This window comes from Streptomyces violaceus (assembly GCF_036014075.1).
In the GTDB taxonomy this organism is placed as follows: Bacteria; Actinomycetota; Actinomycetes; order Streptomycetales; family Streptomycetaceae; genus Streptomyces; species Streptomyces violaceus.
The window spans coordinates 4,955,683-5,410,667 of sequence record NZ_CP107911.1; the positions used below are offsets into that span (position 1 = coordinate 4,955,683).

The following is a 454,985-nucleotide window of genomic DNA, read 5'->3' on the forward strand; positions in this document are numbered from 1 at the left end:
TGAGGACGAGCTTCTGTGCCGTGCCGGCCTTCAGGCGCGTGGAGCCGGTGAGCAGTTCGGGACCCACGACGATCTCGATGCCGTGGTCGGCGGCGGCCCCGAGCGGGCTGCCGGGGTTGCAGGCGAGCCCGACGGTGAGGGAGCCGCGGGTGCGGGCGTACTCGACCGCGCCGATCGCGTACGGCGTGCGGCCGGACGCGGAGATGCCGACCACCGTGTCGTCGGGGGTGAGGCCGGCGGGCTCCAGGTCGGCCCGGGCCAGCTCCCGGGAGTCCTCCGCGCCCTCGACCGAGGTGACCACGGCCTCGGGGCCGCCCGCGATCAGGCCGACGACCCGGGAGGGGTCGGTGTTGAACGTGGGCGGGCACTCGGAGGCGTCCAGGATGCCCAGCCGGCCCGCCGTGCCCGCGCCCGCGTAGACGAGGCGGCCGCCCCGGGCCATCCGCTCCGCCACGGCGTCGATCGCGGCGGCGATCTGGGGCAGCCGGGCCGCGACCGCCGCGGCCACGGTGGCGTCCTCGCCGTTCATGAGCCGCGCGATGTCGAGCGTGGGCAGCCGGTCGATGTCCGCGAGCTCCGGCCGGAAGGCCTCGGTGGTCAGGGACTCCAACTCGGTTCTGAGGTCCCGGGGGTCGGAGGTGGAGGTCATGACGGCTCTTTCCGTGGCTTTCCGTGTCTTCCCGGTGCTGGCTGGGGCGGCTGCCTCAGGAACGATGCCGGTGGGCCAACGCCTCGTACGACGCCGAGAGCGCCGGCGCCGCCGTCTCGTACGTCCGCTGCGCCACCCCTACGAACAGGCAGTCCACCACAAGGAGCTGACCGGTCCGCGACGACATCGCCGCCGGACGCAGTTCGCTCTCCCGCGCGGTGGACGTGGTGAGGACATGATCGGCGTACTGCGTCACCGGGCCGTCGGGACGGCCCGTGATCGCCACCGTCGTCGCGCCGCGCTCGAAGGCGACCCGCAGTGGCTCGATGACGTCCCCGGTCGACCCGGAGTGCGTGATGGCGATCGCCACGTCACCGGCCCGCAGTTGCACCGCGTTCGTCACGGCCAGATGCGGGTCGCTGTGGGCGTGGGCCATCAGCCCTATGCGCAGCAGCTTCTGCGTGAGGTCCTGGGCGACCAGACCGGACGCCCCGACGCCGTACACATCGGTGCGGCGGGCCGCGACCAGCGCGGTGACGGCGGCGCCCAACTGGACGGTGTCGAGCCCGGCGGCGGTGTCGGCGAGGGTCTGCTGTTCGTCGTAAGCGAGCTTCGCGACCACGTCGGCGATCGGGTCGTCGGCCGCGATGTCCGTGGTGATGGCCGGGGCCCGGCCGGACTGCTGCTGGGCGGCGAGGCCGGCGAGGGCCAGGCGCAGGTCCCGGTAGCCCGGATAGCCCAGCAGCCGGGCGGTGCGTACGACGGTCGCCTCGCTGGTGCCGGTGAGTTCGGCGAGGCCGGTGACCGTGAGGGCCGCGCAGCCGGCCGGGTCGCCCGCGACGGCCTCGGCGACGCGCTGCATGGAACGCGTCATCGACGGGGCCAGGGTGCGGACCTTGGCCGCGAGGGCGGCGGGGGCGGGCGGGGTGCCGAGCGTGCCGACCATGGCACTCGGGCCGGGCGCGCTGTCGCGTTCGCCGACGAAAGTTTCCTTCACTCTACGGGTCACCACTGAAAGATATTTTCGGCTCGGCGTCGGGGTCAAGAGTGCGCACAATGGGGGCATGGAGCCCATCACCCCCCTGGAGCAGACGCTGCACGCCGCGCGGGCCCTCGTGCTGGCCGACCTCGTCGCGGGACGCGTCGCCGAGGCTGACGTCGTCTCCCTGGTCGAGGAGTCCGTCACCCAGCGGCGGTGGTGGGTCGAGCAGTGGCCGGAGGGCGCGCCGTACGTGGCCGGTCTGGTCGCGCAGGACGTACAGGACGCCCTGCTGGAGCGGTACGGCCGTTGGCCGCTGTGCCCGGTGTGCGGCACCGGCGACCCGCACGCGCTGGACGTGGAACCGGTGTTGGGGCCCGACCCGCACTGGGTGTGCGGCGAGGCGGGCGTCAAGGTCGCGGCGGTCGGGTCGCTGGGCGAGGCCATCGGTGGGGCGGCGTCCTCGTGAGGCCCTGGTGACGATCTATATCGACCCGCCGGCCTGGCCCGGGCACGGCCGTATGTGGTCCCACCTGATCAGCGACGTCTCCTACGACGAACTGCACAGCTTCGCCGAACGCCTCGGTGTGCCCCGGCGGGCCTTCGAGCGCGACCACTACGACATCCCCGCCCAGCGGTACGCCGACGCGGTGGGCGCCGGGGCCGTGGAGGTCAGCAGCCGCGAGGTGGTGCGGCTGCTGCACGGGGCGGGGCTGCGGCGGCCCAAGGGCTCTTACCGCTCGCCGGGTTCCCCCAGCTCGTAGGTCACCTGCTCGGTGTTCTCCGCGACGGCCGTGAAGCCGGCGCGGGTGAGGACGCCCCGCGAGGGCGCGTTGTCCTGCTCGACATTCGCGACCACGGTCCGCACCTCGTCCCGGGCCAGGGCCCATTCCGACAGAGCGCGCAGCGCCTCGGTCGCGTACCCCTGCCCGCGTGCCGCCTCGACCAGGTCGTAACCGATCTCCACCCGCCCCGCCTCGTCGGGAACGGCGTGGAACCCCATGGCGCCGAGCGCCTGGTCGTCCTCGCGGCGGACCAGTACGTACATGCCCCACTCCGGCAGGTGGACCCCCTCCTCGTACTGCTTGAACACCAGCCCGGCGCCCACCCGGGTACCCTCGGCCGGGCTTCCTCCGAGCCACTCGAAGCAGCCGCCGTCACCGACCGTGGCAAGGTCGTCGGCCACCCCCGGGGTGACGCCCTCCAGGGTGAGCCGTTCGGTGCCGATCACCAGGTTGTTGTTCCACCGCCACTCGGTGACGGGCGCCCGCCCCGGCAACTCACCCCGTCCGGTGGCCCACAGCAGGGTCTGCCAGGGAGTCGGTCCGGGCTGGACATGCGGAAAGATCCGCCTGAGGACGAAGTCGCACAACTCGGAGTCCGCCTCGTACGCCACGCCCAGCCCCTCGGCGATGTCGTGCGTGTGCAGCAGCACCTCGGCCACGCCCATCGCCGCGAACCCCTCACGGTTCGCGTCGCGGAACGGATACGGATGGAAGGCCCGCACCTGCCGCGGCGTCGTCCGGATCGCCGCAGCGAACAGGGCCCCCATCGTCCTGATCACCCGCACTGCATCCGCGTTGCCGGCCCCCTCCTCCAGCGAGATCTCGAAGGGCGTGTACCCCTCGGGCTCCCGCGCCGCCAACTGCCCCGCATACGCGATGAGATCCTCGGCGATGTGCACGGCCGTCTCCCGGCAGCTCCATGTCACCCGCCCGGCCGGTGTCCCCTCCCAGTCCCGGTCGGTGACTTCCCCCAGCAGTCCCACGCACTCGTCGACGGCCTGCTCCACCTGTTCGGCGCCCGTTGTCCACATGGTGGGGAGGCTACGAGGGGGTGGGGGGTGAGAGCGACAGCATTTCCAGCTCGGCGGTGAGGTTGTAGCGGGCCGTCGCCTCCCACTTCGCCGCTCCGTATGGGGTCCTGAACAGCCTCGGCAGGGCGAGGAGTTGGCGCAGGATCGTGGCGCGGCCCGTGCGGAAGGCGTCGTTCGGGACGAAGTGGTACTCCTCGCGGACGGCGGTGGTGTAGGCCGCGTACGCCGACGGGGGCGAGGCGAGGATCGCCAGGTCGGCGTCGCACAGGACCTGGCCGTCGGGGTCGTCGTCGGCGGGGTCGTGGGTGATGGTGAGGCGGACCAGGCGGGCCACCTCGGCGGTCTTGGCGGCGGGGACACCGGCCTCCGCGAGGGCGCGTTCGGCGAGGCGGGCGGAGCGTTCCTCGTTCTCGGAGCGGTCGGGGAGGTAGACCGCGTCATGGAACCAGGCGGCCAGCCGCACCACGTCCGGGTCGTGCGCGTGCCGCTCCAGTACGTCGATGTGCTCGAGGACCGCCGTGAGGTGCTCGACCGTGTGGTAGCGGCGCTGGGGCTCCTGCCAGCGGGTGAGGAGGTTGTCCGCGTACGGCGCCGGGTCGGGGCCGCCGGCCGGGCCTCGGGCTCCTTCCAGGGCGCGGGCGAAGCGGGTGCGCAGGGTGTCGGGATCGGCCATGGCGTCATTCTCCCGCTGACCCGGGGGTGGGACCTAGCGTGGGTTCCATGACGACTCCTGCTGATGTGCACGACGTACGGGACCCCGAACAGCCCGGGCGGCTGCTCACGATCGAGCGTGACGCGCTGATCCCGCTGCTGCGGGGCAGGGCCGAGGGGGACTTCGCACGGCCCGTGGCCGCGTGTCCGGGCTGGACGGTGCGGGACGTGCTGGCGCACTGTTCCGCCGCGCTGACGCGGGTGGCGGAGGGCCGGTTCGAGGCGGGCGTGTTCTCGCCCGAGTCGAACGACCAGGACATCGCCGAACGGGAGGGCTGGAGCGACGGCCGGGTCGTCGACGAGCTGGAGCGCGGGTTGAGCGAGGCCGGGGCCGTGATCGCCGGGGCGGAGGGGAAGCTGGACGGCCTCGCGCTCGGGGAGTGGGTGCACGCCGGGGACGTGCGTGAGGCCCTCGGGGAGCCGGGGGCGTACGGCGGGGCCGGCCTGCCCGACGCGCTCGCGCTGCTCGCCCGGCTCACCCGTGAGCGGGGCCACGCGCCGCTGCACGCCGACCTCGACGACCTGGACGAGCCGCTGCGCCTGGGCGAGAGCGGCGGGGAGCGGCCCCCGGGGCGTTTCATCGGGGACGGGCCGACCCTCGTACGGCTGTACACGGGGCGGCCGGTCGGCGGGGCTCCCGCGTTCGAGCTGGCCGGGGTGGAGGCGAAGGAGCTGAACATCTTCGGGTGAAGACCCCGAGGGGAGGGATGAAGGGCCTGGCCCGCGGGAAGTAGTCTGGATTGGACTAGACCTGTGGGTGGGTTGCGGCCGCCCTCGACGCGGATGAATGGGGCCCCATGAGCAAGCGTGCAGTCCTGGAGGTGATCGCCCTCGGCGTCGAGGACGCGGTCGCCGCCCAGGCGGGAGGCGCGGACCGCCTCGAGCTGGTCACCGACATGGCGGCCGACGGGCTCACCCCGTCGGCCGCCACGGTCGCCGGGATCCGCCGGGCCGTCGGCCTCTCGCTGCGGGTGATGCTCCGGCTCGCGGACGGCTTCGCGGCGGGGGACGCCGACCGGCTGGTCCGGGTGGCGGGCGAGCTGCGGGAGGCCGGGGCCGAGGAGTTCGTGCTGGGCTTCCTCGACGCGGGGGGTGGCGTGGATCTCGCGGCTGTGGAGCGGGTGGTGGGAGTGCTGGACGGCTGCCCGTGGACCTTCCACCGGGCGATCGACCGGGCCGCCGACCGGGACGCCCTGCGCAAGCAGCTGGACGGGATGCCCGGGCTCGACACGTATCTCACCGCCGGATCGGCCGACGGGGTCGACGACGGGTTTTCCGTACTGCTCGCGGAGGCGGCCCGCCGAGGAGAGCCGGGGTACGAGCAGCACCTGCTGGTGGGGGGCGGGCTGCGGCTCGACCACGTGCCGACGCTGCTGGCGGCCGGGGTCGACGGCTTCCACATCGGCGGGGCGGCCCGGCCGCAGGGCTGGGAGGCGCCGGTGTCGGCGGAGGCCGTGGCGCGGTGGCGGACCGCCCTGGACGCCGCCCCCGCAAAGCCGCCGATGCGGCGATCGGGGCCACCAAGCAGGCCCTGATCGAGATGGGCCGCAAACACGGGCGCGATGTGCGCCTCGTACATCCCGCGCACACCACCATGGACTGCGCACAGTGCGGAGCGAGAACCAAGCACGCACTTCCTCTGTCGGAACGCACCTACACCTGCACCGCCTGCGGAACCGTCTCGACACGAGACAGTCGCGACCTGAGCGGTCAGGGAGACGCGGGCGCACGGGCCCTCCCGACGCTTCAGCGAAGGGTGGTTGACGCCAGTTGCGGCGGCAGCCCGGCCGCGTGCGTCACGGTCAGGCCCGACACGGCTCGGGTCAGCGCCACGTACAGGCGGCGCAGGCCGGTGCGCTCGTCCGGCTCGCCGTCGACCACCGCCCGCGGCTCGTCCAGGACGACGTAGTCGTACTCCAGACCCTTCGCGAGGGACGCCGGGACCAGGGTCAGGCGGGTTTCCCGAGTCGTCTCCTCGCCCGGGCCGAGGTACGGGATCCCGGCCTCCGCCAGGGCCCGTGCCAGCTCCGGGACCCGGGCGTCCGCCGCGATCAGGCCGGTCGAGCCCTCGTGGCGCAGCGACTCGCGGCAGGCTCCGACCACGTCGGCGGCCCCGGAGACCGCCCGGACCTCGAAGTGGCCCGGGTTCTCGCGGATCGACACGACCGGGGTGAGGCCCGGGGCGATGTGCGGCAGCAGCCGGGAGGCGTAGGTGATGACGTCCGTCGGCACGCGGAAACCGGCCGTCAGCTCCTCCACCAACGCGTCCTGTTTGCCCAGGTGGGTGAGCGCCTCCTGCCAGCCGCGGGTCGCCCAGGGCGTGGTGCCCTGCGCCAGGTCGCCGAGGACGGTCGCGCTGCCGGTGGTGCAGCGGCGGCCGACCGCCCGGTACTGCATGGGGGAGAGGTCCTGCGCCTCGTCGAGGACGACATGCCCGAGGGAGTGCGTGCGCTGGATCAGGTCGGTGGCCTCGTCGATGAGGACGGCGTCGGCCGTCGCCCACTTGGCGGACTTGACGCTGCGCGCCGGCTTGGCCCAGAGGATCGCCTTCTGTTCGTCCTCGTCGAGGATCTCCTCGGCGTGTTCGGCGAGGAAGTCCGCGTCCGACAGCAGGCGCAGCACCAGTTTCGCCGGGTCGACGGCCGGCCAGATCGCCTTGACCGCCGCCTTGACCGCGCTGTTGCGGGCCACCGCGTCCTGCACCCGGTCGTCCGGCGCCTCGCCCGAGCGCTCCATCTGCACCAGCACGGCGTGCGCGATGCGCTGCGGCAGGGCCTCGCGGGCGGCGCCGTAGCGGATGTCGCGGTCGAGCAACTCGCGGACGATGTCCTCCAGTTCGTACGCCGCGACCCGCCACCGGCGGGAGCCGCGCACGACCACGACCGGCTCGGTGGGCAGGGTGACGTGCGCGTAGAGGGCCCTGCGCAGCACCTGCGCCATGCGGGCATCGCCCTTGACGACCGCGGCCGTCGCGTCGTCCGTGCCCTTGATCTCGACGTGGGCCACCAGGTCCTCGACGGTGGCCTGCTGGACGGTCAACTCGCCCAGCGCGGGCAGAACTTGCTCGATGTAGTGCAGGAAGGACCGGTTGGGTCCGATGACCAGGGTGCCGGTGCGGGCCAGGCGCTCGCGGTGGGCGTAGAGGAGGTAGGCGACCCGGTGCAGGCCGACGGCGGTCTTCCCGGTGCCCGGGCCGCCCTGTACGCACACCGTGCCGGAGAGTCCGGACCGCACGATCTCGTCCTGCTCGGGCTGGATCGTCGCGACGATGTCCCGCATCGGGCCGACACGCGGACGCTCGATCTCCTGCTGGAGGAGTGTGCTCGTGCGCGCCGCCTCGGCCGGGTCCGAGAGGTGCTCGTCCTCGTACGCCGTGAGGTCGCCGCCCGTGTAGCCGAAGCGGCGGCGCAGCGCGATGTCCAGCGGGTTTTTCTTGGAGGCCCGGTAGAACGGCTGCGAGACCGGTGCGCGCCAGTCGATCACCATGGGGTCGCCGTCGGCGTCGTGCACATGCCGCCGCCCGATGTAGAAGCGCTCGCACTCCGCGCCCTCCGCCCGCTCGGCGCCCGGAGTGTGCAGATAGTCGAGTCGCCCGAAGAACAGCGGGGTGTCGCTGAGGTCGGCCAGGGCCTTGACGCGTTCCTCGATCTGGTGGGCCAGCACCTCCGCGTTGACCCAGTTCGCGGTGACGTCTCTGATGTCGAGGGCCTCGACGTCCTCGCGCATGGCACGCAGGGCGGAACGGGACGCGGCGAGGTGGGAGCGCTCACGGGAGAGCGGGTCGTCGACGGGCGTGGACAAGGGGGTGCCTCCGGAGGACCTGCTGAAGAGATGGCGGTGAGATACCGGCCGGTTTCCGTCCGGTCGGCGGCGCTCCGTGGGGGAGGCGGGCAAGAGCGGAGATCTTAGAGGAGCGGGCGTGACGGCCGCCAACGGTTTTTCCCGCCCCCCTGTTTCCCGCCCCCCTGTTTCCCGCCCCCCTGTTTCCCGCCTCCTGTTTCCCGCCCCCCGTTTCCCATCCCCTAGGGGACGAGGCCCTCCTTCCTGAGGGGCAGGAGTCGGTCCGCAGGCGTACGGACGGAGTACGCAGGTTCGGTCCCCAGACCGACGCGGGCTTTACGGGCGAAACCGCACCATGGAGACATGAGCGCAGCAACCCTCTCCCCCGCCCCCGCACCGGGCCGGCCGCCGGGTGCCACCGCCGTGACCGGCAGCCACCGCCACCGCCTCGGCGACGCCCTGCGCGCCGTCAAGGTCTTCGCGGGCGCCGCCTTCGACGTGATCGTCCTCGGCCAGTACGGCGAGGAGGTCGGCGTGGTCCGCCGCAAGTGAGCCGACGGACCGCCCCACCGGACGGACCGACCGGTCTCAGCTGTCGGCCAGCAGTTCGTCCGCGTCCACGATGCGGTAGGCGTAGCCCTGTTCCGCCAGGAAGCGCTGCCGGTGGGCCGCGAAGTCCTGGTCGATGGTGTCCCGGGCGACCACGGAGTAGAAGTGGGCCTGGTGGCCGTCCGACTTGGGGCGGAGCACGCGGCCGAGACGCTGGGCCTCCTCCTGGCGGGAGCCGAAGGTGCCCGACACCTGGATCGCGACCGTCGCCTCCGGCAGGTCGATCGAGAAGTTCGCGACCTTGGAGACCACCAGCACGCTGATCTCGCCCTCGCGGAAGGCGTCGAAGAGCTTCTCGCGCTGCGCGTTCGACGTCTCGCCCTTGATCACGGGCGCGCCCAGGTGCTCACCCAGCTCGTCGAGCTGGTCGATGTACTGGCCGATCACGAGGATCTGCTGCCCGGCGAAGCGCCGGACGATCGCCTCGGTGACCTTCCGCTTGGTCGCGGTCGTGGCGCAGAAGCGGTACTTCTCCTCCGTCTCGGCCGTGGCGTAGGCGAGCCGCTCGGTGTCCGTCAGATTGACCCGGACCTCGACGCAGTCGGCGGGCGCGATATAGCCCTGCGCCTCGATCTCCTTCCACGGCGCGTCGAACCGCTTGGGCCCGATCAGGGAGAACACGTCCGACTCGCGGCCGTCCTCGCGCACCAGGGTGGCCGTCAGGCCGAGCCGGCGACGGGCCTGCAGATCCGCGGTGAACTTGAAGACCGGCGCCGGCAGCAGGTGGACCTCGTCGTAGACGACCAGGCCCCAGTCCCGCGAGTCGAACAGCTCCAGGTGCGGATAGACGCCCTTCCGCTTGGTCGTCAGCACCTGGTACGTGGCGATCGTGACGGGCCGGATCTCCTTCCGCGTCCCGCTGTACTCGCCGATCTCCTCCTCGGTCAGCGAGGTCCGCCGCACCAGCTCGTGCTTCCACTGCCGGGCGGAGACGGTGTTCGTGACGAGGATCAGCGTCGTGGACTTCGCCTGCGCCATCGACCCGGCCCCGACCAGCGTCTTCCCGGCGCCGCAGGGCAGCACGACGACGCCGGAGCCGCCGTGCCAGAAGTTCTCGACCGCCTGCTTCTGGTACGGCCGCAGCGCCCAGCCGTCCTCGGCCAGCTCGATCGGGTGCGCCTCGCCGTCGACGTACCCGGCGAGGTCCTCGGCCGGCCAGCCCAGCTTCAGCAGGGTCTGCTTGATCTGCCCGCGCTCGGAGGGGTGCACGGCGACGGTGTCCGGGTCGATCCGGGCGCCGACCAGCGGCGTGACCCGCTTCGACCGCAGGATCTCCTCCAGCACCGGCCGGTCGGTGGTCGTCAGGACCAGGCCGTGCGCCGGGTGCTTGGACAGGGTGAGCCGGCCGTAGCGGTCCATCGTCTCGGCGATGTCGACGAGCAGCGCGTGCGGCACCGGATAGCGGCTGTACTCCACCAGCGCGTCCACGACCTGCTCGGCGTCGTGTCCCGCCGCGCGCGCGTTCCACAGGCCCAGCGGGGTCACCCGGTAGGTGTGGATGTGCTCGGGCGCCCGCTCCAGCTCCGCGAAGGGGGCGATGACGCGACGGCAGTCGTCGGCCCGCTCGTGGTCGACTTCCAGGAGCAAGGTCTTGTCGGACTGGACGATCAGCGGACCATTCACGCGCGGCACCCTTTCTGCGGCCAAACGTCCAGTGTGCCTGATCGATACGCCCGGGGGTGTGATCTGCGCTGCTGGAACGACACCGGTCCTACAGAATGCCTTTTCATCCCAACGTGTGGTGTGAATTCAGTTTTTCCACGGTAGCCCCGAAGAATGGCGAACCGTGCAGAATACGCCGACTACCACGCTCGGATACGCCCTGTTCGCCACCCGCTGGCTCCAGGCCCCGCTGTACTTCGGGCTGGTGGCCGCCCAGGGCGTCTACGTCTACAAGTTCTTCAAGGAACTCTGGACCTTAATCCTCATGTGCGTGAGCGGGCACGCCACCGAGACGTACGTGATGCTCGCCGTGCTCAAGCTCGTCGACGTCGTCATGATCGCCAACCTGCTGATCATGGTGATCGTCGGCGGCTACGAGACCTTCGTCTCGCGCATCGGCCTCCAGGGCCACCGTGACCAGCCGGAATGGCTCTCGCACGTCAACTCCAATGTACTGAAGGTCAAGCTCGCCACCGCGATCGTGGGCATCTCCTCGGTGCATCTGCTCCAGATGTTCGTGGACGTCCACCACACCTCCCACCACGCGCTGATGTGGGGGACGGTGATCCACATGGCGTTCATCGCCTCGGCGGCGATCCTCGCGTACATGTCGGGCCCGATGGCCGCGCAGAGCGACCGCGGTCATGCCGACCGCGGTCATGCCGACCACGGACATGCCGACCGCGGTCATGCCGACCGCGGTCATGCCGACCACGGACACGCCGACCGTGCGCCGGCCGGGCACCCGCAGGTCGTGCGCCCGCAGCCGGGCCAGGAGACCCCGGCGGCCACGCTGCCCCATCCCCGGCAGCCGGAGCCGGAGCCGGAGCCGGTGCCCGTGCCGGAACCGGACGCGGACGCCGAGGCGCGGATCCGCGCGGCCGGCTTCCCCGCCCGCAAGCTGCTGGAGGACTTCGACCAGCAGCACCCCCGGGGCTTCGACCGGGAGACCGTGGCCCGACTCGGCAAGGCGGACTTCGTCACGGCCCGGCACAACGTGGTGTTCGTCGGCCCGACCGGCACCGGCAAGACGCACCTGGCCGTCGCCCTGGGCGTGCGGGCCTGCCAGGCCGGACACCGGGTGCTGTTCGCGACCGCCGCCGAGTGGGCCGCCCGGCTGTCCGACGCCCGGGCCGCCGGCCGGCTCGAGGCGGAGCTGGCCGCCCTCGACGAACATCCCCTCCTGGTCGTCGACGAGATCGGCTACACGCCCTTCGACGCGGCCACCGCGGGCCTGTTCTTCCAGCTGGTCGCGCACCGCTACGAGCGTGGCTCGCTGATCGTGACCAGCGACCGCCCGCTCGGCCGCTGGGACGAGGTCTTCGGTACCTCCGCACCCGCGATGGTGGACCGCCTCGCCCATCACGCCGAGGTGGTCCGGCTGGAGGGAGACAGTTACCGGACGCGCCGCGCTACCGCAGCGTGGACAGACTGATGGTGTTGACCAGCGGGCCCTCGACGGCGACGCCTTCGCCCACCAGGGGTTCGGAGTGGGCCGCCGGGATCGGCAGCGGCAGCGCGGGCGGGGCCGCCGCGGCCGAGGACGCGAGCACGCCCACGAGGGCGGCGGCGGAGAGTACGACGGCGGGAAGCTTTTCACGCATGGCGGCAGGGCCTTTCACGGGCTGAGCGGTGAGGGACACCGCACCGCGGGCCGGCCCGGAACGCGGGGCCGGCCCCGACGGGTGCGCGGAGGCGGATCAGATCTGCGGCGTCTCGATGACAAGGCCGGCGACATCGATGCCGACCGCCGCGGCCGGGGTGGCGAGACCACCGAACATCATCAGGGCGGCGGTGGCCAGGACGGCGGTGACTCGACGGACAGCGCGCATGCTGGGACTTCCTTTCGACAGTGCTCACAGGAACACCCGGTGGCTGCCCCCGGCCACAGCGCGTGATGCGGCACGCCCGGCAAGGTCGCCCAAGGGTGGGACATCCCCGGCGTGGCGTGCATGAACGGCGGTGTGCACCCGAACGGGTGAGAAGCGACCCTGCCCGGGAGGGGTCAGCCGGAGTCGTCCGCCAGCTCCGCGACCCCGGTGATCCGGTGCAGCGGATACGTACGGACCTCGTCCGCCGTGTGGTCGTACGCCGTGACGAAGCCGCCCTCGACGCGGATGGGCGCGATGACCCGCTGGCTGGCCGTGCCCTCGGCGTTGACGTAGCCGATCCACAGGGCCTCGCCGGTCAGGACGGCGGCCTGCATGGTGGCGAGGGTCTCGGCGGAACCGGTGCGGGGCAGCTCGCCGTTGACCGCCGGAGCGGTGCCGGGCTTGCGCGGGGTGGTGGAGGCGAGGTCGCCGGCCCGGATGGCGCGCAGCGCCGCCGCGAGGAGGACGTCGTCGGGGACCGGCGGGCCGTCCGGCACCGGCTCGGGTGCCGTACGGGGCGGGGTGCGATGGGCGAGGGCGCGGGTGATCAGCACATCGCCCTCGGCGGACTCGGCGGCCGGCGCGAACCCCATCGACCGCAGGCCTTCGAGGAGCCCCGCGGGGTCGGCCTGTGCGGCCAGCACGGTCGGGGCGAGCCGGCGCAGGCCCAGGCCCGCGGCCCGCTTGTCGGCGAGGATCTCGTTGAGCACCGCGTCGTCGTCGCAGCGCACATACGCCGAGGCCGCGCCGACGCGCAGATGGCCGTGCCTGCGGGCCACGTCGTCGATCAGGTAGGCGAGCGGCTGCGGCACCGGCGTACGGGAGTGCGCGGCGAGGAAGGCGTGCAGGTCGGAGGCGGCCTGCCCGGCGTCGAGCGCGCGCCGTACAGAGCCGGGCGTGAACCGGTAGACGGTGGCCCCGCCCTTGGACTCGACGTCCGCCAGCACCCCGAGCATGTCGGCGAGCGGGCGCCGCAGGGGCCCGGGCGCCACCGCGGTCAGGTCGGCCTGGAGCAGCACGTGGTCCAGCGGCTCGGGCAGCTGGGGTGTGAGGAGCCGGGCCGCGGCGGCGGAGGCGACGGCCTGCTCGGCGGGGGAGAGCGGGACGACCGGGACGGTGCGGTGGTGGTGGACGGGGAGTTTGTCTCCCGGACCGCTGTCTCCCGGGCCGGAGCCCTCCGCTTCAGGGTGCCGTACGGCCGCCGCCGCGCCCAGCAGGGCCCGGCCATGGGCCGACAACGCGCCCCGGCCGGTGACGCCCAGCAGCTCCGCCTCGGACAGGGCCCACTGGGCGAGGCGGGCGCGCGGGTCGTCCTCGGGCCGCGCGCCGCGCGGGGGGCGCTCCCAGCGCAGCCGGGCGAGCACCGACCCGGCGTCCGGAGCGGCCCCCTCCGGCAGCCCGGCCAGCAGCGCCAGCACCCGGTGCCGTACCTCGGGCGCCGCCGAACGGTCCAGGCCCGGCCCGAGCGCCGACAACGTACGGTCCTTAGCGTCCCGCCCGCCCACCAGCCCCGCCGTCCGGGTCGCCGCGAGCCACGCCGAGGCCAGCCGCGACCAGCGCTCGGCGGCGGGCGCCTCCAGCCACTCGTCGTAGGCCGGGGTCGCCGCGTACCGCTCGTCGGCCTCCCCGTCCGCGGCGATCAGGCCCGCCGCGTACGCCAGTTCCACCCAGAACGCGGCGACCGGCTCGGGCACGTCGAGGGCTACGGCGGTCCGCTTCAGGTCCCGCACGCTCAGCCCACCGGCCCGCAGCACCGCGGGCCCGCCCTCGTCCCAGTCCTTCAGCAGCTCCTCGACGGTCGCCAGCGCGGTGTACGCCTGGCCGGCCGCCGTACTGTCCACAACCTGTGGACGATGCACGGCGGTGACCTCGACCACCGGCGGCACGGGCTCGGGCGTCCGGTGCGCCAGCCCCCGCCGCAGGTGCAGGGCGACCTCGCGCGGCAGGACGACCGTCCCCGGCGCGGTCGGCAGCAGCAGTCCCCGGTCCAGCAGCCAGCGCAGCCGCGCTGCCGGGTCCGGGGTGACCTGCCCGTACGGCGGTCCCCACACCAGGCGTTCGAGTACCTCCAGAGAGTCGGCCGGGGCGTCGGCGAGCAGCGCGGCCATCCGGGTCCGGTCCGTGAACAGGCCGGTGAGGGCGGTCACCGCGGAGACCGAGTCATGGGTCGAGGACAGCCCGGCGGCCGTGACGATCTCCTGGATCCGCCCCGGGGACATCCCGGCGGTGGCCTCCTGGACCGTGGGGCCGAGACCGGTCGGCGAGGGGTGCTGCGGCGCGGGCGCCAGCAGTTCACGTGCCGTACGGACCAGCCGCAGCCGGTCGTCGCCGCCCCAGACCAGGGCCTGCTCGCGCAGGATGTCCAGGGCGTGCGGCAGGGCGGCGACGACGGCCGGGTCGGCGTCGTCCCCGGCGGTGAGCCCGAGCAGTTCGTCGTACGTCGCCGGGTCCGCCGCCACGGCCAGCGCCTCCGCCGTCTGCAGCGTGAACCGGTCCAGCCGCTCCAGGGCCCGTACGACCGAGGCGCGGGTGCCGGCCCGGGTCGCGAGCTGCGTGAGGTCGGTCGGCACGGGCGTGATGAGGTCCGGGCGGCTGCGCAGCAGCGCGCCCAGCGGGACATCGCCCCGCGCGCGGAGCGCTTCCGCGAGGGAGCGGGGGGCCGGGGGCCTGTCCTCGGTGCTCATCCGGTCCACGGTAGCGGGTCGCCTCCGGCGGCCGGGCCGACCTCGTGCCGGCTCGGCCCCGATCGCCGGACGGTCTTTTTGGCCGACCCGCTGGTCCTCGCGATACCGTCGTCCGACGGCGTCAGCCAACGCACCCGCCCCGGAGGGGACTTCGTGGGGATTGAGAGCGACCAGGTCGTTTACGAGTATCTGAGCCGCGTCGGCGACGTGGCCCAGCAGCGGCAGTTGTCCTCGGCCACCCGGATGCGCCTGGTCGCTGACCTGCGCAACGAGATCGACCGGCGCCGCGCGAAAGCCACCGTCGACTCGCCCGCCGCCGTCCGGCGCATCCTGACCCGCATGGGCAGCCCCGACGAGGTCGTGGCGGCAGCGGCGGAAGGCACCGGCGGTGCGCCGCGGAGCGCCGCCCCCGCCTCCGTCCCCGTGCAGCGCGAGGCCGAGCCGGAGGAGCGGGCGAAGGGGGTGCTGCGGCGTGTCGTCCCGCGGCCCCGCCCGGCGCGGCCCGCCGGGGAGTCGCACCCGGCGCCCGCCGAGGGCCCGGCCCCACCGCACCTGGCCGCCGGGCACGAGCTCGGCGACAGCGTCGTCCAGCCCGACTGGTGGCGGGTGGACAGCAGCCCGTTCGGCGTGGGCGAGGAGGTGCCGGGCTTCGTGGGCGGCGTGGAACTGCCGGACCTGCTGAAGCCGCCGCAGCCGAGGAAGCCGGAGAAGGAGAAAGCGGCGGTCGAGGAGGCCGAGCCGGCCGTCGCGGCCGTCGAGGAAGCAGCCGAGACCGGTACCCGTCGCCGCCGCCTCCCTCGTCTGGCCTCCGGCAGCTGGAGCAATCCGCTGCTCCTCGCCGCGGCGGGGCTGCTCGTCGCGGGCGCCGTGCTCGGCAACTGGTTCGTGCTCCTCCTCGGCTGGCTCATCGCCTACGCCTCGCGCCGCCTGACCCAGGCGGAGACGAAGTGGGCGGTCATGGTCCTGCCCGGGCTCGCCGTCACGTCCGGCCTGGTCTGGCTCTGGGGCAGGATGAACGGCCGCTGGGGCACTCCGATCGCCGAGGGCCACATGAACGACGCGGTCTCCGAGACCTGGCCCTGGGTGGTCCGGGGCGCGGCGGTGGCGTCGGCGCTGTTCCTGGTGTGGCGCTCGCAGCGGCAGAGGTAGCCGGCGCCCCGGGCACCCAGGAGGCCTGCCCGCCAGACGCCCTGGGCACAATGGCCCATATGGCACTCACCGTCGGTTTCGACCTGGACATGACCCTCATCGACTCCCGCCCCGGCATCCGCGCCTGCTACCAGGCGCTGTCCGAGCGGACGGGGACGTACATCGACGCCGACCTGACGGTCACGCGGCTCGGGCCGCCGCTGGCCGAGGAGCTGATCAACTGGTTCCCGGCCGAGGAGGTCGGGGACATGGCCGACCTGTACCGCGAGATGTACCCGTCGATCGCCATCGCCGCGACCCCGGCGATGACCGGCGCCGGTGATGCCATCGCGGCCGTACGGGAGGCCGGCGGGCGCGCGATAGTCGTCACCGCCAAGTACGAGCCCAACGCCAAGCTGCACCTCGCCCACCTCGGCATCGAGCCCGACGCGGTGATCGGCGATCTGTGGGCCGAGCAGAAGGCGGAGGCGCTGCGCGAGCACGACGCGGCCGTCTATGTCGGCGACCACGTCGGAGACGTGCGCGGCGCCCGGGCGGCCGACGCGCTGTCCGTCGCGGTGGCCACCGGCCCCTGCCCCCCGGAGGAACTGCGCGCGGCGGGCGCGGACGTCGTCCTCACCGATCTGACCGAATTCCCCGGGTGGCTTTCGGACTACCGCCCCGCACGCGCCTGACGCCGGCCGGCCGACACGGAACGCAGTACTCCCGCGCCGGCCATCAGGAAACCGACCGCCATGAGCATGCTCAATCCGAACATGTACGTCGGAAAGGGCGTCGTCCCGAGGAACAGCGGGGCGACCGTGACCAGTGTGGCCACGGCGCCGATGAAGAAGACGATGGCACCGGCACGGACCAGACGGTCACCGGGCGCGGCGGAATTCGTTTGGGTTTTGTCAGGCACCGGACCAGGGTAGTTCCCAGCCCGAAGGAACAACCCGGTGACGTCTTGTCACCGGCCTGAAGAGCATTAGCCTTGGTACCGGCGGGTCCGTGCGGCCCGCCCGAGTGCTATCAAGAGCCGTTTCCCGAAGCAGTTTTCCGACGAGTACGAGGACGAGGACAGACGTGCCTACCGGCAAGGTCAAGTGGTTCAACAGCGAGAAGGGCTTCGGCTTTCTCTCCCGCGACGACGGCGGTGACGTCTTCGTCCATTCCTCGGTCCTCCCCGCCGGAGTCGAGACGCTCAAGCCCGGACAGCGAGTGGAGTTCGGGGTGGTCGCCGGGCAGCGCGGCGACCAGGCACTGTCCCTGACGATTCTGGACCCGACCCCCTCGGTCGCCGCCGCGACGCGCAAGAAGCCGGACGAACTCGCCTCCATCGTCCAGGACCTCACGACGCTGCTGGAGAACATCACCCCGATGCTGGAGCGGGGCCGTTATCCCGAGCGGACCTCCGGCAAGAAGATCGCCGGTCTGCTGCGGGCGGTCGCCGACCAGCTGGACGTCTGAATCCCCTAGGGGAATCGCAGCGCGTTAGGGCCGAGGGGCGGCACCAGCCCCTCGGCCGCCGCGCGTGTCAGCAGTCCGCGTACGGCCGCGTAGCCGTCCTCGCCGAGGCCGGCCGTGAACTCGTTGACGTACAGCCCGATGTGCTGGTCGGCGACGGCCGGGTCCATCTCCTGGGCGTGCTCCATGACGTACGGGCGGGACACCTCGGGGTCGTCCCAGGCGGCCCGCACGGACGTCCGGATGGAGTCGGCGAGCAGTCGCAGCTTCTGCTCGCCCAGCGACCGCTTGGCGATGATCGCGCCCAGCGGGATCGGCAGCCCGGTGGTGTGCTCCCAGTGCTCGCCCATGTCGGCGAGCTTGTGCAGGCCGTAGCCGCCGTACGTGAAGCGTGCCTCGTGGATCACGAGCCCCGCGTCGACCTTCCCGTCCCGCACGGCCGGCATGATCTCGTGGAACGGCATGACGACGATCTCGCCGACCCCGTCGCCCAGGGTGTCGGCGGCCCACAGCCGGAACAGCAGATAGGCGGTGGACTTCTCGCTGGGCACGGCGACCCTGCGCCCGGCGAGATCGACGTCCGCCTCCCGCGTCAGCACCAGCGGCCCGCAGCCCCGCCCCAGGGCACCCCCGCAGGGCAGCAGCGCGTACTCGTCGAGGACGTACGGCAGCACGGCGTACGACACCTTCAGTACGTCGAACTCGCCGCGCTCGGCCATGCCGTTGGTGACGTCGATGTCGGCGAAGGTCACGTCGAGGGCGGGGGCGCCGGGGACGCGGCCGTGGGCCAGGGCGTCGAAGACGAAGGTGTCGTTCGGGCAGGGGGAGTACGCGATCTGCAACTGGTCACTGGTCATGCCGGTTCCAACTCTCCAGTACGGGCACGAGCTTCCCGAAACCCTCGGTCAAAGCGGCCAGGGCGTCCCCGATGCGCCAGGCGGCGCGGTCCCGCGGCCCGACGGGATTGGAGATCGCCCGGATCTCCAGCACGGGCACCCCGTGCGCGCCGGCGGCCTCGGCGACACCGAAGCCCTCCATGGCCTCCGCGAGAGCGGTGGGGTGCCGCTCGCGTAGCGCGGTGGCTCGGGCGGCCGTCCCGGTCACGGTGGACACGGTGAGCACGGCCCCGGTCCGGGCCCCGGCGGCGTCGGCGACCCGCCGTACGAGGTCCTCGGGCGGGTGGTGACGTACGGTCCCGAACCCGAGTTCCGTGACCGACAGGAACCCGTCGGGCGTCTCGGCACCCAGATCGGCCGCGACGATCTCATCGGCGACGACGAGCGCCCCCACGGGTGCCTCCGGCTGGAATCCGCCACCGATCCCGGCGGAGACGACGAGGTCGTAGGGGGTGCCCTGGAGGGACGCGGCGGTGAGGGCGGAGGCGGTCGAGGCGGCGGCCAGGGCAGGCCCCACACCGGCGTCGATCACGTCAATACGGTCGCGCGCCGTCGCGCCGCTACCGCCGTGGGCAGCCGCGCCGCTACCGCCGTGGGCAGTCGTTCCGCTGGGGCGGAACGGGTGGGCACGGCCCACAACGCCGAGCGCCTCGTCGTCGGACCCCGGCGAAAACCCACCGAAGGCCTCTGCCACCGCGTCCCTCTCCACAGAAACAGCGGTGGCGACAAGCACCCTGCCCAGCCCAGCGCCAGCGATTACGCGTCCTTCTCCAGCTTGAAGTTCCACAGGCCGGACGTGTCCTTCTCGCCCTCCTTGATGGACACCAGCGTCGAGTTGCCCTGCGCGCCGTACTGGGCGTTGAAGAACACGCTGCCCGGGACGGTGCGGTACGTCTTCGTGCTGGTGTCGGTCAGCGGCTGACCGTTCATCAGGATCGTCCAGCCCTTGTCGGCGATCTCCGGGTCGACACCAAAGCGCACGGTCTCGTCCGGGTCGACCGAGATGGACTTGATGCCCTTGTCCTTCAGGCACTGCGTGAGGTCGGCGGGCTTCAGGGCGTCGCCCTCGCCGCCACAGGTGGCCTCGGAGTTCACCGAGTCGCTGCCCACGGTGACCGTGGCCATCGGCGTCGGCTTGTCACAGGCCGACAGGACGAGCAGTCCGGCGGATACGACACCGGCGACAGCGACGGCGCGGCGGCGTCGCACTACGGATTGCAACGTGTTCATGGGCGAAGGTTATCCGGCACGCGGGTCGGACCGCCCACGCGGGGTACGGCTCCCGCGGAGATCCGTCAGGAGATCCATCAGAAGGGCCCTACGCCACGCGCGGCCGCGTCGCACCGCCGCGCCGGGCCGAGTCGATCAGCCCCCGTACGGTCGTCAGCCACCCGGTGCCGATGATCGCGGCGCCCACCGCCAGCCCGACCGTGCCGTTGAGCGGCAGCGCGATGCCGACCGCCCCGCCCAGCACCCAGGCCATCTGCAGCAGTGTCTCGGAGCGGGCGAAGGCCGAGGTCCGGACCAGCTCGGGCACGTCCCGCTGGATCAGCGCGTCCAGGGACAGCTTGGCCAGGGCCTGTGCGAAGCCGGCCATCGCGGCCAGGCAGGCCACCATGGCCGCGCTGAAGAACACCGAGGCCATGATCGCCACGCCCAGCACACATGCCACGACCGTCACGATGATGATCTCCGGTGCCCGGGAGCGCAGCCACGCCCCGACCGCCGTGCCGAGCGCGTTGCCCGCGCCCGCCGAGACGCCCACGATCCCCAGGGACACGGCGGCGGTCTGGCCGGAGACCGGGTGCTCGCGGAGCAGGAAGGCGAGGAAGAAGATCAGGAAGCCGGTGAGGCAGCGGATGGAGGCGTTGGCGGCCAGGGCGTGGGTGACGGCAGGGCCGACCGTGCGCAGCCCGGGGCGTTTGACGGGGCGGCGGTGCGGGCCGTGCAGATGCTGTTCGTCCGCGGCCAGCAGCGCGGTGTCCTCGCCCTTGGCGGAGTCGACCTTGGGCGGCAGCGTGAACGACAGGACCGTCCCCGCGACGAAGAGCACGAAGGCGCCGTAGAGCGGCCAGCGCGGCCCGATCTGCTGGAGTCCGATGCCGATCGGGGCGGCGATGCCGGTGGCGAGGAGCCCGCCGAGGGTGACGCGCGAATTGGCCTTCACGAGGGAGAAGCCGGGCGGCAGCAGCCGGGGCACGACGGCGCTTCTGACCACCCCGTACGCCTTCGACGAGACGAGGACGCCGAGCGCCGCCGGGTACAGCTCGATACCGCCCGTGACGACGGCTCCGGACAGGACGATCGCGAGCAGCGCCCGGGCCAGCATCGCGCCGGCCATGGCCGCCCGGCGGCCGTGCGGGATGCGGTCGAGGAGGGGGCCGATCACCGGCGCGAGGAGAGTGAAGGGCGCCATGGTGATGGCGAGGTACAGCGCGACGCGGCCGCGGGCCTCGTCGGTCGGGACGGAGAAGAAGACGGTAGAGGCGAGGGCGACGGTGACCATGACGTCGCCGGCGCCGTTCACGCCGTGCAGCTCGATCAGCTTGCCGAGGCCGGACTCGCCGGCGCCGTGCGCGTGGGTGGCCTTGCGGATGCCGCGGGCGGTTCCGGTGACCGGGAAGTGCAGGGCACGGCCGACCGCGCGGAGGGAGCCGCGCATACGGCCCGGTCCGCTCAGTCGGCTGCTTCCCTTGACGGGCGTCTTCGCGGCTGCCACGACGTCATAGTGCCCCGAGAAGGCTGTGGGTAGTGCCATTACCGCTTGTATAGGGCCTGTGGGGTGACTGTCGGGCGACCGTCCGGTCGCCGGTCCTGGGACCGTCGGTGTACGCGAAGTGGGGCGGAAGGGTAGCGTGCGTATCTCAGCCATCCCGCAAAATGGATGAAGGACGTCGACGCGGTCCCCCGGTCCGCTCCGTCCGCCCCCGCGCTGGGAGTGGCGCACTCGTCAGACGGCGTATGGAGAGAAGCGATACCTGTGAGCGCAGCGACAACGCGAAGCCGCACCCCTGACCGTCTGTGCGCCGAGGCCGTCGACCTCGCGCGCGCCGCAGCCGAGGAGGCCGCGGCGCCAGGGATCGTCGGCGAGCACGTGGGGACGGTCTCCGAGGGGGACCGCGTTGTCACACACTTCTTCGAGTGCCGGGAGCTCGGGTACCGGGGCTGGCGCTGGGCCGTGACCGTGGCCCGGGCGTCCCGGGCCAAGATCGTCACGGTGGACGAGGCGGCGCTGCTGCCCGGCCCGGACGCGGTGCTCGCGCCCGAGTGGGTGCCGTGGAGCGAGCGGCTGCGCCCCGGCGACATGGGGCCGGGCGACCTGCTGCCGACGGACGCGGAGGATCTGCGTCTGGAGCCCGGCTGGAGCGGCGAGGACGAGCCCCCGCCGAACTCCGTCGTCTCCGACGAGATGGCAGCCCTGGCGGAAGCCGAGGACGCGGACGTCACCGCGGGGCCCCTGGCCGTCCCGGCCCGCGGCTCGATCGCGGCAGTGGCCGAGGAACTCGGCGTGCACCGCGCCCGGGTGCTCTCCCGCTTCGGCCTGCACATCGCCGCCGACCGCTGGGAGGAGGCGTTCGGCGCCAAGACCCCGATGGCGCAGGCGGCCCCCGCGGCCTGCGTGAGCTGTGGCTTCCTGGCCCGGATCGGCGGCTCCCTCGGCCAGGCCTTCGGCGTCTGCGCCAACGAGTTCTCCCCGGCCGACGGGCGGGTCGTCTCCCTGGCCTACGGTTGCGGCGGCCACTCGGAGGCCGCGGTCATGCCCCGCCCCCCGCAGCCGCCCTCCCCGGTCATCGACGAGACCCGGGTCGACCCGTTCCCGCTGCGCCCGGCGCCGGACTCGGGGTCGGTAGCGGCGACGGCGGACGAGGACACGGAGGAACTGGGGCACTCGTAGGCGGGTCCTCGCCCGGCCGCTGAGCGGCTGTTCGTCCTGCTCGTCCGAGAAGATCTGCTCGGACATCCAGAACCTCCAGGACGTCTTCGGCACCCCGCCGAGCCCCGCCCTCGGCCCGGCCCTCTTCACGGGCTTCGTCGCGGATTTCTTCCGAGATGTGCGACTTGTAGAAGGAGAGGTCCACGGCCACCAGGTTCCTCTGAGAGTCCCGGCGTCAGGGAAGCGGTGGAGGGGGCGCCACCAACCCCGTCCGGGCCCGTTTCGTGGCGCACGCGGACCGGGGCTGAGAGGGGCGGGCGGCGCGCGCACCCCCGTCCCCCAAGCGGTACCGTCTCCTCACGTCGACGAGGAGAAGGAACGGCAACGTGAGCAGCAAGTTCGTGCGGCCCGCCGCCGAGGGGGCCGATCCGTTCGGTACCGCGCGTCTGCGGCGCGGTGTCCTCGACGCCTGGGCCACCAGCCCCGCCCGGTTCCGTGAGGACGCCAACGCCGAGGAGGACCTGGTCCTCGGCGGCTACCGGGACCGGCTCGTCGTCGAGCTCGCCCAGAACGCCGCCGACGCGGCGGCCCGGGCGGGGGTGCCGGGACGACTGCGGCTCACCCTCCGCGACGGGGTCCTCGTCGCCGCCAACACCGGCGCTCCGCTGGACGCGGCCGGGGTGGAGTCGCTGTCCACGCTGCGGGCCTCCGCGAAGCGGGAGAGCCACGAGCGGGCCGTCGGGCGCTTCGGCGTCGGGTTCGCCGCCGTCCTCGCGGTCACCGACGAGCCGGCCGTCGTCGGCCGGCACGGCGGAGTGCGCTGGTCCCTCGCCGAGGCGCGGGAGCTGGCCGCCGATGTCGCCCGGCACAGCCCCGGGCTCGGGGACGAGATCCGGCGGCGTGACGGTCATGTACCGCTGCTGCGGCTGCCGTTCGCCGCCGAGGGCACCGCCCCCGGCCCGTACGACACCGCCGTCATCCTGCCTCTGCGCGACGCGGCCGCCGCCGACCTCGCCGAGCGGCTCCTGCACGCCGTCGACGACGCGCTGCTGCTCGCCCTCCCGGGCCTCGAAGAGGTCGTCGTGGAGGTCAACGGGGAGAGCCCCAGGACCATCACCCGCCGCACCGACGGCCCTTTCATCGTCATCGACGACTCCGGCGACGGCGTCACCCACTGGCGTACCACCGAGGCCCACGGTCCCCTCACCCCCGACCTGCTCGCCGACCGGCCCGTCGAGGAGCGGCTGCGGCCGCGGTGGTCCGTCACCTGGGCCGTGCCCGTCGACAGCGACGGCAGCCCGGCCCGGCCCCGCACCAGCCCGGTCGTGCACGCCCCCACGCCGAGCGACGAGCCGCTCGGTGTCCCGGCCCTGCTCATCGCCACGTTCCCGCTGGACTCCACCCGCCGGCACGCCGCCCCGGGACCGCTGACCGACTTCCTCGTCCAGCGCGCGGCCGACGCGTACGCCGAACTCCTCGGCGACTGGCGGCCGGTGACCGCCGGGATCATCGGCCTCGTGCCCGGACCGCTCGGCAAGGGCGAGCTGGACGGCGCCCTGCGCCAGGCGATCCTGGAGCGGCTGCCGCGCACTGAGTTTCTCCCGCCCGCCCACCCGTCGTCCCTACCGCCCGCCGCCGAGCCCCGCGAACACGACGGCGACGACGACCTGCCCGAGTCCCTGCGGCCCCGTGACGCCGAGATCGTCGAGGGCGCGGGCGCGGACACCGTGCGGGTCCTCGCCGAGGTGCTGCCCACCCTGCTGCCCGGGGGGCTGGAGCGGCGCGCGGAGCTGCGGACCCTGGGCGTCGCCCGGGTCCCGCTGACCGACGCGATCGACCGGCTGGCCGGACTCGAGAAGGACCCCGGCTGGTGGCGGCGGCTCTACGACAGCCTCGCCGGGGTGGACCCCGACCGGCTGTCGGGCCTCCCCGTGCCGCTCGCGGACGGGCGTACGACGATCGGCCCCCGGCAGGTGCTCCTGCCCAGCGCGGAGGCCGCCCGCATCGACCCCGAGGTGCTGGCCCGGCTCGGTCTGAAGGTCGCCCACCCGGACGCCGCCCACCCGCTCCTGGAGAAGCTCGGCGCCCTGCCGGCCACTCCGCGTGCCGTGCTCACCACCCCGCAGGTACGGGCCGCCGTCGCCGCGTCCCTGGACGACGACGGCGGTGTGAACTGGGAAGAGGACACCCTCGACGCCGACGAACTGGCCGACACCGTGCTCGCGCTGGTGCGGGACGCCGGCCTGGAGCCCGGCGACGAGCCCTGGCTCGGCGCCCTGGCCCTGCCCGACGAGGACGGCGAACCCGCCCCCGCGTGCGAACTCGTCCTCCCCGGCAGCCCCTTCGCCCAGGTGATGCGCGAGGGCGAACTCGCCGCCGTGGACGCCGAGCTGGCCGGCAGGTGGGGCGAGCAGCCGCTCGCCGCCTGCGGGGTCCTGGCGAACTTCGCGCTCGTCCGCGCCACCGACGTCGTCCTCGACCCGGACGAACTGGAGCCCCGCGAGGGCGACTTCGCCGAGCCCGACGACGTGGGCCTGCTGGACGCCGTCGACGTGTGGTGCGAGGACATCCTCGACCGTTTCCCGGACAGCCCGGTCCCGCCGGTCGCGACGGAGATCATCGCCGTACGGGACCTGGACCTGGTCGACGAGGACAAGTGGGCCCAGGCCCTGGCCATGCTGTCGCAGCCGCCCTTCCGCGACGCGATCGTCCAGCCCGTGCGGATCCTGCTGCACGACGGGACGCACGAGGTCGTACGGCCGTACGCCGCGTGGTGGCTGCGCGGGAACCCGGTGCTCGACGGCCGCCGCCCGGCCGGTCTGCGCGCAGCCGGCGGTGACCCGCTGCTGCGCGGGCTGTACGACGAGGCCGACGCCACCGGATTCGAAGACGAACAGGTGCTGCGCGCGCTGGGGGTTCGGACGTCCGTCGCCGCGCTGCTGGACGAGCCCGGCGGTGCCGCCGAGCTGCTCGACCGGCTCGCCGAGCCCGAGCGCGAGGTGGCGGACGCCCAACTGCACGCCCTCTACGGCGCGCTGGCCGAGCTGGACCCGGAGCAGGTGACCCTGCCGGACGAGCTGCGCGCGGTCGTCGACGGCCAGGTGGAGGTCGTGGACGCGGCCGACGCCGTGGTCGTCGACTCGCCTGACCTGCTGCCCTTCACCTCGGGCGTCCCGCTGCTGCCGGTCCGCCCCTCCCGGGCCGCCGATCTGGCCGAGCTGTTCCAGGTGCGGCGGCTGAGCGAGTCCGTCACCGGGGAGGTCGGCTCCGAGGGCGTCGAGCACGACGTACCGGAGCCGGTGCGGCTGCTGCTCGGCCGGCTGACCCCGTCCTCCTACGTCGAACACGAGGAACTCGTCGTCGACGGTGTGGAGATCGACTGGCGGCTGACCGACGACGGTGTCCTGCACGCCGCCACCCTGGAGGGCGTCGCCGCGGGGCTGGCCTGGGCGGCCGGGCAGTGGCCGCGGCGGTTCGAGGTGGCCGCGCTGCTGGAGGATCCGTCCCGGACGGAGGAACTGGAGCGGGACCGGTGGTTCGACTGAGCCTCAGGGGACGCCCCGGCGGCTCGTGAAAACTTCCGCACAAATTTTTCACCAGTCGTACAACCAAGCGCACCACTCGGGGATCTGATCACGTGAGTCAACAGACTCCACGATCACTTGGGCCCCAGGAGCCGACGACGAGCGCCGGGGCCCCTCTCCACCTGGAGAACGCATGCGTATCCGAGCCACCGTGGCCGCCGTCACCGGCGCCCTGGCCCTCTCCGCCTTCGCCGTGCCGGCCGCGCAGGCCGCCGAGCCGAAGGTTCCCGCGGACATCGCCGCCGCCAGTGCGGTCGTCCACGCCGACTCCGGCCGGTCGGCCCTCGCCGCCGCCGCGGAGGGCACGCCGTACGCCCTGAACGCGACCTTCTCCTCGGTCAAGGTCAACAACGGCAAGAACATCTCCGCCGGCACCACCAACGTGGTGAACGTTCCCGTCTCCTTCAAGCTGACGCACGGCGCGGACGTCGACATCCACGCGGCCGACTTCTTCGCGGGCATCGAGCTGTACCGCGGCGCCTCGTTCGAGGAGTCGGCCTTCTTCTTCGACAGCAACGACGCGAGCTGCACGGACTCCTCCGCGACCGTCGCCAACTGCAAGGCCACCGTCTCGATCGACCCGTTCGCGCTGCTGAACGAGGACGCCGGCTCCTGGAAGGCCGCGGGCTTCGCGGTCGCGTTCAACGGCGAGGACCCGGAGAACCCGAACCTGGACAAGGTCGGTGTCGCGGTGACGGACCCGACCAACTCCTTCAAGCTCCAGCGCTACTCCAAGCTGACGGTCAACGCCTCGCCGGAGCCGGTGAAGAAGGGCAAGACCATCACCGTCACCGGCAAGCTGTCCCGCGCGAACTGGGACGACAACAAGTACCACGGCTACACCAACCAGTCGGTGAAACTGCAGTTCCGCAAGAAGAACTCCAACACCTACACCACGGTGAAGACCATCAAGTCGAACTCCACGGGTGAGCTGAAGACCACGGTCAAGGCCTCTGTGGACGGCTACTTCCGCTACTCCTTCGCGGGCACGACGACCACCCCGGCGGTCAACGCCACGGGCGACTTCGTCGACGTGAAGTAGCCGCGCCCCTAAAGGGGCGCGGGGAACCGCGCGACCAGCCACGACGGTCCCGCGGACGACATCCGGCGGCAGTCTCAACGGCCGAAGCCGAGCGCTAAGCGGGAACGCGGCGGTCCACCCACCTCCACGAGAGTTCCAGGGTGGCCGCCGCCACCACCGCGACGCCGACCGCGATCCACGGCATCGTCATGCCGACCAGCTTCAGCGCGAAGAAGCGCTGGAGCCACGGCACCACAAGGACCAGCAGGAACGCCCCGGCCATCGACGCCACCAGGGCGATGCGCCACCAGGTGTAGGGGCGGGCGATGATCGCCAGGACCCACATCGAGATCAAAAACAGCGTGAGCGTCGCCGCGCTGGTCTCCGCGTCCAGCGCACCCGCGCCCGTGTAGTGCTCCCGGGCGATCAGATACGTCGCGAAGGTCGCCAGCGCGGCCACCACCCCGCCCGGGATCGCGTACCGCATGACCCGCCGTACGAAGTTGGGCTGCGCACGCTCCTTGTTGGGCGCGAGCGCGAGGAAGAAGGCCGGGATGCCGATCGTCAGCGTCGAGAGAAGGGTCAGGTGGCGCGGCAGGAACGGGTACTCCACCTGAGAGCAGACCACCATGACGGCCAGCAGCACCGAGTAGACCGTCTTGACGAGGAACAGGGTCGCCACCCGCGTGATGTTGCCGATCACACGGCGGCCCTCGGCCACCACCGACGGCAGTGTGGCGAAGCTGTTGTTCAGCAGCACGATCTGCGCCACCGCCCGGGTCGCCTCCGAGCCGGAGCCCATCGCCACGCCGATGTCGGCGTCCTTCAGGGCGAGGACGTCGTTCACCCCGTCGCCCGTCATCGCGACCGTGTGCCCACGGGCCTGCAGAGCCCCCACCATGGTCCGCTTCTGCTGCGGGGTGACCCGCCCGAACACCGTGTTGTCGTCGAGCGCCCGGGCCATGCCGTCCTCGTCGGCGGGCAGCCGGCGGGCGTCGACGGTGGTCCCGGACAGCCCCAGCTTGGAGGCGACCGCGCCGACCGACACCGCGTTGTCGCCGGAGATGACCTTGGCGCTGACGTCCTGGTCGGCGAAGTAGCTCAGGGTGTCGGCCGCGTCCGGCCGCAGCCGCTGCTCCAGGACGACCAGGGCGGTGGGCTTCGCCCCCTCGGTCACCTCGGCGTCGTCGAGGTCGCGTTCCACCCGGGCGAGCAGCAGCACCCGCAGGCCCTGCTCGTTCAGCCGCCCGGTCTCGGCGAGGGCCGGGTCGTCGTCGGGCAGCAGGACGTCCGGCGCGCCGAGCAGCCAGGTGCTCGTCTCCCCGTCGGCCTCGGCGAACGCGGCGCCGCTGTACTTGCGTGCCGAGGAGAAGGGCAGCGCCTGAATGCAGCGCCATTGCTCGCCGTCCGGGTAGGCGTCGATGATCGCCTTCAGGGAGGCGTTCGGCCGCGGGTCCGACTCGCCGAGGGCGCCGAGGACCTGTCGTACGTACGTCTCGTCGGCGTCCTGGAGCGGCCGCAGCTCGGTGACGTCCATGCCGCCCTCGGTGAGGGTGCCGGTCTTGTCGAGGCAGACCGTGTCGACCCGGGCCAGGCCCTCGATCGCGGGCAGCTCCTGGACCAGGCACTGCTTGCGGCCCAGCCGGATGACGCCGATGGCGAAGGCGACGGAGGTGAGCAGGACCAGTCCCTCGGGGACCATGGGGACGATGCCGCCGACCGTGCGGGCGACGGAGTCGTCGAAGGCGTTCTCCTTCACGAACAGCTGGCTGATGATCAGGCCGATCGCGGTCGGGACCATCATCCACGTGACGTACTTGAGGATCGTGGAGATGCCGGAGCGCAGCTCGGACTGGACGAGGGTGAAGCGGGAGGCCTCCTCGGCCAGCTGGGCGGCGTACGCCTCACGCCCGACCTTCGTCGCCTGGAACGCCCCGCCGCCCGCGACCACGAAACTGCCCGACATCACCTGGTCGCCGGGGCTCTTGACGACCGGGTCGGCCTCGCCGGTGAGCAGCGACTCGTCGATCTCCAGGCCGTCGGCCTCCACGCAGACGCCGTCGACCACGACTTTGTCGCCGGGGCCGATCTCTATCAGGTCGTCGAGGACGATCTCGGACGTGCTGACCTGACCGGTGGCCCCGTCCCGGCGCACGGTCGGCCGCACCTCGCCGATCAGGGCGAGGGAGTCCAGTGTCTTCTTGGCCCGCCACTCCTGGACGATCCCGATGCCGGTGTTGGCGAGGATCACGAAGCCGAAGAGGCTGTCCTGGATCGGCGCGACGACCAGCATGATCAGCCACAGCACGCCGATGATCGCGTTGAAGCGGGTGAAGACGTTCGCGCGGACGATGTCGACGGTGGAGCGGCTGCTGCGCACCGGCACGTCGTTGACCTGCCCGCGCTCCACGCGTTCGGCTACCTGAGCACCGGTCAGGCCGGTCACGGGTGAGGTGACCGTCGCCGGCCGCGCGGAGTCGAGCCGGGCACCCGCCTCGAGATGCGTCATGCATTCGACGGTACGTGCGGATTTGCCGCTTCACCTGCCGAATGCGGGGAAGATCCGACCTGGGGAGGACGGGCGTCGTGCCCTGGTCGTACGGCAGTTGTACGCCTTCGGACCCTGGTGCCGTGCCTCTCTGTCAGCCTGCTCGGCGGGCGGTGAGCAGGAGGTACTCCCACTCCAGGGCCGTCCCATCCTGATCCGTTCCCAGGCCGCCGTCGCGGCCGAGATCCACCAGGTCGCGGTCCAGGGCGGCGACGCGGTCGGGGTCGTCGGCGATGTTCTTGTAGACGGTGATCGTCGGGCCGTAGCGCGCCTTGAAGTAGTCCCGGAACGCCTCGGGCGTCGCGAAGCGGTCGACCCTGGCGGTCCGGCGCTCGGCGCGCACGTCCGTGACCCGGTCGCCGAGGAGTGCGCGCACATGGCCCTCGTCTCCCCACAGCGGGGGCGGCTGGGCGCCCGGCGGGGGCGGGGGCGCGTACGGCTTCATCGTGGCGAACATCCGGCCGATGAAACCCTGGGGCGTCCAGCTCAGCAGGCCGATGGTGCCGCCCGGCCGGCAGACCCGGACCAGTTCGTCGGCGGCCTGCTGGTGGTGCGGGGCGAACATGACGCCGACGCAGGACAGCACGGTGTCGAACCCCGCGTCGCCGAAGGGCAGGGCCTCGGCGTCGGCCTCCTGCCAGGTGAGATGCGCGCCCTGCTGCTCGGCCGCGAGCCGGCCGGCCCCGAACAGTTCCGGGGTCAGGTCGGAGGCGATGACGTCCGCACCGGCCAGGGCCGCCGGGATCGCGGCGTTGCCGCTGCCGGCGCCCACGTCCAGCACGCGCTGTCCGGGGCGCACTCCGCAGGCCTCGACCAGGACCGCTCCCAGGCCGGGGATGACCTCGGCGGCCAGGGACGGGTAGTCGCCCTGGGCCCACATCGCCCGGTGCTTGGCCTTCAGGGCCCGGTCCGCCTCGACCGCGCTGTTGTGCATCGTCATGGCTGCGCTCCTCACCGGTTCCGGGCGTTTGCCGCCTCCTCTTGAGCGTAGGGAGGGGGTGGGGCTGTGTCTCGCCGGAGCGTGCGGGTGCGCGTCTGCGCCTGGTGCCGGGTGGGGGTCGGGGCCGTGTCGGGGGGGTCCGTCCTCGGAACGGCGCGATGGGGTTGCGTACCGACTGACTGTTCGTTGACGCGCCAACCGCTGCGGGCGGACACCCCCCGACACGGCCCCTTCCCTGAGCCGGCGGGTGCGGGTGCGTCGTGGTCCCTCTTACTGGGCCGAAGGGGTCGAGCTCGTCGGGTCCTGTGCCGCGGCTCGCTTGATCGCGGCGTCGCGCTTACGGACGTACCAGACGCCGAACAGGCCGAGTCCGCCTCCGGCCAGGCAGGTCCACAGCCACCATGTGTGGCCGTGGTCGTCGAACCAGCCATAGAAGGGGAGCTGGATCAGGAAGAGGAGGAACCACAGAATCGTGCCGCCGATGATGGTGGCGACCACGGGGCCCTCCAGGGGCTCCGGCGCCTCGTGCCTGGGGGTCCACTTCGCCATGGGGACAGCTTACGAGGCGATCAGGTCTACGCGCGGAGATGGTCGATCGGGGCGTTATATGTTCATACTGAAACGGTTTGTGTCTGACCACTTCTCTTCGTAGGAACCAACAAACACATGTCGTCCTCGGCTCCCGCCCAGGTCCCCGCCCCTGAACAGCCGGGAGCCGGGCCCACGTACGGCGCACTCGACCGCTTCTTCCGGATCTCCGAGCGGGGCAGCACCCTGTCCCGCGAGGTCCGGGGCGGTCTCGCCACCTTCTTCGCGATGGCCTACATCATCGTGCTGAACCCGATCATCCTCGGCAGCGCGAAGGACATGTACGGCCACCAGCTCGACAACGGTCAGCTGGTCACCGCGACCGCCCTCACCGCCGCGCTCACCACGCTCCTCATGGGTGTCATCGGCAATGTGCCGATCGCGCTGGCCGCCGGGCTGGGCGTGAACTCCGTCGTCGCGCTTCAGCTCGCCCCGCGCATGTCCTGGCCGGACGCGATGGGCATGGTGGTCCTCGCCGGGTTCGTCGTCATGCTGCTGGTCGCCACGGGGCTGCGCGAGCGGGTCATGAACGCCGTGCCCTTCGGGCTGCGCAAGGCCATCTCCATCGGTATCGGCCTGTTCATCATGCTGATCGGGCTGGTCGACGCCGGTTTCGTTTCGCGTATTCCGGATGTCGCGCAGACGACTGTGCCGCTTCAGCTCGGTGGTGACGGCCATCTCGACGGCTGGCCGGTCCTGGTCTTCGTGCTGGGTGTGCTGCTGACGTTCGCCCTGATCGTGCGCAAGGTGTCCGGCGCGATCCTGATCTCGATCGTCGCCATGACCGTGGTGGCCGTGGTCATCGAGGCCGTGGCCGACGTGCCCAGCTGGGGGCTCACCACTCCGAAGTGGCCCGGCAATCCCGTTGCCAGCCCCGACTTCGGGCTGGTCGGGCAGGTCAGCCTGTTCGGCGGTTTCGAGAAGGTCGGCATGCTGACCGGCGTGCTCTTCGTCTTCACCGTGCTGCTGTCGTGCTTCTTCGACGCGATGGGCACGATCATGGGCGTCTCCGACGAGGCGAAGCTGACGGACGCGCGGGGGCAGATGCCCGGCATCAACAAGGTGCTGCTGGTTGACGGCTTCGCCGTCGCCGCCGGTGGTGCCAGTTCCTCCTCTGCCACGACTGCCTTCGTCGAGTCCACCGCCGGTGTCGGCGAGGGGGCCCGCACCGGCCTCGCGAACGTCGTCACCGGCGGCCTCTTCGCCGTCGCCCTCTTCCTGACGCCGGTCGCCACGATGGTGCCGTCCCAGGCGGCCACCCCGGCCCTGGTCGCGGTCGGCTTCCTGATCCTTTCCGGCTCGGTCAAGGAGATCGACTGGGCGGACTACACGATCGCCGTCCCGGCCTTCGTGACGATGCTGATGATGCCGTTCACGTACTCGATCACCAACGGCATCGGCATGGGCTTCATTGCTTTCGTGGTGCTGCGCCTGGCTGCCGGCCGGGGCCGGGAGGTTCCGACGGCGATGTACGCGGTGGCGGCGGTGTTCGCGTTCTACTACCTGATGCCGGCGCTGGGGCTGACGTGATCGGACGGGGTCCTCAGGTGACTCCGTAGAACCGCTCCGTCTCCTCGACGGCGGACTGGAACCGTTCGTCGAAGTCATCTCGAATGAGCGTCCGGACGACATAGTCCTGGACGCTCATTCCCCTTTTCGCGGCATGGTGCCGGAGCCGGTCGAGCAGTTCGTGGTCTATTCGCAGGCTGAGCACGCTGGTCCCCATGGGCATGAGGGTCGCGGCATCGTTCGGTGCAGCGGGTCGCGTTCCGTCGTCGGATCACCCATATGAGTGATGTCACGGGTAAGTGGCCAGGGTCACGGGCGTTCTCGCGTGTCCCCGGTGTTCCTTAGCGAGAGTAATGAGTTACGCTAAAGAACATGCCGGACCTCAGCCATGGCGACGATGTAGCCGCCGTGAACTCCCTCCGATCCGCCGTGATGCGGCTGTCCCGTCGGCTCAAGCACCAGCGAGTCGACGAGTCGCTCAGCCCCACCGAGATGTCGGTGCTCGGCACCCTGTCCCTCTGCGGCAGGGCCACGCCGGGCGAGCTCGCCCGCAAGGAACATGTCCAGCCGCCGTCGATGACCCGCATCGTGGCGCTGCTGGAGGCGAAGGGGCTGGTCCGTCTGGAGCCGCACCCCGAGGACCGGCGCCAGAAGGTCGTGACGCGCACCGAGCAGGCCGAAGCGATGCTCGAGGAGAGCCGCCGCAAGCGGAACGCGTTCCTGGCCACCCTGGTCGAGGACCTCGACGAGGACGAGTGGGCGAAACTCCGCGCCGCCGCCCCCGTGCTGGAGAAGCTCGCGCATCTGTAAGCAGCAGTCGTCGCAAGGAGGCGAATTCTTTGAGTTCGGGACCCGGAGCAGCTTCCGCCCCCGCACCTGATCCCCACGACTCCCCGCCCACCCTCGACGCCCCCACCCCCGACTCCCGGCCCGCCCGCAAGTCCTCGATGTTCTCCTCCCTGAAGGTCAGGAACTACCGCCTGTTCTTCCTGGGGCAGGTCGTCTCCAACATCGGCACCTGGATGCAGCGCATCGCCCAGGACTGGCTGGTCCTCAGCCTCACCGGCTCCTCCGCCGCCGTCGGCATAACGACCGCGCTGCAGTTCCTGCCGATGCTGCTCTTCGGCCTCTACGGCGGTGTCCTCGTCGACCGGCTGCGCAAGCGGCCCACCCTGCTGGTCACACAGTCGGCGATGGCCCTCACCGCCCTCGCCCTCGCCGTCGCAGTCCTCACCGGCCACGTCCAGGTGTGGCACGTGTACGTCGCCGCCTTCGCGGTCGGTCTCGCCACGGTGGTCGACAACCCGGCCCGGCAGTCCTTCGTCTCCGAACTGGTCGGCCCGCGGCAATTGCAGAACGCGGTCAGCCTGAACTCCGCCAACTTCCAGTCCGCCCGCCTGGTCGGCCCCGCCGTCGCGGGCCTGCTGATCACCGGCGTCGGCACCGGCTACGCCTTCCTCTTCAACGGCCTGTCCTTCGTCGCGCCGCTCACCGGTCTGCTGCTGATGCGCGCCCGCGAGCTGCACGTCGTCGAGCGCGCCCCGCGCGGCAAGGGGCAGCTGCGGGAGGGTGTGCGCTATGTCACCGGTCGGCCCGAGCTGATCTGGCCGATCGTCCTGGTCGGTTTCGTCGGCACCTTCGCCTTCAACTTCCCCGTCTACCTCTCGGCCTTCGCGGACGACGTGTTCCACGCGGGCGCGGGCGCCTACAGCATGTTCAACACGCTGATGGCGGTCGGCTCCGTCGCGGGCGCGCTGCTCGCCGCACGGCGCGGCACGGCCCGGCTGCGGCTGCTGATCGCCGCCGCCATGGTCTTCGGCGCGCTGGAGATCGTGGCGGCGGCGACCCCGACGCTGTGGATGTTCTCCCTGCTCATGGTCCCGCTGGGCCTGTTCGGCATGACGGTCAACGTCACGACGAACACCAGCATCCAGATGTCCACGGACCCGGCCATGCGCGGCCGTGTGATGGCCCTCTACATGATGGTCTTCCTCGGCGGCTCCCCGGTCGGCGCCCCGATAGTCGGCTGGATCACCGATACGTACGGCGCTCGGGTGGGCCTCGCGGCGGGCGGTGCGGTGGCGGCGGTGGCGGCGGCCGTGATCGGCCTGATCCTGGCCCGCGTCGGCAATCTGCGCCTGTCGGTGGGCTGGCACGGCGGCCATCCCCGGGTGCGGTTCGTGCCCCGGGAGCGGCAGGAGGCTCTGGCTCCGGCGGCGTAGCGGGAGTCAGTCGCGGGGAAACTCGCCGGTCTTGAGGACCAGGCCGACCACGGTGCCGGTCAGGTCCGCCTCGTCCCCGAAGTCGAGACTCAGCTCGCCCCGGTACTCGCCGTCCTTGGGCTTGGTGTGCAGATGCCAGCGGCCGGTGTACGGGTCCACGATCAGGTACACCGGCACGGCGGCGGCGGCGTAGGCGTCCTTCTTGGGCCCGTAGTCGTTCGCCGCGGTCTTCCTGGAGATCACTTCTGCGACGAACTCGACGTCCTCGTAGCGCCACAGACCCTTGGAGTTCTTCGCCGCTCCCTCCGCCATCACGGTCACGTCGGAGGCGAAGCCGTTGAGGTGGCCCGGGTAGTCGACGCGGACGTCGGACTTCACGCGCTTGCGCGGATACTTGGCCCGCAGCTGCTCGACGATGTCCAGAATGATGTCCCAGTGGGTGTCCCGCTGAGGCGCCATGAAGATGTTCCCCCCGACGATCTCGACCTTGTAACCCTCGGGGACGGGCATCGTCTCCACCCACTCGAACATCATGTCGAGGGTGAGTTCGCCGCTGCTGTCGGCCATCTCGATCCTGTCTGCAAGGACGGTCATCGTGGCGCTCCTCCCCGGCCGCACCCGCGGATGGAGCCGGCCGCGCGGTACAACGATACGCACGGTGACCGGGACACGCCCGGGTCAGTGGGGCCGGCCTACACCCTGCGGGCCAGCAACTGCCCCGGCCACTCGTTCTCGCCGACCGTGAAGGCCTCGGTCCGCGTGAAGCCGTTGGTCTCGTAGTAGCGGACGAGTTTGCCGTCGTCCCCTGCGTAGCAGTCGACCCGCAGGAGGGAGATCCCGGCGCGGCGGGTCTCCTCGGCGGCGTGGGCGAGCAGGGCGCTGCCCACGCCGTGTCCCTTGAAACGGCGGTCGGAGGCCAGCCAGTGGATGTAGCGCTCGGGTTCGCCGGGCTGCGGGAGGTGGGACAGGTAGGCGCCCGCCGCGTCGGTGAGGGTGAGGGTGCCGGCGGGGACGCCGTCGACGTCGGCCATGAACACGCTGCCCTCCGCCATGTACCGGCCGACCGACTCCACCGTCTTGGGGCTCTGCGACAGGGGCCGCGTCCCCCACTGCCCTGTCCGCCCCTGGGAGACCAGCCACTCCACACAGCTGTCGAGCATGCCGAGTATCGCGGGAATGTCGTCGGGCCCGCCGTCCCGGATGGTGATCCGCATGGCCTCATGGTGCCAGGCTTGTGCGCATGAGACTCTTCGCGGCCGTGCTGCCCCCTGACGAGGTGTGTCGTGAACTCGGTTCCGTGGTCGACGAGTTGCGCGCGCTGCCCGGAGCCGACGGCATGCGCTGGACCGGCCGCCCCGGCTGGCACTTCACCCTCGCCTTCTACGGTGAGGTCGACGACGGTCTCGTCCCCGCGCTGTCGGAGCGGCTGGAGCGGGTCGCGCGCCGGACCGAGCCGTTCCCGCTGGCCGTGCGGGGCGGGGGGCAGTTCGGGCACGGGCGGGCGCTGTGGGCCGGGGCTGAGGGCGACCTGGCGACCCTGCGGCTGCTGGCCGAGCGGGCCGAGGCGGCGGCGCGGAAGGCGGGGGTGCCGATGGGGGAGCACCGGCGCTACAAGGCCCATCTGACGATCGCGAGGAGCCGGGAGGCGGGAGACGTACGGGCGTATCTGGACGCGCTGGCCGGGTTCACGGGCCGGACCTGGACGGTGGGCGAGCTGGCGCTGGTGCGGAGCAATCTGCCGACGTCGGGGGTTCCTGGGGAGCAGCCCCGGTATGAGGCGGTCGGTCGGTGGGCGCTCGGGGGTGCCCGTTAGGCTCGGTGCCGTGGACCCGAAAACCCGTAACCGGATCATGGCCGGTGTGCTCGTGCTGATGTTTCTCGTTGTCGCCCTGGCTTCCGCGCTCGGGAGGTAGGGGGGCGGGGAACTGCGGTCGGCTGCGTCCGGCCGCGGGCCGGTGGGGGCTGGTCGCGCAGTTCCCCGCGCCCCAAAAAAGGGGCGCTAGCCCACCCCGCGACTACCAGGCGAAGGCCTCCGGGCTCGGACCCGGGCCCGGGAAGATCTCGTCGAGGCCGGTCAGGAGCTCCTCGGACAGCTCCAGGTCGGCCGCTCGCAGGGCGGAGCCGAGCTGCTCGGCGGTGCGCGGGCCGACGATCGGGCCGGTCACACCCGGGCGGGTGAGGAGCCAGGCCAGCGCGGCCTCGCCGGGCTCGATGCCGTGCTTGTCGAGCAGGTCCTCGTAGGACTGGATCCGCGCGCGCGTGGCGGGGTCGGCGAGGGCGTCGGCCGCCCGGCCGGAGGCACGGCGTCCGCCCTCGACCTCCTTCTTGATCACGCCGCCCAGCAGACCGCCGTGCAGCGGCGACCACGGGATGACGCCGAGTCCGTAGTCCTGCGCGGCCGGGATGACCTCCATCTCGGCACGCCGCTCGGCGAGGTTGTACAGGCACTGCTCGCTGACCAGCCCGATGGTCCCGCCGCGCCGGGCGGCGATCTCGTTGGCCTGGGCGATCTTGTAGCCGGGGAAGTTCGACGACCCGACGTAGAGGATCTTGCCCTGCTGGACCAGGACGTCGATCGCCTGCCAGATCTCGTCGAAGGGGGTGGCCCGGTCGATGTGGTGGAACTGGTAGACGTCGATGTAGTCGGTCTGGAGCCGCTTGAGGCTGGCGTCCACGGCCCGCCGGATGTTCACGGCCGACAGCTTGTCGTGGTTGGGCCAGGCCGGGCCGTCGGCGCCCATGTTGCCGTACACCTTCGTGGCGAGGACGACCTTGTCGCGACGTCCCTCGCCCTTGGCGAACCAGTTGCCGATGATGCTCTCGGTACGGCCCTTGTTCTCGGCCCAGCCGTACACGTTGGCGGTGTCGAAGAAGTTGATGCCCGCGTCCAGCGCCGCGTCCATGATGGCGTGGCTGTCGGCTTCGTCGGTCTGCGGGCCGAAGTTCATGGTGCCGAGGACGAGCCGGCTGACCTTGAGTCCCGTGCGTCCGAGCTGCGTGTACTTCATGGGTACCAAGCCAACGTCTTGAAGTGCGCTCGAGGCAAGCACGGACCTGCGTCAGCAGGCTTACACGTCCCGAACCCCGTGCTCGCCCCCGGCCATCGCGATCCTGTCTTCAAGGTCGGTCATCGTGGCGCTCCACCCGACCGCCCCATGGACGTGGGCAGCCGCGCAGTACAACGATACGCACGGTGACCACGACACCGGGGAGCGCGCATATGCCAGAACAGCCCGGCACCGACCATCTCGTCCAGCTCCTCCACCGCACCCTCCCCGACACCCTTCTCGGCATCTACCTGCACGGCTCCGCCACCCTCGGCGGTCTGCGCCCGCACAGCGACATCGACGTCCTGGCCGTCGTAACGGAGTCCATGACGTATGCCCAACGCCGGGAACTGGTCGCGGAGTTGCTCACGGTGTCCGGTGTGGACGGGCGGCGACACGTCGAGCTGATCGTCGTCGTGCGGGACGATGTGCGGCCCTGGCGTTACCCGCCCACCTGCGACTTCCTCTACGGCGACTGGCTGCGGGAGGAGTTTGAGCGCGGGGTGATCCCGAGCCCGGAGCCCAGCCCCGATCTGGCGCCGCTGCTCACCATGGTGCTGCGCGCCGACGCTCCGCTCCACGGCCCGCCGCCTGCGGAACTCCTCGATCCCGTCCCGCGCGAGGACCTCAGGCGGGCCGTCGTCGCCGGTGTGCCGGAGCTCATGGACGAGCTGGACTCCGACACCCGCAACGTGCTGCTCACCCTCGCCCGGATCTGGGCCACCCTCACCACCGGGGACATCCGCGCCAAGGACGCGGCGGCCACGTGGGCGCTCGGGCGCCTGCCCGCAGAGAACCGGCCCGTACTCGCCCATGCGCGGGCGGTCTATCTCGGGGAGGAGGATGAGCGCTGGGACGGCCTGGCGCCCCGGGCCTGCGCGGAGTTCCTGGTCCGGGGGATCACCGAGAGTTACGCCTCGTAGGGCTCACCCAGGTCCCACGCCTGGTACATCGCCTCCGCGAAGGCCGCCGCGATCTTGTGCTCGCCGCTCGTACCCGGGTGCGTGCCGTCGTAGGTGTCGGTGGGGATGTCGTACGACGGCGGGGTCGAGGCCAGGAGGATGGGGGAGCCGGGCTCGTCGAGGTCGGCCGCCGTCTTCGCCAGCAGTTCGTTGAAACGGGCGACCTCGCCGGCGAACGCCGCGTCCGTCTCGGCCCGCACGTTCGGGGTCACCGGCAGCCACACCATCCGCACCCGCCGGTTCGCCGCCCGTGCCTCCGCCGCGAAGGCCCGGACGTTCTCGGCGGTCTGCTCCGCGTTCGTGTAGAAGCCCAGGTCGATGAGGCCCAGGGAGACCAGGAGAACGTCAGCGCGGTGCTTCCGCACCGCCTCGCCGATCAGCGGGGCCATGTGCAGCCAGCCTTCGCCCCAGCCGGCCAGATGGGCGCGCGGGAAGTCCGGTTCGGCGTAGGCGTACGACGTCGGGGCCTCGTCGAGCTTGTCGTAGAGCGTCTCGCGCGGGCCGACGAGGGTGAAGGGGCCGCCGTAGGAACGGCACAGGTGCTGCCAGATCCGGTAGCGCCATGTGTGGTCGCCCGTGCTTCCGATCGTCATGGAGTCACCTACGGGCATGAACCTGAGCATCCGCTCATCATGGAGGATCAAGCCGGGATCGAGCCGCCGGACGGGGTGTGAGTCGGACCACGCGCGACGGCCGGCCGGCGGAGCGCGGGTGCCCCGGCCCTCCCAGTACCCCCGGCACCATGTGATCCTCCTGCCCGTGATCCGTTGTGCCCGATGAACCGCGGAGCGGGATGGCAGTCTTGGGGCATGCGCAGACCGTTCGCCTTCCTCGCCGCGGCTCTCCTCGTGGGCGCCTTCGCCGTGCCCGCCTCCGCCGCCGACGGGGACGAGGAGTTCACGATCAAGGATCCGCGCATCACCGAGTCCAGCGGCCTGACGGCCTCCCGCCTGCACCCCGGCATCTACTGGACGCACAACGACAGCGACGACGGGGCGTACCTCTACGCCGTCGACAGCGCGACGGGCGAGACGGTCGCCACGATCACCATGGCCGGCGTGGGCAGCCCGCGCGATGTCGAGGCCATCTCCATCGGGCCGGACAACCAGATCTACGTCGGCGACATCGGCGACAACCTCGGCGGCACCTGGCCGTACGTGTGGATCTACCGGCTGCCCGAGCCGAAGAACCTGCGCGACCAGACCGTCCGGGCCACGCAGTACGTCGTGAAGTACTCCGACGGCGCGCGGGACGCCGAGTCGCTCGTCGTGCACCCGAAGACCGGCCGCGTCTACATCGTCGACAAGAACGAGAAGGGCGGGCACCTCTACGAGGGGCCGGCCGAACTCTCCCCCTCCGGGGCGAACGTCTTCAAGCCCGTCGCGGCCGTCCCCGACCTGGAGGCCACCGACGCCACGCTCTCCCCGGACGCCGAACACCTCGTCGTACGAAGCTACTTCGGAGCGATCGCGTACGACTGGAACGGCGGGAAGATCAAGCGGAAGGAGCGGCTCGGCGTGCCGTTCCTCGGGCAGGGGGAGTCCGTCACCTACACCGCCGACGGGAAGAAGCTCATGTACGGCGCCGAGGGGGCCGACAGCCCCGTGGAGCCGCAGGACGCTCCCGGGTCCGGTGGGTCCGGCTCGCCCTCCGGCAGCGGCAGTTCGGCCGCCTCGGACGGTGCCGGCGGCGACGGGCTGACCGGCAACCTCAAGGCCGGCGCCATCGCCGTCGCCGTGGCGTGCGCCGTGCTGTTCGGGCTGCGGGGGCTGAGGCGACGGCGACGGTAGGGGAGTCCGGCAGGCCCTAGGTGGCCGACTGGCCGCGCCGCTCCACCAGGACCTCAAGCCCGTCCAGGATCCGTTGCAGCCCGAACTCGAAGTGGTCGAAGTCGGACCCGAAGCTGTCCTCGGAGAGCGAGGCCATCACCGGGTAGCGGCCGGAAGCCATGGCCTTCTCCAGGACCGGCACCTGCGCCTGCCAGAACTCGGCGTCCGTCAGGCCCGTCCGGCGCTCCGCCTCCCGCTCGTACAGCTGCGTGCGCGCGGCTCCGACGACGTACCCGTCGATCATGATGACCGCGGAGACCAGCTCGGGGTCGGTCAGCCCCATCGGGCGGATCCGGGTGAGGATCTTCTCCATGCCGTCGACGGCGCTCGGGCCGAGCACCGGGCGGGACTGGTTGACGTGGAGCAGCCAGGGGTGGCGGCGGTAGAGGGCGAGGGTCGTGCGGCCCAGTGCCTCCAGGGCGGCGCGCCAGCCACCGTCGCCGAGGTCGGACGGGTTGTCGGAGCGGCGCTGCACCCGGTCCAGCATGAGGTCGAGCAGCTCGCCCTTGCCGGGGACGTACCGGTACAGCGACATGGTGCCGGTGCCGAGTTCGGCGGCGACGCGGCGCATGGACAGCCCGCCCAGTCCCTCGGCGTCCGCCACCTGGACGGCGGCTTCCACGATCCGGTCCAGGGTCAGGGTCGGTTTGGGGCCCCGGCTGGGGCGCCGGCCGGTGTCCCACAGCAGCTCGAGGGTGCGGGCGATATCGCCGCTGCCGCTGGTCTCCGTACTGCCCGCACCACTCGTACCGCTCGTCATGGGCCCAGCTTAGGGGGCCGTACAAAAACTGGGTACGCTGTACGCGCAATAGGGTACGCTGTACCCAGTTGAGGCGGGGACGCACACGGGAGGGGCGGCATGGACGGATACGCGGTACGGGCCGAGGCGCTGGAGAAGCGGTACGGCGAGAAGCGCGCCCTCGACGGCTTCGACCTGGCCGTACGCGAGGGCACGGTGCACGGTCTGCTCGGGCCGAACGGGGCGGGAAAGACCACCGCCGTGCGCATCCTGTCCACGCTGATCCGGCTGGACGGGGGCGGGGCGACGGTCGCGGGTCTCGACGTGGCCCGGCAGCCGCGCGAGGTCCGGGCCCGGATCGGGCTCACCGGGCAGTACGCGGCGGTGGACGAGGTGCTCACCGGCCGGCAGAACCTGGAGATGTTCGGCCGTCTGTTCCATCTGGGCGGGCAGCGGGCCAAGCGCCGGGCCGGCGAACTGCTGGAGCAGTTCGACCTGGCCGACGCCGCCGACAAGGGCGTGGGCAAGTACAGCGGCGGCATGCGGCGCCGCCTCGACCTGGCCGCGTCGATGATCCTCGCGCCGGCCGTCCTCTTCCTCGACGAGCCGACGACGGGCCTGGACCCTCGCAGCCGGGGCGAGGTCTGGGAGTCCGTGCGGGCGCTGGTGGCGGGCGGCACGACGGTGCTGCTGACCACGCAGTACCTGGAGGAGGCCGACAAGCTGGCCTCGCACATCACCGTCATCGACCAGGGGCGGGCCATCGCCGACGACACCCCGGACGGGCTGAAGAACCTGGTCGGCGGCGACCGGATCGAGGTCGTGGTCGCCGAGCGGGCCGAGATCCCGCGGGTGGTGAAGGTGGTCGCCCGGGTCACGGACGGCGAACCCGAGGCGGACGAGACCGAGTTGCGGGTGCACGCCCCGGTCACCGACCGGGTCACGGCGCTCACCGAGGTGGCGCGAACCCTGCAGGACGAGGGCGTCCGCGTCGAGGACATCGGGCTGCGCAGGCCGAGCCTCGACGACGTGTTCCTGCGCCTGACCGGACACCGGACCGAGAAGGAGGCCGCGGCGTGAGTGCCATCGACCTGAGTACGCCGAGCACGCGGGGCGGTACGTACTGGCTGCTCGCCGACTGCTGGAACATCGTCCGCCGCGGCCTGACCCACTACCAGCGCCAGCCCGTCAACATCGCCTGGCAACTGGGCTTCCCGATCCTGTCCGTGCTGCTCTACGGCTATGTCTTCGGCAGCGCGATGAAGGTGCCGGGTGGCGGGAACTACCAGGACTTCCTGATGCCGGGCATGTTCGCGATGACCATGGCGTTCGGCTTCATCAACACGGCGACCGTCGTGGTCTACGACTCCACCAAGGGCGTCATCGACCGCTTCCGCTCCATGCCGATGGCGTCCTCCGCGGTGGTGGCCGGGCGCGGGGTCACCGATCTGATCGTCGCCTGCGCCGAGTTGGCGATCATGATGCTCACCGCGCTCGCCATGGGCTGGCGGCCGGACGGTGGCCTGGGCTTCCTCGGCGCGTTCGGGCTGCTGCTGTGGCTGCGCTTCTCGCTGATCTGGATCGGCGTGTGGCTCGGCCTGATCGTGCCCAACCCGGAGGCTGCGGGCGGCCTCTTCGCGGTCGCCTTCCCGCTGACGATGATCTCCAGCATCTTCGTCGCGCCGCAGCTGATGCCCGACTGGCTGGGCTGGGTGGCGGTCTGGAACCCGATCTCCTCCACGGCGGCGGCGACCCGCGAGCTGTTCGGCACGCCGGTCGGCGGTGACACCTGGGTCGAGCAGCACGCGCTGCTGATGGCCGGGGTGTGGCCGGTGATCCTGACGGTGATCTTCCTGCCGCTCGCGGTACGGCGGTTCAAGAAGCTGAGCCGGTAGCGGGGGCGACGCGCACCTCCCGGAGGCTTGACGTGCTCATGGTGCGTCAGTTTCCTGGGAGGTGCGCGGCGTTATGGGAGCGCTCCCATTCGATTCCGGGGCCGCGCCTCTCCCGAGAGGAAGCAGCCACATGTTCCGCACTCTGCGCAGAGCGCTGTGTGTTGCCGCGGCGCTCCTGTTACCGCTGGCCGGCACGCAGTCGGCACAGGCCGACGTGGGTACGAAGGCCGCGGGCGACGGCTACTGGCACACCAGCGGCCGTCAGATCCTGGACGCGGCGGGCCGGCCCGTCCGGATCGCCGGCGTCAACTGGTTCGGCTTCGAGACCGACATCCGCGTCGTCCACGGCCTGTGGGCCCGCGACTACAAGAGCATGATCGACCAGATGAAGTCGCTGGGCTACAACACCATCCGGATGCCCTTCAGCGACGACATCCTCAAGCCGGGCGCCATGCCCGAGAGCATCAATCACGACGGCAAGAACACCGACCTGCGCGGGCTGACGTCATTGCAGGTCCTGGACCGGATCGTGGCGTACGCCGGACAGGCCGGACTCAAGATCGTCCTCGACCGGCACCGCCCGGACGCGGCCGGCCAGTCGGCCCTCTGGTACACGGCGTCGGTTCCCGAGTCGACCTGGATCGCCAATCTCAAGGCCCTGGCCACGCGCTACAAGGGCAACTCCACCGTCGTCGGCATCGACCTGCACAACGAGCCCCACGACCCGGCCTGCTGGGGCTGCGGCGACACGAGCAGGGACTGGCGGCTGGCCGCCCAGCGCGCGGGGAACGCGGTGCTGTCGGTCAACCCCGAGCTGCTGATCATGGTCGAGGGCGTGCAGTCTCACAACGGCACGAACGGCTGGTGGGGCGGCAACCTCATGGGCGTGGCCCAGTACCCGGTCCAGCTGGACGTGCCGAACCGGCTGGTGTACTCGGCCCATGACTACGCCACGTCGGTGGCCCAGCAGTCGTGGTTCAGCGACCCGTCCTTCCCCGCCAACATGCCGGGCATCTGGGACAAGTACTGGGGCTACGTCTTCAAGCAGAACATCGCCCCGGTGTGGCTCGGCGAGTTCGGTACGACGCTCCAGCCGGCGGTGGACCAGAGGTGGCTGTCCGCGCTGGTGACGTACCTGCGGTCGACCTCGGCGAACGGCGCCGACAGTTTCCACTGGACGTTCTGGTCCTGGAACCCCAACTCCGGCGACACGGGAGGCATCCTGAAGGACGACTGGCAGACCGTGGACACCGCGAAGGACGGATACCTCAAGGCGATCAAGGCACCGGGCTTCGCGGGAGGCGGTTCCGGGCCGGACCCCGGCGGGCCGGGTGACCCCGGCGGCCCGGCCGCCTGCGCCGCCGTCTACACGGTGAGCAGCGACTGGGGCGGCGGCTTCAACGCCGAGGTGAAGGTGACGAACACCGGCACTACGCCGCTGACCTCGTGGAAGGTCGCCTGGACGTGGAGCGGCACGCAGAAGGTCACCAGCATGTGGAACGCCTCGTACACGCAGAGCGGGGCGAGCGTGACGGCTGTGAACGCCGCGCACAACGGGAGCGTGCCGGTGGGGTCTTCGGCGAGCCTCGGTCTCGGCGGCGCTCCCGGGGGCGGAGCGGTGCCGAGTGTGAGCTGTACGGCGACCTGACGTCCGGGGTCAGGGGGCGTCCGGTGCTCGCCGGGCGCCTCGGCCGACCGACGGCTCCACGGCGGCGTACGCTGGCATTTATGGCGCCTTACCGTGCCAATAGGGAGCAAACAGGGCAGGAACCGTCGAGCGATCCGCGCCTCCCGGTGTTCGTCGACTCCTCCGGCCGGCGTGCGCGTAATCTCCGGCGCGCCGGCTACGGACTGGCCGGCTGTGCGGCGGCCTACATGGCGGTGCTGGGGCTGAGCCTGATGGGAGCGACGCCCTTCGCGCCGGGGGCGCTGCTGCCCGGCGACGTGGCGGCGCCCGCCGCACCGAGGGCCCAGGCCCCGGGCGGGACGCCCCTGGCACCGCCTGACGACACCTCGGACGCGGCCGGCCCCAGCGCCCTGCTCGTCCCGGGGCTCACCGGGCCCGGCCCTTCCCTCGTCCCGCCCCTTGTGCCCGGGAGCCCACCGCCCGGCGCACCGGCACCTTCCGACACACCAGAACCGCAGGCACCACCGACACAGGAGCCGCCCTCACCGGAGCAGCCCGCCGACCCCGATGATCCCACCGCTCCCTCCCCTGAACCGGGCACGGGCACCACCACGCCCTCGCCTCCGGCCCCGCCCTCACCCGCTCCGCCCACCACTGCCCCACCCGCCCCACCGGCACCTGAGCCCACAGGGCCGGCGACCGGCCCCTCGGCACCGTCCGGTGTCGCCGAGACGCCCCCGCCCGCCGACCCCTCGGTGGCCGAGGCCCCCTGATGCGGCGGCGCCCCGACCGGTCACCCGACCGTCCATCGAGGCCGTCCGGTCCGCGGCGGACGCGAGCGCCCCTGGCGCCCCGGCATCGCTTCCGCATCGTCGTCCCCCTGGTCCTGCTGGCCTTCGTCGCCTCGGTCCTCCTCGTCGAGGGCTACACCACCAGGGGTTTCGCCGGCGACCAGGAAGGGCGCGGCGGACGACCGGCCACCGGCGTCCCCCGCTCGATCGCCGACGGCGGCCCGGTCGTCGACACCACCAACGATCGTCCGCGCACCTATCGCACGCCGGACAAGACCGTCGTCCTGACCTTCGACGACGGCCCCGACCCCACCTGGACGCCCCGCATCCAGGCCGTTCTCGACCGCTACGGCACGCCCGGCACCTTCTTCGTCACCGGGCAGCAGACCGCCCGGTACCCGGACGTGCTGCGCCGTGTGGTCCGCTCCGGCCACGAGATCGGCGTGCACACCTTCTCCCACCCGGACCTGACCACCCGGTCCGCGAGCGACGTCGACCGGGAGCTGTCGCTGACCCAACTCGCCCTCGCCGGGGCCGCGGGCATCCACAGCTCGCTGATGCGGATGCCCTACTCCTCGACTCCCTCCGCCCTGGACGCCTCGGAGTGGTCCCTGGCCCGGAGCCTGGGCGAGAAGGGCTACGTCCTGGCGTTCATCGACCAGGACACCAACGACTGGCGGCGGCCGGGCGCCCGGGAGATCACCGACGCGGCCACACCGACCGCGGGCAGGGGTGCGGTCGTCCTCCTGCACGACGCGGGAGGGGACAGGTCGCAGACGGTCGAGGCCCTCGAGACCCTGATCCCCCGGCTGCAGGCCCAGGGCTATCGCTTCACCACGATCGCCGGCCTCGTCGGCACCGACACCCTCACCAGCCCCGTCGACGCGGCGGACCTGTGGAGCGGCCGCGTCTTCGTGGCCGCCGTCACCGTGTCGGCGACAGCGGTCACGGCCGTCAGCGCGCTGCTGCTGGTGGTCGGTTCGCTCGTCCTCGCCCGGTGTGTGCTGCTGATCGTCCTGGCCCGTCACCACGCCCGCCGCCGACGCCCCGGCCCCGGCGGGCACCGGCCCGTCACCCGGCCCGTCAGCGTCGTCATCCCCGCCTGCAACGAGAGGCTGTGCATCCCCAAGACGCTCCGCTCCCTCGCCGCTAGCGACCACCCCGTCGAGATCATCGTGGTGGACGACGGTTCCCGCGACGGCACCGCCGACCTCGCGGAGTCACTCGCCCTCGAGAACGTCACCGTCGTCCGACAGCCCAACGGCGGCAAACCCGCCGCCCTCAACACCGGTGTCCTGCGGGCCTCCCACGACCTCGTCGTCATGCTGGACGCCGACACCGTCTTCGCCCCCTCGACCGTCGGCCGCCTCGTCCAGCCGTTCGCCGACCCTCGGGTCGGGGCCGTCGCGGGCAACGCCAAGGTCGGAAACCGACGGCGGCTGCTCGGCCGGTGGCAGCACATCGAGTACGTCATGGGCTTCAACCTCGACCGCCGCATGTACGACCTGCTGCGCTGCATGCCCACCATTCCCGGTGCCGTCGGGGCCTTTCGCGCCGAGGCCCTGCGGGACGCCGGAATGGTGAGCGCGGACACCCTCGCCGAGGACACCGACCTCACCATGGCCCTGCACCGGGCCGGGTGGGAGATCCGTTACGTGCCGGACGCACTGGCCTGGACCGAGGCACCCTCCTCGCTGCGGGAACTGTGGCGCCAGCGCTACCGGTGGAGCTACGGCACGATGCAGGCCGCGTGGAAACACCGTCACGCGCTGCTCGAGCGCGGTCCCGCGGGCCGCTTCGGCCGCCTCGGCCTGCCCCTGCTGGCCGTCTTCCAGATCTTCACCCCGCTGCTCGCCCCGCTGATCGACATCCTGGCCCTCTACGGCCTGGTGTTCGGGAACCCGCTCACCACCGTGCTCGCGTGGTGCGGCGTGCTGGCGGTGCAGGCCGTCTGCGCCGCGTACGCCTTCCACCTCGACGGCGAGCGGCTCCGGCCCCTGTGGGCGCTCCCTCTGCAACAGGTCGTCTACCGCCAGGTGATGTATCTGGTCCTCACCCAGGCCTGCCTGACCGCGATCAACGGCTATCGGCTGCCCTGGCAGCGGCTCAAGCGCAGTGGAGACGTGGTGCTGCCCCCGCAGCCCTCGACCCGCCGGACGTGAGCCGCCGGACGTGAGCGGCCGCCGCGGCGGCGTACGGTGCGGGCGGCCGTTCGGGTTCAGTTGCCCGGCCGAGGAGCCGTCAGCCTTCCTCCTGGGCGCTTTTCCGCTCAAGGTGTGATCATGAAAACTCCACGTTTGTACCGTATGCCTCGATCTCTGGCGCACTCGGCCGGTGCGGCCGTCATCATCCTCGCGGCGGCGCTGACCTCCGCCGCGCCCGTCGCGGCCCAGGCCGCTGCGCCGTCTGGCCGTGGCGACGGTCAGGGTTCCTCGTGCACCACGTCACGCGACCAGAGGCAGGGACTCGAAAGCATCGTCTGGTCTGTCCTGTTCGGCTCCCAGAACGCCATGACGGAGACCCGATGCGAGGGTGACGCGGCGAAGGGAGAGCAGGAGAAGGGGGAGCAGGAGGGCGTCACCGGTGTCCTTCAGCCCTTCGCAGGATCCTGACCTGTTGGGACTGGCGGTATGTTCGTAATAGCCCAAGTGCCCCTTCTTTGAAGGGGTTTGGGTGCATGGGGTGACTCGATTCGGTCAAGTCTTGGTCGAATATGTATGTGCATGGCGTGCTCTTCCGAAACGATGCGGCACGGCCCGTGTGACACGCGGGCCTGACCCCCCTCACCGTTCTGAGAGAACTCCATGAGAAGAAGCGCAGCCGTACTGTGCGGCGCGACCGTCGTACTGGCCGGGACACTCACCGCCGCTCCCGCCAGCGCCGACGCGTCGCACTCCGCGAACACCGCCCGGGCCGCGAAGGTCACGTGGAAGAAGTGCGCCACGGACGACTCCCCGACGCTCCAGTGCGCGTCGGTGAAGGTGCCGCTCGACTACGCGAAACCGCAGGGGAAGCAGATCACGCTGGCGCTGTCCCGCGTGCCGCACACCGCCTCGACGTACCAGGGCCCGCTGCTCGTCAACCCCGGCGGCCCCGGCGGCAGTGGCCTGTCGCTGGCGAGCTTCGTCGCGTCCTCCCTGCCCAAGGAGGTCGCGGCCCAGTACGACGTCATCGGCTTCGACCCGCGCGGCGTGGGCGCGAGCAAGCCCGCCCTGGACTGCAAGCCGGGCCACTTCGACCCGGTGCGCCCCGACTCCGTGCCCAGCGCGCCCGCGATCGAGAAGGCCAACCTCGCGCGCGCCAAGTCCTTCGCCCAGGCCTGCGGCAAGAAGTACGCCGATGTCCTGCCGTACATCAACACGGTCAGCGCCGTGAAGGACATGGACTCGATCCGCAAGGCCCTCGGCGCCAAGAAGATCAACTACTTCGGCTACTCGTACGGCACCTATCTCGGCGCGGTCTACGCCAAGTTGTTCCCCCAGCGGGTGCGGCGCCTGGTGCTGGACTCGATCGTCGACCCGACCGGGGTCTGGTACGACGCCAACATCAAGCAGGACTACGCCTTCGACAAGCGCCACAAGGCGCTCATGGCCTGGACAGCCAAGTACGACTCCACGTACAAGCTCGGCACCGATCCGAAGAAGATCGAGGCCAAGTGGTACGCCATGCGGGCGGCCCTCGCCAAGAAGCCGGCGGGCGGCAAGGTGGGCGCCTCCGAACTTGAGGACATCTTCATACCCGGCGGCTACAACAACGCCTACTGGCCCACCCTCGCCAAGACGTTCGCCGCCTACGTCAACGACCACGACACCGCCGCGCTGGTCAAGGCGTACGACGACATCGCCGCCATCGACGCCTCCGGCGACAACGGCTACAGCGTCTACACCTCCGTGCAGTGCCGTGACGCCTCCTGGCCGCGCGACTGGAACCAGTGGCGCAAGGACAACTGGGCCGTGTACGAGAAGGCCCCGTTCATGGCCTGGAACAACGCCTGGTACAACGCCCCGTGCGCGTTCTGGCCGACGAAAACGCTGAAGCCGGTGAACGTCGCCAACTCCAAGCTCCCGCCGGTCCTGCTGTTCCAGGCGACGGACGACGCGGCCACCCCGTACCAGGGCGGCGTCACCATGCACCGCCTGCTGAAGGGCTCCAGCCTGGTGGTGGAGCAGGGCGGCGGCAACCACGGCATCACGCTGGGCGGCAACGCCTGCCTCGACAAGCACCTGGCGGCGTACCTCACCAACGGCAAGGTGCCGCACGGCAGCGGCACGGCCGACGCCGTCTGCAAGAAGCTGGCCGACCCCAAGCCGCAGGCCACGGCACAGAAGACGCCGGGCGCGGCCGGGCCGACCGTCGCGGCGGTCGGCAAGACCCTGAGCGGGCTCCTGGGCCACGGCGGCTGAACCTGCCCGCCTGAGCATCGTCCGAGGTGACGAGAGGGGCGCCCCGCGGTGATCCGCCGGGCGCCCCTCAATCACGTACGAGACTCACGTACGAGAGAAGGTCAGAGCTTCTCGATCACGTAGTCGACGCACTTCGTGAGCGCCTCGACGTCCGCCGGGTCGATCGCCGGGAACATCGCGACACGCAGCTGGTTGCGGCCGAGCTTGCGGTACGGCTCGGTGTCGACGATGCCGTTGGCGCGCAGGACCTTGGCCACGGCGGCGGCGTCGACCTCGTCGGTGAAGTCGATCGTGCCGATGACCTGCGAGCGCTTGGCCGGGTCGGCGACGAACGGGTTCGCGAACTTGACGTCCTCGGCCCAGCCGTACAGCGTGCGCGCGGACGTGGCCGTGCGGCGGACCGACCAGTCGAGGCCGCCCTGGCCGTTGATCCACTCCAGCTGGTCGTTGAGGAGGAACAGCGTGGCGAGGCCCGGGGTGTTGTACGTCTGGTTCTTGCGGGAGTTGTCGATCGCCGTGGGCAGCGAGAAGAACTCCGGGACGTGACGGCCGGACGCGTGGATGCGCTCCGCGCGCTCGATCGCCGCCGGGGAGAAGACACCGATCCACAGTCCGCCGTCGGAGGCGAAGGACTTCTGCGGGGCGAAGTAGTAGACGTCCGTCTCGGCGATGTCGACGGGCAGGCCGCCGGCGCCCGACGTGGCGTCGACCAGGACCAGAGAGCCCTCGTCGGCGCCCGCCACGCGCTTGATCGGCATGGCGACACCGGTCGAGGTCTCGTTGTGCGTGAAGGCGTAGACGTCCACGCCCGCCTCGGCGACCGGCTCGGGGTGCGTGCCCGGGTCCGAGGAGATGACGTCCGGCTCGGCCAGCCACGGCGCGAGCTTGGCGGCCTTGGCGAACTTGGAGGAGAACTCACCGAAGGTGAGGTGCTGCGACTTGTTCTCGATCAGCCCGTGCGTCGCGACGTCCCAGAACGCGGTGGAGCCGCCGTTGCCGAGGACCACCTCGTAGCCGTCGGGGAGCTGGAACAGCTCACGGACGCCCTCGCGCACCTTGCCGACCAGGTTCTTGACCGGGGCCTGCCGGTGGGAGGTGCCCATGAGGGAGGTGCCGGTGGCGGCGAGGGCGTCCAGCGCCTCCGTCCGCACCTTGGAGGGACCCGCGCCGAAACGTCCGTCGGCGGGCTTGATGTCAGCGGGAATCTGGATCTCAGCCACGCAGGGGAGCGTAGCCGTTTCCGGAAACCTGGGCGAAACGTCGTCCGTCGGGTGAGACGGTGTTCCGGCGGCCGTCAGTGCGGCGGCGGGCCGGGCCAGACGGCCGAGGCGTCGTCGCGGTGCGGGGCCGGCAGCCGGACCGGGCGGACGGCGACAGGGCGGACGCGGCCCTCGGAGGCGGCCGTCCAGGGGGCGGGGCGGCCGGAGTAGCACAGGGTGGTGAGGACGAAGACGCCGTCGGCGTAGACCTCGACGTACTCACCGACGGTGAGGATGCGCAGTGCGGCGGCGGGTTCCGGCAGGAGGGTCTCGCCGAGCGGAGTGCCCTCGGGGCCGGTGACCCGGAGGTTCTTGCCGTCGCAGCCGACCGTGAGCGCGGGCCGGCCCTCGTCGGAGACATGCGTGCGCAGGGTGATCTCGGTGCGGCCGGAGAGGTCGATGTCACCGACGGCGTGCAGGGGGGCGTCGTACGTCTCCTCGCCGAGCCAGGGGTCCAGGCCCGGCCACCATTCCAGGCGGGGCACCGCCTCCTCCCTTACGACGAGGGACTTGGGCTGGGCGAGCATGCCGCGGCAGCGGTCGCCGGTGTCGGTGAGGCCGACGCGGCGGGGGGTGGTGTGCAGCACGACGCGGGAGCCGTCTGGGGCGGTGACGACGCGCGGGGCGTACGCGCCCGTCGGGCCGAGCGGACCGCGGCGGGTCCACGGACCGCGCAGGCGCGGGGCGGTCCACGCCTCGAAGTTCCGGGTGGCGCCGACGGAGCCGAGCAGCAGCCAGCCGCCGTCGTCGAGGCGCTCCAGGGCCGGGCACTCCAGTTCGTCGACGTCGCCGGGGGAGATCAGCGGCGGGTGGACGGTCCAGTGCTCCAGGTCGTCGGAGGTGGCCCAGGCGACGCAGCCGCTGACCTCGACCGGCAGGGAGGCGTCGGCGGCGCAGACCACCATGACCCAGCCGCCGGACTCGTCGTCGCGTACGACGAAGGGGTCGCGCCAGCCCATGCGTTCGCCCGTGCGGTACCAGCGCCCGTCCGCCTCGACGACCGGCCCCGTGCCGTGGCGCCGCCAGCCGGTGCCGTCGGCGCGGTCGGAGTGGGCCAGGCCGACCGACTGCAGGGGCCAGCCGTCGGGGGTGAGTCCGGAGACGGCGGTGTAGAGCATCGCCATTCCGTCGCCGTGCGGGAAGGCGTGCATGGTCCACACCGCCTGCTGGTCGAAGCGGCCCGGCAGGCCGTTGCCGAAGGCCGTGCCCTGCGGCTCCCAGTGGACCAGGTCGGTGGAGGTGGCCCGGCCGTAGGACGTCTCCATGCGCAGGTGGTCGAACTCGGCCGTCCACGGCCCCTGCAGGTGCAGCGCGGTGTAGGTGCCGTCCGCGTGGCGCAGGAGGTCGAAGTCGTTCACACAGAGGCCGGGCGGCGCGTATCGCATGGACGGGTCCTGTCTGCCGACAGCGGCACTCAAACGCGTGCGCTGTGCTCTGGCTGGCGAGAGTTCTTCTGAGAGTCAGCCGAAGTAAATCTGAACGCAAACGCTTGCGCAACAGAAGGGGCGGGTTTACGGTCTCGTCACTCCCCCTCACGCCGACGTGCTTCCGGGCCCCCTGACCCGCGGCGTGCACCCGATCAAGGAGCGTCCCGTGACGGTCAGCATCACCGATGTCGCAGAGGCCACCGGGGTCTCGGCGTCCACCGTGTCCCGCGCCCTGCGCGGCCGTCCCGGAGTGTCGGAGGAGATGCGGGCGAGGATCGTCGCGGCCGCCGCCGAGTTGGGCTACACCGCCTCGCGCTCGGCGTCCAGCCTGGCCAGCGGGCGCACTTACACCATCGGCGTCGTCGTCCCGTACGTGGGCCGCTGGTTCTTCGGCACCGTGCTGGACTCCGCCGAGAAGGTCTTCAGCGCCGCCGGTTACGACGTCCTGCTGTACAACCTCGGCTCACCGGAGGCCCGCAAGCGCTTCTTCACCAAGCTGCCGATCCGCAAGCGGGTCGACGCCGTGCTGTCCCTGCTGATCCCGGACCCGGAGGAGGCCGCAGCCCTGCGCTCCCTCGATGTGCCGCTGGCGACCACGGTCGGCGGCGCCCGGCCCGGGTTCACGGTGGTCGGCATCGACGACCGGGGCGGCGCGGAGAGCGCCGTACGGCATCTGGTGAACCTCGGCCACCGGCGGATCGGCATGATCTCCGGCGCCAGCGAGCCGCTGCACTGGACCACGCCCCTGGACCGCCGGCAGGGCTACCTGGACGTGCTGGCCGACGCCGGGATCGAGCCCGACCCCGCCCTGGAGGCGGACGGCGGATACACCGTCGAGGGCGGCGAGCGGGCCATGACCGAGCTGCTGGCGCTGCGCCACCCGCCGACCGCCGTGTTCGCCCAGTCCGACGAGATGGCGATGGGCGCGCTGCGCGCCCTGCGCCGGCACCGGCTGAGGGTTCCGGAGGACGTGTCCGTCGTCGGCTTCGACGATCACGAGCTGTCCGAGGTGGTCGGGCTGACCACCGTGGCCCAGCCGGTCGCGGCCCAGGGCCGGGAGGCGGCCCGGCTGCTGCTGGCGTGGCTGGACGGCCCGGACGCCGGGCCGCCGCCCCCCGTCGAGATGCCCATCCGTTTCGTTCTCCGCGAGACCACCGCTCCGCCGCACACCGGCCGGCAGCGATAGCGCCAGCCGTCCCCACACCGGCCGGCGGCGACAGCGCCACCCCTCCCCTTCCCCGCCCGCGACCGGGGGCGCCGTCCCGGCCCCCGGACCCTCCCCACCGTCCGCGCACCCACCCGCACACCCCGCACGGAGGCACCATCATGATCATCGGCAACAGAAAACACCGTCGTACGGGCCTGACGGCCCTCGCCCTGCTGCCCCTGGCCGCGCTGGCCGCCTGTGGCGGGGGCGGCGGCGGGGACACCTCCGCCGAGGAGGGCAGCGGCAAGGGCACCATCAGCGTCTGGGCCCACCAGGGCCAGGCGAGCGAGGCGACCGCGCTGCAGAACGCGGTGAAGTCCTTCAACTCCTCGCAGAACGACGTCAAGGCCGAGCTGAAGCTCATCCCCGAGAACGACTACACCAAGACCATCACCACCACCGACGCCTCCCAACTGCCGGACGTACTGGAGTTCGACGGCCCGACGATGGCGAACTTCGTCTACAACAGCAAGCTCGCCCCGGTCGACGGCCACGTCTCCGCCAAGACCCTCGGCAACGTCAGCGATGCGATCAAGGCGCAGGGCGAGATCGACGGCAAGCACTACGGCCTGGGCATGTTCGACGCCGGGCTCGGCATGTACGCCAACAAGAAGCTGCTCGACGCGGCCGGCGTGAAGTACCCGAAGAGCGTGGACGACGCCTGGACGGCCGAGGAGTTCGGCAAGGCGCTCACGGCGCTGAAGGGCAAGGACTCCGACGGCAAGGTCCTCGACATATCGGAGCAGTACGGCCTGGCCACCGAGTGGGGCACCTTCGGCTTCTCCCCGATCGTCTGGTCGGCCGGCGGCGGCCTGCTGAAGGACGGCAAGGCGGAGGGCGCCCTCGACAGCCCGGACGTCGTCTCCGCGATGAAGACCTTCCAGTCCTGGAAGACGTACGTCGACCCCAACACCGACGGCAACGCCTTCGCCAGGAGCAAGGTGGCGCTGAGCTGGGTCGGCCACTGGAACTACCCCGCGTACAGCGAGGCGCTCGGTGACGACCTCGTCGTCCTGCCGCTGCCGGACTTCGGCAAGGGCCCCAAGACCGGCCAGGGTTCGTGGGCCTGGGGCATCGGCGCCGCCGGCAAGAACGGCAAGGCCGCCGGCACCTTCCTGGACTACCTGCTGAACGACACCAACGTCGGCGCGATGACGAAGGCCAACGGCGCGGTGCCCGCCACCAAGTCCGCACTCGCCAAGAGCGAGCTGTACAAGAAGGGCGGCCCGCTCCAGCTCTTCGCCGACCAGCTCGCCCAGCCCTGCGGCGACAGTGACATCAGCGCCTCCTGCGTCGCCGTCACCCGCCCGGTGAGCGCCGGATACCCCACGGTCACCGCCAAGTTCAACACGGCCCTGAACTCGATCTACGGCGGTGCCGACCCCAAGGAAGCCCTGCAGAAGGCCGCCCGCGCCATCGACCGGGACTTCACCGACAACGCCGGCTACGAGATCCCGTAACCCGCAGGACGCATCGGCCCGGGCGGGCCGTCGGCGACGTGGCGACGCAACGGCGCAGCCACGTACCGGCCGAGCCCGCCCCGCCGGGAAGAGGACCCTCCCGTGAAAACCGTGGAACCCGCGCACCCCGCGGCCCCTGGCCGGGCGCAGGCCGCCTCGTCCACGCCCTCCGCGAAGCCCTCGCGTCCGTCGCGCGGCAACCGCGACCGGCTGCACGGGCTGCTGATGTCGGCCCCGGCCGTCGGCGGGCTGATCGCCTTCGTCGGCATCCCGTTCGGCTACGCCGTGGTGCTCTCCTTCTACAACGTCCGCCTCGGCTCGCCGCTGGAGCCCACCTTCTTCGGCGTGGAGCACTACCGGCGGCTGTTCACCGACCCCGACCTGTCCGGCCCGTTCCTGCGGGCGCTGCTGAACAACCTGACCTTCGCCGCGGTCGTCGTACCGCTCCAGACGGGTCTGGCGCTGGCGCTGGCGATCCTGCTCAACCGCAAGCTGAAGGCCATCGGCCTGTTCCGGTCCTTCTTCTTCATGCCGGTGGTCTTCCCGATGGCGCTGGTCGCCGTGATCTGGCGGCTGATCCTCGCCCGCAGTGAGCAGGGCATGCTCAACTCCCTGCTGGACACGGTGAGTTTCGGAAACTGGGGTGCCTTCGACTGGCTCGGCGACGGGTTCACCGCGATGGGCTCAATCATCGTGCTGTCGGTGTGGCAGGGCGTCGGCTTCCAGATGGTCATCCTGCTGGCCGGCCTCCAGCAGATCCCGGGCGAGCTCTACGAGGCCTCCGAGCTGGACCGGGCCTCGCGCTGGCAGCAGTTCCGGCACGTCACCCTGCCCGGCATCCGCGGCACCCTCGTCTTCGTCGCGATGCTGACCTCGGTGCTGTCCTTCCGGGTCTTCGACCAGGTGTACATCCTCATCCGCGGCGGCGGCCTGGACGAGGACGCCACCCGGACGGTGATGTACCAGGCCGTCACCACGGCCTTCGACCAGAACAACATCGGCCAGGCCTCGGCCGTCACGGTGGTGTTCTTCCTGATCGTCGTCGCCCTGACGATCGTCCAGCGCCGCGTCGTCCGGCCCGACAACGAGGACTGACTCCACCATGGCCATGACCCGTACGCCCGTACGCCGCGTCCTCGACTACACCGTCCTGAGTGTCCTGGCGTTCGTCTTCGCCCTCCCCGCGCTCTACCTCTTCCTCGGCAGCCTCAAGCCGTCCGACGAGGTCCTGAACGGTCTGTCCGGCTTCCTGCCCACCCATCTCTCCTTCGACAACTACACCGCCGTCCTCGACAGCCTCAGCTCCGACAGCACCGGCTACTTCTGGCAGTTCATGGGTGTGTCGGTGCTGCTGTCGTTCGTCGTGGTGACGGGCGGACTGATCGTCAACTCGATGGCCGCGTACGGGCTGACGCGGCTGAAGTGGCGGGGACAGAACGCGGTGTTCACCCTCGTCCTGCTGCTGATGCTGATCCCGTTCGAGTCGGTGGCGGTGCCGCTGTTCTACATGTTCAACGGCCAGCGCAACACCCTGTTCATCCAGGCGCTGCCGTTCGTCGCCAACGCCTTCGCGATCTACCAGTTCCACACGTTCTTCAAGAAGATCCCGCCGAGCATCGAGGAAGCGGCCCGGCTGGACGGGGCGGGGCCCTGGCGCACCTTCTTCGCGATCATCGTGCCGATGTCCAGGCCGGTGTTCGCCTCGGTCGCGATCCTCACCTTCCTCATCCAGTGGGGCTCCTTCCTGTGGCCGGTGCTGATGGTGTCCGACCCGGCGGTGCGTCCCCTCCCTCTGGAGATGAGCGTCTTCCAGGGACAGCAGCCCCCGGACTGGGGCCAGATCCTCGCCTTCGGCGTGCTGCTGGTCCTGCCCGTGCTGATCGTCTTCGCGTTCTTCCAGCGCTGGTTCGTCGAGGGCGTGGCCAGCTCCGCCGTCAAGGGCTGAGGCCTCAAGGGGGTGCCCCGATCCATCACTGTCAGTGATCGGGTGCATGCTGGACGCATGACGGATGCCGGGGATCTCCCTGCCCTTGAGGCCGAGCTGAGCCGGGTCGTCCGGGGTGACGTGGGTTTCGACGTCACCTCCCGGGCGCTGGTCACCATGGACGCCTCCAACTACCGGCGCGTGCCGCTGGGTGTGGTCGCTCCCCGTGACGCCGACGACGTGTCGGCCGTCCTGGAGGTGTGCCGGGAGCGCGAAGTCCCGGTCGTGGCGAGAGGCGGCGGGACGTCGATCGCGGGGCAGGCGACGGGGACGGGTGTCGTGCTGGACTTCACCCGGTACATGAACCGGCTCGTGTCGCTCGACCCGGAGACCCGCACCGCCGTCGTGCAGCCGGGGCTGGTGCTCGACCGGCTCCAAGAGGCCGCCGCTCCGCACGGGCTCCGCTTCGGCCCCGACCCCTCCACGCACAGCCGCTGCACGCTCGGCGGCATGATCGGCAACAACTCGTGCGGCTCCCACTCGGTGGCGTGGGGGACCACCGCCGACAGTGTCCGCGAGCTGGACGTGGTCACCGCGCGGGGACGGCGGCTGCGGCTCGGGCAGGACTGGGCCGGGGCGCCGGACGGGCTGCGGGTCCTGGTGGACGGCGAGCTCGCCCGGTTGCGCACCGGCTTCCCGGAACTGCCCCGCCGTATCTCCGGGTACGCGCTGGACGCCCTGCTGCCCGAGCGGGGCGCCGACGTGGCCCGCTCCTTCTGCGGTTCCGAGGGCACGCTGGGCGTGCTGACGGAGGCGGTCGTAGGACTGGTCGAGGCGCCACGCGCGCGTGCGCTGGCCGTGCTGGCGTACGCCGACGAGAGCGCGGCGGCTCAGGCCGCCGCCGGGCTGCTGCCGTTCGGGCCGCTGACGGTGGAGGGGATGTCGGCGGACCTGGTGCCGTCCGCGGCCGCGCTGCCGCGGGGCGCGGCCTGGCTCTTCGTGGAGACCGGCGGGGAGTCGGCGGCTCAGGCACGCGCCCGTGCGGAGGCGATCGTGCGGGCGGCCGACGTCGTGGACGCCCTGGTGGTCACCGACCCGGCGGGGCAGCGGGCGCTGTGGCGGATCCGGGAGGACGCGAGCGGTACGGCGACGCGGATGCCGGACGGGAGCGAGGCGTGGCCGGGTTGGGAGGACTGTGCGGTACCGCCCGCCCGGCTCGGAGCGTATCTGCGGGACTTCCGGGGGCTGCTCACCGAGCACGGGCTGCGTGGCACGCCGTACGGGCACTTCGGGGACGGCTGCATCCACGTCCGTATCGACTTCGACCTGCTGACGGAGGCGGGTGTCGCCCGTTTCCGCCGCTTCTCGGAGGAGCTCGCGGAGCTGGTGGTGGCGCACGGCGGGTCGCTGTCCGGCGAGCACGGGGACGGGCAGGCACGGGCGGAGCTGCTGCCCCGGATGTACGGGCAGGAGATGGTGGGCCTGTTCGAGCGGGCGAAGGGGGTGTGGGACCCGGACGACCTGCTCAACCCGGGGATGCTCGTACGCCCGGCCCCCCTCGACGCCGACCTGCGCTTCTCCGTCCTGCCCCGCGAACCGGTCGAGGTCGCCTTCGGCTACCCCTTGGACGGCGGTGACTTCTCGGCGGCCGTACGACGCTGCGTGGGCGTCGCCAAGTGCCGTACGACGTCGGTGTCCGGCTCCTCCGTCATGTGCCCGTCCTTCCGGGCGACCGGCGAGGAAGAACACTCCACACGCGGGCGGGCCCGGCTGCTGCACGAGATGCTCGCGGGCGAGGTCGTGACCGACGGCTGGCGCTCGACCGAGGTACGGGACGCGCTGGACCTGTGCCTGTCCTGCAAGGGCTGCCGCTCGGACTGCCCGGTCGGGGTCGACATGGCCACGTACAAGGCGGAGTTCCTCCACCACCACTACGCCGGGCGACGCCGTCCGGCCGCGCACTACGCGATGGGCCGGCTGCCGGAGTGGCTCCGGGCGGTGTCCCGCACGCGCACGGCACGGCTGGTCAACGCGCTCTCGGCGATGCGGCCCTTCGCGTGGGCGGCGAAACGACTGGGCGGCGTCGCACCCGAGCGGGAGATTCCGCGGGTGGCGAGGCGGACGTTCAGCCGGTGGTGGGAGCGGCGGCGGGGTGAGGCGACCGTCGGTTCCGGCGCCCTGGTCATCCTGTGGCCCGACACCTTCACCGAGCACCTCTCGCCCTCCGTCGGGCAGGCCGCCGTGCGGGTGCTGGAGGCGGCCGGGCTGCGGGTGGGGCTGCCGCCGACGCTGCGGCTGGTGAGACCGCCGGTGGGCGACGGGCGGACGGTCGCGATGGATCCGCTGTCGGTGCTGCGCGGCCGGGGCCGCGTCTGCTGCGGGCTGACGTATGTGTCGACGGGCCAGCTGGACCGCGCCCGGGCGGTCATGCGCCGCACGCTCGACCTGATGGAACCGGTGCTGGAGACCGACGCCCCGGTCGTGGTCCTGGAGCCGAGCTGTGCAGCGGCCCTGCGCTCCGACGTCCCCGAGCTGCTGCACGACGACCCGCGCGCGGCCCGCCTCGGCGCGAAGGTCCTCACCTTCGCGGAGACGCTGGAACGCCACGCCCCCGACTGGACGCCGCCCCGCGTGGATCGCCCGGTGGCCGGCCAGACCCACTGCCATCAGCACGCGGTGCTGGGCGACGCCGCCGACCGCCGGCTGCGCCAAGCCGCTCTGCTCTCCGGCGAACTGAGCGGCGGCTGCTGCGGTCTCGCGGGGAACTTCGGCTTCGAGAAGGGCCACTACGAGGTGTCCACGGCCTGCGCGGAGGAACACCTTCTGCCGTCGGTACGGGACGCCCCGGACGGCACGGTGGTCCTGGCGGACGGCTTCTCCTGCCGCACACAGCTCGAACAGCTGGCGGGGGTGCGGGGGAGCCATCTGGCAGAGGTCCTGGCGGCGGCGCTGGAGAGGGCCGGGGATGAGGCCGGAGGGGGAGGGACCGAGCCGGAGGACGAGCGGTGAAGCGGGCTGCTTGAGGCGTTCGGACCACGTGACGGGCGGACCCGAGTGTCTGAGCCGGAGGTGGGCCGGGCCGCTCCTACGCTCGCGGGACGAGCCACTCGAAGGAGCCCCGCGTATGAGCATCCGCGTCAAACCGATCACCCGTGACGAGCACCTCGCGTTCGTCGCGGCCCGCCCCTCCGCCAGCCACACACAGGTCCCGTCGTGGGGCGAGGTGAAGCCCGACTGGCGGGCGGAGAGTCTGGGTTGGTTCGACGCGGTCGGGCGGCTCGTCGGCGCGGGGCTCGTACTGCTGCGCCCGCTGCCCGGGCCGCGGCTGCCCGGGCTGCGGAGATACCTCGCGTACCTGCCCGAGGGCCCGCTCGTCGACTGGTACGAGCCCGGCCTCGAGCGGCTGCTGGAGCCGATGCTCGCGCACCTGAGACGGCGGGGTGCCTTCGCGGTGCGGATGGGCCCGCCGGTCGTGGTGCGCCGCTGGAGCGCCGAAGCGGTCAAGACGGGGATCGCGGACCCGGCCGCCGGGCGGCTGAACGACGTGCGGGCGACGTCGTACGACCCGCGCGCCGGCCGGATCGCGGGCGATCTGCGCCGCATGGGCTGGCGGCAGACCGAGGCCGGCGGCGAGGGCGGCTTCGCCGCGGGGCAGCCCCGGTACGTCTTCCAGGTGCCGTTCGCCGGCCGGTCACTGGACGACATCCACAGCGGCCTGAACCAGCAGTGGCGGCGCAACATCAAGAAGGCGGAGAAGGCCGGCGTGAAGGTCGTACGCGGCGACCTCGAGGATCTGCCGGCCTTCCACGAGCTGTACAGCGAGACCGCCGAGCGGGACCAGTTCATCCCGCGCCCGCTGTCCTACTTCCAGCGCATGTGGAGCGCGCTCACCGCCGAACACCCGGACCGTATGCGGCTCTACCTCGCGTACCACGACGGCGAGGTGCTCGCCGCCGCCACCATGCTGACCGTCGGCGACCACGTCTGGTACTCCTACGGCGCCTCCACCAGCCGCCGGCGCGAGGTCCAGCCGAGCAGCGCCGTGCAGTGGCGCATGATGACCGACGCCCATGAACTCGGCGCCGCCGTCTACGACCTGCGCGGCATCACCGACACCCTGGAAGAGTCCAGCCACCTGCTGGGCCTGCTCCGCTTCAAGGTGGGCACCGGCGGCGAGGCCGTCGAGTATCTCGGCGAATGGGAGTACCCCCTCAACCGGCTGCTGTACAAGGCGTTCGGCCTCTATCTCTCCCGGCGCTGAGGCGCATCCGGCCCACCCGGGCGTCTCACTGACCAAGACAGAGGCAAAATGGCTTCACGCACCTGACTGAGTCCATTAATCTGGACCGGGAAGTACATCGGGATGTACGTGGAGTGCAGGTCGGTGTACAGACAGCCCGCACCCCGAGCCGACCAGCACAGGACCGCCCGTGACCACCCCCGCCAGCGCCACCACGCCCCAGTCCGCGACGGCCACCACGCCCTCCCCGGCCGGCGGCCCCGGCCGACTCGGGTCCCTCGGGCCCGTGGGCCTGGTGCTCGCGGGCGGCATCTCCGTACAGTTCGGCGGCGCGCTGGCGGTGACCCTGATGCCGAGGGCGGGTGCCCTCGGGGTGGTGGCGCTGCGCCTGCTCGTGGCGGCGGTCGTCCTGCTGCTGGTCTGCCGTCCGCGACTGCGCGGCCACTCGCGCACCGACTGGGGCACGGTCGTCGTCTTCGGCATCACCATGGCCGCGATGAACGGCCTCTTCTACCAGGCCGTCGCCCGCATCCCGCTGGGCCCCGCGGTCACGCTGGAGGTCCTCGGCCCGCTCGCCCTCTCGGTCCTCGCCTCCCGCCGCGCGATCAACCTGGTGTGGGCGGCACTCGCCCTCGCCGGTGTCTTCCTCCTCGGCGGCCAAGGCTTCAGCGGCCTCGACCCCACGGGAGCGGCCTTCGCCCTGGGCGCCGGCGCCATGTGGGCGGCATACATCGTCTTCAGCGCCCGTACGGGCCGCCGCTTCCCGCAGGCGGACGGGCTGGCCCTGGCGATGGCGGTCGGTGCGGTGCTGTTCCTGCCCCTGGGCATCGCCGAGTCGGGGGCGAAGCTGGCCGACCCGGTCACACTGGGGCTGGGCGCGGCGGTGGCCCTGCTCTCCTCGGTCCTGCCCTACACGCTCGAACTCCTCGCCCTGCGCCGCCTGCCCGCCTCCACCTTCGCGGTCCTGATGAGCCTGGAGCCGGCCATCGCCGCGACGGCCGGCTTCCTCATCCTCCACCAGGCCCTCTCCGCCATGGAGGCCGCCGCGATCGCCCTCGTCGTCGCGGCGAGCATGGGGGCGGTGCGCACGCAGGTGGGCCGCGGGCGCAAGAAGACGGCGGCGCTGGAGAGCACGGCCCTGGAGGGCTAGGGCCAGGGCTAGGGCCAGGACCAGGACTCGCGCTCGAGTGCTGCTCGCATCTGGCCGAGCCACTCCGTACCCAGCCGGCGCCCGTTCGGGAACTGGTCGTCTCGATCCCAGCGCCACGTCGTGATCACCGCCAGCACGAGGATCCGGCACTGGCGCAGCACGTCCTGATCGACACCCGGATAGTGCTCGCCGACTTCCTCGGGCGCATGGGCGAGGTCGAATTCGACGGGCCCACGGCAGCACGTCTCGAGGTCGATGAACAGCAGCCCCTCCCCCGTGCTGAGCAGATTGCCCGGATGCGGCTCGCCGTGCAGCAGCTGCTCGGCGCCACCGCGCTCGCCGAGCACTCGTCTCAGGTTTCGCAACGTGCCGCCGAGCAGCTCCCGGTCCGCGTCGGCGAGCGCCGGAGTGCGGTCGCGGTTCGCCACGAGCCGTCGTGCCTGCTCGATCCGTTCCGTGAAGTGCGGCGTCGGGACGTCGAGTCCGCGCATACCGGCATGCAGCCGCTCGAGTGCGTGGGCGTAGTCGGCCGGTGAGACCTCGAGAGGCGTCACGGGTTCGTAGTAGGTCCACAGCGTGATGACGAAGCCGTCACGCTCGTGGACGCGTGGCTCCACTCGCGGCTCGAGAGCGGCCACCGGGCACCCGGCTTCGGCGAGCCGCTGAGCCAGCTCGACCTCGAACTGTGCGACCTGATCCGCTACCGGTGCCACCCGGGCCAGGACGTCACAGGGCAGCAGCCGCAGAGTGAGCTTGTTCGAGTCATGAAGGACGACCGCGTCGTCGGCTGTCAGGCCGAGTGCTGAGGCGGTCGACATGGCCGCGGCCACCGCACGCCGCACCTCTGACGCCTGCATCGTCGCCCGGTCCCTCTCCCTTGAGTGCTGCCCCAACTCTCCGACTGTGCAACGCAATCACTCCGGTCGTGGCACCACCTCAACCAGACGGCGTGACCGAGAACCGTACACCGAACCACTGCTCGGCGCCGTACTCGTCACGACACCCCTGAGCGCGCGACGCGGAACCCCACGTCATCGATCCGGAACGTCGGATGGCTGCGGCGCCGCACCGAGGCCCGGCAGCTCCAGTGCTCGTCGGACCAGCCGCCGCCCCGCAGCACCCGGTACGTGTCGTAGACCTCGGCGTCGTAGAGGTCCCAGCACCAGTCCCAGACGTTGCCCAGCATGTCGTACAGGCCCCATGCGTTGGCCTGCTTGCCGCCCACGGTGTGGACCCGCTCGTCCGAGTTCCCCCGGTACCAGGCGACCTCGTCGAGCCGGGCATAGCGCGGCCCGGCACTGCCGGCACGGCAGGCGTACTCCCACTCGGCCTCGGTCGGCAGCCGGTACCCGTCGGCGGAGGCGTCCCAGTCGACGGCCTCGTCCTCGCCGCCCAGCCGATACACGGGCGTCAGCCCCTCACCACGGGACAGGCCGTTGCAGAAGCGGACCGCGTCCCACCACGACACACCCTCGACCGGCAGCCGCTCGCCACGAGCGGCACTCGGCCACTCACCGGTGACCTGGGCGTACCACTCCTGAGTCACCGGGAACGCCGACATCCGAAAGGGCGCGACCTCGGTCGTCCAGCTGCGCTGAGTCCGCCGGTCGGACAGCGTCACCGCCCCGGCCGGGACGGCAACCAGCTCGTTCTCCACGTCCACCCCAACTCCCATGCGGGGTGAGCCTATTGGCGCCCGCCATGAAATATCCAAGCCGACACCGCAGTTGACCCGTCCATGACTCAACGCCCCGGCCCCCGCCCCCTGTCCGACGAAGCCCTCTCCGACCTCCTCGGCAAGCAGCAGTTCGGCACGCTCGCCAGTGTCAAGCGCGATGGTCGGCCCCACCTGACCACGATGGTCTACAGCTGGGACCCCGAGGCTCGTATCGTGCGGTTCTCGACGACGGCCGAGCGCGTCAAGGTCAAGCATCTGAGACGCGACCCGCGTGCGGCGTTGCATGTGCAGGGCGGTGACGTGTGGTCGTTCGCCGTCGCGGAGGGCGAGGCGGAGGTCTCCGAGGTCACGACGGTTCCCGGTGACGCGGTCGGGCGGGAGCTGCTCGGGATGATCCCGCAGGCCGCGAAGCCGGAGGACGAGGACGCGTTCCTGGAGGAGCTGGTCGCCGAACACCGGGTGGTGGTCCGGCTGAAGGTGGACCGGCTGTACGGGACGGCGCTCGACATCACCGGATAGACCGACCGGTGCACGCATCCAGACACTCCCCCCTGTTTTCATGCAAGCACGCTTGATTGTTTCTGCCCCCGCTGCCATGCTCCTCAGCACGCCGCACCACCCCGCACACCGCCGTGCCCCAGGGAGCGCCCGTGTCCGATCCGACGTCCGTGATCGACGACCTGCGCGAGGAGAGCGAGGAACTCGACCGCCTCGTGGCCGGGTTGAGCACGCCGCGCTGGGCGCTCGACACCCCCGCCCCCGGCTGGACCGTCGCCCACCAGATCGCCCACCTCGCCTGGACCGACCGCTCGGCCCTGCTCGCCGTCACGGACGCCGACGGCTTCCGGGCCCTGGTCGAGAAGGCCCTCGCGGCACCGGGCACCTTCGTCGACGAGGGAGCCGAGGAGGACGCCGGACTCCCGCCCGCCGAACTGCTCGCACGCTGGCGTGAGGGCCGTACGGCGCTGGAGAGGGCGCTGCGGGCCGCCCCGCCCAAGGCGCGCTTCCCCTGGTACGGCCCACCCATGTCGGCCGCCTCCATGGCGACGGCCCGGCTCATGGAGACCTGGGCCCATGGACAGGACGTGGCCGACGCCCTGGGTGTGGTGCGCCCACCCACCGACCGGCTGCGGCATGTGGCCTGGCTCGGGGCGCGGACCCGGGACTTCGCCTACGGCGCACACGGGCTGACCCCGCCGGCCGACCCCTTCCGCGTCGAACTCCGCGCACCGTCCGGCGATGTGTGGGCGTACGGCCCCGAGGACGCCCCGCAACGCGTCACCGGCCCCGCCCTCGACTTCTGCCTCCTGGTCACCCAGCGCGCCCACCGCACCGACCTCGCCCTGCGCGCCGAAGGACCCGACGCCGACCACTGGCTGGACCTCGCCCAGGCCTTCGCCGGACCGCCGGGCAGCGGCCGTACGCCGAAACCGAAGGGGGAAGCCGGGTGACCCTGCGCATCGGCAACGCCTCCGGCTTCTACGGCGACCGCTTCGACGCCCTGCGCGAGATGCTCACCGGTGGCGAACTGGACGTCCTCACCGGTGACTACCTCGCCGAGCTGACGATGCTGATCCTGGGGCGCGACCGGCTGAAGGACCCGGCCGCCGGATACGCCCGCACGTTCCTGCGGCAGTTGGAGGACTGCCTGGGGATCGCCCACGAGCGGGGCGTCCGGATCGTCACCAACGCCGGCGGGCTCAACCCGGCCGGACTCGCCGACGCCGTACGGCACTTGGCCGACCGGCTCGGCATCCCCGTACGCGTCGCCCACGTCGAGGGCGACGACCTCACCGCCCTCCACCCCGGCAGCCTCGCCGCCCACGCCTACCTGGGCGGATTCGGCATAGCGGCGTGTCTGCGGGAGGGCGCGGACATCGTCGTCACCGGGCGGGTGACGGACGCGGCCCTCGTCACCGGGCCCGCCGCCGCCCACTTCGGGTGGAGGGAAACGGACTACGACCGGCTCGCGGGGGCCGTCGTCGCCGGGCACGTCCTGGAGTGCGGGGCGCAGGCCACCGGCGGCAACTACGCCTTCTTCCGGGACGGCGACGTCCGCCGCCCCGGCTTCCCGCTCGCCGAGCTGCACGAGGACGGCAGCTGCGTCATCACCAAGCACCCCGGCACCGGCGGTTTCGTCGACGTCGGCACCGTCACCGCCCAGCTGCTGTACGAGACGGCAGGCGCCCGGTACGCCGGGCCCGATGTCACCACCCGGCTGGACACCGTACGGCTCGGCCAGGACGGACCCGACCGGGTGCGGATCGACGGCGTGCGCGGAGAGGCGCCCCCGCCCACCCTCAAGGTCGGGCTCAACAAGCTCGGCGGCTTCCGCAACGAGGTCGTCTTCGTGCTCACCGGCCTCGACATCGAGGCCAAGGCCGCGCTGGTGCGGGAGCAGTTGGAACCCGCCCTGGTCAAGGCCGCCGACGTGCGCTGGGAGCTGGCCCGCACCGACCGGCCCGACGCGAGCACCGAGGAGACGGCGAGTGCGCTGCTGCGGCTCGTCGTACGGGACCCGGACCAGGAGACCGTCGGGCGGGCGCTGAGCGGGGCGGCCGTGGAGCTGGCGCTCGCCAGTTACCCCGGCTTCCATGTGCTGGCACCACCGGGGAAGGGCTCGCCGTATGGGGTCTTCGAGGATGTGTACGTCCCCCACGGTGGAGTCGACCATGTGGCGGTCCTCCATGACGGGCGCCGGATTCCCGTGCCACCGGCCCACGACACCGCCGTACTCGACGACGTACCCGAGCCGCCCCTGCCGGAGCCGCCGGCCCCCGGGCCCACCCGGCACGCCCCCCTCGGCCTCGTCGCGGGCGCCCGCAGCGGTGACAAGGGCGGCAACGCCAACGTCGGTGTGTGGGCCCGCACGGACGACGCCTGGCGGTGGCTCGCACACGAGCTGACGACCGAACGATTCCGGCAGCTGATCCCCGAGAGCCACGGGCTGAACGTCACCCGGCACCTCCTGCCTCGGCTCCGCGCCCTCAACTTCGTCGTCGAGGGCATCCTCGGCGCGGGCGTCGCCGCTCAGCACCGCTTCGACCCGCAGGCCAAGGCCCTCGGCGAATGGCTGCGCTCCCGCCACCTGGACATACCGGAGGCCCTCCTGTGACCGTCCTGACCTCCGCGCTCGACCCCAAGAACCCCGACTACCGCGACAACCGCGAGGCGATGCTCGCCAAGCTGGACGAGCTGACCGCCGAGCACGCCAAGGCCCTCGCGGGCGGCGGCGAGAAGTACGTGGCGCGGCACCGCGAACGCGGCAAACTCCTCGCCCGCGAGCGCATCGAGCTGCTCCTCGACCCGGACACCCCGTTCCTGGAGCTGTCCCCGCTGGCCGCCTGGGGCAGCGACTACACCGTCGGCGCCTCCCTCGTCACCGGCATCGGTGTCGTCGAGGGAGTGGAGTGCCTGATCACCGCCAACGACCCGACCGTGCGCGGGGGAGCGAGCAACCCCTGGTCGCTGAAGAAGGCCCTGCGCGCGAACGACATCGCGCTCGCCAACCGGCTGCCCTGCATCAGCCTGGTGGAGTCCGGCGGAGCCGATCTGCCGTCCCAGAAGGAGATCTTCATCCCCGGGGGCGCCATCTTCCGGGACCTGACGCGGCTGTCCGCCGCCGGGATCCCGACCCTCGCGGTCGTCTTCGGCAACTCCACCGCCGGTGGCGCCTACATCCCCGGCATGTCCGACCACGTGATCATGGTCAAGGAGCGGGCGAAGGTGTTCCTCGGCGGCCCGCCGCTGGTGAAGATGGCCACGGGGGAGGAGAGCGACGACGAGTCCCTGGGCGGCGCCGAGATGCACGCGCGCGTGTCCGGCCTCGCCGACTACTTCGCCGTCGACGAGCCCGACGCCCTCCGGCAGGCGCGGCGCGTGGTCGCCCGCCTCAACCACCGCAAGGCGTACGACGATCCGGGCCCCGCCGAGCCGCCCAAGTACGCCGCCGACGAACTCCTCGGCATCGTCCCGAGCGACCTGAAGAGCCCCTTCGACCCGCGCGAGGTCATCGCCCGCATCGTCGACGCCTCCGACTTCGACGAGTTCAAGCCGCTCTACGGGACGAGCCTGACCACCGGCTGGGCCACCCTGCACGGCTATCCGGTCGGCATCCTGGCGAACGCCCAGGGCGTGCTGTTCAGCGAGGAGTCCCAGAAGGCCGCCCAGTTCATCCAGCTCGCCAACCAGCGCGACATCCCGCTGCTCTTCCTGCACAACACCACCGGCTACATGGTCGGCAAGGAGTACGAACAGGGCGGCATCATCAAGCACGGCGCGATGATGATCAACGCCGTCAGCAACTCGAAGGTCCCGCATCTGTCGGTGCTGCTGGGCGCCTCCTACGGCGCCGGCCACTACGGCATGTGCGGACGGGCCTACGACCCCCGCTTCCTCTTCGCCTGGCCCAGCGCCAAGTCGGCCGTCATGGGCCCGCAGCAGCTCGCGGGCGTGCTCTCCATCGTCGCCCGGCAGTCGGCGGCGGCGAAGGGACAGCCCTACGACGAGGAGGCGGACGCGGCGCTGCGCGCCATGGTGGAGCAGCAGATCGAGTCCGAGTCGCTGCCGATGTTCCTGTCCGGGCGGCTGTACGACGACGGCGTCATCGACCCGCGCGACACCCGCACCGTCCTCGGCCTGTGCCTGTCCGCCCTGCACACCGCCCCCTACGAGGGTGCGCGCGGCGGCTTCGGCGTCTTCCGGATGTGAGGGAACCAGTGACCGATGCCGTGAGGGACTTTTCCGTGATCACTTCTGTGCTGGTCGCCAACCGGGGCGAGATCGCCTGCCGTGTCTTCCGTACCTGCCGCGAGCTGGGCATCCGCACCATCGCCGTCCACTCGGACGCGGACGAGGGCGCCCTCCACGCGCGCGTGGCCGACGCGAGCGTACGACTTCCGGGGGAGGCACCCGCCGACACCTATCTGCGCGGCGACCTCATCGTGAAGGCCGCCGTCGCCGCCGGCGCGGACGCCGTGCACCCCGGATACGGCTTCCTCTCCGAGAACGCCGACTTCGCCCGGGCCGTCCAGGACGCGGGCCTGCTCTGGATCGGCCCGCCCCCCGAGGCCATCGAGGCGATGGCGTCCAAGACCCGCGCCAAGCAGCTCATGGGCATCCAGCCCCTCACCCACGTCACCGAAGCCGACCTGCCCGTGCTCGTGAAGGCGGCGGCGGGCGGCGGCGGACGCGGCATGCGCGTCGTACGACGACTCGCGGACCTGGACGCCGAACTGGCCTCCGCACGCGCCGAAGCCGCGAGTGCCTTCGGCGACGGCGAGGTCTTCGTCGAGCCGTACGTGGAGAACGGCCGCCACGTCGAGGTCCAGATCCTCGCCGACACCCACGGCACGATCCGCCCGCTCGGCACCCGCGACTGCTCCCTCCAGCGCCGCCACCAGAAGGTCGTCGAGGAGGCCCCGGCACCCGGACTGTCCGAGGAACTCCAACAGGAGCTGAGCACCCTCGCCGTACGGGCCGCCCGAGCCGTCGACTACGTGGGCGCCGGCACGGTCGAGTTCCTCGTGGCCGACGGCAGGGCGCACTTCCTGGAGATGAACACCCGCCTCCAAGTCGAACACCCCGTGACGGAGGCGGTGTTCGGCCTCGACCTGGTCGGGGAGCAGATCCGCGTCGCAGAAGGCCACCCCCTCGACAACGACCCGCCACGCGCGCGTGGCCACGCCGTCGAGGCCCGCCTGTACGCCGAGGACCCGTCCCGCGACTGGACCCCGCAGACCGGCCGCCTGCACCGACTGTCCGTACCGCAAGGCGTCCGCCTGGACACCGGCTACACCGACGGCGACGACATCGGCGTCCACTACGACCCCATGCTCGCCAAGGTCGTGGCGTACGCCCCCACCCGCGCGGAGGCGGTCCGCAAGCTTGCCTCCGCCCTGGAACGGGCCGTGATCCACGGCCCCGTCACCAACCGCGACCTCCTGGTCGGCTCCCTGCGCCACCGCGAGTTCACCGCGGCCCGCGCGGACACCGGCTTCTATGACCGCCACCTGCCGGAACTGACCGCCTCCGCCGCCGACCCGCACGCCCCCCTGGCCGCGGCCCTCGCCGACGCCCGCACCGGCCCCCGCTCCCGCTTCGGCGGCTGGCGCAACGTCCCTTCACAGCCGCAGACCAAGCGCTACGCGATGGCGGGGGAGGAACACGAGGTCCACTACCGGCACACCCGCACGGACCTGGAGGCGGACGGGGTGCGGGTGGTGCACGCCGAAGAGCACCTCGTACTTCTGGAAGTCGACGGCGTACAGCGCAAGTTCGAGGTGTCCCGCTACGGCGACCAGCTCCACGTCAACACCACCACCCTGACGGCCCTGCCCCGCTTCCCCGACCCGACCGCCCAGCACGCCCCGGGCTCCCTCCTGGCCCCCATGCCCGGCACGGTCGTCCGGGTAGCCGACGGCCTCACCGCGGGAACCCCCGTCAAGGCCGGAGACCCTCTCCTGTGGCTGGAGGCGATGAAGATGCAGCACAAGATCACAGCCCCGATCACAGGAACCCTGAGCGAGCTGCGTGCAGTACCAGGTCAACAGGTAGAGCCGGGCTCACTACTGGCAGTGGTGACAGAGACCCCTTAGGGGCGCGGGGAATTGCGCGACCAGCCACATGCGGCCCGCACCCGAAAGGATTCCCATGGACACCGAAGACCACAAAGCACTACGAGAAGCCGTATCAGCCCTGGGCAAACGCCACGGCCGGGGATCCGATCCCGCACAACTCTGGTCCGAGGCCGGCAAACTCGGCTACCTGGGCGTCAACCTCCCCGAGGCATACGGAGGAGGCGGCGGCGGCATAACCGAACTCTCCCTCGTCCTCGAGGAACTCGGCGCCGCAGGCTGCCCCCTCCTGATGCTGGTCGTCTCCCCAGCAATCTGCGGCACAGTGATCGCCCGCTTCGGCACAGACGCCCAAAAACAGCACTGGCTCCCCGCCTTGGCAGACGGCTCCCGCCTCATGGCCTTCGGCATCACCGAACCCGACGCCGGCTCCAACAGCCACCGCATCACCACCACCGCCCGCCGCGACCAGGACACCGGCGACTGGATCCTCACCGGCCGCAAGGTCTTCATCTCCGGCGTCGACATCGCGGACGCGACCCTCATCGTCGGCCGCACCGAAGACGCCCGCACCGGCCGCCTCAAGCCCTGCCTGTTCATCGTGCCGCGCGACACACCCGGGTTCGGCCGCCGCCTCATCGACATGGAACTCAACGCCGCCGAGAAGCAGTTCGAGCTGACCCTCGACGACGTACGGCTGCCCGCCGACGCCCTCGTCGGCGACGAGGACGCGGGCCTGCTGCAACTCTTCGCCGGCCTCAACCCCGAGCGCATCATGACGGCCGCGTTCGCGATCGGCATGGGCCGCTACGCGCTCGCGCGAGCCGTCGAGTACGCCCGCGACCGACAGGTCTGGAAGACCCCCATCGGCGCCCACCAGGCCATCGCCCACCCCCTCGCCCAGGCGCACATCGAGCTCGAACTCGCCCGCCTGATGATGCAGAAGGCCGCCCACCTGTACGACGCGGGCGACGACACGGGCGCCGGAGAGGCCGCCAACATGGCGAAGTACGCGGCCGGGGAGGCCTGCGTGAAGGCCGTGGACCAAGCCGTGCACACCCTCGGCGGCAACGGCCTCACCCGCGAGTACGGCTTGGCGCAGCTGATAACGGCCGCGCGCGTGGCTCGTATCGCACCGGTGAGCCGGGAGATGATTCTCAACTACGTCTCCCACCAGACTCTGGGCCTGCCCAAGTCGTACTGAAGTCGTACTGAGACGGCCCGCGCGCGAGGAGGAACCATGTTCCGCAGCGAGTACGCAGACGTCCCGCCCGTCGAGCTCCCCATCCACGACGCGGTCCTGGCCCGGGCCGCGGAGTTCGGCGGCATCCCGGCGCTGATCGACGGCACCGACGGCACCACTCTCTCCTACGAGCAGGTGGACCGCTTCCACCGGCGCGTCGCCGCCGGGCTCGCCGAGGCCGGGGTGCGCAAGGGCGACGTCCTCGCCCTGCACAGCCCCAACACCATCGCCTTCCCCACCGCCTTCTACGCCGCCACACGCGCGGGTGCCACCGTCACCACCGTGCACCCGCTCGCCACCGCCCAGGAGTTCGCCAAGCAGCTGACGGACTCGGCGGCCCGCTGGATCGTCACCGTCTCACCGCTGCTCGACATCGCCCGCCGGGCCGCCGAACTCGCGGGTGGCGTACGCGAGATCTTCGTGTGCGACAGCGCCACCGGCCACCGCTCCCTGATCGACATGTTGGCCTCCGCCGCCCCCGAGCCGGTGATCGACATCGACCCCGCCGAGGACGTGGCGGCCCTCCCGTACTCCTCAGGGACCACCGGCACACCCAAGGGCGTGCTGCTCACCCACCGGCAGATCGCCACCAACCTCGCCCAGCTCGACGGAGCGATACCCGCCGGCCCCGGCGACCGCATCCTCGCCGTCCTGCCGTTCTTCCACATCTACGGCCTCACGGCCCTGATGAACGCGCCCCTCAGGAAGGGCGCCACCGTCGTCGTCCTGCCCCGCTTCGACCTGGAACAGTTCCTCGCGGCCATCCAGAACCACCGCATCACCGGCCTCTACGTGGCCCCGCCGATCGTCCTGGCCCTCGCCAAGCACCCGGCCGTCGCGCACTACGACCTGTCGTCCCTGAAGTACATCCTCAGCGCCGCCGCACCCCTGGACGCCCGCCTCGCCGCCGCCTGCTCCGAGCGGCTCGGCCTGCCGCCCGTCGGCCAGGCCTACGGCATGACGGAACTGTCGCCCGGCACCCACGTCGTCCCCCTCGACGCGATGCGCGACGCCCCGCCCGGAACCGTCGGCAAGCTCATCGCCGGCACCGAGATGCGCATCGTCTCCCTCGACGACCCCGGCAAGGACCTCCCCGCCGGCGAGTCCGGCGAGATCCTCATCCGCGGCCCCCAGGTCATGAAGGGCTACCTCGGCCGCCCCGACGCCACCGCCGCGATGATCGACACCGACGGCTGGCTGCACACCGGAGACGTCGGCCACGTGGACGGTGGGGGCACCTCCCGCTCGAGCGAAGCCGAGAGTGGGGGAGGCTGGCTCTTCGTCGTCGACCGCGTCAAGGAACTCATCAAGTACAAGGGCTTCCAGGTGGCCCCGGCCGAACTGGAGGCCCTCCTCCTCACCCACCCCGGCATCGCCGACGCCGCCGTCATCGGCATGTACAACGACGACGGCAACGAGGTCCCGCACGCGTACGTGGTCCGCCAGCCGGCCGCCACCGACCTCTCGGAAGCGGAGATCATGATGTTCGTCGCCGAACGCGTCTCCCCCTACAAACGGATCCGGCACGTCACCTTCATCGTCGGCGTCCCCCGCGCGGCCTCCGGAAAGATCCTCCGCCGACAGCTCAGGGAGCGCGCATGAGCCTCGTGACGCGCACGCGCACGCGTGCGGTCGAAACCCTCACCCTCGACTCACCGCACAACCGCAACGCCCTGTCGGCGTCCCTGGTCGGCGAACTCGCCGAAGGGCTCACGGACGCCGGCAAGGACACCGGCGTCCGCGCCATCGCCCTCACCCACACCGGCAACACCTTCAGCGCCGGCGCCGACCTCAAGGACCCCCCACCCCCGGACGCACTCGTCGCCCTGCTGCGGCAGATCATCGAACTGCCCAAGCCGGTCGTCGCCCGCGTCACCGGCCACGTCCGCGCGGGCGGACTCGGCCTGCTGGCCGCGTGCGACATCGCCGCCGCCTCCACCGAGGCCACCTTCGCCTTCACGGAGGTCCGCATCGGCGTCGCCCCCGCGGTCATCTCCCTGCCACTGCTCCCGCGCACGGACCCGCGCGCCCTGGCCCGCTACTACCTCACGGGCGAGCGTTTCGACGCGTCGGAGGCAACCCGCACGGGCCTGCTCACCACGCACGGCGCAGACGTGGACACCACCCTGGCCCCCATCCTGGACGGCCTGCGCAAATCGGCCCCCGACGCGCTGGCCGAGACGAAACGGCTGCTCACGGCTAGGGTGCTGGAAACCTTCGACCGGGACGCGGCCGACCTGACCGCGCTCTCGGCCCGGCTGTTCTCCTCCCCGCAGGCCCGCGAGGGGATGACGGCCTTCCTCGAACGACGGGATGCGGCATGGGCGGTGTGAGCACGGTCGACCGTGCGGAGAGAGTCCCCAAGCAGGACCGCAGCCGGGCCACCCGGCAGCGGCTCCTGGAAGCCGCCGTGGCCTGCCTCGCCGAACACGGCTGGGCCGGCTCCACCGTCTCCGTCGTCGCCGAACGCGCCGGCGTCTCCCGCGGCGCCGCCCAGCACCACTTCCCGACCCGCGAGGACCTCTTCACGGCGGCCGTCGAGTACGTCGCCGAGGAACGCTCGACGGCCCTGCGCGCCCTGTTCCCCGAGGGCGCGTCAGGAGACCGCCACGCGGTCGTCGCCGCCCTGGTCGACCTCTACACGGGCCCCCTCTTCCGCGCCGCCCTCCACCTCTGGGTCGCCGCCTCCAACGAGGACCAGCTCCGCCCCCGCGTCACCGAACTCGAATCCCGCGTAGGCCGCGAGACCCACCGCATAGCGGTCGACCTCCTCGCCGCCGACGAATCCGCCCCCGGCGTCCGCGAAACCGTCCAGGGCCTCCTCGACATGGCCCGAGGCCTCGGCCTCGCCAACCTCCTCACCGACGACACGCCCCGCCGGGAACGGGTGGTGGCGCAGTGGGCGGGCCTGCTGGAGGAGACGCTGGGCTGAGGGGGCGTATCAGGGGGGCCTCCTTCAGTGACACCGCCGAGATTCCTCAAGGACTGAGCCGCTCCACCCGCCAGCTCCCGTCCGGCTGCTCCACGTAGCGCAACCGGTCGTGCAGCCGGTTCTCGCGGCCCTGCCAGAACTCCACCGTCTGCGGGGCCACGCGGAAGCCTCCCCAGTTCGGCGGTACGGGCACCTGCTCGCCCTCCGGATAGCGGGCGGCCAGTTCGGCGTACGCGTCGTCGATGTCGGCACGGGAGGAGATCACAGAGGACTGGGCGCTGGCCCACGCGCCCAGCTGTGAGCCGTGCGGCCGGGTCCGGAAGTACGCCGCCGTCTCGTCCCGGCCGGTGCGCCGCGCGACACCGGTGACGAGGACCTGCCGGGCCATCGGATGCCAGGGGAACAGCAGCGAGACGTACGGGTTCTCCGCGAGGTCGCGGGCCTTGCGGGAGTCGTAGTTCGTGTAGAAGACGAAGCCCTGCTCGTCGAAGTGCTTCAGCAGAACGGTACGGGCGCTGGTCCGCCCCTCGGCGTCGGCCGTGGAGACGATCATGGCGTTCGGTTCGAACAGCCCGCCGTCCGTCGCGGCCTGCTTGAACCAGCGCGCGAACTGCTCGACGGGGGTGGCGGCCAGCTCGGTCTCGGAGAGCCCCTCGGCCCGGTACTGCTTGCGCATCGAGGCCAGATCGAAGGGGACGGCGTCGCGGTCGGTCACCCGGTCATCTTGCCGTATGGACGGTGTCCTTCGTCACTGAGTGGCACTGAGTGCCGTGACCCCTCCCCAACGGTGGCACTCGGGGATATCGTTCTGATGCCGTTCGGGTTGGGTGACCGCCAGCCGCACGGGGCATCACAGGGGGAGACCGGCCAGGACCGCGAGTCGCCGCAACGACCGTGGATCCACCGGACGGTCGCCCGCTTCGCAAGGCTGACTGACACATGGTTCACACGTCTCACCCCACCAGACACCATCTGTCACTTACATCACGAGGAGCCGCCTGATGTCCGACTTCGTACCCGGGCTCGAGGGAGTAGTCGCGTTCGAGACGGAGATCGCCGAACCGGATAAGGAGGGCGGCGCACTCCGGTACCGGGGCGTCGACATCGAGGACCTCGTCGGGCATGTCTCCTTCGGCAACGTCTGGGGCCTGCTCGTCGACGGCGCCTTCAATCCCGGCCTGCCGCCCGCCGAGCCGTTCCCCATCCCCGTCCACTCCGGGGACATCCGCGTCGACGTCCAGTCGGCCCTGGCCATGCTGGCCCCGGTCTGGGGCCTCAAGCCGCTCCTCGACATCGACGAGGAGCAGGCCCGCGCCGACCTGGCCCGCGCCGCCGTCATGGCACTCTCCTACGTCGCCCAGTCGGCCCGGGGCCAGGGCCTGCCCATGGTCCCGCAGCGCGAGATCGACAAGGCCCAGTCCGTCGTCGAACGCTTCATGATCCGCTGGCGCGGCGAGCCGGACCCCAAGCACGTGGCGGCCGTGGACGCGTACTGGACGAGCGCGGCCGAGCACGGCATGAACGCGTCCACGTTCACGGCCCGCGTGATCGCGTCCACGGGCGCGGACGTGGCGGCGGCCCTCTCCGGCGCCGTGGGGGCCATGTCCGGCCCGCTGCACGGCGGTGCCCCCTCCCGCGTCCTCGGCATGATCGAGGAGATCGAACGCACGGGCGACGCCGAGGCCTATGTGAGGAACGCGCTCGACAAGGGCGAGCGACTCATGGGCTTCGGCCACCGCGTCTACCGCGCCGAGGACCCCCGCGCACGGGTCCTGCGCCGCACCGCCCGCGAACTGGGTGCCCCCCGCTTCGAGGTCGCCGAGGCCCTGGAGAAGGCGGCCCTCGCGGAACTCCACGCCCGCCGCCCCGACCGCGTCCTCGCGACGAACGTCGAGTTTTGGGCGGCCATCGTCCTGGACTTCGCCGAGGTCCCGGCGCACATGTTCACGTCGATGTTCACCTGCGCCCGCACGGCCGGCTGGTCCGCCCACATCCTCGAACAGAAGCGCACGGGCCGCCTGGTCCGCCCCTCGGCCCGCTACGTCGGCCCGGGCACCCGCGACCCCCGCGAGATCGAGGGCTACGGGGACATCGTCCACTGACGCGAACGCAGACGACCCGCGAGCCTGGTCCTCCGGAGGAGGGCCGGCCGGACGTACCGGCGGCTCGCGGGTCGGGTGACTGCTGGAGATTGGGCCGGCTGCGCGCTTCGCTCACGCGCTGGTCCGGCACCGCACTGTGTGTGGTGTCGGGCCGCTAGCCCGCAGCCACCTCACGCGTCCGGTTCTCATACATCTGCCGAACCACCTCCTCTCTCGTGTACCTGGAACCCTAAGAAACCGATCGGCCTCGGATCAACCGTTTTTTTGAGACCTTGACTCCATGACGCAGCGAAGGGCGATTCTCAGCGGTTCGGTGTTCGAGGAGCGGATCGGGTACGCGCGGGCCGTGGTCGACGGGGACTGGGTGCACGTGTCGGGGACGACCGGGTTCGACTACACGGACATGACGATCTCCGAGGACGTGGTGGAGCAGGCCGAACAGTGTCTGCGGAACATCGGGGCCGCGCTGGAGGAGGCGGGGTGTTCGTTCGCGGATGTGGTGCGGGTGCGGTATCTGCTGCCGGAGCGGGAGGACTTCGAGCCGTGCTGGCCTGTCCTGAGGAAGTGTTTTGGTGAGGTGCGGCCGGCCGCGACGATGTTGGTGTGCGGGCTGGCGGACCCTCGTATGAAGATCGAGATCGAGGTGTACGCGCGGCGGGGGAGCGGGTGATGTGGTGCCGGGCGACTGCCGGGCGTCGACGTGGGGAATGCCCTCGTACAACGATTCCTTCAATGTTGCGGGAACACGGTGTGCGCTGGGTCACGTTCCAGTTGAATGATTGCAAGTAGCGAACCGACGTGCCGTACGTGCGGACGCAGCCTGCAGGGGGTCCAGGTGAGTGCTTCCCGGCGTAGTGGGACCACCGACGAGCTGGGGCCCGATGAGCCCGAGCGGGACAGTTCGGATGGTTCGGATCTGCTTGCCGCGTTGCTGGACGGGATGGACGCGGCCTTGTGCGCCTTCGACGCCGACGGTGTCGTGACGCACTGGAACCGTGAGGCCGAGCGGATTCTGGGGTGGAGCGCGGACGAGGCCGTGGGGCGGCGGGGCCTGGCCGGATGGGCCGTGCGCAGCGCGGACGCCGAGGAGGTCGAGAGCCGGCTGCTGTCCGCGATGCACGCCCCGGGCCGGCAGGTGCACGAGTTCGCGTTGCTGACGAAGGACGGCGGGCGGGTGCTCGTACGGACCCAGTCGGCGGCCGTACGAGGTCCTGACGGGAAGCCGGCGGGTGTGTACTGCGCCTTCAGCGAGGTGCACACGCAGATCGATCTGGAGCGGTCGATCGCGTTGAGCGAAGCGCTGTTCGAGGACGCCAGCTGGGGCGTCGTGCTCGTGGATGTCGATCTGCGGCCGGCCGTGGTGAACGCGCACGCGGCCAAGGCGCTGGGCACGGGGCGTACGTCCGTGCTCGGCCGGCCGCTCGGGGATCTGCTGTCGCAGGGCGTGGAGGAGCTGGAGAGCGCGCTGCAGCATGTGCTGGCGGAGGGCGCGCCGCCCGCGCCCGCCGAGGTGTGGGTGGGCGTGCGCATGCCGGAGGGGGAGCGGCGGCGGTGCTGGCGCAGCGGCTTCGTACGGCTGGCCTCGCCGCTCGCGGAGGAGCCGGTTCCGCTGGGTGTGGGGTGGCTGTTCCAGGACGTGACGGAGGCCAGGCAGAGCGAGCAGGAGGCGTCGCTGCTGCGGTTCCGTGCGCAGCAGCTGCACCGGGCTTCGCGGGCCTCCGCCGAGTGCGAGGACCCGGCGGAGGCGGCGACGGTCCACTTGGACTTCGCCTTGGCCGGGTTCGCCGACCACGCGCTGATCGACCGGGTGGCGGGCGGCGCGCTCACCGACGCGCAGACCGAGGGGCCGGTACGGCTGGTGCGGGTCGCCGCGACTCCGTCCGGTGCCCCGGGGCCGAGCAAGCTCTCCGGCCATGCGGGGCTGCCCGCGCGGTATGCCGAGGGGCATCCGGCCCTGCAGTGTGTGGAGCGGGTCGGCGCGCTGCGGGCGAGTGCGGGGGCCGCGTCGCCCGAGGAGGCCCGGCTGTGGGCGCAGACCCGGCAGTGGCCGCCGGACGCGGTGCACGCGCTGTGCGCGGTGCTGCGCAGCCGGGGGCGGACGCTGGGTGTGGTGACGTTCCTGCGGGGGGCCGGGCGCAGCGCGTTCGAGCGGTCCGACGCGATGTACGCGGAGGACGTGGCGGTACGGATCGCGGCGGCCCTGGATCTCGCGGGGTTGTCCGACGAGCAGGGGTGAACCCGGCCCGTCGCCTGGTGCTGGGAGAAGATCCGGTCAGTGCCGGTAGAAGATCCGGTCAGTGCCGGTAGAAGATCCGGTCCCGGTACCGCTCCATCACGCGGCCGTTCCAGTCGTGCCCGCCGTCGACGTTCCCGGAGCGCAGGAGCGGGGGCTCGAGGCCGCGGTCGGCGAGGGTGGCGGCCGTGGTGGCCATGACGGCCTGGAGGAGGGCCGAGGTGACGACCGTGGAGGCGGGGGCGAAGGGGGCCGGGACGTTGTCGAGGGTGAGTTCGGCGTCGCCGACCGCGATCTTCGAGTCGAGGACGAGGTCGCAATGGTCCTTGAGATACGTCCCTGAGGCGTGCCGGGACTTGGTCTCCGAGGCGTAGGCGACCGAGGTCACGCCGATGACCCGTACGCCCAGGGCACGGGCGTGCGTGGCCATTTCCACGGGGAGGGCGTTGCGCCCGGACAGGGAGATGATCAGGAGGGCGTCGCCGGCGCGGAGCGGGGAGCTGTCCAGGACGGCGCTCGCGAGGCCGTCGACGCGTTCCAGGGCGGAGCCGAGCGGTGCGGGCATGACGTCGACGCCGACGACGCCCGGCACGGCGAGCAGGTTCATGAGGGCGAGACCGCCGGCGCGGTAGACGAGGTCCTGCGCGGCGAGGGAGGAGTGGCCGGCGCCGAAGGCGAAGAGGCGGCCGCCGCTCTCGACGGTGTCGGCGAGGAGCGTGCCGGCCGCCGTGACGCTGTCGGCCTCCTCGTCGCGGACCCGCCGCAGCAGGTCGATCGCGGCGTCGAGGAACTGGCCGGCCGGCGCGCGGTCGCTCATACGGGGTCCCTTCAGGATGGCCTCGGTGGGCGCATGTCGCGCATCACGGTGCGGTCTGGACCAGTGCGGTGTCAATACGGTCGTGAAGGCCGGGTCCGGCGTGTTCCGAGGGGCTCCTGGGTCCCCGAAGGGGAAGTGCGTACCCTTCCGCCGGGCCGCGTAATCCCCTGCTTTCCCTCCCGCGGCACGGTTGTCGGTGGTATCCGGCAGAATTGGGTGCAGGGCCAGCGCACGCGCCGGTGAGCAGTCCAGCCTCCGGCAGAACTCATTCGAGGGGCACGTATGTCCGGACTGATCGACACCACGGAGATGTATCTCCGCACCATCCTCGAGCTGGAGGAAGAGGGTGTGGTCCCCATGCGCGCCCGTATCGCCGAGCGGCTGGACCAGAGCGGGCCGACCGTCAGCCAGACCGTGGCACGGATGGAGCGCGACGGCCTGGTGTCCGTCGCCAGCGACCGGCACCTGGAGTTCACCGACGAGGGCCGCCGTCTCGCCACGCGCGTGATGCGCAAGCACCGGCTCGCCGAGTGTCTGCTCGTCGACGTGATCGGTCTGGAGTGGGAGCAGGTCCACGCCGAGGCGTGCCGCTGGGAGCACGTGATGAGCGAGGCCGTGGAGCGCCGCGTGCTGGAGCTGCTGCGGCACCCGACCGAGTCGCCGTACGGCAACCCGATCCCTGGTCTGGAGGAGCTCGGCGAGAAGGACGGCGCCGACCCGTTCCTGGACGAGGGGATGGTGTCGCTGGCCAGTCTGGGCCCGGGCGCCGAGGGCAAGACGGTCGTGGTGCGCCGGATCGGCGAGCCGATCCAGACGGACGCGCAGCTGATGTACACGCTGCGGCGGGCGGGCGTGCAGCCCGGCTCGGTGGTCAGCGTGACCGAGTCGCCGGGCGGTGTGCTGGTGGGCAGCGGCGGCGAGGCGGCCGAGCTGGAGTCGGAGGTCGCCTCCCACGTGTTCGTCGCCAAGCCCTGAAGCCCTGAGCCCGAACGGGCCGCCGCGCCTGTGGCGTTGGCGGGATCCCGTCGTATCCAGGATTCAGTCCGTCGAAGGGCAGCGCTCGTCCGCTTCCCCGTGCGACGCTGTCGCGTGAGGCATATGACCTGAGGGCTCTTGGCCGTGGTCCGGCAGCGATGTCGCCCGGCCGGGGAGGGGGCGGAAGGATGTGCCGTGGAGATGTGGAGGGCCCCGGCGCCTTGTGGCGCCGGGGCCTGTCCTCCCCTGTGCTGACCCGGAGCCCCGAGCTCTCAGGGTCATCCCCCTCGGACCGGTTTCCCCGAGCGGTCCGCCTCCCGCTGAAGATCTCCCCTCGGCAGCGGCGATCAATCCCTGAGGATGGTCACTCGAACGAGGGGTGTTGCCCGCGAGAACAGCATCCTCGAATGGGCATTCGATAGTCTGCGGGTGAAGCACGGCACGGATTCACCCGCGGTCACGGTCGGCACGGCACAGCGACTAGTGCGGCGACAAGCACAGCGGCAAGGCACAGCAAGAAGGCGCAGCAGGCAGAACACGGTTCACAGGACCGAACAGCCGGAGACGGCCACGGTCCGCGCGAAGCTTGGGGGGTGCCAGGGCATGGCGCGACGCATCGACGTGACCGGGACGGGCGGCGTACGCCTCGCGGCCTGGGAGTTCGGAGACCCGCCCAAGACGGATCCGGCGCACGACTCGCACGACCCGCACGACTGGCACGACCCGCAGCACCCGCACGACGCGCATGATTCACATGACCCGCAGCGCACGCCCGGCGCGCGGACCGCACCGAACGGCTCCCCGGGCGTGCTGTTACTGCACGGCTTGATGGGCCGCGCCTCGCACTGGGCGTCCACCGCCCGCTGGCTCTCGGGCCGGTACCGCGCCGTCGCTCTCGACCAGCGCGGCCACGGCCGCAGCGACAAGCCCCCGCAGGGAGCTTTCTCCCGTGACGCCTACGTCGACGACGTCGAGGCCGCTCTGGAACAGCTCGGGCTCGACCCGGTCGTCCTCATCGGCCACGCCATGGGCGCGCTGACCGCCTGGCAGCTCGCCGCCAAGCGCCCGGACCTGGTCCGTGGGCTGATCATCTGCGATATGCGGGCCTCCGCGCTCGGCGCGGCGTCGCAGCGTGAGTGGGACCAGTGGTTCCAGTCCTGGCCGCTGCCCTTCGCCACACTCGCCGACGTCCGCAAGTGGTTCGGCGAGGACGACCCCTGGGTGGAGCGGCCCAATCCGGCCCGCGGCGCGTTCTACGCCGAGGTGATGGCCGAGTCCCCGGACGGCTGGCGCCCCGTCTTCGAACCGGAACAGATGCTCCGCTCCCGCGAGACCTGGGTGTACGACGCGCACTGGGAGGAACTGACCCAGGTCAGGTGCCCCGCCCTGGTCGTGCGCGGCCTCGACGGCGAGCTGGGCCGCGCCGAGGCCCAGGAGATGGTCCGCGTCCTGCCCCGGGGCCAGTACGCGGAGGTCGCCGACGCCGGCCACCTGGTGCACTACGACCAGCCGGAGGCCTGGCGCGCGGCGATCGAGCCGTTCCTGGACGCCCTCAGCACGACCTGAGACGGACAGGTCACCCCTTGCTGACCGCCCCCAGGATCTCCGGCAGCCGCCGGGCCGTCTGCGGAGCGGCCAGCCGCAGCCCCACCGCCGTCATCGCGGCCCCGTAGAGCGTGCCCGCCGGCAGCAGCAGCCACGTCCAGTCGTCGCCCTCGGCGCTCACGTTCAGCCAGATCGTGAGCGCGATGACGGGCGCGCACAGCACGGCGGCGGCGATCATCCCGCCGAAGATGGAGATCCAGGCCAGCCCCGTCTGCCCGGGCGCGACGTTCTTGTAGCCCTCCTGCGGGATGGAGTAGGGGAAGCGGGCGGACGTCCACGCCCCGGTCGCGAGCATCGCGCCGAGCAGTGCGAAGGACAGCCCCAGCGCCTCGGGCAGCCGCCGCCAGTCGCCGAGCATCGCGGTCGTCACCACGGTGACGAGCGTGGCGTACGGCAGGGTGATCAGCAGCAGGGCCAGCGCGCGGGCGCGCAGCTCGACGTAGGCGTCACGGGTTGAGGAGATCGTCATCGCGACCATCCAGAACGCGGAGGTGTCCTGCCCGAACTGGTTGTACATCTGGATGCCGAGCATCCCGGCGGCGAAGCACGCGAAGTACACGGACCCGGTGCCCTGCCAGGCGTTGAACACCGGCACGATCAGCCCGATGGCCAGCGATGTCACCCAGGCGGCCTTGGTCTTGGGGTCGCGCCACACATATCGCAGGCTGCGCTCCATGACCGTGCCCGTGCGCCCGGAGGGCAGCAGCCGCGCGAGCCCGGTCGAGGACCGCTCGCGGCCGGCCGACTCGGCACTGGGCAGCGTGGACCCGTCGGGCGAGGTCATCAGCCGGGTCAGATGCCGCGTCCACACCCCGACCAGCGCCACCAGCGCGCCGGCGGTCAGTGCCAGTTGGGCGGCGGCGCGACCGTACGACCCCTCGCCCACCGCGTGCACGGCGCCGATCGCCGATGCCGGCGGCACCCACTGGAGCACGTCCGCGACCGGGTCCAGCTCGCCCAGCCCTGCCGAACCGAGTCGCTGCGCACCGAAGTTGACGATCTGCGCACCGACGGCGATGACGAGCCCGCTCAGCACCGCGAGGTCGCGGCCCTTGCGGCTGGTCAGCAGCCGTACGTTGGCGGCGGCGACGGCCCGCGCGAAGGCCACGCACACCAGCAGCGCCAGGGCGACCGCGACGACGCCCACCGCGAACGCCGCCCCGCCCCGGGCGACAGCGATCACGGAGCCCACCAGCAGGCACAGCGTGAACAGCGGCCCGATGCCGACCAGCGACGCGGTGAGCAGGGCGCGTACCAGCGGCCGGGGCCGCAGCGGCAGCATCACCAGCCGGGTCGGGTCAAGCGTCTCGTCACCACTGGGGAAGAACAGCGGCATCACCGCCCAGCCCAGCCCCAGTACCGCGACGGCCAGCACGGCCAGAGCCTCGACGTGCGCGTGCCCGCGCAACGCGATCAGACCGAGCAGTTGCAGCACGGCGAAGAGCAGGGCGAAGACGGCCGACGCGATGTAGGCGGCCTTGCGCCCGCCGGACTGCCGCAGCCCGTTGCGCAGCAGCGACAGCTTCAGCCGTACGACGACGGGGGTGAGGGCGGGGGCACTCACCGGGCCCCGCCGCCCAGCCAGTCGAGGTCGGACCCGGCGTCCCGGCTCTGCGCCCCGACGAGTTCGAGGAACGCCCGCTGCAGCGAGGGCGCGTCACCGCGCACCTCGGCGAGGGTCCCGGTGGCCCGGATCCGCCCGGCGGCCATCACGGCCACCCAGTCGCACAGCGACTCGACGAGCTCCATGACGTGGGAAGAGAACACGACCGTGGCGCCCGAGGCGGTGTACCGCTCCAGCACGCCCCGGATGGTCTGGGCGGAGACGGGATCGACGCCCTCGAACGGCTCGTCCAGGAACAGCACTTCGGGATTGTGGAGGAGGGCGGAGGCGAGCCCGATCTTCTTGCGCATGCCGGTCGAGTAGTCGACGACGAGCTTGTGCTGGCTGCCGGCCAGATCGAGTACGTCGAGGAGCTGCGTGGCCCGCTTGTCGACCTCGGCACCGGGCAGCCCTCGCAACCGCCCGCTGTACGCCAGGAGTTCCCGCCCCGACAGCCGCTCGAACAGCCGCAGCCCCTCCGGCAGCACCCCGATCCGGGCCTTCACCTCGACGGGGTCCCGCCACACGTCGTGCCCGACCACCTCGACGGTCCCATGATCGGGCCTGAGCAGCCCGGTCACCATCGACAAGGTGGTGGTCTTCCCGGCCCCGTTCGGCCCGACAAGCCCGATGAACTTGCCCGCGGGCAACTCAAGATCGACCCCGGCAACAGCGACCTGCTGCCCGAACCGCTTCCAGAGCCCTTGCACCCGTACAGCGCTGGATCCCACCGCGTCTCCCTCCGTCACCCAGAACCCTACGGTGGGGAAACGTCCTTCTTTTAGGGGCGCGGGGAACTGCGCGATCGACCACGGACAGCCCGCAGCCGCCACACAACGGCAACCGGGCAGACGAATGGGTGCCTATCGATCCCTACCGCACGCATAGGCCAACGGCGAGATCAACTCCTCCGCATCCGGCAACCACCGATTCGCAGGCGTAGGCCGGCAGGCCCACTGCACAGCCCCCCGCGACCCGAACCGCGTGGGCGGCGCCGCCACATACGCCCCTTCACCCAGCACGGCCAGATCCAGCGAGGACAACGACCACCCCAGCTTCCGCACCAGGTCCGGGATCTTCACCGCGGCCCCCGGCAGCACGAAGAACTCCATCCGCCGATCCGGCGTGAGCGTCACGGGACCCAGCGTCAGCTCCATCCGCTCCATCCGCGCGAGCGCCAGGAACCCGGCCGTCTCCGGTACGGAGATCGCGTCGAACGTCCGCCCCGTCGGCAGCAGGATCGACGCCGTCGGCTGCTTCTGCCACATCCGTCGCGCGACGGTCGCACTGCCCGTCGCCTGCGTCGCCCAGTCAGGGCGCGCCGGGTGCGATCCGGGTGCCGGGCACGCGGCGTCACCGCAGGAGCACTGCTGACGTCCGTCGACGGCTTCCAGCCAGGTGCCGGGGAACACGTCCCAGTGGCGCTCCTCGGCGTAGCGGACAGCGGTCTCCAGCAGCGATTCCCCGCGCTGCTTCGGGATCTGAGCGGCTTCGGTGCCGGCGATCGTCTCTTCCACGATGAACACAACTCTGGTCGTCACCAGGGGTTACGCCCGCCGCCGTGCGCGGGGAGGAGCACCGCCCCTGTCCTCGGGGCGCATGGGTGCATGTGCGGGGGCGCGCAGGAGGATCCGTGGCCGGAGCTGGGTAGCCACGAGTGGGGTCGGCAACTGCCGTTACCCCGGCATTCCTCACATGCCTCGCATTTTCGCCTGGTCGGCGGGGCATTGATCTTCACGGCCGGATCTTTTCGCCGGGACGTGAGGGGGTTCGGCCGCGGAAGACACGTCAACTCGGTGCGTGGGCAGGCACCGCAGCCTCAGGGGGTACGCCATGGCCGCAAGGCCGCTCGTCGCCCGGCAGCCGAACGAACGGCTGCAGGCGCTCATCCAGGAAGCCGGATGCTCCAACGCCGGCCTCGCCCGCCGGGTCAACATGTGCGGTGCCGAGCACGGCCTCGACCTGCGCTACGACAAGACGTCGGTGGCGCGCTGGCTGCGCGGGCAGCAGCCGCGGGGCCGGGCCCCGGCGATCATCGCCGAGGCGCTGGGCCGCAAACTCGGCCGTACGGTCACGATCGACGAGATCGGCATGGCCAACGGCAAGAACCTCGCCTCGGGCGTGGGTCTCCAGTTCTCGCCGACGGTACTGGGGGCCATCGAGCAGGTCTGCGAGCTGTGGCGCAGTGACGTGGGGCGGCGGGACTTCCTGTCCGGCTCCTCCGTCGCGGCGTCCGCGCTGGTCGAGCCCAGCCGTGACTGGCTGATCTCCGCGCCCGACGGCCAGGTGTCGCGCTCGGCCGGACCGCGCGTGGGGCAGTCCGATGTGCAGGCGGTCCTCGCCATGACGCAGGCCCTGGTGGATCTCGATCACCAGTACGGCAGCGGGCATGTGCGCCCGGTCGTCGTGCACTACCTCAACAGCGTGGTCTCGGGGCTGCTGGCGGGGTCGTACCGGGAGGCGGTGGGGCGGGACCTGTTCGCCGCGGTGGCCCGGCTGACGGAGCTCGCCGGGTACATGGCCGTGGACACCGGGCAGCCCGGTCTGGCGCAGCGCTACTACATCCAGGCGCTGCGGCTGGCCCAGGCGGCCGGCGACCGGGGCTACGGCGGGTATGTGCTCGCCGCCTCCATGAGCCATCTCGCCGCACAGCTCGGGAACCCGCGGGAGATCGCGCAGTTGGCGAGGGCGGCGCAGGAGGGGGCGCGGGGGCGCGTGTCGCCACGTGCGGAGTCGATGTTCCTCGCGGCAGAGGCGCGCGGGCACGCCCTGATGGGCGACGTGCGCGCCGCCCAGTCGGCGGCCGGGCGCGCGGTGAGCGCCCTGGAGGCGGCGGACCCGGCCGCCGGGGACGATCCGGTGTGGATCGCGCACTTCGACGAGGCCTACCTCGCCGACGAGTTGGCCCACTGTCACCGGGACCTGGGGCAGGCCGACGCGGCGGCGCGGTGCGCGCAGGAGTCGCTGGCCGGTCATCCCGAGACGCGGGCGCGCCGCCGGGCCATCGGTTATGTGCTGTTGGCCACGGCGCAGGTGCAGCAGCGCGAGGTCGAAGAGGCGTGCAGCACGGGCATGAAGGCCGTGGAACTGCTGGAGGGGCTGCGGTCCAACCGGGGCGCCGAGTATCTGGAGGACTTCCAGCAGCGGCTGGAGCCGTACCGGGAGGAGGCGGTGGTCAGGGAGTTCGGGGCGCGGCTGGACCTGCAGGCCGCGGCGTGAACACAGGGTCTGCGGATGCGTGAACGTGTGGGAAACGGCCGCTGGGTGCGCAGGAGGTGACATGAACAGCGTGCCGTGACCCGGTTGTGTTACCGCGCTCACAGGGCTTGGGGTCAGGCCCTGTGCTGCGTGGCACGGGGCTCTGGGGACCCGGTAGCGTGACCCGACGATTCACAAGGTCCCCCATAAGTAGGAGTCCCGGTGACGCAGAGTGGACAGGGCGAGGAGCCCTCGGCGCGCCCCGCGCGCGAAGGCATCGTGCTGCCCTCCGACGGTGGCGAACCCCTGCTACCGGGCATGACGGGCGGACCCGGTGACGCCCCGGCCGGCCGCCGGCCCGGCCCGCCCCCGACCGGCCAGGCCCCGGCCTCCGCTCCCGCCGGGGGCCAGACCTGGGGCCAGCCGTGGGGCCCCGACCAGCAGACCCCGCCCCCGCCGCAGGACAACAGCTGGCAGTCCCCGCAGTCCCAGCAGTGGACGACCCCGGAGCCTCCGGCGTGGGACGACCGGCACTCCGCGCCGGGCGCGCTCCCCCACGAGGGCACCCAGCCCCCGAACCCGTACGCCGGCTACGGCACTCCGCCCGACGCCTCCCAACTGCCCCCGGCCACCGGCCCGTACGGCACCCCGCTGCCGCCGGCCACGGACGGCTACGGCTCTCCTGCCGGGGGCGGTCTGCCGCCGGCCTCCGAGGGGTACGGGTCCGCTGCCGCGGGCGGTTCGCTGCCCCCGGCCGCCGACGCGTACGGCTCCCCGGCCGGAGGTAACCCGCTGCCGCAGACGGGTGCCGGTGGACACGGGGCCGGGCCCGCCGGCGCCCCGCTGCCGCCGGCCACGGACCGATACGGGTCTCCTGCCGAGGGCGGTCTGCCGCCGGCCGCCGATGCGTACGGGTCCGCTGCCGCGGGCGGCTCGCTGCCCCCGGCCGCCGGTGCGTACGGTCCTCCAGCCGGGGGTGCCCCGCTGCCGCCGGCCACGGACGGGTACGGCTCGCACGCGGGGGGCGGTCTGCCGCCGGCCGCCGACGCGCACGGCCCCGCTGCCGGAGGCGCCCCCCTGCCCGCGCCCGCCGACGAGGGGGCGACCCAGTACCTGCCGCCCGTCGCCGCGCCCGCCGACGAGGGGGCGACGCAGTACATACCCCCGGTGGGCCCGGGTGCGCTGCCGCCCGAGACGCCCACCGGTCACGACCCCGAAGCGACCACGTTCCTGGGGACCGCACCCCGAGCCGGAGCCGGACCCTTGCCGCCTGCCTCGAATCCGGACGCCGAGGCGACGCAGTACATCGCGCCGGTGCCCGGCGGGGACAAGCAGCCGCCCGCCGAGTTCGACAACCTCTTCCGCAGCGACCACGGCGCCGAGAGCCCGGCCGCGGCCACGCAGCAGATGCCCCGCTTCGAGCAGCCGCAGGCGCACTCCCCGCACGGCGCCCCCCAGCCCTCCTACGTCCCGCCCGGCCACTCCGGCGGCGGGCGGTCCGGCCGTGGCGGCCGTACCGGCTCGCGGGTCCCGGTCATCGCGGCCGTCGGCATCGGCATCGCCGTCCTCGGCGTGGGCGCCGGCGCGCTGCTCGCCGCCGGCGGAGGCGGTGACGACGACGGCAGCGACAACAACAAGACCGTGGCCGCCTCGGCACCCGCGACGGACGACTCCGCCTCACCCTCCGCCGACCCGGCCCGCGCGCAGGCGGTCGAGCTGGACAAGCTGCTCGCCGACAGCGGCGACAGCCGCAGCACCGTGATCAACGCCGTGGCCGACGTCAAGGGCTGCGACAACCTGCCCCAGGCGGCCAAGAACCTGCGCGACGCGGCCAAGCAGCGCACCGAGCTGGTCACCCGGCTCTCCGGCATCGCGGTCGACCAGCTGCCCCAGCACGCCGCGCTGACCACCGCCCTCACCAAGGCGTGGCAGGCCTCGGCGTCGGCCGACAACCACTACGCGGCCTGGGCCGACCAGACCGCCGGCAAGAAGGGCTGCAAGAAGGGCCAGGCCCGTACCACCGGCCAGACCCAGGCCGCCAACCGCGCCAGCGGCACCGCGAGCACCGAGAAGACCAAGGCGGCCGGGCTGTGGAACTCGATAGCGAAGACGTACGGCCTGACCGAGCGTCAGCCGACGCAGCTGTGACGTGAGCTGATCCGGACGTGAACCGCCGAGCGGGGGCTCAGTAGTTCACGTCGGCGTCCTGCAGCGTCCTCGTCGTGTCGACGAAGCCCTTCCGCGCCGACACCAGCCGCCCTTCCCGCACCACCTGAAGGGTCACGTTCGCATTCACCAGGCGCGGGAAGCCGACGGCGGCGAGCTTGTCCTGGAACTGCCACCGCAGCGTCGGCGTGAGCCCGCCCGTGCTGACCCTGAGGCCGTCGTCGAGGGCCCCCGTGACGGTGTCGGCGCTCACCTCGCCGCCGCCGAGCGACTCGACGATCTCCTTGAACACGGTGTAGGCGATCCAGGTGGTCTGCACTCCGGCGTCCGCGGCGTCGATGCGGTTGTCGCCGAAGGCCTCCTCCTTGATCACCTGCTTCATCCCGTCCCAGCGGGCATCGCTCGCCACGGGGTACCAGCCGGTGATGTACGAGCCCTCGTACGGTCCCGAGGCGCCGCCGGTCGCGTCGATCACCGTCTGGTCGACGCTGCCGAGCACGGTGGCCGTCCGTACGTCGGGATAGTCCTCGCGGGCCCGCCGGAAGGAGTCCATGAAGGTGCCGTTGCGGTCCCCGAGCGCGGGCACCACACACCCCTCGTCCCCGGAGGCGGAGGTCGTCGTCTCCAGCGCCCGCTCGGCCTGGCCGTCGTACTCGGTGGCGTCCTCCGCCGCCCGCTGGTCCCGCGCCGAGGTGTGCCCGCCCGCCTTCAGGCCGGAGTCGAGCAGCGGAGGCAGCTGGTCGCCCGCGATGGTGTCGGGCCGCACCAGGGCGACCGGCCCGCAGCCGGCGAGGGACCTGCCGAGACCGGCGAGCAGCGCGGGCTGGCCGCCGTTGACGGGGTAGGACAGGGGGCTGGTGAACTCGGCGTTGGTGATGCCGTAACCGCCTATGTACGGGATGCCCGCGCCCTCCAGGGAGGGGAAGAAGGAGTCGGCGTACTGGCTGTAGGATCCTACGACCGCGACGACGTTCTCCTTGGCGGCCCGCCGGGCGCATTTGGCGGCGGCCACGCTGTCGTTGTGGTCGTTGCAGGTCAGCACGTTGAGCTTGCGGCCGTTGATCCCGCCCTTGGCGTTGATCCAGCGGGCGTAGGCGTGGGCGAAGGCGGGCATGCCGGGCTTGTTGGTGGCCTTGGTGTCCTGCGGCGCCCAGGTCATGACGGTGATCGGATCGTCCCCGGCATCCCCCGTGGTGCCGGGGACGACCCCGCAGCCGGCGAGGAGCGACACGCACGCGGCCGCCGTGCCCGCGGAGAGGATGCCTTTTCTGGCGTGACTGGTGAGGAGGCCGGGGAGGGATGTGCTGCGGTTGCGTCGCCTGCCGGTCATGGTCCCGCACGATTCCGTTACATGGCCAACCCGAGAGTGATCTCGGGTCAACGGTTGGTGACGTGCAGGTGAATTACGGGGGTCTGTGTGATCGATGTGGAGGGGAACGTACGATCGATGACCGTGCAAGCTTCGGAGAACTCTTCCCGTCGTGGCCGTCGCTCATCCACCATGGGCGGCATGCCTGCCAACGACATGCCGTGGTGGCGCTGGCGCAGCAACGTGCGCTCGGCGCTGCACATGCTCTCCGATCCCGGGTTCCAGCGGGACGTCTGGCTGGCCGGCGTGGACGGCTACGGCGACGTGACCGACGCGGTGTACCGGCTGGTCGAGGACACCTGGCTGGATCACTGGTCCGCCGAGAAGTACGTGGGCACGGTCTTCCGTGACTCGCAGGAGGCCGCCCTCGTCGACAGCGCCGTGCTGCGGGTGCTGCGGATCATGCACCAGGTCGGTCCGGACGCGCCGGTAGCCGCGTACCTCGAACACCAGGCGTGGCCGGAGGCGATCCAGGCGGCCCGGGACGCGCATGTGCGGCTCGCCACCAGCGACGGCGAGGAGCCGGACACGCCGCCACGCAGCCTGGAGGTACTGCGGATCATGACCAGGTCCGCCTAGCGGGACGATTGCGGGCGGTGCGGTCGCCTGTGGGAACCTGTCCTGCATGAATGAGCAGTCCACCACCGCCGCGACCCCGCCCGACCAGTACGTCCTCACCCTTTCCTGCCCGGACAGGAAGGGCATCGTGCACGCCGTGTCGAGCTATCTGTTCATGACCGGCTGCAACATCGAGGACAGCCAGCAGTTCGGCGACCACGACACGGGACTGTTCTTCATGCGCGTCCACTTCTCGGCGGACGCCCCCGTGTCCGTGGAGAAGCTGCGGGCCAGCTTCGCGGCGATCGGTGACTCCTTCCAGATGGAGTGGCAGATCAACCGGGCCGACCGGAAGATGCGCATCCTGCTGATGGTCAGCAAGTTCGGGCACTGCCTGAACGACCTGCTGTTCCGGGCGCGGACCGGTGCGCTGCCGGTGGAGATCGCCGGGGTGGTGTCCAACCACAAGGACTTCGCCGAGCTGGTGGGCTCTTACAACATCCCCTTCCACCACATTCCGGTGACGAAGGACACGAAGTCCGAGGCGGAGGGGCGGCTGCTGGACATCGTGCGTGAGGAGGGTGTCGAGCTGGTCGTGCTCGCCCGGTACATGCAGGTGCTGTCGGACGATCTGTGCAAGGCGCTTTCCGGGCGGATCATCAACATCCACCACTCGTTCCTGCCGAGCTTCAAGGGGGCGAAGCCGTATCACCAGGCTCATGCCCGGGGTGTGAAGCTGATCGGCGCGACGGCTCATTACGTGACGGCCGATCTTGATGAGGGGCCGATCATCGAGCAGGAGGTCGAGCGGGTGGGGCATGACGTGACGCCGGAGGGGCTTGTTGCCATTGGGCGTGACGTGGAGTGTCAGGCGTTGGCCCGGGCGGTCAAGTGGCATGCCGAGCGGCGGATTCTGCCCAATGGGCGGCGGACTGTGATTTTCGCCTAGGAGCTCGGGTCGTCCCGTTTGTGGGCGAGTGCGGGTGGTTTGTGGTTGTTCGCGCCCACGCGGCGGAGCCGCATATCGACACAGCCCCGCGCCCCTGGGGGCGTGCCCTGCTGTGGGTTCTACATCCTGCTCAGTGAAGCGGCAGCGAACAGGACGTCTTTGATCGCCTCTCTATCTCCCACCTGGCCCGCTGCTGCCTCCTGTGGGGGTACGTGGCCTGCTGCCAGGCGGCAGAACTCGACGCCGTCCAGGGCCACGTGGGCCACCTCGTGTTCCGCGGAGCCCTTGGCGGCGGGGGAGTCGAGGGGGATCAGCCACTCGCCGCCGCCCGAGCCCTCGATCTCCAGGCGGAGGCTGCGGCCCGGTTCGCCCGCCGCCACGAGGTGGCGGTGGAGGGCGGGTGCCGCGAGACCGGCGCGGCGGCGGTGTGCCAGGGCCGTCGGCAGCATGCGGGCCGCAAGGTCGATCATGCGGTGCAGATGGCGCGGCGAGGGCGGGGCGTAGGGGTAGTCGACCGCGTCCGCGATGTCCTCCGCGTGCACCCAGCACTCGAAGGCCCGGTCGAGCATCGCGTCGTGCAGGGGCAGTGCGAAGGCGCCGTACGACACGGGCATCTTGCCCGCGCCGCCGCCCGTGAACGACACCGTGCGGACGAGGCTGTGGCTCTGTTCCCGCCAGGGCCCCCGCACGGCCCGGGTGGGCGGGAAGTGGGAGGCCCGCCAGTACGCCTCGGTGCGGGCCGCCGGAGTCGGGTGCCGGGACGTGACGTCGCCCAGCGGGTCGTCCAGGCCCAGCGCGAGCGCGACGAGCCCGTCGACGCTGAGCAGATGCGCGATGACCCCGGCGACGGTCGTACGCCGGCTCGTCGACGCGTCGGCCCGGAACCAGCGCAGCCGTACCGGCGCGTGCCACTCGGCCTCGCCGAAGTCCTGGAGCAGGGCGTCCAGGCGCGCCGTCTCGGCGTCGTACGCGGCGGCCCAGTCCGGCACCGGGATGCGCGGCGGGCGCCGCTCCAGGCAGGTCTCCAGGACGCGGGTGCGCAGAGACGGGTCCAGGTCGAGGCTCTCGGGCCGTTGCAGCAGCCCGACCGCCTCGCGCAGCCGCCGCGCCTCGTCGGCGCACTGCCCGCACTCGCCGAGGTGCTCCTCGACGGCCACGGCCTCCTCGGCCGAGCAGGCGGCCAGCGCCCAGGCGCCGAGCAGGGCTTTCAGCACGGGGTGCTCCAGCACGGGCCGTACGGGAGGCAGTGCCGCGTCACCGAGGTCCGCCGGCGCGGGCAGCGGCAGCCCGCTGTCCTCGACGGAGGCCCGGGGCATGGGGATCCGGGGCGGTTTCCCCGGCTCCGGTCCGTCGTCGTACTCGGGCCCGTCCGGCTCGCCCGGGCCCGAGGGGATGTCCGGCCCGCTCACACCGCACCCCCGTGTCCGTGCGGTGCGCCGGGCGGCTCGGTCTCGTGGGCGGTGGACAGGAGCTGGAGGCCCAGGCGCAGCCGGCGGCGGGCCTCGTCCTCGGTGATGCCGAGGTCGGTGGCGGTCTGGCGGTAGTCGCGGCGCTGGAAGTACGCCCGCTCCAGGGCCGAGCGCAGCGGGACCGGCATGGACTGGACGATGTAGTCGGCGCGGGCGGCGACCGAAGCGCGGCGCACCCGGTGCTCCAGCTCCTCCGCGCTGCCGGAGCCGTCGCGGGCGAGGGCGGCGGTCTCGGTGGCGCGCAGGCGTTGCACGGCCAGGCGGTGGGTCAGCGTGGCGACCCAGGTGCGCAGCGGGCCCTGCCGGGGGTCGTAGGCGTCCGGGTGTTCCCAGACGTGGACGAAGACCTCGCGGGTGATGCCGTCGGCGGCGCGCTCGTCGCCGAGGACCCGGTGGGCGAGGCCGTGCACGAGGGAGGCGAACCGGTCGTAGAGCTCACCGAGGGCGGCGGCCTCCCCGCGGGCGAGCCGCTGCTGCATCTTGCGGTCCCAGCGGGGCGGTACGTCCTTTTGCGCCATGCGGCCCCCTCACCCCCTGCTCGTGTCCCGCGCCCGTGCCCTGTCCAGCGTGTGCCTGATGTCTCCCCGAATGTAGTCGGCACGTCCGGTAGCGCACGCCCCTTTGTGGCAATGTGCGCCCCCTGACCGACCGCAGGTGGTAGAGGCCACCGGCGCCCGCACCGGATGTCGTCGGGGGCGCGGCTACCCGTCCGCCCTCCGATCAGACCTGACTGAAAGGGATCGAACAGGATCGAAGCCGACTAAAACAAGCCTCATTCAAGGGGGATCCGTTTTCCGGGTTGTGTTTCAGGGAACGGCCGCTGGGCAGCCGCGCTGCAAGGAAGCGTAGGGACTGCTTCCGTTTTGGCGATCGAAGGGCGTGGTGGTGACCTTCAAAGTGACCGGCGGCGAGCAGGGCGAATGGGCCGTGCTCCAGGTGTCCGGCGAACTGGATCTGGTGACCTCGCCGGTGCTGCGTCAGCGTGTGCACGACGTAGTGGCCGAGGGGCACCACTGTCTTGTCCTCGACCTGTCCGACGTGTTCTTCTGCGATTCCAGCGGCGTCGGCGTGCTCATCGCCGCCCGCCGTCTGATCCGCTCCTGCCAGGGCCGGCTGCGGCTGGTGCTGCCCGCCCGGGGCGCGGCCGACGGGTCCCATGTCAACCGGGTCCTCGGCGCGCTGGGCGTTCGCAGGCTGTTCGACGTGTACGGCGATGTGGGCGCGGCCCTGGGTGACGAGGGCGAACCCCTGTCCGCGTGAGGGGTCGATGACGCACGGTAGGGCGAGTGTTGCCGTTCTGACACGCTGTTGTCGCGGAATTCCCCCGGTCTTGGCGCAAGTGACGTTTTCCCGCGCCCGAACGGCCCCCTCCGTCGTACGCTCCGAGCGAGACGCACCCCACCTGACGTAAGGCGGCCTGAAAGAGACATGGTCAGCAGCGAGTACGAGCGCAGGATCGCCGCCCGGTTCGCCATCTTCGACCAGGACGGCAACGGCTACATCGACCGCGAGGACTTCTACGGGGCGGCCAAGGCGCTGCTCGCGGAGTTCGCCGTAGCGGCCCGGTCCGACAAGGGACAGGCGCTGTACGGCGGCGCGGAGGCGTTCTGGCAGGGCATGGCGGGCATCGCGGACCGCGACGGCGACCAGCGCATCACGCGCGAGGAGTTCGTCCACGGCGCGGTCAAGCGCCTGCGCGACAACCCGGACCGGTTCGCCGAGATCGCCCGCCCCTTCCTGCACGCGGCACTGGACATCGCCGACACCGATGGTGACGGCGCGGCGACCCTCGAGGAGGTGGCCCGCGTGCTCACCTGCCTCGGCGCCCCCGAGGACATCGCCCGCACGGCCGCCGGCGCGCTCGACGCGGACGAGGACGGCAAGGTCGGCGAGCCCGAGGTCGTACCGGCCTTCGCCCGCTACTTCACGGTGCCCGAGTAGAGCGACTGGTCCGGGTGGCGCCGCCTGCGCGGAGGCGCGCTCGGGCCGCGTCGCCAGCCCGGGCCGCGTCACCCGCCCGAGCCCCGTCACCCGCCCGAGTAGCGCTCGCGCAGCTTGTACTTCAGTACCTTGCGCAGGGTCTCGCCCCGCGGAAGCGCGTCGACCAGCTCCAGGCGCTCCGGCAGTTTGTGTACGGACAGGCCCTCGGTGCGCAGGAAGGCGGTGGCGGCCGGGAGGGTCAAGGGCTCGGCGTCCGGCGGCTGTTCGACCACCGCGCACACCAACTCTCCGCGTGCGGCGTCCGGCAGGCCGATCACCGCCACGTCCCCGACCGCCGGATGCCGGTGCAGCAGGTCCTCGATCTCCTGGGCCGAGATGTTCTCGCCCTTGCGGATGATCACGTCCTTGAGCCGGCCGGTGAGGACCAGGTGCCCGGTCTCCGTCACGTGCCCGAGGTCGCCGGTGCGCAGGAACCCCTCCTCGTCGAAGGCCTCCGCCGTCTGCCCCGGATCCAGGTACCCCTGGCACACGGCCTCCCCGCGCAACCGCACCTCCCCGGCCACGATCCGGATCTCCATCCCCTCCGGCGGCCGCCCCTCGGTGGTCGCCAGCAGCTCGGGGGTGTCGTCCGGCGCCCCCATGGTGATCATGGGCACCTCGGTCATGCCGTACCCGTGGGTGAGCCGCACGCCCATCTCGCGTACGACGGCGTGGTACAGCTCCGGTGGCTTCGGTGCCCCGCCTCCCGCCAGCAGCCGTAGCGTCGGCACCACAGGGGTCCCCGGCCGCTTCCGCTGCTCCGCCAGGAACATCGAGTAAAACGCCGTGGACCCGCCCGCCACGGTCACCCCGTGCCGGCGGTAGGACTCCAGCGCGTCCGGCATCGCGAACTGCTCGAACAGCACCGCCGGGAAGCCGTACAGCAGCAGCATCACCGTGTAGTCGGGCCCGCCGATATGGGCGTACGGGAAGGCGATCGACCCCACGTCGTCCCCCGAGGGGCGCAGGGCGTGCGCGAGGCAGGAGCCGCCCGCGATCAGGGAACGGTCCGTGTGCAGCACGCCCTTGGGGTCGGAGGTCGTGCCGGACGTCCAGTAGATCCAGCGGACCGTGGTGCCGTCGGTGGGAGGGGGAGGCAGGACGGACGGGTCGCCGTCGGGCAGGTCGCCGTACGCCTCGAAGACACCCTTCGCGCCCAGCCGCCGGGCCATCTCCGCGTGGTCGAAGCCGCGCCACTCGCCCGGCACCGCGAAGAACTCCGCCCTGGACTCGCGCAGCGCGAAGCCGGTCTCCCGCTCCCGGTAGAAGGGGATGACCGGGGTCTGCACGGCGCCGATGCGGGCCAGCGCGAAGGACAGCAGGGCCGTCTCGATCCGGGTGGGCAGCTGCCAGGCGACCACGGTGCCGGGGCGTACGCCCATGCCGTGGAGCCCGGCCGCGACCCGCTCGGCCCGGGCGCGCAGAGCGCCGAACGTCAGCGTGCGCCCCCCGGGCCTGTCGTCCTGGAGGAAGAGCGGGCGGTCCGGGGTGAGGGCGGCGCGGCGGATGACCAGCTCCCACAGTGTGCGGGACGAACTCAGGGCGTGCGGGGTCTCGTTCACGACTGCCCCCTTGCTTCTTGGCTGACGGGTCGTCAGGTGGGATGCTACCTGACGGTGTATCAGATAAGTACCGTCCGGCGGAGGGGACCCATGGCGACCGAACTGCCCCGCATCATCAGCGTCGACGACCACGTGATCGAGCCCGCCCACCTCTTCGACACATGGCTGCCTGCCAAGTACCGCGACCGCGGACCCAGGTCCCTGACCGCCGGGATCGGTGAACTCGCCTACGTCGGCGGCAAGTACCGGATCACGATGGACCCGGACGGCCCGCCCACCGACTGGTGGATCTACGAGGACCTGAAGTTCCCGTACAAGCGCAACATCGCCGCCGTCGGCTTCGACCGGGACGAGATGACCCTGGAGGGCATCACCAGGGAGGAGATGCGGCGCGGCTGCTGGGATCCGAAGGCCCGCCTGGAGGACATGGACCTCAACCATGTCGAGGCGTCCCTCTGCTTCCCGTCCTTCCCCCGCTTCTGCGGCCAGACCTTCGCCGAGGCGCACGACAAGGAGGTCGCCCTGGCCTGTGTGCGCGCCTACAACGACTGGATGGTCCAGGAGTGGTGCGGGGACAGCGGCGGGCGGCTCATCCCGCTCTGCCTGATCCCGCTGTGGGACGTCGAGCTGGCCGTCGCGGAGATCCGGCGCAACGCCGAGCGCGGGGTGAAGGCGGTGACCTTCTCCGAGATCCCCACCCACCTCGGGCTGCCGTCCATCCACTCCGGCTACTGGGACCCGTTCTTCGCGGTCTGCCAGGAGACCGGGACGGTCGTCAACATGCACATCGGGTCCTCGTCCCAGATGCCGGCCGCCTCCCCGGACGCACCGCCCGCCGTCCAGGCCTCGCTCAGCTTCAACAACGCGATGGCCTCGATGATGGACTTCCTCTTCAGCGGGGTGCTGGTGAGGTTCCCGCGCCTCAAACTCGCCTACTCCGAGGGCCAGATGGGCTGGGTCCCCTACGCCCTGGAGCGCGCCGACGACGTCTGGGAGGAGCACCGCGCCTGGGGCGGGGTCCGCGACACGATCCCCGAGCCGCCGTCCACGTACTACTACCGGCAGATCTTCTGCTGCTTCTTCCGCGACAAGCACGGCGTGGCCTCGCTCGACGTCGTCGGCCGGGACAACGCCACCTTCGAGACGGACTACCCGCACGTCGACTCGACCTTCCCGCACACCAAGGAAGTCGCCCTCGACCACGTCAAGGGCCTCGACGACGAGACGGTCTACAAGCTGATGCGCGGCAACGCGATCCGCATGCTCGACCTGGACCTCGACCGCTGATGGACCTGTCGTACACGCCCGAGGAGGAGGAGTTCCGGGCCCGGCTGCGGGAGTGGCTCGCGCGGACGCTCCCCGGCCTTCCGCCGGGGCCGTCGCCCGGCGACTGGCCGGGGCGGCGGGCCTACGACCTCGGCTGGCAGCGCAGGCTCCACGACGCCGGATACGCCGATGTCCACTGGGGCGCCTCCCCGACCATCCGGCTGATCTTCCTGGAGGAGACCGAGAGGGCAGGCGCGCCCTACGTGGGCGCCAACTTCGTGGGACTGCTGCACGCCGGGCCGACCATCGCCGCCGAAGGCACGGACGAGCAGCGGGCGCGCTGGCTGCCGCCGATCCTGCGCGGCGAGGAGGTCTGGTGCCAGGGCTTCAGCGAACCGGAGGCCGGCTCCGACCTCGCGGCCCTGCGCACGCGCGCGTGGCGCGACGGCGACCAGTACGTGGTGACCGGCTCCAAGATCTGGACCTCCCACGCGGAAGTCGCCGACTGGTGCGAGCTGTTGGTCCGCACGGACCCTTCGGAGCCCAGGCACCGGGGTATCACCTGGCTCGCCATGCCCATGGACGCGCCCGGCATCACCGTACGGCCGCTGCGCACGCTGGCCGGGTCGGCCGAGTTCGCCGAGATGTTCCTGGACGAGGTGCGGGTGCCGGTCGCGCACCGGGTCGGGGACGAGAACGACGGCTGGCGCGTGACGATGGTGACCCTGTCCTTCGAACGCGGCACCGCCTTCGCCGGCGAGGTCGTCGCCTGCCGCCGGGTCCTGGGCGAACTGGCCGTCGAGGCCCGCAGGAACGGCCGCTGGGACGACACCGCGCTGCGGCGCCGGCTGGGCAGGCTCAACGCCGAGTTCCTGGCGCTGTGGCGGCTCACGCAGTGGAACGTGAGCGCGGCGGAGGCCTCGGGCGGGGTGCCCGGGGTCGGAGGCTCGGTCTTCAAGCTGCGGTACTCGCACGCCCGCCAGGAGCTCTACGACGCCGCCGCCGACGTGCTGGGCCCCGACTGCCTCGACCTGGACCGGCCCTGGACCCTCGACCGCCTCTCCTCCCTCTCGTACACCATCGCGGCCGGTACCTCGCAGATCCAGCACAGCATCGTCGCCGAGCGGATCCTCGGCCTGCCGAAGGGACGGTGACCGTGCGTTTCCGGTTGACGGACGACCAGCGGGCGTTGCGCGACGGGGTGCGGCAGCTGCTGGCCCGGCGCTTCGACGCGGAGGCGCTGCGGGCCGCCGTGCGGGGCCAGGGGCGACTGGACCGGGTGCTGTGGCGGGCCCTGGGTGACGCCGGGTTCTTCGCGTTGCGGCTGCCGGAGGCGGACGGCGGGGTCGGACTGGGGCTGCCCGAGGCCGTGTTGGTGTTCGAGGAGGCGGGGCGGGCGCTGCTGCCCGGGCCGCTGGCCGCCACCCACCTCGCGGCCGGTGCCGTACCGGGCGCGGCCACGGGGGAGACCGTCGTGACGGCCGTCGACGGCGGCCTCGCGGAGTGGCTGGCGGAGGCCGACGTCGTACGGGGCGACACCGCCGGAGCCGTGCCGCTGCGCTCCCTCGACCCGCTGACGCCCCTGCACCGTGTGCCCGGCGGCGCGGCGGCGGCCCCGGACCCCGTCGCCGTCCTCCTCACCGCCGCCGAGCAGCTCGGCACGGCGGGCCGCGTCTGCGAACTCGCGGCGCAACACGCCCGGGCCCGCGAACAGTTCGGACGTCCCATAGGGGCCTTCCAGGCGGTGGCGCACCTGTGCGCGGGGATGCTGGTCCGGGCGGAGACGGCCCGCGCCGCGGTGTACGCGGCCGCCGTCACCGCCGACCCCGCCGACATCGCCGCCGCTCGCCTGCTCGCCGACGAGGCCGCCGTACGCGGCGCCCGCGACTGTCTCCAGGTGCACGGCGGCATGGGCTTCACCTGGGAGTCCGAGGTCCATCTGCATCTGAAACGCGCATGGGTTCGAACGCAACGTGCGGGTGGAATCACGGAGAGTGAGGAACTCCTCGCGGTCGATCTGGCGGCCGGAACGGCCTGACAGGCCCTCTGGCTGCGACATTGCCGACGATGCCCGTGAAGATGTCACGGATTGTGGCATGCCGGAATTACGGAGAGTCGATATCGGGTCGTATCCGATGCGTGACTCGTAACAGCCCGGAGTCGGCTGTCCGCTCCGGTACCTTGTGTGAGATGCGAGTGGTCCTGAACACGCGCCGCGCCGCAGTCGCCCCCGGGGCGGCTGCGGATCCGACGATGCGCGCCGCTGCTTGCCGGGCAGTGCGGCCTCGCGTCGCCGCCTGTTCGACTCCCCGCGGCGAGCGTCGCACAGTATCCCGCACGGGTACTCCTTCGCGCTGGAATATGCCCGAAGCGCTTGTTGGGGTGACTGTACGTCAACCATGCTGTCCCACAAGGGATTCACGTTCCGTGATCCTTGTCCCGGCCGTTGTTCTGGCCATGCAGAAAATGGCTACGATCGTGGCCCTCGTGAGGCGCGAGCCTAAGTGTCCGCCGGTTCGGATGGTGTGAGCGGTGCAGGTGCTTCAAGTGCAGCTGGAGATCCGGCCCGACCCCGCAGAGGTGGGGCGTGCCCGGCGGTGGGCCCGCTCCCGCCTGGCCGGGTCCGGCATACAGGCCGACGAACCGCTCGCCGAGACGCTGATCCTGCTCGTCTCCGAGCTCGTCACCAACGCCGTGGTGCACACCGGCTGTCCCGCGGTCCTGCTGCTGTCCCTGCCGCACGCGGTGACCGACGAGGCCACGGTCCGTCTCGAGGTCGCCGACCGCAGCGGCCGGGCCCCCGTGCCCCGGTGCGCTGACGACGACGCGACCGGCGGCCGGGGCCTCGCCCTCGTCGACGGCCTCGCCGACCGCTGGGGCTGGAGCGTCGAGAGCACCGGCAAGCGCATCTGGTGCGAGCTGGACCGGTGCGCGAAGTCCGGTGAGGTCACGGCGTCGTGCGGAGGGGGCGCGGCGGCGTACGGCGGTGCCGGGACGTCCTTCGAGGGGCTGGCGTACGAGGCGGTGTAGGGCCCGGTCCTTCGGTGTGCCCGTCCGTGCCCGCCGGGTACGTGGAACGCGAGGCGTGGTGGACGGGGGCACATGCCGTGGGGTCTTGCGGCGAAGCCGGGGCAAGGGTGCACGGCAGGCCGGCCGGTTCCGTCATGGCATGCGGCGATGCGCCGGGACGTGCTTCCGTGCGCGCCTGCGGCACATACCGCATAAGCGACAAATCACCGAATCGGGTGTTGACGCGTCGTGACCGTGTGTTCACGCTGGTGAGCAGCGATTCGCCGTGAGGGGACGGCGAGGGCTTCGGCGACGGCGGCCCTCGGCGAGTGTGAGTCGTGATCGGCGTCGGCTGCCTTCAGGGTCAAGGGAGCCGGGGTGGGAGCGCCGGAGATGGGTGGCGGCGCACGCTGCCGTGCTCGGGGCGAGCAGCGGGGCGCCGCCATCCAGCTTCAGCGGGACCCTGGGGGGCGACGCCCTAGAGGACGGCGACCGGCGCCACCGGAGACCCGGTCGCCCCGGCGAACGGCTCGGGCGTCGCCGCCAGCAGGAAGGCATAGCGCCCCGCTTCTCCACAGGCTGTGGACAACTTTTCGAGATTCCAGTTCTGGCCCTGCGGCATCCCCATCTCCACGAGGTCGAGGGCGTGCACCGGCAGCCACAGGTCGTCCACCTCGGGCGGGAACACCTCGAAGGTCAGGGTGTCGTTGGCGACGGCCGCGACATCGCGCGCGTGGAACCACTCCGGCGTCCGGATCGACAGCCCCGGTGACGGGTAGGCGTAGGCGTGCCGGTCCCCGGCCAGGCAGACCTGGACCTGCCCGGTCCGCACGAGCACGATGTCGCCGGCCCGTACTCGCGTACCGGCCAGTTCCTCGGCGGCGTCCAGATCCTCGGGGGTGACGGCGTACCCGCCGTCGAGCCGGTCCTTGCCCCGGGCCCGGGCGACGTCGAGCAGGACCCCGCGCGAGACGAGGTGCCGGACCTTGTCGATGCCGCTGAATCCGGCGCCGCCGTGCGCCGTGATCGAGTCGGCCGGGCGGCCGTTGTAGATCCGGCCCGAGTGCGAGACATGGGGCAGCGCGTCCCAGTGGGTGGCCGCCTGCAGCCCCATGGTCACGGCGTCGTCGCTGCACGCGACCGTGCCCGGCCCGAACAGCTCCTGGTTGATCTGCACCATGACGTGCAGCGGATCGACGCGGCCCGGGATCATCCCCGTCTGCACGCCGTTCTGTTGCAGGGGCAGCGCGAGAGGGACGCGGCGGCCGGTACGGACGGTTGCCGCGGCCTCCCGTACGACCTCGTCGGTGATCAGGTTCAGCGTGCCGAGCTCGTCGTCGGCCCCCCAGCGGCCCCAGTTGTTCACGCGCTTGGCGATGTCGTGGAACGCGTCCGGCAGCGACATGAGTCCTCCCCGGGGCTTGTCTTCCCGTATCTGACGGGTCGTAGAATTCGGGAACCTGAAATCTAACGGTCCGTCAGAAACCGTGGGACGGGAAGGGGCCGGGCGTGGGGAACTTCTTGGCAGGGAAGGTCGTCGCCGTCACCGGCGCCGGGCGGGGCATCGGCCGGGCGGTCGCGCTCGCGGCGGCGTCCGAGGGGGCGAAGGTCGTCGTCAACGACTACGGCGTCGCGGTCGACGGCGCCTCGCCGGCCAGCGAGATCGCCGAGGCCGTCGTCAAGGAGATCGAGGCGGCCGGCGGGCAGGCGGTGGCCGTCGCCGACGACATCTCCACCATGGCGGGCGGACAGCGGGTGGTCGACGTGGCGTTGTCGTCCTACGGGCGGCTCGACGGGGTGGTCTGCGTGGCCGGGATCCTGCGCGAGCGGATGCTGTTCAACATGACCGAGGAGGAGTGGGACCCGGTCGTCGCGACCCATCTGAAGGGCACGTTCACGGTGTTCCGGGCGGCCTCGGCGGTGATGCGGAAGCAGCGGGCCGGGACGTTGATCGGGTTCACGAGCGGGAATCACCAGGGGTCCGTGTCGCAGGCCAACTACAGCGCGGCGAAGGGCGGGATCATCTCGCTGGTGCGGAGCGCCGCGCTGGGGCTGCACAAGTACGGGGTGACCGCGAACGCGGTGGCGCCGGTCGCGCGGACGCGGATGTCGGCGGGTGTGCCGATGGAACTGGCCGAGATCGGGGAGCCGGAGGATGTCGCCGCGCTGGTGGTGTACCTGCTGTCCGATGCCGCCTCTCGGGAGGGGATCACCGGGCAGGTCTACACCGTCGCCGGAGCGAAGATCGCGGTGTGGGCGCAGCCGCGGGAGTTGCGGGCCGCGTATGCCTCCGGCGGTTGGACCGTGGAGGGGATCGCGGAGTTTTTGCCGGGGTCGGTGGGGGTGGATCCGATGCCGATGTTGGAGCGGGTGCGGGAGATGGAGAGGGCTGCGCGGGAGGGGGAGCGGCCCAACGCCCAGTAGCTCGGGGGTGCGTGTGGTGTGGCGGGTGCGGGTGCGTTGTGGTTGTTCGCGCAGTTCCCCGCGCCCCTGAGGAACCTTGAGTGAGGCGGGATCGTGGAATTCGGGTTCGCGCGTGATGACGAGGACTTTCGTGCCGAGGTTCGTGAATGGCTCGCGGCGCACGCCACAGCTGCGAGTGGGCGGCGTGCGTGGGAGCGTGTGCTCGGAGCGGCCGGGTGGATCGGGCTCGGTTGGGCTGTGGCCGGGTACGGGAATCGGAGGGCCGCCCTCACCCGACAGGTCGTCTGGGCCGAGGAGTACGCGCGGTCGGGGGCGCCTCCGCGCTCCGGGCACATCGGGGAGAACCTGCTCGCGCCCACGCTCATAGCCCACGGCACCGAGGAGCAGAAGGCCCGCTTCCTGCCCCCGATCGCCGCCGGTGACGAACTCTGGTGCCAGGGCTACAGCGAACCCGGTGCCGGTTCGGATCTGGCCGGGGTCCGTACCGTGGCCGTACGCGAGGAGGTTGGCCGTGGGTATCGCGTCACGGGGCAGAAGATCTGGACGTCCCTCGCGCACGAGGCCGACTGGTGCTTCGTGCTCGCCCGTACCGAGCCCGGGTCGAAGCGGCACCACGGACTGACCTTCCTCCTCGTCCCCATGGACCAGCCGGGCCGTGTCGAGGTCCGTCCCATCCGGCAGCTGACCGGCACCAGCGACTTCAACGAGGTCTTCTTCGACGGCGCACACGCGGAGCATGTCGTCGGGGGCGAGGGCAACGGCTGGCGCGTCGCCATGAGCCTGCTCGGTTTCGAGCGGGGTGTGTCCACGCTGGCGCAGCAGATCGGGTTCGCCCAGGAGCTCGAGGACGTCGTGCGGGCGGCCGAGGAGTCGGGGGCGGCGCGGGATCCCGTCGTACGGGAACGGCTCGTACGGCAGTGGGCCGAACTGCGCACCATGCGCTGGAACGCCCTGCGCACGCTGGGCGGTTCGGGCGACGCGGGGGCGCCGAGCGTGGCCAAGCTGCTGTGGGCCGGTTGGCATCAGCGGCTCGGGGAGCTGGCGGTGCTGGTGCGGGGCGCGGCGGCGGGCGTCGGTCCGGTGGACTGGTCGGCCTCGTCGCCCTACGAACTGGACGCGGCACAGCACCTGTTCCTGTTCTCCCGGGCCGACACCATCTACGGCGGCTCGGACCAAATCCAGCGCACGATCATCGCCGAGCGCGTGCTCGGCCTGCCCAGGGAGCCCAAGGGGGCCGTGTGATGCGAGGCGTGATCTTCGACGGGAAGCAGGTCCGGGTCGTGACGGATCTGGAGGTGCGGGAGCCGGGGCCGGGTGAGGTGCGGGTCGGGATCCGGGCGGCCGGGCTGTGCCACAGCGATCTGTCGGTGGTGGACGGGACCATTCCTTTCCCGGTTCCTGTGGTGCTGGGCCATGAGGGGGCCGGGGTCGTGGAGTCGGTGGGTGTGGGCGTCACCCATGTGGCGCCCGGTGACCATGTCGCGCTGTCCACGCTGGCCAACTGCGGAACGTGCGCGGAGTGCGACCGGGGGCGGCCGACGATGTGCCGGGGGGCGATCGGGCGCCCGGGCCGGCCGTTCAGCCACGAAGGCCTGCCGGTGTATCAGTTCGCGGCGAACTCGGCCTTCGCGGAGCGGACGATCGTGAGGGCGGTCCAGGCGGTGCGCATCCCCGAGGACATCCCCATGGCGTCGGCGGCGCTCATCGGGTGCGGGGTGCTGACGGGGGTCGGCGCCGTACTCAACCGGGCGCGGGTGGACCGGGGCGACAGTGTGCTGGTGATCGGGACGGGCGGTATCGGGCTGAACGTGTTGCAGGGGGCGCGGCTCGCGGGTGCCCTGCGGATCGTGGCCGTCGACGCCAACCCGGCGAAGGAGGAGGTGGCGCGGCGTTTCGGCGCGACGGACTTCCTCACCTCGACCGAGGGCGTGCGGAATGTCCTGCCCACCGGCGCGGACCACGCCTTCGAGTGCGTCGGCCGCGTGGAGCTGATCCGCCAGGCGATCGACGCGCTGGACCGGCACGGCCAGGCGATCCTCCTCGGTGTGCCCCCGGCCACGGCCGAGGCGTCCTTCCGCGTCTCGTCGATGTACCTCGACAAGTCCATCCTGGGCTGCCGCTACGGCTCCTCCCGCCCCCAGCGCGACATCGCCCTGTACGCCGACCTGTACCGCCAGGGCCGGCTGCTGCTCGACGAACTCGTCACCCGGACCTATCCGGTCGAGGAGTTCGAGAAGGCGGCGGCGGACGCGGAGGCGGGGCGGGTGGCGCGGGGGGTGCTCACGTTCTGACGGCCGTGGCGCTCATGTTCTGACGGCCTGCGTGCTCATGTACGGAGGTCTTCAGGCGTCCTGCCCTCCCCGGCCCGGAAAGTGCGCCGGTAGGCGGTGGGTGTGACCCCGAGTGCCGTCTGGAGGTGCTGGCGCATCGACTGGGCCGTGCCGAAGCCGGCGTCGTGGGCCACCTGGTCGACGGAGCGGTCGGTGGACTCCAGCAGATGCCGGGCCCGTTCCACGCGCTGCTGGGTGAGCCACTGGCCCGGGCTGACGCCGGTCTCCTCGCGGAAGCGGCGGGTGAAGGTGCGGACCGACATGGACTCCTGGGCGGCCATGTCGCGCAGCTGGATCGGCTCGTGCAGGCGGCCCAGGGCCCAGGCGCGGGCGGCGGTGGTGGACGCCTGCTGCGGATCGGGCACCGGCCGCTCGATGTACTGCGCCTGCCCGCCGTCGCGGTGGGGCGGTACGACCGTACGGCGGGCCACGTCGTTGGCCACGGCGGCGCCGTGGTCGCGGCGCACCATGTGCAGGCACAGGTCGAGGCCGGCCGCGACGCCCGCGGAGGTCAGCACGTCGCCGTCGTCGATGAACAGCACGTCCGGGTCGACCTTGACCTTCGGGAAGAGCCGCTGGAGGCGCTCGGAGTCGGCCCAGTGGGTGGTGGCGGGGCGCCCGTCGAGCAGGCCGGCGGCGGCGAGGACGTAGACGCCGGTGCAGATGGAGGCCAGCCGGGTGCCGGGGCGGAGGTGGGCGAGGGCGGCGGCGAGTTCGCCGGTCAGGACGCCCTCCTCGTAGACCGGGCCGAGTTCGTACGATGCCGGGACGATCACCGTGTCCGCGGTGGCCAGGGCCTCCGGGCCATGGGCTACGTGGATGGTGAAGTCGGCGTCCGTCGCGACCGGGCCGGGCGGGCGGACCGAGCAGGTCACGACCTCGTACAGGTGCCGCCTTCGGGCGTCCTTGGGGCGGCCGAAGATGCGGTGCGGGATGCCCAGTTCGAAGGGGAGGAGGCCGTCGAGGGCGAGGACCACGACGCGGTGGGGGCGGAACCCCGGGTGTGCTGCGCTCGCTGCCATGGCCCGATCCTAGCGAATGCTGTCCTTCGGGCCACTCGATGAGTACCGGGCGCGGATCGGAAGCTCTATGACGTGACCCAGACAAGCGAAGCCCCGGCAGTCGTGGAGCAGCCGTCGAAACCGAACCGCAGGCGTGTGCACCGTGCCTGGTTCGTCGCCGCTGTCACCTTCGTGACGATCATCGGAGCCGCAGCCTTCCGTTCCGTACCGGGTCTGCTCATCGACCCGCTGCACGACGAGTTCGACTGGTCGCGCGGCACGATCGGTGCCGCGGTCTCCGTCAATCTCGCGCTGTACGGTCTGACGGCCCCGTTCGCGGCGGCCCTGATGGACCGCTTCGGCATCCGCCGGGTGGTCGCGGTCGCCCTGACGGTCATCGCCCTCGGGTCCGGCCTGACGGTGTGGATGACGGCGGCCTGGCAGCTGATGCTGTGCTGGGGGCTGCTGGTCGGCCTCGGCTCCGGCTCCATGGCGCTGGCGTTCGCGGCGACCGTCACCAACCGCTGGTTCACCGAGCGGCGCGGCCTGGTCAGCGGCATCCTCACCGCCGCGTCGGCCTCCGGCCAGCTGATCTTCCTGCCGCTGCTGTCCTGGATCATCGACCGGTACGACTGGCGTCCGGCGGCCGTGACGGTCGCGCTCGCGGCGCTCGCGGTCGTCCCCTTCGTCTGGCTCCTGCTCCACGACCACCCCGCCGATGTGGGCCAGAAGCCGTACGGCGCGACCGAGTTCGTGCCGAAGCCGGCACCGGTCACCGGCGCCGCGCGCCGCGCCGTGTCCGTCCTGTTCTCGGCCGCCCGCACCGGCCCGTTCTGGCTGCTCGCCGGCACCTTCGCGATCTGCGGTGCCTCCACCAACGGCCTGATCCAGACCCACTTCGTGCCCGCCTCCCACGACCACGGCATGCCCATCACGGCGGCGGCGTCGCTGCTCGCGGTCATCGGGATCTTCGACGTCGTCGGCACGATCGCCTCCGGCTGGTTCACGGACCGCTTCGACGCGCGCCGCCTGCTCGCGGTCTACTACGCCCTGCGCGGCGTCTCGCTCCTGTTCCTCCCGCTGCTGCTGGCGCCCTCGGTCCACCCGCCGATGATCTTCTTCATCGTCTTCTACGGCCTCGACTGGGTCGCCACCGTCCCGCCCACCCTCGCCCTGTGCCGCGAGCAGTACGGCGAGGACAGCGCGATCGTCTTCGGCTGGGTCCTCGCCTCCCACCAGGTGGGCGCGGCCCTGGTCGCCTTCCTCGGCGGAGTCGCCCGCGACACGTTCGGCTCGTACGACGTGGTCTGGTACGCGTCGGGGGCGCTGTGCGCGGTGGCGGCGTTGATGGCCCTGGTGATCCGGCGACGGTCTGGGGGCCTGGCGGCGACGGTTTGAGACGAGCGGTGAAGCCTCATCCACGAGAGCCCGAAAAAGATCGGACGGCGATGTCGAGAACCCGCGTCCGGCTCCGTCCCCGGTGTGAACGCGACCACAATGGGTCGCACGAGCACCGAGGAGAACCATCATGGCCAAGTACCTGCTGCTGAAGCACTACCGTGGCGCCCCGGCTCCGGTCAACGACGCACCGATGGACCAGTGGAGTCCGGAGGAGATCTCGGCACATCTGCAGTACATGAACGACTTCGCGGCCCGGCTGGAGAAGACCGGCGAGTTCGTCAGCAGCCAGGCGCTCGCCCCCGAGGGAGCGTGGGTCCGCTACGACGGTGAAGGGCGCCCGCCGGTCACCGACGGACCGTTCGCCGAGACCAAGGACCTCATCGCCGGCTGGATGATCATCGACGTCGACAGCTACGAGCGCGCCGTCGAGCTGGCCGGGGAGCTCTCCGCCGCCCCCGGCGCGGGCGGCAAGCCGATCCACGAGTGGCTGGAGGTGCGCCCGTTCTACGGCGAGCAGCCCACCATCACGGAATGACGTCACCGATGGACGAGGTCCTGCTCAGGAGCCTCACGCCGAGCGTGCTCACCGTCCTCGTCCGTCGCGGAGCCGACTTCGCGGCGGCCGAGGACGCCGTGCAGGACGCTCTGGTCGAGGCGGTCCGCGTCTGGCCGGCCGACCCGCCGCGGGACGCGAAGGGCTGGCTGATCACCGCGGCCTGGCGGAAGTTCCTCGACGCGACTCGCGCCGACACCGCCCGTCGCCGGCGCGAGGACCTCGTCGACGAGGAGCCGGCGCCCGGGCCCGCGCCCGCGGCGGACGACACCCTCCAGCTCTACTTCCTGTGCGCCCACCCGTCACTGACCCCGGCATCGGCGGTCGCGCTCACGCTGCGCGCCGTCGGCGGCCTCACCACCCGGCAGATCGCCGAGGCCTACCTCGTACCCGAGGCGACCATGGCGCAGCGCATCAGCCGGGCCAAGCACACGGTCTCCGGTGTGCGGTTCGACCGGCCCGGGGACGTAGCCACCGTCCTCCGCGTCCTCTACCTGGTCTTCAACGAGGGCTACTCCGGCGACGTCGACCTCGCCGCCGAGGCCATCCGGCTCACCCGGCAGCTCGCGGCCGCGATCGACCACCCCGAGGTGGCCGGGCTGCTCGCCCTCATGCTGCTCCACCACGCCCGGCGTGCCGCCCGGACCGCGCCCGACGGCAGCCTCGTGCCGCTCGCCGAGCAGGACCGCGCCCGCTGGGACACCGCGTCGATCGCCGAGGGCGTCCGGATCCTCCAAGCGGCCCTCGCCCGCGACCGGCTGGGCGAGTTCCAGGCCCAGGCCGCCATCGCGGCACTCCACGCCGACGCGCCCACCGCCGAGGAGACCGACTGGGTCCAGATCGTCGAGTGGTACGACGAGCTCGCACGCCTGACCGACAGCCCGGTCGTCCGGCTCAACCGCGCGGTCGCCGTGGGGGAGGCCGACGGACCGCGCGCCGGCCTGGCCGCGCTCGCGGCCCTGGACACCTCACTGCCCCGCCACGCCGCGGTGGCCGCCTACCTCCACGAACGCGACGGCGACCTGCCGACGGCGGCCCGCCTCTACGCCGAGGCGGCCCTCAAGGCCCCCAACCTCGCCGAACGCGCCCACCTGACCCGCCAGGCCGCGCGGCTCAACGCCCGCCGGCGTCGCTGACGGGGCGCGCGTGGATGGTGTCGGCGTTGGGGGTGAGCTCGCCGGGGCGTTCGAGCAGACGCAGACGTGGCATCAGGTGCACGATTCCTGAGCCGGTCGATCAGGTCCGCAACCGCAGGCGCCGCGGACGTGGCGGTGGCCGTCCGCCTTTCTTCGACCGCGAGGACTACAAGTCCCGGCACGCGGTCGAATGCGGGATCAACCCTCTCAAGCAGCACCGGGCCGTGGCGACCCGGTTCGACAAACTTGCGGTTCGGTTCGAGGCGACAATTCAGGTCGCGGCGCGGTCGTTACAGAGGAAGGGCGCATTTCTCGGCATTGGGCGGAGCGGTGTGTATGGGGTTGCACCTTCCGTAGCGGCATGTGGTCCGGTGGACCTACGTCCCGAGCCTTGAGGAAAGGTCCCTGCTCATGCATTCGTCTTTCATGCCACCCCGCCAGGTCAAGATCGGTGACGCGGCGGCCTTCGCCGGCAGCACGCCACGGGCGATTCGCCACTACCACGAGATCGGGCTGCTCCCCGAGCCTGAGCGGGGCGGCGATGACCGCCGCCGCTACGGGTACGAGGACATGATCCGCCTGCTGTGGATTCGCAAGATGGCCGATGCCGGGATCGCCCTGGACGACATCCGTGACGCCTTTACCACCGGCACGGCTTCCGCCGGTGCGGACAGCGGAGAAGGTATCGCGGGCATCCTGGAGCGGTTGGAGGAAACCCTCGCCGAGCAGGAGGCGGAACTGCGGCGGCAACGGACCGCCGTGCAGCGGATGCGCACCGAAGGCAGCCGGATGGGCCTGCTCTCCGACTTCGTCACCGAACGCCTCAAGAGCCTGCCCGAGGGCTCCCTGCGTCAGGCGGACCTGGACAGTCTGCTGGTCACTGAGCGGATCTTCGGCCCGCTCGGCGCGGCCGTCCAGGCCACCCGCTTCGTCGTCCTGGCCACGCATCCCACTCTGCGGGAGGATTCCGACCGCATCGATGACGCCGAGGAGGCACTCGATGACAGTGTCGCCGTCGATGATCCACGGGTGGCTCAAGTGGCCGTCGAGCGGCACGCCTTCGAAAGCGCCCTGCAGGCCGTCATCGAGGAGTCCGGCCTGGGTGAGGACGACGATGACCTCTTCGACGCCTGGGACACTTTGCACCCTGCCACCGACGGCGAGGGCGAGGCCGACCTCGGCTCTGGCAGGCGGGAGGCTGACTCCATGAGCGTGTTCGAAGCCACCGGAAAGATGCCCTACGACTTCTCCCCAGCCCGCCTGCGCTGTATGGAACTGGCCGAAGAACTCTCCGCCCAAGACTCACCCGCTACCTAAAACACGCCCGTTGGTTCGCTGAGCGGCTATCGGTGGGTGGGTGGGTGGGGTTGGCTCGGGCTGAGCGGCGTAATTCGGTGTTCGAGGGTATGTGGGGCGTCCTACGGTGAAGCCCATATGACACTCCTACATGCTCATGACTATGGGGGCGATGGCCCGCAACTGGTTCTTCTGCACGGGTTCGGGCGGTCTCTGGCCGACTGGAGCGCCTCGGCGGCTCAGCTCACCGACGGGCATCGTGTCCTCGGCGTAGACCTTCCCGGGCACGGTCGTTCTCCCGATATCTCTCCCTGGGACCTCCCCACCGTGGTGCGGTGTATCGCTGAAACGCTCGACGCGCACGGTGTGCCGGAGGCCGTCGTGGTGGGGCATTCACTCGGCGGACTGGTCGCCGTCGAGTACGCCCGGGCGTACCCGGACCGTGTCCGTGCCGCCGTGAATCTCGATGGTTTCTGGTGGGGGCGTGAGTACCCCGGCGCCGAACAGGTGACCGAGGGGCTGCTGGCGTCGGTCGGGGCCGTCGCGTCGGCCGGGTACATCGAGCAGCAGATCACCAACTCCGCACGGTTCGGGGTGCCCGCCGACCGTGCGGAGGCCGCTGCCCGCGCGGCGGCGCGCCCGCTGCCCGACGGCACCTGGCAGACGCTGCCGGAACGGGCGGCGGCGCTGGAGATCGTCGACGAACTCCACCGGCTCGGCGCGTCCGGTGTCACCGCCTGGCTGGACGGCGTGGACCGCCCGCTGCTGCTGGTGCAGGCCGGGCGACGGCTGCCGCCCGCGCCCGGCATGGAGTGGTTCGACGCGTTCAGCGCCCGCTTCGCCCGAGAGGTCTCCGACGAGCTGGCCGTGGTCTCCCGCACCCGGCCGACGATCGGCGTCGAGCGCATCGACGCCACCCACCCCATGATCCTGGAGACTCCTGAGGCGGTGGCGAGGCTGGTCGCCGGGTTCGTTCGCGCCCTGCCCGACTGAAAAATCCGGCACACTGAGCCCAGCTGCTTCGCCGCTTCGAGAGGTCCGTTGATGACACTCGGCATGGTCCTCGGCGACGTGGACGTCGTGACTCAGCACGCTCGTTCACGCCCGATCTTCCGAGGAGTATGCCGTGTCCACGATCCACTGGACCGAGACTCATCCCCGTTCCGCCCGCTGGCATTCCGAGTCCGGGCTGCCCCTGCCCCGCCGGGTCGTCGTCGCCGACGACCGTATGCGGGCCGCCGTCGCCTACCGGCTGGCCTGTGAGGGCACCGCGTTGTTGTGGCGCGGGGATTTTCACAACGCGCGGCAGTTGCTGCGTGCCATGGACCGCCGCGTCGGGAGTACCGCGCCCGGTGCGGCGGACACGCCGGCTGAGACCTTTCGGCTGCAACGGCGGTTTCGTGCCCACCGTGCGCGTGTGCTCGGCAAGCTGCTGGTTCTGCTGGACGCGGATCACGGACTGGACCTCCGTCGGGCTCCCGATGTGCGTCGGGCGGTCGCCGAGGCGTACGGGGCGTTCGACGGGCCCGTGGCCGTCGCCCTCTCCGAGCTGCTGGGTGTGATCAGTGCCCGGCAGTGGCGGGAGAAGGGTGTGTACGTCCCGGCGCTGGAAGCGCTGGTTCACCCGCACTATGGCGTGTTCGCGCCCACCCGGAGCGAATACGTCGATCTCGTCGCCCAGGCCCCGCTGCCGCGCGGCGGTGAGGTACGCGTCGCGTTCGACCTGGGCACCGGAACCGGCGTGCTGGCCGCCGTGCTGGCCCGGCGTGGCGTCGGGCAGGTCGTGGCGACCGACGTCAGTGCGCGGGCCCGGGCGTGTGCGCGGGACAACGCGGGGCGGCTGGGGCTCACGGGGGTGGTCCGGGTGACCGGGCCCGAGCTGTATCCCGACGGCCGCGCCGACCTGGTCGTCTGCAACCCGCCCTGGATTCCCGGCCGTCCCGCCTCCGACCTCGACCTCGGCGTCTACGACGCGGGCGGCGGCATGCTCCAGAGCTTCCTGAGCGGGCTCGCCGGGCGGCTGGAACCCGGCGGTGAGGGCTGGCTCGTGCTGTCCGACCTGGCCGAGCGGCTCGGGCTGCGCAGCCGGGAACAGCTGATGACCGCCGTGGAGAGTGCGGGGCTGCGGGTGGCCGGCCGGATGGACACCAGTCCGCGCCATGCCCGTGTGCGGGAAACGGACGATCCGCTGCACGCCGTACGGGCCGCCGAGGTCACCTCGCTGTGGCGGCTGACCGTCGTCCAGCCCTCCGCCCAGTCCTCCGTCAACCGCTAGTCCTCCGTCAACCGCGCGAAGCGCCCTCGGTGGAACAGCAGCGGTCCGTCCGGGTCGTCGGCGTCCGTGCCGAGGGCGTTCACGCGGCCGACCACGATCAGGTGGTCGCCGCCGGTGTGGACGGCGTGGATCGCGCAGTCGATCCAGGCGACCGCGCCCGACAGGCGCGGTGAGCCGGACACCGGGGCCGCGTCGTACGCCACGCCCGTGAACTTGTCCGCGCCGCTCACCGCGAAGGAGCGGCACACCTCGCCCTGGCCGGCGCCCAGGACGTTGACGCAGAAGACGCCCGCGCGGGCGATGCGCGGCCAGGTCGCCGACGTGCGGCCGACCATGAAGGCCACGAGCGGCGGGTCGAGGGAGAGGGAGCTGAAGGACTGGCAGGCGAAGCCGGCGGGGGCGGCGTCGGGAGTGGCGGGGGGTGCCGTCACGACCGTCACGCCCGTCGCGAAGCGGCCCAGGACGCGGCGGAATTCCTGCCGGTCCACAGGAGCGCGCTCGTTCTCGCCCACGCAGCGCAGCTCCGGGCGCGGCAGCGTTTCCACGGGCCGCGGGGCCGGGGTGCGGGTCGACCTGAGGTAGCGGACGGCGGCTTCCGCCATCCCTGCTTGTCCCATCACGCTCACGATTGAAGCTGACTGTACGTCAGATTGGAAGCCTTCAGTGGCCCTTGTACGTCGCCTTCCGCCGCTCCACGAAGCTCCGTACCCCCTCCTGCGCGTCCGCCGTCGTCATGTTGATCTCCTGCGCCGCGGCCTCGGCGGCGAAGCCGGTCGCCCTGTCGGTGTCCAGGGACGCGTTGACGAGCTGCTTGGTCAGGGCCAGGGCCCGGGTCGGGCCGGCGGCGAGGCGTTCGGCCCACGCACGGGCCGTCTTCTCCAGCTCCCCGTCCGGCACGACCCGGTTGACCAGGCCGAGGCGTTCGGCGTCCGTCGCCGTGAGCGCGTCGCCGAAGAACATCAGCTCCTTCGCCCGCTGCGGGCCGACGAGGCGGGGGAGCAGGTACGCGCCGCCGCCGTCGGGGACCAGTCCTCGCCGTACGAACACCTCGATGAACCTGGCCGACTCCGCCGCCAGGACTAGATCGCAGGCGAGCGCCAGATGGGCCCCGAGACCGGCCGCCGTGCCGTTCACCGCCGCGATCACCGGCTTCTCGCAGTCCAGGACGGCGGCGATCAGGCGCTGGGCGCCGGTGCGGAGGGTGCGGGCGACATCGCCGACGCCGCGTTCGTCCGTGCCGGCGGCGCCTCGCAGGTCCGCGCCCGCGCAGAAGCCACGGCCCGTTCCCGTGATCACCACCGCTCGGACACCGGCCGTCCCGGACGCCTTCGACAGGAGCTGGACGACCTCGTCCCGCTGGTCCGGCGTGAGGGCGTTGAGCGTCTCGGGCCGGTTCAAGGTGATGGAGAGGACCTGGCCCGCTGTCGCGTGCAGCACAGCCGGCATCAGCGGCACACCGCCAGCGCGTCCAGCGCCACCGCGCCCTGCCCCTGCGGCAGCACCATCAGCGGGTTGATGTCCAGCTCCGCCACCTGGTCCCCGAGTTCCAGTGCCATGCGCTGCACACGCAGGACGACCTCGACCAGGGCGTCCAGATCGGCCGGCGGGCGGCCCCGGACTCCGTCGAGCAGGGCCCGTCCGCGCAGCCCGGCGAGCATGTCCCGCGCCTGCTCCTCCCCGAAGGGCGGTACTCCTACGGCGGTGTCGCGCAGGACCTCGACCAGCACCCCGCCGAGCCCGACGGTCACGGTCGGGCCGAACAGGTCGTCGTGGGTGACGCCCACGACCATCTCGACGCCCTGTTCGACCATCTGGCAGACCAGTACGCCGTCCAGGGAGACATCCTCGTAGCGGGCGATGTCGGTCAGCTCCCGGTAGGCGTCGCGGACCTGGCTCGCCGAGGTCAGGCCGATCTTCACCAGGCCCAGCTCCGTCTTGTGGGCGATGCGGGCGCCCGAGGCCTTCATCACCACCGGGTAGCCCACCAGGCCGGCGGCCCGGACGGCCGCCGCCGCGCTGGTCACCAACTGCTCGCGCGGTACGCGGATGCCGTACGCCCGCAGCAGCTGCTTCGCCGCGTGCTCGCTGAGTTGCTCACCGGGGCGCATCAGGGCCTGCGCCTTGCGGTAGGACGGCGAGGGGGTGCGCGGGGCCTCGTCGAAGGGGGAGCGGTAGGCGGTCGTGAAGCGGTGGTGGGCGAGGTAGGCGCGGACGGCGGTGAGGCAGTTGCCGACCGTGCGGAACGTGGCCACGCGGGAGGAGCCGAGCAGGACCTCGCGATAGGCCGGCTCCGTGCCGACCGGCGATCCCCATACGACGCACACCAGCTTGTCCGTCTGCTCGGCGGCGTCCACCAAGTCCCGTACCAATCGGTCGCTGAGTGGTGGGAAGGGGCCGGTGATCGGGCAGATCAGCACCCCGACCTCGGGATCGTCGAGGATCGCGTCGATGATCTTCCGGCCGCGCGAGTCCCCGACCGGATGCCCGCCGTTGTCGACGGGGTTGGCGACGCTCAGGTACCCAGGTATCCACTGGTGCAGCTCGGCCTGTCTGGCCTCGGACAGGACCGGCAGCCTCAGGCCCGCCTCGGTCGCCAGGTCCGCGACGTGGGCGCCCGTGCCGCCCGAGATCGAGTAGACGACGACGCCGTCCGCGCGCGGCGGCCTGGCCCGGGCCAACAGGGCCGCGGTGTCCTGGAGTTCGTCGAGGCCGTCGACGCGGATCACGCCGTACTGACGCAGTGCCGCGTCCACCACCGCGTCCGCGCCGGTCAGTTTGCCGGTGTGGGAGGCGGCCGTGCGGGCGCCGGTCTCGGTACGGCCCACCTTGACGGCGACGACCGGGACTCCGCGCCGGGCGGCCCGGTCGGCGGCGAGGAGGAAGGAGCGGCCGTCCTTCAGGCCTTCCAGGTAGCAGGCGATGGCGCCGATCTCGGGCTGTTCGGCGAAGTAGGAGAGGAAGTCCGCGGTCTCCAGGTCGGCCTCGTTGCCGGTGGGCGCCCAGTGGGAGAGGCGGATGCCGAGTTCCTGGAGGGCGAAGACGGGGCGGCCCTGGTGGCCGGACTGGGTGATCAGGGCGATCGCGGGGCCCTCGAGGTCGTCGCGGAAGTGCTCGAAGGCGTTGAGGTTGGTGTTGGGGCCCAGCAGGCGCACCCCGGAGCGTTCCACCGCGGCGGCGAGTCGCCGCTGGGCGGCCTCACCCTCGGGGCCGGTCTCCGCGAACCCGGAGGCGAAGACGACCGCGAACCGCGCCTTGGCCTCGGCCAGTTCCTCGATCGCGGGGAGCGGGTCGCCGACGAGTACCACCGCCAGGTCGACCTGCTCGGGCAGGTCGGCGACGGAAGGGGAGCAAGGGAGGCCGAAGACGGACGGGCGGCTCGGATGCACCGGGTACAGCCGGGCCCCGACACGCTCGGCCCAGTCGGCCAGTTGGCGGGTCACGCCGGTGTGGGGGCGCCCCTCGGCGTCCGAGGCGCCGATCACGGCGACGGACCGGGGCCGGAAGAAATGGTCCAGATCGGGTACGTCGGCGTGCAGCGGGCGCCCGCTGACGTCGAGGTCGCCCTCCTGGGCCGGCCTGCCGTGCACGGCGGGCCCGGGCCGTTCGCCACAGGCGATGGCCCGGGCCCGGCGGGAGTCGGTGGTGAGGGTGCCGTGGGTCGATCCAAGCATCGTTTCCGCCCGCTCCTGTGAGACAGCCGCTAACTGACGCACTGTCAGATTACTGAACTGACGCGATGTCAGGAATGGCTGTGCAGGAAAGTCGGCGAGCGGGGGCCTGGAGATGGGGGCCGGTGACCCTCAGCCCGGCAGCCGGGACACCCTCCCCGAGGTGTCCCGTGCGATGGCCTTGGCGATGCGCACCGCGTCGAGCGCCAGCTCGCGCAGGTTGCCGCTGATCGGGTTGGTGAAGCCGGTGAAGTACAGGCCGGGGGCGGTCTTCGGGCTGCGGGTGCCGTGCACGACCGGTTTGCCGCGGGCGTCGAGCACATCGAGGTGGCCGACCAGGCCCTCCAGAGCGCGGACGTACCCGGTGGCGGCGATCACGGCGTCCGGGGAGAGCCGGGTGCCGTCGGCCAGCACGATCTTGCCGTCGCCCTCGAAGGACTCCACGGCGGCCACGATCTCGACCTTGCCCTTGCGCACGGCGTCGATCAGGCCGACGTCCTGCACCGGGATCGCGCCCTGCTTCACCCGGGTGTACAGCCCGGTGTCGGGGCGTGGCAGTCCGTGCGCCGACAGGTCGGGGATCGCCACCTTGGCCTGCACCCGGCTGATCCGGTCGACGAGCCCGACCGGCAGATGGCGTACGAGGACACCGCTGTACTGGGCGGCCCAGCCGGCGGTCGAACGGCGCATGATGTGCGGCACGGTGCGCACGGCCAGCCGGACCCGTGAGGCGCCGCTCTCCACCAGGTCCACGGCGATCTCGGCACCGGTGTTCCCGATGCCGACGACGAGGACGTCCCGGCCGGCGTAGGGGGCGCCGTCGCGGTACTCCCCGGCGTGCAGGAACTCGCCGGTGAAGGCCTCGCGGCCGGGCCAGTCCGGCAGGCGCGGGGTGTGGTTGTAGCCGGTCGCCACGACCACCGCGGAGCCGGTCAGCTCCCGTCCGCCGGTGGCGTGCAGCAGCCAGCCCGTGCCGTCGGGTGCGCGCTCGATCCGGGACACCTCGACGCCGGTGACGATCTCCAGGCGGTGGTGCTCGGCGTACTTCTCCAGGTACCGCACCACGTTGTCCCGGGACACCCACCGCCCGAACCGGCGCGGCATCGGCAGCCCGGGCAGGGCCGACAGGCGGCGGGTGGTGTGCAGGTGCAGCCGGTCGTAGTGGCGGCGCCAGGACGCCCCGACACGGTCGGACTTCTCCAGGACGACGGCCCGTATGCCCCGGGCGCGCAGCGCGTACGCGGCGGCGAGTCCGCCGGGGCCGCCGCCGATGACGTAGACGGGGCGGTCCGGTGTGGGGGGCGCGGAGGAGTGTGGGGAGGGCGTGGAGTCGGCCATGAGCGGGAGCGTAACCACGAGCCCGCTTGATGGGTCTCGGTCAAGACCGGAATTGGTTGCGGATTGATCACGGCTGTAGGGGGAGGGGGTGGGGCTCGTGGCGTAGCGGGCCCGGTTGTGGCGGGCTCGTGATCGTTCCTGACGGGGTGCGGGGTGCGGTCTCCGATGGGGACGAGGGGGATCGTGAGTCGCGGTCTTGAGGGGTGGGGCGCTGCCGGACCTTCGCGGGATCCTGCGGGCCCGCCTGGGTCCTGGGGACCCGCGGGGTCTTGCGGATCCCAATATCTGACGTACCGTCAGATAGCATGGACACGATCTGGCTCAGCGGGGCGGAGTGGCTGGCCGTACTGCGGATCGGGCTCGGGCTGTGGTGGCTGGAGAGCTGGCGGCACAAGGACCGCAAGGCCTGGTTCGAACGGGGCACCGGCATCAAGTGGGCGGCCGGGATAGCCGCCGAGCACCGCTGGAAAGCCGTCCGTTCGGGCTTCGGCACGGTCGTCGCACCCCACCCGCGCGTGATGGCGTACGTCGTCGTCTACGCGGAACTCGCCCTGGGCCTGGGCCTGATCACCGGCTTCCTCACCCCGGTCGCCCTGGTCGGGGGGTTCCTCCTCAACGCCCTCTACCTCACGCTCATGATCCATGACGTCGCCGAGCAGGGGCAGAACTCGATGATGGCGCTGATGTCGGTGGTCGGGCTGTTCGGGATGTCCTGGCAGACGTGGTCGCTGGACAGCGCGCTGGGGCTGTTCTGATGACCGGGCGTCTCGACCTGCCCGAACCCGACGCCTTCACCCGGACGTACTGGGACGCGGCGGCCGAGGGCCGGCTGCTGATCCGCCGCTGCCGTGCCTGCGGACGGGCCCACCACTACCCGCGCGAGTTCTGCCCCCGCTGCTGGAGCGAGGACGTCACCTGGGAGGCCGCGAGCGGCCGGGCCACCCTCTACACCTGGTCCGTCGTCCACCGCAACGACCTGCCGCCCTTCGCGGAACGCACACCGTACGTCGCCGCCGTGGTCGACCTGGCCGAGGGGCCGCGGATGATGACGGAGGTGGTGGGGGAGAGAGGACTGCCCGAGGGGGAACTGTCCGCCGGGGCGGACCTGGAGGTGGTGTTCCCGGAGGGGATCCCGGTGTTCCGGATCACGTCCTGCGCTGGCAAGTGAGGTGACCCCTCCCTCCCCAGGGGCTTGAATGTCCCCATGGCCCCCATACGCGACCAGTCCCCGACTGCTCTCCCCGAACTCCACGGCCACGGCCTCCGTCTTCGCCCCTGGGACGCCACGTCCGGCGCCGACGTCGAGACGTGGCTGCGCGGCATGCGGGACCCGGAGTTCCGGCGCTGGAACACCCCGCTGAGGCTGGTCACGGACCGGGCGAGCGCCCGGGAGTCGCTGCTCGCGCGGGCGCAGAGTGCCGTGGAGGGCACGTCGGTGTCGTTCCGGGTCGCGGACGCGCGCAGTGATACGCCCCTGGGGCACATCGGCGTCAACGAGATCAAGTACCACCTGAAGGTCGCCCGCGTCGGCTATTGGGTGCTCCCCGAGGCCCGCGGCCAGGGCGTCGCCACCCGGGCCCTGCTGCTCGCCGCCCGCTGGGCCTTCGCCGAACTCGGCCTGCACCGGGTGGAGCTGGACCACGCGGTCGGTCACGACGTGTCGTGCCGGATAGCCGAGCGGTGCGGTTTCGCGTACGAGGGAACCCTGCGCGGGGCGATCTTCAAGGAAGGCCGGCACGACGCGTTCCGGGACGCCCACCTGCACGCGCGGCTGGCGACGGATCCGCAACCGGAAGCGGAAGCGCAACCGGAAGCGGAAGCCGAGGCGCCGGCGGAGGCGGAGGCCGACACGGGGCGAGGGCCGGGGGCGTAATTCGGAGGTGCCGTCAGGGGCCCGGGCGCCACCATGGGGCATGCGCACCGACGACTGGCATCTCACTCAGGACCTCGACGACTTCCTCGCCCGCGCGGGCACCTTCCTCCGCTCCCAACCGGCGCTGCACACCCTCCCGTTGACCGTAACGGAGACGCTGCGCACACGCGGACGGCACGTCTACGGCGACGGGGTGCCGGAGTTCGGCGTGCTGGAGCGGGACGGAGCCGTCCGGGCGTCGTTCTTCCGCACTCCGCCCCACTGGCTGAACGTCACCGCCCTCACCTCCGAGGAGGCCGACGCCCTCGCGGCGCGGCTGGCCGCTGTCGGGCAGCGTCTGCCCGGCGTGAACGCCGACCGCGACACCGCCGCCGCCTTCACCGAGGCCTGGCAGCGGCACACGGGCGCCACGGCCACCCTCCGTCAGCGCCAGCGGCTCTACCGGCTCGGCACCCTGACCGTGCCCGACCCCGCACCGCCCGGCGGGCCCCGGATCGCAGTCGAGGCGGACCGCGCCCAACTCATCCGCTGGCACGCTGAGTTCACCGAGGCCATCGGCATGGGCATCGCCCGGGACGCCGGCGAGTGGGCGGACGCCCGCATCGAACAGGGCGGCATCACCTTCTGGGAGGCCCCGGACGGCACGCCCGTCGCCATGGCCGGCAGGACCCCTCGGATCGCCGGCCAGATCCGCGTCGCCCCCGTCTACACTCCACCTCACCTCCGCGGCCGCGGCTACGCGGGCGCGGCCACGGCCGAGATCAGCCGCACCGCCCTCGCCTCCGGCGCACAGGAGGTGCTGCTCTTCACGGACCTGGCGAACCCGACCAGCAACGGGCTGTATCAGCGGATCGGGTACCGGGCGGTGGCGGACTTCGAGGTGTACGACTTCAGCCTGCTCTTGCGAGGAACCCCAGGGCTTCAGCCCTAGGACCTGTGCGGAGTCGTGATCACGGCGCGGGCTGGAGGGTGCGGATCCAGACAGCACCGCGCAGGTGCAGGTCGGCAAGGTAGCTCTCGGGAGGTGGTGCAGCGCACCGCAGAGACGAAGGCGTACGCCCGGTGAAGTCCCGGGCGGTACGGGTGAGGTGAGCCTGATCGGCAAAGCCCGCGGTTGCTGCAGCGAGGGCGGCGGTCTGGCCCGGCAAGCTGGTGATCGCGATACGGAGGCGGCCCCAGCGGCGCAGGCGGGTGAGCGTGATGCCCACGTCCCGCCCGACCAGGGCGCGCATCCGCGGGGCCGACAGACCGACTTCCTCGGCGACCGAGGCAAGGGGCATGTCCGGATCACACGACGTGCACAGGCGGACAGCGTGGGCGACCCGCGGATCGAGTGAGGCTGGGCGTCCGGCGAGTGCCCGCAGTTCTGCGTATCCGGCGGCCAGGTCCACGCCGGTGTCGGGTCCGTCGGAACCGGTGCTGCCGAGCGCCGCCAGCAGGCGGCGGACCTCGTTTACACCGAGCAGGATCGGCTCGGGCCGGGACGGCAGCAGCCAGGCGTCGACGAACAGGGCGACGTAGGAAGAGGTCACCGCGCAAGCGTGGGCCAGCTGGGGCGGGACGATCAGTCCAGGAGCAGCCAGGGCCGGCTGTCCCGGCCGGCGGATTCCGGCGTGGCCGCCGAGCGGCAGCACGACTTTCCATGCCGGCAGACCGTGTGAGCCGACACGGAACGGGTGGGACTCGGCGAACATCGTCGCCTCGCCTGCGGAAGCGCAAACGACGCGGCGATCGTTTTGTTCAAGCGCCCATGCGCGGGGTGAACGGAGCATCGTGCCATGGAGGTTATCGCTGCTGCCGGGCTGGCGGTCTTTCTCGTCGCCACGGGAATCATGCACTTTCTGGCCCCGGACTACTTCCGCACGCTGGTACCCGCGTGGCTCCGCCGGCCACGGCTCCTCGTGGCCGCCAGCGGGGCGGCAGAGATCGTGGTGGGTGTGCTGGTGCTGGTTCCGCGCACCCGGGTGGCGGGGAGCCTGTCCGCGGCAGTCCTCGTCACTTGCTATCTGGTGTCCCACGTGGACGCGCTGCGACGCGTCCGGCCAGACCGGCCCCGGTTACTGGAGCGACCGGTGGGCGCGGGGGCCCGGCTGGTGGTGAACGTCCTCTACATCATGTGGGCGGTCGCTGTGGCCAGGTCGGGACCTTGACGCCATCACCTGGCTAGCAGGCAGTCGGCGCGGGGAGCACCTGACGGACGGCTGGTCTGACGATCAAGGAGGTGCCCGTTGAGCGACACCACAGCCGGAACGAACAAGGCCAAGGCCGGTCCGACAAGGGGGACCACGCGCGGGGAGACCACGACGTACTGCGGGAAGTGGGGTAGCAATGCATTTGGACGACGCCATGCGCAGGACCGTTAGGGTTCAGGGGCTGGGATTCGTCGCAACCGTTCGCCCCGACGGCAGCCCGAGTCTGTCGCCCGAAGGAACCACGGAGGTATGGGGCGACCTTGGCTGCCTGCGAAGAACGCCCAGGCAACGGCAGCTGCCACAGGGCGCAGTCTTCGTCGCCGTAGGCTTCGGGCCGGGCACTGACGAGCATCGCCGGCACGCTCATCTGGTTCCGAAGGCTCGACTGCCACGTGTGCCGCTAATTCGATGGCGCGCATCGAACGGTGCGGATCAAGCCCTCCTTCCTCTGGATGATGTACCGCTGCGGATGGGGCTCCAAGGACGGCCAGGAAACTGTCCTCGCCATCGAGATCACCCGTGAAGGCTTCGACTGGGCACTGGAACATGCCTGCCTGGCCCACTATGAGCACGGCCTGCATCCTGACCGCGCAACCTGGAAACGCCAGTTGAAGCGGTCTCCAGCTCGAGTCCAGTGGGACCCGGAACGTGACCTGCACCTGCAACCGCTTCCTCACCGCTCGCTGCAGCTCGGTCTCACAGGAGAAGCCGCACACCGCTACGCGGACGAGTGGACGGGATGGCTTCTATGACCCGGGCTTGCCTGTGGGCCCCGGGAGTTCCTGGGGCCCACAGGCCGGCTGCTGTGTGGTGGGTTACCAGCGATACCAGCGGCCCTTGCGGCCGCCTGTGTCCGCACTGCGCATCACGAAGCCCAGCAGCCAGACGACCAGCACGATGACGGCGATCCACCACAGTGCCTTCAGCGCGAATCCCGCGCCGAAGAGAATCAGAGCCAGAAGCAGGACGAGAAGCAGGGGAACCATAGTTATCAACCTCCGTTGCTCCTCGTGCCCGGCAATTCGAAGAACACGCGGCCGATCTGCCTGGTTTCTTCACTGCTCTTGCGGGAACTAGGCTCAGTTTCGTCACGCGTTCACCTCACGGCCGACGGGCGCCCGGCGCCTCCGAGCCACGCAGCTTGAAGCGGTGCCGCATGGCGGGCCTGGGCACCTTCCCCAGCTGCATCGCCTGGGTGCAGTCATGCGCCGGTGAGGCGTCGGGCGTCGATGGTCACAGGCTGGTGGATTGCGATAAGTGAGCGTTTGATTCTTGCTTGTCCGTTTCATTTGGCTTAGCTGTCACGCCAGTTGGGGGTGGCTTCGTGGGTGAGGCGGCGGTGGTGCATGAGTAGCCGAGGGTGCGGCGGTGGAGTCGGCGGCAGCCGGCAAGCCAGGCCCCGCGGCGTCGGCGCACGGCACGGCGCCGTGCCCGCTCGGGGTCCTCCCCGCCTCACCACCGCGCCAGCGGGGCGGGGCTGAACGCGAACGCAGCATCACCGCCAGTGGTGCCCGTCGCGCAAGCCTGGCGCTTCAGCGCCGGGTAGTTGACCTGCCCCCCTCACGGCCAGAGCAGCTCCCGCACCCACCCCTCCCCGTCGCCGCGCCGGTAGCGCAGCCGAACGTGCCGCCGCTCCCCGTCGCCCTGGAAGAACTCCACCTCCTCAGGCCGCAGCCGGTAGAGGGTCCAGGACGGTACGGGAGCCTCCGGCTCGCTGCGGGCCCGTTCCCATGCCGCCTCGGATGCCCGGGTCAGCTCCTCCACCGAGTCCATGACCTCGCTCTGGCGGCCGGTCAGCGCGGCTGCCAGAGCCCCCGTCGAGCGGGCGTGCAGGTCGCCCTGGGCGTCGGCGGACGGGGCGGCCGTCACCGGGCCGCGTACCCGGACCTGGCGGCCCAGCACCGGCCAGTAGAAGCCGAGCGCGGCGTACGGGCGGGCGGCGAGGTGCCGGCCTTTGCGGCTGCCGGCGTGGGACGCGAAGGACCAGCCGGTCTCGTCCGCGCCGTGCAGCATGACGATCCGTACGTCGGGCAGGCCGGACTCGTCCGAGGTCGCCAAGGACACGGTGTGCGGCTCGGTCTGCCCGGCCGCCACCGCCGCCGCGAACCACTCGGTGAAGAGCGGCAGCGGGGTGGCGGGTGCGGCGCTCGGGTCGAAGGGGGGCAGGTGCGTGGACTGCGGGTCCCAGACCCGCAGTGACCTCAGCAGCTCGTGAAGATCGGGTGCCATGGGCCGATTGTCACCCGAGGGCTCCCGTCACACCTGTCCGAGGTCCGACGACACCCACCGCTCCGGCCGCATGCGCAGCACCAGCTGCTCTCCGTGGTTCTTCCAGGCGAAGTCGACATAGCCGTCGACCTTGTCCGCCGGGAGGTAGCGCGCGGAGACCTCCCGGAGCTGGTCCAGGGTCGCGGGGGCCGTATCGACGACCGGGCCCTCGACCGACACGTACCGGATCGTGGGTTCGAGCCGGTCTACCATCAGCGAGAACCGGCCCGCCGCGCTGATCAGCTCGTTCTTGCGGGAGTCGAGGCCGGTCATGATCCAGATGTCGCCACCGGGCTCGTACTGGTACCAGATCGGCACCGTGAGCGGGGCACGGCCCGCCCCGGCGTCGACCGCCAGTGCGGCGATGTGCGGCTCGGCCAGGAACTGTTCGCGCTCTTCGCGGGTCAGGGCCATTCCGGGTCTCCTCCAGCGGCTCGCTCAGATCCTTCTCACGAACCCAACACCGGCCCCGGCGCCCGTGTTCCTTCACCCCGCCCCCGCGCCACGGCCCGGCGCCCGTCTTCCTTCACCCCGCCCCCATGCCACGGCCCGGCGCCCGTGTTCCTTCACCCCGCCCCCACGCCACGGCCCGGCGCCCGTGTCCCCTCACCCCGCCCCCCCCGCGCCACCGCCCCGCGCCCGCGTCCCTTCACCCCGCCCCCCGCGCCACCGCCCCGCGCCCGCGTCCCTTCACCCCGCCCCCAGCACCACCGTCCCCGACGAGCAGAACCAGCCCCCCGTCCCGGACGCCACCGTCAGTCGCGGCAGGGAGCCGTCGACGCGCCGCACCTGTCGGTCGCCGCACTCGCCCCGCAGCTGCCGTACCGCCTCCACCAGCAGGAACAGACCCCGCATCCCCGGGTGCTGGGCGGACAGCCCGCCCCCGTCGGTGTTCACCGGCAGCTCCCCGCCCTCGACCCGCAGCCTGCCCTTCTCCACGAACGCCCCGCCCTCGCCCTTCCCGCAGAAACCGAGGTCCTCCAGCGTCACCAGGGTCATGTAGGTGAACGCGTCGTAGATCTCGGCGAAGTCGATCTCCGAGGGCCGTACGCCCGCCCGTTCGAAGGCCAGCCGTCCGCTCACCGCCGCCGGCGACACCGTGAAGTCCGGCCACTCGGACATCGCGGAGTGGCTGATGTGCTCCCCGCTCCCCAGCACCCACACCGGCGCCGTACGGCAGTCCCGTACGTACTCCTCCGCCGCCAGCAGTACCGCCGCCCCGCCGTCGGAACGGACGCAGCAGTGCAGCTTGGTGAAGGGGTCCGCGATCATCGGACCGGCCAGGACGTCGTCGACCGTGACGGGGGTGCGGAACATCGCCTCCGGGTTCAGGGCCGCGTTGGCCCTGGCCTGAACCGCCACCTGCGCGAGCTGCTCGATCGTCGTGCCGTACTCGATCATGTGGCGGCGGGCGGCCATGGCGTACTTGGCGATCAGGGTGTGGCCGTAGGGGGCCTCGAACTGCAGGGGGCCGCGGGTGCCGAAGGACAACGTCCCGGTGCGGCGGCCGGCCCGCACGTCCGCACGGGCCGTCGAGCCGTAGGCCAGCAGCACCACGCGCGCGTGCCCGGCCGCGATCGCGTCCGCCGCGTGGGCCGCCATGACCTCCCAGGTGGAGCCGCCGACGGAGGTGGAGTCGACCCAGGTGGGGCGCAGGCCCAGATACTCGGCGACCTCGATCGGCGCCAGTGTGCCGAGGCCCGCCGAGGCGAAGCCGTCGACCAGGGAACGGTTCAGGCCGGCGTCGGCCAGGGCGCGGCGGGCGGCCTGGGCGTGCAGGGCGTACGGGGTCGCGTCGTCCACGCGGCCGCAGTCCGAGAGGGCCACGCCGACGACGGCCACTTTCCTCCGGGCAACCATGAATCTGACGGTACATCAGATAAGGCCGTCGGCGGGAGCGCCGGAACTCTGGGCATCCCCGCCCCGCCGCCCTAATATGACGCACCGTCAGATGCGGAGGTACCCCATGGACGCCCGCCTCACCGCCGAACAGGACGAGATCCGCCGCACCCTGCGCGAACTGCTCCACAAGCGGTGCGGTCCGGGGGAGCTGCGGGCCGCCCTCGACACCCCGGCCGGACGCGACCCGGCCCTGTGGACCGCCCTCGCCGACCAGCTCGGCCTGCCCGGGCTCGCCCTCCCCGACGCCTACGGCGGTGTCGGCTGCTCGGTCACCGAGCTCGCCCTCGCCTGCGAGGAGTCGGGCCGGGCCCTCGCCCCCTCGCCCCTGCTGGCCACGGCCGTGCTCGCGGCACCGCTGCTCCTCGCCCTCGGCACCGACGCCCAGCGGGCGGACCTCCTCCCGCGCATCGCCTCCGGCACCCTCACCGCCGCCCTCGCCGTACCGGGACCGGCCCTCGCCGCCGCCCTCGCGCTCACCGGCCACGACCGGCACGGGGCATGGGCCGGTGGCGGACGGGCCGGGGGAGTGCAGGCCCGGCAGGCGGACGGCGGCTGGCGGCTGTACGGGGAGGTCGGGCAGGTCCTCGACGGGCACAGTGCGGGGCTGTTAGTGGTTGGCGCGCACGCCGGGGGGTTCGCCCGTTCTCGCGTGCTGCTCTTCCTTGTGCGCGCGGACGCCGGCGGTCTCACCCGCGTACGGCAGACCGCGCTGGACGCGACCCGTCCGCAGGCGCGCATTCAACTCCGCGAAGTGAAGGGTGAGTTGCTGGGGTGTGAGGGTGACGACGTCCTCGCCGCCCTCGCCCGGCTCGGCGACACCGTCGCCGTCTGTCTCGCCGCCGAGGCCGTGGGGGCGGCCGGCCGGGTGCTGGAGCGGACCGTGGAGTACGTGGGGCGGCGCGAGCAGTTCGGGCGGCCGGTCGGCTCCTTCCAGGCGGTCAAGCACCGGCTGGCCGACGCCTACGTCCAGGTGCAGGCGGCCCGCTCGGCGGCGTACTACGCGGCCTGGGCCGGCGCCGCCGCCGACGGCGAGAAGGCGGGCGGGCTCGCCCTCGCCCAGGCGCTGGAGGCCCTGCGCGGGGCCGCCGCCGAGGGGATCCAGTTGCACGGCGGCATCGGGTTCACCTGGGAGCACGACATGCATCTGTACTTCAAGCGTGCCGCGGGGGACGAGCTGCTGTTCGGGCCGGTGCACCGGCTGCGGGCGCGGGCCGCCGACGCGGCGCATGTCTTCGAGGAGGCCGGCCGATGAGGGGCGTGCGGTTCGTGCAGAAGGTGTCCTCCACCCCGGGGTTCGCGCGGGTGGCGCCGCATGTGTTCCCGGCCCTGGACCGGGCCGTGCACCGGCTCACCCGCGGAAAGGTGCTGCTCAGCGCGCAGCTGCTGCCGGGTGTGGTGCTGACCTCCACCGGGGCGCGCAGCGGGCTGGCCCGCCGTACGCCGCTGGCCTGCATGCCGGAGGGTGACGGTGAGCGCGGCTGGGTCCTGGTCGGGTCCAACTTCGGGCGTGAGGGTCATCCCGCCTGGAGCCACAATCTGCTGGCCCATCCGAGAGCCGAGATCAGCTGGAAGGGCCAGGACATCCCGGTCACGGCCCGGCTGCTGGAGGGGGAGGAGCGGGCGGCGGCATGGAAGGCGGTGCTGGAGTTCTGGCCGCCGTACGCCGCGTACCAGGCGCGGGTGGAACGGGAGATCCGGCTGTTCAGGATCGTACGGAGCTAGAGGTCGCACGAAGGCGGAAGTCACACGAAGGCGGACAGCGCGACAGGCGGCGGTCCACCCGGGTGGACCGCCGCCTGGCAGACAGGACTTGGGAAGGGAAAAGGGCTGAAGGCGCGGGCGGCTACCTCGTCGGCTTTCTGCCGGTGACGCCCAGGTGCACCAACAGCGCCAGGTTCGGCTTCAGTTCGGCCTGTTTCACGCCCCAGGAGGTGAAGCCCTTCTGGTGCGAGGCCACGGCCGCGAGCATCGCGACCAGCGAGCCGGCGACGGCCGCCGGGTTCACGTCCTTGTCGACCCTGCCCTTGGCCTGGAGCTCGGCGACGGCGTCCGCGAGGGAGTTGTTCACCGAGTTGAGGATCTTCATCCGGAGCTTGTAGAAGCGCTTGTCACCCTCGGCGGCGCCGAGGTCGACGACCCGGAGGATGGCGTCGTTCTTGCGCCAGAACTCCAGGAACCCGTCGACGAGTTCCTGCGCCGTCTGCCAGCCGGCCTTGCCGGCCCAGGAGCGGCCCTCCAGGAGTTCGGTCAACGCGGCGCCCTCGGTCGCCATTTGCTCGGCGATCTCCAGGACGGCGCCCTCGACGTCCGGGAAGTACTGGTAGAAGGTCGCGGGCGAAGTGCCCGCCTTCCGGGCGACATCGATGACTTTGACATCCCGGTACGGGGAGGAGCTGAGCATCTCGCTGAGGCAGTCGAGCAGCTTCTGCCGGGTCGCCTGCCCACGCCGGCCGGCCACGCGGCCGTCGACGGTACGCACTTGTCCTGTCATGACGTCAGCTTACCGAGGCGGGATCGAGGCGCGATTCGGCCGACTGCAAATGGGGTGCACGGGAGCGCGGAGACTGGTGTGCCTGGTCTGCGGGGTGCGGCCGTCGCGGTTACGTTGGCGACATGGCCGAAAACAGGGCATCGGTGTACGCAGAGGGCGTCCCCTGCTGGGTGGACGCGCAGCTTCGCGACGTCGAGGCGGGCAAGCGGTTCTACGGTGAACTTTTCGGGTGGACCTTCGAGGACGAGTGGTACGGCTCCTTCGCCGAGGCCCTGAAGGACGGCGAACCCGTGGCCGCCCTGGTCCGCAAGGTGGACGGCCGGCTGCCCACCGTCTGGACGGTGTACTTCGCGACCCCGGACGCCCTGGCGCTGGCCCGGCGCATCCGGTCGGCCGGCGGGCAGGTCGTCTCGGCGCCGGTGCCGGCCGGTGACCTGGGCGTCACCGCCCTGGTCACCGACCCGGAGGGGGCCGTCTTCGCCCTGTGGCAGCCGGACGAGCACGCCGGCTTCGGCAAGCGGCACGAGCCGGGCACCTTCGCCTGGGCCGAGCTGTACGCGCGGGACACCGAGGCGGCCAACGCCTTCTACGGCGATCTCTTCCAGGAGGCCCTGTTCGGGCCGGACGCCGAGCCCGACTTCGGCCGCGCCCCCGTCTCCGACCGTTTCGCGGCCGAGATGCCGCCCCACTTCCTCGTCCACTTCGCCGTCGAGGACGTACCGGCCGCGCTGGAGGACGTCACCCGGCTCGGCGGCCGCGTCCAGGTCCCGCCGTTCGAGACCTCGTACGGCACGGTCGCCGTCGTCACGGACGATCAGGGGGCGTCCTTCGCGCTGCTGCGCCGCTGACCGGGCGCCATATGGTCATCTTCTGCCCCTGTATGTACGGAGACACCCCAATCGTCGCCGGGTTCGCCACCACGGCTCCGGCCAGGAAGAATCGGGGTGCGTGCCGCCATGGCGGTGCGGTGGTGAGACGCTGCACGGGGTCGCGTGGAACATGTGGCTTGGCGCGGCTCGTACGGGGAGGTGGCAGGCAGAGTGGTGGATCAGCTGACGCAGCACGATCCGCGGCGGATCGGGCCGTTCGAGGTGCTGGGACGGCTGGGTGCCGGCGGCATGGGGCTGGTCTATCTCGCGCGCTCGGCGTCGGGCCGGCGGGTGGCGATCAAGACCGTCCGCACGGAGCTGGCCGAGGACCAGCTGTTCCGGGTCCGCTTCACGCGTGAGGTGGAGGCGGCCCGCGCGGTCTCCGGCTTCTACACGGCCGCGGTCGTGGACGCCGACCCGCGTGCCGCCGTGCCCTGGCTGGCCACCGCCTACGTCCCCGCGCCCTCCCTCGAGGAGATAGTGAACGACTGCGGCCCGATGCCGGCCCAGGCGGTGCGCTGGCTGGCGGCGGGCGTGGCCGAGGCGCTCCAGTCCATCCACGGTGCGGGGCTCGTCCACCGCGACCTCAAGCCCTCCAACGTCCTCGTCGTCGAGGACGGCCCCCGGGTCATCGACTTCGGTATCGCGTCCGGTGTTTCGAACACGCGTTTGACGATGACGAACGTCGCCGTCGGCACACCCGCCTACATGTCCCCCGAGCAGGCCAAGGACTCCCGTAGCGTCACGGGCGCGTCCGACGTCTTCTCCCTCGGCTCCATGCTGGTCTTCGCCGCCACCGGACACCCGCCCTTCCACGGCGCCAACCCGGTCGAGACGGTCTTCATGCTGCTGCGCGAGGGCCCGGACCTGGAGGGCCTCCCGGACGAGCTGCGTCCGCTCATCGAGTCCTGCATGCAGATGGAGCCGACGGGCCGCCCCAACCCGGCCGACCTCCAGGCGCAGCTGGCTCCCCACCTCTTCGGCTCCGGCTCCGACGACAGCGGCACCGCCTCCGCGTGGCTGCCCGAGCGGGCCGTCGGTCTGATCGAGTCCCGTCGCAACGGCCGCCCGGCCGGCAAGCCCGCCCCCGGCGCGGGCCGCAGCGGCGGCGGACGCCCCGCCCCGGTGCCTGCCCCCGGCCCCGCGCCCATCCCGCCCCCGCCCTCGCACGACCCCGTCGTCCCGGCGCCCGCGTCCGTGGCGGCTCCCGCGGGGGGCGGTCCCGACACCGGCCCCGTCCAGCTGGCCGGCGCCCAGGTGCCCATCGGCCCGGGCCCGCGCGTCGCCGACGTCCGTGCCGCCGCCGTCAAGGCACCTCCTCCGGAGGCCGCCCTCGCCGCCTCCTGGTCCAAGCCCCGCCCCGGCGTCAACGGCACGGAGCCCGCCGTGGGCCCTGCCGTCGCCGCGCCCCCGGCCCCGGTCGCGCCGCCCGAGGCGAGCGGCTGGCGGCCCTGGCGCTTCCGCATGTCCAACGACGTCTGGGGCACACCCTCCGTCGCCGACGACCTCGTCTACGTCACCTCCTTCGAGGTGCACGCCCTGGACGTGGGCACCGGCCGCCGCCGCTTCAAGACCCGGGACGTCGCCTGGTCCATGGCGGTCGCGGACGGCCGTATCCACGCCTCCGACGGGCCCACGCTGTTCGCTCTGGAGGCCCGTGAGGGCGCCGACCTGTGGCGCCTGCAGACGGACGCCTGGGTCTACGCGCTCCAGGCCGGCCGCGGCACCGTCGTCACCGGCACCCGGGGCGGCGGCGCCCAGGGCTGGGAGGCCTCGACCGGCCAGAAGCTCTGGGAGATCACCGGCTGCCAGACCGACTTCGAGTCCCCCGAGGCCGGACCCGCCCTGCACGACGGCACGGTCTACGTGTGGCAGGACGCCCGGCTGCGCGCCCTGGACGCCCGCACCGGCGACGAGCGCTGGTCGTACCCGATCGGCGACGCGGCCTCCTGCGGCGGCGTCCCGGTCCGGATCACCCCGGCGACCGACGGATACGTGTACGTCAGCGCCGGCACCCGCGTCCTGGCCCTCGACGTGGCCGCCGGCCATGTGAAGTGGCACTTCGAGGCCCCGGCCGTCTTCCTCTCCCCGCCCACCTTCGTCCCCGGCCCGGCCGTCACCGGCGGCGGCGTCTACCTGGCCGACTACCTCGGCACGGTCTACGCCCTCGACGCCACCGACGGCCGCGACCGCTGGCGCATCGCCACCGAGTCCCGCGCCTCCGTCGAGCCCGTCCTGGTCGCCGCGGGCGATGTCCACGTGGGCAGCGGCAAGGGCCTCTACACCCTCGACGCGGTCACCGGCACGCCCAAGTGGCGCTTCCAGGCGGGCGGCGACATCGTGGGCGCCCCCTCGGTGGCCGACGGCCGCATCCACTTCGGCTCCACCGACCATCTCCTCTACACCCTCAAGGCCGACGACGGCCGGCTGCGCTGGAAACTCGCCACCGGCGGCGAGATCACCGGCTCCCCGGTCGTCCAGGACGGGGTGGTGTACGCGTGCAGCAAGGACCGCTGTGTCTACGCGCTGGACGCGGAGAAGGGCACGGGCACGGCACGCACCGCGTGACGCGTCCGGGACGGCCGTCGTACCGGCGCACGGAAGGGTTCCAGACGGCGGCCGTCGCTTCGGGGAGCGGTCCGATCACCGCTCTCACCCAAGACGCTACGCCGGGTACGCACCGGTCGCCACGTGGTGACATGACCGTGACAGGCGATCACTAGGCTCCCGGTCATGCGGATACGGGGGCGCAGGCTCAAGTTCACAGCGGTGCTGGTCCTGGTGGTACTGGCACTGACCGGCTTCTCGACCGGCCGGGGCCGCGGCGGCAGTCACGGTCACGGCGGCGGTGGTGGAGGGGGCGGGTGCAGCAGCTCCAGTCAGGACCACGACAGTTCGAGGTCGTCGACGTCGGGCGGCGGGTACGGCGGCGGGTCCTACGACTCGGACGACGACTCCTACGGGAGCAGCGGTAGCGGCGGCAGCGGTGGCGGCAGCTCCTACACCCGCAGGCCGAACTACGGCTCCACGCCGACGTCCTCCGCCGGATCCGGCAGCCGCAAGGCGCTGCGGGACGGCACGGCGAAGCTGGTGAGCTGCGCGACCCCGGCCCGGCCGTACGCGACCGTCGAGGTCGGCAACCCCAACGGCCGCGAGGCCGACTTCTCCGTCTCGGTCACCTTCGAGGACGCTCAGGGCATCACCGTCATCGACCGGTACGGCGACGTCACCGTCCCCGCGAGGGGCAAGGCCACCGTCGACGTCCCGGTGGGCGGCGGCACGGGCCTGGTGGACTCGGTCGACCACTGCGAAGTCGACCGCCAGGCCCTCGTCGACGACTGAGACGACTGAGACGACTGACGGGACCGGGCCTCAGTCCCGCAGTTCCGTCAGGAAGTCGATCAGAACCTTGTTCACCTCGGCGGGCCGCTCCTGCTGCGTCCAGTGGCCGCAGCCCGGCAGCACGACCGGATCGCGCCGCAGGTCCGGCATCAACCCGGGCAGTGCCTCGATCAGTTCGGGCGTGCCAGGGAAGGCCGGGACCAGGTCGCGGTCGCCGTACACGTACAGCGCGGGCGAGGACACGACCGCGCCCTGCCAAGGGGCCGTCAGCTCCCAGTTGCGGTCCAGGTTGCGGTACCAGTTGAGCGCGCCGGTGAAGCCCGGCTCGAAGCTCTCGGTGAGGGTGTCGAGGTCCGCCTCGGTGAGCCAGTCGGGCAGCACCTCGGGGTTCGGGGCGTCCGCGAGCCAGCCGCGCTCCAGGTCCTCGACCAGGGCCTGCTCGGGACGGCCGGCGTCCGGCGCGTCACCGGAGGCGGAGTACAGCAGCTTGCGCAGGGCGGTGCGGGTGTCGGCGGCGAACTCGGCGTCCGCGGCCCCGGGCTGCTCGAAGTAGTTCCAGTAGAAGTGCCCGCCGAACCGCTCCCGCATGGTCCTGAGCGGCGGCTGCGCACCACGGAAGGGCGGCGGCACGCTCAGCCCGGCCACCCCGCGCACCACGTCGGGCCGCAGCAGCGCGGTGTGCCAGGCCACCGGCGCCCCCCAGTCGTGCCCGACGACGAACGCCCGCTCCTCGCCCAGCGCGTGGATCAGCCCGACCACATCGCCCACCAGGTGGAAGATGCTGTACGCGGACACGTCCTCGGGGCGGTCACTGCCGCCGTACCCGCGCTGGTCCGGCGCGACCACCCGGAACCCGGCCTCGGCCAGCGGACCGAACTGGTGCCGCCAGGAGTGCCAGGACTCCGGGAAACCGTGCAGCAGCACCACGAGCGGGCCCTCGCCCTGCTCCGCGATGTGCAGTTGTATGCCGTTCACGTCGATCATCCGATGCTCAACCACGGGTCGAGCATACGCGTGTAGGAGTAAACTATTTCCTAACGCAACCGGTACGCACGCCCCCGCCCCGCGAACAGCCGGGCCTGCCGCTCACCCGCCGCGTTCCCGAGCGCGATGAGATGCGGCGCCTGGGCGATGCCCTGGGCCCGCCCCGCCTCGCTCGCTGCCCACAGCGCCCGCACGGTCCCCTGCACGGCCTCCGTCGGATGCCCGGCGATGACGGATGCACACGCGGTCGCCGCCTCCAGCGCCTCGCCCTCCGGCGCGAGTTCGGACACCAGCCCGACCTCGTACGCCCGCCGCGCTGAGATCCGCTCCGCCGTGCCCGTCAACGCCATCCGCGCGACCTCCCCGTACGGCATGCGCTGCGCCATCAGGACGGACTCGTAGGCGCTGACCATGCCGTAGGTGGTGTGCGGGTCGAAGAAGGCGGCGGTGGGGTCGGCGACGATGAACTCCGCCTCGCCGAGCAGGTAGAAGGCACCCCCGCAGGCCATCCCGCGCACGGCGGCGACGACCGGCTTCCACAGGTCGTTCGCCTTCGGCCCGATGCCGAGCAGCGGATCGTCCTGCGCGTAGGGCGAGTTCGGCTGCGGCACGATGGCGTCCCGGTCGATGCCGGTGCAGAAGGCGCGCACCCCGGCACCCGTGAGCACGACGGCCCGTACGGTGTCGTCGAACCGCAACTCCCGCCAGACCTCGGCCAGTCGCCCGGCCATCTCCAGGTCGATCGCGTTGAGCCGGCCGGGCCGGTTCAGGGTGACGACGGCAACCCCGCTGTCCTGGTCGGCGCTGACGAGCACGCTGCTCATGGCCGCTCCAGGACCCACCGCGGCAGGCCGTCGTCGAAGACGGCCCGCACCCGGGCGCCGATGCGGATCCCCTCCACCGGCAGCGAGTCGATCGGCTGACCGGGCCCGGCGACGAGGTTGCCGACGAGCCGGATGCGGGGCGCCTCGTCCAGCTCGACGACGACCACGTTGTACGGCGCCAGCTCCGCGTAGCCGGGCAGCAGAGGCGGATGCGGAACGACGTACGACCAGACACGGCCGCCACCGGAGACCAGGCGCCACTCGGACTCGAAGGACTGGCAGTGCGGGCAGCACGGCCGGGGCGGGAAGCGCAGTTCGCCGCAGCCGGCGCAGGCCTGGACACGGAGCTCGCCCCGGGCGGCGTACCCCCAGAAGGGGGCGCCGTCGGGGTCGGGTACGGGACGCAGCATGGGGCTTCTCAACTCCTCAGCAGAAGGGCGGAGGTCGGCACCCCTTCGCCCGCCGTGACCAGACAGACGGAGGCGCCAGGCACCTGCGCGGTGCTGGTCCCGCGCAACTGCTTCACCCCTTCGTTGATGAGGTTGAAGCCGTGCACGTAGGCCTCGGACAGCCCGCCCCCGCCGGTGTTCACGGGCAGCAGCCCGCCGGTCTCCAGCGCGCCGCCCTCGGTGAACGCCCCGCCCTCGCCGCGCCCGCAGAAGCCGTAGCCCTCCAGGGAGAGGAGGACCAGGGGCGTGAAGGCGTCGTAGATCTGGGCGACGTCCACGTCCTCGGGGGCCAGGTCGGAGTGCTTCCACAGATGCCGGGCGGCGGTCCAGGCGGGGCCGGTGAGGGGGTCGTCGTTCCAGTAGTTGACCATGCCGTGGTGCTGGGCGGGGAGCGACTGGGCGGCGGAGTGGACGTAGACGGGTTTCCGGCGGCAGTCCCGGGCCCGCTCGGCGGAGACGACGACACAGGCCAACGCCCCGTCGGTCTCCAGGCAGTTGTCGAAGAGGCAGAGCGGCTCGCTGACCCAGCGGGACGTCATGTACATCTCGCGGGTGAGGGGGCGGTCGTACATGATCGCGGCGGGGTTCTGGTTGGCGCGGTTGCGGCAGGCCAGGGCGACGTTGAACAGATGGTCGCGGGTGGCCCCGTACTCGTGCAGATAGCGCCGGGCGAGCATGGCGATCTCGTCGACGGGCCTGAGCAGTCCGTACGGCCGGGTCCACTGGGCCGGTGTCGGAAGCTGGACGGTGGTGTTGGTCCAGGGCCTGGGCCCGCTGCCCCGCTTGCGCGAGCGCCAGGCGACCCCGACGTTCGCCTGCCCGGCCGCGACGGCCGTGGCGAGATGGGCGACGGTGGCGCACGAACCGCCGCCGCCGAAGCCGACCTTGCTGAAGAAGGTGAGGTCCCCGAAGCCGCAGGCCTTGGCCAGCTCGACCTCGTCCGTCTCCTCCATGGTGTAGGAGGCGAGGGCGTCGACCTCGCCGGGCGCGATCCCGGCGTCGTCGAGCGCGGCCAGCACGGCCCGGCAGGCCAGGGTGCGTTCGTCCTCGGGGAGTTGCTTGGCGAAGGGTGTCTGGCCGATGCCGACGACGGCCGTGGCGTCTTTGAGGCTCCCCGATCCTGCTGCCATGGTGCGCGCACCTCCGGTCCGAGCCGTCACTGACAGGTCGTCAGGTTACCGCTAATCTGACGGGCAGTCAGCTACGGTGCGGGCTACTACTCGGGCTACCGCTGGAGGCGTGCGGTGCGAGCGGATACGGCATGGGAGAGCGTTCCGGACCTGGTCCGGGCGGCGGCCGAGCGGTACGCGGACGTCGAGGCGGTCGTCGAGGGCCGCACCCGGATCACCTACGCGGAACTGGGCGCACGCGTGGAGCGCGCGGCGGCGGCCTGCCTGGCCAACGGGGTCGGGCCGGGCGACCGGGTCGGCATCTGGGCGCCGAACACCCTGGACTGGATCGTCGCGGCACTGGGCGCGGTGTCGGCGGGCGGCGTGCTGGTCCCGCTCAACACCCGGTTCAAGGGCGCGGAGGCGGCGGACGTCCTGCGGCGCGGCGGGGCGCGGCTGCTGTTCGTGACGGGCACCTTCCTCGGCACCTCGTACGTGGCGTCGCTGCGGCGAGCGGCGGGGGAGGGCCCGGGCGCCGGCCCGCTGCCCGGCCTGCCGGACCTGGAACGCGTGGTCGTGCTCTCCGAGGACGCTCCCGCCGAATTCCTCACCTGGAAGGACTTCCTGGCGAGCGGAGAGGGGGTGGGGTCGGCGGACGTGCGCGCGAGGGCGGACGCGGTCGCCGGAGCCAGTCCCTCGGACATCATCTTCACCTCGGGCACGACGGGCCGCCCCAAGGGCGCCGTGATCACCCACGCGCAGACGCTGCGGGCGTACGACATCTGGAGCGAGCTGGCGGGCCTGGCCGAAGGCGACCGGTACCTCATCGTCAACCCCTTCTTCCACACCTTCGGCTACAAGGCCGGGGTGATCGCCTGCCTGATGCGGGGCGCGACGATGATCCCCCAGCCGGTGTTCGGCGTGAACACGGTCCTGGCCAACATCGCCGCGGAACGCGTCTCCGTGCTCCCCGGCCCCCCGACCCTCCTCCAGTCCCTCCTGGACCACCCGGCACGCGACGCGCACGACCTGTCGGCCCTGCGCCTGGTGGTGACGGGAGCGGCGGTGGTGCCGCTGCGGCTGGTCGAGCGCCTGCGCGCCGAACTCGGCATCGGCACGGTCCTGACCGCGTACGGCCTCTCCGAAGCGGGCGGAGTGGTCACCATGTGCCGGCGCGGCGACGACCCGACGGTGATCGCGTCGACGTCGGGCCGGGCCATTCCCGGCACGGAGGTACGGGTCGTGGACCCGCAGGGGCTGCCCTTGGAACCCGGGGCGCCGGGCGAGGTCCTGGTCCGCGGCTTCAACGTCATGACCGGCTACTACGAGGACGAACCGGCCACCGCCGAGGTGCTCTCGGCGGACGGCTGGCTGCGCACGGGCGACGTCGGCGTCCTGGACCCCGAGGGCAACCTGCGCATCACCGACCGCCTCAAGGACATGTTCATCGTCGGCGGCTTCAACGCCTACCCCGCCGAGATAGAGCAACTCCTGGGCCTCCACCCGGACGTGGCGGACGTGGCGGTGATCGGCGTACCGGACGCCCGGCTCGGGGAGGTCGGCAGGGCGTACGTCGTACGACGGCCGGGCGCGTTGGTCACGGGCGACGACCTGATCGCCTGGTCACGGCGGGAGATGGCGAACTACAAGGTCCCGCGGGCGGTGGAGTTCGTGGCGGAACTGCCGCGGAACGCGAGCGGGAAGGTCCTGAAGGGGGCGCTGCGGGCTCAGGGTCCGGCCGGTGGCAGGGGCGGGGTCCCGGTCACGGACATGACGAGGGAGTAGAGGGTGGTGTCGGCGGCGATGAACATCCGGTTCCGCCGGGCGCCGCCGAACCGGATGTTGGCGACGGTGCCGGGGACCAGGATGCGGCCGAGGAGGGTGCCGTCGGGGTCGTAGCAGTGCACGCCGCCGTGCATGGCGCCGGCCCAGAGCCGCCCCTCGTCATCGAACCGGATGTTGTCGAAGCTGCCGTTCGCGCACTCGGCGAAGACCTCGCCGCCGGTGAGGGTGCCGTCGTCCCGGACGTCGAAGACGCGGATGTGGTTGGCGAGGCTGTCCGACACGTACAGCCGGTGCTCGTCGGGGTCGAACACGAGCCCGTTGGGGCCCTGGAACCCGTCGGCCACCAGCCGCACCTCACCGCTGCCGGGGTCGACGCGGTAGACGTTCCGGGCGCCGATCTCGCTCTCGCCCCGATGGCCCTCGTAGTCGGTCGCGATCCCGAACTCGGGGTCGGAGAACCACACCGACCCGTCGGACTTCACGACGGCGTCGTTCGGGCTGTTGAGCCGCTTCCCCCGGAACCGCTCGGCGATCACGGTGACCGACCCGTCGTGCTCGGTCCGGGTCACCCGCCGATTGCCCTGCTCACAGGTGATGAGCCGGCCCTGCCCGTCGAGGGTGTTGCCGTTGGGATACCCGGCGGGCGAGCGGAAGACGCCGACGGCCCCGGTGGTCTCGTCCCACCGCAGCAGCCGGTCGTTGGGGATGTCGCTCCAGAGCAGATACCGCCCGGCGGGCACGTACACGGGCCCCTCGGCCCACCGGCACCCCTCGTACAACGCCTCCAGCCTCGAGTCCCCGGCCTGACACCTGCCGGTGCGGAAACGCTCGTCGAGGGTCTCGTACAAGTGCGGTTGCTCGCCGGGCATGGGGGCCGCCTTCATGTGTGCGCCGACTGGTGCTGATCTGCCGGACTCACTATCGCGCGACGTTCGTGGGGCCGTCGCAGCGACACCACCCAACAACTGGAGCATCTGGGCACTCCTGCCTCTTCCTGGCCTGGGCACGGCGCTTGGCCGCCGCGCCCAAATGCTCCAACTCCCCCTCAAGAACGGCCTCTGCTGCTTCATGTGCGGAGAGAGTGTGCGGACCTTGTGGACTCCCGTGCGTCGCCCTGTGATCGGTGTCTCCCACGGCTGACGTATCCGCCGCGCACAAGGCAAACTGGCGTGGTTGCTCAGGATGTCTAGGGGGACTGCATGGACGGTGTACCGGACGGTGTGCCGCGCGTACCGGAGCAGCGGCGTCCCGACTCCGCGTCGAAGTCACCGGAGTCGCCGAAGTCGGAGGATCCGGTGGCCTCGACGACGCTGCGCTTCAGCGTGCTCGGACCGGTGCGCGCCTCGCGCGGCGACGAGCCGATCACCACCGGCTCCCCCCAGCAACGCGCCCTGCTCGCCGCCCTGCTGCTGCGCGAGGGCCGTACGGCCACCGCGGCGGAGCTGATCGACGCCCTGTGGGGCGAGGAACCGCCCTCGCAGGCCCTGGCGGCGCTGCGGACGTACGCCTCCCGCCTGCGCAAGGTGCTGGACCCGGGCGTCCTGGTCAGCGAGTCCGGCGGCTACGCGGTGCGCGGCCTCGCCGAGGGCGCCCTCGACCTGGCCGTCGCCCAGGACCTCGCGACCGAGGCGGAGAAGGCCCGGTCGGCGGGCGACCTCTGCCACGCCCGCGACACCCTGCGGCGCTCCCTCGCCCTGTGGGACGGGGAGGCCCTCGCGGGCGTACCGGGCCCGTACGCCGAGGCGCAGCGCGTCCGTCTGGAGGAATGGCGGCTCCAGCTCGTCGAATCCCGCCTGGACATGGACCTGGAGCAGGGCTGCCACGCGGAGGCCGTCTCGGAGCTCACGGCCCTCACCGCCGACCATCCCCTGCGCGAACGGCTCCGCGAGCTGCTGATGCTGGCGCTGTACCGCAGCGGCCGGCAGGCGGAGGCCCTCGCGGTGTACGCCGACACGCGGCGCCTGCTCGCCGACGAACTGGGGGTGGACCCGCGCCCCGGCCTGCGCGAACTGCAGCAGCGCATCCTCCAGGCGGACCCGGGACTCGCGGAGCCCTCCTCCCCGGCCGCCGAGCCCGCCTCCGTCCCGGTCCGCCCGGCCCAGCTGCCGGCGACGGTGCCGGACTTCACCGGCCGCTCCGCCTTCGTGCGCGAGCTCGGCGACATCATGACCGCCGCCGAGGGCCGCGTCATGGCGGTCTCGGCCCTGGCCGGGATCGGCGGCGTGGGCAAGACGACCCTCGCCGTGCACGTGGCCCACCAGGCGCGCGCGGCGTTCCCGGACGGGCAGTTGTACGTCGACCTCCAGGGCGCGGGCGCCCGGTCGGCGGAGCCGGAGACGGTCCTCGGCTCGTTCCTGCGCGCGCTCGGCACGGCCGACTCGGCGATCCCCGACTCCCTGGAGGAGCGCGCGGCCCTGTACCGCTCCGTCCTGGCGGGACGCCGTGTCCTGGTGCTGCTGGACAACGCCCGCGACGCCGCCCAGGTACGCCCCCTGCTGCCCGGCACGGACGGCTGCGCCGCGCTGGTCACCTCACGGGTGCGGATGGTGGACCTGGCGGGCGCCCACCTGGTCGACCTGGACGTGATGTCCCCGGACGAGGCGCTGGCGCTGTTCACGAAGATCGTGGGCGAGGAGCGGGTGGCGTCCGAGCGGAAGGCCGCCCTGGACGTGGTGGCGGCCTGCGGTTTCCTGCCGCTGGCGATCCGCATCGCGGCGTCCCGGCTGGCGGCCCGCCGTACCTGGACGGTGTCGGTCCTCGCGGCGAAGCTCGCCGACGAACGCCGCCGCCTCGACGAACTCCAGGCCGGCGACCTGGCCGTGAAGGCCACCTTCGAGCTGGGCTACGGCCAGCTGGAGCCCGCCCAGGCCCGCGCCTTCCGCCTGCTGGGCCTGGCCGACGGCCCGGACATCTCCCTCCCGGCCGCGGCGGCGGTCCTGGACCTGCCCGTCGAGGACACGGAGGACCTCCTGGAGTCCCTCGTCGACACGTCCCTGCTGGAGTCGGCGGCCCCCGGCCGCTACCGCTTCCACGATCTCGTACGGCTCTACGCGCGTGCGTGCGCGGAACGCGACGAGTGGCCGCCGAGCGAGCGCACGGCGGCGGTGTCGCGGCTGCTGGACTTCTATCTGGCGTCCGCGGCCGGGGTGTACGCGATCGAGCGGCCCGGTGACCGGCTGGTGGACCATCTGGAGCCGACCGCCTATCCGGGGCTGCGGTTCGACGACCGGCACGCGGCGCAGGACTGGCTGTACGCGGAGGCCATCTGCGTCCTCGCGTGCGTACGGCAGTCCGCGGGGCAGCCGGAGACGCTTCCCCGGGCGATCGATCTGCTGTGGGCCGCGCACGACCTCTCCGAGTCGGGCGCCAACTCCAGGGAGTACGAGGCGACGGCCACGGCGCTCCTGGAGGCGGCCCGGCTGCACGGCCTGGGGCGGGCGGAGGCCCGGGCGCTGACGACGCTCGTCAGCGTCCACCATGTGAGCGGCCGTTTCGAGCGGGCGGACCAGGAGGCGGAACGGGCCATCCTCCTCGCCCAGGAGGCCGACGACCTGCTGCCCGTCTGCTGGGCCCGCAACGCGCGCGGCATCATCGCGCTGTACCAGAACCGGCACGAGGACGGCGAGGAACACCTCTCCCGGGCCATCGAGCACTTCCGGGCCCTGGACAACCGGCCCGGCGAGGCCGCCGCGCTGTGCAACCTGTCCCGGATCCATCTCGCGACCGGGCGGACCCAGAGCGCGGTCGCGCTGGCCCAGGAGGGCATCGCCATCTACGACGCCATGGGCAACTCCCTGCGCGGGGCCAACGCCCGCTACGCGCTCGGCCTCGCCCTCACCCAGAGCGGTGAGCTGGGCAACGCGGCCGACCGGCTCCAGGAAGCGGTGGAGGTGTTCCGCGACAGCAGGCAGCGCCTCTGGGAGGGCATGAGCCTGTTCCGGCTGGCCGAGCTGGATCTCGCCGCCCGCCGCCCCGCGCAGGCCGCCTCGAATGCCGAGAGGGCCCTCACCGTGCTCCGCGGCATCGGCGGGGAGTGGCGGCGTGGCAACGTCCTCACCGTCCTCGGCCGGGCGCTCAGCGGCATAGGGCAGACGGGCAGGGCCCAGGTCTGCTGGCAGGAAGCGGCCGGGATCTACGAGGAGCTGGGCGCGCCCGAGGCCGCCGAGGTGCGCGCGTTGCTGTCCCCGGTGCGGGCGGCCTGAGGCCGGGCCGCCGGCTCGGTCGGCGCGTTCATCGTTCGTTTATCGCTCCACGCCATGCTTGACGTAGTCGATCCGTCGCGTCGGGGGGCAGACGGGTCACTCACTGGGCCGCGCACCTCAGCACTAGGGTGAACGGCCCGGGCGGGCCCGCCCGGCCACCCTCGGGGGAGTGACCGGGCGGGCCCGCGGACCTCAGTACTCGACCCACGCCAAGGAGAGTTGACGATCATGGGCGACGAGCTCAAGCCGCAGGACCTGCACGCGACGGACGCGAAGGCCGGCGAGGTGTCGACGGAGGACCCGCACGCCACGGACGAGGGCGCGGTGAAGAAGCAGGACATGCACGCCACCGACGAGCCGCTCGAGACGAAGGACATGCACGCCACGTCGGAGCCCTTCAAGCCGACGAAGTAAGCCACAACCACACGGGGTTCGGCCGCGGCGGCGCGGAGGGGGAGCCGTCGCGGCCGATGCATGTCCGGAACCGCTCATCTGGTTCCCGCGGGCTCGTCTCCCGCCAGCTCACACCAGACCGTCTTGCCCGCCTCCCCCTGCTCGACGCCCCACCGCAACGCCACCGCGCCGAGAAGGGCCAGGCCGCGCCCGGTCTCGTCATCGGCACCGGCGTGCCGGAGGACGGGCAGGCCGCGGGGGTCGGGGTCGCTGACCTCGACGCGGGTCCGGCCGCCGGAGCGAGTCACACGAACCCTCACCGGGGCGCCCTCCCCGACGTGCCGGATGACGTTGCCGACCAGTTCCGTGACGCACAACTGCACATCGGCGCAGGGCCCACCCAGACATGCGCGCAGAGTGCGGCGCAACTCGGGTACGACCTCGGGTGCGACGGCCAGCCCGAGATCCAGCAGCACGGATGCGTCGGCCCGGCCGGTTCCCCACAACACGCCGATCAGCCGGCGTGCCGTCTCGGTGTTGCAGTTGCCGAGCGTGACCAGCCCTGCTGTCCCACCGTGCGCCCCCGCGAACGTCGGTACTTCGACGCGCAGGGACGGAAGCGTGATGCCGTGCACGGAAAGGGCGGACTTCAGGTCGTCCACGCACCGGTCCGCGTCGTCGGGCGAGGCGGCGAAGAGGGTACTGGTGGTCGCGATGGCGGGGTGAGCGTTGCGCATGAGGGGCCTTTCCCGTGTTCACATGCGTTCTGTGACGAATCAGTCACACAGTGCCGCCAAGTCCCCTACCGTGGGGAGGCTTTCGACTGCGCAAGAGCAACTGGCAAACGGCGGTGATGAGCTGTGCCCCCACGCAAGGACCCCGACGCGTCGGCCAACGTTCCCTCCTTCTACGGCGCCGAGTTGCGCTACCAGCGGGAGCTCGCGGGCCTGACCCTGGAGCAGCTGGCCGAAGGGAGCTTCCGCGGCGTGCCGTTCCTGAGCCAGATCGAGCGCGGCGAGCGGCGCATGCCGCTGGATCTGGCCCGGCACGTCGACAAGGTGCTGAAGACGGACGGCTTCTTCGAGCGGCGTTGCGAAGACGCCCGCAAGGCCCGGCAGTCGGGCCATGCCGAGTACTTCGCCGACGTGGCGGAGATGGAGCGGCACGCGGAGACGATCGAGGACTGGGCCCCGATGCTGGTGCCCGGCCTGTTGCAGACCAAGGCCTACGCGGAGGCGGTGGTCCACACGTCGCTGCCGTGGCTCGCCCCCGAGACGGTCGACAGGCAGGTCCGTGCCCGCCTGGAGCGCGCGGAGATCTGGGCGGGCGAGGAGCGCCCGGCGTTCTGGGCGATCCTGCACGAAGGGCTGGTCCACAAGGCCTTGCTGCCCCCGGCGGAGATGGCCGCGCAACTGGAGCACATCGCGCACGTGGTCCGCTCCACGCAGGGTGTTCTGCAGATCGTCCCGGAAACGGCGCACGCCCACCCGTTCATGATGGGCATGATGCGGATCATGACCTTCCCGGACGCCCCGCCGGTGGCCTATACGGAAGGTCTCCACAATGGCCAACTCATCGATTATCCGGCCCTCGTGAAGAACTACCGCAGGTCGTACGATCTGCTCAGGGCCGCGGCACTCCCGCCGGAGGCGTCCCTGACCATGATCGAACAAGCGGCAGAGGACTACCGACATGGCAATCACCGCAGATGACCTGGGTGCGGTTGTGTGGCGCAAGAGCAGCTACAGCAATGGCAGTGGCGGCGAGTGCGTCGAGGCCGCGGACGGGCTCTCGGGCGTGATACCGGTGCGTGACTCGAAGGTGTCGGACGCCGGCCCGGTGCTTCTCTTCCGGGCCCCCGCCTGGACGGCCTTCCTCACCTCCCTGAAGGGCTGACTCGCCCCGGGAGTTATCCACAGGCCGCCAACCCGTGCCGGATTCCTGCGATCTTGGCGGCATGGACGAACGAAGGGCGTTGCGGGAGCTGGCGCAGGGTGGCGTGCTGCTGACGTGCCGTGCCCTGGAGTCCGGGTGGCCCCGGCGCAGTCTCACCCGTGCTCTCCGGTCGGAGGGCTGGGGGCGGCTTCAGGCGGGGGCCTGGGTGGAGCCGGGGCAAGCCGCTGATCTGCCCACCCGGCTCAGAGCCGTCCAGCTTCTCAACCAGCGGCTCGTCGTGAGTCACTCCTCCGCTGCCGCCCTCTGGCGGATCGAGACGCTCGCCGCGACCGCGAAAGCGCCCTTGGAGTTCTTCGACCCCGCACTCAGCTTCCGGGGCAAGGCCCAGGACGTGCGCGTGCGCCGGATGCTCCTCGACCCCGGCGACGTGGCGCTGCGATATGGCCTGCGGATCACAAGCCCCGTACGGACCCTCACCGACCTGCTTCGCTCCCTGCCGAGGGACGACGCGATCGTCGCCCTGGAGTCGGCGGTGACCCACCGCCGGGTCGGCGGGGCGCGCAGGGCACCGGTCGCCAAGCTGGACGCGGTGGCGGCGGCGCTGGCTGTCCCTTCGCAGGGGTCGGCGAGGGCCCGCCGCCGGCTCGGACTGTGCGATCCCCGGGCCGGGTCGCCGGCCGAGACCATCGCCCGCCTGCGCATGGCCGACTCCGGCCTCCGGCCCGAGAGCCAGATCGAACTGTTCACCCCGCTCGGTCGCCGAGTCGTCCTCGACTTCCTCTTCCGGCGTGAAGGGCTGGCGGTCGAGATCGAGGGCTACGCCTACCACGGCACCCGCGAGGCGCACCGGAGGGACGTCTCCCGCTTCAATCAGGTCCTCCAGTGCCCCGAGGTGCGCGGTCTGCTGCGCTTCACCGCCCAGGACGTGTTCCGGGAGCCCGACCGGATGATCTCGGAGATTCGGGCGGCCCTGATCGTCTCGAACTAAGGATGGAGGGGGATCGGAGCGTATGGGCCAGCGGATCAGCGGTAGGCCCAGGTGGCTGGGAGAGGGCGGCGCCCGAACGCGCCAGTCGCATCGTCGCCCAGTTGCCCAGTCGCCCGGAACTTGTAGCTGACGATCCGTCAGATCGGCGCTACCGTGAGCGCCATGGACACCCACGACAGCTCGTTTCCGCTGATCATCTCCGTGGACGACCACACCGTGGAGCCCGCGACCGTCTGGCAGGACCGGCTTCCGGAGAAGTACCGGGACGTCGGACCCCGGATCGTCCGTGCGCCCGTGAAGGAGATGACCTTCCTCGGCGGCCGCTTCAAGCCCGTGATGGGACAGCCCGGCGACGACGGCCCGGTCGGTGACTGGTGGGTCTACGAAGACCTCCGCCGGCCCCTGACCCGCCTCGACACCGCCGTGGGGTACGACAGGGACGAGATACGCCTCGAAGTCATCACGTACGAGCAGATGCGGCCCGGCTCCTACGACGTCCCCGCCCGGCTCGCCGACATGGACGTCAACCACGTCCAGTCCGCCCTGTGCTTCCCGACCTTCCCGCGCTTCTGCGGCCAGACCTTCACCGAGGCCAAGGACCACGAACTGGGCCTGCTCTGCGTCCGTGCCTACAACGACTGGATGCTGGAGGAGTGGTGCGGCCCGGAAGCGCACGGGCGGCTCATCCCCCTGCCCCTCATACCGCTGTGGGACGCGGAGCTCGCGGCGGCCGAGGTCCGGCGCAACGCCGCGCGCGGGGCCCGCGCCGTCGCCTTCTCCGAGATACCGCCCTACCTCGGGCTCCCCTCCATCCACACCGACGGCTGGGACCCCTTCCTCGCCGCCTGCGCCGAGACCGGCACGGTCGTCGCCATGCACATCGGCTCCTCCAGCCGTATGCCCTCCACCTCCGCCGACGCCCCGCCCGCCGTCGGCTCCACCATCACCTACGCCAACTGCTGCTTCTCGATGGTCGACTGGCTGATGAGCGGCAAGTTCGAGCAGTTCCCCGGCCTCAAGGTCATGTACGCCGAGGGGCAGATCGGCTGGATCCCCTACATCCTCGAGCGGGCCGACGTGGTCTGGGAGGAGAACCGGGGCTGGGGCGGCGTCGCCGACAAGGTGCACCGGCCGCCGTCCGAGCTCTTCGCCGAGCACGTCTACGGCTGCTTCTTCGACGACGCCTTCGGGCTGCGCAACCTCGACTCCATCGGCGTCGGGAACGTGCTCTACGAGACCGACTACCCGCACTCCGACAGCACCTGGCCCAAGTCCCGCGAGGTCGGCGAGGCGCAGATGGGGCACCTGGCGCCTGAGGTCGTGGAGCGGATCGTGCGGGGGAACGCCATCGAGCTGCTCGGACTCACGGACGAGGGGCTGTGGCCGGGTGGTGGCGTCCGGTGAGCCTGCGGTACGGGATGCAGCTTCCCGTCCAGTCGCAGAGCACCCTCTACGCCGAGCCCTGGGAGGCGGAGGCCGGTCCCGAGGACCTGCTGCACATCGCCCGCGCCGCCGACCGGTCCGGCTTCGCCTACCTGGCGAGCTGCGACCACGTCGGCATCCCGCGCCGGCTGGCCGCCGCGATGAGCACCATCTGGTACGACCCCGTCGCCACGCTCGCCTTCCTGGCCGCCGCCACCGAACGCGTCCGGCTGCTCAGCCATGTCGCGGTCGTCGGGCTGCGGCACCCCCTGCTCACCGCCAAGCAGTACGCCACGCTCGACCACCTCAGCGGAGGCCGGCTGCTCCTCGGGGTCGGTGCCGGACACGTCCAGGAGGAGTTCGAGGCCCTGGGGGTGGACTTCCGGCAGCGCGGCGCGGTGCTCGACGAGTGCCTCGACGCCCTGCGGGCCGCCCTCGGACCCGACGAGTTCCCCGAACACCACGGCAAGCTGTACGACTTCGAGGGACTCGGCCAGCGGCCCCGCCCGGCGCAGGACCGCGTCCCGCTGTGGGTCGGCGGCTCCTCGCCCGCCGCCGTACGACGGGCCGCGCTCAAGGGCGACGGCTGGCTGCCGCAGGGGGATCCGAGGGACCGGCTGCCCGCGCAGATCACACGGATACGGGAGCTGCGCGAAGAGGCAGGTGTCCAGGGCGCGTTCACCGTGGGCGCCATCAGCGAGCCGCTGTACGTCGGCTCGCCCCGCTGGTACGTGGGCCGCAGGACCCTCACCGGCACTCCACAGGAGCTCGCCGAGTCGCTGCGGGCCTACCGGGCGATGGGCGTGCACCAGATCCAGGTGCGGTTCCGCAGCCGGAGCCGGACCGAACTCACCGACCAGATCGCGGCGTTCGGCGCCGAGGTCGCCCCCCACCTGTGAGGAGATCCATGGGCAAGCTCGACGGACGGGTCGTCATCGTCACCGGCGCCGCGCGCGGCCAGGGCGAGCAGGAGGCCCGGCTGTTCGCCGCCGAGGGCGCACGGGTGGTCGTCGCCGACGTCCTCGACGACCAGGGCGAGGCCCTCGCGAAGGAGATCGGCGCCCGGTACGTCCATCTCGACGTGGGCCGGGAGGACGACTGGCAGGCCGCCGTCGCCACCGCCAAGGACGCCTACGGTCATGTCGACGGGCTGGTCAACAACGCCGGCATCCTGCGCTTCAACTCCCTCCTCGACACACCGCTCGACGAGTTCATGCAGGTCGTCCAGGTCAACCAGGTGGGCTGCTTCCTCGGCATCAGGGCGGTCGCCCCGGAGATGGCCGACGGGGGCACCATCGTCAACACCGCCTCCTACACCGGCCTGACCGGGATGGCGGCGGTGGGTGCGTACGCGGCGACCAAACACGCCGTCCTCGGCCTCACCAGGGTGGCCGCGCTGGAGCTGGCCGGGCGGGGGATACGAGTCAACGCCGTTTGCCCGGGCGCCATCGACACGGCGATGTCCAACCCGGCGCGCCTGGACCCGGACGCCGACCTGGAGGAGACGGCGAAGGGTCTCGACCGGCTCTACCGCAAGCTCGTGCCGCTGGGGCGGGTCGGGCAGCCGGAGGAGGTGGCCAGGCTCGCCCTGTTCCTCACCTGCGAGGACTCGTCGTACATCACGGGGCAGCCGTTCGTGATCGACGGCGGGTGGCTGGCGGGCGTCAGTGTCATCTGAACGACCTTCAGCGAGCGGACGGGGCGTCAGCTATTGACGCTCCCGGGGGCCGGTGGAACAGTCGGAGCCATGAATCTGACGGCTCGTCAGAAGTGACCGTGGGGCGGTGGATCTCCGTGGAATTCGGGCTCTTCGTACAGGGATACGTGGGCAAGCGGGCCGAGACCGACCCGCTCGCCGAACACAAGGCGCTGATGGAGGAGACCGAGTACGTCATCCAGGCGGACAAGTCGGGCTTCAAGTACGCCTGGGCCTCCGAGCACCACTTCCTGGAGGAGTACTCGCACCTCTCCGCCAACGACGTCTTCCTCGGGTACCTGGCGCACGCCACCGAGCGGATCCATCTCGGCTCGGGGATCTTCAACCCGCTCGCCCCGGTCAACCACCCGGTGAAGGTCGCAGAGAAGGTCGCCATGCTCGACCATCTCAGCGAGGGGCGGTTCGAGTTCGGCAGCGGGCGGGGTGCGGGGTCGCACGAGATCCTGGGCTTCCTGCCGGGGATCACCGACATGAACCACACCAAGGAACTCTGGGAAGAGACCATCGCCGAGTTCCCCAAGATGTGGCTTCAGGACGAGTACGCCGGCTTCCAGGGCAAGCACTGGTCGCTGCCGCCGAGGAAGATCCTGCCGAAGCCGTACGGGAAGTCCCACCCGGCGATGTGGTACGCGGCCGGGTCGCCGCCGTCGTACGCCATGGCCGCGAGGAAGGGGCTCGGCGTGCTCGGCTTCAGCGTGCAGAAGGTCTCCGACATGGAGTGGGTGCTGGAGCAGTACAAGACGGCGGTGGTGGACGCGGAGCCTGTGGGTGACTTCGTCAACGACAACGTGATGGTGACGACCACGGCGATCTGTGCGCCGACGCATGCGGAGGCCGTGCGGATCGCGGCGAGTGGTGGGCTCCATTACCTGCCGTCGCTGGTGTTCCGGTACCACGACACGTTTCCCCGGCCCGAGGGGTTTCCGGTGTGGCCCGAGACGCTGCCGGCGTACACCGAGGAGTTCATCGAGGTGCTCATCGAGGAGGAGTTGCTGATCTGCGGGGATCCGGACGAGGTGCTGCGGCAGTGTGAGCGGTGGGAGCGGGCCGGGGCGGATCAGTTGAGTTTCGGGTTGCCGGTGGGGGTGCCGAAGGAGGAGACGTTGCAGACGATCCGGTTGGTCGGGGAGTACGTGATTCCGAAGATCGATACGGATCCTGTGCATCGGACTTCGCGGTTCCGTCAAGGGGCTTGATCGTTCGTCGGCGGGTGCGGGTCGCGTTGTGGCTGATCGCGCAGTTCCCCGCGCCCCTGAAGGGCAACGGACTCAAGGAGTTGAGTGCTCATGCTCGATCACCTCATCAAGGGCGCGACCGTCGTGGACGGGACAGGGGCGCCCTCCTTCACCGCTGACGTCGGCATCAGGGACGGTCGTATTGCCACCGTCGGGACGGTCACCGAGGAAGCCCGCACCACCGAAGACGCCGCCGGCCTCGTCCTCACCCCCGGCTTCGTCGATCCCCACACCCACTACGACGCGCAGCTCTTCTGGGACCCGTACGCCACCCCCTCGCTCAACCACGGCGTCACCACCGTCGCGGGCGGCAACTGCGGGTTCACGCTCGCGCCGTTGAACCCGGACCGCCCCGAGGACGCCGACTACACCCGCCGCATGATGTCCAAGGTCGAGGGCATGGCGCTGGTGGCGTTGGAGGAGGGGGCGCCCTGGAGTTGGCAGTCCTTCGGGGAGTATCTGGATGCCCTGGAGGGGCGGATCGCCGTGAACGCCGGGTTCATGGTGGGGCACTGTGCGCTGCGGCGGTATGTGATGGGGCCGGAGGCGGTGGGCGGGCAGCCGAGTGCGGAGCAGCTCGCCGACATGGTGCGGTTGCTGCGCGAGGCCATGGACGCCGGCGCCTGGGGGTTCTCCACCACCCAGTCGACCAGCCACTCGGACGGCGACGGGCAGCCGGTCGCCTCCCGGCACGCGAAGCCGCGGGAACTGCTGGCCCTGTCGCGGGCCGTCGGTGAGCACGAGGGCACGCAGATCGAGGCGATCGTCGCGGGCTGTCTGGATCAGTTCAGCGACGCCGAGATCGATCTGTTCGTGGAGATGAGCGCGGTGGCGGGGCGGCCGCTGAACTGGAACGTGCTGACGGTCGACGCGGCCGTCCCCGAGCGCGTGCCCCGGCAGCTCCTGGCGAGCGAGCAGGCGCGGAAGGCGGGCGGCCGCGTCGTGGCGCTGACCATGCCGATCCTCACCCCGATGAACATGTCGCTGGGCACGTTCTGTGCGCTGAACCTGATCCCCGGGTGGGGGCCGGTGCTCGCGCTGCCCGTGCCCGAGCGGATCGAGAAGCTGCGCGATCCGGCCGTGCGGGCGGAGCTGCTGCGCCGGGCCACCTCCAAGGAGGCGGGCGTCTTCCGGCGGCTCTCGAACTTCGGGCGGTACGTCATCGGCGACACCTACAGCGACGCGAACGCCGGGCTGACCGGGCGCGTGGTGAAGGACATCGCCGAGGAGCGCGGCCAGGAGCCCTTCGAGTGCCTGGTGGAGATCTGCGCCGTCGACGAGCTGCGTACCGTCCTGTGGCCGATGCCGACCGACAACGACCCGGCGTCCTGGGCGCTGCGGGCGGAGACCTGGCAGCACGAGGACGTGCTGCTCGGCGGGTCCGACGCGGGTGCGCATCTGGACCGGATGTGCGGGGCGCCGTACACGACCCGGTTCCTCGGGGACTGTCTGCGGCGCCGGAAGCTGGTCGGTCTGGAGCAGGCGGTGAAGATGCTGACCGACGATCCGGCCCGGCTCTTCGGCCTGCGGGAGCGGGGGCAGGTGCGGGAGGGCTGGCATGCGGACCTCGTCCTGTTCGACCCGGAGCGGATCGACGCGGGCCCGGCCACCCTGGTGCACGACCTGCCGGGTGACAGCCCGCGGCTGGACTCCCGGGCGCTCGGCGTACGGGCCGTGTGGGTCAACGGCGTCGAGACGATCCGGGACGACGTGGTGACGGGTGCCGTACCGGGCCGTGTGCTGCGTTCCGGTCGGGACACGGAGACGGTGAGCACCAGGTGACCACACGGGCGACGGCACGGATGACGGCACGCCAGGCGTTGTTCGTCGGCGGCTCCTGGGCGGAGCCGGACGGCGGGCACTACGAGGTGATCGACCCGGCGACCGAACAGACCGTCGGGTGGGCGCCGGAGGCCTCGCGGGATCAGGTGCTCGCGGCCTGTGCCGCCGCCCGCGAGGCCTTCGGGCCGTGGTCACGTACCTCGCCGGAGGAACGGGCCGCGGTCCTCGGCCGGGCGGCGCGGATCATCGGCGGCCGTGTCGAGGAGTACGCCGAGCTGGCCCGGGCGGAGACCGGCGCGACCACGGCCACCGCACGCGCCATGCAGGTCGGGGTCGCCGCCGCCCGCTTCCGGCGCTACGCGCGGGTGGAGCCCGCCGAGTGGACCATCCCGCCGCAGATCAACGAGGCCGGACGTGGGGGCACCTCCCACGCCCTTAAGGCAGTGGGGGAGGGCAGGGCAGGCGTGATGGGCGCTCTGGCCGTACGCCAGCCCGTCGGGGTCGTCACCTGCGTCACCTCGTACAACAACCCCTGGGCCAACCCGGCCGGCAAGATCGCGCCCGCCCTGGCGATGGGCAACACGGTCGTGGTGAAGCCGGCACCCCAGGACCCGCTGTCGGTCTACCGGATGGCGGAGGCACTGGAGGCGGCGGGCGTGCCGCCGGGCGTGGTGAACGTGGTCAGCGGAGCGCGGACCGAGGTCGGTGAGGCGGCCGTGGAGTCGCCGGACGTCGACATGGTCAGCTTCACCGGCTCGACGGCCGTCGGACAGCGCATCGCCGAGGTGTGCGGACGCGGTATGAAACGGCAGTTGATGGAACTGGGCGGGAAGGGGGCGGCGGTCGTCTTCGACGACGCCGACATCCGCTCGGCCGTGGCCGGGATCGGGACCACCTTCTCCTTCTACAGCGGCCAGATCTGCACGGCGCCTACGCGGGTGCTGGCGCAGCGCGGGGTGTACGACCGTCTGGTCGAGCAACTGGCCGGATATGCCGACCGGTTGAAGGTCGGTGACCCGGGAGAGCCGGACACGGTGGTGGGGCCGGTGATCTCCGCGGCGCACCGGGACCGCGTGGAGTCGTACGTCGAACTGGGCCGGAAGGAAGGCGCGGTGGTGGTGGCGGGCGGCGAACGTCCCGCCCTTCCCACGGGCTTCTACGTCCCCCCGACCCTCCTCGCCGACGGCACCAACGACATGCGCGTGGCCCGCGAGGAGATCTTCGGCCCGGTCGTGGTCGTCATCCCCTTCGACGACGAGGAGGAGGGCATCGCCCTCGCCAACGACACCGACTACGGCCTCATCGACTACGTCTGGTCGGGGGACGTGGCCCGCGCCTTCCGGGTGGCGCGGCGGCTGCGGGCCGGCGGGGTCGGGATCAACACCGTCGGCCGCAACATGGAGGCCCCCTTCGGCGGCTTCAAGAAGAGCGGGGTCGGCAGGGACGTCGGCTCGTACGCCCTGCACGCGTACAGCGAGGTGCAGGCGATCGTGTGGCCGGGCTGACGCCTCTCAGGTGTCCAGGTCCACCCGCACCGTCAGCAGATTCGTCCCGAACGCCCGCACCCCCAGGCCGTTGAAGCGGGGCAGTCGCCGCAGCCGCGCCACCGGATCGTCGTCCGGCACCAGCCGGGCTGTCCCCGCGTACCACCGCCCCCGGATACGCACCCGCACCCGCGGATCGGCCTGGATGTTGCGGACGTACTGCGACCGCTCACCGAACTCCGACACCAGCCAGAAGACCTCCCCGTCACGCCGCCCGCCCACCGGCGTCTGCCGGAGCACCCCGGACACACGCCCCTTCGTCTCGATGACCGTCTGGAGCGGAAGGCGGCGCAGCAGCGGGTTGATGCGGCGCTGGAAGGCCGTGGCGGCACGGAACCTGACATCGGCGAGGCGGGACATCGTCAGGGGGACTCCTTCGCACACGGCTGCGGGCAGGATGTACATCTGATCACCGCTCCCGGCCGGGCACCAGCAGCGCACCGGTCCAGGCTGCCGGCCGGCCATTGTGATGATCGACCGCTGGAGTCCGGACCTGTTCCGGTACGTCGCTAACGCCCCAGGAAAATCGGGTTCGTGAACGCCGCCAGCGGCCCGGGGATCGGTCCCGCCGCCGCCTCGTGTCGTACCTCGGCCCGTACGTACGCCGCGTACGACGGCGTCGTGCGCCACTCCACGACCCCCGCGCCCGCCACCGGCAGCGGCGGGCTCGTGTGCAGCACGCCCTGGTCGGTGACGAAGCGGACCGTGCAGCGCGGGGCGCCCGTGACCTCCAGGCGGACCGTGACCGGGGTGTCGCGGCCGACGGTGAGCCGCTCGCCGATTCCCGCGTGCTCGCCGCGTCCGCCGGACGCCCGGAACGACAGCGCGACCCGCGCGGACTCGGCGATGTAGGACCGTCCCGCCCGGATGCCCTCCTGGATCGCCTGACGGGTCAGGTCGTCGGCCAGGACGACCGTCTGGGGGCTGCCGACGGGGTCCGGGTCGCGGTGGGCGTCGCTGCTGCCCATCGCCGGGATCCAGCCGCGTTCGCCCCGCACGGACGCCACGAGCATGCTGTCCCAGTCGGCCAGCGTCACCTCGTCGTCGGGCGTGTAGGGGCCGTTCCACACCTCCACCGCGTCCGCCTCGCCGAAGCCGAACTTCCAGTTGCAGCCGACGCAGGTCGCGTGCGGATGGGCCGGGACGACCAGGCCGCCGGCGCGGCGGATCTGGCGGGCGAACCGGCCGAAGCGGTTGTCGCGGGCACGGTAGCGCCAGTCGACGAAGGTGCCCGGGTCGGTGCCGAGCGCCACCACGTGCCCGTTCCGTGTGGTGATCTCCTCGCCCAGCATGACCAGCAGGTCGTCCCCGGCCACATCCGCCCAGTGCGCGTGCGCCGAGTGCGTGTTGTGCTCGGAGGAGTTGATGAAGTCCAGCCCCGCCGCCCGCGCCAGGGCCCCGATCTCGGCGGGGGTGCGGCGGCCGTCGGAGTACCAGGAGTGCAGATGGCAGTCACCCCGGTACCAGGCACGCCCCCGCCCCTTGGCCCGCTCGGGCGGATAGACCGGCTCGACGGCCTCGCCCGGCTCGCCGTACGTCAGCGTGATCGTGATCTCGTACGACAGGCCCTGCGGGGCGACCGTGTACGGGCCGAACGCGATGTGCCAGGTGCCCTCGCGCACCGGGCCCGGGAGGTAGCCGGGCGTCGCGTCGTCGGCGCGGAGGAAGAACTCGGTGCGTGCCCCGCCCGACCAGCCCCTGAAGCCCCGGCCGCCGAGCTCGGTGCCGCGGTCGTCGAAGACGCCGATGTCGAGGGCGTTGCCCGTGGTGCCGGCCGGGACGGACGGCCGGTCGTAGGTGTAGGCGACCTTGATCTCCCGGACCCCGGCCGGGACCTCGACGGGCACGTACACGAAGTCGGGGGAGCCGGGCGGCAGGGTGCCCCGTACCGTTCTGGTCTCCTGGTCCCCGTCTGCCGCTGAAGCGAAGCTCACGCTTCCCAACGTAAGCGCGGCGGCGGCTCCCGTCACGAACAGAGCGCGCCGGGCGAGCCCGCCGTGGTTGTCCTCGCACATGCTGCTGCTCCCAGGGTGTCGTCGGTGACATGGCATGGGTGGTGCGGGGGTGGTGCGTGCAACCGTTGTATTGAGCCGTGAACCGGCGGACAAGGGAAGGGGATGCGGCGGCGGGCAGCGGCGGAACAGGCCGCGCGGGGCGGGGACTTCAGGCGGTGAGACCGGCGTTGGTCTCTCCCCCCCCGGCGGTCGGTGCGGGCGAACCTTCCGCCGGCCCGGGTCTGGCGGTCGCGGCGCCCGGAGCCGCCGGACCAGGGCCCGCGTCCGCGCCGGCCGCATCGGGCCGCGACCGGAACCGGCTCTGCGGCGCTCGCGACGGCCGGATGAGTGCCGACCGGTCGGTATGGACACCTGGGTGTCCCTCGGGTATGGATACGTCATGCGCATCGCCGTAACGATCTTCCTCACCGACGAGACGATCACCCCGACCCGGCTCGCCCGGGAGCTGGAGGGCCGCGGTTTCGCCGGGCTGTATCTGCCCGAGCACACGCACATCCCCGTCGAGCGGACCACCCCGTACCCGGCGGGCGGTGAGCTGCCGCGCGAGTACGGCCGTACCCTCGACGCGTTCGTGGCGCTCGGCCAGGCCGCCGCCGTCACCGGGCGGCTCGGCCTCGGCACGGGCATCACGCTCGTCGCCCAGCACGATCCGATCGACCTGGCCAAGCAGGTCGCGACCCTGGACCACCTGTCCGGCGGCCGGTTCACCCTCGGGATCGGCTTCGGCTGGAACGTCGAGGAGGCCGCCGACCACGGCGTACGGTGGCACACCCGGCGCGAGCTGGGCCGGGACCGGATGGCGCTGATGCGGGCGCTGTGGTCGGAGGAACCGGTCGCGTACGAGGGGGAGTTCGGCGGTGTCCGGGCCAGTCAGGCCCATCCCAAGCCGGTGCGCAAGCCGCGCGGCCCGGTCGTGGGCCCGCGCACGCTGCTCGGCGGGGCCGCCGGGCCCAAGCTGTTCGCCCACATCTGCGAGTACGCGGACGGCTGGCTGCCCATCGGCGGCCGCGGCCTCTCCGAATCCCTGCCGCGACTGCGCACGGCCTGGACCGAAGCGGGCCGTGACCCCGAGGCCCTCCAGGTCGTCCCCTACGCCGTTCACCCGACCCCGGGCAAGCTCGCCCACTACGCCGGCCTCGGCATCGAGGAGGTCGTGGTGCAGCTGCCGCCGGCGGGGGAGGCCGAGGTGCTGAAGGCGCTGGACGCGTACCAGGAGTACCTCTGACAACTCCCCTGTCAGGGAGGCGGGTTCGCCGCTTGTCCCAGCGCCGGCGTGTCCGGGCCGCCTGACGGCAGGCCCTGGCTGGGCGCCCGGAACGATCAGTAAGCTGCGGGCAAAGAGCCGGGTGGGCGAGCACCGGTGCGCGACTGACCATCGCGGCCGACAGGGGTGACCCGCCCGGTTTCCAGCTGCCCTGGGGGGAAACGTCATGAGAATTGCCTGGTTGGCCTGGCTTGTCCGTCACTTCAACGAATACGGCTACAGCCAAGGGTTGTTGCGTGCCGCGATCGGCACTTTGGCCGTGCTCGTGACCGCCGCGCTGGTCTGGTTCGCCCTGCACCGCAACAGACCGGCCGCCATAGCCGCCGCTGGCCTCACGTCCGCCCTGGGGATCGGGTGGCTGGCCTTCCACTGACGGGGCCCGCCCGAGTTGATCAGCGCACTCGTATGCTCGAAGGATGACGACTTCCGCGACCTCCGGAACGGGCCCCACCGAGAACTCCATGCGTCGCGCCCTGAAACGGGCCAGGGACGGCGTCTCCCTCGATGTCGCCGAGGCGGCGGTGCTGCTCCAGGCCCGGGGCGGGCATCTGGAGGACCTGTCGGCCTCGGCCGCCCGGGTCCGGGACGCCGGCCTCGAGGCAGCCGGCCGGCCCGGCGTCATCACGTACTCCAAGAGCGTCTTCATCCCCCTGACCCGGCTGTGCCGGGACAAGTGCCACTACTGCACCTTCGTCACCGTCCCCGGCAAGCTGCGCCGCGACGGGCACGGCATGTTCATGTCCCCGGACGAGGTCCTGGACATCGCCCGCAAGGGCGCCGCCCTGGGCTGCAAGGAAGCCCTCATCACCCTCGGCGACAAGCCCGAGGACCGCTGGCCCGAGGCGCGCGAGTGGCTCGACGCGCACGGCTACGACGACACCCTCGCCTACGTACGGGCCATCTCCATCCGGATCCTGGAGGAGACGGGCCTGCTGCCCCATCTGAACCCGGGCGTCATGAGCTGGACCGACTTCCAGCGCCTGAAGCCGGTGGCGCCCAGCATGGGCATGATGCTGGAGACGACCGCGACCCGGCTCTGGTCCGAGCCGGGCGGCCCCCACCACGGCTCTCCCGACAAGGAACCGGCCGTGCGCCTGCGCGTCCTGGAGGACGCCGGGCGGTCCTCCGTCCCCTTCACCTCCGGGGTTCTCATAGGCATCGGGGAGACCTACGAGGAGCGCGCCGAGTCGCTGTTCGCGCTGCGGAAGGTGACCCGGGCCTACCACGGCGTCCAGGAGCTGATCATCCAGAACTTCCGCGCCAAGCCGGACACCGCGATGCGCGGCATGCCGGACGCGGAACTGGACGAGCTGGTCGCCACGGTGGCCGTCGCCCGGCTGCTCATGGGCCCGTCGGGCTGCATCCAGGCCCCGCCCAACCTCGTCGACGACGAGTACGAGCGGCTGATCGGGGCCGGCATCGACGACTGGGGCGGGGTGTCCCCGCTGACCATCGACCACGTCAACCCCGAGCGCCCGTGGCCGCAGATCGAGCAGCTCGCCGAGAAGTCCCGGGCGGCCGGCTTCGAACTGCGGGAGCGTCTGTGCGTGTACCCGGAGTTCGTGCGGCGCGGCGAGCCCTGGCTGGACCCGCGGCTGCGCCCGCACGTGGCCGCGCTGGCCGACCCGGAGACCGGGCTGGCCCGCCCCGACGCCCTTCCGCGGGGCCTGCCGTGGCAGGAGCCGGAGGAGGTGTTCACGGCGTCAGGCCGCACCGACCTGCACTCCGCGATCGACACCGAGGGCCGTACCTCCGACCGCCGGGACGACTTCGACGAGGTGTACGGCGACTGGGGCGCCCTGCGCGAGGCCGCCGCCCCCGGCATGGCACCGCAGCGCATCGACACCGACGTGCGCGAGGCCCTGCGCACCGCGGCCGACGACCCCACGAGGCTCACCGACGACGAGGCGCTGGCCCTGCTGCACGCGGACGGGCCGGCGCTGGACGCCCTCGCGCGCATCGCCGACGACGTACGGAAGTCGGCCGTCGGTGACGACGTCACCTACATCGTCACCCGCAACATCAACTTCACCAACGTCTGCTACACGGGCTGCCGCTTCTGCGCCTTCGCCCAGCGCCGCACGGACGCCGACGCCTACACCCTCTCCCTGGACCAGGTCGCCGACCGGGCGCAGCAGGCCTGGGACGTCGGCGCGGTGGAGGTGTGCATGCAGGGCGGCATCCACCCGGACCTGCCCGGCACGGCGTACTTCGACATCGCGCGGGCGGTGAAGGAACGCGTCCCGGGCATGCATGTGCACGCCTTCTCGCCGATGGAGGTGGTCAACGGCGCGACCCGCACCGGCATGTCCATCCGGGAGTGGCTGACCGCCGCCAAGGAGGCGGGCCTGGACACCATCCCGGGCACGGCCGCCGAGATCCTCGACGACGAGGTCCGCTGGATCCTGACCAAGGGCAAGCTGCCCGCGGCGGACTGGATCGAGGTCGTGAGCACGGCGCACGAGCTGGGCATCCGGTCGTCCTCGACGATGATGTACGGCCATGTCGACCAGCCCCGCCACTGGCTCGGGCATCTGCGCACCCTCGCGGGCATCCAGCAGCGCACGGGCGGTTTCACCGAGTTCGTGACGCTGCCGTTCGTGCACACCAACGCGCCGGTGTACCTGGCGGGGATCGCCCGCCCGGGCCCGACCATGCGGGACAACCGCGCGGTCACGGCCATGGCCCGGCTGCTGCTGCACCCGCACATCCCCAACATCCAGACCAGCTGGGTGAAGCTGGGCACCGAGGGCGCGGCCGAGATGCTCCGCTCAGGCGCGAACGACCTCGGGGGCACGCTCATGGAGGAGACGATCTCCCGTATGGCGGGCTCGTCGTACGGCTCGTACAAGTCGGTCAAGGACCTCATCGCGGTGGCCGACGCCGCGGGCCGCCCCTCGAAGCCCCGGAACACCCTCTACGGAGACGTCCCGCAGGAGCGGCAGCAGGCGGCACAGGCGTCGGACGGGCATCTGCCGGAGCTGCTGCCGGTACTGGACTGACGGTACTGGGCTGCGGGTGCTGGCCTGCCGTACCGGGCTGCCGGTACCGGGCTGAGGATTCAGTGGCCCCCGGCGTCCGCCGGCTGATGCGCCGTCAGGGCGCGGTCGGCCGGGGCGCCGGGGGCCGCCGGTGGCGGGGCGGGCGTGCCCCGGCCCAGCCAGAGCAGCAGCAGGCCCAGGGAGCAGGCGATCGCCGGCCAGTAGATGTAGCGGAAGTCCGTCGCGGGCATGATCGGCAGATAGCCGAGGATGTAGGCCGCCGAGCTGATGCCCAGCGCCCGGACCGGCATCGAGAGCAGGCCCGTGCCGGGGCGGACGGCCAGCACGAGCGCCATGGCGAGCCAGAACCAGCCGCGGAACAGCCACGGCAGGTCCCGGGCCATGCCGCCCACATACGTGCCGAGCGTGTCCTCGAGCCGGGGATGCGCCACCTCGACGCCCAGGTCGTTGCGGGTGATCCCCGCTTTGTAGACGTAGCCGGTCTCGAACAGCAGACTCGCGAAGAGCCGCAGCCGGTACTGGACATACCGCGGCACATGCCCGCTCATCTCGCCCAGCCACAGGGACGTGATCTCGCCCGAGTCCCCGCGCAGTCCGTCCGCCGGGCGCGCGTAACAGGCCCAGTAGGCGTCCGACAGGGCGCCGACGCGTCCGCACTCCTCGGCGGCGGACACGAGCCGGTCCCTGAGGTCGGGTGACACGTCCGCCGACCGGAGTTCGTCCACCCTCAGGACGTGGACCAGGTCGTCGAGCATGATCTGCGCGCCCTGCTTCGTCTCCAGGGGCCGGGCGAACAGGGAGATGGCGGCGGCCGGCACGACCAGGGCGGCCACGAGTGCCGCCGTGCACGTCACCCACGTACGGCGTCCGGGAGCGCGCCACAGCGCGAGGACCAGCATGACGAAGACGGGGATCGCGGCGAAGAAGGCGTTCTTGCGCACCAGCATGGCGTACGCGAGGAACAGCACGCCCAGCCCGAGCAGCCCCCACCGCAGGGCGGGACGACGAAGCTCGCTGTCCCGCAGCCGCAGCCCGGTGAACGCGACCGCGCACGCGGCGAGCAGCGCGAACGCCGTGTGGACGTCCTTCCACACCACCCCGACGAACGTCAGCACGAAGGGAGTCAGCCCCAGGCCGAGCACGGCGAACGAACCGGCGCGGCTCCCGGTCAGCGCCCCGACGCACCGGGCCAGCACCCAGAGCGCCCCCCAGAAGAGAACGGACTGGAGGACGAGCATGGAGGCGATCGAGCCGGTCACGGCGATCAGCGCACGCCACACCAGGCTCAGCACGGGCGGGTGCCAGTCCGTCAGGGGCAGCTTGCCCTCCGCCTGGCGGAGCTGGTCGAGGCTGTCGGGACTCAGGTACCCGGGGGCGAAGACGAGGATCGTGGCCAGACAGCAGACCGCGGCGACGGCGCCCAGTGCCCAGAGCCATAGTTGCTGCGGCCGCCACGTCCATCCCTTTTGTCCCATATGCCGGATGGTAAGGCTTCAATCGGACAGTACGGGTTCAAGGTGCGACGAAGACGTACCGCCGATAGGCGTAGAAGCGGAACAGGGTCGCGAGCACCCAGCCGAAGATGCGGGCGGTGTTGTCACTGAGCGCCGAGTCGAGCCCTAGCAGCTGCCGGGAGGCGAAGACCGTGCCCGCGGTGATGGCGAGCCCCACGCCGTTGGCCACGAGGAACAGGGCGAGTTCGCGGGTCACCCTCTCGCCGTGCTGGTGGCGGTAGGTCCAGTAGCGGTTCCCGGCCCAGCTGAAGAGCGCGGCAGCGGCAGTCGCGAGAACGGACGCCTGGACGGGGGAGGCGCTCATCGGCCCGCCCCGCGCACCGCCGGGCAGGCCGAAGACGAGGAGGTTGTAGCCGCCGTTGTCGACGACGAAGGCCAGGGCCCCGACGACACCGAACTTGGCGGCCTCGCGCCAGATGCCCTTGATGGCGTCACGCGCACGCAGCGTCACAGATGCGAGGACCGGCACACGGCGAGCCTAACGACCCGGCGCGCCCTCACCGCTCAGGCACGCTCATATCGCATGATTTCGTACTGTGTGATGAATCGCTCTGACTGAGGAGTGGTCGTGGAACCGACGATCGCGTGTGTCGTGCCGTGTCACAACGAGGAGGCGTCCATCGGCAAGGTGGTTCGCGACCTGCGGACGGCCCTCCCCGAGGCCGTCGTCTACGTGTACGACAACGCCTCCACCGACCGCACCGTGGAGATCGCCCGGGAAGCGGGCGCGATCGTCCGGGAGGAGCCCCGCAAGGGCAAGGGCAATGTCATCCGGCGCGCCTTCGCCGATGTCGACGCCGATGCCCTGCTCCTCATCGACGGCGACGACACCTACGACGCCGCACGCGCCCGGGACCTGGTGGACCTGCTCTTCGAAGGGCCCTACGACCAGGTCGTGGGCGCCCGCCGGGTGACGGTCGACGGGGCCTACCGGGCGGGACACGCGGTCGGCAACAAGCTGCTCACCGGAGCCGTACGGTCCCTGTTCGGCAACGACGTGACCGACATGCTCAGCGGCTACCGGGTCTTCTCGCGGCGCTTCGTGAAGTCCTTCCCGGCGCTGGCGAGGGAGTTCGAGACGGAAACCGAGATGACGATCCACGCCCTGCATCTGCGCCTCCCCACCGCGGAGGTCGTCGTGGACTACCGGGTCCGGCCCGCGGGCGGCGAGAGCAAACTGCGCACCTACCGGGACGGCTGGCGCATCCTGCGGGTCATCCTCGACCTGGCGCGGCGCGAGCGCCCCTCGCTCGTCCACACCGTGATCGCGGGCGTGCTGGCCCTGGTCTCGGTCATCCTCGGCATCCCCGTCATCGCCGACTTCATCGAGACGGGCACCGTGCCCCGTGTCCCCACGGCCATCCTCGCCGCCGCCATCATGACGATCGCCGCCCTCGTCCTGCTCGTGGGCTACATCCTCGAGTCACTCATGCACATGCGGCAGGAGCAGTCCCGGCTCGTGCACCTCTCCTACCCGGCTCCCGCCCGCGCGCCGCACTACACCGCCCATGGCGCCGGCACCGGCCCGGTACCGGTCCGCAAGACCCCCTGAGGCCGCCGGGGGAGGGGCGCGCTCGCAGTACGATGATCGGAACCCCGGTTTGCGGGGTCCCGTGACCTAGGAGATGCGTGCCGTGCCTGCCCGACTTCCTTCGTGGGCCTGGACGACCGGCCTGACCGTGGGAGCGATAGCCGCGGTGACGGTCCTGGCCGTGCAGGCGGACCGGGGCCCGCACCCCACCGCCACGTCGGCCAAGCCGAGCAGCGCGGCGTCGGCGGGTGTGCGGCCCACCCCCTCCGCGTCCGCACCGACCCGGGTGCCCGACGGCTCCGGCACCGGCCGGCGCGTCGTCTACTCCCTCGGCGAGAAGCGGGTGTGGCTGGTCGACGCGAGCGAGGGGAGCCGCCGTACGTTCGCCGTGTGGCCGGGCACGGTCAGCCCCGACCCCGGCTCGTACACGGTGTCGTCGCGCAATGAGGGCACGACCGGCTCGGACGGCGTCCAGATCGAGCACATCCTGTACTTCGCCGCGAAGTCAGGCGTCTCCGTCGCCTTCTCCAACGCGGTCGACGGCGCCTCACCGCCGCCCGCCGCCTCCGGCGCGAAGACGGGCGGAGTCCGGATGCGGAAGGCGGACGGCACGGCACTGTGGGCGTTCGGCACGGTTGGTACGACGGTGACTGTGGTCAAGTAGAAGCCGTGGTCAGGTAGAGGACGTTTCCGTCCGCGGGGCCGGCAGCTGGTTGACGATCAGCACGACACCGCTGAACAGGAAGACACGGGTCGCCGCGTCCAGCCCGTTCCAGCTCTTCGACTGCCACATCGAGAACCACTCGCCGCCGATCCCGATGAACCCGGCCCCGAACAGCAGCATCACCATCAGCAGCCCGTACGTCGACAACTGCCGCGCACGCCGCTGATCACGTCTGGCCCACAGCCAGCTCCCGACTATGAGGACGAACGCGGCGACGGTCTCCCACGCGATGATCGCGATGTAGGCGGCGTCCTGAAGCGTCTCGCTCGTGATGGCCCGCCACATCAGGTCCTCGTCCTTGAACGTGGTGTCCATGGCCAGCACATGCCGGACGAACTGCTGGTTGGTGCCGAAGTCGGTGATGTTCCCGAAGGCGACGAGAGTCATGTAGAGGGCGATGGTCGCGGTGAGCAGCATGGCGGCAAGAGGCAGCATGCCGCGTGAAGTTGGGGAGGTGGCCATGCCGATCATTCTCCCCGAGCGGCCGGTGTGCACGATAGCCATTCCTGCTACGGGAGTTGGGCCCGGGCGGCGAGGAGACGGGTGTCAGAGAGTGCGGTCAGCGCTGTACGTAGGCATGCCCAAGGTGTCGTAAATCCAGTGATCACGCCGTAAAGGCGTAACATGTTGGAATTTCGGGCACCTACCATCGCGTGGGATTTCTTGGGGGGATGAATGACCGCTAGTGGCAGTCCTGTTCCTGCTCCCGGCACGCCGGGGAACTCCGACGACGGGGATGCGGGGGCGCCCGGGAGCCTCCCCGCCAGGCTGCCGCATCGCTTGGCTTCCAGGTACGACACCGTCATGCGATGGCTTTACCGGCGCATCCATAGCCGCGGACGCGTCGTCCTGCTGCTCTATGGCTTGTTGCTCGGCTGCGTCGGCCTCGCTGATACCTATGGCGGTCTGGATCTCAGTGCGAAGATGATCGGAGTTTTCCTCACCGTAGCTGCAATTATCATCGTCGGCAGTTGTATCGTTGCTCTCGCCGCCGGAACACCTGCCCGCCGGCGCCGGAGGGCACTACTCTCCGCGGATCTGGCCGTGATCGTGATCAATAGCTGGATCATCTATCGCGTTCAGTCCGAATTCGTATTCCAGCCCGTTCTCGTCATGACCGCAACGGTCGTGATCAGTACGCTGCTCTTGACCGTGTGCCTTGTGCTGGGGGACGTCCGAGAGACTCCCGAGCCGCCGCCCCCTCCGCCTTCGCCTCCGGTGACCTCAGCCGACAGACAGGCATGGTCGACAGTGAGGGGCGCGGTAATCGCAGCGGGAGGTGCCGTCTTGGCGGCTTCCTTCACCGTCCCACAGTTCTGGTATGCCGCCCTTTACGAGCCGTCCCAGGAAAAGCCGGTCGTGCAGGCGGAGGCGAGCATCGAGAGCATCGAAATGCGGGACCACGGCGTCGAGCTCACCGTGGAGATCACGGTCGAGAACAAGGGTAAGACGCCTGTAACGATGCTCACGTCGCTGTACGAGATCACTGGGACGATGCTGGGAAAGTTTGAAAACGACCCGGAACATGGATCGGAGTACGAGGCGATCGTCGGCGGGAACTATGGTTCCGCGGCGAGGGTAAGCCCGGGCACCGCCTACTCGAGCCCCAGGCAGATTCAAGTCGGACCCGTGGGCGAGGACTACGCTTGGATCGGCCCTGATGAAGAACTTCACGCCACCCTGGTCGCGCGTGCCCCTCGAAAAATGGACTACTCCCTGTACCGGATCTCAGTGGACGTCGCTGTCGCGAGGGCAGACCGTGTGGAGGCCGAGAACCGGCCGGAGTCGTCCCGTCAGATGATGACGTGTAAGGGCGCCGATATCGCTCAGGATCGGCGCCCACTCACTCACCGCAGTACCTTCGACTGGCTGACAGAAAGTAAGCGGGACCTCGTCACCTTCTGGGTTCTCGGCGGCAACGGTGGCTGGGAATCGCCGTGGTGGCCGGCGTTCCCATGGAACGGGGTGTCGATCGAGCATGCCGGGCACGGCTGTGACCATGCCTTGAAGCCCGATAACGACGGCTTGGAGAACGACGCCATGGTCGGCTGGGCCAGCACGGTAGCTGAAGCGTGGAGGCCGCAAGAGGCAGACGACAAGCCGTGAAGGTTGGCAGCCGCGCCCTCACGGCGGGCCGACATCACCGGGCGTCGCAGCAACCCTCCGCGAACCCCAGGAACTGGGCCCAGGCGTCGTCGGTGAACGCCAGACGTGCGCCGTCCTTGTTCTTGGAGTCGCGGATGCGGATGGCGGGGTGATGGGCGGGGGATATGGCGACCTCGACGCAGTCGGGGCCGTCATTGCTGCTGTAACTGCTCTTGAACCAGTTGAGTTCAGCGGTCACGTCTCTTCTCCCAGAACTTTCTCAATGAAGGCCAGGGACTCTCGGGGAGAGAGGGCCTGCGCCCGGATCATTCCATAGCGCATGTCGAGGATCTGGGCGTCCCGGGGGTCGCTGATCACGCGATTGTGCAGCTGCGCCTCGAAGTGCCCCAGGGTCTTGCCCTCCTGGAGCTTCAGCACCCGGAACGGACCTGCCATACCCGCGTGGTCCTCCCGGTCCGTCGGCATGACCTGGATCGACACATGCCGCAACTTGGCGACCTCCAACAGGTGTTCGAGCTGTTGGCGGAGCACCATTCTGCCCCCAATCGGCCTCCGCAGCGTCGACTCTTCCTGGACAAACGTGATGAGCGGTCGCGGTTCGCGATCGAACACGGCCTTCCGTGCCATGCGCGCGGCGACGTGCCGCTCGATCTCGTCCTCCGTGAAGGCCGGCCGCCTCATGGCGTACAACGCCTGGGCGTACTCCGGTGTCTGGAGCAGTCCGTGGATCTGGTGGTTGTCGTAGGCCCCGAGTTCGACGGCCTCGTCCTCCAGCTTGGCCAGGTCTCTCACCTTCTTCGGATACCGAGCCTTCTCCACGTCCTCCTTCATCGCGGAGAGCTTGCCGCCGGCGTTGAGGACCTCATCGGCCTTGTCGAGGAAGTCGGGCTTCGGAACCCGCCGCGCCCGCTCCACCGACGAGACCATCTCCTCCCCGTAGCCGATGGCCGCCCCCAACTCCGCCTGCCTCAACCCGGCAGCCTCGCGCCACATCCTGATCTGCCGCCCGACCGCCCTGAGCACGGCCGCCGCTTCCTCGTCCTCCACGCTTCCCCTCCTGACGTACGACCCGTACGACCCCGCAACGCGTCCGGACAGTCACCCTCCGTACCGAGGTCATTGCTGTTCAGAGTAGGGATGGACGACCACGCTGGGTGACATGAGTCAGAAATCCCCCACGCACCTCCCGCTCTTCACGCGGCACTTCGCAGTGCAGTTGTCCGCTACTCGAAGAGGTGCTCGACTGGCCCGCCTGCTCACCGAACGCCAACTCGACGCGTGGGATGAGCCGTACGACGCTGCCGCGCAGGTGGTGGCGGAGCTGGCGTCCAACGCCGTACGGCATGGACGGGTTCTGGGCAGAGACCTCCGGCTGCGCCTGAAACTGCACGCCGACCGCACGCTCCGTATCGAGGTCACGGACGCCCGGGGAGACCGGATCCCCCGCATCCCGGACCCGGGAGAGGAGGAGGCGGAGGGCGGCAGGGGCTTGCGCATCGTCGAGGCCTACGCGGACCGCTGGGGCGTGACGAACGCACCGGCCGGCGCGAAGACGGTGTGGGCCGAACTGGCGCTGGGGCACGGCGACATGGCAGGCCGTTCGATCTAGGGTGATCGGATGGACGTGGGGGCGGTCTTGATAGCCGTGGCCGGTGTGGCGGGGACGCTCGGAGCCGCGTTGCTGACCCAGCGGGGCGCCGAGAAGGCGAAGCGGCGCGAGCTGGAGATGACCCAGGCGCTCCAGGATGCGCGGGAGAACCAGGAGCTGCGGCGCCGCTGCTACACGGAACTGCACCGCGACGCACGACAGTTCTGCACGGCGCTCAGCCGTCATCTGTACGTCCTGCGGGATCGTGCGCCGGGTGACGAGGACGTACGGGCGCTGGAGGCGGCCAAGGACACCTACCGCGACCGCTGGTCCGAGGCGCTGATGATCGCGCCGGATGCGGTGATAGGCCCGGCCGGGGAAGTGAACGGAGCCCTGAACTCAGTCTACGGGCAGGTCAAACGCCTGGAGGGGACCCCGCGACCCGGTGAATCCCTGCACTTGGCCGCTGAGGCACAGCACGGCATCTGGTCTCTGATCGCTGCCGCGAGGGAAGCGATGCGCCATGATCTGGGCGCGACGGGTTCGGGGGCGCTGTTGCGCTCCCCCGACGACCCGGAGGCCGTCACGCGCGACTTCGAGGAGCCGGATCGCGGCCGGTCATGACCCGGCCGTTCGCCGCGCCAGAGACTTGAGAACCGGCCCGCCCGAGTTCCTTCTCCAGCAGCGTGAAGGACTTGGGTGTCCCGCCCGGCTGCGGCTTGCCTTCCTTGTGGCCCACTATCCGGTAGCCGGCGTCCCGGTAGTAGGCGGTGAGCTGGGCGTTGCCGGCCAGGCAGTCCAGGCGTACGTGGGTTCGGCCCGCAGCGGACACGCGGCGTTCCGCGGCCTCCAGCAGCCGCCGCCCCGTCCCGGGCGGGGCGGTGTTCCGGTTCACCATGAGCCGGTGCACGTATCCGGCCACGGGCGGCTGCGGACCCCAGGCGGCCTCGTCCTCCCACCACAGTTCCCAGGCGCCGGCGACGTGCCCGTCGGCCTCCGCGAGCCAGACCTCGCCCTGGGCCATGACCCGGCGGAAGTGGTCCTCGTCGAGCTCTCCGGGCTGCCACTGCCCGGTGATGCCACGGGTCAGCATCCAGCGGGCCGCGTCGTCGCGGAGGCGGACGAGAGTGGAGAGGTCGGCCTCGGTGGCCGGGCGGGCGTGTAGATCATTCACCCGGGGATCCTCGCACAGCTGTCCGAGGTCTCGAGTGCTCAGAGCGACGGCCCGTAAGCCGGCCGTGAGGACGGTATTCCGCCCACTGAACCCACCGTCCCCGTTCGATTACAGTGCTGAGCTGTCGTACGTATGGACGGTCCCTAGGAGGTCAAGGTGGGTGCGACTGCCGGCGCCGTCTGGGGCCGTACGGAGCAGCAGGACTTCCGCAGCCGGGTGCGCGGGACGCTGCTCGGCGTGGCCGTGGGGGACGCGCTGGGCACGCCCGTGGACGGGCTGGGGATCGACGGGATCAGGGAGGCGCACGGGGCCGAGGGGCTGGTCGATCTGGCCCCCGCCTACGGCAGACGCGGTGCCGTCACGCACATCACGCAGCTCACCCTGTTCTCCGTGGACGGGCTGATACGGGCCCAGGTGAGGCGGGACACCGGAGCCTGGCATCCGCCGACCGATGTGCACCGGGCTTACCTGCGCTGGGCCGCCACCCAGCGGGACTGGGGGCCCGACGAGCGCCGCAAGGACGACGGCTGGCTCGCGCGGGAGGAGTGGCTGTACGCGCGGCGGGATCCCCACCAGGCCCTGTTGCTCGGGCTCGGCGACGAGATCATGGGCACCCCGGACACCCCCAAGAACCCCGGGGAGGCCGGGCCCGAGGCCGCCACCCGGTCCGCCCCGTTCGGGCTGCTCGTGGGATGGGAGCCGCAACTGGTCGCGCAGCTCGCCGTCGAGTGCGCGGCGCAGACCCACGGTCACCCCACGGCCTCGCTCGCGGCGGGTGCGTACGCCGTGATCGTGCATGCCCTCGCCCTCGGGGAGAGCATCGACGGTGCCGTGCAGCGGGCCTTCGCGATGCTGGCCGCCCGGCCCGGGCACCAGCCCGTGTCGGACGCCCTCCAGCACGCGCTGGGCGCCGTACGGCAGGGGATGCCCGGCCCGGAGCGTGTGAGCGAGCTGTGCGGGGCCGGTACGGCGGAGAGCCTCGTCGGCGCCGCCGTGTACTGCGCCCTGGTCGCCGCCGACGTCCGGCACGGGCTGTGTCTCGCCGTCAACCACGACGGCCCGTCCGCCGCCACCGGCGCGCTGACCGGCGGACTGCTCGGGGCCCTGCACGGGGAAACGGCCCTCCCCCCGGCCTGGCTGGCCGAGCTGGAGGGCCGCCCCACCGTCCTGGAGCTGGCCGACGACTTCGCCATGGAGATGACCCAGGGGCCCGCCCTGCACGGGCCCGGGGGGTCGTCGCCGGGGTGGCTCGCCCGCTATCCGAGGGCCTGAGCCCGCGCCGCCGGTGAGCCGTCGGCGGCTGAGCGCGCGTGATCAGTCGCGGCGGATCAGTTCCGGGTCGATGCGCCGTCCTACGAGCGGAAGTGCGCCGACGGCGGACACGGCCGCCACGCCCGCTGCCGCGAGCGCGAGCACAGGGAGACCGGCGGAGTCCCAGTAGATCTCACTGCCCCCGGTGATCAGATAGCAGGACTCGGCGAGCTTGCCCGTCACGAGCGCCAGTACGAGCCCGACGCTCAGGGGGAGCACGACCTGTACGCACTGCACGGCTCGCATCGTCCGCGCCCGTGCTCCGATCAGCGTGACGGCGGTGACCTGTGGGCGCCGCTCCACCGCCCGGTCGGTCGCCGAGACGACGAAGGCCGCGGTCCCGATGACCAGACCCATGATCATGCCGACGGCGAGCAGGGTCTCGAGGACGGCGATCTGCTGGAGGCCCTCGATGTTCACGCCGATGGGTTCGACCGCGACGGTCGGGGCGACGGCGGCGATACCGTCGAGGACCTTGCGGACCTTGTCGTGGTCGGAGCTGCTGGTGAGGACGTACTGCGCCCCCTGCGGGCGGGCCGCGGTGGGCATGGCCGACGGCGGGATGAGCACGTCAGCTCCGTGGACCGCCGACGGGTCGTAGGCGCTGTACGTGATCTCGTCCTGCGGAAGCGTGATGGTCAGGGTCGTGCCACCACCGCCCTTTGGCAGGCGGAAGGGGAGCGCGTCACCAGGGCGCGCGCCCTGGCCGGTGCCCGCGTTCGGGTCGCTGAGCCGCATCACCTTGCCGTCCACGCAGCCCTCGGAGTGCCGTACCAGTTTGGTCAGCTGGTCGCAGGTGGCGACAACGGCGCTGGCCCAGGGCTGGTCGGAGGACCCGTCGGGGTCGGTCCAGGACATCATCGTCACCGCGTGCGCGCGCACCCCTGGTACGTCGGCGACTTCGTGCTGCTGTCGCGTGGTCAGCGAGGCCAGGGGGACGGAGTAGTCCTGCACGGGAGCGGACGGCCGGGTGACCTGCTCCAGCTGGATGAGGACGCCCTGGGCGAGGGAGGCGGAGAAGACGAGCAGCACGAGGCCGGTGACGACGCGCATGGTGCTGCCCGGCTCGACCTCGTTTCGGCGCATCGCCAGGTTCAGGGTGAGGGACTGGGTGGTGCGCGCGAGCCTGCGGGCGATGCTGTAGGAGATCAGGGGCAGCGTCAGCACCAGCCCCAGGCCCGTCAGCAGAATGCCCGCCGGCATCACGATGGCGTTCGGGCCGAGGCTGTTGGCGGGGTGGTCGGTGAAGCCGGTGGCGCAGTAGCCGGCGACGATACCGACGCCGGTCACCAGGAGCAGGCCGCCCCACTTGGTGGGGCGCTTGGGGGCGGCGGTGCGGCGTACCGCCAGGGGATTGGCGGCGGCTTCGCGTGCGCTGGCGCGGCCGACGAACCAGGCGAGGAGCGGGCACCCGATCAGACAGACGGCGATGGTCGTCGCGGACAGCGCGCCGTCGGCCGGGTACCACCTCAGACTGGGCAGCCCGGTCCGGGTCATGACCTGGTTGAGGACCCAGTACTCGCCGAGGCCGAGAAGCGCGCCGAGGAGGGCCGCGACGACGGTTTCGGCGGCGTTGACCCGCTGGGTGCCCTTGGTGCTCAGGCCCAGCAGGCGCAGGGAGGCGAGGCGGCGGTTCCGGCTGGCGGCGGAGAGCCGGGCACAGACGGAGAGGAAGATGCCGAGGGGGAGCAGGACCAGTGATCCGAGGGCGAAGCGGATGTAGGTCAGGGTCGAGGGTTCGACGGCGGGGAAGGGGGCGTAGTCGTATCCCCAGCCCTTCAGGGCGCGGCCATCGTCGGCGATCTTGTCACGTGTCGTGCCGATGTAGGCGAACAGCTCGTCGGGATGGGCGAGCCCTCTCGCGCCGACCAGACCCTTCTCGTGGCCTGGCAGGAGTCCCTTGATGCCGGGCTGGTCACGCAGCAGGTCGTGTGCGCGGGGAGAGAGGACCACCTGGCCAGGGTCGGGGAGTTCCTTCAGCCCTGGCGGGACCGCGCCGGCGTTCTCGGTCCCCTTGGCGATGAACACCCGGGTGAACGCCTTGGAGCCGTAGGGGTCGGTGCGCTGAAGGAGCAGGGTGGAACCCGCGGACTGGGCGGAAGTGGTCCGCGGCTGGCGCGCGGCGGCCCGACCGTCGTGCGCGTCGAGGATCTGCGGGATGGTGAGGACGAGGGCGAGGCAGCAGACCCCGAGGGAGCCGCCGGCCGCCATGAGGAAGAAGCGTATGCGGTTGCCCCGGCCCGCGCCGAACAGCAGGCGCAGACCGAGCAGGAACTCCCTCACACCGCCCCCTGGGGGGTGAGGACTCCGTCGGACATCGTGTAGTGGCTGTCGGCCTGTGCGGCGACGGTGGGGTCATGGGTGACCAGGATGACGGCAGTGCCCTGCGAGCGCGCCAGGCCGAGGAACTCCTTCAGTACGGCGGATGCGTTGGCGCTGTCCAGTGACCCGGTCGGCTCGTCGGCGAACACGACGGCCGGGCGATGGACCAGGGCCCGTGCGACGGCGACGCGTTGGTTCTGACCACCTGACACCTGCGACGGACGGCGCTCGCGCAGCTCGCCGAGTCCCAGCCGGGTGAGGACCTCGCCGGCGGCCGCGAGCGCGGGCCGCTTGCGCTGCCCGGCCAGGCGCAGTGGCAGGGCGGTGTTCTCCTCGATGGTCAGCTCCGGGAGCAGTTCGCCGTACTGGAAGACGAAGCCGAAGCGTTCACGGCGGAGTTCACTGATCTCGTCGTCGGTGAGATCGCCGAGCGACTGCCCTTCGAACCTCACCTGTCCGCGCGCCGGAGGCAGCACTCCCGCGAGGCAGTACAGCAGCGAGGACTTTCCCGATCCGCTCTGTCCGGTGATGGCCGCGACCTCCCCCCGGGAAATCGAGAGATGGGCGTCACTGACAGCCGGCTGCTCGCCGTAGGAGAGGTCAATGCCCGTGGCGGACAGCACTTCTGACGTACTGATGGCTTCCCCCAAAGAAGCGACCGGGCCCAGGAGATAAGCCTGGGCCCGGTACGTGGAGCTGTGGTTGCGCTTACCTCTGGTAGTGCTTGGTGGTCGAGCAGTTGTCCGGGTTGAACGAGCCCTTGTCACGGCAGACGCGGATGTACGCGTCGTCGGTGTAGCGCTGCGGGGGCGCCCAGTTGGAGGCGCCCACGGGAACGGTCTTCTTCTGCTTGCCGTTGTAGCGGTTCCAGTCGTAGCCCTCGACCTTCACCTGGACGTACACGTTGTGGCCGTCACCGTGATCGGCGTCCTGGAGCTGGCCCTTCCACTCGAAGGCGCCGTGGTTCACGCCTGCGGGGTGCCACTTGTACTGGCCGTGGTGGAACTTCGCGCCGCCGGTCGAGAGCGTCGGAATGTCGTGCCACGAGGCCGCGAATGCCGTGCCCGCCCCCATGGCGAAGAGGCCAGCCGCGAGGGCGCCTACTGCCAACTTACGCACATTTTCTCCCGTTTGTTTTCATTTATGTGGCTCTGGTGGTCAAGTCAGAGCAGCGGTGAAAATTAACATCCGTCACAGAGTGAACGGCGGGAGATGTGTTCGATCTTGCCCCATCTGTCCGGGCTCTCGATGGGTAGCCTTTGCGTCAGCTTTGCCTTTTCCTTGCATGGGCTTGACCGCATGCCGCCCCGTCGAGGCCGAGTTGACCCCGACCGGATGGAGCGGCCGGCTCTGAGGGGTGCGGTCAATCCCTGGTCGTCGTCCGCACCACGTCGTCGGAGGGTCCGGCCGGCGTCGGGACCGCGGCTGCCGCCGCCCCGTCCCCGTCCGTGTTGATCTTCTCGATGAGCGCCAGCCGCTCCGGGGTGTCCTCCGGCTTGATGTAACCGACGAGGATGTAGAGGACCAGGGACACCGCCAGCGGTATCGAGACCTGGTACTGGAGCGGGACGCCGCCCTCGACGTTCCAGTGGATCGGGTAGTTCACCAGCCAGAACGCGAACAGGCCCATCGACCAGCTGACGAGAGCCGCCGTCGGGCCGGAGCGGCGGAACGCGCGCAGCAGGCCCAGCATCATCGGGATGGCCATCGGGCCCATCAGACCGGCCACCCACTTGATGACGACGGTGATGATGTCCTTGAACGCGGGGGAGTCGACCTGTGTCGCCGCCGCCATGGACAGGCCGAGGAAGACGACCGTCGCGATCCGGGCGACCCGCAGTCCCTGGCTCTGGTTCCACGACCGCGCCCTGGCCCAGATCACCGGCGCGCAGTCCCGGGTGAACACGGCCGCGATGGCGTTGGCGTCCGAGGAGCACATGGCCATCGTGTGGGAGAAGAAGCCGACGATGACCAGGCCCAGCAGGCCGTGCGGGAGGAGCTGTTCGGTCATCAGGGCGTAGGAGTCGGAGCCGTCCTGCTTCTGCGACTCGACCAGCAGCGGTGACATCCACATCGGGAAGAACAGCACCAGCGGCCAGACCAGCCACAGGATCGCCGAGAGCCGCGCCGAGCGCTCGGCCTCCTTCGCGTTCGGCGTGGCCATGTAGCGCTGGGCCTGGTTGAGCATGCCGCCGTTGTACTCGAAGAGCTTGATGAAGAGGAACGCGAGCAGGAAGACCGTGCCGTACGGGCCGACCAGCGGTTTCTCATGGCCCTGGAGTTCGGGGGAGTCCCAGACTCCGAAGAAGCCGCCGTGGTCGTCGAGCCGTACGAACACCGCGACGAACATGGCGATGCCGGCGAGCAACTGGATGATGAACTGGCCGAGTTCGGTCAGCGCGTCCGCCCACAGGCCGCCGATCGTGCAGTAGATCGCCGTGATGGCACCGGTGATGAGGATGCCCTGGTTGAGGGAGATCCCCGTGAAGACGGACAGCAGCGTCGCGATCGCCGCCCACTTCGCGCCCACGTCGACGATCTTCAGCAGCATGCCGGACCAGGCCAGCGCCTGCTGCGTCTTCAGGTCGTAACGGTTCTTCAGATACTCCAGCGGGGAGGCCACCTGGAGGCGTGAGCGCAGGCGGTTGATGCGCGGCGCGAACAGCTTCGACCCGATGGCGATGCCGAGGGCGATCGGGAAGGACCAGGTGACGAAGGACGTGACGCCGTGGGTGTAGGCGATGCCCGCGTACCCGGTGAACATCACCGCGCTGTAGCCCGACATGTGGTGGGAGATGCCGGAGAGCCACCACGGCATCTTGCCGCCGGCGGTGAAGAAGTCGCTGACGTTGTCCACGCGTTTGTGCGACCAGACGCCGATCGCGACCATCACGGCGAAATAGCCTATGAGCACGGCCCAGTCGAGACCGTTCATGTGCGCCCTCCCAGGGATCAGCCCGGCGCTCATCGTGGGCGCTATCGCGTGAACACGACAAGTGAGCGTAAGGTCAAAGGGAGGCAAAAATGTTCGACGTGATGGCCTTGGTTCATCTACATGAACTCATCGCATCAACTCCCCGGCGTTGACCAGCAACGACTGCCCAGTGATCGCCCGGGCCCGTTCCGACGCCAGGAACACCGCCGCGTCGGCCACATCCGAGTCCGCGGCCAGCTCGGGCAGCGCCATCCGCCCGGTCAGCCGCTCCAGTACGGCCGCCTCGGACACGCCCTCCGTCTGCGCCGTGAACCGCACATAGGCCTGCACCGGCGGCCCCCACATCCAGCCCGGCAGCACGGTGTTGACCCGGATCCGGTACGAGCCCAGCTCCCGCGCCAGCGAGTACATCGCGCTCGTCAGCGCCCCCTTCGAGGCCGCGTACGCCGCCTGCCGCACCTGGGACGGAGCCGCCACCGCCGACTGCGTCCCGACGAACACCACCGACCCGCCGCCGCCCTCCTTCAGCGCCGGCAGGCAGGCCCGGGTCATCCGCAGCGTGCCCAGCAGGTTCACGTCCAGCACCGAACGCCAGGCCTCGAAGTCCGCGTCCTCGACACCGCCGAAGTAGTTGTCCAGCGCGGCCACATGCACGATCGCGTCGATCCGCCCGAACCGCTCCGCCGCCAGCCCCGCCAGCGCCTCGCACTGCGTCTCGTCGGTGATGTCGGTGGCCCGGTACGCCGTGCGCGCCCCGTCCGGATCGAGCTCGGCGGCCGTCTTCGCCAGGTTCGCCTCCGTACGGGCGCCGAGCACGGCACGGCCGCCGTCCCGTACGACGGCCGCCGCGACCTGCCGCCCCAGACCGGCCCCGACCCCCGACACCACGACCGTCTTCCCCGCGAGCAGTGACATGGCAGGACCTCCCCGAAGCCGGAACCGGACGCCGGACCCTGGCGCTTTATCTGACGGAGCGTCAGAGTATGGGCCTGTCACAGACGAAGGGGAAGGGATGGTCCTCTCATGAGCGACGAAACCCGCAGCGAGCTGTACGCCGAACTGGCCGCCGTCGGCCCCTACGGCACCCACCCCGGCCACGCCCTGATCACCATGGTCGAACCGCACCCGGGCCACGAGTACGCCTACAACCGCTGGTACGAGGACGACCACTACTACGCCGGCGCGATGGCCATGCCCTGGATGTACGCCGGCCGCCGCTGGGTGGCGACCCGGGACCTGCAACTCCTGCGCTACCCCGAGAAGTCGGCGATCGCCCAGCCCGTCACCACGGGCTGCTACCTCTCCACGTACTGGATCACCGCGGGCCGCTACGACGACCACATGCGCTGGACGGTCTCCATCAACAAGCGCCTCAACCGCGACGGCCGCGTCTACCAGGACCGCACCCACGTCCTCACCGCGTTCCAGGACCACGAGGCGACGGTGTACCGGGACGGCGCGGCGGGCCCGAGGGACCAGCACGCCCTCGACCACCCCTACGCGGGCCTGGTCCTCCAGGTCGTCGAGGCCGACACCCCCGAGCAGCGCGCCGAACTGCTGGAGTGGCTGCGCTCCCGCCACCTGCCGAAGCGCCTCGCGGGCTCCCCGGCGGCGATGGTGACGGTCTTCCGCCCGACCCCGCTCCCCGGCGACCGTATGACCTACGTCAAGCAGGTCGAGGGCGTCGACACCCGCCTGACCCTGCTGTGGTTCCTCCAGACGGACCCCAGGGAGTGCTGGGAGGACCGCTTCACGGGCCTCGACGCGGTGGTGGCGGAGTCGGGGCTCGGCAGGGTGGAACTGGTGGCACCGTTCGTACCGACCCTGCCGGGCACCGACACCTACGTGGACCGGCTCCGCTGAGGGTGCGGGAGCCGGCGGGTCAGCGCAGCTCCTGCGGGCAGGGCAGCCCCCGGGGGAACTGATACGGCGCCGCCAGCCGGTACGTCCCCGCCTTCGGCGCGAGCAGCTCCGTCCACCGCACTCCCTGCGCGTCCTCCTCCGTGTCCATCAGACAGCCGTTGACGTTGACGTACGTCTTCGGCTCGCCCTCGGGCCGGTTCCTGGACTCCTCCGTCTCCCGCGGCGGCTTCAGGCTCTTGCCCTCGGAGTCGACGACGCTCAGCCACGGCGTGTACGGGATACGGACCAGGATCCGGCCCGGCTTCTTCACCCGGAGCACCATCTCGCCCTGCTCGGCCCGCTCGACGACCGTGTTCGGCTCGGCCAGCGGGGTGGGGTCGGTGACCTTGAACAGCTGCCAGTTGGCGTCGCCCCAGACCTGGGTCAGATACGGCAGCCCGCGCTGCACCAGCGCCCGCTCCCGCACGCCGCCGTCGCCGTCCGGCTCGCCCTTGGGCAGCACGACGTAGTGCACGCCCCAGCGCTGCAGCCACTCGCGGTAGTTCGCCGAGTTGAGCGTGTCGTCGTAGAAGAGGGGATTGCGCTCCATGTCGGCCTGGCGCATCCAGCCCCGGGCCAGGTTGACGTACGGGGCGAGCGCGGCGGCCTCCCGGTGGGAGCGGGCGGGGACGACCTCCACCCGGCCCTTCTCGGCGCCGACCTCCTGCAACTCGTTGAGCAGCGGCGCCAGCTCGCGCGACCAGGACGCCGCCGGGGCGGTGTGCACGATGTCGTCGACCGTCTTGAAGCCGATCCACACGGTGAAACCGACCATCGCGACCACGACCGTGTACCACCTGCGGCCGCGCGGCACCGTGTACGGCAGCGCGGCCACCAGCGCGACCCCGGCGAACAGCATCGCGAGACGCGTGATGTTGGACCCGATCTGGGAGCTGATCAGCCACACCAGCACCACGCCCAGCCCGTACACCGCCGCCGTCAGCCGGACCGTCTTCCAGTCCCTCGGCACCAGGGCGTAGGCGAGGGCCGAGAACGCGACCGGCAGGATCACCGAGCCGAATATCATCGGCTGGGTCCCCGAGAACGGGAACAGCAGCGCCGACACGCCCACCACCGCACTCGGCGCCAGCCCCAGCGCCCACGCGCCCGGCCGCCGCTTCTGCAGGAACAGCGCGACCGCCACCAGGCCCACGAACAGACCCGCGACGGGCGACGCCATGGTGGCCAGCGCGGCCAGCGGCGCCGCGCTCAGGGCCTTCGCCCAGCGCTTGTAACGCCACCTGTACGGCCAGCAGAACACGACGGCGACCGCGCCGAGCGCGAACATCATGCCGAGGCCGAACGTCACCCGCCCGGACACCGCGTTGCAGAACAGCCCGAACACGCCCGCCAGCGACGCCCAGAGGGGATTGCGGACGGACCGGCTGCGCAGCAGGAGGAGCGTCAGCAGCCCGGCCGACACCGTCCCCGCGATCATCATCGTCGTCCGCACGCCGAGCACCGACATCAGATACGGCGACACGACGCTGTAGGACACCGGGTGCATCCCGCCGTACCAGGCGAGGTTGTACGCCGAGTCCGGGTGCCGGCCGACGAACTCGGCCCACGCGTCCTGCGCGGCGAGGTCACCGCCGCTGTTCGCGAACGTGAAGAACCAGACGACGTGGAGCACTCCGGCGAGGCCGGTGACGGACAGGACGGGGTGGCGCAGCATGCGCTCACGCAGCGTCAGTACGGCGGTCCGCAGCCGGGTCTCGCGCTCACGGCCGGTCGTGCCGTCAGCATCCCGTACGTCGGCTTCCCGCGTCGCGGGCATGCCTATTCGCGGGCCGGATCCCGGGCCCGGATCGGCGTTCTCGGTGCGTGTCGGCTCCGCAGTGGCCACTGAAAGGCACTCCCCGTGTCCCGTCTTCTGTTCTCAGCTTCTGCTTCCCGGCCGCGTACCGTTCACCCTCGGTTCGCAGCCGCGCCGCCGCGGACGGCGACCTGCCCCGATTCGGGACGCTAGCACGCACCCCGCCGGGCAGAGCCCGGACGGGCCGCCAGGGGCCTCCTGATGGATCTCCGCAGCGTCGCACCGCCCGGCATGCACCCTCGCCGCACGGTGCGGAGGGACAGGTGGCTCCGCCACATGACCCTCCGCACCGCACGCCGATCGCACGCACCGAACGCCGCTCCTTCTCCTGCGGAGATCCACCAGAAGGCCCCAGCAGCGGGGTGCGGTGGTGCGGGTGGGCGACGCGGCTCAGCCGATGCGCGTGAGCTTGTCCGCGAAGCCCGGCTCCACGAGGTCCTTCTGGAGGGCGACCGGAACCTTGACCGCGCTGGTGCTGCCGTCACCGACGGTGAGCGTGCCCACCTTCTGGCCGGCCTTGGCCGTGTGCGGCAGCTCGTCCGCCGCGAACGTCAGCTTGACGGACAGGCCCGCCCAGCCGACGGCCGTGACGTCCTCGGTGACGGCGACCGGCGTACGGCCGCCCAGACCGTCGTCGGCGTACCCGACGATGTCGCCCTTCTTCAGGATCGTCGCCGACTCCAGCGCGCCCTGCGCGGCCCGGATCAGCTTGTCGCCCTCGTGCAGCGCGGCGCCCAGGATCGTGTTGTCCGGACCGCCGGCGGGCTGGCGCACCACGGCGCCGATGACCCGGTGGATCTCGCCGTCGACGTCCTTCCGCGCGGAGAAGACGAGGTTGCCGAGCGCCGAGGTGGTGGTGCCGGTCTTGATGCCGGTGACGTCGTTGTAGCCGACCAGGCGGTTCCAGTTGTCGTGCTTGGTGCCCTTGTAGTCGACGTACGACATCATCGTCGCGACCTCGCGGAAGGCGGGCTGCTCCATGGCGGCCCGGGCGAGCTTCACCTGGTCCACGGCCGTGGACACGGTGGTGTTGTTCAGGCCCGACGGGTCGGTGTACGTCGAGTTCTTCATGCCGAGGTCCTTGGCGGCGTCGTTCATCTTCTGCACAAACGCCTTCTCGGACCCCGCGTCCCAGCGGGCGAGCAGTCGCGCCACGTTGTTCGCGGACGCGATCAGGATGCTCTCCAGGGCCTCCCGCTGGCTGATCTTGTCGCCCTTGGTCACATCGACGGTGGACTCCTGGCCGGCGTCGGACTGATCCTCGGCGGCCTGGTCGATCCCGATCTTCGGCCCGTCCTCACCGCTCTTGAGCGGGTGATCGCGCAGGATCACATAGGCGGTCATGACCTTGGCGACACTCGCGATCGGCACGGGCTTCTGCTCGCCGGACGAGCCGAACGTACCGATGCCCTGCACGTCCAGCGCGGCCTGGCCGTCGGCCGGCCAGGGGATGTCGACCTTGCCGCCCTCGAACGTGTAGCTGTCCTTCGCGGTGAGCTGGAGCGTGGGCGCCGGCAGCGGGCGCACGTTCTGCACGACCGCGAAGACGATCACGAGCAGCAGCGCCAGCGGCGTCCAGATCTTCACCCGCCGTACGGCCGTCCGCAGCGGGGTGTCCGGGGGCGGCGGGGTGTTCGTCAGCTCGGCCAGCATGTCGAGCGGCGGCCGCGGCGGCAACGGCTGCTGCGTGGTCCGCTCGGGGCTGACGGTGGGGACGGGGGCGGTGGCTTCGGCGGGTGCGGGTGCGGGCGGTGCGGCCGGCTTCCGCGTCGCCGGGTCGTCCAGCGGCTTGAGCGCGACGAACTTGCTGGTCCGCTCGGCGTCCTTCTCGGGAGCGCCCTTGTCCTTGGTCGCGCCCCCGATCTTCAACATCGTGGTCGGCTGATCAACCGCCGGCCGCGGGGCCTTGAAGACGGCGGTGGGCTGATCGACGCCGGACTTCCCGGTGCCTTCGCCTTCGCCTTCGCCTTCGGTGCCGGACTTGTCTTCGGGGGAGCTGTCCGTGTCCGCGCCGGCCTTCGGGGAGGACTCGGCGTCGTCGTGGGTGGCGCGCGGGCCCTTGGGCTTGGAGGCTTTGGCGCCGGTGTCCGGGGTGCTGTTGGTCTTCGGGGTGCTGCCGGCGCCACTCGCCGTGCCGTCGCCCTCGGCGGGCTTCGTTCCGGCCTCGGATTCGGCGGTGCCCGGCTCACTGTCGGCGTCGGCTTCGGTCTCTGCCTCTGCCTCGGGGGCGTCCGCGTCCGCGTTGTCGGCGGTGGCGGAACGGTCCGCCTCGGGCTCGTCGTCCTCGTCCTGGCTCGCATCGGCGCCCTCGGACGCCTCCTCTGCGGCTTCCTGGGCCCCAGGGGCGTCCGTGGGCTCGCCCGCGCTCTCGGGGGCCTCCTGGCCGTCCGGGGCGTCCGTGTCGGTCTCCGTGGACTCGTCCGCGCTCTCGGCCTCCTGGCCGTCCGTCTCGGCGTCCGTGGGCTCGTCCTCGGCGGCCTGCCGACGGTCCGTGGAGTCCTTCTCGGCGCTCTCCGCGGGCTCCTTGCCCGCGTCCGCGTCCGCGTCCTCGTCCGCGTCCGCCGACGCGACCCAAGCGGCCACCGCGTCCCGCAGCCGCCCGTCACTGCCCGCGGTGTCGTCGCCCCGACCGGAGCCGGAGGACTCACCGCACTCGGCGGAGCCGGAAGCCTCGTCGGAACTGTCGGCCTCGCCGGAGCCCGAATCACCGTCGGCGCCCTCCGCAGACGCCTCCGCAGGCTCCTGGGACTCCTCAGCCGCCGCGTCGTCCGCGCCCGCGTCGCTGTCGCCGTCGCCGGCGTCACCCGCCGCGCCCTCGACGTCCGCGCCCTCGACGTCCGCGTCGTCGGCACCCTGCTCGGCGTCACCCGTCGCGTCCGTGAGCTGCTTGGGGTCGGCGGCATCGGGCGGCGTGTCCGTCGGCTCGTCCTCTGTGCGTACGGAGAACACGCGGGTCGCCGTATCGACGCCGCCGCGTGCCGAGGACTTCTCCGCGTCCCGGGCCACCGCGAGGCGCGGGTCGCGGGCTTCCGCGGACGCCTCGCTCCTGGCCTCGGGAACCGGACTCGCGCTCCCCGACGTCCGTTGTGCCGACGACTCGCGCTTCTTCGACCTGTCGGGGGACTCGCCCGCCACCGATGCCTCCTCCTCGCGCCGCACTCCCCGCGTACGCGTAACGAACCGTGAACCGCCGCCGTGACACCGCTCCTCGGCGCTGTCCGAACCATGTACCAGTGTCCTGTGTACGGGTCGAACCCAACCGGTAGACGAGAACGACATACCTACTGGTTCCACTACGAACCGGTCACGCACCCTCGACAGACCAATGTGAGAGGGGTCACCCTGTCTTTCATCCACGCGGGGAGGCATGGATGGGCAGGAGCCGCAGAACACTTCCGGAAGAGCTTCTGCTGCTGGCATTGGACCCGACCACGGGTACCACTGCACAGCCGCAGTCGCTCGACCTCGGTCTGGCCGGAGCACAGCTAGTAGAGCTGGCGCTGGCCGGACGGATAGCCCCAGACGGGGATCGTATCGCCGTGGTAGCCCCACGGCCGACTGGAGATCCAACACTGGACTGCGCACTGGAGTTGCTGCGAAGGCGTGGCGCTCCCGTGCGGGCCGTCCACTGGATTGGCGGGCCGCGACTGGGGCTCCGCCAGACCTACCTCTCGCATCTGGAGCGGTGCGGCATGGTGCATGCCGTGGCCGGCCAGATGTGCGGAGTGCTGCCGACGACTCGTTACCAGGCGACGGACACCGAAATCAGCCGGGAGATCAAGGCCAGGCTGGATTCCGCGATCCGCACCGGCGTACCGCCGGACCCGCGGACCGCAGCGCTCGCCGCCCTGGCGCACGCGGTCGGCCTCGGCAAGCACCTGTATCCGGGGAACGAGGGACGTTCGTCCCGGTCCCGGCTGCGGGACCTGATCAGGCACGACCCCATGGGCGGTCTCGTGGCGCACGCCGTGATGGACGTCCAGAACGGCGTGGCGGCGCAGCCGCGCCGCAACCCGGCACCGCCCGGCCGCCAGGCCGCCGGCGGAGCCAGGGCCGCAGCGGAACCCGCCCGCGGTGTTCCGATGCAGCCGCACCGCGCAAGCATGGCCCGCGTCCCGGCCCACTGAGCCGCGCCGCACCACCGGCACCACGCCGCACCCACGACCCGGTCACGGGAGCCGCTGTCCGAGCGGGGCGGGGAGAGCACACACTCTCCCCGCCCCGCTCGGCGTGCCTGTCCGAACTGGCGTGTACCCGTCGCATATCCACCGTTTCCCAGCGGTAGGAAGCACCTTGGTGGCAGTCTGCTCAGCAGCAGATACGCAAAGTAGAGGCACGCAGCCGGAGGTGCACGTCCCGTGGCGTCCAATGTCAATCCCACCGTCAGGCGGCGCCGGCTGGGCCAGGAGCTCCGCAGGCTCCGCGAGCTCAAGGGCATGACGGCCGAAGAGGTCGCCGAGCGGCTGCTGGTGTCGCAGTCGAAGATCAGCAGGCTGGAGAACGGCCGGCGCAGCATCAGCCAGCGTGACGTGCGCGATCTGTGCGGGGTCTACGAGGTAGAGGACCAGCGCATCGTCGAGTCGCTGATGCAGATGGCCAAGGACTCGCGCCAGCAGGGCTGGTGGCACGCCTTCGGGGACATCCCCTACAGCGTCTACATCGGCCTGGAGACGGACGCCGAGTCGCTCAGGGTCTACGAACCGCAGATCATCACCGGCCTGTTGCAGACGCGCGCGTACGCCGAGGCCATCATCCGGGGCGGCTCGCCCGAGGCGTCGGAGGCGGACAACGACAAGCGCGTCGAGGTCCGGCTGCGCAGACAGGGCCGTATCACCGCCGAGACGGACCCGCTGCGGCTGTGGGTGGTCCTGGACGAGGCGTCCCTGCACCGGACCGTCGGGAGCCGCCCGGTGATGCGCGAGCAGTTGGAGCACCTCGTCGAGATGTCCCAGCTGCCCCACATCACCGTGCAGGTCCTGCCGTTCGAGGTCGGCGCGCACGCCGGTATCAACGGCCAGTACTCGATCCTGGAGTTCGCCGACGCGGCCGACTCGAGCGTGGTGTACATCGAGGGCGTCACCAGCGACCTGTACCTGGAGAAGCCGCTCGACGTGCAGAAGTACACGGTGATGTACGAGCATCTGCGCGCCCAGTCGCTGAACGTGGACCAGTCGCGGCAGCTCATCGAGCGTGTGGCGAAGGATTACGCGCGCTGATCCGCCGTCGGGTGAAGGCCTTTCAGCGGGCAAAGCGCGGGATGCTACACCTCTGACACGCCTGACTGGAAGTCTCCCCTGGAATATGCCATCCGGTCGAGTGAATGGCTGCTCCGAACGAGGATGTTGGCGAGTAGCGTCGATCACGCCACCCATCAGCACGGGTTGGCGTAAACGCAACTGGCTACGGAGCGAACATGGCAATTCGTCTGGGCGCCACGGAAACGTGGACGACGTCCTCCTACACCAACAACAACGGCGCGTGCGTGATGGTCAGGTCGACCGTCGACGAGGCCCTGGAGCTCGGGGACACCAAGATCCCCGAGGGCCCCAAGCTGGCGTTTCCCGCCGACGCGTGGAACGCCTTCGTGACCTCGGTCAAGGCCTGACCTCGCGCTCGACAACAGCACAAGCACCACCGACAGAGCCCTCTCGACCAGCATCGCCGTCCTTGCCGAGAGGGCTCCGCTCGTGCCCCGGGGATCCGAGGAGGACCAGCGGGATCAGCTCACGGGGAACGCCACGTCACACACCGGGTCCTCCGCCCCCGTCGCCTCCCAGTCGGCGAAGTACACCTCCCGGCACGGGCCGGCCTGTTCCAGACCCTCCCGGGCGATCCACTCCTCCACCGCCTCGAAGGCCGCCATGATCTGCGGATGGGCCACCTGCGCCTTGGTGATCCGGGTGTAGGCCAGCCGCTGGGCCGGGTGCACCGCCACCTTCGTCCCCCAGGACCGGCTGTGCTTCTCGACCCACGCCCGCGCCGCCGCCTCGTCCGCCACGGGTACACAGGACTCGGCAGGGCCGTCGCTCTCCATCGACACCTCGGAGTGGTAGACGACGAAGGGCGCCGCCGTGACGCCGCCGCACTCCCGCGCCGCCGACTCCAGCCGGCCCAGCGACGCCCCGATCCACGCGGTCAGCTCGCCCGCCAGCACATGCCGGGTCTCGGTGATCACCACCTGCGCGGGCACGTCCACCGTCTCGATCGCGAACTTCCGGTACATCTCGGAGCTCCTCCCCGACAGTCGTCCACGGAGGTACTCGGCGAGCGTCCGCTGCCCCGCGACCCGTGCCTCGACGTCCGCCCAGTACGCGCCGAGCAGAGCGGCCGCCGCGGGCCCGTCGCCCGCCGCGACCACCTCGGCGATCCGGGCGAGCGGCATGTCCAACTGCCGCAGCATGGCCACGAGCCGGGCCCGTTCGACCTGGCCGGCACGGTAGTAGCGGTAGCCCGTGGCCTCGTCGACATGCGCCGGGGCCAGCAGCCCCAGCCGGTCGTACAGCCGCAGGGCCTTGGCCGAGAGCCGGGCGCGCGTGGCGAACGCCCCGATGGTGAGCAGTTCCTGGTCCGGTACGTCCACCACACATCCTCCGTCACCGGGCGGCTCTTCCGCCCGGTGACGAGGACGCTCGGGCCTGCCCCAGGGGCAAGGTCAAGCAGCCGGGTGTCAGCCCAGCTGGGCCTCCACCGCCGTCACGACCTCGGCCGACTCCGGCTCGGTCTGCGGCGAGAAGCGGGCGACCACCTGGCCGTCCCGGCCGATGAGGAACTTCTCGAAATTCCAGCGGATGTCGCCGCTGTGCCCCTCGGCGTCGGCGAAGCCGGTCAGGCGGTCGTACAGCGGGTGCCGGTCGTCGCCGTTGACCTCGACCTTCTCGGTCAGCGGGAAGGTCACGCCGTACGTCGCCGAGCAGAACTCGGCGATCTCCTCGGCGCTGCCGGGCTCCTGCCCGAGGAACTGGTTGCAGGGCACGCCGAGGACGGTGAAGCCGCGCTCCGCGTACTGCTCCTGGAGCTTCTCGAGCCCCGTGTACTGCGGGGTCAGACCGCACTTGGAGGCGACGTTCACCACGAGCACGGCCTTGCCCGCGTACTGGGACAGGTCGGCGGAACCGCCCTGCAGTGCACCGATCTCGACGTCGAGGGGAGAGGAACCGTTGGTAGTCGTCATGCCCGGAGCCTAGCTCCGGCGGGTGCCGGCCCGGTTCCCGGCCTCCACAGCGTCCACCAGGACCTGCCCCGCCACCGTCCGCGAGTACAGCACCGACCTGCCCGCCCGCCGCCGCTCCACCAGACCGGCGTCCAGCAGCACCCGCAGATGCCGCCCCACCGAGCCGAGCCCCTGCCCGGTCACGGCGACCAGCTGGCTGGTGCTCAAGGGGGAGCCGAGCCGGACCAGCACACCGGCACGGGCGGTGCCGAGCAGCGCGCCGAGGCTCGCGGGCACGGGTGTGCCACCGGGGTCGGCGAGTGCGCCCGCGCACGCGTAGACCACCGCGTACCGGTCGGGCTCCTCCCAGGACACCCAGCCGGTCTTCGGGGTGACCGGCACGAACAGCAGCTCGGCGCCCGAGATCTCGCGGGGCGGGTACTCGTGCAGATTCACCTGGAGCCGGTTGTCGCCCAGCCACCGGGTCCGGCCCGGTCGCAGCGTGTCCAGCGCCGCCGCCCAGCCGCCCCGGCTCACCTGCGCGGTCCGGGCGACCACGTCAGCCTCCAGCACCCGCCGGCGCCGGTCCCAGTCCGGTCGTACGGTCTCGGTCCAGACGTAGGACAACAGGCCGGCCGCGCGCTCGGGGAGGTCGTCCCGGTCCAGGCTTGCGGGAAGCGGGCCGGCGAGGGAGATCCGCAGGTTGGCACGGGCCGCGTCGGGCCGGGCGGACCGCACCCGTGCCACCCCTTCCTCGAAGGTCTCCGGGCTCCTCGGGGTGGGCGTGAGGAAGTCGGCGATCCAGGACCGGCCCAGTCCGGCGCGGACGAGCAGCGCGGTCACGGGGTCGGCGGCCAGACGGGCCCGGTAGCCGGGCAGATGGTCGCGCAGCCAGGCCTGTTCGCCGGGGTGTGCGGGTGTACCCCGGTGCAGCAACTGGAGGCAGGCGAAGGTCTCGGCGAGCGGGGAGAGCACGAACCGGCTCCCGGCCAGGGTGTCGGCGTTGACCTGCCACCAGCCCATCGCGCACCCCCGACGTTTCGCACCCGCGCGAAACAATAACCATGCCCTGCGGGCCGCCACAGACTCCGCGCATGCGCAGCTACCGCGATCTGTTCCGCACCCCCGAGTTCACCCCGTTCTTCCTGGCCGCGTCGGCCCAGACGGTGGCCCAGACGATGGGCGGCCTGGCCCTGGGCACCCTGGTGTACCGGGCGACCGAGTCGCCGCTGCTGTCCGCGGTGAGCATGTTCGGCTCGTCGCTGGTGCAGGTGCTGGGCGCGACGTTCCTGCTCTCGGCGGCCGACCGCCTGCCCCCGCGCGCGGCCCTGACCGCCCTGCCCCTGCTCTTCGCCGCGGCCACGGCCGCACTGGCGCTGCCCGGCCTGCCGGTCTGGTCCCTCTTCGTGATCGTCCTGGCCAAGGGTCTTGTGGAGTCGGTGGGCGGGGGAGTGCGCTGGGGCCTGCTGAACGAGATCCTCTCCAAGGACGGCTATCTGCTCGGCCGCTCCGTCTTCAACATGATGAGCGGCCTCATGCAGATCGCCGGCTACGCGACCGGCGGCGCCCTGGTGGCGCTGCTGTCCCCACGGGTGTCGCTGCTGGTGGCCGCCGCGCTGTACGTCGCGGCGGCCGCGGTCGTCCGCCTGAGCCTGACCCGCCGCCCGCCCCGTACGGCGGGCCGCCCCTCGGTCGCCGCGACCTGGCGCGCCAACGCGCTGCTGTGGTCGTCCGCGCCCCGCCGCCAGGTCTACCTGGCCCTCTGGATTCCCAACGGCCTGATCGTCGGCTGCGAATCCCTCTACGTCTCCTACGCCCCCGAGGCCGCGGGCACCCTGTTCGCCTGTGCCGCGCTGGGCATGCTGGCCGGTGACGTCCTGGTGGGCCGCTTGCTCCCGCCGCGCCTGCGTCCCCGCCTCGGCTTCCCGCTCCTGCTGCTCCTGGCCGTCCCGTACGTGCCTTTCCTCCTGCACCCGAAGCTCCCGCTCGCGGCTGCCGCGGTCACCCTGGCCTCCGTCGGCTTCGGCGCGAGCCTCGTGCAGCAGGAGCGCCTGGTGGCCCTGACCCCCGAGGCCCTGACGGGCCATGCCCTGGGCCTGCACTCGGCGGGGATGCTCACGATGCAGGGCGTGGCAGCGGCGCTCGCGGGCTCCGTGGCCCAACTGACCTCTCCGGCCGTGGCGATGACGGCGATGGCCGCGGTGTCGACGGGCGTGACGCTGTCCCTGATGGCGGCGGGAAGGCGCGAGGAGCGGGCGGTGCCGGCCGTGGCCCGGGAGTCATGACCCCGGCCGTACGGCTGCTACGCCTCCGGCTGGTCGATTCCGAAGCCGTCCTTCGCCGCCTCCACGAACACCTCGGGAACCTCGTTGTCGGTCACGACCCGCGACAGCAGCACGGCCAGCCGTTCCCGCTCGGCGCCGTTGAGCCCGGCCGGCAGGGCCTCCATCCGGCGTACGGTCTCGGCGTAGAACTTTTCGGCGAGGGAGGCGCCTTCCTCCGTCAGTCCCACCCGCACGGCCCGGCCGTCCCGCGGGTCGGCCTCCCGCCGTACCAGCCCCCGGCGCACCGTCCGGTCCACCAGCCCCGTCAGGCTCGACTTCGCCAGCCCGAGCGTCTCCCCGAGCTCACCCATCCCGTACGGCTGCGGCATCAGCACGCACAGCAGCTGTCCCTGCTGGGGCGTCAGCCCGTACGCCCGGCTGGCCTCCGCGTAGACACCGTCCACCAGGAAGGCCGCCCGCACCAGCGCGGCGACGACACCCACCTGTCCGCCTGCCCCGTTCCCCATCGGGTCAGGGTACCGAGCGGTCGGACAGCCCTCGGCCCGTCCGGTGGCGTACCGGTCACTCCTCGTCCGGGGCCTCACCTTCGATGAGCCGTTCCGCGATGTCGTCGGCCCACTCCTGCGCCCAGCGGCGCAGTCCGGCGACGGCGGAGACCTCGAGGCCATGGACGGTGAACGCCCGGTCGTCGATCCAGTCCGTGCCGGTCAGCCGGGCCTGGAGGTCGCTGAGGTCGAAGGTGTCGGGGGCGTGGCGGCGGCCGAGTTCCTCGAGTTCGGGGTGGCTCCAGCGGGCCGAGGCGGCGTGTACGTCGACCAGGTCGCGGGCGAGTCCCCGGTCGGCCAGGTCCCGCACCTTGGTGCCGACGAGGTCGTCGAGGGAGAGCACGGGCCCGAGCTCCGTCAGCACGGGCGGGCGCCACAGCACCTCCTTGTGGACGCCGACGTCGTACTCCTGCTCGGTCGCCGCGTCCGTGACGAGGAACTGGGCGGACAGCGGCTCGGTCTCCCGGGTCTGCACGAGCCAGCCGCGCGCCACCAGCCCGGTCCGGACGGTGCCGGCGATGGCGTCCATCCCGGCGGGGTGCTCGGTGGCCACGTCCACATCCGGCCCGGCCCGCTCCACCAGCCCGTGCGCCAGCACCGCGTACCCGCCCGCGAGAACGAGCGAGTACGCCTCACCCACCACCAGAAGATCCCCGACCAGACGGCCGCGCGGCTCGGAGACGGGAGGTGGGGTGACCATTCCCTGATTATCGTCCGGGGGTTGTGGGTGGCTGAGGGGATAGGCCCGTCTGGGGGAAGACCCTTTGCTCTTCAGGGGCGCGAGGAACTGCGCTCTTCAGGGGCGCGGGGAACTGCGCGACCAGCCACAGCGGCGCTGCACTCGACCACGAACCGGCTACAACTTGCGGCCAACGCCGCAGTACGCATCCACAGCCGTATCGAGCTCGGCACCGCCAGAACGCTCCGGCCGCCACTCCGGCACCCGCACCACCCCCGGCCTCACCAACTCCAGCCCCTCGAAGAACCCGGCGATCTCGGCAACCGGACGGACGTAATACGGCACCGCCCCACTCGAGTTGTAGGCCTCCGACGCCGCGATCATGCCCTCACTCGTGGCCGTGCTGTCGCTGATCACCAGGTGGCTGCCGGCCGGCAGCCCGGCCATGAGCCGCCGCACCAGCTCACGCGCCTGCCCGTAGTCGGCGACATGCCCGAGCGTGTTGAGGATCATCAGGCCGACCGGCCGGGAGAGGTCGAGCGTGCCCGCGGCGGCCTCCAGGACGGCCTCGGGGTCGTACAGGTCGGCGTCCAGATACGCGGTGACGCCCTCGGGCGTGCTGGTGAGCAGCGCGTTGGCGTGGGCCAGCACGATGGGGTCGTTGTCGACGTACACGATCCGGGCGTCCGGTGCCACGCGCTGGGCGACCTCGTGCGTGTTGTCGGCGGTCGGCAACCCGGTGCCTATGTCGAGGAACTGCCGCACGCCCTGCTCCTCGGCCAGATGCCGGACGGCCCGTCCCAGGAACCGGCGGCTCGTGACCGCCACGTCGACCAGGCCCGGAAAGATCGACTTGATCTGGTCGCCGATCTCGCGGTCGACCTCGTAGTTGTCCTTGCCGCCCACGAAGTAGTTCCAGAAGCGGGCCGAGTGCGGCTTGGAGGTGTCGATACGGGCACGCAGGCTGTCGTCGAGCACGGCAGGGCTCCTGGGGATGGGGAAGGGGGACCGGCTCACCAACCTAGGCGAACCACCTGGCCTGACAGTGAAGTCGTCCGCTCCCGCCGCCCCCGACCGTGGTGTTTCGGCCATCCGGCCCGGCCGTCACACGCCGCGCGGCGAGATCCCGCCCACACGCCCGGGCCCGCCGGTGCCGCCCCCGTGCCCCCGCGTCGCCAGCCACACGCCCCGGCCCACGGCCCACAGCAGCAGCCCGGCCGCGACCGGCGTACCGAGGATGATCAGCATCCCGGCTCCGATGTTGGCTCCGACCACGCCCGCGGTCAGGATCCGCCAGCCCACACCGGCCATGAGCCCGACGATCACGAGCGGCCCGAGCACCCCCCACCATCGCCGGTCCAGCGTCCCACGCCGCGCCGCCCGCACGAGCACCGCGGCGCCGGCCCCCGCCAGCACCAGGGCGAGACCGCCGATGACCGCCGCGGCACCGTCCCCGATGCCCCACGGCTGGTAGGCGTAGTCGAGCTCACTCGCGGGCAGCCCGTCGTGGTTCCGCTGTCCCATCAGCCCCCAAGCGGCGACAGGCACACCAAGAGCGAGCGCGGCCCCCGCGGAAAGCATTCCCCGATTCTTCATACGGCCATGGTCGCGGGTGCGGGGCGGTCCGTCATGAGCCCGCGTACTCAAGTACGCGGGCCCACCGCCAGGGTGGCGCGATGGCCCGGGCGGCCATCGCGCCGTTTCTGAGCGTCCCTCAGCCGGGCGCCACGGCGCGCCCCGTCTGCGGGGAGATCATCCCCGCGCACAGGCCCCGGGCCGTCAGGCCCTGGGCGATGCGCGGGACGGCCGCGAGGGTGTTGGCGGACCAGTCGTGCATGAGGATGATCTGGCCGTTGGTGAGGCGGCCGGCGGCCTGGACGATCGCGTCGGTGCTCGCGCCGTTCCAGTCCTGTGAGTCCACCTGCCAGATGATCTCGGTCAGGCCGTGCCGGGCCGCGATCGACTTCACCGTCGCGTTGGTCTCGCCGTACGGCGGGCGGAACAGTTTCGGGGTGCCGCCTCCCGCGTTGGCGAGGGCCCGCTGGGTCCGGGAGATCTCCGAGTCGATCTGCGCCTGGCTGAGCCGGGTCAGGTGCGGGTGGGTGTAGCTGTGGTTGCCGACCCACATACCGGCGGCCACCTGGGAGCGGACCAGGGACGGGTTGGCGGCCGCGTACTGGCCCTGGTTGAACATCGTGGCCCGCAGCCCGTTCTGCCGGAGCGCGTCGAGCAGTCTCGTCGTGTTGCCGGACGGGCCGTCGTCGAAGGTGAGCCCGACGTATCCGTTGCAGGCGGCGGCCCGCTCCGGGGCGGCGGTGGCGGTGGCGGCGGTGAGGGTGGCTGCCGCCGCCGTCACCAGGGCGGTCAGCAGCGCGAGGCGGTGTGTGGCTGCCATCGTCAGCGCACCGTGATGGAGGAGCTGCCGCTGCTCCGGTAACCCTCGGTGGCCATGATCATGTAGTACTTGAAGTTGCCCAGGGGCATCCCGGCCCGGCCCCACGCGTCGAAGTGGTTGCCGGTGGTGATGGTGCCGCCCGTCCGCCTCGACTGCCGCACGCTCCAGTACTGGTCGAAGGTCTTCGTGCCCTCGACGGACGGGGCGTTGTAGCGCGTGGTCTTGTAGATGTCGTACGTGCCGCCGTCGCTGGTGACGGTGCCCTTGTACGTCCCCGTGGGCCGGTAGGTGCCCCAGTTGTCGACGATGTAGTACTCGACGAGCGGGTTCGCCGTCCAGCCGTAGAGGGTCAGGTAGGAGTTGCCGGACGGGTTGAAGGTGCCGGAGTAGGTCACGGTGCGGCGGGAGCCGTTGCTCCAGCCCTTGCCGGCGACGAAGTTCCCGGTGTTTCGCCATGAGGTGCTGTACTTGCCGCCGGCGGACAGGTTCATGGAGACCGTGCCCTGGCTGTCGGTCCAGAACGAGTAGTAGTAGCCGTCATGGGTGCCGGTCTGGTTCCTCGTGACGACCGTGTCGGCGTGGGCGGTGCCCGGCAGGGCCAGGGCGGCCACCGCGACCAGCAGCATCGTGCTGACACCGCTGATGAGCAGCCGTAAGCGGCTGAGTGCGTTGCTCATGGGGTGCTTCCTCCATCGTCCTCGTGGGGTGGACGGGGGTGCTCTGTCACCCGGGAGTGTTGGCCGGGCCCTGTCAACTGTCAATGGTTTCGGTGATTGTTGCGAAAGATTCGTTGGCTCGCGTCAGGGGGCTGCGGTGTGTATCCGCTGGTCCAGGGCGAGTTGGGGCTGGGATGGGCCAGAGATGGTGAGAGAAGGGGCGACATCCCAGCCGGAATGTAGAATTCCGTTACTCGAATCTTTCGAACCGTTTCCGGATCAAGCGGGTCTCATGCCCCTCGTGCCCGCATGATCCGGCCCATCCTCGTCTCCAGCTCCGCCCGTTCCTGGGCCGCCCGCTCGGCCTGGGCCCGCTGGTGCTCCTGCTCCAGGCGGCGCATGCGGTCGGTCGTGTCCCACTCCACCCGGTGGCGCTGGACGTCGTACTCCATGCGGGCGCAGGTGTGCTGGACCTGGAGTTCCTCGGCGAACAGCGTGCGGCTGGCCCGGTGGCGGGCGCCGAGGAGGGTGTCGTAGGTCGTGGCGCCGCTGAGGACCTTGGCCAGGACGGGGCCCTTGAAGTCGAGACGCCTGCGGTTGGCCCAGCGCAGGCGTTGGGCGATGATCCCGGTCAGCGCCAGATGCACCTCCGGACGCCGGACCAACAGGGCGTGCAGCGGGCCCGGTTGCACCAGCCGGGCCGTGAGCGGCCCGCACGCCGTCACGGTGGCCGAGCGCGGGGCACCGTCGAACGCGGCCATCTCCCCGATACTGTCCCCGCCGACCCGGACCGCGAGCAGGGACTCCTCGCCGTTCTCCACCCGTGCCGTCACCTTGGCGAAGCCGGACAGCAGCACCAGCACATGCCGGTCCCGGGCGCCCTCGCTCAGCAGCACCTTCCCGGCCTCGAACCGTGCGGGCACGCCCAGTTCGAGCAACTCACCGCGCGCTTCCGGCGACACCGCCCCCAGCAGACTGCGCGCGTGCCACTCCGCGGAGCTGTACGGCATGGCAGGCTCCCCCGGCCGGTCGGTCACTTGTCACCACGCGTCACGTGAATCCTGCCCGCTGTCGGTGACCGTAGGTGGGGTACTCACGGGTATTCCCGATGCGGATCGAGTTGAGCCGAAGCCGTCGGGAGGAAGCGACGGCCGACGTCTCCGCGCATGACGTCCACGTCCCCGACCTCGTCCGCCACGGACGCCGAGTGTCTCGCGCTCACCCGTTCCCTGCGGCGCCGCGGCCCCTCGTGCTCGCCGTGTTCGCCCTGGTGTGGGCCTGACGACGCCCGACCCGGCCCGCCCGGCCAGCCCGACCATCAGGGCTGCGTCCCCGCGACCTTGACGCCGAAGCCGATCAGGACGACTCCGGTCACCCGGTCCATGGCCCGGCGCACGGCGGGCCGTTCGAAGAAGGTACGGGCCTTGGACAGCAGCGCGACATAACCACTGAGCCAGAGGACAGTGAGCCCTGCGTGCAGCAGCACCAGAAGTGCCATGCCGGCGTGGGGAGACAGGCCGGTGGGCGCGAGTGTCGGCAGCAGGCCGGTGTAGAAGACAGCGATCTTGGGGTTGAAGACGTTGCTGACCAGCCCCGTCCGCCACGGATTCCCGGCCGGCGCCGTTCCCCCTTGTTCAAGCGCCCGCTTCTTCCGGCTGCCGAGCAGCGACTGGATCCCGAGGACGACGAGATACCCGGCCCCGACCAGCTTGACGGCGGTGTAGGCCGTGGCGGACGCCGCCAGGACTGCCGCCAGTCCGACCACCGTGAGCACGCCCCAGACGAGCAGTCCGGCCGTGATACCGCCGACCGTCCGCAGCCCGTCCCGCCAGCCGCAGGCCACCGCCCGCTTCGTCACGACCGCCATGTCCGGCCCGGGAACCATCGTCAGGACGGCAAGCACGCCGACCGCCGCGAGCAGCTGTACGAACATGTCCCCATCCTCGCACTCGCATGCGAACGGCCTGTCCGCGTGTCCGGGCGTTCACGCAGTCCGGGACCCGTCGGGAAGCTCCAGCACGGAGCCGTCGTGCAGCGTGATGCGTATCGCCGTGAAGTCGACGGCCTCCACCGCCGACTTGCCGGTCCCCGGGTTGCGGGCGTACCGCGGATGCGCACCCCCACTGATCTGCCAGCGAATCCGGTGCCCGGCCGGGAAGCGGTAGGCGGTGGAACTCATCGGCACGGTGACCTCCGAGGGCCCTTCCCCCACTGTCTCCACTTGAGCCAGCCCGTCACAGACGTTGGTGGAGCGGCCCTGCGCGTCCACGTCGCACAGGCGGCTGAAGACATCGGCGTACCCGGTGTCCGTGGAGACACTCAGCCGCGCGGAGACCGGACCGAGGAGGTCCACGGCCTCGGCCAGTGGTGGGCTGGTGAACGTCAGGACGTCCTCTCGCCCTTCCAGAGCACTGTTGTCGCGGGCACCGGCCGTCCGGGACAGCAGGGGACCGCCGATGGACGGCGTGGGGTCGGCCGGGTCGTAGCGAAGGGACGCCAGGGGCGCCGACCCCGCACCGTCAGTGGGAGCCGTGAGAACTCGCCGGTCGAGGTGCCCGTTCGGGGTGGGAACCCACGAGGTGGAGACAGGTGAGAGGGATGGCCAGTCGTCGAGGTCCCGCCATACGTCCTCGCCGCCGACGTGCACGCGCACACGCGTGGGACGCAACTCGGAGGGATCGTCGCACAGGTACGCGCGCAGCCAGGCGAGGCTCTCGGCGAAGACCTCGGGCCAGCCCTGCTGCATGGCGGAGGTGTGAGTCCAGGGACCGACCAGCAGGGCGGTGTCGCATCCGGCCGCACGCAGCCGGGCGTACTGCTCGAAGGTCTGGTCGGCCAGGGCGTCGTGCCACCCGGAGACCAGGCTCGTGGGGACGCTCAGCCCCTCGGCCGCCCCCGCCAGGGACGCTCCGTCCCAGTACGGGTCCCCGGCGTCCGGGTGCGTCATCACGTCGTCCAGCCACGGCACGTCCCCGAGAGCGGAGGAGTACGCCCCGCGCAGTGGCCGCGCGGTCACGATGTCGCGCATACGGCGCTGCAGCCGCAGCGTCGCCTTGGCGACGGGCATGATCCCCCGGTGCTGGTACGTCATGCCGAGTCCGACGAGCAGGGCGTGCTCCAGCCGCAGGGCACCGTCCGCGTAGAACAGGGCGTACGGGTCGTGCAGACCGACCTGCACCACCATCGCCTTCAGCTCCGGCGGCGGGTCCAGGGCGAGCGCCCACTGCACGTACCCCAGGTAGCTGGGGCCGATGGTCCCCAACGTCCCGTTGAACCAGGGCTGTTCGCGCAGCCAGGCCACCGTGGCCCGGCCGTCGGCGGCCTCGTTGCGCCACAGATCGAACGCACCGCCCGAGCCGCCGGTGCCGCGGCAGCTCTGCAGGATCACATGGAAGCCCTGCTCGGCGAAGAGCATGCCGTACTGCGGGGACCAGGGCAGGCCCCTGCCGTACGGCGAGCGCACCAGAAGGGTGGGGCAATCGCCGTCCGTGTCCGTACGGGGGAAGTAGTGGTCCGTGACCAGCGGACTGCCATCGGCGGCCGGCACCTCCAACCCCGGCTCCCACCCCACGTCGTACCGCTTCTCCGGAAGCCCGCGCCAGATCGCCCTCATCATCCGCGAGGACAGCGGCGGCTTCCGGGCGGACGGCGTCCAGGCCGGTTTCGCCGCGGGGTCGTGGGTGCGTGAAGCCATGGTCGTTCCCCTCCTCGATTTTCCGTACGTTGTACGAGAATAGAGGATGCTTGGATGACGACGACAGTGGCCCTCAGTGACAGGAGTACGAAGACCGTGAGGCGTGAGGACGGGTCCGGCACGCCGGGCCGCGACCCGCAACAGCTGTGGCTGAGCCACCAGCAGCCCCAGTCCCCGTCCGAGTCCGAGGCTCAGCCCCGGGCCCGCAGGGGCCGCAGGCCCGCCTTCAGCCGGGAAGCGATCACGGCGGCCGCGGTGGCCCTGGCGGATGCGGAGGGCCTGGAAGCGGTCACCATGCGGCGGGTCGCCGCACAGGTCGGCGCCGGAGTCATGTCGCTCTACAGCTACGCCCCCGACAAGGACACCCTGCTGGAACTGATGGTCGACCACGTCAGCGGCGAACTACCGTCATCGGCCGCTCTCACCGGCGACTGGCGCACCGACCTGAAGACCATCGCCCACCTCCAGCGCGCCAACATGCTGCGCCACCCCTGGCTGCCCGCCGCCCTGTCCACCCGCCGCAGCCTCGGCCCCAACACCCTGGCCTTCCTGGAACACGCCCTCACCGCCCTGCGCCCCACGGGCCTGGACGGCGCGGCCAAGCTGGAGGTCTTCGCCCAGCTCACCGCCTTCGTCGCCGGACACGTCACCCACGAACTCACCCAGGCGGCAGCCGCCGGCTCCCCCGACCGGGCCGCGGCCGAAGCCCGCTACCTCGCGACCGTCGCCGCGGACGGCCACCACCCGGAACTCGCCGAAGCCCTCTCGGCCCCCGCCCGCCCCCTGACCCCCGAAGCCACCTTCACCCGCTTCCTCAACCGCCTGATCGACGGCCTCGGCACGGACTGACCGAGCTTCCTCACCGCGCCACGGTCGCGAGGACATCGTGGCCCAGTCGCTGGATGACCTCCGTGGCGAGCCGGTGCCGCACCAGCTTGCCGTCCCGGGTCGAGCGCACCAGGCCCGCGTCGCGCAGGGTCCGCAAGGCGCGGGAGACCTGTGGCTCACTGGAGCCGAGCCGGGCGGCGAGCTCCGAGGTGGTGATGGGCTCGCCCAGCAGATGACGGCACAGCTCCATCCGGGCGGGCGAGGTCAGCGCCATCAGGCGGTGGTGCAGATCCCGCACGGTCAGCTGTTCGACCGGGGTGGTGCCGCGCGCCGCGTACTGCACCACCACGCACGACGGGTGCTCGTGCTTGACCGTCAGATGCGGCCACACCCGGGCGGACGGGACCAGGACGAGGGGGCGCGGGGCCACCCTCACCTCGTCGATCTGCAATTTGTCCAGCCGTACCCGTTCCCCCGGACCGACCCGGGCGGCGGTCGGCAGGAGCTCGGTGAGCACGTCCGCGGGCGAGCGAAGCGAGGCGGGTTCCCCCAGGGGGAGGGTCGCCAGCCGTCGGCGTACGTCCCGCGCGTGGTTCTCCAGGGGCGACCGCAGAGTGCGCCAGTCCTCGGCGAAGAACGCGGTGTCGGCGGCCCGCAGCACCGCCAGCAGCCGGTCCCGCAGCTCCAGCGGTGCCGCCACCAGCTGTCGCGCCAGCTCGCCGCGGGCGTAGGAGCGGCGCAGACAGCGGAGTACGTAGTCCTCCGCGGCCCAGGCGCCCGCGCGCAGCGCGTCGCCCGGCGGCACGGGCTGCGCGTTGGTGCCGAGGACCCCGGGTGCCACCAGATCGAGGAACTCCTCGGCCGGCAGCGCCGCGATCGCCGCCAGTTCCTCGTCCAGGCTCGCCGCGAGCGGCGCCGTACCGGGACGAACAAGGGGGAAGAACAGGCGGCAGCGGAAGCGGGCCCACAGCGGAGCGAACACGGACAGCTCGTCGCGCAGCTCGTCTCCCGCCGCCACCGCGCGGGCCGCCCAGCCGACGGCCTCCGGGTGGTGCTCCGGTTCGGCGAGCACATGCAGACTCGCCATCAGTTCCGACAGCGCGGAGGGTCCGGCCATGACGTCCGCCGGGCCGAGCCCTCCGAGGTCGAGGACGATGCTCACGCCGTCAGCGTACGGCGGAGGTCACCGCACCGGGACCGTCCGGAGTTCATCGCACCGGGGCGCCCGGACCGAGCGGAATGCCCAGCAGATACCAGGCGAAGAACAGCAGCACCCACACCACCAGCATGATCATGGCGACGGGCAGGGTGAAGGAGACCAGCGTGCCGATACCGGCCTTGCGGCGGAGGGTCTGCAGATAGCCGACACAGAGCATGAACGAGGTGCTCATCGGGGTGATGGAGTTCGTGCAGGAGTCGGCGATGCGGTAGAGCGCCATGGTGGCGGCCGGGTTGGTGCCGAGCAGCAGCAGCATCGGCACCAGTGCCGGGGCCACCAGGGTCCACAGGGCGGAGCCGGAGGTGATCAGGAGGTTCATCAGCGCGACCGCGACGATCAGCAGGGCGAACAGCACCAGCGTGGGCGCGCCCAACCGCTTCAGGAAGTCCGCGCCCTCGACCGCGACGACCGTGGCGATGTTGGTCCACTTGAACAGGGCGAGGAACTGGGACACGGCGAAGAAGAGCACCAGCAGCGGTGCGATGGAGCGCACTCCGTCCGCCATGAACTCCGGTATCGCGCGGCTCCCCCTGATCCGCCCGGTGAGCCGCCCGTACACGGCGCCGACGATCAGGAAGAAGAGGGTGAGGAAGACGGCTATGGCGTTCATGAAGGTGGACTCCACGATCGCGCCCCCCTCACCGCGCAGCGGTGACGAGGCGGGCAGCATCGCGAGCACGATCAGCGTGGCGTAGCCGAGCACGGCGAGCCCGGTCAGCTTCAGGGCCCGCAGCTCGGTGGCGTCGTCGACCTCGGCGGCCACCGTCTGCCGCGCCGCGGCGGCCTCCAGGTCCGCGTCGGGGATCAGGTGGTGCTCGCGTCTGGCGAGGATCTTGTCCACGACGAGGGCGATGGTGCCGGCCAGCACGAACGCCGAGACGGTGGTGAAGTACATGTTGTCCGTCGCGCGGACCACCACGTCCTTGTCGACGAGCCGTGCGGCCTCGGTGGCCACGGAGGCGAAGAGCGCGTCACCGGGGGCGATCAGCGGGTTGGCGTCGCCCGCGGCGTTGATGGAGACGAACGCGACGATCATGCCGAGCATGGGGGAGCGGCCCACGGCCCGGAAGGCCACCGCCCCGAGCGGGATGAGGACCACGTACGCGGAGTCGGACAGGAACTTCCCCAGCACACCGCCCAGGGCCACGCCCAGGACGACCGTGCGCGGGGACAGGCCCGACAGCATGCGGCGGGCCAGCGCTTCGAAGAGTCCCGAACGCTCGGCGACCGCCACGCCGAGCATCACCATCAGCACGACGCCGAGCGGGCCGAAGGTGACGAAGGATTCCTCGGCGCCGGTGACCAGGTCTCGTACCGCGTCAGCCGACAGGGCGCTGCGTACGCCGACGAGGTCACCCGAGGAGGGGTCGGCGACCTGCAGGCCGGAGGCGTTCAGCGCCCAGCTGACGACGGCGACGACCCCGCCCAGGATCCAGAACAGCCAGAACGGATGCGGTAGCGCGTTGCCCGCCCGCTCGACCAGGTCGAGGAGCCGGGAGCCACGGCCGCCCGCCTCGGGCTCGTCGGCCCGCACCTCCTGGGTGCGGCTGTCGGGTGTGCTCATGGCGGCCTCCTGTGAGGACGGTGGAACGAGGGCACGACGCGACCGGGTCGCGAGCGCTGTGAAGGGAAAGGGGGCCCAAGGAGCGACGCATGATCCGTCGCGATGGCACACGATGCGTTGCCGGGTTGCGCTGCACAGTAGGTCCCGTGTCCGGTCCCGTCACCGTCCTGCGGAACAGTTGACCTGATGACGTCAAGTGATCGCCATGACGCGGGCGACTGCCTAGCGTCACGGGAGTGACCTCGTACGACACCTCCCGCACCGGCCGGCCCGAACCCCTCCAGGGCGGTGCCCTGTGGCGGCGCACGCTGCGCATTCCCATGCGGGACGGCATCCGTCTCGCCGCCGACCTGTACTCCGCCTCACCCGAGCCGGAGGCGACCGCGCTGCCCGTGCTCCTCGAGCGCACCCCGTACGGCCGGCGCGCGCGGCGCGGTTCGGACCAGGATCGCGGCGACGCCCCGGTCCCGCGGCCCGAGGACATCGCCCGGCACTTCACCGGAGCCGGCTACCACGTCGTACGGCAGGACTGCCGGGGCCGCGGCGACTCCGAGGGAACGTTCGTGAAGTACCTCGGAGAGGGCCCGGACGGGGCGGACACGATCGCCTGGCTCAGGGACCAGCCGTGGTGTGACGGCAGGGTCGTGATGACGGGGGTGTCCTACTCCGCCCACGTCCAGGCGGCCGCGGCCGCCGAAGGGGCGCCGGGGCTCGCCGCCATGTTCCAGGACTCGGGCGGTTTCTCCAGCGCGTACGACGCGGGGATGCGGATGGGCGGCGCCTTCGAGCTGAAGCAGGTGACCTGGGCCCTGCGGCACGCGGTGCAGAGCCCGGAGGCGGCGGCGGATCCGGTGCTGGCCGAGCAGCTTCTGCGCGTGGATGTGACGGGCTGGTTCGGCGCGATGCCCTGGCGGCCGGGCTGCACGCCGCTGCGCCACCTGTCGGCGTACGAGGACTTCCTGCTGGAGCAGTGGCGGCAGGACTCCTTCGGCGACTACTACCGCACCCCGGCTCTCTACGGGCGAGGCTTCTACGAACGCTTCCCGGACGCGCCGAGCATGCACCTGGGCAGCTGGTACGACCCCTACGTCCGCTCCACCATCGAGAACTTCACCGCCCTGCGCGAGACGAAGTCGGCACCCTCCTACCTGGTGATGGGCCCGTGGACGCACGGGCGCCGCTGCGAGACGTACGCCGGAGACGTGGACTTCGGCCCGCGGGCGACCCTGGACGGCAACCTCGCCCCGTCGTACCTGGAGTTCCGCCGCCGCTGGTTCGACCGGGCGCTGGGCCGCGGGGGCGAAACGGACCCGGAGGGCGGAGGGGACCCGGACGGCGGAGGAGGCCCGGACGGCGGAGGGGACCTTCCCGCCGTCCAGTACTTCCTGATGGGCGGCGGGGACGGCCGGCGGGATGCGGCAGGACGGATGCGGCACGGCGGCGTCTGGCGCACCGACACCCGGTGGCCGCCGGCCTCGACGGCCCCTGTCGCCCTCCACCTCACCACCGGCGGCGTCCTCACCGTGGCCCCGCCCACCGCGGCCGTCGCCTCGGTGACCTACGACTTCGACCCGCGCCACCCCGTACCCACCATGGGAGGACAGGTCACCTCGGGCGAGCCGGTCATGACGGGCGGGGCCTACGACCAGAACGCCCCGGACGCACGGACGCACGGGGCGCGCGAACCGTACCTGCCGCTGGACTCCCGCGCCGACGTGATCAGCCTGAGCACCCCGCCACTCGAACGGGACGTGGTGCTGGCCGGCCCGGTGTCCGCAAGGCTCCACATCTCGACGACAGCCCCCGACACCGACTTCACCATCAAGCTGATCGACGTCCACCCGCCCAACGCGGACTATCCGCACGGCTTTGCCATGAACCTCACCGACGGCATCGTCCGCTGCCGCTTCCACCGCTCCTACGAGAGGCCGGAGCCACTCGTTCCGGGCGAGGTGTACGAGATCGAGGTGACCGCCCCCGACACGGCGAACCGCTTCGCCGCCGGCCACCGCATCCGGCTCGACATCTCCTCCAGCAACTTCCCCCGCTTCGACGTCAACACCAACACCGGCGAACCGGAGGCCACCGCCCGCCGCACCGCCATTGCCACGAACACCGTGCACATGGACACCGGGCACCCCTCCCACCTGCGGGTATGGCTGGAGGGAGGCGCGGACGCGCTCGCGTAGCCGCGCACCTGGGATGTCCCGTCCCGCACATGGCACCAGAATGGACGTTGTCCAGCCTTTTGTGCCGGATCGGAGACTCGCATGACAGATCTCAAGTTTGAGCAGAAGCGCTCGCTGTCACGCCTGGAGGCGGCCGACCAGCTCACGGCACTCGCGGCCGCCCTGAGGAAAGGCGGCGATGCCGAACTGGAACTCAGCTCCGGAACGCTGAGCCTGCGCATCCCCGACGACCTCCGCAGCGAGATGGAGGTCGAGATCGGCGACGGGGAGATCGAGCTGGAAATCGAACTCACCTGGCCGACCACCCCGAAGCGGAGGAAGCCGCCCGCCAAGGCCGCTCGGACCACGACGAGTACGAGCACAAGCACGAGCAAGACCAAGAACACGAGGCGGTCGGCCACGAAGAAGCCCTGAACCGCGCCGGAAGACCCTGGGGGGGATCGCCAGGGAATCCACGCCCTCGCCCCGGCCCTGCTGTGGGAGTCCGTGCTGTGAGGGGTACTGACAGGGACCCCCACTGATCGCTTCGTCTTCCTACGCTGGGATCCATGGACAGTCGGGCCGAAGTCAGCGCATTCCTCAAGTCCCGCCGCGCCAAGATCACACCGGAACAGGCGGGCATGCCGGTGTACGGGCAGCGGCGGGTGCCCGGGCTGCGCCGGGGTGAGGTCGCGATGCTGGCCGGGATGAGCGTCGAGTACTACACGCGCCTGGAGCGCGGCAATCTCGGCGGGGTCTCCGACAGTGTCCTGGACGCCCTCGCTCAGGCCCTGCGGCTGGACGACACCGAGCGGGATCACCTCTACGCTCTGGCCCGGGCGGCCAACACCAGTCCTGCCCGGGCCCGGCGACGCCCGAAAAAGGCGACCGTGCGCCCCAGTGTGCTGCGCATCGTCGAAGGCCTGCACGACCAGCCGGCGTACGTGCGCAACAACCGCATGGACATCCTCGCGGCCAATCCGCTCGCCCGCGCTCTGCTCAGTGAGGTGTTCGAGCAGGAGCCGGCCAACACCTGCCGGTTCGTCTTCCTCGACCCCCGCGCCACCCGGCTCTACCCCGACTGGGAACGCGTGGCCCGCGACGGAGTCGGGGTACTGCGGGTCGAGGTCGCCAAGAACCCCTACGACCCGGAGCTGTCGAACCTGATCGGTGAGCTGTCCACCCGCAGCGACGCCTTCCGCACCATGTGGGGCGCGCACGACGTGCACGTCTTCACCGAGGGAACCAAGCGGTTCCACCACCCGGCGGTGGGCGAGATGGAGCTGGTCCACGAAAGTCTGGACCTGCCCGGCGAACAGGGGCTGTCCATCACCGTGTACGGCGCCGACCCCGGCACCCCGGCCGCGGACGCCCTGAAACTCCTCGCCACCTGGGCGGCGAGCCAGAACCGGGACGCGGCCGCCTCGCAGGCCGACACCGAACGCTGACCCAAGTCGGCTCTTCCGGGGCTCCCCGCCCAGCACCGCCCTCTCGCCGTTTCGGCCCGCCGCACCTCACGCCGCCCTCCGCACCCGGCGTCACGTCGGCTCCCGGCATGAGGGGGTCCCTGCCGTTACCCCTCACAAGCGTGTCTGTCTGCCGGGCTCGGCTGCTGGTTTCGTGGATTGCGGCGGGCCTGAAGCGCTCCGCCCCCCGCACAACCTTCGGCGCGCATGCCGCTCTGCCGGAACGCCCTCGGATGACCGGGGCCCGCGCCGGCTCTCTTGAAAGGATCGTCAGTGAGTTCCCCCTCGTCCACGAAGCCGGACCCCTCAGCCGCCGCACCGCTCACGGCCGACGGCGGCAGGGCAGTGCCGGCCGGGAAGGTCAAGCTGCCGCCGGTGGTGTGGTTGCTGGGCGCCGTGGCCTTCCTCATGGGCACCAGCGAGTTCGTCATCTCGGGCCTGCTGCCGCAGATCTCCGGCGCGCTCGATGTCAGCGTCTCCAGCGCCGGGACGTTGATCACCGCCTTCGCCGTCGGCATGATGATCGGCGCGCCCGTGATGTCGATGGCGACCCAGCGCCTGCCGCGTCGCTCGGCCCTGGTCGCCGCGCTGCTGGTCTTCGCCGCGGGTCACGTCGCCGGCGCGCTCAGCTCCAGCCTGGGGCTTGCGATCGTCGGCCGGGTCGCCGCCGCGCTGGGCAACGGCACCTTCTGGGCCGTGGGCGCGGTGGTGGCGACCGCCGCCGCGGGACCGGCCGCCGGCACCCGCGCCATGGGTGTGATGGTCGGCGGCATCACCCTCGCCAACATCGTCGGCGTCCCGCTCGGTACGGCAGCCGGCCAACTGGGCGGCTGGCAGGCACCCTTCTGGATGCTCGCCGCTCTCGCCGTGGCCGCCGCCGCCGTGGTGGCCCGTCGGCTGCCCGCCGACACCACACGTGCCGACACCTCCCTGCGCGCCGAGGCGACCGCACTCAAGCATCCGCGCCTGTGGCTGGTCTACCTGGCCATCGCGCTCATCCAGGCGGGCATCATGGCCGCCTACAGCTACGTCGCCCCGCTGCTGACCGACCGGGCCCACCTCGCGACCGCCGTCGTGCCGCTGGCGATGCTCGGCTTCGGCGTCGGCGCCCTGGCCGGCACCACGGTCGGCGGACGCCTCGGTGACCGACGGCCCTACGCCACGCTCATCCCGGCCACCGCCCTCACCTCCGCGCTGCTGGCCGCCATCACCCTGTGGGCGACCAACAGCGTCGTGGCCGTGGTCCTGGTCGTGCTGCTCGGCGGAGCCGGCTTCGCCAACAATCCCATCGTGGTCGGCGAGGTCGTCCGCATCGCCGGAGCCGACCGGTCCCTGCCCATGGCCCTGGCCACGTCCGCCTTCCAGGTCGGCATCGCCGCGGGCTCCTGGCTCGGCGGCATCGCCCTGACCTCCGGCCTGGGCCTGCGGGGCCCGTCGCTGGCCGGCTTCGCCTTCGCCCTCGCGGCCCTGCTGCCCCTCGGGCTGCTGGCCGCCTCCCACCGCAAGACGGAAGCAGCGCGGAGCTGACACCGCACGGGGAGGCCGGGCCCTCCCCGTGCGGCATCCGACACCTCGATCCGAGCAAGCCTTACACGACAGTTGGAGACCACCATGGAACACCGTCTGCTGGGCCGGACCGGCCTGTCCGTCAGCAAGATGTGCCTGGGCGCGATGATGTTCGGCCCGTGGGGCAACCCCGACCACGACGAGGCCACCCGGACCATCCACCGCGCCCTGGACGCCGGCATCAACTTCATCGACACCGCCGACGTCTACTCCCACGGCGAGTCCGAGGAGATCGTCGGACGGGCCATCAAGGGCCGCCGGGACGACATCGTCCTGGCCACCAAGTTCCACAACCCCATGGGGGACGACCCCAACCAGCGCGGCAACTCCCGACGCTGGATCACGCGGGCCGTCGAGAACTCGCTGCGCCGGCTGGGAACCGACTACATCGACCTCTACCAGGTGCACCGGCCCTCACCCGACACCGACATCGAAGAGACCCTGGGCGCCCTGACGGACCTGGTGCGCCAGGGCAAGGTCCGCTACCTCGGCTCCTCCACCTTCCCCGGCAGCCAGATCGTCGAATCCCAGTGGGCCGCCCACGACCGGCGCCTGGAGCGGTTCGTGTGCGAACAGGCCCCGTACTCCATGCTCGTGCGAGGCATCGAGGCCGACGTCCTGCCCACCGCGGCCCGGCACGGCATGGGAGTGATCACCTACAGTCCGCTCGCGGGTGGCTGGCTCTCGGGCCGCTGGCGCCAGGACGCCGACCTGCCCACCCCGTCCCCGGCCCGGCAGCGCCTCGCCGACCGCTTCGACATGGCCCTGCCGGTCAACCAGCGAAAGCTGGAGGCGGCCGAAGCTCTCGCCCACCTGGCCGAGGACAACGGAATGACGCTGATCGAGATGGCCATCGCGTTCGCGCTCAACCATCCCTCGGTCGCCTCGGTCCTCATCGGCCCGCGCACGCTCCAGCATCTGGAGACGCAACTGCCCGCGGCCGACGTGGTCCTGGACCCCGCGGTCCTGGACCCCATCGACGCCATCGTCACCCCCGGCACGGTCATCAACCCGGCCGACAGGAGCTTCGCCAACCCCGCCCTGGAACCGGCGGCCCGCCGACGCTGACCGGGGGACTTGCACCGAACGGAACACGGAACACGGAACACGGAACACCGAACACGGACACCGAACACGGAACACTGAACCAGCAAGGAGCATCCATGCGGTACCGCACACTCGGCAGCTCGGACCTTCAGGTCTCGGAGATCTCCCTCGGCTCGTGGCTGACCTACTCCGGCGGCATCGAGGCCGACGCGACCCGTGCCTGCACCGAAGCCGCCTTCGACGCCGGCATCAACTTCTTCGACACCGCCAACGTCTACGGGCGGGGAGCCGCCGAGACGGCCTGGGGTGAGATCCTCTCGGCCCACCCCCGCGACTCCTACATCCTGGCCACCAAGGTGTGGGGCCCGATGTCCGACGACCCGGCCGACAAGGGCCTGTCTCCCGCCCAGATCGCCAAGCAGATCGATGCCTCTCTCACGCGCCTGAAGACCGACTACGTCGACCTCTACCAGGCGCACCGCTTCGATCCGTCCGTGCCGATCGAGGACACCATCGAGGCGTTCCAGAAGGTCGTCGAGCAGGGCAAGGCGCGCTACCTCGGCTTCAGCGAGTGGACCCCCGAGCAGATCCAGGCAGCGATCGACATCGCCGGCCCCGACCTGTTCGTCTCCTCCCAGCCGCAGTACTCCATGCTGTGGCAGGCCCCCGAGGCCGAAATCTTCGGCCTCTGTGCGGCGAACGGCATCTCCCAGATCGTCTGGTCCCCCCTCGCCCAGGGCGTCCTGACCGGCAAGTACCAGCCCGGACAGCCCGTCCCCGAAGGGAGCCGGTTCGCCAGCGCCGAGATGGCGGTCTCCCAGGGCCTCGTCTACAGCGACGCCACCTTGGAAGCCGTGCAGCGCTTGGTCCCCATCGCCGAGGAGGCCGGGATGAGCATGGCCACCCTGGCGCTGGCCTGGGTCCTGCGCCGCGGCGAAGTCGCCTCCGCCATCACCGGCGCCTCCCGCCCCGAACAGGTCCACGCCAACGCCGCCGCCTCCGGCGTGAAGCTGTCGGACGACCTGCTGGCGGCAGTCGACCAGGCCCTCGGCGACGTCCCGGTCACCGAACCCACCCTCGCCCCTTCCGCGCAGTCCGGCGTCAAGCACCGCTGACCAGGCGGCTGTTGCCCGTTCGCCCCCCCCACAGCCAGGACGGACGGGCCGGGAAAGCGAAGGCCTCAGTCATGACCAGCAAGGTCCCTCAGTCACCTCGATGCCCTCACTTCGGCGTGAGACGGCGCCGCCGCGCCAGGCGCTCAGCTCTTCCCAGGGTTTCCCGACTCATGAGTGCTGAATCCGTTCCGGGCCGACCGCAGGGGCGACCTCGTGCCACCGGGACGAGTCTCCGTAGCGGGTGGCGACCGCGGCGGCGCGGTTGTGTAGGGAGGAGCGCAACGACTGCGGGGCCAGGGCTTCCGCGTCCGTGCTGAGCTGCCACAGCGCCCATTCGGCGTGTCGTGAATCCTGGAAGGTCAGCTCCAGCCGCAGCCAGCCGTCCGCGTCGGGTTCTTCCGCGCGGACGGCCAGCGCGGTGTCCAGCAGGTCCTCCCGCCGCGCCGGGTTCACCCGGACCAGCACGGTGATGTGGTCGCCGCCGGAGAGGAACTGTGCGGCGCGTTCCCGCCAGATCCGGTCCAGATCGACCCGGTTCGGTCGCTGTGCCGTTTCGGGGAGTTCCTCGGCGGCCAACACCCTCGACAGCCGGTAGGTGCGGTCCGTGCCGTTTCTCGTGGCCAGCAAGTAACCCCGGTCGCGTACGGTGACCAGGCCGATCGGGTCCACCGTGCGCCACCGCGGTGTCTGGCCCGTGGCCGCGTAGTGGATGCGCAGCTTGTGCCCGGCGAGCACCGCGCGCCGGACCTCGGTCATCGCGGCGCCGGGTACCTCATCGGTGACCAGCCGACGTGAGAGCAGGTCGGTCTCCGGGTCGACGAGAAATCGCTGGGCCGCGTCGCTCGCGGTGGCCCGGTGGTTCTCGGGCAGCGCGTCGACGACCTTCCGCATGGCCGAAGCGAGCGCCGAGCCGAGGCCGAATGCCTGCTCGCCGCGCGCCGATCCGGCAGCCAGCAAGGCGAGGGCCTCGTCGTGGTTCAGTCCGGTGAGCTCGGTCCGGAAACCGGGCAGCAGAGCGAAACCGCCGTGCCGGCCGCGTTCGGCGTAGACCGGGACGCCGGCCGCGGACAGCGCCTCGATGTCGCGCAGCACGGTGCGGGTGGATACCTCCAGCTCACGGGCCAGCGTGTCCGCGGTCAGCCGCCCGCGCTGACGCAGCAGGAGCACCAGTGAGACCAACCGGTCGGCGCGCATGGAAGGACGCTAACGCAATACATGACCAAGGGTGTCGTGATTTGTTGGGAGGCTCGTTGTCACGACGTCAAAGCCGGTGGCCACCGAGCCGATGCACGTGCGTACTCCCCATGAATCGAATGGAGCTGACGTGGCAATGGAACGTACGGCGGTCAACCCGGTGAAGTGGTCCGTGGAGATGGGATTCAACCAGGGCGAGGTCGTCTCCGGGCACACCCGGACCCTGTACATCTCGGGGCAGACCGCGATGAGCGGCGACGGCAAGCCCCAGCACGACGGTGACATGGCGGCGCAGTTGGCGCTGAGCATCGACAACCTGGAGGCCGTGCTCGGCGAGGCCGGCATGGCTCTCCCGAACCTCGTCCGGCTCAACGTCTACACGACCGACGTCGATCTCCTCCTCCGGCACTACGGCGTGCTGGCGGCCCGGTTGGGCGCCGCCGCGGTGGCGCCGACCACCACGATGCTCGGGGTGACGCGGCTGGCGATCCCCGGCCAGCTGGTCGAGCTCGAGGGAACCGCCGTCGCGTGACGCTGATTACTCATTCGGGTGCGCACATCATGCAGGTTTCGGTATCTATGCCCAGCATTGGCATCGCGATGTGTTCCCTCATGAAGGTGACAAGACCATGCCGACGTACGTCACGTTGCTGAACTGGACCGATCAAGGGATCCGGAACTACAAGGACACCGCGAAGCGTGCCGACGCCTTCGCCTCGGGGGTACAGAAGCTCGGGGCGAAGCTCCTGAACATCTACTGGACCGTCGGTTCGTACGACCTGGTGGCCGTTGTCGAAGCGCCCGACGACGAAACCGCTACCGCGGCGCTCCTGCAGCTCGGCGGAGTGGGAAACGTCCGTACCACCACCCTGCGGGCCTTCGGCCAGGAGGAGATGGGCCGCATCATCGCCAAGGCCGCCGGCTGAGGCACGTCACACCGTCCAAAGCCGAGCTCGCATATCAGAGCGCGGTCGCGGCCTGCCCTGGCCATGACCGCCGCGTTCCCGGCGCTGTTCCGCAGTAGCTGCAGGGGGTGCTGCACCGGTGCGGTCCGGTGCGCCGACTCTCCTGTACCGGCAGTCCGCGTGCGGCGGCCGGAGGATCACTGCGTGCCGCCACGGCTGTGAGGAGGCACTCCGCGTGCGCCCTCGAGGATCGCGCCCAACAGCTTCGCGCCCGACAGCTTTGCCCCGGTCAAGTCCGCGTTGCTCAGGTCCGCATGGCTCAGGTCTGCGCCGCGCAGGTCGGCGCCGGCCAGGTCCGCGTCAGTCAGGTCCGCGTCGATCAGGATCACGCCGCGCAGGTCCGCGTTGCTCAGGTTCGCGCCGATCAGGGAAACGCGGGTCAAGTTGGCGCTCGAGTCGGCCTCTCTGGTGTCGCCAATTTCCTCGGCCCTGTTCAGGTGCGCGTTGTGAAGGTTCGCTCCGCCGAGGTCCGCGCCGGCCATGTCGGCCGCGCCCAAGCGCGCGTTGGTCAAATTGGCGCCCCCGAGGAATGCGTGCCGCAGGTCCGCATTCGGCAGCCTCACACCGGACATGTTCGCGTTGTCGAGGGAGGCGCCTGAGAGGTCGAAATTCTCGAGGCCTGCGTCTCGGAGATCCGCTCCAGTGAGATCCGCGAAGCGGAAGTTGCTGCGCCTGGGCATGCCGCCTTCTGTGAGCCCCACTTCGCGCTCCAGACCGCGCAGATCCACACTACTCAGATCAGCTCGGTACAGCGGCTTCCCGTCTTCGGTCACCTCCCGGTCGGCGGACCGGTTGCCCAGCACGGAAACCACAGCCGCTACGTCGGTAGGGGGTCTGTACTCCTCTGCCGGCTTGAAGCCACTGACCGGAACGGGAGCGTGCTGGCGTACGAACGCGGACAACACCGAGACGACGGTGGGCTGATCTCGAGAGGAGTCCTGCATGATGCGTTGCAGGGCGTAGATACCCCCTAGACGCACATCCAACGATTCTGATCCCAGGTTGGTGATCGCGGCGTTGAACCGGGTGGTGATCTGCCCCTGCTCGGCGATCCGCAGATCTTTGTTGGTCTGCCCGACCGACATCCACGTGAACAGCAGGGCGACGAGCGCAGCCAGTCCCGGCAGCATGGACGCCGCGAGTGCCAACCACGTCAGTCGGCTGATACCACTGTCGCCGCCCGGCCCGATGGACTGGCTCCGTTGCCGTCGATGATCCCTGGCGGCCCGTCGACGTGCGATCCGGCGGAGTTGTGCGGCGGCAGACGGCTCGATCATCCACTCATGACATACCAGGAAACAGTGCTCTTTTCTCCGCCACGCTGCCGTAGCACCCGATCAGGACTGTCCGGAGGTGGCCGTAGAGGAAGGAGCGCGTTCGCGGGGTTGCCCGGCCTCATGTGGGCTGGATCCGTGCTGCCGACGACTTCTGTCACGGTTCTGCCCGGACGAAGACGGGCTTGAGGTGTTTCTCCGGCAGCGCGGTCGGCAGGTCCTCCCAGTCGATGACGTGGGAGACCACCTTCTCGGGGGCGACCTTGCCGGAGGCGGCGAGTTCGAGGGCGTCGGGGATGTGGGCACGTACGTTGTCGCGGGCGACGCGCAGGGTGACGCCGGTGAGGTACATGTCGAGCAGGGGCAGCTCGCCGGGGCGGAAATGGTTGCCCGCCGACTCGCAGATCCCTTCCGGAGTCAGGGACTTGACGGCCAGGCCGAGCTGGTCGACGCGGCCGGTTGCCTCGACGGCGATGTCGTAGCCCTGGGGGATCGGTTCCAGGGCTTCGGTGGTGGCGGCTCCGAACGCGCGAGCCAGGGTGCGGTGTTCGGGGGCGGGGTCGACGTAGAGCACCTCGGAGGCGCCGAGCGCGCGGGCGATGTCGCACACGTAGAGGCCGATGCTGCCGCGGGCGATGACCAGGACGCGTGCTCCGGGGCGGGCCTTGAGGTGCGGGGCGACCAGCCGCCAGGCCAGGGACCAGTTGTCGCTGGCGGACGCCATGGCGACCGGGTCCAGCCCGGCCGGTAGCGGGACCAGCATGGCGTCGGCGTAGGGCACCCGGACCAGGTCGGAGAAGAGCCCGCCCCAGCTGCCGCCGATCGGTGCGCCGTACATCGCCATGTAGGGGACGGCGGTGCAGTGCGCGGTCAGCCCGGCCCGGCAGCGCTCGCAGGTGCCGCAGTTGATGGACCAGGGGACGACCACGAGGTCGCCGGGGGCTAGGGCGGTGACGGCGTCGCCGGTCTCGACGATCCGGGCGACGCACTCGTGGCCGAGGGCGAAGGGCGGCTCGACGAAACCGTGCCCGGCCAGGATCGAGGAATCCACGTCGCAAGGGGTGGCCGCCACCGGTGCGACGATCGCCTCCCGGTCGGACTGAAGCTTGGGTTCGGGTGCCTCGCGCCACTCGACGGTGCGCTTGGCGACATAGGTCAGTTCACGCATCGGTGCGCTGTCCCTTCGCCAATGCCACCAGGTCGTCGTAGCGAATGACGGAGCCGCCCGCGCCCCACGTGCCGTCGGGCTGCTCGTGCACGAGCACCCACACCCGCAGGGCGTCGTCCTGGCCGAGGCCGGCCGCGGCCAGGACGGTCTGCGTCGCCTCCTCGATCAGGCCCGCCTTGCGGCGCTCGGACAGGGCTCTTTGCGGGACGGTGACCTCCACCAGGAAGCGCGGTGCGTCGTCCTCGGCGGTGGTCTGGGCGCCTTCCGGCAGTTCGGTGAGGTAGCTCCACGCCTGGGCGCGGAAGAACGCCGTGTCGGGTGCGCCCTCCCAGCGCAGCAGTACGGCGGCGAGGTCGCGCTGGATGCTCGGGCGGCCTTGTTCGGTCAGGGCGCCGGCCGGGGCCGTGAGCCGGATCATCGGCATGGGCATACCTCTCTTCGTTTCGTTCGGCTCTTCGCTCGACGACGCAGTTCTATGACAGTCGTTATAAGCGACGGTCACGCTAGACTATGACGGCCGTTATAGCCAGTGAGGTCAGAAGGGATCGTGTACGTGACCAAGCCCAGCCCGGCGGCGCGCGAGCGGATCGTGGCCGGTGCGGCCGACATGATCAGCCGACGCGGTCTGAACGCGACGAGCATCCGTGAGACGGCCAAGCACGCCAGGGCGCCGCTCGGTTCGACGTACCACTACTTCCCTGAAGGCAAGCAGCAGTTGGCCACCGAGGCCGTCCGCTATACGGGCGAGTGGGTCGCGCGCCGGCTGCGCAAGGAGCTGGAGGCGGGGCCGGTCGCCGGGCTGCGGGCGTTCCTCGCCCTGTGGCGCAAGATCGTCGTCGACAGTGACTTCAGGGCGGGCTGCCCGGTTCTCGCCGTCTCCATCGAGGAGCCGCCCACTGACGAGACACCCCCCGCCGTGGTGGCCGCCGCCGACGTCTTCACCGCATGGGAGAGCCTGCTGTCCGCCTCGCTGCGCGAGCATGGCGCCGACAGCGAGCAGGCAGTCCAGCTCGCCACCCTCGTCGTCGCGGCCGTAGAGGGGACCGTGGCCATGTGCCGCGCCAAGCGCAGCATCGAGCCCCTCGACCGCACTGCGGAGCAACTGCAGACGCTGATCCTCGCCACGATCAAGGGCTGAGCGGGAATCAAGGGCTGACCTTCTGATCCTTAGCTTTACAGAGACCGGTCGTTGAAGGTCATACAGGCTGCCGGGAAGCCCATGACGGGCGGCAGGGGGCGCTGCCGGTTGCTGGGGTTGCTGTACCTCGCTGCTGTACCTCAGCAGGGTTATCCGCTGAGGGCATCCACGAGAGCCATGAAGATGCCCACGACGAAGACAGCGACGGCCACGAGCCCGATAACCACCAGCGAGCAGCAAGAAGCGATTGCCACCGTGATCCATGCCCGCCCCACGGCTTGGTGGTAGTCGGTGTCGTCATCCCAGTTCTGATCGACCATGTCGCCCCCTCGCCGTGCACAGTACAGAGCGGTTGGCGGGGCCAACTTGGCTGGAGCGACCGTTGGCGCGCTCTCAGCTTGGGAAGCTGCGAGCATTTGGCGCCTGTCCGGGCAATGACCTGGGGAAACGCCCCGCTTGCCGCCTCCTCAGGCTAGGCCGCTTTCACCATGATTCCCCGCTGTTCCCCGCCTTGTCTGGTGCGCTTGTGGTGCGGCCCGCCCGGCACACGGCTCTGACGGACTGACCGTGCGAGCAGACGCGTTGGCATGCGCATCAGAGATGACGCTTGGACGCTCTCACCAGTCGACTGATGTCGTCGCGGGTCCTTTCCCTGCGCTGATCCAGTTCAGTCCTGCTGTCCGTCTTGGGCAGGGCTGCGACGTCCGCAAGTGCAGCTTCTGCCGCCTCGCTCAACACCTCGTCATCGGTGAGCATCTGCACCCGAAAGAGAGCTTCTTGGGCGCTGGAACGCAGGTCGTATGCGCGGACCCGCACCATGCCGGGGTCCTCGTGTGGCGGTTGTTCGTGCTCGCAGAACCAGAGATGTACCAGGCAGCGGCGATAGTTGATCAGCGCGCCAGCATAGGCGGAGTAAGCATCGAGTCGCTCCTGCCGGAGCCTCTCATGGCGGGCGAACTGATGACCCTTGTCGGTGGTGCGCTGCTGAAACGCCAGGGTGAGCCCCGAGCCGAGCAGGGTCCCCAGAACGGCTATGGCACTGGCGATGATGGTCTCCACACCCCAAGCTGATCACGTATCGCCGACCGGGCGCAGTACTCGCTCTGCTCTCACTCCAACACGATTTCCACCTGTGTTGGTGGCCTGCTGGGGTGTGTGCGGGGGGCGTTCACCTGGGTTCATGGGCGACTGACTGCCAGGACGTGTGCGCGGGTGGGCCTCCCTTGCACGAGCGTGAACGCTGCTGAACGAGACGGAAACTGAGACGGACGCTCATAACTCGGGTGACGATTGGCTGCGGCCGGCGCTAGCGTGCGGCGGTGATCAGCAAAGAGGGACTACGCCTGGGTGCGGAGGCCGCACGTCGCCTGGCACAGACAGGCCTCTATGAGTTCGAGCCGGGGCTGACGGACGCCGAGTTCACGCGCATCGAGCGCGAGTACGGCTTCGAGTTCGCGGACGATCACCGAGCATTCCTTGCGGCCGGGCTCCCGGTCAACGTCCCTCCCGAGGACGGGCAGACCTGGTCCAGGCCCTGGCCGGAGTGGCGCGGCGGCGATTTGGACAGCGTGCGTCGACAGCTCGACTGGCCGGTCGAGGGTGTTCTGCTCGACGTTGAGCACAACGGGTACTGGTCTGAGGGCTGGGGTGAGTGTCCAGCCGACGGGACGGCGGCACTGGTTACGGCGCGGCATCATCTGGCGGAGGCGCCGGTGCTGGTGCCCGTGTATGCCCACCGGTACCTGCCTGCCGGCCGGGGAAGCTTCGGGCATCCGGTGCTCTCGATGTGGCAGACCGACATCATCTACTACGGCTTGGACCTGGCCGACTACATGCATCAGGAGTTCGACGAGGCGCGGGGCGAGGCCGACGATGGCTGGAGCCCGCGAGCGACGGCCCCCTTCTGGAGGGACCTTCTCTAGCCCGGGCATGCTGCGTGCGCCCTCAGCTTGGGACGCTGCGGCCATTTTGCGGGCGGATCGGGCGTTGACCTGGGCAAACGTTCAGGGTGCGGCGCCGTCTGGCGCGGCTGCTTACCTCGTGATTCCCCGCTGTTCCCCGCTCGATCTGGTGTGTTGGTCGTCGTTGATTGAGATCCCTGGAGATTCCTTCCATGGTGTGGAGCGTCGGCACGTGCTCGAGCGCCGCAGCCCCCAGATGCCCGGCCCCTGTCTGGCGAGCAATCCGGGGCGGACCCTTCCTACTCCGGGCCCTCCGCGTCGGGCGCGGCGCGGCTGGCCAGTCGTTCGTATCGCTGTCTGGCCGCTTGCGGAGAGCCAAGCCCGAGGCCGAAGGCGATCTCTTGCCAAGTCATGCCGCGGCCACGTGCCATCTGGAGGAGTCCGGTTTCCAGTTCGTCCATCTCTCCGCGAACCAGCGGGACGAGGCTCAACGCAGCGGTGATGTCGCCGTGGTCCACCTCCGGCTCAGCGTCGTCGAGCTGTGCGGCCCCACTGAGCAGGAACGACACGAGTCTGACGGCTTCGTGAGGCCCGATGACCGAGGGATGAACCTGTCGGTGGCGTTGCTCGTCGGTAGTCGCGTGGCGCTCGGCGATGCGAAACAGGGACGCGTAGACGCGGCGCACTCGCGCCTGCTCCGGCTGTGGGGGCGCGAACGGGTCGGTGTGCTGTTCAGGGGTCGACGGCATAAGAAGAGGATGAGGCAGTTCATGAATCATTGTCAACGGATCGTTTTAAACGATCCGTTCAAGCGGCTGGGTCGGACGCCCCCTAGCCCTATGCGGTCACAGCACTAGGTTCTGTCCGCTCCGCCAGCGGCGCCCAGCCGCACCCTGTGACGCTGGAGGTCGACCTCGGTCACCCTCACCGTGATCAGCTCGCCTTCGTCGACAAACTGATCCGGGGTCTCGGCCGGCTCGTCAGTCAGCTCTGCGAGGTGAAGGAACCCCACGACGTCGGGAGCGAGCTGCACGAACACACCAAAAGGGACGATCCTGGTGATCGGCCCGGTGAGAACCCGGCCGACGTGATCCGCAAACCGAACGAGTGGATCCTCCTGCAGAGCTTTCAACGAGAGCGTGACCTGTCCGGAGCGCGGCTCGGCAATGATCACCTCAGCGGTGATCCGCTGGCCGGCTTCGACTGCCTCGGAGGGGTGGTTGATCCAGCCCCATGTCAGGTCCGGCACCCGGATGAAGCCGGTGCACAGGCCGTCCGGTTCGCCATCGACGTGAACGAAGACTCCGAAGTCGTGAACCGCGGAGACTGTCCCAGCGACGACCTGCCCTCGCTCAAACGCGAGGAGAAAGGACCGCAAGGCCGGAATCTCGCACGCCCTGGCGGAGAGGTGAAGCTGACCTTCGCGCCGACGCCCTATCTCTTCGGCATTGATCTCCTGGCCGACCTCAAACAGCTCGGATGGATGCTCCATCCGACGCATCGATGCCTCGTGTCGAGGAATCCGGCCGATCTCGGCCCCTCCGTCGGCATCCACAAGCTCCACCAGGACGTCCGCCCCGTCGAACCCGGTGACCTTCACCGTTCTCACGACCCCCGGCCCGAGCTGGTTGATCAAGGACTGCATACGGGGGTCGGGGGCCGGCTCGGACATGAAGGTGAGCCTAGTCGGCGCCGACCGCACGGGTTCCAAGTCTCGCAGCCAGGTGCCAACTAGCGTGTCACGGCTCACCACAGCGTCCGGGACGAGGTGTTGGTGTCAGGCCAGTACTTGAAGTTCGCGTCGAACCACAGGAGTTGGGTGAGTGTAGGCATCAAATGCCCGACGACCGCGAGCTATGTTCTGCCCGCCTTGCCGGTCAGCGTCGACGGCTGGAGCCGTTCACCGCGCTTGTGGCGCTCTTCACGGCCCCCAGGGGGCCCCTTGCGGGCCCGGCCCAGCTCCCCACCTCTGCCCGCAGCCGAATGTGTGCCAAATGTGCGCCGCGAGGACGAAGGCCCTCCCGTCCGCTGACGGAAGGGCCCCTGAACAGGCGCTCTCTGTGCCCCCGGCAGGATTCGAACCTGCGACACCCGCTTTAGGAGTTTTCCCTGGGCGAGGCTGTGACCTGCGGAAACGTCGAGCGCAGGGCGTCTGGCCTGGGAAATCACCACCCTGTAGTTCTCACCTGCTCGCGGGGTTTCCCGTCCTCATGTGTGCTGTATCCGTGCGCATCGTCTCTTGCGCTGGGATCAGCCCTGGCAACCAGCTGACGGGTTCAGTGCGCACTGAACCCTGGAGCGTGCAATACCGGGGCTTGGGCATCTGTGTGATCAACAGACTGTGGCCGCGGGGGGATCCCATCGGCGGGTGCGGGGCACCGCAGGGGAGATGCCGTAGTCCTTCTTGAGCTGTTCGGGGATGGCGTAGTGCATGACGCGCCCGCGGGTGAGGGAGGACAGTTCGAAGACTGTGGTGAGGTGGCCGAGGCGGTCCAGGGCCCAGGCGCCGAGCGGGGAGCGGTCCTCGATGGTCTCCAGGACACCGAGGAGGCGGGGCACGGCTTTGACGACGGTGTCCCACGGCGTGTGCGGTACGTCGAGCCAGCCGGCGCAGGTGTCGCCGGTGAGGTGGCGGATCAGAGCGGAGACGATCGGGTCGAAGAAGGTGCCGGGCACGATCTCCTCATAGAGGTCGATGAGCTGCCGGGTCAGCTGCGTGCCCTCTTCGGAGGGCCCCATGTGCCGGATCATGTACAGGTCGAGGAACTGGCGGGCCTCGTCGAGGGTCTGGGGGACCGCGTCCTGGTCGACGCCGAGCATGGCTCCGACCACCCGCCACGCGTAGTAGTAGGCTTCCGCGCCTTCCTGTGACATGTGGATGCCGAGCCGGTGCAGGCTGTCCAGCACGAGCAGGGAGAAGAACATCTGGCCGCCGATCATGTCCTCCTGGCAGATCGGCACTCCCAGCGCGTCGGCGTCCCATCGGTTCTCGCGCCCCAGGTGGTGGCGGATGGAGGCGTGCAGAAGGCGGACCTTCTGGGCGGCGGGGATGAAGCGGCCGCCTGCTTCGAAGGCGTCGGGCTGCATCAGGTAGACGGTGAACTGGCCTGTCTCCGCCATCCGTTTGGAGGGGTACTTCAGTCCGTGGGTGGCCGACAGCAGCTTCGCCACATGCGGTACGACGTAGCAAGCGGGCATGGAGGCGAAGGACAGCGCGGTGGAGATGTGCACGTTGTTGTCGATGAAGAACAGCCGGGCCTTCTCCATCTCCGACCAGTCCACCCAGGCCGGCGGGACACGGGTGGCCTCAAGGTACTCCCGCGCGACGTCGGGCAGACCGTCCGGCAGGGGAGCGTCGGCGGTGGAGACGTAGCGCATCAGGGAGTTGAACGTGCCCACCTGGCCGCGTTCGAAGAGCGTGGCGACGGTGGCGTCGGCGAGTTCGTCACCGGCCTGCCGCAGGGGGTCCATCGACGCGTCGGTGTACGTCATCGTCATGGCAGGGCTCCGTTGTGGCTGAGTTCTCAGAACTGGCGGTCCGCCGCGGAGCGGGCCAGTGCGGTCAGGGCGGTGTGGGCAGGGGCCGGTACGCCCAGCTCGTCGAGAGCGCCGAGCGCCTCCTCCACCCGTACGCCGATCATGTCCTCGATGCGGTCGGGTGCCCTCAGCTCGCGCATTGCCTCGCGGACCGTGTCCAGGGCATCCGCGTCCAGGCGGCGTCGGCCCAGTACGGCGCGCAGCCGCACGCGGTCCTCGTCTCCGGCCAGGCGCCAGGTCTCCGCCAGCAGGGCCGTAGGCCGGTGGCCTTCCACGTCGTCGGCGTTGGCCTTGCCGGTGCGCTCCGGGTCTCCGAACAGGCCGAGCAGGTCGTCCCGTAGCTGGAACGCCTCGCCCAGCGGCAGCCCGTACGCGGAGTAGCCCTCGCGCAGCCGTGTGCCGGCCCCGGCCAGGGCGCCGCCGATCAGCAGAGGCTGCTCGACGGTGTACTTGGCGGTCTTGTAGCGGATCACCTTCAGCGACGCCTCGGTGTCCGGTACGGCTCCGGTACGCAGGATCTCCAGGCACTCGCCCGCGATCAGTTCCCGGGCCATCACCGACCACAGGGGGCGGGCACGGGCGAGGTACGCGGCGGGCAGGCCGCTGGTGGCGAACAACTGCCCGGCCAGCGCCATCAGCAGGTCTCCCACCAGCATCGCCAGCGACCTCGCCGCCGCCGCGCCGCGCGGACGACGCCGTACGGCATCGCGCAGGGCGACATGGGCCGTGGGGCGCCCGCGCCGCAGCGGACTGTCGTCGATGAGGTCGTCGTGCACGAACGCGGCGGCGTGCACCAGTTCCATGGATGCCGCCGCCCGCACCAGCGCGTCGCTGTCCGGCTGGCCCACCGCGCGCCAGCCCCAGTAGCAGAACGCCGCGCGCAGCCGTTTGCCCTCCGCGACCGCGGCCTCCAACTGCTCGGCCACCGGGCCCAGGAGCGGATCGATCGCGGCGAACTGGTCGGCTTCCTGGGCGACGAACCGGCGCAGCACCTCGTCGACGCGGACCTTGAACGCGACGGGCTCCCACCGGTCAGCCATCATCGGCGCTCTTCCGAGCCGACACGTGCCGGGCGAGGATCTCCAGGTGGGCCGGGGACACGGCCGCGTACCGGTCCAGCACCAGACGCCCACGCGCCGTGAGGTCGTGCTCGGCCTGCGCGGCGAGCTCCGCGGCATCCGAGCGGCGCAACAGCCCCCGCACCGCGCCGACGGCCGAACCCAGCGTGCTCACGGCCAGATCGGCCAGCCCGGCCACCAGCAGCAACGCCTGCTCGTCCGAGCTTTGGCGCCGTCCCGCTTCTCGCGTCATGCTCTTCCCCACCCACAGCCTATCCGGGCGGCGCCGGTCACGCGCCGTCCCTTTGAGCATCGCGTCACATCGGGTGGGAGTCCGGAAGAACTCACGATCGGGTGATCACATCGATCGATCGTGCGGATCGCCGCTGCGGCGGCCCCGCACTCGGCAGTCCGGCGCCGGGCTGAGCACTGTGGCGGTTCCGCTGCCCACGCCTGCACGGTCGCTCCGCCGTCCTCACTGCAGCCGATACTCAGCCGGCCTCCCACGCGGGCCAGGCGCTGGGACATGGCCGGCAGGCCCAGGTGCGTGCCCCTCTCATGGAAGATCATTTGGGCGTGTGGCATTCACGTGGCATTGGGTCATGAAAGCGGCCCCCCGTTCGCATGGAACGAGAGGCCGTCAATCCATGCGCAGTCCGCTCACGCGCCGCTCACGCATCCGGCGACCGTGGGGCTTCCAATGGCGGACCATGCTGGGGCGCGGAACGCTGATCTTCTCCCGCGACCGGGGGAGCAGCATCTCTCGAGCTCCTGTAACTAACATTGATGTTGCTAACTTCAATGCTAGTATCTGTGGCGTTAGGTGATGATGCTGGGGAGGTGGCGGCATGGCAGATTTCGTGGGCAGGCGGCACGAGCTCGAGACGCTGGATCGCGAGCTGGGCAAGGTGACGGCTGGGGTCGGTGGGGAGCGGCCTGGGCGGTGCGTGATGCTTCGAGGGCGCCGCCGGGTCGGTAAGTCGCGGTTGGTGGAGCGGTTCGCCGAGAGGTCCGGTGCGCCGTTCCTCTTCTATGCCGCCACAGGGGCGTCGCCGGGGGCGGACCTGAAGCGGCTCAGCCAGGATGCGCAGTCGTCCAGCCTTCCGCTGGCGAATCTGCTGGCCGCGGCCCGCCCGGCGAGTTGGGATGCGGCTTTCGACGTACTGGCGGCGGCACTTCCGCACGACCGGGCGAGCGTGGTGGTCATGGACGAGGTGCCCTATTTGATGGATGCGGAGGGCGCCTTCGAGGGCATGCTTCAGCGGGCCTGGGACCGAGTGCTGGAGACGAAGCCGGTTCTGCTGGTTCTCATCGGTTCCGACCTGTCGATGATGGAGGCGCTCAACGACTATGGACGCCCGTTCCACCAGCGCGGACGGGAGATGGTGCTGGGTCCGCTCAACCCGGCGGAGGTGGGCGAGATGCTCGGCCTCGATCCTGCCTCGGCCTTCGACGCGGCCTTGATCACCGGTGGACTGCCTCTGATCTGTGCGGAGTGGACGCACGGCGCCGGAATGTGGAAGTTCCTGCAGGCGGCGCTCAGCGATCCGGTCTCGGCCTTGCTGGTATCGGCGGAGCGCTCGCTTGCTGCAGAGTTCCCCCAGCAGGTCCAGGCCCGCACCGTCCTCTCGGCGATCGGCAGCGGTGAGCGGACGTTCTCCAATATCGCCCGCGCCGCCGGCGGGATCGGGGCGACCCCGCTACAGCGGTCGCTGGGGATCCTTGCGGACAAGCGGGTGATCGCGGCGGAGCTTCCCGTGTCCACGCGGCCTTCGAAGGATCGTCGCTACCGGGTCGCGGATCCCTACCTCCGCTTCTGGCTGAAGCTCCTGGGCCCGACGATGGAGGAGATCGAGCGGGGCCGGGGTGACCTGACACTGCAGCGCATCCGCGAAAACTGGACCAGCTGGCGCGGCAGGGCCATCGAACCTCTGGTGCGCGAGGCGCTGGCACGGCTGCTGCCCGACGCGAACCTCCCCGCCGCCCCCGCCATCGGCGGTTACTGGACCCGTACCAACGATGTGGAGATCGACGTCGTGGGAGCGGACCGCGCGCCGATCGCCAAGGAACTGTTGTTCGTCGGCTCGGTGAAGTGGCTGGAGAACTCTGCGTTCGACCGGCACGATCTCGCGGCGCTGCACCGGCATCGCGCCGCGCTCACGCCTGCTCCCGTGCCTGTGATCGCTGTCTCGCGCAGCGGGATCGACTGCGCGGGGCTCGACGCTGCGTACGGCCCGGCGGAACTCCTCGCGGCGTGGTCCTCCTGAGCATGCCGGAACACGTGTGGATGCCAGGTGTTTATGGCCTGTCACCCCAACTCGGGTCGGCCGAGCCTCCGGCCCACCGCGACGGTGACGTCCTCCCGCTCACGCAAACGGCCCCGGACGAGGAGTCCGAGGCCGAGCATGAGCCCTCCCTGAGGGAGAAACCCCAGGTCAGAGCGGTAACGCGTTGTGCCCCCGGCAGGATTCGAACCTGCGACACCCGCTTTAGGAGAGCGGTGCTCTATCCCCTGAGCTACGAAGGCAGTGGCATCGGACGCAAGCAGCGGCGTGCCTGTGGTCTGGGGTGACCACAGGCGTCAGCGTACCGGATACGGGTCGGGTGGGTGTGGGGGTCAGGTCAGGGGGACGTGGGTGAAGCGGGTGGCGGTGTGGAGGTCCGACTCGATGCGGGTGGCTGTCGCCGTCAGTTCGGGGAGGAGGTCCGTTACACACTCCCGGAGGCTGTGGCGGCTCGCGTGCATGGCCGTGTTCAGGGCGGCCACGACTCTTCCGGACCGGTCGCGGATCGGGACCGCGATGGAGCGGAGGCCCTCTTCCAGTTCCTCGTCCACCAGGGCGTACCCCTGGGAGCGGACCGAGGTCAGGGTGTGGGTCAGTCGCTCCTTGTCCGTGATCGTGTGAGGGGTCAGGGGGCGTAGGTCGTGGGGGAGGGGGGCTTGGCCGATGGTCCTGTCCGCCAGGAGGACTCGGCCCAGAGCCGTCGCGTACGCAGGCAGGCGGGTGCCCAGCGTGATGTTCACGCTCATCACCCGGCCCGTCGCCACCCTGGCCGTGTACTGGATCTCCTCGCCCGACTCCGAGAGCACCGCCAATGACGTCGACTCGTGGATGCGGGACGTCAGGTCGGAGAGGTGGGGGTGGGCGATGTCGGGGAGGGTCGTGCGGGAGAGGGGCGGGAAGCCCAGGGAGAGGACCCGGGGGGTCAGGGCGAAGGTGCGGTCGCCTGTCGGTGTCACCAGGTCCAGGTGTTCGTAGGTGATCAGGGCTCGGCGGGCCGTCGCCCGGGCCAGGCCCGTTGCCTGGGCCACCTCCGTGAGCGTCAGCTCCGGCCTGCCCTCCCCGAAGGCCGTGAGGACCGTCAGGCCCCGCGCCAGGGATTCGATGAAGTCGCGGCCGAGTCGCTGTTTCGACGCGCCCGTCCAGAGGGCCAGGTTCGACGGTGGTGTGCCGGGGGACGGGGGTGGGGTGCGGTCCAGCTCCTGCTCCATCTGCGTCACCGCCGCCCGCAGTCTCGGCAGCAGGGTGGTGCGCAGGCTGTGTGCCGTGTGGCGGCTCGTGTGGCTGACCACGCTGGCCACGCACGCCGGCGGCCGGTGATCGCCGACCGCGTGAGGGGAGCGGACCGGTACCGAGACCGCCACCAAGCCCGGCTCGATCAGCTGGTCGTCCAAGGCCCAGCCGTTCGCGGCCGCCTCCTGCGTGCGGCTCACGAACATCTCGTCGTCTCTCGCGTCCGCTCCGTACTTGCGGGGTGGTACGGCCGTGAAGGAGAGGTCCCTCGGGTCCGCCGCCCGGCGTTCGCGCCAGCGTTGCCAGTCGGTGGCCGTCCACTCCGTTGCGAACAGAGGGCCGGGGGCGGTGCGTTCGGCGGGGAGCAGGTCGCCGATGCGGAAGCTCAGGGACATCGCGCGGCGGCGGGTGGCCTGGTGGATGAAGCGGATGCCGTCGCGGTCGGCGACCGCCAGGGAGACCGACTCGTCCAGTTCGTCGGCCAGGGCGTCCGCCCGAGCGGCGAGCAGGGCGGGAAGGCGCAGGGCGGTGAGGTAGGCGTTGCCCAGTTCCATCAGGCGGGGGGAGAGGTGTACGTCCCGGCCGTCCACGCGGACGTAGCCCATACGGGCGAGCGTGGCCGTGATGCGGTCGACCGTGGAGCGGGCGAGGCGGGTGGCCCGTTCCAGGCCGCTCAGGCTCAGCGTGCCGTCCGCCTCGGTCAGCTCCCGCAGCACCGTGATGCCGCGTATCAGCGGCGTGACCGCCTCGTCCGGCGTGACCGCCTCGTCCGATGTGGTCGAGCCGCTGGCTGGTGTGGTCGACTCCCTGGCCGGTGTGGTCGCCCCCCTGGCCGGTGTGGCCGTGTCGGCGACCTCTGCCGTCGCCCCGCTCGCCCCGCCGGCAGACGCGCCCGTCCCCTCGGCAGACGAGCCCGCCCTCTCGGCAAGTGCCCCACCCGCATCGGCCGCTTGCCCACCCGCATCGGCCGGCGTCCCGCCGCCATTTACCGGCGTTCCGCCGTCATTCACCGGCGCCCCGTTCTCGTCGGCCGAGGGGGCGGACCCCTCGGGGTCGTCGTTCATGGGCTTCGCTGGCATCGGCTCTCCGGTACGGCGGTCGCGGCAGGCCTACGGTAATCCGGAGTCCGGGACGGGTTCCCCCTCGGCGGCGCTACCCCCTCGTCACCCGCACCCGATACCCGCCCTCACCCCCACCTCCACCCTCCAGATCCACCCCCGCCACCTCGATCTCCACTCCCTTGCGAGGGTCCCGGAACGTCTCCCCGGGCGTGAACGGCGCGTCCGACAGTTCCGCGTGGACGTTCGGCGCGCGGGTACAGCCGCCGCTGTCGCGGCGGGAGTCGTAGACCGTGACCGGGCCCATGCCCGTGTCCACCTCCGCGTCGACCTTGTAGATCAGGACGCCCGGGCGGCACACCGTCTCGTCGTTGCCCGCGCGGGTGCGCAGTTCCACGGCGTAGCCGGTCTTGCTGTCGAGGGGGAGGACGACCAGCTTGGAGCCGCCGGCGCGGGCCAGCGGGGTCAGGGTGTACTCCGTGGTGCCGGGGGTCGCCACGCAGTGGACCTGGGCCGCGTCGAGCCAGCCCAGCTTCCACTTGTGCCAGCCGAGGAAGTCGTTGTTGGCGCCCCAGTCCTCGCTCATGATGTCCCAGTGCCCGACCGCACCCCCGCCCTCGGCGGTGTACAGGTCGGGCAGGCCGAAGACGTGGCCGTTCTCGTGGGGGAGTACGCGGTAGCCGTTGCGGTCGTAGGAGCCGGAACCGTCGTCCTGTCGGGAGTAGACGAACGAGGCGTTGGCCACGGGGGTGCCGTCGGCTGTCGGGGCCTCGGGGTTGCCGGCGAAGGTGACGGACAGGACCGTGTCCAGGGCGGACGGGCCGGCGTTCGGGGTGACCAGCACGTTCACCAGGTCGTACGCGCGGAAGTCCACCTTGGGGTCGGCCTCGGCCACGAGGTCCTGGACCAGCGCGCGGTAGCCGGGGTCGAAGGGGGCGCCGCGCTCTATGCCGTACTCGCGGAAGGACTTCGGCATCCGCAGCCATCCCGGGATCGGAGTCTCGGGGCGGTAGTCGAGGCGGCCGTAGGAACTGGTGCGGAACCACTCGCTGGTCTGCGGGAAGAACTCCCGGAAGCGGGCCAGGGCGTCGCCGTCGCCGGGGGCGTCGGAGAAGTCGATCATCAGGGTGAGGGCGCGGACGGTGCCGGTGGAGCGGGAGTAGCCGTCGGAGGTGGGGATGCCCTCGGACATCTGGATCTCGCGGGCGCCTCGGATCAGGCAGGGGCCGTGCGAGGAGGTGCGGGACAGGGAGATCGGTCCGGCTCCGGCCGTCGTGGCGCCGGGGGCGAGGTGGCCCGTGCCGGCCGAGGTACTGACCGAGAAGATCAGGGCGGTCACGCAGGCCAGGGCCGCCAGACGGCGCCGCGGCAGCCGGGGTATCCGACAGCGGGGCGGCTGCGTTCGGCCCGGCCCACCCGACTCCGTACGGCCCGGCCCACCCGACTTCGTACGCCCCGGCCCACCCGACTTCGTACGCCCCAACCCACCCGACTCCGCACGACCCGAGCCGGCCGGTTGCGTATGACCCGACCCGGCCGACCCCGCACGACCCGGCCCAGGATGCTGCGTACGGCCTGGGCCGGGCGACCCCGCCGCGCCCGGCCGGGGGCGCTGAGGCTGCGGCTGCATGCAGGGGACCTCCCGCGCCACGGCAGCCGCCGGTCTCCGGCTGCACCCTTTCGCTCACCCTGCGTTGCTGCGGATGGGGGCGCGCGTTGGAGGAGACCGATCGTGGGTTTCCCATCAGTAGCGCCGGTAGCGCCCTACGGGCGCTAGTGAGCCAGGTCACAAAGAAAAAAACCCTGCTACGGGAAATACCGGGGACCCAGTCCCCGTTTAGCCATGTGTCAGAGCGAAACGGGGACGCGCTCCCCACATCGCAAACACCGCACACCTCACCCGTCCAGGAGCACACCGTGCAGACCGCCACCCCCGAACAGCGCAAGGCGCCCCGGCCTCGCGCCGACGCCCTGCGTAACCGGGAGCGGATCGTCACCGCCGCCCGGGAGATGTTCGTCGAGCACGGCCCCGAGGTGCCGCTCGACGAGATCGCCCGCCGGGCCGGCGTGGGCAACGCCACGGTGTACCGCAACTTCCCGGACCGCGACGCGCTGGTCCGCGAGGTCGTCTGCTCCGTCATGGACCGTACGGCCGCCGCGGCCGAGCTCGCCCTCGCCGAGACCGGCGACGCGTTCGAGGCGCTGGAGCGCTTCGTGCACGCCGCCGCCGACGAGCGGATCAGCGCGCTGTGCCCGATGGTCTCCAGCACGTTCGACAAGCACCACCCGGATCTGGAAGCCGCGCGCGAACGGGTCGAGAGCCAGGTCGCCGAGGTCATGGACCGTGCCCGTGATGCCGGGCAGCTCCGCTCCGACGTGGATGTCGGAGACGTCATGATCGCCGTGGCTCAGCTCAGCCGGCCCCCGGCCGGGACGGACTGCTTCCGTGCCGACCCCTTCGTCCACCGCCATCTTCAGCTGTTCCTGGACGGGCTGCGGGCTCCCGCTCGCTCCGTTCTGCCGGGCACGGCCGTGACTCTGGAGGATCTGCGCCAGCCCTGACCGATTAGTTCAGCGCGTCCCATCCGTCTGAAGCCAGTAACGTCCCGTCTGAAGCCAAGACACCGCGTCCGAAGCCGAGACACCGTCCGAAGTCGAGACACCGAAGTCGAGACACCGAAGTCGAGACACCGAAGTCGAGACACCGAAGTCGAGACACGGTCCGAGGCCAAGACACCGTCCGAAGCCAAGACGACAGTCCCTGCGGCCGTCCCCGAAGACGATCCGCTGTCTCTCGACATCTCTTTCCGTCACGAAGTCCCGAAGTGGGTACACCCATGTCTGAAACAGCCTCAAAGGCACTCGGCACTCCGGCCGCCGCGCCGGACGCCGGCCGCTGGAAAGCGCTCGTCTTCATCGCGCTCGCCCAGCTGATGGTCGTCCTGGACGCCACCATCGTGAACATCGCCCTGCCCTCCGCCCAGCAGGACCTGGGCATCTCCGACGGCAACCGGCAGTGGGTCGTCACGGCCTACGCCCTCGCCTTCGGCGGTCTGCTGCTGTTCGGCGGCCGGATAGCCGACCTGTGGGGCCGCAAGAAGGCCTTCGTCGTCGGACTGGCCGGCTTCGCCGCGGCCTCCGCGCTCGGCGGCGCGGCCACCAACGAGGCGATGATGTTCGGCGCCCGCGCCCTCCAGGGCGTCTTCGGAGCCCTGCTCGCGCCCGCCGCGCTCTCCCTGCTCGCCGTGATGTTCACCGACGCCAAGGAGCGCGCCAAGGCGTTCGGCATCTACGGCGCGATCGCCGGTGGAGGCGGTGCCGTCGGTCTGATCCTGGGCGGTTTCCTCACCGAGTACCTGGACTGGCGCTGGACGTTCTTCGTGAACATCCCGTTCGCCATCGTCGCCGCGGCCGGTGCGTACTTCGTCATCCGTGAGCCGGAGGGCGGCCGCAACCGCTCCTCGCTCGACATCCCCGGTGTGATCCTTTCCACCCTCGGCCTGGTCGCTTTGGTCTACGGCTTCACCCGCGCCGAGTCCGACGGCTGGAGCGACTCCGTGACCGTCGGCATGTTCGTCGCGTCGGCCGTGCTGCTGGCGTCCTTCGTGCTCGTCGAGTCCAAGGTCAAGGCTCCGCTGCTGCCGCTGCGCGTGATCACCGAGCGCAACCGCGGCGGGATCTACCTCTCCCTCGGACTCGCGATCATCGCGATGTTCGGCCTGTTCCTCTTCCTGACCTACTACCTGCAGATCGTGAAGGGGTACTCGCCGGTCAAGACGGGGTTCGCCTTCCTGCCGATGATCGCGGGCATGATCACGGGCTCGACCCAGATCGGCACCCGTCTGATGACCCGGGTCGCGCCGCGCCTGCTGATGGGCCCCGGCTTCCTGGTCGCCGCGCTCGGCATGCTGCTGCTGACCCAGCTGGAGATCGGCTCCTCGTACGCGGCCCTGCTGCTGCCGGCGATGCTGCTGCTCGGGCTCGGCATGGGTACGGCGTTCATGCCGGCCATGTCCCTGGCCACCCAGGGTGTCGAGCCCCGGGACTCCGGTGTCGCCTCCGCGATGGTCAACACCTCGCAGCAGGTGGGCGGCGCCATCGGTACCGCCCTGCTGAACACCATCGCCGCCTCGGCGACGACGTCGTACATCGCCGACCACATCGTGGGGGCGACCAGCCGGTCCCAGCAGCAGCTGGTCCAGCTGGAGGGCATGGTGCGTGGCTACACGAGCGCCATCTGGTTCGCCGTCGGCATCCTCGTCGTGGCCGCCGCGATCGCCCTGACCTTCGTCAACGCCGGCCGGCCCGGCAGCTCCACGGTGACCGGCTCCGGCGCGGACGCGGACGCGGCGGACGACGTGCAGATCCCGGTCGTCGCCCACTGACGGCGGCCCACGGAAGACCCCTTCGGGTTACCCGTAAAGCCCCAAGGCCTTAAAGCCCTAAAGCCCCAAAGCCCCTTCGGGCCACCCGTAGGCACGAGGAAGGGGACGCCTCGTACCTATGGATTCCAGGACCTGCCCCGGCTCAGCGGAGCCAGGGCAGGTCCGCACCCGCTTCGGTCGGCTGAAGTCCCTCGGCGACGATCCTCATGATCTCGCCGAGGGACTTCTGCTGTTCCGGGGAGAGCCGGTCGAAGACCGCCTGCCGTACGGCCTCCACATGGCCCGGGGCGGTCTGCCGCAGCACCTCGTAGCCCTCCTCCGTGAGCACGGCGAACTGGCCCCGCTTGTCGTCGGGGCAGTCCTCGCGGCGCACCCAGCCGTTCTTCTCCAGACGCGCGATGGCGTGCGAGAGGCGGGAGCGGGTGATCTTCGCCAGCATGGCGAGCTCGGTCATCCGCAGTCGCCGCCCGGGCGCCTCGGCGAGCTTGACCAGAAGGCCGTAGTAGACGTGCGGCATGCCCGCGTCGCGCTGGAGCTGACGGTCGAGATGGTCGTCGAGGAGGGTGACGCCCTCCATGAACGAGCGCCAGACGCGCTGCTCCTCGTCGGTGAGCCAGCGCGGTTCGTGGGGCTCCTGGCCTGGGCCCGGTGTCGATGCGGATGCGGGTGCCTTCATGTGTTCCACTCTACGTGGACCCTTCTTGAAGATTAAACAAATGGCCCGTACAGTTTTGTCAGGGAACCATTCTGGAGGGAGTCGCAGCATGTCCGCCGCCACCCAGGAGCGCATGCCCGCTCTGTACCTCAGCCACGGCGCCCCGCCGCTGGCGGACGACCCGGTCTGGCCCGGTGAGCTGGCCGCCTGGTCCGCCGGACTGCCGCGCCCCAAGGCGATCCTGATGGTCTCCGCCCACTGGGAGGAGGCCCCGCTCGCCCTCGGGGCCACCGAGACCGTCCCCCTCGTCTACGACTTCTGGGGCTTCCCCGAGCACTACTACCGGGTGAGGTACGAGGCTCCCGGCGCACGGGAGCTCGCCGAGTCGGTACGGAAGCTGCTGCGCGCCCCCGGTACGCCCGTCCAGGACGTCCCCGACCGCGGCCTCGACCACGGCGCGTACGTCCCGCTGGTCGAGATGTACCCGGAGGCCGACATTCCCGTCCTGCAGGTCTCCATGCCGACCCTCGACCCGGCCGGGCTCATGGAGATCGGACGCAAGCTCGCCCCCCTGCGGGACGAGGGCGTGCTGATCGTCGGCTCCGGCTTCTTCACGCACAACCTGGCCGCGCTCCGGCAGGGCGGCATCCCCGGCTGGTCGGCGGAGTTCGACGACTGGGGCCGCCGGGCGCTGGAGGCACGGGACGTGGACTCCCTGCTGGACTTCACCCGCACGTCGCCCGCGGGGCAGCTCGCCCACCCGCGCACCGAGCACTTCGCCCCGTTGTTCGTGACCATGGGCGCCGCCGACGCGGCCGGTGAGCTGGACCTGCAGAAGTCGGTGATCGACGGGTTTTGGATGGGGCTGGCCAAGCGGTCGGTCCAGTTCGGCTGAAATCGACTACGAGGGAGCCCGGGGTCCGCATCAAGGAGCACGGGGCCGCTCCCCGGGTGTCACAGGGGTCCGCTCCCTGGTGTCACAGCGGCTTCTCGTACCAGGCCACGTCCCAGTAGCGGCCGAACTTGCGGCCGACCTCCCGGTACGTTCCGACGTACTGGAAGCCGAAACGCTCGTGCAGCCGGCCGGACGCCTCGTTCGGCTGGGTGATGCCGGCGTAGGCGCGGTGCAGGTCCTCGCCGGACAGGGCTTCGAAGAGGGCCTCGTACAGCAGGGTGCCGATACCGAGGCGGCCGGCGTGCGGGGCGACGTACACGGTCGTCTCCACCGAGGTTGCATAAGCGGGCTTCTGCCGGAAAGGGCTTGAGGTGGCGTAGCCCAGAATTTCCTGTGAGTTGGTGCCCGTGGCAACCATCAGGCGATGCGGGCCGTCTACTGGATGGGAGAGCAGCCAAGGGCGGCGCTCTTCCGGAGTGAAGATCGCGGTATCGAATGTGATCGCCGTCTCACGTATGTAGTGGTTGTAGAGGGCTGTGAGAGCTTCGAGGTCGGCCTCGACTCCTGGCCTGACCTGCACCTCTGTACGTTCCGACGGCATCGTGCCTCCTTAGGTGGCCGGACAGGGTACTGCATGATCAGGAAAATCGTGGGGCGGGTTGGGAATTCTGTCCTGATTCCAGTCGTTGTTTCCATCGGATGCAGGGCACCCGAGGAGAGTCCGGAGAGTCCCGGAGACGGAGTCCAGCGTCCGAAGGACCGCCCGCTGACCTCACCATCGCAAGGGAGCACGCATGGCAACCCGTGCCGTCGCCCGTCGTAAGTCCGCCACCGGCGAGACGGCCGACGCGGCAAGCAGTGTTCGCGCCCATGGCGGCGAGATCGCCGACCGCGACCTGGTCGGCATGTACCTCGACGAAATAGCGCGCACACCACTGCTCGACGCCGCCAAGGAGGTCGAGCTGTCGCAGGTCATCGAGGCGGGTGTGTTCGCGCGGCAGGTCCTCGACGGGTTCGAGGACACCAAGGCCGACCCCACCCGTGACGAGCTCGAGGCCCTGATAGCCGACGCGGAGCGGGCCAAGGACGTCTTCATCCGCTCCAACCTCCGCCTGGTCGTCGCCGTCGCCCGCCGCTACCCCCGCAGTGGACTGCCGCTGCTGGACCTGATCCAGGAGGGCAACGCCGGCCTGGTGCGCGCGGTCGAGAAGTTCGACTACCGCAAGGGCTTCAAGTTCTCCACGTACGCGACGTGGTGGATCCGCCAGGCCATCACCCGCTCGATAGCTGACCAGTCCCGTACGATCCGCCTGCCCGTCCACCTCGTGGAGGAGCTCGGCCGGATCCGCCGTGTGCAGCGCGAGTTCAACCGCGAGCACGGCCGGGACCCGGAGCCCGCGGAGATCGCCGCCGAGCTCGCCTCGACGCCGGAGCGCGTCACCGACGTGCTCGACTGGGCCCGCGACCCGGTCTCGCTGAACATGTCGGTGGACGACGAGGGCGAGACCCAGTTCGGCGACCTCCTGGAGGACACCTCGGCGGTGTCGCCCGAGCAGTCGGTGCTCACGCTGCTGCGCAGCGAGGAGCTCGACGACCTCATCGGCCGCCTCGACCAGCGCACGGCCTCCATCATCAAGATGCGCTACGGCATCGAGGACGGCCGGGAGCGCACGCTGACCGAGGTCGGCAAGGAGCACGGCCTGACCCGCGAGCGCATCCGGCAGATCGAGAAGCACGCGCTGCTGGAGCTGAAGAAGCTGGCGCGCAGCACCGGTTTCGACGCGGCGGCCTGACGCCGGGGCACCCGGCGGCGTGACACCGCGTACGCCGGGTGGCGAAAGACCGCGCAAACATGGCGTTGTAACGCCGCTTAACCCGCAGGGGTCGGGGAACAAGACTTCCGGGTCCATCAGTTCGGGCCCGGGGCCACACCTCTCGGCCCCCAAGAGCCAAGTCCCGTCGCACTCCCCCCGGCGCCGGGACTCTCCAAAGGCCGGGCTTCGGCGTCCCTCCCCCCGGGCGCCGGGGCCCGGCTCTCTGCGTACGGGGCCTCTTGGGCGCGGAGGTCTCGGAAACGGGTCCTCATACGGGCCCTCGGGGGGTGTGGTGCTCGGAGGGCGGGGCACCCCGTACCTGAACCACGGGGTGGCCCGCCAGATGGCAGATTGTGTCACATGGGCATAGCCTGCCGGGCGTGAGCAGCACCACCCCGAACCCGCCTCAGACCTCGCTGACCGAGCGGCGGAAGGCCGAGACCCGGATGGAGATCGCCCGGGCGGCGGCGGGCCTCTTCGTCCGGCACGGCCTGCGCGCCACCCGCGCGGAGGACATCGCCCAGGCCGCCGGTATCGCCCCGCGCACCTTCTACCGGTACTTCGCCACCAAGGAGGAGGCCGTCGTCCCGCTCTACGCGGCCGGCGCCCAGCGCTGGGTGGCTGCGGTGCGCAGCGCTCCGGCCGACGCGAGCGTGCTCCAGGCACTGGAACAGGGCGTCCGCCACACCCTCACCCCCGGCGTCGGCGTCTCGGCCTCCTCGTGGGAGTGGGTCCGCACGCTCCTGCGCCTCGCCGAGGCGGACCCGTCCCTGCGCAGGGTGTGGGCGGAGGTGTGCCAGGCGTCCGAGCGGTCGCTGGCGGAGGTACTGGCCGCGCGGCTGACGGCCGGCCCCACGGGGACTGGGACTCGGTCGACAACCGGCCCCGACAACGTTGCCGCGCCCTCGCCCTCGCCCTCGCCCGCCTCCTCGCATCTGCGCTTCGCCGCCGCCGTGGCGAGCGCGGCCGTACGTGCGGCGGTGGAGGGCTGGGCGACGGCCGGAGACGTCCCGGCGGACGGGCCGGAGGGGCCGGCGGAACTGGCGTTGCGGAATCTGGGGGTGCTGCGGGATTTCCCCTGGGAGAGCCGGCGACTCGATGAGGGACGGTCACGCCGGTGACAGGGCCTTACGGTCACTCGGCTGACAGGAGGGCCTTGTCGACGAATGCGGTGCAGTCGCTTGCCGACTTGAAGGCTTTCGCGGCGTCGCGCAGAGACACATCGAACACGCGTATCGCCGCGAGAGACACCGCTTCGTCGGGTCCGGCTCTGGTGAGAGCGGCCTTGTAGCCCTCGGCACTGGCCTGCGCCGGAGACGTTCCCTGCGCGATCTCGTCACCCATCACCTCGGTGAAAACGGTCAGGGCCTCCCTCGAGACGCCGGACGAATCGAAGTGCGCGGCACATTGCCGGATGGCCCGCAGTTCGTCTTCGAGGTCCTGCTCGGACAACTTCGGAGGCTTGACGACGGCGAACTTGGCACTGCCCTGCTCCGCACCCTCCTCGTACTTCACCTTGGTGACGTTCTCCTTGTCTCCGTAAGGCACCTGCGACGCCTTCACCACCGCACGGATGGCGATCGTGACCGTCTCGTCCGGCACGATCTTGGTGTCACCCTCCGTGGGGCAGCTCACCACGGTGCTCCCCGCAGTGATGTCGCAGTCGTGCTCCTCACCTGAAGCCGCCATGAGCTGTGCATGCAAGACGGGGTGGATGACGCCTCCGTCAGCGCCGCCCGAGGCCGACTCGAACTCGTCCTCCACTGTCACACCGGTGACGTCCTCATCCCCGTGATTGGTGACCTTGACGGTGAAGGACTGGAACTCTCCCGGAGCGACCGCAGAGCTCAAGGGTTTGTTCCTGATCTCCAGCAAGGGCTTGTCCGAGTGCTCGCCATTGGTCTTCTTGATCTTTTTGAGGAATTCCTCTCCCTCATCCTTCGCCTTGTCCCGCTCATCTTGAGATGCCGACCTGTCGTAGGACTTCAGCACATTCTTGCTCAGCTGCTCCACGTTCCTCTTGAGCTCGGCTTGCTGCTCCGGCTTGAGCTCGGCTCGCTGCGTCGCCGAAATGGCCCGGTCGCTAAGAATCTGCTGGCTCGTCCCCGAGGAGCTCATGGCACTCACAGTCCACTCGTGATACTGCTGCGGCGTCCGTTGGCCTTGAGAGAGAGTGATCGTTTTGACATCCCGCTCAGTGTTCCTGAGGGCGAAGGTCCGAAAGTCCTCCGGTGCTTCCTGATCCGTGAACAGTCCGAAGCGCTCGGTCATCTCTTCAGTGAGCTCCGTGTAGGTGGCCCGCTGCTCGCGCGGCGTCTTGGGATCCTGGATCGTCCCCAGCGTCTTGACTGTCCCGTCCACGATTCTCGTGTAGGCGGACCGTTCCTCGTGTGGCGTGCCTGGATCCTGGATCTCGCCCAGTGTCTCGGCCGTCCTTTCCACGATGTGCGTGTAGGCGACCCGCTGCTCGCGAGGCGTCTTGGGATCCTGGACCGTCCCCAACGCGTCGGTGAGCCGAGACACGATCCTCGTGTAGGCGGCCCGTTGGCTGGTCGGGATGTCCGTATCCTTGCTCATCTTCAACAACCCGCTCAGCTCGTTCTCGACTTCCTCCTTCACTTCTTCCGGCACCTTCAGAGCCGCCGTGCGCTTCTCCATGAGCTTCGCTTGTTCCGAGGTGTCGGCCGGTGACGAGGGCTGCGACTGAGTGCCGGAGTCCGTCGGTGCGCTGGGGCCGGTCGGCTCGCTCGGCGTCTGCGTCCCGGATTCCGTCGTCCCGGACTCTGTCGGCTTGCTGGGCTCGGGCGGAGTACTGGACCCGGTCGGCGTGCCGGGTTCCGGGGTGTCGGAATCCGGCGTGTCTGGGTCCGGCGGTGGGGAGGGAGTCTGGGCCGGTGTCACGGTTGCGGCTTGGCCGAAGGCCCCCGTCGCAGAGGCGGTCACGCCTCCTGAGAGCGAGAGGGCTGCAACCAAGCAGTACGTGCAGCCCCTGTAACGGCAGACTCGGCGCCGGGCGTTTCTGGCCATGGCACATCCAGGTGCACTGTGGAAACATGCGGATTTGCCCGTACAAAACACAACAACCACTTACAACTACTCTGGACCCAATGGGGTCCTCCTGCAACTCGGCGCTCAGATCGCTACAACGACGCCATCAATGCCGCGATGGATACTCTTGTGGAAGTCGAGCGCGGCTCCACGCCGTACCGATCACTTTCCCTCGCGATTTCCGCTCTCAATTCCTCCCCGTCAGGGGTGTTTCTGGAGCCGAATTGGTAGGACGAGATGGCCCAATCGTAAGCAAACTTCTCCCGCGTGCCGTACCAGAGTACGGTGACGTACCGGGGTTTGCGGGTGACGTTGATGATGTTGTTGTTGTGGCGTACTTTCCCCTCATGGATAATCATGTCGCCGCATTGTGTGCAGTAGAATCGTCCCTCCTTCTTTTTCCAGACGGGGTGCACCCGCTGTAGTTGCAGGAGGTCGATCTTTCCGCGATCCATTCTCATCGTCACCACAGCCAAGGACGCTTCCAGGAGGTCGTATTCAACGCTCCTGGGGATCTGGATCACCTTTTCCTTTACGTGGCCCTCGCCCGGATGAAGCCAGTACCCCGGCCCGGTGAATTGTCCGGCGCTTATCGTTTTGCTGCCTGATTCAGTGACATGAAGCTCTGCGTCGTATTCCTTTTCCAGTGCCTTCTTCCAGTCTCTCAGTCCCCCGTCGTCCTTCGAGTATTCGGCCGAACGGCCGTAAACCAGATACTTATCAACAAGGATGTATGCCGGAACCTTTCCGGTGTTCTCCACTTGGAATGTCACCGGCACATGGATGAACGGACGGGTGGGATCGGTGTGAGGGGTGCCGAACTTTGCCGTGAGAGTGATATAGAAGGGAGCGGATGTGGGCTGATAGACGGCGGAGTACGCGAAGTTCGTGGCGGCCAGGAGGCCGGACAGGGCCACCCCGGTCGCAAATTTTTTGGGGTGAGGGATGGCTCTCCATACCTGCTCATGGAACAGTCGCCAGAGGGCCCACAGCGACCAGCTGAAGAGCAGCAGGTACACGGGCAGGTAGAATGTCGGTTCTCTTTCCTGGAGCCAGGTGAACAGGAAAATGCTCTCCGTGATCAAGGCGATCAGCACCCCGACCAGTACCACGGCCCCGGAATACCTGAACTGCCGTTTTCCCTCGTAGTCGAGGGCCGCCAGCGCCGCGAGGCCCTGCACCGCGCCGGACAGGATGAAGAGGAACCCCGTCATGCGCTGCGCGAAGGTCAGTGCCCCCATGGCGTCCGGTCTTCCGACGACGGTGAGCAGGGCCATGGACAGGATCAGTCCCGCCATCATGAGCGCTGTGGCCGTGCGTCTTCGCCACGTGCGATCGGGCCATATCTCGCTGCCAGCCTCGCGCCAGACTATGACTCTCCGGTCTTCCAGATCGATGTCCTCCGGGCAGCCGAGTTGCCGGAGGACTTTGCGCAGCCCGCTCGGGGACCAGGCGCTGCCCACCGTTGTGCCACCCACGCTGACCGCGCGGAGGCCTCTGCTGTCCGGCGGCTCCACGATCACCCTGGGAGTCTTCTCCATGAGGGACAGCCTTGATGATGAACGGACACCACGCAGCCGGGCTTGCTCCAACCGGCCATGCGGCGGTGCAGCCGCCCTCCGGCAACAGGCGCTTCAGGTCATGCTCCGTCCCCCCTCGGCCGCCCTGCTCAACCGCGCCCCCAACTCCCTCACGGCCGTGACGAGTTCCTCCGGCGCATGCACCACGAAGTCGCACTCCAGCAGCGCCAGCCGGAACGCCACCCACTGCACCGCGTCTCCCACCGTCCCCCGCAGCCGGCAGCTGCCGTCGTCCAGCGGCTCGGGTGTCCCCAGCCACTTCGGCAACCGGGCGGCGACGAAGCCGGCGGGTGCGGCGAACGTGACCTCGAAGTCGTAGGTCTGCTGCTGCCGTTGCATCGACTGCCGCAGGTACTCCGCCGCGCTCCCCGTCGGCAGCTCGCGCGGCACGAACCGCGCCCCTGTCGCGAACGGTTCACTCACCCGGTCGACGCGGAACGTGCGCCAGTCGTCGCGGTCGATGTCGTACGCCACCAGGTACCAGCGGCGGCCCGTTGACACCAGTCGGTACGGCTCCGTCAGGCGCCTCGACTCCGTGCCGTCCGCCGCCCGGTAGGCGAACCGCAGCCGCTCGTGCCCGGCCACCGTCGAGGCCATCACGGTCAGTGTCTCGGGTGCGATGCTCGGACCGTCCCCGCTGGTCAGTGGCACGGTCGCGGCCTGGAGCGTGGTCACGCGGTGGCGCAGGCGGCCCGGCAGCACCTGCTCCAGCTTGGCCAGCGCCCGCACCGACGCCTCGTCCAGGCCCTCCACCGCGTGCCCCGCCCCGGCGCGCAGCCCGACCGCGATGGCCACCGCCTCCTCGTCGTCGAGCACGAGCGGCGGCATGGCCTTGCCGGCGACCAGCCGGTACCCGCCGTCGGCACCCTTGGTCGCCTGCACGGGATAGCCCAGTTCGCGCAGCCGGTCGATGTCCCGCCGGACCGTGCGGCGGGAGACCCGGAGCCGGTCGGCGAGCTCGCCGCCGGGCCATTCGCGGGGCGTCTGGAGGAGGGAGAGGAGCGTGAGCAGCCGGGCCGGTGTGTCCGTCGTCATACCGACGAGGATGCCGTACCACTAGGACACCATCTGACCTAATGACCCCCTAGCTTCGAAGCATGACCTCCACCGACACCACCCACGGCACCACGGGCGGCGGGACCGACCGCCGCCGTTGGTTCGCCCTCGCGATCGTGATGACCGCGGCTTTCATGGACCTCGTCGACGTCACGATCGTCAACATCGCCATCCCGTCGATCCAGCGGGAGGCGGGCGCGTCCTTCGCGAGATCCAGTGGATCACCGCCGGCTACGCCCTCGCGTTCGCCGCCGGGCTGATCACCGGCGGACGGCTCGGCGACATCCACGGCCGCAAGCGGATCTTCCTCGTCGGCATCGGCGGCTTCACCGTCGCCTCCGCGCTGTGCGGCCTCGCGGTGAACCCGGAGATGCTGGTGGCCTCGCGGTTCCTGCAGGGCGCGATGGCGGCACTGATGGTGCCGCAGGTGCTGTCGATCGTGCACGCGACCTTCCCGGCGCACGAGCGGGGCAAGGTGTTCGGGCTGTTCGGCGCGGTCGTCGGTCTCGGGGCCGTGTCCGGTCCACTGCTGGGCGCGCTGCTGACCGAGTGGAACCTGTTCGGGTGGGAGTGGCGCTCGATCTTCCTGATCAACCTGCCCGTGGGTGTCGCGGGCCTGATCCTCGGCAGCCGGTTCATCACCGAGTCCAAGGCGCCGCGGGCCCTGAAGCTGGACCTGATGGGTGTCGCGCTCGTGACGCTGGGCCTGCTGATGCTGCTCTACCCGCTCATCCGCGGCCGCGAGCTGGGCTGGCCGCTGTGGGGGTACGTCTCGATGGCCGGCGCGCTGATCGTCCTCGCGGCGCTGGTGGCGTACGAGAGGCGCAAGAGCGCACGGGACGGCTCCCCGCTGGTCGAGCTGTCGCTGTTCCGGGTCAAGAGCTTCGCGGCCGGGATCGCCGTGCAGACGGTCTTCGGAGTCGCGCTCGGCATCTTCTTCCTGGTCTGGACGCTGTACATGCAGTTCGGGCTGGGCTGGAGCCCGCTCAAGGCCGGGCTGACCGGGGTGCCGTTCTCGATCGCGGTGTCGGTGGCCGCCGGGATGTCGGTGCAGAAGCTGGTCCCGCGCTTCGGGCGCAAGGTGCTCCAGGCGGGCGCGCTGGTGATGGCGGCCGGGGTGCTGCTCTACGTCTGGGAGTCCGGGCACTACGGCCTCGCCATCACCCCCTGGCAGATGGCCCTCCCGCTGGTCGTGATGGGCGTCGGCATGGGCCTGATCGTCGCGCCGCTGACCGACGCGATCCTCTCCGAGGTGCCGCGCGAGCACTCCGGATCGGCCTCCGGCCTGATCAACACCGTGCAGCAGATGGGCAACGCGCTCGGGCTCGGGCTGGTGTCGGTCGTCTTCTTCGGCTCGATCAGCGACCACCTGAGCCGCGACGAGGTGGGGCCGGCCTTCGCCAACGCCTTCGAGAACGCGCTCGGTTGGGTGGCCGCGGTGATGGCCGTCATCTTCCTGCTGATGTTCGCCCTGCCGAAGCGGCCGGCGCAGCACGTGGAGGGTGAGTCGCTCCCGGCGGGAGGGAAGGAACCGGCGCTGGTCTGACAGCGCAGTACGGGCCCGGCACCTTCAAGGGGAGCCGGGCCCGTTTTCTGTTTCCGATCATGCCCGATTAAGCCCGAACCTGTTTACTTCGCAGAAATCTCGGCGTAGCCTCCCGCTGAAACCACACGTTCGGGCACGAGGCGGAGGCGAAACAGACATGTACGCACCGGAGCGGCAGCAGGAGATCCTCCGGCTCGCCCGTGACGGCGGCCGAGTGGATGTCGTGTCGCTGGCCGAGCAGTTCCAGGTGACGGCGGAGACGATCCGCCGGGATCTGAAGGCCCTCGACCGGGCCGGCATGGTCCGCCGGGTGCACGGCGGAGCCATCCCGATCGGGCGTCTCGACTTCGAGCCGGACCTCGCCGAGCGCGAGACCGCGGCGGCCGACGAGAAGGACCGCATCGCCAAGGCGGCCCTCGCGGAACTGCCGAGCGAGGGCACGATGATCCTCGACGCCGGTACGACGGTGGCCAAGATGGCCGCCGCCCTCCCGCTGGAGGCCTCCCTCACCGTCGTCACGCACAGCCTGCCCATCGCGGCCCGCCTGGCCGACCACCCCGGCATCCAGCTCCACCTCATCGGAGGGCGCGTGCGGCACCGTACGCGCGCCGCCGTGGACGCCTGGGCGCTCAGGGCCTACGGCGAGATCCGCGCCGACGTGCTGTTCGTGGCCGCCAATGGCTTCTCCGCCGAACACGGTCTGACCACCCCCGACCTCGCCGAGGCCGCCGTGAAACGCGCGGCCGTGGCCGCCGCCCGCCGGGTGGTCCTGATCGCCGACTCCTCCAAGCACGGCCAGGAGCACTTCGCCCGCTTCGGCGACCTGAGCGATGTGGACCTGCTGATCACCGACAGCGGGCTGAGCCCCGAAGACGCCGTCGCCATCGAGCGCGGCGGCACGGAAGTAGTGCGCGCATGATCCTCACCGTCACCCCCAACCCGTCACTGGACCGCACCTACGAGGTGCCGTCCCTCGACCGCGGCGAGGTCATCCGCGCCACCGGCGAGCGGATGGACCCGGGCGGCAAGGGCGTGAACGTCTCGCGCGCGGTCGCCGCGGCCGGACAGCGCACCGTGGCGGTCCTGCCCCTGGGCGGCGCCCCGGGCGCGCTCGTCGCCGACCTGCTCGACGCGCAGGGCATCGAGGTCGCTCCGGTCCCGGTCGCCGGGGCCACCCGCTCCAACATCGCCCTCGCCGAGGCCGACGGCGTCCTGACGAAGATCAACGCACCGGGTCCGGAACTGTCCGAGGCCGAGCGGGAACTGCTCCTGGAGACCGTACGGCAGCAGTCAGGCGACGCCGCCTGGATCGCCTGCTGCGGCAGCCTCCCGCGAGGCCTCGCCCCCTCCTGGTACGCCGAGCTGGTCGCCCGCACGCATGCCGCCGGTGCCCGGATCGCCCTGGACACCTCCGGGCCCGCGCTGTTGGAGGCGCTCCGCGAACGGCCCGACGTGGTCAAGCCGAACGCCGAGGAACTCGCCGGAGCCGTCGGCCGCCCCCTCGCCACCGTCGGTGACGCCGTGAAGGCGGCCGAGGAACTGCGCGCGATGGGTGCCCGGGCCGTCCTCGCGAGCCTCGGTGCCGACGGGCAGCTGCTGGTGTCCGACGAGGGCGCCTGGTTCGGCAGCGCCCGCGTGGACGCCGTCCGCAGCAACGTGGGCGCCGGTGACTCCTCTCTCGCCGGCTTCCTGATCGCCGGCGGCAGCGGCCCCGACGCCCTCGCCTCCGCGGTCGCCCATGGCGCGGCGGCCGTCCAGCTGCCCGGCAGCGTCATGCCGACGCCGGGTGACCTGGACCCCGCGGCGGTGACGGTCACGGCGGAGGTCCCGGCGGACCGTGTGCTGAAGGAGCCGGTGTCATGACGTACCTCGAGACGCACGAACCGGACCTCGAGCGGCGGGTCTCTCCGTTACTCCCCGCCACCACCCTCGTCACCCCCCACCGCAGCACCCCCGTCCCTTCCCCCGCCCACCCCACGCACCGGGCGATACGCGAGCTAAGGAGCCCGCGATGAGCGACATGATCACCGCGGACCTGGTCGATCTCGACCTGTCCGCCGACACCAAGGAAGCGGCGGCGCGCGCCCTCGCCGAGCGCATGGTGGCCCTGGGCCGGGTGACCGACCTGGACGGCTTCCTCGCCGACGTGGCCGCCCGCGAGGCCCAGATGCCGACCGGCCTCGACGGCGGCATCGGCATCCCGCACTGCCGCAGCGAGCACGTCACCGAGCCGACGCTCGCCTTCGGGCGCAGCTCCGACGGCATCGACTTCGGTGCGACGGACGGCCCCGCCGACCTGATCTTCCTGATCGCCGCGCCGGCCGGCGCCGACGACGCGCATCTGACGATCCTGTCGTCGCTGGCCCGGCAGCTGATGAACACCGAGTTCACCGACGCGCTGCGCTCGGTGGGCGACGCGCCGGCCGCGGCGGCCCTGATCCGCGGCGAAGAGCCGGACGCACCCGCATCCGCGGGTTCCGAAGACACCGTGGCGTCGGCGGGAGCGGCCTCTCCCGCCGCCGCCACGGTCACCGAAGAGTCCGAGGACGACGGGGCCGGGGCCGAAGAGCCCGACGCGGAACGCCCGTTCCGCATCGTCGCCGTCACCTCCTGCCCCACCGGCATCGCCCACACCTACATGGCGGCCGAGTCGCTGGAGAACGCCGGCCGTGAGGCGGGCGTCGAGGTCACCGTCGAGACGCAGGGCTCGGCCGGTTTCACCCGGCTCGACCCGGAGGTCATCGCGGCGGCGGACGGCGTGATCTTCGCCCACGACGTGTCCGTACGGGAGAAGGACCGGTTCGCAGGCAAGCCGACCGTCGACGTCGGCGTGAAGGCGGGCATCAACCGTCCCGCCGAACTCATCGCCGAGGTCCGCGAGAAGGCCGCGCGCGGCGAGGTCACCTCCGGCTCCCCGGGCACCACGCCCGTCGAGCGCACCGGCGACTCCGGCGAGGGCTACGGCACCAAGCTGCGCAAGTGGCTGATGTCCGGCGTCAGTTACATGGTCCCGTTCGTCGCCGCGGGCGGTCTGCTGATCGCCCTCGGGTTCGCGATCGGCGGCTACAAGGTCGACAAGGCACCGTCGGTGATGGACCACTTCATGTGGATGCAGGCCGACAGCTGGGCGGCCCTGTTCTTCCAGATCGGCGGTGTCGCCTTCGGCTTCCTCGTCCCGGTCCTGGCCGGCTACATCGCCTACGGCATGGCCGACCGGCCCGGCATCGTCCCCGGGTTCGTCGGCGGCATGATCGCGTTCAACATCAACGCCGGCTTCCTCGGCGGCCTGGCGGCCGGTCTGATCGCCGGTGGCGTGGTGATCGCGATCCAGAAGGTGAACATCCCGGCGGCGCTGCGCGGCATCATGCCGGTGGTGGTGATCCCGCTGATCTCCTCGGCGATCGTCGGGTTCCTGATGTTCGTCGTCATCGGCAAGCCCATCGCCGAGGCGCAGAAGGGCATGACCGACTGGCTGAACGGCCTGTCCGGCAGCAACGCCATCCTGCTCGGCGCCCTCCTCGGCCTGATGATGTGCTTCGACCTCGGCGGCCCCGTCAACAAGGTCGCCTACACCTTCGCCACGGCCGGCATCGCGGTGGCCAGCCCCAGCGACTCGGCGATGAAGATCATGGCCGCGGTGATGGCGGCCGGCATGGTCCCGCCGCTGGCCATGGCCCTGGCGACGACCGTGCGAGGCAAGCTCTTCAACCAGACCGAGCGCGAGAACGGCAAGGCCGCCTGGGTGCTCGGCGCCTCCTTCATCTCCGAGGGCGCGATCCCGTTCGCCGCGGCCGACCCGCTGCGCGTCATCCCGGCCTCCATGGCGGGCGGCGCGATCACCGGCGCCCTGTCGATGGCCTTCGGCGCCACCCTGCGCGCCCCGCACGGCGGCATCTTCGTGGTCCCGCTGATCGGCAACCCGCTGCTCTACCTCGTCGCCATCGCCGCGGGCGTCTGTGTCACGACGGCCCTGGTGGTCGTCCTGAAGGGCATGCGCAAGCAGGCCCCGGGAGCCACCACGGCACCCGGGGAGGGCACCGCGGCCCAGGCGGCGGAGACCAAGCAGCCGGTGGCGGCGTGACACCCGCCGCGGTCCGGTTTCGGGGTGTGTGAACCGTTCATGCCACCTGCGAGATAGATCACGAAAATCACGGCCCGGGACCGAAGTCCCGGGCCGTGGTGTCTACTGGAGCGCATGCCTGAGCACGTCTCCCGGTGGCCCGAAGGCCACTCCCTCCCCGCTCTCCCGCAACAGCGGCAGACAGGCCCCCGGTCGGAGTCCGTGGAGCTGACCACGGAGGAGAGAGACGCCTTCACCGAGCTGGTGCGCCGACTCGGCGGCGGAGAAGCCTAGGAAACCTGCGCCGCCCGCCGCTCCATCGCCTCGCGCGCCGCGTCCTCGCTGACGTACACCTCACACATGTGCCGCCCGTCCGGCGTCGCCGTGTGCTCGACCTCCCAGAGGGAGAGCTCCTCGCCGTCACGCAGCAGGAACGCGTGCTCGTAGAGCGAGAAGCCCAGCCCCGCCCGGCCGGCGCGGCAGGGGCGGCCGAAGGCCTGGGTGATCTGGTGGCCGGACGCCGTGGCCAGCAGGGCCGCCGTGTCCGCGCCCGGCCGGTCCGTGTTCTCCGCCCGGCGCAGTAAACGGCGCGCGTGGTCCGCCGAGTCGTCGCCGGCATAGGCGTGCCGGGGCACGGGGACCGGAGACGGCTGCACCGTCACCGGCAGTTCGAAGTCGGGCGTGTCCGGCGGCAGCGGCAGACGCGCGGTCGCGGCCCGCAGCTCCTCCTCGTCCACATAGACCTCGTGCTGCGGTTCGCTGCCCGGAGCGGTGTTGTGGACGAGCTCCCAGAGGGTGAGCGCCGAACCGTCGGCGAGCAGCCACGTGTGCCGGTACGTCTCCCGGTGCAGGCCCGCGCTGTGGTGCGCGGAGTGCAGCGAACCGTCGTGCGCCAGCGCGCAGTCCAGCCGCCTTATCGTCTCGTCCGGTAGCTCGAAGGAGTTCAGGGCGCGGCCGAGGAGTCGCGCGAGGTGCTCCTCCGGAGACTCGGGCGAGTCGTGGGGTTCGTACGCTGCCGTCTCGTACGGAACGCTCAAGGTTTCTCCCGGCGTTGCTGCATGTCACCTTGTGGGTGCATACCGTAGCCCCTCGGTCGGACATCATGTCCGGGAACCGAGAAAACGTACGTCCAGGAAAACGCGCGGGCCGCGCGAAAAGTTCCCGCGCGGCCCGGTCGATCCGTCAAAAACCCCAGTTGGGGGTGAACTTCAGCCGCTCACGACTCGCTGCCGGCGACCCACTGGCTCCACGCCATGTTCCAGCCGTTGAGCCCGTTGTCCGGGGCCACCGTCTTGTCGGGGGAGTTCTTGACGATCACCACGTCGCCGATGAGCGAGTTGTCGTAGAACCACTTGGAGGGCGTGCTGCCCCCGGCGCCCTGGACGTCCGCGAGGCCGACGCAGCCGTGGCTGGTGCCCTGACGACCGAAGGGCGGATTGCCCTTGTTGTACCAGTAGTTGCCGTGGATGAAGGTGCCGGACGTCGTCAGACGCATCGCATGCGGCACGTCCGGGATGTCGTACTCACCGCCGAGACCGACCGTCCGGCTGTTCATCCGGGTCTGCACGAACTTCTCGGAGATCACCATCTGCCCGTTGTAGGTGGTGTGCTCCGGGCTGCCCGCCGAGATCGGGATCGTCTTGATGGTCTTGCCGTCCCGGACGACCGTCATGGTCTGCGTGTTGACGTCGACCGTGGAGACCTGCGAGCGCCCGACGGTGAAAGTGACCGTCTTCTTCTGCACGCCGTAGACGCCGTCCGCGCCCTCGACCCCGTCCAGGTCGATCTTCATCGTCACCTTGGAGCCGGCCTTCCAGTACTCCTCGGGCCGGAAGTCGAGCCGCTGCCCGTTGAACCAGTGCCCGACCACCTTCTGCCCACTGCTGGAGGTGACCGTGATGTGCGACTGCACGGCCTTCCGCTCGGTGATGGCCTTGTCGAAGGTGAACGACACCGGCATGCCCGCGCCGACCGTGGTGCCGTTGTCCGGCGTGTACGTCCCGATGAAGCTGTTCGACGTCGACACCGTCGTGAAGATCGAGTTGGCCGCGGCCGTCCGGCCGTCGGTGTCCTTCGCGGTCGCCGATATCTGGTACTTCGTCCCGCGCTCCAACTGCTCCTTCGGCTTCCACGCCTTGCCGTCGGAGGAGAGCGAGCCCGGCACGGCCTGACCGCCGCCCGCCACCGTCATCTTCACGTCGGTCAGCTTCCCGTCGCTGACCTTCACACCGGTCGAGTTGATGGACGCGCCGGTCGAACCGTCCTTCGCCGAGATGGCGATCTTCGCGACGGACGTATTGCCCGTGCCCTTGCCGCCCTTGTCGTCGTCCTTGGCGTTGGCGCTGCCACCACAGGCGGTGAGCGTCAGGGCGCCGACCATCAGGGCGGCACAGGCCCCCAGTGTGCGCCGCGCAGAAATGTCCGGCGTTGTCACGGGCTGCTCCCAGTTCGTGTGATATGAGTGATCCGCTCCAGTACGTGAAGGAAGAGGGACCCGGCGGCCGTTCGGGTTCCGTCCGACCGCCAGGAACGACATCACCGTTACATGGCCGGGACAATGTCCGGCGGTGCTGTGGAACCGCTGTGCGGAGCCCGGCCGTTCAGCGGCCCGCGTACAACTCCCCGTACGACGGCCACGCCCCGCCCGGACCGTCGACCGACTCGGCGGCGCGCACCGCCCGTACGATCGCGCGGGTCACCACATCGGCGCCCGCCGCGAGGACCTCGTTGAGGGCGAGCGGGTTCGCGGCGTCCAGGGCGCGCTCTCCCGTCGCCAGCGTGAACACCGTGTCCCCGTCGTTGAGGAGGTGCACCGGCCGTACCGCGCGGGCGATGCCGTCGTGAGCCGTGCCGGCCAGCTTCTGCGCCTGTGCCTTCGACAGATCCGCGTCCGTGGCGACCACCGCGAGCGTGGTGTTGAGCGGCGGAGGCGCGCTCCTCGCGGCCGTCTCGGCGAGGCGCCGCCGCGCGGCATCGTGGACCTCCGCCTCCGGATACTCCACCCGCCCCTGGAACAACTCCCCGTACAGCACCCCCGTCTCCGGATCCACCGTCGAACCCGCCGCGTTGGCCACCACCAGCGCGGCCACCGTGACACCCGAGCCGAGCACCGTGCTCGCGCTGCCGATGCCGCCCTTCACCACCCCGGTCACCGCTCCCGTGCCGGCGCCCACGCACCCCTGGGCCACCCGCGCGCCCAGCTCGCTCGCCGCTGCCGCCTCGACCGCGGCCCGGCCGGTGGCCGCGTCGGGCCGGGCCCGGAAGTCGCCGCCCCGCCCCAGATCGAAGACACAAGCGGCCGGCACCACCGGCACGACATGCGCCGGGTCCGCCCCGACCCGGATCCCGCGCCCCCGTTCCTCCAGCCAGGCCATCACCCCCGAGGCCGCGTCCAGCCCGTAGGCGCTGCCGCCGGTCAGCACGATCGCCTCGACCTTTCGCACCACGTTGCGCGGGTCGAGCGCGTCCGTCTCCTTGGTACCGGGGCCACCGCCCCGCACATCCACGGCGGCCACGGCACCGCCCTCCGGGGCGAGCACGACCGTGGTGCCGGTGAGCCAACCGTCCCCGGCGCGGGTCGCGTGCCCCACGCGCAGGCCGGAGACATCCGTCAGAGCGTCCACCAGAGCGTCAACTGTCATGGCGCCCAGTGTTGTCCAGTCGTCGGCCCTCGCGGGTGTACCGGGCCGGTCGACGCCGTCAGCCGGCCAGGCCCGACCACACCTGGGCCCTCGCCGGGCGCGCGGCCAGAGTCTCTCCCGCCACCACCGACAGCGCGCAGACCACGCCCGCCGCGAGCACCGCCCAGTCACCCAGGAACGTGCAGCAGATCACCAGCAGTGCCGTCGTCGGCAGCACCAGCTGCTGGGTGATGCCCGCCTTGAAGTGACGCGAGTGCAGGGCCCACACGGTCAGCAGATACAGGGCCGTCGGCAGGGTCACGGCGGCCGCCGCCGCCAGCGTGGAGATGTGCGCCTTGCCGACCGTCTGCTCCACCGCCACTTCCAGTCCGGCCCCGATCGCGGCCGCCGAGGCGAAGACCAGGTAGTGGCCGTAGCCCCACAGGAACGCCTGCCGGTTGGACCGCAGATGGCCGTGGATGGGCACCACGAAGTAGATCCACCACGCGGCGAAGATGATCAGCAGCCCGCCCGACGCGATGGGGAGGAGCTCGCCCAGCGCGTCGTTCTCGTCGATACCGGACTTCACGGCGATCGTGGCCGCGGCGATCGTCTCGCCGAGCACGATGATGGTGAACAGCCCGTAGCGCTCCGCGATATGGCGGGGATGCCAGGACGTGGGACGGCGCCGCTCCGCGAAGAGCGGCACGCACATCTCCAGCAGCGCCATCACCAGGAACCACCAGGGCCGGGCGTCCTCGGGAAGCAGCAGCAGACCCAGCCAGCCGACCTGGCACAGCAGCACACCGCCCGCGTAGCGCAGGGCCGTCGTCCGCTCCGGGCCCTCGGCGGCGCGGGCGGCCCGCAGCCACTGCGTCGCCAGGGCCAGCCGCATGATCACGTAGCCCAGCCAGACCACGAGGTAGTCGTGCTCCTCGAACGCCTGGGAGACCCCCGCCGCGAGGACCAGCACACCCGCGATCTGCACCAGCGTGACGACCCGGTACAGCACGTCGTCGTTGTCGTACGCCGAGGCGAACCACGAGAAGTTCATCCAGGCCCACCACACGGCGAAGAAGACCATCGCGTAGTCGAGGATCCCCTCGCCGGCGTGGCCCTCGGCGACGGAGTGCACCAGCTGGATGCCCGCCTGGGCGACGGCCACGACGAAGCACAGGTCGAAGAAGAGCTCCAGCGGCGAGGCCGTCCGGTGCGCCTCGTCGCGTCCGCGGGCCCTGAGCCTGCGCAGCGGTCCCCGGTCGCCGGGCGGGCCGGAGGGGACGGGCGGGGGAGTGGGGCTGGACGTCATGATTCCCAGCACAACAGAAGGCGCGGGGATTTTCTCCGCGACCGTACCCTGGACGCATGAGTAGCGCCCCCGAACCCGAGCCGCGCGCGCCGAAGCCCGCGCTGGTCTTCGACGACCCGCTCGACCAGCAGTCCTCCGACGACACCGACCGCGGCTGGGGCGAGCGCACCGATTCCGGCGGCGGCGCGGCCGACCTCAAGCGCTTCCTCGACGAGAAGCCGCCCCACCACATCTGAGCCGGGCGGCCCTGCCACTTCTGAGCCAGGTGGACCTGCCACTTCCGGGCAAGGCGGCCCCGCCACATCCCAGCCAGGCGGCCCCACCCCCTCCGTGCCGACCCGGCCGCCGGTGGCGCTACCGCTCCTGCTGGTCGTGCCCCGCACCACGCTGTGCGACCAGCGCGTCCCGGATCTCCTTCAGCACCTCCAGCTCGGTCACCTCGATGACCTCCTGCGCGCCCTCCTTCGCCTTGCGGCGGGCCTCCTGCCGGGCCAGGTACTTCGCCATGGGCAGGACCATCAGGAAGTAGACGACCGCCGCGGTGATCACGAAGCTCATGGCGGCGCCGAGAACGGAACCCCACAGGATCTGGATGCCCTGCTCGCCCTGGCACGTCGTACTCAGGCAGGAGCTGTAGTGGTCGAGGTTCTTGGTCCCGATGGCCCCGACGACCGGGTTGACGATCCCCTTCACCATGGCGTTGACGATGTTCGTGAACGCGGCGCCGATCACCACCGCCACAGCCAGATCGACGACGTTCCCGCGCATCAGGAAGGCCTTGAAGCCCTCCCAGAGGCTCGGTTCCTTCTTCTCGCTCACCTCGGGGCCTTTCCTCGCACGAGCAGCTTATGGAACAAAACGCTCCGCAACCTACGTCACGCTTGGGCCGAACCGAGTACCTGGGTCCCTCGAACGAGGGCCTTGACGAGATCATGCACAGCATCACCACAGCGTCACGGCCAACCGCGCCGTCGCGCTCGCCCCGGCGAGCCGGGCGGCCGTGGCACGCGGCACCGAGAGCACGACCAGCGCCCCGCCGTCGCTCGCGCCCTCCAGGGGCTCCGGCACCTTCGACACCCTGGCCCCGCGTGCGACCACCCGGGCATCGCCGCCCGACACCGTCTCCCCGGCGGCGATGACATCGACCCGGTCGCCGGGCCGCAGCAGCCGTACGGTTGCCGCGTCGGCGATCCGGATCGGGGCCGTCACCGCCCCCGCCGCAACCGCCCCCGCGGAACCGCGCGTCCGCGCGGACCGCTCCCCGGACACCGAGGCCGTGTGCGCGGGAGACTGCGCCCGGGGCCGGCCGCGGGCTCCGTCGCCGTCCCGCGGTCCCGCCGCCACCAGCGCGGTCGCGGTGACCGCGAGCCCGACGGCCAGGGCCCGCCGCCGGTGCCGCCCGAGCCTGCCCGACCGGTAGCGGCCCCCGCGCACCCGCACGGGATCGAAGCGCGGCACCTCACGCGTCGCGGGCACCTCGGGGCCGGGCGGGGGCGCGGCGGCGGGTGAGCCGCCGAAGAGGGAAGACGTGAGCGGAGCGAGGGACACGGGAACCACCACCTGCGACGAGGACCGGCTTGCGCTCCCCACGATGAGGCTTCCCGCCGCCGCCCGCTCAGGCCTGTGGACCTACCCCGGCCTGTGGACAACTCCCCCACCCGAACGGCAAGTTCCGCCCCCGCCCCCCCCAAAAAAAGCCCCTCGGCTACGGCAACACGAACCCCGGATCCATCCCACCCAACGCACCGGCACACAGACAGTCCCGCTCGTCCTCACTCGGCAACCCGGCCACCGCGTCGAACAGCACCCCCCGCAACCGGCCCACGTTCGCCGCGAACACCCGCAGCACCTCGTCGTGCGAGACGCCCTCCCCGCTCTCGGCGCCAGCGTCGAGGTCGGTGACCAGGGTCAGGGACGTGTAGCAGAGCTCCAGCTCACGGGCGAGGGCCGCCTCGGGATGCCCGGTCATCCCTACCACCGACCAGCCCTGCGCCTGGTGCCACAACGATTCGGCACGGGTCGAGAAGCGCGGCCCCTCGATCACGACCAGCGTGCCGCCGTCCACCGGCTCCCAGTCCCGGCCGCGTGCCGCCTTCAGCGCGACGGCCCGCCCGGCGGAGCAGTAGGGGTCGGCCAGCGACACGTGCACCACGTTCGGCACCGACCCGTCGGGCAGCGGCTCTCCGTCGAAATACGTGTTCGCGCGGGACTTCGTGCGGTCGACCAGTTGGTCCGGCACCAGCAGCGTGCCCGGCCCGTACTCGGGACGCAGGCCGCCCACGGCGCACGGGGCGAGCACCTGGCGCACGCCGACCGACCGGAGGGCCCACAGATTGGCCCGGTAGTTGATCCGGTGCGGCGGCAGGTGGTGGCCCCGCCCGTGCCTCGGCAGGAAGGCGACCCGCCGGCTGGCGATGTCACCGAGGAAGAGGGAGTCGCTGGGCGGCCCGTACGGGGTGTCGACCTGGACCTCGGTCACGTCGTCGAGGAAGGAGTAGAACCCGGAGCCGCCGATGACGCCGATCCCGGCGCCCTCCCTGTCCGCCGAGTGCGCCACGTTCGCCTTGTTCGCCATGTCCGCACCCTAACCGCCCGCGGAAACGCCGAGGACCCCGTCGCCCGAAGGCGACAGGGTCCCGTAAGAATCAGGCCTTACGCGGCGGTGGTGCTGCTGCTGGTGGAGCTGCCCGTGCCCGACGAAGAGCTCGACGACGAACTCGAGGAAGAGCTCGAACCGGAACTCGAGCCGGAGCCCGAACCGGAGTCGGAGGACGAGGAGGAACTCGACGACTTCGCCGGGGAGCTGCTCGACGAGGAGCCGCGGCTGTCGTTCCGGTAGAAGCCGGAGCCCTTGAAGACAATGCCGACCGCCGAGAACACCTTCTTCAGGCGGCCCTCGCAGTTCGGGCACTCGGTGAGGGCGTCATCGGTGAACTTCTGCACCGCCTCGAGGCCCTCGCCGCACTCGGTGCACTGGTACTGATAGGTCGGCACTGTCTTCCTCCTGGCACTCTCACTCGATGAGTGCTAACGACGGTCCATAGTGACGTATTCCGGCCGCTCAGTCCACTGCCACCGGCACGCGGTGACCCACGCCACGTGCGACCGTCCGCCCGTGGGCACGCCCCGCCAGCCGGGAACGCAGGGCCAGGAGGGTCGCCAGGGCGAGCACGGTGCCGCCCATGGGCACCAGGAAACCGGCACCGCCCCAGAGGCGGTCCTCCAGTTGCCCGGCGACGCTGACGGCCGCCGCCTGGCCGAGTGCCACCGCGCCGGTCAGCCAGGTGAAGGCCTCGGTGCGGGCACCGGCCGGGACCAGGCCGTCGACCAGGGTGTAGCCGGTGATCAGGGCGGGCGCGATGCACATGCCGACCAGCAGGCCGAGACCGGCCAGGACCGGTACGGAATGGGCGGCCCACAAGCCCGACGCGGTGAGGGCGAGCGCCGTGTAGCCGATGACCAGGCGCCGCTGCGGGGCGGCCTTCCAGGCGATCGCGCCGCAGACGACGCCGGAGAGCATGTTGCCCGCGGCGAAGACGCCGTAGAGGACGCCGTTCAGGCCGGGTTCGCCGATCGACTCGGTGAACGCGGCCAGCGAGACCTGCATGCCGCCGAAGACGGCACCGATGCCCAGGAAGGTCACGATCAGCACGCGCACGCCGGGGACGCGCAGCGCGGAAACGTGCTCCACGCGCGCGTGCCCGCCGCCTTCGACCGAGGGCTGGGTGCTCTTCTGCGCGGCGAACAGCAGACCGCCGATCAGTGTCAGCGAGGCCTCGGTGACCAGCCCGGCGGCCGGGTCGATGGCCGTGCACAGGGCGGTGGCCAGCAGCGGTCCGACGACGAAGGTCAGTTCGTCCGTGACCGACTCGAAGGCCGCCGCGGTGGTCATCAGGGGCGAGTCCTTGAGCTTCACGCCCCAGCGGGCCCGCACCATGGGGCCGACCTGCGGCACCGAGGCACCGGTCGGGACGGCCGCCGCGAACACCGCCCACAACGGGGCGTCCAGCAGCGCGAGCGCCGTCAGCGTCAGCCCGGAGACCGCGTGCAGCAGTACCCCGGGGATCAGCACGGCGCGCTGCCCGTAGCGATCGGCGAGGCGGCCGCTGTAGGGCGCGAACAGGGCCATGGAGACACCGGTGACGGCCGCGGCGGCGCCCGCCGCCCCGTAGGAGCCGGTGGTGTGCTGCACCAGCAGCACGATGGAGATCGTCAGCATCGCGAACGGCTGGCGTGCCGCGAAACCGGGGAGCAGGAACGTCCAGGCGCCGCGGGTGCGCAGCAGCCGGCCGTATCCCGGGCGGGCGGAAGCCGTCGAGTTCCTCGACTTCTTCGAGGTGACCGTGGATGCCACGGCCCGTGCCTTTCTGCCGCCTGGTAGCGCGGCCCGGCGGGCGGGCGGCGCCGAGAGCTGTCCTCTTGCGCTGAACTGCGGTAGATGCCGGGGCCCGGTGAGGAGGGACGTCCCGACCGCCATACGGTCGCGCCAGCTCTGCGTCAGACAGAGTTGGTTCGATCTGGGTACGCCTTCATCGTACAGGGATCAAGGGGTTGCGTGCCTGTGAAAGCGAGCACCAAGGGACCGCCCGCCTGGTAAATGCCAAACGGCATGAACCGGTCCTTAACGACTCGCCCCGTCCGTCCCCAGCCACCCGGCCAGCTTGCCGCCGTGGCCCACCGCCCGCAGCCGCTTCTCCGTCGCGTCCCGGACCGGATCCGTGGCCACGACGAGGAGCTCGTCCTCGCGTTGCAGCACGGTCGTGGGAAGCGGAACGAACGATTCGTTCGCGCGCACGACGAGCGTCACGGCGGCGCCGGGCGGCAGCCGCAGCTCGCCCACCTCCACGCCGTGCATCCTCGACCCCTCGGGGATCGCCACGGACAGCAGATGCCCGCGCAGCCGCTCCAGCGGGGCCGACTCGATGCCGAGGTCCGCGGCCTCCGAGCCGTCGCCCAGGTGCAGCTTGCGGCCCAGCCACGGCAGCGTCGGGCCCTGGACCAGGGTGTAGACGACGACCAGGATGAAGACGATGTTGAAGATCCGGCGGCTGGCCTCGACGCCCTCCACCATGGGGATGGTCGCCAGGATGATGGGCACGGCCCCGCGCAGTCCCGCCCAGGACATCAGTGCCTGCTCCCGCCACGGCACCCGGAAGGGACTCAGGGAGACCACCACGCTCAGCGGACGCGCCACCATGGTCAGCACCAGCCCGATGGCGAGCGCGGGCACGATGTCGTCGCCCAGTTCGTGCGGCGTGACCAGCAGGCCGAGCAGGACGAACATGCCGATCTGGGCCATCCAGCCGAGCCCGTCGGCGAACCCGCGCGTGGCCGGCCAGTGCGGCAGCCGCGCGTTGCCCATCACCATCGCGGCGAGGTACACCGCGAGGAAGCCGCTGCCGTGGGCCAGCGCACCGGCCGCGTACGCCACCACGGCGATCGCCATGACAGCGATCGGGTAGAGGCCGGATGCGGGCAGCGCCACGTGCCTGAGCCCCAAGGAGCCCAGCCAGCCCACCGCGAGACCGATGGCCGCACCGATGGCCAGCTCCAGCAGGATCACGCCCAGCAGCACGTACCACTGCTCGACCGGGCCCGCCGTGGACAGGGAGACCACGAGGATGACCACCGGGGCGTCGTTGAATCCGGACTCCGCCTCCAGCGTGCCCGTCACGCGCGCGGGGAGGGGGATCTTGCGCAGCACGGAGAACACGGCCGCCGCGTCGGTCGAGGAGACGACCGCCCCGATGATGAGCGCCTGCCGCCACTCCAGCCCGATCAGGTAGTGCGCGGCCGACGCCGTGACCCCGACGCTCACCGCGACGCCGGCCAGCGCCAGCACGGAGGCCGATGGCAGGACTGGCTTGATCTCCTTCCACTTCGTGCCCAGACCACCTTCGGCCAGGATCACGACCAGGGCCGCGTATCCGATGACCTGGGTCAGTTCGGCGTTGTCGAAGTGGATGTCGCCGATGCCGTCCTGGCCCATGGCGACGCCTATGCCCAGGTAGACGAGCAGGCTGGGGAGCCCGCTGCGCGAGGAGATCCGTACCGCTGCGACGGCGACGAGCAGGACGAGCGAGCAGACGAGCAAGAGCTGGTTGAGGTGGTGAACAGTCAGCGGCCGAATCCTTCCCTGGCCCACCCGCACACGCGCGTGGGCTCACGTACATCGCACATGAAGCTGTGGCGCACCGCGCCAACTACTTCGTTACCTTACCTAACTCTTGACGATTTCTTGACGCTTCCGAGGGCGAGATCGAACGTTCGTCCGTGCCGGTTCCCGACTCCGCGTCAAGGGGTGCGAGGCCCTGCGCCTATCGTTGCTCCAGCGCTCAGTTAAAAGCACAGCCGAACCTGCCGCTCGCGTTAGGACAGCAAGGACAGCGATGCCCCCCAACACCACCGCCTCCACGGGTCAGCAGCCCGGCAAGTCCGGCAGGAGAAAGGGGCGCAAAGCCCGTCTGATCGTGCTCGTCCTGGTGCTGGCCCTCATCGGGGGCGTCGGCTTCGGGGGGTACTGGTCAATCAGTACCGTCCGGGCCTCCTTCCCGCAGACCAAGGGCACCCTCACACTCAAGGGCCTCTCGGGACCCGTCGAGGTCAAACGCGACAACTACGGCATTCCGCAGATCTATGCCTCTTCCGACGCGGACCTGTTCATGGCGCAGGGCTACGTCCAGGCACAGGACCGGTTCTACGAGATGGACGTACGCCGCCACATGGCCTCCGGGCGGCTGTCGGAGATGTTCGGCAAGAGCCAGGTCGACAACGACGAGTTCCTGCGCACGCTCGGCTGGGACCGGGTCGCCAAGAAGGAGTACGACACCAAGCTGTCGGCCTCCACGAAGAAGTACCTCCAGGCGTACTCCAAGGGGGTCAACTCCTACCTCCAGGGCAAGGACGGCAAGGACATCTCCCTGGAGTACGCGGCGCTCGGTTTCACCAACGACTACAAGCCGCAGAACTGGACCCCGGTCGACTCGGTCTCCTGGCTGAAGGCGATGGCGTGGGACCTGCGCGGCAACATGAAGGACGAGACCGACCGCGCCCTGCTGACCAGCCGCCTCGGCCCGAAGCAGATCGCCGACCTGTACCCGGAGTACCCGTCCGGCCGCAACAAGGCGATCGTCCAGGAGGGCCAGTACAACGAGCTGACCCGCACGTTCGAACAGGGCGGCACGGGCGGCACGAGCGGCACGTCCGGCACGAGCGGCGGCTCCACCGGCACGGGGGGCTCCACCGGCACGGGGGCCTCCACAGGCACCCAGGGCACCGCCTCCGGCAGTTCGGGTACGGAGGGCCTCCAGAGCCAGCTCACCGGCCTCACCAAGATCCTGGACGACCTCCCGCCGGCCGTCGGCGTGAACGGCGACGGCATCGGCTCCAACTCCTGGGTCGTCTCCGGGAAGCACACCATCACCGGCAAGCCGCTGCTGGCCAACGACCCGCACCTGTCGCCCTCGCTGCCGTCCGTCTGGTACCAGATGGGCCTGCACTGCCGCAGCGTCTCCAGCGCGTGCCAGTACGACGTCACCGGCTACACCTTCGCGGGCATGCCCGGCGTGATAATCGGTCACAACCAGGACATCGCCTGGGGCATGACCAACTCCGGCGTCGACGTCACGGACCTCTACCTGGAGAAGATCAGCGGCAACGGCTACCAGTACGACGGCAAGATCAAGCCCTTCCAGACGCGCGAGGAGACCATCAAGGTCGCCGGCGGCGAGCCCAAGAAGATCGTCGTCCGCGAGACCAACAACGGACCCCTGCTGTCTGACCGTGACGAAGAGCTAGTGAAGGTCGGCAAGAAGGCCGGCGTCGACACCGCCGCACCCGACAGAGGCGACGGCTACGGCGTCGCCCTGCGCTGGACCGCGCTGCAGCCGGGCACCACCATGGACGCCGTCTTCGCCATGGACAAGGCGAAGGACTGGAACGGCTTCCGCAAGGCCGCCGCGCAGTTCGAGGTGCCCTCGCAGAACCTGATCTACGCGGACACCCAGGACAACATCGGCTACACCCTCCCGGGCAGGATCCCCACGCGCGCGGAGGGCGACGACGGTTCGATCCCCGCGCCCGGCTGGGACCCCGAGTACCGCTGGACCGGCTACATCGAGCAGGACGCGCTGCCGTACGAGTACAACCCGAAGCGCGGCTACATCGTCACCGCCAACCAGGCCGTGATCGACCCGGACAAGTACCCCTACACGCTCACCACGGACTGGGGCTACGGCACGCGCAGCCAGCGGATAAGCGACCTGATCCAGTCGAAGATCAAGGACGGCGGCAAGGTCTCCACGGACGACATGCGCCAGATGCAGCTGGACAACAGCAGCGAGATCGCCCGGCTGCTGGTGCCCACGCTGCTGAAGATCGACCCCGAGAACAAGGATGTCCGCGAGGCGCAGAAGCTCCTCGAGGGCTGGGACTACACCCAGGACGCCGACTCGGCCGCCGCGGCCTACTTCAACGCAATCTGGCGCAACCTCCTCAAGCTCGCCTTCGGCAACAAGCTGCCCAAGGAACTGCGGCCCAAGGGCCAGTGCCTGTACGTCGATCCGGTCAACACCACCGGGCCCGCCGACGAGGCCGAGAAGGTCCGCGAGTGCGGCCAGCGCGACCCCGACCAGGCGCAGCCGGACGGCGGCGACCGCTGGTTCGAGGTGGTCCGCAAGCTGATGGAGCAGCCCGACAGCGACTGGTGGAAGACGCCCGAGGCGGGCACCCGTCCCCCTGCCGCCAACCGCGACCAGCTGCTCAGGCGGGCCATGATCGACGCCCGCTGGGAGCTGACCGCCAAGCTCGGCAAGGACATCGACAGCTGGAGCTGGGGCCGGCTGCACCGCCTGTTCCTGGACAACCAGACCCTAGGCACCGAGGGCCCCGAGTTCGTCCAGTTCGCCCTCAACCGCGGCCCGTGGGAGCTCGGCGGCGGCGAGGCGACGGTGAACGCGACCGGCTGGAACGCCGCCGGCGGCTACAGCGTCGTCTGGGTGCCGTCCATGCGGATGGTCGTGAACCTCGGCGACCTCGACAAGTCGAAGTGGATCAACCTCTCCGGCGCGTCCGGGCACGCCTACAGCGCCCACTACGTCGACCAGACGGACAAGTGGGCCGACGGCGAACTGCTGCCGTGGTCCTACTCGGACAAGGCGGTCGAGGACAGCGCGACCGACAAGCTGGTGCTCAAGCCGTGAGCCGCTGACGCCCGCACAACGAGAACGGCCTTCCACGCGCGCGTGGAAGGCCGTTCTCGTGTCAGCCGGTCCGCTCCCCGAACCGCCGCACCCCCGAGGGAGTCACCACCGCGTGCACCGGCCGGTCGTGCGCCTCCTGAGGGACCTGCTCGACCACCTCCGTGTCGTACAACAGCACCACCAGGGAAGGCCGGGCACCCGCCCGCTCCAGCCGCGCCAGGACACGGTCGTACGAGCCGCCGCCACGCCCGAGCCGCATTCCGCGCGTGTCGACCGCGAGCCCCGGCAGCAGCACGGCGTCGGCGGCGGTCACGGCGTCCGGCCCGAGGCGCTCGCCGGAGGGCTCGAAGAGCTCCATCCTGCCGCCGCCGTGCCGGACACGCGCGAGCGAGCCCTCGCCTTCGTACACGCCCCAGTCCAGGTCGTTGTCGGGCAGCAGGGCCGGCAGCAGGACGCGCACGCCCCGGGCGCGCAGCGTGTCCAGGAGCGCGAGCGTCCCCGGTTCGCTCCCCACGGAGACGTACGCCGCGACGGTGCCGGCCCGCGCCAACTCCGGCAGTTCCAGCGCCCGCCCGGCCAGTGCGGCCGAGGTTTCCCGCAGGTCATCCGCCGTCAACCTGTTCCTCACCGAGAGGAGCTCTCGCCGCAAACTCCGCTTGTCAGGCTCGCCCGGACGCCCGATGTGACTCAATGGTTGCTCCCGTATCGTGCTAATACGCTCATATGAGCGCCCATGAACCGGAGCCGCAGATTCCGCCCAAAGGCACCGGATATGGTGGCGGGCATGACTCAGTCGCACCCTCGGATCAGCAAGGCTGTCATTCCCGCAGCAGGCCTCGGCACCCGGTTCCTGCCGGCCACCAAAGCCACTCCCAAGGAGATGCTGCCGGTCGTCGACAAGCCGGCGATCCAGTACGTGGTCGAGGAGGCCGTCGGCGCGGGTCTCGACGACGTCCTCATGGTGACGGGCCGCAACAAGCGCCCCCTCGAGGACCACTTCGACCGCAACTACGAACTGGAGTCGGCGCTTCAGAAGAAGGGCGACGCCGGCCGCCTCGCCAAGGTCCAGGAGTCCAGCGACCTCGCGACCATGCACTACGTCCGCCAGGGCGACCCCAAGGGTCTCGGCCACGCCGTGCTGTGCGCCGCCCCGCACGTGGGCGAGGAGCCCTTCGCCGTCCTCCTCGGAGACGACCTCATCGACCCCCGCGACCCCCTGCTCCAGCGCATGGTCGAGGTCCAGGAGCAGCGCGGCGGCAGCGTCATCGCACTCATGGAGGTCGCCCCCGAGCAGATCCACCTCTACGGCTGTGCGGCCGTGGAGACCACCGAGGACAGCGACGTCGTCAAGGTCGGCGGCCTCGTCGAGAAGCCCGACCCGTCCGACGCCCCGTCGAACTACGCGGTCATCGGCCGCTACGTCCTCGACCCGCACATCTTCGACATACTGCGCCGGACCGAGCCGGGCCGCGGCGGCGAGATCCAGCTCACGGACGCCCTCCAGCAGCTCGCGGCCGACGAGAAGATCGGCGGCCCGGTACACGGCGTCGTCTTCAAGGGCCGCCGCTATGACACCGGCGACCGCGGCGACTACCTGCGTGCCATTGTCCGACTCGCATGCGAACGTGAAGACCTGGGCCCGGACTTCCGGACCTGGCTTCGCAGTTACGTAGCCGAGGAGATGTAACACGTTGAGCAGCGCCGCGCCCCGCACCCTGGGCCAGGACCACTCGGGCCCCGACCACCTCTGGTCGGTGGACGAGCACCTGGAGGACATCCTCACCACCGTCCGCCCCCTGGAACCCATTGAGCTGCAGCTGCTCGACGCCCAGGGCTGCGTCCTGGTCGAGGACATCACGGTGCCGGTGTCCCTGCCGCCGTTCGACAACAGCTCCATGGACGGCTACGCGGTACGGGTCGCGGACGTGGCGGGCGTGAGCGAGGAGTTCCCGGCGGCCCTGGAGGTCGTCGGGGACGTGGCAGCGGGCCAGGCCGACCTGGTCCACGTGGGCCCCGGCCAGGCGGCCCGCATCATGACCGGCGCCCCGCTGCCGCCCGGCGCCGAGACCGTCGTGCCCGTCGAGTGGACCGACGGCGGGCTCGGCGAGGGCCCCGTGCACGGCATGCGCGCCCGCAGCCTCGGCCCCGAGGGTGCCTCCGGACATGTGCAGGTGTACCGCCCGGCCGAGGCCCGCGCGCATGTGCGCGCACAGGGCAGCGACGTGAAGGCCGGCGACCGCGCCCTGCGGGCCGGTACCGTCCTCGGCCCGCCTCAGATCGGCCTGCTCGCCGCCATCGGCCGCGGCACCGTCCGCGTCCGCCCGCGCCCGCGCGTGGTGGTGCTCTCCACCGGCAGCGAACTCGTCCAGCCGGACGCGGAACTGGGCACCGGTCAGATCTACGACTCCAACAGCTTCGCCCTCACCGCCGCCGCCCGCGACGCCGGCGCCATCGCCTACCGCGTGGGCGCGGTCGCCGACGACGCCGAGACCCTGCGCTCCACCATCGAGGACCAACTGGTCCGCGCCGACCTGATGGTCACCACGGGCGGTGTCAGCGTCGGGGCGTACGACGTCGTCAAGGAGGCCCTGTCCCACGTGGGCGACGAGGACGAGGCGGGCAGCGGCATCGAGTTCCGCAAGCTCGCCATGCAGCCCGGCAAGCCCCAGGGCTTCGGCTCCATCGGCCCCGACCACACCCCGCTGCTGGCCCTGCCCGGCAACCCGGTGTCGTCGTACGTCTCCTTCGAGCTGTTCGTCCGCCCCGCGATCCGCACCCTGATGGGTCTCAAGGACGTCCACCGTCCGACGACCCGGGCCACTCTGGCCGCCGACAAGGCGCTGACCTCGCCGAAGGGCCGCCGCCAGTTCCTGCGGGCCACTTGCGCCGACGGACGGGCGACCCCGGTCGGCGGCGCCGGATCCCATCTGGTCGCGGCCCTGGCCCACGCGGACGCGCTGATCGTCGTCCCCGAGGACACCGAGTCCGTCGAGCCCGGAGCCGAGGTCGAGGTGGTCCTGCTCGGCTGAGAGCCGCTGGTTGGGGGTACCGTGTCGCGCACAGCAGGCCCGACCGGGAGCGCCACACAGCATGAGCACGCAGGATCCCCCTACGCAGGACCGACTGACGCACATCGACGACGCCGGCGCCGCCCGCATGGTCGACGTCTCGGAAAAGGACGTGACCGCGCGCACCGCCCGCGCCAGCGGGCGCGTCCTCGTCTCGCCCCGCGTGATCGAACTGCTGCGCGGCGAGGGCGTCCCCAAGGGCGACGCCCTCGCGACCGCGCGGATCGCCGGGATCATGGGAGCCAAACGCACCCCCGACCTGATCCCGCTCTGTCACCCCTTGTCGGTCTCCGGTGTGAAACTGGACCTGTCGGTCGCGGACGACGCCGTGGAGATCCTGGCCACCGTGAAGACCACGGACCGTACGGGGGTCGAGATGGAGGCGCTCACCGCGGTCTCCGTCGCCGCGCTCACCGTGATCGACATGGTCAAGGCGGTCGACAAGGGAGCGGTCATCACGGACGTACGGGTGGAAGAGAAGACGGGCGGTAAGTCGGGCGACTGGAGCCGGTCATGACGTATCGCGCTCTCGTCGTCACCGCCTCCAACCGGGCCGCCGCCGGGATCTACGAGGACAAGGGCGGCCCGCTGATCTCCGCCGGTCTGAAGGGCTTCGGCTTCGAGGTCGACGGCCCGCAGGTCGTTCCCGACGGAGACCCCGTGGAGGCGGCCCTGCGCGCCGGTGTCGACACCGGCTACGACGTCATCGTCACCACCGGCGGCACGGGCATCTCGCCCACCGACCGCACCCCCGAGGCGACACGCCGGGTGATCGACCACGAGGTGCCGGGCATCGCCGAGGCCATCCGGGCCTTCGGCCGGGAGAAGGTGCCGACCGCGGCGCTCTCCCGGGGCCTGGCCGGAGTGGCCGGCGCAACGCTGATCGTCAATCTGCCCGGCTCCAGCGGTGGTGTGAAGGACGGACTGGCCGTCCTAGAGCCGCTGCTGATCCACGCCGTCGAGCAGCTCCGCGGCGGCGACCACCCCAGACCCGGCACGGGGGGTGCGAGCTGAACAGCGCATCCTGGCCCGTCGAGCTGGTGGACGGCGACATCGTCCTCCGGCCGATAAAGCTGCGCGACCAGCGGGCATGGCGCGAGGTCAACCGGCGCAACCGTGACTGGCTGCGCCCCTGGGAGGCGACCATTCCGCCGCCCGCGCCCGGCGGGCCGCTCGCGCACCGCCCGACCTTCCGCCAGATGGTGCGGCACCTGAGGTCGGAGGCGAACGCGGGCCGGATGCTGCCCTTCGTCATCGAGTACCAGGGGCGGCTGGTGGGGCAGTTGACGGTCGCCGGGATTACCTGGGGCTCGATGTGCTCGGGGCACGTCGGTTACTGGGTGGACGAGTCGGTGGCCGGGCGCGGGGTGATGCCGACGGCGGTGGCGCTCGCCGTGGATCACTGTTTCCGCACCGTCGGACTGCACCGCATCGAGGTCTGCATTCGACCCGAGAACGGGCCCAGCCGCCGGGTCGTGGAGAAACTCGGATTCCGCGAGGAGGGGCTCAGGCCCCGTTATCTCCACATCGACGGGGGCTGGCGCGACCACCTCGTGTTCGCCCTCACGGTGGAAGAGGTGCCGGACGGGTTGCTGAGGCGCTGGCACCGGGCACGATCGCAGAGTAATCCGGGAATCCGGCACCGCCCCGGAAATTGAATATGTGTTCGAAAATGATCGGCCAGTGACCGTCTCAGTGCAAGGAATTCCCGGCCTGGGCGGTCTGCTGATCGCATCGGTCACAAAAAAAGTTCGAAATATCAGCCAGATCGTGCGACACACCGGCTCAATTGGCAGATGGCCTCATGCAAACCCCTCTACGGTGTGAGACGTGAGCAGCAGCGGCCTCATCTACGCAGTCATTGTCGGGGCCTGGGCCGCCTACTTGGTGCCGATGTGGCTCCGTAGGCAGGACGAGCTGAACGAGGCCCGTCCGACGGAACGCTTCAGCACCGCCATCCGGCTGCTTTCCGGCCGGGCGGGGATGGAGCGCCGGTACGCCAAGGACCTGCGGGCGCGCTCCACCGAGGAGGGGGAGCAGGGCGCCGACGACCTGGACGCCGTCACCGACTCGGTGGACGTCCGGGCCTTCGCGGTGTCCAAAACGCGTCCCCAGACCCAGGCACCCGTACCGTCACCCGCCCCGGAGGCGGCCCGATCGGAGCAGCCGGCCCGCCCGGCACCCGCACCGAACGCGGCGTCCGCGGCCCGCGGAGAGGGCCGTGTGCCCGCCGCCCGGCGCCGCCCGTCGCCGCAGGCCCAGGCGGCCGCGGCACGTGCCCGGCGCTCGAAGGTGCTCGCGCGCCGACGGCGCACCACCACCATGCTCTTCCTCGCCTTCACCCTCGGCGCGATCGTCGCCGCGGTCGGAGGCCTCGCGTTCCTGTGGGCGCCCGGCGTGCCCGCGGTCATGCTCAGCGTGTACATCGCGTACCTGCGCTCGCAGGAGCGCCGCCGCTTCACGTACCAGATGGACCGCCGCCGGGCCGAGCTCGCGGCCCAGCGGCTGCGGGACCGGCAGCGCCAGCCCGGTCGGCGCACCGGCGCCGACCAGGAGGCCGACGAGCCGGAGGACGGACCCGAGCCGGTGACCGACCCCGGCCTGTCGGCCCTCGCGGCCGACCGGCGCGCACTCGTCGAGCAGACCGACCACGCCGAGTGGGTCGACCAGCAGCGCGAGCGGCAGCGGCGCCCCGGGCAGGGCGACAGCTGGGAACCGGTGCCGGTGCCCCTGCCGACCTATGTGACCGCACCGGTCGCACCCCGGGCCACCAGCGACGTCGACCTCGGGGCCCCCGACACCTGGAGCTCGGCCCGCTCGAGCACCGTCACCCCGGACCGGGAGGACGAGGCCGACACCGCGCACCCCGGCGAGCCGGAGCCCCGCGCCGAGGAGAGGGCGGACGGGGACGGCGGTGGGCGCACCGACGCACGCCGGGCGGCCTCCGCACGGCGGGCACGGGAGCGCGGCCGCACGCCGCTGTTCGACCAGTACGAGGACGGGGACCGGCCGCGGGCCGCCAACGAGTAACCCCCGAACCCGCAGGTGACCGCCCCTCGGGAACGGATTTCCAAGCAGGCCGATCGGGGTGCTAAAGTTTCACTCGTTGCAAGGGCCTGTGGCGCAGTCCGGTAGCGCACCTCGTTCGCATCGAGGGGGCCAGGGGTTCAAATCCCCTCAGGTCCACGCAGCTCAGAGCCCCGGTCGGGATTCCCGACCGGGGCTCTGACGTATGTTCAGCACCACACGCGTCAGAGGCTCTTCGCGAAGCAGCGGCTCGACTCGTAGTGGCGGTAGTAGCCGAACTTCCCGCACGGCTCGTAGCCGCTGGACGTGTACAGGGCTATGGCCTCCGGCTGCTTCGTGCCGGTCTCCAGGACCATGCGGGTGCGGCCCGCCGCGCGGGCGTCCTCCTCCAGAGCGGCCAGGATGCGGCGGGCGAGGCCCCGGCCGCGCATGCCGTCGACCACGTACATGCGCTTGATCTCGGCGTCGCCGTCCCGGTTGCCCTCGTCGTTCGCGTCCTGGGTACGCCAGCCGCCCGAGGCGACGGGGGAGTCGTACTCGTCGTACGCGATCAGGTAGGTGCCGTTCGGCGGGGCGAAGTCCGCGGCTGCCATGGTCGTGGCGTCGCCTCCGTCGCCGTAGCGGACGTGGTATTCGGCCTGGACCTGGTCGTTGAGCTTCGTGGCGTCGGGGTGGTCGAAGGGGACCCGGCGTATATGCATGCTGAGTACCGTATGTCAGCTCATGAGGGGGGCGGGAGTGTGTTCGATCCGGAACTGGACCACGTCCAGTGTGCCGGTATCGTGCCGGGGTGCTCACTGTGACCTCTGTGAATGTGAACGGGCTGCGTGCCGCCGCGAAGAAGGGCTTCGTGGAGTGGCTCGCTGAGACCAAAGCCGATGTGCTGTGCCTCCAGGAGGTGCGCGCCGAGCCGGGGCAGCTGCCCGAGCATGTGCGGGCGCCCGAGGGGTGGCATGTGACGCACGCGCCGGCCGCCGCCAAGGGGCGGGCCGGGGTGTCCCTGTACAGCCGGCGCGAGCCCGACCGGGTCCAGGTCGGGTTCGGGTCGGAGGAGTTCGACGGCAGCGGGCGGTATGTGGAGGCAGACCTGCCGGGGGTCACCGTCGCCTCCCTCTATCTGCCCTCCGGTGAGGTCGGCACCGAGCGGCAGGACGAGAAGGAGCGCTTCATGGGCGAGTTCCTCGCCTATCTGAAGGGGCTGCGGGAGCGTGCCGCCGCCGAGGGGCGCGAGGTCCTGGTCTGCGGCGACTGGAACATCGCCCATCAGGAGGCCGACCTCAAGAACTGGCGCGGGAACCGGAAGAACTCCGGGTTCCTGCCCGAGGAGCGGGAGTGGCTCACCCAGGTCTTCCAGGAGGCGGACGGGGGGTACGTCGATGTCGTGCGGGCCCTGCACCCGGACACCGAGGGGCCGTACTCGTGGTGGTCGTACCGGGGGCGGGCCTTCGAGCGGGATACGGGTTGGAGGATCGATCTAGCCGTCGCGACCCCTGGCCTTGCTGGGAGGGCGGTCAAGGCGTTCGTGGAGCGGGCCGCCAGCCATGACGAACGGTGGTCGGATCACGCTCCCGTGACGGTCGTCTTCGACATGTGACGTGTGCCATGGGTCGTGGGGGCGCGCCGACATCTGGCACACCCCCACACGTGTCCTAGGGCAGATCAGGGACGTGACCCGATGGTGAAGGTCAGGCGGGAGGTATCGGGTCCGGCCAGTCGCTCCGGTCCGCCGCCCGACCGTCCCTTGGCGACGGTGACGCGAACTCCGTCTCTGAAGAGTTGCTCCCGAGTCACCTCGCCGTCCGTGGCAAATGCCTCGCGGTAGCGGCTGACGGTGTACTCGTCGAGCCAGTCGGCGCGGATCGCGGCGGGGGCGGGACAGGTCGTCCCGCGGGCAGCAGCGCGGCAGGCGTAGTCGCCGTACGCATAGGCCTGCCGTGCGGCGAAGTACATACGGCCACCGCATCCGGCACAGTGCGCGACCCTGATCAGCAGCGACGTCTCCCGGTGTTTGGGGTGGACGCCGTTCGAGCGGGTGCTGAGGACGTCTTGGAGAGCCTGAAACTCTTCTTCGGTGAGCAGCGGAGGGCCGATCAGCACGGGTGCGCCCTCAGCGTCAACGACGGTCTTCCCCTTGTGCACCCGGTGGCCCATCAGTGCCGGGGTGCGGAGGATTTTGGACAGGCTGCCTGCTGTCCAGCGGAATCGCTCGAAGTCGCGTCCGTGGCGCCGCCCACCCGTGGGGCGTCCCTGAAGGCGGGCGTGGCGGTCGCGTGGCACCAGGACACCCGAGGTTTCGAGTTTGTGAGCAATGGCGACCAGGGAGAGTCCCGAGTGGACGTCGTCCACGATCGCGCGGACAACGGTGACGGTCTCCGGGTCGGGAGCGAGACACCATCCGATGCCGGAGGGGTGCGGTGCCTTCTTGTACCCGAACGGAACCAGACCGCCGCCGTATCGGCCCGTGGCGCGCAGTACTTCGTGGGCGCTGGTGAGACGAGCGGAAATGGCGCGCGTCTCTTGCTCCGCGGCGTAGGCCAGCCTCATGCAACGGCGGACAGCGTCGCCGTGCGCCTGCGGTGTGACCACGAGCGGCTGAGGTTCCTCGGGCATCCCGAAGACGAGTGCCGTAGAGCGCTGCTGGCTCCACTCGATCAACTCGGACATGCGGACCACCGATCGTACGGCGCGATCCACATGCGACCACACGATGGCTTCGTATTCGTCCGGGCGCTGCAGCCAGGACGACAGTGAAGGCCTCTCGAAGGGGGACGTCTTGCGTGCGGATACCCCGAGATCTGAGGCTTCGGCGATCAACGTGAAGCCCAGTTGCCGGGCGCACAGCTGGATCGAGGTGCGCTGCCTGCCGGGTGAGGTGGTCACTTCGGTCAGATAGCTGAGACGAACGGCTCCCAGAGCCCGAGGGCGTTCGGTCGGAGTCGAAGCCGGCTGTGATGGCTGAGGACTACGCTTGGGCATGTCGACGCTCCTGGTAAGGGTCGGCCGCACCCCGGGGCTGGTCGCACAGCCGCCGGGGCCTTTTCGATCTCACTCTGGGAGTGCGAACGCGGTTTCGCCGGTGACTGCCTGGAAAGTTCCTCGGTAAGGTGAATTTCTCTGTAATACCGGACAGTTGAGATGTGAGGCATCCTCGGACGCTAGTCCTGCTTCCGCATCCGCCGGTCCAGCGCCAGTGACAGTTCCGCCTCCACCACGCTCCGTGCCAGCGGGCGCAGGCGCGGGAGGTCCTGGGGGGAGGCGTGGCGCAGGACCAGGTCCGTGAAGAGTTCGGCCAGGGCGTCGGCGTGGGTGCGGACCTGTTTGGCCGCGTCGAGGACGTCGGCGAGGGGGATGCCCTCGTGGACCAGGGCCGAGGAGACGTCCAGGAGGCGGCGGCTGATGTGGACGATCTCGTCGCCGTCGGTGCCGAGGTAGCCGAGGTCCATCGCGGCGGCGAGGTTCTCGGGCGTGGCCTCGCCGGCGAAGTGGTCGGCGAGTTCCTCGGGGGTGAGATGGACCGGCTCCTCCTCGGTGGGGGCGCCCCCTACGCCGAGCAGGTCGCCGACGTCCCGGCCGTGGTCGAAGGCCTCCGCGAGTTCGGCGATGCCGCTGAGGGTGTGGCCGCGTTCCAGCAGGGCCGTGATCGTGCGCAGCCGGGCCAGGTGGTGGTCGTCGTACCAGGCGATACGGCCTTCCCGGCGGGGTGGCGGGATCAGTTTGCGTTCGCGGTAGAAGCGCAGGGTGCGCACCGTGATCCCGGCCAGGCGGGCCAGCTCTTCCATGCGGTATTCACGCTTCTCGGCCACCTGGGCACCCTAAGGCGTACCACGGGTAACTTCCTCGTTCTGCCCCCTACCCATCAGTACGCCGCTGCCCTACGCTCCCATTGCGCCAGTGTTCACTGGCATGGTTCTCGTGGTGTGTGGAGGTGTCGGCATGGGCGAACGCGAACACGAACGCGAGCATGTACGGGTCGCGGTGGTCGGGTCCGGGTTCGGCGGGCTGGGGGCCGCCGTGCGGCTGCGCCGCGAGGGCGTCACCGACTTCGTCGTCCTGGAACGGGCGAGCAGCGTCGGCGGCACCTGGCGGGACAACAGCTACCCGGGGTGCCGGTGTGACGTGCCCTCGCATCTGTACTCGTTCTCCTTCGCGCCCAACCCCGAATGGCCGCGCACCTTCTCCGGGCAGGAACACATCCGCGCCTATCTGGAGCACGTCACGGACGTGTTCCGGCTGCGGCCGCACATCCGCTTCGACTCGGAGGTGAAGCGGATGAGCTGGAACGCCGAGCGGCTGTGCTGGGACATCGAGACCAGCAGCGGGAATCTGTCGGCGGACATGGTCGTGTCGGCGACCGGGCCGTTGTCCGATCCGAAGGTGCCGGAGATACCGGGGCTGGAGTCCTTTCCCGGCAAGGTCTTCCACTCGGCCCGCTGGGACCACGACTACGACCTGCGCGGCAAGCGCGTGGCGATGGTGGGGACCGGGGCCTCGGCCGCCCAGATCGTGCCGGCCGTCCAGCCCGAGGTCTCGCGCCTGACCCTGTTCCAGCGGACCGCGCCGTGGGTCATGCCCCGTGTCGACCGGAACATCAGCGACACCGAGCGGTGGCTGCACCGGCAGCTGCCCTTCACCGCGCAGCTGCGGCGCGGACTGCTGTGGGGCATCCGGGAGTTGCAGGTGCAGGCCTTCACCAAGCACCCGGGCCAGCTCGGCCTCGTCGAGGAGATGGCCCGGCGCAACATGGCCCGCTCCATCAAGGACCCGGCCCTGCGGGCGAAGCTCACCCCGGACTACCGCATCGGCTGCAAGCGGATCCTGCTGTCCAGCGACTACTACCCGGCGCTCGCCCAGCCCAACGTGGACGTGGTCGCCAGCGGCCTGGCCGAGGTCCGGGGATCGACCCTGGTCGCCGCCGACGGCAGTGAGGCCGAGGCGGACGCGATCGTCTTCGGCACCGGGTTCCATGTCACCGACATGCCCATCGCGGACCGGGTCGTGGGCGCCGACGGGCGGACCCTCGCGGAGACCTGGAAGGGCGGCATGGAGGCCCTGCGCGGTGCCTCCGCCGCCGGGTTCCCCAACTGGATGACGATCATCGGGCCCAACACCGGCCTCGGGAACTCCTCGATGATCCTCATGATCGAGTCCCAGCTGAACTACCTGGCCGACTTCGTCCGCCAGCTCGACGTCCTCGGGGGCCGGGTCGCTCTCGACGCCCGTCCGGGCGCCGTACGGGCCTGGAACCACCGGGTGCAGGAGCGTATGAAGCGCACGGTGTGGAACACCGGCGGCTGCACCAGCTGGTACCTCGACGCGAGCGGCCGCAACACCACCATCTGGCCCGGCACGACAGGCGAGTTCCGGCGGGCGACGCGACAGGTGGATCTCGCGGAGTACGACGTCCTGCGCGTCCCCGTCCGGGTGGAGGCCGAGAAGGCCGGGGTGGACGCGTGAGCCGCCTCCTGCACGTCGACTCCGGCCCCTACGCCCCGCCCGCTCCCGCGCGCGAACTGACCGCGGTGTCCGCCGACGGAGCCCGCCTGCACGTCGAGATCCACGGCCCCGACGGCGCCCCGGCCGTCGTCCTCGCCCACGGCTGGACCTGCTCCACCGCCTTCTGGGCGGCGCAGATCCGCGAACTGGCCGCCGACCACCGGGTCATCGCCTACGACCAGCGCGGCCACGGGCGCAGCCCGGCGAGCCCCGCGTGCAGTGCCGAGGCGCTCGCCGACGACCTGGAGGCCGTACTCGAAGCCACCCTGACGCCCGGCGAACAGGCCGTGATCGCCGGGCACTCCATGGGCGGCATGACCGTGATGGCGGCCTCCGGGAGGGCTGCCTTCCGCGCGCACGCGGCCGCTGTCCTGCTGTGCAGCACGGGCAGTTCGCGGCTGGTCGCCGCCTCCACCGTCGTGCCGATCCGGGCCGGGCGGCTGCGCACCTGGCTGACCCGGCGGATCCTCGGCTCCCGGGCGCCGCTCGGCCCGGTCACACCGCTGGCCCGCAGGATCCTCAAGTACGGGACGATGGGCGCCGGTTCGGCCCCGCACATGGTCGAGGCGTGCTCCCGCATCGTGCACGCCTGCCCCCGCAAGGTCCGCTACTCCTGGTCGCAGGTGCTGGATCTGCTCGACCTCGACCACGGCGTGCGTGAGCTGCGGGTGCCCACGGCCGTCGTCGTCGGTACGGCGGACCGGCTGACACCGCCGCCGCAGGCGCGGGCCCTGGCCGCCGCGCTGCCGCAGTGCACCGGGATCGTCGAACTGCCCGGCATCGGCCACATGACGCCCATCGAGGCGCCGGGGCTGGTCGGCGGCACGATCCGGGAACTCGTCCAGGCACACATCCAGGTCGTATCCGAGGAGAGCGCATGAGCAGGGTGAGCCTCGAGGGGAAGGTCGCCGTGGTGACCGGGGCGGCGCGTGGCGTCGGGGAGTTGCTGGCCCGCAAGCTCTCCGCGCGCGGCGTGAAGGTGGCGCTGGTCGGTCTGGAGCCGGACGCGCTGAAGGAGGTCTCCGGGCGGCTGCACAGCGACAGCGGCCACTGGCACGCCGATGTCACGGACCACGAGGCGATGGCCCGGGTCGCGAGCGAGGTCGAGGAGCGCTTCGGGAGGGTCGACATCGTCGTCGCCAACGCCGGAGTCGCCACCGGCGGTCCCTTCGCCGACTCCGACCCGGAGTCCTGGCGGCGGGTGATCGAGGTCAATCTGATCGGCTCGGCGGTGACCGGCCGCGCCTTCCTGCCGTCGCTGCTTAGGAGCCGGGGGTATCTGCTCCAGATCGCGTCCCTCGCCGCGATCACCCCGGCGCCGATGATGACCGCGTACTGCGCGTCCAAGTCCGGCGTGGAGGCGTACGCGCACAGTCTGCGCGCCGAGGTCGGGCACCGGGGCGTGAAGGTCGGCGTCGGGTATCTGTCGTGGACCGACACCGACATGGTGCGCGGGGCCGACCAGGACGACGTCATGCGGGAGTTGCGGCAGCGGCTGCCCTGGCCGTCCAACAAGACCTACCCGCTGGGCCCGGCGGTGGACCGGCTCGTGGCCGGGATAGAGAGCCGGTCGAGCCATGTGTACGGGCAGTGGTGGCTGCGCGGCATGCAGGGCGTGCGCGGCTATCTGCCCGGGGTCATCGGGACGGTGGGACAGCGCGAGATGCGGCGGTTCGCGGACCGGCTGACGGGCATGCGCACGGGCCTCGTCGGGGCGGGCGGAGCGGCCGATGAGCAGCAGCGGACTACGCTCCGTAAGTGATCGACATGCGCAGGGTCACGACCCGTGTGAATCTGATCGGGCCAGATCCCCTCACCCCCAACGGGAGTGAACCCACATGGGTATGAAGGACCAGTTCCAGGAGAAGTCCGAGCAGTGGCAGAACCAGGCCCGTCAGAAGGCCGACCAGGCCCGCGAGCAGATGCAGGGCCGCGGTCGCCGGCGGGACGAGGACATGGACTCGCCGCAGCACCCGCAGAACCCGCAGCACCCGCAGCGTGACCGTGAGCGGGAGCGGGAGCGCGAGCAGGAGGACCGCTTCGACCAGGACTACGACGCCTGACGACGCGTGCTGAACGGAAGGGGTGCCTCGCGCGGGGCGCCCCTTCCTCACGTCACCGTCTTTCTCAGGTCCGCGCTCAGGTCCGCGGCGGCAGCTTCGGCCGGGAGCGGTCCGGCACGTCGCTATAGGTCGGCGGTTTCGCGGGCGGGTTGGTCTCCAGCAGCCCGAGGGCCAGCTCCACCGCGTCGGTCAGCTGGGCGTGGCGGCCCTCCGCCCAGTCCAGCGGGGTGCGCAGGACGTCGATGTCGGGGGCGACGCCCTTGTTCTCCACGGACCAGCCGTACGCGTCGAACCAGGCCGCGTTCATCGGCACCGTGATCACCGTGCCGTCCCCCAGCTCGTGGCGGCCGGTCATGCCGACGACACCGCCCCAGGTGCGCTGCCCCACCACCGGGCCCAGCTTCAGCAGCTTGAACGCGGCGGTGATCATGTCGCCGTCGGAGGAGGTCGCCTCGTCCGCCAGCGCCACCACCGGGCCCCGAGGCGCGTTGGAGGTGTACGACACGGGCTGGGCGTCGCGGGTCAGGTCCCAGCCCAGGATCGTGCGGCTCAGTGTCTCGATGACCAACTCGCTGATGTGGCCGCCGGCGTTGCCGCGCACGTCCACGATCAGCGCCGGCCGGGACACCTCCATGCGCAGATCGCGGTTGAACTGCGCCCAGCCCGAACCGCCCATGTCCGGGATGTGCAGATAGCCGCAGCGTCCGCCGCTCAACTCCCGGACCACCGCCCGGCGTTTGGCCACCCAGTCCTGGTAGCGCAACGGCCGCTCGTCCACCAACGGGACGACGGCGACCCGCCGGGGCGGGCCCACGCCCGCCGCCACGCCCTCCGCCGAGTCCTGCGCCGAGTCCTCGGCCGGGGTGAAGGTCAGCTCCACCGTCGTGGCGCCCGCGCCCGCCAGCAGCGGATAGGGGCCCGCGACCGGATCCACCGGGCGGCCGTCCACGTGGGTGAGGACCGCACCCTCCCGGATACCCGTGCCGGCCAGCGGGGAGCGGGCCTTGGAGTCGGAGGAGTCACCGGCCAGGATCCGCTTGACCGTCCAGCCGCCGTCCCGGCGTACGAAGTTGGCGCCCAGCAGGCCTTGGCGGCGCTGGTAGTGCGGCGGGCCCTCGTTGCGCCGGGCGGCGGTGACGTACGCGTGGGACGTGCCCAGCTCGCCCAGCACCTCGCGCAGCAGGTCCGCGAACTCGTCAGGGGAGGCGACCCGTTCGACCAGCGGGCGGTACTGGTCCAGCACCCCGGCCCAGTCGACGCCGCACATGCCCGGCTCCCAGAAGTACGCCCGGATCAGCCGCCCGGCCTCCTCGTACGCCTGCCGCCACTCCGCCGCCGGGTCGACCACGTGCAGGATGCGGCGCGCGTCGATCCACACCGTCGAGTCGGCGTCGCCCGGCTCGGTGGCCGGCACCGCGCGCAGCTCGCCCTCGTCGACCACGACCAGCCGGCTGCCGTCGCCGCTCACCGCGAACCAGTCGAGATGCCCGACCAGTTCGGACTTCTTGGCCTTGGTGATGCCGAAGTGCTCCAGGGTCGGCCGGCCGCTGGTGTCGTCCGGGTTGGCGAACGTCTCGCCGAGCGCGCCCGAGATCGGCCAGCGCAGCCACACCAGTCCGCCGCCCGCGACCGGGTGCAGCGCCGAGTACTTGGAGGCGGCCACCGGGAAGGGCGTGACCCGGCTCTCAAGACCCTCGGCCTCGACGGTCACCGCCCCGCCGTCGCCGTTCTCGTCGTCCTCCACCGGGTCCAGCCCTCCGGCGGCCGGACGGCCCTCCGGGTTCACCGCGAACGGGGAGGGCGTCGCGGAGGACAGCGGCACGAGGTATGGGCGGCAGCCCAGCGGGAAGGACAGGTCGCCGGTGTGCACGTCGTAGACGGGGTCGAAGCCGCGCCAGGACAGGAAGGCGAGGTAGCGGCCGTCGCGTGTGAAGACCGGGTTCTCGTCCTCGAAACGGCCGTTGGTGACGTCGATGACGACACCGCCCCCTTCTGCCGTTCCGGCGAGCCGGGCCATCTTGATCTGCCGCAGGGTCCGCCCGATGCCCGGATGCGACCAGGTCAGCCACGCCCCGTCCGGGGAGAACGCGAGGTCGCGCACGGGCCCGTTGATCGACCGGATCAGCTCGGTGACCTCACCGTCGGAGTCCTCGGTCACGTCCACGAGCAGCAGCCGCCCGTCGTGCGAGGCGACCGCGAGCCGCTCGCCCTCCGGGTCCGACACCAGCTCGCGCACCCGGCCCAGCCCGCCCGAGGCCGGCCGCCTCGGCTCGCGGTCGCCGGACGCCCGGGGCAGCGAGGCGATCTCGATCGCGTCCTCGCCCTCCGCGTCCGTCACATACGCGACCCGCCCGCTGGCGCCGAGCATCTCCGGCATCCGCACCCGGACGCCCGGGGTGTCGGTGAGGGTGCGGGCGGGCCCGTCGCGGTGGGTGAGCCAGTACAGGCTGCCGCGTACGACGACGGCACTGGCCCGCCCGGTCTCGTCGACCGAGATCCCGTCGAGGTGCTGGGCCGCCGCCACCTGGTACGGGCGCCGCCCCGTGCGCGGACCGCTCAGCCGTACGTCCAGCCGCCGCGGCTCGGAGTCCGGCGACAGGTCGTCGACCAGCCACAGGTCGCCCGCGCACTGGTACACCACCCGGGTGCCGTCACTGGAGGCGTGCCGGGCGTAGAAGGCGTCGTGGTCGGTGTGCCGGCGCAGGTCCGAGCCGTCGTGGGCGCACGAGTAGAGGTTGCCGACGCCCTCGTGGTCGGAGAGGAAGGCGATCCGGCCGCCGACGAACATGGGGGAGTGCAGATGGCCGCCGAGGCCGGCCAGCAGCCGCTCGCCGTGCAGCCACAGCCGGCCCGTGGCCCCGCCCCGGTAGCGCTTCCAGGAGGCCGGTTCATGCGGCGGGGTGCCGGTGAGGAGAAGGCTCTTCCGCTCCCCGTCCAGGTCCGCGACCTGGAGGTCGGCGACCGGCCCCCAGGGCAGTTTGCGGCCCGGGGCGCCGTCGAGGGGGACCTTGTAGCCCCAGGTGAAGAAGGAGAAGGGCTCGCCGTGCGAGGCCACGGCCAGGATCTCGCCGTCCGGGGTCCAGCCGCAGACCCGGGTGTCGGCGTTGCCCCAGTGGGTCAGGCGGCGGCCCGGGCCGCCGTCGACCGGGGCGAGATGCACCTCGGGCACCAGGGTGCGCCAGCTCGTGTACGCGAGGTGGCGGCCGTCGGGCGAGAAGCGGGGATGGCCCACCTTCGTGCGGTCGACGGTGAGCCGCCAGGCGCGGCCCGGGGCATCGAGCGGGGCGAGCCAGAGGTCGTCCTCGGCCACGAAGCACAGCAGGTCGTCATGGAGGTGCGGCAGACGCAGATAGCTCACGTCCCCATGCTTTGCCCGGGGGCGAAGCGGAGCAAGTGCAGACAAATGCTCCATGGTGACGTGGCACACGTACGAAACGGTTTCGTTTTCATGGGGGATTGCGCTACCTTCGTCATGTACGAAACCGTGTCGTTCGGAGCAGGAAGGTGAGAGAGATGGCTGAGGTCGCCACCGCGCGTCGCAGTCGGATCACCCCCGAGCGTGAGGCCGAGCTGTACGCGGCCGTGCTCGACCTGCTCCGGGAAGTCGGCTACGACGCCCTCACCATGGACGCCGTGGCAGCGCGCACCCGGTCCAGCAAGGCCACGCTCTACCGCCAGTGGGGCGGCAAGCCGGAGCTGGTGGCGAAGGCGGTCCGGCACAACAAGCCGGGCAACATCGCCGACATCGACACCGGCTCCCTGCGCGGCGACCTCCACGCCCTCACCTCACGTGAGGACGACTGCACCATGCAGCAGAACGCCGCGCTGATGCGGGGTCTGTTCATGGCGGTGCACGCCAACCCGGATCTCCTCCAGGCCTTCAGGGAACTGCTCATCGAGCCGGAGATGGAGGAGTTCCACCGGGTGGTGCGCAAGGCCGTCGACCGCGGCGAGATCCGCGCCGACCGCCCGGCACTGGACTACGTCGTGCACATGCTGGTGGGCGCCTTCGCCACCCGCACGCTGATCGACGACCAGCCACCGACGCAGGCCTTCCTCATCTCGTACATCGACGCCGTGGTCCTCCCCGCCCTCGGCCTCCCCACCACCTGAGCAATCCCCACCGCAGCACCTGACGCGATCACCGCTCACGTCGTCGGGCTGATCACCCCTGCCCTGAAACACCCCACGACCTGACCGGGAGTACGCCCTCGTGGCCACTTTCCTCTACAAACTCGGCCGGCTCTCGTTCCGGCGGCGGCATTTCGTCGCCCTGATCTGGGTGGCTCTGCTGACCCTCGCCGGTGTCGGCGCGGCCAGTGCCCCCGCCGCGGGCAACAGCTCGTTCTCCATCCCCGGCACGGAGGCACAGAAGGCCTTCGACCTGCTGGAACAGCGCTTCCCCGGCGTGAGCGCCGACGGAGCCACCGCACGCGTCGTCTTCAAGGCGCCGAGCGGCGAGAAGATGACCGACCCCGGCAACAAGGCGGCGGTCCGGGAGACCGTCAAGGAACTCGGCGACGGCTCCGAGGTCGCCCGCGTCACCGACCCGTACCAGGCCAAGGCCGTCAGCAAGGACGGCACGATCGCGTACGCGCAGGTGTCGTACAAGGTCTCCGGCATGGAGCTGGAGGACTCCTCCCGCGACGCCCTTCAGGACAGCGCACAGGACGCGCGCAAGGCCGGGCTGACCGTCGAGATCGGCGGTGACGCGCTCCAGACCGTTCCGCACACCGGCAGCAGCGAGATCATCGGCATCGTGGTCGCCGCGGTCGTCCTCGTCATCACCTTCGGCTCACTGGTCGCGGCCGGTCTGCCGCTGCTGACGGCCCTCATCGGAGTGGGCATCGGCGTCTCCGCGATCACGGCGCTGGCCAGCGCCCTGGATCTGGGCTCCACGACCTCCACCCTGGCGATGATGATCGGCCTGGCGGTCGGCATCGACTACGCCCTGTTCATCGTCTCCCGCTACCGCGCCGAACTGGCCGAGGGCCGCGACCGCGAGGAGGCGGCGGGCCGGGCCACCGGTACGGCGGGCTCGGCAGTGGTCTTCGCGGGCCTGACGGTCGTGATCGCGCTGGTGGGTCTGTCGGTCGTCAACATCCCGATGCTGACGAAGATGGGCGTCGCGGCGGCGGGCACGGTGGCCATAGCGGTGCTGATCGCCCTGACCATGATCCCGGCGCTGCTCGGGTACGCGGGCCGCAGGGTGAAGCCGATGGGGGAGAAGGGCAAGCGGCTCGGCCAAGCCTCGAAGAAGCCGGAGCGCCCCAACCTGGGCACGCGCTGGGCGAGTTTCGTCGTCCGCCGCCCGATCGCGGTCCTGCTGCTCGGTGTCATCGGCCTCGGCGCGGCGGCCGTCCCGGCGTCGAGCCTGGAACTGGGCCTGCCGGACGACGGCTCACAGCCCACCTCCACCACCCAGCGCCGCGCCTACGACCTGCTGTCGGAGGGCTTCGGCCCCGGCTTCAACGGCCCGCTGATGGTCGTCGTCGACGCGAAGGACAGCGACGACCCCAAGGCGGCCTTCACGGCAGTCGGTGACGGGATCAAGGGCCTCGAGGACGTCGTCACGGTGACGCCGCCGGCGCCCAACAAGGCCGGCGACACGGCCACCATCACCGTGATCCCGGGCTCCCAGCCGTCCTCGGTGACGACGGAGAACCTGGTGCACGGCATCCGGGACGCGGGCACGGACATCAAGGCCGACACCGACGCGAACGTCCTGGTCACCGGCAGTACGGCGATGAACATCGACGTCAGCGAGAAGCTCAACGACGCGCTGATCCCCTACCTGGTCCTGGTCGTCGGCCTGGCCTTCCTGCTCCTGATCGTGGTGTTCCGCTCGATCCTGGTCCCGCTGAAGGCGGCCCTCGGTTTCCTGCTGTCGGTGATGGCGGCCCTCGGCGCGGTGGTCGCGGTCTTCCAGTGGGGCTGGCTGTCGGGCCTGATGGGCGTGGAGCAGACGGGCCCGGTCATGTCGATGATGCCGATCTTCATGGTCGGTGTGGTCTTCGGCCTCGCCATGGACTACGAGGTGTTCCTGGTGACCCGGATGCGGGAGGCCTACGTCCACGGCGAGAAGGCCGGCCAGGCGATCGTGACGGGCTTCCGGCACGGCGCCCGGGTGGTGACGGCCGCGGCGGTCATCATGATGGCGGTCTTCGCCGGCTTCATCGGCTCGTCCGAGTCGATGGTCAAGATGATCGGCTTCGGCCTCGCGATCGCGGTCTTCTTCGACGCGTTCATCGTCCGCATGGCCATCGTCCCGGCCGTCCTGGCCCTCCTCGGCCGCAAGGCCTGGTGGCTGCCCAAGTGGCTGGACCGGGCGCTGCCCAACGTGGACGTCGAGGGCGAGGGCCTGCGCCCGGACTCCGACCGCGGGGACACGGACCGGGAGCTGGTACGCGCCTGACGTTCCGACAGTTCTGAGAAACCGGCCGGTGAGGGCTCCGTTGGGACGGGGTGCCCTCACCGGCTTTTCCACGCGCACCTCCTCTACAGGAGCTGGCTCGGCCCGTGCGGGCCCATGCCGCTCGGCCCTGTCTACTGAGCCGGCTTCGCTGCGTCAGCCGACTCGGCCTGGTCGCCGCCGAACACCTCCTTGACGAGCCTCTGCGTCGCTTTCTGGAACGCCTCGGCCAGGGACAGTGCGGCGTCGTCGACATAGTTCAGCGCGGCGGTCAGGGTCTTGCTGCCGTCGGGCGTGCTGTACATCAGCGCCCCGTGGCCCGCGGCGCCCCCGTTGTGGGTGATGACGGTGCCGCCGTTTTCGCCGGCGTCCTGCACGAACACCCCCAGTCCGTAGCCGACCTTGGGATGCGGCTTGCACATCTCGGCCAGCAGCGGCGCCGGCAGGAGCTTGCCGCCCATCAGCGCGGAGACGAACGTGTGGAGGTCCTGGGTGGTCGAGATCATGTCGCCGCCGGTGGAGATCCAGGAGGGGTTCTGGCGGGTGACGTCGACCGTCTTCTGCCGGCCGGCGTCCTCGTACCGGTAGTAGGCGTGGGTGTGCGGCTCGGGGATCTCCGGGCTGGTGTCCGGCAGCACGGTGTCCGACAGCCCGAGCGGCCCCAGGATGAGCCGCTGCATCTCCTCGCCGAGCGAGCGGCCGGTGACCTTCTCGATCAGCAGCCTGGCCAGCACGTAGTTGGTGTTGGAGTAGCTCCAGTCCGTCCCCGGCTCAAACCGCGCCGGCTTGGACAGTGCCAGCCGCACCAGCTCTTCCGGCCGATAGGTCTTGAACCGGTTGTCCACCCACTCCTGGCCCGCGGTCGTGGCGGGGATCCCCGGCGTGAACGTCCCGTCGTCGTAGTACTCGCCGGTGAAGTTGAACACCCCGCTGGTGTGCTGCAACAGCATCCGCACCGTGATCTTCGGGTCCAGCCCTAACCCGGGCAGGGAGTCGGCCACCGGGGCGTCCAGGCCGACGGTGCCCTCGGCCACCAGTTGCAGCACCACGGTCGCGGTGAAGGTCTTGGTGTTGCTGCCGATCCGGACGTGCCCGTTCGTCGGCGGCTTCGCGTTCTCGCCCCGCTTGCGCACCCCGGCGCTGCCGACCCACTCGCCCCGCTCGTCGTGCACGCGCATCGTCACCCCGGTGAAACCGGACTCGACCATCTCCTCGATGGCCTTCTGCAGCTCCGGTCGGTCCTGGTCGGTAAGAGTGCTGGGCATGGTGGTGTGCTCCTTCAGAACTGTCACGAAATACATCTGAACGGACGGGATCGCCGCGGGATGCCCCTCTTACAGGCTGTGGGCGCTGATGTCGCCGTAGGCGGTGGTCGCGCGGATGGTCAAGGCGGCGGCGGCGCCGTCGGCGTTCATCAGCGCGTTGTGGATCCGGCCGAAGCCGGTGCCGGCGTCCAGGGAGGCGGAGACGCCGCGGCCGGCGCCGACCGAGATCTCGCCGTGCTCGGTGCGCAGCTCGACCGTGCCGCCCATGGCCTCGTTGACGCGGATGTCGCCCTTCTGGGTGCTGATCTCCGCGGCGCCGCCCAGTCGGCCGACCGAGACGTCGCCGGCGAGGAGGGTGAGGCGGGCGCCTTCGGTCTCGTCGAGCTTGACCGAGCCGTGCGCGCCCTCGAAGGCGACATCGCCGAGCCGTCCGACGCCCCGGAACACGGAGCTGGCCGCCTTCGCCTCGACGCGGGAGCCGGCGGGCAGCTGGACGGTCACCTCGACGGACCCGGAGTTGCCGAGGATCCGGTTCTTCGCCGGTGCGGCCTCGATCCGCAGGACGCCGTCGCCGTACTCGACGTTGATCCGCTCCGCCGCCTTCACATCGCGGCCGCTCGAGCTGTCCGCGGGCCGGACCTCGACAGTGGTGTCGGCCCGGTCGGCGGCGATGAACTGGATGCGTCCGGCGGGGATGTCGAGGGCGGCGGAGATCGGGGCGGGGGTGGTGAACTTCTGCATCGTGCTCTCCTTGAGCTCGTTGTTTCTTATGAGGGAAACGCTACGTTGCGTTCATTAAACTGGCAACGCATTCGTTGCGCTTGATGGGTGTGTGTGCAGGTAGAAGCGGCAAATTCGTTGCAATGGTGTCTGGTTTAATGCAACGACACCTCGGGCTTCCGTTGCAATGAAATGAAGGTGAACGCTATGCTGAAGACCACCTGAGGAGAACGAAGGAGATCGCGATGCCGGGAGGCAGGCTCACCCAGCAGGAACGTCAGCAGATCGCGCTGGGGCTGGCCGACGGCCTCGCCTACGCGGAGATCGCCCGACGCGTGGACCGCCCGACCTCGACCATCACACGCGAGGTCATGCGCAACGGCGGCCCCACCGCCTACCGCGCCGACCTGGCCCATCGCGCCACCGAACGCCGCGCCCACCGGCGTCGGCAGGCCGCGCCCCGGGCGGCGGAGGCGCCCCCCCAGGCCCACGGCCGCGACGGCGAGGCCGTGCGGGAGTACGAGGAGGTGTTCACCACCGTCCTCATGGCTTCGGGCATGACCACGATGCCGGCCCGGGTGATGGCCTGCCTCATCCTTACCGACACCGGCAGCCTCACCGCGTCCGAACTCGTCCAGCGCCTCCAGGTCAGCCCGGCGTCCATCTCCAAAGCGGTCGCGTTCCTCGACAGCCAGGGCCTCGTCCGCCGGGAACGCCACGAACGCCGCCGCGAGCGCTACATCGTCGACGACGACATCTGGTACCAGTCGATGATGGCCAGCGCCCGGTCCACCGCCCAGCTCGTCGAGATCGCACGCCAGGGCGTCGGCGTCCTCGGTCCCGGCACCCCGGTAGCCGCCCGCCTCGAGAACATCGCCCGCTTCCTCGACTTCGTCAGCGAGAGCACGGCCCGCGCGGCGGAACAGGCCCGCGACATCCTCCGTACGAAGGTGGAGCAGCCCTGGGCAACGAGGGACGACGTCCCCTGAATCCCCCTCGCGTGTCCGTTACACGGACCGCTAGCGTGCCCTCATGACGTCGACAGCCGCCACTGACGCCGAGAACTCCGGAGCGCATCCCCTCTTCGCCCAGGCCCTGCGGGAGCTCGGGCTCGACGAGGTCGTTCCGCTCATCCGGCGCTTTCCCGAAGCCACCCGTACCGCCGCCGAAGCCGCCGCCGCTCTCGGGTGCGAGCTGAGCCAGATCTGCAAGTCGCTGATCTTCGCGGCGGACGGGGTGCCCGTGCTGGTGCTCATGGACGGGGCCTCCCGGGTCGACCTCGAGCTGGTGCAGAAGGAGCTCGGGGCGGACAAGGTCACCCGGGCCAAGGTCGATGTCGTGCGGGAGACGACCGGCTATGCCATCGGTGGCGTGCCGCCCTTCGGGCACCGGACGAGGACGCGCGTGCTCGCCGACCGGTCCCTGCTCGGCCACGAGACCGTGTGGGCGGCGGCCGGGACGCCGTACACCGTGTTCCCCATGACGCCCCGCGACCTCGTCGCCCACGCCGGCGCCACCCTGGTGGACGTGCGCGAGAGCGACTCGTGACGCCGCTGGTCACGGCCGCCGTGCTGCTCGCCGCCGTGACCCACGCCAGCTGGAACGCCATCGCGCACAAGATCACGGACAAGCTCGCCGGGTTCGCGCTGATCTCGGGCGGCGGGTTGGTCATCGGGCTGGCGCTCGCGCCGTTCGTGGCGTTCCCGGCGGCCGGGGCGTGGCCCTATCTGCTCTTCTCCGCCGCCGTTCACATCGCCTACTACGCGCTGCTGATGAAGTCCTTCCGGCTGGGCGACTTCGGGCAGGCCTATCCCATCGCGCGCGGCACCGCGCCCCTCGTCGTGACCCTGCTCGCCGCGCTCTTCGCCCACGAGGTGCCCGACGGGTGGGCCGCCGCCGGTATCGCCCTGTCGTGTGCGGGGCTGACCGGCGTCGCCCTGTGGGGGCTGCGCGGGCGCCGGCCCGACTGGGCGGCGATCGGGGCGGCCCTGGCGACCGGGCTGACGATCGCCGTGTACACCGTCGTGGACGGGCTGGGCGTGCGTGCGTCGGGGTCCTCGCTCGGGTACATCGCCTGGCTGATGGCCGTGCAAGGGGCCGTCATCCCCGCGTATGCCGTGAGTCGCTGGCGCGGGCGGACCGTGGCCCTGCTGCGGCCGTTCGCCGTGATCGGGCTCATCGGGGCCGCTCTCTCCGTCGCCGCCTACGCCCTCGTCCTGTGGGCCCAGACCAAGGCCGAGCTCGCGCCCATCGCCGCCCTGCGCGAGTCGTCGATCATCGTGGGCGCGGCGATCGGGGCCGTGTTCTTCAAGGAGCGGTTCGGGGTTCCGAGGATCGCGGCGGCCGGGCTGCTCGTCGTCGGGATCGGGTTGATGCTGCACGCCGGGTAGGCGAGGCGGGTGCACTTGCCGCATGTGAGGAGCACCCTGGAATAGGGCCTGTCGTTTGGATCAGGTCGCAGGAAATCGGCGGTACCTCGTGATCGCCGGTGAGCGGGGTCTGGTGCGTGCAGCTGCAAGGCGGAGGAGGGCGGCGATGCGATGGGGGCACCTCCCGCGCGAGCGAAGCCGAGCGTGGGGGAATCGGCAACCGACGACAACGCGGCAGATGTGCGTGCCAGGGCCCGCGTCTGCGGCGTGATCCAAACGACAGGCCCTAAGTCTTCCGGAGGTGATCGTCATGATGCACACCCGAGCGGGATGGCACGTCGAGATGGAGTTCATGGAGGACGACCAGCACACGCGCGCGGTCGCGCTGGTCCGGCTGCCCGACGGTACCGAGGTACGGGCGCACGGGGCGGCCAGCCGGCACCGGTCCGACACCAATCAGCCCAGGGTCGGAGAGGAGATCGCCGGGGCCCGGGCACTCAACGAACTCGCCATGCAGTTGCTGACCAAAGCCCATGAGGAGATCGACCAGGCGTCCGGGCGGACCTCCCACCCGATCCACGTCTAGAGTCGTACGGCCAGGTGATCGGCAGTCTCAGCGGCCGAGGGACTGCCGTACCGCCCGCACCAGCCCCTGCGCCCGCGGATCCGCCGTCACCGTCTTGCGGAAGCCGTTGGTGACGTAGCCGAAGGCGATCTCGGACTCCGGGTCCGCGAAGCCCAGGGCGCCGCCGCGGCCCGGGTGGCCGAAGGAACCCGGGGCCAGGAACGGCGAGGCGCTGCCGTGCAGCATGTAGCCGAGGCCGAAGCGGGTGCCGACCACCAGGACGCGGTCGGGGCCCGCCGACTGCTCGGCCCGGGCCAGTTCGACCGTCTCCGGTGTGAAGAGGCGTGAGGCACCGGCCGTGTCGCCGATCAGCGTCGCGTAGAAGCGGGCCAGTCCGTCCGCCGTCGCGATGGCGTTGGTCGCGGGCAGGGCCGCCGCGCGGTAGGCGGGGTCGTTCTGTTCCGGGAACGGGGTGATCGCCGCGAAGGCCCGGCGGGTGAGGGAGGCCGGGTCCTCGTAGGCCTCGGTGACCGAGCGCTTCGGGCGGGCGCGCAGGCCTCCGGTGGGCTCGGGGCCCTCGACGCGGCCCGCGCGTCCCGCCCGGTGGGCCTCCGAATCGGGCAGGCCGAGCCAGAGGTCCAGGCCCAGCGGGCCGGTGACCTGTGCCGCGAGCCACTCGCCCGCACCCTGCCCGGTCACGCGCCGCACCAGTTCGTCGAGCATCCAGCCGTAGGTGAGGGCGTGGTAGCCGTGGTCGGTGCCGGGCTCCCACGCGGGGGCCTGGGCGGCGACCGCCACGGGGCCCCGCAGCGGGTCGAGGGCCTGCTCGGGGGTGAGGGGGTGGTCGAGGACCGGCAGGCCGGCCCGGTGGTTCAGGACGTGCCGGACCAGCACCCGCTCCTTGCCCCGCGCCTTGAACTCCGGCCAGTAGTGGCCCACCGGCGCGTCCAGGTCCAGCTGTCCGCGCTGGTGCAGCAGCAGGAGTACGGCGGCGGCTATGCCCTTCGTCGCCGAGCGCACGACCTGGGCGGTGCCGTGCTCCCAGGGGTTCGTGCCGTCGATGTCCTTCGTGCCGGCCCACAGGTCGACGACCTGCTGCCCCTCCCGGTAGACGGCGACCGACGCGCCTCGCTCCCCGAGCGTCTCGAAGTTCCGCACGAACGCTTCCCTGACCGGCTCGAAGCCCTCGGCGACTGTGCCGTTCACGTCCACGTCCGTACTCCTCGTCCTGCTGCGGTGCTGCGGTACTCCCCCCTAGCCAAGCAGGATCGTCACGTCGATGTTCCCGCGGGTCGCGTTCGAGTACGGGCAGATCTCGTGGGCCGCGTCCACCAGCCTGGTCGCGAGGTCGGGGTCGACGACCGGGAGGGAGACGCTCAGGGCGACCGCGAGGCCGTAGCCGTGCTGGGTGTTGGGGCCGATGCCGACCTTCGCGGCGACCGTGGAGCCGGCCAGGTCGTAGCCCTCGCGGTTGCCGACCAGGATCAGGGCGTTGTGGAAGCAGGAGCTGTAGCCGGCCGCGAAGAGCTGTTCCGGGTTGGTGCCGTTGCCGTCGCCGCCGAGCTGCGGGGGCATCGCGACCTTGAGGTCGATCTGACCGTCCTGGCTGGTGACATAGCCCTCACGGCCGCCGTGGGCGGTGGCCTCCGCGACGTACATGATCTTCGTCGGGCGGGTGTCGACGGCGGGGCCGTCAGTCATGCTGTCCTCCCCCGGAAACAAGTGCGCACAAACACATCGTGCACAAGGTACTGGCCAGTAACCGGCCTGCGCCAGCAGGGGGTTACAACCCGGGGTAACCCGCCATCAGCGAGCCCGGTCCGCCGCCGACTCCGCCTTCCCGGCCAGGTGCCACAGCTCCTCGCGCAGCCGCGCGATCTCCGTGCCGTCAAGGCCCGTCGCCGCGAGCAGCGCGCCGGGCACGCAGGTCGCGCGCTCCCGGAGTTCCTCCCCGCGCCCGGTCACGGCCACGAGCACCGACCGCTCGTCCCGCGCCGACCGTTCGCGCCGCAGCAGCCCCGCCGCCTCCAGCCGCTTCAGCAGCGGCGAGACCGTGCCGTAGTCGAGGCGCAGGGCCGCCGCCAGCTCCTTGACCGTGGTCTCGCCGCGCTCCCAGAGGACGAGCAGCACGAGGTACTGCGGATAGGTGAGGCCGAGTTCGTCGAGGAGCGGGCGGTACGCGGCCGTCACCGCGCGCTGGGCGGCGTACAGCGCGAAGCACAGCTGCTCGTCCAGCAGCAGTGAGGCATCCCCACTCGTGCTCTCCTCGTTCGTCACGCGCCCATTGTCACGGACGGGCCGGAGCGGCCGGCACGGAACGCGGATCGAAGCCGAACGGCAGCTCCAGCCGGTGGGCGCGCATCAGCTCCTCGTCGGAGAGCAGTTCGCCGGTCGGGCCGTCCGCCGCGATCACGCCCTCGCTGAGGACCAGGGAACGCGGGCACAGCTCCAGGGCGTAGGGCAGGTCGTGCGTGACCATCAGGACCGTCACGTCCAGCGAGCGCAGGATGTCCGCCAGTTCGCGGCGGGAGGCGGGGTCGAGGTTGGAGGAGGGCTCGTCGAGGACGAGGATCTCCGGTTCCATGGCGAGGACGGTCGCGACGGCCACCCGGCGGCGCTGTCCGAAGGAGAGGTGGTGCGGCGGGCGGTCCTTGAACTCCGCCATGCCGACCCGCTCCAGGGCCCGCTCCACGCGCTCCTCCAGCTCCGGCCCCTTCAGCCCGGCCGCCGCGGGCCCGAACGCCACGTCCTCCCGGACGGTCGGCATGAAGAGCTGGTCGTCCGGGTCCTGGAAGACGATGCCGACCCGGCGCCGGATCTCGGCCATGTGCCGCTTGTCCACGGGCAGCCCGGCGACCCGCACCGTGCCGGCGCCGCCGGTCAGGATGCCGTTGAGGTGCAGCACGAGGGTCGTCTTGCCGGCGCCGTTCGGCCCGAGCAGCGCGACCCGCTCGCCGCGCGCGATCGAGAAGTCGACACCGAAGAGGGCCTGGTGCCCGTCGGGGTAGGCGAAGGCCAGACCGGCCACGTCGAGCGAAGGGTTCACATCAGTCACAGCGACCATCCCAGCAGACAGACGACAAGGGCCGTGCCCGGGAGGGCCAGGGCGTACGACCACTGCGTCCGGGACGCGGTCACCTCGTCGATGACCGGCATGGCACCGGCGTAGCCCCGGCTGACCATGGCCAGATGCACGCGCTCGCCGCGTTCGTAGGAGCGGATGAACAGCGCGCCGGCGGACTTGGCGAGCACGCCCCAGTGCCGCACGCCCTTCGCCTCGAAGCCGCGGGACTCCCGGGCGATCCGCATGCGCCGCATCTCGTCCGCGATGACGTCGCCGTAGCGGATCATGAAGGACGCGATCTGCACGAGAAGCGGCGGGAGCTTGAGGCGCTGCAGGCCGAGGAGCAGTTCGCGCAGGTCGGTGGTGGCGGCCAGGAGGACGGAGGCGGCGACGCCGAGCGTGCCCTTGGCGAGCACGTTCCAGGCGCCCCACAGGCCGTTGACGCTCAGGGACATCCCCAGGACGTCGACCCGCTCGCCCTCCGCCACGAACGGCATGAGTACCGCGAACGCGACGAACGGCACCTCGATCAGCAGCCGCCGGAGCAGGAATCCGGCGGGCACGCGCGCGACGCCCGCGACGACGCCCAGCAGCACGGCGTACCCCCCGAACGCCCACATCGCCTCGCGCGGCGTCGACACCACGACCAGCACGAAGGCGAACACGGCGGCGAGCTTGGTGTGCGGCGGCAGGCCGTGCACGGGCGAGTGCCCGTGCCGGTAGAGCTTGTGCGCGTGCCCGGCTCCCATGTCAGACGCCCGTGCTGCTCGTCGCGTTCGACGTGCCCGACGTATCCGACGTGTTCGTCGTGTCCGACGTGTTCGTCGTGTTCGACGGGGAGGTGTCGTCCGAACGGCGCCGGCGTACGGCCCAGAAGACCGCGCTGCCCGCGACGACCGTGACACCCACACCGATGACGCCCGCCAGACCCCCGGACAGGCGGGCGTCATCGACGTCCTTGACGCCGTAGTCGGCGAGCGGGGAGTCGGCCGCGGAGTGCTCCTCGGCCTTCTTGTCGATGCCGTGGTCGGTGGCGACCTTCTCCAGACCGTCCGGATCGGCCGAGGCGTAGAAGCTGACGAATCCGGCCAGCAGGAGGGAGGCGACCAGGCCCGCGGCCCACACCCCGCGGTGCGAGGTCCGGGCGGCCACGGGTGCGGACTCGGGCTCGGCGCCGGGCGCGTCGACCAGTTCGCCGTTCACCCGCAGCTTGAGCTTCGGGGTGCGGCCGCGGGCCGCGTGGACCAGGTCCGGGCGTACGGCGAGGACCGCGCCGACGGTCAGCGCGGTGATCGCGGCCTCACCGATGCCGATCAGCAGGTGCACGCCGACCATGGCGGTGGCGACCTTGCCGATCGACACGTCGGTGGTGCCGCCGATCGCGTACATGAGCGTGAAGGCGAGAGCGGCGGCGGGGACGGAGACGAGGGCGGCGACGAAGGAGGCCGCGGTGATCGACCCGCGGGTGGGGGGGAGCACCTTCGCCAGGCCGCGGAAGAGGGCGTAGGCGACGACCGTCGTGACGATCGCCATGTTGGTGATGTTCACGCCGAGCGCGGTCAGGCCGCCGTCCGCGAAGAGCAGGCCCTGCATCAGCAGGACGACGGAGACGCACAGGACCCCTGTGTAGGGGCCCACGAGGATCGCGGCGAGCGCGCCCCCGAGCAGATGGCCGCTGGTCCCGGCCGCGACGGGGAAGTTGAGCATCTGCACCGCGAAGATGAACGCAGCGACGAGACCGGCCAGCGGGGCGGTGCGCTCGTCGAGTTCGCGCCGCGCGCCGCGCAGGCTCACGGCGATGGCGCCCGCGGCGATCACACCGGTGACGGCGGAGGTGGGGGCGTCGATGAATCCGTCAGGTACATGCACGGTTCGATGATGTGGCTTGATGCGAACAGTTTGCAAGAGCGTGACGCTTGTCTTATCTCACCCGTGGTATGTCCGGCTCCGAGGGCGTAATCCTGAAAATATGCGACATTGGAGAGGGAGTGGACGCACAGTTTCCACTCAGGTTGCGCACGGTGAAGGGGCCGTCCGATGTCCGTAGTCGAGCAGTACGCGCGAGCCCATATCGTCACGGACGCGGCCGTACCGTTGATCGATGAGCTGGAGGCGGTTCCGGTCACTCTGCGCTACGACCCGGACCGGGATCCCCGTGCGGTGGGCATCAAGCTGCCGGGTGCCGGGGCGCGCGAGTGGACCTTCGGCCGTGAGCTCCTGGAGGAGGGGCTGCGGGCCCCCGCGGGCAGCGGTGAGGTGCGGGTGTGGCCGTGCGGCCGGGTGCAGGCCGTGGTCGAGTTCCACTCCGCGCAGGGAGTGCTGGTGGTGCAGTTCGAACGGCAGGCGCTGCTGCGGTTCCTGCGGCGGACCTACATAGCCGCCGCGGAACCGGTCACCCACTGACCTTCCGGGTCAGCTCCCCGCCTTCAGCAGCGCCGCCACGATCGGCCCGGCCGTCTCGCCGCCGTGGCCGCCCTGCTGGACGACGCCCGCGGCCGCCAGATCGCCCCGGTAGGCGGTGAACCAGCCGTTCGGCTTCTTCTGCCCGTCGACCTCGGCGGACCCGGTCTTCGCGCCGGCGTCGCCGCCGACCCCGGCCATCGCCTCCGCGGCCGTGCCGTAGTCGGCCGTGTACGACATCAGGTCACGCAGCTGGGACAGCGTGCCCGCCGACATCGTGCGCGAGGCCTTGGCCAGCTTGCGGCCGTCCACGTCCGGGGAGACCAGATACGGCTGGTGGAAGGTGCCGGACTTGACCGTCGCCGACACCGACGCCATGTTCAGCGGGTTCATCCGGACCCCGCCCTGCCCGATCAGCGAGGCCCCCATCTGGGCCGCCGACTGCACCGGCACCGCCCCGTCGAAGGACGGCACTCCGATCGCCCAGTTGTTCAGCCCCAGGCCGAAGACCTGCTGGGCCTGCTTGGTCAGGTCGTCGTCCTTGAGCTTGGGCGCCTGGCTGATGAAGGCCGTGTTGCAGGAGCGGGCGAAGCTCGCCTTGAACGTGCCGTTCTTGATCTCGAACTTCTTGTCGTTCTGGAACTTCCAGTGCCCGTACGTGAAGTACTTCGGGCACGGGTGCTTCTTGTCCTCCGAGGCCAGGCCCTTCTCCAGCAGCAGCGAGGAGGTGATGACCTTCATCGTGGAGCCGGGGGCGAGGGAGCCCTGGAAGGCGGTGTTGAAGCCGGGCGAGGCGTTGGCGGCGGCCAGGATCTCGCCGGTCGAGGCCCGCATGACGGCCACCGACGACTTGGCCTTCTTCGCGACCTGCTTCTCGGCCGCCGCCTGGAGGGCGGGGTCCAGCGTGGTCTTCACCGTGCCGGGCGTGCCCTTGCTCAGCTCCAGCAGGGTCTTGTCGGAGAGGTCGTCCGACTTGGCGGACTTCCCGCGCATGACCCGCAGCTCGATGCCGGCCTTGCCGCCGGCCTCCTTGCCGTACTTCTCGCGCAGCCCGTCCAGCACCGGGCCGAGCGAGGCGTATTTCTGCTTGGTCAGCTCGCCCCCGTCCCGGTCGAGCGCCTTGACCGGGGGCGTGCCCGCCTCGCCGGTGACCAGCTTGTCGCCGTCCTTCAGATCCGGGTGGACGACCGCCGAGTGCCAGTCCACCAGCGGCTTTCCGTCGCTGGTGCGGCGCACGACGGTCAGCGCGCTCTCGTACGCCAGCGGTTTCTCGGTGTTCTTGTACGCCACGGTGCCCTTGACGGAGAACGGCACCTTGTCACCGGTGGGCTTGCCCGGGGTGAGGGTGACGTCCTTGACGCGGGCGTCCTTGGTGTAGCCGGTGAGCAGGGACGTCGCCGCAGCCGCTTCGTCGGTGGCCGCGGCGGCCTGCGGAACCTTCCCGGACTGCCAGGCGGTGAGGAAGGCACGGGCGGTGGTGGTGACCTCGGTCGCCGACAGCGGCCCGGTCTTCACCTTCGGCTTCTCGTCCGATGCCGCCCGGCTTCCGTCGTCGGCGGCCGCGCCGCCGCCGTACAGCGCGTAGGCGCCGAACCCGGCACCACCGACGACCACGGCGATCACCCCGCCGATCACGGCGGGTCTCGTCTTCCGTCGCTCGGCGACGCGCCTTCTGTTGCCCACTGCTTGTCCGTTCCTCCGCGAATCCCCAGGGTCCCCGTCGCCCTCAGCTGTCCCAACGACGCCCACCACCCTAGAGTCCCGTCCTGCGCGGGTGAGATCAGCCACCCGTTCGTAGCACGGCTGCGACAATCGGCCCGGCCGCGTCGCCGCCGTGACCGCCCTCCTCGGTCATGGCCGCCGCCGCGATGTCGCCCCGGAATCCGGTGAACCAGCTGTTGGACTTGGCGTTGCCGTCGACCTCGGCGGAACCGGTCTTGGCGCCGATGTCGCCGCCCAGTCCCCGCATGGCCTCCATGGCGGTGCCCTGCGTGGCGGTGAGCCGCATCATCTGCTTGAGCTGGGCGGCGGTGCTCGCCCGCAGGCCCTCGGCCCGCGCGAGCGGCCGGCCGTCCAGCTCCGGCGAGACCAGATAGGGCTGGCGGAAGCTGCCGGTGATCGCGGTCGAGGTCACCGAGGCCATGTTCAGCGGGCTCATCTGGACCTGGCCCTGCCCGATCGCGCCGGCCGCCCGGTCCGGTCCGCCGACCGCGGGGACGCTGCCGTCGAAGGAGGCGATGCCGGTCTTCCAGTTGTCCTGCCCGAGCCCGAAGCGCTGCTCGGCCTCCTGCGCCAGCGAGGCGTCCGTGAGCGGCTTCTCGTCGATGAGCTTGATGAAGGCGGTGTTGCAGGACCGCGTGAAGCTGTTGGCCAGCGTGGCCTTCTCATCGGGCCGCATGTTCGTGAGGTTCTTGAACGTCTGGCTCTGCCACACGGCGGTGTCCGGGCAGGGCGCCGGACCGTTCATCGAGGTCACGCCGTTGTCGATGAGCATCGCCGCGGTGACGATCTTCATGGTGGAGCCGGGGGCGGCCTGCGCCTCGAAGGCCGCGTTGAAGCCGTCCGTACGGTTGTTGGCCACCGCCAGGACCTCGCCGGTGCTGGGCTTGACGGCCACCACGGACGACTGGGCGAACCGCTTGACCGCCTTCTCGGCCGCCGCCTGCGCGCCCGGGCTGATCGTGGTGGTCAGCTTGCCCGGCTTGCCCTTGGCGAGGGTCAGCAGCGGGGTGTCGGCGACGCCCTCGCCGGCGTGCCGGATCACCAGCTCGATGCCGGGGGTGCCGCCCGCCTCCTTGCCGTACTTGGCGCGCAGGTCATCCAGGACCGGGCCGAGGGAGGGGTACTTCTCCTTCGTCAGCTCGGTGCCGTCACGGCCGACGGCCTCGATCGGCGGGTTGGCCGACTTCTCCGTGACGAGCGTGTCGTCCTTCTTCAGCCCGGGGTGGACGACAGCGGGCTGCCAGTCGACCAGCGCCCGCCCGGTGGTGAGCCCGCGCACGACCTTCAGCTTGCTCCGGTAGCCGATCGGCTCGGACTTCCCGTCGTAGGCCACCTTCGCCTTCACCGCGTACGGCACGGTGGTGCCGCTCGCCGTGCCGGGCGTGATCTTCACGTCGGTGATGTGCGCGTCGTCCCCGAAGGCGGTGAGCAGCTGCTCGGCCGCCGCGTCGTTGTTCGTGTACGACGCGGCCTGCGCGGCCTCGCCCTTCTCCCAGGCCGCGAAGAACTTGGCGGTGGTCTCCTCGACCTCGTCCTCGCCGGGCGGCCCCGACTGCTTCTCCGCGGCCACCCCGCTCGTGCCCCCGTCGCCGTTCAGCGCGCTCACGATGTTGAAGGCGCCGTACCCGGCCCCGCCGACCATCACCGCGAACACGCCGCCTATGACAGCGACCTTGACCCCCTTGGCCATGCGGCCGTCCCCTCCCCGTGGAGCCTCCACACGCTCCTTTGAACGTGTTCAGAAAGCTCGATCCCGGGAGCACTCTAGGGGAAGCGGTTACCACAGGGGCAGGCGTTTTCGATTCTTGACCGAAACGGAGGTCAGACCCAGGTATCCAGCCACATCCTGGCCCGCCAGTCGTCGATGGGGATGGCGGTGCCCGTGTACAGGGGCCAGAAGTAGATGAAGTTCCAGGCGATCAGCAGGACCAGGACGCCCGCGCCCGTGGCGCCCGCGACGCGGCGGGTGTCGGAGGAGCGGGGCGGGCCGATGATCGCGCCGAGGAGCATCGCCACCGCAAGGCACAGGAAGGGCAGGAAGACGACGGCGTAGAAGAAGAAGATCGTGCGCTCCTGGTACATGAACCAGGGCAGGTAGCCGGCCGCGATGCCGCAGGCGATGGCGCCCGCGCGCCAGTCGCGGCGGAACAACCAGCGCCACAGGACGTAGAGGACCGCGAAGCAGGCGACCCACCACAGCATCGGCGTGCCGAGGGCGAGCACCTCGCTGGCGCACTTCTCGCCCGCGTCGGCCGGGCAGCCGCCCTTGCCGGGCGCCGGGGACTCGTAGAAGTACGACACCGGGCGGCCGAGGACGAGCCAGCTCCACGGGTTGGACTCGTACGTGTGCGGCGAGGACAGGCCGACGTGGAACTCGTACACCTGGTGCTCGTAGTGCCACAGGCTGCGCAGCCAGTCGGGCAGGAAGGTCCAGCTGCCGCCCTTGCCGCTCGTCGCGGCCCAGTTGCGGAAGTAGCCGCCGGAGCCGTCGGTGGCGGAGAAGATCCAGCCGGTCCAGGCCAGGACGTAGGTGACGACGGCGACCGGGACCGTGGCGAGGAACGCGAGGCCCGTGTCGCGCCTGAGGACCGCCGAGTACGGGTGCCTCGCGCCGGCCACCCGGCGCGAGGCGACGTCCCACAGGACCGCCATCAGGCAGAACGCGACCAGGATGTAGAGGCCGTTCCACTTCGTGCCGATGGCCAGGCCCAGCATCAGTCCCGCCGCCCAGCGCCAGGGGCGCCATCCCAGCCGGGCCGTCTCGGCCGTGTGCCGGTCGGGCCGGACCCGGCCGTCGGCGTCCGCCGGGAGCGCGGCGGCGAGTCTCTCGCGGGCCTTGTCGCGGTCGACGAGCAGACAGCCGAACGCGGCCAGCACGAAGAACATCACCACGCCGTCGAGCAGCGCCGTGCGGCTCATCACGAAGTGCAGGCCGTCCACCGCCATCAGCGCGCCGGCCAGACAGCCCAGGAAGGTGGAGCGGAACAGCCGGCGGCCGATCCGGCACAGCATCAGCACGGACAGCGTGCCGAGCAGCGCCGTCATGAAACGCCAGCCGAAGGGGTCGAAGCCGAACAGCAGCTCGCCGATCCCGATGACGTACTTGCCGACCGGCGGATGCACGACGTACGCCGCGTCCGCGGGGATCGTGACGTGCCCGCCCGACAGGATCAGATCGTTGGCGTTCTTGTCCCAGTTGACCTCAAACCCGCGGTGGACGAGGCCCCACGCGTCCTTGGCGTAGTACGTCTCGTCGAATATCACCGCCTTGGGATGGCCCAGGTTCCAGAACCGCAGCACGCCCGCCACCAGCGTGACGAGCAGCGGACCGATCCAGGCCGACCAGCGCACCAGCCGTCCCGCCAGGGTGCGCGGGACGCCGAGCGCCGCCCACAGGCGCGGGCCGGGCTCGGTGTACGGCGGCACCAGGCGGTCACGGACGTCGCCGGCGTCGCTTCTGGGCTGCCCCTGGTAGCCGAAGCGGCGCAGCCGCTGCTGCCAGGACGGCCGCTGCTCGTGCGGCGCCTGGCCCTGCCGGGTGTCCGTGGAGGACGCGGTACTGGTCACCGCGCCATCGTAGGGAACCGTTCTGTGTGAGTCCCGTGCATGGCCGGTATGCGTCCGCGTCCTGTGCCCCTGGGAGGATGGTGAGGTGACTGGAATCCTCGTACTCGCAGGTACCCCCATCGGCGACATCGCGGACGCCCCGCCCCGGCTCGCCGACGAATTGGCCGGAGCCGATGTCGTCGCCGCCGAGGACACGCGGCGGCTGCGACGGCTGACCCAGGCGCTGGGCGTCATGCCCAAGGGGCGGGTGGTGTCGTACTTCGAGGGCAACGAGGCCGCGCGGACGCCCGAGCTGGTCGAGGAGCTGGCGGGCGGGGCGCGGGTGCTGCTGGTCACGGACGCGGGGATGCCGTCGGTGTCGGACCCCGGGTACCGGCTGGTCGCGGCCGCCGTCGAGCAGGACATACGGGTCACCGCCGTGCCCGGGCCGTCCGCCGTGCTCACCGCGCTCGCCCTGTCAGGGCTGCCCGTCGACCGGTTCTGCTTCGAGGGGTTCCTGCCGCGCAAGGCGGGGGAGCGGCTGGGGCGGCTGCGGGAGGTGGCCGGGGAGCGGCGGACTCTCGTGTACTTCGAGGCTCCGCACCGGCTCGACGACACGCTGGCGGCGATGGCCGAGGTGTTCGGCGTGGAGCGGCGGGCCGCGGTGTGCCGGGAGCTGACCAAGACGTACGAGGAGGTTCGGCGGGGGCCGCTGGGGGAGCTGGCCGCGTGGGCGGCCGAGGGCGTGCGGGGGGAGATCACCGTCGTGGTGGAGGGGGCGCCTGAGAAGGGGCCTGAGGAGGTCGGGCCCGAGGAACTGGTGCGGCGGGTTCGGGTGCGGGAGGAAGCGGGGGAGCGGCGCAAGGAGGCGATCGCCGCGGTTGCGGTGGAGGCCGGGGTGCCGAAGCGGGTTGTTTTTGACGCGGTGGTCGCCGCGAAGAACGCGGCGGGGTGAGCCGGGTTCGGGGCGGGGGCTGGGGAGCTTTGCGGGGGGCCGGTTGTCTGTGGTTTGTCGCGCCCACGCGGCGGAGCCGCATATGAGCACAGCCCCGCGCCCCTGAGAGGGGCGTAAGCACCCTCTGAGCAGGGCGCATGTCGGATGAGCGTGCGCCCCATGGGCGGGCAAAGCAGGAAGGGCGCTGGGGCAAGGAACGCCCAAATCGGCGCCAATAGACGACAGGTCTGCTGCCTTCGGTCCGGCTGAGGAGTCCACTGGGTCGCGGGGACGGAATCGTCCTCACGCCACAGCGGACCAATCAGGAGCTGGCATGAGTGAGACCGCAGGGCAGACCGGGCTCCGCGCCGGTGCGACCGCCGTCGTCAACGAGGCGTACTCCTTCGCCTGCATGCGCTGCGGGCACGGCTGGGAGCAGTCGTACGAGATAGAGCACCACACGGACGCCGCCGGGCACGAGTTCGTCCTCTACGTGGCGGACGGCAAGGTCGTGCCCTCCCCCCTGTCCAAGCCCACGTGCCAGAACTGCGACGGCCACGTCGTGCGGATCATGCGGCCCGGGCGGGTCGAGTCCGCGCGCAACGCCGCGCACCGGCCTCACCGCGTGCCGCCGCCCGCCGGGCCGGTGGAGGCACCGAAGGCGGACGGTGAGGCCGAGGAGCAGGGTGCGGCCGGCCAGGACAGTCGCGAGCACCACCACTGGCATCTGTCCGACCTGCTGCACCCCTTCCAGCGCAAGGCGAGCTGACCCGTCCGGCTCCCCTTGTAGACGCCCTCCCCGGTCCTCCCCCGCCGGGGAGGGCGTACCCCTTTCGTAGGATCGGGGCATGCCTTCGAACGACTCCGGCAAGCACGCCGCGCCCCCGCTCCCGGAACCCCTCCGGGTGCCGGTCGCCGACTCCCACACCCACCTGGACATGCAGTCCGGCACGGTCGAGGAGGCGCTGGCGAAGGCGGCCTCGGCCGGAGTGACGACGGTCGTGCAGGTCGGCTGCGACCTCAAGGGTTCGCGGTGGGCCGCCGAGACGGCCGCCGCGTACGACGCCGTCCACGCGACGGTCGCCCTGCATCCGAACGAGGCCCCGCGCATCGTGCACGGCGACCCCGACGGCTGGTCCAGGCAGGGCGCGCGCGAGCCGGGCGGACAGGCCGCACTGGACGAGGCGCTCGCCGAGATCGACCGGCTGGCCGCGCTGGAGCAGGTCAAGGGCGTCGGTGAGACGGGCCTCGACTACTTCCGCACCGGGCCCGAGGGCAAGGAAGCCCAGGAGAGGTCCTTCCGCGCCCACATCGAGATCGCCAAGCGGCACGGCAAGGCCCTGGTCATCCACGACCGCGAGGCCCACGCCGACGTCCTGCGCGTCCTGAAGGAGGAGGGCGCCCCCGAGCGGACCGTCTTCCACTGCTACTCCGGCGACGCCGAGATGGCGGAGATCTGCGCGAGCGCCGGCTACTTCATGTCCTTCGCCGGCAACGTCACCTTCAAGAACGCCCAGAACCTGCGGGACGCGGTGGCGGTGGCCCCGCCGGAGCTGCTGCTGGTGGAGACGGACGCGCCCTTCCTCACACCGGCGCCGTACCGCGGGCGGCCGGGCGCCCCGTACCTCGTGCCGATCACGGTGAGGGCCATGGCCGAGGTGCGCGGCGTCGACGAGGACACACTGGCCACCGCACTCGCGGCGAACACGGCACGCGCCTTCGGCTACTGACCACGCTCCCACCTCACCGCACGACTGTGCGTAGTCGCGTCGCTTTGGAGAGTGACGGCCGCTCCGCTAGGTTCTGGGGGCCCGATCCGGACCCCTCTGGACCCCCTCCGGCCCCTGGAGCGTGTCGGCGTGAGCAACTCGCAGTACGAGACGTACGAGCGGTACGAGGCGTATGGCCCGGCCCACGCGGAGCCGGTGCGTGGCGGTTTCGACGGTGCCTACGAGGACACCTACCGGCCCGCCTACGAGGTGCCGCCGCCCCTGCCCGGGCTGCCCCGGCAGGGTGCCCCGGAGGACGCATCCGAACCGGCGTCCGTCCCGCACCCCACGCGCGCGGAGTCACGGGCCGAATCGCGGGCCGAAGCCCGCGCCGGTTCGCGCGCCGCGCCGCGCACCGGCTCACATCGCAAGGCCGCCCGCCGGCGCAAGGCGCGGTACGCCGAGCGCACGGACGGCTCCATGCTGCGGCTGCTCCCGCAGGCCCTGGTCGTCGCCTTCCTGGCGGGCGGCACCACGGCCTTCGTCGCCAAGGACAAGGCGATCGAGCTGAACGTCGACGGCAAGGCACGCACGCTGCACACCTTCGCCGACGACGTCACCGAGCTGCTGTCGGAGGAGGGTGTCGAGATCGGCGCCCACGACGTGGTGGCACCCGGGCCCGGCACGGAGATCGCCAGCGGCGACGAGGTCGCCGTGCACTACGCCCGTCCCGTGCGGCTCACCCTCGACGGGCACCGGCGCGAGGTGTGGACGACGGCGCACACGGTGGCGGGGGCGCTCAGAGAGCTGGGAGTGCGTCAGGAGGGCGCCTACCTGTCCACCTCGCGCTCCCGGCAGATCGGCCGCGAGGGGCTCGCGCTGGACGTGCGGACCGAGCGCACGATCACGATCATGGCCGACGGCAGAGCCCGCACCGTCCGCACCAACGCGGCGACCGTGCGGGAGGCCGTGGACGAGGCCGGAATCACCCTGCGCGGCCAGGACACCACGTCCGTCCCGCAGGGGAGCTTCCCGCGCGACGGGCAGACCGTCACGGTGCTGCGGATCACCGGCGGCAAGGAGGTCCGCGAGGAGCCGATCCCCTTCCAGGTGCGGCGGAGCGAGGATCCGACCCTGTTCCAGGGCACGGAGGTGGTGGAGCGCGCGGGCGAGGCGGGTCTGCGCCGGGTCACGTACTCCCTGCGCACCGTCAACGGCGTCAAGCAGAAGCCGCGCCGGATCAGGGCCGAGGTGGTGCGCGAGCCGCGCCCGCAGGAGGTGAAGGTCGGCACGAAACCCCGGCCGACGTCCGTGCAGGGCGCCGACCACCTGAACTGGCAGGGCCTCGCGGCCTGCGAGTCCGGCGGCCGGCCCGACGCGGTCGACTCCTCGGGCACCTACGGCGGCCTCTACCAGTTCGACACCCACACCTGGCAGTCCCTCGGCGGCAGCGGCCGCCCCCAGGACGCCCCGGCGGCGGAACAGACGTACCGCGCGAAGAAGCTGTACGTCCGGCGGGGCGCGAGCCCTTGGCCCCACTGCGGCGGCCGCTTGCACGGGTGACGACCTAGCTGCGGGCAATCGTGCCGCTAAGGGCGGCACGGGTGGGCGCAGCGGCACCCCGCGCCGCCGGGTTGCGCAACGCCCCGGCTCAGGCACCAACGCCGAGCACCCGGAAACCCCGCCGCACAACCCCCCGTACCCTTGTCCCCGTGACCAGCCCCGCCCCCGACGCCCTCCTCGGCCCCGCCGACGTCCGCGAACTCGCGACCGCCCTCGGCGTACGCCCCACCAAGCAACGCGGCCAGAACTTCGTGATCGACGCGAACACCGTCCGCCGTATCGTCCGCACCGCACAGGTCCACCCCGACGACGTGGTCGTCGAGGTCGGCCCGGGGCTCGGGTCGCTGACACTGGCGTTGCTGGAGGCCGCCGACCGGGTCACGGCCGTCGAGATCGACGACGTGCTCGCCGGCGCGCTGCCCGCGACCATCACGGCCCGCATGCCGGAGCGCGCCGAGCGGTTCGCGCTCGTCCACTCCGACGCGATGCAGGTCACGGAGCTGCCGGGCCCCGCCCCGACCGCGCTGGTCGCCAACCTCCCCTACAACGTGGCCGTCCCGGTCCTGCTGCACATGCTCGAGACCTTCCCGACCATCGAACGCACGCTCGTCATGGTCCAGTCGGAGGTCGCCGACCGGCTCGCCGCCGACCCGGGCTCGAGGGTGTACGGCGTCCCCTCCGTCAAGGCCAACTGGTACGCCGAGGTCAAGCGGGCGGGCGCCATCGGGCGGAAGGTCTTCTGGCCGGCGCCCAACGTCGACAGCGGTCTGGTCTCCCTGGTCCGCCGGACCGAGCCGATCAAGACGACGGCCTCCAGGAAGCAGGTGTTCGCCGTCGTCGACGCGGCGTTCGCCCAGCGCCGCAAGACCCTGCGCGCCGCGCTCGCCGGCTGGGCCGGGTCCGCCGCCGCCGCCGAGGAGGCCCTCGTCGCCGCCGGGGTCTCCCCGCAGGCGCGGGGCGAGTCACTCACCGTGGAAGAGTTCGCGCGTATCGCCGAGCACAAGGCGAACCAGCACCAGGAGAAGGAGCCCGTGTGAGCGTCACGGTCCGTGTCCCCGCCAAGGTCAACGTCCAGCTGGCGGTGGGCGCCGCCCGCCCCGACGGTTTCCACGACCTGGCCAACGTCTTCCTGGCCGTCAGCCTCTACGACGAGGTCACCGTGACCCCGGCCGACGAGCTCCGCGTCACCTGCGAAGGCCCGGACGCCGACCTGGTCCCCCTGGACCGCACGAACCTGGCCGCGCGGGCGGCCGAGGCGCTCGCCGGGCGGTACGGCCGCAGCCCCGACGTCCACGTCCACATCGCCAAGGACATCCCCGTCGCCGGCGGCATGGCGGGCGGCAGCGCGGATGGCGCCGCCGCCCTGGTGGCCTGCGACGCGCTGTGGGAGACCGGCGCCTCCCGTGACGAACTGCTCGGCATCTGCGCCGACCTGGGCAGCGACGTGCCGTTCAGCCTGGTCGGCGGGGCGGCCCTCGGCATCGGGCGGGGCGAGCAGCTGACGCCCCTGGAGGTCGGCGGCGCCTTCCACTGGGTGTTCGCCATGGCCGACCGGGGCCTGTCCACCCCGGCCGTGTTCCGCGAGTTCGACCGGCTCGGCGAGGGCACGGACATCCCCGAGCCCGTCGCCTCCCAGGAACTCCTCGCCGCCCTCGCCAAGGGCGACCCGGACGCGCTCGCCGCCGCCGTCTCCAACGACCTCCAGCCCGCCGCCCTGTCCCTCTTCCCGGAACTCGCCGGCACCCTGGCCACCGGCCGCGCCGCGGGCGCCCTCGCCGCCCTGGTCTCCGGCTCCGGCCCGACCACGGCGTTCCTCGTCCGCGACCCGGAGTCGGCGGCCGCGGTGGCACAGGCGCTGGTGTCCTCCGGCACCTGCCGGACCGTGCGGACGGCATCGGGTCCGACGCCCGGGGCGACGCTCGCCGGGCTTTAATCGCGTGCCCCGGTCGCCGAGGGCCGCTCAGGCTCCCCCGGTTGTCTGACAAGGGGGGACACGCGTGGAGCAACTCGTCGCGGCCGTACGACGCGGGGACGCGGACGAGGTCCGGGCCCTGCTGAAGTCGCTGATGGACGTGTGGCGCTACCAGCGCCGCCGGGAAGCTGCGGACGGCGGCTGACCGCCCCGGCCGGTGCACCCCGCCGCCGGACTACCCTGGAGGGTCGATCCATCCCCCTTGTCAGGAGAGTAATGGCCGTCAATCTGGTCAATGTCGAGAACGTCAGCAAGGTGTACGGCACCCGTGCCCTGCTCGACGGCGTCTCCCTCGGCGTCTCCGAAGGGGACCGCATCGGCGTCGTCGGCCGCAACGGCGACGGCAAGACCACCCTGATCCGGATGCTCGCCAAGCAGGAGGAGGCCGACAGCGGGCGCGTCACGCACTCCGGCGGACTGCGCAGCGGCGTGCTCACGCAGCACGACTCGCTAGACCCCGAGGCGACCGTCCGCCACGAGGTCATCGGGGACATGGCCGACCACGAGTGGGCGGGCGACGCCAAGGTCAGGGACGTGCTGACCGGCCTGTTCGGCGGGCTCGACCTGCCGGGGTTCCCCGCGGGCCTCGACACCGTCATCGGGCCGCTGTCCGGTGGTGAGCGGCGCCGTATCGCCCTCGCCAAGCTGCTCATCGAGGAGCAGGACCTGCTCGTCCTCGACGAGCCCACCAACCACCTCGACGTGGAGGGCATCTCCTGGCTGGCCCGGCACCTCCAGGTCCGCCGGTCCGCCCTCGTGTGCGTCACCCACGACCGCTGGTTCCTGGACCAGGTGTGCACCCGCATGTGGGACGTCCAGCGCGGATCGGTCTACGAGTACGAGGGCGGCTACTCCGACTACGTCTTCGCGCGGGCCGAGCGCGAGCGCATCGCCGCCACCGAGGAGGTCAAGCGGCAGAACCTCGTCCGCAAGGAGCTGGCCTGGCTGCGGCGCGGGGCGCCCGCCCGTACGTCCAAGCCGCGCTTCCGCGTCGAGGCCGCCAACGAGCTCATCAAGGACGTACCGCCGCCCCGCGACAGCAGCGAGCTGATGAAGTTCGCGTCCACCCGGCTGGGCAAGACCGTGTTCGACCTGGAGGACATCACCGTCCAGGCGGGCCCCAAGATCCTCCTCAAGCACGTCACCTGGCAGCTCGGGCCCGGCGACCGGATCGGTCTCGTCGGGGTCAACGGCGCCGGGAAGACCTCCCTGCTGCGGGCCATGGCCGAGGCGTCCCGGACCGACGGGGAGACGCAGCCGGTGGGCGGGCAGGTCAAGGTCGGCAAGACCGTCAAGCTCGCCTACCTGTCCCAGGAGGTCGCCGAACTCGAGCCGAGCACTCGGGTACTGGAGGCCGTGCAGCAGGTGCGCGAGCGCGTCGACCTCGGCAAGGGGCGCGAGATGACCGCCGGGCAGCTGTGCGAGACGTTCGGCTTCACCAAGGAGAAGCAGTGGACGCCGGTCGGCGACCTGTCCGGCGGTGAGCGCCGCAGGCTCCAGCTGCTGCGCCTGCTCATGGACGAGCCCAACGTCCTCTTCCTCGACGAGCCCACCAACGACCTCGACATCGAGACGCTGACGCAGCTCGAGGACGTGCTCGACGGCTGGCCCGGCTCGATGATCGTCATCTCCCACGACCGGTTCTTCATCGAGCGCACCACCGACCGGGTGTTCGCCCTGCTCGGCGACGGCGCCCTGCGGATGCTGCCGCGCGGCATCGACGAGTACCTGGAGCGACGCCGGCGCATGGAGGAGGCCACGGCCGCCTCGGCACCCGCCGCCGCGGCGCAGCAGACCGCCGCCCCGGAGAAGAGCGCCGCCGACCAGCGCGCCGCCAAGAAGGAACTCCAGAAGATCGAGCGGCAGCTCGACAAGGTCTCCGAGAAGGAGACCAAGCTCCATGCCCAGATCGCCGAAAACGCCACGGACTTCGCGAAGGTGGCCGGACTGGACGCCGAGCTGCGCGAGTTGGCCGGGCAGCGCGAGGAACTGGAGCTGCGCTGGCTGGAACTCGCCGAGGACGCGTGAAGGGTGCGTGAAGGCGCATAACGACGGCATCACGGGCCGGTCCTCCCTTGGGAACAGGGGGAGAGACGGCCCGTGCGCTGTCGGAACCTGGTGATAGAAAGAGTCGTCTTAGAACTTTATGAAACGACTCTGAGCTCATCGCGTACCTCAGGGCGTGGCTAAAAATCAGTGATCGAACGGGGGAGCCGCTGATGAATCAGCCGCCCAGTCAGCCACCGCACGGTGGCTTCGGAGCACCGCAGGACCAACCGCCGCAGGGCGGTGGCTTCGGGGCACCGCAGACCCCGCCACCTCCCCAGGGCCCGCCCCAGACGCCGCCACCCCCGCAGGGCCCGCCGCAGACTCCGCCGCCCCCGCAGCCGGGGTACGGCTATCCGCAGCAGCCCGGGCCCTACGGACAGCCGGGCCCGTACAACTCCGGCCCCTACGGCCAGCCGCAGCAGCCGGGTCCGTACGGACAGCCCGGCTACGGCTACCCGCCCCAGCCGCAGTACCCCGGCGCGCCCGGCACTCCGCCCGGCGGCGGTTCGGGCAACCCCTTCAAGGGCAAGCCCGCCCTGATCATCGGTGCCGCGGTCGCCGCGCTGCTCGTGGTCGGCGGCACGGTGTGGGCGGTCACCAGCGGCGACGACGGCAAGAGCAAGAAGAAGCCGGTCGCCCAGCAGAGCGACGACTCCAAGGACGGCGCCTCCGCACCGGTCAACCCCGGTGACGGCCGCGGCGACGGCGGCGAGGACCCGGAGAACCTCAACGAGGGCCGCCAGGCCGGCGAGGCCAAGGTCCTCTGGTACAAGGAGGCGCCCGACGCACCCGGCTCAGGCGCCGACGCCCCCGGCATGTGGATCACCGAGAAGTCCGCGGTGAAGGCGGCGTACAAGCAGCTCTTCGCCTACAACGTCGGCGACGGCAAGCCGGCCTGGGACCCGATCACCTTCCCCCAGAAGATCTGCGCGACGACCCCGGAGAAGACGGCCGAGGACAAGATCGTCGTCGCGTACATGAGCGGCAGCAGCGACCGCGCCAAGTGCAACCAGCTCCAGGAGATCGACCTCAACACCGGCGAGAAGGGCTGGAAGGAAGAGGTCGCCGACGGCGCCCTCTTCGACTCGACCCTGTCCGTCGAACTGTCCGTCACCGGCGAGACGCTGATGGTGGGCCGCTCCCAGTCCGGCACGGCGTACGACGTCACCAACGGCGACAAGCTCTTCGACAAGAAGCGCTACGGCGATTCCTGCTTCCCCGCCGCGTTCGCGGGCGGCGAGAAGCTGATCGCCGTCTCCTCCTGCGGCGCCGGTGGCAACAACGAACACGACGAGGTGCAGCAGCTCGACCCGCGCACCGGCAAGGTCGAGTGGACCCAGAAGTTCGACAAGGGCTGGCGCGTCGCGCGCGCCTACTCCGTGAGCCCGCTGGTCATCTACAGCACCAACGAGGACAAGAAGTCCTGGAACATCTCCACCTTCACCTCCGGCGGCAAGTTCCGCTCGCAGGTCGGCTTCGACGAGGACTTCGCCCCGGAGTGCGGCTGGGCCATCCTCGAGCGTGACCTCCAGGGCTGCCAGGGCGTCGCCGTAGACGACACCACGCTCTACCTGCCGACCGAGGCGACCACCGGCGCCAACGAGATCGTCGCGGTCAACCTCGCCGACGGCAAGGAGAAGTGGCGCGTCAAGTCCCCGTCCGACGAGTCGATGCTGCCGATGAAGATCGAGGGCGGAAAGCTCATCGCCTATGTGCAGCCGTCGTACGACGCGGGCGGCCAGATCGTGTCCATCCCGACCGGCGGCAGCGACCACAAGCCGGCCAAGCTGCTGCAGAACCCGCAGGGCGCGGCGGACATCGAGGACGGTTTCTTCTCCAAGGACATCGACTGGGCCGGTGGGCGCTTCTACATCTCGACCACCCGGCTGAGCGGAAACGACGACACGAAGGAGAAGTTGATGCTCGCCTACGGCAAGTGACTCTTCCTCTCCCTTCTCCTCCCTCTTCGTCGTCCCTCCCCTTCCCCGAGGTGCTCACGTCATGACCCAGCCGCCGCCCCCGCCGCCCCAACAGCCCCCGCCCGGTGGAGGCTTCGGGCCGCCCCAGGACCAGCCCCCGCAGCCGGGGTACGGCTATCCGCAGGCTCCCCCGACGCCCCCGCCGGCGGCTCCGCAGACGCCGCCCCAGCCGCCGCAGGCTCCGCAGGGTCCGCCGCCCGGTTACGGCTACCCGGGTCAGCAGCCGCAGGCGCCCTACGGGCAGCCGGGGCAGCCGGGACACCCGGGACAGCCGGGGTACGGTCAGCCGGGCTACGGGCAGCCCGGTTACGGCTACCCGCAGGGGACCATGCCGCTCCAGCCGCAGCCCGGACACCCGGGACAGCCCGGCGGCGGCAAGAAGTTCAACGCGCAGCTGGCGATCATCGTCGCCGCGGTCGTGGCGATCGCCCTGATCGTCGGCGGCGGCGTCTGGTACTCCTCGTCCAAGGACGACGGCAAGAAGGACGACACCGCCAGCTCCGGCGGCGCCACCGGCGGCACGGACGACAACAACGGCGGCACCACCTCCGGCGGCAAGGAGAAGGCACCGTCCGACCCGAGCGCCAAGGTCCTCTTCCAGGTCCCGGCGCCCGAGGTGAAGAACGACAGCACGGTCGTCGTCTCCGGCTCGTGGCTCACCGACAAGACGTACGCCAAGAGCGGCATCGCCCAGATCGTCGGCTACGACCGCGACACGGGCGGCAAGCAGTGGACGATCCCGCTGGAGGGCCCCGTCTGCCAGGCCAGCCGCCATGTCACCGAGGACAACAAGACGGCGATCCTCTACCAGCCCGCGATGCCGACCAAGGCCGACCCCTCGCACGGGTGCAGCCAGGTCGCCTTGATCGATCTCGACGCGGGCAAGAAGCTGTGGACGAAGACGGCCAAGACCGGTGACCAGCTGATCAGTTTCGACAACGTCACGGTCAGCGGCAAGACCGTCGCCGTCGGCAGCAGCAGCGGCGGCGCCGCCTTCGACGTCTCCGGCAAGCTCCTGTGGAGCCCCAAGCCGTCCGACTCCTGCTATGACGCCGGGTACGGCGGCGGCGAGAAGCTGGTCGCGGTGCGCAAGTGCGGCTCGTACGAGCAGCGGCAGCTGCACATCCAGACCATCGACCCGAAGTCAGGGAAGGTGATCTCGGAGTACAAGATGGCCGAGGGCATCGAGTACGCCAGCATCGTGTCGACCAACCCGCTCGTGGTGGCCGCCGACGTCGGCGACTCCGCGGGCGACGGCAGCGGCATCTCGGACTTCTTCTCCATCGACAGCAAGACCGGCAAGCTGCGGACGCGTATCTCGGCACCGGGCGAGCAGTTCGCCGCGCGCTGCGAGGGCATCACCCGCATCGAGTACTGCAACCAGCTGGCCGTCGGCGGCGACCGGTTGTACATCCCGACCGAGGAGCACGACGGCACCGGCGAGTACAGCCAGACCAACGAGATCGTCGCCTTCGACCTCGCCACCGGCAAGCAGACCGGGCAGCGGGCCGACGCGGGTGACGGCTACACGATCTCGCCGCTTCGCATGGACGGCGGCAACCTGATCGCGTACAAGCGGCCGCCGTACGACAAGGGCGGGCAGATCGTGAGCATCGACGGGGGCAGCTTCAAGCAGACGAAGCTGCTGGAGAACCCCGCGTCGGAGCAGGTGCGCGATGTGGAGACCAGCATGTCGCCGGACTACTCGGAGTTCCTGTACGCCGAGGGGCACCTGTACATGTCGAAGGTGTACGCGAGCAAGCGGTCCTCGTCGGGTGACAAGGAGTACCTGGCGGTCGGGTTCGGCACGAGCTGATCGTCCGATGATCATCTGGTGATCGACTGAGGTTGCTTTCGGTCCCGTCCCTGTTCAGGGGCGGGACCGTTCGCGTTTGGCTCAGTCAACCTCGAATGAGAGGAATTTCGGCGATCCGGGGCGATTCTCGCGGGTAGGGGGGCGCAACGTCGAACAAGCGTGTAGCTTCCGGGGGCATGAAGGCGGGGGAGCCGGGGGGCTTCCATTGGGGTGACTGGGGTGACTGGGGGGTTGCTCGATGGGAGTGCGGCTCATGGTGGTCGACGACCACCGATTGCTGGCCGAGGCGCTGGCCTCTGCGCTGAAGCTGCGGGGGCACCGGGTGCTGGCCGCGGCGGCGCCGGCCGCGGGGGCGGCGGAGCTGGTGATCACACGGGCGCCGGAGGTGTGCCTGCTGGGTACGGCCACGCCGGCCGAGCCGGGGATCTTCGATCCGGTGGTGCGGATCAAGCGGGAGCGGCCGCAGGTGGCGGTACTGGTGCTGGGGCCGGTGCCGAGTCCGCGGGGGATCGCGGCGGCGTTCGCGGCGGGGGCGGCCGGGTACGTCCGGCATGACGAGCGCATAGAGGGTGTCGAGCGGGCGATCATGAAGGCCCGGGCGGGGGAGGCGGCGGTGGCGCCGCAACTGCTGCAGGGCGCGTTCAGCGAGCTGCTGAACCCGGCCGCCCAACCGGACGACGAGGGCCAGCGGTTGCTCCAGATGCTCACGCCGCGGGAGGTGGAGGTCCTGGTCCGCGTCGCCGACGGCGAGGACACCCGCCTGATCGCGGCGGGCATGGGCATCGCACCGTCGACTGCCCGGACGCACGTCCAGCGGGTGCTGATGAAACTGGGCGTGGGCTCCCGGCTGGAGGCGGCGGCGTTGGCTGCGCGGACGGGGTTGCTGGACCGGGCGGGGCCGGTGGCCCGGGACCCGGGGCCGGAGGCCTGATCAGGTGCACGCCGGACGTCGTTGAGGCATGGGTGGGTTCTGGCCGATCTCAGCCCCGCGTGGCACCCGACTCAACACTGTGTTCACGATATGCACACAGTAAACGCACAGGTGTCACGGCAAGTTGTGCCTGTCTGGCCGGTGAAGTCCCGTGGCTCCTTTCGCGCCATGCTGCTCAGACCTCGAAGAAATACCCTGGTCGATTCGAACCCCTGTACCTAAAGTGATCGTCGTGCCCGGCGGAGCTGACCCCTCCGCCACAGCGCGCGTCAACCGGCGACCGGGGGGACACCGTCGCCACGGGGAGGGACGCATCGTCATGCCGGGAATCCGGCTCTTCACGCATCTCCTCCGCTCCTTCTGACGTACCCCCAGGCGCCTTCCTTTGCGACGAGGGGATGCTTTCTTGCGCCCAAGACCTGGGCCTTTCCTGCCCAGAACCCGTTTCATGCCCAGATCGGGCAGACCCCGGTTCCTGACCTCTGTCGTCACGTCCGCGGCAGCCGTGGCCGTACTGGCCGGACTGGCCGTCCACCCCGACGTGCTGGATCGCCTCACCGGCACCGAGGCAGCCGCCCCGGCGAACGACTCGGTCGACTGGTCCGACGACACGGCGGCTGAGCTGCTGCGACAGGACCAGTGCCTGATGGCGGAGGTGCTGCGCCTGGGTGGGCCGTCCATGACCGCGACCGCGCAGGACGGACTCGACCAGCCGCCGGACAAGCTGCACGCCCTGGCCAACCGGGATCACTGGGAGGACACCCCGCTTGCCCTTGCCTATCAGAGGGACAGGGACGCGGCCCGGAAGGAGCTCGAGGCCCTCAAGAATCGGCTCGGGGAGTGGGGTAAGCCACTCAACGGGCTGTCACAGCCGGGCGGCTTCGACTCGCTGGCCGACTGGCAAGACCCGCCCGGCTCAGTCGGCAGTGAGCAGGGCGACTTCTATACGCAGACCGGACTGACTTCTTGGGTCGCCGACAAATTCTGGAAGGACGAGGGCGACTTCTACGAGGACCTCACGCCCAAGGCTGACGACAAGACCCTGAAGGCCGTCACCGATCTGGGTGCCCCGCTCTACGGCGAGAAACCCTCTGACCCGGACCTGCCCAGCGGGGAGTGGCAGCGGCAGTACGAGGAACGACGGGCCTTTGAAGGGCTGTTCGACACATTCAACGGCAAGGGCGCCGATGACGCCCGCCTGTTCCTGGCCTCCGGCGGATTCCCCCGTACCGCCCCTGAGCCCGGGACAGCAGAGCACCGGATCGCGGTCGAGGACCTGAAGACCAGGTATGCCTCATGTGCCTGGCGGGATCCGATCGACCCGAACAAGGTCCTGGGCGGCATGACCGACACGGCCGCTTCGGAGTGGCAGCGGGAAATCGCCTCGCAGGCGGTCCAGCGCAACCAGATCCTGAAGTTCAACAAAGACGCCACCAACGACCTAGCCGCCGGTGCGAAGGCGTTGGGAAACCTGCTGGGGCACTCGTGGGTCGCCGACCGCCTGGTCCGTTGGCAGGACTACTGGGCTCCCGGTGGTGCGGGCTGGATCGGCGACTCCCCGGCCGTCATCCAGGTCGAGGCGGCCAAGGGCAAGTGCCTGGACGCGCAGGGTGGCGGGACGACCTCCGGCACCCCGGTGCAGATCTACACCTGTAACAACGCCTTGGGGCAGCAGTGGCGGCTCCGTGAGGCTTCCGGTGGGAGCTACAACCTCGTCAACGTCAAGTCCGGTAAGTGCCTGGACGTAGAGAACAGCAACCCTGCCAACGGCACGAAGATCCAGATCTGGACGTGCAACAACAGCAAGGCGCAGGAGTGGCAGTTCGATGTCCGCGCTGTCAGCGAGCTGCGTAACGTCGCCACGGACAAGTGCCTGGACCTGAACAAGTTCGAGAACAGTCACGACGCCTGGCTGTGGGGGTGCAACGGCACGAACCCGCAGAAGTTCCGGATCGTCCCCGAGGGTCACAACGGCACGGACAGCCAGTTCTACCCGGACAAGGCCCAGTTCGACCAGGCCAAGAAGAACATCGCGGCGGCGCAGACGCAGGCGCAGAAGCAGCTCGACGTTCTCAAGGCTTACTCGGCCAGGTCGCAGAGGCTCGCCACGGCCACTGACACTGCACAGAACACTGCGTACGCCATCGCCGACGCAGCCGGCGCCCCACGTGGCCGTGGCCTGCTGGTCGGCCAGCAGAAGGCCCAGGTAACCAAGGGTGCGGCAGCGGCCCTCGAAGCGATGGTCAAGGCCGGCGAGACAGCCGAGGCCGCCACCCGCGCCTCAGCCGGCGACAGCGCGACCATCGCACAACGCGCCCTGGCTCAGGCGGCCCAGTCGAAGGCGGAGTTCCGCAAGGCCGCCGCAGCGATGGCCGAGTCCCAGGCGAAGGCCGCGGCCGACGCCGCGAAGCTGCACCGTGACAACGCCAAGAAGGACAAGGAGACCGCGGAGGCCAAGCTCGCCGAGGCTCTGAAGGCCGAGGGCGAGGCCAAGTCGGCCGCCGCCGAGGCCCACGCCAAGCGCCTGGCCGCCGAGGCCGAGGAGAAGACGGCCGAAGCGGAGAAGAAGACGGCCGCCGCCAAGCAGGCCGAAGCCGCACAGCACAAGAAGAACGCCGAAGCCGAGGCGACGAAGGCTAAGGACGCCAAAGACAAGGCCGAAGCGGCCGAGGGCACCGCGGTCGAGAAGAAGAACGACGCGGTCAAGGCGCGTGACAACGCCAAGGCCAAGCGGGACGACGCGTGGGAGGCGGAGCAGAAGGCCGACGCCGCCCGGGCCAAGGCCGACGCCAAGGGCGCCTATGCCGACTCTCTGGAGGCCGGTCAGGCAGCTGACGACGCCCGCGCCGCGGCCAATGCGGCGGACAAGCACGCAGACGACGCCGAAACAGCCGCCACCAGGGCCCGTTCCGAAGCGGATGCTGCGACGAAGGCAGCAGCAGACGCCGATGCGGCAGCCACGCGGGCAGAAGCAGCGGCCAAGCGCTCCCGCGCGCACGCGGACGACGCCCAGGCGGCGAAGCTGAAGTCCGACGCAGCGGTGAAGACCGCGACGAGCGCCGCGGCTGAGGCCATCGACGCCTCCGAGCACGCCTCCTCCGAAGCCCAGACGGCCGTCGAGATGGCCGACGAGGCGGAGAAGCAGGCCAAGGCCGCCAAGTCCCATGCGGACGAAGCGAACAAGGAGGCCGGCAAGGCCCTGGCCGCCTCGGCGAAGGCAGCGGGCTTCGCCCACGTCACCGCCCAGGCTGCCGTGGACGCGGGCAACGCCGCCGCCCAGGTCGCCAAGCCCGCCAACGACGCGATCCAGCTCGGCTCCCCATACGTGGACACCGACTCGGCCGCCGGTCTGGTGGTCCTCACCGGCCAGGCGTCCAAGACGATCGCCGAACAGCAGAAGGCCGTCGCCGACGCGCACGCCAAGAACGCGGCGGCAGAGGCCTCAGCCGCCAAGAACCTGGCCGACCAGGCGAAGGGCGACGCCAAGGCCGCCTACCAGCACGCGGCCAACGCCGCCGGACACGCCTCGAACGCCCGCACCTACGCCAAGGAAGCCCTCGGCTACGCCGCCGACGCCGCCAAGGCCGCGTCCAAGGCAACCGCGTCCCTGGCTCGCACCGTCGAGTACAACCGCCAGGCCACCGAGGACGCCGAAGCCGCCGACAAGGCAGCGGGCCGCGCCGAAACCCACGCCAAGAACGCCCGCGACTCGGCCGACCAGGCAGCCCTCGACGCCGAAGCCGCCCGCACCGCAGCCTCACAGGCCGAACAGGCCGCCAAGGACGCACGTGCAGCGGCCAACCGCGCTGACGCCGCTGCGACCGAAGCCGAGGAAGCCGCCAAGGATGCGGAGAGGTACGCCAAGGAAGCCCAGGAAGCGGCCGACCGGGCCGAGAGACAGGAGAACGCGCAGCAGATCGAAACGGGAACCGTCGTCGACGAGACCGGTGGCGCCATCGGCAACATGTTCTACGTCGTCGACCACCTCCAGAAGATCGGCGATCCGCAGACCGTCAAGAAGACGGACGGCTGCGACGGCTGGATCGACAAGCTCTTCTACCAGGGCGACTGCACGATCACCGCGAAGATCCGGTTCAAAGCGGCTCTCGACCTGTACATGTGCACTGCGGAAGACCTGGACTTGGAGCAGTTCACCTGCCCCTCCGGTGCGACGGTCTACCTGGGTCAGCACACGACCAAGGAACTATCCACCGAGGTCACACACAACATCACCATCGCGGAGTACCAGAAGAACGTCGACCCGATCGACATCCTCTTCGGCAGCTGGATCAAATGCGCCCAGAAGATCGCCCCGGGCGGTACGGGAGGCAGTTGGGGCGGATGCGCCTGGGCGGCCGTGGATGTCGTGGCCCTGTTCGCCGGCAAGATCCTCAGGCCCATCGCGGACGCGGTCAAGGCGGTGGACGCCGCCGCTCGCACCGGCATCGGCTTCACCGAGGCGTGGAAGGGCCTGCGTGCGCTCGGCCTGTCCGATGAGGTCGCCGCCGGCATTGCCAGGGCGGGCTTCCAGAAGTTGGGGGCACTCTGCCTGAGGGACAGTTTCCCCGCCGGAACGCGCGTGCTGCTGGCCGGTGGCAAGTCAAAGCCGATCGAGACGATCAGCATCGGCGACGCAGTGCTCGCTACCGATCCGAGCGCCGGCATCACCCGCTCGGCACCCGTCACGGCGACGTGGTCCCACCCAGCGGACCGACTCCTTCAGATCGCCGTTGCTGACGGCGGACGGATACTGACCACGCCCGGACACCGGATGTACGTGCCAGGGCGCGGCTGGATCAAGGCCTCCGACCTGTACACGAATGACCCACTGCGTACAGCGACTGGTGCCGTCGAGGACGTGATCGGCGTCCGCTCGGTGACCACCTCGCAGAGGGTCTGGGATCTGAGCGTCGCCGACCTCCACACCTTCTACGTCCTCGCCGGCGAGACTCCTGTACTCGTTCACAACGTCAACTGCCCCACGTACATCGACGTCTATCCGAGCGGGCTTGGAATCGTCGCTGACATCGACAAGGACGGACTCGTCTCGTTTGTCATCAAGGCAGGTAAAGACACACCCCGAGGCAGCGAAATGTTCAACGCGGCGCTTGCTCATTTCGGCGACAACGTGAAGGGTGTCAAGGCGTACTGGCAGAATGGCGGTGAACTCAGCGACAACTTGGACTCTTTCAATGCAGCCGTACGAGGTGGCGCGTCGCTTGAAGAGGCGGCAGCGGCCACGTTCACGGGGAAAATGTCCAAGAGGGCAGGTTTCTCGAATGTGGAGATAACTGAACTCAGGGGCATGCCGGGGCACTACACGAATGTTGGCGCGACCTTCCGATAGGGAAGTGCCTTGCCCATGGCCAAGATAGAAACGTAAGTCAGGGTAGGTCTCACGTCACCGTGAGGTCTACCCTGACTTGCATAGGTAATCAAGACCGTCGACGAAAGACTGAGCACGCGATGGACAATCTGGAAAAGCTCGCAGGTGAGATGAAGGTGGCGCACACTGAAGGCAAGGATGCAGTGGAGCTCGCACTGCTCGCCCGGGAGAAGCTGGGTGCGGCTTTTGGGGTCATCTCATTCATTTCCGTCTTCCGTCTTGCTTTCAGTATTCCCTTGCCCGTACTGCAGCGCGCTCAAGCGTGGCAGCGGTTCGGCTGGGGAGGTGCGGCAATATCTGACGAAGAGTTCTCTGCCCTCCTTTCTCCTTGGCTCACGAACCAATAACCAAGGAGCGGAGGGGGACCTGCCGTCCCCCTCCGCTCCTCCGGGCCCCTCGCGCCTTCGCCCGATAAGCCCGCAGAATCTCTCTGCTCCGCTACTCGCTATTGTGAGCCGTCCTGCACTGAGCTGATGAAAAAGGCGAACGCGTCAGCGCTCACTATGAGTCGGTTCCGAGTGAGGGCTTTGGAGTCGCGTATTTTCACCCATGCCGAAGTACGGGAGACCTCCACGCACTCGTTGTCGGCTGCGCTGTAGCTGCTCTTGAACCAGTCCGTTGCCTTGAACGGGTCCGCTGTTGGCACATCGTTCATCGGGTGAGCTCCCGTCGTGCTGCGGCCAGCAAATCCAGGCTGGCCGACGTGTCGGCTGCTTGGGACCTCAAGTAGTCAAACATGAGCTTGTAGCTCTGCACGTCAGCGGCTGCGTCGAGGTAGAGGCCTCGCTTGTGGAGCTCCAGATACACCACGTTCATGCTGTTGAGCGGATCGCCTTCGTCGTCACGTCCAAGGATCAGGAAGTGGCCGCCCGAACCGGCTGCGTGAGCGCCGGCGGCGAACTGGAGCACCTGGACGTCCACGTTCGGACGCTGAGCCATGGACTGCAGATGGTCGATCTGCTCCACCATCACGTCGGTGCTGCCGACGCATCTGCGAAGGACCGCGTCGTCGAGCACTACCCACAGATGCAGGGCGGGCGAGCGCTCCAGAATCGCCTGACGCTTGAGGCGAGCGTCCACCTTGCTCGCGATCACGTCCGCCTCAGTGCGGACGTTCTGCGCCTCGTGCAGGGCGAGCGCGTAACGCGGGGTCTGGAGAAGGCCTGGCACCAAGGCGTTCGCGAAGACGTGCTCGTACTCGGCCACGTCTTCGAAGGACATCAGCGGATCCATGACCTCAGGAACGGCGGGATGGTCCATCCACCAGCCGTTCTCCTGGTTGCGGACCAGCTGGATCAGCATTTCCAGTTCTTGCAGAGTTGCTCCGCACGTGTCGGCGAGCGCCCTCACCGTGGGGATCCTGAGTTTGGCGCGGTCTTGCCACGTCTCGTAACGGTTCACGGTTCCGACGGAAACCCCTGCGCGCTTGGCCACTTCGGCCTGCGTGAGGTCGGCCCTGGTGCGAAGTGCCTTGAGTCCGCGGGCGATCTGCATGCGGCCGGCGGGCCCCGCTGATCCTCGTACGGTCACGTCTCGTCTCCCACTCCGCCCGCATCGTGGCTGCTCTGCCCTCTACGAGCAGCAAGTAGAGCGTATGAAGCGCCCGGTGCGCTTCTCGCTATCAAGTTCACCCTGACGAGGGAGAGTTGAGCCAAGCGAGTATCGATGGTTGAAATTCAATGGCAGCATACTCAACAGATGCGCTGCGCATGAGGGTGGCCGGGCGCGTGTGGTCACTGGCGTGAAGCGTGCGCGTGTCTGTTCCGCAAGCTCGATCTCGCCAAGGAGCGGCTGTGCGACGACTGATCAGGAAACTTGTCGGCTGGGTGCGGCTGTTCTGCGCGTCGGCGACGCAATCCACGGAGCAGCGCATGTCACTGCCGGTCCAGCGTCAGGTTGTTCGGCCCACATTGCCGCTTCCCGCCCCCACCGTCCGGGCTTGGTACGAGCCCATCGACGGCTCCGCCACCCCCCTCGTCCGCCCCTACCTCACCGCGTACGAACGCGAGGAGAAGGCCCGGCTGCAGCGGCTCCGCCGCGACACCCTCTGGCTTGCCGCGTACGCCGTGGACCTTGACAACCGCGACGTCCACGCCTGCCTCCGGGAGGCGTCATGAGCGACGAAGTGAACCGTGTACGAGTCCTGCCCTGGACCGGCGCGCAGGGCCAGCCTTGCCTCCTCTTCACGGACGGCGGCGGCCCTGCCTCCCGGCTTGCCGACCGAGTCGAAAGCATGCAACTCGGGCTCGCGAACCGGCTTCTCGGCCGGACGCGGGACCTGCTGGCAGGTGGAGCAGTGCAGAGTAGTGAACTCGTCCCACTTGCAGGACAGTTGGCCGACGCTCTCTCCGACGCGCTGCTCATCGCCAGATCACGGGGCGCTCGGCTCGGGGCGGACGAGCCGAATCTGGCCGAAGGCGTGCCGGCGGCCCCGGTGCCCTCGGGGGAGGCCCGCGACGTACAGACGTACCGCCCGCCCCGACTCCGTGCCCACGGCCTGCTCACCTTCCCCGGCCACGACCTCGCCTCCGCGCCCGCCGCCCGGCGCCACATGCGAGACGCGGCGCGGGCATGGAGCCTGCCCCAGGGCACGGCGGACGACCTGGAGTCGATCGCCGGCGAACTCGTCGCGAACGCCCTGGAGCACGGCGACGGCCACACGATCACCGTCGCCTGGGTCTTCGCGGCCGAGACGGTCACGATCAATGTGACCGATGAGGGTGGCTGCCGTACGGCCCCCCTTCCCGCGCCACCCCGTCCCCCGGGCCCGGAGCAGGAACGAGGCCGCGGCTTGTTGATCACCGACGCCCTCGCCGCCCGCTGGGGCACCCGGCAGAGGGGCGACGGCCTGACCGTCTGGGCCGAGGTCTTCATTGGTGCGTCCAGCAGCAACGCCAACGCCTGACCGTAGCCATCACCGCCGTACAGATGTAGGCGCCCAGTCGCGCAACCGGGCGCCCGCCCCTCACTCCCTCGCTTCATCCCCCGGCACCACATCCGGAGGCGGCGGAGCCGCGGGCCGCAGCTTCAGCCACGCCAGGAAGAACAGACCGAGCAGCAACATCCCCAACCCGGTCCACAGATTGATATTGACGCCCTCCGCCTTGTCGATGTCGGCATCGGACGCCGTGAACCCCGCGATCGTGACGATCACGCCGTACACCACGAACAGCCCACCGATGATGCGCCGGATGTCGAACAGCCGCGCGGCCGTCGCCGACTTACCCTGCAGCTCGGTGACTTCCCGCTGCACGTCCTTGTCGGAGTAGAACTCGGACATACGTCAATCCTCCCTCGGTCAGAACGGGAACGGTCAGAACGAAAACGGGACGTAGCAGGCAGCGGCCAGCACGATCGCACCCCAGCCGAGCAATGCCGGCTTGCGGTACCAGGCCTCGTCCCCCGGTGCCGGCGGCTCGGTCATGCCGGGCGAGGTCGTGCCGTAGACCAGCCCCTGGAGTTCCTCGGCCGGCTTCGGAGCGGTGAAGAGCGACACCGCCACCATGACGACCGCGCCCGCGACGAAGCCCGCGATCGCCGAGACGAAGTTGGCGCCCTGGTCGGAGGGGATGTCGACGACGCCCTGCTTGTAGAGGACGAAGTAGTTGACCATCGCGGCGGTGGTGCCCACGAGCAGCCCCCAGAAGCCCGACTTCATCGACGCCCGCTTCCAGAACATGCCGATGATGAAGACGACGAACATCGGCACGTTGAAGAAGGAGAACAGCGTCTGGAGGTAGGCCATGATGTTCGAGAAGGACCGCGCCAGGAACGCCGTGCCGATGGAGGCGAAGACACCGATCGCGGTGATGAGCCGGCCGAAGCGCACGTAGTACTCGTCCTCGCGGCCCCGCACGACGTACTTCGCCCAGATGTCCGTCGTGAACACCGTGTTGAACGACGACACGTTCGCCGCCATGCCCGCCATGAACGCCGCGAGGAGGCCGGTGACGGCGATGCCCAGCACGCCGTTCGGCAGCAGCTGTGCCATGAGGTACGGGATCGCGTCGTTGTACTGGAGGTCCGAGCCGGAGGTACCGATCTTGGGGACCAGGACGGCGGCCACCAGACCCGGGATCATCACCAGGAACACGATGAAGATCTTCGGGAACGCGGCGATGAGGGGTGTGCGCTGGGCCGCCGAGAGGTTCTTGGCGGACAGGGCGCGCTGCACCTCGGCGAAGTTCGTCGTCCAGTAGCCGAAGGAGAGGACGAAGCCGAGGCCCAGGACGATCGTCAGCCAGTTCGCTCCCAGCGGGTTTTCGCTGCCGATGCCCGTGCCGCCCCAGGACGTCATGAAGTCGGCGCCGTGGCTCTTCGTGAGGGAGTCGGACAGGCCGTCCCAGCCGCCCACCTTCTTCAGGCCGAGGACCGCGATCGGGATGAGCGCGGCGAGGATGACGAAGAACTGCAGGACCTCGTTGTAGATCGCCGAGGAGAGGCCGCCGAGCGTGATGTAGGCGAGGACGAAGAAGCCGGCTACGACGATCGCCACCCACTCCGGCCAGCCCAGCAGCGCCTCGACGACGATGGCCAGGGCGTAGAGGTTGACGCCGGCGATGAGGACCGCGGCGAAGGCGAACAGGATCGAGCTCAGCAGATGCGCCCCCTTGTCGAAGCGCAGGAGCAGGAACTCGGGGACCGAGCGCACCTTGGAGCCGTAGTAGAAGGGCATCATGACCAGGCCCAGGAAGACCATGGCCGGGATGGCGCCGATCCAGTACCAGTGCGTGGTGTAGACGCCGTACTGCGCGCTGTTGGCGGCCATGCCCAGGATCTCGGTGGCGCCCAGGTTGGCGGCGATGAAGGCCAGACCGGTGACCCAGGCGGGCAGGGAACGGCCGGAGAGGAAGAAGTCGAGACTCGTCTTCACCGATCGGCGGGCGGCGAAGCCGATGCCGAGGACGACGACGAAGTAGATGCCGAGGAGCGAGTAGTCGAGCCAGTTTGTGGGGAGTCGCAGCTCGGCTGACAGATATGTGGGGGTCTGCATGAGCCCTCGCTTCGTTGCGCGAACCGATACGCCGCGGAATCTACGCCTCCGCGTTCAGTCGTTGAACACGTTTGCTGATGCTCTTTGTTTGATTGTGATGTTGACGGTTGGGGGGAGTGATGTTTTAATATGTTGGGTTATGTTTGAAGGATGAGGAGTCCGGTGTGAAGAAGACCTCGACCCGGCTGGCCGACGGTCGCGAGCTCATCTACTACGACCTGCGTGACGACAGCGTGCGCGACGCGGCCGACCGCCGCCCGCTGGACCGCACCGTCACGACGTCCGAGATCCGCCGTGACCCCCTGCTCGGCGACTCCGTCGCCATCGCCTCGCACCGCCAGGGCCGCACCTACCATCCGCCGGCCGACGAATGCCCCCTGTGCCCCTCCGAGGGCGACCGGCTGAGCGAGATCCCGGACTCGTCGTACGACGTCGTCGTGTTCGAGAACCGCTTCCCCTCGCTGGCCGGAGACTCGGGCCGCTGTGAGGTCGTCTGCTTCACCTCCGACCACGATGTCTCCTTCGCCGGCCTCACCGAGGAGCAGGCGGGCCTGGTGCTGGAGGCGTGGACGGACCGTACGTCGGAGCTGTCCCATCTCCCCTCCGTCGAGCAGGTCTTCTGCTTCGAGAACCGTGGTGCCGAGATCGGCGTGACCCTCCAGCACCCGCACGGGCAGATCTACGCCTACCCCTTCACCACCCCGCGCACCGCCCTGACACTCCGCTCCGTCGCGACCCACAAGGAGATGACGGGCGGGGAGAACCTCTTCGACGCCGTCCTGGAGCGTGAACTCGCCGACGAGCGGGTCATCCTCGAGGGTGAACACTGGGTGGCATTCGTGCCGTATGCGGCCCACTGGCCGTACGAGGTCCACCTGTACCCCAAGCGCCGTGTGCCCGACCTGCTCGGTCTGGACGAGGCCGCGCGCACAGAGTTTCCCAAGATTTATCTGGAACTCTTGAGGCGCTTCGACCGGATCTTCGGTGAGGGCGAGCCTCCGACGCCGTACATCGCGGCCTGGCACCAGGCCCCGTTCGGCGCGCTGGAGGACTTCGACGGGGTCGTGCGGGAGGACTTCGCGCTGCACCTCGAGCTTTTCACCATCCGCCGCACTTCCGGCAAGCTGAAGTTCCTCGCGGGTTCCGAGTCCGGCATGAACGTGTTCATCAACGACGTGCCGCCGGAGCGCGCGGCCGAGCGACTGCGAGAGGTGGCTAGTTCATGAGCGGGAAGTACCTGGTGACGGGCGGTGCGGGCTATGTCGGCGGCGTCGTCGCCCAGCACCTGCTGGAGGCGGGCCACGAGGTCGTCGTCCTGGACAACCTCTCCACGGGCTTCCGTGAAGGCGTCCCGGCGGGCGCCACCTTCATCGAGGGCGACATCCGCGATGCCGCCAAATGGCTGGACTCCTCGTACGACGGCGTCCTGCACTTCGCCGCGTTCTCGCAGGTCGGCGAGTCGGTCGTGAAGCCGGAGAAGTACTGGGACAACAACGTCGCCGGCACCATGGCCCTGCTGGCCGCGATGCGTGAGGCGGGCGTGGCCAGGCTCGTCTTCTCCTCCACGGCGGCGACGTACGGCGAACCCGAGCAGGTCCCGATCGTCGAGTCGGCGCCCACGTCCCCGACCAACCCGTACGGTGCCTCGAAGCTCGCGGTCGACCACATGATCACCGGCGAGGCGGCGGCACACGGCCTGGGCGCGGTCTCGCTGCGCTACTTCAATGTGGCGGGTGCGTACGGCGAGCACGGCGAGCGCCACGACCCCGAGTCCCACCTGATCCCGCTGGTCCTCCAGGTCGCGCAGGGCAGGCGCGAGGCGATCTCCGTCTTCGGCGACGACTACCCGACGCCGGACGGCACCTGCGTGCGCGACTACATCCACGTAGCGGACCTCGCCGACGCCCACCTGCTGGCCCTGAAGGCGGCCACCCCCGGCGAGCACCTCATCTGCAACCTCGGCAACGGCAACGGCTTCTCGGTCCGCGAGGTCATCGAGACGGTCCGCAGCGTGACCGGCCACCCCATCCCGGAAGTGGTCGCCCCCCGCCGGGGCGGCGACCCGGCGGTCCTGGTGGCCTCGGCCGCCACGGCCCGCGAGAAGCTGGGCTGGAACCCGTCCCGCGCGGACCTCGCGGGAATCGTCGCGGACGCGTGGGACTTCGCGCAGCGGCGCGGCAACTAGAAGGTACGAAAGGTCAGGGGTCAGGCATGAGCGAGGCTGTGGCGGAGACGGTCGCCGCACGGTTCAGCGAGCTGTACGGCGCCGAGCCGCACGGGGTATGGGCGGCACCGGGCCGCGTCAACCTCATCGGCGAGCACACCGACTACAACGACGGCTTCGTCATGCCGTTCGCCCTGCCGCACACGGCGGTGGCGGCGGTGTCACGCCGCGAGGACGGCGTCCTGCGCCTGCACTCGGCGGACGTCGAGGGCGGGTTTGCCGAACTCCGTCTGGACGACCTGTCCCCCGAGTCGGACAAGAACTGGACGGCGTACCCGGCGGGCGTGGTCTGGGCTCTGCGCGAGGCCGGCCACGCGGTCACGGGCGCGGACATCCACCTCTCCTCCACGGTCCCCTCGGGCGCGGGCCTCTCCTCCTCCGCGGCCCTGGAGGTAGTGGTGGCACTGGCCCTGAACGACCTGTTCTCGCTCGGCCTGCGCGGCTGGCAACTGGCCCGGCTGTGCCAGCGCGCGGAGAACGTCTACGTCGGTGCCCCGGTCGGCATCATGGACCAGACGGCGTCGGCGTGCTGCGAGGCCGGACACGCGCTCTTCCTCGACACCCGCGACCTCTCCCAGAAGCAGATCCCCTTCGACCTGGCGGCCGAGGGCATGCGCCTCCTCGTGGTCGACACGCAGGTCAAGCACTCCCACAGCGAGGGCGAGTACGGCAAGCGCCGCGCCGGCTGCGAGAAGGGCGCGGCCCTCCTGGGCGTGAACGCGCTCCGGGACGTCCCCTACGACGACCTGGACGCGGCCCTGTCCCGCCTCGGCGACGAGGAGGAGGTCCGCCGCCTGGTCCGCCACATCGTCACGGAGAACGAGCGCGTCGAACGGGTGGTGTCGCTGCTGGAATCGGGCGACGACACCCGCGCGATCGGCCCGATCCTGGTCGAGGGCCACGCCTCCCTCCGGGACGACTTCCGCATCTCCTGCCCCGAACTCGACCTGGTCGTCGACACGGCCCTCGCCTCCGGCGCCGTGGGCGCCCGCATGACCGGCGGCGGCTTCGGCGGCTCGGCGATCGTCCTCGCGGAGGAGCCGGACGTCGACGCCATCACCAAGGCGGTGACGGAAGCCTTCGCAACGGCGGGCTTCACGACACCGCGAGTCTTCGAGGCGGTCCCGTCGGCGGGGGCCCGCCGCCTCCTCTGACCTCCCCACGAAGCCCGGGCGCCCTCACCTCGGAGAGGTAGGGCGCCCGAGTCGTGTGTCCGGGACTTCAGCGGTTGACGGCCTGGTACTCCTGGACCGGCACCTCGGTGGTCGTGGCGAACGTGCCGTTGGGCAGGTCGCCGCCCGTGCCGCCAGAGCCTTCCCAGGAGATCTCCCAGGTGAGCGTCGCCTCGAGGGCGTAGGAGTCGCCCCCCGAGGACCGCAGGTACCGCACCCCGCACGGAGGCGTCAGCTCCGCCTTGCCCTTGGCGTACGGCTCGCCGATCGAACCGTCGTCGTTGATCCCGCACTCGCCGGACGCCGGCAGGCTCTCCGCGTCCTGCGTTCCCGGATCGATGTGCAGACGCACCGGCTTGGCGGTCGTGGTTGCCCACAGCCCGGTGCCGGGCAGACTCGCCGTGACCGAGACCGGCTTGAAGGCGCCCTTGTCCAACCAGATCCAGGTGGGGGCGTTCACCGTCGACCTGCCGTTCGGGGCCAGGGAGATCTTGGTCGGGGGCACGACGGTCCGCTGGTGCGCGAGACCGGCGAGGGTCTCGGTGTCGATGGCCTGGGGGACGTCGGGGTTCTCACCGTTGTCCACCCAGAAGGGGTCCCGGGTGCAGGTCTTGGCCGCCGGGTCGTCCTTCATCTCAGGGTTCTTGACAGCCACCCACCACATGCCTTCGTCGTTCTTGTCGACGTTGAAGTCCTTGTAGGGGTGGCCCTACTTGTAATGCGCTTGGACGTCCGCGATGCCCTCGGGCTCGCCACCGGCGGACTCGTACATCGACCATTTGGCCTCGTTGAAGGTCTTGAAGTCCATGGCCTTCCAGTACGGCTCGTACCAGCAGGCCGGAGGCTCCCAGTCCACGGCGGTGGAGCTGATCGGGCCGCTGTCCTTCGCCTTGGTGCCCTTGACCTTGATACTGACGTGGGATTCCAGGGCCGGGCCGGAAGAGTTCCCGGATGTCTTCCTCTGCTGGGCGCCGGCAGTGCCGAACCCTCCGGCCGCAGCCGGAAGAGTACCGAGGCCGAGCAGCGCCGTGGTGAGGGCCGTTACTCCCATGCACCGCGTCAGGGCTGGCACTTCTGCGACCCCCGGTCCTCGGTGAGATCCCAGGTCTGCCAGACACCGTCCTGGTTCTTCTTCAGGCCGAGGTTGTAGAAGACGTAACTGTCGGGCGTGGTCTTGGTGCCCTGCAGCTTGTTCGTCTCGCGGTTCTTGAGGTCCGCCTTGCTCTCGTCGACGCAGTACGTCAAAGCCGCCGACTTCTTGTCGTCGAACACCGTCACCCGGCGGTCGAAGTAACGCAGGGTGCCGGCCCAGCTGGTCTTCTTGTCGATCGCGCCCTTCGCGTACTCGTAGACGCCGACCAGCGCGTTGTCCGTGTAGTAGAAGGCCATACCCGACTTCTTCATATCGCCGGACGCCATGGCCTGCCATACCGTGCTCTCGGCTCGTTCGTTGTCCGCGAGAACCGCGTCCTTCGTGGCGTCCCCGGTCTGCTGCCCCTCGAAGACCATCTTCATGTCACTGGGCAGCTTGATCTGCGGCCGATCGATCCCATCCGCCGACGCGGACACCGACGGCGAAGCTGACGGCTTCTCAGCCGAGTCCGCTCCAGCGATCTTGTCGGAGGACGACTCGTCACCTCCCCCCGAGCCACAGGCGTTCAGCAGCAAGGCCGCGGATGCGGTGAGCGCGGCCGTCACGAGCCGAGCGGGGCGGTTCACTGGTGCTCCCGTTGATGTGGGGGGACAACTCAAGCGAACCCACGCTATCGAGGGGCCGAACCGCGACGGCAACCAGGTCGTCAGCCCAGCCTCTTCACCAGCGTGTACTCCGTGATCCCCGGCGGATAGTCCGGGATCACGCACACCACCTCGTACCCCTGCTTCTCGTAGAACCGCGGGGCCTGGAAGTCCCAGGTCTCCAGGCGGGACGAGCGGCAGCCGCGGTCCTGGGACGCGATGCGTTCCGCCTCGCGGAGCAGGGCGGCGCCGAGGCCCGTGCCGCGGTGGCGTTCGTCGACCCAGAGGTAGGTGACGTGGAGCCAGGTCGCCCAGGTGTAGCCGACGAGGCCGGCGGCCAGTTCGTCGTCCGAGTCGTTCACAGCCCACACGTGCAACGGGACGTCCCTTTCGTCCGGAGTTCCGCGCAGGGCTCGCAGGATCGGAGAGGCGGTTGTGTTCGCTTCCCGCAGGCGTGTGCGGAGCAGATCACGTCGGGCCTTGTCGACTTCTGTCTCAAGACGGAACATGCGGCACACCATAAACGCGCTGGACAGTCAGTTCTGCAAATAACCTTCCGCTCCCGGCCCCCGGCCGTACCCTGATGAACAGCACCGGTGGGGGCCGGTGCCGATCAGGGGGCGAGACAGCCGGGTACGACGCCCGGGGTGGGGGTAGCGGTGTCTGCACGGCGGCGGCCGTGCGGCTGCGGCGACCCGGTCAGGCTGCTGCGAGACGGACGGACAGACGCAGCCGCTGGGCACTCCGGCGTCGTACCCGTGTGGTGTCGTGTTCCGACGATGGGGTATCCCCTGCTCTCAGGAGCCTGGGGAAGGGGGTTACGTGGTTCGCATCCGAGTCCTGGTCGTCGACGACCATCGCATCTTCGCCGAGTCACTCGCCGCGGCCCTGGCCGCCGAGCCCGATGTCGACGTCTCCGCGGCCGGCAGCGGTCCCGCCGCGCTGCGCAGCCTGGAGCGGGCGGTCGCCGAGGGGCGGCGCTTCGACGTGCTGCTCGTGGACGCCGATCTGGGCGGCATGGTGCCGGGCATACGGCCGGCCGTACCGGTGCGGGAAGGCAACGAGGACGGGCTCGTCGACGGGATCTCCCTCGTCACGGGCGTGCGGTCCGCGCAGCCGAACGTACGGATCGTCGTGCTCGCCGAGAAGGACGACCCGCGGCGCGCCGCCCTGGCCCTGCAGGCCGGGGCCTCCGGGTGGGTCGCCAAGGACTGCTCGCTGTCCCGGCTGCTCACCGTCATCCGGGGCGTGCTGCGCGACGAGACCCATCTGCCGCCCGCCCTGCTGACCGGCGTCCTGCGGGAGCTCACCGCCGCGCGCAAGCACCGCACCGAGAGCGAGCGGCTGGTCGAGTCGCTGACGCCGCGGGAGCGTGAAGTGCTGCGGTGCATGGTCGCCGGGCTGGGCCGGAAGGCCGTCGCCGAGCGGCTGTATCTGTCGCCGCACACCGTGCGGACCCATATGCAGAACGTCCTCGGCAAGCTCGGTGTGCATTCCACCCTCGCCGCCGTCGCCCTGGCGCGGCGGGCCGGGGTCGGGCCCGCCGACCTAGCCGGGGATGTTGTCGAACGGGGCGGTCAGCTGGCGTAGCAGCCCCGCCAGTTCGCCGCGCTGGGTTCGGGAGAGCTCCGCGAGGATCGCGCGCTCCTGGTCCAGCAGCCCCGCCAGGGCCTGGTCCGCGCGGTCCCTGCCCTCGTCCGTCAGCCGGACCAGGACGCCTCGGCGGTCACTGGGGTCGGGGAGGCGTTCCACCAGGTCCTTCTTCGCCAGGCGGTCGATGCGGTTCGTCATCGTGCCCGACGTGACCAGGGTCTGGGTGAGGAGCTGCCCCGGAGAGAGCTGATACGGCGTGCCCGCGCGGCGCAGGGCCGTCAGGACGTCGAACTCCCACGGCTCCAGGCCGTGCTCCGAGAAGGCCAGCCGCCGCGCCCGGTCCAGATGCCGGGCCAGTCTGCTCACGCGGCTGAGCACCTCGAGCGGTTCCACGTCGAGGTCCGGGCGCTCCCGGCGCCATGCTGCGACCAGCCGGTCGACCTCGTCCTCCATGGCGATCAGTGTAGTGGTTGTGTCGACGTAGAGTCTCTTGACGTCCATTTTCTTGACGTCGAGATAAATGCGATGTCACGGTGGGTGTGCGTCCCGAACGGTCACCACCAGGACACCTGGAGGACTTCATGCCCGCAGCCGCCCCCACCTGGGACCCCGCCCAGTACCTCCGCCACTCCGGCCACCGTGCCCGACCCTTCGCCGACCTCCTCGCCCGCGTCCCCGAGCTGCCCGGCAGCGCACCCCGCATCGCCGACCTCGGCTGCGGCCCCGGCAACGTCACGCAGTTCCTCGCCGATCGCTGGCCCACCGCCCGGATCACCGGCTACGACAACTCGCCCGAGATGCTCGACAAGGCCCACGTCGATCACCAGGGCCCCACCCCGGGCGGCGGGCGCCTCGACTTCGCCCACGCCGACGTGCGCACCTGGACGCCGGCCGAGCCGTACGACCTGATCGTCAGCAATGCCACGCTGCAGTGGGTGCCGGGGCACGTCGAACGGTTCGCCGACTGGGTGGCCGGGCTGAAACCGTCCGGCACCTTCGCCTTCCAGGTGCCCGGGAACTTCGACGCCCCCAGCCACCGGCTCATGCGCGAACTCGCCGGCTCCCCGCGCTGGCGCGACCGGCTCGCCGGCACCCTGCGCCATGCGGACGCCGTCCTCGCACCCGAGGCCTACCTGGAACGCCTCACCGCCCTCGGCTGCACCGCCGACGTCTGGGAGACGACGTACATCCATCTGCTCCAAGGCGAGGACCCGGTGCTGGACTGGGTGAAGGGGACCGGCCTGCGGCCCGTGCTGACCGCCCTCGCCGACGACCCCGAGGCGCGGGAGGGCTTCGTCACCGAGTACCGGGCCGCCCTGCGCGCCGCCTATCCGGCCGGGCCGGATGGCACCCCGTTTCCGTTCCGCCGGGTTTTCGCGGTGGCCCGGAAGCGGGGGTGAGGCAGCGGTTCAGGTGGTGCGGCCGAGGTGAGGGACGAGGAGGTGGATCACCTCGTCGTCGAGGGCGTAGAGGACGCGGCTCAGGGTCAGCTCTTGCGGCGCCCTATCAGATGCGGCTTCGCCTCTATCCCGTCCAAGCCGTGCCAGGCCAGATTCACCAGGTGCGCGGCCACCTCGGCCTTCTTCGGCTTGCGTACGTCCAGCCACCACTGGCCGGTCAGGGCGACCATGCCGACCAGGGCCTGGGCGTACAGCGGGGCCAGCTTGGGGTCGAAGCCGCGGCTCTTGAACTCCTTGCCGAGGATGTCCTCGACCTGGGTGGCGATGTCCGAGATCAGGGAGGCGAAGGAGCCCGTCGACTGGGGGATCGGGGAGTCCCGGACCAGGATGCGGAAGCCGTCCGTGTACTCCTCGATGTAGTCCAGGAGGGCGAAGGCCGCCTGTTCGCAGAGTTCGCGAGGGTGACCGGCCGTGAGCGAACTCGTCACCATGTCCAGCAGGCACCGCATCTCGCGGTCCACGACCACCGCGTACAGCCCCTCCTTGCCGCCGAAGTGCTCGTACACCACCGGCTTGGAGACCCCGGCCTTCGCCGCGATCTCCTCCACCGACGTGCCCTCGAACCCCTTCGTCGCGAAGAGCGTGCGACCGATCTCCAGCAGCTGTTGGCGGCGCTCGGCACCGGTCATCCGCGTGCGACGCACTCGCCGCGGCTTGTCATTGCTGGGGGTACTGCTCGAGTCGGTCGCCACAACGACCATCATGCCGCCTCGACGGGCTCCTTCCCGCTCGGGGAGCCGCCTTCCCCGTCGTTACGGCGCGAATCGATACGCGAGCGTGACGGCCAGCGCACGTCGTACGCCCAGCCGGCCATCTCGAACCAGCGGATCAGCCGGGCGGAGGAGTCCAGCTGGCCGCGCATCACCCCGTGCCGTGCGGAGGTGGGGTCGGCGTGGTGCAGGTTGTGCCAGGACTCGCCGCAGGACAGCACCGCCAGCCACCACACGTTGCCCGACCGGTCGCGCGACTTGAAGGGGCGCTTGCCGACCGCGTGGCAGATCGAGTTGATCGACCAGGTCACGTGGTGCAGCAGGGCCACCCGGACGAGCGATCCCCAGAAGAACGCCGTGAAGGCGCCCCACCAGGACATCGTGACCAGGCCGCCGATCAGCGGCGGGAGCGCCAGGGAGAGGATCGTCCACAGGATGAACTGGCGGGAGATCGTGCGGAGCGTCTTGTCCTTGATCAGGTCCGGGGCGTACTTCTCCTGAGAGGTCTGCTCCTCGTCGAACATCCATCCGATGTGCGCCCACCACAGGCCCTTCATCAGGGCCGGAAGGGTCTCGCCGAAACGCCACGGCGAGTGCGGGTCGCCCTCCGCGTCGGAGAACTTGTGGTGCTTGCGGTGATCGGCCACCCAGCGGACCAGGGGGCCCTCGACCGCCATGGAACCCGCGATGGCCAGCGCGATCTTCAAAGGCCGCTTGGCCTTGAAGGAACCGTGCGTGAAGTGGCGGTGGAAGCCGATCGTGATGCCGTGGCAGCCCAGGTAGTAGAAGAAAACCAGCAGGCCGAGGTCCAGCCAGCTCACCCCCCAGCCCCACGCCAGCGGCACGGCCGCCAGCAGCGCGAGGAACGGCACGGTGATGAAGAGGAGGAGGGTGATCTGCTCGATGGACCGCTTCTGCTCGCCGCCCAGCGTGGCGGAGGGGGCTGCGGCGTCGGTGGCCTGACGGGGCGCCTCGGCGGCGTCCTCGATCACGTCGGAACTACTGGTCATACGCGTCCCCTGGGGGGTATGAGGAGGGAGAAGGGGGTGCCGGGCCACGGGAACCCCGCAGTGCTTCCTACGGTTCCGTAACCTACGGCTTCGTAAGTATGGCAGTGCGCCGCCCGGCGGCAAGAGCCCGAGAGCCTGCGCGTCCCCACCGACACCTATCCTGGAGTCGGTCGGACAGCGCGGTCCGCTCTGATTTCTTCCCGGATGTCCGGCCCGTATGCGGCGCACGCCGCGCGAGACGCCGTCCGGGTTCCCCTCCCAGACGAGCTTCAACACTGCAAGGAGCCGCACCTGTGAGCAGTGCCGACGACCAGACCACGACGACGAGCAGTGAGCTGCGTGCCGACATCCGCCGGCTGGGTGACCTCCTCGGGGAGACCCTTGTCCGGCAGGAGGGCCCCGAGCTCCTGGAACTCGTCGAGAAGGTCCGCCGCCTCACCCGTGAGGACGGCGAGGCCGCCGCCGAGCTGCTACGCGGCACGGAACTACAGACCGCGGCCAAGCTGGTCCGCGCGTTCTCCACCTACTTCCACCTGGCCAACGTCACCGAGCAGGTCCACCGCGGCCGCGAGCTGCGGGCCCGGCGCGCCGCCGAGGGCGGACTGCTCGCCCGTACGGCCGACCGGCTCAAGGACGCCGACCCCGAGCACCTGCGCGAGACGGTCCGCAACCTCAATATTCGTCCCGTGTTCACGGCACACCCGACCGAGGCCGCGCGCCGGTCGGTCCTGAACAAGCTCCGGCGCGTCGCCGCGCTCCTTGACACCCCCGTCATCGAGTCCGACCGCCGCCGCCTCGACATCCGGCTGGCCGAGAACATCGACCTCGTCTGGCAGACCGACGAACTGCGCGTCGTCCGCCCCGAGCCCGCCGACGAGGCCCGCAACGCCATCTACTACCTGGACGAGCTGCACGCCAACGCCGTCGGCGACGTCCTGGAGGACCTCACCGCCGAGCTGGAGCGCGCCGGGGTCAAGCTCCCCGACGACACCCGCCCCCTCACCTTCGGCACCTGGATCGGCGGCGACCGCGACGGCAACCCGAACGTCACACCCCAGGTGACCTGGGACGTCCTCATCCTCCAGCACGAGCACGGCATCAACGACGCCCTCGAGACGATCGACGAGCTGCGCGGCTTCCTTTCCAACTCCATCCGCTACGCCGGCGCCACCGAGGAACTGCTGACCTCCCTCCAGACCGACCTGGAGAACCTCCCCGAGATCAGCCCCCGCTACAAGCGCCTCAACGCCGAGGAGCCCTACCGGCTCAAGGCCACCTGCATCCGGCAGAAGCTGGAGAACACCAAGAAGCGCCTCGCCAAGGGCACCTCGCACGTCCCGGGCCGCGACTACCTCGGCACCAGCCAGCTCCTCGACGACCTGCGGATCATCCAGAGCTCCCTGCGCGAGCACCGCGGCGGCCTCTTCGCCGACGGGCGCCTCGCCCGCACCATCCGCACGCTGGCCGCCTTCGGCCTCCAGCTCGCCACCATGGACGTACGCGAGCACGCGGACGCCCACCACCACGCCCTCGGCCAGCTCTTCGACCGGCTCGGCGAGGAGTCCTGGCGGTACGCGGACATGCCCCGCGACTACCGCGCCAGGCTGCTCGCCAAGGAACTGCGCTCCCGCCGCCCCCTCGCGCCCACCCCGGCGCCCGTGGACGCGCCCGGCGAGAAGACCTTCGGCGTCTTCGGGACCGTGAAGCGAGCCCTGGAGGTCTTCGGACCCGAGGTCATCGAGTCGTACATCATCTCCATGTGCCAGGGCGCCGACGACGTCTTCGCCGCCGCCGTCCTCGCCCGCGAAGCCGGCCTGATCGACCTGCACGCCGGCTGGGCGAAGATCGGCATCGTGCCGCTGCTGGAGACGACGGACGAGCTCAAGGCCGCCGACACCATCCTGGAGGACATGCTCTCCGACCCCTCCTACCGGCGCCTCGTCGCCCTGCGCGGGGACGTCCAGGAGGTCATGCTCGGCTACTCCGACAGCTCCAAGTTCGGCGGCATCACCACCAGCCAGTGGGAGATCCACCGCGCCCAGCGCCGCCTGCGCGACGTCGCCCACCGCTACGGCGTCCGGCTCCGGCTCTTCCACGGCCGCGGCGGCACCGTCGGCCGCGGCGGCGGCCCCACCCACGACGCCATCCTCGCCCAGCCCTGGGGCACCCTGGAAGGCGAGATCAAGGTGACCGAGCAGGGCGAGGTCATCTCCGACAAGTACCTCATCCCGGCCCTGGCCAGGGAAAACCTGGAACTGAGCGTCGCGGCCACCCTCCAGGCATCCGCCCTGCACACCGCCCCCCGCCAGTCGGACGAGGCCCTGGCCCGCTGGGACGCCGCGATGGACGTCGTCTCCGAGGCCGCCGAGGCCGCCTACCGCAGGCTCGTCGAAGACCCCGACCTCCCGGCGTACTTCTTCGCCTCCACGCCCGTCGACCAGCTCGCCGACCTCCACCTCGGCTCCCGCCCCTCACGCCGCCCGGACACCGGCGCCGGCCTGGACGGGCTGCGGGCCATCCCGTGGGTGTTCGGCTGGACCCAGTCCCGGCAGATCGTGCCCGGCTGGTTCGGTGTCGGCTCCGGCCTGAAGGCCCTGCGCGAGGCGGGCCTGGACACCGTCCTCGACGAGATGCACGGACAGTGGCACTTCTTCCGCAACTTCATCTCCAACGTCGAGATGACCCTGGCCAAGACCGACCTGCGGATCGCCCAGCACTACGTCGACACCCTCGTCCCCGACGAGCTCAAGCATGTCTTCGACACCATCAAGGCCGAGCACGAACTGACCGTGCGTGAGGTCCTGCGCGTGACCGGCGAAGAGGAACTCCTCGACGCCGCGCCCGTCCTCAAGCAGACCTTCACCATCCGCGACGCCTACCTCGACCCGATCTCCTACCTCCAGGTCGCCCTGCTCAAGCGGCAGCGCGACGCGGCCGGCGCCGGCGAAGAGCCCGACCCGCTGCTCGCCCGCGCCCTGCTCCTCACCGTCAACGGCGTGGCAGCGGGCCTGCGCAACACCGGCTGAACCACCCCGGACACGACCGTGCCCCCGAGCTCGTACAGGCTCGGGGGCACGGTGCGTTCCAGATCAGCCGCGGCCCAGCCTCCGGCGCCGCAGCACCAGGAACCCGCCGCACGCCACCAGCGCCGCCGCCACACCGGACAGCAGACCCACCGGGGCCCCGTTGCCCGTCTCGGCGAGGTCACCGTCGGTGCCCCTCTGCGGGGGCGGCGACGACGACGGCGACGAGGACGCCGGCACCCCTCCGCCGGCCGACGAGCTCGGCGAAGTCGACGCACCCGGCTCACCCGACGGCCCCTGCGACGCCCCCGACGAAGGCGACACCGACGCCGACCCGGACGGCGTCGCGCCACCGGGCTCCTGCTCGTCCTCGCAGTCCGACCAGAACACCTTGTGCTTGGCGGAGCCCTTCTCGCCCTCGAAGTTCCAGAACAGCTTGTAGTGCCCGTCGGACAGCGACAGGTCCTCACTGCGGCCGTGACCCTGGGCATCCAGCGTCAGCGCACCGGACTCCACCGTCTCCCCCTTGTTCTCACTCGGGGGGATCGCGTCGATGTGCCAGTCGACCTGCTGACCGCCGTCGAAACCGAAGGCATCCAGGTAGAAGGCGCACACATGCGGCTCATTGCGGCGCAGCTCCTCGCCCGTCGAGGCGTCATGGATCTTCACCGTGCCGTTGTCACCGCCAGGAGTGGCATGGGCGGCCGGACCGAGCAGAAGGACCGCGGAAGCGGCGGCGCAGACAGCGGCGAAACGCGAGAGAGTTCGCATGGGCAGGTTGTCCATCTTCGAGAAGTGACCGAGAAGATGTGGAGGGGGCGGCTCAGCTTCCAGCCTTGCCGGGCAGCACGTCAATCACGAACACACAACGCTCGGCCCCTCCACAGAAGGAGAGAACGCCCCAACCCCTCAGACGGTCACGAACGCGGCCGTCAACAACGCCACTCCCGACAACGCCATCACCCACGCCGCCCGCGTCCGCAGCAGCCCGCCCGCCACCACGACCGACGCCAGCAACAGCGCACCACCCATCGGAATCCACGCGTACAGCACGCCCGCCGGACCCGAACGCACCGCGTCATCACTGCCGGGCTTCATGACCACCGTGTAGGTCCGGCCCTTCTCCACCGCGACCGACTTCGCGATCTCGACCCTCGGCCGCGGCTGCGCACCCTCCGACACCGGCGTGAACGCACCCGTGCACATGTCCGGCCCACACCGCGCCACATCGACCGTGCCGCGCTCCCGGCCCTTCGTCAGCATCACATGCTGCGCCGTACCCCACGACGCCCACACACCCGCGATCAGGATCAGCGCGGCGACCGTACCCATCGCCGCGAACCGCCCGAACCGCAGCACGGCATGAGAGCTCTGGCGAGAAGCGGTGGCAGTGGGGGGCATGGCCGGGATCATTGGCCATACCCACACGGCCGGTCAACTCCCGGGGGTGACAAGTCAGGAGTTGTACGTACTCTGCGCCCGCTCCAGCCCCTCGATCACCAGAGCCTCCACCGCGTCCGACGCCCGATCCACGAAGTAGTCCAGCTCCTTGCGCTCCGCCGACGAGAAATCCTTCAGCACGAAATCCGCCACCGGCATCCGCCCCGGCGGCCGGCCGATCCCGAACCGCACCCGGTGATAATCCGCCCCGAACGCCTTCGTCATCGACTTCAACCCGTTGTGCCCGTTGTCCCCGCCGCCCAGCTTCAGCCGCAACGTCCCGTAATCGATGTCCAACTCATCATGAATCGCCACCACATGCGCGACCGGCACCTTGTAGAAGTCCCGCAGCGCGTTCACCGGCCCGCCCGACAGATTCATGTACGACATCGGCTTCGCCAGAATCACCCGACGATTCGCCGGCCCAGGCGGCCCGATCCGCCCCTCGATCACCTGCGCCTGCGCCTTCCCCGCCCGCTTGAACCTCCCCCCGACACGATCCGCCAGCAGATCGGCCACCATGAAACCCACGTTGTGCCGGTTCCCCGCATACTCCGGCCCCGGATTGCCCAACCCCACGATCAACCAGGGAGCGGCGGTATCGGTCGTCACGTCCATGTCTCCTTCATACGCGTCGGCCGCTGCTCCGCACGGGAACAGCGGCCGACGAAACGACGACGAAGAGGATCAGGCCTCAGCGGCCTCTTCGCCCCCGGTCTCCTCACCCTCAGCGGCCTCCTCGGCCTGCGCGGCCAGGACCTGAAGGACGACGGTGTCCTCCTCGACGGCCAGCGTCGTGCCCTTCGGCAGCGGGATGTCCTTCGCGAGGATCGAGTCACCGGCCGTCAGACCCTCGATGGAGACGGTCACGGACTCCGGGATGTGGGTGGCCTCGGCCTCGACCGGCAGCGCGTTCAGCACATGCTCCAGCAGGTTGCCGCCCGGGGCCAGCTCACCCTCGGTGTGGACGTAGATGTCGACGTTGACCTGCTCGCCACGCTTCACCAGCAGCAGGTCGACGTGCTCCAGGAAGCCCTTCAGCGGGTCACGCTGCACGGACTTCGGAATCGCCAGCTCCTTGCCCTTGCCGTCGATGTCCAGCGCGATCAGGACGTTCGGCGTACGCAGCGCCATCAGCAGGTCGTGACCCGGCAGGGTCAGGTGCAGCGGGTCCGCGCCGTGGCCGTACAGCACACCGGGAACCTTGCTCTCACGACGGATACGGCGCGCGGCACCCTTGCCGAACTCGGTGCGCGTCGCGGCGGAGATCTTCACCTCGGACATAATCACTCCTCGAAGTCAGGTATGGACGTGGTCACCCGGCCACGAACGGCCTGCTACGAAGAGCGCGTCGATAACGGACCACCGCATCCCACAACGGGAAACGGCCTCCCTCGCCGAGCAACTGCAGCAGTCTACTCGGCAAGGGAGGCCGCACCCAAAACGATCTACAGGAACCCCGGAAAAGCCCTTACTGCTCGTCGAACAGGCTCGTCACCGAACCGTCCTCGAACACCTCACGCACCGCGCTCGCGATCGTCGGCGCGATCGACAGCACCGAGATCTTGTCCAGGTCCCCGCTCAGCTCACCCGGCGTCGGCAGGGTGTTCGTGAACACGAACTCGCTCACCCGCGAATTCTTCAACCGGTCCGCCGCCGGACCCGACAGCACACCGTGCGTCGCCGTCACGATCACATCCTCCGCACCGTGCGCGAACAACGCGTCGGCAGCGGCACAGATCGTCCCACCGGTGTCGATCATGTCGTCCACCAGGACACACACGCGCCCCTTCACCTCACCCACGACCTCGTGGACGGTGACCTGGTTCGCGACGTCCTTGTCCCGCCGCTTGTGCACGATCGCCAGCGGCGCGCCCAGCCGGTCGCACCAGCGGTCGGCGACCCGCACCCGGCCCGCGTCCGGGGAGACGACCGTCAGCTTCTCCCGGTCCACCTTCCGGCCCACGTAGTCCGCCAGCAGCGGCAGCGCGAACAGATGGTCCACCGGCCCGTCGAAGAAGCCCTGGATCTGGTCCGTGTGCAGATCGACGGTCAGAAGACGGTCCGCACCCGCCGTCTTCATCATGTCCGCGATCAGACGCGCCGAAATCGGTTCACGTCCGCGGTGCTTCTTGTCCTGCCGCGCGTAACCGTAGAAAGGCACGATGACCGTGATGGACCGGGCCGACGCACGCTTCAGCGCGTCGATCATGATCAACTGCTCCATGATCCACTTATTGATCGGAGCCGTGTGGCTCTGGATCAGGAAGCAGTCGGCGCCACGCGCCGACTCCTGATAACGCACATAGATCTCACCGTTGGCGAAGTCGAAGGCCTTCGTCGGGACAACCCCGACACCCAGCTGGTGGGCGACCTCCTCGGCAAGCTCGGGGTGGGCGCGGCCGGAGAAGAACATCAACTTCTTCTCGCCGGTCGTCTTGATCCCGGTCACAGCACTGTCTCCTCAGAGGTGTCGCAGCTGGGGTTTCGATCTAGGGTCGAGATACCTCTCAGCCGGCTCGCGAGAGGACGTCTCAACTGGTGGGGGTGCGGGTGTGCACTTATCACCGTACGCCGTGTTTGACGCACCGGTTTCCGGTCAGCCCTCGTCAGCCGACTCCCGGGAAGCCGCCTCCGCCGCCTTCGCGGCCGCGCTCCCCGGACGCTTACGAGCCACCCAACCCTCGATATTCCGCTGCTGACCACGGGCCACAGCCAGCGAACCGGGCGGCACATCCTTCGTGATCACGGATCCGGCGGCGGTGTACGCACCGTCCCCCACAGTGACAGGAGCCACAAACATGTTGTCCGAGCCCGTACGGCAGTGAGAGCCGATGTTGGTGTGGTGCTTCTCCCGGCCGTCGTAGTTCACGAACACGCTCGCGGCACCGATGTTCGACTGCTCACCGATCGTCGCGTCACCCACATAGGAGAGATGAGGAACCTTCGTCCCCTCCCCGATCGTGGCGTTCTTCGTCTCGACGTACGTCCCGATCTTGCCCTTGGCCCCCAGCCGGGTCCCCGGACGCAAATACGCGTACGGCCCCACGGACGCGTCCGCCCCCACCTCGGCGCTCACGGCCACCGTGTTGTCCACACGCGCGCCCGCCCCGACCCGGGTGTCGGTCAGCCGGGAGTTGGGCCCGACCTCCGCGCCCTCACCGAGATGCGTCGCGCCGTGCAGCTGGGTGCCCGGGTGGACGACGGCGTCCTGCTCGAAGGTCACCGTGACGTCGATCCAGGTCGTCGCCGGGTCGACGACGGTCACACCGGCCAGCATGGCCTGGTTCAGCAGCCGGTCGTTGAGGATCCGGCGGGCCTCGGAGAGCTGCACGCGGTTGTTGATCCCGGCGATCTCCCGGTGGTCGCCGGCCACGGAGGCCCCGACCCGGTGCCCGGCCTCGCGCAGGATCCCGAGCACGTCGGTCAGGTACTCCTCGCCCTGGCTGTTGTCCGTGCGCACCTTCTTCAGAGCGTCGGCGAGCAACTGGCCGTCGAACGCGAACACACCCGAGTTGATCTCACGGATCGACCGCTGGGCGTCGGTGGCGTCCTTGTGCTCCACGATCGCGGTCACGGCGCCGGTGGCGTCGTCGCGGACGATCCGGCCGTAGCCGGTCGCGTCCGGCACCTCGGCGGTCAGCACGGTCACCGCGTTGCCGTCGGCGGAGTGCGTGGCGGCGAGGGCGTCGAGGGTCGCGCCGGTGAGCAGCGGGGTGTCCCCGCACACGACCACCACGGTCCCGTCGACCGACCCGCCGAGTGCTTCGAGACCCATCCGTACGGCGTGCCCGGTGCCGTTCTGTTCGGCCTGTACGGCGGTGCGGACGGCGGGGGCGATCTCGCCGAGGTGGGCGGTGACCTTCTCACGGGCGTGGCCGACCACGACGACCAGGTTCTCGGGGTGCAGCTCGCCCGCGGCGGCGAGCACATGCCCGACGAGACTGCGGCCGCAGAGCTCGTGCAGGACCTTGGGTGTGGCCGACTTCATACGGGTGCCCTCACCCGCTGCGAGAACGACGACGGCTGCCGGGCGGTTGGCGCTCACGGGATGCCCTTCGGCTGTGGATGGGGTGGGGTTTCATCCGCAGGATACCGGGGGGTTTTGTGGGGGACACGAGAGCGGGCCCTGACTTGGCTGTCGCCGACCAGGGCCCGAACTTGAGCATGTGCTCCCCCGCCAGGACTCGAACCCGGACAGATGGCACCAAAAGCCACAGTGCTTACCAATTACACCACGGGGGAATAACCTCGGCTAAACCGGACATTTAGTCAGGTCGCCGAGCGGCGCCTCCTACTATGCCGTACCAGGCGCCTTCCATGCGACGGTACAAGTCGGCGCTCTTGAGCACGTAGACGATCAGGCAGCCGCGATATGCCTCCGAGGTGTTCTTGCGGCTTGTCTTCGGGTTGTGCCTCTTGAGAGTGGCCTTCTGGAGCGTGGCGGGTGCCACGCCGGCAAGTCCAGCCCAGAACTCTTCGGCCTCCTGCACATTGGCCGACTCGTGGATGCTCACCCGAAAGCGCAGGCGCTCGCGTTCTACGCCGAGTACGTCCAGCCAGCGCAGGAAGAAGCAGATGACGTTCGGGTCGCTGTTGATGAACTGCAGCCTCTCGCGGCGGCTGTACGACTTGTCCTTGGCGCCCTCTGCCCAGTAGAGGACCACTCCTGCCAGGAATACCTCCCGGTCAGTCAGGTCGCCGACTGTTTGCTGGGCGACCGCCTTCGTGTGCTGCCGTTCCTCCTCGCGCCGTTGCAGAGTGACCTCCCAGCCCCGCCTCGCGATAGCCGAAGCCTCCTCGGTTGAGCGCTGGCGCTCCGGCTTGGGTAGATCCCGCACCCACAACGAGATCGAACTCTTACCGCACCCGAGCTCCACCTGGATCTGGTCGTAGGTCCAGCCCTGGAGCCGGAGCTCCCTGGCCTTCTCCCTCAGGTCGTCCTTCGCGTTCGGGCGCTTCGTCCAGGCCGGGGGCGGCTCGCCCTCCAGGAGGCGGTTGAGGAGGTCGTTGTTGTCGACGTGCAGTCGGTCGCGGATCTGGCGGCGGCTCAGTCCCGCGCGGCGTAGCGCCACCGCCCGTTCCCGCAACCCCTCGAAGTCGGCGTATTTGCCAGGTGCATGTGTCATACGCATACCGTCCGGGCGGAATGGAAGCTTCCGGGGTCGAACGGTGAGCGATTCAGCAGTTCGAGGGATATCGGGTGGTATTGCGTCCGAACGGTCACGGAGTGTGGTCCGGGCCAGTCCGGGAAACTCACCGGAAAACCGGCGGCGGGCGCCTTTAGGCTGGAGGGCATGACCGCGACGGGGGAAGACCATGTGACGGCCCGGGGAGGGCCGTGGTGGTGGGCCAGGCGGCGCAGTGCCGTGTTCGATGTGAGTCTGGCCGTGGTGTCCGCGCTGGAGTGCGGGTTCGAGGGCATTCCGTTCGCCAGGGATGCCGGGATCCCGGTGGCGGCGGGGGTGGTGTTCGGGCTGCTGGCCGGGTCCGTGCTGCTCGTGCGGCGGCGGTGGCCGATCGCCGTCGTGCTCGTTTCGATCGCCATCACGCCCGCCGAGATGGGCTTTCTGATGGGCATCGTCGGCCTGTACACGCTGGCCGCCTTCGAGTTGCCCCGGCGGATCCTCGCCTCGCTGGCGGGGATGTCGCTGCTGGGGACGCTCATCGTGACGTTCGTGAAGACCCGGCAGGACATGTCGCGGGGGACTCTGGACATAGGGGACTGGTTCGTGCCCTTCGCCGCCATCACGATGTCGGTGGGGTTCACGGCGCCGCCCGTGCTGCTCGGGCTGTATGTGGGGGCCAGGCGGCGGCTGATGGAGAGCCTGCGGGAGCGCGCGGACGATCTGGAGCGGGAGCTGCAGTTGCTCGCCGAGCGGGCGGAGGAGCGGGCCGAGTGGGCCCGGAACGAGGAGCGGACCCGGATCGCGCGGGAGATGCACGACGTGGTCGCGCACCGGGTGAGTCTGATGGTGGTGCATGCCGCGGCGTTGCAGGCGGTGGCGCGGAAGGATCCCGAGAAGGCCGTGCGGAACGCCGCGCTCGTGGGGGACATGGGGCGGCAGGCGCTGACCGAGTTGCGGGAGATGCTCGGGGTGCTGCGCAGTGGCGGGGATGTGCGGCGTGAGCGTGCGGCGTCGGTGCCGCTGGCGGCGGTGGGGGCGGCTGCCGCGGCGGCGGCTTCGCGGGCCGCTGACGACGAGGGGCCGTGTCTGGCGGAGATCGAGGAGCTGGTCGGGCAGTCGGCTGCCGCGGGGATGGTGGTGGATCTGTCCGTGGAGGGGGAGGAGCGGTCGTATGCGCCGGAGGTCGAGCAGACGGCGTATCGCGTGGTGCAGGAGGCGTTGACGAACGTGCACAAGCACGCGGCCGGGGCGAAGACCTATGTGCGGCTGGCGCATCGGGTGTCGGAGATCGCGATGCAGGTGGAGAACGAGCCGGCCGAGGAGGCGGCGTCGTCGGCGCGGTTGCCGTCCGGGGGGAACGGGCTGGTGGGGATGAAGGAGCGGGTCTCCGCGTTGGGTGGGGTGTTCGTGTCGGGGCCGACGGAGGCGGGGGGTTTCCGGGTGTCGGCGGTGATTCCGGCGTCGTAGGCCCCGTGGTGGTCAGCTCGCTGTCAGGCGGGTCGGTTCCGTGCCGGCGATGAGGGTGGACAGGGCTTGGTCGATGTCCTGGCCGAGGTACCAGTCGCCGGTGTGGTCGAGGGTGTAGACGCGGCCGTCGGTGTCGATGGCGAGGAGGGACTGGCTGTCGGTCTCGGCGCCGAGGGGGCAGACCTGGGCGCCGAGGGCGCGGCCGAGGTCGCCGAGGGTGCGGGCCATGTGGAGGCCGTGCAGTGGGTCGATGTGCAGGGTGGCGGGGGCGACCTGGCGGCCGGGGCCCGTGGGGGCGATGTGGAGTCCGCCGAATTCGGCCCAGGCTTCGACGGCGGCGGGGAAGACGGTGTGCCGGTGGCCTGCGGGTGAGACGTGGTCGCGGAGGGCGTCGGCCCAGTATTCGGCCTGCTTGATGTCCCAGCGTCCGGGCTGCCAGCCGGCGGCGCGCAGGGCGGCGTCGACGGGTACGGCGAAGCGGGTGGAGGAGGTGCGGTCGGTGTGCATCTGCGCTTCGTCTCGTCGAGGTCATGGGTGCGGCGGGCGTGAGGTGCGCGCCGTGGTGCGGGGTGATTGGGGGGGTGGGGTCGGGGTGGGCGTCAGTCGTTCTGGGTCGCCGGGTCGACTATGCGGACCCCGAAGTGGGCGCTGAGTGCGGTGCAGGCGCGGCAGGGGGTGGCGAAGGTGCCGTGGAGGGGGTCGCCGTCCTCGCGGATGTGGCGGGCTGTGAGTTTGGCCTGTTTGAGGGCTTTGCGGGCCTCGCCGTTGGTCATGGGTTTTCGTGCGGCGCGTTTGCTGCGGGTGGTGTCGGCGGCTGCGATGTGCCGGGAGATGAGGATGGTTTCGGCGCAGCGGCCGGTGAAGCGGTCGCGCTGGGCGCTGGTGAGGGTGTCCAGGAAGTCCTGGACGAGGGGGTGCAGGGCCGGGGGTGTGTCGCCGCGGACGGCGGTGCCGGTGAGGGTGGCGCCGCGGACGGAGAGGGCGGCGGCGACGGTGGGGAGGATGCCGTCGCGGCGGTGGTGGAGGACGGGGGTGTGGGCGGCTTCGGTGGCGCTCCAGCCGATGCGGGGGTCGCCGTTGTGAGGATCGCTGCCTCTGGGGTCGCCGTGCCGTGGGTCGCCGTGCCGGGGGTCGCCGTTTCGTGGGTCGGCGGACCTGCCGGTGTGTGGTCCCGTCTGTGTCGCGTTCATGATCGTCTTCCCCTCCGTGCATCCCCCCGGGGGTCACAGACTGCCAAATGCCGTGGCTGGTGCGGAAGCTGGGGCGCGACGACACGCCCGTTCCGGGGCGTGCCGTCACGGTGGGGTGACGGCTGGTCACGGAAGCGGAGGGGGTGCTGACCGGTGCCGGTGACCGGTGTCGTCGTACCGCATAGGCTGTCGGCACCGCGGGCGATGCGGTGATCCGTTCGGAGATCGATGCAGTGAACCGGAGGGTGATCCGCGGGGTCGCGCGTGCAGGGAGAAGTGCAGAGAAGTCGAGACAGACAGACGTGACAGTCGATACGGGTCGTAGTGCGCCAAAGGTGGTCAATACGGGTCGTACAGAGTGCCGCAGGGGGCAACCGCCATGACGACAGGTCGGCTCGGGCAGCAAGCCGCGCCGCCGAACGCGGCCTACGCCGGGCAGGTCGTGCATTTCCCGGACCCGGTCCGGGCGGCCCGTCACCCGAGAGGGGTACGGGTCGACGAGCGTGGCTACCCCGACTTCTCGCCCTACGCGCGCGCGGTCGCGGAGATCGCGGAGCCGCCGGAGGGTTTCGGTGTCGACGAGTTGCGGCTGACGGACTACGTGTCGGCGAACAGCGCGTTGTCGGCGTCCGGGCACGAGCTGTGGGACACGGTGCCGGCGGTGGCGACGCCGCACGGCTGGACCTGGCACCACGCGCTCGGTTCGCGGCGGCTTGAGCTGATCCCGGTCGAGGTGAAGGCGCTGCTGCGGCATCACGGTGGCGTGGCCACGTCGGGTGTCGACCACGGCAAGCGGGGCACGCGGCCGCTCCAGGAGACGCGTCCGGCGCACTTCGGGCTGCCGAAGTCGGGTGTGGCCGTGTCGGAGTCGCAGGTGCAGGGCGTCGAGGAGGAGCTCGGCTACCGGCTGCCGGGCGCGTACCGGTCGTTCCTGAAGGCGGCGGGCGGCTGTGCGCCGGTGGGTGCCGCGCTGAACGCGGAGCTGGGGCTACTGGTCGACCAGCCGTTCTTCACGGTGCGGGACGAGGCCGCGGTCAATGACCTGGTGTACGTCAACAAGTGTCTGCGGGACCATCTGACCAAGGACTACCTGGGCATCTCCTTCGTCCAGGGCGGGCTGCTCGCCGTGAAGGTGAAGGGCGAGCGGATCGGCTCGGTGTGGTTCTGCGCGTACGACGACGCGCGGGACGTGGATCCCTCGACGCCGCCGGCGGAGCGGGTGGAGCGGTTGCTGCTGCCGTGCGGGGACGACTTCGACGTCTTCCTGTCGCGGCTTGCGGGTAATCCGCCGGAGTTGGAGACCGTGGCGAACCTGATGGTGGACGGCGGGTTCGCGCGTGTGGTGCCGGCGGGTGCGGTGTCGTCCTCGGCTGTGGGGGAGTGACTTCGGCGATGGTGACCTTCGCTCAGGCGCAGGAGCGCGCGGAAGAGTGGATCAACGGCGACCTGCCGTCGTACCAGCATCGTGAGGTGCGGGTGCGGGAGTTCGATCTCGGGTTCGTGGTGTGGGCCGAGGACCGTGCGGACGGGCCCCGCTCGGACGGGGGCGCGCAGCGGCTGGTGATCGCCCGGGACAGCGGTGAGGCGACGCTGTGGCCCGGGTTGCCGGTGGGTGAGGTGATCCGCCGGTACGAGGAGGAGTACGGCCGTCCGGACGCGGTGGACGAGCCGGCGCCGGCGCCTCCCGCGCGGGTGGATCTGAACCAGACGTCGTTCCTGCTGACTCCGCCGGAGTGGTTGCAGGACGCGGCGGACAAGCTGGGGATTCCGGATCGGCGGGGGGCCGGGGCGGGTTCCGCTGCCGAGCCGGCTGCTCCTGCGTCTGCTTCGGCATCTGCTTCCGGTTCCGCTTCTGCCGGTGATTCCGCCTCCGGGAGCGGGGCGTCGTGGCCGGCCGCCGGGGGGAGCGACTCGGATGCCTCCGGTGCGCCGGGTGCGCCGGGTGGCCCGGTGGCTCCGGCCGCGCCTGCCGGGGCGACGCCCTGGGCCGGCACGGACACCAACGGCGATGGCGGTGACGATCGTTCCGTACCGCTGCCCGCGACGGTCTTCGCGCCGCCGCTGAGCGAGGCCGACGAGGACACACCGCCGCCCGCTACGACATCCGACGCCAAGACGGCGCTGATCTCCGGCGGGAGTCAGCTTCCGCGGACGGCGGTCACGCCGGCGGTGGACGGTCCTCCGGCGGACGCGCCGAACGCGCGGGGTGCCGGGACTCCGGCTGGTCCGGGGTACGGCTACCCGGCGGGGCCGGGCGCCGCTGCCGGCGTGCCGGGTGCGCCGCCTCAAGGCGTGCCGGGCACGCCGCCCGGTGGGGTGCCGCAGGGCAGTACGCCTCCGCCCGCGCCGGGCGGGCAGCCGTACGGCTATCCGCAGCCGCCGGCCGGGCCGGGTGCGCCCGAGCGGCCGCTCGCGCCGAACGCCGGGGACATCGCCGACGCCGCGACCAGCAAGGCGACTCCGCCGCCGGGTCGTGGGCGGGGCACGGGTCCGACCACGCCGCCCCCGCCGGGCGCACCGGGTACGCCGGGTGCGCGGCCGGGCGATACGCCTCCGCCGTCGGGGCCCGGTGCGCCGGGGACTCCGGCGGGTGGGTATGTGCCCACGCAGATGGTGTCGGCGCTGGGTCCGGAGGGGCCTGGGGGTCCCGGTGGTGCCGGTGGTGCCGGGGGTTCCTCGGGGGCGGGGATTCCGCAGGGCCCGGGTGCGCCGCTGCCTCCGCAGCAGCCGCCGGGTGCGCCGGGTGCTCCTGGTGCGCCGCAGCCTCCCGGTGCCCCCGGTGGTACGCCCCCGGGTGGTGTCCACCATGCCGCCACGATGCTTGCCGATCCCGGTCGGACGGGCCCGGGCGCGCCTCAGCCGCCTCAGCCTCCGGGGCCGCCTGGTGCGCCGGGTGCGCCTGGTGCCCCCCAGCCTCTGGGTGCTCCGAATCCGCCCGGTGTTCCCGGTGCTCCCGGTGCTCCCGGTGCTCCCGGTGCTCCTGGCGCCCCGGGTGTGCCCGGGGCCGGTGCGGGGCCCGTGCACCACGCGGAGACCATGCTGGCCTCTCCGCCCCCGGCGGGCGGCCCCGGCGTGCCTCCGCCGCCGCAGGCTCCCGGCGCACCACCCGCCGCGCCGCCGATGCCGCCCGGCGCGATGCCGGGTGCGGTGCCGCCCGGTGCGATGCCGTCCGGTGCGATGCCGCCGGGTGCGGTGCAGCCTGGCGCGATGCCGCCGCCCGGTCAGCCCGTCCCCGGGCCGCCGCCGGCGTACGGCTATCCGCAGCCGCCCGCCGGGCAGCCGACGGTCGGTCCCGGCTACCAGGCCGTCTTGCGCTACCGCGCGCAGGACGGTTCCGAGCAGCAGCTGATCCGGCGTTCGGCGCCGGGTACGCCGCACCCGGAGTGGCAGATCTTCCACGAGCTGCGGGCCATGAACGTGCCTCCGGACCAGGTGCTGGAGCTGCACACCGAGCTGGAGTCGTGCGAGCTGCCGGGTGCGTACTGCGCGCGGATGATCCGGGAGCAGTGGCCGCAGGCGCGGATCACGAGCATCGCGCCGTACGGCACGGACCACGCGAGCCGGCAGCAGGGCATGCAGCAGTTGCTGGTCCACCAGGGCGAGTTGCACCAGGTGGCGGACGGTCCGGCGCGTCCGGCTCCGGTGCGCGCTCCGCTGCCGCCGGTGCAGGCGGTGCCGCCGGTCCCGCCGGAGGCCATCGCCCAGGAGCTGGGGGCAGCGTTCGGGCCGGGTGTGTTCCGGTTCGAGCAGGCCGCGGTGTCCCGCCAGGGGGTGCCGCCGGTCGTGGCGCACACGCTGGTGGCGGCCGGTCTGCCGATGGACATGGGCCCGTTCTTCTGGGCTCAGGCGCAGCCGGGCCGGCCCGTTCCGACGCTTGCGGAGCTGGCGGCCGAGCGCGGTGTGCAGCCGGCCTCGGACGCGGGTTCCTATCTGGTGATGGGCAGCGATTTCGGCAAGGCGATCTGCGTGCAGTACGGCACGGCCAACATCGTCGCCGTGCCGGTGGAGGCGGGGCCGGGCGGTGCGCCCGTGCCGCCGCAGTTCGTGAACACCGGGCTGCCGGAGTTCGCACGCTGTCTGGCGCTGCTCGGGCGGATGTGGCGGCTGCGGTTCGGGCTGAACCAGGAGCAGGCGGGCCGCTGGACCGTCGACTTCCAGGCCCAGCTGGCCGCGCTCGACCCGGCGGCGCTGGGGTCGCCGGAGAGCTGGTGGTCGGTGCTGCTGGAGCAGATGTGGGACGGACTGCTGTGACCCGTCGCCGCTGACGTGTGGGAAAAGATGCCGGGCCCGGTCGTGTGACCGGGCCCGGCATCTTCGTGCCGGGCCGGCTGTCACATCTCCTCGTGCCGCTTCGTCAGTGCGGTGACAGCGACACATCGCCGACACAGGAGGCAGAGATCATGCAGGCACGGATGACGAACCCGGCGTACGTCCTTCCCGGCGCGATGAAGGGCATCGGCGGCATCTTCCAGGCGATCGGGGAGAGCGGCCTGCGGCAGGAGCTGGCGGAGATCGTCGGGCTGCGCGCCAGTCAGATCAACGGCTGTGGCGCCTGTGTGCACGGGCACACCGTCAACCTCCGCAAGGCCGGGGTGAGCGAGGAGCGGATCAGTGCCGTCGCGGCCTGGCGTCACGCCCCCTTCTTCTCGGACGCCGAGCGTGCGGCGCTGAAGCTGACGGAGGCGGTCACGCGGCTCGCGGACCTCTCGGAGGAGTCGGTTCCGGACGCCCTGTGGGACGAGGTGGCCGACCACTTCGACGAGAAGGAACTCTCCGGGCTGATCCTCACCGTCTCGCTCACGAACATGTTCAACCGCATCAACACGACCATCCAGGAGCCCGTCGGCACCACGTGGGGCTGACGGCCGTACGGTCCGGTCGTGGGCCCGTGACCTCTGTGCGGAGTGTCGCGTTATGAACACTTCTGCCTGATCCACCAAGATGTGCGCGAAATCATCCCGTTTCTTGTGCGGCTTCGCGTCGGTGAGGTGGAGAGGGGTTCCAGGATGAGCAGCGCGTCGATGTCGCCGCACGGCTTCGTGGTCGGGCGGGGGCGTGGCTACCGTCCCGAGCAGGTGGACAGATACGCCGAGGCCGTCTCCCAGAATCGTGACGCGGCCTGGGAGCGGGCCGCCCGGCTGACGGTGCTCGCCCGGCAGATGGACGCGGAGCTGGCGCTGCTGCGGGAGACCGTGGCAGGGCTCGCTCCGCAGGACTACGAGTCGCTCGGGGAGGGGGCGCGGCGGCTTTTCGCACTCGGCCAGGAGGAGGCCGCGGCCGTGCGGGACAGGGCGCGGGAGGAGGCGCGGCGACTCGTGGAGGAGGCGCAGGCCTCCGCGGCCGAGGTGCTCGAGTCCGCGCAGACGGAGGCCGACGCCGTACGCGCCGACGCCGACGAACGTGCCCGGCAGCGGCTGCTCGTGGCGAGCGCGGAGGCCGACGAGATCCGTGTCTCGGTCCGTTGCGGGGCGAAGGAACAGCGGGGTGAGGCGTTGGCCGCGCTGCGGGAGATGCGGCAGCGCTCCTCCGGGATGCTCGCCGAGCGGGACAAGGAGCGCGCCGAGCGGTGGGCGCAGGTGGAGCGGGAGGAGGCCGCCCGGGCGGAGGAGCTGGACGCGCGCCACGCGGAGGCGGTTGCGCGCGCCGAGCGGGCCTTGGCCGAGGCGGAGCAGGCCCTCGCCGACGCCGAGGAATCGGCCCGGGCCCGGCAGGAAGAGGCGCAGGAGCGTGCCGCGGAGCTGGTCGCCCAGGCCCGGGAACACGCGGACCGCGTCGAAGAGGAGACGGAGCGGCTCCTGCGCGCGCACGCGGAGCAGGGAGAGGACGTGCGGGCCCACATCGACCGCGTACACGCCAGTCTGGCGGCGTGGGCGGGGCCGGCGGGGCCGGCGGGGGAGTGACGGCGGCACAGTGGCCGTTGTGCGTCGCGTGTGGGTGACGCCCCGACGGCCGCTCGTACGCGAGGCTGACGGGGCGTCGTGCCGTGCCGCTTCCGGTCAGTGGTTCTTGCGTACCGCGCCGGCGAGGATCCAGCCCTCCACCGCCTCGTACTGGTGGCGTTGTTCCTCCGACTTGCGGCGGCCGGAGGCCAGCGTGCCGAGCCAGCCGCAGGCGAAGCCCAGGGGTATGGAGAGCAGGCCCGTGGTGGTGAACGGGAACCAGTTGAAGTCGGCGTCGGGGAAGGCCGAGACGGGTGAGCCGGAGACCAGGTTGGTTCCGGGCATCAGCAGCAGGACGCCCAGCGAGCCGCCGATGAGGGTGCTGAGCAGGCCCGTCCGGGTGTAGCGGCGCCAGAAGAGGCTGTAGACCAGCGCGGGCGCGATGGCCGAGGCGCCCAGGCAGAAGGACAGTGTCACCAGGGGCTGCAGGCTGCGGTGCTGGACGAGCGTGGCCAGCAGGATCGCCGGGATGCCCACCGCCAGCGCCGAGAGCCGGGCCAGTGTCATCTCGCGGCGTGGTGACATCTCCTGCACCCGGGCCGCGAACACGTCGTGCGCGAGGGAGTTGGCGCAGGCGAGGATCATGCCGGCGACGGAGGCGAGCAGCGTGAGGAAGACGGCCGTGGTGACGGTCGTGAACAGGAACGTCTCAGCCGTCGACACCTGCGCGCCGAACGCGGCCTGCGAACCCAGCAGATAGGCCGTGTTGCCCTGCGGGTCGACCTGCGCGATCGCCGCCCGGCCGACCAGCGCGGTCGCGCCGAAGCCGATGACCGTGATGACGAGCACGAACAGGGTCACGCCCGACACCGCCCAGGACATCGAGCGCCGCACCTGCCGGGCACTGGAGGCGGTGTACATGCGCATGGTGACGTGCGGCAGGACGCCACCGCCGAGGACCACCGTCAGATGCGCGGTGATCATGTCCAGGCCGGGGCTGGGCCCGCCCGCGAACTGCAGGCCGGACGAGAGGAACGCCGAGCCCACGCCGCTGTTGTCGGCGGCCGCGCCGAACAGGGCCCCCGGGTCCCAGTCGAACCGGTTCAGGATCAGCAGCGCGACCACCATGCCCGAACCGAGCAGCATCACGATCTTCAGGATCTGGATGAGGGCGGTGCCCTTCATACCGCCGATCGCCGCGTAACTGATCATCAGCGCGCCCACGCCGATGATGCAGCCCGTCTGCATCGACTCGCCGGAGAAGCCGAGGATGAACGCCATCAGCTGCCCGGTCCCCGCCAACTGCACCAGCATCAGCGGCACCAGTGCCGCCAGCGTCACCGCACAGGCCGCGATCCGCACACCGCGTCCCGGCATACGGCGGGTCAGCGCGTCGCCCATGGTGAACCGGCCCGCGTTGCGCAGCGGTTCCGCCAGCAGGAACATCAGCAGCATCAGCGACAGGGCCGTGCTCAGGGCCAGTACGGTGCCGTCGTAGCCGAAGAGGGCGATCACGCCGCCGGTGCCGAGGACGGTCGCGGCGGAGATGTAGTCGCCGGCGATCGCCAGGCCGTTGCGCATGGGGGACAGGGAGCTGTAGCCGGTGTAGAACTCGTCGAGGTCGTCCCGGTCCGGGCCCGTCATCACGCACAACAGCAGGGTGATCGTGGCCACCGAAGTGAAGCCCACCAGGGACATCGCCTGGGCGTTGCCGCTGAACTCGCTGATCACCGTGCGCCCTCCCGCTTGGCGTCCAGTGCGGCCTGCTTGCGTATCCGGTCCGCGATCGGGTCGACGCGACGCCGGGCCGTCTGCTCGTACAGGGCGATGGCCAGCCACGTCACGGGGACCTGGATGAGGGCGAGCAGCAGGCCGGTGGGCAGGCCGTCGGTGACGGTGCTCGTCATGAACGACGGTGCGAACGCCGAAAGGATCAGGAACAGGGTGAAGTAGCCGAGCGCCGTGAGCGTGGCCACGCGCCGCTGCCAGCGGTAGGCGCTGCGCAGGACCCGCAGGTCGCTGTGGTGCCCGAGCGCGGTATGGCGTTGGGGGCGCCGCTCGGGCGGTTCGGGCGGTTGCTGCGGCTGCCAGGGGTAGGTGTCGTAGGAGGGCGAGGATTCGCGTGGTGGGTACGGATAGGACGCTGACGGGTCGAAGGACATCCCGTGTCTCCTTGCGAGGGGTTGGATCCGGTGCGGCGGGCCGCAGGGAGGTGGGGGGCGGGAGCCATGCACGTTACTTCGCGGTACCGGGGCAGCGCGAGGGTTTGGCCAAACTGATCGGTCGGTACGCGCTTACCTTTCCGGCCTCGGGTGTTACCCCAGTTGACGCGGGTTTTCGTGCGTCCTCAGCGGGCTACTTGAGATGGATCAGCGCCACGGACGCCGGCACTTCGGAGTGATCGTCGAACGTCGCGCCGAACGCCAGCCGCCGGTCGATCCGGCGCGGAACCGAACTCTGCGCGCGGACCGTGAAGTTGACCCCGATCCGCCCTCCGGCGGGGACACGTATGCGGGTCGCCTCCCGGCCCTGCTCTGCCCGCCCCTGTTCCGCCCGGACGGTCCACCCTCCGCCCACCGGCTGCGCCGCGACCGTCACCTGGCGTGCGGTGTCGCCGAAGTTGTAGACGTCGACGGTCATCCGCGTACGGCGGCCGAGGCGGTAGCCGTGTGGCGGCGGCGCGTCCCCGTCGTCCTTGCCGGGGGCGGCGTCGCGGGCCGAGAAGCGCTGGGCGAGGACGATGTGTTCGGCGGGGGAGAGACGGGCCCTCGGGCGGGTGGTGGCCGGCGGCGTGGGCGGGTCCGCGGGGGTGACGACGTACAGGGGGTCGCGTGAGGCGGTCACCGGCCGCCCGGTGGGGAGGCGGCGGCCCATCATGTCGTAGGCCGTCCCCGTCACATACCGGTCCAGGCGCACGGGCCGCTGCGCCCACACGACCGTGACCCGCTCGCCGCGCCCGCTGTCGAAGGCGAAGCCCCGCACTCCGTCCGGCAGGCGGGGCGCCGGGCCGGTGAAGTGTGCCGCGCCGAGCAGCGAGGTGAGTGCCGCGAACGCGCTGTAGGCGGGCAGGGGCCGGAAGTCGCGGTCGAGCAGGCCGAAGTAGACGCCGTCGTCGTGCAGCGGCGGGCCGGCGAACCAGAACTGCCGGTCGTTCCCCGCCGCCAGGCCCTCCACCGTCGAGCGCACCACGTACCGGGCCTGCGCGATCTCCTGCCCGGGCGTCAGGTCCTCGCCCGGCCGTGCCTTCTGGAACGCGCCGCACTCCGTCATCCACAGCGGTACGTCCGCCTGGTGCCGGCGGGCCAGTTCGTGCTGTTCGTCCGCGGCGCCCGGGAAGCTCGGTTCGCCCGGTTCCGAGGGGTCCGGGTAGCCGTGGAAGGCCCATACGTCGGCGTACCGCACCACGTCGTTGGCGAGCATCAGGTCCTGGAAGGGGCAGGTCTGCGCGATGCCCGGCAGGACGACCAGGCAGGGCTCGGGCGCCGCGTCCTTGATGCCGAGCGCGGCGGCCTTCACGAACGCGGCGTGGGCGTCGCCGGTGCTGCGGGTGGTGTCGACGTCGGGTTCGTTCGACAACTGGAGGGCCTCGGGGGCGGGCGGCCGCCGCCAGACGGCGGGCGTAGCGGTAGGCGTGCCTGAGGTCCGCCGGGAGCGGCAGCGAGGCGTCGGTCATGGCCCACTCGGGGGCGGGGGAGAGCACATCGAGGACGGCCAGGCCGTGGGCGCGCAGGGTGCGGGCGCGGCGGTCGTGCTGTGCCGTGTCGTACACGCCGGGTGCCGGTTCGGCCGCGGGCCAGGACTGGCCGTCCCGTACCCAGCCGGCTCCCATGTCCCGCAGGGCGGCGGCGAAGTCCGCGAGCCGGGACGGCGGGACGAGGGAGGACGCCCAGACGTTCACGCCGAAGCGGCTGGTGGGGCCGGTGACGGCGGGCCGTGCCGGCAGACGCGCGAACCGGCCCGTCACGCCGTCCGCCCTCACGAGGTAGTGGCCCGGGGGCAGATCGGGGAGCGTGACCGTCGTACCGGCGTCACCGGCGGGGATGGTGGCCTGGCCGGTGGTCACCTGGCGGCCGTGGTGGTCGCTGACGGTGTACCGCACTCGGTACGCGCGCGTGGTGTGCCCGTCGAGGGTCAGGCGCAGCCGGGCCGGTTCGCCCGCGCGGTGCCGGGGAACCGACAGCTCGCGCAGGGCCGGGTGCCCCTCCAGGCGGCGCAGGGTGAAGCGGTCCAGGGTCAGGACGTACGCGGTCGTGTCGTCGAGGACGGCCGGTTCGGTGACGCGGAAGGTGAGCGTGTCGGTGCCGCCTCGCAGTTCGACCACGCCCAGGTCCAGCACGGACAGGTCGCCCCACGCGGGCGGCGACTCGTACCAGTGCGGTTGCGAGCGGGCGATCTCGGTGAACGGGCCGTCGTTCACGGACAGGTGCGGGTAGGAGGCGAGGGCTTCCGTGTGCGGTGTCTCGACCGGTGCCGTCGCCACGGCGGTCAGCGCGTAGACCCCGGCCCGCGGGACGTGCACGGTGTACGTCGCGTGCCAGCCGGTCGGGGCCGGGGGTTTCTCGGCCGTCCATAACCCCAGATATCGCCCTCCGGAGGCCCTGCGGTCCCGGCGGACGGGGATGTTCGTCCGCACCGCGGCCTCGCCCTGCACCGTCACTGTCACCGTCGTGGGCGTGGCCGCCGAGACGGTGGCACCGCTCGCCGCCACCACCGCTCCGAGTCCCGCCGCCATCGCCGTGCGCCTGTTGAGGTCCATGCCACCAGCAGACACGCACCGCCCACCGCCGCGCGTCACCCGCAAGAGTGCCCGGCCCCGGAAACGGGTCGGGGTCGCGCCCTAGGGGCCTAGGGGCCTAGGGGCTCTCGGGGCCGGCGTCGAGGTGCCGGCGTACGTAGCGGACTCCGGGGCGGCCGTCCACGGTCGTGTCCTCCACCCGCGTGAAGCCGCTACGGGCCAGGACCCTCATGGAGGCCGGGTTGTCGAGCGTCGTGACCGCGGTGAGGGACGTCAGCCCGTAGTCGGTGGCGGCCAGGCGGCACACCTGCGCGACGGCCGCCGTCGCCACGCCCCGCCCCGCGGCCCGTTCGCCGACGCGGTAGCCGAGTTCGGCGCTTCCGTCCGCCAGATCCATCAGGTTCACCCGGCCTATCAGGTTCCCCTCCTCCAGGACGACATGGAAGCGGCACACGCGCGCGTGCTGCTCGGCCAGTAGCGCCCGGTGGCGTTCGGCGAACCCCGCCGCCGTGAAGTAGACGTCCCCGCGGTCCGGCACCGTGCGGCAGAAGTACGCCCGGTTCTCCCGCTCGAAGGCCAGCAGCGCGTCCGCGTGATCGGCTCGGAGTGGTTCCAAGGTCACCATGGGCGGGAGGATACGGACGCTCAGTCCTTGAGCACCGGGAATTTCCGGGGCGCGAGGAACAGCAGCACCAGGAACGCCAGTGCCGCCGCGCACGAGGCGCCCAGGTAGACGGCGTGCACCGCGTCGGCGATCGCCCGCCGGGTCGCCTCGGGCGCGCTGCCCGAGTCGAGTGCCCGGGTCACCGAGTCGAGGTCGCTCGCGCCGCCGAGCCTGGCGGCCAGCACCCCGTTGGCGACCGCGCCGAAGAGAGCCGCGCCGATCGTCTGGCCGGTCTGGCGGCAGAAGAGCACGGACGCGGTCGTCGTACCGCGCTCGGCCCAGCCCACCGTCGACTGCACCCCGACGATGAGCGGCAACTGGAACAGGCCCAGCGCGGCGCCGAGCAGAAGCATCAGCAGCGTCGGCTGCCAGGCCTGCCCCGGGTAGGGGAGAAAGGGGAACGCGAACAGGATCAGCGCCGCCGCGCCGATGCCCAGCATCGCGGTGTTGCGGAAGCCGATCCTGCGGTACACGTGCTGGCTCAGGGCCGCCGATATGGGCCAGCTCAACGTCCATACGGAGAGCACGAATCCGGCGGCCACGGGCGCCAGGCCCAGCACGCCCTGGGCGTAGGTGGGCAGGAACACCGTGGGCGCCACCATCAGCAGGCCCAACGCGCCCAGGGCCAGATTGACCGCGGCGATCGTGCGGCGCCGCCACACCCAGCCCGGGATGATCGGCTCCGCTGCCCGCCGCTCCACCAGCACCACCACCGCGACCAGGGCGAGTCCGGTACCGAAAAGGGCGAGCGAGGGCGCCGACAGCCACGGCCACGCCACTCCGCCCTGCACCAGGGCCGTGAGCAGGACGCCGCCGCAGGCGAACACCGTGAGCGCGCCCGCCCAGTCCACACGCGCGTGCGCGCCGGTTTCCCGCTCCGGCTCGTGCAGATGACGCACGATCAGCCACAACGCAACCGCGCCGATCGGCAGGTTGACCAGGAAGATCCACCGCCAGTCCGCGTACGCGGCGAGCACTCCGCCGAGACCCGGGCCGGCGACCGCGGACACCGCCCACACCGTGGAGAGCTTCGACTGGATCTTGGGGCGGTCCTTCAGCGGGTACAGGTCGGCGGCGAGCGTCTGCACCGTGCCCTGGAGCGCGCCGCCGCCCAGCCCCTGCACGACGCGGAAGGCGATGAGCGCTTCCATGTTCCAGGCCAGCGCGCACAGCAGGGAGCCGAGGAGGAAGACCACCGAGCCCACGACGAGGACCGGTTTGCGGCCGAAGGTGTCGGAGAGCTTGCCGTAGACGGGCAGGGTGACGGTCACGGCCAGCAGGTATCCGGAGAACAGCCAGGAGAAGAGGGAGAATCCGCCGAGGTCCGCGACGATCTGCGGCACGGCGGTCGAGACGATGGTGGAGTCGAGCGCCGCCAGCGCCATCGAGAGCATCAGCGCGGCGACGACGGCTCCACGCCGGCCGGTCGCGGCGGGACGCGCTGCCTCACGTGCCGCGGAACTGGTGCTGCCCACCCCGGGTGCCTCCCCCTCGCGCCTGCCTGCCCCTTGCACCTATCTAGCGAAGGACAGCTTCCCACTTGGCCCGCCCGTCGCCCGACCGCCACCCCTCAACGACGCGCTACGCGCGACCCCAGTCTGATTCAAGCCGCAGGAGGGTGGAGCCTGGATGGGCCGACGGGTGGAGCGAACCCTGAGACGGCCTCCACCCTTCGGTGGACTGCCCCTAGGGGTACCTCCGTACTACGACCTGGGGAGGGTTCGTACCGGCGGAGGACGAGACGCGGAGGGGCCTGTCCTTAACCTGGCTTTACGCCGTCGGGGGGCGGCTGCGCACACCGGCGGGGGTGGGGTTTTCCACAGCAAAAGACTGCGCTGAACACCAGGGCGCAGGACCCCTCCCCGCCGCGAGACTGAACCGCGTCGGACGAGTTGCGTCGTCCGGCCTCACCCAGCGGCTGTCGACCAGGCGACCGTCTTCACCATCTGCTGACCGATATAGGAGACATACCGTGACATCGGCTGTGACCATTCCCAGGCACGGGGGTACTGGCGGGCGTACGGCCGTTGCCGCACGGGCGCGGCAGGTCGTGAAGGCGTACGGATCCGGTGAGACCCGGGTCGTCGCCCTCGACCACGTCGACGTGGACATCGCACGCGGCCAGTTCACCGCGATCATGGGCCCCTCGGGGTCCGGCAAGTCCACGCTCATGCACTGCCTGGCCGGGCTCGACACCGTCACCGGCGGGCAGATCTACCTCGACGAGACCGAGATCACCGGTCTGAAGGACAAGAAGCTCACGCGCCTGCGCCGGGACCGGATCGGGTTCATCTTCCAGGCGTTCAACCTGCTGCCGACGCTGAACGCGATAGAGAACATCACGCTGCCCATGGACATCGCCGGCCGCAAGCCGGACAAGGAGTGGCTCGGTCGGGTCGTGGAGACCGTCGGCCTCTCCGACCGTCTCAAGCACCGGCCCACCCAGCTCTCCGGCGGCCAGCAGCAGCGCGTGGCCGTGGCGCGGGCGCTGGCGGCCCGGCCCGAGATCATCTTCGGGGACGAGCCGACCGGAAACCTCGACTCGCGCGCGGGCGCCGAGGTGCTCGGCTTCCTGCGCCGCTCCGTCGACGAGCTGGGCCAGACCATCGTGATGGTCACCCACGACCCGGTCGCCGCCAGCTACGCGGACCGCGTCCTGTACCTCGCCGACGGCCGGATCGTCGACGAGATGTACAAGCCGTCCGCGGAAGCCGTCCTCGACCGCATGAAGGACTTCGACGCCCGGGGGCGCACGTCATGACCGTCATGAAGACCTCGATGCGCAACTTCCTCGCGCACAAGGGCCGCATGGCGCTGTCGGCGATCGCAGTCCTGCTGTCGGTGGCCTTCGTCTGCGGGACGCTCGTCTTCACGGACACCATGTCCACCACGTTCGACAAGCTCTTCGCGGCCACCTCCTCGGACGTGACGGTGAGCCCCAAGGGCGCCTCCGACAGCGGTGAGACGACCGCCGACAACGGCAAGCCGCCGGTCATGCCGGCCTCCGTGCTCGCCGAGGTCCGCAAGGCCGACGGCGTGAAGTCCGCCGAGGGCACGGTGTTCTCCACCTCGGTGACCGTCGTCGACGCCGACAAGGACAACCTGTCGCCCTCCAGCGGCGCCCCGACCATCGTCGGCGGCTGGAACAGCAACGAAGCCCGCACCATGAAGATCACCTCCGGTGCGGCACCCAAGAGCGCCGACCAGATCATGGTCGACGCCGACACCGCCGACAAGCACGGCCTGAAGCTCGGCGACCCGATCGGCGTGATCAGCGCGACGGGTACCCACACCGCGAAGATCTCCGGCATCGCCGACTTCACCGTCACCAACCCCGGCGCCGCGATCTTCTACCTCGACACCAAGACCGCCCAGCAGACCCTGATCGGCGAGAGCGGCGTCTACACCAACGTCAACGTCACCGCGGCCGCCGGCGTCAGCGACGCACAGCTGAAGAAGAACGTCACGGCAGAGCTGGGCGCCGACTTCCAGGTGAAGACCGCCAAGGAGACCGCCGACGCCAACCAGAAGGGCGTCGCGGGCTTCATGAACGTCATGAAGTACGCGATGCTCGGCTTCGCCGGGATCGCCTTCCTCGTCGGCATCTTCCTGATCATCAACACCTTCTCCATGCTGGTCGCCCAGCGCACCAGGGAGATCGGCCTGATGCGGGCGATCGGCTCCTCCCGCAAGCAGGTCAACCGCTCCGTGCTGGCCGAGGCGCTGCTGCTCGGCATCGTCGGCTCGGTGCTCGGCGTGGCCGCGGGCGTCGGCCTCGCGATCGGCCTGATGAAGCTCATGGGCCAGATGGGCATGGAGCTGTCCACCGACGACCTGACGGTGGCCTGGACGACCCCGGTCGTCGGACTGGCCCTCGGCGTGATCGTCACCGTCCTGGCCGCCTACCTGCCCGCCCGGCGCGCCGGCAAGATCTCCCCGATGGCCGCGCTGCGCGACGCGGGCGCCCCGGCGGACGCCAAGGCCGGCTGGATCCGCGCCGCGATCGGCACCGTCCTCACCGGCGGTGGCGCCTTCGGCCTGTATCTGGCGACGGCGGCCGACCAGGCCAAGGAGGGCTCGCTGTGGCTCGGCCTCGGCGTGGTGCTGTCGCTGATCGGCTTCGTCGTCATCGGCCCGCTGCTCGCCGGCGGTGTGGTCCGGGTCCTCGGCGCCGTCCTGCTGCGCATGTTCGGCCCCGTGGGCCGCATGGCCGAGCGCAACGCCCTGCGCAACCCGCGCCGCACCGGCGCGACGGGCGCCGCGCTGATGATCGGCCTCGCCCTGGTGGCGTGCCTGTCCGTGGTCGGCTCCTCCATGGTGGCGTCCGCCACTGACCAGCTCGACAAGACCGTCGGCACGGACTTCATCATCCAGTCCGACAGCGGCCAGCTGATCACCTCGCAGGCGGTCAAGGCCGCGAAGTCCGCGTCGGACGTGGAGCGGGTCACCGAGTACAAGTGGACCCAGGCCGACTTCACCACCCCCGACGGCAAGACGCTCAAGGACACGGCGATCACGGCCGCCGACCCGTCGTACGCGACCGACCTGCGCACCGAGACGGTCGCCGGCAAGCTCCCCGACGCCTACAAGCCCGACTCGATGTCGGTTCACGAGAAGTTCGCCAAGGACCACGGCATCAGCCTCGGCTCCAAGGTCTCCGTGGCCTTCAAGGACGGCCGTACGGCCGACCTGACGGTCCGGGCGATCACCAGCAGTGACGTCGTGATCGACGCGGGCGCGATGTACACGTCCATCTCGACGATGGCCAAGTACGTCCCGGCCGACAAGATGCCGCTGGACTCGCTGCTCTTCGTCAGCGCCAAGGACGGGCAGCAGGACGCCGCCTACACCTCCCTGAAGTCGGCCATGCACGACTACCCGCAGTACACCGTGCGCGACCAGACCGACTACAAGGAAGCCCTGAAGGACCAGATCGGCCAGCTGCTCAACATGATCTACGGCCTGCTGGCCCTGGCGATCATCGTGGCCATCCTGGGTGTCGTGAACACCCTGGCCCTGTCCGTGGTGGAACGCACCAGGGAGATCGGCCTGATGCGGGCGATCGGCCTGTCCCGCCGCCAGCTGCGGCGCATGATCCGCATGGAGTCCGTCGTCATCGCCCTCTTCGGTGCCCTCCTGGGCCTCGGACTGGGCATGGGCTGGGGCGCCACCGCGCAGCAGCTGCTCGCGCTGGAGGGCCTGATGGTCCTGGAGATCCCCTGGCCGACGATCATCGGCGTCTTCGTCAGCTCGGCGTTCGTGGGCCTGTTCGCGGCACTGATCCCGGCGTTCCGGGCGGGCCGGATGAACGTCCTGAACGCGATCGCGACGGAGTAGCGGAGCAGTCATCACCGAGAACCACCGCACACGGGGGTTGCGGGGGACCGGCGCCGGGGAGTCCAGGACTCCCCGGCGCCGGGTGCTGTGCCGCGGAGCCCCCTGGTGGGCCGGCTCATCGACGCCGAGCACCTGAGGCGGGATGTTGTCCACAGCCCCCGCCGCCCGGCCGCGCAGCGTCGTACGCTGGAGACCCCCGGCCCGCGGCGCGTGTCGGGCCCGTCGTGTTGCCCACCCCTGGACGGAAAAGACCCGAATGAGCCTGCACGGTCTGCTTGACGCCGTAGTCAGAGACGCCGCCCTCGCGGAAGCGATCAGCGCGGCCGCAGACGGCAACCGCATGCACGTCGACCTGGTCGGCCCCCCTGCGGCCCGCCCCTTCGCGGTCGCCGCCCTGGCCCGGGACACGGGCCGCCCGGTGCTGGCGGTGACGGCGACGGGCCGCGAGGCGGAGGACCTGGCCGCGGCCCTGCGCTCCCTCCTCCCGCCGGCGGGAGTGGTGGAGTACCCCTCCTGGGAGACCCTCCCGCACGAGCGGCTCAGCCCCCGCAGCGACACCGTCGGCCGCCGCCTGGCCGTGCTGCGCCGCCTGGCCCACCCCCGCCCCGACGACCCCGAGACCGGGCCGGTCTCCGTCGTCGTGGCGCCCGTCAGGTCCGTGCTCCAGCCGCAGGTCAAGGGCCTGGGCGACCTGGAGCCGGTCTCCCTGAAACCGGGGCAGAGCGTCGACCTCGAGGAGATCGTCGACGCCCTCGCGGCCGCCGCGTACGCGCGCGTGGAGCTGGTCGAGAAGCGCGGCGAGTTCGCCGTGCGCGGCGGCATCCTCGATGTGTTCCCGCCCACCGAGGAACACCCCCTGCGCATCGAGTTCTGGGGCGACGACGTGGAGGAGATCCGCTACTTCAAGGTCGCCGACCAGCGCTCCCTCGAAGTCGCCGAGCACGGTCTGTGGGCGCCGCCGTGCCGCGAACTGCTGCTCACCGAGGACGTCCGCGCGCGGGCGCGTGCCCTGGCCGAACAGCACCCCGAGCTCGGTGAACTGCTCGGCAAGATCGCCGAGGGGATCGCGGTCGAGGGCATGGAGTCCCTCGCTCCGGTTCTGGTCGACGACATGGAGCTGCTGCTCGACGTGCTGCCCCGGGGCGCCATGGCCGTCGTGTGCGATCCGGAGCGGGTCCGCACGCGCGCGTCGGACCTGGTGGCCACCTCGCAGGAGTTCCTGCAGGCCTCCTGGGCGGCCACCGCCGGCGGAGGCGAGGCGCCCATCGACGTCGGCGCGGCCTCCCTGTGGTCCATCGCGGACGTCCGGGACCGGGCCCGCGAGCTGGACATGATGTGGTGGTCGGTGTCGCCGTTCGCCGCGGACGAAGAGTTGGACAAGGACACCCTCAAGCTCGGCATGCACGCCCCGGAGGCCTACCGAGGCGACACCGCCAAGGCCCTCGCCGACACCAAGGGCTGGCTCGCCGACGGCTGGCGCACGGTGTTCGTCACCGAGGGGCACGGACCGGCGGCCCGTACGGTCGAGGTGCTGGGCGGCGAGGGCATCGCGGCCCGCCTCGACGCCGACCTCGCCGAGATCTCACCGTCCCTCGTGCACGTGGCGTGCGGCTCGATCGAGCACGGCTTCGTCGACACGGCCCTCGGACTCGCGGTGCTGACCGAGACCGACCTGACCGGCCAGCGGGCCGCGGGCCGCGACGGGGCCCGGATGCCGGCCCGCCGCCGCAAGACCATCGACCCGCTCACCCTGGAGCCGGGCGACTACATCGTCCACGAGCAGCACGGCGTGGGCCGCTACATCGAGATGGTGCAGCGCACCGTGCAGGGCGCGACCCGCGAGTACCTGGTCGTCGAGTACGCGCCCGCCAAGCGCGGCCAGCCCGGCGACCGCCTCTACATCCCCACCGACCAGCTGGAGCAGATCACCAAGTACGTCGGCGGCGAGGCCCCCACCCTGCACCGCCTGGGCGGCGCCGACTGGACGAAGACGAAGGCCCGCGCGAAGAAGGCCGTCAAGGAGATCGCCGCCGACCTCATCAAGCTCTACAGCGCGCGCATGGCGGCCCCCGGGCACGCCTTCGGGACGGACACCCCCTGGCAGCGCGAGCTGGAGGACGCCTTCCCCTACGCGGAGACGCCCGACCAGCTCACCACCATCGCCGAGGTCAAGGACGACATGGAGAAGACGGTCCCGATGGACCGGCTGATCTGCGGCGACGTCGGCTACGGCAAGACCGAGATCGCGGTCCGGGCCGCCTTCAAGGCCGTCCAGGACGGCAAGCAGGTGGCCGTCCTGGTGCCCACGACCCTGCTGGTGCAGCAGCACTTCGGGACGTTCAGCGAGCGGTACGCGCAGTTCCCGGTCAGCGTGAAGGCGCTCTCCCGCTTCCAGACCGACACCGAGGCCAAGGCGGTCCTGGAGGGCCTGCGCGAGGGCTCGGTGGACATCGTCATCGGCACGCACCGGCTGTTCTCGTCGGAGACGAAGTTCAAGGACCTGGGTCTGGTCATCGTCGACGAGGAGCAGCGCTTCGGCGTCGAGCACAAGGAGCAGCTGAAGAAGCTCCGGGCGAACGTCGACGTCCTGACGATGTCCGCGACCCCGATCCCCAGGACCCTGGAGATGGCGGTCACGGGCATCCGGGAGATGTCGACGATCACCACCCCGCCCGAGGAGCGGCACCCGGTGCTGACCTTCGTGGGCCCCTACGAGGAGCGGCAGATCGGCGCCGCCATCCGCCGTGAACTGCTGCGCGAGGGCCAGGTCTTCTACATCCACAACCGGGTCGAGTCGATCGACCGGGCCGCGGCCCGGCTGCGCGAGATCGTCCCCGAGGCGCGCATCGCCACCGCCCACGGCCAGATGTCGGAGTCGGCGCTGGAGCAGGTCGTCGTCGACTTCTGGGAGAAGAAGTTCGACGTGCTGGTGTCCACGACGATCGTGGAGTCCGGCATCGACATCTCCAACGCGAACACGCTCATCGTGGAGCGCGGCGACAACTTCGGGCTGTCGCAGCTGCACCAGCTGCGCGGCCGGGTGGGCCGAGGCCGCGAGCGCGGGTACGCGTACTTCCTGTACCCGCCGGAGAAGCCGCTGACCGAGACCGCGCACGAGCGGCTCGCGACCATCGCGCAGCACACGGAGATGGGCGCCGGTATGTACGTGGCGATGAAGGACCTGGAGATCCGCGGCGCGGGCAACCTCCTCGGCGGCGAGCAGTCCGGCCACATCGCGGGCGTCGGCTTCGACCTGTACGTACGGATGGTGGGCGAGGCCGTCGCCGACTACCGGCGCCAGCTGGAGACCGGCGAGATCGAGGAGGAGCCGCCGCTCGAGGTCAAGATCGAGCTGCCCGTCGACGCGCATGTCCCGCACGACTACGCGCCCGGCGAGCGGCTCCGCCTCCAGGCCTATCGCGCCATCGCCTCCGCCAACACGGAGGAGGACGTCAAGGCCGTCCGCGAGGAACTCGTCGACCGCTACGGCAAGCTGCCCGAACCGGTGGAGAACCTGCTGCTCGTCGCAGGCCTGCGGATGCTCGCGCGGGCGTGCGGCGTCGGCGAGATCGTGCTCCAGGGCACCAACATCCGCTTCGCGCCGGTGGAGTTGCGCGAATCGCAGGAACTGCGGCTCAAGCGGCTGTATCCCGGGACGGTCATCAAGCCGGCGGTGCACCAGGTGCTGGTGCCGCGCCCGAAGACCGCGAAGGTCGGCGGGAAGCCGCTGGTCGGGCGGGAGTTGCTGGGGTGGGTCGGGGAGTTCCTGACGTCGGTGCTGGGGTCCTGACGCCCCGCGCCTGAAGGACCGCCGCCAGCCGGTCGCGCACCGCCAGCTGCGCGGCGATCCGCGCGTCCAGCACGGCGAGGCGCTCGGCGGCGGTCCGGACGGCCCGGCCGGAGGCGGGTCCGGCCATGACATCGCCGTCCAGGCACGGCAGGAACACCCGTACGTCGTCGAGCGTCAGCCCTACGTCGAGCAGGTTCCGGATGTTGCGGACGCGGACCGCCGCGCCGGCGTCGTACAGGCGGTAGCCGTTCGCGGCACGTTCGGAGGTGATGAGCCCCGCCTGCTCGTAGTGGCGCAGGGCGCGCGGTGTCGTGCCGGTCACTTCGGCGAGTTCGCCGATCCGCATTCGGGGTTGCGCCATGCGCGTCAGTCTCATGTGACGAGCGCGCCGCCGTCCACCGGAAGCACCACGCCGGTGATGAACGAGGCCTGCGGCGAGGCCAGTCGGGCGATCGCCCACGCCACCTCCGCGGGTCGGCCGACCCGGCCGAGCGGCGTGTGGGCGAGCTGCCACGCGCGGATCGCGGCGCGCTGCTCCGGTGTGTGACCGGCGTGCTCGCCGATGGGTGTGTCGATCGCGCCCGGGGCCACGGCGGCGACCCGGACCCCCAACGGGGCGAGCTCCACCGCCCAGCTGCGGGTGAGCACCTCCAGGGCCGCCTTTCCGGCCGCGTACAGGGAGTTGCCGGGCCAGCCGCGCTGTCCCACCGACGTCGTCACGTTCACGATGACACCGCGGCTGTCCTCCAGCGCCGGGAGCGCGGCCTGGGTGAGCAGGACGGGGGCGAGCAGGTTCGTCGCGAGCTGGGGCTCGACGGCGTCGCGCGTGTACGTACGCAGGGACTGGGTGCTGACGATGCCCGCATTGTTCACCAGCACATCGATACGGCCGTGCCGGTCGAGCGCCGTACGGACGATGCTCGCCGGGCCGTCGGCGGCCGTGATGTCGGCGGCGAGCGGGCTGATGCGGGACGGGTCGTGGGCGGCGGTCTCGGCCAGGGGCGCCTCGCGGCGGCCCACCGCCACCACGTGCGCGCCCTCGTCGGCGAACGCGTGGGCGGTGGCCCGGCCTATGCCGGTGCCGGCGCCGGTGACGAGCACGGTGCGCGCGGTCCCGCGCGGGGTCTTCGGATACGGGGATGCCATGCGGGGATCGTCGGACCCTGACGTCGGTGTCAAGGTCAAGCGCTGCGCGGGAAGCCGCCCGCAGAACGTCGGAAGCCGCCCGCAGGAGGTGGCTCTGCGCCTCTGCGGACGGCCTCTGAGGCAAGAGGCCCTACTGCTGTTCCGGCCGGTTGCGGTCGCGGTCCCGGTCCATGCCGAGCGAGTCCTCCATACGCTGCTGCCCGGAGTCGACCTGGTCCTCGTACTTGCCGCCGGTCCTCTCGTTGGCCTTCTGTTCCGCGGTGTCGGAGCCTTGCTTGCCCTTGTGCCGCGCCTGGCTCTTGAACTTGTCGAAGATGCCCATGCAGAACTCCTTCAGAGGTGATTCAGAATCGACGATACGCGCGACATGCGAGGAATGCCCCTTTAGGGCCGGTGTGGTCTGGACCTCTCCCTCGCTACCGTGGGACCAGGCACGGACGAGCAGGGGAGGGGCGCACGGTGACGCGTCTGAGGGGCGGGGCGGCACTGGCTGTCGCGATGGTGTTCGCCGGTTCGACGCTGGCCGGCTGCGAAGGACTGGCCCCGCCCGCGGACGGCGGCGGACCCTCCGGCTCCGGCGCCCCGGCGGCCGGCGACGGGCGGGCGGTGAACCCGCTGGACAACCCGGACGGCACGAAGCCGGGGCTGGCGGCGATCACGTCCACCGCGGACAGGGCGAGGGCACGCGCCGTGATCGAGAAGGTGGGGACGAAGGGGCGCGGCCCCAGGACGGGATACGAACGGGACGAGTTCGGTTACGCCTGGAAGGACTCGGCGCCGCGCGACGTTCCCTTCTCGCACAACGGCTGTGACTCGCGGAACGATCTCCTGAAGCGCGACGGGGAGGACCTCCGATTCCGGTCGGGCTCGGACTGCGTCGTCATGGCACTGACGCTGCACGACCCGTACACCGGGAAGGTCATCGAGTGGACCAAGTCCCGTGCGACGAAGGTCCAGATCGACCACGTCATGCCGCTGTCGTACGACTGGCAGATGGGCGCTTCGCGCTGGACGAAGGACAAGCGGGAGTCCATCGCCAACGACCCGCTCAACCTCGTCCCGGTGGACGGCCCGACCAACAGCTCGAAGGGCGACTCCGGCCCGGCGTCCTGGCTGCCACCGAACAAGACGATCCGCTGCTCCTACTCGGTGCGCTTCGCCCAGGTGTCGCTGAAGTACGACCTGCCCGTGACGGCGGCCGACAAGGAGATGATGCTGCGGCAGTGCGCGGGGTGAAGGGGCTGGGCCGTGTCCGCAAAGTCCCGTCGTCCGTCCGCGGGGCAGGCGGGACTTTGCGGACACGGGCTAGCGTCCTTCGTCATGACGGCCGATTCGCTCGACGCCCTGCGGACCGAGCTCCGGGGCATGGCGGAGCCGGGGATCAGAGTGCAGCAACTGCGGGTGCTCCGTCCCCCGGAGGACGACGAACTGCTCGGCGTGCGCGTCCCCGTGCTGCGCGGGCTGGCCCGGGCGTACCGGGATCTGGCGCTGGAGGACGTGGAGGTGCTGCTGCGCAGCCGCGTCCACGAGGAGCGGCTGGCCGGACTTCTCGTCCTGGGCGAGCGGATGCGGACGGCGCGCGGCGCGGAGCGTGCGGTGCTGGTCGGCTTCTATCTGGCGCACACCGGCTGTGTGGACAACTGGGACCTGGTGGACGCTTCCGCGCATGTCGTGCTCGGGCCGTGGCTGGTGGACGGGCCGGCGGACGCCTTGGACATCCTGGACCGACTGGCCGCGTCATCGTGGTTGTGGGACCGCAGGATCGCCGTGGTCGCCACGCTGGCGTTGATCCGCGAGGGACGTTTCGAGCCGACGCTCCGCCTGGTGCGCGGGTTGTGCCGGGACCCGGAACCGCTGATCCACAAGGCGCTCGGCTGGATGCTGCGCGAGATCGGCCGCCGGGACGCGCCACGGCTGGTGGCGTTCCTCGAACGCCACCAGGCCGAACTGCCGCGCATCACCGTGCGCTGTGCGACCGAGCTGCTCCCGGCGGGCGAGCGGGCCCGATTCGTGCGCACGCGATAGTGCGTACGACAGAGAAGGGGGAGCGAAGGATGCCGACCGGACTCATAGCCCTGGCACTCGGCGGCTTCGGCATCGGACTCACCGAGTTCCTGATCGCCGGCCTGCTGCCGCAGGTGGCGTCGAGCCTCGAGGTGTCGGAGGCAGCCGCCGGGTGGCTGATCTCCGGGTACGCCTTGAGTGTCGCGGTGGGAGCGATCGCGCTGACCGCGGCGACGGCACGGCTGCCCCGCAAGCCGGTTCTGGTCGGCCTGGTCGCGTTGTTCGTCATCGGCAACCTGCTCTCCGCCATCGCGCCGGACTATCCGGTGATGCTGCTCGGGCGGATCGTTGCGGCGCTGTGCCACGGCTCGTTCTTCGGGATCGGCTCGCTGGTCGCGCGGAGTCTGGTCGCGCCGGAGAAGAAGTCCCGGGCCGTGGCGGTCATGTTCGCCGGGCTGACGGTCGCGAACGTGCTGGGCGTGCCGTTCGGCGCGCTCGTCGGTGAACGCTGGGGCTGGCGGGCGGCGTTCTGGGCGGTCACGGCGATCGGCGTGCTCGCACTGGCGGGAATCGCCACGCTCGTCCCCGGCCGGGCGGGGGAGCAAGGGTCGGCACCGCCCAGCGGTCTACGGGACCAGCTCCGGGCCTTCCGGTCCTCGCAGGTCTGGCTGACCCTGGCGGCCACCGCGCTGAGCTACGGCGGCATGTTCGGCGCGTTCAGCTACATCGCGTACACGTTCACCGAGGTCAGCGGCTTCGCCCCGGCGGATGTCGCCTGGCTGCTGATGGTGTACGGCGTCGGCCTGGTCGTCGGGAACCTGGTCGGCGGGCGCGCGGCCGACCGCGACCGGGATCGCGCCCTGGTCCTGGCCCTGCTCGGACTCACCCTCACCCTGGCCCTGTTCGGGCTGCTGGCCGGCAGCGCCGCCGCGTCCGTCGTCCTGGTGTTCCTGATGGGGGTGACCGGGTTCGCCAGTGTGCCCGGCATGATCACCCGCGTCACCGACGTCGCCCACGGCGCGGCACTGGCCGCCAGTGCCAACGTCTCCGCGTCCAACGTCGGCAACGCCCTCGGCGCCTGGCTCGGCGGCCTGGCCATCTCCGCGGGCCTCGGCTACACCGCACCGCTCTACGTCGGCGCCGGGATCGCCCTGACCTCTGTCGTCGTCATGATGGTGGCCGCACGCCGGGCCAGGTCGCCCCAGGCGGCAGACCGGTCCCCACCAGGTAATTCGGTTCCGGGTGTTCGCCCGCTCGCCTAACGTGATCGCATGCAGCCGAAGATATCGAGCCTCGCCGACCGCCCGGACATGCTGGAGCGGGTCGTCGGGATGGCGGACAGCTGGCCGGAGTTCGTGATCCAGGACCTCGTGGGCGCCGCGCACTATCCGCGGATCGCCACCGAACTCCCCGAGTACGTCCTGTTCGCCGAGGACGAGCGGGGTGAGGTCGTGGCGAGCGCCTTCAGCGTGCCCTTCGCTCTCGGCGCCGAGGGCCGCGGCGAACTGCCCGCGGGCGGCTGGGACACGGTCCTCGTATGGGCCTTCTCCGACGTGCGCCGTGGTGTCCGCCCCGACACCGTCAGCGCGATCTCGGTGTCCATCGCCCCGCACGCGCAGGGCCGCGGCCTGTCCGCCGTGATGCTCTCGGCCATGCGTGACAACGCCCGGGCCCGCGGATTCCGCGAGGTCGTCGCCCCGGTCCGCCCCAACGCCAAGCACCTGGAACCGCACACCCCCATCGAGGAGTACGCCCACCGCGTACGCCCCGACGGCCTGCCCCAGGACCCGTGGCTGCGCGTCCACGCCCGGGCCGGCGCCACCATCGACTCCGTGGCACCCGCTTCCATGACGGTGGCCGCCTCACTGGCGCACTGGCGCCGCTGGACGGGACTGCCCTTCGACACCGAGGGCGACATCGAGGTGCCCGGCGGCCTGGTGCCGGTGCGCTGCGAGCCCGCGCGCGGTTACGCGGTGTACGTCGAGCCCAACGTGTGGATGCGGCACCCCTTGTGAGCGCCGGGCAGGAGGTGTGACGGGCGCGACGTGATCAGCATGACAACGGTTCGGTACAACCCGTGACGGGTTGTCCGTGTCCGGCTATACGCTCGGACTCCCAACCGAGCTCTGTCACTCGCACCCCGTCCCCATCGGCTACACCGGTCCAGGAGCAGTCATGTACGGCCACGGCGCGGCGCCGCCTCCCCGCAGCGCGGCAACGGTCATCTCCCTGCGCGTGCTGTTCGCCGCGGCCGGTTTCCTCACGTGCGGCGTGCTGGCCTGCGTACCGCTGTTCCGGGTGGCCGTCCTGCGGGGACGGGTCCTCGACTGGGCGCTGGCCTGGGTGAGTCTGCCCCTGGCCATCGCGTGCTTCGCGGTGATCGGCGCACTGCCGGAGGGCGACTACCGGACCGACATCGCGCTGGCCGTGGTGTTGCTGCTGGGCCTGGGCGCCACGATCTACTTCCTGATCGTGGACATCGGTCACCACAGCGGACCCCGGCAGTTCGCCGGCTACCCGTCACCCCAGGCGCAGACGGCGGTGCACACCCCGTACGGCTATCCGCACCCCGCGCCGCCCTACGCCCCCACGTCCACGCCGGTCCCGCGGCAGCCGCCGCACCCACCCGTCGCCGGCGACACCCCGCCCGGCCCCGTACCGCCGTCGCCGCAGCGCCCCGCCCCCGCCCGCATCGACCAGGTACGCGCCGAACTCGACGAACTCAGCGACTACCTGCGCCGGCACGAGGGCGAAGGCCACCGGGACGGCACCGCCGAGGGCGGCAGGTGAGCGCGGCGGCAGGACGTGTCGTCGCCGGCCGCTACGAGCTGTCCACGCTCCTCGGCCAGGGCGGCATGGGCCAGGTCTGGACGGCGTACGACCAGCGGCTCGACCGGCGCGTGGCGGTGAAGCTGCTGCGCCCCGACAAGGTGGCCGGGCAGGACGCGGAGGAGCTGCGCCGCCGCTTCGTGCGCGAGTGCCGGGTGACCGCGCAGGTCGACCACCCGGGCCTGGTCACGGTGCACGACGCGGGCAGCGAGGGCGAGGAGCTGTTCCTCGTCATGCAGTACATCGACGGCGCCGACCTCGCCGACCATCTCGCCGAGCGCGACCCGTACCCCTGGCAGTGGGCGGTGGCTGTCGCCGCGCAACTGTGCGCCGTGCTCAGCGCCGTGCACGCCGTGCCGATCGTCCACCGCGACCTCAAGCCGCGCAACGTGATGGTGAAGCAGGACGGCACGGTCACCGTCCTCGACCTCGGCGTCGCCTCCGTCATGGACGCCGACACCACCCGCCTCACCCACACCGGCACCCCCATCGGTTCGCCCGCCTACATGGCCCCCGAACAGGCGATGGGCGGCGCGGTCGGCCCGTACACCGACCTGTACGCCCTCGGGGTCGTCCTGCACGAACTGCTCAGCGGCGACGTGCCCTTCGCCGGCTCCACCGCACTCGGTGTACTGCACCGGCACCTGTACGAGCCCCCGCTGCCCGTACGCCGCATCCGCTCCGAGGTCCCCGAGGCCTTGGAGGCCCTCGTGCTGCGCCTCCTCGCCAAGGACCCGCAGCACCGGCCCGCCTCCGCGCAGGAGGCGTACGAGCATCTGGAGCTGCTCCTGCCCGCGCGCGGGACGCCCACCGGAGCACCCCTCGACCCCACCCGCCCGTTCCTGCGCCCGCACGCCCCCTGGCCGGACCGAGCGCGCACCCCGGCGCCCCAGCCCGCGCCCGCCACGCCCGTCACCGAGACGCCGGGGAAGACGGACATCGCCCGCGCCGTCGACGAGGTCAAACGGCTGCTCGGCGAGGGCCGCATCACCCAGGCCGTCGACATCCTCGGCGCGACCCTGCCCGCCGCCGCCGAACAGCACGGCGAGCACTCCCCGGTCGTACGCACCCTGCGCAAGCAGTACGCGGCCACGCTCCTGGACGACGGTCAGTACCGGCGCGCCCTGCCCGAGCTGCGCCGCCTCGCCGACGAACGCGCAGCCGAGGCCGGCCAGGCCGACCCGCAGTCCCTGCGCTTCCGCTACGAGGCCGCCCAGTGCCTGGAACAGCTGGGCGAACCGGCCGCCGCGCTCGCCGAGTACCGGGCGGTGCTGCCCTACTACGAGAACCAGTACGTCGCCGCCGGCGGTCCCGAGCTCGCGCACGACGTCCGCCGCCGCATCGGGCACCTCCTGCTCGCCCTCGGCGACCGCGGCGCCGCCCACGACACACTCGCCCGGCTGCTGCACGACGTGGAGCGCACCCACGGCCCCGGCCACCCGCTGGGCGCGGAGATCCGCCGGACGCTGCGGTGGCTGGGGCAGGTGCGAGGCTAGCCCGCCTCGGGGCGGCGTGCCGGTGCCGGAAGTCCTGGTGAATCGTTGGTCGAATGGGTTGGCCAGAGCTCGCCCACTGCCTAACATCGATCAACGCAAGACCTTGTGCACCGTCGCACAATCTCCTCGGGAGGTTCCCCTTGCACCGCCGCCGTCGCACCGCGCTCGTCCTCACCGCCGCGATCGCCGCAGCGGCGCCCCTCCTCACCGCCTGCGGAAACGACGCGCATCCCGGCGCCGCGGCCGTGGTCGGCGGGCAGCGGATCACCGTCTCCCAGCTGGAGGAACGGGTCGGCGAGGTACGCGCGGCCCAGCGGGCCACCGTGCGGAACGACGCCCAGTACCAGCAGGCCATCGCCCGGACCGGCACCCTCACCCGCGACACCCTGCACACCATGATCCTCGACCGGGTGCTGCACCGCGCCGCCGAGGACGCCGGTGTGACCGTCACCCGCAGGGAGATCCAGGAGATGCGGTCCGGCCTGGAGGAGCAGGCCGGCGGTGCCGAGGGGCTGGAGACGACCTGGCTCCAGCAGTACGGCATCCCGCCGGAGCGCCTGGACGAGAACCTCCGCCTCCAGCTCGAGGCCCAGAAGCTCGCCGAGAAACTCGGCACCGACACCAGCCGCCCCGAGTTCTGGAAGGCCCTGTCCGACGCCTCCAAGGACCTGAACGTCGACCTCAACCCGCGCTACGGCGCCTGGGACGTCCAGAAGAGCAGCCGCGCCGACGCCAAGACGCCGTGGGTGCGGGATGTGACGACGGCCCAGACGCAGCAGGGCATGTAGGGACGCCGCAGCGGCGCCGCAGGGGCGCACCCGTCCTCCGGGGCCTGTGGATAACTTCTGGGGCCGTCGGCGGCGTGGGATAGCTTCGAATCGTGAACGCCAACAGTCCCGAAGCCACCCCGCGCCCCGAGCAGGCCACCCCCGGCACGGCCGCCGCCCCCGGCCGCATCGTCCTGCTCACCACCAGCCACCGCGTCGCCCCCGGCCTGCTGTCCTGGCCCGCCTGGCAGGCACTGCACGCGGCCGACCAGGTGCTGTGCGCGGACGGCACCCACCCGCAGCTCCCGTATCTGCGCGAGGCGGGGATCACCGTCGACGAGGCGTCCCCGGCCGCCCAGGAGCTGGTCGACGCCTGTGCCGGGGGCCGCACGGTGGTCGTCGTGGCGACGGGCGAGGGCGAGCCGGCCCTGACGGACGGCCTGGCGCGCCTGGCCGGCACCGGCCGCGTCGACATGCCCGAGCTGGAGCTGCTCCCCGCCTCCTACGACCTGCCGGGCGCCCGCCTCCTCGACCTGGTCCAGGTCATGGACCGCATCCGCGCCGAGTGCCCCTGGTCGTCCCGGCAGACCCACATGGGCCTGGCGAAGTACGGCATCGAGGAGGCGTACGAACTCGTCGAGGCGATCGAGGAGGGCGACCGCGACGAGCTGCGCGAGGAGCTCGGAGACGTCCTCCTCCAGGTCGTCTTCCACGCCCGCATCGCCGAGGAAGGCCGCCCGGAAGATGGGGAGGCCCCCTTCTCCATCGACGACGTGGCCGGCGGCATCGTCGCCAAGCTGATCCACCGCCACCCGCACGTCTTCGGCGACGAGACGGCCACCACCCCCGAGGAGGTCAAGGAGCACTGGCTGCGCACCAAGGCGGTCGAGAAGCAGCGCACCTCCGTCACCGAGGGCATCCCCCTCGGCCAGCCAGGCCTGGCCCTCGCCGCCAAGCTGGCCTCCCGGGCCCGCACCGCGAACCTGGACATACCGCTCCCACCCGTCGAAGGCATCGGCTACGACCTCCTGGCCCTGGCGGTCCGCGCCGAGTCGGAGGGAGTGGACCCGGAGGCGGCCCTGAGGGCGGCGGCCCGCGCGTACCGGGACGCGATCAGGGAGACCGAGGGCGGAGACCGGGCCTGAGACCGACGGGCGTGACGCGCTCCGCCGCTGCGTAGGGTCATGGCATGCAACATGAAGTGCCCGGGGTGCCCGAGCTGTTTTCGTGGGAGTTCGCCACCGACCCCTACCCTGCCTACGCCTGGCTCCGCGAGCACGCCCCCGTGCACCGGACCAAGCTCCCCAGCGGTGTGGAGGCCTGGCTGGTCACGCGGTACGCCGATGCCAAGCAGACCCTCGCCGACAACCGTCTCTCCAAGAACCCGGCGCATCACCACGAACCCGCGCACGCCAAGGGCAAGACCGGTATCCCCGGGGAGCGCAAGGCCGAGTTGATGACGCATCTGCTCAACATCGATCCGCCGGACCACACCCGGCTGCGGCGGCTCGTGTCCAAGGCGTTCACGCCCCGCCGGGTCGCCGAGTTCGAGCAGCGGGTTCAGGAGCTCACCGACGGTCTCATCGACGGGTTCGCGGAGCGGGGGTCCGCCGACCTGATCCACGAGTTCGCCTTCCCGCTCCCCATCTACGCCATCTGCGACCTGCTCGGCGTCCCCCGCGAGGACCAGGACGACTTCCGGGACTGGGCGGGCATGATGATCCGTCACCAGGGCGGACCCCGGGGCGGCGTGGCGCGGTCCGTGAAGAAGATGCGCGGCTACCTCGCCGACCTCATCCACCGCAAGCGGGAGGCGCTGCCCGCCGAACCCACCCCCGGCGAGGACCTCATCTCCGGTCTCATCCGCGCCTCCGACCACGGCGAGCACCTCACCGAGAACGAGGCCGCAGCCATGGCCTTCATCCTGCTGTTCGCCGGTTTCGAGACGACCGTGAACCTGATCGGCAACGGAACCTACGCCCTGCTCACCCACCCCGAGCAGCGCACCCGGCTCCAGGCCTCCCTCGCCGCCGGGGAGAGAGGCCTCCTGGAGACCGGCGTCGAGGAACTCCTGCGCTTCGACGGCCCCGTCGAGCTCGCCACCTGGCGCTTCGCCACGCAGCCGCTCACCATCGGAGGGCAGCACATCGAGGCCGGCGACCCGGTGCTCGTCGTCCTGGCCGCCGCGGACCGGGACCCGGAGCGGTTCGCCGATCCGGACGTGCTCGACCTCGCCCGCCGCGACAACCAGCACCTCGGGTATGGCCACGGCATCCACTACTGCCTCGGCGCCCCCCTCGCCCGTCTGGAGGGCCAGACCGCCCTCGCCACGCTCCTCACCCGCCTCCCGGACCTCCGGCTCGCGGCCGACCCGGCCGAGCTGAGGTGGCGCGGCGGCCTGATCATGCGCGGGCTGCGCACCCTGCCGGTGGAGTTCACGCCCGCCCAAAGGTGACACGCCGTCAGGACTGTGATCTTCACGTGATCTACGCGGCATTAACTTGTGACAAGTGATCGTCTGCCTATACGTTCACCCATCATCAGCGCGGCCTGGGAAATCCGGCGCCGCGCCGGTCACTGCCCTCTTGCGAAAGGTCTCCGTATGCTCTCCGGGAACGGTCGGCACCGTCGCCCCCGCCAGGCTCCGGCTCTCCTCGTCGCGGCCGGAGTGACCGGCTCCGCCATCGCGATCCCGCTCCTCGGAGCCTCCGGCGCCAGCGCGGCCGACGGCACGACCTGGGACCGGATCGCGGACTGCGAGACCGGCGGCGCCTGGAGCCAGAACAGCGGCAACGGATACTTCGGCGGCCTGCAGTTGTCCCAGGAGGACTGGGAGAACCACGGCGGCCTCGACTACGCCCCGAGCGCCGACCTGGCCAGCCGTTCCCAGCAGATAGCCGTGGCCGAGAGAATCCTCGCCGACCAGGGAGCCGGCGCCTGGCGTACCTGCGGACTGCTCTCCGGCCTCGAGCAGGACAAGAAGTCGTCTGACTCGGATGACTCGTCTGGTTCGTCGGATTCATCCGGATTGCTCGACTCCCTCGGTTCCTCCCCTTCGCCGTCCGACTCGCCGACCCCTGACGAGTCGTCGACCTCGAAGGACGATTCCGCTACGTCCGACAAGTCGCCCGACTCCGAGGAGTCCGCTTCGCGGGACCAGGAGCCCGACAGCTCCCCGTCGACGACGCCCGAGCGTGACAGGTCCGGCAACTCGCGGCAGGACGACGACTCTTCGGCTCTCACCGAGACCGGCACCGACACCGGCTCCGGCCGTCACCGCGGCCCCAGTGCCGACGAAACCCAAACGCCCGAGAACGGCCGCACGGACGACTCCACGGGCCGTCACGCCTCGCGCGACGAGGAGGGCTCCCGCGACACGTCCGAGGGTGCCTACATCGTGGGTATCGGCGACAGTCTCTGGTCCATCGCCGACTCCCTTGACGTCAGCGGCGGATGGCACGAGCTCTATGACGGCAACAAGAAGGCTGTCGGTACCGACCCGAACCTCATCCGCCCCGGTCAGACGCTCACGGTAGAGGGCGAAGCGGGCGAGAAGTAGTTGTTCGGGCAGTGCGGAAACAGGGGCGGAAGTCGCCCCGAACCCGCGCGAGTTCGCGTCATGATTCGCGGCTAATGTCCCGTTTGGGGTCCGTGAGAGATAGATCTCAGAAGCCCTGATCGTCTTTGAAATTCGGCGGATCGCGTGGCTACGGTCGGGACCGCTCGTCACCACGAGCCCCGGCTGCCGCAACGCCGAATCCTGCCAGCGGCCGTACGGGAACAGTCGTCGCGTCAAGCGCCGTAGGCAGGAGCGGGGGACCCAAGGTAAGTGCCCGACCGGCCGGTTGCGCCGGAAGGGCTTGGGGTGAAGCCGTGTCCCGGGAGGGGCGCGGCCGGGCAACTCAACCGGCCCGAACCCGACAGCTCACCTCGCAGGCGTCGGTGAGGGGATCCTTCCATGCTGTTTTCCAGCAAGGGCAAGCACCGCCGTCCGTCCAAGGCCAGCCGTGCCATCGCCGTCGCCGGTGTCACCGGCGCCGCTGTCGCCGCCCCGCTGATGGCGGCCGGCGGCGCTTCCGCCGCCACCGCCTCCGAGTGGGACGCCGTCGCCCAGTGCGAGGCCGGCGGCAACTGGTCCATCAACACCGGCAACGGCTACTACGGCGGTCTGCAGTTCTCCGCCTCCACCTGGTCCGGCTACGGCGGTACCAAGTACGCCGCCACCGCCGACCAGGCCACCAAGGAGCAGCAGATCGAGATCGGCGAGAAGGTCCTCGCGGGCCAGGGCAAGGGTGCCTGGCCGGTCTGCGGCAAGGGCCTGTCGAGCGCCGGCTACAGCGGCGGCGGCTCCTCCTCGAGCGACTCCGGCAGCTCCTCGCAGCAGAGCACCGAGTCCCGCGAGACCCAGCAGCAGCCGGCCTCCCGCTCCGACGAGCGCCCGGCCGCCAAGAAGACCGTCACCACCCCGACCGGCAAGAAGGTCAAGAAGGGCGACGGCGAGTACAAGGTCGTCAAGGGCGAGACCCTCAGCTCGATCGCGGCGGACGAGAAGGTCGAGGGCGGCTGGGAGAAGCTGTTCCAGCTGAACAAGGACATCGTCGAGGACGCCAACCTCATCTACCCGGGCCAGCAGCTGCACCTGAAGTAAGCAGCGGCTCTCAAGGGCTCCCCGCCCCGGCGCGTGTTCCCCCGTACGCGCCGGGGCGGGGTTTCTTCTGCCGGACTTTTCCGTCACCGTCTTTGTTCCGTTCGGAAACAATTTACTCTCGGTTCTGTCCATGGGGTGGGCGACCCGGTGGCCGATCGGCCCGAGCCGGTTAGGCTCATGTCGCGAGCCACCACGGCCCGCACCTCGCCGGGTCCACGCGACCCGCGTACCCAGCGTCACATCAGAAGGAGATGCTCGTGCCGTCCATCGACGTCGTCGTAGCCCGGGAAATCCTGGACTCCCGAGGCAACCCCACGGTCGAGGTCGAGGTCGGCCTCGACGACGGCAGCACCGGTCGTGCCGCCGTCCCGTCCGGCGCCTCCACGGGCGCCTTCGAGGCCATCGAGCTGCGTGACGGCGACTCGAACCGCTACCTGGGCAAGGGTGTGGAGAAGGCCGTCCTCGCGGTCATCGAGCAGATCGGCCCGGAGCTCGTCGGCTACGACGCCACCGAGCAGCGCCTGATCGACCAGGCGATGTTCGACCTGGACGCCACCGACAACAAGGGCTCCCTCGGCGCCAACGCCATCCTCGGCGTCTCCCTCGCCGTCGCCCACGCCGCCTCCGAGGCCAGCGACCTGCCGCTCTTCCGCTACCTGGGCGGCCCGAACGCGCACCTGCTGCCGGTGCCGATGATGAACATCCTGAACGGCGGCTCGCACGCCGACTCCAACGTGGACATCCAGGAGTTCATGATCGCCCCGATCGGCGCGGAGTCCTTCTCCGAGGCGCTGCGCTGGGGCGCCGAGGTCTACCACACGCTGAAGAAGGTCCTGAAGAGCAAGGGCCTGGCCACCGGCCTCGGCGACGAGGGCGGCTTCGCCCCCAACCTCGGCTCCAACCGCGAGGCCCTCGACCTCATCCTCGAGGCGATCAAGGAGGCCGGCTACACGCCCGGCGAGCAGATCGCCCTCGCCCTCGACGTGGCCGCGTCCGAGTTCTACAAGGACGGCGCCTACACCTTCGAGGGCAAGACGCGCTCCGCCGCCGAGATGACCGAGTACTACGCCGAGCTCGTCGACGCGTACCCGCTCGTCTCCATCGAGGACCCGCTGTACGAGGACGACTGGGACGGCTGGAAGACCATCACCGACAAGCTCGGCGACAAGGTCCAGCTCGTCGGCGACGACCTGTTCGTCACCAACCCCGAGCGTCTGGCCCGCGGCATCGACGAGAACGCCGCCAACGCGCTCCTGGTCAAGGTCAACCAGATCGGCTCGCTGACCGAGACCCTGGACGCCGTCGAGCTGGCCCAGCGCAACGGCTTCAAGTGCATGATGTCCCACCGCTCCGGCGAGACCGAGGACGTCACCATCGCCGACCTGGCCGTCGCCACCAACTGCGGCCAGATCAAGACCGGCGCCCCGGCCCGCTCCGAGCGCGTCGCCAAGTACAACCAGCTGCTGCGCATCGAGGAGATCCTCGACGACGCGGCGGTCTACGCCGGCCGCAGCGCCTTCCCGCGCTTCAAGGGCTGACGCACAGCTTCATAGGAAGCGTCGTACGTACGTCCCCGGACTCGGTCCCGTACCGTGTCCGGGGACGTACGCGCGTATGACGGTGCAGCGGGAGAGCGGGGAGACATGGCCGTGAAGGACCGGGACCGTTTCTCCACCTCGACCAGGATCCGGCTGCTCGGCGAGCAGACCGCGGCCCGGGTCTACCGCTCCCAGACCCGGCGCCAGGCCCGCCGCTCCCGGCTGACCGGCCGCGCCGCGCTGCTCGCCCTGGTGATGTGCACGCTGATCGTGGCGCTGGCCTACCCGATGCGGGAGTACGTCTCCCAGCGCGCCGAGATCGACGACCTCCAGCGCGAACAGCAGCAGGCCCGCCAACGTGTCGAACGGTTGCGCGACCAGAAGGCGCGCTGGCAGGACGACGCGTACGCGGAGCAGCAGATCCGGCAGCGGTTGCACTACGTCATGCCGGGGGAGACGGGATTCATCGTCGTCGACCCGCACGCGGCGCGGCAGTCACACGCCGTGCTCGGGACGGCCGACCGCCCCTGGTACGCGAACGTATGGGACGGCGTCGACAAGTCCGACGCCTCCGAACGGTGAACCGAAGACCAGCCGGTCATCCGACTCGCATATCTGACTCAAAGAAAGACAGCCTGAAGACAGTCATGGAAACGCCCCCGCCGACCACCCCGCGCACCGAGCCCACCGACGCGGACGTCGAGGCCTTCAAGCAGCAGCTCGGCCGGCCCCCGCGCGGTCTGCGCGCGATCGCGCACCGGTGCCCGTGCGGGCACCCGGACGTCGTCGAGACGGCACCGCGGCTGCCGGACGGAACGCCGTTCCCCACGCTGTACTACCTGACGTGCCCGCGCGCCGCCTCGGCGATCGGCACGCTGGAGGCGAACGGCGTGATGAAGGAGATGACCGAGCGGCTGGCCTCGGACCCCGAGCTGGCGGCGGCCTACCGGGCGGCGCACGAGGACTACATCAGGCGCCGGGACGAGATCGAGGAGCTGAAGAACTTCCCCAGCGCGGGCGGCATGCCGGACCGGGTGAAGTGCCTGCACGTGCTGGTGGCGCACTCGCTGGCCGCGGGGCCCGGCGTGAACCCGCTCGGCGACGAGGCGATCGAGATGCTGCCGGAGTGGTGGCGCAAGGGCCCGTGCGTGACGAATGCCGAGGAGGCCGCCCAGTGACCCGTGTCGCCGCCGTGGACTGCGGTACGAACTCCATCCGCCTGCTGGTCGCGGACGCCACGGTGTCCAACAGCGCCTCCGGCGCGGGGGCCACCTGTGAGCTGGTCGACCTGGACCGCCGGATGACGATCGTGCGGCTCGGGCAGGGCGTCGACCGCACCGGCCGGCTCGCCCCCGAGGCGCTGCGGCGGACCTTCGCGGCCTGCCGCGAGTACGCCGACATCATCAAGGAGCACGGGGCGGAGCGGCTGCGGTTCGTGGCGACCTCCGCCTCCCGGGACGCCGAGAACCGCGACGAGTTCGTGCGCGGCGTGCTGGACATCCTGGGCGTCGAACCCGAGGTGATCTCCGGGGACCAGGAGGCCGAGTTCTCCTTCACCGGCGCCACCAAGGAGCTCGCCGGGGGAGACCACCTCCCGAAGCCCTACCTCGTCGTGGACATCGGCGGCGGCTCGACCGAGTTCGTCGTCGGCGACGACCGGGTGCGCGCGGCGCGCTCGGTGGACATCGGCTGTGTCCGGATGACCGAGCGTCACCTGGTCCGGGACGGTGTGGTGAGCGACCCGCCGTCCGAGGAGCAGATCGCGGCGATGCGGGCCGACATCGAGGCCGCCCTCGACCTCGCCGAGGAGACGGTCCCGCTGCGCGAGGCCCGCACGCTGGTCGGCCTGGCCGGCTCCGTGACGACCGTGTCGGCGATCGCCCAGGAGCTGCCCGAGTACGACTCGGCCGCCATCCACCACTCCCGCGTCTCCCACGACCGGGTCCGCGAGATCACCGAGTGGCTGCTGCGTTCCACCCACGCCGAGCGCGCGGCCGTGCCCTCCATGCACCCGGGCAGGGTCGACGTGATCGCGGCGGGGGCCCTCGTGCTGCTGTCGATCATGGAGCGGATCGGCGCCGCGGAGGTCGTCGTGAGTGAGCACGACATCCTCGACGGCATCGGCTGGTCCTTGGCCTGACCGCCTACAGGTTGCGGTACACGTCCCGCCGGTCGCCTACCTTGACGACGAGGATGACGAGCTCACTATCGTTGATCTGGTAGGCGACCCTGTAGCTGCCGACCCTGAGCCGGTAGAGCCCGGACGGGCCGGTGAGCTTCTTGACATCGGCGTCCTCGCGGTACGGATCGTCGCCGAGCGCGGTCAACGCGGTCAGGATGCGCATGGCATCGTGCCGGCTGATGGCCCGAAGCTGCCGCTGTGCAGCGGTAGTGAACCGGAAGGCGTACTTCACGCGGCGCCTTCACCGTGCTCGCTGAACAGGTCCGCCAGCAGCTCGGCCATGGAAACGGTGGGCCCGCCGTCGGCCAGAACTGCTTCCGCCTCCCGGGCCAGCATCACGTCGGCCGCCTCCTCCAGCGCTTCGAAGTCGCTGATCGGCACGACCGCAGCTACTGGGGCGCCGTTGCGCGTTATAACGGTCGGAGTGCCTTCCTCGGCGCGGTTGATGTGTTCCGCGAGGTGTGCGCGTGCTTCCCTGACGGTCACGGTGTTATCGGCCATGAAAGTAGTGTACGCATTTCCGTGTACACCAGCCACGTGTGGACGTCGCCTCGTACGGGAGACGCGTTCATGGGAAATCCTCGACGGCATCGCGTGGTCGGTCGCGTAGCCCGCTTCTGAGCAGGCATGGATCACGTTTGAGCGCGTCCGGGGGGCTCGTACGAACCCCCCGGCGACAGCTCGTCGGAAAAGTTCGTGAAGTTCTTCACAAGGAATTCGGCCCTCGAGAGCGACAAGGGGGGGCCGGTTGACCCATCCGGGGCCCCAAGGCGCCTTTGAACATGTTCAGAAGCATGGTATGGAGGTGCCGGGGAAGGGGCCCGAAGCGGGACTCCGGGGCGGCCTCACGGAGGCCCTTTCCGCCCAGAGAGGCAGCTCATGCGGCATTGACAACGGGCCGGGGTGCACAAAGGATCCCGGTTGTCACCATGACATGGATCACGCGGGCCGCGGAGGATAACACACACCCCGCCCGAGCTTGTGAAGGGGCGCACGAGCCACCCCCCTGAGCCGGGTGGATACTCGATGGCATGAGCACCACGGAGCGTCCCAGGATCCTCGTAGTAGGCGGTGGGTACGTAGGCCTGTACGCAGCTCGGCGTATCCAGAAGAAGATGCGCTACGGCGAGGCGACCGTCACGGTCGTCGACCCCCGGTCGTACATGACCTACCAGCCCTTCCTCCCCGAAGCCGCCGCCGGCAACATCTCCCCGCGCCACGTCGTCGTCCCGCTGCGACGCGTGCTGCCCAAGGCGGAGGTCCTCACCGGCCGGGTCACCACCATCGACCAGGACCGCAAGGTCGCCACGGTCTCCCCGCTGGTCGGCGAGGCCTACGAGCTGCCCTTCGACTACCTGGTGATCGCGCTCGGCGCGGTCTCCCGCACCTTCCCGATCCCCGGCCTCGCCGAGCAGGGCATCGGCATGAAGGGCGTCGAGGAGGCCATCGGCCTGCGTAACCACGTCCTCGAGCAGCTCGACAAGGCCGACTCCACCACCGACGAGGAGATCCGCCGCAAGGCGCTCACCTTCGTCTTCGTGGGCGGCGGTTTCGCCGGTGCGGAGACCATCGGCGAGGTCGAGGACATGGCCCGGGACGCCGCGAAGTACTACAAGAACGTGTCCCGTGAGGACATGCGCTTCATCCTCGTCGACGCCGCCGACAAGATCCTCCCCGAGGTCGGTCCCAAGCTCGGCAAGTACGGCAAGGAGCACCTCGAAGGCCGCGGTGTCGAGGTCTACCTGTCCACCTCCATGGACTCCTGCGTCGACGGCCACGTGGTGCTGAAGAACGGCCTCGAGGTCGACTCCAGCACCATCGTCTGGACCGCCGGCGTCAAGCCCAACCCGGCCCTGTCCCGCTACGGCCTGCCCCTCGGCCCCCGTGGTCACGTCGACTGCGAGCCGACGCTCCAGGTCAAGGGCACCGACTACATCTGGGCCGCCGGCGACAACGCGCAGGTCCCGGACCTCGTGGGCCGCAAGGCCGGCAACGAGAACGCCTGGTGCCCGCCGAACGCCCAGCACGCGCTGCGCCAGGCCCGGGTCCTCGGCGACAACGTGGTCTCCGGCATGCGGGGCTTCCCGCAGAAGGACTACGCCCACGCCAACAAGGGCGCGGTGGCCGGTCTCGGCCTCCACAAGGGCGTCGCGATGATCGTCATGGGCAAGATGAAGATCAAGCTCAAGGGCCGACTCGCCTGGTACATGCACCGTGGCTACCACGGTCTGGCGATGCCGACCTGGAACCGCAAGATCCGCGTCTTCGCCGACTGGACCCTGGCGATGTTCCTCAAGCGCGAGGTCGTCTCGCTCGGCGCGATGGAGACGCCGCGCGAGGAGTTCTACGAGGCCGCCAAGCCGGCCCCGGTCGCGGCCGCGCCGAAGGAGAAGACCGAGGAGAAGGCCAAGGCCTCCTGACCCTCACCCGGTCACCCGCCTGACGAAGGACCTCCCGCCATCCGTGGTGCGGGAGGTCCTTCGGCGTTGTACCGACCTCACGGCCGGGTGGGCGAAGTGGCGGTTTTGCTCAGAGATGACGCGTGCCGGGGACTGCGGTGAGGCCCCGTAGGTGTTTTCGTGGTGTCGGACATTCCGGGATTCCCCGTCACGGAGGTGTACACCATGGCAGACGCCGCGCAGCGGCTGCAGGGCCTCTTCACACAGTTGCTGGGAGCACCACCCCCGGTGCGCGTCCGCGCCTGGGACGGTTCGCAGGCGGGCCCGCCGGGCGCGCCGACCCTGGTCGTACGCAACCGCCGCGCCCTGCGCCGCCTGCTGTTCAAGCCGGGCGAACTGGGTCTGGCCCGCGCCTGGGTGGCGGGCGACCTGGACATCGAGGGCGACCTCTACACCACCCTCGACCTGCTCGCCGGAGACATCTGGGAGCGCGGCGAGGACGCCCGCACCCTCGCCCAGGCCCTGCGCGACCCCGAGGTCCGTGCCGCGGTCCGCGGACTCGTCAGGCTCGCCGGGCCCCCGCTGCCGCCCGCCCCGCCCCCCGAGGAGGCCCGCAGCCCCCGCCCCCACCTGCACACCAAACGCAGCGACAGACGCGCCATCAGCCACCACTACGACGTCGGCAACGACTTCTACGAGATCGTCCTCGGCCCGTCCATGGTGTACTCCTGCGCCTACTGGAAAAGCCCGGACAGCCCGGACAGCACCCTCGAACAGGCCCAGCACGACAAGCTCGAACTCGTCTGCCGCAAGCTCGGCCTGAGACCAGGTCAGCGACTGCTCGACGTCGGCTGCGGCTGGGGCTCCATGGCCATCCACGCCGCCCGCGAGCACGGCGTGAGCGTCGTCGGCGTCACGCTCTCGCAGGAGCAGGCCGCCTACGCCCGCAAGCGCGTCGCCGAAGAGGGCCTCACCGACAGGATCGAGATCCGGGTCCAGGACTACCGCGACGTCCGCGACGGGCCGTACGACGCGATCTCCTCGATCGGCATGGCCGAACACGTCGGCGCCGACCGGTACCTGGAGTACGCGGCCGATCTGTACGACCTGCTCAAGCCCGGCGGACGGCTCCTGAACCACCAGATCGCCCGCCGCCCGCAGCGGGACGAGACGACGTACGAGGTCGACCCGTTCATCAACTCCTACGTCTTCCCCGGCGGCGAACTCCAGCCCGTCGGCATCACCGTCACCCAGCTGGAGCGCGCCGGGTTCGAGGTGCGCGACGTCGAGTCGATCCGCGAGCACTACGCCCTCACGCTGCGCCGGTGGGTCACGCGCCTGGAGGCCGACTGGAAGCGTGCCGTCCAGCTCACCGGCCCCGGCCGCGCCCGCGTCTGGCGCCTGTACATGGCCGCCTGCGCGGTCGCCTTCGAGCGCAACCGCATCGGCGTCAACCAGGTCCTGGCCGTGCGGGCCGTGGAATCCGGGGAGTCGGGCATGCCCCTGCGCGCCCGCACCTGGAACTGACACGGCGAAGGCCCCCTTTCCCATCGGCGGGAAAGGGGGCCTTCGCCGTTCTCGCTACTCCGCCTTGATCGCTTCGAGCATGTTCAGCCGGGCCGCCCGCCGGGCCGGCCACAGCGCCGCGAGGACACCCACGGTCGCGGCCAGCAGCAGGAAGACACCCATCCGCGCCCAGGGCAGGACCAGCGCGTAGGTCGGCATCTTCGAGGCCAGCAGCTCACCGGCCGCCCAGCCGAAGAACACGCCGAGGCCGATGCCCAGCACCCCGCCGAACAGCGAGATCACCAGGGACTCCATACGGACCATCCGCTTGATGCCCTTGCGGTCAAGGCCGATCGCCCGGAGCATGCCGATCTCCTGGGAGCGTTCGAAGACCGACATGGCCAGGGTGTTGATGACCCCGAGGACCGCCACGATCACGGCCATGGCGAGCAGTCCGTAGAGCATGTTCAGCATCAGCGTGAACATCTGCGCGATCTCGTTGGAGATGTCCTTCTTGTCCTGGACCTTGATCGCCGGGTTGTTGTCGAGGGCCTTCTCCAGCTTGTCCTGCGCCGCGCCGGACGGGCCGCCGGAGGTCTTCGCCATGACCTTCATGACGTACGGGTCGGACGTGTGCGGCGCGAGCGTCGCCTGGTCGAGCAGGATGCCGCTGAGGTACTCGTTGCTCTCGTAGGTCCCGGCGACGGTGAGCCGCTGCTTCTTGCCGTCCTCGAAGGCGACGCTGAAGCTCGAACCGGCCTTCCAGTGGTTGGACTCGGCGGTCGTGCTGTCCACGACCACCTGGGAGCCGCCGACCTTGAACGCGCCGTCCTCGACCTTCGGGCCGGCCAGCTCGCCGATCGCGGCGCCGTTGACGCCGGTCAGGTACTCGTCGGTCTTGCCGTCGACGCGGGCTACGGCGTTGGTCATCGAGCTGGTGGCGGTCACGCCGTCGGTCTGCTTCAGCTTCTTCTCGACGTCCGGGGACAGCGGGTTGCCGTTCGCCATGGACACCACGTAGTCCGCCTTGATCGCGGACGCCGCCATCTTGTCGATGGCCTGCTGGAGGCTGCCCGCCGTCACCGTCATACCGGTGATCAGGGTCAGGCCGATCATCAGCGCGGAGGCGGTGGCGGCCGTACGGCGCGGGTTGCGCACCGAGTTCTGCCGGGCCAGCTTGCCGGAGACGCCGAAGGCGCGCAGCACCGGCGCCGCGGCGGCGATCAGCGGCCGGGACAGCAGTGGGGTCAGGATGAACACGCCGATGATCAGCAGCACCGCGCCGAAGCCCATGGGCATCTGGCCGTCCGAGCCGTCCATGGTCGTGGCCACCAGGACCACCGCGATGCCCGCGGCCGAGAACAGGGTGCCCAGCGTGTTGCGCAGCACCAGCGACTTGGTCGTGGACTTGGCGTGCACGCTGCTCATGGCCGCGACCGGCGGGATCTTCGCGGCCCGGCGGCCCGGCAGCCACGCCGCCAGCATGGTCACCAGGATGCCGACGGCGAACGCGGCGGCGATCGTGGCCGGCTTGATGATCAGCGGGCCGTCGGGCACGGTCGCGCCGAACGAACCCATCAGGGAGCGCAGTCCGGCACCGATGCCGATGCCCGCGACCAGACCGGTCACGGCGGCGACCGCCCCGACCACGAACGCCTCGATCAGCACCGACCGCGTCACCTGCCGGCGCGAGGCACCGACCGCCCGCATCAGCGCCAGCTCCTTGGTGCGCTGGGCGACCAGCATGGTGAAGGTGTTGGCGATGATGAACGTGCCGACGAACAGGGCGATGCCGGCGAAGACCAGCAGAGCCGTCTGCATGCCGCTCATCGACCGGGCGATGGTGTCCGCCTGGTCGTCGGCGAGCTGCTTGCCGGTGGTGGTCTGGACGGTGCCCTCGGGCATCGCCTTGTCCAGCTCCGCCTTGAGCGCGGCCTGCGAGACGCCCGGCTTCGCGGTGACGTTGATCTGGTCGTAGACGCCCGCCTTGCCGAACTGCTTCTGCGCGGTCGCCGTGTCGAACAGGGTCAGGCTGCCGCCGGCCGCGACATTGCCGTCGTCGGTGGTGAAGATGCCGGCGATCTTCGGGGTCAGGACCGGCCCGTCGACCGACATGCGCACGGTGTCGCCGACCTCGTACCCGGCTCGCTTCGCCGTCTCGGAGTCGATGAGGATCTCGCCCGCGCCCTTGGGCGCGTGCCCGCTCGCCAGCGGGTAGCGGGGGTCCTCGGCCCCCCAGTAGTTGCCGCCCTGCGACTGGAAGCCCTGGCCGATCAGCTTGCCGTCCTTGTCGGCGATGGCGGTGAAGCCCTGCACGACCCCGATGGCGGACGCGGCACCGGGAACCCGCTCGCTCTTGTCGAGCACGGCCCGGTTCAGGTCGTGGACCTTGCCGACCCGGTCGCCCTCGGAGTCCTGGTAGTCCGATGTCACGGCGACGTCGACCCGGTCGAAGCCCTTGGCGGAGCTCTTCTGGAAGGCGTCGGAGATGGTGTTGGTGAAGACCAGGGTCCCCGACACGAAGGCCACGCCGAGCATCACGGCGAGGACGGTCATCAGGAGCCGGGCCTTGTGCGCGAGCACGTTGCGCAAGGCGGTACGGAACATGGGTTCTTCTTCTCAGTCCTGTCGGTCCTGACGGGGGATCAGCTGGTGCGGCCCTTGGCGTCGAACGCCTTCATCCGGTCGAGCACCGAGTCGGCCGTGGGCCCGTGCATCTCGTCCACGATCCGGCCGTCCGCGAGGAAGACGACCCGGTCCGCGTAGGCCGCGGCCACCGGGTCGTGAGTCACCATCACCACCGTCTGGCCCAGCTCCCGAACGGAGTTGCGCAGGAAGCCCAGCACCTCGGCGCCGGAGCGCGAGTCGAGGTTTCCGGTGGGCTCGTCACCGAAGATGATCTCGGGCTTGGAGGCCAGTGCCCGCGCCACGGCGACGCGCTGCTGCTGACCGCCCGACAGTTGCGAGGGCCTGTGGCCGAGCCGGTCCGCCAGGCCGACCATGCGGATGACGGAGTCCAGCCACTGCTTGTCCGGCTTGCGGCCCGCGATGTCCATCGGGAGGGTGATGTTCTCCAGGGCCGTCAGGGTCGGCAGCAGATTGAACGCCTGGAAGATGAAGCCGATCTTGTCCCGGCGCAGCTTGGTCAACTGCTTGTCCTTCAGGGAGCCGAGCTCGGTGTCGCCGATGCGCACCGACCCGGAGGAGAAGGAGTCGAGACCGGCCACACAGTGCATCAGGGTCGACTTGCCGGAGCCGGAGGGGCCCATGATCGCGGTGAACTCGGCCTGCCGGAAGTCGGCGGAGACCCGGTCCAGGGCGACCACCTGGGTCTCACCCTGCCCATAGATCTTCGACAGATCCGTGGCGCGCGCGGCCACGGTGGTGGCCCGGTCGGTGAGGGAAGCGGTGGTCACGGGATGGCACTCCTGTCGGACGGTGGTGCGGTCAGGCGGATGTGATCCATCGTCCGGGTCCCCTGCCGCCGTGTAGTCACCCGCAGTTCCCGTTCCGAGGGCCGACTTCGGTCTGACTTCGAGGGGGAGTGTCATACCTGGGGATGACGAACGTCCCTGAGTGGCCCCGGTGTCGGGAACCTGAGAGGTCCGGATGTCGAGAACAGGTGGAGTGCCCTCGTTCAGGCGGTGAAATTCCGTCATTCCGTATGCGGCGCCCACGGCCGCACGTAAGGCTATTGGCAAGTGCGGATGGCGCGTTCCGTGCGCTGATGCACCCTCAGACGTCAATAAAATAAGACAACATCGGTCCGTGCTTCCGCTGTTCGGGGGATCCGTCCCGATAGTCTCGGAACCTCGACGCGGAGCCCATGGCCTGCCCGGATGGTGGAATGCAGACACGGCGAGCTTAAACCTCGCTGCCCCTTCGCGGGCGTGCCGGTTCAAGTCCGGCTCCGGGCACCTTCCGACTCCTGCATGGTTCATTGAAGACTTCACGGCATGCCCGTTGACAGCGGGCGCATGCCGTCGGAAACTCACATCCGACAGTAGTGAAATAATTTTCACCAGGCGAACAAGCCTCCATGAACCTGAGAGAGAAGGTGCCCGATGCGCACCACCGTCGGCATCATCGGAGCCGGCCCCGCCGGCCTCCTCCTCGCCCGGCTGCTCCACAACGCCGGTATCGACTCGGTGGTCCTGGAGAGCCGCGACCGTGCCTACGTCGAGCGGCGGCAGCGGGCCGGGATCCTGGAGCAGGGCACGGCGGACGTGCTGCGCGCGGCCGGCGCCGGGGAGCGCATGGACCGCGAGGGTCTGCGCCACGACGGCATCGAACTGCGCTTCGACCGCCGACGCCACCGCGTCGACTTCCCCGCCCTCACCGGTGGCCGGTCCGTGATGGTCTACGCCCAGACCGAGGTCTGCAAGGACCTCATCGCCCTCCAGTTCCAGGAGGGCGGCCCGCTGCTGTTCGAGGCGGAGGCGCTGGCCGTGGAGGACGCCGGCACCGACGCCCCGCGCGTCCGCTTCCGGCACGAGGGCCGCGAGGACGTCCTGGAGTGTGAGTACGTCGTCGGCTGCGACGGCTTCTGGGGCGTGGCCCGCAAGGCGATCCCGGCCGAACTGACCCGGGTCTTCGAACGGACGTACCCTTTCGGCTGGCTCGGCATCCTCGCCGACGTACCGCCTTCGCACGACGAGCTCGTCTACGCCCGCCACGACCGCGGCTTCGCCCTGCTCTCCATGCGCTCGCCGTCCGTGTCCCGCCTCTACCTCCAGGTACCCGACGGCACCGACGCCGAGGCGTGGAGCGACGAGGAGATCTGGGACGAGCTGGAGCGCCGCTTCGAGACCGCCGACGACTGGCGCCTCGAGCGCGGCCCCATCACCCAGAAGTCCGTCACCCCGATGCGCTCCTACGTCCACGAGCCCATGCGCCACGGCCGCCTCTTCCTCGCGGGTGACGCAGCGCACATCGTGCCGCCGACCGGCGCCAAGGGGCTGAATCTCGCCGTCGGCGACGTCGTGACGTTCGCTCGGGCCCTGACACACCGGAAGGAAACCGGTTCGGCGGAACTGCTGGACACCTACTCGCAGACCTGTCTGCGCCGGATCTGGCAGGCCGAGCGGTTCTCCTACGACATGACGACCCTCCTGCACCGCGCCCCCGGCGCGACCGGCTTCGAGGACCGGCTCCAGCTCGCCCGGTTGGAGCGGATCGCCTCCAACCGCGCCGCCGAGACCGACCTGGCGGAGGGGTACACGGGCTTCCCCTTCGGGTGACGTGATGACTGACCCCCTCCGCTGAGGGGAATCACGAAGCCGCGTAGCGTGTTGCGCAGCACGACGAGGGAAAGATCCTCCCCAAGCAGTAGGGTCAATCCTTTGCCTACCTATTACTCTTGAGCCAAGGCTCACGCAGTGTGGCCATGGAGGAGTGAAATGAGGAGCAGAAACCCGGTCTTCTCGCGACGGGGGTTCAGCCGCGACAACGGCTACGCGGGCTTCAACACCGCGCCGCAGGCCGGGGGTCCCGCTGTCGCCACGCAGGGCAACCCGTACGCGCAGCCGACAGGCGACCAGTACGCGCAGAACCCGTACGCGCAGAACCCTTACGCCCAGCAGGACCTGCAGCACGGCGCGCCGCCGCAGGCGCCGGCCACCACCGGCCGGATGACCATCGACGACGTCGTCCTGCGCACGGCGAGCACGCTCGGTGTGCTCATCCTCACCGCCGCGCTCTCCTGGGCCCTGCTGCCCATCGACGACGCCAACATCAGCCGTAGCTACGGCATCGGTATCGGCGCCGCGCTGATCGGCATGGTCCTGGCGTTCGTGCAGTCCTTCAAGCGCAAGGCCTCGCCCGCGCTGATCCTGACGTACGCCGCGTTCGAGGGTGTCTTCCTCGGCGTCGTGTCGAACATCGTCGACAACCGCATCGCCGACGGCGCGGCCATGCAGGCGGTGATCGGCACCATGGCGGTCTTCGCCGGTGTGCTGATCGCCTACAAGGCCGGCTGGATCCGCGTCAACCGCCGCTTCTACGGCTTCGTGATGGCGGCCGCGCTCGGCTTCATCCTGCTGATGACCGTGAACCTGCTGTTCGCGGTGTTCGGCGGCGGTGACGGCCTCGGCTTCCGCAGTGGTGCCCTCGGTGTCATCTTCGGCGTCATCGGCATCATCCTCGGCGCCTGCTTCCTCGCCCTGGACTTCAAGCAGGTCGAGGACGGCATCGCCTATGGCGCTCCGCGCGAGGAGGCGTGGTTCGCGGCCTTCGGCCTCACACTGACGCTGGTGTGGATCTACCTGGAGTTCCTGAGGCTCATCTCGATCCTCAACAGCAGCGACTAGTACGGCCAGTCCTGACCGTCGTACGTGATAGGGCCCCGGCTTCGGCCGGGGCCCTTCTCGTTGTCTCGCGTTGTCCGGACGGTGTCGTCGTCGAGACGGTGCGCGCCTAGAGCAGTTTGCGCGCGGCCCTCCTCAGGTCGTACTCGTGGATGATCGCCTTGGCGTGGCCGTAGGCCAGGTTGTGTTCGTGCCGGAGCCAGCTGACCTTTTCCTCGAAGCGGAAGAGCGCCGGGCCATCTTCGACGGTGCGAAGCCAGTCGGTGATCTCACGACCGGTGCAGTGGGGGATGCGGGCGAGCATGTTGCGATGGGTCTCTTCGGAGAAGACTTGGGACATCGGCGCCTCCGGACGCTGGGATGTAAGCCGGTCCTTCAGGTCACCGTGCCTGAGTGTTCGCCCGTTGGCAACAGTCCCGGTGCGACGCGTACGCTCGCGGCGTGGTTGATACGACGCCTCTGACCCGTGCGGTGGATCACTTCGCCGATCGTTTGAGGGCCGCGCCCCAGAGCCGGCTGCAGCGGGGCGCTGCCGCTGAGGCTCTCGGGCTGGCCCGGGAGTTGGCCCGGAGGGCGCAGGCTCTTGAGGAGCCGGGCGTGGAGCCTCGGGAGATGCCGGATGCGGGGATGTTTGCTGCCGCAGATCAGATCACCGTGGCCGGGCATGATCTGGCCGTGGTGATTCCCGGTGATGCCGACGTCGATGAAGCGGTGCGCTTGGTCGAGGAGGCGCAGAAGCGGGCGGGGGTTTAGCGCCGTTCGCGGGGGCGGGTTCGTTGTGGTTGCTCGCGCAGTTCCCCGCGCCCCTAGAGGGACGAGATGACCCGGTCCGCCAGGATGTAGACGTTCTCCTCGCCGCACTCGAACGTCAGGGTGTAGGCGCCCGCGATGCCGGAGCCGCCGAGGAGGACGGGGGTCTCGCCCGCGCGCAGGGCCGTGGCGAGGTGTTCCGCGGTCTCGCGGTGGCCCGGGGTCATGCACAGGGTCGTGCCGTCGGCGAAGACGTAGACGTCGAGGGTGCCCAGCGGGCCCGGACGGACGTCCGTCAGCTCCACGCGGGAGGAGGCCAGCTCCTCCAGGGTGGCGACCGTGCGCTCGTGGTCGTTCACCACGGGCGACTGCGCCGGCACGAAGTCCGGGTGGGAGGGGTGACGGCGGCGGGCCGCGGCCAGCTCCGGGGACTCGCCGGCCGGCTCCTCGGTGTCGGCGCCGGTCTCGGACACTGGCTCCAGGCCCGCGAAATCGGCCTGCCGGGGCAGGAACAGATCGTGGTCGGGCAGGCCCAGCAGGGACGGTGCGTCGGAGGCGTCACGGGTCTCCTGGGCGGCCCAGAACGCCCGCGCCTCGGCGAGCTCCCGCTCCCGTTCCTCGGCGAGCGCCGCGGCCACGGCCGCGCGTATCTCCTCGGCGTCGGCGGTGGTGCGGGCGGCCGGCAGCAGCGCACGGGTGGTGGCGGCGCGGTTCTCGGCCAGCGCGGTGTGCAGGGCCGCGACCTGTCGCCGCAGCTGCAGCACGGTGCGCAGGACGGCAACGCCCACGGCGCCCGTGGCGGCCGTGGTGACCAGCAACGCGATCGGCATGGCGCTCACTGACGTACTCCCGGTTCAAAGTCGACCCCCGACTTCCTACATCAGCTTGAAGGGCGGACTAACCAGCTGTCAGTGCGTAACGTCACCAAACGGACAGGGCTTCGGCCTCGGGGGAGGGGGTGTGGTTGCCGTGACCTGCGCTTCTCCCTGGGCGGAGGGAGATAGGTCACATCCTGGGGGAGATTGGATCACAAAACGGCCCAGAACCCAGGAGTTTCCGGGGTTCTGGGCCAATGCCTCACAGCCGGTGCTACGGCGGCTACGGTGCGGTGCTCAGCTGAGGCGCTCGATGACCATGGCCATGCCCTGGCCGCCGCCGACGCACATCGTCTCCAGTCCGAACTGCTTGTCGTGGAACTGGAGGGAGTTGATGAGCGTGGTGGTGATGCGGGCGCCGGTCATGCCGAAGGGGTGGCCGACGGCGATGGCACCACCGTTGACGTTCAGCTTCTCCAGCGGGATGCCCAGGTCGCGGTAGGAGGGGATCACCTGGGCGGCGAACGCCTCGTTGATCTCGACCAGGTCGATGTCGTCGATCGACAGGCCCGCCCGGCGCAGCGCCTGCTTGCTCGCCTCGACCGGGCCGAGGCCCATGATCTCGGGGGAGAGTCCGGAGACGCCGGTCGACACGATCCGGGCGAGCGGGGTGAGGCCGAGCTCGCGGGCCTTGGTGTCGGACATGATCACGAGCGCTGCGGCGCCGTCGTTCAGCGGGCAGCAGTTGGCGGCGGTGACCAGGCCGTCCGGGCGGAAGACCGGCTTGAGGCCCTGGACGCCTTCCAGGGTGACGCCGGCGCGGGGGCCGTCGTCCTTGGCGACGACCGTGCCGTCGGGGAGCGTCACCGGGGTGATCTCGCGCTCCCAGAAGCCGTTCTTGATGGCTTCCTCGGCGAGGTTCTGCGAGCGGACGCCGAACTCGTCCATGTCCTGGCGGGTGACGCCCTTGGAGCGGGCCAGGTTCTCGGCGGTCTGGCCCATCGCGATGTACGGGTCGGGCAGCAGGCCGTCCTCGCGCGGGTCGTGCCAGGTCGAGCCCTCGGACTGGGCGGTCTCGACGGTGCGGGCCTCGGCGTCGGCGAAGAGGGGGTTGTGCGTGTCGGGCAGGCCGTCGGAGCTGCCCTTGGCGAACCGGGAGACCGTCTCGACACCGGCCGAGATGAAGACGTCGCCCTCGCCCGCCTTGATGGCGTGCAGGGCCATCCGGGAGGTCTGCAGGGAGGAGGAGCAGTACCGGGTGACGGTACAGCCCGGCAGGTGGTCCATCCCCATCTGTACGGCCACGATGCGGCCGAGGTTGTGGCCCTGCTCGCCGCCGGGCAGGCCGCAGCCGAGCATCAGGTCGTCGATGTCCTTCGGGTCCAGCTCGGGGACCTTGGCCAGGGCGGCCTGGACGATCGTGGCGGTCAGGTCGTCGGGCCGGAGGTCCTTGAGAGAGCCCTTGACGGCGCGGCCGATGGGGGAGCGGGCGGCTGAGACGATCACGGCTTCGGGCATCACGGCTCCATTGACGTACCGGGTGGTCTGGCTGGGCTGTCTGGCAAGTTACCCGTACGTATGGCCTGGGTCACGGGTGTCGCGGTGTGACCCTGACCGCAGTTTACTAAGCGCTTGCTTTTCTCGCCTTCAGTTGGAGGGTGTGACAGGCGCCGGCTCCTGCTCGGGTACCCGCCGGCGCCGCCGGCGCTTCAGCAGGGCCCAGGGTCCCCGCGACCCGGTCGGCATCGCCGCCGCGACCTCCGTGCCCGCCTCCGAGGCGGCCTCCGCCGCCGCCCGGGCCACCGGCAGGAAGCCCTCGCGACGGGAGGCGTCGGGGCGCTCTTCCTCGGCCGGCCACAGGCCGAGGGAGGCGCAGACACTCGGCAGGACCGCCATCGCCGCCGTCGCGTAGCCCTCGGCGGAGGGGTGGTAGCTGTCGGGGCCGAACAGCTCGCGCGGGTTCTCGGCGAACTCGGGGCCCAGCAGATCGCCCAGGGACACGGTGCGGCCGCCCTGCTCGACGACTCCGATCGTCTGGGCGGCCGCCAGCTGGCGGGAGGCCCGTCGCGCCAGCCAGCGCAACGGCTGCCGGACCGGCTCGATCGTGCCCAGGTCGGGACAGGTGCCGACCACGACCTCCGCACCGGCCGTGCGCAGCCGCCGAACCGCCGACGCCAGGCAGCGGACCGAGGCGGTCGGGGGCATGCGGTGGGTGACGTCGTTCGCGCCGACCATGATCACGCAGATGTCGGGCACCGGATCGGGGTTGGCCAGCACCAGGGCCACCTGGCGGTCCAGGTCGTCCGAACGGGCCCCGGGCGTCGCCACCGTGCGCAACTCCACCGGGCATTCCGCCAGCGCCGCGAGCCCCGACGCCAGCAGCGCCCCCGGTGTCTGCCCGGACCGGTGCACGCCCTGGCCCGCGGCCGTGGAGTCGCCCAGCATCGTCAGCCGCAGCGGTGAATCACCGGGGCCGGCGTACGCACGGCCGTACAGCCCGTCCGCGTTCGGCACGTGACCTGACGTGCCGTTGCCCACCCGGCGCCGCGCCAGCTGCACCTCCGCCAGCACAAGCCCCACGGCGGCCGCCCCCGCCAGACCGATCCCGCCGCCGCCGTACGCCGCGCCGGCCGCGATCCGCCGGGCCACTCTCGCCCTCGACATGCTCGTCATGCGTCGCCGCCACCTCCTCGAACCCGTACACCCAGTGCTTGCCCCGTACAGGCCGTCGCCCAATCTCAACGCGGAGTGAACGACCGTCACGGACGACCCGGCAAGGTCATAGGCTGGCGGCACCACTCAGACCACTTCTGCGGCATCCGGAGACAACGGTGCAGTTCCACGACTCGATGATCAGCCTCGTCGGCAACACCCCGCTGGTGAGGCTCAACAGCGTGACCAAGGGCATCAGGGCGACCGTCCTGGCCAAGGTGGAGTACTTCAACCCCGGCGGCTCCGTGAAGGACCGCATCGCCCTGCGCATGATCGAGGCCGCCGAGGAGAGCGGCGCGCTCCGGCCGGGCGGCACGATCGTAGAGCCGACCAGCGGAAACACCGGCGTGGGGCTCGCCATCGTGGCCCAGCAGAAGGGGTACAAGTGCATCTTCGTGTGCCCCGACAAGGTGAGCACCGACAAGATCAACGTGCTGCGCGCGTACGGCGCCGAGGTCGTGGTGTGCCCGACCGCGGTGGACCCCGAGCACCCGGACTCCTACTACAACGTCTCCGACCGGCTGGTCCGTGAGACGCCGGGCGCCTGGAAGCCCGACCAGTACTCCAACCCCCACAACCCGCTCTCCCACTACCACTCCACCGGCCCCGAGCTGTGGAAGCAGACGGAGGGGAAGATCACCCACTTCGTGACGGGCGTGGGCACCGGCGGCACCATCTCCGGGACCGGGCGGTACCTGAAGGAGATCAGCGACGGCAAGGTGCAGGTCGTCGGCGCCGACCCCGAGGGCTCCGTCTACTCCGGCGGGTCCGGGCGGCCGTACCTCGTCGAGGGCGTCGGCGAGGACTTCTGGCCGACCGCCTACGACCGGACCGTCGCGGACGAGATCGTCGCCGTGTCCGACAAGGACTCCTTCCAGATGACCCGCCGCCTGGCCAAGGAGGAGGGCCTGCTGGTCGGCGGCTCCTGCGGCATGGCGGTCGTGGCAGCGCTGGAGGTCGCCGGGCGGCTCGGCCCGGACGACGTCGTGGTGGTGCTGCTGCCGGACAGCGGGCGCGGCTACCTCAGCAAGATCTTCAACGACGAGTGGATGGCCGACTACGGCTTCCTCGAGGACTCGGGCCCGAGCGCCCGCGTCGCCGACGTTCTCGCCGACAAGGAGGGCGACCGCATGCCCTCCCTCGTCCACATGCACCCGGACGAGACGGTCGGTCAGGCCATCGACGTGCTGCGTGAGTACGGCGTCTCGCAGATGCCGGTCGTCAAGCCGGGTGCCGGGCACCCCGACGTGATGGCCGCCGAGGTCGTCGGCTCGGTCGTGGAACGCGAGCTGCTGGACGCGCTGTTCAGCAAGAGCGCCTCGCTCGACGACCCGCTGGAGAAGCACCTGTCGGGCCCGCTGCCCCAGGTCGGCTCCGGCGAACCGGTCGAGGACCTGATGGCCGTGCTGGGCAAGGCGGACGCGGCGATCGTCCTGGTCGAGGGCAAGCCGACCGGTGTGGTCAGCCGGCAGGACCTGCTGTCCTTCCTCGCCAGGACCGGGAAAGCGGCGGCGAACACCCGGTGAACCACCCGTTAACCGGGTGAAGTTGGGGCGTCCGCGATCTTCGTGGACTTCGCGGAAGTGGTACGAGGGTGTCACGTTCGCGCAGCACCCGCTTAACACGAGTCCTGCACATTGGTGGGTGTCGGCAGGGCGGGAGCGGCTCCCCGCCCAGGCCGACACCGTAGGCGTCAAGGACCTCCGGAGCGGCTCCCGGACCTCCATGGACCCTACTGACGCGCCAGCCCGGCCCTGACCAGGCCCGCGTCTCTCGCGGGGACCGCCGTCGTCCCGCCCCCCGAACAGGGGGTGCGGCGGTCCCCGCGCATTTTCCTTCCCGGCCTCAGCCGGCCCGGCTCGTCGCCCAACTCCCCAGCAGCGCCAAGCGCTCCGCCGTCTCCGAGCCCGGATCAGGTGTGTAGGCGACGATCGTCTGGTCCGGCGCTCCGGGGATCGCGAGGGTCTCGTACGGGAGCGTCAGCAGGCCGGTGACCGGGTGCCGGAGGTGTTTCACTCCGTGGTCGCAGGGCTTGACCAGGTGGTCGGCCCACAGGCGGCGGAAGTCCACACTGAGGCGGGAGAGCTCGGCGACGAGTTCCCCGGTGGCGGCGTCCCCGGGGTGGTGGCCCGCCTGCAGGCGCAGGTGGGCGACCGTCTGGCCCGCGATCGCGGCCCAGTTCGGATAGATGTCGCGGGCGGTGGGGTCGAGGAAGATTCGGCGCGCGATGTTGCGCTCATCGCAACCGGAGCCGCTGAAGTCGAGCAGGGCGTCGGCGAGGTCGTTCCAGCCGAGCACCTCCATGCGGTGGTCCAGGACGTACGCCGGATTGCGGTCCATGCCGTCCAGGAGCAGCTGGACACCCGGGCGCACCGGGGACGCGGCCGGAGCACTCCCGGCCCGGCGGGGCCGGGCGACCGCCCGCAGATACGCGTGCTCCGCCTCGTCCAGCCGCAGCACCCGCGCGACCGCGTCCAGCACGGCGTCCGACACTCCCCCGGACTTCGTCCGGGAGGGGTCCCCAGAGCCCCTGCCCTGCTCCAGGCGGACGTAGTAGTCGACGCTCACCCCGGCCAGCTGCGCCACCTCCTCACGGCGCAGACCCGGGACACGGCGGCGGCCGTAGGAGGGCAGTCCCACCTCCTCCGGCTGGATACGGGCGCGGCGCGAGCGCAGGAAGTCTCCCAGTTCTCCGTCCATGGGTCCGAGCCTAGGCGCCCCGCGCGCGGCGAACCTGGTACTGGCAGACCCAGGAAAAGCGCCCCCCTGGGTACGGCGGCCGGCGGCGCCGAGGGTGGTGGACGAGGCCGGGGAGACGCCCCGGCAGCCACCGAGGGGAAGCCCCATGTCGTACGAGAACCTGGCCGGCCGTACCGCCGTCGTCACCGGAGCCGCGAGCGGGATCGGCGAGGCCGTCGCCGTCCTGCTGGCGGACCAGGGCGCACGGGTGGCCCTGCTGGCCCGGCGTGCGGAACGGCTGACAGCGCTCGCCGGGAAGATCCGGGCCGACGGCGGGCAGGCCCTGGCCGTCGTCGCGGACGTCACCGACGAGGCGTCCGTGGCGGCCGCCGCCGACCGGATCCACACGGAGTACGGTCCCGTCGACCTGGTCGTCAACGCCGCCGGCGTCATGCTGCCGCACCCCGTCGACGCCCGGCGCGCCGACGAGTGGCAGCGGATGCTCGACACCAACGTCGCCGGCGTGCTGCGCATCATCGGCGCCTTCACCGGCGACCTGGTGGGCGCGGCAGCGGACGGCCGCACGGCCGACATCGTGAACATCTCGTCCATCGCCGCGCACGTCAGCTTCCCGAACTACGCGGTGTACGGCGCGACCAAGGCGGCCGTCACGTATCTGTCGGATTCCCTGCGCGGCGAGTTCGGGCCGCGGGACGTCCGGGTCACCAACATCGAGCCCGGGTTCGTCGAGAGCGAGCTGCGCACGCACATCGGCGACGCGGAACTGGCCCGGCAGGTGGAGGGCATGCTGGACGAGGTGGGCGCGCTGTCCGCCGGGGAGCTGGCCGACCTGGTGGCCTACGCGACCAGCCGGCCGCGCCGGGTCAATCTCCGCCAGATCGTCGCGCTGCCCACCCGGCAGGCCTGAACGGGGTGCGCCCGCTCAGTCCTCCCAGCCGCTGTCCTGGGAGGACTTGCGGCGGCCGAACAGGTCCGGATTGGTGCGGACGGCCTGGACGAGGTTGACGCCCACGATGCCGGCCCAGGCGACGAGCATGCCGGGCAGCTGGGCCACGCCCCCGCCGATCGCGGACAGCGGCACCGCGAGGACCAAGGAGACGATGCCGAAGCCGAAGCGCTCGCCCCAGGAGTCCGTGGGCCGCGGCGACCGGGAGTCCCGGGCCGTCTGCATCTGCTGCTCGGCGAGCTGCCGGCGCACCCGGCGGTCCACCGCGCCGTCGATCCGCTGGTCGACCTTCTCCAGGAACGAGTCGACCAGCGCGGACTCGTACTCCTCACCCAGCTCCCTGCGTGCGTGCAGGGTGGCGTCGAGTTCCTTCTTCAGCTCGGTGTCCCGCGCGTCCATTCCGGTCATGTGACCCACGGTAGGAAGAAGCGACACCCGCCGCACTGGGGTTAGCCCCCGTGTCGGGACGGGGGGCGGCCCGGGGGCCCTCCACACCCGCTTGCCGGTCTGCATATGCTCATGCAGAATCCTCAGCTACTGAATAGGCGAGGGGGAGCACGTCATGAGCGTGACCGACAGCCCTGCCGCGCGGCTCCAGGCGCTCTTCGAGGGCCACCGGCTGACGCCGACCCAGCGGCGCATCGCGCACAGCATGGTGCGGCGGGCCGCCGACGTGCCGTTCCTGTCGAGTGTGGAGCTCGCCGAACTGGCCGGGGTCAGCCAGCCGTCCGTGACCCGCTTCGCCGTGGCCCTGGGCTTCGACGGCTACCCGGCCCTGCGCCGCCATCTGCGCGAGGTCGCCCCCGCCGAACCCGCGGCGGACGCGGGATCCGTCAACGAGTACCAGCAGGCCGTCGAGGCCGAGATCGAGAACCTGCGCCACCTGGCGGAGGCCCTGGCCGACACCGGGCCCGTACAGCGGGCCGGGCGCCTCCTCGCGGCCTCCCGTCCGCTCCCCGTCCTCGGCCTGCGGGCGGCGGCCGCCCAGGCGCACGGCTTCGCCTACTTCGCCGCGAAGGTCCATCCCGACGTACGGCTGCTCAACGAGGGCGGCACGATGGTCAAGGACCGCATCGACGCCGCCGTCCGGGCCGGTGCGACCGCACTGCTCTGTTTCGCGCTGCCCCGGCATCCCCGCGAGGTCGTCGACACCCTTGCCCATGCCAAGGAGTCCGGGCTGACCGTCGTCACGGTCGCCGACTCCGCCTTCGCACCGGTCGCCAAGGTGTCCGACCTGCTGCTGCCCGCCGCGGTCGGCACCGGCCTGGCCTTCGACACGGCCTGCGCGCCGATGCTGCTCGGCCGGGTGCTGCTGGAGGCGATGTGCGACGACCTGCCCGAGGCCCAGTCCCGCCTCGAGGAGTTCGACGCGAAGGCGGCGGCACGGGGTCTGTTCGTGGACTGACGACACACGCGCCGCCTTCTCAGACTCGTCTCACGTTGCGTCGCTAACGTGCGTCTCCTGCACCACCCTTCAGACGCTTCGGAGACCGACGGAGGCTGAACGTGACGCGCGGAGGACAAGGGCTGGCTCGGGTCGCCGTCATCGTACGGGCGGGGGCGGCCCCACTGTGGTGGCTGGGCGTGTGCGCCGCGGGCGTCGGGGTCCTCGCACCGGGACTGACCGGCCGCCGCATCGGCGTCCTGGCCGGGGCGGCGCTGTTCGTCCTGGCGACGGCCGTGGTGGCCTACGGCGGCCGCAAGCGCTACGCCACTCTGGCCGCCTCCGCGTCCCGCGCCGGCAAGCACGACATACTCCAGGACCGCGCGGTGACGGTACGCAACTGGCGCCGCCGCCACCGCTGGTGGCTCCTCCTCGCCTTCCTCGCCGCCCTGGGCACCACCTTCGCCGTCCCGGCCGCGGGCGGCATGCTCCTGGCCGGCTGCGGAGCGGGCCTGTGGCTGAAGGCGGCGTGGCTGGGCCGCCGGGAGCGGGCCGACGAGGCGTTGGTGTGGGTACGGGTGGACTGGCTGCGCGGGGGCGCTGGCAGCCCGGCGGGCAAGCAGGTGAAGGCGTACCGCAGCACGGGCATCGCGGCGGGGGACGCGGCGCCGGGCGGGGCGAGAAGGAAATCACCGGCGCTCGTGTAGCAGGGCGGGGGCGCATGCCCTGCTTCAGGGGGGCGGGGAACTGCGCGAACGGCCACAACGCACCCGCACCTCGGAAACTACGGAAGCCCCCATGGCGCCCGGCCACTCAACAGCGCCTCCACATGCGCCCCACCAGACTCCGCCACGACCTCCTCCACCGTCTGCGCCTCCCGCACGACCGCGAAGGCCACGCCCCCCTCCCCATCCGGCCCGAACCCATAAACCCCGGGCCGGACAAGGGAGTTGTACCCATAGTGATGCGCGAAGTAATACGCCCCCGTATCCAGCGCCGCCGCGTGATCCCCTTGCTCCAGTACCGGCATGGACCGCCCCTCCGCCAGCAGATCCCCCGCGAAACAGGCCGGCCCCGCGACGTCCTGCACCACGACGGGCCCCTCCTTCACCCGCCCCTTCGCGTCATACGCGGCGATCCTCAGCGGCCAGCTCTCCGGCGCGTACACCGTCCGCGTGGCGACCTGCACACCGGCATGCGTCACCGCGACCGCCCGCCCGCCGGAGGACTTCGCGTACTCGACCCGTGCCACCACCGTGCCGTGCTTGGCCAGCAGCGACCGCCCGAACTCCGTGACCAGCCCGTACCGCCCGTCGAACAGCCCCGGCACCTCCTCGGCCAGCATCCGCGCGTACTGCGCGTACGTGGGCGTCGTCGCGTCCGACGCGAAGTTCACCGGCAGTCCGCCGCCGATGTCGAGTGTGTCGATCTGCCGCCGCCCGATCCGCCCGTTGATCTCCTCGGCGAGCGCGTACACCTCCGCGACCCCCTGGACCAGGAGCGACAGCGGGATGCCCTGGGACCCGGTGTGCGCGTGCAGCCGGGTCAGCCACGGGCGGTCCTGGTACGCCCGCACGACCCACTCCCGCGCCCCCTCGTCGCGCAGCGCCACCCCGAACTTCGACGTCGCCGTGGCCGTCGAGGTCGCCCCGATGGAACCTGCGCCGACCTGCGGATTCACCCTGATCCCGAGCGGGGAGCGACTGGGGTCGATGGGGGTACCTCCCACGCCTTTCGGGCTGTGGGGGATCATCAGGGCGTCGATGCGCTCCAGCTCCTGCGGGTTGTCGGCGTTGACGGCGATGCCCAGGTCCAGCGCCTCGCGCAGTTCGGCCGGTGTCTTGGCGGGTGAGTCCAGGACCGTCATCTCCGGACGCAGCCCCGCCGCCCGCGCCAGCGCCAGCTCACCCGGGCTCGCCACCTCCGCGCCGATGCCCTCCTCGCGCAGCAGCCGCAGCACCGGCACCAGCGGGGTCGCCTTCACCGCGAAGGCGTGCAGCACGGGCGTGCCCGGTGCCACGACCGCGTCGAACGCCGCCCGCAGCTCCGCCGCCGACTCCCGGATGCCGGTGACGTCCAGCAGCCCGACGACGGGGCTGCCGGCCCCGAGCAGTCCCTGCTCGACGGCGGCCCGCACCGCTTCGTCCCGCCGGGCCGCCCGCCCGGCGCCCACGTCGCCTGCCTGAATGTCGTCATCCATGGATCCAGCCAAACATCCACGGCACCGCCGCGCCGACCTCCCGATGTATTGACTAGCTCTATTCAGATGGTCAGGATGTGAATAACCGTAGCAACACACCGCCGGGAGCACCTCGCACCCACCAGGAGGCAGACCATGTCAGGACCCCGCCCTGTCCGAGCGCCGCGCGGCACGGAACCGAGCGCCCTGGGATGGCAGCAGGAAGCCGCCCTGCGGATGCTGCAGAACAACCTCGACCCGGAGGTCGCCGAGCACCCCGACAAGCTCGTCGTCTACGGCGGCACCGGCAAGGCGGCACGCGACTGGCGCTCCTTCGACGCGATGGTGCGGACGCTGCGCGGGCTGAAGCAGGACGAGACGATGCTCGTCCAGTCCGGCCGCCCCGTCGGCGTCATGCAGACCCACGAGTGGGCCCCGCGGGTCCTCATCGCCAACTCCAACCTCGTCGGCGACTGGGCCACCTGGGAGGAGTTCCGCCGCCTGGAGGCCCTCGGCCTGACCATGTACGGGCAGATGACCGCCGGCTCCTGGATCTACATCGGCACCCAGGGCATCCTCCAGGGCACCTACGAGACCTTCGCCGCCGTCGCCGCGAAGAAGTTCGACGGCACCCTCGCGGGGACCATCACCCTCACCGCCGGTCTCGGCGGCATGGGCGGCGCCCAGCCGCTCGCCGTGACGATGAATGACGGTGTGGCGATCTGCGTCGACTGCGACCCGCGCGCCATCGAGCGGCGCATCGAGCACCGGTACCTGGACGTGAAGGCCGACTCCCTCGACCACGCGCTGCACCTGGCCGTGGAGGCCCGTGACGCCCGCCGGCCGCTGTCCATCGGGGTCCTCGGCAACGCGGCCGAGCTGCTGCCGCGGCTGCTCGCCATGGGCGCCCCGATCGACATCGTGACCGACCAGACCTCCGCCCACGACCCGCTGGCCTATCTGCCCCTCGGCCTGGCCTTCGAGGACATGGCCGACGCCGCCGCGAAGGACCCGGCCGGGTTCACCACCCGGGCCCGCGAGTCCATGGCCCGGCACGTCGAGGCCATGGTCGGTTTCATGGACGCCGGCGCCGAGGTCTTCGACTACGGCAACTCCATCCGGGGCGAGGCCCGGCTCGCTGGATACGACCGCGCCTTCGCCTTCCCCGGCTTCGTCCCCGCCTACATCCGCCCGCTGTTCTGCGAGGGCAAGGGCCCCTTCCGCTGGGCCGCGCTGTCCGGCGAGGCCTCCGACATCGCGAAGACCGACAAGGCGATCCTCGACCTCTTCCCGGAGAACGAGTCCCTGGCCCGCTGGATCCGCATGGCCGGGGAGCGGGTCCGCTTCCAGGGCCTGCCCGCCCGTATCTGCTGGCTGGGCTACGGCGAGCGGGACAAGGCCGGTGAGAGGTTCAACGACATGGTCGCGAGCGGGGAGCTGGCCGCGCCGGTCGTCATCGGCCGCGACCATCTCGACTGCGGATCCGTCGCGTCGCCCTACCGCGAGACCGAGGCCATGCTCGACGGGTCCGACGCCATCGCCGACTGGCCCCTGCTCAACGCGATGGTGAACGTGGCGTCCGGGGCGTCCTGGGTGTCCCTGCACCACGGGGGCGGTGTCGGCATGGGGCGGTCGATCCACGCGGGGCAGGTGACGGTGGCCGACGGCACGAAACTGGCCGGTGAGAAGATCCGCCGGGTCCTCACGAACGACCCCGGCATGGGCGTCATCCGGCATGTCGACGCCGGCTACGACATCGCGGAGTCGGTCGCTCAGGACAAGGGCGTCCGTGTCCCGATGCGCGAGGGTGACGACGCGTGACGCGGGAACCCGCCGGCCCGCTGCCGGACCCCACCGGCACCGGCAGCTCCTTCCACCGGATGTGGCGCGAGCTGCTCCCCCTCGGCCGCCATCCCGCCTCCGGCGGCTACCGGCGCTTCGCCTGGAGCGGTGTCGACGGTGACTGCCGGGCCTGGTTCCAGGAGCAGGCCCGGGCGCGCGGCCTCACCTGTGAGACCGACCGGAACGGCAACCAGTGGGCCTGGCTCGGCGACCCCGCCGCCGGGGACGCCGTCGTCACCGGGTCGCATCTCGACTCCGTGCCGGACGGCGGGGCCTTCGACGGGCCCCTCGGCGTGGTGTCCGCCTTCGCCGCGCTGGACGAACTGCGCGGCCGCGACGCGCGGTTCACCCGCCCCCTCGGCATCGTGAACTTCGGTGACGAGGAGGGCGCCCGGTTCGGGCTCGCCTGCGTCGGATCCCGGCTCACCGCCGGACAGCTCACCCGCGAGCAGGCGCACCGGCTCACCGACGGCGAGGGCGTGACGCTGCCGCGCGCCATGGAGACCGCCGGATACGACCCCGACGCCATCGGGCCCGACCCCGAACGGCTCGCCCGTATCGGCGCCTTCGTCGAACTCCACGTCGAGCAGGGCCGGGCCCTGGACCTGTCCGGCGACCGGGTCGGCATCGCCAGCGCGATCTGGCCGCACGGCCGGTGGCGGTTCGACTTCCGGGGCGAGGCCAACCACGCGGGTACCACCCGGCTCACCGACCGGCGCGACCCCATGCTGTCCTACGCCGAGACCGTCCTCGCCGCCCGCCGTGAGGCCGAACTCGCCGGCGCCGTCGCCACGTTCGGCAAGATCGTCGTCGAGCCGAACGGCGTCAACGCCATCCCCTCCCTCGTGCGTGGCTGGCTCGACTCGCGCGCCGCCGACCAGGACAGCCTGGACGCCGTGGTCGCCGGCGTGGAGAAGGCGGCCGGGGAGTACGCCGCCGCCCACGGCGTCGAGCTGGCCGTCGTCCGCGAGTCGTTCACCCCCGTCGTGGAGTTCGACCACGCCCTGCGCGACGAACTCGCCCGCATCCTCGGCAAGGACACCGGCCTCACCGTCCCCGTCCTCGGCACCGGCGCCGGACACGACGCAGGAATCCTGTCCGGGAGCATCCCGACCGCCATGCTGTTCGTGCGCAACCCCACCGGCGTCTCCCACTCCCCGGCCGAGTCCGCGACCGAGGACGACTGCGTGGCCGGGGTACTCGCCCTCGCCGACGTACTGGAAGGACTGGCCTGCACGTGACGCCCACCCAGCAGCCCCGTACGTACTGGCTGGAACACGCCTGGCTCGGCACCCACGTCGAGCCGGGCGTCGCCCTCGACGTCCACGACGGCCGCGTCACCGCCGTCCGGACCGAGGTCCCCACCCCGCCCCCCGGCGCCGAGGTCCTGCGCGGCCTCACCCTCCCCGGGCTGGCCAACGCTCACAGCCACGCCTTCCACCGGGCCCTGCGCGGCACCGTCCAGGTCGGCTCCGGAACCTTCTGGACCTGGCGCGAGGTCATGTACGCCACGGCCGCCCGGCTCACCCCGGACACCTACCACGCCCTGGCCCGCGCCGTGTACGCCGAGATGGCCCTGGCCGGCATCACGGCGGTCGGCGAGTTCCACTACGTCCACCACGCCCCCGGCGGCGTCCCCTACGCCGACCCCAACGCGATGGGCGAGGCCCTGATCGCGGCCGCCGCCGAAGCCGGGATCCGCATCACCCTCCTCGACACCGCCTATCTCTCCTCCGGCTTCGGACAGCCGCCCTCCGCCCAGCAGCTCCGCTTCTCCGACGGGACGGCGGACGCCTGGGCCGAACGCTGTTCAGTTCTCAAGGAACGGGATCACGCGCGGATCGGAGCGGCGATCCACTCCGTACGGGCCGTGCCCGCCGACCAGCTGGCGACCGTCGCGAGGTGGGCCGAGGAGCGGCGGGCCCCGCTGCACGTGCACCTGTCGGAGCAGACCGCCGAGAACGAGGCCTGCCTGGAGATCCACGGGTGCACTCCGACGCAGCTGCTCGCCCTGCACGGCGTCCTCGGGCCGCGCACGACCGGCGTTCACAACACCCACCTCACCGCCGAGGACGTCTCCCTCATCGGCGGCAGCGGCACCGGCACCTGCATGTGCCCCACCACCGAGCGGGACCTGGCCGACGGCATCGGGCCCGCGGCCGCCCTGCAGAACGAGGGCTCCCCGCTCTCCCTCGGCTCCGACAGCCACGCGGTGATCGACCTGCTCGAAGAGGCGCGCGCTATGGAGCTCAACGAGCGCCTGCGCACCCGCACCCGAGGTCACTGGACCGCCGCGGCCCTGCTGCGGGCGGCCTCGGCCGACGGGCACGCGGCCCTCGGCTGGGCGGACGCGGGCGTCCTGGAGAGCGGCGCGCTCGCCGACTTCACCACCATCGCGCTCGACTCGGTCAGGACGGCAGGGCCGCTTCCGCGGTTCGGGGCCGAGACGGCCGTATTCGCCGCGTCGGCAGCGGACGTGTCGCATACGGTCGTGGGAGGCCGGCACGTCGTACGGGACGGGGTCCACTCCCTCGTACCGGATGTGCCGAAAGCCCTCGCGGACGCCGTCGAAGCCCTGCGCGGATGACCCCGGGCCGCCCGCCCGCGCGGCCCGCCTCCGTCCCCGAACCCGACCCCACCGCCGACCAGGCCACCAAGGACGCCATGAGCAACGCGACGACCGTCAGCCCCGCCCACTCCGCGAGCACCGCAAGCACGCTCATCACGAACATCGCCAGCCTGGTCACCAACGACCCCTCCCTCGGATGGGGGTCCCCCCGCTCGAGCAAATTCGAGAGTGGGGGAGATTCCCCCCTCGGACTGGTCCAGGACGCGGCCGTCGTCATCGAAGGCGACCGCGTCGTGTGGACCGGTGATCAAAGCAAAGCACCCGCCACTGACAATCGGGTCGACGCAGGTGGCAGGGCGGTCATCCCCGGCTTCGTCGACTCCCACTCCCACCTCGTCTTCGCGGGCGACCGGACGCGGGAGTTCAACGCCCGTATGTCGGGGCGGCCGTACAGCGCGGGCGGCATCCGCACGACCGTCGCCGCCACCCGCGCCGCGAGCGACGCGGAACTCGAGGCCAATCTCACCCGTTACCTCCGCGAGGCGCTGCACCAGGGCACCACGACCTTCGAGACCAAGTCCGGCTACGGCCTGACCGCCGAGGACGAGGCCCGGTCCCTGCGCGTCGCCGCCGCCCACACCGACGAGGTCACCTATCTCGGCGCCCACATCGTCGCCCCCGAGTTCGCCGAGGACCCGGCCGGCTACGTCGCCCTGGTCACCGGCGAGATGCTCGACGCCTGCGCCCCGTACGCCCGCTGGATCGACGTCTTCTGCGAGAAGGGCGCCTTCGACGGCGACCAGGCCCGCGCGATCCTCACCGCCGGCAAGGAACGTGGCCTGCACCCCCGTATCCACGCCAACCAGCTCTCGTACGGCCCGGGCGTGCAGCTCGCCGTCGAGCTCGAAGCGGCCAGCGCCGACCACTGCACCCACCTGACCGACGCGGACGTGGACGCCCTGGCGAACAGCCGTACGGTCGCCACCCTGCTGCCCGGCGCCGAGTTCTCCACGCGGGCCGAGTGGCCGGACGCCCGCCGCCTCCTCGACGCGGGCGTCACCGTGGCCCTGTCCACCGACTGCAACCCGGGCTCGTCCTTCACGTCCTCCGTCCCGTTCTGCGTCGCGCTCGCCGTACGGGACATGGGCATGACCCCGGACGAGGCCGTCTGGTCGGCCACTGCGGGCGGCGCGGCGGCCCTGCGGCGCACCGACATCGGCCGTATCACCCCGGGCGCGTACGCCGACCTGACGCTCCTCGACGCCCCCAGCCACGTCCACCTGGCCTACCGCCCCGGCGTCCCCCTGGTCACCGGAGTCTGGCGGCGGGGCGAAAGGGTGCTCTGACGACCCGCGTCAACGGAGGAGCGGTACGGATGACAAAGCACTGGTCGGCACCGCTCCTGGTGAACCTGCTGCTCGGAATCCCGGCGGTGGTGCCGGTCTGGCTGCTCTGGTACCTGGCGTCGAACTGGCCGCTGGCCGCACGCGGCCTGACCGAGCGGGAGCCGACGGAGGACGACGGCGCCCTCCCGTGGTTCGTCGTAGCGGGGCCGGTCGTCCTCGCGTTCGGTCTGCTCTGGTGGCTGGCCAACCGTCCGCTGCGGCGCGGCACGACTCTGCCGCCCGCCCGTTACTGGGCGCTGAGCGTCCTCGCCATGCTTGTGCCGACGCTCGTCCTCATCGTCATCTCCGAAGCCTGAGAAGGGGATGGCACGCGTCCGGGGGCGGACCGTTCGGTCCGCCCCCGAAGGACACGTCACCCGGCAGGGATCACATGAGGATCACTCCTCGACGGTCAGGCCCTTGCGCAGCCGTACCAGCGTCCGCGACAGCAGTCGCGACACGTGCATCTGCGAGATGCCCAGTTCCTCGCCGATCTCGGACTGCGTCAGACCCGCGACGAAGCGCAGGGACAGGATCTTCCGGTCGCGCGGCGGGAGTTCGGCGATCAGCGGCTTCAGCGACTCGACGTACTCGATGCCCTCGAGTCCGTGGTCCTCGTAGCCGATGCGGTCCGCGAGCGCGCCCTCGGAGTCGTCCTCCTCCGGCTGGGCGTCCAGCGAGGAGGCGGTGTACGCGTTCGAGGCGGCCATGCCCTCGACGACCTCGTCCTTGGACAGGCCCAGGCGCTCGGCCAGTTCCGTCACCGTCGGGGCGCGGTCCAGCTTCTGCGCCAGCTCGTCACCGGCCTTGGCCAGGTCGAGCCGGAGCTCCTGGAGCCGCCGCGGAACGCGCACGGACCACGAGGTGTCGCGGAAGAAGCGCTTGATCTCGCCGACGATGGTCGGCATCGCGAACGTGGGGAACTCGACACCCCGGGAGAGTTCGAACCGGTCGATCGCCTTGATCAGGCCGATGGTGCCGACCTGGATGATGTCCTCCATCGGCTCGCTGCGGGAGCGGAACCGGGAAGCGGCGAACTTGACCAGCGCGAGGTTCAGCTCGACAAGCGTGTTGCGGACGTACGAGTACTCGTGCGTGCCTTCCTCCAGCGCTTCGAGGCGCTCGAAGAGGGTCTTGGACAGAGCCCGTGCGTCGACCGCGTCGACCTGCTCGTACGGGGGGATGTCCGGAAGTCCGGCGAGAAGGTCGTCCTGTGTGACGAGCGTCTCGTCCTGCTCGATGGGATCCAGATGTTCCGGAGGGGGTGTCGACGTCGCTTTCTGGGTACGCGATGCGTCGAGCCGGGGTGACATGATGTCCTCCATCGTTCTCGGCATAAGGCTGCCGGAGCCATTACGTGCACTGCGGTGTGCGGCGCCTCCATAGCCGGCCGTGTGTCGGGTACGTGTCCTTACTAGGCCTACCCGCTTTCCCGAGCCCACCGCAAGTGCGTTCTGTGGGCATATGTCCGTTTGTGTGTAGTTGTTCGGGTGTCGAAGCGTGTCAGGAAGGCGTAGTGTTCGAGGTCGTCAGCAAGCAGCCTCGACGTCAGGAGAGAGAGACGGCATGGACCGCGGGACGGTCGGCAGCGCACAGTCTGGCCGGCTTCTGGTGGAGGTGCGGGAAGAGGGCTCTAGTGCCGTCGTGACCCCGGCGGGTGAGTTGGATCACCACACCGCCGATTTGTTGCGTGAGCCACTCGACGACTGCCTCGCCAAGGGATTCAAGCGCCTGGTCATCGACTGCGCGCGCCTGGAGTTCTGCGACTCCACGGGGCTCAATGTGCTCCTCGGCGCACGGCTGAAGGCGGAGGCCGCCGGTGGCGGCGTGACCCTCGCCGGGATGCAGCCGGTGGTGGCGCGTGTATTCGAGATCACGGGCGCGGACGCGGTCTTCACCGTCCACGACACGCTCGAGGCGGCCCTGGCCGACGAGTCGAGCTGAGCGGTGGTGCGTCGGCGCGCCGAGCCTCGGCCTTCCCTCTGTGACCGACGTCCTATCTCCGTCACGCCTTTCGTGCCGAATCCGGGGGTGTTCCGACGGGCCGCCAGGGCAGGAGACATCCTGAACCTGTTGGCTGCCGGGGTGGCGGGGGTGCCGCGAAATCGATATGCCGCGCACTGCGTGACTGACTGTGTACAGAATCTTTTGAATCGTGAACTGGTGAATCGGTGAGGTGAAGCGCTGATGAGCACCACCCGGCCTTACCCGCCGGGCGACCGCGGGCCGGAGCCCAGCGGCGCTTCCGGGGCGTCCGAGGGTGGCGTACCGGCGGCCACTGCGTCCGGCGAGGGCGTGGGCGCGCCGTCCGGAGCCGCGGCGCCGCCGGGGGGCCGGCAGGTGCGCCGGCTGAGCTTCGGCGGGGAGAGCGGCGTCGTCCCGCTCGCCCGCGACTTCACCCGTCAGGCGCTGTACGCGTGGGGCTGGCTGCCGGCCGCCTCCGCCGACCAGCGGGCCGCCGCCGAGGATGTGCTGCTCGTCGTCTCCGAGCTGGTCACCAACGCCTGTCTGCACGCCGAGGGGCCGGACCAGTTGTGGATCACCTGCGACAACAAGGTGATCCGACTCGAGGTCGCCGACCGGGGCACCGGGCAGCCGGCGCCCCGTAATCCGCACCGGGCGGGGCGTCCGGGCGGCCACGGCATGTTCATCGTCCAGCGGCTGTGCCTGGACTGGGGTGTCGTGCGCACGCCGGGAGTCGCCGGCAAGACGGTGTGGGCGGAACTGGGCGCACCTGCCTGACCGGGTCCCCCCACCCACGGATTCTCCGCCGCACCTCCCCTCATACGTCACTCACCGCGCTCCGGATCGCCACAGATCCGGGGTGCACTGTGTCTTCCTTCCTCAAGGCCCCGGGCGTACCTTGACGGCCCGATCTGATGCGCCGTCAGGAAACAGGAAGGGGAGTGGCACCGTGTCGTACCGGAATCGAACCGCCGCGCTCGCGTCCGCCGCGGCCCTGGCCGGCTCGGCGGTGTTGATGGCCGCCCCCGTGGCCCGGGCCGAGGTCGTCGACGTCAACTACCAGTGCAAGACGCCGATCGGCGACAAGAGCGCCGTCTCGCCCATCGACATCAAGGGCGTCGAGGACGGCGACGGCTACAAGATCACCATGTCCTGGCAGAAGGGCGTCTCCTCCAGCCCGGTCGAACTGGGCAAGGGCGCGATGACCCCGAGCGCCACGATCGCCCTGGGCGGCGCCGACAACGGCACCCTGACGGTGACCGGCCCCGCCAACGACGCCGCCCTTCCGGCCAACACCCCGATCAAGATCAACGACCTGAGCGGGACGTACCTGCCGAAGAAGAGCGGCGAGGTCACCTTCACGGCCGGCGTGCTCACCATCAAGGCGCTCGGTACGACGACCACATGCACCCCGACGAACGACCCGGGCCCGTCCCTGACCCTCGACGTCAAGGCGGCGAGCGGCGGCGGCACCGGCTCCGCCCAGGGCGGCGGCTCCGGGTCCGGCTCTGACACCGGCGCCGGGCTTCCGCAGACCGGGCCCGAGGACTCGGCCATAGCCCTCGGCACCCTCGGCGGGACAGTCCTGCTCGCCGGCGCGGCGGGTGCCCTGTGGCTGACACGACGTCATCAGAGCACACGCGCCCGCCACTGAGCATGCTCCGGACGACCGCTGGAGCCGACGCCGCCCGCCCGCCCGGCGCGCCTGCCGAACCCGATGCCGCCCACCGGCGGCCCGGCCGGCTGCGGCCGTTGACGCGGGCGCGGCCGTGTGCCGCTGAGCGTGGGTCCGTGCGCCCACCCGAACGCCCGCTGGAGCCGGTTGCTCGGGCCGCCGATGGTGTGTGCCCGCCCGAACGCCCGCCGGAGCCGACGCCGTACGCCCGCCCCGGTCGTCTGGTGCAGTCGGCTGCTCGGGCTGCCGGTGCCGTGGGCCCGTCCGGGGGTCTGTTGGAGGCGACGCCGGCTGTCTGCCCCGGTCGTCTGGTGGAGCTGACGGCTCGGGTCGTGGATGCCGTGCGGATGTCCGGGCGTCTGCTGGAGCCGGTGCGCGCAGGCCCCGTACGCCCGCTGGAGCCGGTTGCTCGGGCCGCCGATGGTGTGTGCCCGCCCGAACGCCCGCCGGAGCCGACGCCGTACGCCCGCCCCGGTCGTCTGGTGCAGTCGGCTGCTCGGGCCGTCGAGGGTGTGTGTCCGTCCGGACGACCGCTGGAGCCGCCGATGTCGTGCGTCGCACGTCTTCCGTACCTGTCGCTGTCGGTTCTGCTGGTGTTTCTGCTGGTTCTGGCGGGGGCCGGGCCCGTCGGGGCGGTGGACGGGCCCCGTGTCGAGTTGTCCAGTACGCAGGCCGGGGCGGGTGGTTCGGTCACCGTCACCGGGAGCGGTTGGCGGGCGCGTGCCCTGCTGACGCTGCTGGTCTGCGGACAGGCCGAGCCGGACCGGGGCGTGACCGGCGGCACCAACTCCTGCGCCAACGCCGACGGCCGGGCCGTCACCACCGACGCCGAAGGACGCTTCCGCCGCGCACTGCCCGTCGTCGAGCCACCGGTGCCGTGCCCCTGCGTGGTGCACGTGGAGACGGTGACCGGGGCCGGTGCCGAGGCCGACGCGGCCCTCCAGGTCGCCGGGCACACGGTCGAGCCGCTGCCCGCGGAACGGTCCGGCGGGCGGCTCTCCCTGCTCGCGGACACCCGGCTGCGCGGCTCCGACGGACTGCTGACCTGGTTCGGCTCCCCGCCCGCCCGGACCCTCGAGGTCACCGTCGGCAACGTCGGCACGTCCCCCGTGAAGAACCCCGTCTTCCAGGTCGGCACCGCGCACGGCGTGTTCGCCCCGCAGTGGCAGGACCAGCGGTGGCGCGGCACGATCCGGCCCGGCGGCGAGGCCCGTATCGAGCTGCCCGTGGAGCTCGCGGCCGGGGCGCACGGCGACTACACGGTGTCCCTGAAGTACGGCGGCAAGGTCCTCGCCGAACACCCCTGGGGCGTGGGCCGCCCCTGGGGCGTGACCCTGTTCTGGGTCCTGGTCCTCCTGGTCGTACCGGCGGCCTTGTTCCGCGGCGGACTGGCCGTGGTGGACCACGTACGGCCTCGCCATCCCGGCCACGCGGCCCGCCCGGCCCGTCGTACGGGGCTGCCCGCTCTGCCGCGGATGACGAAAAGGAGGGCCGGGACGGACACAGGCCCGCACACCCCTGCCACGGCACCGGCCCCCCTGCCCTGGGTCACCCCCGACGCCGGTCCGGACGACCTGGACCGGTCCTCGGCGTCACCCGGGAAAGACCCGACGACGAAGGCCTGACGAGCGCGGACGCCCTCGCGCACGCGAAAGGGCCGCCGCACCCGCGGGGTGCGGCGGCCCTTCGTCATGGCCCGGCGGGGCGGGTCAGCGGACGTCGCCCATGAGCCCCTTGACCTTCTTGCGGAACATGTAGACCGCGAAACCGGCGACCACGGCGAGCGCCGCCTCCAGCGCCACGAAGCCCATCCGGTCGAGGTTGATCCCGCCGAGGGCCGGGTTGGACAGCAGCGCGGTGACGGAGTCGCCCGCGGTGACCGCGAGGAACCAGACGCCCATCATCTGGGAGGCGTACTTCGCCGGCGCCATCTTCGTCGTCACGGACAGACCCACCGGCGACAGCGTCAGCTCACCGACGGTCTGCGCGAAGTAGATCGCGACCAGCCACATCGCCGCGGCCTTGTGACCGCCCTCCGCGATCGACAGCGGGGCGAGGAAGACGAAGAAGGACACACCCACCAGCACCAGACCGGAGGCGAACTTCACGATGGTGCTCGGCTCCTTGCCGCGCCGGTTCAGCCACAGCCACAGCCAGGCGAAGACGGGCGCCAGAGCCATGATCATGACCGGGTTGACCGACTGGTACCAGGAGACCGGGAACTCCCAGCCGAGGATGCTGTTGTCGGCGCTCTTCTCGGCGAAGAGCGACAGGGTCGAGCCACCCTGGTCGTAGATCATCCAGAAGACGGCGGCGGCGACGAAGAACCAGATGTACGCCGACACCTTCGACCGCTCGGCGGTGTCCAGGTCCTTGTCCCGCATGATGCGGGAGATGACCAGGATCGGCACGATCAGCCCGAGGAGCGTGAGCGGGATCAGCGCCCAGTTCAGGGTGAAGTGGCCGGTGCCGCCGACGAGGCCGTAGAAGACCACGGCGATGGCCAGCCAGATCAGGCCCTTGCGCAGGGTGGACGCCTTCTCGGCGGGCGACAGCGGGGTCGGGACCTCACGGCTCCGCGCGCTCAGGTGGCGTCCGCCGAGCAGGAACTGTACGAGGCCCAGTGCCATGCCGAGTGCGGCCAGGGCGAAGCCCAGATGCCAGTCGATGTTCTCACCGACGGTGCCGATCACCAGCGGAGCGATGAAGGCACCGAGGTTGATGCCGATGTAGAAGACCGTGAAGCCACCGTCCCGGCGCGGGTCCTCCGGGCCGTCGTAGAGGTGGCCGACCATCGTGGAGATGTTGGCCTTCAGCAGACCGGAACCGATGGCGACGAGGCCCAGGCCGGCGTAGAAGCTCGCGGCGGCGGGCAGCGCGAGGCACAGGTGGCCGAGCATGATGACCAGGCCCGCGACGGCGACCGTCTTGCGGGGACCGAGCACGCGGTCGGCGAACCAGCCGCCGGGCAGGGTGAGCAGGTACACCAGCGACAGGTACACGGCGTAGATCGCCGTCGCCGTGCCCGCGGGCAGGTGCAGGCCACCCGGGGCCACCAGGTACAGCGGGAGCAGGGCCCTCATGCCGTAGTAGGAGAACCTTTCCCACATCTCGGTCATGAAGAGAGTGGCCAGCCCGCGGGGGTGGCCGAAGAAGGTCTTCTCGGAGCCGGGGGTGCTCGGGGGGGCCGAGTCCTTCGTCAGGCTGGACGCCATGGTCGTTCCTTGCTGGTCGGGACGCGCCCCGCGACAGCGGTGGTGCGCCCGGTGGGGGCTGCCGGCACCGGTGCGTACGGCCGTCCGCCCGACGCCTACGGGGGTCCGCTCCGGGGCACGGAGCGGTGGGCGGTCGCCACCGGGATCCACGCCTCTCGCGCGTCCCCGCACGAGGAGGCCCGGCCACACAAAAGAAACCTTCGAGGCAGAGCGCCTCAGAAGGTCGCCTAGGGCTACAGACGTTGATTCACCATACGGCAGGACACGGCGGCATATGGAAGGACTTGAGAGGAGGATCACAGGCTCCAGGGGAACCGTGAGCCCTGTTTCCAAGGTCCTTACCAGGATCGCACCCCATAGACAGAGGTTCGTCCGCGTTCCCCGGGAACGTAAGAAGTGGGTATGCCAACGGTAAGAATCAACGCTTCCGGTCACACCCCAGCTCACAGCCTCGCAGGTCTACCATCACCTCATGACCCGTGTACTGCTCGCCGAGGACGACGCGTCCATCTCGGAGCCGCTGGCCCGCGCTCTGCGCCGGGAGGGCTACGAGGTCGAGGTGCGTGAGGACGGCCCCACCGCTCTCGACGCAGGACTGCAGGGCAGCGTCGACCTGGTCGTGCTCGACCTGGGTCTGCCCGGCATGGACGGTCTCGAGGTGGCCCGGCGCCTGCGTGGCGAGGGCCACACCATTCCGATTCTCATCCTGACCGCGCGCGCCGACGAGGTGGACACCGTCGTCGGCCTCGACGCGGGCGCCGACGACTACGTCACCAAGCCCTTCCGGCTCGCCGAGCTGCTCGCCCGCGTCCGGGCCCTGCTGCGGCGCGGTGCCGCCGAACCGCAGCAGCCGCCCGCCACGCACGGCGTGCGCATCGACGTCGAGTCGCACCGCGCCTGGATGGGCGAGGAGGAGCTCCAGCTCACCGCCAAGGAGTTCGACCTGCTGCGGGTGCTGGTGCGCGACGCGGGCCGGGTCGTCACCCGCGACCAGCTGATGCGCGAGGTCTGGGACACGACCTGGTGGTCGTCGACCAAGACCCTCGACATGCACATCTCCTGGCTGCGCAAGAAGCTCGGCGACGACGCGGCCAACCCCCGCTACATCGCCACCGTGCGCGGTGTGGGCTTCCGTTTCGAGAAGAGCTGAGCCACGGGGCAGGCAGGCACGGGTAACAGGACATGCGCCGCCGACTGATCCAGTCCACGCTCGCCGTGGTGCTGGTCGTGATCGCCGTCTTCGGTGTCTCGCTCGTCATCGTCGAGACCCGGACGATCAGCAACAGCGCCCAGGAACGGGTGGAGTCCGAGGCGGTCCGCCTCGCCAGCATCGTCGACAGCCGGCTCTTCGGCGAGCAGCAGGTCGACGCCGAGGTGCTGCGCGAGCAGGTCACACAGAACCGTTACTACGCGGTGATCCGGCTCCCCGGGGAAGCGCCCATCGAGGTCGGCACCAAGCCGACCGGTGACGTCATCAGCGCGACCGCGCCCGGCGAGGAGGGCGAGACGGTCACCGTCGAGGAGCCGCGCTCCTCGGTGACCCGCGAGGTCGGCCGCACGCTGCTGATCATCGCGCTGGTCGCGCTGCTGGCGGTGGTGGCCGCGGTGCTGCTGGCGGTCCGCCAGGCGAACCGGCTGGCGTCGCCGCTGACCGACCTCGCGGAGACGGCCGAGCGGCTCGGCTCGGGCGATCCCCGCCCGCGGCACAAGCGGTACGGCGTGCCCGAGCTGGACCGGGTGGCGGACGTGCTGGACGGCTCCGCCGAGCGCATCGCGCGCATGCTCACCGCCGAACGCCGCCTGGCCGCGGACGCCTCCCACCAGCTGCGGACACCGCTCACGGCCCTGTCCATGCGGCTGGAGGAGATCACCCTCACCGACGACCCGGACACGGTGAAGGACGAGGCGACGATCGCGCTCACGCAGGTCGAGCGGCTGACGGACGTCGTCGAGCGGCTGCTGACCAACTCCCGCGATCCGCGCACCGGCTCCGCCGTCACCTTCGACCTCGACGAGGTCATCCAGCAGCAGCTCGCCGAGTGGCGGCCCGCGTACCGCAGCGCGGGCCGGGCGATCGTCAGCTCCGGCAAGCGGCACCTCGAGGCGGTCGGTACGCCCGGCGCGGTCGCGCAGGTGCTGGCCGCGCTGATCGAGAACTCGCTGATGCACGGGGGCGGCACGGTGGCCCTGCGTACCCGCGTCACCGGCAACCAGGCGGTCATCGAGGTCACGGACGAGGGCCCCGGCGTCCCCGCCGACCTGGGCGCACGCATCTTCGAGCGGGCGATCAGCGGCCGGAACTCCACGGGCATCGGCCTGGCCGTCGCCCGCGACCTGGCGGAAGCGGACGGCGGCCGCCTGGAAATGCTCCAGACCAAGCCCCCGGTGTTCGGCCTGTTCCTGTCCCGCACCGCCGCCCAGACGTCGACGACGGACGAGGACGAGCCGATGGTTCGCTAGGGCCTGTCCGACCCCCTTCGCAGGCTCGTGCGGCTACGGCACCCGCTGCTTGTTCCGTTCCTGCTCAACCGTCGATCCGCTGTCCGGCGCCGTCGTCCGGGCCGGGAGCGCGCGGAAGACCCAGGTGCGGTACGACCAGAAGCGGAAGAGCGTGGCGATGCCGATGCCGACGAACTTGAAGATGTTGTTCTGGACCGGGGTGTTCCAGTCGAAGCCGTAGGTCGCCGCGTACAGCACGCCGTTCTCGATGACCAGGCCCACCGCGCTGAACAGCAGGAACAGGGTCATCTCCCGCGTGCGGCGGCTCTTGTCGCGGTCGCGGTACGTGAAGTAGCGGAAGCCGACGTAGTTGAAGACGATCGCGACGACGGTCGCGATGACGCTCGCGCGCACCACCTGGAGGTCGGTGACATGCCGCACCAGGTTGAACACGAGGAGGTTGACCAGCACCCCGGCTCCGCCCACCGCGCCGAATTTGGCGACTTCGCGAACGAGTCGTCTGAGCCGCGAGGCACCATGTCCCATGGCCGTCCAGGCCCCCGTCCCTCAGTTGGCGTCAACCCAGCCATGCTAACCACCCTCCCGCGCGATCTTCCTGCGGACACCGGTGGACGGCCGGAGATGGTCCGGGCCGGGCCGGGGAGGGGCAGGAAACCGGCCACCTTGGCGCGGCCGATACCCTGAGGGAGTGACGTTTCCGGTAGTCGGCATGGTCGGCGGTGGCCAGCTCGCTCGTATGACACACGAGGCGGGCATCCCGCTGGGCATCAGGTTCAAGCTTCTCAGTGACACCCCGCAGGACTCGGCTGCGCAGGTCGTGAGCGATGTCGTCATCGGCGACTATCGCGACCTCGACACGCTGCGCGAGTTCGCCCGCGGGTGCGATGTGATCACCTTCGATCACGAACATGTACCCACCGAGCACCTCAGAGCCCTGGAGGCGGACGGCATCCCCGTGCGCCCCGGACCCGAGGCGCTCGTCCACGCCCAGGACAAGGGCGTGATGCGCGCGAAGCTCGACGCGATCGGCGTGCCCTGCCCCAGGCACAGGATCGTCTCCGATCCGCAGGACGTGGCGGCCTTCGCCGCCGAGGGCGAGGGATTCCCCGTCGTCCTCAAGACCGTCCGCGGCGGCTACGACGGCAAGGGCGTGTGGGTCGTCGACTCCGTCGAGGAGGCCGCCGACCCGTTCAAGGCCGGTGTCCCCGTGCTCGCCGAGGAGAAGGTCGACTTCCTGCGCGAGCTCGCCGCCAACGTCGTACGCTCCCCGCACGGCCAGGCCGTCGCCTACCCGGTCGTGGAGTCCCGCCAGGTGAACGGCGTCTGCGACACGGTCATCGCCCCGGCCCCCGACCTCGACGAGGGCCTCGCGGTCCGGGCCTCGGAGATGGCCCTGAACATCGCCAAGGAGCTCGACGTCGTCGGGCACCTCGCCGTCGAGCTGTTCCAGACCCGAGACGGTCGCATCCTCGTCAACGAGCTGGCGATGCGCCCGCACAACTCCGGCCACTGGTCGATGGACGGCGCGGTCACCAGCCAGTTCGCCAACCACGTCCGGGCGGTCCTGGACCTGCCCCTCGGCGACCCCCGCCCGCGCGCCGAGTGGACGGTCATGGTCAACGTCCTCGGCGGCGACTACCCGGACATGTACTCCGCGTACCTGCACTGCATGGCCCGCGACCCCCAGCTGAAGATCCACATGTACGGCAAGGACGTGAAGCCCGGCCGCAAGGTCGGACACGTCAACACCTACGGCGACGACCTGGACGACGTGCTGGAGCGCGCCCGTCACGCAGCCGGCTACCTGAGAGGCACCATCACCGAATGAGCCCTGTTGTTGGCATCGTCATGGGGTCGGACTCCGACTGGCCCGTCATGGAGGCCGCCGCGAAGGCCCTCGACGAGTTCGAGATCCCCTACGAGGTGGACGTCGTGTCGGCCCACCGCATGCCGCGCGAGATGGTCGCGTACGGCGAGCAGGCCGACGGCCGCGGGCTCAAGGTGATCATCGCCGGGGCCGGCGGCGCCGCCCATCTGCCCGGCATGCTCGCCTCGGTCACCCCGCTGCCGGTCATCGGCGTGCCCGTGCCGCTGAAGTACCTCGACGGCATGGACAGCCTGCTGTCGATCGTGCAGATGCCGGCCGGTGTCCCGGTCGCGACGGTCTCCGTCGCCGGTGCCCGCAACGCCGGTCTGCTGGCCGCCCGCATCCTCGCCGCGCACGACGAGGAACTGCGCGGCCGGATGCGCGACTTCCAGCAGGAGCTGAACGACCAGGCCACCGAGAAGGGCAAGCGCCTGCGCTCCAAGGTCGAGGGCTCGGGCGGGTTCGGCTTCGGCGCGGGGAAGTGACGGCGATGACCTCCCTGGAGTCAGCCCGGGAGCTCCTGCGCGAGTTCCCGGTCGCCGACGGCCACAACGACCTGCCCTGGGCGCTGCGCGAACAGGTCCGCTACGACCTCGACACCCGCGATGTCGCCGCCGACCAGAGCGCCCACCTGCACACCGACATCCCGCGGCTGCGCCAGGGCGGGGTCGGTGCGCAGTACTGGTCGGTGTACGTCCGCACGGACTCGCCGGACCCGGTCGCGGCCACCCTCGAACAGATCGACTGCGTACGGCAGTTGCTGGCCCGGCACCCGGAAGACCTCCGGCCCGCGCTGACGGCCGCCGACATGGAGGCCGCGCGCGGGGAGGGCCGTATCGCCTCCCTCATGGGGGCGGAGGGCGGCCACTCCATCGCCAACTCCCTGGGCACCCTGCGCGGTCTGTACGGCCTCGGCGTGCGGTACCTGACCCTCACCCACAACGACAACGTGGACTGGGCGGACTCCGCGACCGACGCACCGCGGGCCGGCGGCCTCACCGCGTTCGGCCGGGAGGTCGTGCGGGAGATGAACCGCGTCGGCATGCTCGTCGACCTCTCCCACGTGGCGGCGACGACCATGCGGGACGCGCTCGACACGAGCACCGCCCCGGTGGTCTTCTCGCACTCCTCCGCGCGGGCCGTCTGCGACCACCCGCGCAACATCCCGGACGACGTCCTGGAGCGGCTGCCCGCCAACGGCGGTGTCGCGATGGTGACGTTCGTGCCGAAGTTCGTGCTCCAGGCGGCCGTGGACTGGACGGCCGCGGCCGACGAGAACATGCGCGCCCACGGCTTCCACCACCTCGACACCACCGCGGAGGCCATGAAGGTCCACCGCGCCTTCGAGGAGCGCCGGCCGCGCCCGGTCGCGACGGTGGCGACGGTCGCCGACCACCTGGACCACATGCGCGAGGTCGCCGGCATCGACCACCTCGGCATCGGCGGCGACTACGACGGCACGGCCTTCACCCCCGACGGCCTGGACGACGTCTCCGGCTACCCGAACCTCCTCGCGGAACTGCTCGACCGGGGTTGGTCGAAGGCCGACCTGGCCAAGCTGACCTGGAAGAACGCGGTACGGGTGCTGGGCGCGGCCGAGGACGTGGCCCGTGGCCTTCAGGCGACCCGGCCGGCGTCCAACGCCACGATCGAGTCGCTCGACGGCTGAGCGTCGAGGGCGGGGTAGTCGGTGTAGCCGGCCGCCCCGCCCACGTACATGAAGTAGCGGTCGCGCACCTCGTTCAGGGACGCCCCGAGCCGCAGCCGTGTCACCAGGTCGGGATTGGCGAGGAAGGGCCGGCCGAGGGCGATCAGGTCCGCCCCGGCCGCCAGCAGCGCCTCCGACGCCCGGCGGACACCCTCGGTGGTGATCTCCTTCAGCACCGGGTTGGCGATGATCACCCCGGGCCATGCGGCGCGCACCTTCCGGTACACCGGGGTCTCGGGGTCGGCGTACCCGAGGTGCAGATAGGCGAGCCCCAGTCCGCCGAGCCGCTCGGCGAGCGCCGGGTAGAGCTGCTCGGTCTCGCCCTCCGCGATGCCGTTGACGGTGTTGCCGGGGGAGACCCTGAGTCCCACGCGCCCGGCGCCGATCTCGGCGGCCACGGCCTCGGTCACCTCGGCCGTGAACCGGATCCGGGCGGTGACCGGTCCGCCGTAGCCGTCGGTGCGCAGGTTGGTGTTCGCGGCCAGGAACTGGTGCAGGAGGTGGCCGTTGGCGGAGTGCACCTCCACCCCCTCGAACCCGGCGTCGATCGCGTTCCGGGCGGCCTTCGCGAAGTCGGCGACGGTGGTGCGGATGTCCTCGGCGGTCATCTCCCTGGGCACCACGGCCGGCCGGTGGCCCTCCGGCGTGAAGATCGTCTCGGGGAGCGCGACGGGCGAGGGCGCGACGGGCGTCAGCCCGCTGGTCGCCGGGTGGCCGACCCGGCCGCCGTGCTGGAGCTGCAGGAACATCCGCCCGCCCGCGTCCCGTACGGCGTCCGTGACCTGCCGCCAGCCGGCCACGTGCGCCGGGCTGTGGACGGCGGTGATGTTCGGATACGTCTGCCCGACCGGGTTCGGTGTCGAGGCCTCGGCGATGATCAGCCCGGCCGAGGCACGCTGGGCGTAGTACGTGGCCATGAGCGGGGTCGGGGTGCCGTCGGCCTTGGCCCTGTTGCGGGTCAGGGGCGCCATCACCAGACGGTTGGGCAGGTCCAGCCCGGGGAGACGAGCCGGTTCGAAGAGTGCTGTCGTGTGCTGCGTCATGCCCTTACGCTAGAACCTGACACTCATGTCAGAATCAAGTGCGGGAGTGGACGTGCGGATCGGTGAACTGGCCCGGCGTACCAACGTCAGCGAGCGGTCGCTGCGCTACTACGAGAAGCAGGGCATGCTCGCCGCCGAGCGGACGCCCGGGGGACACCGGGAATACCCGGAGGCGGCCGTGGACCGGGTCATCCGGATCCAGGAGCTGTTCGCGGCGGGACTGTGCAGCGAGAAGATCGTCCAGCTGCTGCCGTGCATGCGGGACGCGGATGGCGGCCCCTCGGCCCGCGCCACCCCCAGCCTGGTCGCCAACCTCACCGCCGAGCGCGCCCGCATCGACCGGATGATCGCCGACCTGGCCCGCTCCCGGGACACCCTGGACGAGGTGATCGACGCGGCCCGGCTGCCCTGAGAGCCCGCCCGTCCGAGGCCGCGGCCGTACTCCGAACGCCCCGCTCACCAGGAACGGCCCCTCGCTCCGTGCGACGGTGACCGTACGTCACGAGCACCGTACGGAGCCGCCATGGCAGATCTCCAGCACGACCTGCGCCCGGCCGCCGCAGCCGGAGAGTTCGACGACCTGACCGAGCAGTACCCCGACGAGGGTGTCGTCGCGGCGGAGCCCTACGAGCCCGTCTCCGATCCGGACGACGCGCCCCTGACCCGGGCCCATGCCGTCCTCGCCGCCCACCCCGTCGCCGACGGGTACAACGGACTGCCCTGGGCGCTCAAGCGCCTGTCCTACTACGACCTCGAGGACGGCGAGAGCACCGTCGGCACGGACGTGCCCCGGCTGCGCCGCGGCCATGTGGGGGCGCTGTTCTGGTCGCTGCATCTGCCCGAGGGCCTCGACGGTGACCGGGCCGTCGGCGCCACCCTGGAGCAGCTCGACCTGGCGAAGAGCATCGTCCGCACCTGCGACGAGGGCCTGCGGCCCGCCTGTACCGCCGGGCAGGTCGCCGACGCCCGCAACTGCGGCCGCGTCGCCGTACTCCTCGGCCCCGCCGGCGCCTCGGCCGTGGGCGACTCGCTGGGCACCCTGCGCCAGCTGCATCTCCTCGGCCTGCGGGCCCTGACGCTGACCGGTGTGTCCTGGGCGAGCGACGCGGGGCTGACCCGGTTCGGCGAGGAGGTCGTGCGCGAGATGAACCGGCTCGGTGTCATCGCGGACCTCTCCGGCGCCCCCGAGCAGACCGTCCGCCGCGTGCTGAGCCTCTCCCGGGCACCCGTGCTGTTCAGCCGCTCCGCGGCCCGCGCGGTCCGCCCCCACCCGGTCAACCTCCCCGACGACCTGCTGGCGGAGCTGGGCGCCGCCAAGGGGCTGTGCCTGGTGCCGCTGACGGCCGAGCAGACCGGCCCGACCGTCCGTGACGTCGCCGACCACCTCGACCACATCCGTGCCGTGGCCGGAGCGCAGTGCGTCGGACTGTCCGGCACCTACGACTCCGGCTCGGCCCATCCGCAGGAACTCGGCGACGTCTCCTGCTATCCGCGGCTGATCGCGGAGCTGCTGCGGCGCGGCTGGGAGGAGAGCGATGTGGCCCTCCTGACCTGGGGCAACGTCCAGCGCGTCCTGCGCGGGGCCGACTTCACCGCACGCGCCGCCCAGCAGCGTCGCGCACCGTCGACGGCGACGATCTCGGAGCTGGACGCATAACCGTCCGGCCCTCCCGCCCCCGCTGTTCTGCCGTTCTGCCGCCCCGGCCGGATCAGTCGTGCGCGATCCGGCAGAGGCAGAACGGGTGCCCCACCGGGTCCGCGTAGACCCGGAAGTCCTTCTTCTCGTAGTCCTCCTTGTCGAGCACCCGCGCTCCCAGCGCCAGCACCCGCTCCTCGGCCGCGTCGATCTCCTCCCAGGTCGCACCACCGTCGAAGTCCAGATGCAACTGCTGGGCGTTGCGGTCGGACCGGGGCCACTCCGGCGGGGTGTACCCGGGCGAGCGCTGGAAGGCGAGCCGGGGCCCGCCGGGGAGGCGCAGCACCACCCAGTCGGGGTCGTCGTCCTCGGGGGTGCCGCCGCCGACCCGCGCGTAGAAGCGGGCCAGCTCGCGCGGGTCGGGGCAGTCGACGACCACGGAACGGAAATGTGCCACAGCGGACATGAGGCCTCCCGGCGTCAGCAGGCGCAGAGGCAGAACGGGTGCCCGGCCGGGTCGGCGTAAACCCGGAAGGTCCGCGTCCGGTCCTCGGTGTCCAGGGGCTTCGCGCCGAGTGCCAGCACGCCCTTCTCGGCCGCGTCCAGGTCCTCCACGTCCAGGTCGAGGTGGAACTGCTGCGAGCCGTCGGGCGACGGCCACTTCGGGGGTACGAACCCGGGGGCGGCCTGGAAGGCCAGCGGTGTGCCGCCCGGCACCTTCAGGTCGACCCACTCGTCCTCCCCGTCGGTCGCGACCTCCGGCGTGCCGCCGAGCACCTCGGCGTAGAAGGCGGCGAGTGCGTGCGGGTCGGGACAGTCCAGGACGACGACACCCAGCTTGGCGAGAGCCATGACTTCCTCCTCGAAGTCGCTGTTACCTTCAGAGTCAGGTAACCGGTAACCGTTACTGCATGCTCCCCCATTGACGGTAACCTCGCAAGGGAAAAGCGAGAGGTACGGTCCAGCCATGACGGAGAGATCGCCCGCGCCCGGCGGCCTGGCCCTGGTCGAGGCCCTGGTGAACACGCTGGACATCGAGTCGGGTGCCGACTCGCTGGACACGGCGGAGGGCCGGGCCCGCTTGGGGATCACGCCGGACGAGGTCGCGGACGCCCGCGCGCTGCGTGAGTCCCTGCGCGCGGTCCTGCTCGCCCACGCGGGCCACGCGCCGCACCGCGAGGTGACCCCGCTGGGCGAACTGCTGGCCGGGGCGCCGCTGCTGGTGGCGGTCGACCGGCGGGACGGCTCGGCGACCCTCGCCCCGGCAGACGAGGGTCCCCTGCTCTCCCGTATCGCCGCCGCCGTCGCCGAGGCCCTGGTCGCCGGCACCTGGACCCGGCTCAAGGCCTGCGAGGCCGCCGACTGCCTCTGGGCGTACTACGACCGCAGCCCGGCCGGCCGGGGCCGCTGGTGCTCGATGCAGGTGTGCGGGGCGCGGGCGAAGATGCGCCGATACCGGGCGAAGGGCTGACCTGCGCGAACGGCGAACCTACGCCTCCTCCCGGGGTGTCCTGGGTGCCTGGGGAGCGGACGCCCGGGAGCCGACCAGGAGCAGGCACAGCACCGCGACACCGGCGACGATGCCGGTCAGCACGAGCAGGGGGTCGAGGGGGCGGGTGGCAGAGGCGGTCGTCTGGGTCTGCTGCTGCGCGACCTGTGCGGCCGGGGACGACGGGGACGCCTGCGGTGACTGGCCCGCGGCCGCCGGGGAGGCGGTGGACACGGCGGCGGACGGTGACGAGGACGGCATGCGCGTCGCCGGCGGCCCGCTGCTCGGCGTGGTGCGGCTCGGCGCGGGCGCCCGGTGTCCCGAGGAGGAGCCGGTGTGGTGCTCGTGCGCAGTCGGTGCCGCCGTCGTCGCCGGTGCCGCCGCGCGGACCGTGATCCCGGCCGTCATGTTCGGGTGGACGGTGCAGACGTAGCCGTACGACCCGGCCGTGGTGAACGTGAAGCTCCAGCTCTGCCCCTTGTCGAGCATCGGGGAGTGGATCGAGACCGGGCCCGAGGTGGTCTTCACGTCGTGCGGTGCCGTGTCCTGGTTGGTCCACGTCACCGTGGACCCAGCCGGGACGCTCAGGCTCGCGGGTGAGAAGGCGTACCCCTTCATCGTCACGCTGTACGAGGCCGCCGACGCCTGCCCGGCCGGCAGCAACGGCAGGGCGAGGAGCGTCAGGACGGCGGACACGGCGGCGCACCGGGCCGTCCGCCGGGCCGCCCTCACGCGAACTCCGCCGCGACCAGCAGCCGCAACCGGGTGGCCGGCCGGTGCCACGGCAGCCGGAACCCGGTGGCGCGGCGCAGCAGCCGGTACGGCAGCCGGGCGTGCCCCACGACCAGCAGCCGGTCGTCGGCCCGCTCGACCACCCGCAGCCGCAGCAGAACGGGGAAGGCCAAGCCGTTCAGGTCGAGGTCGCCGGTGAGCTGGAGACGGCCGCCGTGGACCTCGTCGAGCTGCTCCGAGGTGAGCACGGCGGAGAACCGGCGGTCGTCGAATTCGTAGCGCAACGAAGGGCGTTCGGCGTCCTCCGGCACGGTGAGGGCCGCCTCCCCGAGCGTGACGCGACGGCGCAGGACCGGCAGCGGTCCGTACCAGGCGGTGAGTTCGGTGAGTGAGCGGCCGGGGGCCACGGTGTACCGGCCGGGCAGTGGCAGCCGGCGGCCGGCGCCGTCGCGCGACTGGGGCGGGGAAGGGACGGTGGGCAGGGTGACGGTCGTCATCCCGGTCTCCTTGGAAAGCGGTTCCCGAAGCATGGCGATGGTGTGGAGAATGGAGCGGGCGCCGCTCCGGCCGGCTGAGCCCCGGCCGGAGCGGCGTCCACCTCTGTCCCGTCAGCAGTTGTTCGTGAGGAAGTCCGTGGTGGGCGTGAGCATCTGCCCGGCCCAGACGGTGTGCATCTTCACGTAGCTGTCGGGGTTGAGCAGGTCCGTGACCTGCTGTCCGAGCGATTCCTCCAGATGTGCCTTGTTGACGTGGTTCAGCAGCGCGCTGAGGGTGTCGTCGAGCACCGTGCCGCCGCCTTCGACGGCGGGCTTGAGGATGCTCTCGACCCACACCGTGTGCATCTTGATGTACGAGTCGAGCGCGAGTGCGTCCTGCACTTGCTCGCCCGGGGACCGCTCCAGGTGTGCCACGTAGAGGTGCTGGAGGATCGGCAGCAGCACGTTCTGGACGCTGGTGCACTGCTCGTCGTCACCGGAGCCGCCACCGCCGGTACCGCCCGTGGGAGTCGGCGTGGGGGCCGGTGACGAGGGGGGAGTGGGCGTGGGGCCGGTCGTCGGCGGGGCCGTAGGAGTGGGCGTGGATGTGGGCGTGGGGGCGGGCGTCGATCCGCCGCCACCGCCGCCGGAGGCCTCGACGACCTTCACCGATGCCACCATGTCCGGGTGCACCGCGCAGTAGTACTCGTACGTCCCCGCCTTGGTGAAGGTGTACGACCAGGAGTCACCCTGCTCCAGCGTCCCCGAGTCGAACTTCACCGGGGCCTTGGTGGTGGTGACCGTGTGCGGCACGCTGTCGTGGTTGGTCCACTGGACGGTCTGGCCGACCTCGACGACGAGCTGCTTCCCGTCGCCGAACTTGTTGCCCATGATGTCGACCTGGTGGTCGGCCTTGGCGGCAGCGGCGGGCTGTGCCTCGGCGGCGGCCACGGGCGCCTGAGCCGCGCCCGTGGCCTGCTCCGAGCCGGCCGGCGTGGAACCGGAGACCGCGCTCAACAGCCCGAGGCTGAGTACGGCCGCCAGCGCCGCACCGAGCCCGGCGACCAGCAGACCCCGGTTCCCGGCGGGCGGCCTGCGCCGCCCCTGTCCGGTCTCGTCGCTCTCGTTGTTTCGTTTCACCGGATCTCCTTCGAGGATGCCCGGGCTTTCAGGCCGGGGAGGAATCGACCCCCTGCGGAGCAGGGCAGAGGGCGGGGGTTCGCCTCAAGGGCGAAAGACCGACTACGCGATCGGGTAAGCTGCATACCGTGCGTAGCGAGAACCAAGCACGCACGACGCGCTGAGGGAGAACCAAGCCGGCGCACACCAACGCTTTCGGGCAACCGGGCAGGTTCCGTCCCGGCTGGTGCTGAGGGAGTAAGACCTTTCTGGTCGCTGACCGGTGGGGCTTCCTGAGCCAGGAATCCCCCTGCTTTGGCTGGGGGAGGGTTCAATTCTGCTCCTTGCGCTTGGGGGAGTTCAGCGGCCGGGGTCGGCCGTGACCAGCAGACTCGTCACGGCGAGCACGACGAGGACGAGCCCCGTCTCGACCGCGACCGAGTAACCGAAGGGCCGCACGGTGGCGGCGTCGCCGCGCAGCAGCACGGCGAGATCGAGGCGGGTGCGCACCCACTGGCGGCTCGCGAACGCGGCGAGCAGGACGGCCCCGAGCACGCCCGTCTTCAGCAGGAGCAGCTGCCCGTACGAGGTGTGCAGGAGGGCGTCGTACGACCCCACCACCTGCCAGGCGAGCACCAGTCCGGCGCCGACGATCCCGGTGACGCTCACCGCCGCGAGCCGTGAGTAACCCGGCACCACCACCGCCAGCTCCCGGGCCCGCCGACGCGGCAGCACGGCCAGCGCGAGCACGGCCAGCCCGCCGATCCACAGCGAGGCGCCGAGCAGATGGACGAAGTCGGCGACGGCACCCCAGGTGGGCTCGGCGCCCTCGGAGCTGTGGCCCGTCATGCCGGTCGTCCGCAGCAGCCCGAACGTCACCGCGAGGGCGCCCACCCGCCAGCCCGGGGAGCGGGAGGTGCGGGCCCCGCCCTGGAGCAAGGAGCCGAGCACCACGGCCGCCAGCAACCACACCAGAGCGCGGGCGGCGAGCACGACCCCGGGCTCGGTGGCCAGCAGGTCGGCGTACGTCACAGGGCGCAGCGCGTCCCGCGGTCCGCCGAGCGTGCTGTAGGCGCCCTGGAGGCCGATGCTCGCGACGGTGGCCAGCAGCCCGGCAGTCCAGGCGAAGACGAGCAGCGCCCGGGACCGCGGTTCGTCCGCGCCGCGCGGCCACAGCAGCACGACGAAGGCGAGACCGCCGACGAACAGGGCCAGCGCGAGATAGCCGGCCCAGCGGGCGGCGACGAGGCCCTTGCGCACCGAGGGGGAGGGCCCGGGAGCGGAGGCGGCCGCCTCGTCGCCGCCGGTCCCCGCGGCCGGTGCGCCGATGGTGAGGGCGACCCGGCCGGAAGAAGCGTGCCCGTCCTCCGCGTCGACGACGGACCACATGACGGCGAACTCACCGTGCTTCGGGGCGGCGAGCGCGACCCGCACGGCGCCGGCCTCGCCACCCGGCGTACGGGAGAGCGGCAGCCGGTCGCCGCCCATCGTCAGCACACGGACGTCGGCGAGGTCGACGGCCTCGTCGAAGGTGAGGGTGAGGTGGCCGGGGGCCTTCTCCAGCTCCGCCCCGTCCTTCGGGGAGGAGGAGACCAGCTCGGTGTGGGCGGAGGCGGCCTGGGGCGCTCCGGCCAGGACGTAGAGGAGGGGGGTGAGCAGGAGGAGGAGCAGGGCGCGGCGGACGGTCGGGGTCATGGTGTCGCCTCCGGCAGGGGGGACGCGATGCCGCCGAGGAGGTTGCCGACCGGGGCCAGGCCGACACAGGGGGAGGGCTGCGGCGTGGGCGTCTCGCCGGCGCCGTCGAGCAGCCCGAACACGGGCTCGGTGAGCCCGCCGAGGAGCGGTTGTACGAGGGTGACCTCGCCGTCCTCGCAGGTGTCGCCGTCAGCGGGGGCGGACCCCGACGGGGTGGGCGTGGAGGAGGGGGCTGGGGAGCCGGTGCCGGTGGGCGGGGAGGTCGTGTGGCCGGTGTGGCCGGACCCGTCCGCGCCGCCGGTGCCGTACCCGGTGCCCGGGCCGATTCCGCCGTACTCGGGCAACTGGACGTTGCCGATGGGTACTTGGCCCGCCCCGGTACCCGGATCGGATACGCCGGGGGCGCCCGGCGCGGCCGGTGTGGGGCTCGCCGGCGCGGTGGCCGCGGGCGGTGATGTCGGGGGAGCGGCGGTCTGCGTACCGCCGGAGGCGGAGGGGGCACCGATGCCCGACGCGTAACCCAGCACGATGACCACGGCGCCGACGAGCGCGCCGGCCACCAACTCGTCGCGGTGATCCCGCGGCCACTCCGCCCGGGAGAACAAGGGCATGGGGCACTCCTGGCATGGTCGGGTCAAGCCAATGGAAGGTGTGGCTAATGACGACCAGTGGAGTGGAAGGGGGATTCCGTGCAACTACGCGTCGGTTAATCGATTGTTGCCGGACCCTCTCTCCCGGTGAGCAGGCCGGTAAAAACGGTCGATTCCGCGTACTGCTCGAATAAAATTCGAACTCATGTTGATGATTTCGAGAGTGAGGGCGTATGCCGAGGCCGCAGGGGACTGCCGCCCTTCGGGGGCCTGCCCGAGCGCGGCCTCGGCGCCCGGGTGCGACAGCGAAAGGCGCACAGAAAATCCGCGCGGATCCGCTCGGTCCTTCACCGATCCCGCGAGAATTCCCGAATCTCCCGCAAAGCCATCAGGAATTCATGGAACCCGGACCGAATTCTGGTGACCGACCGAGCTCAGATCGACCGCACTCAGGCCATGGGCCCGCTCAGGCGGTCGGCCCTTTCAGGCAGTCGCTCGAACTCAGGCGGTCGGCCGCCCCATCGCCCGGTACGTCCAGCCGGCCTTGCGCCACCGGTCCGGGTCGAGGGCGTTGCGGCCGTCCAGGACGAGACGGGTCGCCGCGACCTCGCCGAGGGCCTCCGCGTCCAGCTCCCGGAACTCCCGCCACTCCGTCAGATGCAGCACTATGTCGGCGCCCCGGACGGCCTCCAGCGCCGAGTCCGCGTAGCCGAGGGTGGGGAAGACCCTGCGCGCGTTGTCCATGCCCTTCGGGTCGTAGACCGTCACCTGGCCGCCCTGGAGATGGATCTGCCCGGCGACGTTCAGCGCGGGGGAGTCCCGGACGTCGTCCGAGTCCGGCTTGAAGGTCGCGCCCAGCACCGCCACCCGCTTGCCGAGGAACGGCCCGCCGCCCAGTGCCTGCCGCGCCAGCTCCACCATCTGCCCGCGCTGGCGCATGTTGATGGAGTCGATCTCCCGCAGGAAGGTCAGCGCCTGGTCCGCGCCGAGCTCACCGGCCCGCGCCATGAACGCCCGGATGTCCTTCGGCAGACAGCCGCCGCCGAAGCCGATCCCGGCCCGCAGGAACTTCTTCCCGATCCGGTCGTCGTAACCGATGGCCTCCGCCAGCTTGGCGACATCACCGCCCGCGGCCTCGCACACCTCCGCCATGGCGTTGATGAACGAGATCTTCGTGGCGAGGAAGGAGTTCGCGGAGGTCTTCACCAACTCGGACGTCGGGAAGTCGGTCACCACGAACGGCGAGCCCTCGGCGATCGGCGTGGCGTACACCTCCCGCAGCAGCTTCTCGGCCCGCTCGCTGCGCACGCCCACCACGAGCCGGTCGGGATGCAGCGTGTCGTCGACCGCGAAGCCCTCGCGCAGGAACTCCGGATTCCAGGCCAGTTCGGCGTCCTCGCCGGCGGGCGCGTGCGCGGCCAGGTAGGCGGCGAGGCGGTCCGCGGAACCCACGGGCACGGTCGACTTGCCCACGACCAGGGCCGGCCCGTGCAGATGCGGGGCGAGCGAGGCGATCGCGGAGTCGACGTACGACATGTCACAGGCGTACTCGCCGTGCCGCTGCGGTGTGTTCACGCAGACGAAGTGCACATCCCCGAAGGCACCGACCTCGGCCCAGTCCTGGGTGAAGCGCAGCCGCCCGCTGGAGCCCTCGATACCGGCGACGTGCCGGCGCAGCAGCTCCTCGAGACCCGGCTCGTACATCGGGGCCTCGGCGCGCTCCAGCTTCTCGATCTTCTCGGGAACCACGTCGAGGGCGAGCACCTCGAAGCCCAGCTCGGCCATGGCCGCCGCGTGTGTCGCGCCGAGATAACCGGTGCCGATCACGGTGATCTTCAGGGCCATGGGGTGCTCCAGGGGTCTACGGCATGCGGTGCGCGCCCGAGCATAGCCGGGGCATGGGAACGCGCTTCACTGGGCAACTTCTCCGCTGTCGTCTAGCTCACGTATCACTCCCGGGGGCGACCCCATAAACTTTTGATTACTTAACGGTAGTTAGCGTCAGCATCGCAGCGTTTTGGAGCGTGAGAGACCTTGGCCGGATCGGCTGACTTCGACCTGTACCGCCCGTCCGAGGAGCACGACATGCTCCGTGACGCCGTCCGCTCCCTGGCCGAGGCGAAGATCGCGCCGTACGCCGCCGCGGTGGACGAGGAAGCCCGCTTCCCGCAGGAGGCGCTCGAGGCGCTGACCGGCAACGACCTGCACGCCGTGCACGTACCCGAGGAGTACGGCGGGTCGGGCGCGGACGCGCTGGCCACCGTCATAGTGATCGAGGAGGTGGCGCGTGTCTGCGCCTCGTCCTCCCTCATCCCCGCGGTGAACAAGCTGGGCTCGCTCCCGGTGATCCTCTCCGGCTCCGAGGACCTGAAGAAGCGGTACATGACCCCGCTCGCCAAGGGTGACGGCATGTTCTCGTACTGCCTGTCCGAGCCGGACGCCGGCTCCGACGCCGCCGGCATGAAGACGAAGGCCGTCCGCGACGGCGACCACTACGTCCTCAACGGCGTGAAGCGCTGGATCACCAACGCGGGCGAGTCCGAGTACTACACGGTGATGGCCGTCACGGACCCGGCCAAGCGCTCCAAGGGCATCTCGGCCTTCGTCGTCGAGAAGTCGGACGAGGGTGTCTCCTTCGGCGCCCCCGAGAAGAAGCTCGGCATCAAGGGCTCCCCGACCCGCGAGGTCTACCTCGACAACGTCCGCATCCCCGCCGACCGCATGATCGGCGAGGAGGGCACCGGCTTCGCCACGGCGATGAAGACCCTCGACCACACCCGCATCACCATCGCCGCGCAGGCCCTCGGCATCGCGCAGGGGGCGCTGGACTACGCCAAGGGCTACGTCCAGGAGCGCAAGCAGTTCGGCAAGGCGATCGCCGACTTCCAGGGCATCCAGTTCATGCTCGCCGACATGGCCATGAAGATCTCGGCCGCCCGCGCCCTGACCTACCAGGCCGCCGCCGCCTCCGAGCGCGGCGACGCCGACCTCACCTACCAGGGCGCGGCCGCCAAGTGCTTCGCCTCGGACGTGGCGATGGAGGTCACGACGGACGCGGTCCAGCTCCTCGGCGGCTACGGCTACACGCGCGACTACCCGGTGGAGCGCATGATGCGCGACGCCAAAATCACACAAATATACGAAGGGACGAACCAGGTGCAGCGGATCGTCATTGCCCGCAACCTGCCGTAAGGCACTCAAGGCCGCACCTGCCGTAAGGCCTTCAAGACCGCCGCTCCGCTTCACCGGTCGCCCTCCGCCCGTTCCGCCGGGCCGGAGGGCGACCGCCGTTCCGGGAAGCCCTGCGCACGCATGGCGGATTCCTTCCCTCCGCCCCATGGCGGGCAGCGCCGCGCAGGCGTAGGACGGAAGGCACGGGGGCCGACCCCCGGCCCTCACCGCCCCCCGGAGGAAGTCATGACCCAGCAGCCCGCCACCGCGACCCCGCTGAGCAAGGAGATGCAGGACTGTGTCCAGGCGTGCATGGCCTGCCACAGCGTGTGCGAGGAGACCATGAGCTCCTGCCTGCAGATGGGCGGCCAGGCCCAGATGCAGATCATGCGCGCCGTCATGGACTGCGCCGAGATGACGCGCATGTGCGCCGACATGATGATGCGCCGCTCGCCGCTGTCGGCCGAGATGTGCGCGATGTGCGCCAAGGCCTGTGACATGTGCGCCGAGGCGTGTATGTCCATGCCGGACGACACACAGATGATGCGCTGTGCCGAGGCGTGTCGCCGCTGTGCCGAGATGTGCCGCTCGATGTCGGCCGCCACGATGTGAGAACCGCCTCACAACGGTCGGGGGCACCCCCATGGGGTGCCCCCGACCGCGCGTCGGTGCTCAGTTGCTGGAGACGGTGACCGGCTCGTCGTTCTTCAGCTGGTTCACCAGCGTCTTCATCTTGGCGGTGTCCCACTGTAGGTTGCCGTTCGCGGAGTTGCCCGCGATCGGCATGTTCATCGACTTGCCCTCGCCACCGCTGACGCCCTTCATCGCCCAGAACATGGACGCCAGGTCGAACAGACCCATGTCCTTGTCGACCACGAGGGAGTCCAGGCCCGCGCCCATGGTCGGGTACAGCTTGAACGGGTTGAGGACCGTGCTCGGCGTGGCGACCTGGTTGGCCAGGGCCGACAGGAACTTCTGCTGGTTCTTCGTACGGTCCAGGTCGGAGCCCGCGAGCGCGTAGCGGGTGCGGACGAAGGCCAGGGCCTGCTCGCCGCTCAGCGTCTGCTTGCCCTTCTTGAGGTCCGCGCCGGACTTGGTGTCCTTGATGTCCTGCGGAATGTCCATCTCCACGCCGCCGACCGCGTCCACGATGCTCGCGAAGCCGCCGAAGCCGATCTCCACGTAGTGGTCGATGTGCAGGTCGGTGTTGGCCTCGACGGTACGGACCAGCAGCTCCGGGCCGTCCTCCGCGTACGCCGCGTTCAGCTTCGTCTGGCGGCCGGTGCCCGGGTAGACCTTCCCGGAGTCGGATCCCTTGAAGGAGGGGATCGTGACGTTCGAGTCACGCGGCAGGGAGATCAGCGTCGGGCCGTTGCTGCCGGTGTGCAGGATCATCATCGAGTCCGTGCGCTTGCCCTCGGCGGAACCGGTGCGCAGTCTCTTCTTCTCCTCGGCCGACATGCCCGCGCGGCTGTCGGAACCGACGATCAGGTAGTTGGTGCCCTCGCCCGCCTCCGGCCGGTCGATGACCTGGGAGAGGTCGACGTCGCGGTTGAGCTTGGAGTCGGCCCAGAAGTACGTGGCGACGCTGGTCACCACCAGCACCGTCACCAGCGTGATCGTCGTCACCTTGATACGGCGGCGCCAGTTCGGCGCGGGGCGCGGCTCGTACATGCCATCGCCCGGGCCGCCGGGGCCTCTGCCACCGGGGGAGCCGTAGACCTGGCCTGTGTTGTAGCCGCTGTCGTAGCCGCCGTCGACGTACGACGGCTGCTGCGGTACTCCGCCTCCGTACGGCGGGGCACCGCCGTACCCGGCCTGCCCGGGCGACGGCGCCGGGCCACGGCGGACCTGCCGCATGACGCGGGCGCTCTCGGGCTGTGCGCTCGAGCTTCCGTGTCCGTAGCGGTTGCCGCGGTTGTCGTCGTACCGCCCCTCGGGCCAAGTGTTCATGCGGACCAGTGTGCAGGTCCCCGTAGGGCGCCATACAAGAGTCGTCGGAAAATCAGAGCACGGCTGTGGCGAAGCTGACACAAATCCCCCGCATGTCGCCCCGGCATAGGGTGGGGGCCATGACAGACCAGGCCCCAGCTGCGGATTCCGGCAGTCCGGATATCCCGGGCAAGCCGACTTCGGCGTCCCGCACCACCCTCAGCCACATCATGACCCACAACGACACGAACCTGCTGGGGACGGTGCACGGCGGGGTGATCATGAAGCTGGTCGACGACGCGGCGGGGGCCGTGGCCGGGCGGCACTCCGGCGGGCCGGCGGTCACCGCGTCCATGGACGAGATGGCGTTCCTGGAGCCGGTCCGAGTCGGTGACCTTGTTCACGTCAAGGCCCAGGTCAACTGGACCGGCCGGACGTCCATGGAGGTCGGCGTCCGGGTCCTGGCCGAACGCTGGAACGAGTCCGCCCCGCCCACCCAGGTCGGCTCCGCCTACCTCGTCTTCGCCGGGGTAGACGCTGATGGCAAGCCCCGCCGGGTCCCACCGGTCCTCCCGGAAACCGAACGCGACAAGCGCCGCTACCAGGAGGCCCAGATCCGCCGCACCCACCGCCTGGCCCGCCGCCGCGCGATCATGGAGCTGCGGAAGAAGCGGGCGGCGGAGGGGTTCGAGGACTGACGGAGGACACCCCTCCTACTCCTACGAGAACGCCCCCCTCCTGCCCTCCTACGAGCACGCCGCCTCGTCCCCCCGCACCACCACCCCGGACTCGCCCTGCCCCGGATCCTCCGCCCGCACCTTGCGTACGCGTTCGAAGTCCGTGCCCGCGATGACCTTCAGGGTCGCGCCCAGACCCGGGACGGCTCGCAGCTCACTGCCCGGCAGGGCCGCCGCGAGGGACTTGGCGGAGCGGTCCCAGCGGGGGTCGTAGACGACGACCGTTCGCTTCACGTCGGGGGTGGCGGCGTTCACCGGGGCCCCGGTCGTACGGAAGCCCGTCGACACCAGCGCCGCGTCGACCCGGCGGCCGAGGCCGGGCGTGGGGGTGCCGTTCTCCACCTGGACGCTGATCTGCTGCGGGGCGACCGGGACGACCCGGGCCTCGCCGCGTGGCCGCCGCACGGACAGGGGCTGGTCCGCGCGCAGGGCGTGGAAGATCCGCTCCGCCTTCACGGGGTCCCACTTCAGCGTCGAGCCGACGCCCTCCACGGCGTATCCCAGCTGCCCGATCGGGACGGTCGTGAACTCGGAGGAGGAGGGGGAGAAGTTCCGCATGGCACGGCCCAGGGCCAGCATCTCGGCCGTGCCGAAGCCCTTGTCGGCCCGCACCGAGCCGAGCACCGCCCGCGTCACGTCCCGGAACTTCATCGGGTTCAGCAGGATCCCGGAGGACATGACCCGCTCCACTAGCGCCGCCATGAACCGCTGCTGCCGTTTCATACGGCCCAGATCCGACGCCCCGTCGACATGGCGCGCCCGCACATACTGAAGCGCCTGCCCGCCCTCGAGGGTGTGGCGCCCGGCCGGCAGGTTCAGTCCCGTGTAGCTGTCACTCAGGGGGGCGGTCGTGCAGATCTGCACGCCCCCGACCACGTCCACCGTCTTCATGAAGCTCGTGAAGTCGACCTCCAGATAGTGGTCGATCTTCACCCGGGTCATGTTCTCGACCGTGCGCACGGTCAGCGGCGCCCCGCCCTCGGCGTACGCCGCGTTCAGCTTGATCGGGTGACCCTCGTGCCGTCTGCCCGTCGTACGGTCGACATGCGCCGGCGTCACGGCGTACGAGTCGCGCGGCAGGCTCACCACACTCGCCCGCTCCCGGTCCTCCGAGATGTGCACGATCATCATCGTGTCGGTGCAGTGGCAGGGCGCGCCGCCGAGCCGGTACTTCCGCCGCTCGTCCGGGCTGATCTTCTCGCGACCGTCGGTGCCGACCAGCAGGACGTTCATGCCGTGGCCCGCCTGGGGCCGGTTCTTCATGTCCTTGAAGGCGTCGACCCGGGCGATGTCCGCGTCCAGGCTCGTGACCACCGCGTGCCCGATACCGGCGGACGCGAGGACCACCACGGACAGCGTGGTGAGCGCCCGCATGCCCCAGCGCGGCTTCCGGCGCCGCACCGGCGGCGGCCTGCGCGGGTGCCGGCGGGAGGAGGGCTGCTGCGGGCGGCGCTGCGGGGCGGCGGTGGTCCGGGGGGACCGCGGCGGCGTGGGCAAGAGGACACCTCCGGACGACGGCCGTACGTGGGATCCGTGACACCGTAGGCCGATACGATCTGCAGCCCGCGGTACCGCCCCGGCGGCGCGCAACGGTGTCCCTCGTTCGCGGTAACGTGAGCCCTCTATGAACGCCAATCCCGACGTGCGCCACCCCGCCGTTTCCGTGATCATGCCCGTCCTCAACGAGGAACGGCATCTGCGGGGAGCAGTCCAAGCGATCCTCGCGCAGGAGTACGCCGGCGAGATGGAGGTCGTGATCGCCCTGGGTCCGTCCACGGACCGCACGGACGAGATCGCGGCTCAGCTCGTCGCGGACGACCCGCGTGTGCACACCGTCCCGAACCCGACCGGCCGCACGCCGGCCGCCCTGAACGCGGCGATCAACGCCTCCCGCCACCCGATCGTCGTGCGCGTCGACGGGCACGGCATGCTCTCGCCGAACTACATCGCCACCGCCGTACGGCACCTGGAGGAGACCGGCGCGCAGAACGTCGGCGGCATCATGCACGCCGAGGGCGAGAACGACTGGGAGCACGCCGTCGCCGCCGCGATGACCTCGAAGATAGGGGTCGGCAACGCCGCCTTCCACACCGGTGGCCAGGCCCAGCAGGCCGACACCGTCTACCTCGGCGTCTTCCGGCGCGAGGCGCTGGAGCAGCAGGGCGGCTACAACGTGGAGTTCATCCGCGCCCAGGACTGGGAGCTGAACTTCCGCATCCGTGAGGCCGGCGGGCTGATCTGGTTCTCGCCCGAGCTGCGGGTGTCGTACCGGCCGCGGCCGAGCGTGAAGGCCCTCGCCAAGCAGTACAAGGACTACGGCCGCTGGCGTCATGTCGTCGCCCGCTACCACGAGGGCTCCATCAACCTGCGCTACCTCGCCCCGCCGACCGCCGTGTGCGCGATCGCGGCGGGGATCGTGGTGGGCGCGCTGCTGACCCCGTGGGGCTTCGTGGTGCCCGGCGGCTATCTCGCGGCGATCCTCGCGGGTTCGGTCCCGGCGGGCAAGGGACTGCCGCTGAAGGCACGGCTCCAGATCCCCGTGGCGCTGGCCACCATGCACATGTCGTGGGGCTGGGGCTTTCTGACCAGCCCGCGGGCGCTGGCCCGCAAGGTGATCGCGAGCCGGCGGCCGGCGGTCCGTGCGGACGCCTCCGCGAGCTGAATCACCGATCACCGGCGTAGCGATGCGGGCCCTTCCCCCGGCCGGGGGAAGGGCCCGCCGCCGTTCAGTCCCAGGTGAACGCAGGGCTCACGTGCATACAGGCCTGGTCGTCGGCGCCGTTGAGCGCCTCGGCAGACTTCGGGGTCTTGTCGTTCTTCTCGGGCGCCTTGTAGGCCGTGCCCTCCCGCCAGTCGGCGCCCACCATGAGAGTGATGCCGGAGACGTCGGTGGACCGCTTCACCGAACTCGACGGGATGCCCAGGGCCTTGGCGAGACGCTGGGCGTCGCCCTCCAGGTCGGCGCTCGGGTAGCGGACGACGGTCCTGTCCTCGCTCCATGAGCCGGTGGTGTCGGCGACGGCCTGGGTGAAGCCCTCCTCCTTCAGCAGGCCGGTCACCGTGGAGGCGCGTCCGCGGGCAGCGGCCAGGGTGTCGGTGCGGGTGCCGTTGCGGACCTGGACGGGGATCTCGTCGTCGGGCGCGGCCGGGTCGGCGGAGGCCTGCTCCGCGGCCGGCTTCTTCGCCTTGTCCTTGCCGTCCAGGGCGATGTCCTCCCGCACCAGCCGGAACAGCTGCTCGGCGTCCTCCGTGGGTTCGACGCGGGCGCCGACGTAGCGGTTGGGCATCGTGGTCATGGTGATGCGCTTCGGCTCCACCTTGCGCAGCTCGTCGCTGAGGTCGTAGAGCTTCTTGACGGTGTCGAGGCCCGGGTCGACCGTCATGGCCCGGGTGGCCTCCTCGGCCAGTCTGCGGAGCTTGTTCGGGCTGCTCAGGGTCATGTTGTCGCGCAGCTGGCGGACCATCGCGTTCATGTACATGTGCTGGGCCTTGGAGCGGGCGAGGTCGCTGCCGTCCTCGAAGCCGTAGCGGGTGCGCAGCCACTGCAGGGCCTGCTCGCCCTGGATGTACGAGGTGCCCTTCTCCAGTCTCAGGCCCGAGCCCTTGCCGTCGGAGGTGCGGGAGTGGATGTTGGCGTCGACGCACACGGGGACGCCGCCGACGGCGTCGGCCATCGACACCACGCCCGCGAAGTCGACCATGATGAAGTGGTCGATGTGGATGCCGGTGAGTTCCTGCCAGGTGGCCACGGCGCAGCCCGGACCCCCGTGTCCGAGGCTCTGGTTGGTCATCGTCCGCCCCTGCGTCGCCCGGTACACCTTCCCGTCGTCCGGGTCGGTGCACTTCGGGATCTTCACGAGGGTGTCGCGGGGCATGCTGATGACCGACATGTTGGTGCGGTCGGCGGACAGGTGCAGCAGCATCTGGACGTCCGCGAGGGGCGTGGCGCCGAACGTCTCGCGGGCGCCGCCGAGTTTCTGGTTCTCCTTGCTGTCCCGCGCGTCGGAGCCGATGAGCAGGATGTTCAGCGGGGTCTGCCCGGCGGCGTTGGGCGTCGGAGCGGCGACCTTGCTGTCGCCGAGGTTCAGGGCGTCCTTCTTGATGTTGCCGTTGAGCTGCCGGTAGTAGAGGTAGCCGGCGCCGGCCGTCCCGAGTATCAGCACGGCCAGCACGACAGCGGACCACTTCAACACCCGCCGCCTGCGCGGCGCCCGGCCCCCGCGCCGCCGACCGCTTTCCCCACCGTCGCCGCCGGCCGCACCGTCGCGGGCGGGTGTGTCGTCGTGCCCCGCCGGCGTGCTGTCGTCGTCGGGCGTCTTCGCGTCTCCTGCCGGCGTGCTGTCGGCGTCGGGCGGGCTCGCGCTTCCCGCCGACTGGCCCTCGTCGTCGGGCGTCTCCGCGTCCCATGCCGGCGTGCCGTCGCCGTCGGGCGACTGACTTCCCGTCGTCCGCTCCTTCTCGCCCGGGTCCGATTCGTGGCGGACGCTCTGCCGCTTACCGTCCTCCCGCACACCGCTCTGCGTCACTTCCCCGGTCCTCTCCGCCCCCCGGCGCATGCAGCAGGCCCGCCCTGCCTCCTGTTAGACGCACGACGGGCCTGTCAGTTGCCCTCAACGGGTCAACTCGCGCACTTCACCTTGTCCGCGGTGGACTTCTCCACGTCCGCCGCCTCGACCGGGGCGTTGAGCTTCACGCCGGCGCCCTTGAAGTCCTTGCCGAGGGTCAGGGTCATCGCGGGCAGGCCCTGGGAGTTGTTCACGCTCTCGCCGGGCTTCAGCGCGGACCCGGACAGCCCCATGATGTCGGCGAGGCGGCGGGCCTGGTCGGCCTGGTCGGGGGCGTACTCGAGGGTCGTCCTCGCCAGCTCGGCGGGCGCGTTGCCGGCGTTCTCCGACTTGGTCACGCCCTCCTCGACCTGGAGGTACTGGAGGGTCTTCTGGGCGCTGCCGACGACGGCACCGCCGTTCACGATCCGCACCCGCACCTCGGAGGCCGCGGCCTTGGTGCCCTTCAGCCGCGCGGCCTGTGCGTCCTTCTCCTTCTTCTCCTGCTGCTTGACCTCGGTGAACGAGACGTCGTTCTCGATCATGTCGAACACCTGCGGGGCCTTGGAGTCGTCGAGGACGACCGTCGCCTTCACCGTCTCCGCCGGGTTGTCCACCACCGGCACCGTCGTGAAGCTGATGTTCTTCGTCGGCACCTTCTTCAGCTCGAGGGCGACGTCCTTGAGCGTGCTGACCCTGCCGATCGCCTGGTCCACGGTCAGCGCCTTGGTGGCGGCCTCGGCCAGCTTCAGCAGCTTCGAGGGGCTGGTGAGGGTGTCGCTGGAGGACATCTTGCGCATGAGCGAGCCCAGGAACTGCTGCTGCACCTTGATCCGGTCCAGGTCACCGCTGTTGCCGAAGCTCTTGCGCGTACGGACGAACGCGAGGGCCTGCTCGCCCTCGACCTTCGACTCGCCCGCCGGCAGGACGAGTTTGGACTCCTTGTCGTTGACCGGCTTCTCCACGCACACGTCGACCCCGTCCACCGCCGTGGTCAGTGTCTTCACCGCGTTGAAGTCGGCCATCATGAAGTGGTCGACGGTGATCCCGGTGTTCTCCTTCACCGTGCGCATCGTGCAGCCCGGGTCCCGGCCGCTCTCCCCGAGACTCCGGTTGAAGCGGGCGTTCTGAAGCCCCGGGACGATCTTCTCCGAGCCGTCCTCCTGCTTCGTCGGGCAGTCGGGGATGTTCACGATCAGGTCGCGAGGGATGCTGAGCGCGGTCGCGTTGGTGCGGTCCTTCGCGACGTGCAGCAGGATCGTGGTGTCGGCGTGCCCGGAGCTGCCCTTGTCGCCGTAGCCCTCGTTGCCCTCGCCGGTGCGCTTGTCCGTGCCGATGATGAGGACGCTGAAGGCCTCGTCCTTGCTGAAGTTGCTGGCACCCGCGCTGCCGACGTCGGTCGTCGAGACGTTGCCCTCCAGGTGCTGGAGGTAGAAGTAGCCGACCGCACTGACCCCGACCAGCACGAACGCCATCGTGCCGCCGGTCCACAGCAGCACCTTCTTCGCCTTGTTCGGCTTCGGCTGCACCGGCCGGCGCCGACCGCGGCGCCCCGGCGGCGGCTCCTCGGGAGCACCGCGCCGCCTGCGCTGCGGCGGAACCTCGGTGCGGGTCGCGCCCCCACGAGGAGCGCCCCCACGGGGACCGCCCTCACGGGGAGCGGCCGAACGTGCGGTGGCCGAACGTGCGGTGGCTGCACGAGGAGCCGTCCGCGGCTGCGCTGCGGATGGGTTCAGTCGCAGTTCGTATTCGCCGGTGTTCGGATTGAGTACCCACTGGTCTGCGGGGTCCATCTGTTCCCCCCGCCCACGGTGTTGCGCGTCCACGGTTGTCCGATTCCTCCGTCGGGGCACGCGGCGCCTTCTCCCCCCGGAAGGCGCGCGGGTACTTGGTCATCACAGAAGCACTGGATCGCTCACACTATCCGCCCAGTTGAACGTCGGTGTGCGCTGAATGACAAATTCAGCGTCCCTACATTTGGGCAATCCAGCCCAATTCCATTCCGGGAATCTCTACCAGCGGTAGGGCGCGTACACGTTCATGCACTTACCGGCGTCCGAGCCGTTGAGCGCGTCCGCGTCACCGGGCAGGTCTCCGGCCTTCGGCGCCGGCTGCTTCGGATACGCCGTACCCGTACGCCAGTCGGCGCCCACGACGACCGTGACGCCGGATACGTCGGTGGACCGCCGCACCGAACTTCGCGGAATGCCCAGCGACTCGGCGACGCGCTGGGCGTCGCCCGCCAACTCGGCGCTCGGGTAGCGCACGACGGTCCGCTCCTCGGCCAGCGCGCCCGAGGTGTCCGCGGCGGCCTTCGTGAAGCCCTTCCCCACGAGCGACTGGGCGATGGCGCCCGCGCGTCCGCTCACCGGGCCGAGGGTGCCGGCCCGCGTGGCGTTCTGCACCAGGACGCCGATCTCGCCGTCCGCCGCGGCCGGGTCCCGGGACGCCTTCTCGGCCTTCTCCGTCTTCTTCGCGCCCGGCTTCCCGCCCTTGCCGTCGAACGGCACGTCGTCGCGGATCATCTCCCACACCCGGTCGGCGTCGGTGCCGGCCGGGATCAAGTGGTTGGCGTCCTCCGGGTCCGCGGCCGTGGGCAGCGTCGTCATGGTGATGCGGTCCGTCGGCACCGTCTTCAGCTGCGCCCCCAGGTCGTACAGCTTCTTCACCGTGCCGATCTCCTCGGACACGTGCAGCGACTTGGTGGCCGCCTCGGCCAGGTCCGTCAGCCGGCCGGTGTCGGTGAAGACGTTCTGCGACTTGAGCGTGCGGATCATCGAGTTCATGTACATGTGCTGCGCCCTGGCCCGCAGCGGGTCGCTGCCCCAGGCGTGGCGGGTGCGCAGCCACTGGAGGGCCTGCTCGCCCTGGACCTTAGTCCGGCCGGACTTCAGCTTCAGTCCGGAGCCGCCGGGCACGCCGGGCAGCGGGCGGTCCCACACGTTCTGCTCCACGCACACCTCGACCCCGCCGATGGCGTCCGCCATCTTCACCACGCCCGCGAAGTCGATCGTCATCCAGTGGTCGATGTAGACCCCGGTGAGGTTCTCCCAGGTCGCCAGCGTGCAGCCCGCTCCGCCCCGGGCCAGCGAGGCGTTGATGATCGTGTTGACCGGCGGGTACGTCCGGCCGGACTTCGGGTCGGTGCACTTGGGTATGTCGACCCGGGTGTCGCGCGGAATGCTCACCACGGAGGCGCTCTCGCGGTCCGCGGCCAGGTGGATGAGCATCTGCACATCGCCCCGCGGCGGAGTGCCGCGGTCCTTCCTGGCGCCGCCCAGCTCCACGTTCTCGTCGGAGTTACGGCTGTCGGAGCCGATCAGCAGGATGTTCAGGGGCGTCTGCCCGGCCGCGTTCGGAGCGGCCCGCCTCGCCTTGGAGTCGCCGCTGCTGCGCTGGCCCTTCTCGATGTTGCCGTTCAGGTGCTCGTAGTAGAGGTACCCGGCGCCCGCGGTCGCGAGGACCACCATGGAGAGCGTCGTCGCCGACCAGCGCAGGACGCGACGCCCGCGGCGGGCCCGACGGCCTCTGCGGCCGCCCCCGCCGCCCGGCCCGGTGGGTCTGCCCGGGGCCGGCTCACGCGGGACGGCACCCGGTTTTGTCCCCTCCCCATACACACCGCTGCTCCGCGCCATCTGCTTTCCCCCACCCCCGTGTCACCGGACAAGGCCTGCCGTACGCCCTGTGAGACGTACGACAGGCCCCTCAGGTCACTCGGCGCACTCGACCTTGTCCGCCGTGGACTTGTCCACGTCCGCCGGCGCCTTGGCCGGGGTGGTCTGGGAAGCGCCCGCACCCTTGAAGTCCTTGCCGAGGGTCAGGGTCATCGCGGGGACGCCCTGGGCGTTCTCCACGCTCTCGCCCGGCTTCATCGCGGACCCGGGCAGGCCCATGATGTCGGCGAGGCGGCGGGCCTGGTCGGCCTGGTCCGGGGCGTACTCGAGGGTCGTCTTCGCCAGCTCGGCGGGCGCGTTGCCGGCGTTCTCCGACTTGGTCACGCCCTCCTCGACCTGCAGCCAGCTGAGCGTCTCCTGGGCGCTGCCGGCGACGGCACCGCCGTTCATGATCCGCACCCGCACCTCGGAGGCCGCGGCCTTGGTGCCCTTGAGCCGGGCGGCCACCGCGGCGGCTTCCTTCTTCTTCTTTTCCTTGACCGCGGTGAAGGAGACGTCGTTCTTGATCATGTCGAAGACCTGCGGGGCCGACGACTCGTTGAGGACGACCGTGGTCGGGACCTTCTCCGCCGGGTTGTCGATCACCGGGGTCGTGGCGAAGGTGAGGTTCTTGGTGTTGAGCTTGCCCAGCTCGAGACCGAGGTCCTTCAGCTTGCCGATGCTGGACAGCTGCGAGTCGACGGTCAGCGCCTTCGTGCCCGCCTCGGCCAGGTCGAGCATCTTCGAGGGGCTGGTGAGCGTGTCGTTGTCCTTCAGCTTGCGCATCAGCGCGCTCAGGAACTGCTGCTGGAGCCCGATCCGGCTCAGGTCCCCGCCGAAGCCGACCGAGTGCCGGGTGCGCACGAAGGCCAGCGCCTGCTCGCCCTCGATCGTGTGGTTGCCCTTCGACAGCTTGAGGTGCGAGTCCGGGTCGTCGATGTCCTTGCCCAGACAGACCTCGACCCCGCCGACCGCGCTGGTCAGCGTCTTGACCGCGTTGAAGTCGGCGACCATGAAGTTGTCCGGCTTGACCCCGGTCAGCTCCGTCACGGTCCGCATGGTGCAGCTCGGGGTTCGGTCGTCCTGGCCGAGACTGGTGTTGAAGCGGGTCTGCGGCGTGCCCGGGATGACCTTCTGCGACCCGTCCTCCTGCGTGGTCGGGCAGTCCGGGATGTCGACGATCAGGTCACGGGGGATGCTCAGCGCCGTAGCGTTCGAACGGTCCTTGGAGACATGCAGCAGGATCGTGGTGTCGGCGTGCCCGACACTGCCCGCGTCGCCGTACTTCTCGTTGCCCGCGCCGGTGCGCTTGTCGGTGCCGATCAGCAGGATGTTGATGGCCTTGTCCTTCTCGAAGCCACCGGTGCTCGCGCCGTCGTCGGAGACCGACGCGATGTTGTTGTTCAGGTGCTCGATGTAGAAGTACGCGGCGCCCGCCCCAGCGACCAGCACGAACGCCATCGCGCCGCCGGTCCACAGCAGGACCTTCTTGCCCTTCGCGGCCTTCTTGGCGGGCCGCCGCCCACGCCGCCCCGGCAGCGGCTCCTCCGGAGCCGGAGCCCCGCGGCGCCTGCGCGGCGGCGGCACCGCACCGGGCGTCTCGGGCCGCGGGCGGCCGGGCGCCGCGGAACGGCCGAGCGGCTGCGTGGCGCCGAGCACCGACGGGTCCGTATCGGAGGCCGGTGGTTTGCGGGGCCCGGGGACACCCGACTGCGGTGCGGAAGGGGGCAGTCGCATTTCGTATTCGCCGGTGTTCGGATTGAGCACCCACTGGTCTGCGGGATCGATGTCGTCCGCCCGCCCACGGCTTTGCGCGTCCACGGTTGTCTGATTCCTCCGTCGGGGCACGCGGCGCCTTCCCCTCCAAGGCGCTCGGTCTCGGTCACACAGTGCGCGTTCTCAGGACCGTCCTCAGAGCCGGGCGCACCGGGATCGCTCACACTAACCGCCCAGTTCAGCGTCGAGCGACGACGGTGACGAAGTCCACGTCCCTACACCTGGGCAATTCGCCCATTTCCCGGTGAAGAGCGCGTCACCTTGAGGCCACCTTGGTGTCCGCTTTACTCGCAGGTGTCCTCGGCTGCCGTGTTTCCACGGAACGTGGGTGGAGGAGAAACGGTGACGACGGATTTCGTGAACGGACCCGGATGCGGATCCCCGTACGACCCGTCACGCGATTCGGTAGGCCTCATCGGGGCAGAACCGTGCGGAACGTCCCCCGCGACGACCACCGGCGAGTCCATACGCAGCCGCTCGAACAGCTTCTCCGCCTCGGGCTCCACGAGTTGGTCGCGATTGGCGTCGTACGCATACGACTCCCGGGGGACGGTCAGAAATTGCACTTGTTCCATGGGGATGTCGCGCAGGCCGCGCACGAGTTCGTACAAACCGCGCAGGCTGGCAAGATCCGGGTCCGTTGTGAGAGAGGACGTGGCGGCGTCCAGCACGGGATACAGCTTCACCGGATTCAGCAGGACGTCATTGCTGCGTACCTTGTTGACGAGTGCGCCGAGGAATCGTTGCTGCCGTTCCATCCGCTCCGTGTCACTGCCGTCGCCGAGGGTTTTGCGGGCGCGGACGTAGCCGAGGGCCTGCTCTCCGTTGAGCGTCACGTGTCCCGCGGGCAGCCTCAGCTTGGCGGCCCGGTCGTCGACCGGCTCTCGCAGGCACACCTCGACACCGTCGACCGCGTCGACCATCTCCTTGAAGCCGTGGAAGTCGACGACGACATGGTTGTCGACGCGGACGTCGGTGAGTTTCTCTACTGTCCGGATGGTGCAGGCCGAACCGCCCAGCTGGAAGGCCTGGTTGAACATCGCGAACCGCGGCGCGCTGCGGGACCCGTCCGGGCGCCGGCAGCCCGGCAGCTCCACCATCAGGTCCCGGGGCAGGGAGACGGCGGTGGCGCTGCTCCGTCCCGCGGACAGGTGCAGCAGGATCGTGGTGTCCGACCGTTCGGTCCCGGAGTCCCGGCCGTAGCGGGCGTTGTCGTCACCCTCGCGCGAGTCCGAGCCGATCAGCAGGATGTTCCGCGCGTCCCTGACCAGCGAGGTGGGCCGCTCCTTCTCGTACCGCGCGAGCTCGGCGGCGGCGGCCTCGTCGGGCGTGATGTTCCCGCTGAGCTTCGCGTACACGGCCCATCCGGCCCCGGCGGCCGCCACGACGAGGCCGGTGATCCCGAACGCCGTGCACCGCACCCACCGCCGCCGGCGCCGCCGTGCCAGCCCCCGCCCACTGGCCGAGGCCCTCGCACCCGGCCCGAGCCTCGGCAAGGACCCACCACCGGTGTCGGCCACGACAGGGACCACCCCTCACGACGTACGAACGTGCGCGCGCACTGCTCCTACGACTGTGGCGTGGATGAGAGGCGGGGGAGGGGTGGGGATGGGCCGAACGGGGGGGGGGGAGGCACCCCGCTACGCCGGGTTGCGCCACGCCCCGCCCTCAGCACCAACGCAGAGCACTCGCTCACGGCCTACCGGGCAAGCGCCGTAACCCGCTCACTCTCCACCCGCTTGTCCAGCACCTCGCCCCCCGCCAACTCCAGATGCCGGCACAACACCACGGAACCCCCCGTGGCCAACGGCCCGTACAACCCCGCGTGCAGCCCCTCCCACGTGTCGTACGGCAACCCCGACAGGATCCGCGACCCGGGCCCGGTCAGCCCCAACCCCGTCGCCTCCGCCCGAGCCCGCTCGACCACCTCGGCCCCGCTGAACTCCCGCCCCGCCACGATCAGCGCGGGCTCCTCCGGATCCACGGGCGCGTACGGCACGAACCGGTCCCCCTGCCCCGGCACCTCCACCGCGTAGTCGACGAACCCCTCGGGAGCCTGCGGGAACCGTCCCCCGAGCGGCCGCAGTGCCATCGCGACCCGCGCCCCGGAACACGCCCGGGCCGCTTCCAGCCCGTCCGGCCCGCTCACCACGACATCGGCGGCCCGCGCGTCTCCGGACACGTCCGCGACCACACCGACCGACGCGCACGCGAGCAACCACACCGCCGTCTGCCAGTGCGCGGGCAGCAGCAGCGCGACCCGGTCCCCGGGCTCGACGGACAGCTCGTCCTGGAGCAGGTTCGCGGTCTTGGCCACCCAATTGGCGAAGGTGGCCACGGACAGTTCGACACGTTCGCCCGTGGCGTCGTCGTAGAAGGTCACCAGGGGGCGTCCCGGATCCGCGGCGAGCGCGGAACCCAGCAGGTCGGCGGGGGTGCGATCGGTGGCGTTCACCCGCGCAAGGGTACGCGGCACGCCGGCCTCCCCCCAACGGCCCGGCCACCGCCCCGCCGCGCATTCACCACCGTTTCGGCCGAATTGGGCCGACAGTCTGTCAACTCTCAAATGGACAGACTTATAGGACTATGTCCAAGATCAGGGGCATGCGTGGATTCCTTGCTTCCTCGATCGGTGTCACCTGTGCGGCCGCTCTGGCCCTTCCCCTCACTCCGCCCGCCCTCGCGGCGACGGCGAGACCGGTGCCGACCACCGAGGTCGCCACGGCCGCGAGACCCGCGCCCCACGCGGGGACGCCGGACACGACCAAGACCGACCGGCGCGCGGCCGAACCGTCCGCTGCCGGCAGCACCCAGTCCCTCCCTCTCGAACCCCTCACCCGCAACCGCGCCACCCCCTCCGCCTCCGCCTCGGCTTCCGCCTCCGCCGAACAGGGGCTGTCCCGCCGTGCCGTACGCCGCTTCTCCCTCGTCGGCGTCATCTGGGACGACCCCCATGCCGAACTGCACGGCCGCGTCCATGTCCGCACCCGCGCCGCCGGCACCGGCACCTGGTCGGGCTGGCAGGACGTGGAGACGCACAACGCCGACCACGCGGCCGACCTGGACACCCCCGAGAGCACCTCGGGCCGCGTACGCGGCGCCACGGCACCGCTGTGGGTGGGCGACTCCGACGGCGTGGAACTCCGGGTCCGTTCGGAACTGCAAGGCACAGGTGGCCGCAGCATCGCGGTCGCCGCACCCTCGCTCCCCTCCGGTCTCCGTCTCGAACTCGTCGACCCCGGCGAGGGTGACGAGGCACTCCCCGGCGGCCCCGTGGACAGCCCCCGCACCGGCGGTCTGAACACCGAGACCTCCGCCGCCACCGACGCCTCCGCCGCCAACGCGGACCTGGCCCCCCTCGGCGCCACCGAGATCACGGCACTGAGCCGCGCGGCGACCGAGCGCGAGTTCTACACCCTCCGTGCCGGCGAGCCGGTGGAGGGACAGCGGGCGAAGCCGTACGTCGGCCCGCGCCCGCGTATCGTCACGCGTCGCGGCTGGGGGGCGAACGAGGGGCTGCGGGAGCGGAAATTCGTCTACACGAAGAAGGTCAAGGCCGCCTTCGTGCACCACACGGCCAGCGGCAACAAGTACCGCTGCTCGCAGTCCCCGTCACTCATCCGCAGTATCTACCGCTACCACGTCAAGAGCATGGGCTGGCGGGATGTCGGCTACAACTTCCTCATCGACAAGTGCGGAAAGATCTACGAGGGCCGCGCGGGGGGCGTGGCGAGGCCGGTCCTCGGTGCGCACACCCTTGGTTTCAACAGCAACAGCATGGGCATCGCCGTCCTCGGATCGTACGGAGCCAAGAAGCCGTCGTCCGCCGCCGTCAAGGCCATCGCCCGGGTCACGGCGTGGAAGCTGGGCCTGTACCGGATGAATCCGCGGGGAAAGACCTACCTGAAGTCGGCTGGCAGCAATCTCTACCGCAAAGGCAAGAAGGTACGACTGAACGTGATCTCCGGTCACCGGGACGGCTTCAAGACGTCCTGCCCGGGACGGAAGCTCTACGGCAAGCTCGGCTCGGCCCGCACCAAGGCGGCCCGCTACCAGGGCCGCTGAGCACACGTTCACCGCCGTCGGGGGACAGAGGGCGGGGGCAGGGGGCGGAATGCCGCACGGCCAGCGAAGGCGCCACGGAACGGTCTGCATACACTGACCGGCCGAAAGACAGTTCGGCCGGTCCCGGCAGGAAGCAGAGACGACACGTGACAGAAGCGATCCTCCTGGTCGGCGGCAAGGGCACCCGGCTGCGCCCGCTCACGGTGCACACGCCCAAGCCCATGGTCCCGGCGGCCGGGGTGCCCTTCCTCACGCACCAGCTGGCGAGAGCGAGAGCGGCGGGCGTCGAGCACATCGTCCTGGCCACCTCCTATCTGGCGGAGGTCTTCGAGCCGTACTTCGGCGACGGATCCGCGCTGGGCCTGCACCTGGAGTACGTGACGGAGGAGGAGCCCCTCGGCACGGGCGGCGCCATCCGCAACGTGGCCTCGCGACTGCGCTCCGGCCCCGACGACCCGGTCCTGATCTTCAACGGCGACATCCTGACCGGCCTCGACATCCGGGCCCTGGTGGACACCCACGAGTCGACGGGCGCGGACGTCTCCCTGCACCTCACGAAGGTCACGGACCCGCGTGCCTACGGCCTGGTCCCCACGGACGACACGGGCAGGGTCCTGGCGTTCCTGGAGAAACCGCAGACGCCGGAGGAGATCGTCACCGACCAGATCAACGCGGGGGCGTACGTCTTCCGCCGCTCGGTCATCGACACGATCCCACTGGGCCGGCCGGTGTCGGTGGAACGGGAGACCTTCCCCGGCCTCCTCTCCGCCGGAGCCCACCTCCAGGGCATGGTCGACTCGACGTACTGGCTGGACCTCGGCACCCCGGCGGCGTTCGTCCGGGGCTCGGCGGACCTGGTTCTCGGCCGGGCCCCGTCGCCCGCCGTCCCCGGCCGCTGCGGCGACCGCCTGGTGCTGCCGACGGCGACGGTCGCGGCCGACGCGAAGCTGTCGGGCGGCACGGTGGTGGGGGAGGGCGCCTTCGTCGCCGAGGGCGCGCGGGTCTTCGGCAGCACGATCATGCCGGGCGCCGTGATCGAGCCCGGCGCGGTCATCACCGACTCCCTCATAGGCGCCCGAGCCCGAGTCGGCGAACGCTCCGTCCTCACCGGCACGGTCATAGGCGACGGCGCGACCATCGGCTCCGACAACGAACTCCTGGAGGGCACCCGCATCTGGTGCGACGCCCAGATCCCAGCAGGAGCGGTCCGCTTCTCATCGGACCAGTAACTCAGCTGCGGGCCCCCCTAGCTGCGGGCATGCGTGCCGCTAGGGGCGGCACGGGTGGGCGGTGGGGGTCCCCCCGCTCGAGCGAAGCCGAGAGTGGGGGAGGCACCCCGCACCGCCGGGCTGCGCACCCACCCGGCCCCAGCACCAACGCCGAGCACCAGAAACCGGACCGCACATCACAACCCCCCGATATCCCACCGAGGCATCTTCGGCGCCCGACGCCCCGGCACCCTCCCACTCAGCAAAATCAACCGAGCCGCCCGATGCCGCTGCCCCGCATACGGCTCCAACAACTCCAGCATCACGGAGTCATCCGCATCCCGATCCCCGGCGAGCGCCCACCCCACGATCCGCGGCAGATGCAGATCCCCCGTCGTCACCTCATCCGCCGCCCCATGACTCCGCTGCACCGTCTCCGCCGACGTCCACGGCCCCACCCCCGGCACCAACTCCAGCCGCGCCCGAGCCGCCCCCGGCTCCATCCCGGCCGCCTCCTCCAACCGCCCGGCCACCCGAACCGCACGCAGGATCGTCGACGCCCGCTTGTTGTCGACCCCGGCCCGATGCCACTCCCACGACGGAATCAACGCCCACGTCCGAGGCCCCGGCATCACATGCATCGGCCCGGGCACGGGCCCCGGCGCCGGCTCCCCGAACTTCCGCACCAGCAACCGCCACGCCCGATACGCCTCATCGGTCGTGACCTTCTGCTCGAGAATCGACGGAATCAGCGACTCCAGCACCAGCCCGCTCCGCGTCAGCCGCAGCCCCGGCCGCCGATGCCGGGTCAACGCCACCAGCCGGTGCCGCGGCACGAACGCGGACGGATCATCGGCGGCCCCGAGCAGCTCAGGCAACCGCTCCAGCAGCCACTCGGCCCCGGGCCCCCAGGCCTCCCCGCGCACCCCGGCGCCGGACGCGCGCACCCGTAGCGTCCCGGGCCCGCCGGGGGTGAGAGCGGTCCGCCACACCGACCCGTCCGGCGTCGCCCGGAACGTCGGATCACCCGGCCCGCGCCGCAGCGGCCCGAGCACCAGACCGAGATCCAGCGGCCCGTCCGGCACCCAGTCGCGCACCCGCCCCGGCCCCGCCGCCTGCCGGGGCACGCCCCCGCCCACGGCGACGTGCCCGCCGCGCACGGTGGTCGTGCGGGTGGGCCGAGGAGCGAACCGTCCTGCCATGAATGAAGTCCCTGGGATACGAGAGGAGCAGCCCTACGAGCGTAGACGCCGCCCCGCGCCGCTCACCGCACCTCGATGAACGCCCCCGCGTCCCGCTCCGGCCGCGGTCGCGGATCCTCCGCCGGATGCCCGACCGCCACCGCGCCCATCGGATCCCAGTCCGCCGGCAGCCCCAGCACCTCGCGCACCACGTCCCGGCAGAACATCGTCGAGGACACCCACGCCGACCCCAGCCGCTCCCCGGCCAGCGCGACCAGGAAGTTCTGCACGCCGGCGCCCGTGGCGACCACGAACATCTCCCGCTCGGCGCCGTCCCGCCGCGGATCGCCGTAGCTGTGCGAGCCGTCCATGACCAGGCAGGGGACGACGAGGTACGGAGCGTTCCGCAGGACGTCCCCGCGCCGTACCCGCTTGGCGATGGACTCCTCCGTCTTGCCGTCCCGGCGCAGGTCGGCGATCCAGGCGTCCCGCATGGCGTCGAGCAGCCGCGTCCGCGACTCCTCGGACTCCAGCAGCACGAACCGCCACGGTGTGGTGTGGTGCGGCGCGGGAGCCGTCACGGCAGCGGCCACCGCCCGCCGTACGGCACCGGGGTCGACGGGCTCGTCCGTGAAGGCCCGGACCGTACGCCGCTGGGTCACCGCCAGCCGTACCGCCTCCGACGTGCCGAGCCGGAACATGTCGTCGCGCGCGCCGCGCACCATGGCCCGCGCCCCCTCTTCGTCCCCGTCCCCCGCGACCAGGTCCGGGAGCCCGCGTACGACGGCTACCGGCAGCCCGGCGGCCTTGCCCTTGACCAGGTCGCCCGCGGAGGCGAGTTCGTCGGCCGTGGCGACGACGGTGGCGCTGAGCGGATTGCCGTACGCGTCCGTGCCCCCGCGCAGGTCGTCGAGTACGCGCACTCCGGCGGCGCCGATCGCGACATCCGTGAGCCCCGCGCGCCAGGGCCGCCCGAACGTGTCGGTGACGACGACACCGACCTCGACGCCAAGGGCGACCCGCAGTCCGTCACGGATCGCGCGGGCGGACGCGTCCGGATCCTCGGGCAGCAACAGCACGGTCCCGGAGGGGGTGTTGGAGGCATCGACCCCGGCCGCGGCCATGACCAGGCCCTGCCGGTTCTCGACGATCCGGAGGGCGCCGCGCCGGGCCACCACCCGTACCGTCTCCGCGTCGATGGCCGCCTCCCGGTCGTCCGCCTGGACGATCCGGCCCTCCGCCTTGGACACGATCTTCGACGTGACGAGCAGCACGTCCCCGTCGGCCAGACCGGGCTCGGCGGACGCGATCAGCTTGGCCAGATCGTCCCCGGCCGCGACCTCGGGCAGCCCGGCCACGGCCCACACCCGGTACCCGTCGCCGCCCCGCTGCCGGTCCGAGACCTCCTCGCTCAAGCTCCCCGCACCTCCTCCGCCAGCGCCAGCGCCTCGCGGGCCATCCGCGCGGTCGCGTCGGCGTCGGTCATCATCAGCGGCACGGCCCGGCAGCGGACCCCGGCCGACTCGACCTGCTCCACCACGCCCGCGTCCACCGTGTCCACGAGCCAGCCGTCCAGCAGACCCGAGCCGTAGTGCTCGGCCACCGCCGCCGCCGTCGACTCGACGCCCACGGCGGCCAGCACCTTGTCGGCCATGCCCCGCACGGGCGCGTCACCGACGATGGGGGACAGGCCGACCACCGGGACTCCGGCGTCGGCGATCGCCTCCCGGACGCCGGGCACGGCGAGGATCGTGCCGATCGACACCACCGGGTTGGACGGCGGGAAGAGGATCACGTCCGCCTCGGCGATGGCCTCCAGGACGCCCGGAGCGGGCTTCGCCTGGTCGGCGCCCACCGGAACGATCGCCTCGGCGGGCACCGAGGCGCGCAGCCGCACCCAGTACTCCTGGAAGTGGATCGCCTTGCGCTCACCGTCGATCTCGACCGCCACGTGGGTCTCCACGCGGTCGTCGGACATCGGGATCAGCCGCACGCCCGGCTTCCAGCGCTCGCACAGCGCCTCCGTCACCGCGCTCAGCGGGTACCCGGCGCCGATCATCTGCGTCCGCACGATATGCGTGGCGAAGTCCCGGTCGCCCAGGCCGAACCACTCGGGCCCGACGCCGTACGCCGCGAGCTCCTCCTTGAGACGGAAGGTCTCGTCGGCACGACCCCAGCCCTGCTCCTCGTTGATGCCGCCGCCGAGCGTGTACATCACCGTGTCGAGGTCCGGGCAGACCTTCAGCCCGAAGAGGTGGATGTCGTCCCCGGTGTTGCCGATGACCGTGATGTCCGCGTCCGGGACGGCCCGCTTCAGACCACGCAGGAACCGGGCACCACCGATGCCGCCTGCCAGAACCACAATGCGCATTGAAACAGTGTGTCAGCCGTCAGGCTGACTCGTTGAGGGGTGGTGGTCGGGCGACGGGTGGGACAGTCTTGCAGGCGGCTACGACAACCGGTCGGCGGCTACGACAACCGGTCAGGCAGTGAGGGCGCCCGGCTCGGTACGGGCCGCCTCGCAGTGCGGGGCAGTGTGCATCGGCATCGCCGTCAGCCCCGGGTAGTACACGTGCAGACTCACCGCCGACTCGAGTGCGTCATTCACTACCTCGTGTACATACCCCGGCGCGAACACGCGCTGCGCGCCTGCCCGCAAGGCGCGCGTGCCCCGCTCCGTGCGCTCCGTCAGCGTGCCGTCCAGCACGGTCAGCACACCGGAGGAGCGGCCGTGGTCGTGCAGCCCGCTGCCCTGCCCGGGCACCCAGGACAGCAGCCACACCTCGTAGCCCGGGCCGGTGCGCAGCCGGTGGTACCAGCGGCTGGCCGCGTCGTAGCGGACGAGGTGCTCCCACTGGGAGCGGTCGGCGGCGATGGAGCGGGCGAGTCCGACGAACTCGGCGACGGTGGCCGGGTGCGCGCGCTCCACCTGGAGCAGGTGCGGGACTTCGAGGATGTCGCCGGCGATTTGGAGGTCGCTGTCGCTGTTCATGGGGTGCGTGGTTCCTCAGTGAAAGTAGGTCAGAGGGAACGGGAGCCGAGGGACTGGTGGCTCGGCCTTCAGCTGGAGCGGGTGTGGCTCAACAGCTGGAACAGCAACAGCTACAGCGAGCGCGGGCAGCACCGTGGGACCCGGCGGGGCGGGTCGAGGTGAGTGCCAAGTTCGCGAGCATGCCCACTAGGACACCGGGTCACACCTCCACTGTCAACTCGGCACCCGGTATGTGGGACGAGGTTCACCTCATCCGGTCGTTCGCTCAGATGAAAGGTTTGTTCATGTCCCGGCCGGGACACATGGCGTCCATCCGGGCACACAAACCTCGTTGCGTACTCGTGATCAGACTGTGATCAGATTCGCTTTGACGTGGGTACCGGAACGAGATCGAACTCCTGGGCGTCCTCCCCCGTACAGGTCCGTACGGGGCCCGGGTGACGGTGGGGCCCCTCGTGGGCTCCGTCTGCGTGTCAAGGTTTATGCCGATTTGAACACTTTCCGCATGGCCTTGGTTCCGCAGAGTGAATAAGGGGCTCAATAGCAGATCTCGGCTTGACTCGCCCGGAGCAGCACACTTGTAATTTCACTCGTGTCGTTCAGCCGTAATCGGTAACGGCTACATCACGGGGACGCGGAAAAGAACAGACGAGGGGCGCACATGACCGAGCTGGTGCAGCAACTGCTGGTCGACGACGCGGACGAGGAACTCGGCTGGCAGGAGCGCGCGCTGTGCGCCCAGACCGACCCCGAGTCCTTCTTCCCCGAGAAGGGCGGCTCGACCCGGGAGGCCAAGAAGGTCTGTCTCTCCTGCGAGGTCCGCTCCGAATGCCTCGAGTACGCCCTCGCCAACGACGAGCGCTTCGGTATCTGGGGCGGCCTGTCCGAGCGGGAGCGCCGCCGGCTGAAGAAGGCCGCGGTCTGACCGGACCCCTGGTTCGTGAACGGCCCGTCGCAGGTGGGTTATCCACAGGCGGCGGGCCACAATGCTGTCAGCCGATAGTGTGGGCGCTCGTCCGAGACGCCCCGCGGCCCCCGCCGGCCGCAGGCGTCCACCGCAGTCCACCGAACCGGGGCCCGTACCTCGATGTCCGTGCACAGCCACTCGGCAGCTCATCACGACACCGCTGCCACAGCCGTGTTTGACCCGGCCCGCCCGCCCGAGTTCCCGCGTCACGTGGTGACCGCGGTCCTCGTCTCCCACGACGGCGCCCGCTGGCTGCCCGACGCGCTCGCCGGGCTGCTCGGCCAGGAGCGCCCCGTCCAGTACGCGATGGGGGCCGACACCGGCAGCGCGGACGCCTCCGCCCAGCTGGTCACCGACGCGCTCGGTGCCGACCGGGTGCTGCACCTCGCCCGCCGCACCGGCTTCGGCCAGGCTGTCGAGGAGTGCGACCGCAGCGCCCCGGTCCTCACCCCGGAGCAGCTGCCGTACCTGAAGCGGCCCAGCGGCTGGGACCCGGTCACGCGCACGTGGCGCGACGACGCCTACGACATGCCCGAGCTCCCGCACGGCGAGCCGGTGCAGTGGCTGTGGCTGCTGCACGACGACTGCGCCCCGGAGCCCGACGCCCTGGCCCAGCTGCTGCGCGTCGTGGACAACGAGTACGAGCTGGGCCGCGAGGACGTGGCCGTCGTGGGCCCCAAGCTCCGCGGCTGGTACGACCGGCGGCAGCTGCTGGAGGTCGGCGTCTCCATCGCCAACTCCGGCCGCCGCTGGACCGGCCTGGACCGCAGGGAGCAGGACCAGGGCCAGCACGACCACGTCCGGACCGTGCTGTCGGTTTCCACCGCCGGCATGCTCGTCCGCCGCGACATCTTCGAACAGCTCGGCGGCTTCGACCGGCACCTGCCCCTCATGCGCGACGACCTCGACCTGTGCTGGCGCGCGCACGCCGCGGGCCACCGCGTGCTGATCGCCCCGGAAGCCGTCGTCCGGCACGCCGAGGCGGCCTCCCGGGAGCGCCGCACCGTCGACTGCGTGGGCCGCACCTCCGCCTCCCCGCACAAGGTCGACAAGGCCGGCGCCGTCTACAGCCTGCTCGTCAACACGCGTACGGCCGTGCTCCCCTGGGTGCTGCTGCGCGTCGTGCTCGGCACCCTGCTGCGGACCGTCGCGTACCTCGTCGGAAAGGTCCCCGGACAGGCCGTCGACGAGATCCGCGGCCTCATGGGCACCCTGCTGCGACCCGAGCGGATCCTCGCCGGGCGGCGCGGCAGAGGCACCCCCCAGGTCGACAAGGCCGAGCTGCGGCCGCTGTTCCCGCCGCCCGGCGCGACCGTCCGCATGACCTTCGAGCAGGTCGCGGGCAACCTCGTCGGCAGCTTCGACCCCGAGGTCGCCGCCGGTGCCGGACGGCACGGCGGTGCCGTCGAGTCGGGCCCCGGCGGCGACGACACGGACTTCCTGCAGATCGAGCAGTTCGCCCGGCTCAAGCGCATCGCGCGCAAGCCCGGCCCGGTGCTGTTCCTCGTCCTGCTGCTCGTCTCCCTGCTCGCCTGCCGTGAACTCCTCGGCGGCGGCGCGCTCGCGGGCGGCTCCCTGCTGCCCGCCCCGGCCGACTCCTCCGCACTGTGGGCGCGCTACCTGGACGCGTGGCACCCGGTCGGCGCCGGCGGCACCTCCTCGGCGCCGCCGTACGTCGCGTTCGTGGCGATGCTGGCGTCCCTGCTGTTCGGCTCGACCGGCCTCGCGGTCACCGTCCTGCTCGTCTGCTCGGTGCCGCTGGCCGGTGTCGCCGCCTACTTCGCCTCCCGCCCGCTGGTCGAGTCCCGGCTGCTGCGCGCGTGGGCGGCCGTCGTCTACGCCTTCCTGCCCGCCGCCACCGGCGCCCTCGCCGGCGGCCGCCTCGGCACCGCCGTCCTGGCCGTGCTGCTGCCGCTCATCGCACGCGCGGGCATCGCGGCCAGCGGCCTGGCGAACCCGGCGGGCACGCGGGGCAGTTGGCGCGCCACCTGGGCGTACGCACTGCTGCTGACCGTCACCACCGCGTTCACCCCGATCGTGTGGCCCGTCGCGCTGATCCTCGGGGTGGGGCTGCTGGCCGTGCGCCGGACGGACATCACGGCGTACGGGCCGCGGTTCCTCGCCCAGCTCGGCACGCCCCTGCTGGTCCTCGCGCCCTGGTCGCTGACGCTGCTCCCGTTCGGCTTCTTCCACCAGGCCGGCCTGGAGTACGGAGCCGCCTCCGCCTCCGCCCTCGACCTGCTCGGCGCCAGCCCGGGCGGCCCCGGCACCGTCAGCGGCCTCATGCTCATCGGTATCGTGCTGGCCGCGCTCGCCGCCCTGCTGCGCTCGGAACGCCAGACGGGCATCCGGACGGCCTGGGCGGCCGCCCTGGTGGGCTTCGTCTTCGCGGCCCTGTCCAACAGCTCCACCTGGGCCGGCCCCGCGACCCTCGTCTACGGCATCGCCCTCCTGGCGGCCGCCGCGCTCGGCGCCGACGGAGCACGCGCGCGGGTGGCCGAGCAGAGCTTCGGCTGGCGCCAGCCGGTCGCCGTGCTGATCGCCTTCGCCTCGGCCGCGGGCCCGCTGCTAGTCGCCGCCGGCTGGATGATCCGCGGCGCCGACGGCCCCCTGGAGCGTAGCGACCCCACCCAGGTCCCCGCGTTCGTCGCCGAGGAGAGCGGCAGCAGCGAACAGGCCCGCACCCTCGTCCTCGACAGCGACTCCGCCTCTCATGTGGGATACATGCTCGTCCGCGGCTCCGGCGCCCGCCTCGGCGACGGCGAGGTCGCCGCGGCCGACGGCGAGAACAGCAGGCTCGACAAGGTCGTCGCCAACCTCGTCGCCGGCTCCGGCGCCGACCAGGCCGACCAGCTCGGCGGCTTCGCCGTGCGCTACGTCCTCGTCCACCAGGGCGCGCCCCGCGATGTCACCCGCGTCCTGGACGCCACGCCCGGCCTGACCCGGCTCAGCCAGCAGAACGGCGGCGCGCTGTGGCAGATCGACCAGGAGGTCGCGCGCGCCACCATCGTCCCCGCCTCCGGCTCCGGCACTCCCCAGCCCGTCGCGGCCGGGCCCGTCGACATCCACACCAGGATCCCGACCGGCGCCGACGGGCGGGTGCTGCGCCTCGCCGACACCGCCTCCGACGGCTGGACCGCCACGCTGGACGGCAAGCCGCTGACCCGCACCACGGTCGACGGCTGGGCCCAGGGCTTCGAACTCCCCGCCACCGGCGGCACGCTGGACGTCACCTACGACGATCCGGTCGGCCACACCGTGTGGCTGTGGACGCAGGGCCTGCTCGCCGTCGTCCTCGTGGTGCTCGCCCTGCCCGGCCGGCGCCGCGACGTCGACGACGACATGCCC

409 protein-coding genes, 4 tRNA genes, 4 pseudogenes and 1 riboswitch (2 of these 418 only partly in view) are annotated in these 454,985 nt (G+C 71.0%); of the genes and pseudogenes, 225 read left to right on the top strand and 192 right to left on the bottom strand.

Going from position 1 to position 454,985, the window contains the following annotated elements; genetic code table 11:
- Positions 1-649 carry the 5' portion of an N-acetylmuramic acid 6-phosphate etherase gene (gene murQ, locus OG542_RS22435; RefSeq protein WP_328413316.1) on the bottom strand. It extends 284 nt beyond the left edge of the window, so only the first 649 of its 933 coding nucleotides appear in the window; it begins with the start codon at positions 647-649; its stop codon lies off the left edge, out of view.
- Positions 650-704: 55 nt separating this feature from the next.
- Positions 705-1,658, bottom strand: coding sequence for a MurR/RpiR family transcriptional regulator (locus tag OG542_RS22440; protein WP_408057782.1), 954 nt, complete (start codon positions 1,656-1,658; stop codon positions 705-707).
- A 55-nt stretch (positions 1,659-1,713) separates the two neighbouring features.
- On the opposite strand from OG542_RS22440, the gene OG542_RS22445 reads away from it, so the two are divergent.
- A complete protein-coding gene (locus OG542_RS22445) occupies positions 1,714-2,097 on the top strand; it encodes a hypothetical protein (RefSeq protein WP_193479737.1) in 384 nt (127 codons plus the stop codon).
- A gap of 7 nt (positions 2,098-2,104) precedes the next feature.
- Complete coding sequence (locus tag OG542_RS22450) at positions 2,105-2,392, top strand: DUF4031 domain-containing protein (protein WP_328413319.1); 288 nt, start codon at positions 2,105-2,107, stop codon at positions 2,390-2,392.
- Here the strand turns inward: OG542_RS22450 and OG542_RS22455 are convergent.
- Positions 2,362-3,420, bottom strand: coding sequence for a GNAT family N-acetyltransferase (locus OG542_RS22455; protein WP_328418050.1), 1,059 nt, complete (start codon positions 3,418-3,420; stop codon positions 2,362-2,364). The two genes, OG542_RS22450 and OG542_RS22455, sit on opposite strands and share 31 nt — an antisense overlap.
- A gap of 34 nt (positions 3,421-3,454) precedes the next feature.
- Positions 3,455-4,117 (bottom strand): HD domain-containing protein, encoded by a 663-nt coding sequence (locus OG542_RS22460; protein WP_328413321.1) that lies wholly within the window; start codon positions 4,115-4,117, stop codon positions 3,455-3,457.
- 47 nt (positions 4,118-4,164) lie between these two features.
- Between OG542_RS22460 and OG542_RS22465 the strand changes: the two genes are divergently transcribed.
- From OG542_RS22465 to OG542_RS22475, 3 genes and pseudogenes are all read left to right on the top strand, one after another.
- The gene (locus OG542_RS22465; RefSeq protein WP_328413322.1) at positions 4,165-4,845 is read left to right on the top strand and encodes a maleylpyruvate isomerase family mycothiol-dependent enzyme; all 681 of its coding nucleotides are present in this window, start codon (positions 4,165-4,167) and stop codon (positions 4,843-4,845) included.
- A gap of 107 nt (positions 4,846-4,952) precedes the next feature.
- Complete coding sequence (locus OG542_RS22470) at positions 4,953-5,690, top strand: copper homeostasis protein CutC (RefSeq protein WP_328413324.1); 738 nt, start codon at positions 4,953-4,955, stop codon at positions 5,688-5,690.
- Positions 5,645-5,848 (top strand): annotated as a pseudogene (locus OG542_RS22475) (zinc ribbon domain-containing protein); the annotation flags it as partial. The gene OG542_RS22470 and the pseudogene OG542_RS22475, both read left to right, overlap by 46 nt.
- 53 nt (positions 5,849-5,901) lie before the next feature.
- Here OG542_RS22475 and OG542_RS22480 read toward each other — a convergent pair.
- Complete coding sequence (locus OG542_RS22480) at positions 5,902-7,956, bottom strand: HelD family protein (RefSeq protein WP_328413326.1); 2,055 nt, start codon at positions 7,954-7,956, stop codon at positions 5,902-5,904.
- Positions 7,957-8,298: 342 nt separating this feature from the next.
- Between OG542_RS22480 and OG542_RS22485 the strand changes: the two genes are divergently transcribed.
- Positions 8,299-8,487, top strand: a complete 189-nt coding sequence (locus tag OG542_RS22485; RefSeq protein WP_184599430.1) for a hypothetical protein — start codon at positions 8,299-8,301, stop codon at positions 8,485-8,487.
- A 36-nt stretch (positions 8,488-8,523) separates the two neighbouring features.
- Here the strand turns inward: OG542_RS22485 and OG542_RS22490 are convergent, their stop codons facing one another.
- Positions 8,524-10,167 (bottom strand): DNA repair helicase XPB, encoded by a 1,644-nt coding sequence (locus tag OG542_RS22490; protein WP_328413328.1) that lies wholly within the window; start codon positions 10,165-10,167, stop codon positions 8,524-8,526.
- A 163-nt stretch (positions 10,168-10,330) separates the two neighbouring features.
- Between OG542_RS22490 and istB the strand changes: the two genes are divergently transcribed.
- Positions 10,331-11,641 carry an IS21-like element helper ATPase IstB gene (istB, locus tag OG542_RS22495; RefSeq protein WP_328413330.1) on the top strand — a complete coding sequence of 437 codons (1,311 nt, stop codon included), beginning with the start codon at positions 10,331-10,333 and terminating at the stop codon, positions 11,639-11,641.
- Here the strand turns inward: istB and OG542_RS22500 are convergent.
- From OG542_RS22500 to OG542_RS22510, 3 genes are all read right to left on the bottom strand, one after another.
- Positions 11,619-11,810, bottom strand: coding sequence for a hypothetical protein (locus OG542_RS22500; RefSeq protein WP_311126345.1), 192 nt, complete (start codon positions 11,808-11,810; stop codon positions 11,619-11,621). The genes istB and OG542_RS22500 overlap by 23 nt on opposite strands.
- 96 nt (positions 11,811-11,906) lie before the next feature.
- Complete coding sequence (locus tag OG542_RS22505) at positions 11,907-12,038, bottom strand: hypothetical protein (protein WP_311126344.1); 132 nt, start codon at positions 12,036-12,038, stop codon at positions 11,907-11,909.
- Between the two features lie 173 nt (positions 12,039-12,211).
- Positions 12,212-14,761: a helicase C-terminal domain-containing protein gene (locus OG542_RS22510; RefSeq protein WP_328413334.1), complete on the bottom strand. Its 2,550-nt coding sequence runs from the start codon at positions 14,759-14,761 to the stop codon at positions 12,212-12,214.
- Between the two features lie 153 nt (positions 14,762-14,914).
- On the opposite strand from OG542_RS22510, the gene OG542_RS22515 reads away from it, so the two are divergent.
- Both OG542_RS22515 and OG542_RS22520 read left to right on the top strand, forming a co-directional pair.
- Positions 14,915-15,910: a hypothetical protein gene (locus OG542_RS22515; RefSeq protein WP_328413336.1), complete on the top strand. Its 996-nt coding sequence runs from the start codon at positions 14,915-14,917 to the stop codon at positions 15,908-15,910.
- Between the two features lie 50 nt (positions 15,911-15,960).
- Positions 15,961-16,584, top strand: coding sequence for an HAD family hydrolase (locus tag OG542_RS22520; protein WP_328413338.1), 624 nt, complete (start codon positions 15,961-15,963; stop codon positions 16,582-16,584).
- Here OG542_RS22520 and OG542_RS22525 read toward each other — a convergent pair.
- Entirely contained in the window at positions 16,563-16,811 is a 249-nt protein-coding gene (locus OG542_RS22525) for a hypothetical protein (protein WP_311126340.1), read from the bottom strand. The two genes, OG542_RS22520 and OG542_RS22525, sit on opposite strands and share 22 nt — an antisense overlap.
- A 164-nt stretch (positions 16,812-16,975) precedes the next feature.
- Between OG542_RS22525 and OG542_RS22530 the strand changes: the two genes are divergently transcribed.
- Positions 16,976-17,359, top strand: coding sequence for a cold-shock protein (locus tag OG542_RS22530; RefSeq protein ID WP_189729237.1), 384 nt, complete (start codon positions 16,976-16,978; stop codon positions 17,357-17,359).
- Between the two features lie 5 nt (positions 17,360-17,364).
- Here OG542_RS22530 and OG542_RS22535 read toward each other — a convergent pair whose 3' ends face one another.
- From OG542_RS22535 to OG542_RS22550, 4 genes are all read right to left on the bottom strand, one after another.
- Positions 17,365-18,213, bottom strand: coding sequence for a 1,4-dihydroxy-6-naphthoate synthase (locus tag OG542_RS22535; protein ID WP_328413340.1), 849 nt, complete (start codon positions 18,211-18,213; stop codon positions 17,365-17,367).
- Positions 18,203-19,039 carry a futalosine hydrolase gene (locus OG542_RS22540; protein WP_408057783.1) on the bottom strand — a complete coding sequence of 279 codons (837 nt, stop codon included), beginning with the start codon at positions 19,037-19,039 and terminating at the stop codon, positions 18,203-18,205. Before OG542_RS22540 ends, OG542_RS22535 begins: the two co-directional genes overlap by 11 nt.
- Positions 19,009-19,482 carry a DUF2771 domain-containing protein gene (locus OG542_RS22545; RefSeq protein WP_230529446.1) on the bottom strand — a complete coding sequence of 158 codons (474 nt, stop codon included), beginning with the start codon at positions 19,480-19,482 and terminating at the stop codon, positions 19,009-19,011. The genes OG542_RS22540 and OG542_RS22545 overlap by 31 nt, the downstream gene beginning before the upstream one ends.
- Positions 19,483-19,570: 88 nt before the next feature.
- Positions 19,571-20,971 (bottom strand): MFS transporter, encoded by a 1,401-nt coding sequence (locus OG542_RS22550; RefSeq protein ID WP_385866873.1) that lies wholly within the window; start codon positions 20,969-20,971, stop codon positions 19,571-19,573.
- Positions 20,972-21,232: 261 nt separating this feature from the next.
- On the opposite strand from OG542_RS22550, the gene OG542_RS22555 reads away from it, so the two are divergent.
- The 3 genes from OG542_RS22555 (at position 21,233) to OG542_RS22565 (ending at position 26,752) form a co-directional block, all read left to right on the top strand.
- Entirely contained in the window at positions 21,233-22,147 is a 915-nt protein-coding gene (locus OG542_RS22555) for a DUF3027 domain-containing protein (RefSeq protein WP_328413344.1), read from the top strand.
- 365 nt (positions 22,148-22,512) lie between these two features.
- The gene (locus OG542_RS22560; RefSeq protein WP_328413346.1) at positions 22,513-25,671 is read left to right on the top strand and encodes a sacsin N-terminal ATP-binding-like domain-containing protein; all 3,159 of its coding nucleotides are present in this window, start codon (positions 22,513-22,515) and stop codon (positions 25,669-25,671) included.
- Between the two features lie 172 nt (positions 25,672-25,843).
- Positions 25,844-26,752: a hypothetical protein gene (locus OG542_RS22565; RefSeq protein WP_328413348.1), complete on the top strand. Its 909-nt coding sequence runs from the start codon at positions 25,844-25,846 to the stop codon at positions 26,750-26,752.
- 94 nt (positions 26,753-26,846) lie between these two features.
- Here the strand turns inward: OG542_RS22565 and OG542_RS22570 are convergent, their stop codons facing one another.
- From OG542_RS22570 to OG542_RS22580, 3 genes are all read right to left on the bottom strand, one after another.
- A complete protein-coding gene (locus tag OG542_RS22570) occupies positions 26,847-29,240 on the bottom strand; it encodes an HAD-IC family P-type ATPase (protein ID WP_328413349.1) in 2,394 nt (797 codons plus the stop codon).
- A gap of 133 nt (positions 29,241-29,373) precedes the next feature.
- On the bottom strand, positions 29,374-30,219 hold the full coding sequence (locus OG542_RS22575) for a class I SAM-dependent methyltransferase (RefSeq protein ID WP_328413350.1): 846 nt from the start codon (positions 30,217-30,219) through the stop codon (positions 29,374-29,376).
- A 270-nt stretch (positions 30,220-30,489) separates the two neighbouring features.
- Positions 30,490-30,768: a DUF2530 domain-containing protein gene (locus tag OG542_RS22580; protein WP_328413351.1), complete on the bottom strand. Its 279-nt coding sequence runs from the start codon at positions 30,766-30,768 to the stop codon at positions 30,490-30,492.
- A gap of 117 nt (positions 30,769-30,885) precedes the next feature.
- On the opposite strand from OG542_RS22580, the gene OG542_RS22585 reads away from it, so the two are divergent.
- Positions 30,886-32,337: an NCS2 family permease gene (locus OG542_RS22585; RefSeq protein WP_328413352.1), complete on the top strand. Its 1,452-nt coding sequence runs from the start codon at positions 30,886-30,888 to the stop codon at positions 32,335-32,337.
- Between the two features lie 13 nt (positions 32,338-32,350).
- Here the strand turns inward: OG542_RS22585 and OG542_RS22590 are convergent, their stop codons facing one another.
- Positions 32,351-32,533 carry a BrnA antitoxin family protein gene (locus OG542_RS22590; protein ID WP_261680509.1) on the bottom strand — a complete coding sequence of 61 codons (183 nt, stop codon included), beginning with the start codon at positions 32,531-32,533 and terminating at the stop codon, positions 32,351-32,353.
- A gap of 155 nt (positions 32,534-32,688) precedes the next feature.
- Here OG542_RS22590 and OG542_RS22595 point away from each other — a divergent pair, with 155 nt between their 5' ends.
- Together OG542_RS22595 and OG542_RS22600 are read left to right on the top strand one after the other, a co-directional pair.
- Positions 32,689-33,126, top strand: coding sequence for a MarR family winged helix-turn-helix transcriptional regulator (locus OG542_RS22595; protein WP_184597761.1), 438 nt, complete (start codon positions 32,689-32,691; stop codon positions 33,124-33,126).
- A 29-nt stretch (positions 33,127-33,155) separates the two neighbouring features.
- Positions 33,156-34,538 carry an MFS transporter gene (locus OG542_RS22600; RefSeq protein ID WP_328413353.1) on the top strand — a complete coding sequence of 461 codons (1,383 nt, stop codon included), beginning with the start codon at positions 33,156-33,158 and terminating at the stop codon, positions 34,536-34,538.
- Positions 34,539-34,544: 6 nt separating this feature from the next.
- Here the strand turns inward: OG542_RS22600 and OG542_RS22605 are convergent, their stop codons facing one another.
- Both OG542_RS22605 and OG542_RS22610 read right to left on the bottom strand, forming a co-directional pair.
- On the bottom strand, positions 34,545-35,132 hold the full coding sequence (locus OG542_RS22605) for a Uma2 family endonuclease (protein ID WP_328413355.1): 588 nt from the start codon (positions 35,130-35,132) through the stop codon (positions 34,545-34,547).
- Between the two features lie 98 nt (positions 35,133-35,230).
- Positions 35,231-35,752, bottom strand: coding sequence for a GNAT family N-acetyltransferase (locus tag OG542_RS22610; RefSeq protein WP_328413356.1), 522 nt, complete (start codon positions 35,750-35,752; stop codon positions 35,231-35,233).
- A gap of 26 nt (positions 35,753-35,778) precedes the next feature.
- Between OG542_RS22610 and thpR the strand changes: the two genes are divergently transcribed.
- Positions 35,779-36,351: an RNA 2',3'-cyclic phosphodiesterase gene (gene thpR / locus OG542_RS22615; protein ID WP_328413357.1), complete on the top strand. Its 573-nt coding sequence runs from the start codon at positions 35,779-35,781 to the stop codon at positions 36,349-36,351.
- Positions 36,352-36,553: 202 nt separating this feature from the next.
- On the opposite strand, the gene OG542_RS22620 is transcribed toward thpR, so the two are convergent.
- The gene (locus tag OG542_RS22620; protein ID WP_328413359.1) at positions 36,554-37,546 is read right to left on the bottom strand and encodes an aldo/keto reductase; all 993 of its coding nucleotides are present in this window, start codon (positions 37,544-37,546) and stop codon (positions 36,554-36,556) included.
- Between the two features lie 212 nt (positions 37,547-37,758).
- Here OG542_RS22620 and OG542_RS22625 point away from each other — a divergent pair, with 212 nt between their 5' ends.
- The gene (locus OG542_RS22625) at positions 37,759-38,508 is read left to right on the top strand and encodes an aminoglycoside adenylyltransferase family protein (RefSeq protein ID WP_328413361.1); all 750 of its coding nucleotides are present in this window, start codon (positions 37,759-37,761) and stop codon (positions 38,506-38,508) included.
- Here the strand turns inward: OG542_RS22625 and OG542_RS22630 are convergent.
- Positions 38,496-39,170, bottom strand: coding sequence for a GDSL-type esterase/lipase family protein (locus tag OG542_RS22630; protein WP_311126328.1), 675 nt, complete (start codon positions 39,168-39,170; stop codon positions 38,496-38,498). The two genes, OG542_RS22625 and OG542_RS22630, sit on opposite strands and share 13 nt — an antisense overlap.
- Before the next feature lie 186 nt (positions 39,171-39,356).
- Between OG542_RS22630 and OG542_RS22635 the strand changes: the two genes are divergently transcribed.
- The gene (locus tag OG542_RS22635; RefSeq protein WP_328413364.1) at positions 39,357-40,337 is read left to right on the top strand and encodes a WD40 repeat domain-containing protein; all 981 of its coding nucleotides are present in this window, start codon (positions 39,357-39,359) and stop codon (positions 40,335-40,337) included.
- A 16-nt stretch (positions 40,338-40,353) separates the two neighbouring features.
- Here the strand turns inward: OG542_RS22635 and OG542_RS22640 are convergent, their stop codons facing one another.
- Complete coding sequence (locus tag OG542_RS22640) at positions 40,354-41,136, bottom strand: TetR/AcrR family transcriptional regulator (RefSeq protein ID WP_311126326.1); 783 nt, start codon at positions 41,134-41,136, stop codon at positions 40,354-40,356.
- Positions 41,137-41,235: 99 nt separating this feature from the next.
- Between OG542_RS22640 and OG542_RS22645 the strand changes: the two genes are divergently transcribed.
- From OG542_RS22645 to OG542_RS22675, 7 genes are all read left to right on the top strand, one after another.
- On the top strand, positions 41,236-42,195 hold the full coding sequence (locus OG542_RS22645) for an ATP-binding cassette domain-containing protein (protein WP_328413367.1): 960 nt from the start codon (positions 41,236-41,238) through the stop codon (positions 42,193-42,195).
- Positions 42,192-43,010: an ABC transporter permease gene (locus OG542_RS22650; protein ID WP_184597783.1), complete on the top strand. Its 819-nt coding sequence runs from the start codon at positions 42,192-42,194 to the stop codon at positions 43,008-43,010. The genes OG542_RS22645 and OG542_RS22650 overlap by 4 nt, the downstream gene beginning before the upstream one ends.
- A 130-nt stretch (positions 43,011-43,140) precedes the next feature.
- Positions 43,141-44,658: a cellulase family glycosylhydrolase gene (locus OG542_RS22655; protein ID WP_328413370.1), complete on the top strand. Its 1,518-nt coding sequence runs from the start codon at positions 43,141-43,143 to the stop codon at positions 44,656-44,658.
- An 80-nt stretch (positions 44,659-44,738) separates the two neighbouring features.
- Positions 44,739-45,410 (top strand): hypothetical protein, encoded by a 672-nt coding sequence (locus tag OG542_RS22660; protein WP_328413372.1) that lies wholly within the window; start codon positions 44,739-44,741, stop codon positions 45,408-45,410.
- A complete protein-coding gene (locus OG542_RS22665; protein WP_328413374.1) occupies positions 45,410-47,590 on the top strand; it encodes a bifunctional polysaccharide deacetylase/glycosyltransferase family 2 protein in 2,181 nt (726 codons plus the stop codon). Before OG542_RS22660 ends, OG542_RS22665 begins: the two co-directional genes overlap by 1 nt.
- 144 nt (positions 47,591-47,734) lie before the next feature.
- Positions 47,735-48,040 (top strand): hypothetical protein, encoded by a 306-nt coding sequence (locus OG542_RS22670; protein WP_328413376.1) that lies wholly within the window; start codon positions 47,735-47,737, stop codon positions 48,038-48,040.
- Positions 48,041-48,232: 192 nt separating this feature from the next.
- Positions 48,233-49,831: an alpha/beta hydrolase gene (locus OG542_RS22675; protein ID WP_328413378.1), complete on the top strand. Its 1,599-nt coding sequence runs from the start codon at positions 48,233-48,235 to the stop codon at positions 49,829-49,831.
- A gap of 101 nt (positions 49,832-49,932) precedes the next feature.
- Here OG542_RS22675 and serC read toward each other — a convergent pair whose 3' ends face one another.
- Entirely contained in the window at positions 49,933-51,051 is a 1,119-nt protein-coding gene (gene serC / locus OG542_RS22680) for a phosphoserine transaminase (RefSeq protein WP_328340205.1), read from the bottom strand.
- Between the two features lie 74 nt (positions 51,052-51,125).
- A complete protein-coding gene (locus OG542_RS22685) occupies positions 51,126-52,475 on the bottom strand; it encodes a glycoside hydrolase family protein (RefSeq protein ID WP_328413380.1) in 1,350 nt (449 codons plus the stop codon).
- A gap of 208 nt (positions 52,476-52,683) precedes the next feature.
- Between OG542_RS22685 and OG542_RS22690 the strand changes: the two genes are divergently transcribed.
- The 7 genes from OG542_RS22690 (at position 52,684) to OG542_RS22720 (ending at position 62,498) form a co-directional block, all read left to right on the top strand.
- The gene (locus tag OG542_RS22690; protein WP_261680842.1) at positions 52,684-53,703 is read left to right on the top strand and encodes a LacI family DNA-binding transcriptional regulator; all 1,020 of its coding nucleotides are present in this window, start codon (positions 52,684-52,686) and stop codon (positions 53,701-53,703) included.
- A 140-nt stretch (positions 53,704-53,843) separates the two neighbouring features.
- Positions 53,844-55,184, top strand: a complete 1,341-nt coding sequence (locus OG542_RS22695; protein WP_328413383.1) for an ABC transporter substrate-binding protein — start codon at positions 53,844-53,846, stop codon at positions 55,182-55,184.
- A 102-nt stretch (positions 55,185-55,286) separates the two neighbouring features.
- Complete coding sequence (locus OG542_RS22700; protein WP_328413385.1) at positions 55,287-56,279, top strand: carbohydrate ABC transporter permease; 993 nt, start codon at positions 55,287-55,289, stop codon at positions 56,277-56,279.
- 7 nt (positions 56,280-56,286) lie between these two features.
- On the top strand, positions 56,287-57,129 hold the full coding sequence (locus OG542_RS22705) for a carbohydrate ABC transporter permease (RefSeq protein ID WP_311126315.1): 843 nt from the start codon (positions 56,287-56,289) through the stop codon (positions 57,127-57,129).
- 57 nt (positions 57,130-57,186) lie between these two features.
- Entirely contained in the window at positions 57,187-60,117 is a 2,931-nt protein-coding gene (locus tag OG542_RS22710; RefSeq protein WP_328413388.1) for an FAD-binding and (Fe-S)-binding domain-containing protein, read from the top strand.
- Positions 60,118-60,232: 115 nt separating this feature from the next.
- The gene (locus OG542_RS22715) at positions 60,233-61,369 is read left to right on the top strand and encodes a lipid II:glycine glycyltransferase FemX (RefSeq protein ID WP_328413390.1); all 1,137 of its coding nucleotides are present in this window, start codon (positions 60,233-60,235) and stop codon (positions 61,367-61,369) included.
- A gap of 169 nt (positions 61,370-61,538) precedes the next feature.
- The gene (locus OG542_RS22720; protein ID WP_328413393.1) at positions 61,539-62,498 is read left to right on the top strand and encodes an EamA family transporter; all 960 of its coding nucleotides are present in this window, start codon (positions 61,539-61,541) and stop codon (positions 62,496-62,498) included.
- Between the two features lie 8 nt (positions 62,499-62,506).
- On the opposite strand, the gene OG542_RS22725 is transcribed toward OG542_RS22720, so the two are convergent.
- On the bottom strand, positions 62,507-63,355 hold the full coding sequence (locus OG542_RS22725; protein ID WP_328413395.1) for a phosphotransferase enzyme family protein: 849 nt from the start codon (positions 63,353-63,355) through the stop codon (positions 62,507-62,509).
- A gap of 137 nt (positions 63,356-63,492) precedes the next feature.
- The gene (locus OG542_RS22730) at positions 63,493-64,173 is read right to left on the bottom strand and encodes a formylglycine-generating enzyme family protein (protein WP_328413397.1); all 681 of its coding nucleotides are present in this window, start codon (positions 64,171-64,173) and stop codon (positions 63,493-63,495) included.
- Positions 64,174-64,236: 63 nt separating this feature from the next.
- Between OG542_RS22730 and OG542_RS22735 the strand changes: the two genes are divergently transcribed.
- From OG542_RS22735 to OG542_RS22775, 9 genes are all read left to right on the top strand, one after another.
- Positions 64,237-64,695, top strand: a complete 459-nt coding sequence (locus OG542_RS22735; protein WP_328413399.1) for a PPOX class F420-dependent oxidoreductase — start codon at positions 64,237-64,239, stop codon at positions 64,693-64,695.
- A gap of 131 nt (positions 64,696-64,826) precedes the next feature.
- The gene (locus OG542_RS22740; RefSeq protein WP_328413401.1) at positions 64,827-65,627 is read left to right on the top strand and encodes a TIGR03084 family metal-binding protein; all 801 of its coding nucleotides are present in this window, start codon (positions 64,827-64,829) and stop codon (positions 65,625-65,627) included.
- Positions 65,624-67,291 (top strand): acyclic terpene utilization AtuA family protein, encoded by a 1,668-nt coding sequence (locus tag OG542_RS22745; RefSeq protein ID WP_328413403.1) that lies wholly within the window; start codon positions 65,624-65,626, stop codon positions 67,289-67,291. Before OG542_RS22740 ends, OG542_RS22745 begins: the two co-directional genes overlap by 4 nt.
- The gene (locus OG542_RS22750) at positions 67,288-68,886 is read left to right on the top strand and encodes an acyl-CoA carboxylase subunit beta (protein ID WP_328413405.1); all 1,599 of its coding nucleotides are present in this window, start codon (positions 67,288-67,290) and stop codon (positions 68,884-68,886) included. Before OG542_RS22745 ends, OG542_RS22750 begins: the two co-directional genes overlap by 4 nt.
- Before the next feature lie 35 nt (positions 68,887-68,921).
- Positions 68,922-70,772 carry an acetyl/propionyl/methylcrotonyl-CoA carboxylase subunit alpha gene (locus OG542_RS22755; RefSeq protein ID WP_328413407.1) on the top strand — a complete coding sequence of 617 codons (1,851 nt, stop codon included), beginning with the start codon at positions 68,922-68,924 and terminating at the stop codon, positions 70,770-70,772.
- Between the two features lie 55 nt (positions 70,773-70,827).
- Entirely contained in the window at positions 70,828-71,955 is a 1,128-nt protein-coding gene (locus tag OG542_RS22760) for an acyl-CoA dehydrogenase family protein (RefSeq protein ID WP_328413409.1), read from the top strand.
- A gap of 36 nt (positions 71,956-71,991) precedes the next feature.
- Entirely contained in the window at positions 71,992-73,596 is a 1,605-nt protein-coding gene (locus tag OG542_RS22765) for a 4-coumarate--CoA ligase family protein (protein ID WP_328413411.1), read from the top strand.
- Positions 73,593-74,327 carry an enoyl-CoA hydratase family protein gene (locus OG542_RS22770; protein WP_328413413.1) on the top strand — a complete coding sequence of 245 codons (735 nt, stop codon included), beginning with the start codon at positions 73,593-73,595 and terminating at the stop codon, positions 74,325-74,327. Before OG542_RS22765 ends, OG542_RS22770 begins: the two co-directional genes overlap by 4 nt.
- Positions 74,315-74,926 carry a TetR/AcrR family transcriptional regulator gene (locus OG542_RS22775; RefSeq protein ID WP_328413415.1) on the top strand — a complete coding sequence of 204 codons (612 nt, stop codon included), beginning with the start codon at positions 74,315-74,317 and terminating at the stop codon, positions 74,924-74,926. The genes OG542_RS22770 and OG542_RS22775 overlap by 13 nt, the downstream gene beginning before the upstream one ends.
- A 46-nt stretch (positions 74,927-74,972) precedes the next feature.
- Here the strand turns inward: OG542_RS22775 and pdxH are convergent, their stop codons facing one another.
- Complete coding sequence (pdxH, locus tag OG542_RS22780; RefSeq protein ID WP_193479792.1) at positions 74,973-75,641, bottom strand: pyridoxamine 5'-phosphate oxidase; 669 nt, start codon at positions 75,639-75,641, stop codon at positions 74,973-74,975.
- 286 nt (positions 75,642-75,927) lie between these two features.
- Between pdxH and OG542_RS22785 the strand changes: the two genes are divergently transcribed.
- The 3 genes from OG542_RS22785 (at position 75,928) to OG542_RS22795 (ending at position 79,264) form a co-directional block, all read left to right on the top strand.
- Entirely contained in the window at positions 75,928-77,028 is a 1,101-nt protein-coding gene (locus tag OG542_RS22785; protein WP_328413417.1) for a citrate synthase 2, read from the top strand.
- 280 nt (positions 77,029-77,308) lie between these two features.
- Positions 77,309-77,698, top strand: coding sequence for a RidA family protein (locus OG542_RS22790; RefSeq protein WP_184597832.1), 390 nt, complete (start codon positions 77,309-77,311; stop codon positions 77,696-77,698).
- A gap of 105 nt (positions 77,699-77,803) precedes the next feature.
- The gene (locus tag OG542_RS22795) at positions 77,804-79,264 is read left to right on the top strand and encodes a PAS domain-containing protein (protein WP_328413419.1); all 1,461 of its coding nucleotides are present in this window, start codon (positions 77,804-77,806) and stop codon (positions 79,262-79,264) included.
- 58 nt (positions 79,265-79,322) lie between these two features.
- Here OG542_RS22795 and OG542_RS22800 read toward each other — a convergent pair whose 3' ends face one another.
- A complete protein-coding gene (locus tag OG542_RS22800; protein WP_328413421.1) occupies positions 79,323-80,078 on the bottom strand; it encodes an SIS domain-containing protein in 756 nt (251 codons plus the stop codon).
- A 282-nt stretch (positions 80,079-80,360) separates the two neighbouring features.
- Here OG542_RS22800 and OG542_RS22805 point away from each other — a divergent pair, with 282 nt between their 5' ends.
- Positions 80,361-81,053 (top strand): metal-dependent transcriptional regulator, encoded by a 693-nt coding sequence (locus OG542_RS22805; RefSeq protein WP_193479796.1) that lies wholly within the window; start codon positions 80,361-80,363, stop codon positions 81,051-81,053.
- A 603-nt stretch (positions 81,054-81,656) separates the two neighbouring features.
- Positions 81,657-82,619 carry an alpha/beta fold hydrolase gene (locus OG542_RS22810; protein ID WP_328413423.1) on the top strand — a complete coding sequence of 321 codons (963 nt, stop codon included), beginning with the start codon at positions 81,657-81,659 and terminating at the stop codon, positions 82,617-82,619.
- A 10-nt stretch (positions 82,620-82,629) separates the two neighbouring features.
- Here the strand turns inward: OG542_RS22810 and OG542_RS22815 are convergent, their stop codons facing one another.
- The 3 genes from OG542_RS22815 to OG542_RS22825 form a co-directional block, all read right to left on the bottom strand.
- The gene (locus OG542_RS22815) at positions 82,630-84,222 is read right to left on the bottom strand and encodes a transporter (protein ID WP_328413425.1); all 1,593 of its coding nucleotides are present in this window, start codon (positions 84,220-84,222) and stop codon (positions 82,630-82,632) included.
- A complete protein-coding gene (locus OG542_RS22820) occupies positions 84,219-85,010 on the bottom strand; it encodes an ABC transporter ATP-binding protein (protein ID WP_328413427.1) in 792 nt (263 codons plus the stop codon). Before OG542_RS22820 ends, OG542_RS22815 begins: the two co-directional genes overlap by 4 nt.
- A gap of 114 nt (positions 85,011-85,124) precedes the next feature.
- Entirely contained in the window at positions 85,125-85,787 is a 663-nt protein-coding gene (locus OG542_RS22825; protein ID WP_328413429.1) for a bifunctional DNA primase/polymerase, read from the bottom strand.
- A 307-nt stretch (positions 85,788-86,094) separates the two neighbouring features.
- Here OG542_RS22825 and OG542_RS22830 point away from each other — a divergent pair, with 307 nt between their 5' ends.
- Together OG542_RS22830 and OG542_RS22835 are read left to right on the top strand one after the other, a co-directional pair.
- Complete coding sequence (locus OG542_RS22830; protein WP_193479800.1) at positions 86,095-87,480, top strand: transcriptional regulator; 1,386 nt, start codon at positions 86,095-86,097, stop codon at positions 87,478-87,480.
- Positions 87,481-87,681: 201 nt separating this feature from the next.
- The gene (locus OG542_RS22835) at positions 87,682-89,607 is read left to right on the top strand and encodes a hypothetical protein (protein WP_328413432.1); all 1,926 of its coding nucleotides are present in this window, start codon (positions 87,682-87,684) and stop codon (positions 89,605-89,607) included.
- 37 nt (positions 89,608-89,644) lie between these two features.
- Here OG542_RS22835 and OG542_RS22840 read toward each other — a convergent pair whose 3' ends face one another.
- Positions 89,645-90,955 (bottom strand): ABC transporter substrate-binding protein, encoded by a 1,311-nt coding sequence (locus tag OG542_RS22840; protein ID WP_328413434.1) that lies wholly within the window; start codon positions 90,953-90,955, stop codon positions 89,645-89,647.
- Between the two features lie 117 nt (positions 90,956-91,072).
- Between OG542_RS22840 and OG542_RS22845 the strand changes: the two genes are divergently transcribed.
- On the top strand, positions 91,073-91,573 hold the full coding sequence (locus OG542_RS22845) for an SCO4402 family protein (RefSeq protein WP_328413436.1): 501 nt from the start codon (positions 91,073-91,075) through the stop codon (positions 91,571-91,573).
- Positions 91,574-91,619: 46 nt separating this feature from the next.
- Complete coding sequence (gene purU, locus OG542_RS22850) at positions 91,620-92,501, top strand: formyltetrahydrofolate deformylase (protein ID WP_328413438.1); 882 nt, start codon at positions 91,620-91,622, stop codon at positions 92,499-92,501.
- A gap of 119 nt (positions 92,502-92,620) precedes the next feature.
- Here the strand turns inward: purU and OG542_RS22855 are convergent, their stop codons facing one another.
- Together OG542_RS22855 and OG542_RS22860 are read right to left on the bottom strand one after the other, a co-directional pair.
- Entirely contained in the window at positions 92,621-93,895 is a 1,275-nt protein-coding gene (locus tag OG542_RS22855) for a zf-HC2 domain-containing protein (protein ID WP_328418052.1), read from the bottom strand.
- Positions 93,896-93,906: 11 nt separating this feature from the next.
- On the bottom strand, positions 93,907-94,488 hold the full coding sequence (locus OG542_RS22860; RefSeq protein WP_311126291.1) for a sigma-70 family RNA polymerase sigma factor: 582 nt from the start codon (positions 94,486-94,488) through the stop codon (positions 93,907-93,909).
- A gap of 361 nt (positions 94,489-94,849) precedes the next feature.
- On the opposite strand from OG542_RS22860, the gene OG542_RS22865 reads away from it, so the two are divergent.
- Both OG542_RS22865 and OG542_RS22870 read left to right on the top strand, forming a co-directional pair.
- Entirely contained in the window at positions 94,850-95,230 is a 381-nt protein-coding gene (locus tag OG542_RS22865) for an STAS domain-containing protein (protein WP_184597849.1), read from the top strand.
- Between the two features lie 168 nt (positions 95,231-95,398).
- Entirely contained in the window at positions 95,399-95,911 is a 513-nt protein-coding gene (locus OG542_RS22870; RefSeq protein WP_328413441.1) for an EF-hand domain-containing protein, read from the top strand.
- A gap of 86 nt (positions 95,912-95,997) precedes the next feature.
- On the opposite strand, the gene OG542_RS22875 is transcribed toward OG542_RS22870, so the two are convergent.
- On the bottom strand, positions 95,998-97,512 hold the full coding sequence (locus tag OG542_RS22875; RefSeq protein WP_328413442.1) for a class I adenylate-forming enzyme family protein: 1,515 nt from the start codon (positions 97,510-97,512) through the stop codon (positions 95,998-96,000).
- Positions 97,513-97,602: 90 nt separating this feature from the next.
- On the opposite strand from OG542_RS22875, the gene OG542_RS22880 reads away from it, so the two are divergent.
- The 4 genes from OG542_RS22880 (at position 97,603) to OG542_RS22895 (ending at position 101,808) form a co-directional block, all read left to right on the top strand.
- Complete coding sequence (locus OG542_RS22880; RefSeq protein WP_328413444.1) at positions 97,603-98,799, top strand: amidohydrolase family protein; 1,197 nt, start codon at positions 97,603-97,605, stop codon at positions 98,797-98,799.
- Positions 98,799-99,932, top strand: a complete 1,134-nt coding sequence (locus OG542_RS22885; protein ID WP_328413446.1) for an acyl-CoA dehydrogenase family protein — start codon at positions 98,799-98,801, stop codon at positions 99,930-99,932. Before OG542_RS22880 ends, OG542_RS22885 begins: the two co-directional genes overlap by 1 nt.
- Before the next feature lie 2 nt (positions 99,933-99,934).
- Positions 99,935-100,816 (top strand): acyl-CoA dehydrogenase family protein, encoded by an 882-nt coding sequence (locus OG542_RS22890; RefSeq protein WP_328418054.1) that lies wholly within the window; start codon positions 99,935-99,937, stop codon positions 100,814-100,816.
- Positions 100,817-101,325: 509 nt separating this feature from the next.
- Entirely contained in the window at positions 101,326-101,808 is a 483-nt protein-coding gene (locus OG542_RS22895) for an ATP-binding protein (RefSeq protein ID WP_184598305.1), read from the top strand.
- Positions 101,809-102,265: 457 nt separating this feature from the next.
- Here OG542_RS22895 and OG542_RS22900 read toward each other — a convergent pair whose 3' ends face one another.
- Positions 102,266-103,192 (bottom strand): cyclase family protein, encoded by a 927-nt coding sequence (locus OG542_RS22900; RefSeq protein ID WP_328413448.1) that lies wholly within the window; start codon positions 103,190-103,192, stop codon positions 102,266-102,268.
- Between the two features lie 104 nt (positions 103,193-103,296).
- Here OG542_RS22900 and OG542_RS22905 point away from each other — a divergent pair, with 104 nt between their 5' ends.
- The 3 genes from OG542_RS22905 to OG542_RS22915 all read left to right on the top strand — a co-directional run bounded on the left by OG542_RS22905 (position 103,297) and on the right by OG542_RS22915 (position 106,502).
- Entirely contained in the window at positions 103,297-104,211 is a 915-nt protein-coding gene (locus OG542_RS22905; RefSeq protein ID WP_328413450.1) for an SDR family NAD(P)-dependent oxidoreductase, read from the top strand.
- A gap of 93 nt (positions 104,212-104,304) precedes the next feature.
- A complete protein-coding gene (locus OG542_RS22910) occupies positions 104,305-105,453 on the top strand; it encodes an acyl-CoA dehydrogenase family protein (RefSeq protein ID WP_328413452.1) in 1,149 nt (382 codons plus the stop codon).
- On the top strand, positions 105,453-106,502 hold the full coding sequence (locus OG542_RS22915; protein ID WP_328413454.1) for a Zn-dependent alcohol dehydrogenase: 1,050 nt from the start codon (positions 105,453-105,455) through the stop codon (positions 106,500-106,502). Before OG542_RS22910 ends, OG542_RS22915 begins: the two co-directional genes overlap by 1 nt.
- A 35-nt stretch (positions 106,503-106,537) precedes the next feature.
- On the opposite strand, the gene OG542_RS22920 is transcribed toward OG542_RS22915, so the two are convergent.
- The gene (locus OG542_RS22920; RefSeq protein ID WP_311126282.1) at positions 106,538-107,563 is read right to left on the bottom strand and encodes a GlxA family transcriptional regulator; all 1,026 of its coding nucleotides are present in this window, start codon (positions 107,561-107,563) and stop codon (positions 106,538-106,540) included.
- A gap of 72 nt (positions 107,564-107,635) precedes the next feature.
- On the opposite strand from OG542_RS22920, the gene OG542_RS22925 reads away from it, so the two are divergent.
- From OG542_RS22925 to OG542_RS22955, 6 genes are all read left to right on the top strand, one after another.
- Complete coding sequence (locus tag OG542_RS22925; protein ID WP_328413458.1) at positions 107,636-108,940, top strand: MFS transporter; 1,305 nt, start codon at positions 107,636-107,638, stop codon at positions 108,938-108,940.
- Between the two features lie 130 nt (positions 108,941-109,070).
- Positions 109,071-109,478: a YciI family protein gene (locus tag OG542_RS22930; RefSeq protein WP_193479815.1), complete on the top strand. Its 408-nt coding sequence runs from the start codon at positions 109,071-109,073 to the stop codon at positions 109,476-109,478.
- A gap of 8 nt (positions 109,479-109,486) precedes the next feature.
- On the top strand, positions 109,487-110,632 hold the full coding sequence (locus OG542_RS22935) for an RNA polymerase sigma factor (RefSeq protein ID WP_328418057.1): 1,146 nt from the start codon (positions 109,487-109,489) through the stop codon (positions 110,630-110,632).
- A gap of 411 nt (positions 110,633-111,043) precedes the next feature.
- The gene (locus OG542_RS22945; RefSeq protein ID WP_328413461.1) at positions 111,044-111,949 is read left to right on the top strand and encodes a MerR family transcriptional regulator; all 906 of its coding nucleotides are present in this window, start codon (positions 111,044-111,046) and stop codon (positions 111,947-111,949) included.
- A gap of 117 nt (positions 111,950-112,066) precedes the next feature.
- Complete coding sequence (locus OG542_RS22950; RefSeq protein ID WP_328413463.1) at positions 112,067-112,921, top strand: alpha/beta fold hydrolase; 855 nt, start codon at positions 112,067-112,069, stop codon at positions 112,919-112,921.
- A 133-nt stretch (positions 112,922-113,054) separates the two neighbouring features.
- Positions 113,055-114,203, top strand: coding sequence for a class I SAM-dependent methyltransferase (locus OG542_RS22955; protein ID WP_328413465.1), 1,149 nt, complete (start codon positions 113,055-113,057; stop codon positions 114,201-114,203).
- Here OG542_RS22955 and OG542_RS22960 read toward each other — a convergent pair.
- The 4 genes from OG542_RS22960 to OG542_RS22975 all read right to left on the bottom strand — a co-directional run bounded on the left by OG542_RS22960 (position 114,200) and on the right by OG542_RS22975 (position 119,209).
- The gene (locus OG542_RS22960; protein WP_311126277.1) at positions 114,200-114,820 is read right to left on the bottom strand and encodes a flavin reductase family protein; all 621 of its coding nucleotides are present in this window, start codon (positions 114,818-114,820) and stop codon (positions 114,200-114,202) included. The genes OG542_RS22955 and OG542_RS22960 overlap by 4 nt on opposite strands.
- A gap of 43 nt (positions 114,821-114,863) precedes the next feature.
- On the bottom strand, positions 114,864-115,649 hold the full coding sequence (locus tag OG542_RS22965; protein WP_328413468.1) for an enoyl-CoA hydratase/isomerase family protein: 786 nt from the start codon (positions 115,647-115,649) through the stop codon (positions 114,864-114,866).
- A complete protein-coding gene (locus tag OG542_RS22970; protein WP_328413470.1) occupies positions 115,649-117,874 on the bottom strand; it encodes an acetate--CoA ligase family protein in 2,226 nt (741 codons plus the stop codon). Before OG542_RS22970 ends, OG542_RS22965 begins: the two co-directional genes overlap by 1 nt.
- A gap of 129 nt (positions 117,875-118,003) precedes the next feature.
- On the bottom strand, positions 118,004-119,209 hold the full coding sequence (locus tag OG542_RS22975) for a flavin-containing monooxygenase (protein ID WP_328413472.1): 1,206 nt from the start codon (positions 119,207-119,209) through the stop codon (positions 118,004-118,006).
- A gap of 305 nt (positions 119,210-119,514) precedes the next feature.
- Between OG542_RS22975 and OG542_RS22980 the strand changes: the two genes are divergently transcribed.
- Genes OG542_RS22980 through OG542_RS22995 form a run of 4 tightly spaced genes read left to right on the top strand, consistent with a single transcriptional unit; the run spans position 119,515 to position 122,013 of the window.
- Positions 119,515-119,964 carry a DoxX family protein gene (locus OG542_RS22980; protein ID WP_328413473.1) on the top strand — a complete coding sequence of 150 codons (450 nt, stop codon included), beginning with the start codon at positions 119,515-119,517 and terminating at the stop codon, positions 119,962-119,964.
- On the top strand, positions 119,964-120,377 hold the full coding sequence (locus OG542_RS22985; protein ID WP_328413474.1) for a Zn-ribbon domain-containing OB-fold protein: 414 nt from the start codon (positions 119,964-119,966) through the stop codon (positions 120,375-120,377). Before OG542_RS22980 ends, OG542_RS22985 begins: the two co-directional genes overlap by 1 nt.
- Positions 120,378-120,413: 36 nt before the next feature.
- Positions 120,414-121,082, top strand: a complete 669-nt coding sequence (locus tag OG542_RS22990) for a GNAT family N-acetyltransferase (RefSeq protein ID WP_328413475.1) — start codon at positions 120,414-120,416, stop codon at positions 121,080-121,082.
- A 40-nt stretch (positions 121,083-121,122) separates the two neighbouring features.
- Positions 121,123-122,013 carry a GNAT family N-acetyltransferase gene (locus OG542_RS22995; protein WP_328413476.1) on the top strand — a complete coding sequence of 297 codons (891 nt, stop codon included), beginning with the start codon at positions 121,123-121,125 and terminating at the stop codon, positions 122,011-122,013.
- Between the two features lie 19 nt (positions 122,014-122,032).
- On the opposite strand, the gene OG542_RS23000 is transcribed toward OG542_RS22995, so the two are convergent.
- Positions 122,033-122,614, bottom strand: coding sequence for a helix-turn-helix domain-containing protein (locus OG542_RS23000; RefSeq protein ID WP_328413477.1), 582 nt, complete (start codon positions 122,612-122,614; stop codon positions 122,033-122,035).
- 246 nt (positions 122,615-122,860) lie between these two features.
- Between OG542_RS23000 and OG542_RS23005 the strand changes: the two genes are divergently transcribed.
- A complete protein-coding gene (locus tag OG542_RS23005; protein WP_328413478.1) occupies positions 122,861-123,232 on the top strand; it encodes a DoxX family protein in 372 nt (123 codons plus the stop codon).
- 461 nt (positions 123,233-123,693) lie between these two features.
- Positions 123,694-124,011: pseudogene (locus OG542_RS23010) on the top strand (DUF4291 family protein); the annotation flags it as partial.
- A gap of 78 nt (positions 124,012-124,089) precedes the next feature.
- Here OG542_RS23010 and OG542_RS23015 read toward each other — a convergent pair.
- The 4 genes from OG542_RS23015 to OG542_RS23030 all read right to left on the bottom strand — a co-directional run bounded on the left by OG542_RS23015 (position 124,090) and on the right by OG542_RS23030 (position 127,402).
- Positions 124,090-124,260 (bottom strand): DUF5670 family protein, encoded by a 171-nt coding sequence (locus OG542_RS23015; protein WP_030933194.1) that lies wholly within the window; start codon positions 124,258-124,260, stop codon positions 124,090-124,092.
- A gap of 574 nt (positions 124,261-124,834) precedes the next feature.
- Entirely contained in the window at positions 124,835-125,503 is a 669-nt protein-coding gene (locus tag OG542_RS23020; RefSeq protein WP_328413479.1) for a pyridoxine/pyridoxamine 5'-phosphate oxidase, read from the bottom strand.
- Positions 125,504-125,530: 27 nt separating this feature from the next.
- The gene (locus tag OG542_RS23025) at positions 125,531-125,956 is read right to left on the bottom strand and encodes a pyridoxamine 5'-phosphate oxidase family protein (RefSeq protein WP_328413480.1); all 426 of its coding nucleotides are present in this window, start codon (positions 125,954-125,956) and stop codon (positions 125,531-125,533) included.
- Positions 125,957-126,232: 276 nt separating this feature from the next.
- The gene (locus OG542_RS23030; protein WP_328413481.1) at positions 126,233-127,402 is read right to left on the bottom strand and encodes a thiolase C-terminal domain-containing protein; all 1,170 of its coding nucleotides are present in this window, start codon (positions 127,400-127,402) and stop codon (positions 126,233-126,235) included.
- Between the two features lie 106 nt (positions 127,403-127,508).
- On the opposite strand from OG542_RS23030, the gene OG542_RS23035 reads away from it, so the two are divergent.
- Positions 127,509-128,696 carry an acyl-CoA dehydrogenase family protein gene (locus OG542_RS23035; protein WP_328413482.1) on the top strand — a complete coding sequence of 396 codons (1,188 nt, stop codon included), beginning with the start codon at positions 127,509-127,511 and terminating at the stop codon, positions 128,694-128,696.
- On the top strand, positions 128,693-129,166 hold the full coding sequence (locus OG542_RS23040) for a nitroreductase family deazaflavin-dependent oxidoreductase (protein ID WP_311126266.1): 474 nt from the start codon (positions 128,693-128,695) through the stop codon (positions 129,164-129,166). The genes OG542_RS23035 and OG542_RS23040 overlap by 4 nt, the downstream gene beginning before the upstream one ends.
- A gap of 121 nt (positions 129,167-129,287) precedes the next feature.
- Here OG542_RS23040 and OG542_RS23045 read toward each other — a convergent pair whose 3' ends face one another.
- Complete coding sequence (locus OG542_RS23045) at positions 129,288-129,923, bottom strand: TetR family transcriptional regulator (RefSeq protein ID WP_193480102.1); 636 nt, start codon at positions 129,921-129,923, stop codon at positions 129,288-129,290.
- 134 nt (positions 129,924-130,057) lie between these two features.
- Here OG542_RS23045 and OG542_RS23050 point away from each other — a divergent pair, with 134 nt between their 5' ends.
- The 3 genes from OG542_RS23050 to OG542_RS23060 all read left to right on the top strand — a co-directional run bounded on the left by OG542_RS23050 (position 130,058) and on the right by OG542_RS23060 (position 134,146).
- Entirely contained in the window at positions 130,058-130,783 is a 726-nt protein-coding gene (locus OG542_RS23050) for a VOC family protein (RefSeq protein WP_184597887.1), read from the top strand.
- Positions 130,784-130,975: 192 nt separating this feature from the next.
- Positions 130,976-133,372 (top strand): serine/threonine-protein kinase, encoded by a 2,397-nt coding sequence (locus OG542_RS23055; RefSeq protein WP_328413483.1) that lies wholly within the window; start codon positions 130,976-130,978, stop codon positions 133,370-133,372.
- A 165-nt stretch (positions 133,373-133,537) separates the two neighbouring features.
- Positions 133,538-134,146 carry a hypothetical protein gene (locus tag OG542_RS23060; RefSeq protein ID WP_328413484.1) on the top strand — a complete coding sequence of 203 codons (609 nt, stop codon included), beginning with the start codon at positions 133,538-133,540 and terminating at the stop codon, positions 134,144-134,146.
- 30 nt (positions 134,147-134,176) lie between these two features.
- On the opposite strand, the gene OG542_RS23065 is transcribed toward OG542_RS23060, so the two are convergent.
- Genes OG542_RS23065 through OG542_RS23080 form a run of 4 tightly spaced genes read right to left on the bottom strand, consistent with a single transcriptional unit; the run spans position 134,177 to position 137,533 of the window.
- Positions 134,177-135,130: an alpha/beta fold hydrolase gene (locus OG542_RS23065; protein ID WP_328418059.1), complete on the bottom strand. Its 954-nt coding sequence runs from the start codon at positions 135,128-135,130 to the stop codon at positions 134,177-134,179.
- A gap of 50 nt (positions 135,131-135,180) precedes the next feature.
- Positions 135,181-135,954 carry an enoyl-CoA hydratase/isomerase family protein gene (locus OG542_RS23070; RefSeq protein ID WP_328413485.1) on the bottom strand — a complete coding sequence of 258 codons (774 nt, stop codon included), beginning with the start codon at positions 135,952-135,954 and terminating at the stop codon, positions 135,181-135,183.
- The gene (locus OG542_RS23075) at positions 135,951-136,364 is read right to left on the bottom strand and encodes a Zn-ribbon domain-containing OB-fold protein (RefSeq protein WP_328413486.1); all 414 of its coding nucleotides are present in this window, start codon (positions 136,362-136,364) and stop codon (positions 135,951-135,953) included. Before OG542_RS23075 ends, OG542_RS23070 begins: the two co-directional genes overlap by 4 nt.
- An 8-nt stretch (positions 136,365-136,372) precedes the next feature.
- Complete coding sequence (locus OG542_RS23080; RefSeq protein WP_328413487.1) at positions 136,373-137,533, bottom strand: lipid-transfer protein; 1,161 nt, start codon at positions 137,531-137,533, stop codon at positions 136,373-136,375.
- Between the two features lie 114 nt (positions 137,534-137,647).
- Between OG542_RS23080 and OG542_RS23085 the strand changes: the two genes are divergently transcribed.
- Complete coding sequence (locus tag OG542_RS23085; RefSeq protein ID WP_328413488.1) at positions 137,648-139,297, top strand: FadD3 family acyl-CoA ligase; 1,650 nt, start codon at positions 137,648-137,650, stop codon at positions 139,295-139,297.
- Here the strand turns inward: OG542_RS23085 and OG542_RS23090 are convergent.
- Positions 139,240-140,166: an SMP-30/gluconolactonase/LRE family protein gene (locus tag OG542_RS23090; protein WP_328413489.1), complete on the bottom strand. Its 927-nt coding sequence runs from the start codon at positions 140,164-140,166 to the stop codon at positions 139,240-139,242. The genes OG542_RS23085 and OG542_RS23090 overlap by 58 nt on opposite strands.
- Before the next feature lie 330 nt (positions 140,167-140,496).
- On the opposite strand from OG542_RS23090, the gene OG542_RS23095 reads away from it, so the two are divergent.
- Together OG542_RS23095 and OG542_RS23100 are read left to right on the top strand one after the other, a co-directional pair.
- Positions 140,497-143,499 carry an AfsR/SARP family transcriptional regulator gene (locus OG542_RS23095; protein WP_328413490.1) on the top strand — a complete coding sequence of 1,001 codons (3,003 nt, stop codon included), beginning with the start codon at positions 140,497-140,499 and terminating at the stop codon, positions 143,497-143,499.
- Between the two features lie 228 nt (positions 143,500-143,727).
- Positions 143,728-143,913 carry a hypothetical protein gene (locus OG542_RS23100; protein WP_328413491.1) on the top strand — a complete coding sequence of 62 codons (186 nt, stop codon included), beginning with the start codon at positions 143,728-143,730 and terminating at the stop codon, positions 143,911-143,913.
- Between the two features lie 74 nt (positions 143,914-143,987).
- Here OG542_RS23100 and OG542_RS23105 read toward each other — a convergent pair whose 3' ends face one another.
- On the bottom strand, positions 143,988-144,629 hold the full coding sequence (locus OG542_RS23105; protein ID WP_328413492.1) for an ATP-binding protein: 642 nt from the start codon (positions 144,627-144,629) through the stop codon (positions 143,988-143,990).
- Between the two features lie 123 nt (positions 144,630-144,752).
- On the opposite strand from OG542_RS23105, the gene OG542_RS23110 reads away from it, so the two are divergent.
- From OG542_RS23110 to OG542_RS23150, 9 genes are all read left to right on the top strand, one after another.
- On the top strand, positions 144,753-145,604 hold the full coding sequence (locus OG542_RS23110) for a helix-turn-helix domain-containing protein (protein WP_328413493.1): 852 nt from the start codon (positions 144,753-144,755) through the stop codon (positions 145,602-145,604).
- On the top strand, positions 145,585-145,788 hold the full coding sequence (locus tag OG542_RS23115) for a DUF397 domain-containing protein (protein ID WP_328413494.1): 204 nt from the start codon (positions 145,585-145,587) through the stop codon (positions 145,786-145,788). Before OG542_RS23110 ends, OG542_RS23115 begins: the two co-directional genes overlap by 20 nt.
- A 61-nt stretch (positions 145,789-145,849) precedes the next feature.
- Positions 145,850-146,776 (top strand): endonuclease domain-containing protein, encoded by a 927-nt coding sequence (locus OG542_RS23120; RefSeq protein WP_328413495.1) that lies wholly within the window; start codon positions 145,850-145,852, stop codon positions 146,774-146,776.
- A gap of 162 nt (positions 146,777-146,938) precedes the next feature.
- The gene (locus OG542_RS23125; protein ID WP_328413496.1) at positions 146,939-148,180 is read left to right on the top strand and encodes an amidohydrolase family protein; all 1,242 of its coding nucleotides are present in this window, start codon (positions 146,939-146,941) and stop codon (positions 148,178-148,180) included.
- Between the two features lie 14 nt (positions 148,181-148,194).
- Positions 148,195-149,097: a TIGR03619 family F420-dependent LLM class oxidoreductase gene (locus tag OG542_RS23130; RefSeq protein WP_328413497.1), complete on the top strand. Its 903-nt coding sequence runs from the start codon at positions 148,195-148,197 to the stop codon at positions 149,095-149,097.
- 8 nt (positions 149,098-149,105) lie between these two features.
- Positions 149,106-149,876: an SDR family NAD(P)-dependent oxidoreductase gene (locus tag OG542_RS23135; RefSeq protein WP_328413498.1), complete on the top strand. Its 771-nt coding sequence runs from the start codon at positions 149,106-149,108 to the stop codon at positions 149,874-149,876.
- 116 nt (positions 149,877-149,992) lie between these two features.
- Positions 149,993-151,111 carry an LLM class flavin-dependent oxidoreductase gene (locus tag OG542_RS23140; RefSeq protein ID WP_328348038.1) on the top strand — a complete coding sequence of 373 codons (1,119 nt, stop codon included), beginning with the start codon at positions 149,993-149,995 and terminating at the stop codon, positions 151,109-151,111.
- A gap of 90 nt (positions 151,112-151,201) precedes the next feature.
- On the top strand, positions 151,202-152,932 hold the full coding sequence (locus tag OG542_RS23145; protein WP_328413499.1) for an N-acyl-D-amino-acid deacylase family protein: 1,731 nt from the start codon (positions 151,202-151,204) through the stop codon (positions 152,930-152,932).
- Between the two features lie 20 nt (positions 152,933-152,952).
- Complete coding sequence (locus tag OG542_RS23150) at positions 152,953-154,437, top strand: aldehyde dehydrogenase family protein (RefSeq protein ID WP_328418061.1); 1,485 nt, start codon at positions 152,953-152,955, stop codon at positions 154,435-154,437.
- A gap of 6 nt (positions 154,438-154,443) precedes the next feature.
- On the opposite strand, the gene OG542_RS23155 is transcribed toward OG542_RS23150, so the two are convergent.
- Both OG542_RS23155 and OG542_RS23160 read right to left on the bottom strand, forming a co-directional pair.
- Positions 154,444-154,836 (bottom strand): nitroreductase/quinone reductase family protein, encoded by a 393-nt coding sequence (locus tag OG542_RS23155; RefSeq protein ID WP_328413500.1) that lies wholly within the window; start codon positions 154,834-154,836, stop codon positions 154,444-154,446.
- A gap of 149 nt (positions 154,837-154,985) precedes the next feature.
- Positions 154,986-156,491: a CehA/McbA family metallohydrolase gene (locus OG542_RS23160; RefSeq protein WP_328413501.1), complete on the bottom strand. Its 1,506-nt coding sequence runs from the start codon at positions 156,489-156,491 to the stop codon at positions 154,986-154,988.
- Positions 156,492-156,870: 379 nt separating this feature from the next.
- On the opposite strand from OG542_RS23160, the gene OG542_RS23165 reads away from it, so the two are divergent.
- The 3 genes from OG542_RS23165 to OG542_RS23175 all read left to right on the top strand — a co-directional run bounded on the left by OG542_RS23165 (position 156,871) and on the right by OG542_RS23175 (position 160,757).
- The gene (locus tag OG542_RS23165; RefSeq protein WP_328413502.1) at positions 156,871-157,716 is read left to right on the top strand and encodes an LLM class F420-dependent oxidoreductase; all 846 of its coding nucleotides are present in this window, start codon (positions 156,871-156,873) and stop codon (positions 157,714-157,716) included.
- Between the two features lie 205 nt (positions 157,717-157,921).
- Positions 157,922-158,128 (top strand): hypothetical protein, encoded by a 207-nt coding sequence (locus OG542_RS23170; RefSeq protein WP_328413503.1) that lies wholly within the window; start codon positions 157,922-157,924, stop codon positions 158,126-158,128.
- 43 nt (positions 158,129-158,171) lie between these two features.
- Positions 158,172-160,757, top strand: a complete 2,586-nt coding sequence (locus OG542_RS23175) for a bifunctional FO biosynthesis protein CofGH (RefSeq protein WP_328413504.1) — start codon at positions 158,172-158,174, stop codon at positions 160,755-160,757.
- A 59-nt stretch (positions 160,758-160,816) separates the two neighbouring features.
- Here OG542_RS23175 and OG542_RS23180 read toward each other — a convergent pair whose 3' ends face one another.
- Both OG542_RS23180 and OG542_RS23185 read right to left on the bottom strand, forming a co-directional pair.
- A complete protein-coding gene (locus OG542_RS23180) occupies positions 160,817-162,232 on the bottom strand; it encodes a hypothetical protein (protein WP_328413505.1) in 1,416 nt (471 codons plus the stop codon).
- Between the two features lie 37 nt (positions 162,233-162,269).
- Entirely contained in the window at positions 162,270-162,740 is a 471-nt protein-coding gene (locus tag OG542_RS23185) for a GtrA family protein (protein ID WP_328413506.1), read from the bottom strand.
- 93 nt (positions 162,741-162,833) lie between these two features.
- Between OG542_RS23185 and OG542_RS23190 the strand changes: the two genes are divergently transcribed.
- Entirely contained in the window at positions 162,834-163,823 is a 990-nt protein-coding gene (locus tag OG542_RS23190; RefSeq protein WP_328413507.1) for a glycosyltransferase family 2 protein, read from the top strand.
- 73 nt (positions 163,824-163,896) lie between these two features.
- Complete coding sequence (locus OG542_RS23195) at positions 163,897-164,466, top strand: hypothetical protein (protein ID WP_328413508.1); 570 nt, start codon at positions 163,897-163,899, stop codon at positions 164,464-164,466.
- Between the two features lie 9 nt (positions 164,467-164,475).
- Here the strand turns inward: OG542_RS23195 and OG542_RS23200 are convergent, their stop codons facing one another.
- Positions 164,476-164,988 carry a DUF2165 domain-containing protein gene (locus tag OG542_RS23200; protein WP_328413509.1) on the bottom strand — a complete coding sequence of 171 codons (513 nt, stop codon included), beginning with the start codon at positions 164,986-164,988 and terminating at the stop codon, positions 164,476-164,478.
- Between the two features lie 342 nt (positions 164,989-165,330).
- Between OG542_RS23200 and OG542_RS23205 the strand changes: the two genes are divergently transcribed.
- On the top strand, positions 165,331-166,632 hold the full coding sequence (locus tag OG542_RS23205) for a hypothetical protein (RefSeq protein WP_328413510.1): 1,302 nt from the start codon (positions 165,331-165,333) through the stop codon (positions 166,630-166,632).
- A gap of 34 nt (positions 166,633-166,666) precedes the next feature.
- Here the strand turns inward: OG542_RS23205 and OG542_RS23210 are convergent, their stop codons facing one another.
- Positions 166,667-166,870: a DUF397 domain-containing protein gene (locus OG542_RS23210; protein ID WP_328413511.1), complete on the bottom strand. Its 204-nt coding sequence runs from the start codon at positions 166,868-166,870 to the stop codon at positions 166,667-166,669.
- Positions 166,867-167,679 carry a helix-turn-helix domain-containing protein gene (locus OG542_RS23215; protein ID WP_328413512.1) on the bottom strand — a complete coding sequence of 271 codons (813 nt, stop codon included), beginning with the start codon at positions 167,677-167,679 and terminating at the stop codon, positions 166,867-166,869. The genes OG542_RS23210 and OG542_RS23215 overlap by 4 nt, the downstream gene beginning before the upstream one ends.
- A gap of 112 nt (positions 167,680-167,791) precedes the next feature.
- Between OG542_RS23215 and OG542_RS23220 the strand changes: the two genes are divergently transcribed.
- Positions 167,792-168,241, top strand: coding sequence for an ATP-binding protein (locus OG542_RS23220; protein WP_328413513.1), 450 nt, complete (start codon positions 167,792-167,794; stop codon positions 168,239-168,241).
- A gap of 9 nt (positions 168,242-168,250) precedes the next feature.
- Positions 168,251-168,844, top strand: coding sequence for a hypothetical protein (locus OG542_RS23225; RefSeq protein ID WP_328413514.1), 594 nt, complete (start codon positions 168,251-168,253; stop codon positions 168,842-168,844).
- Here OG542_RS23225 and OG542_RS23230 read toward each other — a convergent pair.
- On the bottom strand, positions 168,804-169,394 hold the full coding sequence (locus OG542_RS23230; RefSeq protein ID WP_328413515.1) for a GNAT family N-acetyltransferase: 591 nt from the start codon (positions 169,392-169,394) through the stop codon (positions 168,804-168,806). The two genes, OG542_RS23225 and OG542_RS23230, sit on opposite strands and share 41 nt — an antisense overlap.
- Positions 169,395-169,550: 156 nt before the next feature.
- Here OG542_RS23230 and OG542_RS23235 point away from each other — a divergent pair, with 156 nt between their 5' ends.
- Positions 169,551-170,666: an ADP-ribosylglycohydrolase family protein gene (locus OG542_RS23235; RefSeq protein WP_328413516.1), complete on the top strand. Its 1,116-nt coding sequence runs from the start codon at positions 169,551-169,553 to the stop codon at positions 170,664-170,666.
- A gap of 42 nt (positions 170,667-170,708) precedes the next feature.
- Here the strand turns inward: OG542_RS23235 and OG542_RS23240 are convergent, their stop codons facing one another.
- From OG542_RS23240 to OG542_RS23260, 5 genes are all read right to left on the bottom strand, one after another.
- Positions 170,709-172,988: an FtsX-like permease family protein gene (locus OG542_RS23240; protein WP_328413517.1), complete on the bottom strand. Its 2,280-nt coding sequence runs from the start codon at positions 172,986-172,988 to the stop codon at positions 170,709-170,711.
- Positions 172,985-173,650, bottom strand: coding sequence for an ABC transporter ATP-binding protein (locus OG542_RS23245; RefSeq protein WP_328413518.1), 666 nt, complete (start codon positions 173,648-173,650; stop codon positions 172,985-172,987). The genes OG542_RS23240 and OG542_RS23245 overlap by 4 nt, the downstream gene beginning before the upstream one ends.
- Positions 173,651-173,735: 85 nt before the next feature.
- Positions 173,736-174,146 carry a hypothetical protein gene (locus tag OG542_RS23250; protein WP_311126231.1) on the bottom strand — a complete coding sequence of 137 codons (411 nt, stop codon included), beginning with the start codon at positions 174,144-174,146 and terminating at the stop codon, positions 173,736-173,738.
- A 244-nt stretch (positions 174,147-174,390) separates the two neighbouring features.
- The gene (locus tag OG542_RS23255) at positions 174,391-175,962 is read right to left on the bottom strand and encodes a sodium:solute symporter family protein (RefSeq protein ID WP_328413519.1); all 1,572 of its coding nucleotides are present in this window, start codon (positions 175,960-175,962) and stop codon (positions 174,391-174,393) included.
- A gap of 126 nt (positions 175,963-176,088) precedes the next feature.
- Complete coding sequence (locus OG542_RS23260; protein WP_311126229.1) at positions 176,089-176,877, bottom strand: SDR family oxidoreductase; 789 nt, start codon at positions 176,875-176,877, stop codon at positions 176,089-176,091.
- Between the two features lie 108 nt (positions 176,878-176,985).
- Between OG542_RS23260 and OG542_RS23265 the strand changes: the two genes are divergently transcribed.
- Positions 176,986-177,825 (top strand): hypothetical protein, encoded by an 840-nt coding sequence (locus tag OG542_RS23265; RefSeq protein WP_328413520.1) that lies wholly within the window; start codon positions 176,986-176,988, stop codon positions 177,823-177,825.
- 19 nt (positions 177,826-177,844) lie between these two features.
- Here the strand turns inward: OG542_RS23265 and OG542_RS23270 are convergent, their stop codons facing one another.
- Entirely contained in the window at positions 177,845-179,710 is a 1,866-nt protein-coding gene (locus OG542_RS23270; protein ID WP_328413521.1) for an MFS transporter, read from the bottom strand.
- 360 nt (positions 179,711-180,070) lie between these two features.
- On the bottom strand, positions 180,071-182,815 hold the full coding sequence (locus OG542_RS23275; protein WP_328413522.1) for a D-alanyl-D-alanine carboxypeptidase: 2,745 nt from the start codon (positions 182,813-182,815) through the stop codon (positions 180,071-180,073).
- 236 nt (positions 182,816-183,051) lie between these two features.
- On the opposite strand from OG542_RS23275, the gene OG542_RS23280 reads away from it, so the two are divergent.
- The 3 genes from OG542_RS23280 (at position 183,052) to OG542_RS23290 (ending at position 185,285) form a co-directional block, all read left to right on the top strand.
- The gene (locus OG542_RS23280; RefSeq protein WP_328413523.1) at positions 183,052-183,807 is read left to right on the top strand and encodes a GOLPH3/VPS74 family protein; all 756 of its coding nucleotides are present in this window, start codon (positions 183,052-183,054) and stop codon (positions 183,805-183,807) included.
- A 231-nt stretch (positions 183,808-184,038) separates the two neighbouring features.
- Entirely contained in the window at positions 184,039-184,896 is an 858-nt protein-coding gene (locus OG542_RS23285; RefSeq protein WP_328413524.1) for a helix-turn-helix domain-containing protein, read from the top strand.
- 197 nt (positions 184,897-185,093) lie between these two features.
- On the top strand, positions 185,094-185,285 hold the full coding sequence (locus OG542_RS23290) for a DUF397 domain-containing protein (protein WP_193479878.1): 192 nt from the start codon (positions 185,094-185,096) through the stop codon (positions 185,283-185,285).
- 114 nt (positions 185,286-185,399) lie between these two features.
- Here OG542_RS23290 and OG542_RS23295 read toward each other — a convergent pair whose 3' ends face one another.
- From OG542_RS23295 to OG542_RS23305, 3 genes are all read right to left on the bottom strand, one after another.
- Positions 185,400-186,263, bottom strand: a complete 864-nt coding sequence (locus OG542_RS23295; protein WP_328413525.1) for a MerR family transcriptional regulator — start codon at positions 186,261-186,263, stop codon at positions 185,400-185,402.
- An 84-nt stretch (positions 186,264-186,347) separates the two neighbouring features.
- Entirely contained in the window at positions 186,348-186,851 is a 504-nt protein-coding gene (locus tag OG542_RS23300) for a glutathione peroxidase (protein WP_229873146.1), read from the bottom strand.
- A gap of 9 nt (positions 186,852-186,860) precedes the next feature.
- Positions 186,861-187,853 (bottom strand): ArsR/SmtB family transcription factor, encoded by a 993-nt coding sequence (locus OG542_RS23305; RefSeq protein ID WP_328413526.1) that lies wholly within the window; start codon positions 187,851-187,853, stop codon positions 186,861-186,863.
- 71 nt (positions 187,854-187,924) lie between these two features.
- Between OG542_RS23305 and OG542_RS23310 the strand changes: the two genes are divergently transcribed.
- Entirely contained in the window at positions 187,925-189,115 is a 1,191-nt protein-coding gene (locus tag OG542_RS23310; protein ID WP_328413527.1) for an MFS transporter, read from the top strand.
- Between the two features lie 17 nt (positions 189,116-189,132).
- Here the strand turns inward: OG542_RS23310 and OG542_RS23315 are convergent, their stop codons facing one another.
- The 9 genes from OG542_RS23315 to OG542_RS23355 all read right to left on the bottom strand — a co-directional run bounded on the left by OG542_RS23315 (position 189,133) and on the right by OG542_RS23355 (position 197,084).
- On the bottom strand, positions 189,133-189,621 hold the full coding sequence (locus OG542_RS23315) for a MarR family winged helix-turn-helix transcriptional regulator (protein ID WP_328413528.1): 489 nt from the start codon (positions 189,619-189,621) through the stop codon (positions 189,133-189,135).
- Positions 189,622-189,676: 55 nt separating this feature from the next.
- Positions 189,677-190,360, bottom strand: a complete 684-nt coding sequence (locus OG542_RS23320) for a nucleotidyl transferase AbiEii/AbiGii toxin family protein (RefSeq protein ID WP_328413529.1) — start codon at positions 190,358-190,360, stop codon at positions 189,677-189,679.
- A 156-nt stretch (positions 190,361-190,516) separates the two neighbouring features.
- Positions 190,517-191,317, bottom strand: a complete 801-nt coding sequence (locus tag OG542_RS23325; RefSeq protein WP_328413530.1) for an SAM-dependent methyltransferase — start codon at positions 191,315-191,317, stop codon at positions 190,517-190,519.
- Between the two features lie 126 nt (positions 191,318-191,443).
- On the bottom strand, positions 191,444-191,887 hold the full coding sequence (locus tag OG542_RS23330; RefSeq protein WP_328413531.1) for a hypothetical protein: 444 nt from the start codon (positions 191,885-191,887) through the stop codon (positions 191,444-191,446).
- Between the two features lie 166 nt (positions 191,888-192,053).
- Positions 192,054-192,734, bottom strand: a complete 681-nt coding sequence (locus OG542_RS23335; protein ID WP_328413532.1) for a polysaccharide deacetylase family protein — start codon at positions 192,732-192,734, stop codon at positions 192,054-192,056.
- A 2-nt stretch (positions 192,735-192,736) separates the two neighbouring features.
- Complete coding sequence (locus OG542_RS23340) at positions 192,737-193,411, bottom strand: glycoside hydrolase family 11 protein (protein ID WP_328339949.1); 675 nt, start codon at positions 193,409-193,411, stop codon at positions 192,737-192,739.
- A 269-nt stretch (positions 193,412-193,680) separates the two neighbouring features.
- Positions 193,681-194,400 carry a Crp/Fnr family transcriptional regulator gene (locus OG542_RS23345; protein ID WP_328413533.1) on the bottom strand — a complete coding sequence of 240 codons (720 nt, stop codon included), beginning with the start codon at positions 194,398-194,400 and terminating at the stop codon, positions 193,681-193,683.
- A 308-nt stretch (positions 194,401-194,708) separates the two neighbouring features.
- The gene (locus OG542_RS23350) at positions 194,709-195,323 is read right to left on the bottom strand and encodes a LysE family translocator (protein WP_328413534.1); all 615 of its coding nucleotides are present in this window, start codon (positions 195,321-195,323) and stop codon (positions 194,709-194,711) included.
- A gap of 51 nt (positions 195,324-195,374) precedes the next feature.
- A complete protein-coding gene (locus OG542_RS23355) occupies positions 195,375-197,084 on the bottom strand; it encodes a CocE/NonD family hydrolase (RefSeq protein ID WP_328413535.1) in 1,710 nt (569 codons plus the stop codon).
- Positions 197,085-197,138: 54 nt separating this feature from the next.
- On the opposite strand from OG542_RS23355, the gene OG542_RS23360 reads away from it, so the two are divergent.
- On the top strand, positions 197,139-197,933 hold the full coding sequence (locus OG542_RS23360; RefSeq protein WP_408057784.1) for a TetR/AcrR family transcriptional regulator C-terminal domain-containing protein: 795 nt from the start codon (positions 197,139-197,141) through the stop codon (positions 197,931-197,933).
- A 10-nt stretch (positions 197,934-197,943) separates the two neighbouring features.
- On the opposite strand, the gene OG542_RS23365 is transcribed toward OG542_RS23360, so the two are convergent.
- Both OG542_RS23365 and OG542_RS23370 read right to left on the bottom strand, forming a co-directional pair.
- Complete coding sequence (locus OG542_RS23365) at positions 197,944-199,074, bottom strand: ArsR/SmtB family transcription factor (RefSeq protein ID WP_328413536.1); 1,131 nt, start codon at positions 199,072-199,074, stop codon at positions 197,944-197,946.
- Positions 199,075-199,120: 46 nt separating this feature from the next.
- On the bottom strand, positions 199,121-200,695 hold the full coding sequence (locus tag OG542_RS23370) for an AbgT family transporter (protein ID WP_328413537.1): 1,575 nt from the start codon (positions 200,693-200,695) through the stop codon (positions 199,121-199,123).
- 236 nt (positions 200,696-200,931) lie between these two features.
- On the opposite strand from OG542_RS23370, the gene OG542_RS23375 reads away from it, so the two are divergent.
- The 6 genes from OG542_RS23375 to OG542_RS23400 all read left to right on the top strand — a co-directional run bounded on the left by OG542_RS23375 (position 200,932) and on the right by OG542_RS23400 (position 208,057).
- On the top strand, positions 200,932-202,884 hold the full coding sequence (locus OG542_RS23375) for a CocE/NonD family hydrolase (RefSeq protein ID WP_328413538.1): 1,953 nt from the start codon (positions 200,932-200,934) through the stop codon (positions 202,882-202,884).
- An 81-nt stretch (positions 202,885-202,965) separates the two neighbouring features.
- Positions 202,966-203,298: an amphi-Trp domain-containing protein gene (locus tag OG542_RS23380; protein WP_328413539.1), complete on the top strand. Its 333-nt coding sequence runs from the start codon at positions 202,966-202,968 to the stop codon at positions 203,296-203,298.
- A gap of 134 nt (positions 203,299-203,432) precedes the next feature.
- Positions 203,433-204,311 (top strand): helix-turn-helix transcriptional regulator, encoded by an 879-nt coding sequence (locus OG542_RS23385; protein ID WP_328413540.1) that lies wholly within the window; start codon positions 203,433-203,435, stop codon positions 204,309-204,311.
- Positions 204,312-204,602: 291 nt separating this feature from the next.
- Positions 204,603-205,856 (top strand): MFS transporter, encoded by a 1,254-nt coding sequence (locus tag OG542_RS23390; protein WP_328413541.1) that lies wholly within the window; start codon positions 204,603-204,605, stop codon positions 205,854-205,856.
- A gap of 84 nt (positions 205,857-205,940) precedes the next feature.
- Positions 205,941-206,963 (top strand): aldo/keto reductase, encoded by a 1,023-nt coding sequence (locus tag OG542_RS23395; protein ID WP_328413542.1) that lies wholly within the window; start codon positions 205,941-205,943, stop codon positions 206,961-206,963.
- Between the two features lie 95 nt (positions 206,964-207,058).
- The gene (locus OG542_RS23400) at positions 207,059-208,057 is read left to right on the top strand and encodes an aldo/keto reductase family protein (RefSeq protein ID WP_328413543.1); all 999 of its coding nucleotides are present in this window, start codon (positions 207,059-207,061) and stop codon (positions 208,055-208,057) included.
- Positions 208,058-208,225: 168 nt separating this feature from the next.
- Here the strand turns inward: OG542_RS23400 and OG542_RS23405 are convergent, their stop codons facing one another.
- On the bottom strand, positions 208,226-209,251 hold the full coding sequence (locus OG542_RS23405) for a helix-turn-helix transcriptional regulator (RefSeq protein WP_328413544.1): 1,026 nt from the start codon (positions 209,249-209,251) through the stop codon (positions 208,226-208,228).
- 136 nt (positions 209,252-209,387) lie between these two features.
- Between OG542_RS23405 and OG542_RS23410 the strand changes: the two genes are divergently transcribed.
- Both OG542_RS23410 and OG542_RS23415 read left to right on the top strand, forming a co-directional pair.
- Complete coding sequence (locus tag OG542_RS23410; protein ID WP_328418065.1) at positions 209,388-209,783, top strand: RidA family protein; 396 nt, start codon at positions 209,388-209,390, stop codon at positions 209,781-209,783.
- A 97-nt stretch (positions 209,784-209,880) separates the two neighbouring features.
- Positions 209,881-210,177 (top strand): GYD domain-containing protein, encoded by a 297-nt coding sequence (locus tag OG542_RS23415; RefSeq protein WP_193479906.1) that lies wholly within the window; start codon positions 209,881-209,883, stop codon positions 210,175-210,177.
- 176 nt (positions 210,178-210,353) lie between these two features.
- On the opposite strand, the gene OG542_RS23420 is transcribed toward OG542_RS23415, so the two are convergent.
- The 3 genes from OG542_RS23420 to OG542_RS23430 form a co-directional block, all read right to left on the bottom strand.
- Positions 210,354-211,493 carry a pentapeptide repeat-containing protein gene (locus tag OG542_RS23420; protein WP_328413545.1) on the bottom strand — a complete coding sequence of 380 codons (1,140 nt, stop codon included), beginning with the start codon at positions 211,491-211,493 and terminating at the stop codon, positions 210,354-210,356.
- 154 nt (positions 211,494-211,647) lie between these two features.
- Positions 211,648-212,658, bottom strand: a complete 1,011-nt coding sequence (locus tag OG542_RS23425) for a zinc-dependent alcohol dehydrogenase (RefSeq protein ID WP_328413546.1) — start codon at positions 212,656-212,658, stop codon at positions 211,648-211,650.
- A complete protein-coding gene (locus tag OG542_RS23430; protein WP_328413547.1) occupies positions 212,651-213,082 on the bottom strand; it encodes a tautomerase family protein in 432 nt (143 codons plus the stop codon). Before OG542_RS23430 ends, OG542_RS23425 begins: the two co-directional genes overlap by 8 nt.
- Before the next feature lie 129 nt (positions 213,083-213,211).
- Here OG542_RS23430 and OG542_RS23435 point away from each other — a divergent pair, with 129 nt between their 5' ends.
- On the top strand, positions 213,212-213,796 hold the full coding sequence (locus OG542_RS23435) for a TetR/AcrR family transcriptional regulator (protein ID WP_328413548.1): 585 nt from the start codon (positions 213,212-213,214) through the stop codon (positions 213,794-213,796).
- A 149-nt stretch (positions 213,797-213,945) separates the two neighbouring features.
- On the opposite strand, the gene OG542_RS23440 is transcribed toward OG542_RS23435, so the two are convergent.
- Entirely contained in the window at positions 213,946-214,116 is a 171-nt protein-coding gene (locus OG542_RS23440; protein ID WP_328413549.1) for a hypothetical protein, read from the bottom strand.
- A gap of 274 nt (positions 214,117-214,390) precedes the next feature.
- Positions 214,391-214,855, bottom strand: coding sequence for a hypothetical protein (locus OG542_RS23445; RefSeq protein WP_328413550.1), 465 nt, complete (start codon positions 214,853-214,855; stop codon positions 214,391-214,393).
- 260 nt (positions 214,856-215,115) lie between these two features.
- On the opposite strand from OG542_RS23445, the gene OG542_RS23450 reads away from it, so the two are divergent.
- Positions 215,116-215,718 carry a hypothetical protein gene (locus tag OG542_RS23450; RefSeq protein WP_328413551.1) on the top strand — a complete coding sequence of 201 codons (603 nt, stop codon included), beginning with the start codon at positions 215,116-215,118 and terminating at the stop codon, positions 215,716-215,718.
- Positions 215,719-215,996: 278 nt separating this feature from the next.
- On the opposite strand, the gene OG542_RS23455 is transcribed toward OG542_RS23450, so the two are convergent.
- The 5 genes from OG542_RS23455 to OG542_RS23475 form a co-directional block, all read right to left on the bottom strand.
- On the bottom strand, positions 215,997-216,446 hold the full coding sequence (locus OG542_RS23455) for a DNA-binding protein (RefSeq protein ID WP_328413552.1): 450 nt from the start codon (positions 216,444-216,446) through the stop codon (positions 215,997-215,999).
- Positions 216,447-216,550: 104 nt separating this feature from the next.
- Positions 216,551-217,369 carry a S1 RNA-binding domain-containing protein gene (locus OG542_RS23460; RefSeq protein ID WP_328413553.1) on the bottom strand — a complete coding sequence of 273 codons (819 nt, stop codon included), beginning with the start codon at positions 217,367-217,369 and terminating at the stop codon, positions 216,551-216,553.
- 659 nt (positions 217,370-218,028) lie between these two features.
- Positions 218,029-219,189 (bottom strand): oxygenase MpaB family protein, encoded by a 1,161-nt coding sequence (locus tag OG542_RS23465; RefSeq protein ID WP_328418067.1) that lies wholly within the window; start codon positions 219,187-219,189, stop codon positions 218,029-218,031.
- Positions 219,190-219,221: 32 nt separating this feature from the next.
- Positions 219,222-220,277: a polyprenyl synthetase family protein gene (locus OG542_RS23470; RefSeq protein ID WP_328413554.1), complete on the bottom strand. Its 1,056-nt coding sequence runs from the start codon at positions 220,275-220,277 to the stop codon at positions 219,222-219,224.
- Complete coding sequence (locus tag OG542_RS23475) at positions 220,267-220,545, bottom strand: polyprenyl synthetase (protein WP_328413555.1); 279 nt, start codon at positions 220,543-220,545, stop codon at positions 220,267-220,269. The genes OG542_RS23470 and OG542_RS23475 overlap by 11 nt, the downstream gene beginning before the upstream one ends.
- Positions 220,546-221,140: 595 nt before the next feature.
- On the opposite strand from OG542_RS23475, the gene OG542_RS23480 reads away from it, so the two are divergent.
- The gene (locus OG542_RS23480) at positions 221,141-222,559 is read left to right on the top strand and encodes an ATP-binding protein (protein ID WP_328413556.1); all 1,419 of its coding nucleotides are present in this window, start codon (positions 221,141-221,143) and stop codon (positions 222,557-222,559) included.
- 187 nt (positions 222,560-222,746) lie between these two features.
- On the opposite strand, the gene OG542_RS23485 is transcribed toward OG542_RS23480, so the two are convergent.
- The 3 genes from OG542_RS23485 to OG542_RS23495 form a co-directional block, all read right to left on the bottom strand.
- Positions 222,747-222,819: transfer RNA gene (locus tag OG542_RS23485), tRNA-Arg, on the bottom strand.
- A gap of 90 nt (positions 222,820-222,909) precedes the next feature.
- A complete protein-coding gene (locus tag OG542_RS23490) occupies positions 222,910-224,886 on the bottom strand; it encodes an IclR family transcriptional regulator domain-containing protein (protein WP_328413557.1) in 1,977 nt (658 codons plus the stop codon).
- Positions 224,887-224,959: 73 nt separating this feature from the next.
- The gene (locus tag OG542_RS23495) at positions 224,960-226,204 is read right to left on the bottom strand and encodes a M6 family metalloprotease domain-containing protein (RefSeq protein ID WP_408057785.1); all 1,245 of its coding nucleotides are present in this window, start codon (positions 226,202-226,204) and stop codon (positions 224,960-224,962) included.
- 578 nt (positions 226,205-226,782) lie between these two features.
- On the opposite strand from OG542_RS23495, the gene OG542_RS23500 reads away from it, so the two are divergent.
- Entirely contained in the window at positions 226,783-227,427 is a 645-nt protein-coding gene (locus tag OG542_RS23500) for a TetR/AcrR family transcriptional regulator (protein ID WP_193479910.1), read from the top strand.
- 275 nt (positions 227,428-227,702) lie between these two features.
- Positions 227,703-229,250: an MFS transporter gene (locus tag OG542_RS23505; protein WP_311126180.1), complete on the top strand. Its 1,548-nt coding sequence runs from the start codon at positions 227,703-227,705 to the stop codon at positions 229,248-229,250.
- Positions 229,251-229,392: 142 nt separating this feature from the next.
- On the opposite strand, the gene OG542_RS23510 is transcribed toward OG542_RS23505, so the two are convergent.
- Complete coding sequence (locus OG542_RS23510; protein WP_328413558.1) at positions 229,393-229,926, bottom strand: MarR family winged helix-turn-helix transcriptional regulator; 534 nt, start codon at positions 229,924-229,926, stop codon at positions 229,393-229,395.
- 88 nt (positions 229,927-230,014) lie between these two features.
- On the opposite strand from OG542_RS23510, the gene OG542_RS23515 reads away from it, so the two are divergent.
- Entirely contained in the window at positions 230,015-230,800 is a 786-nt protein-coding gene (locus OG542_RS23515) for a dioxygenase family protein (protein WP_328413559.1), read from the top strand.
- 82 nt (positions 230,801-230,882) lie between these two features.
- On the opposite strand, the gene OG542_RS23520 is transcribed toward OG542_RS23515, so the two are convergent.
- Complete coding sequence (locus OG542_RS23520) at positions 230,883-231,401, bottom strand: GNAT family N-acetyltransferase (RefSeq protein ID WP_261683573.1); 519 nt, start codon at positions 231,399-231,401, stop codon at positions 230,883-230,885.
- Positions 231,402-231,594: 193 nt separating this feature from the next.
- On the opposite strand from OG542_RS23520, the gene OG542_RS23525 reads away from it, so the two are divergent.
- A complete protein-coding gene (locus tag OG542_RS23525; RefSeq protein ID WP_261683572.1) occupies positions 231,595-232,593 on the top strand; it encodes a sigma-70 family RNA polymerase sigma factor in 999 nt (332 codons plus the stop codon).
- 401 nt (positions 232,594-232,994) lie between these two features.
- Positions 232,995-233,735 carry a TetR/AcrR family transcriptional regulator gene (locus tag OG542_RS23530; protein WP_408057786.1) on the top strand — a complete coding sequence of 247 codons (741 nt, stop codon included), beginning with the start codon at positions 232,995-232,997 and terminating at the stop codon, positions 233,733-233,735.
- 13 nt (positions 233,736-233,748) lie between these two features.
- On the opposite strand, the gene OG542_RS23535 is transcribed toward OG542_RS23530, so the two are convergent.
- From OG542_RS23535 to OG542_RS23545, 3 genes are all read right to left on the bottom strand, one after another.
- Positions 233,749-235,272 carry a hypothetical protein gene (locus tag OG542_RS23535; protein WP_328413560.1) on the bottom strand — a complete coding sequence of 508 codons (1,524 nt, stop codon included), beginning with the start codon at positions 235,270-235,272 and terminating at the stop codon, positions 233,749-233,751.
- 482 nt (positions 235,273-235,754) lie between these two features.
- Positions 235,755-237,203, bottom strand: coding sequence for a hypothetical protein (locus tag OG542_RS23540; RefSeq protein WP_328413561.1), 1,449 nt, complete (start codon positions 237,201-237,203; stop codon positions 235,755-235,757).
- A 93-nt stretch (positions 237,204-237,296) separates the two neighbouring features.
- Positions 237,297-238,277, bottom strand: coding sequence for a helix-turn-helix transcriptional regulator (locus tag OG542_RS23545; protein WP_328413562.1), 981 nt, complete (start codon positions 238,275-238,277; stop codon positions 237,297-237,299).
- A gap of 62 nt (positions 238,278-238,339) precedes the next feature.
- On the opposite strand from OG542_RS23545, the pseudogene OG542_RS23550 reads away from it, so the two are divergent.
- From OG542_RS23550 to OG542_RS23570, 5 genes and pseudogenes are all read left to right on the top strand, one after another.
- Positions 238,340-239,844: pseudogene (locus OG542_RS23550) on the top strand (MFS transporter).
- A gap of 157 nt (positions 239,845-240,001) precedes the next feature.
- Positions 240,002-240,763, top strand: a complete 762-nt coding sequence (locus tag OG542_RS23555; RefSeq protein ID WP_311126174.1) for a DeoR/GlpR family DNA-binding transcription regulator — start codon at positions 240,002-240,004, stop codon at positions 240,761-240,763.
- Complete coding sequence (gene pfkB, locus OG542_RS23560; protein WP_328413563.1) at positions 240,760-241,707, top strand: 1-phosphofructokinase; 948 nt, start codon at positions 240,760-240,762, stop codon at positions 241,705-241,707. The genes OG542_RS23555 and pfkB overlap by 4 nt, the downstream gene beginning before the upstream one ends.
- Before the next feature lie 148 nt (positions 241,708-241,855).
- On the top strand, positions 241,856-243,925 hold the full coding sequence (locus OG542_RS23565; protein ID WP_328413564.1) for a PTS fructose transporter subunit IIABC: 2,070 nt from the start codon (positions 241,856-241,858) through the stop codon (positions 243,923-243,925).
- Positions 243,926-244,039: 114 nt separating this feature from the next.
- Positions 244,040-244,198 carry a hypothetical protein gene (locus OG542_RS23570; protein WP_328413565.1) on the top strand — a complete coding sequence of 53 codons (159 nt, stop codon included), beginning with the start codon at positions 244,040-244,042 and terminating at the stop codon, positions 244,196-244,198.
- Here the strand turns inward: OG542_RS23570 and OG542_RS23575 are convergent.
- The 4 genes from OG542_RS23575 to OG542_RS23590 all read right to left on the bottom strand — a co-directional run bounded on the left by OG542_RS23575 (position 244,195) and on the right by OG542_RS23590 (position 248,833).
- Positions 244,195-244,941: a DUF6227 family protein gene (locus OG542_RS23575; RefSeq protein ID WP_328413566.1), complete on the bottom strand. Its 747-nt coding sequence runs from the start codon at positions 244,939-244,941 to the stop codon at positions 244,195-244,197. The genes OG542_RS23570 and OG542_RS23575 overlap by 4 nt on opposite strands.
- 179 nt (positions 244,942-245,120) lie before the next feature.
- A complete protein-coding gene (locus OG542_RS23580; protein WP_328413567.1) occupies positions 245,121-246,338 on the bottom strand; it encodes a L,D-transpeptidase in 1,218 nt (405 codons plus the stop codon).
- A gap of 166 nt (positions 246,339-246,504) precedes the next feature.
- Positions 246,505-247,545: a P1 family peptidase gene (locus tag OG542_RS23585; protein WP_328413568.1), complete on the bottom strand. Its 1,041-nt coding sequence runs from the start codon at positions 247,543-247,545 to the stop codon at positions 246,505-246,507.
- Between the two features lie 58 nt (positions 247,546-247,603).
- Positions 247,604-248,833, bottom strand: a complete 1,230-nt coding sequence (locus OG542_RS23590; RefSeq protein WP_328413569.1) for a low temperature requirement protein A — start codon at positions 248,831-248,833, stop codon at positions 247,604-247,606.
- Between the two features lie 56 nt (positions 248,834-248,889).
- Here OG542_RS23590 and OG542_RS23595 point away from each other — a divergent pair, with 56 nt between their 5' ends.
- Entirely contained in the window at positions 248,890-249,069 is a 180-nt protein-coding gene (locus OG542_RS23595; RefSeq protein WP_328413570.1) for a hypothetical protein, read from the top strand.
- 118 nt (positions 249,070-249,187) lie between these two features.
- Here OG542_RS23595 and mscL read toward each other — a convergent pair whose 3' ends face one another.
- The 6 genes from mscL to OG542_RS23625 all read right to left on the bottom strand — a co-directional run bounded on the left by mscL (position 249,188) and on the right by OG542_RS23625 (position 254,984).
- A complete protein-coding gene (mscL, locus tag OG542_RS23600) occupies positions 249,188-249,652 on the bottom strand; it encodes a large conductance mechanosensitive channel protein MscL (protein WP_311126165.1) in 465 nt (154 codons plus the stop codon).
- A gap of 123 nt (positions 249,653-249,775) precedes the next feature.
- On the bottom strand, positions 249,776-250,309 hold the full coding sequence (locus OG542_RS23605) for a CpaB family protein (RefSeq protein ID WP_408057873.1): 534 nt from the start codon (positions 250,307-250,309) through the stop codon (positions 249,776-249,778).
- Positions 250,310-250,538: 229 nt separating this feature from the next.
- Positions 250,539-251,408: an S-methyl-5'-thioadenosine phosphorylase gene (locus tag OG542_RS23610; RefSeq protein WP_328413571.1), complete on the bottom strand. Its 870-nt coding sequence runs from the start codon at positions 251,406-251,408 to the stop codon at positions 250,539-250,541.
- Between the two features lie 77 nt (positions 251,409-251,485).
- Positions 251,486-251,827 carry an FmdB family zinc ribbon protein gene (locus OG542_RS23615; protein ID WP_311126163.1) on the bottom strand — a complete coding sequence of 114 codons (342 nt, stop codon included), beginning with the start codon at positions 251,825-251,827 and terminating at the stop codon, positions 251,486-251,488.
- A gap of 67 nt (positions 251,828-251,894) precedes the next feature.
- Positions 251,895-253,187, bottom strand: coding sequence for an MFS transporter (locus OG542_RS23620; protein ID WP_328413572.1), 1,293 nt, complete (start codon positions 253,185-253,187; stop codon positions 251,895-251,897).
- A gap of 267 nt (positions 253,188-253,454) precedes the next feature.
- Positions 253,455-254,984 carry a potassium/proton antiporter gene (locus OG542_RS23625; protein WP_328413573.1) on the bottom strand — a complete coding sequence of 510 codons (1,530 nt, stop codon included), beginning with the start codon at positions 254,982-254,984 and terminating at the stop codon, positions 253,455-253,457.
- Positions 254,985-255,222: 238 nt separating this feature from the next.
- On the opposite strand from OG542_RS23625, the gene OG542_RS23630 reads away from it, so the two are divergent.
- Complete coding sequence (locus OG542_RS23630) at positions 255,223-258,033, top strand: penicillin acylase family protein (RefSeq protein WP_328413574.1); 2,811 nt, start codon at positions 255,223-255,225, stop codon at positions 258,031-258,033.
- 61 nt (positions 258,034-258,094) lie between these two features.
- Here OG542_RS23630 and OG542_RS23635 read toward each other — a convergent pair whose 3' ends face one another.
- Positions 258,095-258,724 (bottom strand): 5-formyltetrahydrofolate cyclo-ligase, encoded by a 630-nt coding sequence (locus OG542_RS23635; RefSeq protein WP_328413575.1) that lies wholly within the window; start codon positions 258,722-258,724, stop codon positions 258,095-258,097.
- A 93-nt stretch (positions 258,725-258,817) separates the two neighbouring features.
- Here OG542_RS23635 and galU point away from each other — a divergent pair, with 93 nt between their 5' ends.
- The 7 genes from galU (at position 258,818) to OG542_RS23670 (ending at position 264,287) form a co-directional block, all read left to right on the top strand.
- Positions 258,818-259,720, top strand: coding sequence for a UTP--glucose-1-phosphate uridylyltransferase GalU (galU, locus tag OG542_RS23640; RefSeq protein WP_184598073.1), 903 nt, complete (start codon positions 258,818-258,820; stop codon positions 259,718-259,720).
- Between the two features lie 4 nt (positions 259,721-259,724).
- Positions 259,725-261,062, top strand: coding sequence for a molybdotransferase-like divisome protein Glp (gene glp, locus OG542_RS23645; RefSeq protein WP_328413576.1), 1,338 nt, complete (start codon positions 259,725-259,727; stop codon positions 261,060-261,062).
- Between the two features lie 61 nt (positions 261,063-261,123).
- A complete protein-coding gene (gene moaC, locus OG542_RS23650; RefSeq protein ID WP_184598075.1) occupies positions 261,124-261,618 on the top strand; it encodes a cyclic pyranopterin monophosphate synthase MoaC in 495 nt (164 codons plus the stop codon).
- Positions 261,615-262,115 (top strand): MogA/MoaB family molybdenum cofactor biosynthesis protein, encoded by a 501-nt coding sequence (locus OG542_RS23655; protein WP_184598076.1) that lies wholly within the window; start codon positions 261,615-261,617, stop codon positions 262,113-262,115. Before moaC ends, OG542_RS23655 begins: the two co-directional genes overlap by 4 nt.
- 23 nt (positions 262,116-262,138) lie before the next feature.
- Positions 262,139-262,759 (top strand): GNAT family N-acetyltransferase, encoded by a 621-nt coding sequence (locus OG542_RS23660; RefSeq protein WP_230529468.1) that lies wholly within the window; start codon positions 262,139-262,141, stop codon positions 262,757-262,759.
- Between the two features lie 172 nt (positions 262,760-262,931).
- The gene (gene sepX / locus OG542_RS23665; protein WP_328413577.1) at positions 262,932-264,131 is read left to right on the top strand and encodes a divisome protein SepX/GlpR; all 1,200 of its coding nucleotides are present in this window, start codon (positions 262,932-262,934) and stop codon (positions 264,129-264,131) included.
- An 82-nt stretch (positions 264,132-264,213) separates the two neighbouring features.
- Positions 264,214-264,287, top strand: a tRNA-Ala gene (locus OG542_RS23670).
- Between the two features lie 65 nt (positions 264,288-264,352).
- On the opposite strand, the gene OG542_RS23675 is transcribed toward OG542_RS23670, so the two are convergent.
- Positions 264,353-264,829, bottom strand: a complete 477-nt coding sequence (locus OG542_RS23675) for a GNAT family N-acetyltransferase (RefSeq protein WP_328413578.1) — start codon at positions 264,827-264,829, stop codon at positions 264,353-264,355.
- Positions 264,830-264,897: 68 nt separating this feature from the next.
- Here OG542_RS23675 and OG542_RS23680 point away from each other — a divergent pair, with 68 nt between their 5' ends.
- Positions 264,898-265,722 carry an exodeoxyribonuclease III gene (locus OG542_RS23680; protein ID WP_328413579.1) on the top strand — a complete coding sequence of 275 codons (825 nt, stop codon included), beginning with the start codon at positions 264,898-264,900 and terminating at the stop codon, positions 265,720-265,722.
- Between the two features lie 65 nt (positions 265,723-265,787).
- Here the strand turns inward: OG542_RS23680 and OG542_RS23685 are convergent, their stop codons facing one another.
- Positions 265,788-267,104 (bottom strand): recombinase family protein, encoded by a 1,317-nt coding sequence (locus OG542_RS23685; RefSeq protein WP_328413580.1) that lies wholly within the window; start codon positions 267,102-267,104, stop codon positions 265,788-265,790.
- A 179-nt stretch (positions 267,105-267,283) separates the two neighbouring features.
- Positions 267,284-267,931 carry a MerR family transcriptional regulator gene (locus OG542_RS23690; RefSeq protein WP_311126152.1) on the bottom strand — a complete coding sequence of 216 codons (648 nt, stop codon included), beginning with the start codon at positions 267,929-267,931 and terminating at the stop codon, positions 267,284-267,286.
- Between the two features lie 130 nt (positions 267,932-268,061).
- Between OG542_RS23690 and OG542_RS23695 the strand changes: the two genes are divergently transcribed.
- The 4 genes from OG542_RS23695 (at position 268,062) to OG542_RS23710 (ending at position 271,684) form a co-directional block, all read left to right on the top strand.
- Positions 268,062-269,582 (top strand): flavin-containing monooxygenase, encoded by a 1,521-nt coding sequence (locus tag OG542_RS23695; protein WP_328413581.1) that lies wholly within the window; start codon positions 268,062-268,064, stop codon positions 269,580-269,582.
- Positions 269,579-270,502 (top strand): alpha/beta fold hydrolase, encoded by a 924-nt coding sequence (locus OG542_RS23700; RefSeq protein WP_328413582.1) that lies wholly within the window; start codon positions 269,579-269,581, stop codon positions 270,500-270,502. Before OG542_RS23695 ends, OG542_RS23700 begins: the two co-directional genes overlap by 4 nt.
- Positions 270,499-271,383: an SDR family oxidoreductase gene (locus OG542_RS23705; RefSeq protein WP_311126149.1), complete on the top strand. Its 885-nt coding sequence runs from the start codon at positions 270,499-270,501 to the stop codon at positions 271,381-271,383. Before OG542_RS23700 ends, OG542_RS23705 begins: the two co-directional genes overlap by 4 nt.
- A gap of 76 nt (positions 271,384-271,459) precedes the next feature.
- Positions 271,460-271,684 carry a hypothetical protein gene (locus tag OG542_RS23710; RefSeq protein WP_193479944.1) on the top strand — a complete coding sequence of 75 codons (225 nt, stop codon included), beginning with the start codon at positions 271,460-271,462 and terminating at the stop codon, positions 271,682-271,684.
- 76 nt (positions 271,685-271,760) lie between these two features.
- On the opposite strand, the gene OG542_RS23715 is transcribed toward OG542_RS23710, so the two are convergent.
- Positions 271,761-275,042 (bottom strand): S41 family peptidase, encoded by a 3,282-nt coding sequence (locus tag OG542_RS23715; RefSeq protein ID WP_328413583.1) that lies wholly within the window; start codon positions 275,040-275,042, stop codon positions 271,761-271,763.
- A gap of 155 nt (positions 275,043-275,197) precedes the next feature.
- Between OG542_RS23715 and OG542_RS23720 the strand changes: the two genes are divergently transcribed.
- The gene (locus tag OG542_RS23720; RefSeq protein WP_328413584.1) at positions 275,198-275,797 is read left to right on the top strand and encodes a TetR/AcrR family transcriptional regulator; all 600 of its coding nucleotides are present in this window, start codon (positions 275,198-275,200) and stop codon (positions 275,795-275,797) included.
- Positions 275,798-275,897: 100 nt separating this feature from the next.
- Positions 275,898-278,099 (top strand): MMPL family transporter, encoded by a 2,202-nt coding sequence (locus tag OG542_RS23725; RefSeq protein WP_328413585.1) that lies wholly within the window; start codon positions 275,898-275,900, stop codon positions 278,097-278,099.
- Positions 278,100-278,230: 131 nt separating this feature from the next.
- Here the strand turns inward: OG542_RS23725 and OG542_RS23730 are convergent, their stop codons facing one another.
- Together OG542_RS23730 and OG542_RS23735 are read right to left on the bottom strand one after the other, a co-directional pair.
- Entirely contained in the window at positions 278,231-279,361 is a 1,131-nt protein-coding gene (locus tag OG542_RS23730; RefSeq protein WP_328413586.1) for a serine hydrolase domain-containing protein, read from the bottom strand.
- Between the two features lie 69 nt (positions 279,362-279,430).
- Complete coding sequence (locus tag OG542_RS23735; protein WP_328413587.1) at positions 279,431-280,102, bottom strand: DUF4097 family beta strand repeat-containing protein; 672 nt, start codon at positions 280,100-280,102, stop codon at positions 279,431-279,433.
- A gap of 224 nt (positions 280,103-280,326) precedes the next feature.
- Between OG542_RS23735 and OG542_RS23740 the strand changes: the two genes are divergently transcribed.
- The 4 genes from OG542_RS23740 to OG542_RS23755 all read left to right on the top strand — a co-directional run bounded on the left by OG542_RS23740 (position 280,327) and on the right by OG542_RS23755 (position 283,036).
- Complete coding sequence (locus tag OG542_RS23740; protein ID WP_328413588.1) at positions 280,327-281,070, top strand: helix-turn-helix domain-containing protein; 744 nt, start codon at positions 280,327-280,329, stop codon at positions 281,068-281,070.
- 43 nt (positions 281,071-281,113) lie between these two features.
- Positions 281,114-281,629: a YbaK/EbsC family protein gene (locus tag OG542_RS23745; protein WP_328413589.1), complete on the top strand. Its 516-nt coding sequence runs from the start codon at positions 281,114-281,116 to the stop codon at positions 281,627-281,629.
- Positions 281,626-282,471 (top strand): DMT family transporter, encoded by an 846-nt coding sequence (locus OG542_RS23750; RefSeq protein WP_311126141.1) that lies wholly within the window; start codon positions 281,626-281,628, stop codon positions 282,469-282,471. Before OG542_RS23745 ends, OG542_RS23750 begins: the two co-directional genes overlap by 4 nt.
- Positions 282,472-282,760: 289 nt before the next feature.
- Positions 282,761-283,036 carry a DUF1876 domain-containing protein gene (locus OG542_RS23755; protein ID WP_328413590.1) on the top strand — a complete coding sequence of 92 codons (276 nt, stop codon included), beginning with the start codon at positions 282,761-282,763 and terminating at the stop codon, positions 283,034-283,036.
- A 27-nt stretch (positions 283,037-283,063) separates the two neighbouring features.
- Here OG542_RS23755 and OG542_RS23760 read toward each other — a convergent pair whose 3' ends face one another.
- The 6 genes from OG542_RS23760 to OG542_RS23785 all read right to left on the bottom strand — a co-directional run bounded on the left by OG542_RS23760 (position 283,064) and on the right by OG542_RS23785 (position 287,948).
- Entirely contained in the window at positions 283,064-284,227 is a 1,164-nt protein-coding gene (locus OG542_RS23760) for a serine hydrolase domain-containing protein (protein WP_328413591.1), read from the bottom strand.
- A gap of 42 nt (positions 284,228-284,269) precedes the next feature.
- Positions 284,270-284,716: an organic hydroperoxide resistance protein gene (locus OG542_RS23765; RefSeq protein ID WP_328413592.1), complete on the bottom strand. Its 447-nt coding sequence runs from the start codon at positions 284,714-284,716 to the stop codon at positions 284,270-284,272.
- 105 nt (positions 284,717-284,821) lie between these two features.
- A complete protein-coding gene (locus OG542_RS23770; protein WP_328413593.1) occupies positions 284,822-285,292 on the bottom strand; it encodes a MarR family winged helix-turn-helix transcriptional regulator in 471 nt (156 codons plus the stop codon).
- 10 nt (positions 285,293-285,302) lie between these two features.
- Positions 285,303-286,079: an energy-coupling factor ABC transporter ATP-binding protein gene (locus OG542_RS23775; RefSeq protein ID WP_184598105.1), complete on the bottom strand. Its 777-nt coding sequence runs from the start codon at positions 286,077-286,079 to the stop codon at positions 285,303-285,305.
- The gene (gene cbiQ, locus OG542_RS23780; RefSeq protein WP_311126137.1) at positions 286,067-286,828 is read right to left on the bottom strand and encodes a cobalt ECF transporter T component CbiQ; all 762 of its coding nucleotides are present in this window, start codon (positions 286,826-286,828) and stop codon (positions 286,067-286,069) included. Before cbiQ ends, OG542_RS23775 begins: the two co-directional genes overlap by 13 nt.
- Before the next feature lies 1 nt (position 286,829).
- Positions 286,830-287,948, bottom strand: coding sequence for an energy-coupling factor ABC transporter permease (locus OG542_RS23785; protein ID WP_328413594.1), 1,119 nt, complete (start codon positions 287,946-287,948; stop codon positions 286,830-286,832).
- A 168-nt stretch (positions 287,949-288,116) separates the two neighbouring features.
- On the opposite strand from OG542_RS23785, the gene OG542_RS23790 reads away from it, so the two are divergent.
- The gene (locus OG542_RS23790; protein WP_311126135.1) at positions 288,117-288,482 is read left to right on the top strand and encodes an SsgA family sporulation/cell division regulator; all 366 of its coding nucleotides are present in this window, start codon (positions 288,117-288,119) and stop codon (positions 288,480-288,482) included.
- A 9-nt stretch (positions 288,483-288,491) separates the two neighbouring features.
- Here OG542_RS23790 and OG542_RS23795 read toward each other — a convergent pair whose 3' ends face one another.
- The 3 genes from OG542_RS23795 to OG542_RS23805 all read right to left on the bottom strand — a co-directional run bounded on the left by OG542_RS23795 (position 288,492) and on the right by OG542_RS23805 (position 293,768).
- Positions 288,492-290,162 carry a penicillin-binding transpeptidase domain-containing protein gene (locus tag OG542_RS23795; RefSeq protein ID WP_328413595.1) on the bottom strand — a complete coding sequence of 557 codons (1,671 nt, stop codon included), beginning with the start codon at positions 290,160-290,162 and terminating at the stop codon, positions 288,492-288,494.
- Positions 290,163-290,259: 97 nt separating this feature from the next.
- Positions 290,260-291,891 (bottom strand): penicillin-binding transpeptidase domain-containing protein, encoded by a 1,632-nt coding sequence (locus OG542_RS23800; protein WP_328413596.1) that lies wholly within the window; start codon positions 291,889-291,891, stop codon positions 290,260-290,262.
- Positions 291,892-292,022: 131 nt separating this feature from the next.
- The gene (locus OG542_RS23805; protein ID WP_328413597.1) at positions 292,023-293,768 is read right to left on the bottom strand and encodes a dolichyl-phosphate-mannose--protein mannosyltransferase; all 1,746 of its coding nucleotides are present in this window, start codon (positions 293,766-293,768) and stop codon (positions 292,023-292,025) included.
- Between the two features lie 85 nt (positions 293,769-293,853).
- Here OG542_RS23805 and rsmI point away from each other — a divergent pair, with 85 nt between their 5' ends.
- The 12 genes from rsmI (at position 293,854) to OG542_RS23865 (ending at position 312,433) form a co-directional block, all read left to right on the top strand.
- Positions 293,854-294,702, top strand: coding sequence for a 16S rRNA (cytidine(1402)-2'-O)-methyltransferase (gene rsmI, locus OG542_RS23810; RefSeq protein WP_328413598.1), 849 nt, complete (start codon positions 293,854-293,856; stop codon positions 294,700-294,702).
- A 313-nt stretch (positions 294,703-295,015) separates the two neighbouring features.
- A complete protein-coding gene (locus OG542_RS23815) occupies positions 295,016-295,450 on the top strand; it encodes a hypothetical protein (RefSeq protein ID WP_311126130.1) in 435 nt (144 codons plus the stop codon).
- Between the two features lie 79 nt (positions 295,451-295,529).
- Positions 295,530-296,411 carry a TatD family hydrolase gene (locus OG542_RS23820; protein ID WP_311126129.1) on the top strand — a complete coding sequence of 294 codons (882 nt, stop codon included), beginning with the start codon at positions 295,530-295,532 and terminating at the stop codon, positions 296,409-296,411.
- 129 nt (positions 296,412-296,540) lie between these two features.
- Positions 296,541-297,953, top strand: a complete 1,413-nt coding sequence (locus OG542_RS23825; protein WP_328413599.1) for a ubiquitin-like domain-containing protein — start codon at positions 296,541-296,543, stop codon at positions 297,951-297,953.
- A 149-nt stretch (positions 297,954-298,102) separates the two neighbouring features.
- Entirely contained in the window at positions 298,103-298,990 is an 888-nt protein-coding gene (rsmA, locus tag OG542_RS23830; RefSeq protein WP_261677887.1) for a 16S rRNA (adenine(1518)-N(6)/adenine(1519)-N(6))-dimethyltransferase RsmA, read from the top strand.
- Entirely contained in the window at positions 298,987-299,886 is a 900-nt protein-coding gene (locus tag OG542_RS23835; RefSeq protein WP_328413600.1) for a 4-(cytidine 5'-diphospho)-2-C-methyl-D-erythritol kinase, read from the top strand. The genes rsmA and OG542_RS23835 overlap by 4 nt, the downstream gene beginning before the upstream one ends.
- 255 nt (positions 299,887-300,141) lie before the next feature.
- Positions 300,142-301,953 (top strand): ABC-F family ATP-binding cassette domain-containing protein, encoded by a 1,812-nt coding sequence (locus OG542_RS23840; RefSeq protein WP_328413601.1) that lies wholly within the window; start codon positions 300,142-300,144, stop codon positions 301,951-301,953.
- 191 nt (positions 301,954-302,144) lie between these two features.
- Complete coding sequence (locus OG542_RS23845) at positions 302,145-303,914, top strand: outer membrane protein assembly factor BamB family protein (protein WP_328413602.1); 1,770 nt, start codon at positions 302,145-302,147, stop codon at positions 303,912-303,914.
- A 61-nt stretch (positions 303,915-303,975) separates the two neighbouring features.
- Complete coding sequence (locus OG542_RS23850) at positions 303,976-305,769, top strand: outer membrane protein assembly factor BamB family protein (protein WP_328413603.1); 1,794 nt, start codon at positions 303,976-303,978, stop codon at positions 305,767-305,769.
- Positions 305,770-306,022: 253 nt separating this feature from the next.
- Positions 306,023-306,700, top strand: coding sequence for a helix-turn-helix transcriptional regulator (locus OG542_RS23855; RefSeq protein WP_328413604.1), 678 nt, complete (start codon positions 306,023-306,025; stop codon positions 306,698-306,700).
- A gap of 448 nt (positions 306,701-307,148) precedes the next feature.
- Positions 307,149-312,047, top strand: coding sequence for an RICIN domain-containing protein (locus OG542_RS23860; RefSeq protein ID WP_328413605.1), 4,899 nt, complete (start codon positions 307,149-307,151; stop codon positions 312,045-312,047).
- A 119-nt stretch (positions 312,048-312,166) separates the two neighbouring features.
- On the top strand, positions 312,167-312,433 hold the full coding sequence (locus tag OG542_RS23865; protein WP_328413606.1) for a hypothetical protein: 267 nt from the start codon (positions 312,167-312,169) through the stop codon (positions 312,431-312,433).
- A gap of 98 nt (positions 312,434-312,531) precedes the next feature.
- On the opposite strand, the gene OG542_RS23870 is transcribed toward OG542_RS23865, so the two are convergent.
- Both OG542_RS23870 and OG542_RS23875 read right to left on the bottom strand, forming a co-directional pair.
- Positions 312,532-312,741 carry a DUF397 domain-containing protein gene (locus tag OG542_RS23870; RefSeq protein WP_328413607.1) on the bottom strand — a complete coding sequence of 70 codons (210 nt, stop codon included), beginning with the start codon at positions 312,739-312,741 and terminating at the stop codon, positions 312,532-312,534.
- The gene (locus OG542_RS23875; protein ID WP_311126120.1) at positions 312,738-313,580 is read right to left on the bottom strand and encodes a helix-turn-helix domain-containing protein; all 843 of its coding nucleotides are present in this window, start codon (positions 313,578-313,580) and stop codon (positions 312,738-312,740) included. Before OG542_RS23875 ends, OG542_RS23870 begins: the two co-directional genes overlap by 4 nt.
- A 299-nt stretch (positions 313,581-313,879) precedes the next feature.
- Here OG542_RS23875 and OG542_RS23880 point away from each other — a divergent pair, with 299 nt between their 5' ends.
- Both OG542_RS23880 and OG542_RS23885 read left to right on the top strand, forming a co-directional pair.
- Positions 313,880-314,203: a hypothetical protein gene (locus OG542_RS23880; protein ID WP_311126119.1), complete on the top strand. Its 324-nt coding sequence runs from the start codon at positions 313,880-313,882 to the stop codon at positions 314,201-314,203.
- 215 nt (positions 314,204-314,418) lie between these two features.
- Positions 314,419-314,991 carry an ATP-binding protein gene (locus OG542_RS23885; protein ID WP_328413608.1) on the top strand — a complete coding sequence of 191 codons (573 nt, stop codon included), beginning with the start codon at positions 314,419-314,421 and terminating at the stop codon, positions 314,989-314,991.
- A 60-nt stretch (positions 314,992-315,051) separates the two neighbouring features.
- On the opposite strand, the gene OG542_RS23890 is transcribed toward OG542_RS23885, so the two are convergent.
- Both OG542_RS23890 and OG542_RS23895 read right to left on the bottom strand, forming a co-directional pair.
- Positions 315,052-315,366, bottom strand: a complete 315-nt coding sequence (locus OG542_RS23890; RefSeq protein ID WP_261677875.1) for a hypothetical protein — start codon at positions 315,364-315,366, stop codon at positions 315,052-315,054.
- A gap of 33 nt (positions 315,367-315,399) precedes the next feature.
- Entirely contained in the window at positions 315,400-317,079 is a 1,680-nt protein-coding gene (locus OG542_RS23895) for a sodium:solute symporter family protein (RefSeq protein ID WP_328413609.1), read from the bottom strand.
- Between the two features lie 164 nt (positions 317,080-317,243).
- Between OG542_RS23895 and galT the strand changes: the two genes are divergently transcribed.
- Genes galT through galK form a run of 3 tightly spaced genes read left to right on the top strand, consistent with a single transcriptional unit; the run spans position 317,244 to position 320,457 of the window.
- Complete coding sequence (gene galT, locus OG542_RS23900) at positions 317,244-318,305, top strand: galactose-1-phosphate uridylyltransferase (protein WP_328413610.1); 1,062 nt, start codon at positions 317,244-317,246, stop codon at positions 318,303-318,305.
- A complete protein-coding gene (galE, locus tag OG542_RS23905; protein ID WP_328413611.1) occupies positions 318,302-319,264 on the top strand; it encodes a UDP-glucose 4-epimerase GalE in 963 nt (320 codons plus the stop codon). Before galT ends, galE begins: the two co-directional genes overlap by 4 nt.
- A gap of 26 nt (positions 319,265-319,290) precedes the next feature.
- A complete protein-coding gene (gene galK, locus OG542_RS23910) occupies positions 319,291-320,457 on the top strand; it encodes a galactokinase (protein WP_328413612.1) in 1,167 nt (388 codons plus the stop codon).
- Between the two features lie 67 nt (positions 320,458-320,524).
- Here galK and OG542_RS23915 read toward each other — a convergent pair whose 3' ends face one another.
- The 4 genes from OG542_RS23915 to OG542_RS23930 all read right to left on the bottom strand — a co-directional run bounded on the left by OG542_RS23915 (position 320,525) and on the right by OG542_RS23930 (position 322,733).
- Positions 320,525-321,139 carry a hypothetical protein gene (locus OG542_RS23915; protein WP_408057787.1) on the bottom strand — a complete coding sequence of 205 codons (615 nt, stop codon included), beginning with the start codon at positions 321,137-321,139 and terminating at the stop codon, positions 320,525-320,527.
- Between the two features lie 45 nt (positions 321,140-321,184).
- Complete coding sequence (locus tag OG542_RS23920) at positions 321,185-321,526, bottom strand: hypothetical protein (protein WP_328413614.1); 342 nt, start codon at positions 321,524-321,526, stop codon at positions 321,185-321,187.
- 8 nt (positions 321,527-321,534) lie between these two features.
- Entirely contained in the window at positions 321,535-322,194 is a 660-nt protein-coding gene (locus OG542_RS23925) for a hypothetical protein (protein WP_328413615.1), read from the bottom strand.
- 80 nt (positions 322,195-322,274) lie between these two features.
- Positions 322,275-322,733, bottom strand: coding sequence for a GNAT family N-acetyltransferase (locus OG542_RS23930; protein WP_311126113.1), 459 nt, complete (start codon positions 322,731-322,733; stop codon positions 322,275-322,277).
- Positions 322,734-323,034: 301 nt separating this feature from the next.
- On the opposite strand from OG542_RS23930, the gene OG542_RS23935 reads away from it, so the two are divergent.
- Complete coding sequence (locus OG542_RS23935; RefSeq protein WP_184598135.1) at positions 323,035-323,802, top strand: LuxR C-terminal-related transcriptional regulator; 768 nt, start codon at positions 323,035-323,037, stop codon at positions 323,800-323,802.
- Here the strand turns inward: OG542_RS23935 and tamR are convergent.
- Positions 323,761-324,258 carry a MarR family transcriptional regulator TamR gene (tamR, locus tag OG542_RS23940; protein ID WP_184598336.1) on the bottom strand — a complete coding sequence of 166 codons (498 nt, stop codon included), beginning with the start codon at positions 324,256-324,258 and terminating at the stop codon, positions 323,761-323,763. The genes OG542_RS23935 and tamR overlap by 42 nt on opposite strands.
- Before the next feature lie 128 nt (positions 324,259-324,386).
- On the opposite strand from tamR, the gene OG542_RS23945 reads away from it, so the two are divergent.
- A complete protein-coding gene (locus OG542_RS23945; protein WP_328413616.1) occupies positions 324,387-325,205 on the top strand; it encodes a trans-aconitate 2-methyltransferase in 819 nt (272 codons plus the stop codon).
- A gap of 86 nt (positions 325,206-325,291) precedes the next feature.
- Here the strand turns inward: OG542_RS23945 and OG542_RS23950 are convergent, their stop codons facing one another.
- Positions 325,292-325,969, bottom strand: a complete 678-nt coding sequence (locus tag OG542_RS23950; protein ID WP_311126111.1) for a TetR/AcrR family transcriptional regulator — start codon at positions 325,967-325,969, stop codon at positions 325,292-325,294.
- Positions 325,966-326,985, bottom strand: coding sequence for an acyl-CoA desaturase (locus tag OG542_RS23955; RefSeq protein WP_328413617.1), 1,020 nt, complete (start codon positions 326,983-326,985; stop codon positions 325,966-325,968). The genes OG542_RS23950 and OG542_RS23955 overlap by 4 nt, the downstream gene beginning before the upstream one ends.
- Before the next feature lie 293 nt (positions 326,986-327,278).
- On the opposite strand from OG542_RS23955, the gene ppc reads away from it, so the two are divergent.
- Positions 327,279-330,011, top strand: coding sequence for a phosphoenolpyruvate carboxylase (gene ppc / locus OG542_RS23960; RefSeq protein ID WP_311126109.1), 2,733 nt, complete (start codon positions 327,279-327,281; stop codon positions 330,009-330,011).
- Between the two features lie 63 nt (positions 330,012-330,074).
- Here ppc and OG542_RS23965 read toward each other — a convergent pair whose 3' ends face one another.
- From OG542_RS23965 to OG542_RS24000, 8 genes are all read right to left on the bottom strand, one after another.
- Positions 330,075-330,779: an LPXTG cell wall anchor domain-containing protein gene (locus OG542_RS23965; RefSeq protein WP_328413618.1), complete on the bottom strand. Its 705-nt coding sequence runs from the start codon at positions 330,777-330,779 to the stop codon at positions 330,075-330,077.
- Positions 330,780-330,917: 138 nt separating this feature from the next.
- On the bottom strand, positions 330,918-331,421 hold the full coding sequence (locus tag OG542_RS23970) for a hypothetical protein (RefSeq protein ID WP_328418075.1): 504 nt from the start codon (positions 331,419-331,421) through the stop codon (positions 330,918-330,920).
- A gap of 42 nt (positions 331,422-331,463) precedes the next feature.
- Entirely contained in the window at positions 331,464-332,066 is a 603-nt protein-coding gene (gene pth / locus OG542_RS23975) for an aminoacyl-tRNA hydrolase (RefSeq protein WP_328413619.1), read from the bottom strand.
- A 69-nt stretch (positions 332,067-332,135) separates the two neighbouring features.
- Positions 332,136-332,732, bottom strand: coding sequence for a 50S ribosomal protein L25/general stress protein Ctc (locus tag OG542_RS23980; RefSeq protein WP_328413620.1), 597 nt, complete (start codon positions 332,730-332,732; stop codon positions 332,136-332,138).
- Positions 332,733-332,919: 187 nt separating this feature from the next.
- Positions 332,920-333,900, bottom strand: a complete 981-nt coding sequence (locus OG542_RS23985) for a ribose-phosphate diphosphokinase (RefSeq protein ID WP_189726796.1) — start codon at positions 333,898-333,900, stop codon at positions 332,920-332,922.
- Positions 333,901-334,047: 147 nt separating this feature from the next.
- A complete protein-coding gene (gene glmU, locus OG542_RS23990) occupies positions 334,048-335,496 on the bottom strand; it encodes a bifunctional UDP-N-acetylglucosamine diphosphorylase/glucosamine-1-phosphate N-acetyltransferase GlmU (protein ID WP_328413621.1) in 1,449 nt (482 codons plus the stop codon).
- 124 nt (positions 335,497-335,620) lie between these two features.
- A tRNA-Gln gene (locus OG542_RS23995) sits at positions 335,621-335,693 on the bottom strand.
- A gap of 23 nt (positions 335,694-335,716) precedes the next feature.
- Positions 335,717-336,577 carry a hypothetical protein gene (locus tag OG542_RS24000; RefSeq protein WP_328413622.1) on the bottom strand — a complete coding sequence of 287 codons (861 nt, stop codon included), beginning with the start codon at positions 336,575-336,577 and terminating at the stop codon, positions 335,717-335,719.
- A gap of 168 nt (positions 336,578-336,745) precedes the next feature.
- On the opposite strand from OG542_RS24000, the gene OG542_RS24005 reads away from it, so the two are divergent.
- Entirely contained in the window at positions 336,746-338,044 is a 1,299-nt protein-coding gene (locus tag OG542_RS24005) for a sensor histidine kinase (RefSeq protein ID WP_311126104.1), read from the top strand.
- Positions 338,045-338,056: 12 nt separating this feature from the next.
- Here the strand turns inward: OG542_RS24005 and OG542_RS24010 are convergent, their stop codons facing one another.
- Both OG542_RS24010 and OG542_RS24015 read right to left on the bottom strand, forming a co-directional pair.
- Positions 338,057-338,551, bottom strand: coding sequence for an SUKH-3 domain-containing protein (locus OG542_RS24010; protein WP_328413623.1), 495 nt, complete (start codon positions 338,549-338,551; stop codon positions 338,057-338,059).
- Positions 338,552-338,643: 92 nt separating this feature from the next.
- On the bottom strand, positions 338,644-339,234 hold the full coding sequence (locus OG542_RS24015; RefSeq protein WP_328413624.1) for a YwqJ-related putative deaminase: 591 nt from the start codon (positions 339,232-339,234) through the stop codon (positions 338,644-338,646).
- Between the two features lie 379 nt (positions 339,235-339,613).
- On the opposite strand from OG542_RS24015, the gene OG542_RS24020 reads away from it, so the two are divergent.
- From OG542_RS24020 to OG542_RS24035, 4 genes are all read left to right on the top strand, one after another.
- On the top strand, positions 339,614-340,618 hold the full coding sequence (locus OG542_RS24020) for an SMI1/KNR4 family protein (protein WP_328413625.1): 1,005 nt from the start codon (positions 339,614-339,616) through the stop codon (positions 340,616-340,618).
- A gap of 8 nt (positions 340,619-340,626) precedes the next feature.
- Positions 340,627-343,485, top strand: a complete 2,859-nt coding sequence (locus tag OG542_RS24025) for an SUKH-4 family immunity protein (protein WP_328413626.1) — start codon at positions 340,627-340,629, stop codon at positions 343,483-343,485.
- Positions 343,486-343,634: 149 nt separating this feature from the next.
- Positions 343,635-344,096: a carboxymuconolactone decarboxylase family protein gene (locus OG542_RS24030; protein WP_311126100.1), complete on the top strand. Its 462-nt coding sequence runs from the start codon at positions 343,635-343,637 to the stop codon at positions 344,094-344,096.
- 144 nt (positions 344,097-344,240) lie between these two features.
- Positions 344,241-345,134: a coiled-coil domain-containing protein gene (locus OG542_RS24035; protein WP_328413627.1), complete on the top strand. Its 894-nt coding sequence runs from the start codon at positions 344,241-344,243 to the stop codon at positions 345,132-345,134.
- 96 nt (positions 345,135-345,230) lie between these two features.
- On the opposite strand, the gene OG542_RS24040 is transcribed toward OG542_RS24035, so the two are convergent.
- The 3 genes from OG542_RS24040 to OG542_RS24050 all read right to left on the bottom strand — a co-directional run bounded on the left by OG542_RS24040 (position 345,231) and on the right by OG542_RS24050 (position 348,689).
- Positions 345,231-346,844 carry a sodium/solute symporter gene (locus OG542_RS24040; protein WP_311126098.1) on the bottom strand — a complete coding sequence of 538 codons (1,614 nt, stop codon included), beginning with the start codon at positions 346,842-346,844 and terminating at the stop codon, positions 345,231-345,233.
- The gene (locus OG542_RS24045; protein ID WP_261682697.1) at positions 346,841-347,275 is read right to left on the bottom strand and encodes a DUF485 domain-containing protein; all 435 of its coding nucleotides are present in this window, start codon (positions 347,273-347,275) and stop codon (positions 346,841-346,843) included. The genes OG542_RS24040 and OG542_RS24045 overlap by 4 nt, the downstream gene beginning before the upstream one ends.
- Positions 347,276-347,468: 193 nt before the next feature.
- Positions 347,469-348,689, bottom strand: a complete 1,221-nt coding sequence (locus OG542_RS24050; protein ID WP_328413628.1) for a hypothetical protein — start codon at positions 348,687-348,689, stop codon at positions 347,469-347,471.
- Between the two features lie 251 nt (positions 348,690-348,940).
- Here OG542_RS24050 and OG542_RS24055 point away from each other — a divergent pair, with 251 nt between their 5' ends.
- Positions 348,941-349,099 (top strand): hypothetical protein, encoded by a 159-nt coding sequence (locus OG542_RS24055; RefSeq protein WP_328413629.1) that lies wholly within the window; start codon positions 348,941-348,943, stop codon positions 349,097-349,099.
- A gap of 867 nt (positions 349,100-349,966) precedes the next feature.
- Here the strand turns inward: OG542_RS24055 and OG542_RS24060 are convergent.
- Positions 349,967-350,473 (bottom strand): GNAT family N-acetyltransferase, encoded by a 507-nt coding sequence (locus OG542_RS24060; protein WP_328413630.1) that lies wholly within the window; start codon positions 350,471-350,473, stop codon positions 349,967-349,969.
- Between the two features lie 20 nt (positions 350,474-350,493).
- On the bottom strand, positions 350,494-351,987 hold the full coding sequence (locus OG542_RS24065) for an MFS transporter (protein WP_328413631.1): 1,494 nt from the start codon (positions 351,985-351,987) through the stop codon (positions 350,494-350,496).
- Positions 351,988-352,484: 497 nt separating this feature from the next.
- On the opposite strand from OG542_RS24065, the gene OG542_RS24070 reads away from it, so the two are divergent.
- The 3 genes from OG542_RS24070 (at position 352,485) to mfd (ending at position 359,639) form a co-directional block, all read left to right on the top strand.
- A complete protein-coding gene (locus OG542_RS24070) occupies positions 352,485-353,273 on the top strand; it encodes an ABC transporter ATP-binding protein (RefSeq protein WP_328413632.1) in 789 nt (262 codons plus the stop codon).
- Positions 353,270-355,849 carry an ABC transporter permease gene (locus tag OG542_RS24075; protein ID WP_311126092.1) on the top strand — a complete coding sequence of 860 codons (2,580 nt, stop codon included), beginning with the start codon at positions 353,270-353,272 and terminating at the stop codon, positions 355,847-355,849. The genes OG542_RS24070 and OG542_RS24075 overlap by 4 nt, the downstream gene beginning before the upstream one ends.
- A 256-nt stretch (positions 355,850-356,105) precedes the next feature.
- On the top strand, positions 356,106-359,639 hold the full coding sequence (mfd, locus tag OG542_RS24080) for a transcription-repair coupling factor (RefSeq protein ID WP_328413633.1): 3,534 nt from the start codon (positions 356,106-356,108) through the stop codon (positions 359,637-359,639).
- Between the two features lies 1 nt (position 359,640).
- Here the strand turns inward: mfd and OG542_RS24085 are convergent.
- The 3 genes and pseudogenes from OG542_RS24085 to OG542_RS24095 all read right to left on the bottom strand — a co-directional run.
- Positions 359,641-359,985 (bottom strand): annotated as a pseudogene (locus OG542_RS24085) (MerR family transcriptional regulator); the annotation flags it as partial.
- Positions 359,986-360,011: 26 nt separating this feature from the next.
- Positions 360,012-360,785 (bottom strand): SDR family NAD(P)-dependent oxidoreductase, encoded by a 774-nt coding sequence (locus OG542_RS24090; RefSeq protein WP_311126090.1) that lies wholly within the window; start codon positions 360,783-360,785, stop codon positions 360,012-360,014.
- A 130-nt stretch (positions 360,786-360,915) separates the two neighbouring features.
- Positions 360,916-361,107 (bottom strand): antitoxin, encoded by a 192-nt coding sequence (locus tag OG542_RS24095; RefSeq protein ID WP_184598173.1) that lies wholly within the window; start codon positions 361,105-361,107, stop codon positions 360,916-360,918.
- A gap of 137 nt (positions 361,108-361,244) precedes the next feature.
- On the opposite strand from OG542_RS24095, the gene OG542_RS24100 reads away from it, so the two are divergent.
- From OG542_RS24100 to OG542_RS24170, 15 genes are all read left to right on the top strand, one after another.
- Positions 361,245-362,021 carry an HNH endonuclease family protein gene (locus tag OG542_RS24100; RefSeq protein ID WP_328413634.1) on the top strand — a complete coding sequence of 259 codons (777 nt, stop codon included), beginning with the start codon at positions 361,245-361,247 and terminating at the stop codon, positions 362,019-362,021.
- 84 nt (positions 362,022-362,105) lie between these two features.
- Positions 362,106-362,810 carry a DNA alkylation repair protein gene (locus OG542_RS24105; RefSeq protein WP_328413635.1) on the top strand — a complete coding sequence of 235 codons (705 nt, stop codon included), beginning with the start codon at positions 362,106-362,108 and terminating at the stop codon, positions 362,808-362,810.
- A 29-nt stretch (positions 362,811-362,839) separates the two neighbouring features.
- Positions 362,840-364,051 (top strand): MFS transporter, encoded by a 1,212-nt coding sequence (locus OG542_RS24110; RefSeq protein WP_328413636.1) that lies wholly within the window; start codon positions 362,840-362,842, stop codon positions 364,049-364,051.
- Between the two features lie 9 nt (positions 364,052-364,060).
- A complete protein-coding gene (locus OG542_RS24115; protein WP_328413637.1) occupies positions 364,061-364,804 on the top strand; it encodes a GNAT family N-acetyltransferase in 744 nt (247 codons plus the stop codon).
- Between the two features lie 160 nt (positions 364,805-364,964).
- On the top strand, positions 364,965-365,579 hold the full coding sequence (locus OG542_RS24120) for a hypothetical protein (protein ID WP_328413638.1): 615 nt from the start codon (positions 364,965-364,967) through the stop codon (positions 365,577-365,579).
- 38 nt (positions 365,580-365,617) lie between these two features.
- A complete protein-coding gene (locus OG542_RS24125) occupies positions 365,618-367,114 on the top strand; it encodes a serine/threonine-protein kinase (RefSeq protein ID WP_328418077.1) in 1,497 nt (498 codons plus the stop codon).
- Between the two features lie 140 nt (positions 367,115-367,254).
- Positions 367,255-367,902 carry a SurA N-terminal domain-containing protein gene (locus OG542_RS24130; protein ID WP_193480014.1) on the top strand — a complete coding sequence of 216 codons (648 nt, stop codon included), beginning with the start codon at positions 367,255-367,257 and terminating at the stop codon, positions 367,900-367,902.
- 92 nt (positions 367,903-367,994) lie between these two features.
- Positions 367,995-369,026 (top strand): nucleoside triphosphate pyrophosphohydrolase, encoded by a 1,032-nt coding sequence (locus OG542_RS24135; protein ID WP_328413639.1) that lies wholly within the window; start codon positions 367,995-367,997, stop codon positions 369,024-369,026.
- Between the two features lie 44 nt (positions 369,027-369,070).
- Complete coding sequence (locus OG542_RS24140) at positions 369,071-370,336, top strand: cytochrome P450 family protein (RefSeq protein ID WP_328413640.1); 1,266 nt, start codon at positions 369,071-369,073, stop codon at positions 370,334-370,336.
- 147 nt (positions 370,337-370,483) lie between these two features.
- Positions 370,484-371,440 (top strand): transglycosylase family protein, encoded by a 957-nt coding sequence (locus tag OG542_RS24145; protein WP_328413641.1) that lies wholly within the window; start codon positions 370,484-370,486, stop codon positions 371,438-371,440.
- 228 nt (positions 371,441-371,668) lie between these two features.
- Positions 371,669-371,835: riboswitch (cyclic di-AMP (ydaO/yuaA leader) on the top strand.
- 4 nt (positions 371,836-371,839) lie between these two features.
- Positions 371,840-372,529 carry a transglycosylase family protein gene (locus tag OG542_RS24150; protein ID WP_328413642.1) on the top strand — a complete coding sequence of 230 codons (690 nt, stop codon included), beginning with the start codon at positions 371,840-371,842 and terminating at the stop codon, positions 372,527-372,529.
- A gap of 257 nt (positions 372,530-372,786) precedes the next feature.
- Positions 372,787-374,067, top strand: a complete 1,281-nt coding sequence (eno, locus tag OG542_RS24155) for a phosphopyruvate hydratase (protein ID WP_184598191.1) — start codon at positions 372,787-372,789, stop codon at positions 374,065-374,067.
- A gap of 105 nt (positions 374,068-374,172) precedes the next feature.
- The gene (locus tag OG542_RS24160; RefSeq protein WP_193480019.1) at positions 374,173-374,649 is read left to right on the top strand and encodes an FtsB family cell division protein; all 477 of its coding nucleotides are present in this window, start codon (positions 374,173-374,175) and stop codon (positions 374,647-374,649) included.
- Between the two features lie 65 nt (positions 374,650-374,714).
- Positions 374,715-375,245, top strand: a complete 531-nt coding sequence (locus tag OG542_RS24165; protein WP_193480020.1) for a DUF501 domain-containing protein — start codon at positions 374,715-374,717, stop codon at positions 375,243-375,245.
- Positions 375,242-376,207, top strand: coding sequence for a Ppx/GppA phosphatase family protein (locus OG542_RS24170; protein WP_328413643.1), 966 nt, complete (start codon positions 375,242-375,244; stop codon positions 376,205-376,207). Before OG542_RS24165 ends, OG542_RS24170 begins: the two co-directional genes overlap by 4 nt.
- A gap of 4 nt (positions 376,208-376,211) precedes the next feature.
- On the opposite strand, the gene OG542_RS24175 is transcribed toward OG542_RS24170, so the two are convergent.
- Together OG542_RS24175 and OG542_RS24180 are read right to left on the bottom strand one after the other, a co-directional pair.
- Positions 376,212-376,481, bottom strand: coding sequence for a type II toxin-antitoxin system RelE family toxin (locus OG542_RS24175; protein ID WP_328413644.1), 270 nt, complete (start codon positions 376,479-376,481; stop codon positions 376,212-376,214).
- Positions 376,478-376,750, bottom strand: coding sequence for a type II toxin-antitoxin system Phd/YefM family antitoxin (locus OG542_RS24180; protein WP_328413645.1), 273 nt, complete (start codon positions 376,748-376,750; stop codon positions 376,478-376,480). Before OG542_RS24180 ends, OG542_RS24175 begins: the two co-directional genes overlap by 4 nt.
- Positions 376,751-377,280: 530 nt before the next feature.
- On the opposite strand from OG542_RS24180, the gene OG542_RS24185 reads away from it, so the two are divergent.
- Positions 377,281-378,669 carry an NAD(P)/FAD-dependent oxidoreductase gene (locus tag OG542_RS24185; protein WP_184598197.1) on the top strand — a complete coding sequence of 463 codons (1,389 nt, stop codon included), beginning with the start codon at positions 377,281-377,283 and terminating at the stop codon, positions 378,667-378,669.
- 204 nt (positions 378,670-378,873) lie between these two features.
- Positions 378,874-380,175 carry a cyclopropane-fatty-acyl-phospholipid synthase family protein gene (locus OG542_RS24190; RefSeq protein WP_328413646.1) on the top strand — a complete coding sequence of 434 codons (1,302 nt, stop codon included), beginning with the start codon at positions 378,874-378,876 and terminating at the stop codon, positions 380,173-380,175.
- 54 nt (positions 380,176-380,229) lie between these two features.
- On the opposite strand, the gene OG542_RS24195 is transcribed toward OG542_RS24190, so the two are convergent.
- The gene (locus OG542_RS24195) at positions 380,230-382,761 is read right to left on the bottom strand and encodes an ABC transporter permease (protein WP_328413647.1); all 2,532 of its coding nucleotides are present in this window, start codon (positions 382,759-382,761) and stop codon (positions 380,230-380,232) included.
- A 38-nt stretch (positions 382,762-382,799) separates the two neighbouring features.
- Positions 382,800-383,570: an ABC transporter ATP-binding protein gene (locus OG542_RS24200; RefSeq protein ID WP_184598201.1), complete on the bottom strand. Its 771-nt coding sequence runs from the start codon at positions 383,568-383,570 to the stop codon at positions 382,800-382,802.
- A gap of 417 nt (positions 383,571-383,987) precedes the next feature.
- Here OG542_RS24200 and OG542_RS24205 point away from each other — a divergent pair.
- The 3 genes from OG542_RS24205 (at position 383,988) to OG542_RS24215 (ending at position 386,462) form a co-directional block, all read left to right on the top strand.
- Positions 383,988-384,071 (top strand) — tRNA-Leu (locus OG542_RS24205).
- 147 nt (positions 384,072-384,218) lie between these two features.
- Complete coding sequence (locus OG542_RS24210) at positions 384,219-385,394, top strand: 4-hydroxybenzoate 3-monooxygenase (protein ID WP_328413648.1); 1,176 nt, start codon at positions 384,219-384,221, stop codon at positions 385,392-385,394.
- A gap of 159 nt (positions 385,395-385,553) precedes the next feature.
- Entirely contained in the window at positions 385,554-386,462 is a 909-nt protein-coding gene (locus OG542_RS24215; RefSeq protein WP_215120963.1) for a Bax inhibitor-1/YccA family protein, read from the top strand.
- A gap of 106 nt (positions 386,463-386,568) precedes the next feature.
- Here OG542_RS24215 and OG542_RS24220 read toward each other — a convergent pair whose 3' ends face one another.
- Positions 386,569-386,799: a DUF4287 domain-containing protein gene (locus OG542_RS24220; protein WP_142163328.1), complete on the bottom strand. Its 231-nt coding sequence runs from the start codon at positions 386,797-386,799 to the stop codon at positions 386,569-386,571.
- A gap of 101 nt (positions 386,800-386,900) precedes the next feature.
- Between OG542_RS24220 and OG542_RS24225 the strand changes: the two genes are divergently transcribed.
- Complete coding sequence (locus OG542_RS24225; RefSeq protein ID WP_328413649.1) at positions 386,901-387,212, top strand: hypothetical protein; 312 nt, start codon at positions 386,901-386,903, stop codon at positions 387,210-387,212.
- Between the two features lie 53 nt (positions 387,213-387,265).
- Here OG542_RS24225 and OG542_RS24230 read toward each other — a convergent pair whose 3' ends face one another.
- The 3 genes from OG542_RS24230 to OG542_RS24240 all read right to left on the bottom strand — a co-directional run bounded on the left by OG542_RS24230 (position 387,266) and on the right by OG542_RS24240 (position 390,697).
- Complete coding sequence (locus tag OG542_RS24230) at positions 387,266-388,048, bottom strand: hypothetical protein (protein WP_193480029.1); 783 nt, start codon at positions 388,046-388,048, stop codon at positions 387,266-387,268.
- Positions 388,049-388,321: 273 nt separating this feature from the next.
- Complete coding sequence (locus tag OG542_RS24235) at positions 388,322-389,542, bottom strand: acetyl-CoA C-acetyltransferase (RefSeq protein WP_328413650.1); 1,221 nt, start codon at positions 389,540-389,542, stop codon at positions 388,322-388,324.
- Between the two features lie 129 nt (positions 389,543-389,671).
- Positions 389,672-390,697 carry an SGNH/GDSL hydrolase family protein gene (locus OG542_RS24240; RefSeq protein WP_328413651.1) on the bottom strand — a complete coding sequence of 342 codons (1,026 nt, stop codon included), beginning with the start codon at positions 390,695-390,697 and terminating at the stop codon, positions 389,672-389,674.
- Positions 390,698-390,855: 158 nt separating this feature from the next.
- On the opposite strand from OG542_RS24240, the gene OG542_RS24245 reads away from it, so the two are divergent.
- Positions 390,856-392,262 carry a cystathionine beta-synthase gene (locus OG542_RS24245; RefSeq protein ID WP_328413652.1) on the top strand — a complete coding sequence of 469 codons (1,407 nt, stop codon included), beginning with the start codon at positions 390,856-390,858 and terminating at the stop codon, positions 392,260-392,262.
- A 319-nt stretch (positions 392,263-392,581) separates the two neighbouring features.
- On the opposite strand, the gene OG542_RS24250 is transcribed toward OG542_RS24245, so the two are convergent.
- Complete coding sequence (locus OG542_RS24250) at positions 392,582-393,436, bottom strand: helix-turn-helix transcriptional regulator (RefSeq protein WP_328413653.1); 855 nt, start codon at positions 393,434-393,436, stop codon at positions 392,582-392,584.
- A 145-nt stretch (positions 393,437-393,581) separates the two neighbouring features.
- Between OG542_RS24250 and OG542_RS24255 the strand changes: the two genes are divergently transcribed.
- Positions 393,582-394,343 carry an SDR family oxidoreductase gene (locus OG542_RS24255; RefSeq protein ID WP_328413654.1) on the top strand — a complete coding sequence of 254 codons (762 nt, stop codon included), beginning with the start codon at positions 393,582-393,584 and terminating at the stop codon, positions 394,341-394,343.
- A gap of 15 nt (positions 394,344-394,358) precedes the next feature.
- On the opposite strand, the gene OG542_RS24260 is transcribed toward OG542_RS24255, so the two are convergent.
- Positions 394,359-394,781, bottom strand: coding sequence for a hypothetical protein (locus OG542_RS24260; protein WP_184598343.1), 423 nt, complete (start codon positions 394,779-394,781; stop codon positions 394,359-394,361).
- A 163-nt stretch (positions 394,782-394,944) separates the two neighbouring features.
- Here OG542_RS24260 and OG542_RS24265 point away from each other — a divergent pair, with 163 nt between their 5' ends.
- Together OG542_RS24265 and OG542_RS24270 are read left to right on the top strand one after the other, a co-directional pair.
- Positions 394,945-395,787, top strand: coding sequence for a MurR/RpiR family transcriptional regulator (locus OG542_RS24265; RefSeq protein ID WP_328413655.1), 843 nt, complete (start codon positions 394,945-394,947; stop codon positions 395,785-395,787).
- A gap of 101 nt (positions 395,788-395,888) precedes the next feature.
- Positions 395,889-396,473 carry a hypothetical protein gene (locus OG542_RS24270; RefSeq protein WP_328413656.1) on the top strand — a complete coding sequence of 195 codons (585 nt, stop codon included), beginning with the start codon at positions 395,889-395,891 and terminating at the stop codon, positions 396,471-396,473.
- A gap of 77 nt (positions 396,474-396,550) precedes the next feature.
- On the opposite strand, the gene OG542_RS24275 is transcribed toward OG542_RS24270, so the two are convergent.
- Positions 396,551-397,966 carry a type III PLP-dependent enzyme domain-containing protein gene (locus tag OG542_RS24275; protein WP_328413657.1) on the bottom strand — a complete coding sequence of 472 codons (1,416 nt, stop codon included), beginning with the start codon at positions 397,964-397,966 and terminating at the stop codon, positions 396,551-396,553.
- A 135-nt stretch (positions 397,967-398,101) separates the two neighbouring features.
- Between OG542_RS24275 and hutU the strand changes: the two genes are divergently transcribed.
- Genes hutU through OG542_RS24300 form a run of 5 tightly spaced genes read left to right on the top strand, consistent with a single transcriptional unit; the run spans position 398,102 to position 404,058 of the window.
- Positions 398,102-399,766, top strand: coding sequence for a urocanate hydratase (gene hutU / locus OG542_RS24280; RefSeq protein WP_193480038.1), 1,665 nt, complete (start codon positions 398,102-398,104; stop codon positions 399,764-399,766).
- 59 nt (positions 399,767-399,825) lie between these two features.
- Entirely contained in the window at positions 399,826-401,028 is a 1,203-nt protein-coding gene (locus OG542_RS24285) for an allantoate amidohydrolase (protein ID WP_328418079.1), read from the top strand.
- Positions 401,025-402,374 (top strand): formimidoylglutamate deiminase, encoded by a 1,350-nt coding sequence (locus OG542_RS24290; RefSeq protein WP_328413658.1) that lies wholly within the window; start codon positions 401,025-401,027, stop codon positions 402,372-402,374. The genes OG542_RS24285 and OG542_RS24290 overlap by 4 nt, the downstream gene beginning before the upstream one ends.
- Positions 402,371-403,702, top strand: coding sequence for an imidazolonepropionase (gene hutI, locus OG542_RS24295; protein WP_328413659.1), 1,332 nt, complete (start codon positions 402,371-402,373; stop codon positions 403,700-403,702). The genes OG542_RS24290 and hutI overlap by 4 nt, the downstream gene beginning before the upstream one ends.
- Before the next feature lie 29 nt (positions 403,703-403,731).
- Positions 403,732-404,058: a hypothetical protein gene (locus OG542_RS24300; protein ID WP_328413660.1), complete on the top strand. Its 327-nt coding sequence runs from the start codon at positions 403,732-403,734 to the stop codon at positions 404,056-404,058.
- Between the two features lie 81 nt (positions 404,059-404,139).
- Here OG542_RS24300 and OG542_RS24305 read toward each other — a convergent pair whose 3' ends face one another.
- Positions 404,140-405,066: an RNA polymerase sigma factor SigF gene (locus tag OG542_RS24305; RefSeq protein WP_193480042.1), complete on the bottom strand. Its 927-nt coding sequence runs from the start codon at positions 405,064-405,066 to the stop codon at positions 404,140-404,142.
- Between the two features lie 241 nt (positions 405,067-405,307).
- On the opposite strand from OG542_RS24305, the gene OG542_RS24310 reads away from it, so the two are divergent.
- From OG542_RS24310 to OG542_RS24325, 4 genes are all read left to right on the top strand, one after another.
- Positions 405,308-405,685, top strand: a complete 378-nt coding sequence (locus OG542_RS24310) for an STAS domain-containing protein (RefSeq protein WP_311126065.1) — start codon at positions 405,308-405,310, stop codon at positions 405,683-405,685.
- 243 nt (positions 405,686-405,928) lie between these two features.
- On the top strand, positions 405,929-406,483 hold the full coding sequence (locus OG542_RS24315; RefSeq protein ID WP_311126064.1) for an ATP-binding protein: 555 nt from the start codon (positions 405,929-405,931) through the stop codon (positions 406,481-406,483).
- A 172-nt stretch (positions 406,484-406,655) separates the two neighbouring features.
- Positions 406,656-407,360 carry an LPXTG cell wall anchor domain-containing protein gene (locus OG542_RS24320; RefSeq protein WP_193480044.1) on the top strand — a complete coding sequence of 235 codons (705 nt, stop codon included), beginning with the start codon at positions 406,656-406,658 and terminating at the stop codon, positions 407,358-407,360.
- Between the two features lie 566 nt (positions 407,361-407,926).
- Positions 407,927-409,006, top strand: a complete 1,080-nt coding sequence (locus tag OG542_RS24325) for a hypothetical protein (RefSeq protein WP_328418081.1) — start codon at positions 407,927-407,929, stop codon at positions 409,004-409,006.
- An 84-nt stretch (positions 409,007-409,090) separates the two neighbouring features.
- On the opposite strand, the gene OG542_RS24330 is transcribed toward OG542_RS24325, so the two are convergent.
- Positions 409,091-410,596 carry a peptide MFS transporter gene (locus OG542_RS24330; RefSeq protein ID WP_328413661.1) on the bottom strand — a complete coding sequence of 502 codons (1,506 nt, stop codon included), beginning with the start codon at positions 410,594-410,596 and terminating at the stop codon, positions 409,091-409,093.
- A 472-nt stretch (positions 410,597-411,068) separates the two neighbouring features.
- On the opposite strand from OG542_RS24330, the gene OG542_RS24335 reads away from it, so the two are divergent.
- Both OG542_RS24335 and OG542_RS24340 read left to right on the top strand, forming a co-directional pair.
- The gene (locus OG542_RS24335; protein WP_184598234.1) at positions 411,069-411,746 is read left to right on the top strand and encodes a response regulator transcription factor; all 678 of its coding nucleotides are present in this window, start codon (positions 411,069-411,071) and stop codon (positions 411,744-411,746) included.
- Positions 411,747-411,778: 32 nt separating this feature from the next.
- The gene (locus OG542_RS24340) at positions 411,779-413,056 is read left to right on the top strand and encodes an ATP-binding protein (RefSeq protein ID WP_311126061.1); all 1,278 of its coding nucleotides are present in this window, start codon (positions 411,779-411,781) and stop codon (positions 413,054-413,056) included.
- Positions 413,057-413,089: 33 nt separating this feature from the next.
- Here the strand turns inward: OG542_RS24340 and OG542_RS24345 are convergent, their stop codons facing one another.
- The gene (locus OG542_RS24345; protein WP_328413662.1) at positions 413,090-413,581 is read right to left on the bottom strand and encodes a GtrA family protein; all 492 of its coding nucleotides are present in this window, start codon (positions 413,579-413,581) and stop codon (positions 413,090-413,092) included.
- 163 nt (positions 413,582-413,744) lie between these two features.
- Here OG542_RS24345 and OG542_RS24350 point away from each other — a divergent pair, with 163 nt between their 5' ends.
- Genes OG542_RS24350 through OG542_RS24360 form a run of 3 tightly spaced genes read left to right on the top strand, consistent with a single transcriptional unit; the run spans position 413,745 to position 416,592 of the window.
- Positions 413,745-414,884: a 5-(carboxyamino)imidazole ribonucleotide synthase gene (locus tag OG542_RS24350; RefSeq protein WP_328413663.1), complete on the top strand. Its 1,140-nt coding sequence runs from the start codon at positions 413,745-413,747 to the stop codon at positions 414,882-414,884.
- Positions 414,881-415,408 (top strand): 5-(carboxyamino)imidazole ribonucleotide mutase, encoded by a 528-nt coding sequence (purE, locus tag OG542_RS24355; RefSeq protein WP_184598238.1) that lies wholly within the window; start codon positions 414,881-414,883, stop codon positions 415,406-415,408. Before OG542_RS24350 ends, purE begins: the two co-directional genes overlap by 4 nt.
- Positions 415,409-415,413: 5 nt before the next feature.
- Positions 415,414-416,592 carry a dipeptidase gene (locus tag OG542_RS24360; protein ID WP_328413664.1) on the top strand — a complete coding sequence of 393 codons (1,179 nt, stop codon included), beginning with the start codon at positions 415,414-415,416 and terminating at the stop codon, positions 416,590-416,592.
- Here the strand turns inward: OG542_RS24360 and OG542_RS24365 are convergent.
- The gene (locus tag OG542_RS24365; RefSeq protein WP_328413665.1) at positions 416,541-417,674 is read right to left on the bottom strand and encodes an alkene reductase; all 1,134 of its coding nucleotides are present in this window, start codon (positions 417,672-417,674) and stop codon (positions 416,541-416,543) included. The genes OG542_RS24360 and OG542_RS24365 overlap by 52 nt on opposite strands.
- Positions 417,675-417,726: 52 nt before the next feature.
- Here OG542_RS24365 and OG542_RS24370 point away from each other — a divergent pair, with 52 nt between their 5' ends.
- On the top strand, positions 417,727-418,086 hold the full coding sequence (locus OG542_RS24370) for a MerR family transcriptional regulator (protein ID WP_328418083.1): 360 nt from the start codon (positions 417,727-417,729) through the stop codon (positions 418,084-418,086).
- 111 nt (positions 418,087-418,197) lie between these two features.
- Positions 418,198-419,331 carry a dipeptidase gene (locus tag OG542_RS24375; protein ID WP_328413666.1) on the top strand — a complete coding sequence of 378 codons (1,134 nt, stop codon included), beginning with the start codon at positions 418,198-418,200 and terminating at the stop codon, positions 419,329-419,331.
- A 52-nt stretch (positions 419,332-419,383) separates the two neighbouring features.
- On the opposite strand, the gene OG542_RS24380 is transcribed toward OG542_RS24375, so the two are convergent.
- Both OG542_RS24380 and OG542_RS24385 read right to left on the bottom strand, forming a co-directional pair.
- Entirely contained in the window at positions 419,384-419,776 is a 393-nt protein-coding gene (locus tag OG542_RS24380; RefSeq protein WP_328413667.1) for a VOC family protein, read from the bottom strand.
- A gap of 14 nt (positions 419,777-419,790) precedes the next feature.
- Positions 419,791-420,162 (bottom strand): VOC family protein, encoded by a 372-nt coding sequence (locus OG542_RS24385; RefSeq protein ID WP_311126055.1) that lies wholly within the window; start codon positions 420,160-420,162, stop codon positions 419,791-419,793.
- Positions 420,163-420,277: 115 nt separating this feature from the next.
- On the opposite strand from OG542_RS24385, the gene OG542_RS24390 reads away from it, so the two are divergent.
- On the top strand, positions 420,278-420,781 hold the full coding sequence (locus OG542_RS24390; RefSeq protein WP_328413668.1) for a CGNR zinc finger domain-containing protein: 504 nt from the start codon (positions 420,278-420,280) through the stop codon (positions 420,779-420,781).
- An 18-nt stretch (positions 420,782-420,799) separates the two neighbouring features.
- On the opposite strand, the gene OG542_RS24395 is transcribed toward OG542_RS24390, so the two are convergent.
- The 6 genes from OG542_RS24395 to OG542_RS24420 all read right to left on the bottom strand — a co-directional run bounded on the left by OG542_RS24395 (position 420,800) and on the right by OG542_RS24420 (position 427,256).
- On the bottom strand, positions 420,800-421,531 hold the full coding sequence (locus OG542_RS24395; RefSeq protein ID WP_328413669.1) for a cupredoxin domain-containing protein: 732 nt from the start codon (positions 421,529-421,531) through the stop codon (positions 420,800-420,802).
- A complete protein-coding gene (locus OG542_RS24400; RefSeq protein WP_328413670.1) occupies positions 421,528-422,028 on the bottom strand; it encodes a hypothetical protein in 501 nt (166 codons plus the stop codon). Before OG542_RS24400 ends, OG542_RS24395 begins: the two co-directional genes overlap by 4 nt.
- 111 nt (positions 422,029-422,139) lie before the next feature.
- Positions 422,140-423,147 (bottom strand): cupredoxin domain-containing protein, encoded by a 1,008-nt coding sequence (locus OG542_RS24405; RefSeq protein ID WP_328413671.1) that lies wholly within the window; start codon positions 423,145-423,147, stop codon positions 422,140-422,142.
- Positions 423,148-423,486: 339 nt separating this feature from the next.
- Positions 423,487-424,821 carry a copper resistance CopC/CopD family protein gene (locus OG542_RS24410; RefSeq protein ID WP_328413672.1) on the bottom strand — a complete coding sequence of 445 codons (1,335 nt, stop codon included), beginning with the start codon at positions 424,819-424,821 and terminating at the stop codon, positions 423,487-423,489.
- Positions 424,818-425,432: a hypothetical protein gene (locus OG542_RS24415; protein WP_328413673.1), complete on the bottom strand. Its 615-nt coding sequence runs from the start codon at positions 425,430-425,432 to the stop codon at positions 424,818-424,820. The genes OG542_RS24410 and OG542_RS24415 overlap by 4 nt, the downstream gene beginning before the upstream one ends.
- A gap of 480 nt (positions 425,433-425,912) precedes the next feature.
- On the bottom strand, positions 425,913-427,256 hold the full coding sequence (locus tag OG542_RS24420) for a UDP-glucose dehydrogenase family protein (RefSeq protein WP_311126048.1): 1,344 nt from the start codon (positions 427,254-427,256) through the stop codon (positions 425,913-425,915).
- Positions 427,257-427,445: 189 nt separating this feature from the next.
- On the opposite strand from OG542_RS24420, the gene OG542_RS24425 reads away from it, so the two are divergent.
- Entirely contained in the window at positions 427,446-428,603 is a 1,158-nt protein-coding gene (locus OG542_RS24425; RefSeq protein WP_311126047.1) for an acyl-CoA dehydrogenase, read from the top strand.
- A 225-nt stretch (positions 428,604-428,828) separates the two neighbouring features.
- Positions 428,829-429,194, top strand: a complete 366-nt coding sequence (locus OG542_RS24430; RefSeq protein ID WP_311126046.1) for a four-helix bundle copper-binding protein — start codon at positions 428,829-428,831, stop codon at positions 429,192-429,194.
- A gap of 60 nt (positions 429,195-429,254) precedes the next feature.
- On the opposite strand, the gene OG542_RS24435 is transcribed toward OG542_RS24430, so the two are convergent.
- Positions 429,255-430,535, bottom strand: coding sequence for an LCP family protein (locus tag OG542_RS24435; protein ID WP_328413674.1), 1,281 nt, complete (start codon positions 430,533-430,535; stop codon positions 429,255-429,257).
- A 119-nt stretch (positions 430,536-430,654) separates the two neighbouring features.
- Between OG542_RS24435 and OG542_RS24440 the strand changes: the two genes are divergently transcribed.
- Entirely contained in the window at positions 430,655-431,212 is a 558-nt protein-coding gene (locus OG542_RS24440; RefSeq protein WP_328413675.1) for an acyl-CoA thioesterase, read from the top strand.
- 48 nt (positions 431,213-431,260) lie between these two features.
- On the opposite strand, the gene OG542_RS24445 is transcribed toward OG542_RS24440, so the two are convergent.
- Positions 431,261-432,748 (bottom strand): LCP family protein, encoded by a 1,488-nt coding sequence (locus tag OG542_RS24445; protein WP_328413676.1) that lies wholly within the window; start codon positions 432,746-432,748, stop codon positions 431,261-431,263.
- 127 nt (positions 432,749-432,875) lie between these two features.
- Here OG542_RS24445 and OG542_RS24450 point away from each other — a divergent pair, with 127 nt between their 5' ends.
- Positions 432,876-433,913, top strand: a complete 1,038-nt coding sequence (locus OG542_RS24450; RefSeq protein ID WP_328413677.1) for a glycosyltransferase family 2 protein — start codon at positions 432,876-432,878, stop codon at positions 433,911-433,913.
- 64 nt (positions 433,914-433,977) lie between these two features.
- Here OG542_RS24450 and OG542_RS24455 read toward each other — a convergent pair whose 3' ends face one another.
- The 6 genes from OG542_RS24455 to OG542_RS24480 form a co-directional block, all read right to left on the bottom strand.
- Positions 433,978-435,777: an LCP family protein gene (locus OG542_RS24455; protein ID WP_328413678.1), complete on the bottom strand. Its 1,800-nt coding sequence runs from the start codon at positions 435,775-435,777 to the stop codon at positions 433,978-433,980.
- 92 nt (positions 435,778-435,869) lie between these two features.
- Positions 435,870-437,621: an LCP family protein gene (locus tag OG542_RS24460; protein WP_328413679.1), complete on the bottom strand. Its 1,752-nt coding sequence runs from the start codon at positions 437,619-437,621 to the stop codon at positions 435,870-435,872.
- Between the two features lie 186 nt (positions 437,622-437,807).
- A complete protein-coding gene (locus OG542_RS24465) occupies positions 437,808-439,430 on the bottom strand; it encodes an LCP family protein (RefSeq protein WP_328413680.1) in 1,623 nt (540 codons plus the stop codon).
- 75 nt (positions 439,431-439,505) lie between these two features.
- Positions 439,506-441,269 carry an LCP family protein gene (locus tag OG542_RS24470; RefSeq protein WP_311126039.1) on the bottom strand — a complete coding sequence of 588 codons (1,764 nt, stop codon included), beginning with the start codon at positions 441,267-441,269 and terminating at the stop codon, positions 439,506-439,508.
- A gap of 239 nt (positions 441,270-441,508) precedes the next feature.
- Positions 441,509-442,744, bottom strand: a complete 1,236-nt coding sequence (locus OG542_RS24475; protein WP_328413681.1) for an LCP family protein — start codon at positions 442,742-442,744, stop codon at positions 441,509-441,511.
- Between the two features lie 179 nt (positions 442,745-442,923).
- Positions 442,924-443,679, bottom strand: a complete 756-nt coding sequence (locus OG542_RS24480) for a TIGR03089 family protein (protein ID WP_261683933.1) — start codon at positions 443,677-443,679, stop codon at positions 442,924-442,926.
- Between the two features lie 149 nt (positions 443,680-443,828).
- On the opposite strand from OG542_RS24480, the gene OG542_RS24485 reads away from it, so the two are divergent.
- Positions 443,829-445,289, top strand: a complete 1,461-nt coding sequence (locus OG542_RS24485) for a peptidoglycan recognition protein family protein (RefSeq protein WP_328413682.1) — start codon at positions 443,829-443,831, stop codon at positions 445,287-445,289.
- A gap of 146 nt (positions 445,290-445,435) precedes the next feature.
- The gene (gene manB, locus OG542_RS24490) at positions 445,436-446,518 is read left to right on the top strand and encodes a mannose-1-phosphate guanylyltransferase (RefSeq protein ID WP_193480069.1); all 1,083 of its coding nucleotides are present in this window, start codon (positions 445,436-445,438) and stop codon (positions 446,516-446,518) included.
- Between the two features lie 176 nt (positions 446,519-446,694).
- Here the strand turns inward: manB and OG542_RS24495 are convergent, their stop codons facing one another.
- The 4 genes from OG542_RS24495 to OG542_RS24510 all read right to left on the bottom strand — a co-directional run bounded on the left by OG542_RS24495 (position 446,695) and on the right by OG542_RS24510 (position 450,670).
- The gene (locus OG542_RS24495) at positions 446,695-447,699 is read right to left on the bottom strand and encodes a DNA-3-methyladenine glycosylase family protein (RefSeq protein ID WP_328413683.1); all 1,005 of its coding nucleotides are present in this window, start codon (positions 447,697-447,699) and stop codon (positions 446,695-446,697) included.
- A gap of 62 nt (positions 447,700-447,761) precedes the next feature.
- Positions 447,762-449,093, bottom strand: a complete 1,332-nt coding sequence (locus OG542_RS24500) for a coenzyme F420-0:L-glutamate ligase (protein ID WP_328413684.1) — start codon at positions 449,091-449,093, stop codon at positions 447,762-447,764.
- Positions 449,090-450,049: a 2-phospho-L-lactate transferase gene (gene cofD, locus OG542_RS24505; RefSeq protein ID WP_311126033.1), complete on the bottom strand. Its 960-nt coding sequence runs from the start codon at positions 450,047-450,049 to the stop codon at positions 449,090-449,092. The genes OG542_RS24500 and cofD overlap by 4 nt, the downstream gene beginning before the upstream one ends.
- A gap of 111 nt (positions 450,050-450,160) precedes the next feature.
- Positions 450,161-450,670 carry a cysteine dioxygenase gene (locus tag OG542_RS24510; protein WP_311126032.1) on the bottom strand — a complete coding sequence of 170 codons (510 nt, stop codon included), beginning with the start codon at positions 450,668-450,670 and terminating at the stop codon, positions 450,161-450,163.
- Between the two features lie 661 nt (positions 450,671-451,331).
- On the opposite strand from OG542_RS24510, the gene OG542_RS24515 reads away from it, so the two are divergent.
- Positions 451,332-451,595: a WhiB family transcriptional regulator gene (locus OG542_RS24515; protein WP_003990679.1), complete on the top strand. Its 264-nt coding sequence runs from the start codon at positions 451,332-451,334 to the stop codon at positions 451,593-451,595.
- 162 nt (positions 451,596-451,757) lie between these two features.
- Positions 451,758-454,985: the 5' portion of a glycosyltransferase gene (locus OG542_RS24520; protein ID WP_328413685.1), read on the top strand. The gene runs 474 nt beyond the window's last position; 3,228 of the gene's 3,702 nt are visible here — the first part of the coding sequence; the start codon lies at positions 451,758-451,760; its stop codon lies off the right edge, out of view.

What these genes read in the sequence shown, in the direction of transcription:
- OG542_RS23015 (WP_030933194.1), bottom strand. Translation starts at nt 124,260, where the DNA reads ATGGTTCCCCTGCTTCTCGTCCTGCTTCTGGCTCTGATTCTCTTCGGC.
- OG542_RS22930 (WP_193479815.1), top strand. Translation starts at nt 109,071, where the DNA reads ATGGCCAAGTACCTGCTGCTGAAGCACTACCGTGGCGCCCCGGCTCCG.
- OG542_RS22845 (WP_328413436.1), top strand. Translation starts at nt 91,073, where the DNA reads ATGACCGTGCAAGCTTCGGAGAACTCTTCCCGTCGTGGCCGTCGCTCA.
- OG542_RS23040 (WP_311126266.1), top strand. Translation starts at nt 128,693, where the DNA reads ATGAGGGGCGTGCGGTTCGTGCAGAAGGTGTCCTCCACCCCGGGGTTC.
- OG542_RS24025 (WP_328413626.1), top strand. Translation starts at nt 340,627, where the DNA reads ATGGTGACCTTCGCTCAGGCGCAGGAGCGCGCGGAAGAGTGGATCAAC.
- OG542_RS23920 (WP_328413614.1), bottom strand. Translation starts at nt 321,526, where the DNA reads ATGGGAGTAACGGCCCTCACCACGGCGCTGCTCGGCCTCGGTACTCTT.
- OG542_RS22630 (WP_311126328.1), bottom strand. Translation starts at nt 39,170, where the DNA reads ATGCTCAGGTTCATGCCCGTAGGTGACTCCATGACGATCGGAAGCACG.
- OG542_RS24285 (WP_328418079.1), top strand. Translation starts at nt 399,826, where the DNA reads ATGTGGCGCGAGCTGCTCCCCCTCGGCCGCCATCCCGCCTCCGGCGGC.
- OG542_RS23950 (WP_311126111.1), bottom strand. Translation starts at nt 325,969, where the DNA reads ATGATGGTCGTTGTGGCGACCGACTCGAGCAGTACCCCCAGCAATGAC.
- OG542_RS23790 (WP_311126135.1), top strand. Translation starts at nt 288,117, where the DNA reads ATGTCCGTAGTCGAGCAGTACGCGCGAGCCCATATCGTCACGGACGCG.
- tamR (WP_184598336.1), bottom strand. Translation starts at nt 324,258, where the DNA reads ATGGAGGACGAGGTCGACCGGCTGGTCGCAGCATGGCGCCGGGAGCGC.
- OG542_RS23305 (WP_328413526.1), bottom strand. Translation starts at nt 187,853, where the DNA reads ATGGGCTGGTGGCAGGTCAACGCCGACACCCTGGCCGGGAGCCGGTTC.
- OG542_RS23520 (WP_261683573.1), bottom strand. Translation starts at nt 231,401, where the DNA reads ATGCCGTCGGAACGTACAGAGGTGCAGGTCAGGCCAGGAGTCGAGGCC.
- OG542_RS23260 (WP_311126229.1), bottom strand. Translation starts at nt 176,877, where the DNA reads ATGTCACTGCTCGCGGGGAAGACGGTCGTGGTGTCGGGGGTCGGGGCC.
- OG542_RS23090 (WP_328413489.1), bottom strand. Translation starts at nt 140,166, where the DNA reads ATGCCCGGCGAGCAACCGCACTTGTACGAGACCCTCGACGAGCGTTTC.
- OG542_RS24010 (WP_328413623.1), bottom strand. Translation starts at nt 338,551, where the DNA reads ATGCACACCGACCGCACCTCCTCCACCCGCTTCGCCGTACCCGTCGAC.
- OG542_RS23150 (WP_328418061.1), top strand. Translation starts at nt 152,953, where the DNA reads ATGACGGCACGCCAGGCGTTGTTCGTCGGCGGCTCCTGGGCGGAGCCG.
- OG542_RS23710 (WP_193479944.1), top strand. Translation starts at nt 271,460, where the DNA reads ATGGGTATGAAGGACCAGTTCCAGGAGAAGTCCGAGCAGTGGCAGAAC.
- OG542_RS23205 (WP_328413510.1), top strand. Translation starts at nt 165,331, where the DNA reads ATGCGATGGCTTTACCGGCGCATCCATAGCCGCGGACGCGTCGTCCTG.
- OG542_RS24235 (WP_328413650.1), bottom strand. Translation starts at nt 389,542, where the DNA reads ATGCCCGAAGCCGTGATCGTCTCAGCCGCCCGCTCCCCCATCGGCCGC.
- OG542_RS22965 (WP_328413468.1), bottom strand. Translation starts at nt 115,649, where the DNA reads ATGCCGGCTGTGCTGCACGCGACAGCGGGCCAGGTCCTCTCCATCACC.
- OG542_RS22830 (WP_193479800.1), top strand. Translation starts at nt 86,095, where the DNA reads ATGGCCGCAAGGCCGCTCGTCGCCCGGCAGCCGAACGAACGGCTGCAG.
- OG542_RS23850 (WP_328413603.1), top strand. Translation starts at nt 303,976, where the DNA reads ATGACCCAGCCGCCGCCCCCGCCGCCCCAACAGCCCCCGCCCGGTGGA.
- OG542_RS23705 (WP_311126149.1), top strand. Translation starts at nt 270,499, where the DNA reads ATGAGCAGGGTGAGCCTCGAGGGGAAGGTCGCCGTGGTGACCGGGGCG.
- OG542_RS22605 (WP_328413355.1), bottom strand. Translation starts at nt 35,132, where the DNA reads ATGACCGTCCTTGCAGACAGGATCGAGATGGCCGACAGCAGCGGCGAA.
- OG542_RS23145 (WP_328413499.1), top strand. Translation starts at nt 151,202, where the DNA reads ATGCTCGATCACCTCATCAAGGGCGCGACCGTCGTGGACGGGACAGGG.
- OG542_RS23860 (WP_328413605.1), top strand. Translation starts at nt 307,149, where the DNA reads ATGCCCAGATCGGGCAGACCCCGGTTCCTGACCTCTGTCGTCACGTCC.
- OG542_RS24410 (WP_328413672.1), bottom strand. Translation starts at nt 424,821, where the DNA reads ATGACCCCGACCGTCCGCCGCGCCCTGCTCCTCCTCCTGCTCACCCCC.
- OG542_RS24140 (WP_328413640.1), top strand. Translation starts at nt 369,071, where the DNA reads ATGCAACATGAAGTGCCCGGGGTGCCCGAGCTGTTTTCGTGGGAGTTC.
- OG542_RS23775 (WP_184598105.1), bottom strand. Translation starts at nt 286,079, where the DNA reads ATGGTCGCTGTGACTGATGTGAACCCTTCGCTCGACGTGGCCGGTCTG.
- OG542_RS23385 (WP_328413540.1), top strand. Translation starts at nt 203,433, where the DNA reads ATGGACAGTCGGGCCGAAGTCAGCGCATTCCTCAAGTCCCGCCGCGCC.
- OG542_RS23180 (WP_328413505.1), bottom strand. Translation starts at nt 162,232, where the DNA reads ATGGGACAAAAGGGATGGACGTGGCGGCCGCAGCAACTATGGCTCTGG.
- OG542_RS24095 (WP_184598173.1), bottom strand. Translation starts at nt 361,107, where the DNA reads ATGGGCATCTTCGACAAGTTCAAGAGCCAGGCGCGGCACAAGGGCAAG.
- OG542_RS23220 (WP_328413513.1), top strand. Translation starts at nt 167,792, where the DNA reads ATGAGTCAGAAATCCCCCACGCACCTCCCGCTCTTCACGCGGCACTTC.
- OG542_RS24275 (WP_328413657.1), bottom strand. Translation starts at nt 397,966, where the DNA reads ATGGATGACGACATTCAGGCAGGCGACGTGGGCGCCGGGCGGGCGGCC.
- OG542_RS22920 (WP_311126282.1), bottom strand. Translation starts at nt 107,563, where the DNA reads ATGGCAGCGAGCGCAGCACACCCGGGGTTCCGCCCCCACCGCGTCGTG.
- OG542_RS23405 (WP_328413544.1), bottom strand. Translation starts at nt 209,251, where the DNA reads ATGCGCGCCGACCGGTTGGTCTCACTGGTGCTCCTGCTGCGTCAGCGC.
- OG542_RS23020 (WP_328413479.1), bottom strand. Translation starts at nt 125,503, where the DNA reads ATGGCACCCGATCTTCACGAGCTGCTGAGGTCACTGCGGGTCTGGGAC.
- OG542_RS23415 (WP_193479906.1), top strand. Translation starts at nt 209,881, where the DNA reads ATGCCGACGTACGTCACGTTGCTGAACTGGACCGATCAAGGGATCCGG.
- OG542_RS23035 (WP_328413482.1), top strand. Translation starts at nt 127,509, where the DNA reads ATGGACGCCCGCCTCACCGCCGAACAGGACGAGATCCGCCGCACCCTG.
- OG542_RS22705 (WP_311126315.1), top strand. Translation starts at nt 56,287, where the DNA reads ATGGCCATGACCCGTACGCCCGTACGCCGCGTCCTCGACTACACCGTC.
- OG542_RS24450 (WP_328413677.1), top strand. Translation starts at nt 432,876, where the DNA reads ATGAACGCCAATCCCGACGTGCGCCACCCCGCCGTTTCCGTGATCATG.
- OG542_RS22870 (WP_328413441.1), top strand. Translation starts at nt 95,399, where the DNA reads ATGGTCAGCAGCGAGTACGAGCGCAGGATCGCCGCCCGGTTCGCCATC.
- OG542_RS24360 (WP_328413664.1), top strand. Translation starts at nt 415,414, where the DNA reads ATGACCTCCCTGGAGTCAGCCCGGGAGCTCCTGCGCGAGTTCCCGGTC.
- OG542_RS23310 (WP_328413527.1), top strand. Translation starts at nt 187,925, where the DNA reads ATGCGCAGCTACCGCGATCTGTTCCGCACCCCCGAGTTCACCCCGTTC.
- galU (WP_184598073.1), top strand. Translation starts at nt 258,818, where the DNA reads ATGACTCAGTCGCACCCTCGGATCAGCAAGGCTGTCATTCCCGCAGCA.
- OG542_RS23465 (WP_328418067.1), bottom strand. Translation starts at nt 219,189, where the DNA reads ATGACGTACACCGACGCGTCGATGGACCCCCTGCGGCAGGCCGGTGAC.
- OG542_RS23105 (WP_328413492.1), bottom strand. Translation starts at nt 144,629, where the DNA reads ATGCGCAACGCTCACCCCGCCATCGCGACCACCAGTACCCTCTTCGCC.
- OG542_RS22465 (WP_328413322.1), top strand. Translation starts at nt 4,165, where the DNA reads ATGACGACTCCTGCTGATGTGCACGACGTACGGGACCCCGAACAGCCC.
- OG542_RS24150 (WP_328413642.1), top strand. Translation starts at nt 371,840, where the DNA reads ATGCTGTTTTCCAGCAAGGGCAAGCACCGCCGTCCGTCCAAGGCCAGC.
- OG542_RS22620 (WP_328413359.1), bottom strand. Translation starts at nt 37,546, where the DNA reads ATGAAGTACACGCAGCTCGGACGCACGGGACTCAAGGTCAGCCGGCTC.
- OG542_RS22570 (WP_328413349.1), bottom strand. Translation starts at nt 29,240, where the DNA reads ATGACGCATCTCGAGGCGGGTGCCCGGCTCGACTCCGCGCGGCCGGCG.
- OG542_RS23820 (WP_311126129.1), top strand. Translation starts at nt 295,530, where the DNA reads ATGCCTTCGAACGACTCCGGCAAGCACGCCGCGCCCCCGCTCCCGGAA.
- OG542_RS24000 (WP_328413622.1), bottom strand. Translation starts at nt 336,577, where the DNA reads ATGACACATGCACCTGGCAAATACGCCGACTTCGAGGGGTTGCGGGAA.
- OG542_RS22625 (WP_328413361.1), top strand. Translation starts at nt 37,759, where the DNA reads ATGCCAGAACAGCCCGGCACCGACCATCTCGTCCAGCTCCTCCACCGC.
- OG542_RS24035 (WP_328413627.1), top strand. Translation starts at nt 344,241, where the DNA reads ATGAGCAGCGCGTCGATGTCGCCGCACGGCTTCGTGGTCGGGCGGGGG.
- OG542_RS23730 (WP_328413586.1), bottom strand. Translation starts at nt 279,361, where the DNA reads ATGCCCAGCACTCTTACCGACCAGGACCGACCGGAGCTGCAGAAGGCC.
- OG542_RS23870 (WP_328413607.1), bottom strand. Translation starts at nt 312,741, where the DNA reads ATGAACGATGTGCCAACAGCGGACCCGTTCAAGGCAACGGACTGGTTC.
- OG542_RS22980 (WP_328413473.1), top strand. Translation starts at nt 119,515, where the DNA reads ATGGACACGATCTGGCTCAGCGGGGCGGAGTGGCTGGCCGTACTGCGG.
- OG542_RS23490 (WP_328413557.1), bottom strand. Translation starts at nt 224,886, where the DNA reads ATGCCAGCGAAGCCCATGAACGACGACCCCGAGGGGTCCGCCCCCTCG.
- OG542_RS22880 (WP_328413444.1), top strand. Translation starts at nt 97,603, where the DNA reads ATGGCGACCGAACTGCCCCGCATCATCAGCGTCGACGACCACGTGATC.
- OG542_RS22505 (WP_311126344.1), bottom strand. Translation starts at nt 12,038, where the DNA reads ATGCGCGCTGTCCGTCGAGTCACCGCCGTCCTGGCCACCGCCGCCCTG.
- OG542_RS23840 (WP_328413601.1), top strand. Translation starts at nt 300,142, where the DNA reads ATGGCCGTCAATCTGGTCAATGTCGAGAACGTCAGCAAGGTGTACGGC.
- OG542_RS24485 (WP_328413682.1), top strand. Translation starts at nt 443,829, where the DNA reads ATGCGTGGATTCCTTGCTTCCTCGATCGGTGTCACCTGTGCGGCCGCT.
- OG542_RS23115 (WP_328413494.1), top strand. Translation starts at nt 145,585, where the DNA reads ATGGCAATCACCGCAGATGACCTGGGTGCGGTTGTGTGGCGCAAGAGC.
- OG542_RS23505 (WP_311126180.1), top strand. Translation starts at nt 227,703, where the DNA reads ATGTCTGAAACAGCCTCAAAGGCACTCGGCACTCCGGCCGCCGCGCCG.
- OG542_RS23030 (WP_328413481.1), bottom strand. Translation starts at nt 127,402, where the DNA reads ATGGTTGCCCGGAGGAAAGTGGCCGTCGTCGGCGTGGCCCTCTCGGAC.
- OG542_RS23315 (WP_328413528.1), bottom strand. Translation starts at nt 189,621, where the DNA reads ATGGGGAACGGGGCAGGCGGACAGGTGGGTGTCGTCGCCGCGCTGGTG.
- OG542_RS22810 (WP_328413423.1), top strand. Translation starts at nt 81,657, where the DNA reads ATGGCGCGACGCATCGACGTGACCGGGACGGGCGGCGTACGCCTCGCG.
- OG542_RS24045 (WP_261682697.1), bottom strand. Translation starts at nt 347,275, where the DNA reads ATGTCCTTCGACCCGTCAGCGTCCTATCCGTACCCACCACGCGAATCC.
- OG542_RS22695 (WP_328413383.1), top strand. Translation starts at nt 53,844, where the DNA reads ATGATCATCGGCAACAGAAAACACCGTCGTACGGGCCTGACGGCCCTC.
- OG542_RS23380 (WP_328413539.1), top strand. Translation starts at nt 202,966, where the DNA reads ATGACAGATCTCAAGTTTGAGCAGAAGCGCTCGCTGTCACGCCTGGAG.
- OG542_RS24005 (WP_311126104.1), top strand. Translation starts at nt 336,746, where the DNA reads ATGACCGCGACGGGGGAAGACCATGTGACGGCCCGGGGAGGGCCGTGG.
- OG542_RS22510 (WP_328413334.1), bottom strand. Translation starts at nt 14,761, where the DNA reads ATGAGCACCGAGGACAGGCCCCCGGCCCCCCGCTCCCTCGCGGAAGCG.
- OG542_RS23720 (WP_328413584.1), top strand. Translation starts at nt 275,198, where the DNA reads ATGGCTGAGGTCGCCACCGCGCGTCGCAGTCGGATCACCCCCGAGCGT.
- OG542_RS23290 (WP_193479878.1), top strand. Translation starts at nt 185,094, where the DNA reads ATGGCAATTCGTCTGGGCGCCACGGAAACGTGGACGACGTCCTCCTAC.
- OG542_RS22635 (WP_328413364.1), top strand. Translation starts at nt 39,357, where the DNA reads ATGCGCAGACCGTTCGCCTTCCTCGCCGCGGCTCTCCTCGTGGGCGCC.
- OG542_RS23125 (WP_328413496.1), top strand. Translation starts at nt 146,939, where the DNA reads ATGGACACCCACGACAGCTCGTTTCCGCTGATCATCTCCGTGGACGAC.
- OG542_RS23005 (WP_328413478.1), top strand. Translation starts at nt 122,861, where the DNA reads ATGGAGGTTATCGCTGCTGCCGGGCTGGCGGTCTTTCTCGTCGCCACG.
- OG542_RS24055 (WP_328413629.1), top strand. Translation starts at nt 348,941, where the DNA reads ATGTCCCGCAGGGCGGCGGCGAAGTCCGCGAGCCGGGACGGCGGGACG.
- OG542_RS23430 (WP_328413547.1), bottom strand. Translation starts at nt 213,082, where the DNA reads ATGCCGATGATCCGGCTCACGGCCCCGGCCGGCGCCCTGACCGAACAA.
- OG542_RS23340 (WP_328339949.1), bottom strand. Translation starts at nt 193,411, where the DNA reads ATGAGCAACGCACTCAGCCGCTTACGGCTGCTCATCAGCGGTGTCAGC.
- OG542_RS22725 (WP_328413395.1), bottom strand. Translation starts at nt 63,355, where the DNA reads ATGCAGGCGTCAGAGGTGCGGCGTGCGGTGGCCGCGGCCATGTCGACC.
- OG542_RS22460 (WP_328413321.1), bottom strand. Translation starts at nt 4,117, where the DNA reads ATGGCCGATCCCGACACCCTGCGCACCCGCTTCGCCCGCGCCCTGGAA.
- OG542_RS23765 (WP_328413592.1), bottom strand. Translation starts at nt 284,716, where the DNA reads ATGACTGACGGCCCCGCCGTCGACACCCGCCCGACGAAGATCATGTAC.
- OG542_RS23475 (WP_328413555.1), bottom strand. Translation starts at nt 220,545, where the DNA reads ATGACGCGAGAAGCGGGACGGCGCCAAAGCTCGGACGAGCAGGCGTTG.
- OG542_RS24315 (WP_311126064.1), top strand. Translation starts at nt 405,929, where the DNA reads ATGAGCACCACCCGGCCTTACCCGCCGGGCGACCGCGGGCCGGAGCCC.
- OG542_RS24185 (WP_184598197.1), top strand. Translation starts at nt 377,281, where the DNA reads ATGAGCACCACGGAGCGTCCCAGGATCCTCGTAGTAGGCGGTGGGTAC.
- OG542_RS24310 (WP_311126065.1), top strand. Translation starts at nt 405,308, where the DNA reads ATGGACCGCGGGACGGTCGGCAGCGCACAGTCTGGCCGGCTTCTGGTG.
- OG542_RS24195 (WP_328413647.1), bottom strand. Translation starts at nt 382,761, where the DNA reads ATGTTCCGTACCGCCTTGCGCAACGTGCTCGCGCACAAGGCCCGGCTC.
- OG542_RS24250 (WP_328413653.1), bottom strand. Translation starts at nt 393,436, where the DNA reads ATGGACGGAGAACTGGGAGACTTCCTGCGCTCGCGCCGCGCCCGTATC.
- OG542_RS22950 (WP_328413463.1), top strand. Translation starts at nt 112,067, where the DNA reads ATGACACTCCTACATGCTCATGACTATGGGGGCGATGGCCCGCAACTG.
- OG542_RS23350 (WP_328413534.1), bottom strand. Translation starts at nt 195,323, where the DNA reads ATGTTCGTACAGCTGCTCGCGGCGGTCGGCGTGCTTGCCGTCCTGACG.
- OG542_RS22580 (WP_328413351.1), bottom strand. Translation starts at nt 30,768, where the DNA reads ATGGCGAAGTGGACCCCCAGGCACGAGGCGCCGGAGCCCCTGGAGGGC.
- OG542_RS23410 (WP_328418065.1), top strand. Translation starts at nt 209,388, where the DNA reads ATGGAACGTACGGCGGTCAACCCGGTGAAGTGGTCCGTGGAGATGGGA.
- OG542_RS24255 (WP_328413654.1), top strand. Translation starts at nt 393,582, where the DNA reads ATGTCGTACGAGAACCTGGCCGGCCGTACCGCCGTCGTCACCGGAGCC.
- OG542_RS23590 (WP_328413569.1), bottom strand. Translation starts at nt 248,833, where the DNA reads ATGACGTCCAGCCCCACTCCCCCGCCCGTCCCCTCCGGCCCGCCCGGC.
- OG542_RS23130 (WP_328413497.1), top strand. Translation starts at nt 148,195, where the DNA reads ATGCAGCTTCCCGTCCAGTCGCAGAGCACCCTCTACGCCGAGCCCTGG.
- OG542_RS23420 (WP_328413545.1), bottom strand. Translation starts at nt 211,493, where the DNA reads ATGATCGAGCCGTCTGCCGCCGCACAACTCCGCCGGATCGCACGTCGA.
- OG542_RS22995 (WP_328413476.1), top strand. Translation starts at nt 121,123, where the DNA reads ATGCGCACCGACGACTGGCATCTCACTCAGGACCTCGACGACTTCCTC.
- OG542_RS23075 (WP_328413486.1), bottom strand. Translation starts at nt 136,364, where the DNA reads ATGCTGCGTCCCGTACCCGACCCCGACGGCGCCCCCTTCTGGGGGTAC.
- OG542_RS24110 (WP_328413636.1), top strand. Translation starts at nt 362,840, where the DNA reads ATGCCGACCGGACTCATAGCCCTGGCACTCGGCGGCTTCGGCATCGGA.
- OG542_RS23630 (WP_328413574.1), top strand. Translation starts at nt 255,223, where the DNA reads ATGCCCCCCAACACCACCGCCTCCACGGGTCAGCAGCCCGGCAAGTCC.
- OG542_RS23655 (WP_184598076.1), top strand. Translation starts at nt 261,615, where the DNA reads ATGACGTATCGCGCTCTCGTCGTCACCGCCTCCAACCGGGCCGCCGCC.
- OG542_RS22975 (WP_328413472.1), bottom strand. Translation starts at nt 119,209, where the DNA reads ATGGCCGACTCCACGCCCTCCCCACACTCCTCCGCGCCCCCCACACCG.
- OG542_RS23345 (WP_328413533.1), bottom strand. Translation starts at nt 194,400, where the DNA reads ATGCCGTACAGCTCCGCGGAGTGGCACGCGCGCAGTCTGCTGGGGGCG.
- OG542_RS23425 (WP_328413546.1), bottom strand. Translation starts at nt 212,658, where the DNA reads ATGCGTGAACTGACCTATGTCGCCAAGCGCACCGTCGAGTGGCGCGAG.
- OG542_RS23360 (WP_408057784.1), top strand. Translation starts at nt 197,139, where the DNA reads ATGACGACGACAGTGGCCCTCAGTGACAGGAGTACGAAGACCGTGAGG.
- OG542_RS23195 (WP_328413508.1), top strand. Translation starts at nt 163,897, where the DNA reads ATGCGTGCCGTGCCTGCCCGACTTCCTTCGTGGGCCTGGACGACCGGC.
- OG542_RS24345 (WP_328413662.1), bottom strand. Translation starts at nt 413,581, where the DNA reads ATGGGACATGGTGCCTCGCGGCTCAGACGACTCGTTCGCGAAGTCGCC.
- OG542_RS22990 (WP_328413475.1), top strand. Translation starts at nt 120,414, where the DNA reads ATGGCCCCCATACGCGACCAGTCCCCGACTGCTCTCCCCGAACTCCAC.
- OG542_RS24420 (WP_311126048.1), bottom strand. Translation starts at nt 427,256, where the DNA reads ATGGCCCTGAAGATCACCGTGATCGGCACCGGTTATCTCGGCGCGACA.
- OG542_RS22585 (WP_328413352.1), top strand. Translation starts at nt 30,886, where the DNA reads ATGTCGTCCTCGGCTCCCGCCCAGGTCCCCGCCCCTGAACAGCCGGGA.
- OG542_RS23610 (WP_328413571.1), bottom strand. Translation starts at nt 251,408, where the DNA reads ATGGCGAACAAGGCGAACGTGGCGCACTCGGCGGACAGGGAGGGCGCC.
- galE (WP_328413611.1), top strand. Translation starts at nt 318,302, where the DNA reads ATGAGCGGGAAGTACCTGGTGACGGGCGGTGCGGGCTATGTCGGCGGC.
- OG542_RS23460 (WP_328413553.1), bottom strand. Translation starts at nt 217,369, where the DNA reads ATGTCCGAGCCGGCCCCCGACCCCCGTATGCAGTCCTTGATCAACCAG.
- OG542_RS23695 (WP_328413581.1), top strand. Translation starts at nt 268,062, where the DNA reads ATGGGCGAACGCGAACACGAACGCGAGCATGTACGGGTCGCGGTGGTC.
- OG542_RS23065 (WP_328418059.1), bottom strand. Translation starts at nt 135,130, where the DNA reads ATGATCGACGTGAACGGCATACAACTGCACATCGCGGAGCAGGGCGAG.
- OG542_RS22675 (WP_328413378.1), top strand. Translation starts at nt 48,233, where the DNA reads ATGAGAAGAAGCGCAGCCGTACTGTGCGGCGCGACCGTCGTACTGGCC.
- OG542_RS23955 (WP_328413617.1), bottom strand. Translation starts at nt 326,985, where the DNA reads ATGACCAGTAGTTCCGACGTGATCGAGGACGCCGCCGAGGCGCCCCGT.
- OG542_RS24210 (WP_328413648.1), top strand. Translation starts at nt 384,219, where the DNA reads ATGCGCACCACCGTCGGCATCATCGGAGCCGGCCCCGCCGGCCTCCTC.
- OG542_RS23675 (WP_328413578.1), bottom strand. Translation starts at nt 264,829, where the DNA reads ATGCATATACGCCGGGTCCCCTTCGACCACCCCGACGCCACGAAGCTC.
- OG542_RS23585 (WP_328413568.1), bottom strand. Translation starts at nt 247,545, where the DNA reads ATGACAGTTGACGCTCTGGTGGACGCTCTGACGGATGTCTCCGGCCTG.
- OG542_RS22575 (WP_328413350.1), bottom strand. Translation starts at nt 30,219, where the DNA reads ATGACGATGCACAACAGCGCGGTCGAGGCGGACCGGGCCCTGAAGGCC.
- OG542_RS23060 (WP_328413484.1), top strand. Translation starts at nt 133,538, where the DNA reads ATGCGGATACGGGGGCGCAGGCTCAAGTTCACAGCGGTGCTGGTCCTG.
- OG542_RS24075 (WP_311126092.1), top strand. Translation starts at nt 353,270, where the DNA reads ATGACCGTCATGAAGACCTCGATGCGCAACTTCCTCGCGCACAAGGGC.
- OG542_RS23965 (WP_328413618.1), bottom strand. Translation starts at nt 330,779, where the DNA reads ATGCGAACTCTCTCGCGTTTCGCCGCTGTCTGCGCCGCCGCTTCCGCG.
- OG542_RS23845 (WP_328413602.1), top strand. Translation starts at nt 302,145, where the DNA reads ATGAATCAGCCGCCCAGTCAGCCACCGCACGGTGGCTTCGGAGCACCG.
- OG542_RS23335 (WP_328413532.1), bottom strand. Translation starts at nt 192,734, where the DNA reads ATGGCAGCCACACACCGCCTCGCGCTGCTGACCGCCCTGGTGACGGCG.
- OG542_RS23565 (WP_328413564.1), top strand. Translation starts at nt 241,856, where the DNA reads ATGAGCGACATGATCACCGCGGACCTGGTCGATCTCGACCTGTCCGCC.
- OG542_RS23545 (WP_328413562.1), bottom strand. Translation starts at nt 238,277, where the DNA reads ATGACGACGGACACACCGGCCCGGCTGCTCACGCTCCTCTCCCTCCTC.
- OG542_RS23930 (WP_311126113.1), bottom strand. Translation starts at nt 322,733, where the DNA reads ATGGTGTGCCGCATGTTCCGTCTTGAGACAGAAGTCGACAAGGCCCGA.
- OG542_RS22685 (WP_328413380.1), bottom strand. Translation starts at nt 52,475, where the DNA reads ATGCGATACGCGCCGCCCGGCCTCTGTGTGAACGACTTCGACCTCCTG.
- OG542_RS22470 (WP_328413324.1), top strand. Translation starts at nt 4,953, where the DNA reads ATGAGCAAGCGTGCAGTCCTGGAGGTGATCGCCCTCGGCGTCGAGGAC.
- purE (WP_184598238.1), top strand. Translation starts at nt 414,881, where the DNA reads ATGAGCCCTGTTGTTGGCATCGTCATGGGGTCGGACTCCGACTGGCCC.
- OG542_RS23755 (WP_328413590.1), top strand. Translation starts at nt 282,761, where the DNA reads ATGATGCACACCCGAGCGGGATGGCACGTCGAGATGGAGTTCATGGAG.
- OG542_RS23535 (WP_328413560.1), bottom strand. Translation starts at nt 235,272, where the DNA reads ATGGAGAAGCGCACGGCGGCTCTGAAGGTGCCGGAAGAAGTGAAGGAG.
- OG542_RS23570 (WP_328413565.1), top strand. Translation starts at nt 244,040, where the DNA reads ATGCCTGAGCACGTCTCCCGGTGGCCCGAAGGCCACTCCCTCCCCGCT.
- OG542_RS24375 (WP_328413666.1), top strand. Translation starts at nt 418,198, where the DNA reads ATGGCAGATCTCCAGCACGACCTGCGCCCGGCCGCCGCAGCCGGAGAG.
- OG542_RS23555 (WP_311126174.1), top strand. Translation starts at nt 240,002, where the DNA reads ATGTACGCACCGGAGCGGCAGCAGGAGATCCTCCGGCTCGCCCGTGAC.
- OG542_RS23970 (WP_328418075.1), bottom strand. Translation starts at nt 331,421, where the DNA reads ATGATCCCGGCCATGCCCCCCACTGCCACCGCTTCTCGCCAGAGCTCT.
- OG542_RS23370 (WP_328413537.1), bottom strand. Translation starts at nt 200,695, where the DNA reads ATGAGCACACCCGACAGCCGCACCCAGGAGGTGCGGGCCGACGAGCCC.
- OG542_RS22785 (WP_328413417.1), top strand. Translation starts at nt 75,928, where the DNA reads ATGTCCGACTTCGTACCCGGGCTCGAGGGAGTAGTCGCGTTCGAGACG.
- OG542_RS24120 (WP_328413638.1), top strand. Translation starts at nt 364,965, where the DNA reads ATGTACGGCCACGGCGCGGCGCCGCCTCCCCGCAGCGCGGCAACGGTC.
- OG542_RS23890 (WP_261677875.1), bottom strand. Translation starts at nt 315,366, where the DNA reads ATGTCCGAGTTCTACTCCGACAAGGACGTGCAGCGGGAAGTCACCGAG.
- OG542_RS23255 (WP_328413519.1), bottom strand. Translation starts at nt 175,962, where the DNA reads ATGAACGGTCTCGACTGGGCCGTGCTCATAGGCTATTTCGCCGTGATG.
- OG542_RS22775 (WP_328413415.1), top strand. Translation starts at nt 74,315, where the DNA reads ATGGGCGGTGTGAGCACGGTCGACCGTGCGGAGAGAGTCCCCAAGCAG.
- OG542_RS22670 (WP_328413376.1), top strand. Translation starts at nt 47,735, where the DNA reads ATGCCTCGATCTCTGGCGCACTCGGCCGGTGCGGCCGTCATCATCCTC.
- pfkB (WP_328413563.1), top strand. Translation starts at nt 240,760, where the DNA reads ATGATCCTCACCGTCACCCCCAACCCGTCACTGGACCGCACCTACGAG.
- OG542_RS23025 (WP_328413480.1), bottom strand. Translation starts at nt 125,956, where the DNA reads ATGGCCCTGACCCGCGAAGAGCGCGAACAGTTCCTGGCCGAGCCGCAC.
- OG542_RS22735 (WP_328413399.1), top strand. Translation starts at nt 64,237, where the DNA reads ATGACTCAACGCCCCGGCCCCCGCCCCCTGTCCGACGAAGCCCTCTCC.
- OG542_RS24325 (WP_328418081.1), top strand. Translation starts at nt 407,927, where the DNA reads ATGTCGTGCGTCGCACGTCTTCCGTACCTGTCGCTGTCGGTTCTGCTG.
- OG542_RS22520 (WP_328413338.1), top strand. Translation starts at nt 15,961, where the DNA reads ATGGCCCATATGGCACTCACCGTCGGTTTCGACCTGGACATGACCCTC.
- OG542_RS23265 (WP_328413520.1), top strand. Translation starts at nt 176,986, where the DNA reads ATGAGCGACGAAACCCGCAGCGAGCTGTACGCCGAACTGGCCGCCGTC.
- purU (WP_328413438.1), top strand. Translation starts at nt 91,620, where the DNA reads ATGAATGAGCAGTCCACCACCGCCGCGACCCCGCCCGACCAGTACGTC.
- OG542_RS23160 (WP_328413501.1), bottom strand. Translation starts at nt 156,491, where the DNA reads ATGTGCGAGGACAACCACGGCGGGCTCGCCCGGCGCGCTCTGTTCGTG.
- OG542_RS24060 (WP_328413630.1), bottom strand. Translation starts at nt 350,473, where the DNA reads ATGGTGACCTTGGAACCACTCCGAGCCGATCACGCGGACGCGCTGCTG.
- thpR (WP_328413357.1), top strand. Translation starts at nt 35,779, where the DNA reads ATGAGACTCTTCGCGGCCGTGCTGCCCCCTGACGAGGTGTGTCGTGAA.
- OG542_RS24440 (WP_328413675.1), top strand. Translation starts at nt 430,655, where the DNA reads ATGACAGACCAGGCCCCAGCTGCGGATTCCGGCAGTCCGGATATCCCG.
- OG542_RS22595 (WP_184597761.1), top strand. Translation starts at nt 32,689, where the DNA reads ATGCCGGACCTCAGCCATGGCGACGATGTAGCCGCCGTGAACTCCCTC.
- OG542_RS24020 (WP_328413625.1), top strand. Translation starts at nt 339,614, where the DNA reads ATGACGACAGGTCGGCTCGGGCAGCAAGCCGCGCCGCCGAACGCGGCC.
- OG542_RS24435 (WP_328413674.1), bottom strand. Translation starts at nt 430,535, where the DNA reads ATGAACACTTGGCCCGAGGGGCGGTACGACGACAACCGCGGCAACCGC.
- OG542_RS23440 (WP_328413549.1), bottom strand. Translation starts at nt 214,116, where the DNA reads ATGGTCGATCAGAACTGGGATGACGACACCGACTACCACCAAGCCGTG.
- OG542_RS23895 (WP_328413609.1), bottom strand. Translation starts at nt 317,079, where the DNA reads ATGCAGACCCCCACATATCTGTCAGCCGAGCTGCGACTCCCCACAAAC.
- OG542_RS23480 (WP_328413556.1), top strand. Translation starts at nt 221,141, where the DNA reads ATGGCAGATTTCGTGGGCAGGCGGCACGAGCTCGAGACGCTGGATCGC.
- OG542_RS22915 (WP_328413454.1), top strand. Translation starts at nt 105,453, where the DNA reads ATGCGAGGCGTGATCTTCGACGGGAAGCAGGTCCGGGTCGTGACGGAT.
- OG542_RS23135 (WP_328413498.1), top strand. Translation starts at nt 149,106, where the DNA reads ATGGGCAAGCTCGACGGACGGGTCGTCATCGTCACCGGCGCCGCGCGC.
- OG542_RS23595 (WP_328413570.1), top strand. Translation starts at nt 248,890, where the DNA reads ATGAGTAGCGCCCCCGAACCCGAGCCGCGCGCGCCGAAGCCCGCGCTG.
- OG542_RS23945 (WP_328413616.1), top strand. Translation starts at nt 324,387, where the DNA reads ATGCCCGCAGCCGCCCCCACCTGGGACCCCGCCCAGTACCTCCGCCAC.
- OG542_RS23980 (WP_328413620.1), bottom strand. Translation starts at nt 332,732, where the DNA reads ATGTCCGAGGTGAAGATCTCCGCCGCGACGCGCACCGAGTTCGGCAAG.
- OG542_RS24335 (WP_184598234.1), top strand. Translation starts at nt 411,069, where the DNA reads ATGACCCGTGTACTGCTCGCCGAGGACGACGCGTCCATCTCGGAGCCG.
- OG542_RS22565 (WP_328413348.1), top strand. Translation starts at nt 25,844, where the DNA reads ATGCGTATCCGAGCCACCGTGGCCGCCGTCACCGGCGCCCTGGCCCTC.
- OG542_RS23855 (WP_328413604.1), top strand. Translation starts at nt 306,023, where the DNA reads ATGGTGGTCGACGACCACCGATTGCTGGCCGAGGCGCTGGCCTCTGCG.
- OG542_RS23915 (WP_408057787.1), bottom strand. Translation starts at nt 321,139, where the DNA reads ATGTGGTGGGTGGCTGTCAAGAACCCTGAGATGAAGGACGACCCGGCG.
- OG542_RS23280 (WP_328413523.1), top strand. Translation starts at nt 183,052, where the DNA reads ATGGGCAGGAGCCGCAGAACACTTCCGGAAGAGCTTCTGCTGCTGGCA.
- OG542_RS22655 (WP_328413370.1), top strand. Translation starts at nt 43,141, where the DNA reads ATGTTCCGCACTCTGCGCAGAGCGCTGTGTGTTGCCGCGGCGCTCCTG.
- OG542_RS23355 (WP_328413535.1), bottom strand. Translation starts at nt 197,084, where the DNA reads ATGGCTTCACGCACCCACGACCCCGCGGCGAAACCGGCCTGGACGCCG.
- OG542_RS24510 (WP_311126032.1), bottom strand. Translation starts at nt 450,670, where the DNA reads ATGAACAGCGACAGCGACCTCCAAATCGCCGGCGACATCCTCGAAGTC.
- OG542_RS24105 (WP_328413635.1), top strand. Translation starts at nt 362,106, where the DNA reads ATGACGGCCGATTCGCTCGACGCCCTGCGGACCGAGCTCCGGGGCATG.
- OG542_RS22645 (WP_328413367.1), top strand. Translation starts at nt 41,236, where the DNA reads ATGGACGGATACGCGGTACGGGCCGAGGCGCTGGAGAAGCGGTACGGC.
- OG542_RS23875 (WP_311126120.1), bottom strand. Translation starts at nt 313,580, where the DNA reads ATGCAGATCGCCCGCGGACTCAAGGCACTTCGCACCAGGGCCGACCTC.
- OG542_RS22840 (WP_328413434.1), bottom strand. Translation starts at nt 90,955, where the DNA reads ATGACCGGCAGGCGACGCAACCGCAGCACATCCCTCCCCGGCCTCCTC.
- OG542_RS24220 (WP_142163328.1), bottom strand. Translation starts at nt 386,799, where the DNA reads ATGTCCCAAGTCTTCTCCGAAGAGACCCATCGCAACATGCTCGCCCGC.
- OG542_RS22945 (WP_328413461.1), top strand. Translation starts at nt 111,044, where the DNA reads ATGCATTCGTCTTTCATGCCACCCCGCCAGGTCAAGATCGGTGACGCG.
- OG542_RS22710 (WP_328413388.1), top strand. Translation starts at nt 57,187, where the DNA reads ATGACGGATGCCGGGGATCTCCCTGCCCTTGAGGCCGAGCTGAGCCGG.
- OG542_RS24190 (WP_328413646.1), top strand. Translation starts at nt 378,874, where the DNA reads ATGGCAGACGCCGCGCAGCGGCTGCAGGGCCTCTTCACACAGTTGCTG.
- OG542_RS22535 (WP_328413340.1), bottom strand. Translation starts at nt 18,213, where the DNA reads ATGACCAGTGACCAGTTGCAGATCGCGTACTCCCCCTGCCCGAACGAC.
- OG542_RS24400 (WP_328413670.1), bottom strand. Translation starts at nt 422,028, where the DNA reads ATGACGACCGTCACCCTGCCCACCGTCCCTTCCCCGCCCCAGTCGCGC.
- OG542_RS23685 (WP_328413580.1), bottom strand. Translation starts at nt 267,104, where the DNA reads ATGCCCAAGCGTAGTCCTCAGCCATCACAGCCGGCTTCGACTCCGACC.
- OG542_RS24260 (WP_184598343.1), bottom strand. Translation starts at nt 394,781, where the DNA reads ATGGACGCGCGGGACACCGAGCTGAAGAAGGAACTCGACGCCACCCTG.
- OG542_RS23740 (WP_328413588.1), top strand. Translation starts at nt 280,327, where the DNA reads ATGCCGGGAGGCAGGCTCACCCAGCAGGAACGTCAGCAGATCGCGCTG.
- OG542_RS24380 (WP_328413667.1), bottom strand. Translation starts at nt 419,776, where the DNA reads ATGTCCGCTGTGGCACATTTCCGTTCCGTGGTCGTCGACTGCCCCGAC.
- OG542_RS22885 (WP_328413446.1), top strand. Translation starts at nt 98,799, where the DNA reads ATGGACCTGTCGTACACGCCCGAGGAGGAGGAGTTCCGGGCCCGGCTG.
- OG542_RS23470 (WP_328413554.1), bottom strand. Translation starts at nt 220,277, where the DNA reads ATGATGGCTGACCGGTGGGAGCCCGTCGCGTTCAAGGTCCGCGTCGAC.
- OG542_RS24390 (WP_328413668.1), top strand. Translation starts at nt 420,278, where the DNA reads ATGACGGAGAGATCGCCCGCGCCCGGCGGCCTGGCCCTGGTCGAGGCC.
- OG542_RS22770 (WP_328413413.1), top strand. Translation starts at nt 73,593, where the DNA reads ATGAGCCTCGTGACGCGCACGCGCACGCGTGCGGTCGAAACCCTCACC.
- OG542_RS23095 (WP_328413490.1), top strand. Translation starts at nt 140,497, where the DNA reads ATGGACGGTGTACCGGACGGTGTGCCGCGCGTACCGGAGCAGCGGCGT.
- OG542_RS24305 (WP_193480042.1), bottom strand. Translation starts at nt 405,066, where the DNA reads ATGGAGGACATCATGTCACCCCGGCTCGACGCATCGCGTACCCAGAAA.
- OG542_RS22790 (WP_184597832.1), top strand. Translation starts at nt 77,309, where the DNA reads ATGACGCAGCGAAGGGCGATTCTCAGCGGTTCGGTGTTCGAGGAGCGG.
- OG542_RS22610 (WP_328413356.1), bottom strand. Translation starts at nt 35,752, where the DNA reads ATGCGGATCACCATCCGGGACGGCGGGCCCGACGACATTCCCGCGATA.
- OG542_RS22960 (WP_311126277.1), bottom strand. Translation starts at nt 114,820, where the DNA reads ATGGGACAAGCAGGGATGGCGGAAGCCGCCGTCCGCTACCTCAGGTCG.
- OG542_RS23080 (WP_328413487.1), bottom strand. Translation starts at nt 137,533, where the DNA reads ATGGCAGCAGGATCGGGGAGCCTCAAAGACGCCACGGCCGTCGTCGGC.
- moaC (WP_184598075.1), top strand. Translation starts at nt 261,124, where the DNA reads ATGAGCACGCAGGATCCCCCTACGCAGGACCGACTGACGCACATCGAC.
- OG542_RS22935 (WP_328418057.1), top strand. Translation starts at nt 109,487, where the DNA reads ATGGACGAGGTCCTGCTCAGGAGCCTCACGCCGAGCGTGCTCACCGTC.
- hutI (WP_328413659.1), top strand. Translation starts at nt 402,371, where the DNA reads ATGACCCCGGGCCGCCCGCCCGCGCGGCCCGCCTCCGTCCCCGAACCC.
- pth (WP_328413619.1), bottom strand. Translation starts at nt 332,066, where the DNA reads ATGGACGTGACGACCGATACCGCCGCTCCCTGGTTGATCGTGGGGTTG.
- OG542_RS23455 (WP_328413552.1), bottom strand. Translation starts at nt 216,446, where the DNA reads ATGCCGTCGACCCCTGAACAGCACACCGACCCGTTCGCGCCCCCACAG.
- OG542_RS22715 (WP_328413390.1), top strand. Translation starts at nt 60,233, where the DNA reads ATGAGCATCCGCGTCAAACCGATCACCCGTGACGAGCACCTCGCGTTC.
- OG542_RS24015 (WP_328413624.1), bottom strand. Translation starts at nt 339,234, where the DNA reads ATGAACGCGACACAGACGGGACCACACACCGGCAGGTCCGCCGACCCA.
- OG542_RS23395 (WP_328413542.1), top strand. Translation starts at nt 205,941, where the DNA reads ATGGAACACCGTCTGCTGGGCCGGACCGGCCTGTCCGTCAGCAAGATG.
- OG542_RS23200 (WP_328413509.1), bottom strand. Translation starts at nt 164,988, where the DNA reads ATGGCCACCTCCCCAACTTCACGCGGCATGCTGCCTCTTGCCGCCATG.
- OG542_RS23525 (WP_261683572.1), top strand. Translation starts at nt 231,595, where the DNA reads ATGGCAACCCGTGCCGTCGCCCGTCGTAAGTCCGCCACCGGCGAGACG.
- OG542_RS24495 (WP_328413683.1), bottom strand. Translation starts at nt 447,699, where the DNA reads ATGGCAGGACGGTTCGCTCCTCGGCCCACCCGCACGACCACCGTGCGC.
- OG542_RS23225 (WP_328413514.1), top strand. Translation starts at nt 168,251, where the DNA reads ATGGACGTGGGGGCGGTCTTGATAGCCGTGGCCGGTGTGGCGGGGACG.
- OG542_RS22500 (WP_311126345.1), bottom strand. Translation starts at nt 11,810, where the DNA reads ATGCGTGAAAAGCTTCCCGCCGTCGTACTCTCCGCCGCCGCCCTCGTG.
- OG542_RS22800 (WP_328413421.1), bottom strand. Translation starts at nt 80,078, where the DNA reads ATGAGCGACCGCGCGCCGGCCGGCCAGTTCCTCGACGCCGCGATCGAC.
- OG542_RS23510 (WP_328413558.1), bottom strand. Translation starts at nt 229,926, where the DNA reads ATGAAGGCACCCGCATCCGCATCGACACCGGGCCCAGGCCAGGAGCCC.
- OG542_RS23745 (WP_328413589.1), top strand. Translation starts at nt 281,114, where the DNA reads ATGACGTCGACAGCCGCCACTGACGCCGAGAACTCCGGAGCGCATCCC.
- OG542_RS24215 (WP_215120963.1), top strand. Translation starts at nt 385,554, where the DNA reads ATGAGGAGCAGAAACCCGGTCTTCTCGCGACGGGGGTTCAGCCGCGAC.
- OG542_RS24430 (WP_311126046.1), top strand. Translation starts at nt 428,829, where the DNA reads ATGACCCAGCAGCCCGCCACCGCGACCCCGCTGAGCAAGGAGATGCAG.
- OG542_RS22660 (WP_328413372.1), top strand. Translation starts at nt 44,739, where the DNA reads ATGGCGCCTTACCGTGCCAATAGGGAGCAAACAGGGCAGGAACCGTCG.
- OG542_RS23300 (WP_229873146.1), bottom strand. Translation starts at nt 186,851, where the DNA reads ATGACGACTACCAACGGTTCCTCTCCCCTCGACGTCGAGATCGGTGCA.
- OG542_RS23165 (WP_328413502.1), top strand. Translation starts at nt 156,871, where the DNA reads ATGCGCATCGCCGTAACGATCTTCCTCACCGACGAGACGATCACCCCG.
- OG542_RS24090 (WP_311126090.1), bottom strand. Translation starts at nt 360,785, where the DNA reads ATGGCATCCCCGTATCCGAAGACCCCGCGCGGGACCGCGCGCACCGTG.
- galK (WP_328413612.1), top strand. Translation starts at nt 319,291, where the DNA reads ATGAGCGAGGCTGTGGCGGAGACGGTCGCCGCACGGTTCAGCGAGCTG.
- mfd (WP_328413633.1), top strand. Translation starts at nt 356,106, where the DNA reads ATGAGCCTGCACGGTCTGCTTGACGCCGTAGTCAGAGACGCCGCCCTC.
- OG542_RS23070 (WP_328413485.1), bottom strand. Translation starts at nt 135,954, where the DNA reads ATGAGCAGCGTGCTCGTCAGCGCCGACCAGGACAGCGGGGTTGCCGTC.
- OG542_RS22765 (WP_328413411.1), top strand. Translation starts at nt 71,992, where the DNA reads ATGTTCCGCAGCGAGTACGCAGACGTCCCGCCCGTCGAGCTCCCCATC.
- OG542_RS24030 (WP_311126100.1), top strand. Translation starts at nt 343,635, where the DNA reads ATGCAGGCACGGATGACGAACCCGGCGTACGTCCTTCCCGGCGCGATG.
- OG542_RS23735 (WP_328413587.1), bottom strand. Translation starts at nt 280,102, where the DNA reads ATGCAGAAGTTCACCACCCCCGCCCCGATCTCCGCCGCCCTCGACATC.
- OG542_RS24340 (WP_311126061.1), top strand. Translation starts at nt 411,779, where the DNA reads ATGCGCCGCCGACTGATCCAGTCCACGCTCGCCGTGGTGCTGGTCGTG.
- OG542_RS23120 (WP_328413495.1), top strand. Translation starts at nt 145,850, where the DNA reads ATGGACGAACGAAGGGCGTTGCGGGAGCTGGCGCAGGGTGGCGTGCTG.
- OG542_RS23515 (WP_328413559.1), top strand. Translation starts at nt 230,015, where the DNA reads ATGTCCGCCGCCACCCAGGAGCGCATGCCCGCTCTGTACCTCAGCCAC.
- OG542_RS24180 (WP_328413645.1), bottom strand. Translation starts at nt 376,750, where the DNA reads ATGGCCGATAACACCGTGACCGTCAGGGAAGCACGCGCACACCTCGCG.
- cofD (WP_311126033.1), bottom strand. Translation starts at nt 450,049, where the DNA reads ATGCGCATTGTGGTTCTGGCAGGCGGCATCGGTGGTGCCCGGTTCCTG.
- cbiQ (WP_311126137.1), bottom strand. Translation starts at nt 286,828, where the DNA reads ATGGGAGCCGGGCACGCGCACAAGCTCTACCGGCACGGGCACTCGCCC.
- OG542_RS24515 (WP_003990679.1), top strand. Translation starts at nt 451,332, where the DNA reads ATGACCGAGCTGGTGCAGCAACTGCTGGTCGACGACGCGGACGAGGAA.
- OG542_RS22545 (WP_230529446.1), bottom strand. Translation starts at nt 19,482, where the DNA reads ATGAACACGTTGCAATCCGTAGTGCGACGCCGCCGCGCCGTCGCTGTC.
- OG542_RS22590 (WP_261680509.1), bottom strand. Translation starts at nt 32,533, where the DNA reads ATGGGGACCAGCGTGCTCAGCCTGCGAATAGACCACGAACTGCTCGAC.
- OG542_RS24300 (WP_328413660.1), top strand. Translation starts at nt 403,732, where the DNA reads ATGACAAAGCACTGGTCGGCACCGCTCCTGGTGAACCTGCTGCTCGGA.
- OG542_RS22985 (WP_328413474.1), top strand. Translation starts at nt 119,964, where the DNA reads ATGACCGGGCGTCTCGACCTGCCCGAACCCGACGCCTTCACCCGGACG.
- OG542_RS22445 (WP_193479737.1), top strand. Translation starts at nt 1,714, where the DNA reads ATGGAGCCCATCACCCCCCTGGAGCAGACGCTGCACGCCGCGCGGGCC.
- OG542_RS23050 (WP_184597887.1), top strand. Translation starts at nt 130,058, where the DNA reads ATGGCCGAAAACAGGGCATCGGTGTACGCAGAGGGCGTCCCCTGCTGG.
- OG542_RS22970 (WP_328413470.1), bottom strand. Translation starts at nt 117,874, where the DNA reads ATGCTTGGATCGACCCACGGCACCCTCACCACCGACTCCCGCCGGGCC.
- OG542_RS22805 (WP_193479796.1), top strand. Translation starts at nt 80,361, where the DNA reads ATGTCCGGACTGATCGACACCACGGAGATGTATCTCCGCACCATCCTC.
- OG542_RS23800 (WP_328413596.1), bottom strand. Translation starts at nt 291,891, where the DNA reads ATGGCCAAGGGGGTCAAGGTCGCTGTCATAGGCGGCGTGTTCGCGGTG.
- OG542_RS24465 (WP_328413680.1), bottom strand. Translation starts at nt 439,430, where the DNA reads ATGGCGCGGAGCAGCGGTGTGTATGGGGAGGGGACAAAACCGGGTGCC.
- OG542_RS24165 (WP_193480020.1), top strand. Translation starts at nt 374,715, where the DNA reads ATGGAAACGCCCCCGCCGACCACCCCGCGCACCGAGCCCACCGACGCG.
- OG542_RS22900 (WP_328413448.1), bottom strand. Translation starts at nt 103,192, where the DNA reads ATGTCGCTGCCGGACGCGTTCCACGACATCGCCAAGCGCGTGAACAAC.
- OG542_RS23175 (WP_328413504.1), top strand. Translation starts at nt 158,172, where the DNA reads ATGACGACTTCCGCGACCTCCGGAACGGGCCCCACCGAGAACTCCATG.
- OG542_RS24115 (WP_328413637.1), top strand. Translation starts at nt 364,061, where the DNA reads ATGCAGCCGAAGATATCGAGCCTCGCCGACCGCCCGGACATGCTGGAG.
- OG542_RS22640 (WP_311126326.1), bottom strand. Translation starts at nt 41,136, where the DNA reads ATGACGAGCGGTACGAGTGGTGCGGGCAGTACGGAGACCAGCGGCAGC.
- OG542_RS22665 (WP_328413374.1), top strand. Translation starts at nt 45,410, where the DNA reads ATGCGGCGGCGCCCCGACCGGTCACCCGACCGTCCATCGAGGCCGTCC.
- OG542_RS22730 (WP_328413397.1), bottom strand. Translation starts at nt 64,173, where the DNA reads ATGGGAGTTGGGGTGGACGTGGAGAACGAGCTGGTTGCCGTCCCGGCC.
- OG542_RS23865 (WP_328413606.1), top strand. Translation starts at nt 312,167, where the DNA reads ATGGACAATCTGGAAAAGCTCGCAGGTGAGATGAAGGTGGCGCACACT.
- OG542_RS22795 (WP_328413419.1), top strand. Translation starts at nt 77,804, where the DNA reads ATGATTGCAAGTAGCGAACCGACGTGCCGTACGTGCGGACGCAGCCTG.
- OG542_RS23100 (WP_328413491.1), top strand. Translation starts at nt 143,728, where the DNA reads ATGGGCGACGAGCTCAAGCCGCAGGACCTGCACGCGACGGACGCGAAG.
- OG542_RS23400 (WP_328413543.1), top strand. Translation starts at nt 207,059, where the DNA reads ATGCGGTACCGCACACTCGGCAGCTCGGACCTTCAGGTCTCGGAGATC.
- hutU (WP_193480038.1), top strand. Translation starts at nt 398,102, where the DNA reads ATGTCAGGACCCCGCCCTGTCCGAGCGCCGCGCGGCACGGAACCGAGC.
- OG542_RS24265 (WP_328413655.1), top strand. Translation starts at nt 394,945, where the DNA reads ATGAGCGTGACCGACAGCCCTGCCGCGCGGCTCCAGGCGCTCTTCGAG.
- OG542_RS24415 (WP_328413673.1), bottom strand. Translation starts at nt 425,432, where the DNA reads ATGCCCTTGTTCTCCCGGGCGGAGTGGCCGCGGGATCACCGCGACGAG.
- OG542_RS22485 (WP_184599430.1), top strand. Translation starts at nt 8,299, where the DNA reads ATGAGCGCAGCAACCCTCTCCCCCGCCCCCGCACCGGGCCGGCCGCCG.
- OG542_RS23540 (WP_328413561.1), bottom strand. Translation starts at nt 237,203, where the DNA reads ATGGAGAAGACTCCCAGGGTGATCGTGGAGCCGCCGGACAGCAGAGGC.
- OG542_RS23815 (WP_311126130.1), top strand. Translation starts at nt 295,016, where the DNA reads ATGAGTGAGACCGCAGGGCAGACCGGGCTCCGCGCCGGTGCGACCGCC.
- OG542_RS22860 (WP_311126291.1), bottom strand. Translation starts at nt 94,488, where the DNA reads ATGGCGCAAAAGGACGTACCGCCCCGCTGGGACCGCAAGATGCAGCAG.
- OG542_RS23170 (WP_328413503.1), top strand. Translation starts at nt 157,922, where the DNA reads ATGAGAATTGCCTGGTTGGCCTGGCTTGTCCGTCACTTCAACGAATAC.
- OG542_RS24145 (WP_328413641.1), top strand. Translation starts at nt 370,484, where the DNA reads ATGCTCTCCGGGAACGGTCGGCACCGTCGCCCCCGCCAGGCTCCGGCT.
- OG542_RS24385 (WP_311126055.1), bottom strand. Translation starts at nt 420,162, where the DNA reads ATGGCTCTCGCCAAGCTGGGTGTCGTCGTCCTGGACTGTCCCGACCCG.
- OG542_RS24330 (WP_328413661.1), bottom strand. Translation starts at nt 410,596, where the DNA reads ATGGCGTCCAGCCTGACGAAGGACTCGGCCCCCCCGAGCACCCCCGGC.
- OG542_RS24240 (WP_328413651.1), bottom strand. Translation starts at nt 390,697, where the DNA reads ATGACGAGCATGTCGAGGGCGAGAGTGGCCCGGCGGATCGCGGCCGGC.
- OG542_RS23155 (WP_328413500.1), bottom strand. Translation starts at nt 154,836, where the DNA reads ATGTCCCGCCTCGCCGATGTCAGGTTCCGTGCCGCCACGGCCTTCCAG.
- OG542_RS24160 (WP_193480019.1), top strand. Translation starts at nt 374,173, where the DNA reads ATGGCCGTGAAGGACCGGGACCGTTTCTCCACCTCGACCAGGATCCGG.
- OG542_RS24365 (WP_328413665.1), bottom strand. Translation starts at nt 417,674, where the DNA reads ATGACGCAGCACACGACAGCACTCTTCGAACCGGCTCGTCTCCCCGGG.
- OG542_RS23320 (WP_328413529.1), bottom strand. Translation starts at nt 190,360, where the DNA reads ATGGTCACCCCACCTCCCGTCTCCGAGCCGCGCGGCCGTCTGGTCGGG.
- OG542_RS22760 (WP_328413409.1), top strand. Translation starts at nt 70,828, where the DNA reads ATGGACACCGAAGACCACAAAGCACTACGAGAAGCCGTATCAGCCCTG.